General features: G+C 69.0%; 450 protein-coding genes, 2 tRNA genes, 1 other RNA gene, 7 pseudogenes and 1 riboswitch (2 of these 461 only partly in view). Of the genes and pseudogenes, 189 read left to right on the top strand and 271 right to left on the bottom strand.

What is annotated here, in order from left to right; genetic code table 11:
• The 3 genes in view from nrdE to nrdH are tightly spaced (at most 54 nt apart) and all read right to left on the bottom strand, a layout consistent with a single transcriptional unit that may run on beyond the window.
• Positions 1-543: the start of a class 1b ribonucleoside-diphosphate reductase subunit alpha gene (gene nrdE, locus ABI214_RS22350; protein ID WP_348604642.1), read on the bottom strand. It extends 1644 nt beyond the left edge of the window; 543 of the gene's 2187 nt are visible here — the first part of the coding sequence; it begins with the start codon at positions 541-543; the stop codon falls past the left edge of the window.
• Entirely contained in the window at positions 501-959 is a 459-nt protein-coding gene (nrdI, locus tag ABI214_RS22345; RefSeq protein ID WP_348604641.1) for a class Ib ribonucleoside-diphosphate reductase assembly flavoprotein NrdI, read from the bottom strand. The genes nrdE and nrdI overlap by 43 nt, the downstream gene beginning before the upstream one ends.
• 54 nt (positions 960-1013) lie before the next feature.
• Entirely contained in the window at positions 1014-1247 is a 234-nt protein-coding gene (nrdH, locus tag ABI214_RS22340) for a glutaredoxin-like protein NrdH (RefSeq protein WP_348604640.1), read from the bottom strand.
• Positions 1248-1802: 555 nt separating this feature from the next.
• On the opposite strand from nrdH, the gene ABI214_RS22335 reads away from it, so the two are divergent.
• Positions 1803-2696, top strand: coding sequence for a siderophore-interacting protein (locus tag ABI214_RS22335; protein ID WP_348604639.1), 894 nt, complete (start codon positions 1803-1805; stop codon positions 2694-2696).
• 87 nt (positions 2697-2783) lie between these two features.
• Here the strand turns inward: ABI214_RS22335 and ABI214_RS22330 are convergent, their stop codons facing one another.
• Complete coding sequence (locus ABI214_RS22330) at positions 2784-3347, bottom strand: NADPH-dependent FMN reductase (RefSeq protein WP_348604638.1); 564 nt, start codon at positions 3345-3347, stop codon at positions 2784-2786.
• Positions 3348-3439: 92 nt separating this feature from the next.
• Here ABI214_RS22330 and ABI214_RS22325 point away from each other — a divergent pair, with 92 nt between their 5' ends.
• Together ABI214_RS22325 and ABI214_RS22320 are read left to right on the top strand one after the other, a co-directional pair.
• A complete protein-coding gene (locus ABI214_RS22325; RefSeq protein WP_348604637.1) occupies positions 3440-4063 on the top strand; it encodes a TetR/AcrR family transcriptional regulator in 624 nt (207 codons plus the stop codon).
• A 9-nt stretch (positions 4064-4072) separates the two neighbouring features.
• The gene (locus ABI214_RS22320; RefSeq protein ID WP_348604636.1) at positions 4073-4894 is read left to right on the top strand and encodes an META domain-containing protein; all 822 of its coding nucleotides are present in this window, start codon (positions 4073-4075) and stop codon (positions 4892-4894) included.
• Between the two features lie 7 nt (positions 4895-4901).
• On the opposite strand, the gene ABI214_RS22315 is transcribed toward ABI214_RS22320, so the two are convergent.
• Positions 4902-5456, bottom strand: a complete 555-nt coding sequence (locus ABI214_RS22315) for a nucleosidase (RefSeq protein ID WP_280761376.1) — start codon at positions 5454-5456, stop codon at positions 4902-4904.
• Between the two features lie 100 nt (positions 5457-5556).
• Here ABI214_RS22315 and nadE point away from each other — a divergent pair, with 100 nt between their 5' ends.
• Positions 5557-6405, top strand: a complete 849-nt coding sequence (gene nadE, locus ABI214_RS22310) for an ammonia-dependent NAD(+) synthetase (protein WP_348604635.1) — start codon at positions 5557-5559, stop codon at positions 6403-6405.
• A gap of 27 nt (positions 6406-6432) precedes the next feature.
• Positions 6433-7194 (top strand): SDR family oxidoreductase, encoded by a 762-nt coding sequence (locus ABI214_RS22305; protein WP_348604634.1) that lies wholly within the window; start codon positions 6433-6435, stop codon positions 7192-7194.
• 6 nt (positions 7195-7200) lie between these two features.
• Here the strand turns inward: ABI214_RS22305 and ABI214_RS22300 are convergent, their stop codons facing one another.
• Positions 7201-7494, bottom strand: a complete 294-nt coding sequence (locus ABI214_RS22300; RefSeq protein WP_348604633.1) for a MoaD/ThiS family protein — start codon at positions 7492-7494, stop codon at positions 7201-7203.
• The gene (gene moaA / locus ABI214_RS22295; RefSeq protein WP_348604632.1) at positions 7487-8581 is read right to left on the bottom strand and encodes a GTP 3',8-cyclase MoaA; all 1095 of its coding nucleotides are present in this window, start codon (positions 8579-8581) and stop codon (positions 7487-7489) included. Before moaA ends, ABI214_RS22300 begins: the two co-directional genes overlap by 8 nt.
• Positions 8582-8642: 61 nt before the next feature.
• On the opposite strand from moaA, the gene ABI214_RS22290 reads away from it, so the two are divergent.
• The 4 genes from ABI214_RS22290 (at position 8643) to ABI214_RS22275 (ending at position 12947) form a co-directional block, all read left to right on the top strand.
• Positions 8643-9860, top strand: a complete 1218-nt coding sequence (locus ABI214_RS22290) for a molybdopterin molybdotransferase MoeA (protein WP_348604631.1) — start codon at positions 8643-8645, stop codon at positions 9858-9860.
• A gap of 56 nt (positions 9861-9916) precedes the next feature.
• Complete coding sequence (gene moaCB / locus ABI214_RS22285; RefSeq protein ID WP_408586519.1) at positions 9917-10867, top strand: bifunctional molybdenum cofactor biosynthesis protein MoaC/MoaB; 951 nt, start codon at positions 9917-9919, stop codon at positions 10865-10867.
• Positions 10860-11273, top strand: a complete 414-nt coding sequence (locus tag ABI214_RS22280; protein WP_348604629.1) for a molybdenum cofactor biosynthesis protein MoaE — start codon at positions 10860-10862, stop codon at positions 11271-11273. Before moaCB ends, ABI214_RS22280 begins: the two co-directional genes overlap by 8 nt.
• A 177-nt stretch (positions 11274-11450) precedes the next feature.
• Positions 11451-12947 (top strand): DEAD/DEAH box helicase, encoded by a 1497-nt coding sequence (locus ABI214_RS22275; RefSeq protein WP_348604628.1) that lies wholly within the window; start codon positions 11451-11453, stop codon positions 12945-12947.
• A gap of 8 nt (positions 12948-12955) precedes the next feature.
• Here ABI214_RS22275 and bluB read toward each other — a convergent pair whose 3' ends face one another.
• On the bottom strand, positions 12956-13585 hold the full coding sequence (gene bluB, locus ABI214_RS22270) for a 5,6-dimethylbenzimidazole synthase (protein ID WP_348604627.1): 630 nt from the start codon (positions 13583-13585) through the stop codon (positions 12956-12958).
• Positions 13586-13630: 45 nt separating this feature from the next.
• Positions 13631-14695 (bottom strand): CobW family GTP-binding protein, encoded by a 1065-nt coding sequence (locus ABI214_RS22265; RefSeq protein WP_348604626.1) that lies wholly within the window; start codon positions 14693-14695, stop codon positions 13631-13633.
• A 106-nt stretch (positions 14696-14801) separates the two neighbouring features.
• Between ABI214_RS22265 and ABI214_RS22260 the strand changes: the two genes are divergently transcribed.
• Positions 14802-15539 carry a (2Fe-2S)-binding protein gene (locus tag ABI214_RS22260; RefSeq protein ID WP_348604625.1) on the top strand — a complete coding sequence of 246 codons (738 nt, stop codon included), beginning with the start codon at positions 14802-14804 and terminating at the stop codon, positions 15537-15539.
• Positions 15540-15604: 65 nt separating this feature from the next.
• Here ABI214_RS22260 and ABI214_RS22255 read toward each other — a convergent pair whose 3' ends face one another.
• Positions 15605-16777: a lipase family protein gene (locus tag ABI214_RS22255; protein ID WP_348604623.1), complete on the bottom strand. Its 1173-nt coding sequence runs from the start codon at positions 16775-16777 to the stop codon at positions 15605-15607.
• A gap of 182 nt (positions 16778-16959) precedes the next feature.
• On the bottom strand, positions 16960-17586 hold the full coding sequence (locus ABI214_RS22250) for a TetR/AcrR family transcriptional regulator (RefSeq protein ID WP_348604622.1): 627 nt from the start codon (positions 17584-17586) through the stop codon (positions 16960-16962).
• Between the two features lie 236 nt (positions 17587-17822).
• Between ABI214_RS22250 and ABI214_RS22245 the strand changes: the two genes are divergently transcribed.
• Both ABI214_RS22245 and ABI214_RS22240 read left to right on the top strand, forming a co-directional pair.
• Entirely contained in the window at positions 17823-18119 is a 297-nt protein-coding gene (locus ABI214_RS22245) for an antibiotic biosynthesis monooxygenase family protein (protein ID WP_348604621.1), read from the top strand.
• 71 nt (positions 18120-18190) lie between these two features.
• Complete coding sequence (locus ABI214_RS22240) at positions 18191-18652, top strand: GNAT family N-acetyltransferase (RefSeq protein ID WP_348611925.1); 462 nt, start codon at positions 18191-18193, stop codon at positions 18650-18652.
• A gap of 77 nt (positions 18653-18729) precedes the next feature.
• Here ABI214_RS22240 and ABI214_RS22235 read toward each other — a convergent pair.
• The 3 genes from ABI214_RS22235 to ABI214_RS22225 form a co-directional block, all read right to left on the bottom strand.
• A tRNA-Ala gene (locus tag ABI214_RS22235) sits at positions 18730-18802 on the bottom strand.
• Positions 18803-18946: 144 nt separating this feature from the next.
• Positions 18947-19696, bottom strand: a complete 750-nt coding sequence (locus ABI214_RS22230; protein WP_348604619.1) for a DsbA family protein — start codon at positions 19694-19696, stop codon at positions 18947-18949.
• 86 nt (positions 19697-19782) lie between these two features.
• Positions 19783-20271, bottom strand: coding sequence for a DoxX family protein (locus ABI214_RS22225; RefSeq protein ID WP_348604618.1), 489 nt, complete (start codon positions 20269-20271; stop codon positions 19783-19785).
• Positions 20272-20374: 103 nt separating this feature from the next.
• On the opposite strand from ABI214_RS22225, the gene ABI214_RS22220 reads away from it, so the two are divergent.
• Entirely contained in the window at positions 20375-21076 is a 702-nt protein-coding gene (locus ABI214_RS22220) for a VIT1/CCC1 transporter family protein (RefSeq protein ID WP_348611922.1), read from the top strand.
• 45 nt (positions 21077-21121) lie between these two features.
• On the opposite strand, the pseudogene ABI214_RS22215 reads toward ABI214_RS22220, so the two are convergent.
• From ABI214_RS22215 to ABI214_RS22195, 5 genes and pseudogenes are all read right to left on the bottom strand, one after another.
• A pseudogene (locus ABI214_RS22215) lies at positions 21122-22309 on the bottom strand (MFS transporter); the annotation flags it as partial.
• A 35-nt stretch (positions 22310-22344) separates the two neighbouring features.
• On the bottom strand, positions 22345-23982 hold the full coding sequence (gene pgm, locus ABI214_RS22210) for a phosphoglucomutase (alpha-D-glucose-1,6-bisphosphate-dependent) (RefSeq protein WP_348611919.1): 1638 nt from the start codon (positions 23980-23982) through the stop codon (positions 22345-22347).
• A gap of 81 nt (positions 23983-24063) precedes the next feature.
• Positions 24064-24408: a fluoride efflux transporter CrcB gene (crcB, locus tag ABI214_RS22205; RefSeq protein ID WP_348604617.1), complete on the bottom strand. Its 345-nt coding sequence runs from the start codon at positions 24406-24408 to the stop codon at positions 24064-24066.
• Positions 24405-24770 (bottom strand): fluoride efflux transporter FluC, encoded by a 366-nt coding sequence (locus ABI214_RS22200; RefSeq protein ID WP_348604616.1) that lies wholly within the window; start codon positions 24768-24770, stop codon positions 24405-24407. Before ABI214_RS22200 ends, crcB begins: the two co-directional genes overlap by 4 nt.
• A 29-nt stretch (positions 24771-24799) precedes the next feature.
• Entirely contained in the window at positions 24800-25402 is a 603-nt protein-coding gene (locus tag ABI214_RS22195; protein WP_348604615.1) for a helix-turn-helix domain-containing protein, read from the bottom strand.
• A gap of 269 nt (positions 25403-25671) precedes the next feature.
• Here ABI214_RS22195 and ABI214_RS22190 point away from each other — a divergent pair, with 269 nt between their 5' ends.
• The 3 genes from ABI214_RS22190 to ABI214_RS22180 are packed head-to-tail and all read left to right on the top strand — an operon-like array spanning position 25672 to position 27587.
• Complete coding sequence (locus ABI214_RS22190) at positions 25672-26076, top strand: ArsR/SmtB family transcription factor (protein WP_348604614.1); 405 nt, start codon at positions 25672-25674, stop codon at positions 26074-26076.
• Complete coding sequence (arsB, locus tag ABI214_RS22185) at positions 26073-27170, top strand: ACR3 family arsenite efflux transporter (RefSeq protein WP_348604613.1); 1098 nt, start codon at positions 26073-26075, stop codon at positions 27168-27170. Before ABI214_RS22190 ends, arsB begins: the two co-directional genes overlap by 4 nt.
• 3 nt (positions 27171-27173) lie before the next feature.
• Positions 27174-27587 (top strand): arsenate reductase ArsC, encoded by a 414-nt coding sequence (locus ABI214_RS22180; protein ID WP_348604612.1) that lies wholly within the window; start codon positions 27174-27176, stop codon positions 27585-27587.
• A 55-nt stretch (positions 27588-27642) separates the two neighbouring features.
• Here the strand turns inward: ABI214_RS22180 and ABI214_RS22175 are convergent, their stop codons facing one another.
• The gene (locus ABI214_RS22175; protein ID WP_348604610.1) at positions 27643-28128 is read right to left on the bottom strand and encodes an ArsI/CadI family heavy metal resistance metalloenzyme; all 486 of its coding nucleotides are present in this window, start codon (positions 28126-28128) and stop codon (positions 27643-27645) included.
• 98 nt (positions 28129-28226) lie between these two features.
• On the opposite strand from ABI214_RS22175, the gene ABI214_RS22170 reads away from it, so the two are divergent.
• Together ABI214_RS22170 and ABI214_RS22165 are read left to right on the top strand one after the other, a co-directional pair.
• On the top strand, positions 28227-28586 hold the full coding sequence (locus tag ABI214_RS22170; RefSeq protein ID WP_348604608.1) for an Rv2640c family ArsR-like transcriptional regulator: 360 nt from the start codon (positions 28227-28229) through the stop codon (positions 28584-28586).
• A gap of 78 nt (positions 28587-28664) precedes the next feature.
• Positions 28665-29216, top strand: a complete 552-nt coding sequence (locus ABI214_RS22165; RefSeq protein WP_348604607.1) for a GNAT family N-acetyltransferase — start codon at positions 28665-28667, stop codon at positions 29214-29216.
• On the opposite strand, the gene ABI214_RS22160 is transcribed toward ABI214_RS22165, so the two are convergent.
• The 3 genes and pseudogenes from ABI214_RS22160 to ssrA all read right to left on the bottom strand — a co-directional run bounded on the left by ABI214_RS22160 (position 29213) and on the right by ssrA (position 31804).
• Positions 29213-29647 carry a GyrI-like domain-containing protein gene (locus tag ABI214_RS22160; RefSeq protein WP_348604606.1) on the bottom strand — a complete coding sequence of 145 codons (435 nt, stop codon included), beginning with the start codon at positions 29645-29647 and terminating at the stop codon, positions 29213-29215. The two genes, ABI214_RS22165 and ABI214_RS22160, sit on opposite strands and share 4 nt — an antisense overlap.
• 26 nt (positions 29648-29673) lie before the next feature.
• A pseudogene (locus tag ABI214_RS22155) lies at positions 29674-30870 on the bottom strand (alpha/beta fold hydrolase); the annotation flags it as partial.
• Positions 30871-31432: 562 nt separating this feature from the next.
• Positions 31433-31804, bottom strand: a transfer-messenger RNA (tmRNA) gene (gene ssrA, locus ABI214_RS22150).
• A 217-nt stretch (positions 31805-32021) separates the two neighbouring features.
• On the opposite strand from ssrA, the gene ABI214_RS22145 reads away from it, so the two are divergent.
• Together ABI214_RS22145 and ABI214_RS22140 are read left to right on the top strand one after the other, a co-directional pair.
• Positions 32022-33230: a lipase family protein gene (locus ABI214_RS22145; RefSeq protein ID WP_408586282.1), complete on the top strand. Its 1209-nt coding sequence runs from the start codon at positions 32022-32024 to the stop codon at positions 33228-33230.
• A 146-nt stretch (positions 33231-33376) separates the two neighbouring features.
• The gene (locus ABI214_RS22140; protein WP_348604605.1) at positions 33377-35449 is read left to right on the top strand and encodes a peptidase; all 2073 of its coding nucleotides are present in this window, start codon (positions 33377-33379) and stop codon (positions 35447-35449) included.
• A gap of 222 nt (positions 35450-35671) precedes the next feature.
• On the opposite strand, the gene ABI214_RS22135 is transcribed toward ABI214_RS22140, so the two are convergent.
• Positions 35672-36268, bottom strand: a complete 597-nt coding sequence (locus tag ABI214_RS22135; RefSeq protein WP_348604604.1) for a TetR/AcrR family transcriptional regulator — start codon at positions 36266-36268, stop codon at positions 35672-35674.
• A 150-nt stretch (positions 36269-36418) separates the two neighbouring features.
• Between ABI214_RS22135 and ABI214_RS22130 the strand changes: the two genes are divergently transcribed.
• From ABI214_RS22130 to ABI214_RS22110, 5 genes are all read left to right on the top strand, one after another.
• A complete protein-coding gene (locus tag ABI214_RS22130) occupies positions 36419-37567 on the top strand; it encodes an acyl-CoA dehydrogenase family protein (protein WP_348604603.1) in 1149 nt (382 codons plus the stop codon).
• Between the two features lie 55 nt (positions 37568-37622).
• Complete coding sequence (locus ABI214_RS22125) at positions 37623-39560, top strand: AMP-binding protein (protein ID WP_348604602.1); 1938 nt, start codon at positions 37623-37625, stop codon at positions 39558-39560.
• 57 nt (positions 39561-39617) lie between these two features.
• On the top strand, positions 39618-40097 hold the full coding sequence (locus ABI214_RS22120) for a MaoC family dehydratase (protein WP_348611913.1): 480 nt from the start codon (positions 39618-39620) through the stop codon (positions 40095-40097).
• Positions 40094-41623, top strand: coding sequence for an acyl-CoA carboxylase subunit beta (locus ABI214_RS22115; protein ID WP_348604601.1), 1530 nt, complete (start codon positions 40094-40096; stop codon positions 41621-41623). The genes ABI214_RS22120 and ABI214_RS22115 overlap by 4 nt, the downstream gene beginning before the upstream one ends.
• Positions 41624-41711: 88 nt before the next feature.
• Positions 41712-43517 (top strand): acetyl/propionyl/methylcrotonyl-CoA carboxylase subunit alpha, encoded by a 1806-nt coding sequence (locus ABI214_RS22110; protein WP_348604600.1) that lies wholly within the window; start codon positions 41712-41714, stop codon positions 43515-43517.
• A gap of 59 nt (positions 43518-43576) precedes the next feature.
• On the opposite strand, the gene ABI214_RS22105 is transcribed toward ABI214_RS22110, so the two are convergent.
• From ABI214_RS22105 to prfB, 7 genes are all read right to left on the bottom strand, one after another.
• Positions 43577-44446 (bottom strand): DMT family transporter, encoded by an 870-nt coding sequence (locus tag ABI214_RS22105; RefSeq protein WP_348611911.1) that lies wholly within the window; start codon positions 44444-44446, stop codon positions 43577-43579.
• A complete protein-coding gene (gene smpB, locus ABI214_RS22100) occupies positions 44443-44916 on the bottom strand; it encodes an SsrA-binding protein SmpB (protein WP_348604599.1) in 474 nt (157 codons plus the stop codon). Before smpB ends, ABI214_RS22105 begins: the two co-directional genes overlap by 4 nt.
• 108 nt (positions 44917-45024) lie before the next feature.
• Positions 45025-45930, bottom strand: coding sequence for a permease-like cell division protein FtsX (gene ftsX, locus ABI214_RS22095; RefSeq protein ID WP_348604598.1), 906 nt, complete (start codon positions 45928-45930; stop codon positions 45025-45027).
• A 75-nt stretch (positions 45931-46005) separates the two neighbouring features.
• Positions 46006-46695, bottom strand: coding sequence for a cell division ATP-binding protein FtsE (ftsE, locus tag ABI214_RS22090; protein WP_348604597.1), 690 nt, complete (start codon positions 46693-46695; stop codon positions 46006-46008).
• Between the two features lie 64 nt (positions 46696-46759).
• Complete coding sequence (locus ABI214_RS22085) at positions 46760-47254, bottom strand: hypothetical protein (protein ID WP_348604596.1); 495 nt, start codon at positions 47252-47254, stop codon at positions 46760-46762.
• Complete coding sequence (locus ABI214_RS22080) at positions 47251-48153, bottom strand: mechanosensitive ion channel family protein (protein WP_348604595.1); 903 nt, start codon at positions 48151-48153, stop codon at positions 47251-47253. Before ABI214_RS22080 ends, ABI214_RS22085 begins: the two co-directional genes overlap by 4 nt.
• Before the next feature lie 5 nt (positions 48154-48158).
• Positions 48159-49271: a peptide chain release factor 2 gene (gene prfB, locus ABI214_RS22075; RefSeq protein ID WP_348604594.1), complete on the bottom strand. Its 1113-nt coding sequence runs from the start codon at positions 49269-49271 to the stop codon at positions 48159-48161.
• A gap of 302 nt (positions 49272-49573) precedes the next feature.
• Between prfB and ABI214_RS22070 the strand changes: the two genes are divergently transcribed.
• Entirely contained in the window at positions 49574-50623 is a 1050-nt protein-coding gene (locus ABI214_RS22070; RefSeq protein WP_348604593.1) for an ABC transporter substrate-binding protein, read from the top strand.
• Here the strand turns inward: ABI214_RS22070 and ABI214_RS22065 are convergent.
• On the bottom strand, positions 50613-50948 hold the full coding sequence (locus tag ABI214_RS22065) for a hypothetical protein (protein ID WP_348612088.1): 336 nt from the start codon (positions 50946-50948) through the stop codon (positions 50613-50615). The two genes, ABI214_RS22070 and ABI214_RS22065, sit on opposite strands and share 11 nt — an antisense overlap.
• Here ABI214_RS22065 and ABI214_RS22060 point away from each other — a divergent pair.
• The 4 genes from ABI214_RS22060 (at position 50872) to ABI214_RS22045 (ending at position 54352) form a co-directional block, all read left to right on the top strand.
• Positions 50872-51447: an ABC transporter permease gene (locus tag ABI214_RS22060; RefSeq protein ID WP_348611908.1), complete on the top strand. Its 576-nt coding sequence runs from the start codon at positions 50872-50874 to the stop codon at positions 51445-51447. The genes ABI214_RS22065 and ABI214_RS22060 overlap by 77 nt on opposite strands.
• Positions 51447-52247: an ABC transporter permease gene (locus tag ABI214_RS22055; RefSeq protein WP_348604592.1), complete on the top strand. Its 801-nt coding sequence runs from the start codon at positions 51447-51449 to the stop codon at positions 52245-52247. Before ABI214_RS22060 ends, ABI214_RS22055 begins: the two co-directional genes overlap by 1 nt.
• Positions 52247-53287, top strand: a complete 1041-nt coding sequence (locus tag ABI214_RS22050) for an ABC transporter ATP-binding protein (protein ID WP_348604591.1) — start codon at positions 52247-52249, stop codon at positions 53285-53287. Before ABI214_RS22055 ends, ABI214_RS22050 begins: the two co-directional genes overlap by 1 nt.
• 69 nt (positions 53288-53356) lie before the next feature.
• A complete protein-coding gene (locus ABI214_RS22045; RefSeq protein WP_348604590.1) occupies positions 53357-54352 on the top strand; it encodes an Lrp/AsnC family transcriptional regulator in 996 nt (331 codons plus the stop codon).
• Positions 54353-54532: 180 nt separating this feature from the next.
• Here the strand turns inward: ABI214_RS22045 and ABI214_RS22040 are convergent, their stop codons facing one another.
• From ABI214_RS22040 to ABI214_RS22030, 3 genes are read right to left on the bottom strand one after another with little or no spacing between them, the layout of a single operon-like run.
• Entirely contained in the window at positions 54533-55006 is a 474-nt protein-coding gene (locus ABI214_RS22040; protein WP_348604588.1) for a DUF3830 family protein, read from the bottom strand.
• Positions 55007-55049: 43 nt separating this feature from the next.
• Entirely contained in the window at positions 55050-55787 is a 738-nt protein-coding gene (locus ABI214_RS22035) for a gamma-glutamyl-gamma-aminobutyrate hydrolase family protein (protein ID WP_348604587.1), read from the bottom strand.
• On the bottom strand, positions 55780-57279 hold the full coding sequence (locus tag ABI214_RS22030; RefSeq protein ID WP_348604586.1) for an aldehyde dehydrogenase family protein: 1500 nt from the start codon (positions 57277-57279) through the stop codon (positions 55780-55782). Before ABI214_RS22030 ends, ABI214_RS22035 begins: the two co-directional genes overlap by 8 nt.
• A gap of 213 nt (positions 57280-57492) precedes the next feature.
• On the opposite strand from ABI214_RS22030, the gene hisN reads away from it, so the two are divergent.
• Positions 57493-58275: a histidinol-phosphatase gene (hisN, locus tag ABI214_RS22025; protein ID WP_348604584.1), complete on the top strand. Its 783-nt coding sequence runs from the start codon at positions 57493-57495 to the stop codon at positions 58273-58275.
• 70 nt (positions 58276-58345) lie between these two features.
• Here hisN and ABI214_RS22020 read toward each other — a convergent pair whose 3' ends face one another.
• The gene (locus ABI214_RS22020) at positions 58346-58714 is read right to left on the bottom strand and encodes a DUF1304 domain-containing protein (protein ID WP_348604583.1); all 369 of its coding nucleotides are present in this window, start codon (positions 58712-58714) and stop codon (positions 58346-58348) included.
• A gap of 85 nt (positions 58715-58799) precedes the next feature.
• On the opposite strand from ABI214_RS22020, the gene ABI214_RS22015 reads away from it, so the two are divergent.
• Positions 58800-59126 (top strand): hypothetical protein, encoded by a 327-nt coding sequence (locus tag ABI214_RS22015; protein WP_348611905.1) that lies wholly within the window; start codon positions 58800-58802, stop codon positions 59124-59126.
• Here ABI214_RS22015 and ABI214_RS22010 read toward each other — a convergent pair.
• Positions 59110-59265, bottom strand: a complete 156-nt coding sequence (locus tag ABI214_RS22010; protein ID WP_348604581.1) for a hypothetical protein — start codon at positions 59263-59265, stop codon at positions 59110-59112. The two genes, ABI214_RS22015 and ABI214_RS22010, sit on opposite strands and share 17 nt — an antisense overlap.
• 188 nt (positions 59266-59453) lie before the next feature.
• Between ABI214_RS22010 and ABI214_RS22005 the strand changes: the two genes are divergently transcribed.
• Together ABI214_RS22005 and ABI214_RS22000 are read left to right on the top strand one after the other, a co-directional pair.
• Positions 59454-60863 carry an acyl-CoA dehydrogenase family protein gene (locus ABI214_RS22005; RefSeq protein WP_348604580.1) on the top strand — a complete coding sequence of 470 codons (1410 nt, stop codon included), beginning with the start codon at positions 59454-59456 and terminating at the stop codon, positions 60861-60863.
• A 33-nt stretch (positions 60864-60896) separates the two neighbouring features.
• Positions 60897-62117, top strand: a complete 1221-nt coding sequence (locus ABI214_RS22000; RefSeq protein WP_348604579.1) for an acyl-CoA dehydrogenase family protein — start codon at positions 60897-60899, stop codon at positions 62115-62117.
• A gap of 284 nt (positions 62118-62401) precedes the next feature.
• Here the strand turns inward: ABI214_RS22000 and ABI214_RS21995 are convergent, their stop codons facing one another.
• The 4 genes from ABI214_RS21995 to ABI214_RS21980 all read right to left on the bottom strand — a co-directional run bounded on the left by ABI214_RS21995 (position 62402) and on the right by ABI214_RS21980 (position 66085).
• On the bottom strand, positions 62402-63310 hold the full coding sequence (locus tag ABI214_RS21995) for a TIGR03564 family F420-dependent LLM class oxidoreductase (RefSeq protein WP_348611902.1): 909 nt from the start codon (positions 63308-63310) through the stop codon (positions 62402-62404).
• Between the two features lie 121 nt (positions 63311-63431).
• On the bottom strand, positions 63432-63908 hold the full coding sequence (locus tag ABI214_RS21990; RefSeq protein WP_348604578.1) for an Rv2732c family membrane protein: 477 nt from the start codon (positions 63906-63908) through the stop codon (positions 63432-63434).
• The gene (locus ABI214_RS21985) at positions 63905-65392 is read right to left on the bottom strand and encodes a PepSY-associated TM helix domain-containing protein (RefSeq protein ID WP_348604577.1); all 1488 of its coding nucleotides are present in this window, start codon (positions 65390-65392) and stop codon (positions 63905-63907) included. The genes ABI214_RS21990 and ABI214_RS21985 overlap by 4 nt, the downstream gene beginning before the upstream one ends.
• Before the next feature lie 156 nt (positions 65393-65548).
• Positions 65549-66085 (bottom strand): hypothetical protein, encoded by a 537-nt coding sequence (locus tag ABI214_RS21980; RefSeq protein ID WP_348604576.1) that lies wholly within the window; start codon positions 66083-66085, stop codon positions 65549-65551.
• A gap of 126 nt (positions 66086-66211) precedes the next feature.
• On the opposite strand from ABI214_RS21980, the gene ABI214_RS21975 reads away from it, so the two are divergent.
• The gene (locus ABI214_RS21975) at positions 66212-67855 is read left to right on the top strand and encodes an acyl-CoA synthetase (protein ID WP_348604575.1); all 1644 of its coding nucleotides are present in this window, start codon (positions 66212-66214) and stop codon (positions 67853-67855) included.
• A 100-nt stretch (positions 67856-67955) separates the two neighbouring features.
• Here ABI214_RS21975 and ABI214_RS21970 read toward each other — a convergent pair.
• A tRNA-Met gene (locus ABI214_RS21970) sits at positions 67956-68029 on the bottom strand.
• Between the two features lie 466 nt (positions 68030-68495).
• Between ABI214_RS21970 and ABI214_RS21965 the strand changes: the two genes are divergently transcribed.
• Positions 68496-69053: a transglycosylase family protein gene (locus ABI214_RS21965; protein ID WP_348604574.1), complete on the top strand. Its 558-nt coding sequence runs from the start codon at positions 68496-68498 to the stop codon at positions 69051-69053.
• Positions 69054-69143: 90 nt separating this feature from the next.
• Here ABI214_RS21965 and ABI214_RS21960 read toward each other — a convergent pair whose 3' ends face one another.
• Complete coding sequence (locus ABI214_RS21960) at positions 69144-72062, bottom strand: UPF0182 family protein (RefSeq protein ID WP_348611899.1); 2919 nt, start codon at positions 72060-72062, stop codon at positions 69144-69146.
• 227 nt (positions 72063-72289) lie between these two features.
• On the opposite strand from ABI214_RS21960, the gene ABI214_RS21955 reads away from it, so the two are divergent.
• Positions 72290-72874 (top strand): PPA1309 family protein, encoded by a 585-nt coding sequence (locus ABI214_RS21955; RefSeq protein ID WP_348611896.1) that lies wholly within the window; start codon positions 72290-72292, stop codon positions 72872-72874.
• A gap of 3 nt (positions 72875-72877) precedes the next feature.
• Here the strand turns inward: ABI214_RS21955 and ABI214_RS21950 are convergent, their stop codons facing one another.
• Complete coding sequence (locus ABI214_RS21950; protein ID WP_348611893.1) at positions 72878-73915, bottom strand: YlbL family protein; 1038 nt, start codon at positions 73913-73915, stop codon at positions 72878-72880.
• A 112-nt stretch (positions 73916-74027) separates the two neighbouring features.
• Here ABI214_RS21950 and ABI214_RS21945 point away from each other — a divergent pair, with 112 nt between their 5' ends.
• Positions 74028-75446, top strand: coding sequence for a zinc-dependent metalloprotease (locus tag ABI214_RS21945; RefSeq protein ID WP_348604573.1), 1419 nt, complete (start codon positions 74028-74030; stop codon positions 75444-75446).
• Here ABI214_RS21945 and ABI214_RS21940 read toward each other — a convergent pair.
• Positions 75443-76072 (bottom strand): M48 metallopeptidase family protein, encoded by a 630-nt coding sequence (locus tag ABI214_RS21940; RefSeq protein WP_348604572.1) that lies wholly within the window; start codon positions 76070-76072, stop codon positions 75443-75445. The two genes, ABI214_RS21945 and ABI214_RS21940, sit on opposite strands and share 4 nt — an antisense overlap.
• Before the next feature lie 158 nt (positions 76073-76230).
• Between ABI214_RS21940 and ABI214_RS21935 the strand changes: the two genes are divergently transcribed.
• Together ABI214_RS21935 and ABI214_RS21930 are read left to right on the top strand one after the other, a co-directional pair.
• Positions 76231-77124 (top strand): hypothetical protein, encoded by an 894-nt coding sequence (locus tag ABI214_RS21935; RefSeq protein WP_348604571.1) that lies wholly within the window; start codon positions 76231-76233, stop codon positions 77122-77124.
• A gap of 7 nt (positions 77125-77131) precedes the next feature.
• Positions 77132-78484 (top strand): ABC1 kinase family protein, encoded by a 1353-nt coding sequence (locus ABI214_RS21930; protein WP_348604570.1) that lies wholly within the window; start codon positions 77132-77134, stop codon positions 78482-78484.
• 35 nt (positions 78485-78519) lie between these two features.
• Here ABI214_RS21930 and ABI214_RS25545 read toward each other — a convergent pair.
• The 5 genes and pseudogenes from ABI214_RS25545 to ABI214_RS21910 form a co-directional block, all read right to left on the bottom strand.
• A pseudogene (locus ABI214_RS25545) lies at positions 78520-78634 on the bottom strand (SRPBCC domain-containing protein); the annotation flags it as partial.
• A 9-nt stretch (positions 78635-78643) separates the two neighbouring features.
• A pseudogene (locus ABI214_RS25540) lies at positions 78644-78814 on the bottom strand (SRPBCC family protein); the annotation flags it as partial.
• 18 nt (positions 78815-78832) lie between these two features.
• Positions 78833-79123, bottom strand: a pseudogene (locus ABI214_RS21920) (ArsR/SmtB family transcription factor); the annotation flags it as partial.
• A 48-nt stretch (positions 79124-79171) separates the two neighbouring features.
• The gene (locus tag ABI214_RS21915; protein ID WP_348611890.1) at positions 79172-79507 is read right to left on the bottom strand and encodes a WhiB family transcriptional regulator; all 336 of its coding nucleotides are present in this window, start codon (positions 79505-79507) and stop codon (positions 79172-79174) included.
• Between the two features lie 547 nt (positions 79508-80054).
• On the bottom strand, positions 80055-82226 hold the full coding sequence (locus tag ABI214_RS21910) for an ATP-dependent DNA helicase UvrD2 (protein ID WP_348604569.1): 2172 nt from the start codon (positions 82224-82226) through the stop codon (positions 80055-80057).
• A gap of 125 nt (positions 82227-82351) precedes the next feature.
• On the opposite strand from ABI214_RS21910, the gene ABI214_RS21905 reads away from it, so the two are divergent.
• Complete coding sequence (locus tag ABI214_RS21905) at positions 82352-82576, top strand: mycoredoxin (RefSeq protein WP_348611887.1); 225 nt, start codon at positions 82352-82354, stop codon at positions 82574-82576.
• Here the strand turns inward: ABI214_RS21905 and nudC are convergent, their stop codons facing one another.
• From nudC to ABI214_RS21885, 4 genes are all read right to left on the bottom strand, one after another.
• Positions 82577-83494, bottom strand: a complete 918-nt coding sequence (gene nudC / locus ABI214_RS21900; RefSeq protein WP_348604568.1) for an NAD(+) diphosphatase — start codon at positions 83492-83494, stop codon at positions 82577-82579.
• A gap of 45 nt (positions 83495-83539) precedes the next feature.
• The gene (locus ABI214_RS21895; protein ID WP_348604566.1) at positions 83540-84607 is read right to left on the bottom strand and encodes a potassium channel family protein; all 1068 of its coding nucleotides are present in this window, start codon (positions 84605-84607) and stop codon (positions 83540-83542) included.
• 115 nt (positions 84608-84722) lie between these two features.
• Positions 84723-88109, bottom strand: a complete 3387-nt coding sequence (locus ABI214_RS21890) for an ATP-dependent helicase (RefSeq protein WP_348604565.1) — start codon at positions 88107-88109, stop codon at positions 84723-84725.
• A complete protein-coding gene (locus tag ABI214_RS21885; RefSeq protein ID WP_348604564.1) occupies positions 88106-91423 on the bottom strand; it encodes an ATP-dependent helicase in 3318 nt (1105 codons plus the stop codon). Before ABI214_RS21885 ends, ABI214_RS21890 begins: the two co-directional genes overlap by 4 nt.
• A 56-nt stretch (positions 91424-91479) precedes the next feature.
• Between ABI214_RS21885 and ABI214_RS21880 the strand changes: the two genes are divergently transcribed.
• Genes ABI214_RS21880 through ABI214_RS21870 form a run of 3 tightly spaced genes read left to right on the top strand, consistent with a single transcriptional unit; the run spans position 91480 to position 94372 of the window.
• On the top strand, positions 91480-92256 hold the full coding sequence (locus ABI214_RS21880) for an alpha/beta fold hydrolase (RefSeq protein ID WP_348604563.1): 777 nt from the start codon (positions 91480-91482) through the stop codon (positions 92254-92256).
• Between the two features lie 8 nt (positions 92257-92264).
• Positions 92265-92561 (top strand): MGMT family protein, encoded by a 297-nt coding sequence (locus ABI214_RS21875; RefSeq protein WP_348604561.1) that lies wholly within the window; start codon positions 92265-92267, stop codon positions 92559-92561.
• A gap of 44 nt (positions 92562-92605) precedes the next feature.
• A complete protein-coding gene (locus ABI214_RS21870; protein WP_348604560.1) occupies positions 92606-94372 on the top strand; it encodes an NTP transferase domain-containing protein in 1767 nt (588 codons plus the stop codon).
• A 7-nt stretch (positions 94373-94379) separates the two neighbouring features.
• Here ABI214_RS21870 and ABI214_RS21865 read toward each other — a convergent pair whose 3' ends face one another.
• The 3 genes from ABI214_RS21865 to ABI214_RS21855 form a co-directional block, all read right to left on the bottom strand.
• Complete coding sequence (locus ABI214_RS21865; RefSeq protein WP_348604559.1) at positions 94380-95918, bottom strand: FAD-binding protein; 1539 nt, start codon at positions 95916-95918, stop codon at positions 94380-94382.
• 153 nt (positions 95919-96071) lie between these two features.
• On the bottom strand, positions 96072-96425 hold the full coding sequence (locus ABI214_RS21860; protein ID WP_348604558.1) for a PLD nuclease N-terminal domain-containing protein: 354 nt from the start codon (positions 96423-96425) through the stop codon (positions 96072-96074).
• A 129-nt stretch (positions 96426-96554) separates the two neighbouring features.
• A complete protein-coding gene (locus tag ABI214_RS21855) occupies positions 96555-97595 on the bottom strand; it encodes an alpha/beta hydrolase (RefSeq protein ID WP_348604557.1) in 1041 nt (346 codons plus the stop codon).
• A gap of 209 nt (positions 97596-97804) precedes the next feature.
• On the opposite strand from ABI214_RS21855, the gene ABI214_RS21850 reads away from it, so the two are divergent.
• On the top strand, positions 97805-99229 hold the full coding sequence (locus ABI214_RS21850) for an FAD-binding oxidoreductase (protein WP_348604556.1): 1425 nt from the start codon (positions 97805-97807) through the stop codon (positions 99227-99229).
• 14 nt (positions 99230-99243) lie between these two features.
• Here the strand turns inward: ABI214_RS21850 and murJ are convergent, their stop codons facing one another.
• Genes murJ through ABI214_RS21835 form a run of 3 tightly spaced genes read right to left on the bottom strand, consistent with a single transcriptional unit; the run spans position 99244 to position 102932 of the window.
• Complete coding sequence (gene murJ / locus ABI214_RS21845) at positions 99244-100830, bottom strand: murein biosynthesis integral membrane protein MurJ (protein WP_348604555.1); 1587 nt, start codon at positions 100828-100830, stop codon at positions 99244-99246.
• 46 nt (positions 100831-100876) lie between these two features.
• A complete protein-coding gene (locus ABI214_RS21840) occupies positions 100877-101908 on the bottom strand; it encodes a hypothetical protein (protein WP_348604553.1) in 1032 nt (343 codons plus the stop codon).
• A gap of 55 nt (positions 101909-101963) precedes the next feature.
• Positions 101964-102932 (bottom strand): R2-like ligand-binding oxidase, encoded by a 969-nt coding sequence (locus ABI214_RS21835; protein WP_348604552.1) that lies wholly within the window; start codon positions 102930-102932, stop codon positions 101964-101966.
• A gap of 256 nt (positions 102933-103188) precedes the next feature.
• On the opposite strand from ABI214_RS21835, the gene ABI214_RS21830 reads away from it, so the two are divergent.
• Positions 103189-103995, top strand: a complete 807-nt coding sequence (locus ABI214_RS21830; protein ID WP_348604551.1) for an acyl-CoA thioesterase domain-containing protein — start codon at positions 103189-103191, stop codon at positions 103993-103995.
• Here the strand turns inward: ABI214_RS21830 and ABI214_RS21825 are convergent.
• The 8 genes from ABI214_RS21825 to ABI214_RS21790 form a co-directional block, all read right to left on the bottom strand.
• The gene (locus ABI214_RS21825) at positions 103949-104689 is read right to left on the bottom strand and encodes a sirohydrochlorin chelatase (RefSeq protein ID WP_348604550.1); all 741 of its coding nucleotides are present in this window, start codon (positions 104687-104689) and stop codon (positions 103949-103951) included. The genes ABI214_RS21830 and ABI214_RS21825 overlap by 47 nt on opposite strands.
• Positions 104686-105855 carry a uroporphyrinogen-III synthase gene (locus tag ABI214_RS21820; RefSeq protein WP_348604549.1) on the bottom strand — a complete coding sequence of 390 codons (1170 nt, stop codon included), beginning with the start codon at positions 105853-105855 and terminating at the stop codon, positions 104686-104688. The genes ABI214_RS21825 and ABI214_RS21820 overlap by 4 nt, the downstream gene beginning before the upstream one ends.
• Positions 105852-106274: a nitrite reductase small subunit NirD gene (nirD, locus tag ABI214_RS21815; protein WP_348604548.1), complete on the bottom strand. Its 423-nt coding sequence runs from the start codon at positions 106272-106274 to the stop codon at positions 105852-105854. The genes ABI214_RS21820 and nirD overlap by 4 nt, the downstream gene beginning before the upstream one ends.
• A gap of 75 nt (positions 106275-106349) precedes the next feature.
• Positions 106350-108875, bottom strand: a complete 2526-nt coding sequence (gene nirB / locus ABI214_RS21810) for a nitrite reductase large subunit NirB (protein WP_348604547.1) — start codon at positions 108873-108875, stop codon at positions 106350-106352.
• Positions 108872-110371, bottom strand: coding sequence for an FAD-dependent oxidoreductase (locus tag ABI214_RS21805; RefSeq protein ID WP_348604546.1), 1500 nt, complete (start codon positions 110369-110371; stop codon positions 108872-108874). Before ABI214_RS21805 ends, nirB begins: the two co-directional genes overlap by 4 nt.
• The gene (locus ABI214_RS21800) at positions 110368-112482 is read right to left on the bottom strand and encodes a molybdopterin oxidoreductase family protein (protein WP_348604545.1); all 2115 of its coding nucleotides are present in this window, start codon (positions 112480-112482) and stop codon (positions 110368-110370) included. Before ABI214_RS21800 ends, ABI214_RS21805 begins: the two co-directional genes overlap by 4 nt.
• Complete coding sequence (locus ABI214_RS21795; RefSeq protein WP_348611884.1) at positions 112479-113876, bottom strand: nitrate/nitrite transporter; 1398 nt, start codon at positions 113874-113876, stop codon at positions 112479-112481. The genes ABI214_RS21800 and ABI214_RS21795 overlap by 4 nt, the downstream gene beginning before the upstream one ends.
• A gap of 183 nt (positions 113877-114059) precedes the next feature.
• Positions 114060-115307 (bottom strand): CynX/NimT family MFS transporter, encoded by a 1248-nt coding sequence (locus ABI214_RS21790; RefSeq protein WP_348604543.1) that lies wholly within the window; start codon positions 115305-115307, stop codon positions 114060-114062.
• Between the two features lie 152 nt (positions 115308-115459).
• On the opposite strand from ABI214_RS21790, the gene ABI214_RS21785 reads away from it, so the two are divergent.
• Complete coding sequence (locus tag ABI214_RS21785; RefSeq protein ID WP_348604541.1) at positions 115460-116155, top strand: FadR/GntR family transcriptional regulator; 696 nt, start codon at positions 115460-115462, stop codon at positions 116153-116155.
• 81 nt (positions 116156-116236) lie between these two features.
• Here ABI214_RS21785 and ABI214_RS21780 read toward each other — a convergent pair whose 3' ends face one another.
• Positions 116237-117322, bottom strand: coding sequence for an acyl-CoA dehydrogenase family protein (locus tag ABI214_RS21780; RefSeq protein ID WP_348604539.1), 1086 nt, complete (start codon positions 117320-117322; stop codon positions 116237-116239).
• 20 nt (positions 117323-117342) lie between these two features.
• Positions 117343-118524: an acyl-CoA dehydrogenase family protein gene (locus ABI214_RS21775; RefSeq protein WP_348604538.1), complete on the bottom strand. Its 1182-nt coding sequence runs from the start codon at positions 118522-118524 to the stop codon at positions 117343-117345.
• Positions 118525-118733: 209 nt separating this feature from the next.
• On the opposite strand from ABI214_RS21775, the gene ABI214_RS21770 reads away from it, so the two are divergent.
• Positions 118734-119543, top strand: a complete 810-nt coding sequence (locus tag ABI214_RS21770; RefSeq protein ID WP_348604536.1) for a hypothetical protein — start codon at positions 118734-118736, stop codon at positions 119541-119543.
• Positions 119544-119559: 16 nt separating this feature from the next.
• Here ABI214_RS21770 and ABI214_RS21765 read toward each other — a convergent pair whose 3' ends face one another.
• The 6 genes and pseudogenes from ABI214_RS21765 to ABI214_RS21740 form a co-directional block, all read right to left on the bottom strand.
• Entirely contained in the window at positions 119560-120708 is a 1149-nt protein-coding gene (locus ABI214_RS21765; protein ID WP_348611881.1) for an acyl-CoA dehydrogenase family protein, read from the bottom strand.
• An 87-nt stretch (positions 120709-120795) separates the two neighbouring features.
• Positions 120796-121821, bottom strand: a pseudogene (locus ABI214_RS21760) (acyl-CoA dehydrogenase family protein); the annotation flags it as partial.
• A gap of 208 nt (positions 121822-122029) precedes the next feature.
• Entirely contained in the window at positions 122030-122884 is an 855-nt protein-coding gene (locus tag ABI214_RS21755; RefSeq protein ID WP_348604535.1) for a TIGR02569 family protein, read from the bottom strand.
• A 58-nt stretch (positions 122885-122942) separates the two neighbouring features.
• Positions 122943-124121, bottom strand: coding sequence for an adenylyltransferase/sulfurtransferase MoeZ (gene moeZ / locus ABI214_RS21750; protein WP_348604534.1), 1179 nt, complete (start codon positions 124119-124121; stop codon positions 122943-122945).
• 41 nt (positions 124122-124162) lie between these two features.
• Complete coding sequence (locus ABI214_RS21745) at positions 124163-124924, bottom strand: HAD family hydrolase (protein WP_348604533.1); 762 nt, start codon at positions 124922-124924, stop codon at positions 124163-124165.
• Positions 124925-124937: 13 nt separating this feature from the next.
• Positions 124938-125978: a DUF3152 domain-containing protein gene (locus ABI214_RS21740; protein WP_408586267.1), complete on the bottom strand. Its 1041-nt coding sequence runs from the start codon at positions 125976-125978 to the stop codon at positions 124938-124940.
• Positions 125979-126305: 327 nt separating this feature from the next.
• Between ABI214_RS21740 and ABI214_RS21735 the strand changes: the two genes are divergently transcribed.
• Entirely contained in the window at positions 126306-126977 is a 672-nt protein-coding gene (locus ABI214_RS21735) for a TetR/AcrR family transcriptional regulator (protein ID WP_348604531.1), read from the top strand.
• Positions 126978-127082: 105 nt separating this feature from the next.
• On the opposite strand, the gene ABI214_RS21730 is transcribed toward ABI214_RS21735, so the two are convergent.
• Positions 127083-127310: a DUF3107 domain-containing protein gene (locus ABI214_RS21730; RefSeq protein ID WP_348604530.1), complete on the bottom strand. Its 228-nt coding sequence runs from the start codon at positions 127308-127310 to the stop codon at positions 127083-127085.
• 113 nt (positions 127311-127423) lie between these two features.
• The gene (locus ABI214_RS21725) at positions 127424-128104 is read right to left on the bottom strand and encodes a ferritin-like fold-containing protein (protein ID WP_348604529.1); all 681 of its coding nucleotides are present in this window, start codon (positions 128102-128104) and stop codon (positions 127424-127426) included.
• 378 nt (positions 128105-128482) lie between these two features.
• On the opposite strand from ABI214_RS21725, the gene ABI214_RS21720 reads away from it, so the two are divergent.
• The 3 genes from ABI214_RS21720 to ABI214_RS21710 are packed head-to-tail and all read left to right on the top strand — an operon-like array spanning position 128483 to position 132633.
• Positions 128483-130108 carry a DEAD/DEAH box helicase gene (locus tag ABI214_RS21720; protein ID WP_348611878.1) on the top strand — a complete coding sequence of 542 codons (1626 nt, stop codon included), beginning with the start codon at positions 128483-128485 and terminating at the stop codon, positions 130106-130108.
• Positions 130109-130128: 20 nt separating this feature from the next.
• Positions 130129-131337, top strand: a complete 1209-nt coding sequence (locus tag ABI214_RS21715) for an Rv3212 family protein (protein WP_348604528.1) — start codon at positions 130129-130131, stop codon at positions 131335-131337.
• A 60-nt stretch (positions 131338-131397) separates the two neighbouring features.
• Positions 131398-132633 (top strand): amidohydrolase, encoded by a 1236-nt coding sequence (locus tag ABI214_RS21710; protein ID WP_348604527.1) that lies wholly within the window; start codon positions 131398-131400, stop codon positions 132631-132633.
• 12 nt (positions 132634-132645) lie between these two features.
• On the opposite strand, the gene ABI214_RS21705 is transcribed toward ABI214_RS21710, so the two are convergent.
• The gene (locus ABI214_RS21705) at positions 132646-133449 is read right to left on the bottom strand and encodes a ParA family protein (protein WP_348604526.1); all 804 of its coding nucleotides are present in this window, start codon (positions 133447-133449) and stop codon (positions 132646-132648) included.
• A gap of 66 nt (positions 133450-133515) precedes the next feature.
• Between ABI214_RS21705 and ABI214_RS21700 the strand changes: the two genes are divergently transcribed.
• Together ABI214_RS21700 and ABI214_RS21695 are read left to right on the top strand one after the other, a co-directional pair.
• Positions 133516-134118, top strand: a complete 603-nt coding sequence (locus ABI214_RS21700) for an acid phosphatase (RefSeq protein ID WP_348604524.1) — start codon at positions 133516-133518, stop codon at positions 134116-134118.
• A complete protein-coding gene (locus ABI214_RS21695; protein WP_348604523.1) occupies positions 134115-134636 on the top strand; it encodes a GNAT family N-acetyltransferase in 522 nt (173 codons plus the stop codon). Before ABI214_RS21700 ends, ABI214_RS21695 begins: the two co-directional genes overlap by 4 nt.
• Before the next feature lie 13 nt (positions 134637-134649).
• Here ABI214_RS21695 and ABI214_RS21690 read toward each other — a convergent pair whose 3' ends face one another.
• Entirely contained in the window at positions 134650-135078 is a 429-nt protein-coding gene (locus tag ABI214_RS21690) for a hypothetical protein (RefSeq protein WP_348604521.1), read from the bottom strand.
• 45 nt (positions 135079-135123) lie between these two features.
• Between ABI214_RS21690 and ABI214_RS21685 the strand changes: the two genes are divergently transcribed.
• Together ABI214_RS21685 and ABI214_RS21680 are read left to right on the top strand one after the other, a co-directional pair.
• The gene (locus tag ABI214_RS21685) at positions 135124-136080 is read left to right on the top strand and encodes a diacylglycerol/lipid kinase family protein (protein ID WP_348604520.1); all 957 of its coding nucleotides are present in this window, start codon (positions 135124-135126) and stop codon (positions 136078-136080) included.
• 317 nt (positions 136081-136397) lie between these two features.
• The gene (locus ABI214_RS21680) at positions 136398-136652 is read left to right on the top strand and encodes a WhiB family transcriptional regulator (protein WP_127914467.1); all 255 of its coding nucleotides are present in this window, start codon (positions 136398-136400) and stop codon (positions 136650-136652) included.
• Positions 136653-136740: 88 nt separating this feature from the next.
• On the opposite strand, the gene ABI214_RS21675 is transcribed toward ABI214_RS21680, so the two are convergent.
• Together ABI214_RS21675 and ABI214_RS21670 are read right to left on the bottom strand one after the other, a co-directional pair.
• Positions 136741-138261 (bottom strand): sensor histidine kinase, encoded by a 1521-nt coding sequence (locus tag ABI214_RS21675; protein ID WP_348604519.1) that lies wholly within the window; start codon positions 138259-138261, stop codon positions 136741-136743.
• Between the two features lie 28 nt (positions 138262-138289).
• The gene (locus tag ABI214_RS21670) at positions 138290-138505 is read right to left on the bottom strand and encodes a biotin/lipoyl-binding carrier protein (RefSeq protein WP_348604517.1); all 216 of its coding nucleotides are present in this window, start codon (positions 138503-138505) and stop codon (positions 138290-138292) included.
• A 109-nt stretch (positions 138506-138614) separates the two neighbouring features.
• Here ABI214_RS21670 and ABI214_RS25535 point away from each other — a divergent pair, with 109 nt between their 5' ends.
• A complete protein-coding gene (locus ABI214_RS25535) occupies positions 138615-138689 on the top strand; it encodes a 50S ribosomal protein bL37 (protein WP_022597109.1) in 75 nt (24 codons plus the stop codon).
• Between the two features lie 84 nt (positions 138690-138773).
• Here the strand turns inward: ABI214_RS25535 and rsrA are convergent, their stop codons facing one another.
• Entirely contained in the window at positions 138774-139073 is a 300-nt protein-coding gene (gene rsrA / locus ABI214_RS21665) for a mycothiol system anti-sigma-R factor (RefSeq protein WP_348604515.1), read from the bottom strand.
• Complete coding sequence (locus ABI214_RS21660) at positions 139070-139774, bottom strand: sigma-70 family RNA polymerase sigma factor (protein WP_348611876.1); 705 nt, start codon at positions 139772-139774, stop codon at positions 139070-139072. The genes rsrA and ABI214_RS21660 overlap by 4 nt, the downstream gene beginning before the upstream one ends.
• Positions 139775-139968: 194 nt before the next feature.
• Between ABI214_RS21660 and ybaK the strand changes: the two genes are divergently transcribed.
• Both ybaK and ABI214_RS21650 read left to right on the top strand, forming a co-directional pair.
• Positions 139969-140463, top strand: coding sequence for a Cys-tRNA(Pro) deacylase (ybaK, locus tag ABI214_RS21655; protein ID WP_348604513.1), 495 nt, complete (start codon positions 139969-139971; stop codon positions 140461-140463).
• Positions 140464-140531: 68 nt separating this feature from the next.
• The gene (locus tag ABI214_RS21650; protein WP_348604512.1) at positions 140532-141557 is read left to right on the top strand and encodes an LLM class flavin-dependent oxidoreductase; all 1026 of its coding nucleotides are present in this window, start codon (positions 140532-140534) and stop codon (positions 141555-141557) included.
• Here the strand turns inward: ABI214_RS21650 and ABI214_RS21645 are convergent.
• Positions 141544-142299 carry an SOS response-associated peptidase gene (locus tag ABI214_RS21645; protein WP_348604510.1) on the bottom strand — a complete coding sequence of 252 codons (756 nt, stop codon included), beginning with the start codon at positions 142297-142299 and terminating at the stop codon, positions 141544-141546. The genes ABI214_RS21650 and ABI214_RS21645 overlap by 14 nt on opposite strands.
• Before the next feature lie 110 nt (positions 142300-142409).
• Between ABI214_RS21645 and aroA the strand changes: the two genes are divergently transcribed.
• From aroA to ABI214_RS21630, 3 genes are all read left to right on the top strand, one after another.
• Positions 142410-143738: a 3-phosphoshikimate 1-carboxyvinyltransferase gene (gene aroA / locus ABI214_RS21640; protein WP_348604509.1), complete on the top strand. Its 1329-nt coding sequence runs from the start codon at positions 142410-142412 to the stop codon at positions 143736-143738.
• Positions 143684-144727 (top strand): ribosome small subunit-dependent GTPase A, encoded by a 1044-nt coding sequence (gene rsgA / locus ABI214_RS21635; RefSeq protein ID WP_348604508.1) that lies wholly within the window; start codon positions 143684-143686, stop codon positions 144725-144727. Before aroA ends, rsgA begins: the two co-directional genes overlap by 55 nt.
• A 96-nt stretch (positions 144728-144823) precedes the next feature.
• Positions 144824-146845 carry a CocE/NonD family hydrolase gene (locus ABI214_RS21630; protein ID WP_408586259.1) on the top strand — a complete coding sequence of 674 codons (2022 nt, stop codon included), beginning with the start codon at positions 144824-144826 and terminating at the stop codon, positions 146843-146845.
• Positions 146846-146920: 75 nt separating this feature from the next.
• On the opposite strand, the gene ABI214_RS21625 is transcribed toward ABI214_RS21630, so the two are convergent.
• The 8 genes from ABI214_RS21625 to ABI214_RS21590 form a co-directional block, all read right to left on the bottom strand.
• Positions 146921-148207, bottom strand: coding sequence for an NADH:flavin oxidoreductase (locus tag ABI214_RS21625; protein ID WP_348604507.1), 1287 nt, complete (start codon positions 148205-148207; stop codon positions 146921-146923).
• A 113-nt stretch (positions 148208-148320) separates the two neighbouring features.
• Entirely contained in the window at positions 148321-148704 is a 384-nt protein-coding gene (locus ABI214_RS21620) for an SHOCT domain-containing protein (protein ID WP_348604506.1), read from the bottom strand.
• A 182-nt stretch (positions 148705-148886) separates the two neighbouring features.
• Positions 148887-150125: a fatty acid desaturase family protein gene (locus ABI214_RS21615; protein WP_348604504.1), complete on the bottom strand. Its 1239-nt coding sequence runs from the start codon at positions 150123-150125 to the stop codon at positions 148887-148889.
• 70 nt (positions 150126-150195) lie between these two features.
• Positions 150196-151455: a fatty acid desaturase family protein gene (locus ABI214_RS21610; RefSeq protein ID WP_348604503.1), complete on the bottom strand. Its 1260-nt coding sequence runs from the start codon at positions 151453-151455 to the stop codon at positions 150196-150198.
• Between the two features lie 121 nt (positions 151456-151576).
• On the bottom strand, positions 151577-152692 hold the full coding sequence (locus ABI214_RS21605; protein WP_348604502.1) for a ferredoxin reductase: 1116 nt from the start codon (positions 152690-152692) through the stop codon (positions 151577-151579).
• Positions 152693-152793: 101 nt separating this feature from the next.
• Positions 152794-153309, bottom strand: coding sequence for a DUF6912 family protein (locus tag ABI214_RS21600; protein ID WP_408586256.1), 516 nt, complete (start codon positions 153307-153309; stop codon positions 152794-152796).
• 33 nt (positions 153310-153342) lie between these two features.
• Positions 153343-154785: a WS/DGAT/MGAT family O-acyltransferase gene (locus ABI214_RS21595; protein WP_348604501.1), complete on the bottom strand. Its 1443-nt coding sequence runs from the start codon at positions 154783-154785 to the stop codon at positions 153343-153345.
• Complete coding sequence (locus ABI214_RS21590; protein ID WP_348604500.1) at positions 154785-155237, bottom strand: HAD-IA family hydrolase; 453 nt, start codon at positions 155235-155237, stop codon at positions 154785-154787. The genes ABI214_RS21595 and ABI214_RS21590 overlap by 1 nt, the downstream gene beginning before the upstream one ends.
• Positions 155238-155601: 364 nt before the next feature.
• On the opposite strand from ABI214_RS21590, the gene ABI214_RS21585 reads away from it, so the two are divergent.
• Complete coding sequence (locus tag ABI214_RS21585) at positions 155602-155952, top strand: Rv3235 family protein (RefSeq protein ID WP_280761271.1); 351 nt, start codon at positions 155602-155604, stop codon at positions 155950-155952.
• 10 nt (positions 155953-155962) lie between these two features.
• Here ABI214_RS21585 and secA read toward each other — a convergent pair whose 3' ends face one another.
• The 18 genes from secA to ABI214_RS21495 form a co-directional block, all read right to left on the bottom strand.
• Positions 155963-158767, bottom strand: a complete 2805-nt coding sequence (secA, locus tag ABI214_RS21580; protein WP_408586253.1) for a preprotein translocase subunit SecA — start codon at positions 158765-158767, stop codon at positions 155963-155965.
• A 190-nt stretch (positions 158768-158957) separates the two neighbouring features.
• Positions 158958-159629, bottom strand: a complete 672-nt coding sequence (gene hpf / locus ABI214_RS21575; RefSeq protein WP_348604497.1) for a ribosome hibernation-promoting factor, HPF/YfiA family — start codon at positions 159627-159629, stop codon at positions 158958-158960.
• Positions 159630-159871: 242 nt separating this feature from the next.
• Positions 159872-160546: a ComF family protein gene (locus ABI214_RS21570; RefSeq protein ID WP_348604496.1), complete on the bottom strand. Its 675-nt coding sequence runs from the start codon at positions 160544-160546 to the stop codon at positions 159872-159874.
• A gap of 41 nt (positions 160547-160587) precedes the next feature.
• Positions 160588-162360 carry an MtrAB system accessory lipoprotein LpqB gene (gene lpqB, locus ABI214_RS21565; RefSeq protein WP_348604495.1) on the bottom strand — a complete coding sequence of 591 codons (1773 nt, stop codon included), beginning with the start codon at positions 162358-162360 and terminating at the stop codon, positions 160588-160590.
• The gene (gene mtrB, locus ABI214_RS21560; RefSeq protein WP_348604494.1) at positions 162357-164183 is read right to left on the bottom strand and encodes an MtrAB system histidine kinase MtrB; all 1827 of its coding nucleotides are present in this window, start codon (positions 164181-164183) and stop codon (positions 162357-162359) included. The genes lpqB and mtrB overlap by 4 nt, the downstream gene beginning before the upstream one ends.
• On the bottom strand, positions 164180-164857 hold the full coding sequence (mtrA, locus tag ABI214_RS21555; RefSeq protein WP_005518730.1) for an MtrAB system response regulator MtrA: 678 nt from the start codon (positions 164855-164857) through the stop codon (positions 164180-164182). The genes mtrB and mtrA overlap by 4 nt, the downstream gene beginning before the upstream one ends.
• Positions 164858-164924: 67 nt before the next feature.
• Entirely contained in the window at positions 164925-165593 is a 669-nt protein-coding gene (locus tag ABI214_RS21550) for a dTMP kinase (RefSeq protein WP_348604493.1), read from the bottom strand.
• Between the two features lie 166 nt (positions 165594-165759).
• Complete coding sequence (gene ahcY, locus ABI214_RS21545) at positions 165760-167238, bottom strand: adenosylhomocysteinase (RefSeq protein WP_348604492.1); 1479 nt, start codon at positions 167236-167238, stop codon at positions 165760-165762.
• Positions 167239-167325: 87 nt separating this feature from the next.
• On the bottom strand, positions 167326-167934 hold the full coding sequence (locus ABI214_RS21540) for a TetR family transcriptional regulator (RefSeq protein ID WP_348604491.1): 609 nt from the start codon (positions 167932-167934) through the stop codon (positions 167326-167328).
• A gap of 23 nt (positions 167935-167957) precedes the next feature.
• Positions 167958-168140: a rubredoxin gene (locus tag ABI214_RS21535; RefSeq protein WP_348604490.1), complete on the bottom strand. Its 183-nt coding sequence runs from the start codon at positions 168138-168140 to the stop codon at positions 167958-167960.
• A 21-nt stretch (positions 168141-168161) separates the two neighbouring features.
• Positions 168162-168323: a rubredoxin gene (locus ABI214_RS21530; RefSeq protein ID WP_280758822.1), complete on the bottom strand. Its 162-nt coding sequence runs from the start codon at positions 168321-168323 to the stop codon at positions 168162-168164.
• The gene (locus tag ABI214_RS21525; RefSeq protein ID WP_348604489.1) at positions 168320-169549 is read right to left on the bottom strand and encodes an alkane 1-monooxygenase; all 1230 of its coding nucleotides are present in this window, start codon (positions 169547-169549) and stop codon (positions 168320-168322) included. Before ABI214_RS21525 ends, ABI214_RS21530 begins: the two co-directional genes overlap by 4 nt.
• 107 nt (positions 169550-169656) lie before the next feature.
• Complete coding sequence (locus ABI214_RS21520) at positions 169657-171177, bottom strand: amino acid permease (protein ID WP_348604488.1); 1521 nt, start codon at positions 171175-171177, stop codon at positions 169657-169659.
• A 75-nt stretch (positions 171178-171252) separates the two neighbouring features.
• Positions 171253-172173, bottom strand: a complete 921-nt coding sequence (locus ABI214_RS21515) for a cation diffusion facilitator family transporter (protein ID WP_348604487.1) — start codon at positions 172171-172173, stop codon at positions 171253-171255.
• Between the two features lie 73 nt (positions 172174-172246).
• Positions 172247-173494 carry a mannose-6-phosphate isomerase, class I gene (gene manA / locus ABI214_RS21510; RefSeq protein ID WP_348604486.1) on the bottom strand — a complete coding sequence of 416 codons (1248 nt, stop codon included), beginning with the start codon at positions 173492-173494 and terminating at the stop codon, positions 172247-172249.
• On the bottom strand, positions 173494-174633 hold the full coding sequence (locus ABI214_RS21505; RefSeq protein ID WP_348604485.1) for a tobH protein: 1140 nt from the start codon (positions 174631-174633) through the stop codon (positions 173494-173496). The genes manA and ABI214_RS21505 overlap by 1 nt, the downstream gene beginning before the upstream one ends.
• A 79-nt stretch (positions 174634-174712) precedes the next feature.
• Entirely contained in the window at positions 174713-176095 is a 1383-nt protein-coding gene (locus ABI214_RS21500; protein WP_348604484.1) for a phosphomannomutase/phosphoglucomutase, read from the bottom strand.
• 219 nt (positions 176096-176314) lie between these two features.
• A complete protein-coding gene (locus tag ABI214_RS21495) occupies positions 176315-176713 on the bottom strand; it encodes a DUF3499 domain-containing protein (protein ID WP_280758815.1) in 399 nt (132 codons plus the stop codon).
• Between the two features lie 145 nt (positions 176714-176858).
• On the opposite strand from ABI214_RS21495, the gene ABI214_RS21490 reads away from it, so the two are divergent.
• A complete protein-coding gene (locus tag ABI214_RS21490) occupies positions 176859-177350 on the top strand; it encodes a metallopeptidase family protein (RefSeq protein ID WP_348604483.1) in 492 nt (163 codons plus the stop codon).
• A 23-nt stretch (positions 177351-177373) separates the two neighbouring features.
• Here ABI214_RS21490 and ABI214_RS21485 read toward each other — a convergent pair whose 3' ends face one another.
• On the bottom strand, positions 177374-177607 hold the full coding sequence (locus ABI214_RS21485; RefSeq protein ID WP_206612279.1) for a WhiB family transcriptional regulator: 234 nt from the start codon (positions 177605-177607) through the stop codon (positions 177374-177376).
• A gap of 465 nt (positions 177608-178072) precedes the next feature.
• Between ABI214_RS21485 and cofD the strand changes: the two genes are divergently transcribed.
• From cofD to ABI214_RS21470, 3 genes are read left to right on the top strand one after another with little or no spacing between them, the layout of a single operon-like run.
• Positions 178073-179098, top strand: coding sequence for a 2-phospho-L-lactate transferase (gene cofD, locus ABI214_RS21480; RefSeq protein WP_348604482.1), 1026 nt, complete (start codon positions 178073-178075; stop codon positions 179096-179098).
• Positions 179095-180441 carry a coenzyme F420-0:L-glutamate ligase gene (locus ABI214_RS21475; RefSeq protein WP_348604481.1) on the top strand — a complete coding sequence of 449 codons (1347 nt, stop codon included), beginning with the start codon at positions 179095-179097 and terminating at the stop codon, positions 180439-180441. The genes cofD and ABI214_RS21475 overlap by 4 nt, the downstream gene beginning before the upstream one ends.
• Positions 180442-180999, top strand: coding sequence for an NUDIX hydrolase (locus ABI214_RS21470; protein WP_348604480.1), 558 nt, complete (start codon positions 180442-180444; stop codon positions 180997-180999).
• A 27-nt stretch (positions 181000-181026) separates the two neighbouring features.
• Here ABI214_RS21470 and ABI214_RS21465 read toward each other — a convergent pair whose 3' ends face one another.
• Both ABI214_RS21465 and ABI214_RS21460 read right to left on the bottom strand, forming a co-directional pair.
• Positions 181027-181674, bottom strand: coding sequence for a CoA transferase subunit B (locus ABI214_RS21465; protein WP_348604479.1), 648 nt, complete (start codon positions 181672-181674; stop codon positions 181027-181029).
• Positions 181671-182417: a CoA transferase subunit A gene (locus tag ABI214_RS21460; protein ID WP_348611868.1), complete on the bottom strand. Its 747-nt coding sequence runs from the start codon at positions 182415-182417 to the stop codon at positions 181671-181673. Before ABI214_RS21460 ends, ABI214_RS21465 begins: the two co-directional genes overlap by 4 nt.
• A 183-nt stretch (positions 182418-182600) precedes the next feature.
• On the opposite strand from ABI214_RS21460, the gene pcaH reads away from it, so the two are divergent.
• Genes pcaH through ABI214_RS21430 form a run of 6 tightly spaced genes read left to right on the top strand, consistent with a single transcriptional unit; the run spans position 182601 to position 188529 of the window.
• Positions 182601-183320, top strand: a complete 720-nt coding sequence (gene pcaH / locus ABI214_RS21455; RefSeq protein WP_348604478.1) for a protocatechuate 3,4-dioxygenase subunit beta — start codon at positions 182601-182603, stop codon at positions 183318-183320.
• The gene (gene pcaG, locus ABI214_RS21450) at positions 183313-183957 is read left to right on the top strand and encodes a protocatechuate 3,4-dioxygenase subunit alpha (protein WP_348604477.1); all 645 of its coding nucleotides are present in this window, start codon (positions 183313-183315) and stop codon (positions 183955-183957) included. The genes pcaH and pcaG overlap by 8 nt, the downstream gene beginning before the upstream one ends.
• A gap of 13 nt (positions 183958-183970) precedes the next feature.
• Positions 183971-185320 carry a 3-carboxy-cis,cis-muconate cycloisomerase gene (pcaB, locus tag ABI214_RS21445; RefSeq protein WP_348604476.1) on the top strand — a complete coding sequence of 450 codons (1350 nt, stop codon included), beginning with the start codon at positions 183971-183973 and terminating at the stop codon, positions 185318-185320.
• The gene (pcaD, locus tag ABI214_RS21440) at positions 185317-186492 is read left to right on the top strand and encodes a 3-oxoadipate enol-lactonase (RefSeq protein ID WP_348604475.1); all 1176 of its coding nucleotides are present in this window, start codon (positions 185317-185319) and stop codon (positions 186490-186492) included. The genes pcaB and pcaD overlap by 4 nt, the downstream gene beginning before the upstream one ends.
• A gap of 2 nt (positions 186493-186494) precedes the next feature.
• Positions 186495-187325, top strand: coding sequence for an IclR family transcriptional regulator domain-containing protein (locus ABI214_RS21435; protein ID WP_348604474.1), 831 nt, complete (start codon positions 186495-186497; stop codon positions 187323-187325).
• A complete protein-coding gene (locus tag ABI214_RS21430; protein WP_348604473.1) occupies positions 187318-188529 on the top strand; it encodes an acetyl-CoA C-acetyltransferase in 1212 nt (403 codons plus the stop codon). The genes ABI214_RS21435 and ABI214_RS21430 overlap by 8 nt, the downstream gene beginning before the upstream one ends.
• A 71-nt stretch (positions 188530-188600) precedes the next feature.
• Here the strand turns inward: ABI214_RS21430 and ABI214_RS21425 are convergent, their stop codons facing one another.
• From ABI214_RS21425 to ABI214_RS21415, 3 genes are all read right to left on the bottom strand, one after another.
• Entirely contained in the window at positions 188601-189518 is a 918-nt protein-coding gene (locus ABI214_RS21425) for an NAD-dependent epimerase/dehydratase family protein (RefSeq protein WP_348604472.1), read from the bottom strand.
• A 177-nt stretch (positions 189519-189695) separates the two neighbouring features.
• Positions 189696-190883: a 4-hydroxybenzoate 3-monooxygenase gene (locus ABI214_RS21420; protein WP_348604470.1), complete on the bottom strand. Its 1188-nt coding sequence runs from the start codon at positions 190881-190883 to the stop codon at positions 189696-189698.
• A 108-nt stretch (positions 190884-190991) separates the two neighbouring features.
• Positions 190992-191708, bottom strand: coding sequence for an IclR family transcriptional regulator (locus ABI214_RS21415; protein WP_348611865.1), 717 nt, complete (start codon positions 191706-191708; stop codon positions 190992-190994).
• A 193-nt stretch (positions 191709-191901) separates the two neighbouring features.
• Between ABI214_RS21415 and ABI214_RS21410 the strand changes: the two genes are divergently transcribed.
• Positions 191902-193185 (top strand): MFS transporter, encoded by a 1284-nt coding sequence (locus ABI214_RS21410; RefSeq protein WP_348604469.1) that lies wholly within the window; start codon positions 191902-191904, stop codon positions 193183-193185.
• 69 nt (positions 193186-193254) lie between these two features.
• Here the strand turns inward: ABI214_RS21410 and ABI214_RS21405 are convergent, their stop codons facing one another.
• The 4 genes from ABI214_RS21405 to rfbD are packed head-to-tail and all read right to left on the bottom strand — an operon-like array spanning position 193255 to position 196951.
• Positions 193255-194031 (bottom strand): SGNH/GDSL hydrolase family protein, encoded by a 777-nt coding sequence (locus tag ABI214_RS21405; protein WP_348604468.1) that lies wholly within the window; start codon positions 194029-194031, stop codon positions 193255-193257.
• 49 nt (positions 194032-194080) lie between these two features.
• Positions 194081-195160: a sugar phosphate nucleotidyltransferase gene (locus ABI214_RS21400; RefSeq protein ID WP_127914516.1), complete on the bottom strand. Its 1080-nt coding sequence runs from the start codon at positions 195158-195160 to the stop codon at positions 194081-194083.
• On the bottom strand, positions 195157-196059 hold the full coding sequence (locus ABI214_RS21395; RefSeq protein WP_348604467.1) for a glycosyltransferase family 2 protein: 903 nt from the start codon (positions 196057-196059) through the stop codon (positions 195157-195159). The genes ABI214_RS21400 and ABI214_RS21395 overlap by 4 nt, the downstream gene beginning before the upstream one ends.
• A gap of 34 nt (positions 196060-196093) precedes the next feature.
• Positions 196094-196951 (bottom strand): dTDP-4-dehydrorhamnose reductase, encoded by an 858-nt coding sequence (gene rfbD / locus ABI214_RS21390; protein ID WP_348604466.1) that lies wholly within the window; start codon positions 196949-196951, stop codon positions 196094-196096.
• A gap of 130 nt (positions 196952-197081) precedes the next feature.
• On the opposite strand from rfbD, the gene ABI214_RS21385 reads away from it, so the two are divergent.
• From ABI214_RS21385 to ABI214_RS21370, 4 genes are all read left to right on the top strand, one after another.
• Positions 197082-198572 carry an LCP family protein gene (locus ABI214_RS21385; protein WP_408586510.1) on the top strand — a complete coding sequence of 497 codons (1491 nt, stop codon included), beginning with the start codon at positions 197082-197084 and terminating at the stop codon, positions 198570-198572.
• 4 nt (positions 198573-198576) lie between these two features.
• Entirely contained in the window at positions 198577-199248 is a 672-nt protein-coding gene (locus ABI214_RS21380; protein WP_348604465.1) for a hypothetical protein, read from the top strand.
• Between the two features lie 133 nt (positions 199249-199381).
• A complete protein-coding gene (locus ABI214_RS21375) occupies positions 199382-199534 on the top strand; it encodes a hypothetical protein (protein WP_348604464.1) in 153 nt (50 codons plus the stop codon).
• A 190-nt stretch (positions 199535-199724) separates the two neighbouring features.
• The gene (locus ABI214_RS21370; RefSeq protein WP_348604463.1) at positions 199725-200435 is read left to right on the top strand and encodes a TIGR03089 family protein; all 711 of its coding nucleotides are present in this window, start codon (positions 199725-199727) and stop codon (positions 200433-200435) included.
• A 70-nt stretch (positions 200436-200505) separates the two neighbouring features.
• Here the strand turns inward: ABI214_RS21370 and ABI214_RS21365 are convergent, their stop codons facing one another.
• The 7 genes from ABI214_RS21365 to ABI214_RS21335 all read right to left on the bottom strand — a co-directional run bounded on the left by ABI214_RS21365 (position 200506) and on the right by ABI214_RS21335 (position 208575).
• Positions 200506-202941 (bottom strand): FtsX-like permease family protein, encoded by a 2436-nt coding sequence (locus ABI214_RS21365; protein WP_348604461.1) that lies wholly within the window; start codon positions 202939-202941, stop codon positions 200506-200508.
• Positions 202941-203696, bottom strand: a complete 756-nt coding sequence (locus tag ABI214_RS21360) for an ABC transporter ATP-binding protein (protein WP_348604460.1) — start codon at positions 203694-203696, stop codon at positions 202941-202943. The genes ABI214_RS21365 and ABI214_RS21360 overlap by 1 nt, the downstream gene beginning before the upstream one ends.
• 160 nt (positions 203697-203856) lie before the next feature.
• Positions 203857-204714, bottom strand: coding sequence for a DUF559 domain-containing protein (locus tag ABI214_RS21355; protein WP_348604458.1), 858 nt, complete (start codon positions 204712-204714; stop codon positions 203857-203859).
• Positions 204715-204880: 166 nt separating this feature from the next.
• Positions 204881-205549, bottom strand: coding sequence for a response regulator transcription factor (locus ABI214_RS21350; RefSeq protein WP_348604457.1), 669 nt, complete (start codon positions 205547-205549; stop codon positions 204881-204883).
• A 10-nt stretch (positions 205550-205559) separates the two neighbouring features.
• Positions 205560-206753 (bottom strand): sensor histidine kinase, encoded by a 1194-nt coding sequence (locus ABI214_RS21345; protein ID WP_348604456.1) that lies wholly within the window; start codon positions 206751-206753, stop codon positions 205560-205562.
• Positions 206754-206794: 41 nt separating this feature from the next.
• Positions 206795-207268 (bottom strand): 5-(carboxyamino)imidazole ribonucleotide mutase, encoded by a 474-nt coding sequence (gene purE, locus ABI214_RS21340; RefSeq protein WP_348611860.1) that lies wholly within the window; start codon positions 207266-207268, stop codon positions 206795-206797.
• Between the two features lie 32 nt (positions 207269-207300).
• Positions 207301-208575: a 5-(carboxyamino)imidazole ribonucleotide synthase gene (locus tag ABI214_RS21335; RefSeq protein WP_348604455.1), complete on the bottom strand. Its 1275-nt coding sequence runs from the start codon at positions 208573-208575 to the stop codon at positions 207301-207303.
• 131 nt (positions 208576-208706) lie between these two features.
• On the opposite strand from ABI214_RS21335, the gene ABI214_RS21330 reads away from it, so the two are divergent.
• Complete coding sequence (locus tag ABI214_RS21330; protein WP_348604454.1) at positions 208707-209258, top strand: GtrA family protein; 552 nt, start codon at positions 208707-208709, stop codon at positions 209256-209258.
• Here ABI214_RS21330 and ABI214_RS21325 read toward each other — a convergent pair.
• The 4 genes from ABI214_RS21325 to ABI214_RS21310 all read right to left on the bottom strand — a co-directional run bounded on the left by ABI214_RS21325 (position 209255) and on the right by ABI214_RS21310 (position 212575).
• Positions 209255-210580, bottom strand: coding sequence for a sensor histidine kinase (locus ABI214_RS21325; RefSeq protein WP_348604453.1), 1326 nt, complete (start codon positions 210578-210580; stop codon positions 209255-209257). The genes ABI214_RS21330 and ABI214_RS21325 overlap by 4 nt on opposite strands.
• Positions 210581-210592: 12 nt before the next feature.
• Positions 210593-211273 (bottom strand): response regulator transcription factor, encoded by a 681-nt coding sequence (locus ABI214_RS21320; RefSeq protein WP_127914529.1) that lies wholly within the window; start codon positions 211271-211273, stop codon positions 210593-210595.
• 38 nt (positions 211274-211311) lie between these two features.
• Positions 211312-211902 carry a PH domain-containing protein gene (locus ABI214_RS21315; RefSeq protein WP_348604452.1) on the bottom strand — a complete coding sequence of 197 codons (591 nt, stop codon included), beginning with the start codon at positions 211900-211902 and terminating at the stop codon, positions 211312-211314.
• Between the two features lie 94 nt (positions 211903-211996).
• Complete coding sequence (locus ABI214_RS21310; protein WP_408586507.1) at positions 211997-212575, bottom strand: HdeD family acid-resistance protein; 579 nt, start codon at positions 212573-212575, stop codon at positions 211997-211999.
• Positions 212576-212812: 237 nt separating this feature from the next.
• Between ABI214_RS21310 and ABI214_RS21305 the strand changes: the two genes are divergently transcribed.
• The gene (locus ABI214_RS21305; protein ID WP_348604449.1) at positions 212813-213229 is read left to right on the top strand and encodes a DUF7144 family membrane protein; all 417 of its coding nucleotides are present in this window, start codon (positions 212813-212815) and stop codon (positions 213227-213229) included.
• 4 nt (positions 213230-213233) lie between these two features.
• Here ABI214_RS21305 and ABI214_RS21300 read toward each other — a convergent pair whose 3' ends face one another.
• On the bottom strand, positions 213234-214067 hold the full coding sequence (locus ABI214_RS21300; protein WP_348604448.1) for a biotin--[acetyl-CoA-carboxylase] ligase: 834 nt from the start codon (positions 214065-214067) through the stop codon (positions 213234-213236).
• A gap of 116 nt (positions 214068-214183) precedes the next feature.
• Here ABI214_RS21300 and ABI214_RS21295 point away from each other — a divergent pair, with 116 nt between their 5' ends.
• From ABI214_RS21295 to ABI214_RS21285, 3 genes are read left to right on the top strand one after another with little or no spacing between them, the layout of a single operon-like run.
• Positions 214184-215824 (top strand): acyl-CoA carboxylase subunit beta, encoded by a 1641-nt coding sequence (locus tag ABI214_RS21295; RefSeq protein ID WP_348604447.1) that lies wholly within the window; start codon positions 214184-214186, stop codon positions 215822-215824.
• Complete coding sequence (locus tag ABI214_RS21290; RefSeq protein ID WP_348604446.1) at positions 215821-216174, top strand: acyl-CoA carboxylase epsilon subunit; 354 nt, start codon at positions 215821-215823, stop codon at positions 216172-216174. Before ABI214_RS21295 ends, ABI214_RS21290 begins: the two co-directional genes overlap by 4 nt.
• Positions 216175-216190: 16 nt before the next feature.
• Entirely contained in the window at positions 216191-216835 is a 645-nt protein-coding gene (locus tag ABI214_RS21285; RefSeq protein WP_348604445.1) for a Maf family protein, read from the top strand.
• A 10-nt stretch (positions 216836-216845) separates the two neighbouring features.
• Here ABI214_RS21285 and ABI214_RS21280 read toward each other — a convergent pair whose 3' ends face one another.
• On the bottom strand, positions 216846-217232 hold the full coding sequence (locus ABI214_RS21280) for a group III truncated hemoglobin (RefSeq protein WP_348604444.1): 387 nt from the start codon (positions 217230-217232) through the stop codon (positions 216846-216848).
• Between the two features lie 116 nt (positions 217233-217348).
• Here ABI214_RS21280 and ABI214_RS21275 point away from each other — a divergent pair, with 116 nt between their 5' ends.
• From ABI214_RS21275 to ABI214_RS21245, 7 genes are all read left to right on the top strand, one after another.
• The gene (locus ABI214_RS21275) at positions 217349-218260 is read left to right on the top strand and encodes a sulfurtransferase (RefSeq protein WP_348604443.1); all 912 of its coding nucleotides are present in this window, start codon (positions 217349-217351) and stop codon (positions 218258-218260) included.
• Positions 218257-218667 carry a SufE family protein gene (locus tag ABI214_RS21270; RefSeq protein WP_348604442.1) on the top strand — a complete coding sequence of 137 codons (411 nt, stop codon included), beginning with the start codon at positions 218257-218259 and terminating at the stop codon, positions 218665-218667. The genes ABI214_RS21275 and ABI214_RS21270 overlap by 4 nt, the downstream gene beginning before the upstream one ends.
• 113 nt (positions 218668-218780) lie before the next feature.
• Entirely contained in the window at positions 218781-220163 is a 1383-nt protein-coding gene (locus ABI214_RS21265; RefSeq protein WP_348604441.1) for a condensation domain-containing protein, read from the top strand.
• A gap of 205 nt (positions 220164-220368) precedes the next feature.
• Complete coding sequence (locus ABI214_RS21260; RefSeq protein ID WP_348604440.1) at positions 220369-222159, top strand: acetyl/propionyl/methylcrotonyl-CoA carboxylase subunit alpha; 1791 nt, start codon at positions 220369-220371, stop codon at positions 222157-222159.
• A 97-nt stretch (positions 222160-222256) separates the two neighbouring features.
• Positions 222257-222649 (top strand): DUF1707 SHOCT-like domain-containing protein, encoded by a 393-nt coding sequence (locus tag ABI214_RS21255; RefSeq protein ID WP_348604439.1) that lies wholly within the window; start codon positions 222257-222259, stop codon positions 222647-222649.
• Positions 222649-222990: a hypothetical protein gene (locus ABI214_RS21250; protein WP_348604438.1), complete on the top strand. Its 342-nt coding sequence runs from the start codon at positions 222649-222651 to the stop codon at positions 222988-222990. Before ABI214_RS21255 ends, ABI214_RS21250 begins: the two co-directional genes overlap by 1 nt.
• A 73-nt stretch (positions 222991-223063) precedes the next feature.
• Positions 223064-223354, top strand: a complete 291-nt coding sequence (locus ABI214_RS21245) for a VanZ family protein (RefSeq protein WP_348611857.1) — start codon at positions 223064-223066, stop codon at positions 223352-223354.
• A 16-nt stretch (positions 223355-223370) separates the two neighbouring features.
• Here the strand turns inward: ABI214_RS21245 and ABI214_RS21240 are convergent, their stop codons facing one another.
• The 3 genes from ABI214_RS21240 to lat all read right to left on the bottom strand — a co-directional run bounded on the left by ABI214_RS21240 (position 223371) and on the right by lat (position 227258).
• Positions 223371-224174 (bottom strand): tyrosine-protein phosphatase, encoded by an 804-nt coding sequence (locus tag ABI214_RS21240; protein ID WP_348604437.1) that lies wholly within the window; start codon positions 224172-224174, stop codon positions 223371-223373.
• A gap of 83 nt (positions 224175-224257) precedes the next feature.
• A complete protein-coding gene (locus tag ABI214_RS21235) occupies positions 224258-225808 on the bottom strand; it encodes an MBL fold metallo-hydrolase (RefSeq protein WP_348604436.1) in 1551 nt (516 codons plus the stop codon).
• 109 nt (positions 225809-225917) lie between these two features.
• On the bottom strand, positions 225918-227258 hold the full coding sequence (lat, locus tag ABI214_RS21230) for an L-lysine 6-transaminase (protein WP_348604435.1): 1341 nt from the start codon (positions 227256-227258) through the stop codon (positions 225918-225920).
• A gap of 65 nt (positions 227259-227323) precedes the next feature.
• Here lat and hglS point away from each other — a divergent pair, with 65 nt between their 5' ends.
• The 3 genes from hglS (at position 227324) to ABI214_RS21215 (ending at position 230785) form a co-directional block, all read left to right on the top strand.
• Positions 227324-228577, top strand: coding sequence for a 2-oxoadipate dioxygenase/decarboxylase (gene hglS / locus ABI214_RS21225; protein WP_348604434.1), 1254 nt, complete (start codon positions 227324-227326; stop codon positions 228575-228577).
• Positions 228574-230103, top strand: a complete 1530-nt coding sequence (gene amaB / locus ABI214_RS21220) for an L-piperidine-6-carboxylate dehydrogenase (RefSeq protein ID WP_348604433.1) — start codon at positions 228574-228576, stop codon at positions 230101-230103. Before hglS ends, amaB begins: the two co-directional genes overlap by 4 nt.
• Before the next feature lie 103 nt (positions 230104-230206).
• Entirely contained in the window at positions 230207-230785 is a 579-nt protein-coding gene (locus ABI214_RS21215; RefSeq protein ID WP_348604432.1) for a hypothetical protein, read from the top strand.
• A gap of 16 nt (positions 230786-230801) precedes the next feature.
• Here ABI214_RS21215 and ABI214_RS21210 read toward each other — a convergent pair whose 3' ends face one another.
• From ABI214_RS21210 to ABI214_RS21200, 3 genes are read right to left on the bottom strand one after another with little or no spacing between them, the layout of a single operon-like run.
• Positions 230802-231629, bottom strand: coding sequence for an SDR family oxidoreductase (locus ABI214_RS21210; RefSeq protein WP_348604431.1), 828 nt, complete (start codon positions 231627-231629; stop codon positions 230802-230804).
• The gene (locus tag ABI214_RS21205) at positions 231626-233104 is read right to left on the bottom strand and encodes a flavin-containing monooxygenase (protein WP_348604430.1); all 1479 of its coding nucleotides are present in this window, start codon (positions 233102-233104) and stop codon (positions 231626-231628) included. The genes ABI214_RS21210 and ABI214_RS21205 overlap by 4 nt, the downstream gene beginning before the upstream one ends.
• A complete protein-coding gene (locus ABI214_RS21200; protein ID WP_348604429.1) occupies positions 233101-234045 on the bottom strand; it encodes a patatin-like phospholipase family protein in 945 nt (314 codons plus the stop codon). Before ABI214_RS21200 ends, ABI214_RS21205 begins: the two co-directional genes overlap by 4 nt.
• Positions 234046-234106: 61 nt before the next feature.
• Between ABI214_RS21200 and ABI214_RS21195 the strand changes: the two genes are divergently transcribed.
• A complete protein-coding gene (locus tag ABI214_RS21195; protein ID WP_348604428.1) occupies positions 234107-234736 on the top strand; it encodes a TetR/AcrR family transcriptional regulator in 630 nt (209 codons plus the stop codon).
• Positions 234737-234754: 18 nt separating this feature from the next.
• Here the strand turns inward: ABI214_RS21195 and ABI214_RS21190 are convergent, their stop codons facing one another.
• Entirely contained in the window at positions 234755-235354 is a 600-nt protein-coding gene (locus ABI214_RS21190) for a hypothetical protein (RefSeq protein WP_348604427.1), read from the bottom strand.
• Positions 235355-235586: 232 nt separating this feature from the next.
• Between ABI214_RS21190 and ABI214_RS21185 the strand changes: the two genes are divergently transcribed.
• Positions 235587-236681 carry an N-formylglutamate amidohydrolase gene (locus ABI214_RS21185; protein WP_348604426.1) on the top strand — a complete coding sequence of 365 codons (1095 nt, stop codon included), beginning with the start codon at positions 235587-235589 and terminating at the stop codon, positions 236679-236681.
• A 60-nt stretch (positions 236682-236741) separates the two neighbouring features.
• Here ABI214_RS21185 and ABI214_RS21180 read toward each other — a convergent pair whose 3' ends face one another.
• The 4 genes from ABI214_RS21180 to ABI214_RS21165 all read right to left on the bottom strand — a co-directional run bounded on the left by ABI214_RS21180 (position 236742) and on the right by ABI214_RS21165 (position 242199).
• Entirely contained in the window at positions 236742-238250 is a 1509-nt protein-coding gene (locus tag ABI214_RS21180; RefSeq protein ID WP_348604425.1) for an acyl-CoA synthetase, read from the bottom strand.
• A 35-nt stretch (positions 238251-238285) separates the two neighbouring features.
• A complete protein-coding gene (locus ABI214_RS21175; RefSeq protein WP_348604424.1) occupies positions 238286-239914 on the bottom strand; it encodes an acyl-CoA dehydrogenase family protein in 1629 nt (542 codons plus the stop codon).
• 72 nt (positions 239915-239986) lie between these two features.
• Entirely contained in the window at positions 239987-240748 is a 762-nt protein-coding gene (locus ABI214_RS21170) for a PaaX domain-containing protein, C- domain protein (RefSeq protein WP_348604423.1), read from the bottom strand.
• A 113-nt stretch (positions 240749-240861) separates the two neighbouring features.
• Positions 240862-242199, bottom strand: coding sequence for an anaerobic C4-dicarboxylate transporter family protein (locus ABI214_RS21165; protein WP_348604422.1), 1338 nt, complete (start codon positions 242197-242199; stop codon positions 240862-240864).
• A 111-nt stretch (positions 242200-242310) separates the two neighbouring features.
• Between ABI214_RS21165 and ABI214_RS21160 the strand changes: the two genes are divergently transcribed.
• Both ABI214_RS21160 and ABI214_RS21155 read left to right on the top strand, forming a co-directional pair.
• Positions 242311-246840 (top strand): ATP-dependent helicase, encoded by a 4530-nt coding sequence (locus tag ABI214_RS21160; protein WP_348611854.1) that lies wholly within the window; start codon positions 242311-242313, stop codon positions 246838-246840.
• Between the two features lie 3 nt (positions 246841-246843).
• Complete coding sequence (locus tag ABI214_RS21155) at positions 246844-247623, top strand: DNA-formamidopyrimidine glycosylase family protein (RefSeq protein WP_348604421.1); 780 nt, start codon at positions 246844-246846, stop codon at positions 247621-247623.
• On the opposite strand, the gene ABI214_RS21150 is transcribed toward ABI214_RS21155, so the two are convergent.
• Both ABI214_RS21150 and ABI214_RS21145 read right to left on the bottom strand, forming a co-directional pair.
• A complete protein-coding gene (locus tag ABI214_RS21150) occupies positions 247614-247916 on the bottom strand; it encodes a hypothetical protein (protein WP_348604420.1) in 303 nt (100 codons plus the stop codon). The two genes, ABI214_RS21155 and ABI214_RS21150, sit on opposite strands and share 10 nt — an antisense overlap.
• A 77-nt stretch (positions 247917-247993) precedes the next feature.
• Entirely contained in the window at positions 247994-249532 is a 1539-nt protein-coding gene (locus tag ABI214_RS21145) for an ATP-binding protein (RefSeq protein WP_348604419.1), read from the bottom strand.
• Between the two features lie 207 nt (positions 249533-249739).
• On the opposite strand from ABI214_RS21145, the gene ABI214_RS21140 reads away from it, so the two are divergent.
• The 7 genes from ABI214_RS21140 to ABI214_RS21110 are packed head-to-tail and all read left to right on the top strand — an operon-like array spanning position 249740 to position 255393.
• Entirely contained in the window at positions 249740-250894 is a 1155-nt protein-coding gene (locus ABI214_RS21140) for an acyl-CoA dehydrogenase family protein (RefSeq protein WP_348604418.1), read from the top strand.
• A 37-nt stretch (positions 250895-250931) separates the two neighbouring features.
• Positions 250932-251297 (top strand): hypothetical protein, encoded by a 366-nt coding sequence (locus ABI214_RS21135; protein ID WP_348604417.1) that lies wholly within the window; start codon positions 250932-250934, stop codon positions 251295-251297.
• Complete coding sequence (locus ABI214_RS21130) at positions 251294-251755, top strand: nuclear transport factor 2 family protein (protein ID WP_348604416.1); 462 nt, start codon at positions 251294-251296, stop codon at positions 251753-251755. Before ABI214_RS21135 ends, ABI214_RS21130 begins: the two co-directional genes overlap by 4 nt.
• A gap of 42 nt (positions 251756-251797) precedes the next feature.
• A complete protein-coding gene (locus ABI214_RS21125; RefSeq protein WP_348604415.1) occupies positions 251798-253084 on the top strand; it encodes an aromatic ring-hydroxylating oxygenase subunit alpha in 1287 nt (428 codons plus the stop codon).
• On the top strand, positions 253074-253577 hold the full coding sequence (locus tag ABI214_RS21120) for an aromatic-ring-hydroxylating dioxygenase subunit beta (RefSeq protein ID WP_348604414.1): 504 nt from the start codon (positions 253074-253076) through the stop codon (positions 253575-253577). Before ABI214_RS21125 ends, ABI214_RS21120 begins: the two co-directional genes overlap by 11 nt.
• A gap of 58 nt (positions 253578-253635) precedes the next feature.
• Positions 253636-254376 (top strand): SDR family NAD(P)-dependent oxidoreductase, encoded by a 741-nt coding sequence (locus ABI214_RS21115; RefSeq protein ID WP_348604413.1) that lies wholly within the window; start codon positions 253636-253638, stop codon positions 254374-254376.
• Between the two features lie 57 nt (positions 254377-254433).
• Positions 254434-255393, top strand: a complete 960-nt coding sequence (locus ABI214_RS21110) for a PDR/VanB family oxidoreductase (RefSeq protein WP_348604412.1) — start codon at positions 254434-254436, stop codon at positions 255391-255393.
• Between the two features lie 27 nt (positions 255394-255420).
• On the opposite strand, the gene ABI214_RS21105 is transcribed toward ABI214_RS21110, so the two are convergent.
• The gene (locus ABI214_RS21105) at positions 255421-256044 is read right to left on the bottom strand and encodes a response regulator transcription factor (RefSeq protein WP_348604411.1); all 624 of its coding nucleotides are present in this window, start codon (positions 256042-256044) and stop codon (positions 255421-255423) included.
• 252 nt (positions 256045-256296) lie between these two features.
• On the opposite strand from ABI214_RS21105, the gene hpaC reads away from it, so the two are divergent.
• The 4 genes from hpaC to ABI214_RS21085 are packed head-to-tail and all read left to right on the top strand — an operon-like array spanning position 256297 to position 260007.
• Positions 256297-256884, top strand: a complete 588-nt coding sequence (gene hpaC, locus ABI214_RS21100; RefSeq protein ID WP_348604410.1) for a 4-hydroxyphenylacetate 3-monooxygenase, reductase component — start codon at positions 256297-256299, stop codon at positions 256882-256884.
• Positions 256885-256886: 2 nt separating this feature from the next.
• On the top strand, positions 256887-257186 hold the full coding sequence (locus ABI214_RS21095; protein WP_348604409.1) for a DUF485 domain-containing protein: 300 nt from the start codon (positions 256887-256889) through the stop codon (positions 257184-257186).
• Positions 257183-258733, top strand: a complete 1551-nt coding sequence (locus ABI214_RS21090) for a solute symporter family protein (RefSeq protein WP_348604408.1) — start codon at positions 257183-257185, stop codon at positions 258731-258733. Before ABI214_RS21095 ends, ABI214_RS21090 begins: the two co-directional genes overlap by 4 nt.
• On the top strand, positions 258730-260007 hold the full coding sequence (locus ABI214_RS21085; RefSeq protein ID WP_348604407.1) for an amidase: 1278 nt from the start codon (positions 258730-258732) through the stop codon (positions 260005-260007). Before ABI214_RS21090 ends, ABI214_RS21085 begins: the two co-directional genes overlap by 4 nt.
• On the opposite strand, the gene ABI214_RS21080 is transcribed toward ABI214_RS21085, so the two are convergent.
• Positions 259935-260636: a TetR/AcrR family transcriptional regulator gene (locus ABI214_RS21080; protein WP_408586229.1), complete on the bottom strand. Its 702-nt coding sequence runs from the start codon at positions 260634-260636 to the stop codon at positions 259935-259937. The genes ABI214_RS21085 and ABI214_RS21080 overlap by 73 nt on opposite strands.
• Before the next feature lie 62 nt (positions 260637-260698).
• On the opposite strand from ABI214_RS21080, the gene ABI214_RS21075 reads away from it, so the two are divergent.
• Positions 260699-261661 carry an oxygenase MpaB family protein gene (locus ABI214_RS21075; RefSeq protein WP_408586505.1) on the top strand — a complete coding sequence of 321 codons (963 nt, stop codon included), beginning with the start codon at positions 260699-260701 and terminating at the stop codon, positions 261659-261661.
• Between the two features lie 20 nt (positions 261662-261681).
• Complete coding sequence (locus ABI214_RS21070; RefSeq protein ID WP_348604405.1) at positions 261682-262221, top strand: hypothetical protein; 540 nt, start codon at positions 261682-261684, stop codon at positions 262219-262221.
• Between the two features lie 16 nt (positions 262222-262237).
• Here the strand turns inward: ABI214_RS21070 and ABI214_RS21065 are convergent, their stop codons facing one another.
• Together ABI214_RS21065 and ABI214_RS21060 are read right to left on the bottom strand one after the other, a co-directional pair.
• Positions 262238-263083: an SDR family NAD(P)-dependent oxidoreductase gene (locus ABI214_RS21065; RefSeq protein WP_348604404.1), complete on the bottom strand. Its 846-nt coding sequence runs from the start codon at positions 263081-263083 to the stop codon at positions 262238-262240.
• Positions 263084-263189: 106 nt separating this feature from the next.
• Positions 263190-264923, bottom strand: a complete 1734-nt coding sequence (locus tag ABI214_RS21060) for a glycerol-3-phosphate dehydrogenase/oxidase (protein ID WP_348604403.1) — start codon at positions 264921-264923, stop codon at positions 263190-263192.
• 81 nt (positions 264924-265004) lie between these two features.
• Here ABI214_RS21060 and glpK point away from each other — a divergent pair, with 81 nt between their 5' ends.
• Positions 265005-266513, top strand: coding sequence for a glycerol kinase GlpK (gene glpK, locus ABI214_RS21055; protein ID WP_348604402.1), 1509 nt, complete (start codon positions 265005-265007; stop codon positions 266511-266513).
• 27 nt (positions 266514-266540) lie between these two features.
• Here glpK and ABI214_RS21050 read toward each other — a convergent pair whose 3' ends face one another.
• Both ABI214_RS21050 and ABI214_RS21045 read right to left on the bottom strand, forming a co-directional pair.
• Positions 266541-267773, bottom strand: a complete 1233-nt coding sequence (locus tag ABI214_RS21050; RefSeq protein ID WP_348604401.1) for a PLP-dependent aminotransferase family protein — start codon at positions 267771-267773, stop codon at positions 266541-266543.
• 186 nt (positions 267774-267959) lie between these two features.
• On the bottom strand, positions 267960-269366 hold the full coding sequence (locus tag ABI214_RS21045) for an NAD(P)H-quinone dehydrogenase (protein WP_348604400.1): 1407 nt from the start codon (positions 269364-269366) through the stop codon (positions 267960-267962).
• A gap of 186 nt (positions 269367-269552) precedes the next feature.
• Between ABI214_RS21045 and ABI214_RS21040 the strand changes: the two genes are divergently transcribed.
• Complete coding sequence (locus ABI214_RS21040) at positions 269553-270026, top strand: gamma-glutamylcyclotransferase (RefSeq protein ID WP_348604399.1); 474 nt, start codon at positions 269553-269555, stop codon at positions 270024-270026.
• A gap of 16 nt (positions 270027-270042) precedes the next feature.
• On the opposite strand, the gene ABI214_RS21035 is transcribed toward ABI214_RS21040, so the two are convergent.
• The 3 genes from ABI214_RS21035 to ABI214_RS21025 form a co-directional block, all read right to left on the bottom strand.
• Entirely contained in the window at positions 270043-271194 is a 1152-nt protein-coding gene (locus ABI214_RS21035) for a M20 family metallopeptidase (RefSeq protein ID WP_348604398.1), read from the bottom strand.
• The gene (locus ABI214_RS21030; protein ID WP_348611851.1) at positions 271191-272327 is read right to left on the bottom strand and encodes a M20 family metallopeptidase; all 1137 of its coding nucleotides are present in this window, start codon (positions 272325-272327) and stop codon (positions 271191-271193) included. The genes ABI214_RS21035 and ABI214_RS21030 overlap by 4 nt, the downstream gene beginning before the upstream one ends.
• 88 nt (positions 272328-272415) lie before the next feature.
• Positions 272416-273114, bottom strand: coding sequence for an enoyl-CoA hydratase/isomerase family protein (locus ABI214_RS21025; protein WP_348604397.1), 699 nt, complete (start codon positions 273112-273114; stop codon positions 272416-272418).
• A 54-nt stretch (positions 273115-273168) separates the two neighbouring features.
• On the opposite strand from ABI214_RS21025, the gene ABI214_RS21020 reads away from it, so the two are divergent.
• The 3 genes from ABI214_RS21020 to ABI214_RS21010 all read left to right on the top strand — a co-directional run bounded on the left by ABI214_RS21020 (position 273169) and on the right by ABI214_RS21010 (position 276176).
• On the top strand, positions 273169-273954 hold the full coding sequence (locus ABI214_RS21020; RefSeq protein WP_348604396.1) for a purine-nucleoside phosphorylase: 786 nt from the start codon (positions 273169-273171) through the stop codon (positions 273952-273954).
• Complete coding sequence (locus ABI214_RS21015; protein WP_348604395.1) at positions 273951-275432, top strand: phospho-sugar mutase; 1482 nt, start codon at positions 273951-273953, stop codon at positions 275430-275432. The genes ABI214_RS21020 and ABI214_RS21015 overlap by 4 nt, the downstream gene beginning before the upstream one ends.
• A gap of 96 nt (positions 275433-275528) precedes the next feature.
• Positions 275529-276176, top strand: a complete 648-nt coding sequence (locus ABI214_RS21010; RefSeq protein ID WP_348604394.1) for a PepSY domain-containing protein — start codon at positions 275529-275531, stop codon at positions 276174-276176.
• A 5-nt stretch (positions 276177-276181) separates the two neighbouring features.
• On the opposite strand, the gene upp is transcribed toward ABI214_RS21010, so the two are convergent.
• Entirely contained in the window at positions 276182-276805 is a 624-nt protein-coding gene (gene upp, locus ABI214_RS21005; protein ID WP_348604393.1) for a uracil phosphoribosyltransferase, read from the bottom strand.
• A 116-nt stretch (positions 276806-276921) separates the two neighbouring features.
• Here upp and ABI214_RS21000 point away from each other — a divergent pair, with 116 nt between their 5' ends.
• Genes ABI214_RS21000 through ABI214_RS20980 form a run of 5 tightly spaced genes read left to right on the top strand, consistent with a single transcriptional unit; the run spans position 276922 to position 280352 of the window.
• On the top strand, positions 276922-277239 hold the full coding sequence (locus ABI214_RS21000; protein ID WP_348604392.1) for a type VII secretion target: 318 nt from the start codon (positions 276922-276924) through the stop codon (positions 277237-277239).
• Positions 277236-278402: a C40 family peptidase gene (locus ABI214_RS20995; RefSeq protein WP_348604391.1), complete on the top strand. Its 1167-nt coding sequence runs from the start codon at positions 277236-277238 to the stop codon at positions 278400-278402. The genes ABI214_RS21000 and ABI214_RS20995 overlap by 4 nt, the downstream gene beginning before the upstream one ends.
• Positions 278403-278412: 10 nt before the next feature.
• Entirely contained in the window at positions 278413-278757 is a 345-nt protein-coding gene (locus tag ABI214_RS20990; RefSeq protein WP_348604390.1) for a hypothetical protein, read from the top strand.
• Positions 278754-279059: a YbaB/EbfC family nucleoid-associated protein gene (locus ABI214_RS20985; protein WP_348604389.1), complete on the top strand. Its 306-nt coding sequence runs from the start codon at positions 278754-278756 to the stop codon at positions 279057-279059. Before ABI214_RS20990 ends, ABI214_RS20985 begins: the two co-directional genes overlap by 4 nt.
• Before the next feature lie 48 nt (positions 279060-279107).
• Positions 279108-280352 (top strand): primosomal protein, encoded by a 1245-nt coding sequence (locus tag ABI214_RS20980; RefSeq protein WP_348604388.1) that lies wholly within the window; start codon positions 279108-279110, stop codon positions 280350-280352.
• 1 nt (position 280353) lies between these two features.
• On the opposite strand, the gene ABI214_RS20975 is transcribed toward ABI214_RS20980, so the two are convergent.
• Both ABI214_RS20975 and ABI214_RS20970 read right to left on the bottom strand, forming a co-directional pair.
• Positions 280354-281442, bottom strand: coding sequence for an adenosine deaminase (locus ABI214_RS20975; protein WP_348604387.1), 1089 nt, complete (start codon positions 281440-281442; stop codon positions 280354-280356).
• A 92-nt stretch (positions 281443-281534) separates the two neighbouring features.
• Positions 281535-281951: a cytidine deaminase gene (locus ABI214_RS20970; protein WP_348604386.1), complete on the bottom strand. Its 417-nt coding sequence runs from the start codon at positions 281949-281951 to the stop codon at positions 281535-281537.
• Between the two features lie 253 nt (positions 281952-282204).
• Between ABI214_RS20970 and sdhC the strand changes: the two genes are divergently transcribed.
• The 5 genes from sdhC to ABI214_RS20945 all read left to right on the top strand — a co-directional run bounded on the left by sdhC (position 282205) and on the right by ABI214_RS20945 (position 287121).
• Positions 282205-282609: a succinate dehydrogenase, cytochrome b556 subunit gene (gene sdhC, locus ABI214_RS20965; RefSeq protein WP_348604385.1), complete on the top strand. Its 405-nt coding sequence runs from the start codon at positions 282205-282207 to the stop codon at positions 282607-282609.
• 1 nt (position 282610) lies between these two features.
• The gene (locus ABI214_RS20960) at positions 282611-283054 is read left to right on the top strand and encodes a succinate dehydrogenase hydrophobic membrane anchor subunit (protein ID WP_348604384.1); all 444 of its coding nucleotides are present in this window, start codon (positions 282611-282613) and stop codon (positions 283052-283054) included.
• A gap of 15 nt (positions 283055-283069) precedes the next feature.
• Positions 283070-284821 carry a succinate dehydrogenase flavoprotein subunit gene (sdhA, locus tag ABI214_RS20955; RefSeq protein ID WP_348604383.1) on the top strand — a complete coding sequence of 584 codons (1752 nt, stop codon included), beginning with the start codon at positions 283070-283072 and terminating at the stop codon, positions 284819-284821.
• On the top strand, positions 284821-285597 hold the full coding sequence (locus tag ABI214_RS20950; RefSeq protein WP_348604382.1) for a succinate dehydrogenase iron-sulfur subunit: 777 nt from the start codon (positions 284821-284823) through the stop codon (positions 285595-285597). Before sdhA ends, ABI214_RS20950 begins: the two co-directional genes overlap by 1 nt.
• 189 nt (positions 285598-285786) lie before the next feature.
• Positions 285787-287121 (top strand): D-alanyl-D-alanine carboxypeptidase family protein, encoded by a 1335-nt coding sequence (locus tag ABI214_RS20945; RefSeq protein WP_348604381.1) that lies wholly within the window; start codon positions 285787-285789, stop codon positions 287119-287121.
• A 20-nt stretch (positions 287122-287141) separates the two neighbouring features.
• On the opposite strand, the gene yhjD is transcribed toward ABI214_RS20945, so the two are convergent.
• The 9 genes from yhjD to ABI214_RS20900 all read right to left on the bottom strand — a co-directional run bounded on the left by yhjD (position 287142) and on the right by ABI214_RS20900 (position 296317).
• On the bottom strand, positions 287142-288167 hold the full coding sequence (gene yhjD / locus ABI214_RS20940; protein WP_348604380.1) for an inner membrane protein YhjD: 1026 nt from the start codon (positions 288165-288167) through the stop codon (positions 287142-287144).
• Between the two features lie 7 nt (positions 288168-288174).
• Positions 288175-289218, bottom strand: coding sequence for a tryptophan--tRNA ligase (gene trpS / locus ABI214_RS20935; RefSeq protein WP_348604379.1), 1044 nt, complete (start codon positions 289216-289218; stop codon positions 288175-288177).
• 14 nt (positions 289219-289232) lie between these two features.
• Entirely contained in the window at positions 289233-289673 is a 441-nt protein-coding gene (locus ABI214_RS20930; RefSeq protein ID WP_348604378.1) for a barstar family protein, read from the bottom strand.
• Complete coding sequence (locus ABI214_RS20925; protein WP_348604377.1) at positions 289673-290191, bottom strand: ribonuclease domain-containing protein; 519 nt, start codon at positions 290189-290191, stop codon at positions 289673-289675. The genes ABI214_RS20930 and ABI214_RS20925 overlap by 1 nt, the downstream gene beginning before the upstream one ends.
• Positions 290191-290994: an exodeoxyribonuclease III gene (locus ABI214_RS20920; RefSeq protein ID WP_348604376.1), complete on the bottom strand. Its 804-nt coding sequence runs from the start codon at positions 290992-290994 to the stop codon at positions 290191-290193. The genes ABI214_RS20925 and ABI214_RS20920 overlap by 1 nt, the downstream gene beginning before the upstream one ends.
• A 53-nt stretch (positions 290995-291047) precedes the next feature.
• The gene (locus tag ABI214_RS20915) at positions 291048-292679 is read right to left on the bottom strand and encodes an AMP-dependent synthetase/ligase (protein WP_348604375.1); all 1632 of its coding nucleotides are present in this window, start codon (positions 292677-292679) and stop codon (positions 291048-291050) included.
• Positions 292680-292746: 67 nt separating this feature from the next.
• Complete coding sequence (locus ABI214_RS20910; protein WP_348604374.1) at positions 292747-294264, bottom strand: flavin-containing monooxygenase; 1518 nt, start codon at positions 294262-294264, stop codon at positions 292747-292749.
• A complete protein-coding gene (locus ABI214_RS20905; protein ID WP_348604373.1) occupies positions 294261-295508 on the bottom strand; it encodes a serine hydrolase domain-containing protein in 1248 nt (415 codons plus the stop codon). Before ABI214_RS20905 ends, ABI214_RS20910 begins: the two co-directional genes overlap by 4 nt.
• Before the next feature lie 35 nt (positions 295509-295543).
• The gene (locus ABI214_RS20900; protein WP_348604372.1) at positions 295544-296317 is read right to left on the bottom strand and encodes an SDR family NAD(P)-dependent oxidoreductase; all 774 of its coding nucleotides are present in this window, start codon (positions 296315-296317) and stop codon (positions 295544-295546) included.
• Positions 296318-296567: 250 nt separating this feature from the next.
• Here ABI214_RS20900 and ABI214_RS20895 point away from each other — a divergent pair, with 250 nt between their 5' ends.
• The 4 genes from ABI214_RS20895 to ABI214_RS20880 all read left to right on the top strand — a co-directional run bounded on the left by ABI214_RS20895 (position 296568) and on the right by ABI214_RS20880 (position 300445).
• Positions 296568-297458 carry a crotonase/enoyl-CoA hydratase family protein gene (locus ABI214_RS20895; RefSeq protein ID WP_348604371.1) on the top strand — a complete coding sequence of 297 codons (891 nt, stop codon included), beginning with the start codon at positions 296568-296570 and terminating at the stop codon, positions 297456-297458.
• A complete protein-coding gene (locus ABI214_RS20890; RefSeq protein WP_348604370.1) occupies positions 297442-298056 on the top strand; it encodes a TetR/AcrR family transcriptional regulator in 615 nt (204 codons plus the stop codon). The genes ABI214_RS20895 and ABI214_RS20890 overlap by 17 nt, the downstream gene beginning before the upstream one ends.
• Positions 298057-298225: 169 nt before the next feature.
• On the top strand, positions 298226-299734 hold the full coding sequence (locus ABI214_RS20885) for a long-chain-fatty-acid--CoA ligase (protein WP_348604369.1): 1509 nt from the start codon (positions 298226-298228) through the stop codon (positions 299732-299734).
• Positions 299735-299842: 108 nt separating this feature from the next.
• Positions 299843-300445, top strand: coding sequence for a TetR/AcrR family transcriptional regulator (locus tag ABI214_RS20880; protein WP_348604368.1), 603 nt, complete (start codon positions 299843-299845; stop codon positions 300443-300445).
• Between the two features lie 37 nt (positions 300446-300482).
• Here ABI214_RS20880 and ABI214_RS20875 read toward each other — a convergent pair whose 3' ends face one another.
• The 4 genes from ABI214_RS20875 to ABI214_RS20860 form a co-directional block, all read right to left on the bottom strand.
• Complete coding sequence (locus ABI214_RS20875) at positions 300483-301682, bottom strand: MFS transporter (protein WP_408586217.1); 1200 nt, start codon at positions 301680-301682, stop codon at positions 300483-300485.
• A gap of 114 nt (positions 301683-301796) precedes the next feature.
• The gene (locus ABI214_RS20870; RefSeq protein ID WP_348604367.1) at positions 301797-303014 is read right to left on the bottom strand and encodes an NADP-dependent isocitrate dehydrogenase; all 1218 of its coding nucleotides are present in this window, start codon (positions 303012-303014) and stop codon (positions 301797-301799) included.
• A gap of 280 nt (positions 303015-303294) precedes the next feature.
• Entirely contained in the window at positions 303295-304881 is a 1587-nt protein-coding gene (hutH, locus tag ABI214_RS20865) for a histidine ammonia-lyase (RefSeq protein ID WP_348604366.1), read from the bottom strand.
• Between the two features lie 60 nt (positions 304882-304941).
• Positions 304942-306342 (bottom strand): amino acid permease, encoded by a 1401-nt coding sequence (locus ABI214_RS20860; RefSeq protein WP_408586214.1) that lies wholly within the window; start codon positions 306340-306342, stop codon positions 304942-304944.
• Positions 306343-306558: 216 nt separating this feature from the next.
• A riboswitch (SAM riboswitch) is annotated at positions 306559-306674 on the top strand.
• Positions 306675-306822: 148 nt separating this feature from the next.
• Between ABI214_RS20860 and ABI214_RS20855 the strand changes: the two genes are divergently transcribed.
• Both ABI214_RS20855 and metX read left to right on the top strand, forming a co-directional pair.
• Positions 306823-308124 (top strand): bifunctional o-acetylhomoserine/o-acetylserine sulfhydrylase, encoded by a 1302-nt coding sequence (locus ABI214_RS20855; RefSeq protein WP_348604365.1) that lies wholly within the window; start codon positions 306823-306825, stop codon positions 308122-308124.
• A complete protein-coding gene (gene metX, locus ABI214_RS20850) occupies positions 308121-309266 on the top strand; it encodes a homoserine O-acetyltransferase MetX (RefSeq protein ID WP_348604364.1) in 1146 nt (381 codons plus the stop codon). The genes ABI214_RS20855 and metX overlap by 4 nt, the downstream gene beginning before the upstream one ends.
• A gap of 27 nt (positions 309267-309293) precedes the next feature.
• Here metX and ABI214_RS20845 read toward each other — a convergent pair whose 3' ends face one another.
• From ABI214_RS20845 to ABI214_RS20835, 3 genes are read right to left on the bottom strand one after another with little or no spacing between them, the layout of a single operon-like run.
• Positions 309294-309539 carry a DUF3017 domain-containing protein gene (locus ABI214_RS20845; protein ID WP_348611842.1) on the bottom strand — a complete coding sequence of 82 codons (246 nt, stop codon included), beginning with the start codon at positions 309537-309539 and terminating at the stop codon, positions 309294-309296.
• A gap of 39 nt (positions 309540-309578) precedes the next feature.
• A complete protein-coding gene (locus ABI214_RS20840) occupies positions 309579-310439 on the bottom strand; it encodes a bifunctional methylenetetrahydrofolate dehydrogenase/methenyltetrahydrofolate cyclohydrolase (protein WP_348604363.1) in 861 nt (286 codons plus the stop codon).
• Positions 310440-310497: 58 nt separating this feature from the next.
• Complete coding sequence (locus ABI214_RS20835; RefSeq protein ID WP_348604362.1) at positions 310498-311103, bottom strand: pentapeptide repeat-containing protein; 606 nt, start codon at positions 311101-311103, stop codon at positions 310498-310500.
• A gap of 89 nt (positions 311104-311192) precedes the next feature.
• On the opposite strand from ABI214_RS20835, the gene ABI214_RS20830 reads away from it, so the two are divergent.
• Positions 311193-311657, top strand: coding sequence for a tRNA (cytidine(34)-2'-O)-methyltransferase (locus tag ABI214_RS20830; RefSeq protein ID WP_348604361.1), 465 nt, complete (start codon positions 311193-311195; stop codon positions 311655-311657).
• A gap of 107 nt (positions 311658-311764) precedes the next feature.
• On the opposite strand, the gene ABI214_RS20825 is transcribed toward ABI214_RS20830, so the two are convergent.
• Complete coding sequence (locus ABI214_RS20825) at positions 311765-312373, bottom strand: TetR/AcrR family transcriptional regulator (RefSeq protein ID WP_348604360.1); 609 nt, start codon at positions 312371-312373, stop codon at positions 311765-311767.
• A 67-nt stretch (positions 312374-312440) separates the two neighbouring features.
• On the opposite strand from ABI214_RS20825, the gene ABI214_RS20820 reads away from it, so the two are divergent.
• Complete coding sequence (locus ABI214_RS20820; RefSeq protein ID WP_348604359.1) at positions 312441-313601, top strand: FAD-dependent monooxygenase; 1161 nt, start codon at positions 312441-312443, stop codon at positions 313599-313601.
• A gap of 19 nt (positions 313602-313620) precedes the next feature.
• On the opposite strand, the gene ABI214_RS20815 is transcribed toward ABI214_RS20820, so the two are convergent.
• The gene (locus ABI214_RS20815; RefSeq protein WP_348604358.1) at positions 313621-314514 is read right to left on the bottom strand and encodes a LysR family transcriptional regulator; all 894 of its coding nucleotides are present in this window, start codon (positions 314512-314514) and stop codon (positions 313621-313623) included.
• A 91-nt stretch (positions 314515-314605) separates the two neighbouring features.
• On the opposite strand from ABI214_RS20815, the gene ABI214_RS20810 reads away from it, so the two are divergent.
• A complete protein-coding gene (locus tag ABI214_RS20810) occupies positions 314606-315670 on the top strand; it encodes a TDT family transporter (RefSeq protein ID WP_348604357.1) in 1065 nt (354 codons plus the stop codon).
• Between the two features lie 16 nt (positions 315671-315686).
• Here the strand turns inward: ABI214_RS20810 and ABI214_RS20805 are convergent, their stop codons facing one another.
• The 8 genes from ABI214_RS20805 to ABI214_RS20770 form a co-directional block, all read right to left on the bottom strand.
• Complete coding sequence (locus ABI214_RS20805; protein WP_348604356.1) at positions 315687-316073, bottom strand: DUF302 domain-containing protein; 387 nt, start codon at positions 316071-316073, stop codon at positions 315687-315689.
• Between the two features lie 51 nt (positions 316074-316124).
• On the bottom strand, positions 316125-316391 hold the full coding sequence (locus tag ABI214_RS20800) for a metal-sensitive transcriptional regulator (RefSeq protein WP_081182665.1): 267 nt from the start codon (positions 316389-316391) through the stop codon (positions 316125-316127).
• Between the two features lie 92 nt (positions 316392-316483).
• Positions 316484-318649 (bottom strand): MMPL family transporter, encoded by a 2166-nt coding sequence (locus tag ABI214_RS20795; protein WP_348604355.1) that lies wholly within the window; start codon positions 318647-318649, stop codon positions 316484-316486.
• A 100-nt stretch (positions 318650-318749) separates the two neighbouring features.
• Complete coding sequence (locus tag ABI214_RS20790) at positions 318750-319058, bottom strand: rhodanese-like domain-containing protein (protein WP_348604354.1); 309 nt, start codon at positions 319056-319058, stop codon at positions 318750-318752.
• Between the two features lie 41 nt (positions 319059-319099).
• On the bottom strand, positions 319100-320758 hold the full coding sequence (locus tag ABI214_RS20785) for an FAD-dependent oxidoreductase (RefSeq protein ID WP_348611839.1): 1659 nt from the start codon (positions 320756-320758) through the stop codon (positions 319100-319102).
• Positions 320759-320822: 64 nt separating this feature from the next.
• Positions 320823-324104 carry an error-prone DNA polymerase gene (locus ABI214_RS20780; RefSeq protein ID WP_348611837.1) on the bottom strand — a complete coding sequence of 1094 codons (3282 nt, stop codon included), beginning with the start codon at positions 324102-324104 and terminating at the stop codon, positions 320823-320825.
• A gap of 140 nt (positions 324105-324244) precedes the next feature.
• Entirely contained in the window at positions 324245-325426 is a 1182-nt protein-coding gene (locus tag ABI214_RS20775) for a serine hydrolase domain-containing protein (RefSeq protein ID WP_408586208.1), read from the bottom strand.
• A gap of 119 nt (positions 325427-325545) precedes the next feature.
• Positions 325546-326541, bottom strand: a complete 996-nt coding sequence (locus ABI214_RS20770) for an AraC family transcriptional regulator (RefSeq protein WP_348604353.1) — start codon at positions 326539-326541, stop codon at positions 325546-325548.
• 529 nt (positions 326542-327070) lie between these two features.
• Here ABI214_RS20770 and ABI214_RS20765 point away from each other — a divergent pair.
• From ABI214_RS20765 to ABI214_RS20750, 4 genes are all read left to right on the top strand, one after another.
• Positions 327071-327613 carry a MaoC family dehydratase gene (locus tag ABI214_RS20765; RefSeq protein WP_348604352.1) on the top strand — a complete coding sequence of 181 codons (543 nt, stop codon included), beginning with the start codon at positions 327071-327073 and terminating at the stop codon, positions 327611-327613.
• Positions 327603-329285: a PHA/PHB synthase family protein gene (locus ABI214_RS20760; RefSeq protein ID WP_348604351.1), complete on the top strand. Its 1683-nt coding sequence runs from the start codon at positions 327603-327605 to the stop codon at positions 329283-329285. The genes ABI214_RS20765 and ABI214_RS20760 overlap by 11 nt, the downstream gene beginning before the upstream one ends.
• Before the next feature lie 80 nt (positions 329286-329365).
• A complete protein-coding gene (locus tag ABI214_RS20755; protein WP_348604350.1) occupies positions 329366-329719 on the top strand; it encodes a hypothetical protein in 354 nt (117 codons plus the stop codon).
• Between the two features lie 104 nt (positions 329720-329823).
• Positions 329824-330912 carry an alpha/beta fold hydrolase gene (locus tag ABI214_RS20750; protein ID WP_348604349.1) on the top strand — a complete coding sequence of 363 codons (1089 nt, stop codon included), beginning with the start codon at positions 329824-329826 and terminating at the stop codon, positions 330910-330912.
• A 2-nt stretch (positions 330913-330914) separates the two neighbouring features.
• On the opposite strand, the gene ABI214_RS20745 is transcribed toward ABI214_RS20750, so the two are convergent.
• From ABI214_RS20745 to ABI214_RS20730, 4 genes are all read right to left on the bottom strand, one after another.
• Positions 330915-331292: a helix-turn-helix domain-containing protein gene (locus ABI214_RS20745; RefSeq protein ID WP_348604348.1), complete on the bottom strand. Its 378-nt coding sequence runs from the start codon at positions 331290-331292 to the stop codon at positions 330915-330917.
• A 10-nt stretch (positions 331293-331302) separates the two neighbouring features.
• Positions 331303-331917 carry a GDSL-type esterase/lipase family protein gene (locus ABI214_RS20740; protein WP_348604347.1) on the bottom strand — a complete coding sequence of 205 codons (615 nt, stop codon included), beginning with the start codon at positions 331915-331917 and terminating at the stop codon, positions 331303-331305.
• Positions 331918-331945: 28 nt separating this feature from the next.
• Complete coding sequence (locus ABI214_RS20735; RefSeq protein ID WP_348604346.1) at positions 331946-332776, bottom strand: DUF4261 domain-containing protein; 831 nt, start codon at positions 332774-332776, stop codon at positions 331946-331948.
• Positions 332777-332954: 178 nt separating this feature from the next.
• A complete protein-coding gene (locus ABI214_RS20730; protein ID WP_348604345.1) occupies positions 332955-333383 on the bottom strand; it encodes a hypothetical protein in 429 nt (142 codons plus the stop codon).
• A gap of 162 nt (positions 333384-333545) precedes the next feature.
• On the opposite strand from ABI214_RS20730, the gene wrbA reads away from it, so the two are divergent.
• From wrbA to ABI214_RS20675, 11 genes are all read left to right on the top strand, one after another.
• Positions 333546-334151, top strand: coding sequence for an NAD(P)H:quinone oxidoreductase (gene wrbA, locus ABI214_RS20725; protein ID WP_348604344.1), 606 nt, complete (start codon positions 333546-333548; stop codon positions 334149-334151).
• Positions 334152-334201: 50 nt separating this feature from the next.
• Positions 334202-335107: a MurR/RpiR family transcriptional regulator gene (locus ABI214_RS20720; protein ID WP_348604343.1), complete on the top strand. Its 906-nt coding sequence runs from the start codon at positions 334202-334204 to the stop codon at positions 335105-335107.
• A 128-nt stretch (positions 335108-335235) separates the two neighbouring features.
• Positions 335236-336369 carry an ABC transporter ATP-binding protein gene (locus ABI214_RS20715; RefSeq protein WP_348604342.1) on the top strand — a complete coding sequence of 378 codons (1134 nt, stop codon included), beginning with the start codon at positions 335236-335238 and terminating at the stop codon, positions 336367-336369.
• The gene (locus ABI214_RS20710) at positions 336362-337720 is read left to right on the top strand and encodes an ABC transporter substrate-binding protein (RefSeq protein ID WP_348604341.1); all 1359 of its coding nucleotides are present in this window, start codon (positions 336362-336364) and stop codon (positions 337718-337720) included. The genes ABI214_RS20715 and ABI214_RS20710 overlap by 8 nt, the downstream gene beginning before the upstream one ends.
• A gap of 20 nt (positions 337721-337740) precedes the next feature.
• Positions 337741-338496 (top strand): tyrosine-protein phosphatase, encoded by a 756-nt coding sequence (locus ABI214_RS20705; RefSeq protein ID WP_348604340.1) that lies wholly within the window; start codon positions 337741-337743, stop codon positions 338494-338496.
• Between the two features lie 39 nt (positions 338497-338535).
• Entirely contained in the window at positions 338536-339426 is an 891-nt protein-coding gene (locus ABI214_RS20700; RefSeq protein ID WP_348604339.1) for a phosphodiesterase, read from the top strand.
• 30 nt (positions 339427-339456) lie between these two features.
• Positions 339457-340422 carry a carbohydrate ABC transporter permease gene (locus ABI214_RS20695; protein WP_348604338.1) on the top strand — a complete coding sequence of 322 codons (966 nt, stop codon included), beginning with the start codon at positions 339457-339459 and terminating at the stop codon, positions 340420-340422.
• A 9-nt stretch (positions 340423-340431) separates the two neighbouring features.
• Positions 340432-341352, top strand: a complete 921-nt coding sequence (locus ABI214_RS20690) for a carbohydrate ABC transporter permease (protein WP_348604337.1) — start codon at positions 340432-340434, stop codon at positions 341350-341352.
• 100 nt (positions 341353-341452) lie between these two features.
• On the top strand, positions 341453-343573 hold the full coding sequence (locus ABI214_RS20685) for an MMPL family transporter (RefSeq protein WP_348604336.1): 2121 nt from the start codon (positions 341453-341455) through the stop codon (positions 343571-343573).
• A gap of 60 nt (positions 343574-343633) precedes the next feature.
• Complete coding sequence (locus ABI214_RS20680) at positions 343634-345628, top strand: SDR family oxidoreductase (RefSeq protein WP_348604335.1); 1995 nt, start codon at positions 343634-343636, stop codon at positions 345626-345628.
• A gap of 128 nt (positions 345629-345756) precedes the next feature.
• On the top strand, positions 345757-347223 hold the full coding sequence (locus ABI214_RS20675) for a flavin-containing monooxygenase (protein WP_348604334.1): 1467 nt from the start codon (positions 345757-345759) through the stop codon (positions 347221-347223).
• Positions 347224-347245: 22 nt separating this feature from the next.
• On the opposite strand, the gene ABI214_RS20670 is transcribed toward ABI214_RS20675, so the two are convergent.
• The 7 genes from ABI214_RS20670 to ABI214_RS20640 are packed head-to-tail and all read right to left on the bottom strand — an operon-like array spanning position 347246 to position 354568.
• Entirely contained in the window at positions 347246-348163 is a 918-nt protein-coding gene (locus tag ABI214_RS20670; protein ID WP_348604333.1) for a sucrase ferredoxin, read from the bottom strand.
• 21 nt (positions 348164-348184) lie between these two features.
• Positions 348185-348757, bottom strand: coding sequence for a YdeI/OmpD-associated family protein (locus ABI214_RS20665; protein ID WP_348604332.1), 573 nt, complete (start codon positions 348755-348757; stop codon positions 348185-348187).
• Between the two features lies 1 nt (position 348758).
• Positions 348759-349280, bottom strand: a complete 522-nt coding sequence (locus tag ABI214_RS20660; RefSeq protein WP_348604331.1) for a hypothetical protein — start codon at positions 349278-349280, stop codon at positions 348759-348761.
• Between the two features lie 21 nt (positions 349281-349301).
• Positions 349302-350069: an alpha/beta fold hydrolase gene (locus ABI214_RS20655; protein ID WP_348604330.1), complete on the bottom strand. Its 768-nt coding sequence runs from the start codon at positions 350067-350069 to the stop codon at positions 349302-349304.
• A 2-nt stretch (positions 350070-350071) separates the two neighbouring features.
• The gene (locus ABI214_RS20650; protein WP_408586198.1) at positions 350072-352189 is read right to left on the bottom strand and encodes a heavy metal translocating P-type ATPase; all 2118 of its coding nucleotides are present in this window, start codon (positions 352187-352189) and stop codon (positions 350072-350074) included.
• Between the two features lie 40 nt (positions 352190-352229).
• The gene (locus ABI214_RS20645) at positions 352230-353786 is read right to left on the bottom strand and encodes a DNA polymerase Y family protein (protein WP_348604328.1); all 1557 of its coding nucleotides are present in this window, start codon (positions 353784-353786) and stop codon (positions 352230-352232) included.
• Positions 353783-354568 carry a hypothetical protein gene (locus ABI214_RS20640; protein ID WP_348604327.1) on the bottom strand — a complete coding sequence of 262 codons (786 nt, stop codon included), beginning with the start codon at positions 354566-354568 and terminating at the stop codon, positions 353783-353785. Before ABI214_RS20640 ends, ABI214_RS20645 begins: the two co-directional genes overlap by 4 nt.
• Before the next feature lie 175 nt (positions 354569-354743).
• Here ABI214_RS20640 and ABI214_RS20635 point away from each other — a divergent pair, with 175 nt between their 5' ends.
• On the top strand, positions 354744-355979 hold the full coding sequence (locus ABI214_RS20635) for a serine/threonine-protein kinase (protein WP_408586195.1): 1236 nt from the start codon (positions 354744-354746) through the stop codon (positions 355977-355979).
• A gap of 15 nt (positions 355980-355994) precedes the next feature.
• Here the strand turns inward: ABI214_RS20635 and ABI214_RS20630 are convergent, their stop codons facing one another.
• Together ABI214_RS20630 and ABI214_RS20625 are read right to left on the bottom strand one after the other, a co-directional pair.
• The gene (locus ABI214_RS20630) at positions 355995-356669 is read right to left on the bottom strand and encodes a response regulator transcription factor (protein ID WP_348604326.1); all 675 of its coding nucleotides are present in this window, start codon (positions 356667-356669) and stop codon (positions 355995-355997) included.
• Between the two features lie 9 nt (positions 356670-356678).
• Complete coding sequence (locus ABI214_RS20625; protein WP_408586193.1) at positions 356679-358049, bottom strand: PspC domain-containing protein; 1371 nt, start codon at positions 358047-358049, stop codon at positions 356679-356681.
• A gap of 104 nt (positions 358050-358153) precedes the next feature.
• Here ABI214_RS20625 and ABI214_RS20620 point away from each other — a divergent pair, with 104 nt between their 5' ends.
• On the top strand, positions 358154-359455 hold the full coding sequence (locus ABI214_RS20620) for a PspC domain-containing protein (RefSeq protein ID WP_348604325.1): 1302 nt from the start codon (positions 358154-358156) through the stop codon (positions 359453-359455).
• Positions 359456-359507: 52 nt separating this feature from the next.
• Positions 359508-359699 carry a hypothetical protein gene (locus tag ABI214_RS20615; protein WP_348611825.1) on the top strand — a complete coding sequence of 64 codons (192 nt, stop codon included), beginning with the start codon at positions 359508-359510 and terminating at the stop codon, positions 359697-359699.
• 65 nt (positions 359700-359764) lie between these two features.
• Here ABI214_RS20615 and guaA read toward each other — a convergent pair whose 3' ends face one another.
• From guaA to guaB, 4 genes are all read right to left on the bottom strand, one after another.
• Complete coding sequence (gene guaA / locus ABI214_RS20610; protein WP_348604324.1) at positions 359765-361336, bottom strand: glutamine-hydrolyzing GMP synthase; 1572 nt, start codon at positions 361334-361336, stop codon at positions 359765-359767.
• A gap of 42 nt (positions 361337-361378) precedes the next feature.
• Complete coding sequence (locus ABI214_RS20605; protein WP_348604323.1) at positions 361379-363163, bottom strand: GMC family oxidoreductase; 1785 nt, start codon at positions 363161-363163, stop codon at positions 361379-361381.
• Positions 363164-363361: 198 nt separating this feature from the next.
• Entirely contained in the window at positions 363362-364501 is a 1140-nt protein-coding gene (locus tag ABI214_RS20600) for a GuaB3 family IMP dehydrogenase-related protein (protein ID WP_348604322.1), read from the bottom strand.
• 33 nt (positions 364502-364534) lie between these two features.
• A complete protein-coding gene (gene guaB / locus ABI214_RS20595) occupies positions 364535-366058 on the bottom strand; it encodes an IMP dehydrogenase (protein WP_348604321.1) in 1524 nt (507 codons plus the stop codon).
• 193 nt (positions 366059-366251) lie between these two features.
• On the opposite strand from guaB, the gene ABI214_RS20590 reads away from it, so the two are divergent.
• Positions 366252-366656, top strand: a complete 405-nt coding sequence (locus ABI214_RS20590; protein ID WP_280758622.1) for a DUF5319 domain-containing protein — start codon at positions 366252-366254, stop codon at positions 366654-366656.
• Positions 366657-366734: 78 nt separating this feature from the next.
• On the opposite strand, the gene ABI214_RS20585 is transcribed toward ABI214_RS20590, so the two are convergent.
• From ABI214_RS20585 to ABI214_RS20575, 3 genes are all read right to left on the bottom strand, one after another.
• The gene (locus tag ABI214_RS20585; protein ID WP_348604320.1) at positions 366735-367706 is read right to left on the bottom strand and encodes an anti-sigma-D factor RsdA; all 972 of its coding nucleotides are present in this window, start codon (positions 367704-367706) and stop codon (positions 366735-366737) included.
• Entirely contained in the window at positions 367699-368277 is a 579-nt protein-coding gene (locus ABI214_RS20580) for a sigma-70 family RNA polymerase sigma factor (protein WP_348604319.1), read from the bottom strand. Before ABI214_RS20580 ends, ABI214_RS20585 begins: the two co-directional genes overlap by 8 nt.
• A 129-nt stretch (positions 368278-368406) precedes the next feature.
• Complete coding sequence (locus ABI214_RS20575) at positions 368407-369219, bottom strand: hypothetical protein (RefSeq protein WP_348604318.1); 813 nt, start codon at positions 369217-369219, stop codon at positions 368407-368409.
• Between the two features lie 498 nt (positions 369220-369717).
• On the opposite strand from ABI214_RS20575, the gene ABI214_RS20570 reads away from it, so the two are divergent.
• Positions 369718-370008 carry a WhiB family transcriptional regulator gene (locus ABI214_RS20570; protein WP_348604317.1) on the top strand — a complete coding sequence of 97 codons (291 nt, stop codon included), beginning with the start codon at positions 369718-369720 and terminating at the stop codon, positions 370006-370008.
• A 101-nt stretch (positions 370009-370109) separates the two neighbouring features.
• Here the strand turns inward: ABI214_RS20570 and groL are convergent, their stop codons facing one another.
• The 4 genes from groL to ABI214_RS20550 form a co-directional block, all read right to left on the bottom strand.
• The gene (gene groL / locus ABI214_RS20565; protein WP_348604316.1) at positions 370110-371723 is read right to left on the bottom strand and encodes a chaperonin GroEL; all 1614 of its coding nucleotides are present in this window, start codon (positions 371721-371723) and stop codon (positions 370110-370112) included.
• Positions 371724-371813: 90 nt separating this feature from the next.
• The gene (gene groES, locus ABI214_RS20560) at positions 371814-372116 is read right to left on the bottom strand and encodes a co-chaperone GroES (RefSeq protein ID WP_005518479.1); all 303 of its coding nucleotides are present in this window, start codon (positions 372114-372116) and stop codon (positions 371814-371816) included.
• A 261-nt stretch (positions 372117-372377) separates the two neighbouring features.
• Positions 372378-372812 (bottom strand): PaaI family thioesterase, encoded by a 435-nt coding sequence (locus ABI214_RS20555; RefSeq protein ID WP_348604315.1) that lies wholly within the window; start codon positions 372810-372812, stop codon positions 372378-372380.
• Positions 372809-373780, bottom strand: coding sequence for a zinc-binding dehydrogenase (locus ABI214_RS20550; RefSeq protein ID WP_348604314.1), 972 nt, complete (start codon positions 373778-373780; stop codon positions 372809-372811). The genes ABI214_RS20555 and ABI214_RS20550 overlap by 4 nt, the downstream gene beginning before the upstream one ends.
• A 162-nt stretch (positions 373781-373942) precedes the next feature.
• Here ABI214_RS20550 and ABI214_RS20545 point away from each other — a divergent pair, with 162 nt between their 5' ends.
• The 10 genes from ABI214_RS20545 (at position 373943) to ABI214_RS20500 (ending at position 383177) form a co-directional block, all read left to right on the top strand.
• Positions 373943-374758, top strand: coding sequence for a 2-keto-4-pentenoate hydratase (locus ABI214_RS20545; RefSeq protein WP_348604313.1), 816 nt, complete (start codon positions 373943-373945; stop codon positions 374756-374758).
• A gap of 20 nt (positions 374759-374778) precedes the next feature.
• Entirely contained in the window at positions 374779-376116 is a 1338-nt protein-coding gene (locus ABI214_RS20540; protein ID WP_348604312.1) for an aromatic ring-hydroxylating dioxygenase subunit alpha, read from the top strand.
• Positions 376113-376463, top strand: a complete 351-nt coding sequence (locus ABI214_RS20535; RefSeq protein WP_348604311.1) for a bifunctional 3-phenylpropionate/cinnamic acid dioxygenase ferredoxin subunit — start codon at positions 376113-376115, stop codon at positions 376461-376463. The genes ABI214_RS20540 and ABI214_RS20535 overlap by 4 nt, the downstream gene beginning before the upstream one ends.
• 7 nt (positions 376464-376470) lie before the next feature.
• Positions 376471-377709, top strand: a complete 1239-nt coding sequence (locus ABI214_RS20530; RefSeq protein ID WP_348604310.1) for an NAD(P)/FAD-dependent oxidoreductase — start codon at positions 376471-376473, stop codon at positions 377707-377709.
• Between the two features lie 7 nt (positions 377710-377716).
• On the top strand, positions 377717-378286 hold the full coding sequence (locus tag ABI214_RS20525) for an aromatic-ring-hydroxylating dioxygenase subunit beta (RefSeq protein ID WP_348604309.1): 570 nt from the start codon (positions 377717-377719) through the stop codon (positions 378284-378286).
• A gap of 46 nt (positions 378287-378332) precedes the next feature.
• Positions 378333-379202, top strand: coding sequence for an alpha/beta fold hydrolase (locus tag ABI214_RS20520; protein WP_348604308.1), 870 nt, complete (start codon positions 378333-378335; stop codon positions 379200-379202).
• Positions 379199-380035: a 3-(cis-5,6-dihydroxycyclohexa-1,3-dien-1-yl)propanoate dehydrogenase gene (gene hcaB, locus ABI214_RS20515; RefSeq protein WP_348604307.1), complete on the top strand. Its 837-nt coding sequence runs from the start codon at positions 379199-379201 to the stop codon at positions 380033-380035. Before ABI214_RS20520 ends, hcaB begins: the two co-directional genes overlap by 4 nt.
• Positions 380032-381633, top strand: coding sequence for an acyl-CoA synthetase (locus ABI214_RS20510; protein WP_348604306.1), 1602 nt, complete (start codon positions 380032-380034; stop codon positions 381631-381633). The genes hcaB and ABI214_RS20510 overlap by 4 nt, the downstream gene beginning before the upstream one ends.
• Positions 381630-382028 carry a hypothetical protein gene (locus tag ABI214_RS20505; RefSeq protein ID WP_348604305.1) on the top strand — a complete coding sequence of 133 codons (399 nt, stop codon included), beginning with the start codon at positions 381630-381632 and terminating at the stop codon, positions 382026-382028. The genes ABI214_RS20510 and ABI214_RS20505 overlap by 4 nt, the downstream gene beginning before the upstream one ends.
• A 144-nt stretch (positions 382029-382172) precedes the next feature.
• Positions 382173-383177 carry an endonuclease/exonuclease/phosphatase family protein gene (locus ABI214_RS20500; protein WP_348604304.1) on the top strand — a complete coding sequence of 335 codons (1005 nt, stop codon included), beginning with the start codon at positions 382173-382175 and terminating at the stop codon, positions 383175-383177.
• A 55-nt stretch (positions 383178-383232) separates the two neighbouring features.
• Here the strand turns inward: ABI214_RS20500 and ABI214_RS20495 are convergent, their stop codons facing one another.
• The 4 genes from ABI214_RS20495 to ABI214_RS20480 form a co-directional block, all read right to left on the bottom strand.
• Positions 383233-383994, bottom strand: a complete 762-nt coding sequence (locus ABI214_RS20495) for an SDR family NAD(P)-dependent oxidoreductase (protein WP_348604303.1) — start codon at positions 383992-383994, stop codon at positions 383233-383235.
• A gap of 155 nt (positions 383995-384149) precedes the next feature.
• A complete protein-coding gene (locus ABI214_RS20490) occupies positions 384150-384968 on the bottom strand; it encodes an alpha/beta fold hydrolase (protein ID WP_348604302.1) in 819 nt (272 codons plus the stop codon).
• 104 nt (positions 384969-385072) lie between these two features.
• A complete protein-coding gene (locus tag ABI214_RS20485) occupies positions 385073-386005 on the bottom strand; it encodes a 3-carboxyethylcatechol 2,3-dioxygenase (RefSeq protein ID WP_348604301.1) in 933 nt (310 codons plus the stop codon).
• A gap of 66 nt (positions 386006-386071) precedes the next feature.
• Positions 386072-386878, bottom strand: a complete 807-nt coding sequence (locus ABI214_RS20480) for an IclR family transcriptional regulator (protein WP_348604300.1) — start codon at positions 386876-386878, stop codon at positions 386072-386074.
• Between the two features lie 206 nt (positions 386879-387084).
• On the opposite strand from ABI214_RS20480, the gene ABI214_RS20475 reads away from it, so the two are divergent.
• The 12 genes and pseudogenes from ABI214_RS20475 (at position 387085) to ABI214_RS20420 (ending at position 400080) form a co-directional block, all read left to right on the top strand.
• A complete protein-coding gene (locus ABI214_RS20475) occupies positions 387085-387681 on the top strand; it encodes an XRE family transcriptional regulator (protein ID WP_348604299.1) in 597 nt (198 codons plus the stop codon).
• A gap of 113 nt (positions 387682-387794) precedes the next feature.
• The gene (locus ABI214_RS20470) at positions 387795-388592 is read left to right on the top strand and encodes an IclR family transcriptional regulator (RefSeq protein ID WP_348604298.1); all 798 of its coding nucleotides are present in this window, start codon (positions 387795-387797) and stop codon (positions 388590-388592) included.
• Between the two features lie 76 nt (positions 388593-388668).
• Complete coding sequence (locus tag ABI214_RS20465) at positions 388669-389418, top strand: HD domain-containing protein (protein ID WP_348604297.1); 750 nt, start codon at positions 388669-388671, stop codon at positions 389416-389418.
• A 2-nt stretch (positions 389419-389420) separates the two neighbouring features.
• Positions 389421-390689 (top strand): annotated as a pseudogene (locus ABI214_RS20460) (cytochrome P450); the annotation flags it as partial.
• A gap of 57 nt (positions 390690-390746) precedes the next feature.
• Complete coding sequence (locus ABI214_RS20455; protein WP_348611822.1) at positions 390747-391820, top strand: PEP/pyruvate-binding domain-containing protein; 1074 nt, start codon at positions 390747-390749, stop codon at positions 391818-391820.
• 68 nt (positions 391821-391888) lie between these two features.
• Positions 391889-393706 (top strand): PEP-utilizing enzyme, encoded by a 1818-nt coding sequence (locus ABI214_RS20450; protein WP_348604296.1) that lies wholly within the window; start codon positions 391889-391891, stop codon positions 393704-393706.
• Position 393707: 1 nt separating this feature from the next.
• Entirely contained in the window at positions 393708-394445 is a 738-nt protein-coding gene (locus ABI214_RS20445) for an SDR family NAD(P)-dependent oxidoreductase (protein WP_348604295.1), read from the top strand.
• A gap of 11 nt (positions 394446-394456) precedes the next feature.
• Entirely contained in the window at positions 394457-394777 is a 321-nt protein-coding gene (locus ABI214_RS20440; RefSeq protein WP_348604294.1) for a 2Fe-2S iron-sulfur cluster-binding protein, read from the top strand.
• 2 nt (positions 394778-394779) lie between these two features.
• Entirely contained in the window at positions 394780-396099 is a 1320-nt protein-coding gene (locus ABI214_RS20435; RefSeq protein ID WP_348604293.1) for an NAD(P)/FAD-dependent oxidoreductase, read from the top strand.
• A gap of 6 nt (positions 396100-396105) precedes the next feature.
• Positions 396106-396753 carry an HD domain-containing protein gene (locus ABI214_RS20430; protein ID WP_408586185.1) on the top strand — a complete coding sequence of 216 codons (648 nt, stop codon included), beginning with the start codon at positions 396106-396108 and terminating at the stop codon, positions 396751-396753.
• Entirely contained in the window at positions 396750-398237 is a 1488-nt protein-coding gene (locus ABI214_RS20425) for an aldehyde dehydrogenase family protein (protein ID WP_348604292.1), read from the top strand. The genes ABI214_RS20430 and ABI214_RS20425 overlap by 4 nt, the downstream gene beginning before the upstream one ends.
• 109 nt (positions 398238-398346) lie before the next feature.
• A complete protein-coding gene (locus tag ABI214_RS20420) occupies positions 398347-400080 on the top strand; it encodes a TIGR03767 family metallophosphoesterase (RefSeq protein WP_348611818.1) in 1734 nt (577 codons plus the stop codon).
• 52 nt (positions 400081-400132) lie between these two features.
• On the opposite strand, the gene ABI214_RS20415 is transcribed toward ABI214_RS20420, so the two are convergent.
• A complete protein-coding gene (locus tag ABI214_RS20415; protein ID WP_348604291.1) occupies positions 400133-400687 on the bottom strand; it encodes a potassium channel family protein in 555 nt (184 codons plus the stop codon).
• 220 nt (positions 400688-400907) lie between these two features.
• Here ABI214_RS20415 and ABI214_RS20410 point away from each other — a divergent pair, with 220 nt between their 5' ends.
• Complete coding sequence (locus tag ABI214_RS20410; RefSeq protein WP_348604290.1) at positions 400908-402287, top strand: exopolyphosphatase; 1380 nt, start codon at positions 400908-400910, stop codon at positions 402285-402287.
• On the opposite strand, the gene tsaD is transcribed toward ABI214_RS20410, so the two are convergent.
• From tsaD to ABI214_RS20370, 8 genes are all read right to left on the bottom strand, one after another.
• A complete protein-coding gene (gene tsaD / locus ABI214_RS20405; protein ID WP_348604289.1) occupies positions 402232-403272 on the bottom strand; it encodes a tRNA (adenosine(37)-N6)-threonylcarbamoyltransferase complex transferase subunit TsaD in 1041 nt (346 codons plus the stop codon). The two genes, ABI214_RS20410 and tsaD, sit on opposite strands and share 56 nt — an antisense overlap.
• Positions 403273-403277: 5 nt before the next feature.
• On the bottom strand, positions 403278-403748 hold the full coding sequence (rimI, locus tag ABI214_RS20400; protein ID WP_348604288.1) for a ribosomal protein S18-alanine N-acetyltransferase: 471 nt from the start codon (positions 403746-403748) through the stop codon (positions 403278-403280).
• An 8-nt stretch (positions 403749-403756) separates the two neighbouring features.
• A complete protein-coding gene (gene tsaB / locus ABI214_RS20395) occupies positions 403757-404413 on the bottom strand; it encodes a tRNA (adenosine(37)-N6)-threonylcarbamoyltransferase complex dimerization subunit type 1 TsaB (RefSeq protein ID WP_348604287.1) in 657 nt (218 codons plus the stop codon).
• 26 nt (positions 404414-404439) lie between these two features.
• The gene (tsaE, locus tag ABI214_RS20390) at positions 404440-404940 is read right to left on the bottom strand and encodes a tRNA (adenosine(37)-N6)-threonylcarbamoyltransferase complex ATPase subunit type 1 TsaE (RefSeq protein ID WP_348604286.1); all 501 of its coding nucleotides are present in this window, start codon (positions 404938-404940) and stop codon (positions 404440-404442) included.
• Positions 404930-406024, bottom strand: a complete 1095-nt coding sequence (locus ABI214_RS20385) for an alpha/beta fold hydrolase (RefSeq protein ID WP_348604285.1) — start codon at positions 406022-406024, stop codon at positions 404930-404932. Before ABI214_RS20385 ends, tsaE begins: the two co-directional genes overlap by 11 nt.
• Positions 406021-407196: an alanine racemase gene (gene alr / locus ABI214_RS20380; RefSeq protein ID WP_348604284.1), complete on the bottom strand. Its 1176-nt coding sequence runs from the start codon at positions 407194-407196 to the stop codon at positions 406021-406023. Before alr ends, ABI214_RS20385 begins: the two co-directional genes overlap by 4 nt.
• 100 nt (positions 407197-407296) lie before the next feature.
• Complete coding sequence (locus tag ABI214_RS20375) at positions 407297-408769, bottom strand: NAD(P)H-hydrate dehydratase (RefSeq protein WP_348604283.1); 1473 nt, start codon at positions 408767-408769, stop codon at positions 407297-407299.
• Positions 408770-408771: 2 nt separating this feature from the next.
• Entirely contained in the window at positions 408772-409551 is a 780-nt protein-coding gene (locus tag ABI214_RS20370) for a VOC family protein (protein ID WP_348604282.1), read from the bottom strand.
• 73 nt (positions 409552-409624) lie between these two features.
• On the opposite strand from ABI214_RS20370, the gene ABI214_RS20365 reads away from it, so the two are divergent.
• Positions 409625-409984 carry a plastocyanin/azurin family copper-binding protein gene (locus ABI214_RS20365; RefSeq protein ID WP_348604281.1) on the top strand — a complete coding sequence of 120 codons (360 nt, stop codon included), beginning with the start codon at positions 409625-409627 and terminating at the stop codon, positions 409982-409984.
• Positions 409985-410027: 43 nt separating this feature from the next.
• Here the strand turns inward: ABI214_RS20365 and glmS are convergent, their stop codons facing one another.
• Positions 410028-411896 carry a glutamine--fructose-6-phosphate transaminase (isomerizing) gene (glmS, locus tag ABI214_RS20360; RefSeq protein ID WP_348604280.1) on the bottom strand — a complete coding sequence of 623 codons (1869 nt, stop codon included), beginning with the start codon at positions 411894-411896 and terminating at the stop codon, positions 410028-410030.
• A gap of 67 nt (positions 411897-411963) precedes the next feature.
• On the opposite strand from glmS, the gene ABI214_RS20355 reads away from it, so the two are divergent.
• The gene (locus ABI214_RS20355; RefSeq protein ID WP_348604279.1) at positions 411964-412848 is read left to right on the top strand and encodes a dienelactone hydrolase family protein; all 885 of its coding nucleotides are present in this window, start codon (positions 411964-411966) and stop codon (positions 412846-412848) included.
• Position 412849: 1 nt separating this feature from the next.
• Here the strand turns inward: ABI214_RS20355 and ABI214_RS20350 are convergent, their stop codons facing one another.
• From ABI214_RS20350 to eccCa, 10 genes are all read right to left on the bottom strand, one after another.
• Positions 412850-414310 (bottom strand): hypothetical protein, encoded by a 1461-nt coding sequence (locus ABI214_RS20350; protein ID WP_348604278.1) that lies wholly within the window; start codon positions 414308-414310, stop codon positions 412850-412852.
• Entirely contained in the window at positions 414310-414615 is a 306-nt protein-coding gene (locus ABI214_RS20345; RefSeq protein WP_348604277.1) for an N-acyl-D-amino-acid deacylase, read from the bottom strand. The genes ABI214_RS20350 and ABI214_RS20345 overlap by 1 nt, the downstream gene beginning before the upstream one ends.
• 94 nt (positions 414616-414709) lie before the next feature.
• The gene (gene glmM, locus ABI214_RS20340) at positions 414710-416047 is read right to left on the bottom strand and encodes a phosphoglucosamine mutase (RefSeq protein ID WP_348604276.1); all 1338 of its coding nucleotides are present in this window, start codon (positions 416045-416047) and stop codon (positions 414710-414712) included.
• A 153-nt stretch (positions 416048-416200) separates the two neighbouring features.
• Complete coding sequence (gene rpsI, locus ABI214_RS20335) at positions 416201-416716, bottom strand: 30S ribosomal protein S9 (RefSeq protein ID WP_114718880.1); 516 nt, start codon at positions 416714-416716, stop codon at positions 416201-416203.
• Positions 416713-417156: a 50S ribosomal protein L13 gene (gene rplM / locus ABI214_RS20330; RefSeq protein ID WP_022597326.1), complete on the bottom strand. Its 444-nt coding sequence runs from the start codon at positions 417154-417156 to the stop codon at positions 416713-416715. The genes rpsI and rplM overlap by 4 nt, the downstream gene beginning before the upstream one ends.
• Positions 417157-417329: 173 nt before the next feature.
• Positions 417330-418574 carry an ornithine--oxo-acid transaminase gene (rocD, locus tag ABI214_RS20325; protein ID WP_348604275.1) on the bottom strand — a complete coding sequence of 415 codons (1245 nt, stop codon included), beginning with the start codon at positions 418572-418574 and terminating at the stop codon, positions 417330-417332.
• A 156-nt stretch (positions 418575-418730) separates the two neighbouring features.
• Positions 418731-419018, bottom strand: coding sequence for a WXG100 family type VII secretion target (locus ABI214_RS20320; protein ID WP_348604274.1), 288 nt, complete (start codon positions 419016-419018; stop codon positions 418731-418733).
• Between the two features lie 51 nt (positions 419019-419069).
• A complete protein-coding gene (locus ABI214_RS20315; RefSeq protein ID WP_348604273.1) occupies positions 419070-419387 on the bottom strand; it encodes a WXG100 family type VII secretion target in 318 nt (105 codons plus the stop codon).
• Between the two features lie 174 nt (positions 419388-419561).
• A complete protein-coding gene (locus ABI214_RS20310) occupies positions 419562-420857 on the bottom strand; it encodes a type VII secretion-associated protein (protein WP_348604272.1) in 1296 nt (431 codons plus the stop codon).
• Positions 420839-424849, bottom strand: a complete 4011-nt coding sequence (eccCa, locus tag ABI214_RS20305) for a type VII secretion protein EccCa (protein WP_348604271.1) — start codon at positions 424847-424849, stop codon at positions 420839-420841. Before eccCa ends, ABI214_RS20310 begins: the two co-directional genes overlap by 19 nt.
• Before the next feature lie 213 nt (positions 424850-425062).
• Between eccCa and eccD the strand changes: the two genes are divergently transcribed.
• Positions 425063-426538 (top strand): type VII secretion integral membrane protein EccD, encoded by a 1476-nt coding sequence (gene eccD / locus ABI214_RS20300; protein WP_408586175.1) that lies wholly within the window; start codon positions 425063-425065, stop codon positions 426536-426538.
• Positions 426539-426546: 8 nt separating this feature from the next.
• Entirely contained in the window at positions 426547-427962 is a 1416-nt protein-coding gene (gene mycP / locus ABI214_RS20295; protein WP_348604269.1) for a type VII secretion-associated serine protease mycosin, read from the top strand.
• Positions 427963-427980: 18 nt separating this feature from the next.
• Here mycP and ABI214_RS20290 read toward each other — a convergent pair whose 3' ends face one another.
• On the bottom strand, positions 427981-428430 hold the full coding sequence (locus ABI214_RS20290) for a winged helix-turn-helix transcriptional regulator (protein ID WP_348604268.1): 450 nt from the start codon (positions 428428-428430) through the stop codon (positions 427981-427983).
• A gap of 145 nt (positions 428431-428575) precedes the next feature.
• Positions 428576-430051, bottom strand: coding sequence for a type VII secretion protein EccB (gene eccB / locus ABI214_RS20285; protein WP_348604267.1), 1476 nt, complete (start codon positions 430049-430051; stop codon positions 428576-428578).
• A gap of 107 nt (positions 430052-430158) precedes the next feature.
• On the opposite strand from eccB, the gene eccE reads away from it, so the two are divergent.
• Positions 430159-431802, top strand: coding sequence for a type VII secretion protein EccE (gene eccE, locus ABI214_RS20280; protein WP_348604266.1), 1644 nt, complete (start codon positions 430159-430161; stop codon positions 431800-431802).
• Between the two features lie 5 nt (positions 431803-431807).
• Here the strand turns inward: eccE and ABI214_RS20275 are convergent, their stop codons facing one another.
• Together ABI214_RS20275 and ABI214_RS20270 are read right to left on the bottom strand one after the other, a co-directional pair.
• The gene (locus ABI214_RS20275; protein ID WP_348604265.1) at positions 431808-432362 is read right to left on the bottom strand and encodes an NADPH-dependent FMN reductase; all 555 of its coding nucleotides are present in this window, start codon (positions 432360-432362) and stop codon (positions 431808-431810) included.
• Between the two features lie 38 nt (positions 432363-432400).
• A complete protein-coding gene (locus tag ABI214_RS20270) occupies positions 432401-432970 on the bottom strand; it encodes a TetR/AcrR family transcriptional regulator (protein WP_348604264.1) in 570 nt (189 codons plus the stop codon).
• Positions 432971-433041: 71 nt separating this feature from the next.
• On the opposite strand from ABI214_RS20270, the gene ABI214_RS20265 reads away from it, so the two are divergent.
• Positions 433042-434184 (top strand): acyl-CoA dehydrogenase family protein, encoded by a 1143-nt coding sequence (locus tag ABI214_RS20265; RefSeq protein WP_348604263.1) that lies wholly within the window; start codon positions 433042-433044, stop codon positions 434182-434184.
• 20 nt (positions 434185-434204) lie between these two features.
• Here the strand turns inward: ABI214_RS20265 and ABI214_RS20260 are convergent, their stop codons facing one another.
• The 9 genes from ABI214_RS20260 to infA form a co-directional block, all read right to left on the bottom strand.
• Positions 434205-435170 (bottom strand): esterase/lipase family protein, encoded by a 966-nt coding sequence (locus ABI214_RS20260; RefSeq protein ID WP_348604262.1) that lies wholly within the window; start codon positions 435168-435170, stop codon positions 434205-434207.
• A gap of 128 nt (positions 435171-435298) precedes the next feature.
• Positions 435299-436123, bottom strand: coding sequence for a tRNA pseudouridine(38-40) synthase TruA (gene truA, locus ABI214_RS20255; RefSeq protein ID WP_348604261.1), 825 nt, complete (start codon positions 436121-436123; stop codon positions 435299-435301).
• 71 nt (positions 436124-436194) lie between these two features.
• The gene (gene rplQ, locus ABI214_RS20250; RefSeq protein ID WP_408586171.1) at positions 436195-436698 is read right to left on the bottom strand and encodes a 50S ribosomal protein L17; all 504 of its coding nucleotides are present in this window, start codon (positions 436696-436698) and stop codon (positions 436195-436197) included.
• 55 nt (positions 436699-436753) lie between these two features.
• On the bottom strand, positions 436754-437818 hold the full coding sequence (locus ABI214_RS20245; protein WP_127918772.1) for a DNA-directed RNA polymerase subunit alpha: 1065 nt from the start codon (positions 437816-437818) through the stop codon (positions 436754-436756).
• Positions 437819-437918: 100 nt separating this feature from the next.
• The gene (gene rpsD / locus ABI214_RS20240; RefSeq protein ID WP_114718865.1) at positions 437919-438524 is read right to left on the bottom strand and encodes a 30S ribosomal protein S4; all 606 of its coding nucleotides are present in this window, start codon (positions 438522-438524) and stop codon (positions 437919-437921) included.
• A 26-nt stretch (positions 438525-438550) separates the two neighbouring features.
• The gene (gene rpsK / locus ABI214_RS20235) at positions 438551-438964 is read right to left on the bottom strand and encodes a 30S ribosomal protein S11 (protein WP_005239680.1); all 414 of its coding nucleotides are present in this window, start codon (positions 438962-438964) and stop codon (positions 438551-438553) included.
• Positions 438964-439332, bottom strand: a complete 369-nt coding sequence (rpsM, locus tag ABI214_RS20230; protein WP_348604260.1) for a 30S ribosomal protein S13 — start codon at positions 439330-439332, stop codon at positions 438964-438966. Before rpsM ends, rpsK begins: the two co-directional genes overlap by 1 nt.
• A gap of 212 nt (positions 439333-439544) precedes the next feature.
• Positions 439545-439658: a 50S ribosomal protein L36 gene (rpmJ, locus tag ABI214_RS20225; protein WP_003938068.1), complete on the bottom strand. Its 114-nt coding sequence runs from the start codon at positions 439656-439658 to the stop codon at positions 439545-439547.
• A 77-nt stretch (positions 439659-439735) separates the two neighbouring features.
• Positions 439736-439957: a translation initiation factor IF-1 gene (infA, locus tag ABI214_RS20220; RefSeq protein ID WP_003418601.1), complete on the bottom strand. Its 222-nt coding sequence runs from the start codon at positions 439955-439957 to the stop codon at positions 439736-439738.
• Between the two features lie 227 nt (positions 439958-440184).
• On the opposite strand from infA, the gene dtd reads away from it, so the two are divergent.
• Positions 440185-440622 (top strand): D-aminoacyl-tRNA deacylase, encoded by a 438-nt coding sequence (gene dtd / locus ABI214_RS20215; protein WP_348604259.1) that lies wholly within the window; start codon positions 440185-440187, stop codon positions 440620-440622.
• A gap of 70 nt (positions 440623-440692) precedes the next feature.
• On the opposite strand, the gene map is transcribed toward dtd, so the two are convergent.
• From map to rpsJ, 24 genes are all read right to left on the bottom strand, one after another.
• A complete protein-coding gene (map, locus tag ABI214_RS20210) occupies positions 440693-441496 on the bottom strand; it encodes a type I methionyl aminopeptidase (protein ID WP_348604258.1) in 804 nt (267 codons plus the stop codon).
• Positions 441496-442041, bottom strand: a complete 546-nt coding sequence (locus tag ABI214_RS20205) for an adenylate kinase (RefSeq protein ID WP_280758545.1) — start codon at positions 442039-442041, stop codon at positions 441496-441498. Before ABI214_RS20205 ends, map begins: the two co-directional genes overlap by 1 nt.
• Positions 442038-443360: a preprotein translocase subunit SecY gene (secY, locus tag ABI214_RS20200; protein WP_348604257.1), complete on the bottom strand. Its 1323-nt coding sequence runs from the start codon at positions 443358-443360 to the stop codon at positions 442038-442040. The genes ABI214_RS20205 and secY overlap by 4 nt, the downstream gene beginning before the upstream one ends.
• A gap of 218 nt (positions 443361-443578) precedes the next feature.
• Positions 443579-444019, bottom strand: coding sequence for a 50S ribosomal protein L15 (rplO, locus tag ABI214_RS20195; RefSeq protein ID WP_348604256.1), 441 nt, complete (start codon positions 444017-444019; stop codon positions 443579-443581).
• Positions 444020-444021: 2 nt separating this feature from the next.
• Complete coding sequence (rpmD, locus tag ABI214_RS20190) at positions 444022-444201, bottom strand: 50S ribosomal protein L30 (protein WP_280758542.1); 180 nt, start codon at positions 444199-444201, stop codon at positions 444022-444024.
• Positions 444201-444839 (bottom strand): 30S ribosomal protein S5, encoded by a 639-nt coding sequence (gene rpsE / locus ABI214_RS20185; protein ID WP_127918765.1) that lies wholly within the window; start codon positions 444837-444839, stop codon positions 444201-444203. Before rpsE ends, rpmD begins: the two co-directional genes overlap by 1 nt.
• 31 nt (positions 444840-444870) lie before the next feature.
• Positions 444871-445278, bottom strand: coding sequence for a 50S ribosomal protein L18 (gene rplR, locus ABI214_RS20180; protein WP_348604255.1), 408 nt, complete (start codon positions 445276-445278; stop codon positions 444871-444873).
• Between the two features lies 1 nt (position 445279).
• On the bottom strand, positions 445280-445819 hold the full coding sequence (rplF, locus tag ABI214_RS20175) for a 50S ribosomal protein L6 (RefSeq protein WP_348604254.1): 540 nt from the start codon (positions 445817-445819) through the stop codon (positions 445280-445282).
• A gap of 14 nt (positions 445820-445833) precedes the next feature.
• Positions 445834-446232: a 30S ribosomal protein S8 gene (rpsH, locus tag ABI214_RS20170; RefSeq protein ID WP_031937772.1), complete on the bottom strand. Its 399-nt coding sequence runs from the start codon at positions 446230-446232 to the stop codon at positions 445834-445836.
• Between the two features lie 172 nt (positions 446233-446404).
• On the bottom strand, positions 446405-446590 hold the full coding sequence (locus tag ABI214_RS20165; RefSeq protein WP_005518383.1) for a type Z 30S ribosomal protein S14: 186 nt from the start codon (positions 446588-446590) through the stop codon (positions 446405-446407).
• Positions 446591-446594: 4 nt separating this feature from the next.
• Positions 446595-447161: a 50S ribosomal protein L5 gene (rplE, locus tag ABI214_RS20160; protein WP_005518382.1), complete on the bottom strand. Its 567-nt coding sequence runs from the start codon at positions 447159-447161 to the stop codon at positions 446595-446597.
• A 1-nt stretch (position 447162) separates the two neighbouring features.
• Positions 447163-447480 carry a 50S ribosomal protein L24 gene (gene rplX / locus ABI214_RS20155; RefSeq protein WP_280758538.1) on the bottom strand — a complete coding sequence of 106 codons (318 nt, stop codon included), beginning with the start codon at positions 447478-447480 and terminating at the stop codon, positions 447163-447165.
• Complete coding sequence (gene rplN / locus ABI214_RS20150; protein WP_127918760.1) at positions 447480-447848, bottom strand: 50S ribosomal protein L14; 369 nt, start codon at positions 447846-447848, stop codon at positions 447480-447482. The genes rplX and rplN overlap by 1 nt, the downstream gene beginning before the upstream one ends.
• A gap of 170 nt (positions 447849-448018) precedes the next feature.
• Complete coding sequence (rpsQ, locus tag ABI214_RS20145; RefSeq protein WP_127918759.1) at positions 448019-448309, bottom strand: 30S ribosomal protein S17; 291 nt, start codon at positions 448307-448309, stop codon at positions 448019-448021.
• Positions 448306-448542 (bottom strand): 50S ribosomal protein L29, encoded by a 237-nt coding sequence (gene rpmC / locus ABI214_RS20140; protein ID WP_137799456.1) that lies wholly within the window; start codon positions 448540-448542, stop codon positions 448306-448308. The genes rpsQ and rpmC overlap by 4 nt, the downstream gene beginning before the upstream one ends.
• Entirely contained in the window at positions 448542-448958 is a 417-nt protein-coding gene (gene rplP / locus ABI214_RS20135; protein WP_005518375.1) for a 50S ribosomal protein L16, read from the bottom strand. The genes rpmC and rplP overlap by 1 nt, the downstream gene beginning before the upstream one ends.
• Positions 448959-448961: 3 nt before the next feature.
• Entirely contained in the window at positions 448962-449759 is a 798-nt protein-coding gene (rpsC, locus tag ABI214_RS20130; protein WP_127918757.1) for a 30S ribosomal protein S3, read from the bottom strand.
• Entirely contained in the window at positions 449759-450163 is a 405-nt protein-coding gene (gene rplV, locus ABI214_RS20125) for a 50S ribosomal protein L22 (protein WP_348604253.1), read from the bottom strand. The genes rpsC and rplV overlap by 1 nt, the downstream gene beginning before the upstream one ends.
• Entirely contained in the window at positions 450160-450441 is a 282-nt protein-coding gene (gene rpsS / locus ABI214_RS20120) for a 30S ribosomal protein S19 (protein ID WP_005518370.1), read from the bottom strand. The genes rplV and rpsS overlap by 4 nt, the downstream gene beginning before the upstream one ends.
• 18 nt (positions 450442-450459) lie before the next feature.
• Positions 450460-451293 carry a 50S ribosomal protein L2 gene (gene rplB / locus ABI214_RS20115; protein WP_127918755.1) on the bottom strand — a complete coding sequence of 278 codons (834 nt, stop codon included), beginning with the start codon at positions 451291-451293 and terminating at the stop codon, positions 450460-450462.
• A gap of 38 nt (positions 451294-451331) precedes the next feature.
• On the bottom strand, positions 451332-451637 hold the full coding sequence (rplW, locus tag ABI214_RS20110; protein ID WP_005518367.1) for a 50S ribosomal protein L23: 306 nt from the start codon (positions 451635-451637) through the stop codon (positions 451332-451334).
• On the bottom strand, positions 451634-452299 hold the full coding sequence (rplD, locus tag ABI214_RS20105) for a 50S ribosomal protein L4 (RefSeq protein WP_348604252.1): 666 nt from the start codon (positions 452297-452299) through the stop codon (positions 451634-451636). Before rplD ends, rplW begins: the two co-directional genes overlap by 4 nt.
• Positions 452296-452949, bottom strand: coding sequence for a 50S ribosomal protein L3 (gene rplC / locus ABI214_RS20100; protein WP_127918753.1), 654 nt, complete (start codon positions 452947-452949; stop codon positions 452296-452298). The genes rplD and rplC overlap by 4 nt, the downstream gene beginning before the upstream one ends.
• A 28-nt stretch (positions 452950-452977) precedes the next feature.
• Complete coding sequence (rpsJ, locus tag ABI214_RS20095; protein WP_003938093.1) at positions 452978-453283, bottom strand: 30S ribosomal protein S10; 306 nt, start codon at positions 453281-453283, stop codon at positions 452978-452980.
• Positions 453284-453780: 497 nt separating this feature from the next.
• On the opposite strand from rpsJ, the gene ABI214_RS20090 reads away from it, so the two are divergent.
• Entirely contained in the window at positions 453781-454260 is a 480-nt protein-coding gene (locus ABI214_RS20090; protein ID WP_348604251.1) for a hotdog fold domain-containing protein, read from the top strand.
• A 71-nt stretch (positions 454261-454331) separates the two neighbouring features.
• On the opposite strand, the gene ABI214_RS20085 is transcribed toward ABI214_RS20090, so the two are convergent.
• Positions 454332-455066, bottom strand: a complete 735-nt coding sequence (locus tag ABI214_RS20085; protein WP_348604250.1) for an oxygenase MpaB family protein — start codon at positions 455064-455066, stop codon at positions 454332-454334.
• Between the two features lie 172 nt (positions 455067-455238).
• Between ABI214_RS20085 and ABI214_RS20080 the strand changes: the two genes are divergently transcribed.
• From ABI214_RS20080 to ABI214_RS20065, 4 genes are all read left to right on the top strand, one after another.
• On the top strand, positions 455239-455934 hold the full coding sequence (locus ABI214_RS20080) for a GntR family transcriptional regulator (RefSeq protein ID WP_348604249.1): 696 nt from the start codon (positions 455239-455241) through the stop codon (positions 455932-455934).
• 195 nt (positions 455935-456129) lie between these two features.
• Positions 456130-457110, top strand: coding sequence for an ATP-binding cassette domain-containing protein (locus ABI214_RS20075; protein WP_348604248.1), 981 nt, complete (start codon positions 456130-456132; stop codon positions 457108-457110).
• Entirely contained in the window at positions 457107-457970 is an 864-nt protein-coding gene (locus ABI214_RS20070) for an ABC transporter permease (protein WP_348604247.1), read from the top strand. The genes ABI214_RS20075 and ABI214_RS20070 overlap by 4 nt, the downstream gene beginning before the upstream one ends.
• Positions 457971-457990: 20 nt before the next feature.
• Positions 457991-458442 carry the 5' portion of an ABC transporter permease gene (locus tag ABI214_RS20065; RefSeq protein WP_408586501.1) on the top strand. 388 nt of this gene lie beyond the right edge of the window, so the window shows 452 of its 840 coding nt (coding positions 1-452); the start codon lies at positions 457991-457993; its stop codon lies beyond the right edge, outside the window.

The raw sequence follows: 458442 nt of genomic DNA, 5'->3' as shown, positions 1-458442 counted from the left end.
GGAGTTGAGGAACGTGGGGGTCGCCGGCTGGAAGCGTCCGGCGATGATCTCGTCGACCAGTTCGGTCGCGAGGGTCTCGTCACCGGCGGCGAGGGTGAGGGCGACCATGCAGACGCGGTCCTCGAAACGCTCGAGGTAGCGCTTACCGTCGAACGTCTTGAGGGTGTAGGAGGTGTAGTACTTGAAGGCACCGAGGAACGTCGGGAAGCGGAACTTCTTCGCGTACGCGCGGTCGATGAGCGACTTCACGAACTCGCGCGAGTACTGGTCGAGCACCTCGGGCTCGTAGTAGTTCTCCTTGACCAGGTAGTCGAGCTTCTCGTCCAGGTTGTGGAAGAAGACCGTGTTCTGGTTGACGTGCTGGAGGAAGTACTGGTTGGCCGCCTCACGGTCCTTCTCGAACTGGATCTCCCCGTTCGGGCCGTACAGGTTCAGCATCGCGTTGAGCGCGTGGTAGTCCAGCTCTCCCGCCGACGCGTCGGGTCGTGCCGCAGCGCGCTCTACACTCCCAGACGGGGCTGAATCTGTGATGGTCGGTGCCACTGTTCACTCTCCATGAATTGTTCGAGGCCGTCGCGGACAGCCTGGACGTCCTCGGCTGTCCCCATCAGTTCGAAGCGGTACAGGTACGGGACCCGACACTTCTGGGAAACGATGTTCCCCGCGTAGCAGTAGGACTCGCCGAAGTTCGTGTTGCCGGCAGCAATCACCCCTCGGATGAGGGAGCGATTGTGCGTGTTGTTGAGGAATTTGATGACCTGCTTGGGCACGTAGCTCGTGTCGCGACCCATCGCCGTGGTCCCACCACCGTAGGTGGGCAGGATCAGGACGTACGGTTCGTCGACTTCGAACGTGCCTTCACGGTCGTGAATTGGAATACGCGTAGCGGGGACACCGAGTCGTTGAACGAATCGGTGTGTGTTCTCCGAGACGCTGGAGAAGTACACCAGCGAAGCCATCGGCATTCACCATTTCATTCGTGGATCATCCCCGCGGCACCGCCGCGCGGCGGCTCAAGCAGCGTTTGCGGTGAGGTCCTTGATGCGGTCCGGACGGAAGCCCGACCAGTGATCGTCACCGGCCACCACGACGGGGGCCTGGAGGTATCCGAGCGCCATCACGTAGTCACGCGCTTCGGGGCTCTCGGAGATGTCGACGACGTCGTATTCGAGACCGGCCTTGTCGAGGGCGCGGTAGGTGGCATTGCACTGAACGCAGGCGGGCTTGGTGTAGACGGTGATGCTCATATTGGTCCCTCTTTCCAACGGCCTGACGAGCTTTGGTTGTGCACTGTTCACGCCGAGGATTGGGCCTCATCTCGAACCCGGGATCCGTTTCGTTCCCGTTGTGCCCCCTCGGCTGTGTAGACACTACACCTTGTGGCCGACAGATACGCACAGCGCGAGATCTTGTGAGTTGCACTCGTGGAATTCCCAGGTCGACACCCCGCGGAGGGATCGATTCAGGAGGCCTTCGGCGTGTCGCGGGTCACAGGTTCGGCCGTGATTTCCGGCACATCCGCCGCGCCGCGCAGCGAGGGGCCCAGGTCGGCGCGCGCACCCCGCCCACCGAGTCCGCGGCGCTCCCCCGTGCGTCGTTCCGCGCGGCCACCAGGACTCCGGCGCACGTCACGCGCGTCGAGATCGCCCGCCCGCAAACGACACGCCGAAGCGCGACACGCGGAACGGGGAACGGAACCCGCACGACGATGCCCGTCGACACCCCCGATCGGGCGTTAACTGAACGATAACCGCACTCCGGCCGGCGGCACTGCGACCGGCGCGCTGTGCCAGGGTTGCCCCGTGCCCTCGACCCCGAACCCCTACTGCTTCGCGGCAGTGTCGCGCGTCGCACGTGTCACGCCGAACATGCAGCGGATCACACTGTCCGGTGGCGACCTGACGCGATTCGTCTCGAGCGGCGACCCCGACGAGCGCCTTCTCGTCGTGTTCCCGGACTACGGCGAGGATCGGCCGCCGCAGCCGCAGCCGATCGGCGACGTATTGGACTACCCCGCGGACGGGCCACGGCCCGAGATGCGCAGTTACACGGTCCGGCGTTGGAACGCCGAGACCTGCGAGATGGACATCGACTTCGCGGTCCACGACGGCGGCGCAGCGGTGCGGTGGGCCATGCAGGCGCGGCCTGGCCAGGTCCTCGGGGTGACGACGGCGTCGGGCTGGTACCGGCCGCCCGCCGGGACCGCGTGGCAACTCCTGATCGCGGACATGACCGCGCTGCCCGCGGTGGGCCGCATCGTCGAGGAACTCGCGCCCGGCACCCGCGTGCACGTGGTGGCCGAGGTCACGACGGCCGCCGACGAACAGCACCTCGAGACGGCCGGCGACGTCACCTACACGTGGGTGCACGGGTCGGGCAACGGCGTCGGCCCGAGCGCCCTCGCGAGCACCGCCGGGAAGTGGGTCCACCCCGGCGGCCTCGGGTACGTCTGGTTCGCCGGCGAGGCGGGGCACTCGCGTGAGGTGCGCCGCTGGCTGCGGCACGAACTGGGCTGGCCGACCGAGCGTTACGACGTCATCGGGTACTGGCGCGCCCACAAGGAGGCGTGGACCGCTCGCTACGAGCAGGTGCGCGAGCGGATCGAGGCGGCCCAGACCACGGCGCTGGCGGCGGGCGGCGACTTCGCCGCGGTCCGCGACGCCGTTGACGCAGCGATGGATCAGGCCGGGCTGTAACCGTCCCCGAAACACCGAATGTCACACGCGTTCAGTTGGATTGAACGCATGTGACATTCGGCCGGACGCCGCGGGTGATCCGAGGGATCAGGCGCTGACGAGCGCCTTGGACGCGTCGACGAGGGCGGCGACGACGGCGCCGACCTGCTGGGCGACCTCGGCGTTCTCACGCGGGTGCTGGTCGCCGAACTTCTGGATGGTGCCGCCGATGGACAGCTCGGCCGCGAGGACGTTGCCGCCGGCGACGCCGAGGGCCTTGCGGGTGTCGTCGTGCGCCCACTTCGCGGCGTTGGGGCTCGGGGAGGCGCTGATGACGGCGACCGGCTTGTCCTTGACGGCGCCGGCGCCGTAGGGACGCGAGAGCCAGTCGATGGCGTTCTTCAGGACGGCGGGAACGGTGCCGTTGTACTCCGGGGTGACCAGGAGCAGGGCGTCGGCCTCGGCGGCCGCGGCACGCAGTTCGTCGACACCGGCGATCGTGGCGCCGGGGACGTCGACGTCCTCGTTGTAGAAGGGCAGGTTGCCCAGGCCTTCGAAGATCGTCAGCTCGACGCCCTCGGGGGCGACGGCTGCGGCAGTCTCGGCGACCTGACGGTTGACGGAGCCGGCGCGCAGGCTGCCGACCAGGACGAGAACGCGGGTGTCAGACATGACGGGATTCCTTCGTGGTGCGATAGTTGAAGCTGCAACAGGTATAGCACCACAAACGGACCGCGGTCCACTTGTATTCCCGCTGGGCTACGATGCGTTGCGTGAACAGCCCCCTGCTTCCGCTGGTGGACGCCGAGATCCCCGAGCGATGTGACGCCGCCCGCAATCGGCGACTCCTCCTCGACGCGGCGGCCGAACTCGTCGCCGAACGGGGCGTGGACGCGGTCACGATGGAGGCCGTCGCGGCGAAGGCCGGCGTCGGCAAGGGCACCGTGTTCCGACGGTTCGGAAGCCGCTCGGGCCTGATGAACGCGCTGCTCGACCACACCGAGCGCGAGCTGCAGCAGGCGTTCATGTTCGGTCCCCCGCCGCTCGGCCCCGGAGCGGACCCGATCGTCCGGCTGATCGCGTTCGGACGCGCCCGACTCGACATGGTGACCGTGCAGGGCGACGTGCTGCGTGCGGCGGAGGACTCCCCCGAGTTCCGCTACTCGAACCCCGCACGCGCCGTGAGCCTGCGGCACATCGTGACCCTGCTCACCGACGCGGGCGTCGACGGCGACGTCGAACTGCTGGGCGCCGCACTGCTCGCGCCGCTGGAAGCGAGCCTGGTGCTGCACCAGATCCGCGTCGCCGGGATGCCGCACCGACGCGTCGCCGACAGCTGGGAGGACCTGGCGCGCAGGATCACCGGTACGAGCCGCGCCTCCGGATAGGGTGTGGCCATGCGCACGCTTCCGGTCGCTCTCGCCCTCCTGTGTGCCGCCACGCTGACCGCGTGCGGCGACACGGCCGACGGTGCCGACGCCGGTTCCACCGCCGAGACGTCGGCGGCGTCGACTCCCGCCTCGCCCGCCGACGCGCTGTGGGGCCGGACGTTCCTCTCGACGTCCGTGACCGGATCGACGATCCCCGGCGGCGGCCCGCTCGAGGTTGCTTTCCCGGAGCGGGATCACATCGCCATGAGCGCCGGCTGCAACCGCGGCGTGGGCAGCGTCGACCTCGGCGGCGGCACCGTGAAGACCGGCCCGATCGCGACCACCATGATGGCCTGCCCCGGCGACCTCGCCGGAGCCGACAAGTGGATGACGGACCTGTTCGCCGCGCAGCCGGCGTGGACGCTGACCGACGACATCCTCACGCTCGCATCGCCGAACATCACCGTCACCCTCGCGGACAAGAAGACCGCCGAACCGGATCGCCCCGTCGTCGGGACCACCTGGCTGGTCGAGTCGTTGATCACTCCGGACGCGGTCGTGACGTCGACCGCGATCGAGACCTCGGCCCCGTCGCTGACGATCGGCCAGGACGGCCAAGCCACCGGTTCCACCGGATGCAACCGCTTCAGCGGCCCCGTCCGGGTCGGCGACAGCACCATCACGTTCGGCAAGCTCGCGACCACCCGGGTCGCGTGTCCCGGCGACGTCGCCGATGTCGAACGGGCGGTGCTGCACGTCCTCGACGGCGAGGTCACCTACGCCGTCGACGGTCCCACCATGGCGCTGACGCGGCCCGACGGCACCGGATTGCAGCTGCGCGGGAACTGACCCGCCGCTACAGCGCGGCGCGCAGCCAGTCGGCGAGCACACGGGCGCTCGCGTCCACCTGCGCGGGCCAGTCCATCGCGGAGTCGTCAGCGTGGTCGCTGACGTGCTTGACCAGTCGGCACCGCGCGCCGAGCTGCGCACACGCGTACGCGATGGCGAAGCCCTCCATGTCGACCAGATCGGCCCGCGCCGCCAGGGCGTCCCGGACCTGCGCGTCGGAGACGAACGAGTCACCCGTCGCCAGGACCGTGCCGTCCCCGTCGTCGAGGTCGATCACGTCGAGCACGGGGTGACCGAGCGACCTCAGCACCGCGCTGCTGATGTCGTGGTTGAGCACCGCCGACGGCACGTACAGGCCGCCGTGGTGGGCGTGCAGGGCACCCGCGGTTCCGATGTTGACCACGAACGGCAGGCGTTCCGGAGGGTACTGCGCGAGGGCGCGGGTGACCGCGACCGCCGCCGCGACCTTGCCGATGCCGGTGACGACGACGTCCAGGCCGTCCGGCACATGCGCCGCCTCCTCCCTGGTGGCGCTCACCACGAGGATGCCGGTGCTGTTCATGAAGGGTCTCCCGAGTTCTGGTCCGGCGCCGTCGGGGCGCCCTGGTCACATCCTGCCGTGACTGTTCACGGCGTCGAGCACCCGACGCTACAGTTCTGCCATGGCGATTCCACGCGCACAGATCATCGAGGAACTCGGCGTCCAGGCGACGATCGACCCCGCCGCCGAGATTCGACGGCGCGTGGACTTCCTCGCGGACTATCTGCGGTCCACCCCGGCCCGGGGCTTCGTGCTCGGAATCAGCGGCGGGCAGGACAGCACCCTCGCGGGACGCCTGATCCAGCTGGCCGCCGAGAAGCTGCGTGCGGAGGGACACGTCGCCGAATTCATCGCGGTGCGGCTGCCGTACGGCACCCAGTTCGACGAGGACGACGCGCAGGTGGCGCTGAAGTTCATCGCGCCCGACCGCTCGCTGACCGTCAACGTCAAGCCGGGCGCCGATGCGACCATCGCCGAGGCGTCGCAGGCCATGCACGATCTCCTCGACGACGGTGACCGGTTGCGAGACTTCGTGCGCGGCAACATCAAAGCGCGCGAACGCATGATGATCCAGTACGCGATCGCCGGCGAGCTCGGCTACCTCGTGGTCGGCACCGATCACGCCGCCGAGGCCCTCACCGGATTCTTCACGAAGTACGGCGACGGTGGTGTGGACGTGACGCCGCTGACGGGTCTGACCAAGCGCCAGGGCGCCGCTCTGCTGGGCGAGCTGGGGGCGCCGGAGAGTACGTGGCAGAAGGTGCCGACGGCGGACCTCGAGGACAACCGCCCGTCGCTCCCGGACGAGGTGGCGCTCGGGGTGACGTACCAGCAGATCGACGACTACCTCGAGGGCAAGGACGTGACCAGCGACATCGCCGACAAGCTGGAGTGGATGTACCGCAACACCCGGCACAAGCGTTCGGTGCCGGTGACGCCGCTCGACACGTGGTGGCGCGAACAACACTGACGAGGTCCTGATGGACAGGGGGACGCTATGACGACATATCTGGTTGCAGGCGGGACGGGGGTCGCGGGCCGGGCTGTGGTGGCCGAACTGGTGCGGCGCGGAGCCTCGGTGCGCGTCCTCAGCCGCCGCGGCGGCGCCAGCGACGGCACCCGGCACGTGGTCGGCGACCTGGTGAGCGGAGACGGACTCGCCGCGGCACTGGACGGCGTCGACATCGTCATCGACACCACCGACGGCAAGACACGACGCGCCCGTGACGTTTTCAGCTTGGGCGCGAGGAACCTGCTGTCGGCGGCCGCGGCGGCGGGCGTCTCGCACGCGGTCCTGCTGTCCATCGTCAACGTCGACCGCGGGCGGTTCACGTACTACCGGGCCAAGACCCGCCAGGAGCGGCTCTACCGGGACGCGCCGCTGCCGACTCGCATCGTGCGGGCGACGCAGTTCCACGAGTTCGTCCCCATGATCTGCGCGCCCTTCGCCCGGATCGGGATCGTTCCCGCCTTCACCTACACCCGGTTCCAGCCGATCGACACCTCCGACGTGGCCCGGGCACTCGTCGACGCGGCGGAGCAGGGGCCCTCGACCGAGCCGACCGTCGTGGGCGGCCCCGAGGTCCTCACGATGCGCGAGATGGCCACCGCGTGGAAGGCCGCCACGGGCACGCGCGGCCGGGTGACGGACATCCGCATCCCGGGCTACATGGGCGAATTCTGGCGCAACGGCTGGAACCTGGTTCCGGACAAGACGTTCGGCACCGTCACGTTCGAGCAGTGGCTGGCGCGGCGCTGACCCGGCTCACCCGCCCGCGAACGGCGGCAGGACGTCCACCTGCGCGCCGACCGGACAGGCCACGTCGCGGGTGAGCTCGGAGTCGACGAGGTAGGCCGCCACCCCGAGGATCTTCTCCATGCGTTCGCCGTAGCGGTCGGCGAGCGCCGCCTGCAGATCCGCGAGATCGGCACCCGCCGGCAACGAGAGCGTCTCCTCCGTCCGGTCGGCGGCCTCAGCCGCCGCCGCGAAGTAGCGCACCTCGACGGTGCACACCGACTCGCGGACCGATACCCCGGACGTCCCCGACACCTCAGCCACCGATCGCTCCCATACTGCGTTGCGGGGGAACGAATCCCGCCGCGTTGATGCCGTGCCCGGCCCACTTGTTCCACATCGCGGCCCGCCACAGCTGCGCGAGCTCCTCGTCGCCGGCCCCGGTCCGCAGCGCGCCGCGCAGATCCACCTCGCGGTCACTGAACAGGCACGACCGGACGGTCCCCTCCGCGGTGAGGCGGGTGCGGTCGCAGTCCGCGCAGAACGAGCGGGTCACCGACGCGATGATCCCCACCGTCGCGGGACCGCCGTTGACCAGCCACTCCTCGGCGGGCGCGGACGGGTCCTCCCGGCCCACCTCGCGCAGCTCGAAGCGGCGCCCGAGCACGTCGAGCAGGCTTCGCGCGTCCACCATGTTCTCGCGGGCCCACTCGTGGTCGGCGTCGAGCGGCATCTGCTCGATGAACCGCAGCCCGCAGCCCGCCTCGAGGCACCACTGCAGCAGATCGGCCGCCCCGTCGAGCGTTTCGGACATCAACACCGCGTTGATCTTCAGCGGTGCGAGCCCGGCGCCCTGCGCGGCCCGGATCCCGGCGAGCACCGAGTCCAGGCGGTCGCGACGAGTGAGCTCGGCGAAGTGGTGCCGGTCGATCGTGTCCAGCGAGACGTTGACCCGGGACAGCCCGGCGCGGGCGAGCGCGTCGGCGCGGTGTTCGAGACCGACCGCGTTGGTGGTCATCGACAGCGGGGTCCCCGGCACGGCCGCCGCGCAGCCGGCGACGATGGTCTCGAGATCGCGGCGCATCAGCGGCTCGCCACCGGTGAACCGGACCTCCCGGACCCCCAGCCGGTGCACCGCGATGCCGACCAGCCGGACGATCTCGGCGGCGGTCAGCAACTGCTGCGACGGAATCGCCGGCAGCCCCTCGGCCGGCATGCAGTACGTGCAACGCAGCGAGCATTTCTCGGTGATCGACACCCGCAGATCCCGGGCGATCCGCCCGAAACCGTCCACCAGTTCGGGCACATCGGGGCGTCCGTCCACGGAAGGCACCGTCGGGGCGCTCGACGCCGACGGCACCGCGGGAATGCCCACGTCCACCACCGTTCGCGTTCGCGTCGCCGTCACCATCCCCCAAGTATGCCGCCGTCCCGGCTCCCGGGTGCAGCGAAGATGCCTAGGATTGGCACTCATGGCACAGGCGCAGCGGCACTCAGGCCAGGGAAGCACCGCACGATCCGTCGCGGACCACGCCGCCGACGTGACCGAACTGCTCGGCCCACTCCTGACCCGGCCGTCCGAGACCGTCCGACTCGACGACGCGCTGGGCCGGGTCCTGTCGTACGACGTCTCCTCCCCCCTCGACCTGCCGCTGTTCCGGAACTCGCAGATGGACGGATTCGCGGTCGATGCCGCGTCGATCGGCTCCGTCCCCGCGACGCTGCCGATCGTGGCGATGGTGCCCGCCGGACCGGCCGAGCCGGCGCCGCACGTACCGGGGACCGCGGTGCGGATCATGACCGGGGCGGTGATGCCCGAGGGCGCGGATGCCGTTGTGCCGGTGGAGGACACCGAGGTGTCGGACGGGAAGGTGACGGTGCAGCGGTCGCGCGGCGTCGGCGACTTCGTCCGCGACCGCGGCAGCGACGTGCGCACCGGCATGCTGCTGCTGCCCGCCGGGACCGTGCTCGAGCCCCGCCACCTGGGGGTGTTGGCGGCGGTCGGGCTGAGTTCGGTGGCGGTGCGGACCCGCCCGCGGGTCGCGGTCCTCACGACGGGAGCCGAACTGGTCGACACGGGCACCACCCCGCGCCCCGGCCAGATCTACGACTCCAACGGACCCGCGCTGGCAGCGAGCCTGCGGGCCGACGGTGCCGAGGTCGCGGTCGTGGACCGTAGCAGCGACGAACCCGACGCCTTCCGCGCGGCGCTGCGGCGCGCGGTCGCGCGGGCCGAACTGGTGATCACGTCCGGTGGGGTCTCGATGGGCGACTACGAGGTGGTCAAGGACGTCCTCACCGAACTCGGCGCACGCTTCGGCCGGGTCGCGATGCAGCCGGGCGGGCCTCAGGGCCTGGCGCTGGTCGACGAGATCCCGGTCCTGACGTTCCCCGGGAACCCGGTCAGCACGATGGTGTCGTTCGAGGTGTTCCTGCGTCCGCTGCTGCGCCGGGCGGGCGGGCTGCCGCCGATCCCCCGCGAGGACGCCGTCCTCGCCCACGACGTCACGTCGGTGCCGGGCAAACGCCAGTTCCTGCGCGGCCGGCGCACCGACTCCGGTGTCGAGGTGGTCTCCGGTCCGGGCTCGCACCTCGTGGCGGCGCTGGCGTGGGCCGATGTCCTGATTGATCTGCCCACCGAGGTGACCTCCCTGGCGGCGGGCGAACGAGTGAAGGTGTGGCCCCTGTAGTGACCGAGTACAACACGAGCGAACTGAGCCACCTCGACGGCGAAGGCCGCGCCCGGATGGTGGACGTGAGCGCCAAGGCGGACACCACACGCGTCGCGGTCGCCGCCGGCGAACTGGTCACCACCCCGGAGGTGGTGGCGCTGGTCCGCGCCGACGACATGCCGAAGGCGGACGTCCTGGCGACCGCCCGGATCGCCGGCATCGCCGGGGCGAAGAAGACGTCCGAGCTGATCCCCCTGTGCCACCAGTTGGCGCTGTCCTCGGTGAAGGTCGAGTTCGGGTTCACGGAGTCGTCGATCACGATCGAGGCGACCGCGAAGACCAAGGGCCCCACCGGTGTCGAGATGGAGGCGCTGACCGCGGTCGCGGTGGCCGGACTCACCCTGCACGACATGGTCAAGGCCGTCGATCCGGCCGCGACGCTCGACGGTGTCCGACTGCTCACCAAGGAAGGCGGCAAGCGAGGCCTGTGGCGGCGCGACGAGCCGCATCGCGCCGAGGCTCCCGCGGCCGGCGGCCCCGAGGTCCGCCTCGGATCGGCGACCGTGCTGGTCGCGTCGACCGGCGGCGCCCGCGGCACCCGCCCGGACACCACCGGCCCGGCCATCGCCGAGTGGCTCACCGCCCGCGGTCACACCGTCCGCGGCCCGCTGGTCTACGCCGACGCCGACATCGCCGCCGGGCTCGCCGACGCGATGTCCGACGCCCCCGCTCTGGTGATCACGACGGGCGGGACGGGCGCCTCCCCCACCGACGCGACCCCGGAGGCGACGCGCGCGGTGCTGGACCGGGAGCTGCCCGGGATCTCGGAGGAGATGCGCCGACGCGGGACGAAGGTGACCCCCCACGCGTCGCTCAGTCGCGGGCTGGCGGGGTTGTCGGGCCGCACGCTGATCGTGAACCTGCCGGGCTCGCCGGGCGGGGTGAAGGACGGGCTGTCGGTGCTGGATCCGATCCTCGAGCACCTGCTCGCGCAGATCGCCGGCGGAGGTGTGCACGATGCGTGAACTGCTGGCAAGCATCTCGGCCGAGCCGCTCGATCCCGCGGCCGTCGACGCCGCGGTGTCCGGGCCCGAACACGGGGCCGTGGTCGTCTTCACCGGGGTCGTCCGCGACCACGACGGCGGCCGGTCGGTGTCGGCGCTCGAGTACCAGGCGCATCCGGACGCCGAAAGGTTCCTCCGCCAGTGCTGCGCGCAGGTGTCCGAGCGGACCGGGCTGCCCGTCGCCGCCGTGCACCGCGTGGGGCAACTCACGATCGGGGATCTGGCGCTGGTCGCGGCGGTCGCCGCACCGCATCGCGCGGAGGCGTTCGCGGCGTGCGCCGAGCTGGTCGAACGGATCAAGGCCGAGGTACCGATCTGGAAGCGTCAGCGGTTCACCACCGGGGTCTCCGAGTGGGTGGGCCTGTAGCCGACCGCGGCGCCCCAACGCGGTATGGTGGCAGCAACTGGACGCCCCTCGAAGGGCGTCCAGCGTCGTAGAACGCTTCATTTCTCGAGCATGTCTTGCGACGCTCGATCTTGCCCACCGGCAAAGTCGCCATCTTGTGCAGGCCGCGCGCCGGGGCATCTCCCGCCGCGGGCATGCATGACGTATGCCCGAAAGGCACCGAGAGTCTTGTCCACCAGCGTTACCTCCCCCTCCGTCGAATCCGCCTCCTTCGCGTCCCTGGGTGTTCCGGCCCCGATCGTCGCGGCACTGGCCGACGGCGGGATCACCGCACCGTTCCCCATCCAGCTCGACACCCTGCCCGACACCCTCGCGGGCCGGGACGTCCTCGGCCGCGGCAAGACCGGCAGCGGCAAGACTCTCGCCTTCTCGATTCCCCTCGCGGCCCGGTTGGCCGGCGGCAAGCGTCGCGCGCGCCGTCCCCGCGGGCTGGTCCTCGCGCCCACCCGCGAACTGGCGACGCAGATCACCGCGACCCTCGAACCGCTGGCGAAGGCCCTCGGTCTGCGGGTGACCACGATCTTCGGCGGCGTATCCCAGCACCGACAGGTGAACGCGCTCGAGTCCGGCGTCGACATCGTCGTCGCGTGCCCGGGCCGGCTCGAGGACCTGATGAAGCAGGGCTTCGTCACGCTCGACGATGTCGAGATCACGATCCTCGACGAGGCCGACCACATGGCCGACCTCGGGTTCCTGCCGGGCGTCACCCGCATCCTCGCGGCGACGCCGAAGGGCGGTCAGCGGCTGCTGTTCTCGGCGACGCTGGACAACGGCGTCGACAAGCTGGTCAAGCGCTTCCTGGAGAACCAGGTGCTGCATTCGGTGGACGAGGCGAACTCGCCGGTCGCCGCGATGACCCATCACGTGTTCGACGTCACCGGCGTGGACGTGAAGAAGGAGCTCGTGCACAAGCTGGCGTCGGGCCAGGGTCGACGGATCCTGTTCATGCGCACCAAGCATCAGGCCCGCAAGCTCGCCCGACAGCTCACCGAGGCCGGGATCCCGTCAGTGGATCTGCACGGCAACCTGTCGCAGAACGCGCGTGACCGGAACCTGGCCGCGTTCTCCGAGGGTTCGGCGCGTGTCCTGGTCGCCACCGACGTCGCGGCGCGCGGTGTCCACGTCGACGAGGTGGAACTCGTCGTGCACGTCGATCCGCCCGCCGAGCACAAGGCGTACCTGCACCGGTCGGGCCGCACCGCGCGGGCCGGCAGCGCCGGCGACGTCGTGACCATCGTGCTGCCGGACCAGCGCAAGGACCTGTCGGTGCTGATGCGCAAGGCCGCGATCAAGGTGACGCCGGTCCAGGTGACCGCCGAGTCCGAGCACGTGATCCGACTCGTCGGCGAGCCCGCGGCGCACGTCCCGCCGGCCCCGAAGCCGGAGAAGACCGAGGGCACCGGACGCCGCGGCGGGCAGCGCCCGGGCCGCGGCGCTCGGGGCGGTCAGGCCCGGCAGAACGGCCAGGGCCGACAGGAATCGCGCGGCAGCGGTCAGGGCCGCCAGGAGTCGCGCGGCAGCGGTCAGGGCCGCCAGGAGTCGCGCGGCAGCGGTCAGGGTTCGCGCGGCCGGGGCCCGCGGACCGAGGGACGCGCGGAGGGCGCGGGCGGCGGCTCACGCCGCCGCCGCGGCTGACCCTTCCCTCAGAAGCGCTCCCAGTGGATGGCGTCGGCGAGCTGCCGACGGTTCCGCCAGCCGAAGCGCTCGAGATCGGGCACCTCCTGGAACTGGTCGACCTTGCCGACGCACAGCCACGCGATCGGCCGCACCGGCGCGGGGATGCCGAGCAGTTCGGTGAGGTACTCCTCGTCGTAGAACGACACCCAGCCGACGCCGATGTTCTCGGCCGCCGCGGCGAGCCACAGGTTCTGGATCGCCAGCACCGCCGAGAACAGTCCGGTGTCGTCGATGGTGTGCCGGCCCAGGATGTTCTGGCCGCCGCGCGACGGGTCGTACGTGACGGCGATGCCCGTGCCACTCTCCCGGATGCCCTCGATCTTGATGGGGTCGAACGTCTTTCGACGGTCCTCCGGTAACGAGTCCGCGAAGGCCTTGCGGCGGCCGGCGACGTGCTGGGCGAAGGTGTCGAGGGTGTCGGGGTTGCGGACGACGATGAAGTCCCACGGCTGGGTGTTGCCGACGCTCGGCGCCGCGTGCGCCGCGCCGAGAACGCGCTGCAATGTTTCGTCCGGGATCAGTTCGCCGTTGAACTCGGCGCGGACGTCACGGCGTCGGCGGATGGCTTCGTACACGGAAACGAGAGATTCGGTCACGACTCCACGGTAGCCGCCGCGGAATTAGCGGCTGTCGGGGTCCGGTCAGGCGTCGACGGTGTAGCGGTGCACACCCATCATCATGTCGGCGTCCAGACCCTCCGCCTCGGGCACGGCGCAGGCGTCGAGCAGAGCGTCGATCGACTCGGGGTCCAGGTCGGTGCCGATGACGACGAGTTCCGTGCGGCGGCCCTCGCCCGCCTCCCATCGCTGCGGATGGAAGGCGATGTGGTCGCCCACCACCTGCAGCAGGAACTTGTGCTGATGCCCACGAACGCCGAAGTACACGTAGCCCTTGATCCGGTAGACGCCGGCGGGCTGCTTCTCGAGGAACGCGACGAGCCGCCGCGGGTGCATCGGCAGCTCCGCCGTGAACGTCACGCTCTGGTACATCGCGTGGATGTGGTCGTCGTGGTGCCCGCCGCACTCGCCGCACGTGTCGTCGGTGGCGGCGAGCAACTCGTCGAACGTCAGCTGCTCGCCGGGCTCCGGTCCGCGGCGCGGCCGGCGGTCGAACAGGAGGCCCGGGTCCACCCGCCCCTGTGTTGTGGAGACCACCGCGGCGCGCGGATTGATCCGGCACACGTCGCTGAGCAGGGTGTCGTGCTCGTCCTCGCCGATGCGGTCGGTCTTGTTGAGCACCACCAGGTCTGCGATCGCGACGTGCTGGTCGAGCTCCGGGTGCCGGTCCCGGCTGCTCTGGTACTCGGCCCCGTCGACGAGCATGACCAGTCCGCCGTAGGTGATGTACGGGTTCTCGCTGCCCAGGACGAGGCGAATCATGTTGCGCGGCTCCGCCAGACCACTCGCCTCGACGACGATGACGTCGATCTCCGAGGTGCGGTGCGCCAGCTTGTCGAGCATCTCGTCCATGTCGCTGACGTCCACGGCGCAGCACATGCAGCCGTTGCTGAGCGCCATCATCGAGTCGACCTGACCGGCGACCATCATCGAGTCGATGTTCACCGACCCGAAGTCGTTGACGATCACGCCGATCCGGGTGCCGCCGTTGTTGCGCAGCAGGTGGTTGAGCAGGGTCGTCTTCCCGGAACCGAGGAACCCGGCCACCACGACGACAGGGATCGACCGCGGACTCCGCTTCTTCGCCACCCCGACCTCCGCGCCGCCGACAACACCGACCGGCCATCGTACTAGCCTCGAGGCTGGATATTTTGACGGGATTGTGGGGAATTACGACCCCGGATCGAGGGAGGCGATGATCCGACAGCCACGAGACTGCCGCGCGTCCTCACCGACCGCGGTCGCCGAGACCTTCGCCGACCTGGCGACCGTCGGCCCGTACTTCACCGTCACCACCGGCGAGCCCGGCCCGGGACTCTGGCGCCCCACCGGACGCCTGTACGACGATGCGGAGACCCTCGCCACCGTCGTCACCCACGTGGGCGCGCAGATCGACACCGACGAGCAGCGGGTCGCCGCGTCGACGCTGCTCATGGGCTACGCCGCGCGGCTGTGGTCGGTCACGCTCGGCTCGATCGTGCGAGGGCGACTGCTCCCTGTGCTCGATCCCGAACATCTGTTGTGGCGCGAGGATCGGGGCCGAATCGACCTGCACCTGCGTGACCCCCGCGGCATGGAGGGCGGGGACATGACTGCGCTCGCGCGAGACATGGTGCTGGACCGACACCTCGTGCCCCTGATCGCCGCAATCCGAGCCGTCGCACCGATGTCGGATCTGGTGCTGTGGGGCGATGCGGCCTCGGCATTGATCGGCTCCGCTCGGATCCTCGACGGCAGGACTCACACCACGGCCATCACCGCCGCCGAGCGGATTCTCGCCGATCACCGCCTGACACACATGATCGAGTGGACAGATGCCGGCCACCGTCGCCGCAGTTGTTGCCTGTTCTACCGGACACCCGATGCCGGCTACTGCAGCGACTGCGTGCTGATCCCGCAGAGCGCCGACTCGCACCCCGACCAGCTCGGATGACGGTAGTACCGCAACGAATTACGTTGCGGTACTACCGTTTCCGACTCAGAGCTCGACGACTCCGACTAGCTCGAACCCGAGCACGAGCTACCGGTGCAGGGCTTCTGCCCCGCGAACAGCGCCGCGACGAACGGCGTGCTGTCCTTCTCCGACGCCGGCACGGTGCCGAGGTGATCGGTCGGGTAGGTGCGGAACGCGAAGTCGACACCGTTCACGGCGAGGTCGGCTGCCAGCTTGAAGGTCAGCGGCGCGGGGACGTCGACGTCCTGCAGGCCCTGGCCGATGAAGATCGGCTTGTCGTAGCCGCTCGTCGGCACCGTGAGGATGTTCCGCGCGGCACCGACGATCTCGTCGTCCAGCGGCTTCGACAGCAGCTGACCGATCGAGACGTCGGCGTACTTCGCCTTCGCGTCGGAGTAGCAGAGGTTGACCTCGACGTCGTCGAGGATGGTCCGGCCGAGCGGGGTCAGGTACGAGTTCACGTCGACGTCCGGAAGGGCCGCGCGCAGGCCGTCGAGCACGTTGGCGATGTAGACCGTGGTGCCCTTGAGTGGGAGCTTCGGGAACGCCGGGCCGCCCAGCGGGAGCAGGTTCTCGATGTTCGACGGCACTCCGGTCGCGACGGCGCCGCGATAGTCGAGCTCGGGGGCGTACCCGGTGGCCAACCGGGCGGTGAACATCGTCGCCTGGCCACCCTGCGACTGCCCCATCGCCACCCACTTGTCGGACAGCGACGGCTCGGTGGACCGGGCGGCGCGCACCATGTCGATCACGCTGTGCGCGGCCGAGCGGCCGTCGAGGTACGGGTGCACACCGGGCGTACCGAGGCCCACGTAGTCGGTTGCGACCACGGCGTAACCCTGGGACAACCAGTGCCCCAAGCTCTTCACCGTCCGGTCCAGCGGCGGCTTGGAGCTGGGCGCGCACTGATCGGCGACGCCCGTCGTGCCGTGCGCGTACGAGACGACGGGCCAACCGCCCTCGGGAGCGTTGCCTTCCGGGACGTAGACCACGCCGGTGCTGAGCATCGGCGCGTCCTGCGGCCCCTGCGACCAGTACGTCAGCAGCGACGCCTTCGCCACCCCCGGGAGCCAGCGGTCGGCCGGCAGCTCGCTGACCTGGGTCACCATCCCCGGAGCCTCGGTCGCGGGGGCAGCCGTCGCGGGCGCGGCGGCTGCCGCCACTGCCACAGCAGCAGCGCCCGCCGCCACCAGGAATGTCCGTAGTCGACTGGTCACGTGATTCTCCTCACTGTCGTTCCGTGCGCGAATCGCACACCGCGACACCGGAAACGACAGCTGGACGCGGAGTGCGCCAGGCCACTCTCGCGCCGGCACACAGACCTTAAAGTAGCCTTACCGACCGGTCAAGCAATTCGGGTCGAGCTATGCCCGCGATCGACTACTGGACAATCTGCGACCTAGACGCGAGTGCCGCGCCACCGCTCGACACGCGCGGCGAGTTCGTCGCGCAGCAACGCGAAGGCCTCATCGACCCGCTCGCGGTCACCGGTGCCGAGCAGGTCCAGCGACAGACCCCGCATCTGTGCGAGGAGGAGGGTCGCCGTCGGCGTGACCTGCCCGTCGGGGCACCCGGCTCCCCGCAGGCCGGCCTCGAGGGCGGACACCCACTGCCCGACGAACCGGTCGAGAAAGCGCTCGTACCGCTCAGGTTCGAGCACGGCCTGGACATAGATCTCGAGCATCACCCGGAACCGGCGCAGGACCGGCTCGGAGGTGCGATCTGCCCACCACGCCGTCAACAGTGCGAGCGGATCGTCTGCGGCGCCCGAGAGCAGGGCCGGCGGTATCGACTCGCGCCGCATGTTCTCGATGACCTCGGCGAGGAGATTCTCCTTGGTGCCGAAGTGATGCAGGAGCGACGCGTGCGACACCCCGATCTGCTTCGCGAGGGGGCGCATCGACAGCCCTGCAACGCCGTTCTCGATGACGTACTCGGTGATTGCGCTGAGAAGTTCGTCACGCCGGCCCGCGTAGCGCAGACTGCGCCCGTCAACCTGCATGTCCACTGGTTCGGAAGGCGGCACGCGCACCAGCGTACGCACCCGAATCCGGGACCCCGACGTCCCACTGAGCGGTCCTGCCGACCCGCCGACGTGCCTCACGCCACAAATTGCACTACAGTTCAAAAAGTTGCCCCTCCCCCCTGGGCAGCAACGGCGCTCACCCGGCGATTCCCCCCCCCTGCCCGGGTGAGCCGTCGGGTGGTGGCGTGTGAGATGACTCCACGCCACCACCTGGCACCGTCTGCGAGGATTCGCTGATGATCCTCGAGCACGCGCCTCTGCAGGTGAAGCCCGGACACACGGCCGAGTTCGAGTCGGCGTTCGGTCGGGCGAAGCAGATCATCGCCGGGATGCCCGGATTCCGGCGTCTCCGCCTGTCCCGCTGCGTCGAACGCCCCGACGCCTACCTTCTCCTCGTCGAGTGGGACACCCTCGAGGCGCACACCGAGGGGTTCCGGGGCTCGCCCGAGTACCAGGAGTGGCGCCGCCTGCTGCATCACTTCTACGACCCGTTCCCCACCGTCGAGCACTACGAGGACGTCGACTCCGTCTAGCGCCGCACGCAATCCCGTCGCCCGCGACGTCCGGTTCGGCCAGGATGGCTTCCGTGGAATCGGTCGTGATCATGAACGAAGCCGACGCGGGCGAACTGCTGACTCTGCAGCGCGCCGCGTACGTCACCGAGGCGCGGGCGCACGCCGACGCGCAGCTGCCGCCGCTGACGCAGTCGCTCGCGGATCTGGCGGCCGAACTGCGGGACCCCGACGTCCTCGCTCTGGGATTGCGTGGAGAACGCTCCCGGCTCGTCGCGGCGGTGCGCCTCCGTATCGACCCCGCTCACCCCCGCGAGGCCGAACTGGGGCGGTTGGTGGTGGTTCCGGACCTACAGGGCCGCGGGCTGGGGAGCCGGCTCCTGACGCTCGCCGAGCAGCGCGTGCCGGAGTCGGTGACGACGCTGCGACTGTTCACCGGGGAACACAGCGCCGCGAATCTCCGCCTCTACGCGAGGTTCGGCTACGTCGAGTCCCACCGCACCGCAACGCCGGGCGGCTACGACCTCGTCCATCTGGCCAAGGCCGTGCGCTGACGCCGAGGGCCACCTCGATGCGGACGTAGAAAAAACTCCGGGCCACGATCGGATGATCGTGGCCCGGAGTTTCGGAGTGGAGCTAAGGGGACTCGAACCCCTGACCCCCACACTGCCAGTGTGGTGCGCTACCAGCTGCGCCATAGCCCCGTGTTGAGTTGTTCTCTGCGCTTCCGGAGTGACTCCCTTGCGCTGAAAGAAAGTTACACCATCGCCGTCGCGGGCTACAAATCGCCTGGTCAGAGGCGTGAGGCCCGCCGGTGGCCGACCCGAAGGGCCGGCCACCGGGCGCTGTTACTGCGACACCTCGGACACCCAGCTGTCGTTGCCGAGGGCGTCGACCTCCTGGCCGTTGTGGATGACGGCCGGGGTGCCGGTCGCGCCGGACGCGGCAAGGGCCGCGCGACCGGTCTCGGCGTCCGCTGCTGCCTGCTGCATCCGCTCGCCGCTGGTGATGCAGTTGACGGTCGCCTCGTTGGCACCGGCGTCGCTCGCGAGCTTCGCGAGGTCCTCGTTCGACAGGTCGGACTTGCCGTTCTCGGGCGGCTGGTTGGCCGGGGAGAACAGCTCACCGTGGAACTTGGAGTAGGCGATCGCGTCGCCGCTCTGGGCGACGCACTGCGATGCGGCAACGGCACGGGTCGAGTAGTCGCCGCTGGCCGAGAGCCGGTTCAGGAAGTTGAGGATGTGGTACCGGACCGCGAGCTTGCCCTCGTCGATGGCCTGCGCCACCTCCTGGCCGTGCTTCTGCTCGAGCTGCGCGCAGTAGGGGCACATCGGGTCCTCGAACATGTCGATCGTGTTCGTCACGTCGGGAAGGCCGAGGCGCACCACACCGGCGTCCTCCATCGTCACCTGGACGGCCGAGTTCTGTACCGCGCCGTAGCCGGCGTTGCGCGGCTCGTCGTTGCTCTTCGTCAGCAAGACGCCGCCGATCACCAGTGCCGCGATCACCACGATCGCGAGACCGCCGATGATGTACGTGGCCTTGCTGGACGTCGGCTGGGGGTTGTACTTGACCGACTTCGGTTTCTTCGAACTCACTTCTCGTCCTTCGTCATGGGTGTGAGATCCGTTCGGAACTGACCGAAGTGCCTGTCACGTGACCGTGTCCAGGCACTACTCGGGCCTTACTCTGCCACCGCTGCCTGAGCGGGCACTGAGAACGGGGCGCGAGACCGCGGCCCGAGGGACAGCGGGCTGCGCGGGAAGATCACGAGCCACACCGCCAACGCCAGGAACCCGACATCTCGGGCGATCTCCCGCACGTAGTCCCAGGAGCCGACGTCGGCGGCGCCGCCTCCGCCGAAGCATCCGCAGTCGATCGACAGGCCGCGCGCCCACACCGAGATGATCACGCCGATCAGCACGAGCAGCATCGCGCTCGACGCGGCGGCCACCACGCGCACCCCGAGACCGATCACCAGGAACAGTCCGAGGGCGATCTCGAACATCGGCATCGTGTACGCCACCGGCCGCACCAGGTCCTCCGGCAGCAACTGATAGGCCCGGACGGCGACGACCGTCTGGGTGGGATCGATGAACTTGATCCACCCGGAGATCAGCCACACCGCGGCCAGGCCGAAGCGCGCGAGGAGGCTCACAATGCGTATCCACACGCCCCACACGGTACCGAACAGGTATGCCTGCGCTTTCTAGATCAATGACGTTTTCCCAGCTAGGTTCTGGTTCGTGAACGCTGCAACACCGGACATCGCCTCCATGCCGCACGACTTCGACCACACCCACTCCGACGTCTCGGGGGGCTGGCTGCGCGCGGCCGTGTTCGGCGCGATGGACGGACTGGTCACCAACACGTCGCTGATCGCCGGCGTCGGCGGCGCGGGCGTCGCGGCGCACACCGTCGTCCTCAGCGGCGTGGCCGGCCTGGTCGCGGGCGCGTTCTCGATGGCGCTCGGCGAGTACACCTCGGTCAAGACGTCCAACGAGCAGATCGACGCCGAGGTGCGGGTCGAGCGGCGGGCGCTTCGCACGCACCCCGAGGCGGAGGAAGCCGAACTGGTGGAGACCTTCACCTCGATGGGCATGAGTGCGCAGACCGCGACCGCCGCCGCGGCGGAGGTCCACGCGGACACCGAACGGGCCGTCGAGATCCACGTCACGCACGAGCTGGGCGTGAACCCCAACGAGAAGCCGTCCCCGGCGGTGGCCGCCGGGTCGTCGTTCGTGATGTTCGCGATCGGTGCGATCATCCCGCTGCTCCCCTACCTGCTGGGCTACGAGTCGCTCGTCGCCGGGCTCGCGGTGGGCGGCGCCGGTCTACTGCTCGCGGGCGCGCTCGCGGCGCACTTCACCGCCCAGTCCAAGATCCGCGGCGCCGCCAGGCAGCTGCTGTTCGGCGCGATCGCGGTCTGCGCCACCTATCTCGTGGGTGCGCTCATCGGCGTCGGGGTGCCCGGCTGAGTCGTCCGCGTCGGCGGTGCCGTCCGGGTGATCGCCGAGGCGGCCCTTGGGCGCGAAGATCCACAGCAGGGTCGGCAGCAGCATGATGACGCCGGTCACGGCCCACGCCGCCTCGAAGGACCACTTCTGCGCGACAACGCCCGCGACGAGCGGGCCGGCGAACGCGCCGACGTCGTTCATCATCTGGAACGACGCCAGCAGCGGGCCACCGCGCCGCTGGGACCCGATGACGTCGGCCACCGCCGCCTGCTGCGCCGGGCCCATGACACCCGAGCCCACGCCGCACACCGCCGTCGCGAGATAGAAGAGGACGATGTTGTCGGTCTGCCCCATCGCGATCGTGGCCGCCCCGCAGATCACCAGTCCGAGCAGGACGAACGGCTTGCGGCCGATGCGGTCGGACATCCGCCCGGACCGCATCAGGACCGCGGCGTTGCCGAGCGCGAACACGGTCAGCGCGATGGCCGCCGTCGCCTCGTCGCCGCCCAGGACCTCGACGACGAACAGTGGCACGAGCGAGATCCGGACACCGAAGATCACCCAGCCGGTCACGAGATTCGAGCCGAGCGACGCCCGGAACGTCGACGACCGCAGGCCCTCGCGCAGCGTCATCGTGCGCAGCCCGCTCTCCCCCTCGGGCTCGGCGAGATGCGACTTCCGGAGCGCGAAGTACACGACGGACGCGGCCACCAGCAGCGCGACGGCGTAGATCACGAACGGGATCCGCAGCCCGAACGTGGACAGCGCGCCGCCGAACAGCGGACCGGTGATGGTGCCGATGAGGAACGCCCCCGAGTACACGCCGGACACCCGACCCCGACCGCCCGGCGGCGACATGCGGATCAGCAGGCCCAGTGCCGAGACGGTGAACATCGTGGAGCCGATGCCGCCGAGCGCCCGGAAGACCAGCAACTGCCAATAGTCCTGCGCGAAGGCACACGCGCCCGTCGACATCGCGGTGATGAGCAGCCCGGACAGATAGGTGGGCCGCTCCCCCAGCTTCTGTACGAGGGCGCCGCTCATCGGCGCAAAGATCAGGCGCATGAGCGCGAACGCGCTGATCACGGCGCTGGCCGCGGTGAAGCCGACGTCGAAGCTGCGGGCGAACTGCGGCAGCGCGGGCGCCACGATGCCGAACCCGACGGCGACGATGAACGCCGACACGACGAGGACCCAGATTTCCTTGGGGAGTTTCGTGTCGGAGGCCGTCGTCGTGTCAGTCGTGTTTCTCATCGCCGACGAATGTATCGGCGACGCGCGGAACCGAATCAGGCAAGTCCCAGTGCGCGGGAGACGACGTCCTGCGCGGCGGCCTGAACCTCGGCGAGATGCTCAGGGCCACGGAAGGATTCGGCGTAGATCTTGTAGACATCCTCGGTGCCGGACGGCCGCGCCGCGAACCACGCGTTCTCCGTGACGACCTTGAGCCCGCCGATCGCGGCGCCGTTGCCGGGTGCCGTCGTCAGCGTCGCGGTGACCGGTTCGCCGGCCAGCTCGGTGGCAGTGACCTGCTCGGGCGAGAGCTTCGACAGGACGGCCTTCTGCTCGCGCGTCGCCGGCGCGTCGATCCGGGCGTACGCCGGATCGCCGTGCTGCCGGGTGAGCTCGCGGTACCGCTGGGACGGGCTCTGCCCGGTGACCGCGGTGATCTCGGCGGCCAGCAGCGCCAGCAGGATGCCGTCCTTGTCGGTGGTCCACACGCTGCCGTCGTGCCGCAGGAATGACGCCCCGGCGCTCTCCTCGCCACCGAAACCGAGGGATCCGCCCCGCAGCCCCGGCACGAACCACTTGAATCCGACCGGCACCTCCACGACGGGTCGACCCAGCCCGCCGGCGACACGGTCGATCATCGACGAGCTGACGAGGGTCTTGCCGACCTTCGTCGACGGAGACCACCCGGCGCGATAGGTGTAGAGGTAGTCGATCGCGACGGCCAGGTAGTGGTTCGGGTTCATGAGACCGCCGTCGGGGGTGACGATGCCGTGCCGGTCGGCGTCGGCGTCGTTACCGGTGGCGAGGTCGAACTTGTCGCGGGCCGCGATGAGCGACGCCATCGCGTACGGCGACGAGCAGTCCATGCGGATCTTGCCGTCGCCGTCGAGCGTCATGAACCGCCACGTCGCGTCCACGAGCGGGTTGACGACGGTGAGGTCGAGCCGGTGCCGTTCGGCGATCGCCGCCCAGTAGTCGACGGACGCGCCGCCGAGCGGGTCGGCGCCGACACGCAGCCCGGACGCGCGGATCGCGTCGAGGTCGAGCACGCTGGGCAGGTCGTCGACGTAGGCGGCGAGGAAGTCGTAGCGGCCGGCCGCGTCGAGCGCGCGCACGAGCGGCACCCGCGCGACACCGGAAAGCCCGGACCGCAGCAGGTCGTTGGCCCGATCCGCGATGACGGTGGTGGCGTCACTGTCGGCGGGACCGCCGTGCGGCGGATTGTACTTGAAGCCCCCGTCGCGCGGCGGGTTGTGGGACGGCGTGACGACGATACCGTCGGCCTGCCCGCTCGGTCCGGAGGCGTTGTGCCGCAGGATCGCATGGCTCACCGCGGGTGTGGGCGTGTACCCGTCACGCGAATCGATCACCACCGCAACACCGTTCGCGACCAGCACTTCGAGTGCCGTCGCCCACGCCGGCTCGGACAGCGCGTGCGTGTCGCGGCCGAGGAACAGTGGGCCCGTGATGCCCTGCGCGGAACGGTATTCGACGATGGCCTGCGTGGTCGCGAGGATGTGGGCCTCGTTGAACGCCGAGTCGAGACTCGAACCGCGGTGCCCGGACGTCCCGAACACCACCTGCTGCCGCGGGTCCGACGGATCGGGCGTGCGCGTGTAGTAGGCGGACACCAGGTGTGCCAGATCCTCCAGATCCTCCGGCCTTGCCACCTGTCCCGCACGTTCGTGCACCATCGACCCCTCCGCCTCCGTCACGCTGGAACTGCTTCCGTTCCATCGTGCCAGGGGTGGAAGCTACCTGCCGGTTCATCGGGCTCAGCCGGTGATCCGAAACCCCAACCAGGCGAAACCGATACCGACGATGAGGCTGCCGGTGACATACAGCGCGGACGTGACGGATCGACGCACCCGCGCGAGACCGGTGGCCTCGTTCGCGAACGTCGAATAGGTGGTCAGGCCGCCGCAGAAGCCGGTGCCGAGCAGCGCGAACACCGTGGCCGGCAACGTCGCCCCAGCGAGCAGTCCGAGGATCAGGCAGCCGATCACGTTCACCGCGAACGTCGGGACGGGAAAGCTTCCGTACGAGTGCAGGTGACGACCCGCGAGGTAGCGGACCGCGGCTCCGACGCCGCCGCCGAGCGCAACCCACAGCACGGTCACGCGGTCTCCCCCCGCCGGCGCGCGTGCAGGTACTCGCCGATGCCCATCCCGATGCGCGCCGCAACCAGTGCTGGCAGCAGTGTCGCGAGCACGTAGAGGACAGCCGACCCCGGGTTCTGCACGACGTCGACGGCGAACGTGGAGAAGGTCGTGAAGCCGCCCAGGACACCGACACCGAGGAAGAGGCGCCACAACCGGTCCGGGCCGACCATCGCCGCGAGCACGCCGAGGAGCAGGGACCCGACGATGTTGATCGCCGCGACAGTCCAGATTCCGGGGAACTCCCGGGACAGGAGGAAGCGGGCGCTCGCACCGATCGAGCCGCCGAGTGCCACCACGAGCAGCGCCCGACCCTCCACCATCACGTCCCTCCCGTCCGTCGCCGTCGCCGTCACCGCGCCGGGCGCGCGGGTCGCATCCGACCGCGCGACCCCGGCGTCCTCGCCCGCATGATCATCGCAGCGACGAAGTAGCGACACGGCGTTTGTCCGTCATTGGTGAAGCGGTGCGTGACGTCCGCCTCGAAGTACAACGTGTCACCCGCGTCGAGCATCCACGACCGATCCCCCACGTCGACGGTCAGTTCGCCGTCGACGACATGGACGAACTCGTGCGAGTTCGGCGCGTACGCGGGGAACTCACCGGCGTCGCAGCCGGCGGGCAGCACGATCTCCATCCATTCGAAGTTCACGCCCGGAACCACCGGCGTGAGGACCCGCCGGGTCCAGCCACCGTCCTCCTCCGCGACGTCGTGGTCGGCCGAGCGCCGAAGCACCGTGCGGTCCCGCTCGTCACCGGTGATCAGTGCGGCCAGGTCCACGCCCAGACCGCGCGCGATCCTGTCGAGCACGACGACGGTGGGCGCCTTGGCGCCGCGCTCGATCGCCGAGATCATGCTCACGCTCACGTCCGAGCGGGCGGCCGCCTCGGCCAGGGTCAGGTCCGCCGCACGCCGGGCCTGTTGTACGCGATCGCCGAGAGCCTCCAGATTCATATCCTCCATAGTAACGACACTTCAACCTCCATAGAGGAATCGAGAAGTGGTCATGCCGGGGCAGGTTTTCGCAAAACAACAACTCGCACAGATCAATTCAACCAGCGAGGGCCGAATTCCAGCCTCACGCACGTATGACACGTCGGCGATTGCCGCAGCCCGAGCCTCGAATGCCTTGCAGATCTGGGGCGCGGTTCAACAACTTCACCGTCCACAGTCCGGCGGCACCCGGCCTTGCACGCTACATTGATATCCGTCAATATCGACATATGTCGATACAAGCAGATCCTGGTGACGAATCCTGCTGCGCCCCGCTGGTGCGTGAACCGCTGACCGAGGACTGGGCCGACAACTTGGCCCGGATGTTCAAGGCGATCGGCGATCCGGTGCGGTTGCGGATGCTGAGCCTGATCGCCAGTCACGAGGGCGGGGAGAGCTGCGTGTGCGACATCTCCCCGGCGTTCGACCTGTCGCAGCCGACGATCTCCCATCACCTGAAGGTGCTGCGGGAGGCCGGTCTGCTCGACTGTGAGCGCCGCGGCACGTGGGTGTACTACCAGGTGATCCCGTCGGCACTGGCGCAGCTGTCGGCGGTGCTGTCGTCCGAATCCGGTGTCGTCCGGGGCTCGGCGTGCGTTCCGTTCGACGCCCCGACCGCGAAGGCGGCCCAGTGACGGAGACCGCCGCCGGCCCCCCTGCTGTCGTCGGCAAGCTCTCGCCGCTGGACCGGTTTCTGCCGGTGTGGATCGGTGTCGCGATGGTGGCCGGACTTCTCCTGGGCCGGATGATCCCCGGACTCGGGGACGCGCTCGGCACCATCGAACTCGACGGCATCTCGCTGCCGATCGCACTGGGCCTGCTGATCATGATGTACCCGGTGCTGGCCAAGGTTCGCTACGACCGACTCGACACCGTCACCGGCGACCGCAAACTACTCCTCGGATCCCTGGCGCTGAACTGGATTCTCGGGCCGGCGCTGATGTTCGCCCTCGCCTGGATCTTCCTGCCGGACCTGCCGGAGTACCGGACCGGACTGATCATCGTCGGCCTGGCCCGCTGCATCGCCATGGTCATCATCTGGAACGACCTCGCCTGCGGTGACCGCGAGGCTGCCGCCGTGTTGGTGGCGATCAACTCGGTGTTCCAGGTGGTGATGTTCGCCGTTCTCGGCTGGTTCTACCTCTCGGTGTTGCCCGGCTGGCTGGGCCTCGAGCAGACCACCATCGACACCTCGCCGTGGCAGATCGCGAAGTCGGTCCTGATCTTCCTGGGCATCCCGCTACTCGCCGGGTTCCTGACCCGGCACTTCGGGGAGAAGGCCAAGGGCCGCGCCTGGTACGAGGAGCGGTTCCTGCCGAGGATCGGCCCGTGGGCCCTCTACGGCCTGCTGTTCACGATCGTGATCCTGTTCGCGCTGCAGGGAGACCAGATCATCTCGCAGCCAATGGATGTGGTGCGGATTGCCATCCCGCTGCTCGCGTACTTCGCGATCATGTGGGGCGGTGGTTATCTGCTCGGCGCTGCGATGGGTCTCGGCTATGAGCGCACCACCACACTGGCGTTCACCGCGGCGGGAAACAACTTCGAGCTTGCGATCGCGGTCGCGATCGCCACCTACGGCGCCTCGTCCGGTCAGGCACTGGCCGGGGTCGTCGGCCCGCTGATCGAGGTGCCGGTGCTCGTCGCCCTGGTCTATGTCTCGCTCGCGCTGCGCAAGCGCTTCACCCGCCACGAGTCGCCGGCAGCGCCGGCGTCGAAGGAGTCCTGAACCATGACCACACCGAGCGTGTTGTTCGTCTGCGTCCACAACGCGGGCCGCTCCCAGATGGCCGCGGGGTTCCTCACCCACTTGGCCGGCGATCTCATCGAGGTCCGCTCGGCCGGTAGCGCACCGGCCGACGAGGTGAATCCTGCGGCGGTCGAGGCGATGGCCGAGGTCGGCATCGACATCTCGACCCAGTCCCCGAAGATTCTCACCGTCGATGCGGTGCAGGCGTCAGATGTGGTTATCACGATGGGCTGCGGTGACACTTGCCCGGTGTTCCCCGGAAAGTCCTACCGCGACTGGGTCCTCGACGACCCCGCCGGGCAGGGCGTCGACGCGGTCCGGCCGATCCGCGACGAGATCCGGGCCAAGGTCGCGGCGCTGATCGCCGAGCTGACCTCGCAACCCACCACCCCCTGACCGCAGACGACGATGTCGGCCGCCCCGCGGGGACGGCCGACATTCGTTCCGGTGTTCAGCAGCAGGTTGTTTCGGCGGCCTGTGCCTTCCCCTCCGTCGGCGCGGCGGTGCCGCAGCACACCCCGCCCTCGGAACCCTGCGGGCCCTCGAGGTGCTGCGGGGTCGACCCGAAAGTCTCCGAGTCAGCGAGGACCGCGTAGACCTCCCACTTCTCCCCGGCCGGTCCCGTGACCCACACCTTGTCCTGGGTGGCGAAGCAGCAGGTGGTGCCGATTTCCTCGTCCGTGAACAGCCCCTCGTCGGTCAGGCGCGCGATCTCCGCGTGCACCTTCTCCGACGATTCGACCTCCACACCGAGGTGGTTGATCGTGCCGCCCTTGCCCGGGTTTTCGAACAGGACCAGCTTCAGCGGCGGCTCGGCGATCGCGAAGTTCGCGTACCCGGGCTCGAGCTTCGCAGGCTCGGTGCCGAACAGCTTCGAGTAGAACGTGACCGCTTGCTGCAGGTCGTCGACGTTGAGTGCGAGTTGAGCGCGTGACATGAGATTCTCCACCTATGCGATATATGTCGAAGTTCTTTCGCCTACAGGGTGCCCCACCTTTTCGACATAAGTCAAGATAGTTCGGTAGCATTGTCGCCATGCCGAAAGCCTTGCCGGTCATCGACGTCAGCGCGCCCATCTGCTGCCCGCCGGTCTCCGCCGCGCCGATGAGCGACGACGCCGCACTCGAGGTTGCGCTGCGACTCAAGGCACTCGCCGATCCCGCCCGCATCAAGCTGATGTCGATCCTGCTCACCACCGATGCCGGCGAGGTCTGCACCTGCGACCTCGCCACAGGCGTCGAACTCGCGGAGTCGACGGTCAGCCACCACCTCAGCCAACTCCGCAAGGCGGGAATGGTCGAGTCGGAACGCCGCGGAATGAACGTCTACCACCGCGCCCGGAGCCAAGCCCTCGACGCACTACGCATGGTGCTCGACCCCAACTGCTGTCGCTGATCGCCACCGATAGCCTCCGGATTCGCGTGCTCTATAGTGGTGACACTTCGACCTCTATAGAAGAACTGCGAGGTAGTCATGCCGGAAGCCACCGTGCGTCCCGCCTGGCCCGCCGACCTTGTCGACATCGCGTCGATCTACGGGCACTACGTCGACGCCACCACCGTGACGCTGGACGAGACGCCGCCGGACAGCGTGGCGTGGAGCAATCGCTACTGGTCGCTGGCCGAGCGGGGACTGCCGTTCCTCGTCGCCGAGACGGACGGGCGGATCGCCGGATACGCGTACTGCTCGCCGTGGAAGACGCGGTCGGCCTACCGGTACTGCGTCGAGGAGTCGATCTACCTGGCACCCTGGGCCACCGGACGACGGATCGGCGGCGCACTGCTCGACCACACACTCGACGAGTGCGCCCGCGTCGGGATCCGTGACGTGATCGCCGTGCTGACATCCGAAACCGGTGCGCCCGAATCGAGTTCGTTCCACCTGCACCGGAGTCGACGCTTCGAGGTGGCGGGACGACTGAAGGGCGTCGGGTACAAGAACGCGACGTCGATCGACACGGTCATCATGCAGCGCGCGCTCGCCGACCACGAGCCGGCGGGGCCGGCAACCGGGCCCCGCGGCTAGCCCAGATCGAGATACAGGTCGTGGGCCGCGACGCCACCGGGACGGTATCCCACGTCGAGCTTGTGCACGCCGGCCCGCAGCCCGTTCACCTCGACCCAGCGATGCATCGCGCCGAAGGTGTCGGCGATCGTGGACTCGTCACCGAGGTGCCGATGATGCAGGTAGCGGCCGCCCGGTGCCTTCGCGATGCTCCACCCCTCCGGCAGCGACGCCGGCAGCGAGTCGACGACGACACCGAGGACCTCGCGGTAGTCGCCGTCACCAAGGTCCGTGCTGAACTCCACGAACACGTCGTCGGGACCGCTCAGCAGATCGCGGTGACGGGCGAAGACGCGTGCCCACGCCTGCGGCACCACGACGGCGAGCTCGGCGAACGGCGCCACCACCTCGATCCCGACGATCGTCGCCGCCGCCCGCTCCACGACCTGCACTGCAGCCTCCCCTCGATTCGACGGGCTCAGACCCGTTGCACCGCATCGTCGATGGCGGCCAGCTTCTCACTCAAGTGTGCCCCCACCGCGGCCACATAGGGTTCGTCGACGATCTGGATGTGGTCGCATCCGACACGGACGATCTCCAGGTTCTCCACCGCCTCTCCCCAACCGCCGTCCGGCTGGCGAGTCGCGAACGCGGGCTCGAGCGCGATCTGGTCGTCCAGGTACCGGTCCGCCATGTAGAGCACGACATCGCCGTCGTAGGTTTCGAGGTCGGTGGTGGGGATGGCCCGGTTGTCGAGCCACGACGTGCGCTGGTGCTCGATGATGCCGCCAGGGATCTTGGTACCGCTCAGCTCGAGCAGGTCCATGAGGATCTGGATCTGCTCCTCGTCGCTGCCGGCCGCCGCCAGCCTGTCGTACGGCAGGGGCGCGTCGAGGTTGTACGTCTTCTTCGCGAACGCCGCGTAACGCTGCCAGCGGGCCCGGATCTCGTCCGGGGTGTCCTCGACCTTCTCGCCGGGCATGACGGTGTCGATCAGGCCGACGATCCGGACGTCGGCGCCCTCCCGCCGGAGTTGTTTCGCCACCGCATACGCCAGCGCGCCGCCGAAGGACCAGCCGGCCAGCACGTACGGGCCGTCGCCCTGGATCTCACGCAGGATCGGCGCATACACTGCCGCCCTGTCCTTCAGCGGCCCCTCGACCCGCTCCAGTCCGTACATCGGCGTGTGCGCGGGCAGACGCTTGAGCAGCGGCTCGTACGCCACCGTCGACCCGCCCGCCGGATGGAACACGAACACCGGCACCGCATCCGAACCCTCGGCCCGCGGACGCAGCGTCCGCACCAGACCGTCGATCTTCAGACCGTCCTCGAGATGCTGACGCACCGTCTCCGCCAACTGCTCGACCGTCTCCGCGTCCAGCACGTCGTCCACGGTGATCTCGCCGCCGGCCCGCTCCGTCAGCCGCGCCGCCATCTTCTCGGCCGTCTCGTCGTCGAGAATCGGCAGCGTCGCGAAGATGCTCTTCGCCGACTTGCCCGTCACCACGGCCCACGTCGCGAACGTCAGACGCTCGGCCGCGTCACGCGGCGGCACGTCCGGGCCGGTGGACTGGACCGTGGCGCCCGCGGATTCGGGACGAGCCTCGGCCCGTGCCGCCGGCCGGGCCGGCGTGGACGCCGCAGGGACCGATTCCGGGACTGCCTCGCCGGACGAGACGACGGCCTCGAACAGCAGAGCGAAGCCCGCCGGATTGACGACGGGTGACGTCGCCAGATGATCTCGGCAGTGAATCTGAACCGAGGCCCCACCGAGGTGCGGCCGCACGCTCACATTGAGCGAACCGGTCGTCGGGAGGTCGGCATGCGTTCTGACCGCGGAGACCTGGGCATTCGGAAACACCTGGGCTGCAACCGCAGTGACGACGTCGTCGAAGCTCGACACCGTCGAGACCGGCAGTTCCCACGCGTAGCGCCCGTCCGAGAGCGCAACCCGTCCGCCTGAGAGCTCGTCGAGGTCCCCCGCTCGTCGCTCGTTAGTGGTGTCTTGCACATCCGTCATCGCAGCATCCCTCCCTGTGACGACCCGCCCCCTTGTCGGGACGCGCCGCAACCCCATGCACAACCGACAGATCCGGCAGTTTCCCCCCACCGGATTCGAACGCGAACGATCATGGCACGCGCGGCGGCGCCGCAACGCCGATCACGCGGATTCCGATCCCCGGACAGCAAAAAGGGCCTGATCCGAGAGTGTCGAAACACTCTCCGATCAGGCCCCTTGGTGGAGCTGCCGGGAATCGAACCCGGGTCCTCCGCCGCTTTGCCAGGGCTTCTCCGTGTGCAGTTCGCTATGTCTCTACTTGGATCTCCCGGTCTCGCGAACAAGCCGTGATGACGATCCCAGTCGCTGTTGGTTGTCCCGACCCACTCCGCGACCGAGTGGAACGGTAGAGCCCTCTAGCTGATGCCAGGATCCGGGTCGAGGGCGAACCCGGGCTGACAGACACGCAGTCGCTACTTAGGCAGCGAGGGCGTAGTCGCGCTGATTGGAATCGGCGCTTATTGGTTTGCAGCGACGCTTACGGTGGTCTCTTGCCTGCACCGACACGCTTCCCCTGACTCAACGTACGCAGTCGAAACCGTTCAGCCCCGTACGTCCCCACGTCTCTCGTGGGGCTACCTACTGTAACCCGCGAACACGTTCGAATCATCCCGATTATTCGCGTCGACCCGTACCGCGACCGCGCCGGCCCGCCAGTGGGCCGTCTATCTGCGCATTTCCCATCTACCGAACGTTCCATTAGGGTCCTGCCGCGAGACTCACAATTCGGTGACCTTCATCACTCCGATCCCTGGGGGGGAACGCGTATGACGTCGCTGGCGCGTCGATTCACGACCATGGCCGCGCTGGCCGTCGCCACCGTGCTGGCCGGAACAGTTGCAGCGCCCGCGGCGGCGACAGCGTCACCCGCGTATCCGACGCCGTTACCGGACCTGTTCTATGCCGCGCCGCCGGACATCACGTCGAAGGCACCCGGCGACGTGCTCGCGGTCCGTCGCGCCGACACGTGGCTGGCGCCGGGGAACGAGGTGTGGCAGATCAAGTACCGGTCCACCAATTCTGCCGGTGACCCGATCCCGGCGGTCACGACGGTCATCAAGCCGGTGGGCGCGCCGTCCGACATGCCGGTCCTGTCGTACCAGGCGATCGTCAATTCGCTCGGCATGCGATGCGCCCCGTCCGCGGCCCTGTTCACCGGCGAGATCAAGGACGTCTTCGGGCTGCCGCTCGCACTCGCGCAAGGATGGGCGGTCGCGATCCCGGACCACCTCGGCCCCAACAGCGCGTACGGCGCGGCGAAGCTGGGCGGGATGATCACGCTCGACGGCGTCCGCGCCGTCAAGCGCCTACCCGAACTGCGACTGTCGGGCAGCCCCGTCGCGCTGGCCGGATACTCGGGCGGCGGCATGGCCACCGCGTGGGCGGCGGCCCTCAATCCCACGTACGCGCCCGATGTGAAGCTCGCCGGTGTCGCGCAGGGCGGCGTCCCGGCCGACATCGAGGAGATGGCCGTCGGGCTCGGGCTCGCGGATCGGCATCCCGGTTTCGGTCTCGGGTTCGCGGCGGCGATGGGACTCGAGCGCGAGTACCCCGATCGACTCCCGGTGGGCTCGCAGCTCCGCCCGGCCGGCCTGGCGCTGCGCGAGGAGCTCAAGGACGAGTGCCGGACCATGATCATCGCGAAGGGCCTGGTGCACAGCGTCACCGAGGTCGCCGCCTCCACGAGCCTGCTGCAGGACGCCGGCATCCGCGCCGTGATGCGCGAGAACAGCCTGGTCGACTTCCCCGGCGTCCCGACCGCGCCGGTCTTCATGTGGCAGGGCACCACCGACGAGCTGACGCCGTACCAATCGGTCGCGGCCACCGCCGACCGGTACTGCAAGGCCGGCGCCACCCTCATGTTCCGCGGCTACCCCGTTGCCGAGCACATGACGAACGCGGTGGTGGGCCTGCCCGAAGCCTTCCTGTACCTGAAGGATCGGTTCGCCGGGTTGCCCGCGCCGACCAACTGCTGACCCCACGACCAGCGTTTACGTCAGCGCGACGATCGTATATGTCCACACTTCGGGACTCGTGCGTGAAAATACCTGGACGGGCGTCCAAATTGTCCTAGCCTGCTGCCAGACAATGACGTTTGGGCTCCCTCAGGAGATGGTCGCCGATGAGCCGTGTATCCGGATCCGTTCGACGACGGGCAATGGCGCTGTTCGGCGCCACACTGACCCTCGCCGTCGCCGTGACCGCCAGTGCGGTGTCGGCACCCCTTTCCCCGGACCCCACCGATCCGGGGCCACCCGCCGATCCCGTCTACGGTCTCGCCGGCGGCTGCTACACGCTGACCTCCGACGTCGCACCGGGGTCCGTCACTCGTGACGGCGACGGCTTCCGCACCGGAGGGGACGCCGCGGCGGCCACCCGGTTCCGGATGCAGGCGGCACAACTCGGCCGATTCCTCCTGTACGGCAACGACTCCGCGTTGATCGCCGGCGAGTCGGGCAAGGTGACCGCGTCACCGCAGGCGACACCCGCGACCGACTGGATGCTGACGTTCACCGACGGCGTCTACACGGCGACCGGCACCGTGACCGGCAAGCAGTTGAGCGTGAACCGTTCCGACGGGCGTCTCACGGTCACCGATCCGGGTGCCGATCCCGAGGCCGGACGGTTCCGGCTGACCGCCGCCGACGGCTGCGCCGACTTCCCGGAGGCGGAGGTGAACGCCACCGGCACACCAGTCGGGGCGGCGCCGTCCGGCGAGGTGCGGGGTTTCATCGACGCGCACGTCCACATGAACGCCAACGAGTTCATCGGCGGCGAGATCCGCTGCGGCAAGCCGTACTCCCCGCTCGGGGTCACCGACGCACTGCAGGACTGCCCGGACCACAAGCCCGACGGCATGCCCGCGCTGCTCGAAAACGTCCTCTCGCACGGCAACCCGTTCGAGACGCACGACACGACGATGTGGCCCAGCTTCGCCGACGTGCCGGCGTACGACTCGATGACCCACGAGCAGACGTACTACCGCTGGGTCGAGCGGGCGTGGCGCGGCGGGCTGCGCATCTTCACCAACCTGCTGGTGTCCAACCGCGTGCTGTGCGAGCTGTATCCGCTGCGCAGCAACCCGTGCGACGAGACCGAGACCATCCGGATCGAGGCCCGGCAGGCGCACGAGATCCAGGACTACGTCGACGCGCAGTACGGCGGACCGGGCCGCGGCTGGTTCCGGATCGTCGATTCCCCCGCGGACGCGCGGCGGGTGGCGGCGTCGGGCAAGCTCGCGGTGACGCTCGGTGTGGAGATCTCCGAGCCGTTCGGCTGCGGCGTGCGGAACGGCGTGCCCCAATGCACCGAGCAGGACATCGACACCGGGCTCGACGAGCTGTACTCGATGGGCGTGCGGCAGGTGATCCTGACGCACAAGTTCGACAACGCCCTCGGCGGCGTCCGCTTCGACCAGGGCCTCACCGGGACCGCCGTCAACGTCGGCAACTTCCTGGGCACCGGCGAGTTCTGGAAGGTCGAGCCCTGCACCGGCGTCGCCGCCGACAACCCGATCGGCAATGTCGACGAGGGGACCGCGGAAGTGACGAAGTCGCTGCCGCCGGGTGTCACGCTCCCGGTCTACCCGCCGGGCGACGTGTGCAACGCCCGCGACCTGACCCCGCTCGGTGCGCACGCGGTCCGCGGGCTGATGCAGCGCGGGATGATCATCGACATCGACCACATGGGCGTCAAGACCGCCGACTCGGCGCTGAAGATCCTCGAGGACGCGCACTACTCGGGTGTCGTGTCGAGTCACAGCTGGACCGACCCGTCGAATTACGCGCGCATCTACAAGCTCGGCGGCTTCGTCGCGTCGTACGCCGGTCCGCCGGAGACCCTCCTCACCGAGTGGCGCGACGCCCGTGCCGAGCGTGACGGGCGGTTCTACTTCGGCTACGGATACGGCGCCGATACCAACGGCTTCGGTTCCCAGCCGGCGCCGCCCAAGGACGGCGGGCACCTGGTCGACTACCCGTACACGACGTTCGACGGCGGCACCGTGATGGACCAGCAGCGCGCCGGCACCCGGGTGTTCGACTTCAACACCGACGGCCTGGCGCAGTACGGAATGATCCCGGACTGGATCGAGGGCATGCGCAAGTTCGCCGGTGACGACGGGCAGCAGTTCATGGACGACATGTCCCGTGGCGCGGAGGCGTACCTGCAGATGTGGGAGCGGGTCGCGAAATAGGGCGGCGGTGGCCGCCGCATCTTCCCCTTACGTGGCGGCCACCGCGATCATCGCAACCGGCGCGAGCGCCAACAGCATTCCGGCTTGCGGGATCCGATCACCAACTCGCTGTGTCGATCCCGAGGTCCGTCCACGGCGCACGACAGCGATGTACGACTGACAGCGATCGCGCACTCAGCTAGCCATGCTGATCACGGACGACGCGGCCTCCCACACCGAAGATCATGCCGACAACGGCAGTAGAAGCAGGCTCGCGACGTCCTGACCCAACTGCTCTGGTTCGAGCGGACCCTCTGGGTCGTACCATTTGTAGACCCAGTTGGCTGCGCCGAGACAGGTATTGACGTAGACCGTCTCCGACACCATCAAGGACCGACCTGTGCCATCGAGGTGCTGGCCGACCAACCCCTTCATCACGTCTTCGAACTGCTTGCGCATCTCCATTACGGAATGGAGCAGCTCAGGGGGTAGTTCTTCCTCTTCCTCGAAGAAGACCTTGTGGATCGCCTGGTTCTCACAGGTGTACCGCACCCGGTACGCAATGAGATCGCGTAGAGCATCGAGAGGGTTCGGCACCGTGTCGACGATGCGGCGGGCCGTGGCGAGCGACTCGTTCATGACGTCCTCGTAGAGACGGATGAGGAGCTCTTCCTTGTTCCGGAAGTAGTGGTACAGCGTCGGTTTGGACAGGTCGACGGCGGCGGCTATCTCATTCATGCTGGTGGCACGGTAACCCTGCTTACTGAAGATATCCGCCGCCCCGGCCAGCACTCGCTCACGTTGCGCCGCAGCATGACTGGGCCTTCCTCGGGTCGCCATTCGACGCTTCTCCTCCTCTGGCCCCCGACGTCCCGGTGCCGCAACTCAGCGTATCGGGCGCGCCGATTTCGACGAACACCAATCATCTCTTGACCCTCGACAACTCGACCGGTACTTTCACTTTACCGACCAGTCGGGAAAGTGGGGAAGATGAACTTTTCATTCGAAGACGAGTACCTGGACTTTCAGGGAACGTGCCGAGCCTTCACACAGAAACACGTTCGACCAGTCGTGCTGGAATCCGAAGCCGCCGGGCGTCCACCGAAGACCTTGTGGCTCGAGTTCGGAAAGGCACGACTGCTCGGCCTGATGACCCCGGAAGAACACGGTGGAAGCGGCCGGGACGAGCTGGCCGTGGCAATTCTCGCCGAGGAGCTGAGTCGCGCCAGCGGCGGGATCGCTGTAAGCGCACTGGTCAGCGCGTATATGGCCGGCACGCACATCGTCCACTACGGCACGCCTGACCAGGCCGCGTCCTACAGTCCAGCCATTGCAGCCGGCGAAAAGATCGCCGCGATTGCGGTCACCGAACCAGGCGCCGGGTCCGACGTCGCAGGTATCACCACACGTGCCGTCCGCACGGCGGACGGCTACCGGATCAACGGCCGCAAGATGTTCATCACCAACGCTGGGATCGCGGACGTTTTCATCGTCGCGGCGAAAACCGATCCCGAGGCGGGACACCGAGGCATCACGACATTCCTCGTCGACGCGGGTACGCCGGGGCTCTCGGTAGGGTCCCCTCTGCCCAAGATGGGCTGGCATTCATCAGACACGCGAGAGGTAATGCTCGACGACGTCGAAGTGCCCGACAGCGCGGTACTCGGCGAGATCGGGCGCGGCTTCTATCAGATCATGGGAGCGTTTCAGCTCGAACGAATCTGTCTCGCCGCCATGGGGTTGGGGCATGCGGCCGACAGTCTGCGAAGTGCGACCGACTATGTCTCGAACCGCAGCGTATTCGGAGGGCGTCTCGGAGATCGTCAATCTGTTCGCCACCGCCTCGCGCGAATGCACACCCTGCTCGAGGCTGCTCGACTGCTGACATACAAGGCGGCAGCACAATTGAGGGACGGTGACCCCCAGGCTGCGAACACCGTGGCTATGGCCAAGTACTACGTCGCAGAAACAACGTCCCAGATCGTCGACGACGCGGTCCAACTGCATGGTGGTTCGGGATTCGTCGAGGAGTCCGGGGTTGCTCGCCACTACCGCGACATGCGCATTCTGCGAATTGGCGGCGGTGTCGACGAGGTACAGCTCGACATCATCGCGAAGCAGCTGCTGCCCGGCGCTTGATCCCGCTCCCGATCATTCTCACTCGAATCGGCACCCACAGGGCAAGGAGTCAGCTATGTCGGACAACATCAAGGATCTGATTTCGTCGCCTCTGATCCCACTCGCGCCGGAGTGGCGATCCGACCAATACGAGGCAGAGGCGGACCACGCCCGAGCTCTACACAAGGAAGGCTCCGACCGTTACTGGGATTGGGTGGGCGATCACCTCCGCTGGTTGCAGCGGTACGAGAGCGTCGTCGAAGGCGATCTCGGCGATTTTCGTTATTACGTCGGCGGCCTGATCAATGTCGCCGACAACTGCGTCGATCGGTGGGCCGAGGACCCCGTGACCCGCGACAAGTACGCCGTGGTGTGGGAAGGGGAACCGGGCGACGTACGGAAGGTCACGTACGCCGAACTCGCACATGAGGTCGGTCGCCTCGCCGCCGGCCTCGTCGACCTCGGGGTGGAACGGGGCGACGTCGTCGCCATCTACCTGCCGAACATGGTCGAAGCCTTCGCAGCCATCCACGCGTGCAATCGGATCGGCGCCATCTACACAGTCCTGTTCGCCGGCTTCAGCGAAGAAGCTGCGCGTTCGCGCCTGGAACAGGCAAAGCCCAAGGTCGTGGTAGTGGCTGACGCCAGCTACCGCCGCACCAAACTGGTGCCGCTATTGGAAACGCTGCGCAAGGCTCGAACCACAGTCCCCAGCATCCGCAGCACCATCGTCATCGATCGCACCGGTTCCGGACTGTCACTCGAGGAAAACGAGATCGACTATCACGAACTCGTCGATCAGCAATCCACGCCGGCACCGCTGGCTGCGATGGACGCGAATGATCCGGCCTTCCTGATCTTCACCAGTGGAACTCAGTCGCGACCGAAAGGGCTCGTGCACAGTGTCGGCGGATTCCTCGCGGGAACGTGGGCGAACACGCACTGGCAGGCTGGGCCCGAGGACGGAGATGTCTACTGGGTCGCGGCCGACGTGGGCTGGCTGACATTCCCCATTCAGGCCGTTGTCGGTGGACTCGCCAACGGAATGACGATCGCCTGCTACGAAGGCGCGCTGGACTCCCCTACACCGGAACGGTTCTATGAGTTCTGCGAATCGCACAACGTCACGAAGGTCCTCGCAGCACCGACCGTGCTCCGCATGCTGCGCGGCTTCGGCGACGAACTCACCGTGTGCCATCCATTGCCGAAGCTGAAGCTGGTGACCGCGCAGGGCGAGCTCCTCGACAGCGAAACCTTCAACTGGGCCACCGAGAACCTCGCAGGTGGGGTTCCGGTGATCAACGCCTACGGCCAGACCGAGACCGGATCAACATGGAGCTATCCGATCTACGGCGTCGACGACCTCAAGCCCGGCTCTGCAGGAAGACCCGTTCCAGGTCACCACTGTCGAGTCGTCGACGACAACGGCGTACCCGTCGAGGCAGGAGTCAAAGGCAACCTCGTACTCGCCCATCCGTTTCCCACGCTTGCACGCACAGTCTGGAACGAACACGACCGATACCTCGAGACGTATTTCACCCAGTTCCCGGGCTACTACGCCACGAGCGACGAGGCGGTTGTCGACGACGACGGACACGTGTGGGTGCTCGGGCGAGCAGACGACGTGATCAACATTGCCGCTCACCGTATTTCCACCGCGGAGATCGAGGCAATCGTCAGTTCCCACCCACGTGTCATGGAGGCCGCCGTCGTCGGTGTCCCCGACGACACGAAGGGCACGGTCCCTGCAGCATTCGTGATCTTGCACGACGAAGACCCGGAAGCGGCGGTGCAAGAGATTCGTAACGCCGTTTCCGAGCGGCTCGGAAAGTACGCCGCACTGGGGCATGTCTATCTGATCGCTGCCATGCCCAAGACACGCACCGGCAAGTTGATGCGCAGGCTCCTACGCGATATCGCCACTTATGGTGAGCCGCAGGGAGATACGTCGGCGGTCGAGGATTCTGCGGCCATCGACGTCGTAGCTCGCGCCGTGCGCGCAGGCTCCAACTGACGGCCCAATCGAACAGATCACTTCTCAGGAGCAGACATGACATCCCCGACACGGCCCGTGTCCGGCCGGTGGTTCGAAGATCTCACCCCCGGCACTGTTGTCGACCACGTGACACGGCGAACCGTCACCGAAACGGACAACGTGTTGTTCACCACGATGACCATGAATCCGGCTCCCCTCCACTTGGACGCCGACTACGCCGCCGGCACCGAGTTCGGCCGCCCGCTTATGAACAGCATGTTCACCTCGGCCCTGGTGGTCGGACTGTCGGTTCCCGAGCTGACGCTGGGCACCATCGTGGCCCAGCTCGCGCTGTCCGACGTCGAGTTCCCTGCCCCGGTCTTCGCCGGTGACACGATCCGCGTGGAGACCGAAATCGTGAGTTCACGTCCGTCCCGCTCGCGGCCGGACGCAGGACTCGTGGTGTTCGAGCACCGCGCATTCAACCAAAAGGACGCCCTGGTGTGCCGGGTCCGGAGGACAGGACTGATGCATCGGGCGCCGGACGTCCGGTCCGAGAAGGGCATCGAACCATGAGCACCACTACCGAACTGTCGACGAAATCAGACCTCGGAACGGCGATTGCTGCTGCACTCGACGGCGGTGACACCTCACGCTGGCCGTCCAAAATCCCCGTGCGCGACAGAATCACGCTGCTCCTCGATCCGGGAAGCTGGGTCGAGGACGGCCTCCTCGCCGCCGCCGAGGATGGATTGCCCGCCGATGGCGTACTGACAGGTGTCGGGCGCATCGAGGGCCGCCCAGTGGCCGTGATCGCACACGACTTCGGCGTCAAGGCGGGGTCGTGGGGGGAGCTGACATGCGAGAAGCAGATCAGGATCCTCGAGCGCGCCGACCGGGACCTGCTGCCGGTGATCTACCTGGTTGATTCCGCTGGAGGACGACTCACAGACCAGATCGGGTTCTACTCGGGACGAAGGGGGGCATCACGGATCTTCCAACTCCAGGTTCAGCTCTCCGGTCGTGTCCCCCAGATCTGCTGTCTGCACGGTCCTTCCGCTGCCGGCGGCGCATACATGCCCGCGTTCACCGACTGGGTCGGCATGGTGAACGGCAATGCGTCCATGTACCTTGCCTCTCCGCGTGTGGCAGAGAAGGTCACCGGCGAGCACACCACGTTGGAGGAGATGGGCGGCGCCCGGATGCACGCGACGGTGTCCGGATGCTGCGATGAAGTGTTCGACCATGACTGGCAGGTAATCGCAGCCGCACGGCTGTTGTTGTCCTACCTTCCGGACGATTGGCGTTCGGAGCCCGCACGGAAGCCGTGCGCCGACCCCGAGGTCACCTGTTGGGAACCCGATCTGATTCCGCTCGATCCCAACCAGGCATACGACGTGCGCGACGTGATCTCACGTCTCGTCGATTCCGGAAGCTTCTTCGAGATCAAGTCGGCCTGGGCAACCGAGTTGGTAACCGGTCTCGCCCGACTGGAAGGCCGAACCGTCGGACTGATCGCCAACCAACCGTTGGTGCGCAGCGGCGCAATCTTCGTCGACTCCGCGGACAAAGCTGCACGCTTCATTTCGATGTGCGATGCCTACAACATTCCGCTGATCTTCCTGCACGACGTACCCGGATTCATGGTCGGCGCTGCTATCGAGCGCCAAGGAATCATCCGACATGGAGCCAAGATGGTCACCGCAATGGCCAGCGCCGAGGTTCCCAAGTTCAGCGTCATCCTCCGCAAGGCCTACGCCGCGGGCTTCTACGCGATGTGCGCACCGGGCTTCGAGCCACGAGCCACGATCGCGCTGCCCACAGCGACCATCGGCCCAATGGCACCGGAAGCGTCGGTCAACGCTGTGTACGCGAACAAGATCGCCGAGATCGCGGATCCCCTCGAGCGCGAGGCTTTCATCGAGGCTCGCATTGCCGAGCAGGCCGCTGACCTGAGCCTCGTCCGGATGGGTAGCCACCTCGTGGTCGACTCGGTCGTCGAGCCGGATCAGCTGCGCACCGAACTGGTGAATCGTCTCGCGCACGCAGACGGATGGGAGCGACGCCCCCGTTCGCGCCACCATGCGATCAGCCCCGTCTGAGGCCCCAGACAATCCTGCTGCTCGAAGCTGAGCATTCCTGCGTACAACCCGATTTGTACTGGGCACACCCGAAACCGAAAGGGTAATCGTGTACAAGCCGTTCGACAGTGTGCTCATCGCCAACCGCGGTGAGATCGCGGTCCGCATCATCCGCGCCGCCCACGACGCCGGTCTACGAGCCGTCGCCGTGTACTCCGACACCGACAGAGACCTACCCCATGTGAGACTCGCTGACGAGTCGCACGCGCTGCACGGCGTGACCGCGGCAGATACCTACCTGGACGCCCGGAAAATCCTGGACGTCGCGCTCGCGGCCGGCGCGCAGGCCGTCCACCCCGGCTACGGCTTCCTGTCCGAGAACGCAGATTTCGCCGAAGCTGTGATCGCCGCAGGGCTGGTGTGGATCGGACCTCGACCCGAAACCATCCGCGCTCTCGGGGACAAAGTCACCGCCCGAGCGATCGCGGAAACCGTCGGCGCTCCCTTGGTGCCAGGTACTCGAGATCCGGTGCAGAGTGTCGCCGAGATCCAGTCGTTCGCAACCGAACATGGACTTCCCATCGCAATCAAGGCGGCATTCGGAGGTGGCGGCCGCGGGTTACGCGTGGTGCGCGAATCCCGCTATATCGCCGACGAATTCGAAGCAGCAACACGAGAGGCTGTCGTGGCGTTCGGGCGCGGAGAGTGCTTTGTCGAGAGCTACCTCGACAAACCGCGCCATGTCGAGGCCCAGGTGCTCGCCGACACACATGGGAACGTGGTCGTCGTCGGTACTCGCGACTGCACCCTGCAACGGCGCCACCAAAAGCTGGTGGAGGAAGCGCCCGCCCCCTTCCTCACGTCCGAGCAGGAAGCCGCGATCCGGGAGGGTGCACGCGCAATCTGTTTCAAGAGCGGCTACATCGGTGCCGGGACGGTGGAGTTCCTGGTCGGCTGCGACGGCACCGTGTCCTTCCTCGAAGTCAACACTCGATTGCAGGTGGAACATCCCGTCACCGAGCAGACAACGGGACTCGACCTCGTCCTCGAGCAATTCCGAATCGCACGCGGTGAATCACTCAGCCTGACAGAGGATCCCGAGCCCATCGGCCACGCGTTCGAGTTCCGGATCAACTGTGAGGACCCATTCGGTGGGTTCATCCCCACGCCGGGAACGATCACCAAGTGGGAAGTACCCGAAGGCCCTGGAATCCGGATCGACGCGGGCGTGGAGGCGGGCACCGTTGTCGGTGGCCAGTTCGATTCCATGCTGGCCAAGCTGATCGTCTCGGGTCCTGACCGCGCCACAGCGCTGGCCCGCAGTCGCCGCGCCCTCGCCGAGATGCGGGTCGAAGGCTTGCCCACGGTACTACCCTTCCACCGCACCGTTACTCGAGCGCCCGAATTCACTACCGACAGCGTGGCGTTCGCCGTACACACGACCTGGATCGAGGCCGAAGCCGCCGCATTCCTCGGCCTGGAGGAAGGGTCCGCCGAGGAGATCGCAGGTCATCCATCCGGCTCCACGGCCACCGACCCCAATTCGGTCACGGTTCTGATCGGTGGCCGCGCACACCGGGTGAATCTGCCGGGCCTCGGCATTCTGGGACCCGATGCAGAGGGCATTCGCGCCCAGTCGAAACAAACGACCTCCGCACTTCAGACGCCGAATCACAACGGTGACGACGTGTCGGCACCGATGCAAGGCACCATCACGAAGCTGACGGTCACAGAAGGTCAGCAGGTGCAGGCCGGTGAACTGATCGCGGTGGTCGAAGCAATGAAGATGGAGAACCCGGTCCGTGCTCACAAATCCGGTCGTATCGAGAGCGTCGACGTGACAGTCGGCGACACCCGAGCCGGCGGCGACGTGCTCTGCCGGATTCGCAGTGACGCCGACACGCGTCAAGGTTGAGACGCAGGGCAGGCAGCCGTACCCGGTCACCTGGAGCTACGGCGCCCGCCCCGCTCCCGTCACGTGGCGGCCACCGCGATCATCGCAACCGACGCGAGCGCCAACAGCATTCCGGCCTGCTGGATCCGGCTGACGCGTTCGCCGAGCATCACCATCGCCAGCAGCACCGTCGCGGCCGGATACAGCGAGCCGATGACGCTCACCAGCGACAGCAGACCGCCCTGGAACGCGTACATCATCGCGGCGTTCGCGACCACGTCGAGCACCGCGATGTAGGCAGTCAGGCGCAGCACCTCGCCGTGCGGCGGGCGGAACTGCCGCGACGTCAGCGCGACCGCCCACACGACGACGGTCGCCGTGGCGCGGGCGGCGGCGAGCGGCCACAGCCCGGTGCCGTCGGGAATTTCGTGCAGCCCGACGAACGCGAACGCGAATGCCACGCCGGACCCGACGGTGAGCCACGCGACCGTGCGGGTGAACCGCAACTCTCGGCCCCCGGCCACCTCCCCGGCCACCTCGTCCGGCGACTCCCGGGATACCAGTACGACCGCGACGAGCGCGACGACGATCCCGAGATACGCGACGGCCCCGGGCCGCTCCCCGAGGAGGATGCCGACTATCGCCGGCAGACCCGCGACCAGTACCGCCGTCAGCGGCGAGACGACCGCCATCGGGCCGGACGCGAGCGCCAGGTAGAACCACCACACGGCGAGGCCCGACCCGATGCCGGACGCGGCGCCCCACAGCAGTGCCTCGGTGGTGACCTCGCCGCCGACGAACGGGGCGAGCGCGAGGACCAACAGCAGCGACAGCGGGTAGGAGACGATCACCACCCGCAGGGCAGCGACGCGCCGGGAGGCCACCCCACCGACGAAGTCGCTGACGCCGTAGCCGACTGCGGCCACGAGCGCGAGGAGGACTGGGGTCAGCGCATGCCCTTCACACGGCGTCCGAGTTCGCGGGTGACCTCACGCTCAGCCGTGCGTCGGGCCAGATCCTGTCGCTTGTCGTAGTCCTGCTTGCCCTTCGCGAGAGCGAGTTCGACCTTGACCTTGCCGTCGGAGAAGTACATCGACAGCGGCACGAGCGTCTGGTTGCCCTCGCGGGTCTTGCCGACGAGGTGCTCGATCTCGCGCTTGTGCAGCAGCAGTTTGCGGGTGCGCCGCGGCGCGTGGTTGGTCCACGTGCCCTGCGTGTACTCGGGAATGTGCAGTCCGCGCAGCCACACCTCGCCGTCGTCGACGGTCGCGAACGCGTCGACCAACGACGCCTTGCCCTCGCGCAGGCTCTTCACCTCGGTACCGAGCAGTGCGACGCCGGCCTCGTAGGTGTCGATGATGGTGTAGTTGTGTCGCGCCTTGCGATTGGTCGCGATGACCTTGCGGCCCTTCTCTTTCACGTGCGGGCCCTCACTGTCCTCGATCCGCCTTCAGTTCCACTGTGACCTGGGTTGGTACGACTACCAGCATAGGGGCCGCAGCAACCCGATTTTCCCGCAGCGTCGCTGTCAGTCCCGCACGTACAGGCGCAGCGCGATATACGCGGTGACCGCGGCCATGCCGGCGCCGACGATCGCGATGAACGGCGAGACCAGCAGCACGTCGCTGTTGGAGACACGGGCCACGATGTTCGCGTCGTAGATGTCGGCGAGGACGTCGTCGATGAACAGGTTCTTCGCGGTGAACAGGCCCACGATGGCGAGCGCCGCTCCGATCAACGACGCGACGACGGCCTCGAGCAGGAACGGCAGCTGCGTGTACCAGCGGGTGGCACCGACCAGCCGCATGATGCCGACCTCGGTCCGGCGGGTGAGCGCGGCCACCTGCACCATGTTGGCGATCAGGAAGATCGCGGCGATCGCCTGCACGATCGCGATCGCGAACGCCGCGTTGCGGATCCCGCCGAGAACGCTGAACAGACGATCGACCAGCTCGCGCTGGTTGAGGATGCTGTCGATGCCCGGCCGGTCGCCGAACTCGGCGTTGATGACACCGAACCGCTCGGGATCGCTGAGCTTGATCTTGAACGAGGCCGGGAAGCTCTCCGGGCTCACCAGCGACGCCAGCTCGGGCTGGTCCTTGAACACGCGGTCGGTGGCGTCGGCGACGGCGTCGTCGCGGTTGAGGTACTGCACCGAGACCACCGAGTCGGTGTTCTCCAGGTCGTTGCGCAGGCCGCGGCAGATGTCCTGCACGCAGTTCGGGTCGGACGCGGAGATGTCCTCGGTGAGGAACAGCTGCACCTCGACCCGGTCCAGGAAGATCTGCTGCGTCTTGTCGGCCATCTGCACGACCAGCAGGCCGCCGCCGAACAGTCCCAGCGAGATCGCGGTCGTGAGGATCATCGCGATGGTCATCGTGATGTTGCGGCGCAGGCCGGTCAGGACCTCGCTGAAGATGAAGCTGGCACGCATCGGAGAATCGCAGTCCTTGTGTCGTCTGTTCGATGGCGGGTGTCTGGCGCGGTGTGGGCTGACGGGTGCCGGGGCCTAGCGGCCGACGGCGTACACGCCTCGCGCTTCGTCGCGCACCACCCGACCGAGGTCGAGTTCGACGACGCGCCGGCGCATCGAGTCGACGATGTGATGATCGTGCGTCGCCATGAGCACGGTGGTGCCGGTGCGGTTGATCCGCTCGAGCAGCAACATGATGTCGGCGCTGGTGTCGGGGTCGAGGTTGCCGGTGGGCTCGTCGGCGAGCAGGACCAGCGGACGGTTCACGAACGCACGGGCAATCGCCACACGCTGCTGCTCGCCGCCCGAAAGCTCGTTGGGCAGACGGTCGGCCTTGCCGGAGAGACCGACGAGTTCGAGCACCTCCGGAACCGTGCGCTCGATCACCGAACGGGACTTGCCGATCACCTCGAGCGCGAACGCGATGTTCTGCGACACCGTCTTGTTCGGCAGCAGCCGGAAGTCCTGGAACACGTAGCCGACGCTCTGCCGCAGCTTCGGCACGCGCCGTCCGGACAGCTTGTTGACGTGGAAGTCCGCGACGTAGATGTCCCCGGAGGTGGGCGTCTCCTCCTTGAGCAGGAGCTGCATGAATGTGCTCTTGCCCGAGCCCGACGGCCCGATCAGGAACACGAACTCGCCCTTGTCGATCTCGACGTTCACCTTGTCCAGGGCCGGCCGTGTGGAGGCCTTGTAGAACTTCGAGACATCCTTGACGCTGATCACGAGAAGTCAGTCTAGCCGTTATCTAACGGTGATCTAGGGCAACGACGCGCCCCGCCGGGTTACGTCAGCCCGCCGGGCTCGGAATGGTGCTGGCCTCCGCACCGGCGGTGGTCTTCTGCGGTTCCTGCGTCTGCTTCGGGGACTCCGTCGTGGTCGTCGACTGACCCGACGACTCCTGCTGGGTCGTGGTGCTGTGTGCGGCGCCCGACGTGGTCGTCGACGCACCCGGCTGGCGGTCCGAACGAGTCGTCTCCGACTGCGACGCCGAGGTGGACGACGTGGAGGTCTCGGACGACAGCGGCGTCGTCGTTGTGGTGGAGGAAGAGGTCGACGCCTGCGGACTCCTGGCGGGTGCCGGGTCGTAGGGCTGACTCTGCTCGACCCCGGTCCGCTGCGAGTTGCCCTTCGAGGTGTTCGCCTGATCGACCAGATAAGAGTTGAGGGTCGCCAGTGCCAGCCACAGCACACACATGACGACCGTCGTCGTCCGCATCCTGCCGCCGAACAGCTTGCGCGGAATCCGCTTCCACAGCAGCGACATCTTCTCCTGCGGGCTCATTCGGCGCCTTCTTCCACCGCGTCATTCTCGAGTTCCGCCGACACCGTGATGCCCGCGCGACGCAGGGCCGTCACGACGCGGACCCGCAGCGCGCGGCCCACCTGGAACTGCTTGCCCGGCAACGTCCGTGCGACCAAGCGGACGCTCACCTGGTCCATCTCGAGGCTCTCGACGCCCATCACGGTCGGGGTGTCGAGCAGGAGCGGACGCAGCGTCTTGTCCTCGTAGGCGTCGACACCGACCCGGTGCAGGATGTCGTTGACGTGGTTGATGTCCGCACTCGCCGGGATCGGCACGTCCACGACGGCCCGCGCCCAGTCCTTCGACAGGTTGACGGCCTTGACGATCTGGCCGTTCGGGACCGTGATGACCTCGCCGTCCGCGTTCCGCATCCGGGTCACACGCAGCGTGACGTCCTCGATGACGCCTTCGGCGTCCTTGGACGAGCCGGTCACCGCGATCTGGACGGTGTCACCGAACCCGTACTGCCGTTCGGTGATGATGAAGAACCCCGCGAGGATGTCCTGCACGACGCGCTGCGCACCGAAACCGAGCGCCGCACCGAGTACGGTCGCCGGGGCGACGAGACTGCCGATCGGCATGTCCAACTGTGCGAGCACCTGCACACTGGCGATCACGTAGATCATCGTGATGACCACCCACGTGACGACCTGCGCAACCGAGTGCCGGTGCTTGGTCGCCTCGGAGCGGACGAGTGCGTCGCCCTGCTGGTAGGTGTCGTCGATGCGCTGGGTGATGCGGCCGCCTCCCCAGCTGACGAAGCGGGCGAGGATCAGCGCACCGAGGACCGTCAGCGCGATCGGGAGTCCGGTGGTCTCCAGCCAGTTCTGCAGTCGGTCGAGCGGGGCGAGGGACAGGGCGAGATCGGTGGTCTGCATACGGCCTAGGCTTGGGCTTCCTGCGCTTCGCTCATCCGCCAGCGGATGCCGGCCTCGATGAATCCGTCGAGCTCACCGTCGAGCACCGCCGACGGGTTGTTGACCTCGTAGTCGGTGCGCAGGTCCTTGACCATCTGGTAGGGGTGCAGCACGTACGAGCGCATCTGGTTGCCCCACGAGCTGCCGCCGTCGCCCTTGAGCGCGTCCATCTCGGCGCGCTCCTCCTGACGCTTGCGTTCGAGCAGCTTGGCCTGCAGGACGCGCATCGCGGACACCTTGTTCTGCAGCTGCGACTTCTCGTTCTGGCAGGTGACGACGATGCCGGTGGGGATGTGCGTCAGGCGCACCGCCGAGTCCGTCGTGTTCACGGACTGTCCGCCCGGGCCGGACGAGCGGTAGACGTCGACGCGGACGTCGTTCTCGTCGATGTCGATGTGGTCGGTGGTCTCGACGACCGGCAGGACCTCGACCTCGGCGAACGAGGTCTGGCGGCGGCCCTGGTTGTCGAACGGGCTGATGCGCACCAGCCGGTGCGTGCCCATCTCGATCGACAGGGTGCCGTAGCTGTAGGGGGCCTTGACCGCGAAGGTGGCGCTCTTGATGCCGGCCTCTTCCGCGTACGAGGTGTCGTAGACCTCGACGCCGTAGCCGCGCTTCTCGGCCCAGCGGATGTACATGCGCATGAGCATCTCGGCCCAGTCCGCGGCGTCGACGCCACCGGCGCCGGCACGGATGTTGACGAGCGCGTCGCGCGCGTCGTACTCGCCCGAGAGCATCGTCTTGACTTCCATCGCCTCGATGTCGGTGCGCAGGGCCGCCCGCTCGGTGTGGACGTCGGCGACCGCGTCCGGGCCCTCCTCCTCGGCGAGCTCGTACAGAACCGTCATGTCGTCGAGCCGCGAGCGCAGCTCTTCGACACGGCGCAGTTCAGCCTGCGCGTGGGACAGCTGGCTCGTCACCTTCTGCGCGTGCTCCTGGTCGTTCCACAGATCGGGATCGGACGCCTGGTGCTCGAGTTCATCGATGCGGCGTCGCAGCTCCTCGATATCGAGGACCTTCTCGACCGTGGTCAGAGTGGTGTCGAGCTCGGCGAGGTCAGCGGAAACATCAGGATGCACAGTTCTCCAGGCTACCGGGTCGGTCGAGATGCCCTCGCTGCGACCAGGATCACACCGGAACCCCCACCGACACAGTCCCGAAAGCGCCGAAGAGCCGGGACTGTCCGCGCTCACGCCAGGCCCGCTTGAAGGCGAATGTAGATGACAATCAGCAATACGATTGTCTGGATTCTCCACTCTATTGCGGCAATCTGGCGAATATGCAACACTCACACCGCATCGTGGCGCGGGTCACATGCCCGCAGAGCCGCACGTCGGCCGCGCCGATTCGTCCGGCGCCCAACCCACATCCAGGAAGTCAGATGAAACGTCGCCTTGCACTCACCGCAATCGCCCTCGCCGTGGGCGCCGCCGCATCCTTGTCCGCATGCTCGCCCGGGACGGCTTCCGGCACCGAGCTCGTCGTCACGACGTTCGGTGGGGAGTGGCAGAAGAACTTCACCGATGCCGTGGTGAAGCCGTTCGAGAAGGAGAACAACGTCACGGTCAAGCAGGTGACGCTGTACAGCTCCGACGCGCTCGCCCAGCTCCAGGCCCAGAAGTCCAGCCCCCAGATGGACGTCGTCTTCTTCTCCGGTGGCCAGGAGACGGTGGCCGCGAAGGACGGGCTCCTCGCTCCGATCGACCCGGCCGCGCTCACCAACGCCCCCGACCTGATCAGCCAGGCGACCGCCGGGCTGGCCGGCGGTCGCGGGCCCGTCGTCCAGATCACGCCGATGGGGCTCCTCTACCGCACCGACAAGGTGAGTGAACCCACGTCGTGGAACGACCCGTTCAATCCCGACTACCGCCAGCACGTCGCGTTCACCGATCTGTCGAACAGCTACGGCACCCTCGGCATGCTGATGATCAACCAGGCCCGCGGCGGGACGATCGACAACGTCACCCCCGGAATCGACGCGATCGGCCAGTCGACCCGCGCCGGTGACGCCATCATCACCAAGACGTCCTCCGACCTGCAGCAGGCGTTCGCGGCACGCGACATCTGGATGGCCCCCTACTCGCAGGACTATGCGGAGACACTGCGCAAGGCGGGGCAGCCCGTCGGCTTCGCGATCCCCAAGGAGGGGACGACCGGATCGTTCATCACGGCCAATCTCGTTGCCGGACGGTCCAACACCGAGCTCGCGACGAAGTTCATCGACTACGCACTCAGCGCCGGAGCCCAGGAGAAGTTCGTCACCGGAATGGCGTACTCGCCCGTGAACACGAAGGCGGTCGTTCCCGCCGACATGCAGTCCAAGATCCTCGCCGGCCCGACGCTGGAGAAGCTGGTCCGCTTCGATCCGGAGCAGATCACGGGTAACGCCGCGGCGTGGCAGAAGCAGTGGCAGGAACAGATCACGCGATGAAGAGGCGCTCCGTAGAACCCTGGCTGCTGGTACTGCCGCTGATTGCACTGCTTCTGATCGCATTCGTGATCCCGGTTGCCAGAACACTTCTGGCGAGCTTCACCACGGACTCCTCGGGGTTCACGCTCGACAACTTCGCCAGGTTCTTCGGATCGTCGGTCTCTCTCGGCGCGTCGGAGCGGTCGCTGCGGATGGCGTTCATCCAGACGATCGCTTCGATCGTGATCGCCGTTCCGCTCGCGTACATCATGGCCGGGCTGTCCGCGAAGGCTCGTGCGTTCATGATGATCGCGACGATCCTCCCGCTGATGACCAGCGTCGTCATCCGCACGTTCGGCTGGGTCATCCTCATGGGTCCGTCCGGCCCGCTCGCCAAGATTCCGGGCTTCCTGGATCTGAGCCAGGCACGTCAGGGCCTGCTGGGGACCGAACTCGGCGTCAACATCGCGATGGTTCAGGTCCTGGTGCCGTTCGCCGTCCTCTCCGTTCTCGGTGTCATCAACGGGATCGACGGGCGGCTGCGGGAGGCGTCACGGACCATGGGAGCGAGCTTCCTCGGCACCTTCCGGCACGTCGTGCTTCCGCTGGCGCTGCCGGGCATCGTTTCCGGCGCCACGCTGTGTTTCGCGCTGTCGATCAGCTCCTTCATCACCCCGAACCTCATTGGCGGAGCTCAGCTTCCGGTCATCGCCGGGTTCATCTACCACGACGCGACGGTCAGCAACGACATCCCCTTCGCCGCGACGCAGGCGGTGCTGATCCTGGCCGTCGTCGTGATCACGATCGCGGCGACCAATCGAATTGCGAACGCGAGGATGAAATAGTGGTCCGATCGACTCCGCTTCCGCTGAGGATCGCCGGCAAGGTGTTCCTCGTCCTGATCGCGCTGTTCATGCTGGCACCGCTCGCGGTGGTGGTGGGAGCCGCGTTCAACGCCGACCAGTTCCTCGCCTTCCCACCCGAAGGCCTCAGCTTCGAGTGGTTCGCTGATGCGCTGGCCGACACCACCTATACGTATCCGTTCCTGTTCAGCCTTCAGATCGCACTGATCACGGCAGTGGGTTCGGCGGCGATCGGGACGCTGTTCGCCATCGGCATCGCACGGCACAAGGTTCCCGGGTCGGGGGCGCTGCAATCGTTCGCGCTCTCCCCCTTGACCATGCCGAGCATCATCTTCGCGATCGGCATCCTCCAGACGGTGTCCCAACTGCTGGGTGGGTCCTCCCCGTGGATCCTGATGCTCGCGCACATCGTCATCACAGTCCCGTACGTGGTCCGAACCGTTCTCGGCGTGATCGCCCGGTCGGACGTCTTCACCGAAGAGGCCGTCCGGGTGATGGGAGCGAGCTGGTGGCAACGTTATTGGCACGTACTGCTGCCGATGTGTCGCCCCGGAATCATCGCCGGCGGCTTCCTGGCGTTCATCGTCTCCTTCGACGACGCGGTCATCGCCCTGTTCCTGCGCACCCCGCAGCTGCAAACCCTCCCCCTCGCCATCTACGGGCAGCTCGAGTTCAGCGCCTCACCGACGGTCGCGGCCGTCTCGACGCTGTCGATGGCACTCACTGCGATAGCAATCCTGGCGATCGAGAAGATCGTCGGTCTCGGAAAGGTCTTCAGCTAATGGCCGATCTCACCATCGCCGCCGTGCACAAGACATTCGGGGATGTGCAGGTGCTCAAGGGCGTCGACATCCACGCGAAGTCGGGCAGCTTCGTATCGCTGCTCGGGTCCAGCGGTTGCGGCAAGTCGACACTGCTGCGGTGCATCGCCGGCCTCGAAACCGTCGACTCGGGAACGATCTCGGTGGGCGGCGAGGACGTCACGAACCTCGCGCCGGAACATCGCAAGCTGAGCATGATGTTCCAGAGCTACGCGCTCCTTCCGCATATGAGTGTGCTCGAGAACGTCCGCTTCCCCCTGCGGATGCGCGGCAAGACGTACGGAAACCGTGCCGCTCAGCGGGACCTCGCGGTGCGGGCGCTCGAGCAGGTCCAGATGGATCATCTGGCGTCGCGCATGCCGCGGCAACTGTCCGGCGGCCAGCAACAGCGTGTGGCGCTGGCACGCGCGATCGTCGGCGGTCCCCGACTCATCCTGCTCGACGAGCCGCTGTCGAATCTGGATGCCCGCCTTCGGGAGGACATGCAGGTGGAGCTGGTGTCACTGCAACGGAGTCTGGGCGTGACCACCGTCTTCGTCACGCACGACCAGGACGAGGCGCTCAGCATGTCGGACCAGGTCGTGTTGATGCACGGCGGTGTCGTCGAACAGGCCGGCACCCCCGAGGACCTGTACGGGAACCCGGACACGCGTTTCGCGGCGGACTTCCTGGGGGCGGCGAACCTACTCGCCGTCACCGGCGTCTCCGGCAGTCGGGCTTCGGTGGGCGCTGCGACCGTGCCGTCCCCGGAGGACTTCGGTGGCGAAGCGCTGCTCATGATTCGACAGGAAGACATCCGGGTGGACGCACCGGAGGGTTGCGACGCTCGCCTGACCGCGGTGGTCAGGTCGCGGGTGTTCCGGGGCAGCGAGTTGCTGCTCGTCCTGGACGCGGCGGGGCAGGAGCTTCGGGTCGTCGCCCCGACCTCCACGATCGCGTACCCGGACAGCGAGGTGACGTTGTCGTGGCGCAGCGCGCACAGCCGGATCCTCCCGAAGTAGCGACGACCATGCAGTTACAATCTGTAATTCTCTTCCCGCACACACATTCTCACGCGAAGGCTGTAGACGATGAGTCAGAAAGGCAATGACACGGACGACACCGATCGGCTCATCGCGAGCGCACTCCAGGTCAACGGGCGCGCCTCGTGGGAGGCGATCAGCCGTGTCATCGATCTCCCGTCTCGGACGGTGATGCGCCGCGGCCAGCACCTGATCGACACGGGATGCGTGCGCGTGTCCACGTTCGTCGACGCGAACAAGCTGCTCCACGCGCGCGGCGTGCTGATCCGCCTCGGGACCGAGATCGACCAGGTGGCCCAGGTGGCCCGAGGTGTGGCCGCACTTCCGGGCGCTTCGTCCGTGTCGATCCTCGAGGGATCCGGCGACATCGTCGCCCTCGTTCTCGTGGAGAACGCCGAGGCGCACCAGATGCTGTTGCTGCAGACACTTCCGGCGATTCCCGGCGTGCGGTCGTTCGAGGTGAGTACCGTCCTGCGGTCGTACCGCATGGGTCTCGACTGGCACGCGGGGGTGCTCCCCGCCGAACAGGTCGACGCCCTCCGCGCATCCGCGCCGTGGCACGCGCCGTCGACCAGTTCCACGCCGGTGGTTCTCGATTCCGTGGACCAGAACCTGATCGACCAGCTGAGCCACGACGGGCGAGCAACCATATCGGTGCTCGCCCAGGAGGCCGGCATCAACGCGCAGACCGTGCGCCGCCGGCTCGACACACTGTTCGGTGTCGGCGTGCTCCGGGTCCGGACCGAGGTGGCGCCGGTGTTCTTCGGCTACAAGGTCGAGGCCATGCTGTGGCTGCACATCCGGAACGGCGATATCGAGAGCATCGGAAACTCCCTGGCGACAGACCCGTCCGTCCGCTACTGCGCGGCACTCACCGGGCACGCCGGCCTGCTGGTCGACGGCCTGTTCCTGGACGAGGAAGCGCTGTTCGACTTCCAGAACGGCGTCATCGGCTCCCTGCCGACCGTGGAGATCGCAGAATCGCGGGTCGTCCTCAAGGCGGTTCGACGCGGCCCGTTGTACGTCGACGACGTCGTGGCCTGACCGCCCACCGCTCACCAGGCACCTCGGCGCCGCACCACACGACATGTGGTGCGGCGCTTCTGCATGCGCTACCCCCCCCGACGTCGGCGCGGGGCGCCGGCGAGGTCCACGCACACGAATGGGGACCCTGCCCGCCGGCAACGTCGGCGGGCAGGGTCCCCATTTCGTGGTGCGACTGCGCTACACGACGCGGCCGATGGTGAGCTTCTTGATGCCGGTGATGCGGATGTCGGCGGAGGCCTTGGCGAAGTCGGCGAGCCCCTCGGTGACGGTGGCGAACACGTTGACCGGGGTCCAGCCCAGCGGGCCGAACGTGCGCACGCCGGGGGCGTAACACACGCCGACCTCGTACCACTCGAACGGCAGGCCGCCCATCTGCATCGGACGCTGGTAGTACCAGAGCACGTCACCGACGCCGGGGATGACCTGCTGGTTCTCGAACGGGACGGCCTCGGGATCGAAGTTCTGCGCCTCCTCGGGGAGACCGGTCATCACCTCCGGCCCGGCGTACATCGCGTGCATCGCGTCGACGGTCACCGGCTTCGCCAGTGCGTTCCACAACGCCTCGCACGTCTTCGGTGCCAGATCGAGGTGCATGGTCGCCACGGCGATGGGGCCGTTCTCGTACTCGAAGAAGAGCTTCTGGTCGGTCACTGGGTTTCTCTCTCTCTTGACTGCACTGTTCGGTCGTGCATGATCAGGGGGTTTGTCGGTATCTCTCGACGGCGCCCAGGAACGGGGCGACGAATCGTTCCTGCTCGGCGAGTTCGTCGGCGCCGCACATCTTCTCGGGATGCCACTGCACACCCGCGGCGTACCAGTCGGTGGTCGACTCGATCGCTTCGATCGTCCCGTCGGCCGCGCTCGCCGTCACCGAGAACCCTTCGGGACAGTGCGAGATCGCCTGCTGGTGAATCGAATTGACGATGATCCTCGACGCCACCCGGGTGCCTGCGGGGGACGCCGCGAGTTCGATCTCGTGCCGGTAGCCGAGTTGCGCATCGGGTTCGAGTCCGTACGTATGCAGTTCCCGGGTCGCCGGTAGGTCCACCACCCGGCTGCCGTGGAGGGCCGCGAGCAGTTGCATGCCCCGGCAGATGCCGAAGACGGGCAGTCCCATCTCCCGTGCGGCCACGACGAGCGCCCGCTCGGTGACGTCGCGGGTGGTGGCGTCGGGCGGGGCGTCCGTGTTCTCGCCGCGGGCGATCCACTCACCCACGTCTTCTCCGCCGGACAGGACCAACCCGCTGACATGCGAGAGCAGTGCCGTCGCCTCGTCGCCGGTGCATTCCGGGACGAGGATCACGGAGAGACCGCGGGCGGAGAAGAATCGGACGTACTCGGTGCCCACGGTGAACAGGTCCGTGCGCTCGCCGAGGTAGGTGGGCAGATCACGCCGCCACGTGGTGAGGGCGATCAGCGGACGGTCAGGCATCGAGCTTCATCCAGACCGCGGTGGTGTCGGTGTACTTGTGCAGTGCGTCGGCGCCCTTGTCGCGTCCGAAGCCGCTCTCCTTCACGCCACCGAACGGCAGACGCATGTCGCCCTCCTCGTAGCAGTTCACCCAGATGACCCCGGCCTTCACGGCCCGCGTCACCCGGTGGATCGCGGAGACGTCGCGCCCCCAGACCGACGCGGCGAGCCCGTAGCGGGTGTCGTTGGCGACGCGGATCGCCTCCGCCTCGCTGCCGACCCGGATGATCGACAGGACCGGCCCGAATACCTCCTCCCGTGCGATCCGAGAGCCCGGGTCGACGTGATCGAGAACGACGGGAGCGAAGTACGAGCCGCCCTCGAGACCGTCGACGACGGTGCGCCGCGGACTGCCGGCGACGAGCGCGGCTCCCTGTTCGAGCGCGTCCGCAACCTTCGCCTCGATCCCGGTGACGGCGGCCGCGCTGACGACGGCACCGAACGCGGTGCCCGCGTCGAGCGGATCCGCGGGCTGCAGTGCCGCCGCGACCTCGCAGGCCGCGGCCACCGCCTCGTCGGCGTTCTCCTCGAACACGATCAGCCGGGACGACGCACTGCACATCTGCCCCTGGTTGAAGAAGGCGTTCTCTGCGGCGCTGGCTGCCGCGGCCTGGATGTCGGCGTCGGGCAGGGCGATCGTCGCGGACTTCCCGCCGAGCTCCGGCCACACCCGCTTGCCGTTCGATTCCGCGCTGTACTTCAGGAAGGCGCGGCCGGTGACGGGCGAGCCGGTGAACGTCAGGACATCGACGTCGGGGTGTCGGCCCAGCGCCTGCCCGGCGACCCTGCCCAGGCCGTTCACGACGTTCAGCACTCCGGCCGGCAGGCCCGCCTCGCCCGCCAGCTCCGCCAGACGGAGCGCCGAGAAGGGGGTCTGCTCGGACGGTTTCACCACCACCGAGTTGCCGGCGAGAAGCGCGGGAGCAAGCTTCCAGGCCGTCATGGTGAGGGGGAAGTTCCACGGCACCACGGCCGCCACCACACCCGCCGGGGCCTCGACCGAGTACGCCAGTACCGACTGCTCGTGCGCAATCAGCTTGTCGGACACCTTGTCCGCGAGCTCGCCGTACCACCTGATGCACTTCTCGACCGCCGCGAGCTCGACGCCCAGCGCCTGGGACACCGGCTTGCCCATCTCGAGCGAAATCATGGTGGCCAGCTCCTGGGCGTTCTCACCGATGAGCAGCGCCCACTTCTTCAGGACATCGCCGCGATCGCGCGCCGGTGCGGTGGCCCAGCCCGACATGCGGAAGGCCGTTCGGGCGACGTGGACCGCAAGATCCACCTGAGTCTCGTCAGCCGCATGCAGGACCCCGATCGGGCGGCCGTCCCGAGGCGAGATGACCGGGATGTGTTCGACGCCGTCGAACGACACGAGCTGCCCGCCGACGTAGGCCCCCTCGAGCCGCTCGATGTCCTGAATCACGCCCCGTGCGGTGGAGCTGAGCGACATGTGACCGTCCCTTCGACGCGGATTGTGGCTTCCGCCACGATTCGCGAACAAGAGTGACATATCCGCCAATATTCGGCAATCAACGGTTCGCATTCGTCATACATGGCTGATTCCGCATCCAGATCCGCCTACGCGGGCTTCCCGCCCCACCGCCGACGCGGGGGTGGGCTCACGGTCGGCGACGGCACGCAGGCGCCGGTAGGCTGTGCGGTCGTGACCTCACGCACCGCCGATCTGACCCTCGCCCGCCGCATCGCCGACGAGGCCGACGCCATCACCCGCGCCCGGTTCGGAGCGCTGGACCTGAAGGTCGACTCCAAGCCCGACCTCACCCCCGTGTCGGACGCGGATCTCGCGGTGGAGCGGGCTGTGCGCGCGACGCTGGCCGCGGAGCGTCCCGCGGATGCCGTCCTAGGCGAGGAGTTCGGCGGCGACGCGAAGTTCGAGGGCCGCCAGTGGGTGATCGACCCGATCGACGGCACCAAGAACTTCGTCCGCGGCGTCCCGGTGTGGGCCAGCCTGATCGCGCTGCTCGAGGACGGCGTGCCGGTCGTGGGCGTGGTGAGTGCTCCGGCGCTCAACCGGCGCTGGTGGGCGGCCGCGGGTGAGGGCGCGTGGGCGTCGTACGACGGCGGTGACCCGCGCCGGCTGTCGGTGTCCGGGGTGGGCGAGCTGGCGTCGTCGAGCCTGGCGTTCTCGTCGCTGTCCGGCTGGAAGGACCGCGGCATCCGGGAGCAGTTCGTCGACCTCACCGACGACGTGTGGCGCATCCGCGGCTACGGCGACTTCTTCTCCTACTGCCTACTCGCCGAGGGCACGCTCGAGATCGCGGCCGAACCCGAGGTGTCGCTGTGGGATCTCGCGCCGCTGGACCTGCTGGTCCGTGAGGCCGGCGGACGCTTCACCAGCCTCGAGGGTGCCGACGGCCCGCACGGCGGCAGTGCCGTCGCGACCAACGGCCTGCTGCACGACGAGGTCCTCGCCCGCCTGCGCTAGTTCCCCACGTTTTGCGCACTTATCGGTGTGTTTCGGGCTCCCGGAACACCGATAAGTGCGCAAAACGGGGTCAGAAGACGGCGGCCGTGACGAGCGCGAGCGCCGGGGCGACACCTTGGATGAGCGCGGCCTGCAGGTAGCGGACCCCGGTCGAGGCGAGGACAACGGCGGCGCCGACGATCGCGGCGCAGCAGAACAGCACCACCGCGTCGCCCCCGGTCCCGCCGGCGATCAGCCCGGCGATGATGCCGAGCGCCAGGAAGAGGTTGTAGAACCCCTGGTTGTAGGCGAGCGGGCGGGTGACGTCGGCGTCCTGCTGGCTGGCCAGGCCGAAGCGCCGCCACACCTGCGGTCGCTGCCACAGCACGCTCTCCATCACGAAGATCACCACGTGCAGGGCGGCCGCCAACGCTGCGAAGACCTGCGCGATCACCGGCATCCGTCCACGGTGTCACACTCGGTACGGCCGACGCGGCACATCCGCGGCCGCCGGACAAGATCAAGTCAGCATGGGAGTGACACGGATGGACGCCGACGAGGTCGACTTCGCCCACACCGATCAGGCGAGCCGCAAGCGTCGGGAGAAGGCGCTGGGGTTGGCGCGGTTCGCGTGGGAGCGCGGCATCACCGGCGCCGAACTGCTCGATCTGCGTGATGATCGGCTCCGCAAGCTGGCCCGCGCAGCGGATGCGAATCCGCCGAGCACCCGCGAGACATGGACGGTCGCGGCGCAACTGATCGACGAGAAGACGCGCTGGGCGCAGAGCCATCCGGACGATCCGCGCGCCCTCCCCCGGCATGCCGACGAGAAGATCATGTGGGTCAAGCCCCCGATCACTCCGTGGAGCTGACCGGGCACGGTCCGATCGGACGGGCCTCGACGATCGCGTGTGCCCGCGACCGGGCGGCGTTGTAGTCGAACCCCACGTCCGCGCCGCCGACGTCGACGACGAGCACTTTTCGCTGGTTACCTCGATCGCGGATGGTCACGAGATCGACTGTATTGCGTGGTTGTGGGGATACCCGGCAGGAGTTGTGAAGGTTGTGTGCAGGTTTCCACCACCGTCCGCACATCCGTAGACTTGCCCGAATCGTGATGGTCGTCACTTTTCGATTCGACTCGACTTCGTTTCTTACTCCGGAGTAAGGTAGGGGCGTCCGAGACCGCACCCCGAGAAATGGTCATCATGAGCAAGCAAGACGTTGTGAAGACGAACGGCGCCAAGCAGCCCCGCGATACCTCGGCGGTCGGCTTGAACCCGGTCAAGCGTGACGCAATGGGCGCCGCGATGCGCGTACTGACCCGGATCACCGGCTCCGACCTGGCCGAGAAGTACAACCTGCGACAGGTCATCGACCGCGTCACCTACGAAGGCACCAAGACCGGCTTCAAGACCCTCGGCGCCGCGACCCGCACGTTCAACCGCGTCTCCGGCGGCGGCGCGCCCAAGCGCCTGCCCGACGGCGCCACCAAGAACGCCGAGTACTTCGACCTGACGCCGAACGACGAGCAGCAGATGATCGTCGAGACGGTCCGGGACTTCTCGGCCGAGATCCTGCGTCCGGCCGCACACGACGCCGACGAGGCCGCCGCCGCGCCCGCCGACCTCCTGAAGCGCTCCGCCGAACTCGGCATCACACTGATCAACATCCCCGAGGAACTCGAGGGTGTGGCGTCCGAGCGCGGCGCCGTCACCAACGCGCTGGTGGCCGAGGCCCTCGCGCACGGCGACATGGGACTTGCACTGCCGATCCTCGCGCCCAGCGGCGTGGCCGTCGCGCTCACCCAGTGGGGTACCGACGCGCAGCAGCAGACCTACCTGCCCGCGTTCGCCGGCGAGAACGTCCCGGCCGCGGCGGTGGTGGTGAGCGAGCCGCGCGCGCTGTTCGACCCGTTCGCGCTGCAGACCAAGGCAGTCCGCTCCCCCAGCGGCTACAAGCTCAACGGTGTCAAGAGCCTCGTCCCGGCGGCCGGGTCGGCGGAACTGTTCGTCGTCGCGGCCGAACTCGACGGCCGTCCGGCGTTCTTCATCGTCGAGTCCAATACCAAGGGCCTTGTCGTGGAGGCGGATCCGAGCATGGGTCTGCGCGCCGCCGGCCTGGGCCGGCTGATCCTCACCGACGTCGCCGTTCCCGAGTCGGCGATCCTCGGCGACGGCGACGCCGACCAGCGTGCCCGCGAGTACGCCGACGCCATCCGGTTGGCCCGGCTGGGGTGGGCGTCGCTCGGTGTGGGCACCTGCCAGGCCGTGCTCGACTACGTGATCCCGTACGTGAACGAGCGGGAGGCGTTCGGCGAGCCGATCAGCCACCGTCAGGCCGTGGCGTTCATGGTGGCGAACATCGCGATCGAACTCGACAGCATGCGCCTGGTCACGCTGCGCGGCGCCTCCCGCGCGGAACAGGGCCTGTCGTTCGCCCGCGAGGCCGCGCTGGCACGGAAGCTCGCCTCGGACAAGGGAATGCAGATCGGCCTGGACGGCGTCCAGCTGCTCGGCGGCCACGGCTACACCAAGGAGCACCCGGTGGAGCGCTGGTACCGCGACCTGCGAGCCGTCGGCGTTGCCGAAGGCATCGTCCTCATCTGACGCCGACCCGATCCGTTTACAGGAGACCTTTCGATGATCAATCTCGAACTGCCCAAGAAGCTGAGGGCCTCTGCGAACCAGGCGCATCAGGTCGCAGCACAGATCTTCCGCCCCATCTCCCGCAAGTACGACCTCGCCGAGCACGAGTACCCCAAGGAACTCGACACCATGGCGGCCATGGTCGAGGGCCTGGGCGACTCGGGGCAGGGCGCGTCCGGCGCCGCCCTGGGCCGGACCGGCGAGCAGAACGGCGACGCCCCGAAGGTCATGGGCAACGCCAACGGCGGCAACATGGCGTCGCTGATGAACGTGATCGAGACCTGTTGGGGTGATGTGGGTCTGACGCTGTCGATCCCCTACCAGGGTCTCGGCAACTCGGCGATCGCCGCGGTCGCCACCGACGAACAGCTCGAGCGCTTCGGCAAGGTGTGGGCCTCGATGGCCATCACCGAACCCAGCTTCGGTTCCGACTCCGCGGCCGTGACCGCCACCGCCGTGCTCGACGGCGACGAATGGGTCCTCAACGGCGAGAAGATCTTCGTCACCGCGGGCGAACGCTCCACGCACGTCGTGGTGTGGGCGTCGGTCGACAAGAGCAAGGGCCGCGCGGCGATCAAGTCGTTCGTCGTGCCGCGCGAGGCCCCCGGCCTGAGCGTGGCCCGCCTCGAGCACAAGCTCGGCATCAAGGCGTCCGACACGGCAGTGCTGCTGCTGCAGGACTGCCGCATCCCGAAGGACAACCTGCTCGGCAGCCCGGAAGTGAACGTGGAGAAGGGTTTCGCGGGCGTCATGCAGACGTTCGACAACACCCGCCCCATCGTCGCCGGTATGGCGGTCGGCCTGGGCCGCGCGGTCCTCGAGGAGCTGCGCAGCATCCTGGAGGAGGCCGGCGTCGAGATCTCGTACGACATCCCCGCCTACAACCAGCACGCCGCCGCGGCCGAGTTCCTCGCGCTCGAGGCCGACTGGGAGGCGTCGTACCTGCTGGCGCTGCGCGCGGCGTGGATGGCCGACAACAAGAAGCCCAACTCGCTCGAGGCATCGATGTCGAAGGCGAAGGCCGGCCGTACGGGAACCGCAGTGTCGCTCAAGGCCGTCGAACTGGCAGGCACGTTGGGCTACTCGCAGCGTCCACTGCTCGAGAAGTGGGCCCGCGACAGCAAGATTCTCGACATCTTCGAGGGAACCCAGCAGATCCAGCAGCTCATCATCGCCCGGCGCCTGCTGGGCAAGTCGTCGGCCGAGCTCAAGTAGCCTGCGCCGGAGTACCTCTCACGACACGATCCGTCCCCGTCGCTCCCCGAGCGGTGGGGACGGACTCGTCAGACCCTGCGACTTGGTTGGGCGAGAACCGCCGCGTAAAAGCAAACCACCTCCCGCGCATGGGTCACGGGAGGAGGTTCACCCCGGAGGGCACAGGAGGCGATATCCCTCACGGGCGTGCACATCCGATCGAGCAACCTGACGATAACCGCCCAGGTCCGGGCGCGTCTCGGTTTCGCCGACAATGCGCGAGCGAACGAGATTCCCCGCCGAAGTCAGCGACGCGCGTATTTCTGCAGACACTCGACCGTCGCGGCCTGCTCCTCATCGGTCCCGAAGACCCAGGCCATGAACTCGGTGGCCCCGGCGTCGCGCAGTGCGTCGAGCCGCTCGAGAACCTCGCCGCGCACTCCGATCAGCGCGACGTCGGCGGAGTCCGCGGCACCCTCCTTGTCGAGCATTGCCCGGTACGACGGCGTATTGGTGTACGCCGCGAACTCCGCACGGCCCCGCTGCCGCGCCGAGTCCGAGTCCGACGTCACGCAGATCGGCAGGCCCACCACGATCCGCGGGGCGGGGCGACCGGCGGCCGCGGCGGCGACGCTGATGGTCGGGACGATGTGCTCGCGGACCGTGCGGGTGCCCGCCATGAGGGTGACGGTGCCGTCGGCGTGCTCGCCCGCCAGACGCAGCATCGCGGGCCCCAGCGCGGCCACGAGCACCGGCGGGGCCGGGGTGTCGAAAGTGTCCAGCGGACGGGGCAACTCGGCCCGCAACCGCACGCCGTCGACCTGCGTCCGCTCCCCGCGCAACGTCGGCACCAGGGCCGCCAGATAGTCCCGCGCCCACTGCACCGGCCGCTCGAAGCTCAGGCCCCACACGTCCTCGACGATGAACCGGTGCGAGACGCCGATCCCGAGCTGCAGGCGTCCGCCGACCGCGGCCTGCGTGGTCAGGGCCGACGACGCCATCAGCAGCGGATGCGTCGGATGGGTCGGCAGCACCGCGGTTCCCAGCCGAACCGACGCCGTCCGCTCCCCCGCCAGCGCCAGCACCGTCAGCGCGTCCCACCCGAAGATCTGCGGCACCCACGCCGCGGCGAAACCGTCGGCCTCCACCTGCGCCACCCGCGCGACCACCTCGTCTAGCCGTGCCGACGGCCACACCATCCGACCGATCTCCATCACCGACCACCCCTTCCGACGACGTCGAAGGCAGTGTCCCAGGTCGAATGTGGTGCGCGGCGGGATTCCGGAACACGAAAGGCCCCGTCGCACCGGCGACGGGGCCCTCCGTGTGAGGACTTCAGCGCTGCATGACGTTGGAGCGGCCGGCGACCACCGGGATCCAGAGCACCGCAAGCAGTGCCATCGCCGCCCACTCGACGAGCAGGCCGTAGCCGATGCTGCCGGTGTGGACGCCGCGGACGCTGTGCTGCGACCAGTACGTGAGCAGGCCGAGGACCGTGCCGACCGTGACGCCGGCCATCGCGATCCACGCGAGCACCCAGCGCCGCGTCCATGCCGCGAGCGCGGACACACCGATCCCGAACACGACCACGAACCACGTGAACAGCCGGGCCAGCGACGCCACCTCGTGGTGCCCACCGGCCAGGACCTGCCACGCGCGCAGGCCGTCGACCTGCGGGGCGGCCAGCGCGATCAGCAGGATCATCACTGTTGCCGCGATGAACGGTCCACGCCCGCGCGGGTCGACCTCACGGGCCACCCGCTCCTCGATCATCGCCAGTTCACGCCGCAGCAGCGATAGATCCTCACTCATCTGCTTGCGCCGGTCGATGCTCGTCTGCGTTGAAACACACCGAAAACCATATCGACGGCAACGAACCCGAGCAGGGTCAGCCCCAGGAGCGGCACGAACCATCCGATCAGTACGGACCCGATCACGATCGCGCCGACCGCCGCCGGATGCAGGCCGCGCAGGGCGCCACGGGCAGGCGGACGGCCCCACCGCTGCGTGCCGCGGGTCGGGCGGCGCCGCCACCACATGGTGTAACCGAGGACGATCACCGCCAGCAGTGCCACGGCGAGCGCCAACAGCGCGATCTGGTTGAGCAGTCCGAAGAGGATGCCCATGTGCAGGCCGATGGCCCAGAACGTGAGCTTCGCCGCGAACGGCCAGTCCGCGAACCGCACGGTGTCGGTGATCTGCCCGGTCGCACCGTCGATCGCCACCGAATCGGTCGAGAACTGGAACGGCTGCCGCGTCTGGGCGACTGTGAACGCCGTGTCGGGCTTCGACGGAATCGACGCCTCCACCACACCGGTCACGCCCGCGTTCGCGGCGACCGCGAGGACGTCGTCGATGCGGGCGACGTTGCTGTCGAGGATGCCCGTCCCGGCCGCCGCGGCGGCGTGCCCGCCACCGTGACCGTCGTGGCCACCCGAAGGCGCGGCAGCCGCACCGTCGAGCGACTTCGACACCGACGGCGTGCCCCAGCCCAGGTCGGCCCGCAGGTCGCCGATGTTCTCGCCCGCATACTTCGACCAGGTCAGGCCCGTCGCCGAGAGGAACACCAGGCCGAGGGCGATCCACAGCCCGATCGCGCCGTGCCAGCCGAGCGCCCCGTTGCGCCCGCGTCCACCACGCTTGACCGTCCACAACCGCGGGGCCGCGGACCCGTTGCGGGCCTTCGCGGTCCGGTAGCGGCGCACCCACAGGTAGACGCCGCCGAGCGCGATCACCCACAGCCACGACGCCGCGAGCTCGCTGTAGATCCGGCCGGGTTCACCCAGGTGCAGGTGTCGGTGCAGCTGCGAGATCCACGTTCGCATGGGCAGCGCGCTGCTGCTGCCGTAGACGACGAGTTCGCCTACGGGCTTCGCGGTCACCGGGTCGACGAACACCGACAGGCGCTCCGACTCGCCGAGCGTCGGGTCGGTGAACAGCACCCGGGTGGTCTGGCCCTGTTCGGTCGACGGTCGCACCGCCGACACCGTCAGGTCCGGGCGCTGGGCCCGCGCGGCGGCGATCTGGTCACTCACCGGCGCGGCCGGTCCCGTCGACTCGACGTGCAGGTAGTCGCGGTAGACGAACTGTTCGAGGGTGGGGGCGATCGCGTAGAGCCCGCCGCTGATCGCCGCGATCACCAGGAACGGCGCGACGAAGACGCCGGCGTAGAAGTGCAGCCGGAGGACCAGCCTGCGGAAGGCGCCCGGCGGCGACGAATCATTCGATTCGGGGCGGGTTTTCGGGTCGTCCGGAAGGTGCGCAGGGGCGGTCCCCACGCCTTCGGAAGCGTGCATGAAACAGCTCTTTCCTGAAGTTTCGAATCGGCGCGCGAGAGAGCGCGCGCCGCGAAGGACACGCCGACGGGCACCCGCACACGGTTGCGCGGGTGTGCCGGTATCGGCGGTGAAGGCAGCAGCAGATGCCGGGCACGCGAGCGCGTGGCCGGGTGTCTACCGGGAAAGAGCCGGAGGTCCGCGAGTTCCGCCCGCGGCCCGGGCGATGCGGGAGATGGTGGGGTCGACACGGCGGACGACCGTGGGCGTCCAGCGTCGGACGTCGGGCACAGGCGGCGTCGACAGCACCGCGACGACGACGCGGACCACCGAGGCGATCACGCCGAGCAGTGCGATCTCGGCGGCCCGGACCAGCACCGCGCCGACCGCGGTGGCCGCCACGTGCGCCGCGATCATCTGCGGGGGCAGGTTCAGGCCGTGCGCGTGATCCGACGCCAGCGTCAACGTGAAGTGCCCGATCCCCTGTCCTGCCGCGAGGACCGCGACGAGGAGGAGCAGCGGATTGCACCGGCTGCGCAGGGACGCGACTGCGGCGCCGACCACCGCGGCGGCCGCGACGAGCAGCACGATCGCCTCCTCGCTCGGTGCGGCGGTTCCGCCGCCGAGGCCGTGCGCGGCGATGCTGATCGCTCCGGACAGCGAGCCGACGAACGTGCCGCGCAGCTGCGCGACGGCGTCGGCTCGGGATTTCACCACGCGAGAGTAGCGCCTACTACGACTCCTAGTACATCTCGCAGCCCGCCGACCAGGAGCAATCGACCCACTGTGATGCACATCACTACTAGGCTGGGGCTGCCGACGTCACCGATGGGAGCCACCATGCAGGACGTTCTGACGAAGATCACCGACACGCTCAGCGCCGTACGAGTGATGCAGCGCTCCGGCTTGATCCCCTTCCCCCGCGTCGACTTGGGTGTCCGAGAACTTCTCGCGGTCGGCAAGTACGGGCCGTTCGCCGGGTCGGTGCACACGCACGCCGCGCGCGACCCCGACCGCGTCGCGCTGATCGACGAACGCGGACTCCTCACGTACGGCAAACTCGAGGGCCAGTCCAATGCGCTGGTCCGCGCGTGGCAGGCGGTGGGGATCGGCATCGACTCCCCCGTCGGCGCCATGTGCCGGAATCACCGCGGTCTGGTGTTGACGATGCTCGCTGCCGGGAAGAGCGGCGCACGCCTGGTGCTCATGAACACCGGCTTCGGCCGACCGCAACTCGCCGACGTGGCGAAGCGAGAAGGGGTGCGCTGGTTCGTGTTCGACAGCGAGTTCGCCGACGTCGCTGACGCGCTGCCCACCGAGGTCACCCCGTTCCTGTCGTGGACGGACGGTCCTGTGCGCACGCCACCGGCCGAGACACCCCCTCGCACACTCGACGAACTCATCGCCGAGCAGTCCACCGATTCCGTGCCCGCCCCGGAGGAACCGGGCACACTCATCCTCCTCACCAGCGGCACCACCGGAACCCCCAAGGGCGCACCGCGCGGGCACACGTCCCCGTTGGTCACCGCACAGTTCCTCGACCGGATCCCGTTGCGCCCCGAGCAGACCATGTTGATGGCCGCGCCCGCGTTCCACGGCACCGGCATCTCCCAACTCGGCCTGGGGATGGCGCTCGAGAACACCGTCGTGATGCAGCGCCGCTTCGATCCGGAGACCACCGTCCGCCTGCTCGCCGAGCACCGCGCCGACACCCTCGTGCTGGTGCCGACGATGCTGCAGCGGATCATCGACCTCGGCCCCGACGTGCTCGGCAAGTACGACACCTCGTCGCTGAAGGTGATCTTCGCGGCCGGCTCGGCCATCCCGCCGGACCTGAGCGTCCGCACCCAACAGGCATTCGGGAAGGTGCTGTACAACTTCTACGGCTCCACCGAGGTCGCTGCCGTCACCGTCGCCACCCCGGACGACCTCGAGCGCGCCCCCGGCACCGCAGGACGCGTCCCGGCGACGTGCCACATCGCCCTGTTCGACGACGCCGGCAACCGCGTCACCGAACCGGACGTCGTCGGACGCATCTTCGCCAAGAGCGGACTGAGCTTCGCGGGCTACACCGACGGCCGCGACAAGGAGCACATCGACGGGATGCTCGCCACCGGCGACGTCGGCCACTTCGACCGCGACGGGCTGCTCTTCGTCGACGGGCGCGACGACGACATGATCGTCTCGGGCGGCGAGAACGTGTACCCGCTCGAGGTGGAGAACCTCATCGCCGAACGCCCCGACGTCCTCGAGGTCGCGGTGATCGGCGTCGCGGACGACGAGTTCGGCCAGCGACTCCGCGCGTTCGTCGTGCCCGCGCCGACGTCCGCCCGGGACGCGGACGAGATACGTGCGCACGTGAAGGCGAACCTGGCCCGCTACAAGGTGCCGCGCGACGTCGTCTTCCTCGACGAGATCCCCCGCAACACGACCGGCAAGGTGCTGCGTCGGGTGCTGATCGAGATGAATGTCGAGTCCGACTGAAGTTCGATCGCACCGGAACCGCACCGAGCTGCCGCTCCCGAACTGACCGCCACATGCACGAAGGCCCGGAAGTCCAGTTGGACTTCCGGGCCTTCTTTAGTAGCGGGGACAGGATTTGAACCTGCGACCTCTGGGTTATGAGCCCAGCGAGCTACCGAGCTGCTCCACCCCGCGATGCATGAACGAAGTTACACGAGCAGGCGAACCGAAGGCAAATCGCCTGCAGCGGGGCCCGTTCGGGGCGCATCGACGCGCCTTCCGCCCACCGACACCCGCCTCCGGCGTGACGCAGTTCACGAAAACCGAGTAATCCATCTCACATAACGAGCATGTAACGCTCCGGATTCGACTCGGCAACGACCCGCTCCCACCTGCGCATTCTCCTCGCCGTAGCGAAATCGAACGGGTCGACCGGTCCGTTTCCGTGGGATGACGCCCGCCGAATCTCTGTCGTACGTTCGTTACCGGCTCGTGATGATCGAGCGCATCGACCGACCGCCCCGCCGCTGCCAGCTCTGCCCCCGCGGGACCGGACACGACAAACCCTTCGAGGGGCAGGGACGCGAAGATCGCACGCCCGGGGACGACGAATCGTCACCCGCAGGCCGCTCGCGTCGGCGCAGGAGAGGATCCGACCCGCATGACCATCAGCATCAGCAAGCGTGCCCTCGGCATGGCCGCAGTGACCGGCGCCCTCGTCGCCGTCCCCTTCGGCCTCGCCACCGGCACCGCCTCCGCCGCGACCCACAACTGGGACGGCGTCGCACAGTGCGAGAGCGGCGGTAACTGGTCCATCAACACCGGCAACGGCTACTACGGCGGCCTGCAGTTCTCGCAGAGCACCTGGACGGCCAACGGCGGCACCGGCTCCCCGCACTCCGCGTCGAAGGAAGAGCAGATCCGCGTCGCCGAGAACACCCTCGCGTCACAGGGTCCGGGCGCGTGGCCCGTGTGCGGCCAGTACCTCACCGAGGCCGCGCCCGCACCGGCGCCGGCACCCGTCGAGCCCACCCCGGCTCCGGCCGTCGTCACCCCGCAGCCCGCCCCCATGCAGGCCACCGCGGCCGAGTACGTCGACCAGGCGGTCAGGGCAGCCGGCGACGTCGCCGCACAGCACGGCTACGGCGACCAGTTCCAGCAGGTGCTCGGCACCCACGGCAACGTGCTCGCCGACATCAAGGCCGGCTTCGCCAACTAGCCCCACAGCTGAAGGGACCCTCCGCGCGCTCGCAGCGCACGGAGGGTCCCTTCAGCTTTCGCCGGTCCGAGGCGACCGGCGGCGAACCGTCTAGCCTCCGGCCTTCTGGTACGCCTCGACAGCCTTCTGCAGCTGCGCGAGGGCGTCACCGTAGGCCTTGAAATCGCCCTTCTGCTGCGCCGACTGCAGATTCGACAGCGCCGCATCCAACTGCGCGACCGCGGCGGCCTTGTCCGGCGTCTGACCGGCCGCCGGCGGCGCCGGCGGTGTCGGCGTCTGGCCGGCATTCTGCTCCGGCGAAGGCGCGGTCTCGCCACTCGGCGCGGTCGCGACATTGCCGGTCCCCGAACCGAACACCTGATCCAGCGCCTCGGCCAACGTCGGCGCGTAGCCGACCTTGATGCCGTTGGTGTCGGTGAAGCTCACCATCACACGCGCGAGCTGCGGGAACGCGTTCGGCGAGTTCCGCTGCGTGTAGATCGGCTCGACGTACAGGATGCCGCCGTCGGCGATCGGCAACGTCAGCAGGTTGCCGTACTGGATCTTGTTGGACTGCTTGAGCAGTGACAACTCGCTCGCCACACGCGGATTCGACGTCATCGCCGACTGCGCCTGCTGCGGACCCTGCGTCTGCGTCTCCGTCGGCAACTGGAGCACCGTGAACTTGCCATAGTTCTGCGGATCCGACTGCACCGAGATGTAGGCGGACAGCAGCTCACGCTGGTAGCCGACCATCGGGCTGGTCAACACGAACTGCGGCTTCGCCGTCTTCGGGTTGCCGGACAGCACGTAGTACGGCGGCTGGTTCTTGTCCGTGTCGACCGTCGGGTCGCTCGGCACCGACCAGAACGCGTTGTTGCCGAAGAACACGCTGGGATCGTCGACGTGGTACTTCGAGAGCATCTCGCGCTGCACCTTGAACAGGTCCTCCGGGTACCGGAAGTGCGCCTGCAGATCGGCCGAGACGTCCGACTTGGGCTTGACCGTGTTGGGGAACACACCCATCCACGCCTTGAGCACCGGATCCTTGTCGTCCACCTGGTACAGCGTGACGGTGCCGTCGTACGCGTCGACGGTCGCCTTCACCGAGTTCCGGATGTACGAGACCTCCTTCTTCGGCAGCATCCGCCCGGTCGCCTGGTTGGTGCTGTCCTGCACCAATCCGTCGAGCGACGAGCGCTGGGCGTACGGGTAGTTGTCGAGCGTGGTGTACCCGTCGACGATCCACTGCATGCGTCCGTCCACGACGGCCGGGTAGACCGTGCCGTCCGTGGTCAGCCACGGCGCCACCTTGTTTACGCGCTCCGCCGGATCGCGGTTGTAGATGATCTTCGAATCCGACCCGATCGCACCCGAGAACAGGATGTTGCGCTCGGTGTACTTGGCCGCAAACGCCAACCGGTTGAACCAGTTGCCGATCCCGACGCCACCGTCACCGGTGTACGTGTACTTCTGGTCGTCGGTGTCGTACTCGCGGGGCGCGCTGCCCTGCGCACCGCCGACGATCGCGTAGTCGGCATCCGACGCCGCGATCACCGGGCCGTAGTAGATGCGCGGGTTCTCGACCTCGAGCGCCTTGTCGGCGGGCTTGGTCGTGAGGTCGCTGACGCTGTAGATCGGGTAACCGCCGGTGTTGTTCTGGACGTCACCGCTCACCGCCGTCACCTGGTTGGCGTACGCGGCCACGAAGCCGTTGCCGTGCGTGTAGACGGTGTGCTTGTTGATCCAGTCCGTCTGGTTGCCCTGCAGGCTCGACGGGGACAGCTCACGCGCGGCGACGACGAAGTCGCGCAGTTCGCCGTTCATGTCGTAGCGGTCGATGTTCAGCGACTTGGGGAACGCGTAGAAGTTCTTCAGCTGCTGCTGCGCCGTGAACGTGGGTGAGAGGATGTTCGGGTCGAGCAGTCGGGTGTTCGCGATCGTCGTGACGTCCGACGGCACGTCCTTGGGCTGCTTCTCCGCCTTGCCCGAATACGGCACATATTCGACGGTCTCGTCGGTGATCCCGTACGCCTGCCGCGTCGCCGTGATGTTGCGCTCGATGTACGCGCGCTCCTTGTCGGCCGCGTTGGGCTTGACTGAGAACTGCTCGACGATCAGCGGGTACACCGCGCCGACGAGGATCGACGACAACACCAGCAGGACCACCGCCATCGCGGGGATCCGCAAGTCGCGCAGGAAGATCGCGGCGAAGAACGCGATGGCGCAGATGATCGCGATCGCCATCAGGATCAGTTTCGCCGGCAGGACCGCGTTGATGTCGGTGTATCCGGCACCGGTGAACGTGGGCTCCTTGCGGCTGCTGAACAGCAGCGCGTATCGGTCGAACCAGTAGGAGACGGCCTTGAGCAGCACGAACGTGCCAGCGAGGATCGCCAGCTGCACGCGCGCCGACCGCGTCAACGCACCCTGCCGCCCGCTGAGCCGCAGACCGCCGAAGATGTAGTGCGTGATCAGGCTGGCGAAGAACGCGATGATGACCGCGACGAAGAGCCAGTTCAGCACGAACTGGTAGAAGGGCAGATCGAACGCGTAGAACCCGATGTCCTTGCCGAACTGCGGATCCGTGACGCCGAAGGAGCTGCCGTTGAAGAACATCTGCACCGTCGACCAACTGGCCTGACCGACCAGACCCGCGAACAGGCCGATCACGACGGGGATGCCGATCCCGAACAGCTTCTGTCGGGTCATCACCGCGGTGCGGTAGCGCGCCACCGGATCGTTCGCGCCCGGCGAGGGCAGGAACATCGGCCGCGACCGATACGCCAGCAGCAACGCCAGCCAGACGATCGCGCCGACGACCAGGCCGACGACCACGAACAGCGCCAATCGGGTGAACAGCACCTTGCTGAACACACCACGGAAGTCGACCTCACCGAACCACAACCAGTCGGTGTAGATGTCGATGAAACGAGGGCCGATCAGCAACAGTGCTGCGGCGACCAGCGCCAGGATCAGCAGCACGCGTGTGCGTTTCGACAACGAAGGTAAACCGGCGGGGGGCCGCATGCCCACTTGCCACTCTCCCAACAATCTGGCGACGCCTTCGCGCCGCAGCCAATGCACCGTCCAGCGTCACCTGAGAGTGACCGTTTCGTCCCACTCTACGTAACCAGCGGGCGTCGGGAGCGCCGCCACCGACGAGTGCCGGTGCGACCCCCTGGTGCAAGGATAAGGACGTGATCGATAGCGATGGCGTATTCCACGGGGATGACCCGTTCACCGGCAACCCGAACATGAGCCTGTCCGACGAGTCCCTGCGCAGATGCGTGCACGAGGTGATCGACTTCGTCGATGCCGGCGGATGGGGTCAAGCGCCGACGATGTTCGCGATCGTTCCGACCGCACTCGTCGCCGCGGCCGAGCCGTCCCTCCTGGATCAACTGGACGAGGGCGCCGAACTCACCCCGATCGAACAGGGCGCACTGCCCGACGACGTCGAGGGCGGTTCGCCCGCACTCGACGAGTTCCTCGCCACCACCAGCTGGCCGTCCGAGGTGGTCGGCTGCGCGCTCGTGCAGGAGATCGTCGTCCTGCCGCCCGAGGCCGAATCCGACCTCGACGACGCCCTCGCCCCGGTGATCTCCGACCGGCACGCGGCGGACGAGGTCGCGCGCACCGCCGCCGAGGAGCACCCCGAGCGTCGGGAGGCGCGCCTGATCGCGGCGGTGCTGAGGGACGGGCCGTCGATCGCGTTGCTGCAGCTGCGCCCCACCGACAACGACGACCCGTTCGCCGGGATCGAGCTGCGCACCTACGACAACCTCGCACCCGGTGTCGTCGCCGCGCTGTACGCGACGCTCGACGCCGACGAGGACTAGCCGCTAGCAGGACGGCGCGGTGCCGCCGGAGTTGATGGTGGAGAGGGCGTCGACGGCACCGCCGAGGGTCTCGACCTTGACCAGGTCGAGTCCGTCCGGCTTGTTGGCGCGGGCCTCGTCGCAGTTCTTCGCCGGGACCAGGAACGTGGTCGCCCCCGCGTCGTGCGCGGCGATCATCTTGTAGGGAATGCCGCCGATCGGTCCGACGTCGCCGTCCGGGTCGATCGTGCCGGTGCCCGCGACGAACTTGCCGCCGTTGATCTCGCCGGTGCTGAGCTTGTCGACCACGGCAAGGCTGAACATCAGACCGGCCGAGGGGCCACCGATGTCGGCGAGGTTGAAGTCGATCGTGAACGGCACGTTCGGCACCTGCTTGGCGTTGACGCCGAGGTAGCCCTTGTTCGCGTTCTCCCCGCCGTCGGTGTCGGGGCGGGAACCGAGCGTGATCGGGGCGGTCGACTCGACGCCGTCCCGCTGGTACGTCACCTGCACGGTCGTGCCGGGCGCCGATGAACCGATCACGTCCTGCAGACCGGTCAGCGTGTCGACGGGAGTGCCGTTGACCCGCAGCAGGAGGTCGCCGTCCCGAAGCACCGACGCGGCCGGCCCGCCGTCGCTCACCGTCGTCACCTCGAGTGCCACCGGCTTGCCGAGATACCGCAGCGCCGCCAGTTCGGCGCTGTTCTCGGAGTTCTCGAACTGGGCGGTGTTCTCCTCCTGGACCTCGACCTTCGACTTCTGCGGCGGGTACACCTCCTCGCGGGGCACCAGGCCCTGCCGCCCGCTCGCCCACAGCCCCAGGGCGTCGAACAGCGTCAGCTTGTCGCGCACCGCGACCGTCGTCATGTTGAGGTTGCCGCTGGTCGGATCGACCTGAGTGCCGTCGATCTCGACGACGGGCTTGCCGTCGACGTCGCCGAGGGTGTTGAACGTGGGACCGGGACCGAGCGCTACGAACGGCACCTGGACGGTCGTCCCGAGCACTCCGAGCGCCACGACCGGGGCCAACGCTGCCAGCAGGGTCACCATCCGTCGGTTCACCAGGCCCAGGATAGAGCGCCGACCGCGGTGCTCCCCGTCACCCCACCGGCTGTTCGCCGTCAGCGTGATCGGTGCGCGGGCCATGGCCCGTCTCGCCTTGTACCGTTGAACTATGAGCGATCTGCCCTTTGGTTTCTCCAACTCCGACGACGACCCGGACCGCAAGAAGGACTCGGGCCGCGAACAGGGCGGGGGTCAAGGCGCCGGTCAGCCGTTCGGCTTCGATCCCAACGCGTTCGGCCTCGGTGGGGCCGGCGGCGCGGGCTTCGACCCCGCGGCCCTCGGCCAGATGCTCACGCAGTTCGGTCAGATGCTGAGCGGCATGGGCAGCGCGATGGGCGAGGGCGGCCAGTCCGGTCCCGTCAACTACGACGTAGCGAAGAACCTCGCCCGGCAGCAGATCGGCTCGGTGACCCCGATCACCGAGGGCACCGCGTCAGCTGTCGCCGACGCCGCCCGACTCGCGGAACTGTGGCTCGACGGCGCGACGACGCTCCCCGCCGGCGCCACCCGCACCCTCGCCTGGACCCCCAACGACTGGCTCGACGGCACTCTCGACACGTGGAAGCGCCTGTGCGACCCGGTCGCCCAGCAGGTGTCCGGCATGTGGGTGCAGGGCCTGCCCGAGGAGGCCCGCAGCATGATCGGCCCGATGGCCGGGATGCTCACCCAGATGGGTGGCCTCACGTTCGGCTCCCAGCTGGGTCAGGCCCTCGGCCAGCTGTCCAAGGAGGTCCTCACCTCCACCGACATCGGGCTGCCACTCGGCCCCGCCGGCACCGCAGCGCTGCTGCCGGCCGCGATCGAGGCGTTCAGCGAGGGACTCGAGCAGCCGCACCGTGAGGTGCTCGTGTTCATCGCGGCCCGCGAGGCCGCCTACCAGCGCCTCTACAGCCATGTGCCGTGGCTGCGGCAGCGTCTGCTGGCCACCGTCGAGGACTACGCGCGCGGTATCAAGATGGACTTCTCCGCGATCGAGGAGGCGGCGCAGGGCCTCGACCCGTCGGCCCTGACGGACCCGTCGCAGATCGAGAAGATCCTGCAGCAGGGCGCGTTCGAACCGCAGACCACGCCCGAGCAGAAGCAGGCCCTCGAGCGCCTCGAGACGATGCTGGCGCTGGTCGAGGGCTGGGTGGAGACCGTCGTCTCCGAGGCGCTCGGCGAGCGGCTCCCCGGTGTCGCGGCCCTGACCGAAACGCTGCGACGTCGTCGCGCCACGGGCGGTCCGGCCGAGCAGACCTTCGCCACCCTCGTCGGTCTGGAACTGCGGCCCCGCAAGGTGCGCGAGGCCGCGCAGCTGTGGCGTCGGCTCACCTCCGACACCGGCGTCGACGCCCGCGACGGCGTGTGGGCGCACCCCGACCTGCTGCCCGACTCCTCGGATCTCGACAGCCCGGCCGCGTTCGTCGACCGCATCCTCGGCGGCGACTCGGGCACCTTCCACGATCCGATCGCGCAGCTCGAGCAGACCGAGGCCCGCGAACGCGAGGAGAAGAACCGCGAGAGCGGCAGCGACGAGGGCGACGCCTAAGCGGTAGGAACACCAACGTCGTCGGCTGCCCCGCAGCCGACGGCGTCGACCATGGGATCGGTGAGGTCGATCCCGTCCAGCAGGCCGGGCTGCCGCGTCACCACGGAGTACGCCTCCAGGTAGCCCATTGCCCGCTCGGTCTTCGGATAGCGGCGCACCTCCCGCCAGAAGCGGTCGTTGTGTCCGCCGGCGACATACAGGTGCACCAATTCGTGCACCAGCACGTAGTCCAACACGTACGACGGCACCGTCTGCAGCAGCTCGCTGACCCGGATGGTGCCGTCGTTCGGCGTGCACGACGCCCAGCGGGTCCGCATCGACGGCACCCAGCGCACCGACACGGGTGCCGCCGCGCCACCGAGCCACCGCGCCGACAGCCGGGCGGTGCGCTCGGCCAGTTCGACGTCGCTGCGTTCGGCGCGGGCCGCGGCGCGGCGGTCCGACCGTTCGAGCTTCCCGATCATCTCGGCGACCAGGTCCGCCTCCGCCGACTTCGAGAGACCGGCCGGCATCAGCACGACCACCTTGTCGCCCTCGCGGCGTGCGCTGACGGTGCGCCGCCGCCGCGCGCTGCGTCGGATCTCCACCTCGGGGCGTCCGCTGTCGGAGATTCCGGTGCCAGTCACGGGCACCCACGCTAGCGGCCCGCTCGGACAGCGTCCGACGCGGATTTCGGACGAATCCGCGCGACGACACGAAACCGCACGTCACACCTCGTCCGGGCCTGTGGACAACCCCGTCCGGCGGGCATCTGCGGCGGTCGCGGGGTGCGATCGTCGACGACATGACCCAGGCTTCCGTCCGGCGCGCCCACCGCCCAACGCTGGATCCGCGCCGTCCCGTCGTCGTCCGGCCCAGCGGCCGCGTCCAGATCGGCTGGGACCCCGACACCGCCCTCATCCTGACGCCGCCGGCCGGCGTGGACGCCGACGCGCTCGTGTCGGTCCTGCAGCTGCTCGACGGCCGCACGCCGCGACCGTCGGTGGTGTGGCGAGCCGTCGACTACGGCATCTCGCCCACCGACATGTCGACCCTGCTCAGCGAACTCGACGAGGCCGGGCTGCTGCGGCCGGCGGCGGCGCCGCAGGACCCGACTCCCGCCATCCGGATACACGGACGCGGGCCGCTCGCGGACGCGATCGCCGCGGGCCTCGTCGGCGCCCCGGCGCGAGTGACGCGGTCCACCCACTTCACCACCGACACCGACGTCACCCGGTGGAACTGCATGTGCGTGGTCCTCACGGACGATCTCATCGCGGATCCGCGGCTGGTGGACGCACTGTTCACCGCCGGCACCCCGCACCTGCAGGTCCGCCTGCGCGACGGCCGCGGCATCGTCGGACCGCTCGTGCTGCCCGGTCGCACCAGCTGCCTGCGGTGCGCCGACCTCACCCGGTGCGCGGCGGACGAGGAGTGGCCGCACGTGGCCGCACAACTGCTCGGTCGGGTGGGCCACGCCGGACCGGCCACCGTCATGGCCACCGCGGCGGTCGCGCTCGGCCAGCTCGAGAAGGTGCTGTCCGGGGTGGCACGACCGGCACCCGCGAGTCTCGACGCAACCCTCGAACTCGACCTCGATTCGCACCGCCTCGCGGTCCGGCCGTGGCCCCGCAACCCACGGTGTGGATGCTCACGATCGACGATGTTCGTGGACGGACCCGAGAATCTTCCGCCATGATGGTCAGGTGCCCGAAATTCCCCGCAGAAGCACTGCCCGCACCGCCAAGCTCGCGAGCATTCCGCTGGGGATCGCCGGACGGGCCGCGATGGGCTTCGGCAGGAAGCTTGCCGGCGGCGACAGGGACGCGATCGACGCGCAGTTGACGTCGAAGGCTGCCGAACAGTTGTTCACCGTTCTCGGCGAGCTCAAGGGCGGTGCGATGAAGCTGGGACAGGCCCTCAGCGTGATGGAGGCCGCGATTCCCGAGGAGTTCGCGGAACCGTACCGAGAGGCATTGACCAAGCTCCAGGCCGAGGCTCCCCCGCTGCCCGCGAAGGCCGTGCACCGAGTGCTCGACCAACAGCTCGGCACCAAGTGGCGCACCCGCTTCGCCGAGTTCGACGACACCCCCACCGCCTCGGCCAGCATCGGGCAGGTGCACCGCGCCGTGTGGGCCGACGGTCGCGAGGTCGCGGTCAAGGTGCAGTACCCGGGTGCCGACGAGGCGCTGCGCGCCGATCTGAAGACATTGTCGCGGTTCGCGGGCATGTTCACGTCGGTGATGCCGGGCACCGACGTCAAGCCGATCCTCGACGAGCTCAGCGCCCGCACCGAGGAGGAGCTGGACTACCGCATCGAGGCCGACAACCAGCGCGCGTTCGCGAAGGCCTTCGAGGGTGATCCGCTGTTCGTCGTGCCGCGCGTAGTGGCGAGCGCCCCCAAGGTCGTCGTCACCGAATGGATGTCGGCCACGCCGCTGTCGACGATCATCGCCCGCGGCACCCCCGAGCAGCGCAACACCGCCGGCGCGCTGCTCGCGGAGTTCCACTTCGTCTCCCCCGCCCGCGTCGGGCTGCTGCACTGCGATCCGCACCCGGGCAACTTCATGCTGCACGACGACGGCCGCCTCGGGATCATCGACTTCGGCGCCACCGCCCCGATGCCGGACGGGCTGCCGCCGGTGCTGGGCCGCATGGTCCGACTGAACCTCGAGGAGCGCTTCGACGAACTCACGGAACTGTTGCGCGCCAACGGTTTCGTCCTGCCCGGCCGCACCGTCACCGATCAGGAGATCGCCGACTACCTGCGCCCGTTCACCGACCCCATCCGCACCGAGTCGTTCCACTTCACCCGAGCGTGGCTGCAGAAGGCCGCCGGGACCGCGACCGATTTCTCGAGCACCCATTTCCGGACCGCGCGCGCACTCAACCTGCCGCCCGAGTACCTGATGATCTTCCGCGTGCTGCTCGGGTCGGTCGGCATCTGCGCCCAGCTCGACGCCTACGCGCCGTACATGGCCATCCTCACCAAGTGGCTGCCGGGCTTCTCGGACGAGTCCGTCGAATCCGTCGACCTCGAAAGCCTCGACGGCGCGTAGAGCGCCCCACGGTTCGGTCGCCCGCCGGGGGGCGGTCAGTCGATCTGCGGCACCGCCTGCGCGAGCCGGGGAAGCACGGTGTCGCGCCATCCGATGCCCATGCGTTCGTAGGCGCCCTGCTCGCGCTTGTCGTCGATCTCGAAACCCGTGTGGAATCGAACCGAATCCCGGCATCTCGAGGTGGAATCGGTGCCCCACCGTCGCCTCGACATCGCCCGGGACCCACCATTTCGCGAGGAGCTCGGGTTCGGTCAGCGCCCACCACACCTTCGCCGGCGGGGCGGCGATGAACTGGTCCACCGAGATGGTTCCGATACATGCTTCAGTCATCGAGATCCTTTTTCTCCAGATGTTCTGCATGTGCCGCAGTCGGGTGCGCCAGAAGCGCTCGAACGGGTGCAACCATTCGCTGACGCACTCTAGGGGCTCGGTCGCGAGTCGGTAGAACCGTTGCCGCCCCACGGGCTCGACATCGACGAGCTCGGCACGCCGAAGCACTTGAAGGTGTTCGGCCACCGCCGGCCGGCTCATGTCGAACTCCGCAGCCAGATCACCGGCCGTCATGGGACCGTCGACCAGCAGTTCGAGCAATCGGCGACGCGCCGTGCCTCGTACGGATTCGCGAAAACCCTTGCGGATTACCGATTTTCGGTCGTCCGCAAGGGTTTTCGCGTCATCGCGGCGGCGTTACGCGCACACCAGGGTCTTCTCCTTCTCCGGGGTCACGGGGTTCTTCCGTGGTCGACCTCGCGGCCGTTTGCGGGCGATGACGACGCCCTGGTCGAAGATCTCACCGCCCCACACTCCCCACGGCTCCGCGCGGTCGAGGGCCGCGTTCAGGCATCGGCTGCGGATGGGACATCCACTGCACAGCTCCTTCGCGCGTTCGAGATCGGCCGGGGTCTCGGCGAACCACAGGTCGGGATTCTCGTCGACCCGGCAGGGCAGCTCCCGGCGTGCCGAGCGGACGACTCCCAGTCCGTTGGAAACGGTGTGGTTCGTGGTGCGTACTCGGCATGTCACGGTAGACACGTCTTCTCCTTGTCGTTTCGAGCGATCGGCTCGTAGCTCGTGCGGGCTTTCGGGGTTCGGACGAACCGTGGTCGAAAGCTCGGATCCAAACTCGAATCGATGAGCTCGAAACACGAAGGCCACGGTTCGCGGTTGCGATCCGTGGCCTCGGGAGGACGGGCAGAGTGTCTACCGAACGATGGTTCGGTGTCGGCTCCTGGCCACGGATGCGCGGGCTGCTGCCTGTGCTGCAGTGCGCAGACGGATTGCGTGCGGTGCTGTCGCCGCGACGCTCGCGGCGGCCATTTCGGCCGCCGGGAGGTATGCGCATGCGAATGCATGCACCGACGCACGTGCCGCAGTTGCTGCGTTCCAATCGTTCATCGTTGCCACCTCCCTTTCACGTCGTCACGGACCCCGTCTCCGGGGCTCCGTGTGCTGGACACGGTCACCGCACACGAGTTTCCCCGTGGCGTGCAGTCCAGGGTATGGGACCCGAACAGACCGCACAAGTTATTTATGACCTGCGGTTTTACCGCCGGCCTCCCGTCACGTCATGTCACGTCAGATCCAACGCAGGCGCCGAACGCTCACCGCGGACCACGGCGAGAACGTCGGCCCCGAACTGCTCGAGCTTCTTCGGACCGATCCCCGGGATCGCCACGAGCGCCTTCTCGTCCTGCGGTTGCTGCTCCGCGATCGCCGTCAACGTATTGTCGCTGAACACCACGTACGCGGGCACGTTCATCTCGCGGGACTTCTCCCGCCGCCACTCCTTGAGCGCCTCGAACAACTCGATGTCGAGGTTCGACGGACACTGCTCGCAGCGGCCGAGCATGGTCGCCGTCGACCCCATCAGTTGCTTGCCGCACACCCGGCACCGCGGACGCTGCCGCTTGGACTGCGTCGGCTTCGCGATGCGCGAGGCCGGCGAGTCCTCCGGGATCAGTCCGTGCAGGAACCGGGACCGGCGCCGGCTCTTGCGTCCGCCCTCGTTACGGGCCAACGCCCACGACAACGCCAGGTGCTCGCGGGCGCGGGTGACACCGACGTAGAGCAGCCGTCGTTCCTCCTCGATCCCGGCCTCGTCGCCGGGCGAGTTGGCATCGCCAAGCACGTGCGTGATCGGCAGCGTCCCCTCGGTGAGGCCGACGAGGAACACCGCGTCCCACTCGAGTCCCTTCGCCGCGTGCAGCGACGCGAGGGTGACACCCTGCACCACCGGCGGGTGTCGGGCCTCGGCGCGGGCCGCCAGCTCGTTCAGCAGCCCGCCGAGCGTGAGATTCGGGTCGTGTGCCAGCTGTTCCTCGGTGAGCGCGACCAGTGCGGTGAGCGAGCCCCACCGCTCACGCGCCTGCACACCGGCCGGCTCGACGTCGGTCAGTCCCAACGGGACCAGCACCGCACGCACCAGCGTGACCAGGGCGTCGCCGGTGTCGGCGCCGTCGGGCAGGTCGTCACGACCGGCAACCTGGCGGAGCGCGGTGATGGCCTGGCGCACCTCCTGGCGCGTGAAGAAGCCCTCGCCGCCGCGCACCTGGTACGGGATACCCGCCTCGGTCAGCGCCTGCTCGTGCACCTCGGACTGTGCGTTGATGCGGTACAGCACCGCGATCTCGGCGGGCTCGACACCCTGGTCGATCAGCTTCTTGATCTGCTTGGCGACGGCCGCCGCCTCGGCGGGTTCGTCGTCGTACTCGGCGAACGTCGGTTCGGGGCCGGGCGGCCGCTGGCCGATCAACTGCAGCCGGGTTCCGGCGATGCGGCCGCGGGCGGCGCCGATCACCCGGTTGGCCAGCGACACCACCTCGGGGGTGGACCGGTAGTCGCGCTCGAGCCTGACGACGGTCGCGTCCGGGAATCGGCGCGAGAAGTCCAGCAGGTACTTCGGGGTGGCGCCGGTGAACGAATAGATGGTCTGGTTGGCGTCGCCGACGACGGTGAGGTCGTCGCGGTCGCCGAGCCACGCGTCGAGCACCCGCTGCTGCAGCGGCGTCACGTCCTGGTACTCGTCGACGACGAAGCAGCGGTAGCGGTCCCGGAACTCCTCGGCGACCGACGCGTTGTCCTCGAGCGCCGCCGCGGTGTGCAGCAGCAGGTCGTCGAAGTCCAGCAGGATGCCGTCGAAGTTGCGGGCCTTGAGCTGCTCGTACCCGGTGTAGACGGCCGCGACCTGCGCGGCGTCGGCGGGGATGTCCCGGCGGGCGCGGGCGGCGGCGGCCGGATAGTCCTCGGGCGCGACGAGCGAGCCCTTGGCCCACTCGATCTCACTGGCGAGGTCGCGGATGCTCTCGGTACTGGTCGACAGCCCCACCCGGCTCGCGGCCTGCCCGACGATCGCGAACTTGCGGTCGAGCAGCTGCCAATCGGTGTCCCCGATCACCTGCGGCCAGAAGTACTTCAGCTGCCGCAGCGCGGCGGCGTGGAAGGTTCGGGCCTGCACCTGCGGGCCACCTCCCCCGATGCCGAGCCCGCGGAGCCGTCCCCGCATCTCGCCGGCCGCGCGGGCCGTGAACGTGACCGCCAGCACCTGCCCGGCCGAGACGTGCCCGCCGGCGACGAGGTGCGCGATGCGGCGGGTGATGGTCCGGGTCTTGCCGGTGCCGGCACCAGCGAGCACGCAGACCGGGCCGCGCGGGGCGAGCACCGCGGCCGACTGCTGCGGATCCAATCCCTCGTCGGGCCGGGTTCGAGTGTTCTCCGGGGTGGCATCCGCTGACATGCCGTCCATACTCTCAGGGCTCACCGACACGGGACGGCGCACCCGCCGCGGGTGTGACGTTCGCCCGCGCGGGAACAGTCCGGACCGATCATGGTGTTATAGGCGCCGTGACTACCGAAGCTCCCGCCCTGACCATGTACTCGACCACCTGGTGCGGCTACTGCCGCCGCCTCAAGAAGCAGCTCGACGAGAACGGCATCTCGTACGTCGAGATCGACATCGAGCACGATCCCGCTTCGGCCGAGTTCGTCGGCAGCGTCAACGGCGGCAACCACGTCGTCCCCACGGTCAAGTACGCGGACGGCAACACCGCCACCAACCCGACGCTCGCGCAGGTCAAGCAGGCACTGGGGCTGTAGTCAGTCGGCCTTCGCCCAGGACTCGACCATCACCCGCGCGATCGAGATCGAGCCGGGCAGCAGCAGTTCGGCATCCGACGACGTGCTCCAGTCGCCCGCGCCGAGCGCGGCACGCACCTGATCGCGGGTGAACCAGTGGGCCTCGGCGATCTCGCCGTCCGCGAACTCGAAAGCGGCGGCGGGGTCGCCGACGGCCGCGAACCCGAGCATGATCGACCGCGGGAACGGCCACGGCTGGCTGCCCAGGTACCGGATGTCGGAGACGTCCACTCCCACCTCTTCGCGGATCTCCCGCGCGACGCACGTCTCGAGCGACTCCCCCGCCTCCACGAAACCGGCCAGCACCGAGAACATCCGGGGCGGCCACGACGGCTGACGCGCCAGCAGCACCCGGTCGCCGCCGTCGTGCACGAGACAGATCACGGCCGGGTCGGTGCGCGGAAACTCCTCGTGCCCGGTGGTCGTGCTGATCCGCGACCACCCCGACATGGTCGGCTCGGTCGGGGCGCCGTCGATGGCGCTGAACCCGGCGTGGTCGTGCCAGTTCAGCAGCGCCACCGCTGTCGTCACCAGGCCGGCGCTCGCCTCGTCGAGCTGGTGACCGAGCATCCGCAGATCGCCCAACTCGCCGGTCATCGCCGGCACCCGCACCGCCCAGACGTGACGCTCGCCGCGCAACCCCAGGAACACCGTCCCGGACGCGGGTTCCCCGCCGAGCGATGTCGCCGGTTCGAGAACCAGTTCGCGGTCGGCGACGCGGAACTGCCCGCGGGGGTTGACCCGCAACAGCAGCGCGTCCGCCCAGCCGGCTCGCAATGCATCCGTGTCCGAACGCAATTGCTCGGCACGGTCGACGACCGCACGCGACAGCAGTGGTGTTTCGGTCAGCGTGAAATCGGGCGCTGTGAAGTCGGGCACGCGAACGACCCTACTGCGGTGGCCGGACACCGACGCGTCGGACGGTCAGTTGCTGACGCGCTTGATGTAGAGCAGGAGGTCGTCGGCCTCGACGGCGTCGACCTCGGGCGATCCCACCCGCAGCAGTCGGCCGTCGCGCACCACGCCGAGGACGATGTCCGACAGATGCCGCGGCGAGCCGCCGACCTCCTCGGGCTCGACCTCGCGCTCGGCGATCGCGAACCCGGCCTCGGGGGTGAGCAGGTCCTCGACCATCTCGACGACGCTCGGTGTGGTCCGCGCGATACCGAGCAGTCGGCCCGCGGTCTCCGAGGAGACGACGACGGAGTCGGCACCGGACTGGCGCAGCAGATGCGAGTTGTCGGTCTCGCGGATCGCGGCGACGATCTTCGCCTTGGGCGCGAGTTCGCGCGCCGTGAGCGTCACCAGCACCGCGGTGTCGTCGCGGTTGGCGGCGACGATGATCGACGCCGCGTTCTGCACACCGGCCAGGCGCAGGACGTCCGACTTGGTCGCCGAGCCGAGCACCGTGACCAGGCCCAGGCCTGCGGCCGCGTCCAGCACCACCTGGTCGGTGTCGACGACGACGATGTCCGACGGCGAGATGCCGTCGCCGAGCATGGCGTCGACGGCGGTGCGTCCCTTGGTGCCGAATCCGACGACGACGGTGTGGTTGCGCACGCGATGCCTCCAGCGCTGAATCTTGAATGTCTGCCGGGAGCTCTCGGTGAGTGCCGAGAGGGTCGTTCCGACCAGGACGATGAGGAAGAAGATCCGGAGCGGCGTGATGATCAGGACGTTCAGCAACCGCGCCGTCGGGGTGATCGGGGTGATGTCGCCGTATCCCGTGGTCGACAGCGACACCGTGGAGTAGTAGATGCAGTCCAGGAGCGACATCTGGTTACCCTGCGCATCCTGGTAACCGTCCCGGTCGATGTAGACGACTACCACGGCGAGCGCGAGGGCGGCCAGCGCGTACGACAACCGTCGCGCGATGGCGCGAGCCGGGCTCGTCTGCATCTCCGGAACCTTGAGCACGCCGACGAGGGCGAAATCCGGCCGATCCGTCAGCGTGTCCGAGTTCCGGAACCGGCCCCTCAACCTACCGGGCATTCACTCGTCCCTATCTCCTTCTCGGCCTCCGACATCGGATCGCAGCCTAGCCGCGGTTCCGGCATTCAACGAACGGCACGGGCAAACGGGACCGAACGGTGACTCCCCAGTCCGGTCATCCGGGCGTCTGCTCCGCCCCCGCGCTGCGGATCAACCGGGCGAGATGCTCGGCGTCCGGCAGATTCTCCGGGGCGATGGTCCGTCCGGTCCGCACGTAGTGGAACGCCGCGCGCACCTTGTCCAGCGGTGGGGCGACGGGTCGGCCGGTGGCGTGCGACTGCCGGGCGGCCATGAGCTCCGCCCACGCCAGCCGGTAGGCGGCGAGCTGCATCACGACGGACCGCTCGTTCGCGGCGGACGGCTCGGCGCCGGTCTTCCAGTCGATGACGGTCCAGCCGCCGTCGGGGTCGGCGAACACCGCGTCGATCCGGCCGCGCAGGACGGTGCCCGCGACCGAGGTCTCGAACGGCACCTCGACCTCGACCGGGTTGCGGTCGGCCCACGGCGACCGCAGGAACGCGTCCTGCAAGAGCGCGAGCTCGGTCTCGGTGCCCACACCGGTGTCGGCGGCGCCGGGCAGCTCGTCGAAGTCGAGCAGTCGCGTCGCCCCGAAGCGCTGTTCGACCCACGCGTGGAACGCGGTTCCACGGCGCGCCAACGGGTTCGGCGGGAACGGGAGCGGTCGACGGAGCCGCGCGGCCAACTCGTCGGGATCGGCGGCCAGGTCCACCAGCTGACTCACCGACATCTGCGCAGGCAGCTCGACGTCGGCCGTCCCGGCCACCCGGGCGCTGCGCTCGGCCAGCAGTGCGTCCACGTCGGCGGCCCAGTTGTCCGGATCGTCTTCCGGCTCTTCGGGTTCGGAAGTCGGTCCGTCGAGTGCACCGAGCGCGTCCCGGACCAGCTGCGCACCGCGCTCGACGTCGGGACGGCGCCGCCCCAGCGGGTCGCGGGGCCACGGCGCCTCCCGCGGCGTCGCGGTGAGCGGGTTCTCGATGCCGTCTTCGGGGGCGGGCGCCCACACGTCGATCACGCCGAGCGGCGCGCCCTCCCGCGTCGAGACCAGGTCGTGCAGTTCCAGCAGGAACGGCGACGGCCCCTTCGGCTTGGGGCCGGACTCGGTCCAGTGATGGCCGGACACGAACAACGCCCGTTCGGTGCGGGTGAGCGCGACGTAGAACAGGCGCCGGTCCTCGTCGAGCCGCCGGTTCCCCAGTGCCTTCTTGTGGGCCTCGATCTCGTTTTCGAGGTCCTTGCGGTCGTACACGTTCTCGAGGTCGAGAACCGGGACGCCGTCGGCGGATTCGCCGGACAGCGCGCGGTCGCCCCGCAACGTCGGCGGCAGTTCGGCCACCGAACCGAGCCACGTGGCCGACGCCTGCGTGGACGGGAACACGCCCTCGGTGAGGTGCGGCACGGCCACGACCTCCCACTCGAGGCCCTTCGCTGAGTGCACGGTCAGCACCTGGACCCGGTCGGGCGCGACCTCGATCTCACCGGGGGCCAGGCCGTTCTCGACGTGCTCGGCGGCTGCGAGGTACGACAGCAGTCCCGTCAGGGTCGCCGAGGAGCGGCTCGCGTACCCGGACACGACGTCGGCGAACGCGTCGAGGTGCTCGCGTCCCGCTCCCCCGACGTCGGACTGCCGGGTACGCGCCTGCGCCTCGATACCGATGCCGATCACCCGTTCGACCTCGGCCACCAGTTCCGTCAGCGGCTGTCCCAGACGCTCGCGCAGCGACGCCAACTCGGCCGCGAGCGCACAGATTCGAACGTACCCGGACTCCGAATAGCGCTGCGCCGGACCGGGATCCGCGAGCGCATCCGCCAGGCCCGCCTGCTCGGAGTGTTCCCCCGGCAACGCGCTGCCCAGAGCCTCGTCGAGTGCTTCGGAGTCGGTGACGGCGCCCGACGTGCCGTAACCCGACCGGATGCCGAGTTCGCCGGCGCGCTTCCACAACGCGCGCAGGTCGGCGGCGCCGATCTGCCACCGCGCGCCGGTGAGAACACGAACCGCGGCGCTACCGGCCATGGGGTCGGCGACCAGGCGCAGCATCGCGACGACGTCCGCGACCTCGGGTGTGTGCAGCAGACCGCCGAGGCCGACGACCTCCACCGACAGGCCGCGGGCCCGCAGTTCCTCGGCGACGGGGGCGGCGTCGGCATTGCGGCGCACGAGAACCGCGGCGGTGGGCGGTTTCCCGCCGTCCGACCGCGCGACCTCGTACTGCTCGGCGATCCGGTCGGCCACCCACGCCCGCTCGGTCTCGACGGTGTCGTGCAGCGCCAGACGGACGTCGCCCGGGACCGCGCCCGGCCGCGCCCGCAGCGTGCTGACCTCGACGCCCCGGTCGCGCAGCGGATCGGACACCATGTTCGCCAGCGCGAGCGCCTCCGGCGGGTTGCGCCAACTGGTGAGCAACTCGAGTGTGGGGGCGGGGGTGCCGTCGGCGAGCGGGAAGTCCGTGGCGAAGCGCGGCAGGTTGGCCGCCGATGCGCCGCGCCAACCGTAGATGGACTGCATGGGGTCACCGACCGCGGTGAGCGCGAGCCCGGCGTCCTCGCCGCCGCCGAACAGCGACGACAGCAGCACCCGCTGCGCGTGACCGGTGTCCTGGTACTCGTCGAGCAGCACGACACGGAAGCGCGCGCGTTCGCTGCGGCCCACCTCCGGGTGTTCGGACGCCACCCGCGCCGCGAGCGACATCTGACTGCCGAAGTCGAGCGCGCCCTCGCGGCGCAGGGTCTCGGCCAGGCGCTGCACCAGCGGCAGCAGGTCCAGACGCTGGTGCTGCACCTCCAGCAGGCCGAGCAGCGACTTGGACGGTCCGCCACGCTGTTTCGGACCGGCGGGCAGCGTGTGGATCAGCTTGTCGAGTTCGGTGTGCGCCTCGCGCAGATCCTCCGGTTCGACGAGGTGCTCGGCGAGCTGCCCCGACAGCGCCAACACCGACTCGGTGATCGACGCCGGGTTGCGGTCGGTGTCGAGGTCGCCGTCCCACGCGCTCACCACACGGTACGCGAGTTGCCACAGTTCGGTCTCGGACAGCAGCGTCGCCGACGGCTCGATCGGCAACAGCAGCCCGTGCTCGGACAGCAGCCGGCCGGCGTACGAGTGGTAGGTGCTGACCTCGGGCTCGCTGCCGAGGATCCGGGCACGCAGCCCGCCGCCCGGGTCGAGGTCCCGCACCAGCGACGACCCGGCGAGCTTGGCGAGCCGCTGCCGGATCCGGCTGGTGAGCTGCTGCGCGGCCTTGCGGGTGAACGTCAGGCCGAGGACCTGTTCGGGATCCACGAGTCCGTTGGCTACCAGCCACACGACACGCGCGGCCATCGTCTCGGTCTTGCCCGCGCCCGCACCGGCGACGACCAGCGTCGGGCCCAGCGGCGCCTCGATGACCGCGGCCTGTTCGGCCGTCGGCGGGAATTGGCCGAGCGCCTCGGCCAGTTCGGCGGGGCCGACCCGGCGCCCGATCCCCGGCATGCTCGCTGCTGAACTCATTCTGCGGTCACCTGCCGTCCCTCGTCGTGCGCCGGGCAGCTCGAGAGCACCGGGCAGTGCCTGCACCCGTCGTTGATCCGTGCCGTGAACGTGGGTCCCTGCGTCGCCGCCGCCGCGTCGTGGATCACGTTCTCCCACAGCTCGAGGCCCTCATCGTCGAGCGCGAGCTGCGCCCGCTGCGTCGCGCCCTCCTTGTTGTGCGGCTTCGCGACGAACACCAGTCGCGCCCCGCCCGGCTGCGACGCCGGTTCGCCGTCGATCAGGCCCCGCGCCGCCGCGACCTGGTACGCGGCGAGCTGCGCATGCAACTGGGCCTGTTCCTTCGTCACCGCGTTCTTCGCGGTCTTGACGTCGATGATCACCGGGCGGCCCTCGGCGTCGCGCTCGAGCCGGTCGATACGGCCGCGGATGCGCACCGTCGGGTCGCCCTCGACCCGCGGCTCGAGCACGCCGTCCACCGAGACCTCGACGCCGATCTCGGTGAGCTCGGACCGCGTGCCGCGCAGCCAGTTCGCGAAGGTGTCGAGCATGCCGCGGGTGCGTTCCAGTTCGCGCCGCGAGTACCACTCGGACCCCAGGTCCACCGAGTCCCAGGCCGTCTCCAGCGCGTGGTCCACCTGGTCCGGCGGGATGTGGCCGGCCAGTGCCTGCACGAGAGTGTGCACAAGTGTGCCGGCGATCGCGTGTGTGTTGTCGCCGTCACTGCCGCCGTGCCGTTCGAGCATCCAACGCAGCGGACAGTTGGCGATGAGCTCGATGGTCGACGGCGACAGCGGCACCGGTCCGTCGTCCGGATCCCACAGCGCCGCATCCGAACTCGGCTCGGCGGTGCCGTACCACTGGTCGGGGTGCGCGCCGCGGACGCCGGCGTCCGCCAGCCGCGCCAGCTGGTGCGCGGCACGACGCTGCCGCTCCGGATCGGACGCGGCGATGTCCGGGTCGCACACGACGCTGCGCAGTTCCGCGACCAGCGCGGGCAGCGCCAGCACGCGGGGGGTTTCGCTCTGCACCGGCGCGACGTCGGAGTCGTCGCTGTCGGTCTCGCCGGCACCGAGGAGGTCGTCGACGAACCGTGATCGGACCAGGTCGGTGTCCCCGCTCGACGAATCCACGGCCGTCACGAGCAGCGACGACCGGGCACGGCTGCACGCGACCAGGAACAGGCGGCGCTCCTCGGCGAGCAGCGGTGCCGTCCTCGACAGCGTCGTGTCGACCTGCCCCACACCGCCGGTGAGGTCGATGAGTTCCTCGGTGCCGAGCAGGGTGCCGCGGGCGCCGAGGCTCGGCCACAGGCCCTCCTGCACGCCGACCACCGCGACCACCTGCCACTGCCGGCCCGCGGCGGAGTGCGCACTCAGGATCGTCACGGTCTCCTGCGCCGCCACGGCGCGGGCGCGCGCGGTACCCGGGATCTCCTGCTCCACCAGGTAGTCCACGAATCCGGAGAGCTGGGCCCGGGGCAGGCGGTCCACGTAGTCGGCGGCAGCGTCGAACAGCGCGACGACGGCGTCGAGGTCACGATCGGCCTGCGCACCGATCGGCCCGCCGAACGCCGACGCCGCCGCCCAGCGGCGTTCGAGTCCGGTCGCCTGCCACGCCGCCCACAGCACCTCCTCGATGCCGCGCCCCCGGTCCAGCGGCACGCGCGCACGGCGTAGCACCTTGAGCACCCGTCGCAGGGAGAGGGATTCGACGTCGGTGAGGCCGGGCAGCAGGTGCGCGACATGCTCGGACTTCGGTCCGTCGACGATGACGGCCCGCAGCAGCTCCGCCGAGTCCCGGTCGCCGCCCGACGCGAGTTCGACGCGGCGCAGACCGCGGCGCAGTCGCCGCAAGCTCACCGGTTCTGCCCCGCCGATCGGCCCCGACAGCAGCGCCAGCGCGTCCTCGCCGGTGAAGTCGCCACCCGAGAGCGCCCGCAGCACCGCGAGCAGGCCCGCGACGCCGTGCTGCTTCGCGAGCGGCAGCTCACTGGCCGCGGTCGTGACGGGCACACCGGCGGCGAGCAGGGCCCGTCGCAGCGGCGGCAGCACTCGCGGCACCGACCGCGCGACGATCGCCATCTCGGACCACGGCACGCCGTCGATCAGGTGTGCGCGCCGCAACGTGTCCGCGATCAGCGCCGCCTCCTTGGCCGGCGTGGTGAGCACCCGCACCACGGCCCGGCCGGGCGAGTCGTCGTCCGACGCGTGCACGCCCGCGCCGCGATGCGGCGGATTGCCGGGCAGCCGCGCCGCGACCCGCGCCGCGGTGGCCGCGACCTCGGGGGCCGACCGGAAGTTGGTGTCGAGGATCACCTGCGCCGGGTCGTCGCGGTCGCCCAGTTCGGCGAGGAAGTGCGCGTCGGCGCCGCGGAACGCGAAGATCGACTGGTCGGGGTCGCCGGCGATCGCGGTCATCGCAGTGCCCGTCCCGATCAGGCGGACCAGCTGCGCGGCCTGCGGATCGAGGTGTTGCGCATCGTCGACCATAAGGTGCCGCACGCGGACCCGCTCCCGCCGCAACAGGTCCGGGTCGGTCGCGAACGCGGTGAGTGCGGCACTGATGAGTTCGGCGGCATCGAGCGCGGGCGCGGTGGCCTCGGGCGCCTCCATGCCGACCGATCCGCGCAACAGCATGCCCTGCTCGTAGTGCATCGCGAAGCGGCCCGCCGCGACCCACTCCGGCTTGTCGTGCGCGTGCCCCAGCTCGATCAGGTCCTCGGGTCCGAGCCCGCGCTCGTTGGCCCGCAGCATGAGGTTGCGCAGTTCCACCGCGAACCCCGTCATGCCGAGGGCGGGCCGCAGCCGTTCGGGCCACGCCTCGGCGCCGTCGGCGATGTCACCGCGCAGCAGCTCGCGCAGCACCGAGTCCTGCTCGGAACCGGTGATCAAGCGCGGCGGCGGGTTGCCGTGCGCGGCGGCCTGCAGCCGCAGCACCGCGAACGCGTACGAGTGCACCGTGCGCACGAGCGGCTCCCGGGTCGCCCGCGGGCGCGCGTCGGGGCCCGAGACGGCCTCCGCCGCGAGCAGGCTCGCCGTGATCTGCTCGCGCACGGCGTTGGCCGCGCGCCGCGACTGCGTCAGCACCAGCACCGATTCCGGGTCCGCACCGGCCGTGATCCGAGCCACTGCGGCATCCACGATCAGCGACGTCTTGCCCGTGCCGGGCCCGCCGAGGATCTGCCACGGGTGCCAGCCGCGCCCGGGGGGCGCACCGGTCAGCACGCGTGCCGGACCGGGCGCCCACGTCCGCGCGGCCGGCGCCGCGACGGTGCGGCCGACGAGCCGCGCGGCCGGCGCCGACGGCCTGGTGCGTGCGCCCGAATCGGTCATGCGAAGAATCTCACCAGACGCGTCCGACATCGACTGCATCCGGCATCATGAAGGCCATGCGCGGTCTCCACACCTACCTGTTCGGCACTCCCGGGGCACCCGAGGTGCTCGCCCTCCACGGACTCACGGGGCACGGCCGGCGGTGGGAGGCCCTCGGCGGCGGTCAGCTCGGCGACACCCGCATCATCGCGCCCGATCTGCGAGGGCACGGGCGCTCGCCGTGGACCCCGCCGTGGGGGCTCGACACCCACGTGAGCGATCTCGTCCAGGTGCTCGACGAGCACGCCACCGGCCCCGTCGTGGTGGTGGCCCACTCGTACGGCGGCGCGATCGCGCTGCACCTCGCGCAGGCCGTGCCCGACCGGATCCGCGGCATCGTGCTGCTCGACCCGGCCCTCGGCCTCGACCCGGAGACCATGGGCCGGATCGCCGGACTGGTCGCCGCGCACCCCGACTACACCGACGTCGCGGAAGCACGCTCGGAGAAGGTGCACGGCGCGTGGGCGGACGTTCCGGCCGACGTCCTCGACACGGACCTCGCCGAGCACCTGGTCGAACTCGACAACGGCCGCGTCGGCTGGCGGATGTCGATCCCGGCCGTCGTCGCGTCGTGGGGCGAGATGGCCCGCGACTTCGTCCTCCCGCCGAAGGGCATCCCGACCGTGCTCGTGCAGGCGATGCGGGTGCAGCCTCCGTACGTGACCGCGGAGTTCCGCGCCGCGCTGGCCGAACACCTCGGACCCGACCTCACGATCGCCGACCTGGACTGCGACCACATGGTCGCCCACGCCAAGCCCGACGACGTCGCCGCGCTCGTCCGCAAGCTCCTCTAGGCGCAACCGTGGCGGCCACCACCGAGGAACAGATCGAGCGCGTCCGGGAACTGGTCGCGTCGATCCCGGCCGGCAGCGTGGCCACCTACGGCGACATCGCCTCGGCGGCAGGGCTTTCCAACCCCCGCACGGTGGGCTGGATCATGCGCACCGACACCGCCGACCTGCCGTGGCATCGAGTGCTCGGCGCGTCCGGTCGCCCCGCTCCGCACCTGGCGCACCGGCAGTTGGCGAAGCTCGAACTGGAAGGTGTGCCGATCCGTGACGGGCGGGTGGATCTCGCGGTGGCGCGCCACCGGTTCTGAGTGGGCTCTCGGCGCGCGTGCGCCGGATGCGGCAGCATTGGCCCATGGACACCTTCGGCCTGCCCGGCGAGCCCACTGACGCGATCGTTCTCGCCGGTGGACACGCGACCCGGATGGGCGGTGTAGACAAACCCGCGATCGTCGTCGGTGGACGCCGCATGCTGGACACAGCACTCGGCGCCGTCGACGGATGCGACCGGATCGCGGTCGTCGGTCCGCATCGGAACGAGCTGTCCGCGCGGATCGTGCAGACGCAGGAATCCCCCGCGGGCACCGGTCCGGTCGCGGCCCTGGCCGCCGGTCTGGCCGCGCTCGGCGGATCGACTGGCGGGCTCGTCGTCGTCCTCGCCGCCGATCTGCCCACCCTCGACGGCCGGACCGTCTCACAGCTGGTGTCGACTCTCGTCGAACACCCCGAGGCCGAGGCGTCGTTCGCGGTGGACGAGTCCGGACACGTGCAGTTCCTGCTGAGCGTGTGGCGGCGCCCGGCACTGGCCCACCGGCTGGATGCGCTCGCCGGGCGCGAGAACCAGCCGATGAAGGCGCTGATGCCGGACCGCCACGTCACCGTCGCGGTCGCCGGGGTCGCCGACTGCGACACGCCCGCGGACGTCGAGCGCGCCCGGGCCGCCCGTCCACCGGAGCCGATGGACGTCGACGAGGCGCGGGCCGTTATCCGGGAGTCCTTGGTGCCCTTGCCAGTTCACGAGGTGCGACTGCCCGATGCACTCGGGGCGACACTCGCCGCTCCCCTCGTCGCCGCAGAAGCGCTGCCCCGCTTCGACGTCTCCGCGATGGACGGGTACGCCGTCGCCGGGCCGGGACCGTGGCGACTGCGCCGCGAGATCCGGTACGCCGGTTCGTCCGCCGACCTCACCCTCGCGAACGGCGAGGCGGTCCGGATCGCGACGGGCGCCCAGGTCCCGTCCGGGGCGACCGAGGTGATCCGGGACGAACACGTCGAGACGACAACCGATCCCGAGGGCCTGTTGCGACGGCTGCCCGGCGTTCCCGCCCGGGACGACACCCGGAGGCGGGGTGAGGACTGGCAGCCCGGGCACCACCTGGCGGAGGCGGGGGTCGCGGTGACGTCGGCGGTGGTGTCGGCCGCGGCCAGCGCGGAGGTCGTCGCGGCGACGGTGCGCGGACCGGTGCGTGCGCACCTCGTGGTGACGGGCGACGAGATCCGACGCGACGGACCGCTGCGTGACGGCCAGACCCGCGACTCGCTGGGACCGGTCCTGCCGGAGATACTGCGCCACTGCGGTGTTCGGACCGTCGCGGACACGCACCTGCGGGACACCGCGGACGGCTTCGACGCGCTCCTGCGCGACGCCCGCGACGCGGACGTCGTCGTGGTGGTGGGCGCGACGGGCGGCGGCGCTGCCGACCAGTTGCGCGGCGCCCTGTCGCGGGCCGGGGCGCGGACGCTGGTCGGGCGGGTGCGGTGCCGGCCCGGCGGATCACAAGTGACGGCAGTGCTTCCGGACGGGCGGGTCGTGCTCGGACTGCCCGGCAACCCACTCGCCGCGGTGGTGACGTTGCTGACGATGCTGCCCGCGATCGTCGACGGACTGACGGCGCGGACGCCGGTCGTCCCGGCGGCCGGGCCGGTGTCGAACGCGGCCGAGGCGGGCACATCGGTGACCCGGATCGTGCCCGTCGCCCGCCAGGCGGACGGTACGTGGCGCGCCGACACCGTGGTCCGCACCGCGCACCTGGCGGGACTGATCGGGCGGGAGGCGCTTGCGCTCCTCCCGCCCGACCCCATCGACGGTCAGACCGTCGAATTGTTTTCCCTCCCCCAGTAATTCACCGTCAGCGGTTCGCGACCACGTCCTTGGCCGCGAGGTGGCTGAACAGCATGCTGGCGCCGACCGGGTTGCCGCCGCCCGGGTAGGCGTTGCCGCTGGCGGGTGCCATCGAGTTGCCCGACGCGTACAGACCCGGGATCACCGTGCCGGACGTGTCGAGGACGCGCGCGGTGGTGTCGGTGACCAGTCCACCCTTGGTGCCCAGGTCGGAGATGCCGAACTGCGCCGCGTAGAACGGGCCCTGCTCGAGCGGGACCAGCGGGTTGCCGTCGGCGTTGAAGTAGCCGTCGTACGGCTCGTTGCCGCGGCCGAAATCCTCGTCGACGCCGCCTGCCGCGAACTTGTTGAAGCGCTCGACGGTCGCGACCAGTGCGTCGGCCGGAACCCCGATCAGCTGGGCCAGTTCGACGACGGTGTCGGCCTTCTTCCACAGACCGGCCTCGTAGTACTGCTCCGGCTCGACCATCGGCTGCGTGCACGAGTCGATCGGCGGAATGCCGTCGGTGCGGTTGTCGTAGATCATCCAGAACGGCAGGGTCACCTTGCCCGCGTCCATCTGGGCGATGATGTCACGGCCGGCGCGGTCGTACGGCGCGGACTCGTTCGTGAAGCGGACGCCGTCCTGGTTGACGAAGATGCCCGAGGTGAAGCACAGCGAGAAGGCCGAGTTGCCGGCCGGGTGCGTCAGGCCGGGCGACCACCACGCCTCGCCCATCATCGCGACGTCGGCGCCGATCCCGATGCCGGCCTGGATCGGCTTGCCCAGGTTGCCCTCCGGGCCCATGGTGTCGCGACCGACGCCCGGCACGCCGTACCTCGTGCGCATCTCGTCGTTGCGCTCGAAACCACCGGCGGCGACGATGACGCCGCGGCGGGCGCGGATCGCCTCATGCGTGCCGGCGTGGTCGACGATGACACCGACGACCTCACCGTTCTCGACGACGAACTCTTCGAACGACGTGTTCAACTGCAGGTCGACACCGAGGTCGGTGAGCGCCATGAGGAAGCGGCCGATCAGCGACTGGCCGCCGAACATCTCGCCCTCCGGCAGCGGCATGCCGAGACGGTCCGGGCCCGGCTGCGGGCGCAGGACGTCGCGCAGCGAGCCGAGACGCGCCGGGTCCAGCAACGCCGGCATGATGTGGCGGCCACCGGCGCGCGACTTCGGCGCGTCGTGGAAGTAGTCGGGCCAGGGGTAGGCCATGAACTCGAAGTGGCCGTTCTCGTCCGCTTCGAGGTAGTCGATCAGCTTGGGGCCGTTGTCCAGGTACGCGTCCTGCAACTCGAGCGGCGCGGTGTCGCCGACGACGGCCCGGAAGTACTCGCGGGCGTCCTCGGGGGTGTCGTCGTCACCGGCACGCTTCAGGACGGCGTTGTTCGGGTAGTACAGGCCGGCACCGGAGTAGGCGGTGGTGCCACCGAACTTGTCCGTCGCCTCGATGACCTTGACCGAGAGTCCTTCACGCGCAGCCGTGTAGGCGCCGGCCAGACCGCCGCCCGATCCGATCACGATGACGTCGGTCTCTTCGTTCCAATCCACCATTCAGGGAAGCCTCCTGCTCGCGCTCGATCCGATTCCGGACCACAGCCCGGCCGGTGGACCGACACGCTAATCCCGAAAGGCGTTGTGGCGTAGGTCATGTTCCGGTGGACGGAAATCCCACAGGACACGCGGGACCGGAAACGCGCGAAACAGCTACTCCCCGGACTGCGCGCGACGCTGCTCCCGACCGATGCGGCGCTGCTCCTCGGCGCGTTCGCGGCAGCGTCGCAGGAACTCCTCGTCAGTCACCGAATCCTGCGCGATGTGCCGACCCGGGCGCTCGTACTCCGGGAACGCCGACGGCGCGACCGGACGTCGAGGCGCGGCGAGACCGCCCTCCGGTCGTCCGGCGACGAGCCACAGCACCGACCCGATCAACGGCAGCAGCAGGACCACGATCACCCAGCCGACCTTCGGGATGTTCCGAACCGCGTACTCGTCCGCGACGATCACGTCCACCAGACAGACGATCCACAGGACCATCACGATCAAACCCAGATACGGCATGACTGCCGACCCTCCCCATGTCCTACCCGACCACACTGTCTCCCCGACCACGTGCGCAGTCGATGAAACCAACCAAAAGGTATAAAGCGCAACCCGTCGGAGCGGGCAGGTGGTCCGGGAGGGAACGGGTCAGATCCCCATCGACCGGGCGATCATCGGCCAGGAGTTGTGCAGGTCGTCCTTCCAGTAGCCCCACGAGTGGGTGCCGCCGGGACGGAAGTCGAACGTGGCCGGGATCTTCAGATCGGCGAGACGGTACGCCAGGTTGTGGGTGCAGTAGTTGGTGGCCGCCTCGATCACGCCGCCGACGATGGCCTGGTTCGCAAGAGCGCCGACCTTCCCGTCGATCCCGGGATCGTCGAGCCGCTCGTGGGCTCCGGGCAGTCCGGAGCCGGTGGTGATGTAGAGCTGGGTGCCGCGGAGCTTCTCGGCATTGACGACCGGATCGTTCTGCACCCAGCCGGGGCCGTCGAGCGGGCCCCACATGTTGGTGACGTCGACGCCGCCGCGGATACCGGTCACCACCTTGATGGCGTTCTGCCCGGCCCACGTGCTGGTCTCGGCGCAGCCGCTGTACGAGCCCACGCTCTTGTAGAAGCCGGGCTTGGCGATCGCCAGGTTGAGCACCGAGGTGGCGGTCATCGAGATCGCGGCGACGGACTGCACCTTGTTGGTGCCGAACTCTTTGTCGATGACCGGCGGGAGTTCCTCGAGCAGGAACGTCTGCCACTTCTGGCGGCCGAGCTTCGGGTCGTCCTTCTGCCAGTCGGTGTAGTAGCTGAATGCGCCCTCGAGCGGGGTGACGACGTTGACGTTCTTGTCCTTGAAGAAGTCCATGACGTCGGCGTTGCGCTGCCAGGTGGCCGAGTCCTCGCCGCCGCCGGCACCGTTGATCAGGTACAGCGTCGGGCGCGGCTGGCTGCGATCGGCGGGCAGGATGACCTCGAGGGGGATGTTGCGGTCCATCGACGGCGAGTACACCGAGATGGTGACCTTGCGGTCGGAGTTCTTGGTCGTCTTCACCAGGTGGGCGCCGGACGCGTCGAAGGCGGCGGCGGCGGCGGTGCCGCTGTCGGCGGACGCCGTGGCCGGCACCGCGAGCAGCGACGCGGCCGCCACGACCACCGCGGCCGCCAGAACCCGGCCGCGCCCGATCTCGGAATTCCTCATGCGAACACCCTCCCCATTGGCGGCCTGCACCCCACGTGCCCACGGCCGGTCGTAGATCTGCGCCGAGCACCCCCCTGAGCACGGCATCGGTCCAGGACCATACCGGCTGAAACGTCCCGGGGTGTCCGGATCGGCGCCGCCGACTCGAGATTCACCCGACAATTCGTACCCGACCCGGTTACCTGGCGGACGCAGGTACGTTGTCCGCCATGGGGAAGACAACGGCGACGAGCCTGCCGGTCGAACGCCGCCGGCTGACGGGGTGGACACGCACGACGCCGATCGACGGCCACGTGCTCGCGACGAACGACGCGGCCGTTCTCGCCGACGCGGTGGCTGCGGTCGCCGATGCGAATGCGGACAAGCCCGCGTACCTGCGGCGCGGCGTCATCGCACGCGGGCTGGGCCGGTCGTACAACGAATCCGCCCAGAACAGTGGCGGATTGACGATCGACATGACCGGTATCGACAGAATCCACTCGATCGACGACCGGGCGCTCGTCGCGGATGTCGACGCCGGCGTCAGCCTCGAGACCCTGATCAAGGCGTGCCTGCCGTTCGGCCTGTGGGTTCCTGTCCTGCCCGGCACTCGACAGGTCACCGTCGGCGGTGCGATCGCCCACGACATCCACGGCAAGAGTCACCACTCCACCGGCAGTTTCGGCAATCAGGTCGTCGAGATGAGCCTGCTCGTCGCGGACGGTCGGGTACTGACCCTGGCCCCGGACGGTGGACCCGACGATCCGGACGGCGCGCTGTTCTGGGCTACCGTCGCGGGCATCGGATTGACCGGGATCATCCTGCGCGCGAAGCTGCGCCTGCAGCGCACCGAGACCGCGTACTTCCTGGTGGACGGCGCGCGGACGCGGTCCCTGGACGAGACGGTGGATCTACACCTCGACGGCTGGGAGGACGGCCACGACTTCAGCGCCGGGTGGTTCGACTCGATCTCCGCACCACCCCGGCTCGGGCGCGGCTACTTCACCCGGGGGCGCTTGGCCAGGGCCGACGAGCTTCCTCCCGAACTTCGCCGCGAACCGCTGAAGTTCGATGCGCCTCAGCTGTTTACACTGCCGGACGTCTTCCCGGGCGGTCTCGGGAACAAGCTCACGTTCTCCGCCCTCAGCGAGGGCTACTACCGAACGGGTGCGACCTACACCGGCAGGATCCACAACATCACCACGTTCCTGCATCCCCTCGACGGATTCGGTCAATGGAATCGCGCCTACGGCCCCAAAGGGTTTCTGCAGTACCAGTTCGTGGTTCCACCCGGCCGGATCGACGAGTTCAAGCAGATCATCCGGTACGTCCAGGCGTCGGGGCACGTCAGCTTCCTCAACGTCCTCAAGATGTTCGGCCGCGGCAACCGGGCACCACTGTCCTTCCCGACCGAGGGCTGGAACGTCTGTCTGGACTTCCCGATCAGGAAGGGTGTCGGCGAACTCGTGCGCGAACTCGACCGGCGGGTTCTCGCGATCGGCGGCCGGCTGTACACGGCCAAGGACTCCCGCACCACGGCGGAGACGTTCCGGGCGATGTACCCACGCGTCGACGAGTGGACGGCGATCCGTCGGCGGATCGATCCGAACGGCGTGTTCCTCTCCGACCTGGGACGCCGCCTCGAACTGAACTGAGGCGCCCCCGCCGCTCAACCGACCAAGAGCGCCTTGGCGTTACGGACCTCCGGGATCCCGATCCTGCCGGCGGCGAGCAGGAACGTCGGGACCCCGAGTGCGACGGCGGCCAGCAGGGTGATCGCCGCGGCTTTCCTGGGGTCGCCGACGAGGTGGTGCGACAGTCCGACGGCCGCGACACACACGACCCCGGCCACGACCGACGCCCACAGCACGCGGGACAGCGTCTCGAGGACGGTGTGGAAGCCGAGAAGCCCGTAGCGGCGACGCAGGACCAGGTGCCCGACGACGGCCCCGACGAAGTACGACAGCGAGCTCGCGACGGGCAGCAGCACCGCGATCGCCTCGTCCGGGAGACGGCTGACGCCGAGCGCGACCACCACGACCTTCGTGGCCACCATGGCGGCGTTGATCAGCGTCGGGGTGCGCATGTCGTTGCCCGCGTAGAACACCCGCAGCTGCAGCATGACGAGGGCGAACGGAGGGAGTCCGAACGCTGACGCCGCGAGCGCGACACCGATGAGCCGGGCCGCGTCCACGTCCACGCGGCCGACGAACATCACCGTGGTGAGCATCGGCCCCAGGAGGGTCATCGCGACGGCGGCGGGAACCAGGGCGACCACCGAGTAGCGGGCGGCGCGGCCCATGTCGGCGACCAGCGCCTCGTGATCGCCGACGGCGACGGCACGGGCGATGCGCGGCATGAGCACGGTCAACAGCGAAACCCCGAGGATGCCGTACGGGACCTGGAACAGCAGGTCGGCGTAGGTGTAGGTCGAGACACCGCCGTGGCTGAAGGCCGTCTTCAGAACGAACGCGACACCCACCTGACTGATCGCGACGTACAGCACGACCCAGCCGAGCAGCCTGCCACCGACACGCACCGGCCGCCACGTGTACGGCACCGGCCGCACCCGCCAACTCCACCGGAACCCCGTTCGGCGCAGCGCGGCCACGGCCCACGCGGCCTGTCCCACGATCCCGACGGTGGTGCCGACGCCGAGGACGAGCACCTGGGCAGTGGTCATCGACGACGGCGTCAACGTCACCGGGCCCGGCATCAGCACGAAGGCCCCCACCATTGCGAGGACGATCAGATTGTTGACCACCGGCGCCCACGCCGCCGGCGCGTAGCTGTCGCGGGTGTTCAGCACGGCCGTCACCGTCGCGGCGACCGCGTAGAAGAAGATCTCCGGCAGCAACAGGTAGGCCAGCACGGTCGCCAACCGGGACTGTTCCTCGTCCGGGACCAGCGCACCGACGAACAACGGGGCACACAGCACCGCGGCCACGGTGACCACGGCGGCACCGAGCACCGTCGCGAGCAACAGGCGCTGGGTGAGGACTCGGGAAAAGGCCCGACCACGCAGCCGCGCACGCGCCAGGACCGGGATGAGGACGCTGCTCATCACTCCCCCGAGGAGCAGCTCGTACACCATGTTCGGCAGGCTGTTCGCGCCGTTGTAGGCATCGCCGACAGCGGCAGTTCCCAACACCGCGGCCAGTGCCAGGGTGCGTACGAATCCCGTTGTCCGGCTTGCCGCCGTCGCAACGGCGACGGCGCCGGTCGCGCGAGCGAACGTGCTCTGAGAAACCGTCACCCGACCATGGTGCCTCGAGACGCGGCGGTGCGGCGCCCGTGCGCGCTCAGGGTTTCGCGGCGGACCGGCGGCCCAGGACGAAGGCGCCCCACGCGACGGCCGCCGCGAGCAGAACCGCCACCGCCGCAACCGCATACGCCCAACCGGGCATTCCGCTCGACTCGTCCTGGACCGCCGCCTGCGGCTGGTCGCCGTCGCCCGACGTCGGGGCCTTCGCCGTCGGCAGCGCCTTCGACGCGTCGGCGACGTTCGTCGACAGCCCCTTGACCACGCCACTGATCGGGGCCGCGCCGTCGACCAGTTGCCCGGTCCCGTCCGCGAGCGCCCGGCCCCCGTCGTCGAGGAGGACCAGCCCGTCGCTCAGCTGCCGGGCGCCGTCGGCGATCTGGCCGACACCGCTGACGAACTGCGCCGACGGAGCGTTGAGCTCGTACGAGAGCTGTCGCGCACCGTCCTTCAACAGCGCGAGCTGGGCGAGCGTGTCCGGGCCGAGGCCCTGCGAATCCAGCTGCCCGACGAGGTCGGTGACCTTGGCGGCGGCGCCCTGGGAGACGGGATCCGCCGACGTCGCCAGCGTCGCGGCGACCTGCCGGAGCGACGCCGTGGCCTGCGCCTGCTTGTCGCCCAGTCCGGCGAGCCGGTCCACCACCTCGTCCACTCCGCCACTGACCTGACGGGCGCCGTCACCGAGCTGCCCGACGCCACCGCTCAGTTCGGTGAGGCCGTCGGACAGCTGCCGTGCCCCGTCGCGGGCCTGCCCGAGTCCGTCGGAGAGCTGGTTGGCGCCGTCGTCGAGCTGCCGTCCACCGTCCGTCAACTGGCCGACGCCGGCGCTGAGCATCGACAGCGGCAGGCTGGCCTGCGAGAGGTTGCTGCGGGCCTTGGCGATCGCCGCGCCGTCGTCGGCAGCGGGTGGCGAGGCCTCGGACGACGGCGGCGCCGCGACGACCTGTTCCGCGTCGGCCCTGCCCAGGGTGAGCCACAGGACCACGCCGGTCACTGCGACGACGAAGAAGGCGAAGAAGGCTGCGACCTGCCGTGTGGAGAGCCGACGGCGGGTGGTGTCGTGTTCACTCATAGGTCCGCGAACGGTAGTCGCTGCGATTAAGCGATCTCTGAGACGGAGACGCCCCTCACATCGACGACTTGGCGGCGACGTCCGCGAACACCGCCGCGTCCTCCGCGCCGAACGTGTCCTCGAGCGTCTCGGGCGAGTAGTCGAGGTCGATCTCCTCGACGGGCCGCCCCCGCGCCGACTCGATCGCGCCGAGGCGCCGCTGCGCACGGTCCGCCGCATAGACCAGATAGTCCTGTGAGTCGATGCCGAACGGCGATTCCTCGAACTGGTCGTCGACCCACTGGATCATGTTCAGGGCGTGTGGCATCAGCTCCGCCATCCGCTGCTGCACGAGGTCCCAGTTGCGGTCGTCGGCGGCGACGTGTCGGCGGCACGTGAAGGTGCCCCACGCCATGTGCCGGCGTTCGTCGTCCCCGATGCGGCGGACGAGTTCCTGCATGCCGGGCAGGATTCCGCGTTCGGTGCACACTCGCTGCCACGCGTAGTAGCCCGTGAGCGCGAGGCTGCCCTCGATGACGTGGTTGTAGGTGACGGAGGCCCGGATCTGGTTGGCGGGACTCGGATCGGTCTCGAGAATCCGCAACGAGCGCGGCAGCTCCTCGTAGAAGAGGGTGCGGTAGTGCGGGTTCTCGGCGACGTATTCGTGGAGGTCCCCGTCGAGACCCACCGTGTCCATCCACCGCCGGAACACCTCGACGTGCTTGGCTTCTTCGAAGCAGAACTGCGTCAGGTACATCTCGTCGCCGAACCGCCCCTCCGCCGCCATCGCCTTCATGAACGGCTGGATGTCCTCGGTGACGGCCTCCTCACCGGCGATGAACTGGGTGCACAGGTACGTCGCGCTGCGTCTCTCCTCGGCGCTGAGCGATTGCCAGTCCTCGGCGTCCTGCGTGAAATCCAGGTCGGCCGGATTCCAGAATTTCGCGTTGCCCTTCACGAACAGCCTGAGGGGAAACGCGTCCCAGTTGAGCCCGCCCCGGCGGAGCGAACTGAAGCCCTGCCTGTCCACTGATCTCGCGGTCATCGAAGAACCTTCTTCCCGGCGCCTGCGCCGACGTCCGCCTCGCACGCTCCGAGTCCTGGACTTGGATGTGTCGGTGGGCCGAGCGTGCCCGGTCGTTTCTCACCGTAGTCCGGCACGGGCCGGGTCGAGCCGAGTTTCTGCACACCGATGCGCAAGAAACACTCCCCGCCGACCCCGCGGTGTGCTCGCCGTCACTTTCGGTGTCGTATGTTCCAGAGACGAACGAATCACCCGCACGTGAGGAGAACAGCTGCACATGGACGAGCCGATCGCGTTCCTGACGCGCGACGGGGACGGTTTCGCCCCACTGGACATGGGCATCAGCAAGTGGTCGCCCGACATGATCAACGGTCCGGCGATCACCGGCGTCCTCGCGTGGGCGATCGAGGACGCCCACGGCGCGGAAGGGTTCGTTCCCGCACGGCTGACGGTCGACCTGTTCCGTCCGGCGCGGGCCGAGCAGTTCCACGTGGTCACCCGCAGCGTGCGCGACGGCAACCGCATCCGTGTCGCCGATGCGGAGGTGGTCCAGAACGGGGAGGCCGTGGCGCGCGCGTCGGTGGTGTTCCTGCGCCGCTCCGCACAGCCACCCGGCGAGCTGTGGACCCGACCCGACAGCCCGCAGCCGCCGCCCCTGAGCCTGCTCGAGCCGCTGCAGGCGCCGTCGCATCCGTGGATCGGCAGTGACGGCCACCCGGCCGGCTGGTCACCGTCGCTGGGCGACCACGAGGGATCGAGCCGAAAGCGATTGTGGCAGTATCAGATTCCGGTGATCGCCGGCGAGGAACCGTCGCCGTTCGTGCGCGCCGCGATGGTCGGCGAGACCACCAGCCTGATGACCAACTGGGGCACCGCCGGAATCGGATTCATCAACGCCGATCTGACGCTGGCGCTGTCCCGTCTGCCGGAAGGACCGGAGATCGGCCTCGAGGCGGACAACCACATCAGCGTGGACGGCATCGCCGTCGGCAGCACGACGATGTTCGACCGACGCGGCCCGATCGGCACGTGCATCGTCAGCGCGCTGTCGAACGCCGAACGCCAGTTGGGTTTCGCCCGCTGAACCGGGACTGCGGGTTCGCCAGAAAGAACTTCTCGGCAACGAGGTCGACGACCGCCGGGTGAGCGCCCAGCGGCGCCGCGACCCCGTCCGCCCCAGCCTGTTGCAGCCGCGCGTGGAACAGACCGGGAGCCAACAGGTACGACGCGACGAACACGCGCCGCTCCCCCGCCGCGCGCAAGCGCTGCACGGTCTCGGGCACGGTCGGCGTCCCGGTCGCGATGTAAGCGACCGGGACGTCGCGCCGCACGCGCGCCGACAGCATCGCGGCGGCGCGCCGGACGTCGTGGCGGGCCCGCGGATCCGACGAGCCGGCCGCCGCCAGGACAACGGCATCCCCTGCGCGCCAGCCGGATTCACGCAGCCGCTCCCCCAGCACCCTGGCCAGCGCGGGGTGCGGCCCGAGCGCCCGGGTGACCGTCACCCGGGGATGCCCGCTCTCGATCACGCCGCGCGGCACGTCGGTGTGGACGTGGTACCCGGACGCCAGGAAGGCCGGGACCAGAACGACGGGTCCGACCGGGTTCGTGTCGCGGAGCACCTCGGCCGGCGACGGCCCCAGCACGTCGACGAACGCCGTCCGCACAGCACCGACCCGATCGGCTACCGCATCGGCCAGACCCGCGATGGTGTCGACGCCGACGCCGACGCGGCTGCGGGTGCCGTGCGCGACGAGCACCAGTTCCGCCGCGTTCACCGGCTCGCCTCGAGCAGCCGGTCGTACTCCGCCGGGTCGAGCGCCAGCCGGTAACCACGCTTGACGACGGTCTGCACGGCCTTCGGCGCCCCGAGATTGCCCCGCAGCCGGGCGATGGCGGTCTCCACCGCGTGCGGGTCGTCGCTGCGGCCGGGCAGCGCCGCGAGCAGGTCGGCGCGGGAGACGACCATCCCGGGCCGCTCCGCCAGTCGACGGACCAGTGCCATCGCGGCCGGTGAAAGCGCTCTGACCTCCCCGTCGACGACCACGCATGCCCCCCGCACACTGAGTTCGTGGCCGCCGGCGCGGACAAGCGCCACCCGGCGCGGCAACTCCTCCGCGATGTGCCGGGCGAGTGACCCGAGTCGGGCGCGGGCCGGCGCGGTGGTGGGCACCCCGAGGACCGTCAGCGGCGCCGCGGTGACCTGTCCGACGCAGGCCGCCAGCACCCGATCGCGGAAGGCGTGCAGCAGCGACTCGAGCGTGCCGGTCTCGTCGGCCCGTCCCAGGATCGACGCCACCGCCGGCGCGCTCGTGAAGCTGACCGCGTCCAGGCCGCCGCACGCGACGGACTCGATCATCCGATCGAGTCCGCTGCAGTCCTCGGGCGGCGTCCAGCGGTACACGGGTACCGCGATCACCTCGGCGCCCGCATCGCGCAGCGCGGCACAGAAGTCCGGGATCGGTTCCCATTCCGTCGTCGCCCCGTGCAGCTGCACCGCGATACGCCGACCGGAAACGCCCTCCGACAGAAGGTGATCCAGTACCTCCGTGGACGATTCCGAATCCGGCGACCACTCCTCCCGCAGATCGGCGGCGCGCACAGCCCCCTTCGCCTTCGGCCCCCGCGCCAGGATGCGGCCCTCGCCCAGGGCGGCGAGCAGCTGCTCGCCGCTTCCCCAGCCTTCCGCGGCGCCCATCCAGCCGCGGAAGCCGATCCCCGTCGTGGCGACCGTGACATCGGGCGGGTCCGCGATCACCGCGTCGGTGACCCGCGCCAGTTCCGCGTCGTCGGCGAGCGGGACGATCCGGATCGCCGGCGCGTGCACGACGTCCGCACCACGCCGGGCGAGCAGGGTCGCCAGCTCGTCCGCCCGCCGCGACGCCGTGATCCCGATCGTGAACCCCGTCAGGTCCCCTCTGCCCGACGGTCCCGCGGCCGTCACGCTGACTCGACCGCGATCGCGCACACCTGCACGACGTCGTCGCTTCGGCCCTCGACGACCCGCACCGGATATACCGGCAGCCGCACCGACTCGTCGTCGAGGCATCGGCCGTCGAGCAGCGAGAACACTTGTTTGAGCAGCGGCGACGCCACGGTGGGCTCGCCGTGGCGGTCCCCGACCAGCCCCCGCGACATCACCGCGGCCCGCCCGAACGGGTCGATGTTGCCGACCGCCCGCAGGCTGCCGTCGGCGAGCCGGAACAGCGCCGCCTGGGTTCCGCCGCGGAGCAGCACGGCCACCCCGCGTCCCGGGATCAGGTGGCTCCGCGTACACGCGGACGTCCACTCGCGGCCCTCCGGCACGAAGGGCGTCTCGTGGGTGCCGGCCTCGCCGTGAACCCAGGTCTCCATCACCGTCATCGCGGACCTCCTGCACACTGTGCTCCGTTGGGATTCATTGAAAAGTCGGGTTGTTTCCGCGGCGTTACTCCGCGATTACCGGCTCGAGGAGCTTTCCGGTCGGCGGCCCGGAACGTCCGGAATGCCCATCAGGACGGGCACCTTGCGCGGTCCGGACTCGTCGAAAGCGACCGTCGGGTCCGGCTCGTCGGGGGCATTGACGAACGACACGAACCGCGACAACTTGTCCGAATCGGCGAGTACCCCCGCCCACTCGTCGCGGTAGCCGTCGACGTGCCGCGCCATCGCCGCCTCGAGGTCGTCGGCGATGCCGAGGCTGTCGTCGCACACCACGGCCGCCAGGTGCTCGAGACCGCCGTCGAGGGACTCGATCCATGGCGCGGTGCGCTGCAAGCGGTCCGCGGTGCGGACGTAGAACATCAGGTAGCGGTCGATGTAGCGGACGAGCGTCTCGTCGTCGAGGCCGCCCGCGAGCAGCTGCGCGTGCCGCGGGGACTGGCCGCCGTTACCGCCGACGTACAGGTTCCAGCCGGTCTCCGTCGCGATGGCGCCGACGTCCTTGCCGCGGGCCTCGGCGCACTCGCGCGCACACCCCGACACCCCGAACTTGATCTTGTGTGGGGCCCGCAGGCCGCGATAGCGGGTCTCGAGCCGCACCGCCATGCCCACCGAGTCCTGGACGCCGTAGCGGCACCACGTGGACCCGACGCAACTCTTGACGGTGCGCAGCGACTTGCCGTACGCCTGGCCGGACTCCATACCGACGTCGACCAGACGCCGCCAGATCTCGGGCAGTTGCTCGACCCGCGCCCCGAACAGGTCGATCCGCTGCCCGCCGGTCACCTTGAGGTAGAGCCCATAGTCGCGGGCGATCTCACCGATCGTGATGAGCTGCTCGGGGCTGCACTCGCCGCCGGGCATCCGCGGCACCACCGAGTACGTGCCGTTGCGTTGGATGTTGGCGAGGAAGTGGTCGTTGGTGTCCTGCAGCGACGCCTGCTCGCCGTCGAGAACGTGGCCCGACGACGTCGACGCGAGAATGGACGCGACGACGGGCTTGCAGATGTCGCAGCCGGTCCCGGTGCCGTACTGCGCGATCAGTCCCGAGAACGTCCGGGTGCCGGTGGCGCGGACGATCTCGAACAGCTCGGCACGGGACTGGGTGAAGTGCTCGCAGAGCGCCTTCGACAGCTCCACCCCCGACGACGCGAGCAGCGACTTGACGGTGGGCAGGCAGCCGCCGCAGGTGGTGCCGGCGTTGGTGCACGCCTTGACCGCGGCGATGTCGCACGCGCCGTCCGCGATCGCGGCGCAGATCTCCCCCTTGGTGACGGCGTTGCACGAGCACACCTGGGCGTCGTCGGGAAGCGCTCCCGCGCCGGGCTTCTCACCCGCCGGCGAGATGAGCGCCGCGGGATCGCCGGGCAGTTCGCGCCCCACGAGCGGGCGCAGCGACCCGTAGGCCGTCGCGTCGCCGACGAGGATGCCGCCGAGCAGGGTCCTGGCGTCGTCGGAGACGACGAGCTTGGCGTAGGTGCCCTTCGCGGCGTCGCTGAGCACCACCTCGAGCGCGCCCGGCGTAGCCGCGTGTACATCGCCGAAGCTCGCGACATCGACTCCGAGGAGCTTGAGTTTGGTGGACAGGTCCGCGCCGGGGAACACCGCGTCCCCGCCGAGGATGCGGTCCGCCACCACCTCGGCGGTCGCGTATCCGGGGGCGACCAGCCCGTAGCAGCACCCCTCCACCGCGGCACACTCGCCGACCGCGTAGATCGCGGGATCCGATGTGACACAACCGATGTCGGTGAGGATTCCACCGCGCTCGGCGATGTCGAGACCGGCGTCGCGGGCGAGCCGGTCCTGCGGACGGACGCCGGCGGAGAACACCAGCAGCGCCGCGTCGATCACCGAGCCGTCGGCCAGTTCGACCCGCACCCCCGCGGGCCCGTCGCCGATCGACGCGATTCCCGTTCCGGTGTGGACGGTGAGCCCGAGGTCGGTGACCAACCGCGTGAGCACCGCACCGCCGCCCTCGTCGATCTGCAGCGGCATGAGGCGGGCATTGTGCTCCACCACGTGCGGCGCCAACCCGAGCCGGCGCAACGCGTTCGCCGCCTCGAGCCCGAGCAGACCGCCACCGACCACGACGCCGGCCGCACCCGGTCCGACCTCCTCGGCCCGCGCCCGGATCCCGTCCAGATCGGACGGCGTGCGGTAGACGAAGCACAGGTCGTGCTCGTGTCCGGGCACCGGCGGCACGAACGGGTACGACCCGGTCGCGAGGACGAGCGCGTCGTAGTGCAGCGTCTCCCCCTTCGACGTCGTCACGGTGCGCGCGACCCGGTCGATCGACTCGGCCCGCACCCCCACCCGCAGGTCCACGGCGGTGTCGCCGTCGAAGTCGTTGCCCGCCAAGGCGAGTTCCTTCACGTCCCACGTGCCGACGTACGACGACAACGCCACCCGGTCGTACGCGGGGACCTCCTCCTCGCACAGCACCGTCACCGTCCAGGTGTCGGCGTCGTCGCGCGCCCGCAGCGCCTCGACGAACCGGTGCCCCACCATTCCGTGTCCGATCACGATCGCGGTCCGTCCGCTCATGCCGCACCTTCCTTCCGCGCCGGTTGTGTGTTGTCCTCGTCGCTCTCGTGCTGGGGATCGGCCGTCCGCAGCCACTCGCATATGCCCTCCACCGCCGAACTGCAGCCCCCACAGCCCGTCGTCGCGCGGGTCGCGGTGGCGAGCGCGGTCACCGACCGCGCCCCCGCACGCCACGCACTCGTCAGGTTCGACTTGGTGACCGAGTTGCAGCGGCAGATCACCGCTCCGCCCGGCATGCCCGCGGGACTGACCGACTCCACCGTCGGGCCGCCGCGTCCGGTCAGCAGCGCCATGCGGTCCTGCGGCACAGGCAGTTCCGCGTCGAACAGCTGGGTGATCGTGCCGACCACGTCGGGCGAGCCGAGCAGCACCGCGCCGACGATCCGGTCGCCCGCCACGACCAACTTGGCGTAGCGGCCGCGGGCCGGGTCCGCGACGACCAGCACATCGCGGTCGTCGTGCGGGTCGGCGCCGTGCAGGTCGGCGCTCACGTCGCCCATCGACGCGAGGTCGATGTCGTGGGCCTTGAGCCGGGTCACCGGCGGGGTGCCGTGGTACTCGGCGTCCGGGTCGGCCCCGGTGATCCGGTCGGCCACCACCGCAGCCTGTTCCCAGCCCGGCTGCACCAACCCGTACACCTCGCCCCGGTGCTGCGCGCACTCCCCGATCGCCCACACGTGCGGGGCACCGGTGGCGAGCGCGTCGTCGACGACGACGCCGTGCTCCACGGTGATCCCCGCCGCCTGCGCCAGTTCGGTGGCGGGCCGGATGCCGGCAGTGAGCACCACCAGGTCGGCGGGCAGCTCGGATCCGTCGTCGAGGACGAGCGTCCTGCCGGTGCCGCCCCGGCGCAACGCAACCACGCGACGCTCGAGCAGCACCTGCACACCCAACCCGACCAGCACCCGGGTGAGAACCCGGCCACCCCCGTCGTCCAGTTGCCGCTCCATCGGCACCGCCTTGGGGTGCACCACGGTGACGTCGGCGCCGCGCAGCAGCAGCCCGCGGGCCGCCTCGAGCCCCAGCAGTCCGCCGCCGAGGACCACCGCGCGGCACCCGGGCCGGGCCGCGGCGGCGATGCGCTCACAGTCCAGCGCCGTGCGGAACGCGACGACACGCTCGTCGTCGGCGGTCATGCCGTCGATTCGCGGCACGAACGGGATGCTGCCGGTCGCCAGTACGAGTTCGTCGTAGCCGAGGGCGGTGCCGTCGCCGCCGCGCACGGTTCGCGTCGCCGTGTCGATCCCGGTCACCCGCACCCCGACGCGGACGTCGACGTGGTTGCGGGCCCACCAGTCGTCGGGCCGCAGCCGGGTGTCACGTGCGGTGATGCTGCCCGCCAACACGTTCGACAGCAGGATCCGGTTGTACGCGGCGCGCGGCTCCGCGCCGAACACCACGACGTCGAGCAGCGCCGGATCCCGCTCGCGGCGCCGCAGCTCCTCCGCCAGCCGCGCGCCGGCCATCCCGTTGCCGACGATCACCACGCGGGTCATGGCGCCACCTGTGACTCGAGCCGGACCGCGCACACCTTGAACTCGGGCATCCGGCTCGTCGGGTCGAGGGCCGGATTGGTCAGCAGGTTCGCGCGGGCGTCACCGGCGAAGTGGAACGGCAGGAACACCGTGTCGAGCCGCATCGACTCGTCGCACCGCACCGCGACCTCGACCCGGCCGCGCCGCCCCACCACCAGCGCGGCGTCGCCGTCGCGCACCCCCGCCCGCGTCGCCGTGTCCGGATGCACCTGGACGAACATCGGTCCGGCCGCGGCCGCGAGTTCGGACACCCTTCGGGTCTGCGCACCCGACTGGTAGTGCGCCAGAACGCGTCCGGTGGTGGCGACCAGCGGGAAGTCGGCGTCGGGTCGCTCGCTGGGGCCGCGGTGCTCGACGGCCGTGAACCGGGCGCGCCCGTCGTCGGTCGCGAACCTGTCCAGGAACAGCCGCGGCGTGCCGGGATGCTCGACGTCGGGGCAGGGCCAGTGCAGCGCCGCCCCCGCATCCAGCCGGCCGTAGGTGATGCCGGCGTAGTCGGCGACGCCGCCCGCGGATGCTCGGCGCAGTTCGTCGAACACCACCTCCGGTTCCGCCGGGAAACGTCCGGCGGGCTGGCCCAGACGAACGGCCAACTCCCGCAACACCTCCAGCTCGCCGCGAACCCCCTCGGGTCGTTCGGCGCCCCGCCGCCTGCGCAGCACGCGCCCCTCGAGGCTCGTCACGGTGCCCTCCTCCTCGGCCCACTGCAGCACCGGCAACACCACGTCCGCCATCGCCGCGGTCTCCGACAGCAGGAAGTCGCACACCACCAGCAGATCCAGCGAGCGCAGCCGGTCGACGACGTGCCCGGCCCGCGGGGCCGACACCGCGGGGTTGGCGCCGTGCACCATCAGCGCGCGGGGGCCGTCGGGGCGGCCGAGCGCGTCGAGCAGCTCGTACGCGCTGCGTCCCGGACCGGGCAGCTCGTCCGGATCGATCCCCCACACCCGCGCGACGTGTTTGCGCGCAGCCGGATCGGTGATCTTGCGGTAGCCGGGCAGCTGATCGGCCTTCTGCCCTTGCTCGCGCCCGCCCTGCCCGTTGCCCTGACCCGTGATCGCGCCGTACCCGCTGCCCCGACGTCCCGGCAGGCCCAGCGCCAGCGCGAGCGCGATCCACGCGGAGACGGTGTCGGTGCCGGTCGCGTGCTGCTCGGTGCCGCGCGCGGTGAGGACGTAGGCCCCGGTGTCGGCACGGCGGGAGCGGGACAGGATCTCCACCGCCCGGCGCAGCGCCGCCACGGGCACACCGGTGACGCGTTCGGTGCGTTCGGGCCACCACTGTGCGGCCGCGAGCCACGCGTCGTCGAAACCGGTGGTGCGGGCGTCGATGTATTCGCGGTCGAGGTGTCCCTCGGTGACGGCGAGGTGCAGCATCCCCAGCGCGAGCGGCAGATCCGTGCCGGGCGCGAGCTGCAGGTGCAGGCCGCCGCCGGCCAGTGCCCGGTCCGCGGTCGCGGTGCGGCGCGGGTCGACGACGATCAGCCCGCCGGCATCGGCCGCGGCCGTCAGGTGCCCGACGAGCGGCGGCATCGTCTCGGCGACATTGCCCCCGACCAGCAGGATCGCCCTGGCGGACGTCAGATCCGAGACCGGGAACGGCAGCCCGCGGTCGAGGCCGAAGGCGCGGGTGCCGGCCGCGGCCGCCGACGACATGCAGAACCGCCCGTTGTAGTCGATGTTCGACGTGCCGAGCGCGACGCGCGCGAACTTGCCGAGCATGTAGGCCTTCTCGTTGGTGAGTCCGCCGCCCCCGAAAATCGCGACCGCGTCCCGTCCCCCGGCGGCCTGCGCCGCGCGGAAGCCGTCGGCGACCTTGTCGAGGGCGTCGTCCCACGACGCCGACCGCAGTCGCCCGCCTTTTCGGACCAGCGGGGTCGTGAGCCGGTCGGGGTGGCGCAGCAGTTCGGCGCTCGTCCAGCCCTTCTGGCACAGCCCGCCGCGGTTGGTCGGGAACTGGCGTCCCGTGACACTCACCCCGGATGCGCCGCCGGGTGTGAGGGTCATCGCGCACTGCAGGCCGCAGTAGGGGCAGTGGCTGTGCACCCCGGTCGCCGTCGCGCCGGCCGTCACGATGCCACCGCGATCGCCTGTGCCGCAGTCCCCTTCGCGGCGGAGGTGCGGCGCACGAACACGAACCAGGTGACGATCGCGCACACCATGTAGAACCCGAGGAACACCCAGAAGGCCATCGTCGCCGACTTGGCCGGGCTGCTGTACGACGCCCGCAACACCAGGTTGATGCCCACGCCGCCGAGGCCGCCGATCGCACCCGCGAACCCGATGAGCGCACCGGACATGTTGCGCGACCACGCGGCCCGCCCCGCCTTGTCCAACCCATCGAGCGTGCGGGACCGGGCCTCGAAGATCGACGGGATCATCTTGTACACCGAGCCGTTGCCAAGACCGGAGAGCACGAACAGCGCGACGAATCCGATCACCAGCGCCGTCATGGTGGCACCGGACGCGGCGCCGGGGGTGCCGTCGTCGACGGTGCCGGCGGTGACGAGGACCGCGGCGGCCGACACCATCGCCGCGAACGTGTAGAGGGTGATCCGGCCGCCGCCGATCCGGTCGGCCAGTCGTCCGCCGAGCGGACGCGCGATCGACCCGAGCAGCGGTCCGAGGAACGCGATCTGCGCGGCGTGCAGCGCGGCCTGCGCCGGGGTGTCGCCGCCGGCCAGGAAGTTGATCTGCAGGACCTGCCCGAACGCGAAGCTGAAGCCGATGAACGAGCCGAACGTGCCGACGTAGAGGAAGCTGACGATCCACGACTCCCGCACCCGCAGCGCCTCGAGCATCGAGCGCAGGTCGGCCTTCTGGTTGCCGAGGTTGTCCATGAACAGCGAGGCGCCGACGGCCGCGACCGCGATGAGCACGAGGTAGACGGCGCACACCAGGTACGGGGCGGTGTTGCCGACGGTGGCGATGACGAGCAGGCCGACCAACTGGATGACGGGCACACCGATGTTGCCGCCACCCGCGTTCAGTCCCAGCGCCCAGCCCTTGAGCCGCTGTGGGTAGAAGGCGTTGATGTTCGTCATCGACGACGCGAAGTTGCCCCCGCCGACGCCCGCCGTGGCCGCGACCAGCAGGAACGTCGTGTACGACGTGCCCGGGTGCATCACGAACCACAGCGTCAGCAGCGTCGGGACCAGCAGCACGAGCGCGCTGAAGACCGTCCAGTTACGACCACCGAACCGGGCCGTCGCGACCGTGTACGGGATGCGCAGGACCGACCCGACGAGGGTCGGGACCGCGACGAGGAAGAACTTGCCGGCCGCGTCGATGCCGAACACGTCGGTCGGCATGAACAGCACCATCACCGACCAGATCGACCAGATCGAGAAGCCGACGTGTTCGGCGATCACCGACCACACGAGATTCCGGCGGGCGATCGCCTTGCCGCCCGCCTCCCAGGCGTCGACGTCCTCGGCGTCCCAGTGCTCGATGTGGTGCCCGCGCACCACGCGTGCGTCGGCGGACGGTGCTGTGGGCCGATCGGAGAGAGTGGTCACCTGGGCCTCCTACCTGTGTGGGAAACCCCAAGGTAGGAGGCCGGTGTTGCGTCGGTGCTGCGCCCGATGACCCGTCCGTCAACACTCTCTCACCCGCCGAAGTCGGCGCGGTGAGATCAACGAACGAGCAGGTCAGACGGTCTTCGCGCCCCAGCTGTCCTCGAGCATGCGCGGCTTGCAGGCCGCCCATGCGGAGATCAGGACGACGACGACCGCCACGGCGAGCAGCGCGAACGGGGCACCCCACCCGCCGGTCGACTCGTGCAACACACCGAACAGCAGCGGGCCGATGCACGCGACGGTGTAGCCGACGCCCTGCGTGAAGCCCGACAGTGCCGCCGACCCGGCGTGCGTGCGGGTGCGGAGGTTGATCAGGGTCAACGACATCGGGAAGGTGCTCGGCCCCAGACCGATCACGACGACCCACAGGATCGGCGCGGACATCGGCGCGAGCAGCAGACCGGTGAAGCCGATCGCGTAGGCCACGGCGCAGCCGACGACGATCGGGAACGGATTGCGCATCCGTGCGCACACGCTCGGCGCGGCGAACGCCGCGATGAGACCCATGAACGAGAACAGCGCCACCATGCTGCCGCCGAACGACTCGCTCGCCCCGGCCTCGGTGAGGATCTTCGGGATCCACGTGAACATCGAGTACGTGATGAGCGACGTCATGCCGAACATGCCGGCCATGCCCCAGCCGACCGGCGAACGCCACGGCCGCCCGGGCGCATGCGTCTCGGTGGCCGCCGCCGCGTCGGGGGCGGCGCCGGACTTGCGGCCGCGGGCCAGCACCATGAGCCAGGGCGCGGCGGCCGCGAACCCCAGCAACGACCAGACGCCCAGCGAGAACCGCCAGCCGAGGGCGTCCGCGAGCGGCACCGCGACCGTCGCCGGCAGGATCGTGCCGATCTGCACGCCCGTGATGTAGATCGAACTCATCAGGGCCAGCCGGTCACTGAAGTAGCGCTTGACCAGCGGCGGGATGACGACGTTGCCGATGCCCATGCCGCCGAGCGCGAGCGCCGACAGCGCCAGCAGCGACCACGTGTCGCCGACCATCGCGCGGGTGAGCATGCCGACGCCGGCCATGAGCATCGCGAGCAGCGCGGTCCACTCGAGCCCGAGACGCCGCGCAATGACGGGCGTGAGGAGCCCGAACACCGCGAACATCGCGGTGGGCACCATGCCGAACACACCGACGACGGTGGACGAGAACCCGAGGTCGTCGCTGATCTGCGAGGCCAGCGGGGAGAACGAGGTGACCGCGAGCCGCAGCGTCAGGGCCGACATCGCGATGGCCGCGAATACCAGGAGCCGCCCCTTCAGCAGGGGCTGCGGGCCCCGGGTGGTCACTGTCGCGGACGCGGTCGCGGTCATGTAGTGCCTCGATCTCGAAAGCAGGGAGAGATGTGCCGTCGGAAGTGCGATCCGGAACGGACCTTGCACTCGACCCGAGAAATCATAGGATGACCGGATGACAGAGGCAACGCATTAAGGTGCGAGAGCCCTCACCCAAATTCAGGAGCACCGTGCAACCCGTCCGCCGCAGCACCCTGATCGCCCAGGTCACCGAGCAACTCCGCGACGAGATCCGATCCGGTCGGTGGCCGGTGGGTTCCCGGATCCCCACCGAGCCCGAACTCGCCGAGCTCACCGGGACCGGGCGCAACACCGTCCGCGAGGCGGTGCAGGCGCTGGTCCACTCGGGGCTGCTCGAACGGCGCCAGGGGTCCGGGACGTTCGTGCTCGCGGACTCCGAGGTGAGCGGCACCCTCGGCAAGTACTTCGCCGGCGCGCACGAACGCGACGTCCTCGAGTTGCGACAGTCGCTCGACGTCACCGCGGCGGGACTGGCCGCGCAGCGACGTGACGCCGACGACATCCGCGAGCTGACCGCCTTGCTGGAGGCGCGATTCACGGCGTGGGAAACCGCGGACCTGCGCGACGCGATCGCCGCCGACATCGCCCTGCACCGCGGCATCGTCGCCGCCAGCCACAACCAGGTGTACCTGGAGTTCTACGACTCCCTGCTCCCCGCGATCGAGGCGACCGTCTTCAAGCACGCCTCCGCGACCGGCGCCGGATTCCACGACGAGCACCGCGCGCTCGTGCAGGCCATCATCGACGGCGACAGCGACCGCGCCCTCGGCGCGGCGCGGTGCTTCTTCAACGAGCTACTCGCCGGCTACCACTCCACCGAGGGCCGCTCCGGAACCATGGATTGAACTGCCGACCCAGAAGACGCCAGTCGCGCGGGCCGAATCGGAGCTGAGCAAACCGCTACAGCTCCCGGGTAACACCATTCGCTACAGCCGCCGGGTGGAGTCCGCGGCGAGAGCGTCAGCGAGCGTCCGCAGTTGTTCGGTGGCCGCGCCGAAGAGAAACTCGGTGCGCTTGGCGGCCGTGAAATAGCGATGCACCTGGTACTCCAGGAAAATGCCTATGCTGGCGTGCACATGGACCATGGTGTGCGCCACCCGGTGGCCGGCCTCGGAGGCCCAGAACTTCGCGGTGGCGACCTCGGCATCCGCCGGAAGACCCTCGGACTCGCGCCAGGCCGCCTGCCATAGGCTCAGCCGTACCGCCTCGACGTCGAGGTAGGCATCGGCCAGACGTTGCCTGACCGCCTGGAACTCGCCGATCGGCTTGTCGAATTGTCTTCGGGTGACCGCGTATTCGCTGGTGAGTTCCAGACCACGCTCCACGATGCCGAGTTGGTAGGCGCAAGCAGCGATGGTGGCGCGGCGACGTGCCCACCCGGCTGAGCCGTCGCCGGGTGCGCCGAGAGCAACAGGGTTCCCGACCACCGTGTCCAGTTCCAGCAGGGCGGCGTCGAAGCCGTCGACGACATGCTGCGGGGTGATGCGCAGCCCCTGGGTAGCGCGATCGAGCATCAGCAGCAGCGGCCCGTCGACGGTGCCAGCCTCGACCAGGAACGCATCCGCGAAGGCGCCCGCGGGAACGGCGCTGTGCGAGCCACTGACATGCCAACCTGCGTCGGTGCGCTCGGCGGTGAATCGGTCGTCCTCCGTGGAAAGTGCCACCGCGATGGTGATGGTGCCCGCCGCGACCGGAGCAGCCCACCGCGTCCGCTGCTCCTCGTCGCCGAACTGCGCGATCGTGGTGGCGGCGACCGCCACGCTGGTCAGGTACGGTGCGGGCGCGACGGTGCGACCGATCTCGATCAGCACGCTGCACTGTTCGAGCACGCCGAAGCCGCCGCCGACCGCGGCAGGCAATGCGGCATCGAGTAGCCCGGAGCGGGCGAGGTCCGACCAGAGCTTGCGGTCGAAACCTGTTGCATCCGGTTCATTCTTGGCGGTCCAGTCGGTGAGCACGGCGCGGGCCAGTCCAGCGAGATCGCGCTGGGCCTCGGTCTGGGTGAAGTCCATGAGAAGTCCTCGAGATAGGTTCAGCGGGTGACGGGCAGGCCGAGCGCGGTCTTGGCGATGATGTCGCGCTGGACCTCGTTGGTGCCACCACCGAAGGTCAAGATGAGCGACGATCGGTGCAGGCGTTCGATTCGGCCGCGCAGCAGTGCGCCGGCGGAGTCTTGCCGGACCACCGATGACGCACCCAGCACTTCCATGAGCAGCCGGTACGCCTCCGTGGCCAATTCGGTGCCGAACACCTTGCTCGCCGAAGCATCCGCGGGGTGGAGTTCACCGGAATCCGCAGCCCAGGCAATGCGCCAGTTGCGCAGTTTCAGGTACTCGACGTGGGCGTGCACGCGAGCAAGGTGCATTCGCGCCCACTCGGAATCGACAACGCGAGTGCCGTCGGCACGGGTGGTGGTCTCGGCCCAGCTCCAGACCTGGCGTAGCGATTCCTGGAGTGGGGCGGCGGAAGTCAGCGCGACTCGTTCGTGATTGAGCTGGTTGGTGATCAGTGGCCACCCCGCGTTCAGTTTGCCGACCACATTCGCGACTGGCACCCGCACATCGTTGTAGAGCGTGGCGCTGGTGCCCGGACCGGCCATGGTGTGAATCCTGCTCCAGGAGAATCCCGGTGCCGTGGTGGGCACGATGAGAACGGACAGGCCACGGTGCCTGGGCGCCGCGGGATCGGTGCGGGCTGCCAGCCAGATGTAGTCGGCGTATTCGATGAGGCTGGTCCATGCCTTCTCGCCGTTGATGACGAACTCATCGTCCTCGCGCACCGCTCGAGTGCGGAGCGACGCTAGATCGGTCCCCGCGTCGGGCTCGGAGTAGCCGATGGAAAAGTGCAACTCGCCCTTGGCGATTCGGGGCAGGAAGAATGCCTTCTGCTCGGAGGTGCCGAATCGCATGATGGTCGGGCCGACCGTGTCAACGGTGAGGAATGGGAAGGGCACGCCCGCAGCGGCGGCTTCGTCGTTGAAGATCAACTGGTCCACAGTCGATCGGTTCTGGCCGCCGTATTCCTCGGGCCAGCCCAGGGTCAACCAGCCGTCGCGGCCGAGGGTGCGAACTATCTCCTTGTAGGCGTCGGGATCGCCGTATTCGCCACCGGGCCCTATCAGCGCCTCGCGCGTTTCAGGCGTCATCAGATCGGTGAAGTAGGAGCGCAACTGCTTGCGCAGTTGTTGTTGCTCGTCGCTGAAGTCGATGTGCATCGCGTTCCTTCGATTCGAAAGTCTGAGCTTTGCCGAAAATAGAACATGTTGCACTTTGCGACCGCTTCCGAATAGCCGGAAGCTGCCGATCCACGTGGCAGCAACTTGCCACGCAGACTGAAGCGAATCAGTGATCTGCCTCACTTCGGTTGACACCCAGTCGAGTGGCTGGTGAATCTGGTTTCGGGTGGGCGGAAAGGGGCGTTCAGATGGCTGAATATCCAGAGAGTAAGCAGCACTTGGAAATTGGAACTATTCACCCCAATCGCAGTGTTGTGGATGTGGGTTGGCTGCTCTCCGAGTCGCGCCGACTGCTCGATCACGCGATAGCCGAACACCACAGTGTCCGCGGCGAGACCGGAGACGTCGTCCGACTTCGTCCCGGTGAGGGGTGGCAACACAATCTGCAGCAACTACTACAACGTGTTCGTAGTGAAGCCATGCTTGCGGTGGCGAGCCCGCTCCGGATACAGCCGCAGTACCAGCCAGGCCGGCGACTGGTCGCCGACCTGCTCTCGACAGGTAGGGAAGTACGGCTGCTGTACACGAAGCACTATGCCGAGACCCGCGATTACGAATCGTTGCGGCAACAGCCCGAACTGCACGATCAGATCCGGGTATCCCGTGCCGACTTCCACAACATGGTCATCATTGATCGACGGGTCGCAGCAGTTTGGGGCGGGACGGGTGAGCGACGCCCCTATGGGTTCGTCATCAGCGATCCCGATCTGCTCCGGGTGCTGCATCAATTCGCCCTGGTTCTTTGGGAGTCGGCACCGCGGCTGTCGAGGGAGTTCACATTGCCGCAAACGGAGTTCGACGACAGGGCACTGGCGGTCTTGCGCGCACTCGACCTCGGATTCAAGGATGAGCTGGCCGCCAACCGACTCGGCGTTTCGCTACGAACCTACCGCCGTTACGTCGCCGATCTCATGGCCCGGCTTGGAGTCACCACCAGATTCCAAGTCGGAGCTCGCGCGGCGGAACTCGGCCTGCTCACGACATCGGCGATCCAGTAGAAACCCGTGCTGAGGGTCAGCGGGGCACGCGGGGCAGTCCGAGACCGTTGACGGCGATCAGTTCGCGTTGGATCTCGTTGACGCCGCCGCCGAAAGTGAGGACCAGATTGCGTTTCGCCTGGACGTTCAGCCAGCTCGCCAGCGCCGCGGTCGCGGGATCTGCCATGTCGCCGTGGCGGGCCACGACCTCCTCCATCCGATCGTAGAGGCCCTGAATGCGCTCGGAGCCGAAGACTTTCGTAGCCGATGCGTCAGCAGCGCCGACCGGTCCGTTCGATTCGGCCGCCGCAACCTGCCAGTTGAGTAGTTCGTTGATTCGTTCGGTCGCGCGAGCGTCGATCAGGGCGGCGCGGACGTCAGGGGCGTCGAGGAGGTCATGGAGCTTCGCCCAGGCGTGGACCTGGTCGTGCACGCCGCCGATGCGGCCGGCCGGGCCCAGCATGACCCGCTCGTGGTTGAGCTGGGTGACGATCAGCTGCCAGCCACTATTCTCCTCACCCACGAGCATGTTCACGGGTACCCGGACATCCGAGTAGTAGGTGGCGTCCACGTGGTGCGCACCGTCGGCGGTGATGATCGGGGTCCAGCTGAACCCGGGATCGCGGGTATCGACGATGAGAATCGAGATGCCTTTGTGCTTCGGTGCGGCCGGATCGGTGCGCACCGCAAGCCAGATGTAGTCGGCGGCATGTCCACCCGTGGTGAATGTCTTCTGGCCGTTGACAACGTAGTGATCGCCATCGCGAACCGCGGTGGTACGTAGAGATGCGAGATCGGTGCCGTTGTCGGGCTCGGAATACCCGATGGCGAAATGCACTTCGCCGGACAGGATCTTGGGCAGGAAGAACTGTTTCTGTTCCTCCGTGCCGAAGTCCTGCAGTGTCGGCCCAACTGTCTGGAGGGTGACCGACGGCAGCTGGACGTCGGCGCGGTGTGCCTCGTTCACGAAGATGTGCTGTTCGATCGCGCCGAAGCCTCGGCCGCCGTATTCCGTGGGCCACCCGACCCCGAGCCAGCCGGCTCCGCCCATGCGGCGCACGACATCACGGTAGACCGGGCCGTGTCGATCAGTCAGTGTGGTCGCGCGCTCTGCCTTGGTCATCAGCTGCGAGAAGTACCCGCGCAGTTCGGTCTGCAGGGCGAGTTGCGAAGGCGTCAGCGCGATCGAGTTACCCTCGCCGGCGACGGCCGAGACACTTACAGCCGGATCGACGCCAAGAGTCTCCAGCAGCCGACCCGAACCGCCCAGGAATCGGATCATGTCCTTGATCGTCGAATAGTGCCGGTGCAACGGATAAGTGATGTCCGCGCCGATGCCGCCGTGCAGGTGATGGCAGGTCCGCGCAGCCGACATCGCTTCGGTCGCCAGCCAGTACCCGGCCAGCTCCAAGCTCTGCGACACATCGCGCCCGGTCGACATCTCCCACACGCCGGAACAGGCCGCGAGATGAAGCGTGCGCGAGGCGATATAGACGTCGGCGATCTGCTGCGATACCGCTTGGAATGCCGCCAGCGGCTTGCCGAACTGCTGCCGGCTTCGGATGTGCTCGGTGGTCAACGCCAATGCACCCGCCAATGCCCCGTCGCCGACAGCGAGTGCACCCGCCAGAGCGGAGTAGCGGAGCGCGGCCACCGCTGCGCCGCTGAAGTCGCCACCGAGCACCTCCGATTCCGACACGCGTGCGCCGGACAGGGTCACCGTGTACTCGGGCTGATCCGTCGCGGTAGGGGTCGCAGTCAGCTCCACGCCCGAGCCGGCGGGATCGACCAGGAAGACCGCATCGCCGCCAGCTGTCCTCGCCGGTACCAGGATTCGAGTCGATTGCGCAGCGTAGGGTACCGCCACCTTCTGACCGTTCAGCTCCCATCCGTCGGAGGTTCGAACGGCGGTGGCGGCCGGCGTCTCGACGAGGGCCTTCCCGAGCTCATTCGGCGCGCCGGTGAGCAGGCTCGTTCCCGCGGCGACCGCGGGCAGGAGCTCCTCCTGCTGGGCATCGGTTCCCATGGCGGCCAAGGGGAGGACACCCAGCGCCAGCGTGGCGAGCGCTGGCAGACGCGCACCGCTTACCGCCACCTGTCGCAGCACAGCCGAAATTTCGGCGATGCCGAGCGCGTCACCGCCCAACCTGGTCGGCAAGGCCAGCGACAGGAGCCCGGCTTGGGCCAGCGTCGCCCAGATCGGCGCATCGAATCCGATGTGGGGATCCAGGTCGACCTGCACCTGATCGTGCTCTTTGTCCAACACCTGCGCGGTGAGGTCCGCGATCTCCCGCTGCACATCATTGGGTGTGAAATCCACGCCTGGCTCCCTGAATCCGAACGATTTTGCTGTGAAAACCGTTCTATCGGGAACCCGGCATCGATCCCGCGGTCTGGCAGGAAGATGCCAACCCGGATCACGCCACTACCCAGAGCGCTGTACGCGAGTTCACGGAGAACCTCTCCGCACCTTCAGAACGCGGCGACGCTCTGACGCAGCCCGCAGGCTAGAGAATCAACCGCACCAGCTCGGCGGTCCGGACCAGTCCGGGCAGTGCCTCGGGCGTGGACCGCGGGTGCAGGGCGTGCACCGCGAGCCGGAACAGCAGGGCGCGCAGCAGCATCTGCGGCCACTCCGGCAGATCCTCCCAGCGTCCGATCAGACCTTCGTCCGCGCCGCCCCACGACAGCGCGTCGACGACGACCACACCAGCCGCCCAGGCCGCGGGCCGCCAGTACGGCGTGATGTCGGTGACACCGGGTGCGGTGCTGCCCGCGAACAGGACCGTGCCGAACAGGTCGCCGTGGACCAGCTGATCGGGTGAGCGCACGGGCTTGCGCAGCGTCGCGAGCTGGCCGATGAGTTCGACGCTCCGCGAACCGTCCTCGGCCAGGTGCTCGAGGGCGCCGGCCGCTCGCGCCGTCCGCAGCGGAACCGTCTCCCACGCCGCCCGGTCGGCGGCGACGAAGATGTCGACGTCGGCCCACGGCGCGACCGGCGGCTGCGCCAGGAACCGGGGGCGCTCGAGCTGCGCGGTCGCTGCGTGCAGGCGAAGCGACAACGACACCACCTCGTCGTGCCGCGGTTCGGGGGTGCCGACGAGGAACGTGTCGGCCCGCCAGCCCGAGACGACGTAACGGCCGTCGGTGGCACGCACCGGGCGGGCCAGGCGGACCGCGTCCACGGCGAGTGTCTCGCGCACCTTCGCGGACCAGGCGGCGCGGGCATGATCCGCGACCGGGGACAGCACGACGTCGCCGAGTCGCCAGCCACCCTCCCAGTCCGACCCCAGCGCCACCGGTTCGATCTCGCGGAGGCCGAAGGTCGAACACACGTGTTGGGGCGGTTGTGCAGAGCTCACGGGCGTCAGGCTACCGCCGCCCGACGCCAAGATCGGTGAGGCGCTCCGTAGGGCACGCTCAGTAGACCGGAAGCGACGGATCGATCTGGTGCGCCCACGCGATGACGCCGCCCTGCAGGTGCACCGCGTCGGCGAACCCGGCCCTGCGGACGGCGGCCAGCGCCTCCGCCGAGCGGATGCCCGTCTTGCAGTGCAGCACGATGCGCTTGTCCTGGGGCAGCTCGGCCAGCGCCTCCCCCGACAGGATCCGCCCCTTCGGGATCAGCGTGGCGCCGGGCAGGTGCACGATGTCCCACTCCACCGGCTCGCGGACGTCGACGATCGCGATGTCGGCGCCCGCGTCGATCAGCTCCCGCAGCTCGAGCGGTGTGATCGTCGAGTCGCGATCCGTGTCGGCGACCGGTTCCACGCCGCAGAAGGCGTCGTAGTCGACCAGTTCGGTGATCGGCAGCCGGTCGGGGTCGCGGCTGAGCGTCACCGTCCGGTAGTTCATGGCGAGGGCGTCGTAGATCATCAGCCGACCCAGCAGCGAGTCCCCGATGCCGGTGATCAGCTTGATCGCCTCGGTCGCCATGATCGAGCCGACCGACGCGCACAGCACACCGAGGACGCCGCCCTCCGCGCACGACGGCACGGTCCCGGGCGGCGGCGCCTCCGGGTACAGGTCGCGCAGCGTGATGCCTCGACCGTCGGGGGCGTCCTCCCAGAACAGCGACACCTGCCCCTGGAACCGGTAGATCGACCCCCACACGTACGGCCGGTGCGCCAGCGCGGCGGCGTCGTTCACCAGGTAGCGGGTGGCGAAGTTGTCGGCGCCGTCCAGGATCAGGTCGTACTGCTCGAACAGCTCGACGGCATTCGACGCGTCGAGCCGGAACTCGTGCAGCCGCACCTCGACGTGCGGGTTGATCTCCCGGATGGACTCGCGCGCGCTCTGCGCCTTGGACCGCCCGACGTCGGCCGTGCCGTGGATCACCTGCCGCTGCAGGTTCGACTCGTCGACCACGTCGAAGTCGACGATGCCGATCGTGCCGACCCCGGCGGCGGCCAGGTACATCAGCGTCGGCGAGCCCAGGCCGCCGGCACCGATCACCAGGACGCGGGCGTTCTTCAACCGCCGCTGACCGGTCGTCCCCACGTCGGGGATGATCAGGTGGCGGCTGTAGCGCGCCACCTCGTCACGACTCAGTTCAGCTGTCGGCTCCACCAACGGCGGAAGCGGACTCTTCGGGGGCACCACACGCTCCTGACATCGACCGGTCAACGCTCGCGTCCAGCCTATGCCGTCCCGAATCGCACCTCGAGGTCACTCAGGTCCGACACCACGACGTCGGCCCCCGCGTCCCGAAGCGCGTCCGCGTGATGGGCCCGGTCGACACCGACGACCACCCCGAACGCCCCGCGACGACCGGCCTCGACGCCCGCGATCGCGTCCTCGAGCACGACGCACGCCGACGCCGGCAGACCCAGCCGCCGGGCGCCCTCGAGGTATGTGTCCGGCTCGGGCTTGCCGGCGAGCGACAAGCGGTCGACGTCGATGCCGTCCACCCGGGCGTCGAACAGTTCGGTGAGCCCGGCCGCGTCGAGCACCCGCACCGCGTTGCGACTCGCGGTCACCAGCGCGACGGAGATGCGCTCGGCCCGCAACCGCCGGATCAGCGTCACGGTGCCCGGGAACGCCTCGACGCCGCGCTCGTCGAGTTCGTGCAGGAACATCGCGTCCTTGCGGGCCGCGAGCCCGCACACGGTGTGCGCCGTCGGCGGATCCGACAGATCGCCGTGCGGAATCTCGATCGAGCGGGACGCCAGGAACGACGCCACCCCGTCGACGCGCGGACGGCCGTCGACGTACTGCAGGTAGTCGTCGGACGTGAACGGTGCCTCACCCTTGCCGCGCTCGGCGAGGAACCCGTCGAACAGCCGCGTCCACGCGCGCTCGTGAACGCGCGCGGTGTCGGTGACGACACCGTCCATGTCGAACAGGAAGCCGGAGCAGGCGGCGTCACCGATGTGGGCGACGACGGGGCTCGCGGCGGTCACGGTCTGCCCCTTCTCAGCCGCGCGGGTAGGGCCACGGATTGAACCGGCACACCTTGCCGTCCATCGGGACGACGCCCTCCGGGTCGAGCTTGGCGATGTCGTTGTTCGCGGTCCCGAAGGTCTGCTGCATCATCACCGGCGCCAGACCGCCGTCGCTCTCACACGGCTGGTGCGCCTGGTAGCCGATCGCGTGCCCGACCTCGTGGTTGATCTGGTACTGCCGGTAGGAACCGATGTCGCCCTGGTAGGAGATCGCACCGCGCACCCAGCGGGGCTCGTTCAGGACGACGCGGCCGATGCCGGGGTTGTAGCAGGACACCTCGAGCTGGATGTCGTAGCCGCACGCCTCCCGGATCGTCATCTGCGACGTGAGGGAGATCCGGAAGCTGGGACCGCCGCCGTTCGCCACGGCGGGATCGCCCTGGTCGACCCGCCGGAACGCGAACCGGGGGTCCTTCGTCCACCCCTTCGGATTGGCGAGGGTCTGGTCGACCATCCGGCCGAAGGACTCGTCGCCACCGAACCCGGCGGTGTCGACCCCGTCCTCCACCTCGATGGTGTAGGTGAGCACGCCATCGGTGCCCTGACCGACCTGACCGGTCGTGCCTGGAACCACGTGCCACGTGCCGGCGCCCTTCTCGGTGAACGGCCCGCCGTCCGGAAGCACGCCCGAGGGGATGGTGCTGGCAAAGTTCCCGTCCGCCACCGGCGGGACACCGATGACGTCCGTGCCGTCGGAGTGGCTGAGTTCACCGAAGCCCGGATCCTTCGGGGCGGCCGACTCGGAGTCGCCGATGCCGCGGAACGCGTCCACGACCACCAGCACCGTCACGATCAGCAGCACCGGGATCGCGTAGGCACGCCAGCCGTACATCGAGACGAACTTGCCGACGCGGCTCTGCTTCTTCGCGCCCCGGTCGGGACGCGGTACGCGAGGACGACCGATGTTCCGACGTGTGGGATCCCACGACGCTCGCAGCGGCTCGTGCGGATCGGGTACCCGACCCGGATCGAAGCCGCCGTTGCGCGCTTCGTACGGGTCGTCGTCGGACATCTCGGGAACTGTGCCCCCCAGGCGCGGTCCTCCTCGGTCAGTCACCCCGCCAGAATCTCACAGTCCGGTTCGGCCTTCACCCGGCACGCCGGAAATGTGCCCCGCTCACGTCGCGCGCGGGTGCTCGGGATGGGATGCTGGAATACTTGGTATCAGCGACGTGTCCAGCAGCATGTCCAGCGGACATGTCCTCGGCTGGACCGGCCAGTTCAACGAATACGGCCGAGAACCGCCCGGGTATCGTGCAAATGATTTATCTTGCCCCGAGGCGTTCGCGAGAGGTCGGACACCGAACGAAGCGGGGCTCTTGTGCAGATTGGGAGCGACATGACTGAACTCGCGGATCGGACACACTCCGATCGCGCCGCCACGACCGCAAACGGTCAGGGCACCCGCCGCAGCACCCGCCTACCCCGGGATGCGCGGCGACTTCAGTTGCTCGCGGCCGCCAGCGAGGTCTTCGTCAGCCGTGGCTACCACGCCGCCGGCATGGACGAGATCGCCGAGTGCGCCGGAGTGAGCAAGCCGGTGCTCTACCAGCACTTCCCCGGCAAGCTCGAGCTGTACGTCGCGGTGCTGCAGAGCTACGTCGACAGTCTCATCTCGGGTGTACGCCAGGCGCTGCGGTCCACGACGGACAACCGGCAGCGAGTGCGTGCCGCAGTCCAGGCGTTCTTCGATTTCGTCGACAACGACTCCCAGGGCTTCCGCCTGGTCTTCGAGTCCGACCTGATGGGCGAGCCGCAGGTGGCACGCCGCGTCGAGCAGGCCACCGAGGCGTGTGTCGACGCCGTGTTCGACCTGGTGGCGCACGACTCCGGTCTCGACCCGTACCGCGCCCGCATCCTGGCGGTCGGTCTCGTCGGCACCAGCCAGTTCACCGCCCGGTACTGGCTCGAGGCGGCGCGCCCCATCCCCAAGGATGAGGCCGTCGACACGACGGTCGCGCTCGCGTGGGGCGGCCTGTCGCACGTGCCGCTGCACGCCGAGACCAAGTAGCCGGCCGGCACCCGACGCTCTGAGAAGACGAGCGCTCCGAGAACACGAGAAAGGGCGCGCAGTCCAGGGGAACCCCGGGCTGCGCGCCCTTTCGGCGTCTCGGCTCTAGCTCGTGAAACCGACCTTGCGGCCGTCCGACGGGCCGAGCTCCACGTAGGTGATCCGGCTCGCCTGGACGAGGAACTTGCGTCCCTTCTCGTCGACGAGCGAGAGAACACCGTCCGCCTTGCCGCTGAGCGCGTCCGTCACGAGCGACTCCACCTCGTCGGGCGACTGGGCGCTGACGACGACGAGCTCACGCGGGCTGTCAGTAACACCGATCTTGACCTCCACGGCCAACCTCCGAACTCTCCGAGCGCTTTCAGCTGTCCCGGCCAGGTTAATGCAGCATCCGGCCCGCCAGCTTGTCCGACCGCTGTGCTGAGAGCGAACAGCACGACCCCGGGTCAGACCAGACCGAGAACGGCCATGCGCTCGGCGTGCTTGGCCTGCATGTTGTCGAAGAGCGCGGCGACGCCGTTGAGGCTCCCGGTCGCGGTCATCACCAGGTCGGTGAGTTCCTCCCGCTGCGCCAGCACGAACTGGGCCTGGGTGATGGCCTCGCCGAGCAGTCGACGCCCCCAGAGCATCAGCCGGTCCTTGTCCTGCTTGCTCGCGGTGACGGCGGCACGCACTTCCTGGACGACGAACTCGGAGTGGCCGACCTCGGCGAGCACCTCGCGGACGATCCCACCGACCGCGGGATCCAGGGAGTGGGCGATCTCGCGATAGAAGTCGGCGGCGATGCCGTCGCCGACGTAGGCCTTGACGAGGGACTCGAGCCACGTCGACGGGTCGGTGGACGCATGGTAGGCGTCGAGGGCACGCACGAACAGATCCATCGCGGAGTAGATCTCCACGCCACGATCGGTCAGTGCCTTCTGCAGCGTTTCGAAGTGCGACATCTCGGCCGCGGCCATGCTCGCGAACGCGACGCGTCCCTGCAGCGTGGGCGCCATCTGGGCGTCCTCCGCCAACCGGTAGAACGCGGAGATCTCACCGTAGGCGAGAACCGCGAACAGCTCTGCCACACCGGGGTGATCGGCGGCGATGGTCGGCACGGACGACGTTGGCGAATCGGCTCCCATGAAGCCACAGCCTAATCCGCGGCCGGGCGGTCTCGATCGACCGGACACGGCCAGAATCGTGATCTGCGCCATGGGTGTGCGAGGTTGGAACCGTTCGACCGCTACAATTACGTCGGGAGACCGTAGATTCATTCACGGTTGACGATTTCGGAACGGACGCACCGAGCTGGAATTCGAACGCGATTCGAGCGATTCGGACGCGGATCCGACACGGAATCCCGAAGATAATGTGCGCGCACCTGATCGACGGCGCCCACCGTAGCTCGCCGAGACCGACACCGGTCTCCGTGCTGATGCTGTGGCCGAGGAGGCCCGGTGGCACCGACGCAAGAGGGCATCGACATCGGCCGACTTACGGCCTGGCCCCTTACCTCGTGCGTGCGTGCCGATACGAGGAAGGCCAGTTCCCTGAGCAAGATCACGATCGACCACGAAGACGACGCAACCGAAACCACACTGTCCGCCCAGCTGGACGAGACGCACACCGCCCCCACCTTCGCCGAACTCGGCGTCCGCGACGAGATCGTCAAGGCTCTCGCCGAAATCGGTATCGAACGCACCTTCGCCATCCAGGAGCTCACGCTCCCCCTCGCGCTCGCCGGCGACGACCTCATCGGTCAGGCCCGCACCGGCATGGGCAAGACGTTCGGTTTCGGCATCCCGCTGCTCCACCGCGTGTCCACCCCGGAGTCCGGCACGGCCGCTCTCGACGGCACTCCGCGCGCCCTCGTCATCGTGCCGACCCGCGAGCTGTGCATCCAGGTGACGCAGGACCTCGAGAACGCGTCGAAGTTCCTGAAGTCCGGCAAGAAGAAGCTCGAAGTCCTGTCCATCTACGGCGGCCGCCCCTACGAGCAGCAGATCGACGCGCTCCGCAAGGGCGTCGACGTCGTCGTCGGCACCCCCGGCCGCCTGCTCGACCTCGCCAACCAGGGGCACCTGATCCTGGGCAAGGTCGGCGTCCTGGTCCTCGACGAGGCCGACGAGATGCTCGACCTGGGCTTCCTGCCCGACATCGAGCGCATCCTCGGCATGGTGCCGGACAAGCGCCAGACCATGCTGTTCTCCGCGACCATGCCGGGCCCGATCATCACGCTCGCCCGCACGTTCCTGACGCAGCCGACGCACATCCGCGCCGAGGAGGCGGATTCGTCCGCCGTGCACGAGCGCACCACCCAGCACATCTACCGCGCCCACGCGCTGGACAAGGCCGAGATGGTGGCCCGTGTCCTGCAGGCCGACGGCCGCGGCGCGACGATGATCTTCACCCGCACCAAGCGCACCGCGCAGAAGGTCGCCGACGACCTGAACGAGCGCGGCTTCAAGGTCGGCGCCGTGCACGGTGACCTCGGCCAGATCGCCCGCGAGAAGGCCCTCGCCGGCTTCCGCAGCGGCAAGGTGGACGTGCTCGTCGCGACCGACGTCGCGGCCCGCGGCATCGACATCGACGACGTCACGCACGTCATCAACTACCAGTGCCCCGAGGACGAGAAGACCTACGTGCACCGCATCGGCCGCACCGGTCGCGCGGGCCGCACCGGCACCGCGATCACGCTGGTGGACTGGGACGACATCCCGCGCTGGCAGCTGATCGACAAGGCGCTCGAGCTCGGCATCGCGGAGCCGGTCGAGACCTACTCGAGCTCGCCGCACCTCTACGAGGACCTCGGCATCCCGACGGACGCGAAGGGCACGATCCGCAAGGCCCGCACCGAGCGGCCCGCGAAGGAGTCCGCCGAGTCCGAGAACGGCGAGAAGGCCGCACCCAAGCGCGACCGGGTTCGCCGCCGCACCCGCGGGGGCAAGTCCTCCGGCGCCGCCGCGCAGACCACCGCCGACGCCACCGCGTCGGCCGGCGCGCAGGACGGCGCAGCGAGCACCGGCCCGGCCGCCGACGGTCAGTCGGACGCGCCGCGTCGTCGCCGTCGCCGTCGCCGTTCCGGTGCGGACACCGCCGCATCGGCCGCGTCCGAGCCGGTGAGCGTCACCGCGGCCGCGGAGTAGCTCCGGGTAGTCTGCGAGCTGTGCTGGCACCCGAGCGTCGTACCCGTCTGGACGTTGCGGTCGCCGCGATCATCGCGATCGTCGTCGCGGTCGCCGTGACCGTGATCTGGATACGCAGCGACGCTCGGGGCACCACCTCCGTGACCGCGGATACGCCTGCGCCGGAAGCGAGTACGGCGCTGTCGGTGCCGGAGACCCTGAACGAGATCTGGCGCGCCGACAGCCCCGTCACGACCGCCCCCGTCGTCGCCGGCGGGGCCGTCGCGACGGCCGACGGCGGCACCGTGACCGGTCGCGACCCGTCGACCGGCGTCGAACTGTGGCGCTACCAGCGGGACATGCCGCTGTGTGGGGCCATCGGCGCGTGGAACACGGTGGTGGCCGTCTACCGCGACCAGCGCGGGTGCAGTCAGGTCACCCAGCTCGACGGGGCGACGGGCGAACGCAGGGCTCAGCGATCGAGCGACGCGGACGACGCCGTGACGCTGTCCTACGACGGCACGTATGTCGTCTCCCGTGGTTCGGAGCGCATGGAGGTGTGGCGCTCGGATCTGGTGCGCACCCTCGAATTCGGACGGGTCGACGCCCCGATCAATCCGGGCAAGCAGCCGCGCAGCGGGTGCGAGTTGTCGTCCGCGGCGGCTGGTGGCACCCGGGTCTCGGTGCTGATGCGCTGCCCCGGCGAGGCCGGCGACCGCCTCAGCGTGCTCGACGTCGTCCCGAAGGACAATCAGGAGCCGAAGGAGTTCGGGTCCAGTCTCGTCGGCGCCGCGAGCGCGCCCGGCACCCGGCTCATCGCGGCGTCCGGCGACCGCACGGCGGTGTATCTGCCGCCCGGCCCGACGTCCGGACCGCGCATCGCCGTCTACGACGGCACGGCCAGCGAACTGGCGTCGTATCCGTTGGCCGGTCCCGTCAGCGCCGAGGCGACCGCGGCCCGCAACGGTTCGGTGTTCACGTGGTGGACCGGCAGCGAGTTGATCGCGCTGTCCACGAGTGAACTCGCGCCGCGCTGGACGATCTCCGGGGCGCTGGGTCCCGGCGCGATCATGGCGGGATCGCTGCTGGTGCCGGTGCCCGACGGCGTCGCGGTCCTCGACCCCGCGACCGGCGCGGAGCAGCGTCGGATCCCCGTCACCCGCGACACCGCCGTCGCACCGATCGCGACGTCCGTGGTCGGCGACGTCGTGCTCGAGCAGCGCAGCGACGAGGTGGTCGCCCTCCGCTAACGCGGACGGCACGCCATTACGCTGAGGCTCGGACTGTCTCCGACCGATCGAGGTTGCATCATGGCCCTCAGCGACTCCTCCCCCGGTCCGGCGTGGCTCGCCGACTTCTACCGCGATCTGCACCGGCATCCGGAATTGTCGTTCGCGGAGACCCGCACCGCGGAACGGATCGCCGCCAAACTCGGCGAACTGGGCGTCGACACGACGACCGGTGTCGGCGGCACCGGAGTGGTGGGCCTGATCCGCAACGGTGACGGCCCCACGGTTCTCCTGCGCGCCGACATGGACGCGCTACCGGTCGAGGAGAAGACGGCACTCCCCTACGCCAGCACGATTCGCGCAGCCGACTCCGACGGCAAGGACGTTCCGGTCGCGCACGCGTGCGGACACGACATGCACGTGACATGCCTGCTGGGCGCACTCGAGGTGCTGGTGGACGAGAAGGCCTCGTGGTCGGGCACCGTGATGGCGGTGTTCCAGCCCGCCGAGGAACTCGGCTCCGGGGCGCAGGCGATGGTCGACGACAATCTGTTCGGGCGGTTCGGCAGACCCGACGTCGTACTCGGCCAGCACGTCGCTCCTCTGCCCGCCGGCATGCTCGCGGCCCACCCCGGCGCCGCGTTCGCCGGCGCGGACTCGCTGAGGGTCCTCCTGCACGGCACCGGCTCGCACGGGTCGATGCCCGAGCTCGCGGTCGACCCGGTGGTCATGGCGGCCGCGACGGTCCTGCGCCTGCAGACCGTGGTCTCGCGCACCGTCGCAGCGACCGAGACGGTCGTACTCACGGTCGGTGCGATGCAGGCCGGCACCAAGGCGAACGTGATTCCGGACCACGCCGAACTGAAGCTCAACATCCGCACCTACGACGCGGGGGTGCGCGCCCGCGTCCTCGACACGATCACCCGAATCGTCGAGGCGGAGGCCGCGGCGTCGAACGCCCCTCGCCCGCCGGAGATCACGCCGATCGATTCGTTTCCCGTCCTGGTCAACGACGTCGACGCGGTCGCCCGAACAGTGGCGGCCTTCCGTCGCCGGTTCGGCGACGACAACGTGATCGATCCCGGTGCCGGTCCGGCCAGCGAGGACGTCGGAGTGTTCGCGACCGCGGCGAGCGCCCCGATCTGTTACTGGATCCTCGGTGGCGCGGACCCGGAGATCTTCGCGAAGGCGGCGGCTGACGGAACTACCCCGGACCTGCCACCCAACCATTCGCCGTACTACGCCCCCGTGATCGAACCCACGATCACGACCGGGGTCACCGCGCTGGTGACCGCGGCCCGGGAATGGCTGAGCTGACGAACAGCCCGATCAGGCCGTCCCCTCGTAGGGCGAGAACGTGACGAGGTCGGCACCCCCGGTCCAGTGGGCCGAAAGATGGTGCGCCAGTTCACGGTACGCCTCGGCACCCTTGTTCTTGCGACCCGCGAGCACCGTGGCACCGGACGCCGACGCCTCGGCGAAGCGGACGGTCCGTGGGATCGGCGGGGCGAGAACCGGCAGGTCGTAGCGGTCCGAGACGTCGGACAGGACGTCGCGGCTGTGGGTCGTTCGCGCGTCGTACAGCGTCGGCAGCGCCCCCAGCAGCACGAGGTCGGGATTGGTGATCTGCTGGACCTCGGAGACGGTGCGCAGCAGTTGACCGACACCGCGGTGCGCCAGCGTCTCGCACTGCAGCGGCACCAGCACCTGCCGGGCGGCGGTGAGCCCGTTGAGTGTCAGTACACCCAGGGACGGCGGGCAGTCGATGACGATCACGTCGAAGTCGTCGAGCAGCGGCGCGAGGGCCCGCTTGAGCGCGAACTCCCGGCCCGGGCGCATCAGCAACAGCGCCTCCGAGCCCGCGAGGTCGATCGTCGCGGGCAGCAGTGTCACGCCCTCGTCCGTCCCGAGCAGCACGTCCTGCGCCGGAACGTCCCCCGCGAGCACGTCGTGCACCGACTTCTCGAGCCGATCGGGGTTGTGCCCCAACGAGAATGTCAGACACCCCTGCGGATCGAGGTCCACCACCAACACCCGCTGACCGAGGTCGACGAGCGCCGCCCCCAGCGACGCGACCGTCGTGGTCTTGGCCACCCCACCCTTTTGATTCGCTACAGCCAGTACCGTCGTCACGGCCTAGATCCTTGCGTACTCGAGGCCCGAGCGCGAGGATTCCGCTACGCCCGGCATGATGAGTCCATGACCTCACCCGACCGCCGGCTCGTCCTGCTCCGACACGGGGAGACCGAGTGGGCCCGGCTGGGCCGGCACACCAGCACCACCGAGGTCCCTCTCACCGAGCTCGGCGCCGAACAGGCACGCGCGGCCGGTGCACTGTTGTCCGCGCTCGACCTGCGCGACCCGCTGGTGGTCACCAGCCCTCGTCGACGGGCCCACGTCACCGCGGAGCTCGCCGGGCTGACCGGCGATCACCGGTGGGACGCCCTCACGGAGTGGGACTACGGCGAGCTCGAGGGCCTGACCACCCCCGAGATCCGCGAACGGATTCCGCACTGGACGGTGTGGACCCATCCGTGCCCGGGCGGCGAGACCCACGACATGGTGACCTCCCGCGCCGACATGGTGGTGCACACGTGCGAGGCCGCCCTCGCGGACCGGGACGTCGTGCTGGTGGGACACGGCCACTTCTTCCGCGCCGTGATCGCCCGGTGGATCGAACAGCCGGTGTCCGAGGGTCGGCGCGTCCTCCTCTCCCCCGCCGCCCACACGGTCCTGAGCTACGAGCACGGGTTCCGCGCAATCGTCACCCACAATGTGGCCCCGAAAGTAGGTATCGAGTGAACTCCGCTTCCGAGAAGACCGCGACCATCCGCCGCGCGACCCCCGCCGACTCCGCCGCGATCACCGGCCTGATCTACGAACTCGCCGAGTACGAGAAGGCGCGGCACGAGTGCACGGTGGTGCCCGCGCAGATCGAGGACGCCCTGTTCGGTCCCGAGCCCGCGGTCTTCGCACACGTCGTCGAGGTCACGTCGGCCGACGACCCGGCCCCGAAGATCGTCGGGACGGCGATCTGGTTCCGCAACTTCTCGACGTGGGACGGCGTGCACGGCATCTACCTCGAGGACCTGTACGTCACGCCCGAGCATCGCGGTGCCGGCTACGGCACGGCGCTGTTGGCGACCCTCGCCGAGGAATGCGTCACCAAGGGATACACGCGTCTGGCCTGGTCGGTGCTGAACTGGAACACACCGTCGATCGGGTTCTACGAATCGCTCGACGCGGTCGCACAGGACGAGTGGACGACCTACCGGCTCAGCGGCGACGCGCTGGCGGCTCTCGCCACCCGCGTGCCGTGACGGGTACCGGGGTTCATTCCTCGTCGGCGGGGGCGTCGGGGGCGGCGTAACCCTCGGCCATCCAGCGAGATGTGCTGCCCGCGAACAACATCACCAGTGCGGAGACGACGACGACACCGAGCACGATGCCCCAGAGCACCCGGTGCGACGTGAGCACGTACCACGTGACGGGCAGCAGGAGCAGCTGCGCCATGAGCGCGATGGTGCGCCCCCACCGCTGCCCGAGGACAAGACCGACGCCCGCGGCCAGCACGGCACCACCGAGGATCGCGAACCACAGGGCTGTGCCGTAGCCGCTGGTCACACTCTGGTCGTAACCGAGCAGACCTCGCACGACCAGGAAGATCGCGAAACCCACGGCCGCCGCACCCTCGAGCGCCACGAGCGCGCCGGCTCGACGGACCGTGCTGGGAGTCGGGGCGGGTGCAGGCTGGTTCGACACGCAGCCAGCCTATACACCGACAGGACCCGGCTAGGCTGATGCCCCGTGCGCGCGCTGCTGATCGTCAACCCCAACGCCACCTCGACCACTCCCGCAGGTCGCGACCTCCTCGCACACGCCCTGTCGAGCCGGGTGCGGTTGACCGTGGCGCACACGACGCACCGCGGTCACGCCGCGGAACTGGCCGCGCAGGCACGCATCGACGGAGTGACGCTGATCATCGTCCACGGCGGCGACGGCACCGTGAACGAGGTGATCAACGGACTGCTGGGCGAACCGCACCCCAAGTCGATGCGGTCCGTTCCCGCCGGGCCGATCCCACTGATCGCGGTCGTGCCGGGCGGCTCGGCGAACGTGTTCGCCCGGTCCCTCGGAATCGACCCGGACCCGATCGACGCCACGAACCAACTGATCGAGCTGCTCGCGCTGCGCCGTCGTCGGACGATCGGGCTGGGTCACTGCGACAACCGCTGGTTCACGTTCAATGCCGGAATGGGCCTCGACGCCCAGGTGTGCGAAGCGGTCGACCACGGTCGCAGCAACGGCCAGGCAGTCACCCCCGGGCGCTACGTCCGGCACGCCGTACGCGCCTTCTTTCGCGCCAAGCGCGAGGAGCCGACGCTGACGATCGAAATCCCCGATCAGGAGCCGATCGACGGCGTGCACTACGCCTTCGTGTCGAACTCGACACCGTGGACGTACCTGAACAAGCGTGAGGTGCATACGAATCCGGCCACCAGCTTCGACACCGGGCTCGGCCTCTTCGCGATGCGCACGATGCGCGTCTTTGCCAGCTTGCGCGTCGTTCGTCAACTACTTACTGCCGGATTATCGCCGAAATCACATTCATTGATTCGATTCGACGATGTTCGACAAATCCGTATACATGCGAGTGCACCGATCGGACTTCAAATGGACGGCGACTATATCGGCCTCCGAACCGATGTGACATTCACCGCCGTTCCCGACGCCCTTACCGTCGTCGCGCCGCCTGCGCACTGAGCCCGAACCCCCGGAAGCCCCTCCGTCCCACTGGACCGAACGTCCGATTGGGACCGTCCGAGCGCTCGTTCGACAACGAACGGTGACCAATTTGCCCAGATGGGGTGCGCAAATCCCCAGGTGGGTGTAGAAAGGACGACGGGCCAGATAGGGCAACCTAACCGAGTGAGCTTCCCCACGGTGCAGTCGATTTCTATTGACTTCCCTCTGGTTCGTGAAAGCATTCACAAGTAACAGTGCTGAAACTTCCGGAGTAAGCACCTCTGAACTTGCGAATACATAACGGTGCATGGCGCACCCAGTTAAGGAGTAGACGGATGGACTGGCGCCACAAGGCAATCTGCCGCGACGAGGACCCCGAACTGTTCTTCCCCGTGGGAAACAGCGGCCCGGCTCTCGCGCAGATCGCTGATGCCAAGGTGGTGTGCAACCGGTGCCCCGTGACCGCGGAGTGCCTGTCGTGGGCTCTCGAGTCCGGTCAGGACGCCGGCGTCTGGGGCGGCATGAGCGAGGACGAGCGCCGCGCTCTCAAGCGCCGCAACGCCCGCACCCGCGCGCGCACCGCAGTCTGAGTCTTCACAGACCACGGCGAAGGCCCGGCACCACACGGTGCCGGGCCTTCGTCGTATCCGGGGCCCGGATGTCGGGGTTTCGTCGAGGTCAGGGCCGGTGTGCGCGTCGGCCGAGCGGGACGCGCAGCACCGCGTCCGTGCCCCCGTCCGCGGACGGGTGCAGGCCCAGCGATCCCCCGAGTTCGGCGCCGACGAGCGTGCGCACGATCTGCAGCCCGAGACGATCGGACTTCTCGAGGCTGAATCCTTCCGGCAATCCGCGCCCGTCGTCGTGGATGACGACGTCGAGCCAACGGGCGGAGCGATCCGCTCGCAGGTACACCGTGCCCGGCTGACCGGGATCGAAGGCGTGCTCGATCGCGTTCTGCACCAATTCGGTGAGCACCATCACGAGCGGGGTCGCGCGCTCGGCGGAGAACACGCCGAGGCTGCCCTCCCGCTTGATCTTGATAGGCATGTTGACCGACGCGACGTCGGCCAGGATCGGAACGAGGCGATCGACCACCTCGTCGAGGTCCACTTCCTCGTCCACCGACATCGACAGCGTCTCGTGGACGAGCGCGATCGACGTGACGCGTCGGACCGACTCGCTGAGCGCCGAACGCGCCTCCTCGTTATCGGTGCGGCGGGCCTGCAGGCGCAGCAGCGCGGCGACCGTCTGGAGGTTGTTCTTCACCCGGTGGTGGATCTCGCGGATCGTCGCGTCCTTGCTGAGCAGGGCGCGATCGCGACGCTTGACCTCGGTGACGTCACGGATGACGACGGCGGCGCCGACGATCTTGCCGTGCGGCTTGAGTACGAGTGCCCGCAGCAGCACGATCGCACCGCGGGCCTCCACCTCCATGCGGTGCCCGAGGCGGCCGGCCAGGGTGCCGCTGATGTAGTCGGCGACTTCCTTCGACTCGAACGGGTCGGTGATGAGCGCACGGGTCGTGGACGCGAGATCCTGACCCACCAGATCGGTGTTGAGCCCCATCCGGTGATACGCCGACAGCGCGTTGGGGCTCGCGTACACGACGCGGCCCTCGGGATCGAGGCGGATGAACCCGTCCCCGGCCCGCGGACTGGAATTGGTGTCCGAGCGGGAAATCGGGTTGGGAAACGTTCCCTCGCTGATCATCTGGCACAGGTCGGCCGCGCAGTCGAGGTAGGCGATCTCGAGCGGGCTCTGGGCCCGCTGCTGCGCCAGATTGGTGTCGCGGCTCAGGACGGCGATCACCTCGCCGTCGCATCGCACCGGGACCGCCTCCCGGCGCAGCGGTGTCCCGCCGCGCCACGAGTGGTCGACCTCGGTCACGATCTCGCCGTCGAGGAGTGCCTTGAGGACCTGAGGATGCTCCGATTCGGAGACCACGGAGCCGACTGCGTCGTCCGGGAACGCCGTGGACGCCGTCGTGGGGCGACACTGCGCGACGCACACGACGGTGAGGGGATCGGATCCGGCGGCGCCCTTCGGGTCGTCGGGCCGCTCGGTCGCCACCCACAGCAGGACGTCGGCGAAGGACAGGTCCGCGAGCAGCTGCCATTCACCCACCACCTGCTGCAGGTGGTCGACCGCGTTTCCGGGGAGGTCGGTGTGCTCGGCGAGCAGGTCGCTCAGTGTCGACATGTGCCAGGCTCCGAATCGCTTCTCGGTATCAGCTGATGGTGGCGATCAGGTCGCCCTGCTGGATGACATCGCCGACAGTCACGTCCACGGACGTGACCTTCCCGGCGACCTCCGCGAGAACCGGGATCTCCATCTTCATCGACTCGAGGATAACCAGGGTGTCACCCTCGTTCACCTCTTCACCCTCACTCACAACGACCTGGTAGACGGTCGAAACCATCTCGGCTCGCACATCTTCTGCCACCTGGCACCTCACTCTTCGCGGACGGTCGCGGACCAGCCAATGGAACCACAGCCAACCACACGTGAAACACTAGGACGAACCAGAGTTCGAACAGAGAAGGGAGCTACTCATGGGTAAGCGTGGTCGTAAGAAGCGCAGCCGCAAGGGCAACGCCGCCAACCACGGCAAGCGTCCCAACGCCTGAGGCGCGTACAGACGGAATCAGGGGCCGGTGAGCTGAGTGCTCGCCGGCCCCTGATCTCGTTCACGGACGCTCCTGTCGGCGCGTCTAGTCGTCCGACTCGCGGTCGGAGACCAACTCGGTCTCGGTGAGGATCACGGTGCGTCGGATCTCGATCGACAGCCGCTCACGCAGCCCGGCCGGCGCGTGCTCACCGCCGCATTTGCGTCCGATGAGGCCCTTGATCTTCTCCTCGATGCCGTACGCCTCGAAGCACGCACCACAGTCCTCCAGGTGCCGTTCGATCCGCGCGCGGGAATGCTCGTCGCATTCGCTGTCGAGCAGCAACCACACATCGGCGAGCACTGCAGAGCAGTCCAACTGCTCGAATTCGTTCTCCCCGGTCACCGAGTAACCTCCTGCTCCGCTGCCGACTTGCCGGCCTGCCCTGCCGGCGTGCGGTTGAATCCACGTTCCCGGGCGACGTCGGCGAGCAGACCCCGTAGTTGCTTGCGTCCGCGATGCAACCGCGACATCACGGTGCCGATGGGCGTGCCCATGATCTCCGCGATCTCCTTGTACGGGAATCCTTCGACATCGGCGTAGTAGACCGCCATGCGGAACTCCTCGGGAAGCTCCTGCAACGCCGCCTTGATGTCGTCGTCGGGCAGTGCGTCGAGTGCCTCGACCTCCGCCGAACGCAGCCCCGTCGAGGTGTGCTCGGCCGTCGCGGCGAGCTGCCAGTCGGTGATCTCGTCGGTCGGGTACTGCGCCGGCTGCCGCTGCTTCTTGCGGTAGGAGTTGATGTAGGTGTTCGTGAGGATGCGGTACAGCCAGGCCTTGAGGTTGGTCCCTTCCTTGAAGGAACGGAACGCCGAGTACGCCTTGACGTACGTCTCCTGGACCAGGTCCTCCGCGTCGGCCGGGTTACGCGTCATCCGCAGCGCGGCGCCGTACAGCTGGTCGAGCAGTGGTAGCGCGTCGCGCTCGAACCGCTCGGTCAGCCGGTCGTCGGGCTCCGGCCTGTCACCCTTGGGTCGGTCCCCCGGTTCGTGGTCGTCCAGCACGCTGATCCCTTCGCTTGCCGTAGGGGTCAAGGCTACCGCCATAGCGGGCGCGAGAGCCGGATGCGCCTCGGCCTCGATCGCCGGACGAACACGTTCTGCACACAACACCGGCACGAACCACTCCCTTCGCTGACGGGGCTTTCGCGAGAATCAACAGCGCGCCCGTGTCGTCTGTTCCCGACCGCCGCGACGAGGTGCGCGCGGCGACGGTCCGGGCTCGCCCTAGAGTCGTCGTCATGGCCGGAACCTCGACTCCCGCAACGAAGCTGCTCGACAAGGAGAAGGTGGCGCACCGGATCCACAGTTACGACCACGATGCGCGGGCCGCGTCGTACGGTGACGAGGCCGTCGACTCGCTGGCAGGTCACGTCGGGGTGGAGCCCGCCCAGATCTTCAAGACGCTCGTGATCAAGACGGACGCGGGCAAGCTCGCCGTGGCGGTGCTGCCGGTGCCGTCGAAGCTGTCCCTCAAGGCGGCCGCGGCGGCGGTGGGCGCGAGCAAGGCGGTCATGGCCGAGCAGGCCGACGCCGAACGCTCCACCGGGTACGTCCTGGGCGGCATCTCACCACTCGGCCAGCGCAAGCGGTTGCCAACGGTGATCGACGCGTCCGCGCTGACGTGGGACCGGGTGCTGTGCAGTGCCGGGCGGCGGGGCCTCGAGGTCGATCTGGCGCCGCAGGATCTGGTGCGGCTGACGGGTGCGGCGGTCGCCGACATTACTGCCGGCTGAACGACGAGGAATCTGCGCGCGGGCGCCGCTGTTGCCCACAGAGAAGAATCTTCGACGAACGAAAGACGGTGTCCGGCGTGACTGGCCTCTCCCTGCCCCTGTCCATCCTCGACCTGGCTCATGTCGGCGCGGACGAGACCCCCGCAGACAGCTTCCGGGCCAGCGTCGAGATGGCCCGCAACGCGGAACGGTGGGGCTACAGCCGGATCTGGTACGCCGAGCACCACAACATGCCTGCGATCGCGTCGTCGGCGACGAGCGTGCTGATCGCGCATGTCGCCGCGCACACCGAGACGATCCGGCTGGGCGCGGGCGGCATCATGCTCCCCAACCACGCTCCGCTGACCATCGCCGAACAGTTCGGCACGCTCGCCGAGCTGCACCCGGGCCGCATCGACCTGGGGCTGGGCCGCGCACCGGGCAGCGACCAACAGACCATGCGGGCGCTGCGCCGCGACCCGAGTTCCTCGGACTCGTTCCCGCAGGACGTACTCGAGCTGCAGGGCTACCTGACCGGGCCGTCGCGCATCCCGGGAATCGAGGCGACACCCGGCAAGGGCACCAACGTCCCGCTGTACGTCCTGGGGTCCTCGCTGTTCGGTGCCCAACTGGCCGCGGCGCTGGGTCTGCCGTACGCGTTCGCGTCGCACTTCGCCCCGGGCGCGCTGCTCGACGCGATCGAGATCTACCGCCGCGAGTTCCGGCCGTCGGCGCAGCTGGCCGAGCCGTACGTGATCGCGGCGGTCAACGTGATCGCCGCGGACACCGACGAGGAGGCGGAGCGGCAGTTCCTCGAGACCAAGCGCAAGCGGGTGGGGCTGTTCGTGGGCCGCGGCCGGACATTCACGCCCGAGGAGGCGGACCAGATCCTCGAGTCGCCGGCGGGCCGACAGGTGCTCGCGATGGTGCGGTACACGGCCGTCGGCACCCCCACGGTCGCGCGGGACTACCTGGACCGTTTCGCCGAGCGGACCGGAGCGGACGAGCTGATGGTCGTGTCCTCGGCGACGGAGCGGAAGGCGTGGATGCGCTCGCTCGAACTGGTCGCCGACGTCACCGGGCTCGCGTCGCGGTCGGCGGTCACAGCAGGCTGATCTGCTCGCCCTCGCGCTCCCCGTTGTCGGGCGCCAGCAGCTCGGGCCCGTTGTTGCGGACGCTGTTGACCTTGGGTGACACGCGTCGGATGTCGACGGCGGCGACGGACTCGAGGCTCGGCCGGATCAGGTCGGGGTGACCGAGGCTGTCGGGGTCGAGCCAGGCGTCCCAGCGCTCGGGCGGCAGGATCAGCGGCATCCGGTCGTGGACGTTCGCGAGCTGGTCCACCGAGTCGGTCGTGAGGATCGTGGTGCTCAGCAGCGGCGGCGACGTCGGCGCCTTCGGGTCGTGCCACACGGCCCACAGGCCGGCCATGAACATCCGCTGCCCGTCGCCGCGGGACATGAAGTACGGCACCTTGAGCGCCTTGCCGTCGGCCGTGGGCTCGGTCTGCCACTCGTACCAGCCGTCCATCGGGACCAGGCAGCGCTTGAACCGCAGCGACGTCTTGAACGCCGCCTTGGTGGCGACGGTCTCGGACCGCGCGTTGAACAGCGGCGCGCCCTTGCCCGGCTCGGTCGCGTACGACGGCACCAGGCCCCAGCGCATGCGGCGGATCCGGCGGCGCACCGGGCTGTCGTCGTCGCCGCGGTCGTGACGCGCGACGACGGTGAGCACCTGCGTCGTGGGCGCGACGTTGTAGTCCGCCGTCTCCGGACCGGACTCCCCCGTCTCGTTCACGGCGTCGAGTTCCACCGCGAGTGTCGCCGGGTCGGCCGTCGTCGCGTACCTGCCGCACATGCCTCGTACCGTCCTCTCCCGGTCCGGCCGCGCTCTCGACCGGTGTGACCGTCCCCTCCCATGCTGGCACGGTTGCCACACCGCGCCCACGCATAGGCGAAGATGGACGGGTGAGTCGTGAGAGCCTGTGGAGAGCGCCCCGAGCCGATGTACCCGTGAACGCGTCCGTGACGCTGCCCGGATCGAAGTCGATCACCAACCGGGCCCTCATCCTCGCGGCGCTCGCATCCGGGCCGTCCACGATCACCGGGGCGCTGCGCAGCCGCGACACCGACCTCATGATCCAGGGCCTGCAGGCGCTCGGTGTCTCGATCACCGCGACACCCGACGCCGCGACCGGCACCACGCTGCGGGTCGTCCCCGGCCCGATGACCGGCGGCGCCGTCGACTGCGGTCTCGCCGGCACGGTGATGCGCTTCCTGCCGCCCGTCGCCGCGCTGGCCGACGGCACCGTCGCGATCGACGGTGACGAGCAGGCCCGGACGCGTCCACTCGGCACGATCCTCGAGGCGCTGCGGGGACTGGGCGCCGACATCGACGGCGACGCGCTGCCCTTCACGGTCCACGGACGCGGCGGTCTGCGCGGCGGCACCGTGACGATCGACGCGTCCGGGTCGTCGCAGTTCGTCTCCGGCCTGCTGCTGTCGGCGGCTCGCTTCGACGAGGGCGTCACGGTCCGCCACCAGGGCGGCTCGCTGCCGTCGATGCCGCACATCGACATGACCGTCGACATGCTCCGGGCCGCCGGGGTGACGGTCCTGACGCCCGGCGAGAGCGGCGATGCCGACACGTGGAAGGTGCTGCCGGGCAACATCGATCCGGTCGACTGGGTGATCGAGCCGGACCTGTCGAACGCGACGCCGTTCCTCGCCGCGGCCGCCGTCACCGGAGGGACCGTGCGGGTGCCGCTGTGGCCGGCGCGCACGACGCAGCCGGGTGACGCGATCCGCGGGATCCTCGCCGACATGGGCGCCGACGTGACTCTCTCCGCAGGCACTGTCGGCACGCTCACCGTCACCGGCCCGAAGTCCCTGCGCGGCATCGACATCGACCTGCGCGACATCGGCGAGCTCACCCCCACCGTCGCGGCCCTCGCGGCCCTGGCGGACGGCCCGTCGCTGCTGCGCGGCATCGCGCACCTGCGCGGCCACGAGACCGACCGGCTGGCCGCGCTCGCCACCGAGATCAACAAGCTCGGCGGCGCGGTCACCGAGACCGACGACGGCCTGCGCATCGAGCCGCGCCCGCTGCACGGCGCGCAGTGGCATTCGTACGCCGATCACCGGATGGCGACGGCCGGCGCGATCATCGGGCTGGTCGTCGACGGCGTCGACATCGAGGATGTCGGCACCACCGCCAAGACGCTGCCCGGGTTCGAGAACCTGTGGGCGGCAATGCTGGACGAGTCCGCCTCCGCCGAGCAGGGGGCGCTGTCCTGAGCCGCCGGCAGTACGACGAGTCCGACGTCCGGATCCGCCCGGGCAAGGGGACGCGGCCACGGACCAAGAACCGGCCCGAGCACGCCGACGCCGCCGAGGCGATGGTGGTCTCGAAGGACCGGGGCCGCTGGGGCGTCGTGCTGGGCGGCGACCCGGACCGCCCCGTTGTCACCATGCGGGCCCGGGAACTCGGCCGCACCCCGATCGTGGTGGGCGACCAGGTGAGCGTCGTCGGCGATCTGTCCGGCAAGCCGGACACGCTGGCGCGGATCGTGCGCGTCGCGGATCGGACGACCGTGCTGCGCCGCACCGCCGACGACACCGATCCGTTCGAGCGGATCGTCGTCGCCAACGCTGAACAACTGCTGATCGTCGTCGCGTTGGCCGATCCGCCGCCGCGCACCGGATTCGTCGAGCGCGCCCTCGTCGCCGCCTACGTCGGCGGGCTGAAACCGGTTCTGTGCCTGACGAAGAGCGATCTCGCGACGCCGGACGAGTTCGCGGCGACGTTCGCCGACCTCGACATCCCCGTCGTGGTCGCCGGTCGGGACGACCCGATCGAGCCGGTGACGGAAATCCTCGAGGGCCGCCTGACCGCACTCATCGGACACTCGGGTGTCGGCAAGTCCACGATGGTCAACCGCCTGGTGCCCGACGCGGACCGGGCTACGGGTGTCGTGTCCGGCGTGGGCAAGGGCCGGCACACCTCGACGCAGTCGGTGGCGCTGCCGCTGCCCGGCGGCGGCTGGGTGGTCGACACGCCCGGCATCCGCTCGTTCGGGCTCGCGCACATCTCCCCCGAGAACGTGGTCGATGCGTTCACCGATCTGGCCGCCGCCGCCGAGGACTGCCCGCGCGGGTGCACGCACCTGGGCCCGCCCGCGGACCCCGAATGCGCCCTGGACAAGCTCACCGGCAAGTCCGCGGGCCGCGTCGAGGCGGTGCGCCGACTGCTCGTCGCGCTGATGTCGAACGAGTCCTGGACGTAATCCAGGTATCTGCTACTCGTAGTACCCAAATTCTCCCCGACACGCATTAGGGTGTGCGCACCATCACGATCCGCGCCATCCACCGGGGGGACCACAGTGCGAAGCCTTCTACGCCACCGCGGCCTGCGATTCGGCCCGTCGGCAATCGTCGCCCTGACGGCCGTAGCGGTCGGCCTGGCCGTCGGAACACCTGCAGCAGTCGCCGATCCCACCGGCGGGGCCGCCGGACAGGCGTGGACCGCGACCACCGACGGGCCGAACCAGTACCCGGGCATCGCCGTCCAGGAGGACGTGCCGATCCGGATGAGCGACGGCGTCGTGCTCCGTGCGAGCGTCTACCGCCCGGCCGACGCGTCCGGCACGGCGATCGACACCAAACTGCCGACGATCTTCAACATCACGCCCTACACGCGGCTCGTCCCGGCCCTGGCCGACGCCGCGAGCGCCCATCCGGTGCTCGGGCAGGCCGTCGCCCAGCTGGGCGCGGCCGACCTGTCCGGCACGCCGTTCGACGGGATCACCGAGCTGACCGGCGGGCTCGGCGGCGGCTTGCTGCGCACGTTCGGCGTCAACCGCAACCTCGTGCAGAACGGGTACGTGCAGGTGGTCGTCGACGTCCGCGGCACCGGCTACTCGGAGGGCGTCTGGGACGTCCTGGGTGACCGCGAGCAACAGGACACCGTCGAGGTGTTCGACTGGGCCCGATCCCAACCGTGGTCGGACGGCGCGCTCGGCATGGCCGGCGTGTCGTACTCCGCGATCAACAGCCTGCACGCCGCCGACAAGCGGCCGCAGGGCCTGAAGGCCATCTTCCCGGTCGAGCCGTCCGAGGACCTGGCCCGCGAGATTGTCGCCACCGGAGGGGCTTTCGGAGCCGGCTTCATGCCGGCGTGGCTGATCGCCGTCAACGGGCTCAAGTTCGTCCCGATCGACTCGCTGCTGCGCGGCGACTTCGATCCGCAGTGGCTCGTCGACCGACTGGCGGATCCTGCGGTGATGTTCCCGCAGATGTTCGATGCCGTGCTGGACGAGCGTGGCGAGGCAGCGAACGACGGACCTTTCTACGACGTCCGCAACGCCGACGTCGAGCGCATCGAGGTGCCGACGTTCGTCACCGGCGGCTGGCACGACATCTTCGGCCGCGGCGAGCCCCGGATCTTCGACCGACTGCAGTTGCCGGCCGGACAGAAACAGCTGCTGATGGGCAACGGCTACCACATCAATCCCGGTCTGGGTCACGGCAAGGAGGGCGCGCCGCCGCGCCTCGACGTGCTCGAACGTGCGTGGTTCGACAAGTGGATCAAGGGAATCGACAACGGCATCGACCGATACGGCCCGGTCACGCTGCACCAGCAGGGCGGCGGGTGGATCACCGCCTCGCAGTATCCGCGTGCCGGGGCCGAATACCAGCGCCTGTATCTGACCGGCACCCCGTCCGGTTCCGCACCCCACGCCGCGGTCGACGGCTCGCTGGCCACGTCAGCGCCCGCCGCCGCGAGCACCCACAGCGTCGCGCCGGGGCTGCGCGCGGCATGCTCGCGCGACGCCGCGCAGGGCACGGCCGGATTGGGCGCGCTCCTGGGGTCGGCGTGCACCGAGGACGCCCGCTTCGCCGAGGCCGAGGCGTTGACGTTCACCACCGCCCCGGTCACCGAGGCCACCGAGATCTCCGGTCCTATCGCGGTGCACCTGCTCACCACGACCGATGCCCCGGAGGGATTCTGGTCGGTCACCGTCAACGACGTCGCCCCCGACGGTCGTTCGACGGTCCTCACCAACGGCGCGCTGCTGTCGTCGCGCAGCGCACTCGACGAGTCGAAGAGCGAGAAGGACTCCTCCGGCGCCTACACGGTTCCGGTCGCCGACCTGGGTGCCGACACCAAGCGCGTCGTCACGCCCGGGGTTCCGCTCGTCCTCGACATCGGACTTGGCGGCACCGAGGCGAACATCGCGCCGGGTCACCGCCTGCGGGTGGACATCTCGGCCGCGAGCTTCCCGCGTTACCTGCCGATGCTGCCGGACCTGCAGGCAACCGGGCTGAAGCCGCAGCGCCTGTTGATCGACCCGGCGAATCCGAATTTCGTCAACGTACCGGTCGTCGGCAACGCCGGTTGGTGACGGTCACCCGACCTCGAACGCGCAACGCCCGCCCCAACTTTCGGGGCGGGCGCCTCGCCGTCTGCGCGCGTCGGATCACGCGGGTGTGATCGGCAGTTCCTTCGACCGGTCCGCGGTGAACGAGGTGGACGCGGCGGACCCGGCCGCGCTGTGGGTGCTGTCCGGGTCGAGCACGCAGTGCGTGCGCCCGTACACGGTGTACATGCACTTGTTGTTGTGGTTGCAGCGGCCGGAGACACTGTGGTCGGCCTTGATCCGATTCATCAGGTCCGGCTCCCGCAGCAGCGCGCGGCCCATTGCGACGAAGCCGAAGCCCTCACGCATACCGGTCGCGATGTGGTCGTAGTTGTTGATGCCGCCCAACAGGATCAGTTGTGTGTTCGCCACGACCGGAACGAACTGGCGGGCCGATTCGAGCATGTAGAGGTCCTCGTACGGGTAGGTGCCCAGCGCCCGCTTGCCGAACAGCCGGACGCCGGTCTTGAACGGCTCCTTCATCACGGCCGCGAACTCGTCGACGGGGACGTCACCGCGGAAGAGGTACATCTGCTTGAAGAACGACGACCCCTGGGTCAGCTCGATGGCGTCGAGGTTGCGGTCCTGATCGAGGAGCTGCACCGTCCGCAGGGACTCGGAGAGCCAGATGCTGCCGCGGATCCCGTCGTCCATGCTGATCTTGGCGGTGACCGCGATCCGGTCACCGACGACCTCCCTCACCCGCTGCGCGATCTCCCGCACCAGCCGGGACCGGTTGTCGATGGTGCCGCCGTATTCGTCCTTGCGGCGGTTGAGAAGTGGGCTCAGGAACGAGCTCGGTAGGTAGAGGTGACCGAAGTGCAGCTCGACCGCGTCGAAGCCCGCCTCGACGGCGATCTCGGCCGCCTCGCCGAACTGGTCTATGACGCGGCGAATCTCGGATGCGGTGATCTCCCGGCAGTATTCGAGCGACGACGGGTTGATCACCCGGCTCGGCGACATTGCCGTCACGCCGGTGATCTTCTTCGACGCCACCACACCGGCGTGACCGAGCTGGGCGGCGATGGCACCGCCCGCGTCGTGGACCGCGTCGGTCAGCCGTCGCAGACCCGGCAGGGCCTTGCGGCTCATCAGGATCTGTCCGGGCGCGCTGGCTCCTTCGGGAGCGACACAGCAGTACGCGACCGTGGTCATGCCGACGCCGCCCCGAACGAAGCCGAGATGGAAGTCGATCAGGTCGTCCGTGACGAGTCCCTCGGGGGACCGTCCCTCCGACGTGGCGGCCTTGATGATGCGGTTGCGGAGTCGAACCGGTCCCAGGGTTGCGGGGGCGAACGGGTCCGGGGTCACCGACACCGTGTCGGTGGGTAGTCCTGCGATGGTCATGAGTCGCCCTTCACTTCGATCCAGTGTGACGGGCACCACGATTCGCGGAGGGTCACCGTGGGGTCAATACGGTGTCCCTTCCAACGGACAACCTGTTTGGATCGGATGCGCTCTCAACCCACGCGGCGGGCGCGTGCCTCGAGAACTCGGTACTCCTCGTCGGTGATTGCTCCCGAGTCGAGCAGCGACTTCGCCGTCGCGAGGTCGCGCTCCGACGACCTGCCCGCCGCCTGCCGGATGTAGTCGTCCTCGGCCTGCCGGAAATGCCGGTCCGCGGCCGCCGCGCGGTCCACCATGCCGTGGCCGCGCGCGATCAGGTACACCACCTCGCCGATGACGGGAAGGACGAACAGGACCACGACCCACACGGCCTTCCCCCAGCCGGGGGTCCGGTGGTCCCGGAACAGATCGGCGAGGATCGAGAAGAGCACCATCACATAGGCCGCGAACGCGAAGCACGCGAAGACCAGCCAGAAGAAATCCCAGAACGAGTCCATCGTCCGCTCCGTTCCCACACCAAGTCGACCAGACGCTGTTCGTCAACTGTACTGTCCCGGCGGCGCGCCCGCCGAGCGCAGGAAGTCGGCACGGTCGCCGGCCAGACAAGTACGCCCGGATCCCCGTGGTGGCTGACACCGGATCGGTATGTGCCACCCCGGGAATCCGGGCGTCCATCGTTCTAGCGCGACACCAGTGCGCGCAGGCCGCGGCGCTTCTTCGATGCCTTGATCGCCGAGAGCAGGCCGCTGCGGCGGCCCGTCGACGGGTCGATCGTCGCGGTGGTGTTGCCACCGAACTTGCGTTCCGACGCCGTTTCAGGGGCGTCGTCGGACGTGTCCTTGAGGTACTTGTTCGGCAGCGACAGCTTGGCGATGGTGCGCCACGCCTTGGCGTACTGCACCGGCAGTGGACCGGTGGTGTACGGCAGGTCGTACTTCTCGCACAGCACCCGCACCTTGACCGCGATCTCTGCGTACCGGTTGGACGGCAGGTCCGGGTAGATGTGGTGCTCGATCTGGTAGCTGAGGTTGCCGGTCATGAAGTCCATGACCCGACCGCCGGAGATGTTCGCGCTGCCGAGCATCTGCCGCAGGTACCACTCGGCGTGCGTCTCGTTGTCGACGTCCGCCTTGGTGAACTTCTCGGCCCCGTCCGGGAAGTGACCGCAGAAGATCACCGCGTTGGTCCACAGGTTCCGGATGACGCCGGCCGTGAGGTTCGCGGTGAGGGTCGTCTTCCACGCCTTGCCGGTGAGCGCCGGGTAGACCACGTAGTCCTTGAGGGTCTGCTTGGCGATCTTCGCGCCGACCTCTTTCGCGTTCCGCTTGGTGTACTCGCGGTCGTCGCGGCCGGCCGCCACCCGGCCCAGCTCGAGCAGCTGGATCGCGATGCCGTACTCGAACAGCAGCGCGAGGACCGCGTTGTACGCCAGATTGCCGTAGTTGAACGGCCGCCACTTCTGGTCGCGGGTGACGCGCAGCAGGCCGTATCCCACGTCGTCGTCCATACCCAGGATGTTCGTGTACTTGTGGTGCAGGTAGTTGTGGGTCTGCTTCCAGTGCGCCGACGGATCGACGTTGTCCCACTCCCAGCTCGCGGAGTGGACCTCGGGATCGTTCATCCAGTCCCACTGCCCGTGCATCACGTTGTGCCCGAGCTCCATGTTCTCGATGATCTTCGCGACGCCGAGCATGCCGGTGCCGAGCCACCACAGGGGCCGCTTGCGGCTGCCGAACAGCACGGCGCGGCCACCGATCTCGAGTCCGCGCTGCAGTCGGATGGTGTTGCGGATGTAGCGGGCGTCGCGCTCGCCGCGCGACTCCTCGACATCCCGACGGATGGCGTCGAGCTCGCGCCCGAGGGCCTCGACGTCGGCATCCGTCAGATGCGCATACTCCTTGATGTCCGTAATCGCCACGCGCCTACCGTACCGTAAGTTACGCCACCGTAGGTTAACTCCGTGTGACTGTGAGGCAAGTCACTTTAGCCTACTTTCGGCGCTGTGCGCGACGCTTTTCCACCCGCACCTCGGCGTGCGCACGCAGCGCCGACAGCAGCCCGCGACGCTGCCCGGTCTCGGCGTCGATCCGCAGCGCCTCCGCGATCCGGGACCCACTGAGTTGGAACTTGTGCTCCGACGACGTCTCCGGGGCGTCGTCCGAGGTCCGCTTCAGGAAGCGGTCCGGCAGCGCCAGCTTGTGGATCGTCCGCAGTGCGAGCAGGTATTGCTTGCTCAGCGGACCGGTCGTGTAGGGCAGGTCGTACTTCTCGCACAACCCTCGCACCCGCACCGCGATCTCGCCGTACCGGTTCGACGGCAGATCCGGGAAGAGGTGGTGCTCGATCTGGTAGCTGAGGTTGCCGGTCAGGAATGCCATCACCGGACCGGCGTCGACGTTGGCGCTGCCGAGCATCTGCCGCAGGTACCACTGCGGGCGCGTCTCGGTGGCGAACTGTTCGACGGTGAACTTCTCGGCACCGTCCGGAAAGTGCCCACAGAAGATGACCGCATACGCCCACAGGTTCCGGACCAGGTTGGCCGTCGCATTCGCCGCCAGCGTGTGTTTCCACGCCCGCCCGGTCAGCGCCGGGAACAGCACGAAGTCCTTGCCGACCTGACGGACGATCTTGACCGCGAACTGCTTGTTGGGCGCCGAAGTCCACTGCCCCGGTTCGACGCCCTCGAGCTTCTTCTGCGCCGCGAGGTCGTGCAGCGCGATGCCCCACTCGAACGTCGCGGCCAGAATCACGTTCGCGATCGGCTGCAGCAGGTTGATCGGCCGCCACTTCTCGTCGCGAGTCATACGCAGGATCCCGAATCCCACGTCGTCGTCCATCCCGACGATGTTCGTGTACGTGTGGTGCGTGTAGTTGTGCGCACGCTTCCAGTGCTCGGACGGCCCGGTCATGTCCCACTCCCACGTCGTGGAGTGGATCTCCGGATCGTTCATCCAGTCCCACTGGCCGTGGGTGACGTTGTGCCCGAGCTCCATGTTCTCGATGATCTTGGCGAGCGAGAGCATCGCCGTGCCCACCGCCCACACGGGACGACGTCGCCCGCCGAACAGCGCCACGCGGGCGCCCAGCTCGAGCGAACGCTGCAGCCTGATCGTGCGCCGGATGTAGCGGGCATCGCGAACGCCTCGAGACTCCTCGACGTCGCGACGAATCGCATCCAACTCGTGCCCGAGGGCTTCGATGTCGACATCGGTGAGGTGGGCGAACTCTTTGATATCGGTGATTGCCACCGAGGGTCCTCCGTTGGATAGAACAGTTCACAGGCGTCGACGACCGACGCGAGGCACTGTGCGCAACGATACGCGCAAATAGGCACCCGACGACCTGTCGGCCGCCGAGATCACAGGAAACTCACACGTCCAGCGTGCAGTCTCCCGCCGCCGCCGAGATGCAGGTCTGGATGCGCTCGCCCTCCGAGTGCTCCTTGCCGTTGCGCAGATCGACCGCGTGTCCCGATTCGAGCGGCACCACGCACGTCTGGCAGATACCCATGCGGCAGCCGAACGGCATCAGCACACCGGCCTTCTCGCCGGCCTCGAGCAGCGTCGTCGCGCCGTCGGCCTGGACCTCCTTGCCGGAGCGACCGAACGTGACGGTGCCGCCCTCGCCGGACAGGTCGGCCCGCGACACCGCGAACCGTTCCAGGTGCAGCTGCGGCGCGATCCCCTCGCGCTCCCACGTCTTCTCGATCTCGTCGAGCATCATGAGCGGGCCGCACGCCCACGTCTGACGTTCCCGCCAGTCCGGGCACACCTCGTCGAGCTCGGACAGCGTGAACTTGCCCTCCGAGCGCGTGTGCCGCACGTGGCGGCGGAACGACGCGTGCGCCTCGTGCAGCTGGGTGAGCTCGTCGCCGAACATGACGGCGTCCTCGGTGGGTGCCGAATGGACGTGCACGATGTCGGGCAGCTCGCCGCGGCGGTCCATCGTCCGCAGCATCGACATCACCGGAGTGACACCGCTGCCGGCGGTGAGGAACAGGATCTTCTGCGGCGGCGGCTCCGGCAGCGCGAAGTTGCCGGTCGGGGCCGCGAGCCGCACGATCGTGCCCGACGGCACGCCCGTCACGAGGTGGCTCGACAGGAAACCCTCGGGCATCGCCTTGACCGTGATCGAGATCAGCTTGTTGTCGACGTTGGGTGCTGAGGTGAGCGAGTACGAGCGCCAGTGCCACCGGCCGTCGACGAGGATGCCGATGCCGACGTACTGGCCCGGCTGGTAGTCGAAGTCGAAACCCCACCCCGGCTTGATCACCAGGGTCGCCGAGTCGGCCGTCTCCGGACGGACCTCGACGATCCGCCCGCGCAACTCGCGCGCCGACCACAGCGGGTTGACCAGGTGGAGGTAGTCGTCGGGAAGCAGCGGCGTCGTCAACCGGGTGACGGCACCGCGCACCAGGTTAGCCACGGACCGGTTCGAACCCGCGACCCTCGCCGCAGGCGCCTCGATCCAGCTCTTCAGTCCCATCCGACCTCCATCTCGTGTGAGTAGGGCCAGCGTAGGTCATGGGCTACGGTCGCGTAAGTTGCGCCCGCATAGTGAGCCCGAGTAAGGATCCGCAAGCGGAGTCAGAGCAGCTCGAGCAGGAACGCCAGCTCCTGGGTCGCGTACCAGGCTAGCTCGTGGTCCTCGGCGTCTCCCAGCACGAACTCCGCGTCCTCGTCCCCGAGATCGGCGGCGTCGACCACCGCGACCGCCTTCTCGACGTCGGACTCGGCCTCGGCGAGGTCGACGTGCACCGACGCCACCTGGGCGAGGCGCACGACGTCGCCGAGCCGGACGACCGCGTCGTCGAGATCGGGACGCGGCTTCACCTCGTCGACGTCCGCCGCGATCACCGCGCGCCGGTAGTGCGGCGCGGCGCCGTCTCCCCCCTCCTCCGGGGCGGCGGCCGCGATCAGTCGCAGCGACGCACGCGCAGCCTCCGCCATCGCGACCTCGGAGAGTTCGTCGTCGTCCCCGGAGTGGTACGCCTCGCGCAGCGCCGGGGTGACCGCGAAGGCGGTCCGGCTCACCGGGGACAACTCACGCTCGTCGACCAACTGCCGCAGCATCGCGATGGTCGCGGGAATGTAGACCCTCACGCCCGACCTCCGGCCACCAGCACCCACACCGACTCAGCCACTGGCATCCACCAACTCCTCGAGAGATTCGTGCAACGACGCGGCAACCACGTCCACATCCGTCATGGCGTCGCGATCCGCATTCAAACCGTAGTGGACGTAACCGTCGTACGACGTCAACGCAATGCTGAGCGTCTGATTCTTCAGCAGCGGCGACACCGGGTACATCTCGACCATCCGCATCCCTGCCAGGTAGAGCGGGATCTGCGGCCCGGGGGCATTGGTCACCATCACGTTGAACATGCGCTGCGACAGATTGCTGGCGACGCGGGCCCCGCGCGCGTGCAACGATGCCGGCGCGAAGCCCGACAACCGGATCATCGTCCGTGCCGTCACCTGTCGGCTCTGCCGCGCGAACGCCTCCGTCGCGTGCGCGACGTGCGAGAGTCGCACCACCGGATTCGGCTCGCCCACAGGCAGATCCACCAGGAACGACGACGTCCGCCCGTGCGGCAGGCCCACCTCGTCGTCGCCGCACACGTCGATGACGCTCGCCCCGTTCGTCCCGGGCTGTGCCTCGCAGATCGACATGGGCGCCAGGGCCCGCACCGTCGTCGACTCCGACACCGGTTCCCCACGCGAGAGCAGCCAGGTCCGCAGCGCGCCCGCCACCACGGTGAGGACGACGTCGTTGATCGAGCAGCCGTAGCGTGCGCGGATCTTCCGGTAGCGCTCGAGATCGGTCCGCGCCACGGTGAACCGCCGGTTGCGGGAGATGGTTGCGTTGAGCGGGCTCGACGGGGCCGGCTGCGCAGCGGTACGGACCAGAGCGGCGACCTTGCCGACCGCATCGGCCGCCCCGTCGATCACCGACGACATGTCCCCCAGGGTCATCCGGAGCGTCTCGAGCCCCTCCCGCGGCTGCGACACCAGTTGCGCCAGTGCCCCGGCGACGAGGGCCGCCTCGCTCGGTGCCGGCTCGGGCATCCACAGGTCGTCGGTGGCGGGCCGCGGTTCGTCCTCCTCGTCGAGGATCACCTGGCTGATCTCGAGTGCCCGTTCCCCGTCGACGAGCGCCGAGTGCGACTTGGTGAACACCGCACAGCGGTTGTCCGCCAACCCCTCGACGACGTACATCTCCCACAACGGCCTGGTGGTGTCCAGCGGCCGGGACGTCAACCGCGCCACCAGGTCGTGCAGCTGTTCGTCGGTCCCCGGCGACGGGACCGCGGACCGCCGAACGTGATACGTGATGTCGAAGTCGGGGTCGTCGACCCAGACCGGTCGCGCGAGCCCGAACGCGATCTCGCGAACCTTCTGCCGATAACGTGGAACCAGGTGCAGCCGACTCTCGATCAGCCGCAACACGGCCTCGAAGTCGAGCCCGGACTCGGGCAACTCCAGGATCGCGAGCGAACCCATCTGCATCGGTGTGCTGCTCGCGTCGAGGAAGTAGAACGACGCGTCCTGCGTCGTCAGCCTGGTCGCCTTCGCCATCAACGCCCCCTGCTCTGCGAATCTTCCGAATCGCCGTCGCCCGATCCGCGGTCCGTGCCCGAATCGAGAAGGATCGCAATCTCTTCCACCGCAACCGTCGGATCGGCGTGATGTACCCCCACCATGCCTGCCTCGGCGGCACCGTGCACGTTCGTCGCCAGATCGTCGACGAAGACGCACTCCCCCGCATCCAGCCCGAGCCGGGCGGCGGTCAACGCGTAGATCCTCGGATCCGGCTTGGCCATCCCGACATCGCCCGACAGCACCACCTCGTCGACGAACGGACCGGCCAGGTCCCGCAGCCCCTGCGCCGCCGGCCCGCCCGGATCGTTGCTCAGGATCGCGGTGCGTATCCCGTGGCGGCGCGCGTCCGCGACGACCCGGGCCATCAGTCCCGGATCCGAACCCGGTCCGCCGAGCACTCCGCCGAAGTCCAGCACCAATCCGCGCACGCCCTCACACTAGGACCCGCCGATCACGATGGCGAGACGAGCCGATCGACCGGTGCGCCCCTCTCGCTTTTCGCCGACCGACGTGCCATGCTGTGCGCCAGATTCCGTCCTCTCCGCGGAGTCGACCCCAACCGCTGTCGCCACGCGGCAGCACACGTCGACGCGGGTACCGCCGCACATGCGACCGCGGTACCGGAGAGGTCAGAGAATGAACACTGCGCACCGGTTCCTTTCCCGGGCACCACAATTCGAGCCGCCGGCGAGCGACGCCATCGCGCCTGCACCGTGCCGCACCACACCGACCTCGGCGGCGTCGCCGTCCGCGCGGCGGTCCCCGCACAGCGGTCGGTCACCCCGACGATCCGTGTCCCCCGACGAGGCCGCACCACCTGACGCCCGCCGCTTCGCCGAGCAGGCCTTGCGTCTCACGCTCGAAGTGATGGACCGCCGTCGCACACCGACCCAACTGCGCACGGTGGCCACACCTGCGGTGGTGGACGTCGTGCACTCCCTGGCCCGCGCGGGCGTCGCGGGAAGCCGACTCGGGACGGCCACCCTCGAACGCGTTCGAGTGCGCCCGGTACGACCCGACGCCGCCGAGGTGTTCGGTACCTACAACCGCGCCGGCCGGGTGTTCGCCGTCGCCGCGCGTATCGAACGCGGCGTCGGCGCACACCCGGCCGGTTGGGCGATCACGTCCTTGCGGATCGCCTAGGTCTCGGCGGTCAGCGCCTGCGCTTGGACTTGGGCGCCTTGTTCGCCTTGGCGTCCACGCGGGCGGCCTCCCGGCGCTCCCGGCGGGTGCCCGCGGGGGCGTCGGAGTCGCCTGCGACGCGGCTGACATGCGCGGTGCCGTCCTCCGCCGGACCTGACAGCGTCAGCCCGCGAGGCTGGTTGTCGTCGAGCCCCTTGGCCCGGAGCGCGACCGGCGCCTTCTCCTCGGCGACGGCCTGCTCCGACGGCAGCGGCTGCGGCGTCTGCTGGGAGAGCGCCGGACCACCCGCCGCCGCAGCGGCCGCGGTCGCCGCCGTCACGCTCACCGGCGCCCCGCCGCCCTGCGGGGTCCCGGCCTCGACCTGCAGGTTGAACAGGAAGCCGACCGACTCCTCCTTGAGACCGTCGAGCATCGCGGTGAACATGTCGAAGCCCTCGCGCTGGTACTCGACCAGCGGATCGCGCTGCGCCATCGCCCGCAGGCCGATGCCCTCCTTGAGGTAGTCCATCTCGTAGAGATGCTCACGCCACTTGCGGTCCAGCACCGACAGCATCACGCGGCGCTCGAGCTCACGCATGCCGCCCTCGCCGGCGATCTCGTTGATCTGCTGCTCCCGCTTGGCGTACGCGTCGCGCGCGTCCTGCAGGAGCGCCTCGAGCAGTTCCTCACGGCCCAGGTCCGACTCGCCGGCCTCGGCTGAATCGACGAGCTCGTTGTGGTCGATGCCGACCGGGTACAGCGTCTTCAGCGCCGTCCACAGCTGCTCGAGATCCCAGTCCTCGACGTAACCCTCGGCGGTGGCACCATTGACGTACGCGGTGACGACGTCCGTGATCATCGCCTCGACCTGGCCCTCGAGGTCCTCGCCCTCGAGGATGCGGCGCCGCTCGGCGTAGATGACGGTGCGCTGCTGGTTCATCACCTCGTCGTACTTGAGGACGTTCTTGCGGATCTCGAAGTTCTGCTGCTCGACCTGCGTCTGCGCGCTCTTGATCGCCTTGGAGACCATCTTGGCCTCGATCGGGACGTCGTCGGGCAGGTTCAGGCGCGTCATGATCGACTCGAGCGCGGCGCCGTTGAACCGCCGCATCAACTCGTCGCCCAACGACAGGTAGAAGCGGGACTCACCCGGATCGCCCTGGCGGCCGGAACGACCGCGCAGCTGGTTGTCGATCCGGCGAGACTCGTGCCGCTCCGTGCCGAGGACGTAGAGACCGCCCGCGTCACGGACCTTCTCGGCATCGTCCTTGACCTCGGACTTGACCTTGTCGAGGACGCCGTCCCACGCCGCCTCGTACTCCTCCGGATTGTGCACCGGGTCGAGGCCCTGCTTGCGCAGCACGATGTCGGCGATGATGTCGGGGTTGCCGCCGAGCACGACGTCCGTGCCACGACCGGCCATGTTGGTCGCGACGGTGACGGCACCGGAACGTCCGGCCTCGGCGACGATGGTCGCCTCCTGCTCGTGGAACTTCGCGTTGAGCACGTTGTGCGCGACACCCCGCTTGGTGAACTGCCGCGACAGGTACTCCGAGCGCTCGACACTCGTGGTGCCGATCAGGACCGGCTGGCCCTTCTCGTGCCGCTCGACGACGTCGTCGACGACCGCGTCGAACTTGGCCTCTTCGGTCTTGTAGATCAGGTCGCCGTTGTCGACGCGGACCAGCGGTCGGTTCGTCGGGATCGGGATGACGCCCAGGCCGTACGTCTGGTGCAGCTCGGCGGCCTCCGTCTCGGCCGTACCGGTCATGCCCGACAGCTTGTCGTACAGGCGGAAGTAGTTCTGCAGCGTGATGGTCGCCAGGGTCTGGTTCTCGGCCTTGATCTCGACCCGTTCCTTGGCCTCGATCGCCTGGTGCATGCCCTCGTTGTAGCGACGGCCGACGAGGATGCGTCCGGTGAACTCGTCGACGATGATGACCTCGCCGTCGCGGACGATGTAGTCCTTGTCGCGCTGGTAGAGCTCCTTCGCCTTGATGGCGTTGTTCAGGTAGCTCACCAGCGGCGAGTTCGCCGCCTCGTACAGGTTGTCGATACCGAGCTGGTCCTCGACGAACTCGACGCCGCCCTCGTGCACGCCGATCGTGCGCTTCTTGATGTCGACCTCGTAGTGGACGTCCCGCTTGAGCAGCGGCGCGATGCGCGCGAACTCGCTGTACCACTTGCTCGACGCGTCGGCCGGACCCGAGATGATCAGCGGGGTACGGGCCTCGTCGATGAGGATCGAGTCGACCTCGTCGACGACGGCGAAGTTGTGGCCACGCTGCACGAGGTCGTCGAGCGTGTGCGTCATGTTGTCGCGCAGGTAGTCGAAGCCGAACTCGTTGTTCGTGCCGTACGTGATGTCGGCCGCGTACGCGTCGCGCCGCTGCGCGGGCGTCATGCCGGACAGGATCACGTCGACCTCGAGCCCGAGGAAGCGGTGGACACGACCCATCCACTCGGAGTCACGCTTGGCGAGGTAGTCGTTGACGGTGACGACGTGGACGCCGTCACCGGAGATCGCGTTGAGGTACGCCGGGAGCACACAGGTGAGGGTCTTGCCCTCACCGGTCTTCATCTCGGCGACGTTGCCGAAGTGCAGCGCCGCACCGCCCATGACCTGGACGTCGAAGTGGCGCTGGCTCAGCACACGGCTCGCGGCCTCACGGGCGACGGCGAACGCCTCGGGCAGCATCTCGTCGAGCGTCTCGCCGTCGGCGTAACGCTTCTTGAACTCGTCGGTTTTGGCCCGCAGCTGCTCATCGGACAGCGCCTCCACCTCCGGAGAGAGGGAGGAGACATGGTCGGCGATGTGCTTGAGCCGCTTGACCATGCGACCTTCACCTACACGGAGCAGCTTTGATAGCGACAGTGACGGCACGGTCCTCTTCGTCCTCAATCCAAGTGGCGGAATCCGGTGTCGGATACGTGACAAACGGGATCCGGCCGAGGTCGGGCGACCCCAGCCGGATCCCATGGTATGCGTAATCACGGTCGGGCGAGTAGACCGACCGCCCGCAATGTCACGCCAGGCGTATCAATCCGTAGTCGAACGCATGGCGTCGGTACACGACAGAAGGCCGATCGGTCTCCTTGTCGTGGAACAGGTAGAAGTCGTGTCCGACCAGTTCCATCTCGTAAAGCGCGTCGTCGACGGTCATCGGTTCGGCCGAGTGCACCTTCGTACGCACGATCTGTCCCGGACCGGGCGGAGCCTCGCCGTCCAGGGAGAGTCCATGATCGATCGCCAACGTGTCGTCCCGCGCCAGTGTGGCGGTGGCCTGTGCGACGGAGACCGGGGTCTTCTCGCCGTAGTGGACCTTGCGACGATCCTTCGTCCGACGCAATCGACTTTCCAGCTTGGCAGTCACAGATTCGAATGCCGCGTAGAAACTGTCCGCGCTCGCTTCGGCGCGGACGACCGGCCCCTTGCCGCGAGCCGTGATCTCGACGCGCTGGCAACTCTTGGCCTGTCGGCGGTTGCGTTCGTGTTGGAGTTCCACATCGAAGTGGTAGATGCTGGGATCGAAGCGCTCGAGTCGTGCGAGCTTCTCTGAAACGTAGACCCGGAAGTGATCCGGAACCTCGACGTTCCGTCCTTTGACGACGATTTCGGCGTTGTTGGCGTCCGATGGAACTTGAGCCTCTGCGGTGTCTTCATCAACGAAAACCGAGGCCTTTGCAGGGGTCGTCACTCGTACCTCCCGATTAACGGCCGGCTCACCTTGTGAGACCGGCGAGTTCGATCTCGACCGGGCGGGGAACCACCCGGTATCAGAACGTGAAATATCACCTCCCACCTGTGACTTCGGGTGTGAACGCGACGCTAGTACGTAACCGGCCCGTGTGCCACCGTTCAGCCGGAATTCACGGGTGTGTCGTCCGAGACATCCGTCCGGATCGCCCGAATCCCCAGGACACGGGGCCGGCCCGCCGCTCAGGCGGCAGCGACGACGAGCACCGCCGTCACCCGCACGCCCACCGCCCCGAGCACCCGGACGGATTCCGCGGCCGTGGCACCGGTCGTGACGACGTCGTCGACGAGGACCACCTCGGCGCCCGGTCGCGCCACCGCGAAGGCATCACGACCCGCCGGGGCCGACACCCGGATTCGTCCCGCCAGATTCTCCTGGCGCTGCGCCGCGGACAGTCCGACGGAGTCGCGCACTCCCCGACGCATCGACAGCACCGGACGCGCCCGGCAGTCGTCGCCCAGCGTGCGGGCCGCGACCCGCGCCGAACGCAGCACCGGGTCGCCGCCGCGGCTGCGGGCGGCGCGGGCACGGGTCGGGGCCGGCACCAGGCACAGCGGCGTGGTCCCCGGCGGCGCCAACTCCCCCCACCGGCGCAGGGTCACGACCGCACCGGCCAGGGCGAGCCCGATCGGGGTGGCGAGATCCCGACGACCCCGTTCCTTCCCCGCGATGACCGCACCCCGACGCGGTCCGGAGTACGGTCCGAGCGCCCACACCGGAACGCCGGGGTCCACCCGGGGACACACGGCGACGGGGACGTCGGCCAGCGCGCGGCGACACCGCGGACACCACGCGGAACCGGGAACACCACAGCCTCCGCACTCGGCGGGCAGGACGAGGTCGAGGAGCGTGCGCACGGCGGCCAGTGTGCCCGCCGCCGCCGACAGGTTCGGAAGAGTCAGCCCGGCAGGATCGGGATCGCCGGCGAGCCGCTCAGGCCGGGCACCTCACGCCAGTACCGATCGCCGACCGGGTCGTTGTTGTTGAGCTGGAAAACCGTGCGCGCATCGGCGACGTACTCGGTGGTCAACGTCGCATCGACCGCCCTGACCGGCGACGTGAGGTTCCGGCTGGGCAGCGGATCCATCCGCGACCCGTCCACCGCCAACTGCACGACCGGGACCTCGGAACCTTCGCGCACGACGACGACCGTGTCGGCCGTGCTCCAGTCGAGCGACACCGCGGGTCCGCTCAGTCCGTGCGCGATCGCCCGCGGACTGGTCAGCGAGTACGCGCCGTCCGGCAGCTGCGACACCGTCGCGACGTAGACCTTGCCGTCCACGATCATCGCGGCGCGGACGCCGTCCCGGGACAGTCGCAGCTCGGTGACCGGACCACCCAGCGCGGCGATGGCACCGGTCTCGACCGGCATCGTGGTGAGCTTTCCGGTGGCGGTCTCCCGGACCACCCGCACCACCGAGGAGTCGTTGACCACCGCCCACGCCGTGGACCCGTCGAGGGCCCACGTGGGCCGGGTGATCGTCTGCGCTTCGAGGGCGGTGGCGACGTTGCCGTCGTACGTCCCCACGACCAGCGCCGTCTGCGGCTCCGGTGCGGGCCGCCGGGTTTCGGCCACTGCCGCCGCGAGCATGCCGTCCTGCGAGAGCGCGAGCGAGCGCAGATTGTCCGACGCGCCGAAATAGCCCGGCACGGGGGTCGCGGTGGCATCGCCGACGCTGACCAGACCGCCGCCACGCAGGGCGTGCATCCCCACCGACACACTCGACGTCGCCAGCGGATTGAGCGAGCTCACATCGGCGATCGACCAGCCGTTCGGGTAGCGCTCGTCGAGCGGCTGGCCGTCCGCCAGCAGCACGTAGGGACCCGAGATATCGGAATTCGCCAACGTCCAGATCACTTGCGCAGCAAGGAGTTCCCGTGACTGCGTGTTCATCCGGCCGAGCCCCTGGAAGTCCACTCGCACTCCCCCGAGGCCGACGCCGACCTGCGACGCGCGGCCGTCGGCCTTCGTGATCTGGCCGAGCACCGAGACGCCGGAACCGAGTTCGTTGCGCACCGCGCCCGACAGCGACGGCTTCGGTCCGTCGATGAGAAGCCCGATCAGCTGGGTCACCATCTGATCCTGGCTCGCGGAGATCCACCGGGGATCCGGGACCGTCGTCTGCGCCGACGGATCGAGGAAGTACAGCGACTTGCGCTGATACGCGTTGAGGAACTGCGGGCGGTCCATGATCACGCCGCTCGGCAGGTCGTCGATGCGCCACTCGCCGTCGACCTTCACCCAGCTGAACTTGGCCTCGTACTGCCCCTCCTGGGCCTGGTACAGCCCGCCCGGCTCGAGCTGTCCCACTCTGTTGGCCCGGATGGTGTACACCGCGCTGTTGGCGTTACGCGACTCGGTGATGAGGTCGATCTTGTCGACGATCGTCGCGCTGGCGGCGTCGTCCCACCGGGCCGACGTGTCCTTGGTGAGGTACTGGCGGGCGGCGAGGTGCCGGTTCGCCGGGTCGGTGCTCGCCTTGACGAAGTCCCGCAGCAGCAGGTCCGGCTCACGGCCCGGCGCCGGGGCCTCCACGTTGGTGCTCGCCGGCGCCCGCTCGATCGTGCCGATCGCCTGTGGCGCGGACGAGTCCGGCAGGTTCGCGCAGCCCGCCGCGAGGAGCGCGAGCGAGGACAGGACCGCCGTCGCCCCGACGCGCACCCGGCTCACGACTCCCGCTCCCGCACCCTCGGCACGGTCGGGGCGTCGTCGGGATCGGGCTGCGCGGCCGGTTGCTCCGCCGCCGGCGACGCCTCGACCGGCTCGGGCTCCGGCACGGACGGTTCGGCGGCCTGCGGAGCGGACGGTTCGCCGGCGCCGGGCTCGGCCCGCATGGCGACCTCCGCCCGCGTTCCCGGCAGCGGCCGACCCTGCACCAGCTTGCCGCCGCCCGGTTTGAGGGGAAGCGGACTGCGGGTGACCTTGCGTCCGCGCACGCGAGGCAGCGTCAACCTGAAGCACGCGCCCTGGCCGGGCTCGCCCCACGCCTCGAGGTTTCCGTTGTGCAGGTTCGCGTCCTCGACGCTGATCGCCAGGCCCAGTCCGGTCCCGCCCGAGCGGCGCACCCGGGAGGGGTCCGACCGCCAGAACCGGTTGAACACCAGCTTCTCCTCCCCCGGACGCAGACCCACTCCCTGGTCGCGAACGATGAACGCCGCCGCGTCGTCGTCCGCCCGCAGCCGCAACAGCACGGGCTTGCCCTCGCCGTGGTCGATCGCGTTCGCGAGCAGGTTTCGCAGGATGCGCTCGACGCGGCGCGGATCGACCTCGGCGATCACCGGTTCCTCGGGCAGATCGACGATGAGCTCGGTCGACGTCTCCTTGGCCAGGTGGCGGACCGTCGAGACCGCCGCCCGCGCACACATCCGCAGGTCCAGCTGCTCGGCCGCCAGTTCCGCGACACCGGCGTCGTGCCGGGAGATCTCGAGCAGGTCGCCCAGCAGGCTCTCGAACCGGTCCAGCTCCGCGACCAGCAGCTCGGACGAGCGCTTGAGCACGGGGTCGAGGTCGTCGCTGCTGTCGTGGATGAGGTCGGCGGCCATCCGGACCGTCGTCAACGGCGTCCGGAGTTCGTGGCTGACGTCGGAGGTGAACCGCTTCTGCAGGTTGCCGAACTCCTCGAGCTGCGTGATCTGCTTCGACAGGCTCTCGGCCATCTCGTTGAACGACATCGCCAGGCGCGCCATGTCGTCCTCGCCGCGCACCGGCATGCGTTCCTTGAGGCGGCCGTCGGCGAACCGGACCGCGATCCGCGACGCCGACCGGATCGGCAGCACAACCTGGCGGGCGACGAGCATCGAGATCGCGGCGAGCAGCACCGCCAGCACCGCGCCGCCGATCAGCATCGTGCCGCGCACGAGCGAGAGGCTGCGGTCCTCGCTGGCCAGCGGGAACACCAGGTAGAGCTCGAGCGTGGAAATGTCGGAGGAGGTGGGGCTGCCGATGATCAGTGCCGGACCGGAATACCCGTTGGGGTCGGCGACCGTCGCGAACTGGTAGCTGATCTGGTTCGCGCGCACGAAGTCCCGCAGGCTCGCCGGGATCTGATCCGACGGCCCACTGGCGGTGGGTTCACGCGGCCCGTCACCAGGCACGATGAGCACCGGATCGAACGTACCGGCGGAACCGGACGTCTGACCACCATCGGACTCCCGATTGGTCAACGCCAGACGCGCGGCGTCCAACCGCACCTTGAGAGATCCGCTGTCGTCGGCGCCGGCGAGCTGCGCTTCGACCGTGCTGCGGGCACGGTCCATCTCCTCGGTGGCAGCGGTGATCTTCGCCTCGAGCAGCCGATCGGTGATCTGGCTCGTGAGCACCACGCCCAGAATCGAAATCACGATCAAGGACAGCGACAGGGTCGACACGACGACCCGGAGCTGGAGAGACCGACGCCAAGCGTGAGCAAGCCAGTTGCCCCACGCTCGACACCAGCGGATCAGCGGCGCAAAGAGTCTGTTGACGCGCCGCCGCTTCCGGCCGGCACCGATCACGGCGGTCCGGCCTTGTAGCCGACGCCCCTGACCGTCAGCACTACCTCGGGGTTCTCAGGATCCTTCTCGACCTTCGCGCGCAGTCGCTGCACGTGCACGTTCACCAGGCGGGTGTCTGCGGCGTGCCGGTATCCCCACACCTGCTCGAGAAGAACCTCACGGGTGAACACCTGACGCGGCTTGCGTGCGAGCGCGACCAACAGATCGAATTCGAGCGGCGTGAGCGAGATGAGCGCGTTGTCCCGCGTCACCTTGTGCGCCGGCACGTCGATCATGATGTCGCCGATGCTGAGGACCTCGGCGGGCTCCTCCTCGGTGCGGCGCAGTCGCGCCCGCACCCGCGCCACCAACTCCTTCGGCTTGAACGGCTTCATGATGTAGTCGTCGGCACCGGACTCGAGACCGAGGACCACGTCGACGGTGTCCGTCTTCGCGGTGAGCATGACGATCGGGACACCCGATTCGGCTCGCAGCACGCGGCACACGTCGATGCCGTTCATGCCCGGAAGCATGAGGTCCAGCAGGACCAGATCGGGCCGGGTCTCACGAACGGCCGTCAACGCCTGGCTGCCGTCGCCCACCACGTAAGGCTCGAATCCCTCACCGCGGAGCACGATGGTGAGCATCTCCGCGAGCGCCGTGTCATCGTCGACAACCAGAATCCTTGGCTTCATATCCCTATCGTTACATCTTCGAGGCTGCGAAATGTGGAAAGGAGCGTGTACTCCTACGGCGTGCCGCTCAATGTTGCTGCGGCGTGCCGTCCCGCTGCTGCAAGAGTGCCAGTTTATCGGCCAGAATGCCCGGATCGGCGTCCGGCGCGATCGTCCACCACGGCGAGTTCCAGTCCGCGGCGGCCAGCTCGCGATAGACGGCACCGGTGCGGGCCTGCAGCCCGCTGTCCCTCTCGTACGCGTCGAGTGCACGGGCACTGTCCTCGGCCTCGCGTCGCCGGGCCCGCTCCTCCGCGAGCGCGACGGGCACGTCCAGGTACATCTGCAGGTCCGGACGGGGCAGGCCCAGTCGGCCGAACTCGAGGTCCTCGATCCATGCCGCGAACTCACCGTCGCCGTGCTGGTGCAGCCGGGCGGCGCCGTAGGCCGCGTTGGAGGCGACGTAGCGGTCCAGGATCACCAGGTCGTGCGCGGCGACGAGGCCGTGGAGCTGTTCGGCCGCGCCGGCCCGGTCGAGCGCGAACATGACGGCCATCGCGTGGACCGACTCGGCGAGGTCGCCGTGGGCGCCCTTGAGCGCCTCCGACGCGAGATCCGCGTGGATAGACGCGCCGTAACGCGGGAAGTCGAGCGTCGCGACCCGCAGGCCCCGCTGCTCGAGCCGGTCGACGACCTTGCCGACGAGAGTGCGCTTCCCGGCGCCGTCGAGCCCTTCCAGGGCGATCAGAGTTCCCACGATCGCCGAGCCTATCGGTGTCCACGAGGTGACCGCGGGACCACGTCGTGGGAGGGCGGTCACAGTGCCCTCCGGGCGGTCACTGCCGCGTGTGCGTCGCACGGACGGCCGCGGCCGGGGACGGCATTGCTCGTCCCCGGCCGCGACTGACGACGTTCGGTACGGATCAGTACCGGTAGTGCTCGGGCTTGTACGGGCCCTCGACGTCGACGCCGATGTACTCGGCCTGATCCTTGGTCAGCTTGGTGATCGAGCCACCGAGAGCCTCGACGTGGATCTTCGCGACCTTCTCGTCGAGGTGCTTGGGCAGGCGGTAGACCTCGTTGTCGTACTCGTCGGGCTTCGTCCAGAGCTCGATCTGCGCGATCGTCTGGTTCGCGAACGAGTTCGACATCACGAACGACGGGTGTCCGGTCGCGTTGCCCAGGTTCAGCAGACGTCCCTCGGACAGCACGATGATCGAGTGTCCGTCGGCGAAACGGAACTCGTCGACCTGCGGCTTGATGTTGATCCGCGTGACCTCGGGCGAACGCTCGAGCGTCGCCATGTCGATCTCGTTGTCGAAGTGGCCGATGTTGCCCAGGATCGCCTGGTGCTTCATCTGCTTCATGTGCTCGAAGGAGATGATGTCCTTGTTGCCGGTCGCGGTCACGACGATGTCGGCCTGACCGATGAACTCCTCGACCGTCTTGACGTCGAAGCCGTCCATCATCGCCTGCAGCGCGTTGATCGGGTCGATCTCGGTGACGGTGACACGCGCGCCCTGGCCGCGGAGCGCCTCGGCGCAGCCCTTGCCGACGTCGCCGTAGCCGCACACCAGCGCGGCCTTGCCGCCGATCAGCACGTCGGTGCCGCGGTTGATGCCGTCGAGCAGCGAGTGGCGGGTGCCGTACTTGTTGTCGAACTTGCTCTTGGTGACCGAGTCGTTGACGTTGATCGCCGGGAACACCAACTCGCCCGCGGCCGCGAACTGGTACAGCCGCAGCACGCCGGTGGTGGTCTCCTCGGTGACGCCCTTGACGGACTCGGCGATCGCGGTCCACTTGCCGCCGTCGGCCTCGAGCGACTTGCGCAGCAGCGCCAGGAACACCTTGTACTCGTCCGAGTCGTGCTCGTCGTCGGTGGGCGGGACGACGCCGGCCTTCTCGTACTGCGCGCCGCGCAGCACCAGCATCGTGGCGTCGCCGCCGTCGTCGAGGATCATGTTGGCGGGCTCACCGGGCCACGTCAGCATCTGCTCGGCGGCCCACCAGTACTCCTCGAGGGTCTCGCCCTTCCACGCGAAGACGGGGACGCCCTTGGGCTCCTCCGGGGTGCCGTGCGGACCGACGACGATGGCCGCGGCAGCGTGATCCTGCGTCGAGAAGATGTTGCACGACGCCCATCGAACCTCGGCACCGAGCGCGACGAGGGTCTCGATCAGGACCGCCGTCTGGATCGTCATGTGGAGCGAGCCCGAGATACGCGCACCCTGGAGCGGCAGCACATCCGCGTACTCACGGCGCAGCTCCATCAGGCCGGGCATCTCGTGCTCGGCGAGACGGATCTCCTTGCGCCCGAACTCGGCGAGCGACAGATCCGCCACCTTGAAGTCGATGCCGCCACGGTGCTCCGCTACCGGGCCCGATGAAACTGAGGTCGTCATACTGCCTCTCCTGTCAGCCGTCTGGAATGACTCCCAGGCTATCGGGTGGCAGTGTGCCCCGGAGACGGGCAGTACCTCACACAGATCTCACACGCGCGTAACGACGTCCACGAACGGCGACAGCAGGGCCGCCAACTCCTGCGCATCGTCACGATCCGATGTCGGTGGCATCGAGATGTAACTGAGCGCGACCCGCACGACACCACGGGCCAGGATCATCGAGTCGGCGTCGGAGGCCTGGACCCAGCTCCGCCGGAACGTTTCCGCCAACCGCTCGGACGCACGCTCGACGAGTGGGGCGCTGTCGGTCGTGACGATCCGCAACAGATCCGGCTTGGCGGCGCCGCTGCGGAGCGACGCCACCAGCGGATCGGCCCCGCTGGCCTGGAAGAACACCGTGAAGCCGTCGACGAGGGCCGCGCGGGCGTCGCCGACGTGGGCGTAGACGGCCGTCGCGACGGCGTCGACGAACTGGTCGACCAGGCGCAGCGCATACCCCTCGGCGAGCCCCTGCCGGTTCCCGAACTCGTTGTAGAGGGTCTGTCGACTCACCCCGACCGCCGACGCGACGTCCGACATCGTCACGGCCGACCAGTCCCGCTCGAGCAGGAGATCGCGGACGGCACCGAGGATCGACTCCCGCAGCAGCAGCCGGGACGCCTCGGGGTACGGCATCCGGGAACCTGACTCGCTCATGGCGTCGAGCCTAGAGACTTCCGTCAGCTCCGCTCGACCTCGACCATGAAGAAGTCCTCCTTGGCGGCACCGCAGTCGGGGCACCGCCAGCCGTCGGGGATGTCCTCCCACCGGGTTCCGGGCGCGATGCCCTCGTCGGGCCAGCCGAGTTCCTCGTCGTACTCGAATCCGCACTGCGCGCACTGATAGAGCTTGTAGTCCTTCATGATCACCGTTCCTGTTCCCCGTCACACGGGTTCGAAATCGATCTTCTCCCGGACCCCGCAGTCGGGGCAGCACCAGTCGTCCGGCACCGATTCCCACGCCGTGCCGGCCGGGAAGCCTTCGCGGGGCGCGCCGACCGACTCGTCGAATACGTACTCGCACACCGGACACCGATATGCGCTCATGCCGCACCTCCGTCCGCTCCGTAGGACGCGAGGATCTTCTCGCGCTTGCCTGGTTGCAGATTCACCTTCGTGATGTCGCCGTCGTAGTGCGCGAGGACGCGCTTGTCCATGACCGACCGCCACAGCGGTGGCACGTAGGCGAGCACGATCATGGCGGCGTAGCCGGCGGGCAGCTGCGGGGCGGTGTCCATGCTGCGCAACGTCTGATAGCGGCGTGTCGGATTCGCATGGTGATCGCTGTGCCGCTGCAGGTGGTACAGGAAGATGTTGGTGGTGAGATGGTCGCTGTTCCAGCTGTGGGCCGGGGTGCACCGCTCGACGCGTCCACTCGCAGTGTGCTGCCGCAGCAGCCCGTAGTGTTCGAGGTAGTTCACCGCCTCGAGGAGCGCAAAACCGAACACTGCCTGCAACACCAGGTACGGGACGACCTGCCAGCCGAAGACAGCGATCAGGACCACGAACAGCGCCACCGACATCAGCCAGGCGTTCACGACGTCGTTGTGAATCGTCCACGGACTCTTGCCCAGTCGCTCGAGACGAGCCTTCTCGAGACGCCACGCCGAGCGCAGACTCCCCCACACGCTGCGTGGCAGGAAGGTCCAGAAGCTCTCCCCGAAGCGTGAACTCGCAGGATCCTCGGGCGTCGCGACGCGCACGTGATGACCGCGATTGTGCTCGATGTAGAAGTGCCCGTAGAACGATTGGGCCAGAGCGATCTTCGACATCCAGCGCTCGAGGCTCTCCTTCTTGTGCCCCAACTCGTGGGCGGTGTTGATGCCGATACCGGCGACACATCCGACACTGAACGCCAGACCGATCTTCGAGACGACCGACAGGCCACCGTCGATCCCGAGCCAGCTCAGATCGTCCGCCGTCCACAGGTAGCAGGCCGCCACCAGGGTCAGGAGCTGGAACGGCAGGTACGCCCACGTGCACCATCGGTAGAAGCGGTCGTTCTCGAGCTGCTCCATCACCTCGTCCGGCGGATTCTGACCATCCGTTCCGAGCACCACGTCGATCGTCGGGATCAGCACATAGACCAGGATCGGCCCGATCCACCACCACACCGACGCAACTACGCCGAGTCCCACCGCATTGGTGGCCCAGACGAGCGCCATCGCCACGAACACGGCGGTCGGAGGGACGAGGCCCAGCAACCAGAGATAACGCTTCTTGTCCCGCCACGCCGGCGCCGGGGCAATCGGTTCCCCCACTTCACGCGTCATCGTTCATCCCCTTCCACACGACCGCTCGACTATGAGCAGCGTCACCATGGAATGGACGATACGCGGGTGGTTGTATTCCGTCTAGACAAACAGATCGATTTGTAAAGTCATGTCTTGTCGGGGGCCGCGGCCCGGGCTCGGATGCCGAGCATCGAATGGCTGCGGCTGTAGGAGAAGTAGACGACGATGCCGATCGCCATCCACACCACGAAGCGCAGCCACGTTTCGACCGAGAGATTGAGCATCAGCCACACACAGGCGAGTACCGAGAGGATCGGCACCAGCGGCACCAGCGGAACCCGGAATCCGCGCGGGAGGTCAGGTCGAGTCCGCCGCAGGACGACCACGCCGATCGACACCAGCACGAACGCGAACAGGGTGCCGATGTTGACCATCTCTTCGAGGGTGCCGATGGGAAAGACCGCGGCGAGGACGCCGACGACCACGCCCACCAGGATCGTGATCCGGACCGGCGTGCCGTGCTTGCCGGTCGGCGCCAGCGACCTCGGCATCAGTCCGTCGCGCGACATCGCGAAGAGCACCCGGGTCTGCCCCAGCATCAGCACCATGACGACGGTGGTGAGACCGGCGAGCGCACCGAACGAGATGAGGTTCTTCGCCCAGTCCATCCCGTTGATCGCGAACGCCGTCGCGAGCGTCGAGTTGTCGCCGGCCAGGTCGGTGTAGTTCACCATGCCGGTGAGCACGAGCGAGACCGCAACGTACAGCACGGTCACGATCGCGAGGGAGCCGAGAATGCCGCGGGGCAAGGCCTTCTGCGGATCCTTCGTCTCCTCGGCTGTGGTGGCGACGACGTCGAAACCGATGAACGCGAAGAACACCAGGCTGGCCGCGGCGAGCAGGCCGTACCAGCCGAAGGTGCTCCCACCGGCACCGGTGATGTACGAGAACAGCGACTGGTGGATGCCCTGCCCGGTCGAACCGGGCTCGGACGGCGGAATGTACGGCGAGTAGTTCTCGCGCTTGATGTAGAACGCGCCGAGCACCACGACGAACAGGACGACGGCAACCTTGATCGCGGTGATGACCGCCGAGACCCGCGACGAGAGCTTGGTGCCGGTGGCGAGGAGCACCGTGATGATCGCGATGATCAGGACGGCGCCCCAGTCGACCTGGTGCGATCCGATGTGGAACACCGGGCTCGAACTGCCCAGTACCTCACCGAGATACAGCGACCAGCCCTTCGCGACCACCGATGCTGCCAGCGCGAACTCGAGGATGAGGTCCCAGCCGATGATCCACGCGACGAACTCGCCGAACGTGGCGTACGAGAATGTGTACGCGCTTCCCGCGACCGGAACCGTGGACGCGAACTCCGCATAGCACAGCGCGGCGAGCGCACACGCGATCGCCGCGAACACGAACGCGAGCGACACCGAAGGCCCGGCGACGTTGCCGGCGGTTCGCGCGGTGAGCGTGAAGATGCCGGCACCGATCACGACCGCGACACCGAACACCGTCAGGTCCCACGCGGTGAGGTCCTTGCGGAGCTTGGTCTCGGGCTCGTCCGTTTCGAGAATCGATTGTTCGACCGACTTGGCACGGAACAGCCCTGAGCGCGGATTCCGGGCACGCCCCGGAACAGCCTTCCGATCCGGTGTCGCCATCACTGCCTCCTCGGGAGGTGGGGATGGTCGACAGCCTATGCCGGGAGAACGGCGTCAGCACGGTTTCCGAAACGACTAGTCCACCGTGGCGCGGTACAGATCGGGTTCGATGTAGATCAGCCGAGCGGCCGGTACGGCGGCCCGGATACGGACCTCGGCTTCGTCGATCGCCGTCGCGACGTCCTCGATCCCGGAACCCGGCGCGATGCCCACCTTGGCCGCCACCAGGATCTCCTCGGGACCGAGGTACTGGGTGCGGCAGTGGATCACTCGATCGATCCGAACACCGTCGACGAGCGCGCTCAGGATCCGGTTCTCCTCGTCCTGGGTGGCCCCTTCACCGATCAGCAGGCTCTTCATCTCGATGATCAGGACGATCGCGATGATGCCCAGCAGCACACCGATGCACAGCGTTCCGATGCCGTCCCACACAGGGTCCCCGGTGAGCATCGTGAGTCCGACACCACCGAGCGCGAGCACGAGACCGATCAGTGCACCGGTGTCCTCGAGCAGGACGACGGGCAGTTCGGGCGTACGGGAGGTGCGGATGAAGCTCCACCAGCTCGCGTTGCCCTTGAGCGGACGCGATTCACCCATGGCGGTGACGAAGCTGTACGACTCGAGCGCGATCGCGACCAGCAGGATGACGACGGCCACGATCGGTGACGACAGGCCCTCGGGGTGCTGGATCTTGTGCACGCCCTCGTAGATCGCGAACAGCGAGCCCAGGGTGAACAGCACCAGGGCCACGACGAAGGAGTAGAAGTAGCGGTTGCGTCCGTAACCGAACTGGTGGAGCTTGTCGGCCTGCTTCTCGGCGCGGTTCTGCCCGAAGAGCAGCAGTCCCTGGTTGGACGTGTCGGCCACCGAGTGAACGGATTCCGCGAGCATCGACGACGACCCGGTGATCAGGAAGCCGGTGAATTTGGCCACCGCGATTCCCGCGTTCGCGGTCAGCGCCGCGAAGATCGCCTTCTTGCCCCCGTTTGCCGACACCGGCCACTCCTCTCGTCGATTTCGAGCGGCTCACACGCTACGGGATCACCCCGGAGACGGGCGAACCGCGCCGTCACGCCTCGACGATCCCCACACCGGCCCGGAACAGCTGCGTGCCCTCGGCGCACGCCTGGATGTGAACCTCGTTGTCCGAGGCGGAGATCCAGGCCGATGCGCCACGCTCGAGCATCAGCGACTGCGATCCACACCCCAGTTTCGCCGCGCCCGACGTGCACAGCACGATCTGCGGGCCGTCCGGCACGAAGGCCGTCGCCGCGCCCGCACCGCCCCCGGAGGCGTCGAGATCGATGCGGGACAACCGGAACTCCGGCGCCGGGGTCTCGTACGCCACCTCGCCGTCGCGATCGGTCGCCACGGGCGTCAGCACCGGGACGTCGACGGTGTCGAAGTCCAGGACGCGCAACAACTCCGGGACGTCGACGTGCTTCGGGGTGAGCCCGCCGCGCAGGACGTTGTCCGAGTTCGCCATGATCTCCACGGCCGTGCCGTGGAGGTACGCGTGGAGGTTTCCGGCATCGAGGAACAGACCCTGCCCCGGATCGAGAGTCACCCGGTTGAGCAGCAACGACGCCAGGACGCCGGCGTCACCGGGGTAGCCCTCGCTGAGTTCGAGCGCCGTCCTGGCCTCCTGTACGAACTCGATCCCACCGCTCTCGGCGTTCGACAGGTAGGCCACGCAGCCGTCGAGCACGGCCGGCAGCAGCGTCGCGAGAGCCTGCGCCGGCAACGTGATCCACGTGGTGAACAGCGCGCGCAGACCGCCCGAATCAGGTTGTCCCGCAAGTAGACCGACGTACGGTTCCAGTTCCGGGACGTCGAGGGCGTCGAGCAGCCGCACCGTCCGGTGCGGATCCCGGAATCCGGCGAGCGCCTCGAATCGGGTGAGTGCCACGACGAGTTCCGGCTTGTGGCTCGCGTCGCGATAGTTCCGTTCCGCCGAGTCGACCGGGATCCCCGACGCCTCCTCGCGAGCGAAGCCCTCACGCGCCTGCTCGGCGCTGGGGTGCGCCTGGAGCGACAACGGCTCCTCGGCCGCGAGCACCTTCAACAGGAACGGCAGATGCTCACCGAACTCGGCGACGCAACGCTCGCCGAGCTCCCGGGCCGGGGCAGCGTCGACGACGTCACGCAGGGAGCGGTCTCCGCCGTTCTCGATCACCCGCGCGGGATCTCCCGGATGGGCTCCCAGCCACAGTTCCGCCTCCGGATGCGCGCTGGGGCTCGGACGTCCGCACAGCTCCGCGAGCGCGGTCCGAGACCCCCATGCATAGGACCGGAGCGCACCTTCGAGTTGGCGCACTAGTTACCACCGATCAAACGTAGGTATGCCGCGCTCATCTCGAGGCGGCCGACGAGAACTGCAATCTGCTCGATCTCCGTGCGCGTGGCGGCCGGAACCGCCGGCGACGGGCCCGCAGATCCGGGCGGACCAGGCGGACTCGACGGTTCCGCCTGCTCCGATGCCGCGACGACGACGTCGGCGTCGGGCAGCACCGCGACCCTGCGATCGACGACAGGCCGGTCCGCCTCCGCGGACAAGACGAACACGCGCAGCGGCATGCCGGGCACCGGGCCGTCGAGCTGCTCGTCGTGGAAGAGCGGGTCGTACCCGGGCGGCATCGCGGTGGCCGACGAGCCGAAGCGCTGCACACCGGAGAGAACCCCCGGCAGGTCCGCGGCGGCGGTGACGGCGGCGCCGCACCGCAGCAGGATCTCGCTGCCGTGCCGTGCCAGGTGCGTGGTCACTCGAGTGTCACCGGCGAGGACGACGCGTCGGCCCTGCATCCGCGCCGCAAGCGACTTTGCGGGGTTGTGGAAGACCTCGTTGCGGGGGTGGTCGCGCAACGCCTCGTCGTCCAGAGCATCCGCGAGACGCCCCAGGTCGGGGCACACCTTCGCCGCACGCTCGGCGTCGATCGCGGTCAGGACCGCGAGGAAGGCCGCGAGGTACCGCAGCAGACCGTGATGGTGGGGAACCGCCACGCGTGGCGGGAGTACCGTTGCGCGACCCGCGCCCGCGGCCCGCAACGGGCCCTCGTCGGGGGCGGCGACCACTACCTCCGCGCCGCGCCGCAGCGCACGGTCGACGGACTCGACCAGCCGCGGGTCACCGGCGTCGTCGCCGGCCACCACCACGACGTCCAGAGGCCCGACCCACAGCGGGGTGTCCCCGCTTTCGACCAAGGGAATGCCGATCCGGCTACCGACCGCAGCAGTGACCAGTTCGGCGGCGCGGGAGGCCGGGCCTTCACCGGTGACGAGCACCACGCTGCGCGGTTGCAGACCCTGCAGGCGCGCGAAGCCGTCCTCCTCCACAGCTGCCTGGGTGGCGCGAATCTGCGCGCCACCGAGCGCCGCGAATCGGAGCGAGCCGTCGACGTCCGCGGCCAGCAGTGCATCGACGTCATCGAGATCGAGCAGAGACGACGGAGCTGTCATGACGGACACACCTCCCTTTCTCCCACTCCCTGTCCCCCCGACGAGTTCAGGTGACTCGAGTATCCCAGCAATTCACCGACTAGGCGCGGACAGCTGCGAGGATCTCGACGACGAGCGCGTCGACGTCCGCCGGCGTGCGCGCCTCGACGTTCAGCCGCAGCAGGGGCTCGGTGTTGGACGCGCGCAGGTTGAACCACGCGCCGTCCGCCAGATCGACGGTGACGCCGTCGAGGCGGTCGACGGACACCGCCCGATCCGCGAAGAGATCGACCACCGCGGCCGTGCGCTCGGCAGCATCGGCGACGGTCGAGTTGATCTCGCCGGACGCCGCGTAGCCCTCGTACGATTCCATCAGCGCCGACAGCGGGCGGTCCTGCTCGCCGAGCGCCGCGAGCACGTGCAGCGCCGCGAGCATGCCCGAGTCGGCACCCCAGAAGTCCCGGAAGTAGTAGTGCGCGGAGTGCTCGCCGCCGAACACCGCGCCGGTCTCGGCCATCTGCTGCTTGATGAACGAGTGGCCGACACGGGTGCGCACCGCGGTGCCGCCGAGCTTCTCGACCAGTTCGGGGACGAAACGGGACGTGATCAGGTTGTGGATGATCGTGCCGCCCGGCTCCTTCGCCAGCTCACGGTCCGCGACGAGCGCGGTCACCGCCGACGGCGACACCGGGTTGCCCTTCTCGTCGACGACGAAGCAGCGGTCGGCGTCACCGTCGAAGGCCAGGCCGATGTCGGCGCCGGTCTCGCGCACGTAGTTCTGCAGGTCCACCAGGTTGGCCGGATCCAGCGGGTTCGCCTCGTGGTTCGGGAAGCTGCCGTCGAGCTCGAAGTACAGCGGCAGGACGGTCACCGGCATCGGGCCGAACACGGCCGGCACGGTGTGTCCGCCCATGCCGTTGCCGGCGTCGACGGCGACCTTCAGCGGCCGCAGTTCGGCCAGGTTCACCAGCCCGCGCACGAAGCTCGCGTACTGCTCGAGCACGTCGTCCTCGCCGACGGTCCCGGCCGGGCCGTCGTACGCGGGGACGCCTTCGGCCACCTCGCGGGCGATCACGGCGAGGCCGGTGTCCTGACCGACGGGCTTGGCGCCGGCCCGGCAGAGCTTGATGCCGTTGTACTTGGCGGGGTTGTGGCTCGCAGTGAACATCGCACCCGGGCAGTCGAGCACTCCCGACGCGAAGTACAGCTGGTCGGTGGAGGCCAGGCCGATGTGGACGACGTCGAGGCCCTGCGCGGTCACGCCCTCCGCGAAGGCACGCGACAGCTCGGGTGACGAGTCGCGCATGTCGTGGCCGATCGCGATCCGCGTCACACGCTCGCCACCGGTCTGCTCGTCCCGCACCAGCCGGGCGAACGACGCGCCCACGTCGCGGACGAAGTCGGCATCGATCTGTTCGCCCACGACACCACGCACGTCGTAAGCCTTGATCACGGCATTCACGGATTCGACGGATCGAGCCACTGCTGGTTTCTCCTGCTGTTCGTTGATGCGACAGACGTTGTTCGTCCCACCGATTGGTCGACTCGGCCGGTTGCCCGACCGAGTCGCTCCACCGAGCCTAGTGGGGAGTGCCCCGACTGCGCTTCCTGAGCGAATTGTCGGGTTCTGTGAACCGCGCTCGAGCAGGGCGGGAACGCCGACGAGGCGCACCCGGTCAGGGCACGGGGAAGTACGAACCGCTCAGTTCGCGGGATCGGGCAGGACCCGGAGGTGACCGCGACGACCGGTGCGCGCGGTGGGCGGAGCCGACGGCGATACCGCACCGGGCCGTGACTCGGAGGAAGCGGAATCGGTGCGGGGGCGCTCGCCCAGTCCCGCCTCGCGGACGGCCTCGGCGAGCGCGGTGAGATCGTCCTCGTCGGGCGTGCTCGACGAGAATCCGCCCTCGTAGCGCACGAGTTCCCAGCCCTTGGGAGCGGTGATCCGCGAGGCGTGGGTCTCGCACAGGTCCCACGAATGCGGCTCCGCGACTGTGGCCAGGGGGCCGACGACGGCGGTGGAATCCGAATAGACGTACGTCAAGGTGGCGACAGCAGGGTTCTTGCACCCAGGTCGGCAGCATCGACGCAGTGATCTCACAAGCAAGGAGACTAGCCCCAACTTTCGAGTTGACCTACTCGGACACACCGATACACGGCGTCCGAACGGTGGATGAGAATGCGCCCGAGCCGACGGGACCGGTGACACGGCGGCGGTGTTGGACAGCCGCTGTAATGTCCCCTACATGGCCAGATCTCGTCGTCCCCGCCCGCTGACATCACGATCGGTCGCGCGGCGAGGCCGGGGCATCCGCGGCCCGCTCTTCCCGCCGGACCTGCCGGCGGCACGGACACGCGCAGAGAAGTTCGATCACCTGGTTCTGGGCGCGTTCGAACCGATCGACGCGCGCTGGCACGACCGCCTGACGAAACTCGACATCGCGGTCGACGACGTTCCCCGGATCCGGGCCATCGACCCGGACTCGGTGAACTGGCCGCCGGAAGTGGTCGCCGACGGACCGGTCCCGCTGTCGCGACTGATCCCGGCCGGCATCGATCGCCACGGGACCGCGACACGGGCGCGCATCGTGTTGTTCCGTCGCCCAATCGAGTTGCGCGCCAAGGACCCTCACGATCTCGAGGACCTCGTCCACGACGTGCTCGTCGAACAGGTGTCGACATATCTCGGGGTCGACCCCGAGGTGATCGACCCCGATCTACCCGGGGCCGACGACTAGTACCTGCGGACGCCTGGCGTCCGTCAGATGATTCCGCGCTTGAGGCGCCGGCGCTCACGCTCGGAGAGCCCACCCCAGATGCCGAATCGCTCGTCGTTCGAGAGTGCGTACTCGAGGCATTCTCCTCGGACCTCGCAGCCCATGCAGATGCGCTTGGCCTCGCGAGTGGACCCGCCCTTCTCCGGGAAGAAGGCCTCGGGGTCGGTCTGCGCGCACAGCGCGCGGTCCTGCCATTGCTCCTCGTCGGCCTCGAACATCGCGTCGAAACCTGGAATCAGACTCAGCTGGGGAACCGTGACCCCGAGCTCGTAGTCTTCGTAGCCGGCGCCTCCCGTTGCACCCGCATCAGAATCGGTCGGTACGTCGCCGACCACGCTCAGAGGAGTTTCGAACTCGTAGTGCTGGTAGGGCATCATCGCTCCGCCTCCTCACATGTATTTAGCGCAGAAAATGTGAATTCTTCTCGAATCGCGTTCTGCCGCTCCCACCCCGACAACCGTCCTGGCTCTCACTCGAACGATCGATCGAGCCGAGGGTCGCTCCAAGTGAACTCGCCCCTCGAACCTGGAATGACATACATGTGATTAGACATGCCCTGGCGTGTCGGGTCAAGCTGAAACGGAAAGTCGTCTACCATCCCACACCCCCCGAGCAGCGTGGTACAACTCGGCCGAAGAGACTGCGCCGAGTGGCATGCGACACCACCGCATAGGCTTCGAGTTGTGAATGTGACTGTATTGGTTGGCGGCGTCGGAGGGGCCCGTTTCCTCCAGGGAGTTCGAAGTCTGCTAGGCGGCACGACCGGAGACGGCATCCCCGGGGACCCGAATTCCCCCGCGGAGACCGACCATCGGATCACCGCCGTCGTCAACGTCGGCGACGACGTGTGGATGCACGGCCTGCGCATCTGCCCGGACCTCGACACCTGCATGTACACCCTGGGTGGGGGGATCGACCCGGAGCGCGGTTGGGGTCACATCGGCGAAACCTGGAATGCCAAAGAGGAACTCGCGGCGTACGGCGCCCAGCCCGACTGGTTCGGACTCGGCGACCGCGACATCGCGACGCACCTGATCCGCAGCCAGATGCTGCGCGCGGGATACCCACTCTCGGCCGTCACCGAGGCGCTGTGCAATCGCTGGAAGCCCGGTGTCGCACTGCTTCCGGTGACCGACGACCGCAGCGAGACCCACGTCGTCGTCACCGACCCCGACAGCGACACCGATTCCTCGGGGGAACAGCAGAAGGCGATCCACTTCCAGGAGTGGTGGGTCCGCTACCGGGCACAGATCCCGACGCACAGCTTCGCGTACATCGGTGCGGAGCAGGCGAAGCCGGCGCCGGGAGTGCTCGAGGCGATCGAGTCCGCCGACATCGTCCTACTGGCACCGTCGAATCCGGTCGTCAGCATCGGAGCGATCCTCGCGGTCCCCGGTATCCGCGGCGCACTGCGGACCACCAAGGCGAAGATCGTGGGCCTGTCCCCCATCATCGGCGGAAAGCCGTTGCGCGGCATGGCCGACGAATGCCTCGAGGTGATCGGCGTCGAGACGTCCGCGGAGGCGATCGGCCGCCACTACGGTGCACGGTCCGGCACCGGCATCCTCGACGGCTGGCTCGTCCACTCGACCGACGAGGCCGACGTCCCGGGCGTCGAGGTCCGCAGCGTGCCGCTGCTGATGACCGATCCCGAGGCCACCGCCGAGATGGTCCGCGCCGCATTCGATGTCGCCGGAGTGAGCTTGTGAGCGTGCGCGACCACGGTGCCGGACGGTCCATCGAGATCCTGCCCGTTCCGGGCCTGCCCGAGTTCCGGCCGGGTGACGACCTCGCCGCCGCGATCGTCAACGCCGCGCCGTGGCTCACCGACGGCGACGTGCTGGTCGTCACCAGCAAGGTGTTCTCGAAAGTGGAGGGGCGGATCGTGCAGTCCCCGACCGATCCCGACGAGCGCGACGCCGCCCGCCGCCTCCTGGTCGACCAGGAGGCGGTCCGGGTGGTGGCCCGCAAGGGACGGACCCTCATCACCGAGAACAAGCTCGGCATCGTGCAGGCCGCCTCGGGGATCGACGGATCGAACGTCGACGGCTCCGAATTGGCTCTGCTGCCGGAGGATCCGGACGGCAGTGCGCGGAAGTTGCGCGGGGACATCAAGTCTCGGCTCGGCATCGATGTCGCGGTCGTCGTGACGGACACCATGGGCCGGGCGTGGCGAATCGGTCAGATCGACGCGGCGATCGGCGCGGCGGGCATCCCGGTCCTGCACGCGTATGCGGGCGCCGTGGACAGCCAGGGCAACGAGCTGTTCGTGACCGAGGTCGCCGTCGCGGACGAGATCGCGGCCGCCGGCGACCTCGTCAAGGGCAAGCTCGGCGGGGTGCCCGTGGCCGTGGTCCGCGGGTTCGACCTCGAGGACGACGGGTCGAGTGCCGACAAGCTGATCCGTCGTGGTCCCGAGGACCTGTTCTGGCTCGGCACCGCGGAGTCGTTCGAGGTGGGCCGGCGCGAAGCGCTGCTGCTGCGTCGCTCGGTGCGCGAGTTCGCCGACGAACCGGTCGACCCGGACGCGCTGCGCGACTCGATCGCCGAAGCACTCACCGCGCCGGCGCCGCACCACACCCGCCCGGTGCGGTTCGTGTGGCTGCGCACCCCCGACGTCCGCCAGCGCCTGCTCGAGGCCATGCGCGACCGTTGGCGCGCGGACCTCGCGGCGGACGGGATGAGCGAGGAGCGGATCGAGCGACGAGTTGCCCGCGGCGACATTCTCTTCCGCGCGCCCGAGGTCGTGATCCCGTTCTGCGTGCCCGACGGCGCGCACGACTACCCGGACGAGCGCCGCACGCGTGCCGAGTCGACGATGTTCACGGTCGCGGTCGGCGCCGCGGTCCAGGGACTGCTGGTCTCGCTCGCCACGCGCGGCATCGGGAGCTGCTGGATCGGGTCGACGATCTTCGCCGCCGACACGGTCCGGGCCGAGCTGGCGCTGCCGGCGGACTGGCAGCCGCTCGGCGCGATCGCCGTCGGACATCCCACGGAACCGCTGACGCCCCGTGAACCACGGGTTCCGGGCGACGCGCTGCTGGAGCTGTAGATGACGGCACGATCACTGCACGCGTCGGCGCGTGAGGCCCTGACGAACTGGGACAGCGACTCCGAGGACGCGGAGTCGCTGCGGCACACGATGCTCGCGTTCCTCGACTCGGCACCCGACGGCTGCCTGCGCTCGCATGCGCCCGGGCACATCACGGCGTCGTCGCTGGTCCTCGACGAGGGCGGCGACCACGTGCTGCTGACGCTGCATCCGCGGGTAGGGCGGTGGATCCAGCTGGGCGGGCACTGCGAGGAGGGCGACGACACCGTCGTCGCGTCGGCCCTGCGGGAGGCGCGGGAGGAGTCGGGTATCGAGGGGCTGCGGATCGATCCGCGGCTGCTGTCCGCGCACACGCACCCGATCACGTGTTCGCTCGGCGTCCCGACCCGGCATCTGGATCTGCGGTTCCTGGTGCGGGCGCCCGGACCCGCGGCCACGGTGCCGATCGTGATCAGCGACGAGTCCCAGGATCTGCGCTGGTTCCCCGTCGACGATCTACCCGACGGCGCCGAGAAGGACACGATCGACCACCTGGTCCGGCTGGCCGCCGCGCGCTGAGCGCGGCGGCCGGCCCGACCGGCATGCTCAACGCAGCAGCGTCGCGCCGGTCGCCGCGACCACGTCGTCGACGCTGACGCCGGGCGCGGTCTCGACCAGGCGCAGGCCCTCGTCGGTGACGTCGAGCACGGCCATGTCGGTGATGATCCGCTGCACGCAGGCCCTGCCGGTGAGCGGGAGCGTGCACTCGTCGAGGATCTTGGGCTCGCCCTTCTTGGAGACGTGCTCCATCATCACGATGACCCGCTTCGCACCGTGGACGAGGTCCATCGCGCCGCCCATGCCCTTGACCATGTGGCCGGGGATCATCCAGTTGGCGAGGTCGCCCTTGGCGCTGACCTGCATCGCGCCGAGCACCGCGACGTCCACCTGGCCGCCGCGGATCATCCCGAAGGACTGCGACGAGTCGAAGTACGACGCGCCGGGCAGGACTGTGATGGTCTCCTTGCCGGCGTTGATGAGTTCGGGGTCCAGCTCGTCCTCGGTGGGGTACGGGCCCACCCCGAGCACACCGTTCTCCGAGTGCAGCACGACGGTGACGTCCTCGGGGATGTAGTTCGGCACGAGGGTCGGCATGCCGATGCCGAGGTTGACGTACTGCCCGTCGGACAGTTCCTGTGCGACCCGCGCGGCCATCTGCTCGCGCGTCAGCTTCTGTGCAACAACCTGAGTCATGCTCGTACCGTTCGCTTCTCGATTCCGACAGTGACCTTGCCCACGTGCACGACGCGCTGCACGTGGATGCCCGGGGTGTGGATCTGGTCGGGATCCAGCTCGCCCGGCTCGACGAGGTGCTCGACCTGCGCGATCGTGATGCGCCCCGACGCGGCGGCGGGCGGGTTGAAGTTGCGGGCGCTGCGCCGGTACACGAGGTTGCCGTGGCGGTCGCCCTTCCACGCGTGCACGAGCGCGTAGTCGGCGGCGATGCCGCGCTCCATGACGTACGTCGTGCCGTCGAACTCGCGAGTCTCCTTGACCGGGCTCGCGACGGCGACGCCGCCGCTGCCGTCGTAGCGACGCGGCAGCCCACCCTCGGCGACCTGTGTGCCGACGCCGGCCGGGGTGAAGAAGGCCGGGATGCCGGCGCCGCCCGCGCGCAGCCGCTCGGCAAGCGTGCCCTGCGGAGTCAACTCCACCTCGAGCTCGCCCGACAGGTACTGCCGCGCGAATTCCTTGTTGTCGCCCACGTACGAGCTGATGGTGCGTCGGATGCGGCCCTGCTCGAGCAGCACACCGAGCCCGAAGCCGTCGGTGCCGCAGTTGTTGCTCACCGTCTCGAGGTCCGTGGCGCCCTGGTCGAGGAGCGCGCCTATGAGGATCTCGGGCACCCCGACCAGGCCGAATCCGCCGACCGCGATGGTCGCGCCGTCCGGGATGTCGGCGACGGCCTCGGCCGCTGTGGCAATGACTTTGTCCATCATGGCGGCCAGCATACGGCGATCCGTGCGTATTGTGAACCCTCGTCCGCATAGCGAACAGAATTGCGGTCAGCCGTTGATTGCCGCACCCGGAGGCACTACGTTGTTCGTATAGCGTCACATCGTCCACATTGCGAACAGCCGTCTCGATTCCCCCTCACCTGTTCCCCAACGAGGTCTCACATGCTTCATCTGCCCCCGCAGTACCCGCCCGCCGGCGACGGCGTGAACGCGCCGCCGGACTTTCCCGACTACAAGACCACCAGCCTGCGCAGCCCGCGCCAGCCCCTGAAGCTGCTCCCGCAGCGGCTCGGTGAACTCACCGGACCGGTGTTCGGCGAGGACCGCGTCCGGCCCGGCGATGCCGATCTGACCATCGTCGACGGTGGCGAGGCCCAGGGCCAGCGGATCATCGTCCACGGCCGCGTGCTCGACGCGAACGGCAAGCCCGTCCCGAACACGCTGCTCGAGGTGTGGCAGGCCAACGCCGGCGGCCGCTACCGCCACACCGGCGACAACTGGCCCGCCCCGCTCGACCCGCACTTCGACGGTGTCGGCCGGTGCGTCACCGATGCGGACGGCCACTACACGTTCACCACGATCAAGCCGGGCGCGTACCCGTGGCGCAACCACGACAACGCCTGGCGGCCGTCGCACATCCACTTCTCGCTGTTCGGCCGGTCGTTCACGCAGCGCCTGGTGACGCAGATGTACTTCCCGGACGATCCGCTGTTCTTCCAGGACCCGATCTACAACGCGGTCCCCGCCGAGGCCCGGCACCGGATGGTCAGCGTCTTCGACTACGACGCGACCGTCGCCGACTGGGCGCTGGGCTTCCGTTTCGACATCGTCCTGCGCGGACGCGACGCCACCCCGTTCGAGGACGAGGATCACGATGACTGACACCGCCCCGCAGAACACTGCACCGATCTACGACGTCATCCCGGGCGACTTCACCACCGCCGAGTTCGGCGTCACCCCGTCCCAGACGGTGGGCCCCTACTGGCACATCGGCCTGCCCTGGGCGGACGGCCCCGACGCGGCTCCCGAAGGCACTCCGGGCCGGATCACGCTGCGCATCACCGTGATCGACGGCGACCGCGTGCCCGTCGCGGACGCGATGGTCGAGACGTGGCAGGCCGACGCGACGGGACGCTTCGCGCATCCGGACGACCCGCGCGGCGCCGCCGAGCCGGATCCTGCGGGATTTCGGGGCTTCGGCCGGGCCGGGGCCGACGAGACCGGCACCGCGACGATCCACACGGTCAAGCCGGGTGCGCTGCCGGCCGAGAACGATGCCGTCGAGGCCCCGCACGTGAACGTGGGCATCTTCGCCCGCGGCATGCTCGAGCGCCTGTACACACGGCTGTACTTCCCCGAGGACACCGACGCGCACGCCGTCGACCCGGTGCTGACGTCGCTGCCCGAGTCGCAGCGCCACAAGCTGGTCGCCCGCAAGACCGACGACGGCTACAGCCTCACGGTCTATGTTCAGGACAGCGATCCCGACGGTGTCGAGACGCCGTTCTTCGAGCTGTGATCAGGAGCCTCTCGTGACGTACACCCGCGGCGAACTGTTCGATCCCGTCTTCGGCGCAGACGAACTCGCCGAGGACATCTCGGACCGCGCGTGGGTGGGAGCCCTGCTCGAGGTGGAGGCCGCGCTCACCCGCGCGGCCGCCACCGTCGGCCTGGTGACCGCCGAGGACGCGGCGGCCGTGACCGCGGCGGCCACGCGACTGGCCGAGCCGGGCGGGATCGACATCGCCGACCTCGGCCGCCGGTCCGCGTCCGGCGGCAACCCGGTGATCCCGCTCGTGCGGATCCTGCGGGGCGCGTGCACACAGGACGGGGTGCCCGCCGCGGCGGTGCACGTCGGCGCGACCAGCCAGGACGTCATGGACTCCGCGCTGATGCTGTTGTCGCGCAGGGCCGGACGCAAGGTTCTCACCGACCTGCGGACCGCGGCCGACGCCGCCGCCGCACTTGCCGCCCGGCACCGGAGCACCCCCATGGTGGCGCGCACGCTCGGACAGCAGGCGCTGCCCACCACCTTCGGTGCGCTCGCCGTGTCGTGGTTCACCGGACTCGACGACGCAGTCGACGGCCTCGAGCAGGCGCTGTCGGCGCTGCCGGTCCAGTTCGGCGGCGCGGCAGGCACTCTGGCCGCCAGTGCACCCCACGGGCTCGACCTGGCCGACGCCTTCGCGGACGAACTCGGGCTGACCCGACAGGTCGTTCCCTGGCACACGACCCGCACCCCGGTCGCGGCGCTGGCCACGTCGTTGGGAATCGCGGCAGGGGCCGTGTCCAAGCCCGCCACCGACATCACGCTGATGGCGTCGACCGAGTTCGGTGAAGTGGCCGAGGACACCCCGGGCGGCTCGTCGGCCATGCCGCACAAGCAGAATCCCGTCGCCGCGATCACCGCGCGTGCCGCGGCGCGTCGGGTTCCGGGCCTCGTCTCGACGATCCTCTCGGCCATGGACCACGAGTTCGCCCGCGCGGCCGGTGCCTGGCACGCCGAGTGGGAGACGGTCACCGACCTGCTCCGGCTCACCGGAGGCGCGGCGCACCGACTCGCATCGAGCGTCGGCGGACTGCGTGTCGACGCGGACGCCATGGCCCGCAACCTCGCGATCACCGGCGGACTGATTCTCGCCGAGCGGGTGACCGGAGCGCTGTCCGAGCACACCGACGCGGCACGCGACATCGTGACCGCCGCAGCCGCGTCCGGCGTCCCGCTGGACCGGGCACCCGACATCACCGCCCACCTGTCGGCCGACACGCTCCGCGACCTGCTGGACCCGTCGCACTACCTCGGCCACGCCGTCGACCTCGTCGACCGTGCCCTCGCTTCCCGGGCGGCACGGCCCGCCCGCACCACCGGAGGACACCCATGACAGTGGACCTGCATTACGAGACACACGGCGACCCCGCCGCGCCCGCGGTCCTGCTGCTCGGCTCGCTGGGCTCGGACCTGCACATGTGGAACCCGCAGATCCACGCGCTGTCGAGTGGGCATCACGTGGTCGCCGTCGACCACCGCGGCCACGGCGGCTCCCCCGCCCCGGCCGGGCCGTACACGATCGCCGACCTCGGCGGCGACGTGATCGCGCTGCTCGACGGGCTCAGCCTGGACGCGGTGCACGTCGTCGGCCTCTCGCTCGGCGGCGCCGTCGCCCAGTGGGTCGCCGCACACCACCCGCAACGCGTGCGGACACTTACGGTGATGTGCACGTCGGCGCAGTTCGCGCCGGCGCAACCGTGGCTCGACCGTGCCGCGACCGTCCGCGCCGACGGCATCGCCTCGATCGCCGAATCCGTGGTCGGACGCTGGTTCACTCCCGAACTGGCGCAGCGTGATCCCGAGCTGGTGGCCCGCCACGTCGCGATGGTGTCGGGCAGCTCCGACGAGGGGTACGCCGCGTGCTGTGAGGCCCTGTCGCAGTGGGACGGGCGCGCCGACCTCGCGCGCATCGTCGCGCCGACGCTCGTGATCGCCGGCGAGCAGGACGGCCCCACCCCGCCGTCCGCGCTGCGGGCGATCGCCGACGGCATCGCCGGCGCCGAGTTCCACGTCGTCTCCCCCGGCGCGCACCTGGCCAACGTCGAGCAGGCCGGCCCCGTCACCCGTCTGATCGAGCGCCACGTCGCCGCAGCAACTCCGGTGGGCGTCGCCCGCCGCGCCGTGCACGACGTCGGAATGTCGGTGCGCCGCTCCGTCCTCGGCGACGCGCACGTCGACCGGGCGATCGCGGGCAGCACGCCGTTCACCGAGCCGTTCCAGGACTTCATCACCCGCACGGCGTGGGGCGACATCTGGGCCCGCGACGGCCTCGACCATCCCACCCGCCGCCTGCTCACCCTCGCGATCCTCACCGCGGTCGGCAACGAGCACGAACTCGACATGCACATCCGGGCCGCGCTGCGCGCCGGAATGGACCCGGACCAGCTCGTGGAAGTATTCCTGCACACCGCGGTGTACGCGGGTGTGCCGAACAGCAACCGGGCGTTCGCGCTCGGCAAGCAGGCGCTCGCCGACCTGGCGGGCGCCACCGAGGGGAGTACGTGATCGTGGCGAATACGAGTGGGACCGAATCGACCGGGTCCTCGACCGACTACGTGCAGTCGCTCGCGCGCGGGCTGTCCGTGATCAAGGCGTTCGACGCCGAGACCCCGCGCCGCACGCTCAGCGACGTGGCCCGCGCCACCGACCTCACTCGCGCGACCGCCCGTCGGTTCCTGCTCACCCTCACCGAACTCGGCTACGTCCGCACCGACGGCTCTGCCTTCTGGCTCACGCCGCGGGTGCTCGAACTCGGCTACAGCTACCTGTCGAGCCTGTCGCTGCCCGACATCGCCGGACCGCACCTCGAGGAGCTGTCCGACCGGGTCAGCGAATCGACCTCGGTGTCGATCCTCGACGACGGTGACGTTGTGTACGTCGCCCGCGTCCCGGTCCGGCGCATCATGACCGTCTCCATCACGATCGGCACCCGCTTCCCCGCGTTCGCGACGTCGATGGGTCGCGTGCTGTTGGCCGGGCTCAGTCCCGCCGACCTGGACGCCTACCTGGCGCGCGTCGAACTGACCCCGCTCACGGGGCGCACCATCGCGACGCCCGACGCGCTGCGCGCCGAACTCGACAAGATCCGGTCCGACGGATTCTGCGTCGTCGACCAGGAACTCGAGGAGGGCCTGCGGTCGCTGGCCGCACCCATCCGCGACCGGGACGGCACCGTCGTCGCAGCCGTGAACATCTCGACGCAGGCCGCTCGCTACACGTCGGAGGCCGTCTACGACACGCTCGTGCCCGCGGCCGTCGCGACCGCGGACGCCATCTCGGCGGACCTCGCCCGCACCCAGACACAATCGCCCTCGCCCCAAGGAAACAGACATGCCTGACGCAGTCATCTGCGAACCGCTCCGCACCCCCGTCGGCCGCTTCGGCGGCGTCTTCCGGGACATCGCACCCGAGGACCTCGCGGCCACCGTCATCACCGAACTCGTCTCGCGCACCGGCATTTCCGGCGCCTACATCGACGACGTGATCCTCGGTCAGGCCTCCCCCGGCGGCGAGGCCCCCGCGATCGGCCGCATCGCCGCCCTCAACGCCGGACTGGGCGTCGACGTCCCCGGCCTGCAGGTGGACCGCCGCTGCGGTTCCGGCCTGCAGGCGATCATCCAGGCCGTCATGCAGGTCCAGTCCGGCGGCAGCGACCTCGTCCTCGCCGGCGGTGTCGAGTCGATGAGCCAGGCCGAGTTCTACGCCACCGGCATGCGGTACGGCGTCCGCGGCGAGTCCCTCGCCCTCAACGACCGGCTGGCGCGGGCCCGCGTGACCGCCGGCGGCCGCAACTACCCCGTGCCCGGCGGCATGATCGAGACCGCCGAGAACCTGCGCGCCGAATTCTCCATCAGCCGCGAGGATCAGGACGCCCTGGCCGTCCAGTCGCACCAGCGTGCGGTCGCCGCGCAACGCAGCGGCGTCTTCGCGGAGGAGATCGTCCCGGTGACCGTCCCGCAGCGCAAGGGCGATCCGCTGATCGTCGACACCGACGAGCATCCGCGCGCCGACACCAGCCTCGAATCCCTCGCCAAGCTGCGCCCGATCCGCGGCAAGGTCGACCCCGAATCCACCGTCACCGCCGGCAACGCCAGCGGGCAGAACGACGGCGCCGCCATCGCGATCGTCACCACCCCGGAGAAGGCCGCGGCGCTCGGTCTGCGTCCCCTCGCGCGGCTCGCGAGCTGGGCCGTGGCCGGTGTACCGCCGCGCACAATGGGCATCGGCCCCGTCCCGTCGAGCGAGACGGCCCTGGGCCGACTGGATCTCACGCTCGCCGACATGGACGTCATCGAACTCAACGAGGCGTTCGCCGCCCAGGCCCTCGCGGTGACCCGCACCTGGGGCCTCGAACCCGACGATCCGCGCCTGAACCCCAACGGCTCGGGCATCTCGCTCGGCCACCCCGTGGGCGCGACCGGCGCCCGCATCCTCGCGACCCTGCTGCGCGAGATGGACCGACGCGAGGCCCGCTACGGCCTCGAGACGATGTGCATCGGCGGCGGCCAGGGCCTGGCGGCCGTGTTCGAACGCATCGCCTGACTCGGACACGACGAAGGCCTGCCCCGCGGATCACTCCGCGGGACAGGCCTTTTCGTCTTGCGGGGCGAGCGTCAGCGCGCGGTGGCCGCCTGCACGATCTCGTACATCTCGGCGATCGCGCGGGCGCAGTCACCCTTGGTGTACCCGAGCAGGGCGGTCTCGGCCGGATCGGTCTCGTACGCGATGGCATTGCCGCGGCCCTGCACGATGAAGCTGTCGGGCAGCAGCGGGTGCTCCTCGTTGCGCTCCTCGATGGTGCGGTTGCCGCCGGCGGCGTCGACGAGCATCTGGAAGTACTCGGTGAACGTCAGGTTCTGGTCGCCGATCAGGTACGCCTTGCCGGATTCGGCGCGGCGCAGCGCACCCCCGATCGCCTCGGCGAGCGAGCGCGCCGACATGTAGTTCGTGCCGCCGGCCGGCGCGAAGTCCGGGATCTGCGGCTCGTTGCCCGCGGCCCACGAGAACAGCTTGCGGTAGCGCTTGGCGGACACGCCGCTGATGGCGCCGAGGATCGACGGCGGGTTCAGCGTCGAGGCGTTGAAGTTCTCGTCGGCCAGCGCGCGGGCGCCCTCGTCGGCCGCCTTGCGGGCCGCCACGTACGGCATGGTCTCCGCGTACTCGGGCCGCAGGTGGTGGTAGTAGCTGCCGACCTGGACGAAGCGGGAGACCCCGGCCTCCTTGGCGAGTGCGGCGAAGCGCGGCACACCACCGGACTGCGTCTTCTCCCAGAACTCGGCCTCGTCGACATCGCGGCCCATGTGCCGGATGTCCTGGCCCGCGGCGAAGACGATGCCCTCGAACGGCGCCAACTGGTCGGCCGTGAACGTCTGCTCCGTGTAGTCGCCCAGCAGCACCGGGAAGTCCCGCACCGGGGAGTCGTCGGCGAGCGGGTTGCGCGCGGCGACGGTGACATCGTTGCCGGCCTCACGCAGGTGGAGTGCCGTGTGGGCACCGATCATTCCGGTGCCGCCGACGATCAGGATCTTCATGGAATGCCTCTTCTGTAGGTGGAGCGGTACAGCTCTCACGAACCTAAGGGCGACACCCCCACCTGCATCCCCCGTTTCTCACCGAGCGAGAAATCGGACCCGTCCGATCTCGGACGGTGCGCGGGTTCGGCCGGTCCCGCAACGATGCGGGGCCGGCCGAGCCCGTCCAGCCGCGACTCAGCCGAGCGGCGTACCCACGTAGTTCTCCGCGATCAGCGTGCGGCCGGCGACCGATCGGGTCACCATGTCGAGCTCGGCGACCTGACGCTTGTGATCGAAGCCCGACGCGTCGGGCAGGCGGTGCAGCATCGACGACATCCACCACGAGAAGTGCTGCGTGCGCCAGATCCGGGGCAGCACCGTCTCGGTGTACGCGTCGAGCCGGCCGCGGTTGCCGGTCTCGAAGAACTCGGCCATGCCCTTCGAGAGCACGCAGACGTCGGCGACGGCGAGGTTCAGGCCCTTGGCACCGGTCGGCGGGACGGTGTGCGCGGCGTCGCCGGCGAGGAACAGGTTGCCGTGCTGCATCGGCTCACACACGAAGCTGCGGAACTGCAGGATCGACTTCTCGAAGATCCGGCCGTCCTTGATCTCCGCCCCCTCGCCGTCCACCCGGGCGTGCAGTTCGGACCAGATGCGGTCGTCGGACCAGTTGTCCACCGAGTCGTCCGGGTCGACCTGCAGGTAGTGCCGCTGCACCTCCTGCGTGCGGGTGCTGATCAGCGCGAAGCCCCGCGGATGGTTGGCGTAGATGAGCTCCTCCGACGACGGCGGCGCCTCCGCGAGGATGCCGAACCACGCGAACGGGTACTGCCGGAAGTGGTCCTGCCGGATCGACGGCTCGGGAATCAGCTTGCGCGTCTGGGTGCGGGAGCCGTCGCAGCCGCCGACGAGCGCGCACTTGAGCGTCTGCGTGGTGCCGTCGGAGTCGGTGTAGGTGATGTACGGGTTGTCGGTGGTGTGGTCGTGCACCTCGACGTCGGAGACGCCGAACCGGATGTCGCCGCCGTCCGCGAGCCGCTTGGCGATGAGGTCCTTGAGCACCTCGTGCTGCGGGTAGACCGTGACGGCGCGGCCGTTCGTGAGCTCGTCGAACGCGATGCGGTGCCCGCGGCCGCCGAAGCGTAGTTCGATGCCGTGGTGCTCGAGGCCCTCGGCCTTGACCCGGTCACCGAGGCCGGTCTCGACCATGAGGTCGACGGTGTTCTGCTCGAGCACACCCGCCCGGATGGTGCCTTCCACTTCTTCCCTGGTCCGGGCCTCGAGAACCACGGATTCGATGCCCCGCAAGTGCAGCAGGTGGGACAGCATCAGTCCGGCCGGGCCGGCGCCGACGATGCCGACCTGGGTGCTCGAAATGGTCATGGTCATCTCCTCGGTAGATCGTGATCGCCAACACTGTCCCGGCGTTCCGACCGAGGCGACAGACGGACTTTCACTCAGTGAAAGACGAATCCGGGAACGAGACGTGCGTCACGCGAGATTGCGCGAGATTCCCCGCGCCGCGGCCCGCAGCGCGGGGATCAGCGGCGCGGGATCGGCGGCCGCGCCGACCACGACGGAGATCGACGCGACCACGTCGCCGCCGGGGCGCAGGATCGGCGCCGCGACCGCCAGCGTGCCGATGTTCAGGTGCTCGCGGCACACGATGAACCCGGTCCGGCGGATCTCGTCGAGGGTCTGCCGCAGCCGGTGCTCCGCCGTGATGGTGTTGGGCGTGAACCGCTCGAGCCCCGCGGCCAGCACCTCGCCGAGCAGCCCCGGGCCGCCGTGCGCGAGGAGCACGAGACCGCCGCTCGACGCGTGCAGCGGCAGGCGGCCACCGGCTCGGCCGACCACCGCCACCGCACCCCGCGCCGACAGCCGTTCCACGTAGAGGGCCTCGAGCCCGTCCCGGACGATCAACTGCACGTTCTCGCGGGTCGCCTCGTAGAGGTCTTCGAGGTACGGCATGGCCACCTGACGCAGGCCGTGCGCGCGTGGCGCGAGTGCCCCCAGCTCCCACAGCCGGACACCGATCTCGTACCGCCCCTCGCCGTCGCGTTCGAGGGCACCGTGCTCCACGAGTTGCGCACACAGCCGGTGCACGGTCGGGAGCGGAAGCCCGGTGCGGCGGCTCAGCTCCGACTGCGTCAGCCGGGGCCGCTCGGCCGAGAAGGTGTCGAGCACATGAAATGCCCGTCCGAGCATGCTGCGGCCGGATTCGTTCGCGTCACTCACCCGTCCAGTGTCGCCGCCCGGCGCCCGCACGGACGCCAGGCGGGGCTATATCAGACCCAGAGGTCTGCAGTTTGACTTTGCCGTGTGATCCAACCAACAATTGCCGCGTTCTTGAAATGAACGGTGGTTCGCATTGCGAACACCTTGGGCTTCTGGAGATCGAATGAGCACCATCGAACGACCCGCGACACGCCGTCGAGCCGCGATGTGGGTCGCCCCGCTGTGTTGGATCGCCGTCCTCCTCGACGGATTCGATCTCGTAGTCCTGGGTGCGGTCATCCCGTCGCTGCGCGAGTACGGCGACTGGAACCTCAGCACCAGCGCGATCACCACGATCTCGACGTTCGGCCTGATCGGCATGACGATCGGCGCGCTCATCATCGGCACCCTCACCGACGTCATCGGCCGCCGCCGGGCGCTGATCTACGCGGTCGCCGCCTTCTCGGTGCTGACGCTGCTGTGCGCGGTCGCCCCCAACCCGTTCGTCTTCGGTCTGCTGCGCTTCCTCGCCGGCATCGGGCTCGGCGGCTGCCTGCCGACCGCGTTGGCTCTGGTCAACGAGTTTTCGAAGAAGCAGGGCGGCGGTTCCGCGTCGACGATGCTCATGACCGGTTACCACGTCGGCGCCGTGGCCACCGCGGCTCTCGCCCTCGTGCTGATCGACCCGTTCGGCTGGCACTCCATGTTCGTCGTCGGCGCCGCGCCCGCGCTCGTGCTGATCCCGCTGATGATCCGGTACCTGCCCGAATCGCCGTCGTACCTGCTCTCCAAGGGCCGTCGGGACGAGGCAGAGAGCATCGCCGCGCAGTACGGCTTCGAGCTCGAGGCGACACCGGCCGCCGACGCGCCCGTCGCGACGGCCACCGACCCGGTGCGCACGCTGTTCTCCGCGAAGTTCCTGCGCAACAGCATCGCCATCTGGGTCACCTCGTTCATGGGCCTGCTGCTGGTCTACGGCCTCAACACGTGGCTGCCGACGATCATGCGCGAGGCCGGCTACGAACTCGGCGCCGCCCTGACCTTCCTGCTCGTCCTCAACGCGGGCGCCGTCGTCGGACTCCTGATCGCCGGCCGCGTCGCCGACAAGGTCGGCCCGCGCACCGCCGCCATCGTGTGGTTCGCCGGTGCCGCCCTGTTCCTCGCGCTGCTCAGCATCAAGGTCTCGGCCGGCATCTACGTCATGGTCTTCCTGGCCGGCTGCTTCGTGTTCAGCGCACAGGTGCTCGTGTACGCCTTCACCAGCGCCAACCACCCCGCGAACATCCGCGCGACCGGCCTGGGGTGGTCGGCGGGCGTCGGCCGCGTGGGTGCCATCTGCGGCCCGATCCTCGGCGGCGCGCTGCTCGGCGCCGGGTACGCGGTGCCGTGGGGCTTCTACGCCTTCGCGCTCGTCGGCCTGATCGGCCTGGTCGCTATCTCCTCGACCCGGAACCTCGGCACCGACTGACGACACCCGACGACGACGAAAGGCCGACCGGATTCTTCCGGTCGGCCTTTCGTCGTCAGTGGACGGGCGTCAGCGTATGGGGGCGAGGGCGGGCCGCTTGGCGGTGACGCCGTCACCCGACGACGTGCCACGCACCCGACGTCCGATCCACGGGATCAGGAACTCCCTCGTCCACTTCAGGTCCGCGCTGCGCCGCGACGCCTTGTCGGTGAGCAGGTCCGGGCCGAGCGAATCCATCACGATGTGATGCTCGACGCCGAGGGTCTCGAGAACGCGGATCGCCATGTTCTGGTGACCCGGGGTCGACATGTGCAACCGATCCCAGTCCCACATGCGCAGGTCCTGGTACTCGTCGAACCGCCAGAAGTCGACGACCCTCGCGCCGTGCCGGTCGGCGACCTCGCGGACCAGCTCGTTGTAGATCGCCGAACGTCCCCGGAGCTTGCCGAACACCGTCGCCCAGCCGGCGTCGTACGCCGTCCACACCAGCACGGTGGCCCCGGTGGCGGCGAGCTTGCCGATCGCCTCGTCGTAGCGCGCGACCAGCGCGTCGATGTCGATCTTTGGACGCATGAAGTCGTTGCCGCCGGCGTAGATGGTCACCAGGTCGGGCTCGAGCGCGATCGCCGCGTCGAGCTGCTCGTCGACGATCGGCCCCAGCAGCCGGCCCCGGATGGCGAGGTTGGCGTACCCGAAGTCGGCGCTGCGCTGGGCGAGTTCCTCTGCCACCCGGTCCGCCCAGCCACGCAGGCCGTTCGGGCGGGTCGGGTCGGGGTCGCCGACGCCCTCGGTGAACGAGTCACCCAGGGCGACGTACCTGTGGAATACGGGTTCCTGCGACATCATGCCCCCAGTATTTCAGTAGCAGAGCTAAAGAAGCCGGATCCGTGCGCAATCACACGTCGGTGCTGAACCGCACGCCGCCGTCCGGGAGCGCGACGCCGGGCCACACCCGGGCACCGCTGATCAGTTCGCACCGGGCACCGATGTCCGCGCCGTCACCGATCACCGCGTCGCGCACCAGCGCACGCGGACCGATGCGGGCGCCGAAGCCGATGATCGACCGCTCGATCACCGCGCCGGCCTCCACCTGCGCGCCGTCGAACAGCACCGCGCCGTCGAGGCGGGCGCCCGCGCCGACCTCGGCGCCGCGGCCGACGACGGTGCCGCCGATCAGCAGCGCGCCGGGCGCCACACCGGCGCCGGGGTGGACGAGCGACTCGCCGCGCGGACCGTCGAGGGCGGGCGACGGCGCGATGCCGCGCACCAGATCCGCGGAGCCACGCACGAAGTCGTCGGGGGTGCCCATGTCGCGCCAGTAGGAGCTGTCGACGTGACCGAACACGCGCGCCCCGTCGGTGAGCAGCGCGGGGAACACCTCGCGCTCGACCGAGACCGGGCGATCCGACGGGATCTTCTCGATGATCTCGCGGCGGAACACGTAGCAGCCCGCGTTGATCTGGTCGGTCGGCGGATCCTGCGTCTTCTCGAGGAACGCCTTCACACGGCCGTCGTCGTCGGTGGGCACACAACCGAAGGCGCGGGGATCGCCGACCCGCACGAGGTGCAGGGTGACGTCCGCGTTGGTCCGGTGGTGGGTGTCGAGGACGGCGCCCAGATCGGTGCCGCCCAGGACGTCGCCGTTGAAGACCATGATGTTGTCGGCCCGCAGGCTGGGCAGCACGTTGCGGATACCGCCGCCGGTGCCCATCGGCTCGACCTCGGTGACGTACTCGATCTCGAGTCCCAGGTCGCTGCCGTCGCCGAAGTGCTCCTCGAAGACCTCGGCCTTGAACGAGGTGCCGAGCACGACGTGCGTGATGCCGGCCTGCTTGATGCGAGCGAGCAGGTGCGTCAGGAAGGGGACGCCCGCGGTGGGGAGCATCGGCTTGGGCGCGGACAGCGTCAGCGGACGCAGTCGGGTGCCCTGGCCTCCCACCAGAATGACGGCATCGGTCGCCGAAGCAGTTGTCATGCTTTCCCCTCAATCTCGATTTCTCGACGCTCGTCGGCGCTGCGCCGACGAACGGCAGCCGCGACCGCGAGTTTTGAACGCAGGGCGAGTCCGCCCCGCAGCGCCCACCGCAGCGGTGCCTGCCACCACGCAGGATGACGGTCGGCCTGGAAGCGGTAGGCGCTCTGATGATGGGCGGGCAGCATCAACTCGGGATGCCGGCCCGCGGCGTGCCCCTTGGCGTGGGTCACCTCGGCCGACGGCACGAAGATGTTGAGCCAGCCCGCCTTGCCGAGCCGGTCCCCCAGGTCGACGTCCTCCATGTACATGAAGTAGCGCGAGTCGAATCCGTCGATCGAGTCGAAGGCGGCCCGGCGCAGCAGCAGGCACGAGCCCGACAGCCAGCCCGCCGAGCGCTCGGTGATCGTCTCGTTCTCCTGGCGGTACGCCTGCGTCCACGGGTTGGACGGCCACACCGAGCCGAGGACGGCGTGCCCGGCGCCGGAGACCAGGTCGGGCACCCGCCGCGCCGACGGATACACACTCCCGTCGGGCTCGCGGACCATCGGGCCGAGGGCACCGGCCCGCGGCCACCGCTCCGCCGCGGCCAGAAGTTGGTCGATGGAACCCGGCGACCAGCGCACGTCGGGATTGACGACGACGACGAACTCGATGTCGCGGTCGACCTCGGCGACGGCGCGGTTGATCGCACCGCCGTAGCCGATGTTTCCACCCGTGCGCAGCAGCCGGACGTGATCGTGAGCAGCCGCGGCAGCCTCGGGTGCACCGTCGGTGGACCCGTTGTCTGCCAGGATGACCTGCGGATTCTCGACAGTCGCGTCGGCCAGCGTGCTCAGGAAATGCTCCAGATGCTCGCCGGGCGAGTAGGTCACCGTCACCACGGCCAGCTTCGAACTCACGCGGGCAAGCGTAGCCCGAAAGCCCGCTTCGTCCTCACTCGAGCCGCGACAGCGCGTCGGCCAGAGCGTCCCGCCAGGGTCGCAACGGCGTCAGTCCGGCGGCCGCCCACGCCGTCGGCGAGAGCACCGAGTACGACGGCCGCGGCGCCGGGCGCACGAACTCCGCACTGGTGCAGGGCAACACGCGCTCGGGGTCGGCGCCGACCCCGGCGAACACCGCGCGGGCCAGGTCGAACCACGTCGCGGAGCCGGTGTTGGTCGCATGCAGCGTCGTGACGCCCGTCGCACCCGTGACCCCGGTGCGGGCGAGTTCGAACAGCCCGGCCGCCAGATCCGCCGAGTACGTGGGCGAGCCCGTCTGGTCGTTCACGACCTGGACGGTGTCGCGCTCGCGTTCGAGCCGCAGCATCGTCGCCACGAAGTCGTTGCCCGCGCCGGTGTACACCCATGCCGTCCGGACGATCTGCGCGTTCGGCGACACCTCGTGGATCGCCCGCTCGCCGGCGAGCTTGGTCCGCCCGTACGCGGTCCTCGGACCGGTCGGAGCATCCGGCTCGTACGGTGTGTGCGCGTCACCGGCGAACACGTAGTCGGTCGAGACGTGGACCAGGCGCGCACCCGCTCGCGCACACGCCGACGCCAGGTTCCGCACCCCGATCTCGTTGACCGCCGCGGCGGCCTCCTCGTCGGACTCGGCCGCGTCGACCGCCGTGTACGCCGCGCAGTTGACGACCACCGAATCCGGCCGGACCCACGAGTCCACGGCACCGCGATCGGTGATGTCGAGTTCGGCAGAGCCCACTGCGGATACGGGGACGTCGGCGGATTCCGCGCACCGCAGCAACTGGCTTCCCAGCTGTCCCCGCGCGCCCGTCACAAGAAGAGTCGTCACAGCTGCCGAGTCTGGCACGCCGGACAGCTGTATCGCGTGCCGAGCGGAGAAGACCAGTAGCCTTGACGACAGTATGAAAACCGACCGTCATGGAGGCGCACACGTGCCGCAGGAGCCCACCACACGGGAGGTGCCGAGACTGCCTGCCCGGGTCTCGCGCATCCAGATCGCCATCGCGATTGCGGCGGTCCTCGTGCTCGTGGTCACCGGATTCGCCTGGCGCAGTGTCGATTCGCTGCGGTCGAGCCTCGCCACGGCCGGCGGACTCGGACTGGGTGGAGGCAAGGACGGCGCCGTCGACATCCTCCTCGTGGGTACCGACAGTCGCACCGACGCCCACGGAAATCCCCTCAGTCAATCCGAGCTCGCCGCGCTGCGCGCCGGCGACGAGGTGGCGTCCAACACCGACACGATCGTCCTCGTCCGGGTCCCCAACGACGGCGGTTCCGCCACCGCCATCTCCATCCCCCGCGACGCGTACGTCGAGGTGCCCGGGATCGGGATGTCGAAGATCAACGCGGCCTACGGCGCCACCAAGGAGATCGAACGACAGAAGCTGATCGAGGACGGCAAGTCGGACGCCACGGCCGACAAGGAATCCACCCAAGCCGGCCGCGAGGCGCTCATCAAGTCGGTCGCGAAGCTCACCGGCATCACCGTCGACCACTACGCGGAGATCGGCCTGCTCGGATTCGTTCTGCTCACGGACGCCGTCGGCGGCGTCGACGTGTGCCTCAACGCGCCTGTCGACGAACCGCTCTCGGGTGCCAAGTTCCCGGCCGGCGAGCAGAAGCTGAGCGGCTCCGACGCCCTCAGCTTCGTCCGCCAGCGTCACGACCTGCCCCGCGGTGACCTCGATCGGATCGTCCGGCAGCAGGTGTTCATGGCGTCCCTGGTCCAGCAGGTGCTGAGCGCGAAGACACTCACCAACCCCAGCAAGCTGAACCAGCTGACCGCGGCCGTCCAGCGGTCCGTGGTGCTCGACTCCGACTGGGACATCATCGATTTCGCCACCCAACTGCAGGGCCTCGCGGGCGGCGCCGTCAAGTTCGAGACCGTCCCGGTCGTCGACATCAACGCCATGACCGACTACGGCGAGTCGATCGTCCAGGTCGACCCCAAGGCCGTCCGCAAGTACGTCGCCGGACTCGTCGGCGAGGACCCGGCGGACGACGCCGAGACGACCACCTCGGCGGTCCCGACGACGATGCCCGACATCGACGTCTCCTCCATCACCGTCGACGTCGCCAACGACAGCAGCATCGGTGGCCTCGCCGCGAACGCCGCCACCATCCTCGAGAACAAGGGTTTCGGCCTCGGCAACGTCGGCAACAACACCGGCAAGTCCGTCACGCGAACCACGGTGTTCGCGAACAAGTCCGGTAGCAAGGCCGCGCAGGCCGTCTCCGTGACGCTCGGCGGGCTGCCGGTCGAAACCGACTCCTCCCTCGCGTCGGGCGAGGTCCGCGTCGTCCTCGCCGGTGACTACAAGAGCCCGTCCGGGTCCTCGTCGTCCGGCGCGGCCTCGGACGGCATTTCGAGCGCCGGTACCTCGCCCACCCCCGTCGAACCCGGTCCCCCGATCGACGCGGGGAACAAGGGTCCGCGCTGTGTCAATTGACGGGATGCGTGTCTCGGACGGAACCACGAAGTGGCTGAAGGACTTTCTGGTCGCCTGGTACGGCGGTCGAAGCCCCGGGTACGGCTCCCCCGACGCCGACCTGCCGGCGTCCCTGCCGTCCGCGTTGAGGGAGCTGTACGCCTTCGCGGGCCGTTGGCCGAGTCGGGATCCCGAAGAACACCTGCCGGACTCGCCGATGATCTTCCAGCACCAGGACGCGCTCGTTCGCGCGGCCGACCTGGCGACGAACGGCGGCACCATCGACTTCCTGCGCGAGAACCAGGACAGCTGGACCTGCCGGGTGGCGGCCGGGACGGATACATCGGCCGTGTTCAGCAATGCGCACTGGATGTGGGATGACGTCGACACGGACGACTATGTCGAACTCGCCCCGACGCTGGAGCATTTCCTGACGTCGTTCGTGCTGCAGGAGACCGTGATGGGCTGCCGCAACCTGGTCGTCGCCGACAACGCGACGGCACTGGCCGCGTCGGGCCTGCCGGATCGAGCCACGCCGCTGTGGCTGCAGGGTTGGTACGTGTTCGACGAACCCACCCACAGTTTCTGGCGGTCCGGACCGTTTCTCCTGGCCGAGATCACCGGAACCCACTGGGTCGGATGGAACGAGGGGTCGGCCCGGCTTCCCGCCGAGCTGACGTTCGACAGGGTTCGATAGGGACCCCCCAACCGTCCCCTAATCGCCCCCTAATCTGCGGCCGATCCCTCCCCTCGACCGCACAGCGCACGATCCAATCACTCTCGACACCAACCGGTGTCGACCTGGATCGAGTGACACACAGGAGCACATCATGTCCTTCTCCGCTCTCTTCTCGGCACTGCTGTCCGCGATGTTCGGCGCCGACTTCGGACTCGGCTCGGACGGCGGTTCGATCGGCTCCAGCGCAGGGGCGAACGGTGGCGCCAACGGTGGCGCCAACGGTGGGTTCAACTTCGGATCCTGACATCCGACCGACTCCGGTAGCCGCGGCCTCGTGAGGCCACGGTCCACGCAGGCGGGACACCGATGGCCGTGTCCCGCCTGCGCACGGGGAACCAGCCGACACGAATCGACGCCGTCGAAGTAGATTGGCCAGTGCTGTCGATCTGCACTGCGACTCGACGTTCGCATCTCGTGAAAGAACGGAAGACCCCGTGCCCAACCTGACCACCGCGCTGCTCGATCCGATCCTCGCCACCGACCCGGCCGGCCCGCGAATCACGTACTACGACGACGCCACCGGTGAGCGCATCGAGCTGTCGGCGGTGACCCTGGCAAACTGGGCCGCGAAGACCGCGAACTTCCTGTGCGACGAGTTCGCGCTGATGCCCGACGCCCGGGTGTCGGTGCTGTTGCCCGCGCACTGGCAGACCGCCGCCGTCCTCCTCGGTGCATGGTGGGCGGGGCTCGAGGTGACGCTCGACGCCGACCCCGACGCGGACGCCGCACTCGTCACCGTCGACCGCCTCGACGACGTCGCCGACGCCCCCGAGGTCGCGGTGCTCTCACTCGACGCGTTCGGCCGCCCGGTTCCCGACCTGCCCATCGGGGTCACCGACTACGCGACGGCGGTGCGCGTGCACGGCGACCAGTTCCGCGCCGTGGGCGCCGGTTCCGCCGCGCTCGACGGGCGCGCGATCGACGACGTCCTCGCGTCGGCCCGCGCCGTCGCCGCCGAGCAGAACGTGACCGGCGCGGACCGGGTGCTCTCGACGCGCACGTGGACGACTGCCGACCAGTTGATCGCGGGACTCGTCTCGGTGCTCGCGGTCGGCGCCTCGCTGGTGCAGGTCTCCAACTCCGACGACGCCGCCCTCGCCCGCCGAGTCGACTCCGAGAAGGTCACCGCTCGACTCGGGGCATAGCCACCGTCCACGAGAGGCCCGGGTCGGCATCGCCTGCCGAACCCGGGCCTCTCGTGTCGTCCTCACGACCTCACGCCAGCGCGGCCACCGGAGCCGTCCCGGCCGCCCGCCGCGCCGGGAGCAGCGCCGCGATCATGCCGGCCGCGCCGCCGCCCACCACGATCGCGGCGAGCGTCGCCCACGGCAGCGCGTTCAGCACGACGTCGTCGAATCCGAACACCGACGCCGATCCGGTGATGCCGAACACCAGGCCCAGGGCCACACCGAGCGCCGACGCCACGCCCGCGATCAGCAGCGCCTCCCACAGCAGCAGCGACCGCAGCCCCGACCGGGTCAGGCCCAGCGCCCGCAGCAGCCCGGACTCGCGGCGGCGTTCGAGCACCGACAGCGCCATCGTGTTGCCGACACCGATCAGCGCGATCACCACCGCCACCGACAGCAGGCCGGCGACGATCAGCAGCAGCGTGTCGAGGATCGAGTCCAGCGTCGCGCGCATCACGAGCGACCCGCCGACGTCGCTGCCCGGGGCCGACTGCTCTGCGAGCGAAGTGATCTCGTCCTGCACCGCGCGACTGTCGGCTCCGTCGTCGAGCCGGATCCACACCTGGTCCTGCGTCACCTGCGACGACAGCGCCGCGAGGATCTGCGCGTCGGCCAGCACGGGGGTGCCGAACTCGGCGCTGCCGACCGTCAGTTCGGCGCGGCCGGAGTTGCCGGTGAGCGACACCGTGTCGCCGTCCGCGAGGCCGAACGCCTGGCGCTCGTCCGGCCCGACCAGCAGTTGCCGCGGACCCGGCAGGTCGATGTCGGTGCGCAGCGTCGCACGGACAGCGGCGACGTCCACGCCGGTGACCGTGAGGGTGCGCCCGTCCGGCAGGGCGAGGTCGGCGGCGCCCAGGGGCGCGACCGCCGCGACGCCGTCCAGGCCCCGCACGCGATCGGCCAGATCGGCCGGCAGTCCCGCGGACCCCGCGGTGCTGATGCTCACGTCCACCGGGAACTGGTCGTCGACGGCGCCGGGCGCGCTGGCCTTGGTCACCGCGATCCCGACGACGAGGGTGCTGGTGAGCGTGACACCGATCAGCAGCGCCGTCGCGGTCGCCGCGGTGCGGCGCGGGTTGCGCCCGGCATTGCCCGCCGCCAACTCGCCCACCGGGCCGCCCAGACGTGCCACCAGAGCACCCACCCGGGAGACCACCGCCGGGATGATCCGCTGTCCGAGGATCACGATCGCCACGAACGTGAGCAGCCCGCCGAGGCAGGCGATCATCACCTGAGCGGACGCGACACCGATCCCGAGGATGCCGGCGCCCACGGCGAGCGCGAGGCCGCCGCCGATCCGCCGGGTCCGCGACACCACCAGCGCTTCCGGCGCGGATTCCAGCGGCTGCAGCGCGGCCAGCGGTGCCACCCGCGTGGCCGCCCGGCCGGGAGCCGACGCCGCCACCATCGTCATCGCGATACCCACCACGAGGCCGACCAGCACCGTCACCGGCGTCACGCTCAGGTCCTGCAACGGGATCGGCACGTCGGCCGCCGTCGCGATCTGCGCCACCAGCCAGGCGGCGGCGACACCCAGGCCGACACCGAGCACCGACGCCACCGCGCCGACACCGGCCGCCTCGACCCGCACACTGCGCCGGACCTGCGCGGCCGTCGCGCCCACGCAGCGCAGCAGCGCCAGTTCCTGGGTACGCGCGGCGAGCAGGACCGCGAACGTGTTGGCGATGACGAGCCCCGCGACGACGACCGCGATCGCGCCGAACGCGAGCAGCACGCTCGCCAGGACGTCGGAGCCGCCGAGGAAGCGCTGCGACTCCAGCTCCGCCTGCCGGACACCGGTTTCCACCGTGACATCGGCGGGCAACATCGAGCCCACCCGCTGGGCCAGCTGCTCCTGCGACAGGGTGCCGTCACCGGCGACGCGGATCTCCCGCACCGTCGCGCCCGACTCCCACTGCCCCAGCTGCGCCGGCGTCACGAAGACGGTCGTGCCGTTCATGCTCTGCGCCGTGCCCGAGAGATCGACGGTGCCGACCACCTTCGCGGTCTCCGTCGTCGGCGTGTCACGCCCCAGCACCGTCACCGTCAGGTCGGTCCCGACCGGGATACCCGACCCCGACCCGACCGCGACCTCGCCCAGCGTCTCCGGGAACCGGCCGTCCTGCAACTTCTGCCAACGCAGCCCGGGATCCTGCGACAGCGACAGCGCCGACCCGTACGACGAGCCCTCCCCGTCGCGCCGCACCTTCACACCGGCCGAGCTGTCCTCGGCGACCGCCCGCACGCCCGGGATCGCCGCGACCGTCGCCGGGTCGACGGTGCCGGTGACGACCACGTCCGTCGTCGCGTACTGTCCGGCAAGCGAATTCGTCACACCCGCGTCCAGCGTCGAGTTCAACGTCAGCGTCGCCACGACGAACGCGACCGAGATCACGCCGGCGAGCACCGACGCGAGATACCGCCCCGCGTGGGCGCGCATCTGTGCCCAGGCCAGCCCGCGCATCAGCGGGTCCGGTTCAGGTCGTCGGCGCCGAGCGAACGCATCGTCTCGATCACCGAATCGGTGGTGGGGCGGTCGATCTCCCCGGCGATGCTGCCGTCGGCGATCAGTACCACCCGGTCGGCGTACGACGCCGCGACCGGATCGTGCGTCACCATGACGACCGTCTGCCCGGTCTCCCGGACGCTCGTGCGTAGCAGGTCGAGAACCTCGGCGCCGGTGCGGGAATCGAGGTTTCCGGTGGGCTCGTCGGCGAAGACGACGTCGGGCTGCGGCAGCAGCGCCCGCGCGACAGCGACACGCTGCTGCTGTCCGCCGGACAGCTCGTGGGGGCGATGTCCCAGGCGGTCGGTCAGCCCCAGGCGGCGCACCACCTCGTCCCGCCAACCGCGTTCGGGTGCCCTGCCCGCCAGCCGCATCGGCAGCAGCATGTTCTCCTCGGCCGACAGCACCGGCAGCAGGTTGAACGCCTGGAACACGAACCCGATCCGCTCCCGGCGCAGCTCGGTCAGCTCACGGTCGCCCAGCGAGGTGATCTCGGTGCCGCCCACGTGCACCGTGCCCGACGTCGCGACGTCGAGCCCGGCCAGGCAGTGCATGAGCGTCGACTTGCCCGAGCCGGACGGACCCATGATCGCGGTGAAGGCGCCGGCCTCGAAGTCCACGTCCACGCCCCGCAGCGCGTGGACCGCGGTCTCGCCGTCGCCGTACGTCTTGGTCAGGGCCCGCGCCTGCACCTTCTGGTCACCATTTCTCATGCTCTCGACGTTATGGCCGGTCAGGGGTCTTCCACATCGGAGCGCGGGGCGATCTCCGCGGCCGGCGGCGTCATACCCGGGTAGGACCCCGCATCAGCCTCAGCGCCCATTCCTTCGCGATCGGCGCGGATTCCCGCTCGTGTGGACAAGGAATGGGCGCTCAGGTCGATCGGCGTCGGTTGTGCCGCCGACGTCGCACGATCGCGGAAATCTCCTCTGCCACCGCATCCGGATCGGTGAGGACGTCGGAGGCCGCATAGCGCAGCACCAGCCAGCCCTGCTGGACCAGCCAGTTCTGGCGATGCCTGTCGCTGCGGAACACGTCAGGTGCGCTGTGGAATTCGCGGCCGTCCACCTCGACAACGACCTTGGCCCGGGCATCGACGAAGTCGCACACGTACGGGCCGACGGGTTCGTTTGCCGCCATCGGACAACGTCGCCGGTTCAGCGCCCGCGCGAGCAGACGTTCCGGTTCCGACGCGAACCGCACCGCGGCGGTGCGGAGTTGCGCGACAGCCGTGGTGTTACCCCATCGGCCGGGGTGCTTGTCGCACAGTGCGCGCAGTTCGTCGCGGGTGACGGAGCTGGTTAGTCGATCGTCGACGAGGGGTTCGAACTCGTGGGAAGACATGACCGCGGCGCAGTCCACCACGGTCTGGGCGGCCGACACCGTCGGCAGCGACCAGGATTCCCCTACCTGGGCGTCGTCGAGGTTGCGACGGTGCAGTAGAAGCCACTTCGGTGTTCGCGCACGAACACGGGTCGGAACCGTAGCCTCGACCACGTCCGGCTCGCCGGTCCATCCATACAGCCACGCGGCCGTCCGGTGGCTCAGCACGGCGGCCGGCTGCCAGCGGGTCACCGCGTGGCAGAGGGCAAGTGTCGTCGGTTCTGTCACCGCATAGATCCTCGGCAGCACCCGGTGGTATCGACCGCTGCGGCAGCGGCTGCCGATGGTGCTGCGCGGGATTCCGGCGGTGATCAGTTCGTCGAAGGTGTGGATTCCGAAGGGGTTCACAATCGCAGACTCGGGGCGGCCGACGACATCGAGTGCCCGTGATCGCGGCCTCGCAGCAGATCTGGGGATGAGAATGATGCTGTGGACAGTCGGCCTGAGCGCCCATTCCTCGTCCGACCGCGCGGGAATCCGCTCGCAGCGGGAAGGAATGGGCGGCGAGGCTGAGTCAGTCGGAGCCGAGGAGGTCCTGCGGCCGTACCAGCCCGATCTGGAACGCGTACAGCACGGCCTGCACGCGATCGCGCGAGCCGGTCTTCGAGAGAACCCGTCCCACATGGGTTTTCACCGTCGCCTCGGAGACCACGAACTTCTCGGCGATCTCGGCGTTCGACAGCCCGTGGGCCATCGCCTCGAGCACCTCCACCTCGCGGGGCGTCAGGTCCTCCGGAAGTGACGGCTGCACCGCATTGCCCAGCATCGGCCCGACGTGCTGCAGCAGCTTGCGGGTAGAGCGGGCTTCGATGACCGCGTCGCCGCGGTGCACGGTGCGGATCGCGTCGAGCAGTTGCTCGGGTGGGACATCTTTGAGGAGGAAGCCGCTCGCGCCGGCGCTGATCGCCGACATCACGTACTCGTCGTTCTCGAACGTGGTGAGGACCACCACCTTCGGCGAATCGTCTCGGGCAGTGAGCCGGCGGGTGGCCTCGATGCCGTCCATGTTCGGCATCTGGACGTCCATCAGCACGACGTCGGCGGGCGTGCGCGACAACTCCTCGACGCCGCGGGCGCCGTCCGACGCCTCGAGCACCACGGTGAGGTCGGGCTGCGAGTCGATCACCATGCGGAACCCGGCCCGCACCAGTTGCTGGTCGTCGACAAGGGCCACGCGAATCATGGCGTCCAGCCTAGGGCGCGACGTACGGGAGCCTGCCCCGCACCCGGTATCCGCCGCCCGGCACCGGTCCGGCCGTGAGCTTTCCGCCGTGCAGCTTGGCCCGCTCGGTCATGCCGATCACACCCTGACCGCCCGGCGACGGCTCGATCAGCGCCGCCGCACCACCGCGGCCGTCGTCGGCGACGACCAGTTCGACGTCGTCCGGCCCCCAGTTCACCGCGACCCGCGCCTGCGCTCCGGGCCCGGCGTGCTTGAGAACGTTGGTCAGCGACTCCTGCACGATGCGGTACGCCGTCAGTCCCGCGCCGGTGGATAGCTCCCGCCGCTCACCCGTCACCGTCATGCCGACGTCCAGGCCGCCTCGCCGCAACTCCGCGACCAGGCTCTCGATGTCGTCGGCGCCGGGCATCGCGGCGAACTCCCGCGGCCGGTCCTCGCGCAGCACCGACAGCAGCGCCCGCATGTCCGTCAGGGCCTGCCGCCCCGTCGACGCGATGGTCTCGAGCGCGGTGATCGCGGCCTGTGGGTCCTGCGCCGCACCGTACCGGCCGCCGTCGGCCTGCGCGATGACGACGGTGAGCGAGTGCGCGACGATGTCGTGCATCTCGCGGGCGATGCGGGTGCGCTCGTTGACGGCCGCCAACTCCGCCTCCTGGGCGCGCTCGAGTTCGAGCAGCCGGGCCCGCTCGGCGAGCCCCTCGAGTTCCTGGATGCGCACCCGGCGCAGGTCGCCGAACGCCCACACCGCGAGCACGAACACCGTGAGGAAGACCGCGGAGACCACCGCGGACTCCAGCCCGACCTCCTTGTTCGCGAAGTACCTGAACCCGGCCGCGGTCGCTCCGAGGATGGCGATGACGAGGGCGGTGTAACTGCTCCACCGGGGTGCGTAGGCCGCGAACGCGTACAGCGCGACCGGCACCGCGACCACGCTCGGCATCAGCATGTCGTCGACGACGAACAGGTGCAGAACCGCGAACCCCGCGACCACGAACCCGGACACGACGGTGTGCGAGCGCCGCCACGCCAGCGGCACCGTCATGCCGATGGAGACGACGAGCGCAGGCCAGCCGAAGCTGATCGCGGTCGGGAGACAGACCAACGTCAGGAGCGCCGCCTCGGCGCGGTCGATCCCGACCGCGTGGGCGGCGCTCCAGCGATACCAACGCTCGCTCAGTCGAGATCGGGCCGGGAAACGAGCCATGCCGTCAGCCTAGAGTCCGATCCGATCCCGACGACGCGTGCTCAGCCGAGCAGCTTGGCGCGCAGCGCCTCGTCCTTCTCGAGCACCATCTGCTCGAGACCGGCCTGGAAGTCGGCCATCCGCTGCAGCAGGGCCGGATCCGACGCGCCGAGGATGCGGGCCGCGAGCAGACCCGCGTTGCGAGCGCCGCCGATCGACACCGTCGCGACCGGGACACCGGCCGGCATCTGCACGATCGAGAGCAGCGAATCCATGCCGTCGAGGTACTTCAACGGAACCGGCACGCCGATCACCGGCAGCGGCGTCGCCGACGCGACCATGCCGGGCAGGTGGGCGGCGCCACCGGCACCGGCGATGATCACCTTGAGTCCCCGAGCTGCCGCGTCATGCGCGTAGTCGAGCATGCGCTGCGGGGTGCGGTGCGCCGACACGACGCCCACCTCGAACCGGATACCGAACTCGGCGAGCGCCTCGGCGGCGGCCTCCATCGTCGGCCAGTCCGAGTCGCTGCCCATGATCAGCCCGACGAGGGGCCCGTTCGATTCAGTCACTTGCTGTCCGCTCCCGTGTGCTCGTTCCAACCGTCGGTCCATTCGGCGTGCGACATCCAGTGCGCGGCCCGCTCGGCGCGCTCACGCACCGAGGCCACGTACTGCGGGTCGTCGATCGATCCGCCGGCCGCGCCGAGCACGTTCACGTGCCCGATCTTGCGGTCCTTGCGCTCGCCCTTGCCGTACAGGTGCACCTTGACATCGGGCATGCGCGCAAACAGGTGGTGCAGCCGCTCGTCCATGCTCATCGTGGGCGCCTCGGGCGCGCCGAGGATGTTCGCCATCACCGTGACCGGGGCGATGGGCGACGGGTCGCCGAGCGGGTAGTCCAGCACGGCCCGCAGGTGCTGCTCGAACTGCGACGTGCGCGCGCCGTCCTGCGTCCAGTGACCGGAGTTGTGCGGACGCATCGCCAGCTCGTTCACGATCAGCTTGCCGTCGGTGGTCTCGAACAGCTCGACGGCCATCGCGCCCACGACACCCAGCTCGGACGCCACCCGCAGCGCCAGCTGCTCGGCCTCCGCCGCCAGCGCGGTGGACAACTGCGGGGCAGGTGCGAGCACGACCGCGCACTGCCCGCTGCGCTGCACCGTCTCGACGACCGGCCACGACGCGCCCTGCCCGAACGGCGAGCGCGCGACCATCGCGGAGAGTTCACGGGTGAAGTCGATGGCCTGCTCGACCATCAGAGTCACGCCCTTGTCGAGCTGCTCGGTGACGATGGCCTCGGCCTCGTCGGAGTCGTCGGTGATCCACACACCGCGGCCGTCGTAGCCGCCGCGGACCGCCTTGATGACAACGGGCCAGCCGTGCTCGGCGCCGAACCGGACGACGTCCTCGGCCCACGTGACCTCGGCGAAGGCCGGGATCGGGGCGCCCATCTCGCTGAGCTTGCGGCGCATCGCCAGCTTGTCCTGCGCATACACGAGGGCCTGCGGCGGCGGCTGGACGTTGACGCCCTCGGACACCAGCACGTCGAGGTGTTCGGTGGGGACGTGTTCGTGGTCGAACGTCAGCGCGTTCGAACCGAGCGCGGCCTTGCGCAACGCCGCGAGATCGGTGTGGCTGCCCAGCACGACATCGGGGCTGACCTGCGCGGCGGGCTCGTCGATGCTGCCGGCGAGCACCCGCAGAGTCTGTCCCAGCTCGATCGCGGCCTGGTGGGTCATGCGCGCGAGCTGACCGCCGCCGATCATCGTCACCACGGGCATCCCACTCGGGAGATCACGCGGCGGAGTCGGGCGAGATTCGGAATCAGATTTGCCGGTCACGACACACCATGGTGTCACGTTCGTTTCCGAGCGGTTCTGCCGAGGTCATCCGGCGTCCCGACCTGTGAAGAAGCTGATAAGTATCGATCCAGCGCGTGGATCGAGATCGCGGGTTCGTACAATACTTCGTTGTGTCTTTCGTCGACGCGGCGTTGAGCCGAGTTCCTCAGCCCCTCCGTGCCGTCGTCCTCCGCCACCACGAACTGATCAAATTTGCAATCGTCGGCGGAACGACGATGGTGGTCGACCTGGCCATCTTCTATTCCCTGAGCCTGACGATCCTCGAGCAGAAGCCCGTGGTCGCCAAGATCCTCTCGGGTGTGGTCGCGACGATCCTCAGTTACGTCCTCAACCGCGAGTGGTCGTTCAAGCATCGCGGTGGCCGCGAGCGGCACCACGAGGCGCTGCTCTTCTTCACGATCAGCGGCATCGGCGTCGGCATCGCGGCGGCCCCCCTGTTCATCGCGAACAACATCTTCGACGTCCGCTCGTCCGTGAGCCTCACGGCGCTGGTTTTCGTCGACTTCGTCCTGAACTACATCATCGGCAACCTGCTGCAGATGGTCTTCCGGTTCTGGGCGTTCCGCCGGTGGGTGTTCCCGGAGGAGACTGCCGAACACGAGGTGATCGAACAGCCGGAGCCTGCGGCCGAACTCACGGGCGAGGAGCCGGGGCAGAGCTAGCGCGGCTCGTGGATTCCGGTCACCCGGGTCGGCACGTCGTCCCGAGCGGGAGCGAGGAACACCGCGAACAGGGCCGGCCGGCGACGCTGCAGTTCCAGACGGCCCCCGTCGGCCTCGACGAGTGCCCGGGCCAGCGCCAGCCCGACGCCCGTCGACCCGGCCCCCGAGAATCCCCGGTCGAAGATGTGCGGCGCCAACTCGTCGCTCACACCCTCTCCCTCGTCGGACACCTCCACGCACACGCGTGATCCCGTGCCGGTCCCCCGGCCCGCCGGACCCGACACCAGTCGCACCGACACCGTGCACGTGCCGGCGCCGTGCTGCAGCGAGTTGTCGATCAGCACCGACACCGCCTCACGCAGCCGCGATCCGGTCGCCTTCGATGTCAGCCTCGGCTCGCCCCGCAGGCGCAGCACCCGGCCCGCGTCCTTGTACGGGCCCTGCCAGTCCGCGACGACGCTCGCGAGCTCCCCCACCACCGAGACCGGTTCCCGGTTGGCGGCACCGCTGTCGCGCGACGATCGCACCAGATCGTCGACGGCGACGGTGAGACGATCGACCTGCGCCATCGCCTCCTCCGCCTCGTGCACCACATCGGGGTCCGGGTGCCCCGACAGCTCGTCGAGTCGCAGCCGCACCGCGGTGAGGCGGCTGCGCAGCTGGTGGGACACGTCCGCGACGAGCGCATGTTCACGTTGCAGGCGCCCCGAGATCTCGACGGTCGCCGAGTCCAGCACGTCGGACACGCGATCCAGTTCGGGGATGCCGTGGCGGCGGGAATCGGGCCGGAAATCACCCTCGGCGAGCCGCGCGGCCCGCTCGGCCACATCCTTGAGCGGATCGGCGAGACGTTTCGCGGTGACCACGGCGACACCGGCGCCGGCGCCCATCGACGCGAGAACGAGCAGAGTCACCGCACCGACCGCCTGCCGCTGCAGGGTCCGCATCCGATCCGACGGCGCCTCCAGGCGCAACGAACCCGACGTCCCCATCGACAGCGACTCGACCAAAGGTGAGTCCACCGACTCCGCACCGATGTCCAGGCGCGCGGCGCCTTCCTGCGGAGTCGGGTAGACGACGACCAGCTTGCCGCCCTCCGGGACGACGAGGCGCAACGACGTGGTGTCCAGGCCGTTCTCGACGACGCCGGCGCTGCCCTCCTGCACGATGATCTCGGCCGCCATCCGGTCGAGTCGGCCCTGGAGGTCGCTGCGGGTGAAGTCCTCCACCCACTGCCACGCGGTGTAGACCAGCGGGACACCGAGCAACAAACCGGTGAAGATGACGACCGCAAGGATCGACAGGAGGATTCTGCGACGCACGGTGTGGGGAACCTAGTCGGTGTTGATACGGAATCCGACGCCGCGCACGGTGGCGATCCGCCGATCCGCGCCCGCGCCCTCGTCCCCGATCTTTCGCCGGAGCCAGGACATGTGCATGTCGAGGGTCTTCGACCCGCGCAGCTCCACGTCGCCCCAGACTTCCCGGAGGATGGTGTCCCGCGAGACGACCTGGCCGGCGTGCTCGAGCAGCACCCGCAGCAACTCGTACTCCTTGTTGGCCAGCGCCACCTCGGACCCGTTGACGAGGACCCGTCGGGCCGCGGGCTCGAGCCGGATACCGGCGACCTCGACGACGACGTCCTCCCCGCCTCCGCTGCGCCGCAGCAGCGCCCGCACCCGCGCCATGAGTTCGGCCAGGCGGAACGGCTTGCCGACGTAGTCGTCGGCGCCCGCGTCCAGTCCGACGACGAAATCCACCTCGTCTGTGCGCGCGGTGAGCATGAGCACCGCCAGATCCAGGCTGTGTGCGCGCAACTGACGACACACTTCGAGCCCGTCCATCCCGGGCAGGCCGAGATCGAGGATCAGGAGTTCGAACTCGCCGGTGAGCGCGCGCTCGAGCGCGGTGGGCCCGGTCTGTTCGATCGTGACGGTGTAGCCCTCGCGGCCGAGTGCACGCGACAGCGGAGCAGCGATGGCCTCGTCATCTTCGGCAAGCAGTACGGCGGTCACGACGACAGCCTACGGTCGGTTCGGCCCGAGCGGATCTATTACCAGCCTTTCCGGTGATTCCGACGATCGTCACCGACCACGCCCGGTGTCTCCGGCCGCGAGAAGCGATCGTCGTAGTACGTGTCGCGGTGAGTGTTCGTGGAATCGAAGACCTGGTGGTACAGCAGCGAATGCACCTTCTGGACCTCGGGGATGTCGTCGAATTCGAGGGGATCGTCCGACGATGCGACGATCATGAGCGTCCCGGTGTGCAGCATCCGGTCGACGAGTCCGTGCCGGAACTGGACGTTGCTGATCCGGTTCATCGGGATGTCGATGCCGGTGTGGGTCAACACGCCGTGCCGGATCATCACGCGCCGGTCGGTGACGATGAAGTGCGTCGACTTCCACCGCAGCGCCGGCACCAGGACTTTCCACACCACGATCGCGAGCCACGCCACGGCGACCACGAGCGACACCACCGTCACCGACCCGCCGGTCAACTGCGACTCCGCGAGCCCCACGAGGAACCCCGCGATCGCTGTGGCGAGGATGAAGATCACCGACGGAACGACGAGCATCTTCCAGTGCGGATGCCGGTGCAGCACCAGTTCCTCGTCCGCCGCCAGGGCGTCCTGTGGGTATCCCATGGAAAGAGTGTGACAGGTCGGCATGGCGCCGACCTGTCACGCGAGACCGTCGAGAGCCGCGACGATCGGGCCGACCCGCGGCCGGGAAGGTTCGTCAGCGCATGCGGCGAACCAGGAACGGCGCGGCGATGACGATGACGCCGTAGAGGATCATCCAGACGCCGACGACGATGACGAAGACCCCGAGCGACAGCTCCGGCTGGAGCAGCACGATCGCACCCGCGACGACGCTGATGATGCCGAGAATGATGCCGACCGCACGATGGCCGGGGACCTCCGACGCACCCGCCACGATGTCGAGCACACCGCGGAACACCCACCATGCGCCGATGATGAGCGCGATGATGACCAGTGTCTGAAGCGGGCTGCGGAGAACGAGGAACCCCAGCAGGATCGCCAGCGCACCCGACAGACCCGTCAACGTGCGAGCCGACGTCGACGCACCGACCTCGGCGAAGGACCGGACGATCTGGATGATGCCGAATGCGAACACCTGGATCGCGATGAGCACCGCGACGACGAAGAGCGTCGCGTTGGGCCACACGAGGACCGCAATTCCGAGACCGAGGGTGAGCAGTCCGAAAACGACCGTCAGCCCGGTCAGGAATCGACCGGCCGTCTCCAACTCACGGGACTCGGCGGCAGCCCATGCGCCGGCGGCCCCTTCGGACATTCCCTGTTGAGCGTTCATCTCTACCCCTCCACCACCCGAGATTTGCTGGATCAGCGTCAAAGTAGCAGTAAACGACGCTCCGCGAGCGATTGCGCACCCAGCCGATTCACGACTGCGATCCCGGCGGCATTTTCACCCGCCAGGGGTGAGGATGGATCGCCGAAAAGCTCGGAAACTCCTTCCGATGGACTGGCTTCTCCAGCGAGGTTTTCGCGACCGATCGAGAGGGGAACTGCAATGACCACACCGACGACGCACTCTTCGGGCGGTGGCGCCAAACAGGGATTCGCGGCGGGTACGTCGATCGCTGCCGCGATCATTCTCATGACCGTCGGAATTCTGGAGATCTTCCAGGGAATCTCGGCGCTGGCCAAGGACGACGTCTTCGTCGTCGGCCCCCAGTACGTGTATCAGTTCAACCTCACGACCTGGGGATGGATCCACCTGGTCCTCGGCATCGTCGTCGTCCTCGTGGGCCTGGCGCTGTTGACCGGAGCGACCTGGGCACGCGTGTGCGCGATCATCCTCGCGGCCCTGTCGATCATCGCGAACTTCCTGTGGATCCCGTGGTACCCGATGTGGTCGATCCTGATCATCGCGCTCGACATCGTGGTGATCTGGGCCGTCTCCACGTGGCACCCCGAGACGGCCTGAGCACTCACACAGCGCGCAGATGGGTGATGTCACCGGCCGACACTGCGACCGGTGACTCACCCTCTGCCTTGATCACGATGCGCCCCTCGACGTCGACATCGGTCGCGACACCCACGAGCTCCCGGTCCCCCGGGAGCTCGGCGCGTACCAGCCGACCGAGAGTTCCGCACCGCTCTCGGTACGCGGCCGCGAGGTCGTCGACCTTCCAGCCGGCGCCCTCCCACTCGCGCCACCGCCGCGCCAGTTCACGGAGCATCGCGCGGACCAGGACGGTGCGATCGGTGACTGCCGCGCCCGCGAGGGCCAGCGACGTCGCCGTCGGCACCGGCAGTTCTTCCTCGGTCAGGCTCACGTTCAGCCCGACCCCCACGACAATGGTCGGAACCGGCGCGGTCGACGCGACCTCGGCGAGGATCCCCGCAACCTTCCGCCCGTCGATCAAGACGTCGTTGGGCCACTTCAGTTCCGCATCGACCTCGGCGACCTTGCGCAACGCGTCGACGACCGCGATGCCCGACAGCAGCGGCAGCCATCCGATGTCGGCAAGGTCCATCCCGGGCATGTCGAGGACCGCGGACATCGTGACCAGGGCCCGCGGGGCGCTGACCCACGGCCGGGCGTGCCGGCCGCGGCCACCGGACTGGTACTCGGCGATCAGGACACTGCGCGGATAGTCCGGGCCCTGAGGACGAGCCAGCAGGTCGGCATTGGTGGACCCGGTCTCCGGCACCACGTCGAGCCGGGACCAGAACGCGTCCGGATCACCGCCAGCGTCGCGAACCAGAGCGCGTCGGAGCGCATCGACATCGAGCGGGGGGCGGTTCAGGTCGGTCCACATCCGTCCAGCCTAAGATGCGCTTGGAAAGTGACTCGTCAGTAGCTTAGGTTGAATAATTCAACGCAACCCGACCTCGCTCGACGCAGGCCCCGGAGACCTGGTTAAGCTCACTTCCCATGACCAGTGTGCAGGAGCCAGCCGCGGCGGAGGCGGCGAACACCCCGGATATCCACACGACGGCGGGAAAGCTCGCTGACCTGCGCAGCCGCCAGGCGCAGGCAATGCAGCCGATGGGCGAAGCCGCCGTCGAGAAGGTCCACGCCAAGGGCAAGCTGACGGCGCGCGAGCGCATTCACGCGCTCCTGGACGAGGGCTCGTTCGTCGAGCTCGACGCCCTGGCCCGGCACCGCAGCACCAACTTCGGCCTCGCCGACAACCGTCCCGTCGGTGACGGCGTCGTCACCGGCTACGGCACCATCGACGGCCGCGACGTCTGTGTCTTCAGCCAGGACGCCACCGTGTTCGGCGGCAGCCTCGGCGAGATCTACGGCGAGAAGATCGTCAAGGTCATGGACCTGGCGCTCAAGACCGGCCGCCCGCTGATCGGTATCAACGAGGGCGCCGGCGCGCGTATCCAGGAGGGCGTCGTCTCGCTCGGCCTGTACGGCGAGATCTTCCACCGCAACGTCCAGGCCTCGGGTGTCATCCCGCAGATCTCCCTGATCATGGGCCCGGCCGCCGGCGGCCACGTCTACTCCCCCGCGCTGACCGACTTCGTGGTCATGGTCGACGAGGCCAGCCAGATGTTCGTCACCGGGCCGGACGTCATCAAGACCGTCACCGGCGAGGACGTCACCATGGAGGATCTGGGCGGCGCCCGGACCCACATGGCGAAGTCCGGCGTCGCGCACTACGTCGCTTCCGGCGAGCAGGACGCCCTCGACTACGTCAAGGACCTGCTGTCCTACCTGCCGAGCAACAACCAGGCCGCGGCTCCGCGCCTGGCGCCGTCCGACCCGATCTTCGGCTCGATCGAGGACTCGCTCACCGACGAGGACCGCGAGCTCGACACGCTGATCCCGGACTCGGCGAACCAGCCGTACGACATGCACGAGGTCATCCGTCGCATCCTCGACGACGACGAGTTCCTCGAGGTGCAGGCCGGCCGCGCCATGAACGTCATCGTCGGCTTCGGCCGCGTCGACGGCCGCAGCGTCGGCATCGTCGCGAACCAGCCCACGCAGTTCGCGGGCTGCCTCGACATCGACGCGTCCGAGAAGGCCGCGCGCTTCGTCCGCACCTGCGACGCGTTCAACGTCCCGATTATCACGCTGGTCGACGTCCCGGGCTTCCTCCCGGGCACCGAGCAGGAGTACAACGGCATCATCCGCCGCGGCGCCAAGCTGCTGTACGCGTACGGCGAGGCCACGGTCGGCAAGATCACCGTCATCACCCGCAAGGCGTACGGCGGCGCGTACGACGTCATGGGCTCCAAGCACATGGGCGCGGACGTCAACCTGGCGTGGCCGACCGCTCAGATCGCGGTCATGGGCGCGTCCGGAGCCGTCGGCTTCGTCTACCGCAAGCAGCTCCTCGAGGCCGCCAAGAACGGTGAGGACGTCGACGCACTGCGCCTGCAGCTGCAGCAGGAGTACGAGGACACCCTGGTGAACCCGTACGTTGCGGCCGAGCGTGGGTACATCGACGCCGTCATCCCTCCGTCGCACACCCGCGGACAGATCGTCTCCGCTCTGCGTCTGCTCGAGCGCAAGATGGTTTCGCTTCCGCCCAAGAAGCATGGGAACATCCCCCTATGACAGCCACAACCCGGGAAGACGTGCTCACCGACGCCGAGCTGCTGGACGCGTCCGCAGCGGTCGACGGCTCGACGCTCGAAGGAGCCGCGTTGGCTGAAGCTGTCGCAGGTCTCGAGCCCGACGTCGCCGCGGGGCCGCAGGCTCCCGTGATCCAGGTCGTCAAGGGCAACCCGACGGATCAGGACATCGCGGCGCTCGTCGCGGTGCTGTCCGCTGCTGCCGCCGCGGGCGCACCCGCCGGCGACAGCCTGCCGCCCGAGACGTGGGGCGCACCCACACGCATGCACCGCGGGTATGCGCCGTTCTCCCCGTACTCGTTCGGCAACCCGGTCGCATCGCGCCCGTTCTGATCGAACGGCTCCTCGAGTGACCCACCTGGTTCTCGCCTCGGCGTCCCCGGCACGGCTGTCCGTGCTGCGGGGCGCCGGGGTCGAACCCACCGTCCGCGTCTCCGGCGTGGACGAGGACGCTGCCATCGACCGGCTGGGCCCGTCCGCGGCCCCCGAACTGGTCGTCACCACGCTCGCCGAGGCCAAGGCCCGCGACGTGATTCCCACCCTGATCGCCGAGGGCATCACCGATGCCGTCGTCATCGGCTGCGACTCGATGTTGCTGATCGACGGCGAACTGCAGGGCAAGCCCCACACCGTCGACGTCGCACGGCGTCGCTGGAAGTCCATGGCCGGCCGCAGCGCCACGCTCCTCACCGGACACAGCGTCCTCCGGATCGCCGACGGCGCGATCGTCGCCGACGCGTCCGATCACAGTGGCACCGTCGTCCACTTCGCATCCCCGTCCGACGAGGACCTCGAGGCGTATCTCGCCACCGGTGAACCGCTGAAGGTCGCCGGAGCGTTCACGCTCGACAGCCTCGGCGGGTGGTTCGTGGAGAAGCTCGAGGGCGATCCCTCCAGCGTCATCGGTATCGGCCTGCCGCTGGTGCGGCGACTGCTGTCCGACGTCGGCGTCTCGATCGCCGAACTGTGGGCCGCGAACTCGCTGGTCCGCTAGACCCGGTCCGCTAAGCCCGGCCGCGTTGCAGCGCCGCTGCCATCGCACGCGCCTTGGACTTGGCCCGTTCCGCGTCGGTACCCGCGAACGATTCGTCCACGGTCTCGCACCACAACTCCAGCCATCGCCGGAACCGCTCGTCGGTGAGTCCGTGCTGCCGATGCAGCGCCTCGTGTACCGGCACGAAATGGCCCTGATAGCGGGTGCTGCGGAACAGGATCTGCTCCCAGAAGTCACCGACCACCGGCAGGTGCTCGTCGAGTCCGACGACCGCGAGGGTCTCGAAGACGGGGGCCAGCAGCGGGTCGCTCATGGCCCGCTCGTAGAAGCGGCGCAGCAGCCGATCGACGTCGGCGCGGGTGGCCAGGTCGCCGCGGCGGTCGTCGAGGCTCGTCACGGGGCCCGACAGTACCCGCCGGAGCGCGCGCGAGATCGGTCACTCTGCCGAACGAGCGACCACATAGAATCGGTAGTGGACAACCCTCCACACACACCTGCCTCAGGAGCCCACCCGTGCCCGTCGCACCCGATCCCAACCCCGCGTTCGCTGCGTATACCCATCCGGAGCGACTCGTCTCGACCGAGTGGCTGTCAGTCAACCTGGGCGCCCCCGGCGTGAAGGTGGTGGAGTCGGACGAGGACGTGCTGCTCTACGACATCGGCCACATCCCCGGCGCGGTGAAGATCGACTGGCACCTCGACCTCAACGACCCGGTCACCCGCGACTACATCGACGGCGCCGCGTTCGCCGACCTGATGAGCCGCAAGGGCATCGAACGCGACGACACCGTCGTGATCTACGGCGACAAGAGCAACTGGTGGGCGGCGTACGCACTGTGGGTGTTCACGCTGTTCGGCCACCAGGACGTCCGTCTGCTCGACGGCGGCCGGGACGCGTGGCTGTCGGAGAACCGGGACACCACGCTCGACGTTCCTGCTCCCGCGCCGACGCAGTACCCGGTGGTGGCGCGGGACGACAGCTCGATCCGCGCGTTCCGGGACGACGTGCTCGGGCATCTCGGCAACGGCCCGCTGGTGGACGTACGGTCCCCGCAGGAGTACACGGGCGAGCGGACCCACATGCCGGACTACCCGGAGGAGGGCGCGCTGCGCGGCGGCCACATCCCGACCGCGGTGTCGATCCCGTGGGCGCGGGCAGCGGCCCCGGACGGGCGCTTCCGCAGCCTCCCCGAACTCGAGGAGATCTACTCGGAGTTCTCGCGGGGCGACGACGTGATCGCGTACTGCCGGATCGGTGAGCGGTCCAGCCACACGTGGTTCGTGCTGACGCACCTGCTCGGATACCCGAACGTCCGGAACTACGACGGTTCGTGGACCGAGTGGGGCAACGTCGTGCGGGTCCCGATCGTCAAGGGTGATCAGCCCGGCGTCCTGCCGGGCTCCGCCGAGGAAGCCGCCTCGTGAGCCTGCCGGAGAGCCTTGCCGAGATCGTCGACGACTTCGCCGCCGTCGACGGTCAGGACAAGCTGCAGCTGCTGCTCGAGTTCAGTCGCGAGCTGGCACCGCTGCCGCCGGAGCTCGAGCAGGACGCGATGGAGCCGGTCCCCGAGTGCCAGTCGCCCCTGTTCCTGACCGTCGACAGCAGCGACCTCGACAAGGTCCGTCTGCACTTCAGCGCACCGCCCGAGGCGCCGACGACCCGGGGCTTCGCGTCGATCCTGCATCAGGGACTCGACGGGCACAGCGCCGCAACGATTCTCGCGGTTCCCGACGACTTCTATTCGGCACTCGGCCTCGCCGACGCGGTCAGCCCGCTGCGCCTGCGCGGCATGAGCGCGATGCTCGCACGCATCAAGCGGCACCTCCGCTGAGCGTGCATCCTTCGAACCGAGGCTGAGCCGGGGAGCGACCCTCCCCGACACCTTCCCTGTGACGATGTTCACCGCCGCCACCCGCGGCGGGACAAGAGACTGGATTCTCCACGATGGAATTCACCGAGCTCGCGGACTACGCGATCTCCCCCGGCATGCTCACCGAATGGCTACCCGAGGCCACGACGGGCTGGGTCGACGACGGCCGACCCGCGTCGTACATCCACGAGGCACACCTGCGCCGGACTGCCGACGGCACCCACGACGACGGCCGCGAGTCCTGGCTGGGCGCGGCGTTCCGGCTGCCGGGGCAGCTCGACCACGACGCGTTCCGGGCCGCGATCGGCATGTGGATCGAACGCCACGAGCCGCTGCGCAGTCACGCCGCGCTTGGCCACGACGGCCGCATCACCCGCCGCACGATCGACCCGGACGGCATCGAACTCAACGAGGTCCGGCACGAGTACGAGTTCGACGCCGACACGGTGTACGAGCGGGTCCACGACCTGTTCGACGAGCTCACCTCCCCGCACCGCTGGCCCGCGTACCTGTTCGTGACGCTCGAGCATTCCGATCCCGAACCCGAGTGCACCGTCTTCTTCGCCGCCGATCACTCGATCATCGACGGCCTGTCGGTGGTGCTGGTCGCCCACGAGATCACGAGCCTGTACACCGAGGCGATGGCCGGCCCGCCGGCGCTGCTCGTCCCCGCGGGCAGCTACATCGACTTCGGGGCCGAGGAGCGTGCTGCCGCGTCGACGGTCGACCACCGGCATCCCGCGGTCGAGTGCTGGCGCTCGGCCTTCGTCCGCAGCAAGGGTCGACTGTCGGATTTCCCGCTCGATCTCGGTCCGCGGCCGGTGGAGCGGGTGGCGCAGCGCGCCATCTCGGAATGGGTGTTCGACGCCGCGCAGGCCGCCGCCTTCAACACGGTGTGTCACCGCGCCGGTCAGAACTTCTTCGCCGGCGTGCTGGTCTGTTTCGCGGAGGCGTCGGCGGAGCTCACCGGAAACACCGTGTTCCGCACCGTGACTCCCGTCCACACCCGCAACGACCCCCACTGGGCGACGTCGCTCGGCTGGTTCGTGGGGCTGTCCCCGATCGAGTTCGACATCGCCGGAGCCGCCGATTTCGCAGAGGCCGCGGGCCGGGCGGCGGAGGCCGTGGCGGCGACCAAGTCGGCCGCGAAGGTTCCGTTCGCGCGCGTCGAAGAGGTCCTCTCGGCTCCGATCCGCCCGCGGTTCGTCATGTCGTTCATGGATGTCCGGTTCGTGCCGATGGCGCAGCAGTGGCCCGACGTCCAGGCTCGTGCTCTGCGCAGCCGCCACTACACGCACGACGTCTACGTCTGGGTGAACCGAACCCCGCACGGCGTCAACATCGCCGCACGGTTCCCCGGGACCGAGACGGCGACGGAGAATGTGCTGCGCTTCCTGGCGCGGGCCCGACTGGCACTGTCCGACATCGTTCCGGTCGTGCAGGCCGTCGGGGCCTGAACATCGGCTGCGTCGTCAGCAGGCAAGTGCACCTTTACTGGTCAGTAGGGTTGCGGCGCCGAATCGAGCACTTAATGTGTAAGCGCTATCCGGTTACATCGTCTATCGGATTGGTGCATACACTCCGATGAGATGACAACAGACACCTGTCGGTGACGCCCACAGGCAAACCGCGGGGACGACCATGCGAAACACAGGAGGCTCAGTGCCCACTCATGCCAGCGCGCAGATCACGAAGGTGCTCGTCGCCAACCGCGGCGAGATCGCTGTGCGGGTCATCCGAGCTGCGAAGGACGCCGGCTACGGCAGCGTCGCTGTCTACGCCGAGCCGGATGCGGATGCACAGTTCGTGAAGCTGGCGGACGAGGCGTTCGCCCTCGGCGGCCAGACCTCGGCCGAGTCCTACCTGGTGTTCGACAAGATCCTCGACGCCGCCAAGAAGTCCGGCGCCGACGCGATCCACCCCGGCTACGGCTTCCTGTCCGAGAACGCCGACTTCGCGCAGGCCGTCATCGACGCGGGCCTGATCTGGATCGGCCCCTCCCCGCAGTCCATCCGCGACCTCGGCGACAAGGTCACCGCCCGCCACATCGCCGAGCGCGCCAACGCGCCGATGGCGGCCGGCACCAAGGATCCGGTCAAGAACGCCGACGAGGTCGTCGAGTTCGCCAAGCAGTACGGCGTCCCGGTCGCGATCAAGGCCGCCTTCGGTGGCGGTGGCCGCGGCATGAAGGTCGCGCAGACCATCGAGGAGATCCCCGAGCTGTTCGAGTCGGCCACCCGTGAGGCCATCGCGGCCTTCGGTCGCGGCGAGTGCTTCGTCGAGCAGTACCTGGACAAGGCCCGCCACGTCGAGGCCCAGGTCATCGCCGACCAGCACGGCAACGTCGTCGTCGCCGGCACCCGCGACTGCTCGCTGCAGCGCCGCTTCCAGAAGCTCGTCGAGGAGGCCCCCGCGCCGTTCCTGACGGACGACCAGCGCGCCCGCATCCACGCGTCCGCCAAGGCCATCTGCAAGGAGGCCGGCTACTACGGCGCCGGCACCGTCGAGTACCTGGTCCAGGGCGACACGGTCTCGTTCCTCGAGGTCAACACCCGCCTGCAGGTCGAGCACCCGGTCACCGAGGAGACCGCCGGCATCGACCTGGTTCGCCAGCAGTTCCTCATCGCCAACGGCGAAGAGCTCACCATCAAGGAAGACCCCACCCCGCGTGGCCACTCCTTCGAGTTCCGCATCAACGGCGAGGACGCCGGCCGCGGCTTCATGCCCGCCCCCGGCCCCATCACCGTCTACAAGGAGCCGACGGGCCCGGGCGTCCGCGTCGACTCCGGCGTCGTCCAGGGCGACGTCATCGGCGGCCAGTTCGACTCGATGCTCGCCAAGCTGATCGTCACCGGCGAGAACCGTGAGCAGGCGCTGCAGCGTGCCGCTCGTGCGCTCGCCGAGTTCGAGGTCGACGGCCTCGCCACCGTCATCCCGTTCCACCGCCACATCGTCGAGAACCCCGCGTTCGTCGGCAACGGCGAGGGCTTCGACGTCTACACCAAGTGGATCGAGACCGAGTGGGACAACACCATCGAGCCGTTCGCCGGTTCGGGCGCCGCCGCTGACGACGAGGAGAACCTCCCCCGCCAGTCGGTCGTCGTCGAGGTCGGCGGCCGCCGTGTCGAGGTCTCGCTGCCCGGCTCGTTCTCGATCGGCACGAGCGGCGCTCCGGCCGGTGCCATCCGCAAGAAGCCGAAGGCGCGCAAGCGCGGCGGTGCCGGTGCGGGTGCCGCGTCGGGCGACGCCGTGACCGCCCCGATGCAGGGCACCGTCGTCAAGGTTGCCGTCGAGGAGGGCCAGGAGGTCGCCGAGGGCGATCTGATCGTCGTCCTCGAGGCCATGAAGATGGAGAACCCGGTCACCGCGCACAAGGCCGGTGTCGTCACGGGTCTGTCGGTCGAGGCCGGCGCCGCCATCACGCAGGGCACGGTTCTCGCCGAGCTGAAGTGACGTCCGGACAGCGATAGTTGTTCCCCCTGTGCGCGCCTCGCGGTTTCGCGAGGCGCGCACAGTGCTGTACGGGCGGCATCTCAGTAAGCTTCAGGTCATGGCCGAGGTTCCCGACATCCGTATCGGCACCGCCGAGCGTGAAAAGGCGCTCGAGGCGTTGACACAGCACTTCAGCGACGGTCGACTCACCGTCAGCGAGTTCGACGAGCGCAGCGGACAGATCACCGCCGCCACGACGCGCGGCCAGCTCGACAAGATCTTCGCGGACCTGCCCGCGCTCACGCCGCCCGCCCCCGCGAGACCGTCGCGGGAATCGGGCGGAGCCGAGGACGAGAAGAGCTGGCGCAACACCGTCATGGCGGTGATTCCGTTCGTGGCGCTGACGCTGTTCTTCCTGGTGCCCGTCGAAGCCCGATGGATGTTCTTCATGCTCATTCCGGCGACAGCCGCGGTTCTGTTCCGCGGCAGGAGAGGACGTGGCGGCTGCTGATGGAGCCGATCGAGATCAACGCCGGGGCCTGGTACCTGCGCGCGCTGCGAGCGGACGACCGTGTCGACGATCGTCCCGCGCTGCGCGACGGCGGCATCGACGACCCGGGATACGTCACCGAGCGGGCCCGCCAGTGGGCGGCCGACGAGCACTACTCCTGGGCCGTGTGCGAGCCGACGACGGGTGAACTGCTCGCCGAGGTGGGTGTGACCCCGGAGGGATCCGACGGCGTCCTGAGCGGCTGGGCGCGTCCGGGCCACGACGACGCGCTCGAGACCGCGACCGACGCGGTCCGCCGCTTCGCCGACGGCGCCCTCGGGCTCGTCCTCGCCGAGCGCTGAGCGCGGCGCCGTGCTCGACAGGTTCGACAAGCGCTACGTGCCGCTCGCGATCGCGACGGTCGTCGTGCTCGCGATGCTGTTCTCCCCCGGGTCCACGGTCCCGAGCGGACCGGAGAACAGCGACAAGGTCACCCACGCCCTGATGTTCGCCGCGCTCGCGGTCACGTCCCGCTACGCCCGGATCGGCGTCGCGTGGACCGCCGCGTGGCTGCTGGCGTTCGCGGCGGTGTCGGAGGTTCTGCAGGGCGCGCTACCGATCCAGCGGAGCTGTTCGGTCTGGGATGCGGCGGCCGACGCGGTCGGCGTCGCGATCGGCCTGGTGGTGGCCCGGGTGCTCGCCCGTCCGCTGCGGATACCGGTGTGAGCGCCCGCGCCGCGTGTCAGCCCTCGAGCAGGTGGGCGCGGATCGTGTCCTGTCCCGCCGCGTCGATGCCGAGGCCGTCGGCGAAGTAGCCCTCGATCGAGCCGAAGCTCTCCCGCATCTGCGCCAGCGCGGCCTGGAGGTACTCGGCGCGGACTCCGAGGACCAGCTCGAGCATCGTGGGATCGCCCCCGGCGGCGGCGAACTTGTCGAAGACCTGCTTGAACGTCGGCAGCAACTGTTCGTTGGTGAGCAGGTAGTCGTGGAAGACGTCGTCTTCGTCGACGCCCAGCAGGAGGAGCAACGACGCCGTGGCCCAGCCGGTGCGGTCCTTACCGGTGGTGCAGTGCACGAGGGCCGGCAGGGCGTCCGGCGCCGCGAGGTCGGTGAACATCCCGCTGTAGGACGCGAGCGCGCTCGGCAGCGTGATCAGGTCGCGGTAGGTCTGCAGGAAGAGGTCCATCGCGTGCTGGTCGCCGAGGAACTGCCGGAGGATCGACGGGTCCTCCAGCACGGACTGCAGCTGCGCGGCCATCGAGCCGCGCACCTTGTCGGCCAGCACATCGAGCGGGACCTCACGCACCGACGCCGGCGCCCGGTCGGGGGCAGCGTCGCGCTCGGACTGGGTCCGCAGATCGAACACCGTCACGAGACCCAGGCCCGCAAGCCTGGCAGCGTCGTCCACGGTGACCTTGCTCAGATCGGTCGACCGGTAGAAGCGGCCGAAGCCGACCGTCGCGCCGTCGCGGGTGCGGTAGCCACCGATCTCGCGCAGGTTCGGGACGGACAGGATCGGGATGCTCGTGCCAGGCGAAGTGGTCATTCGCCCAAATTAGACGAACCCAGCCGCCGAGGCACCGCACAGGTGCTTCGACGGCCGGGTTCGTGTCGCCGGGGCGGGCCTTTTCAGCCCAGCTTCGTCGACCGCAGTTCGTGTCCCTTGGACGTCTTGCAGCGTCCGGTCTCGAGGTCCCACTGCCAGCCGTGCAGGTTGCAGGTGAGGTTGGCACCGTCGACGACACCGAACTTGCTCAGGTCGGCCTTGAGGTGCGGGCAGCGGCGCTGGATCTCGTAGCCGCCCACCTCGATCGAGGCGCTGTCGTCGTGGGCCTCGGAGAACCAGCCGTCGGCATACGCGATGCGCTCGTCGGTGAGGCACTTGAAGAACGTGTAGAGGAACTCGTTGTAGCCGCCGACGCGCCACGCCTCGAAGCGGGTGGACAGGAAGATCGTGTTGACCCAGTCCGGCTCGTCGTCGCGCAGGACGGTGCGCACCAGCTCGGGCGCGATGCGGAAGCCGTAGCGGTACTTGCCGTCGCCGTCCTTCGGCTCGCGCACCGTGCGGTTCGGGAAGTCGAGGACGACGGTCTCGTCCCCCATCACCAGCCCGACGGGGTAGCCGATGCCGTCGCAGATCAGGTCGGACTGCGCCATGATCGGCTCGAACTTGGCCTTGAGCGGGCCGAGCAGCGGCTCGCCCTCGGCGGGCGCCCACGTGGCCTTCTCGGCCGCGATGACCGGCGCCATCCGCTGCGCCATGTCCTCGATGTAGGCGGCCTTGTCGGAGAAGATCTTCTCGACGTCGGCGTCCGGGATCGGGTGCGCGAGCGTCGCCTTCTCGCCGTGGATGTCCACCGTCGAGCCGGGGATCATCAGCAGACCGCCGTCGTTGCCGTGGATCCGCATCTGCTCGAGGAAGACGATCTGGTCGGGGAAGATGTTGCCCTCGTCACCGTGATCGTCATTGAGCGAACGCAGCGCGTCGTCGAGGAACACCGGCGGGCCGGCCGACGGCACGACCCACGTCGCGCCGACCTGCTCGATGTAGCTGCGGCAGCGGTCCATGCCGCGCTGGCGCTTCTGCTTGCCGAAGTTGCGCTTGGTGCCGGCCGGGATGTCGTAGACCATCGGGTACCAGATGGCGCCGGAGTACTGCAGCAGGTGGATGTCGATCTTGCCGAACGCCTCGAGCATCGGATCCATGTCGACCGGGCGGGCGTCGTTCATGTTGAAGCACACGGTCTCGCCGTCGGAGACGACCAGGCCGGAGTCGCCGATCGGGCCGTCGGCGGGTGCCCGCAGCGCGACGATCATGACGTCGAGGTCGCCCTTGGGACCGGACACCGTGTGCTTGACCGAGTCCTGGGTCTCGAAGAACTTGGTGAAGCCCAGCTTGCGGAGTTCGCGCTCGAGGTCCGGCACCGGGTAGTCCGGCAGCAGGACGGTCGCGTCCTTGTTGACGTGCCGGGCCAGCGTCTCGGGATCGAAGTGATCCTTGTGCAGGTGCGAGACGTACAGGTAGTCGACGTTGCCGAGCGTGTCCCAGTCCAGTCCGGTGTTGTCCGGGAAGGGGAACCACGACGCGAAGTACGCGGGGTTCACCCACGGGTCGCAGAGAATCGACCCCGCTTCGGTCTGGATGTGGAATCCGGCGTGTCCGACGCTGGTGATCTGCACTCGTCTGCCTCCTCGATAGACCGCGACAATCGTAACGAGACCAGGCCCCGCTCCCACCCGGCGCACCACGGATGTGGGCCGAAACACCTGGTATTCGGGACTTGATGCCCTAAGGCCGCGTCGAGTCGAGCGTCCGGTCCAGGGCGTCGACGGCGGCGTCGAGTTCGGCGATGGTGACCGTCAGCGGTGGCCGGAAGCGGATTCCGCGCCCGCCGGTCGCGAGGAACAGCACGTGTTCCCGCTCCCGCAGTTCGGTCACCACCCGATCCCGGTGCTCGGTCGTCGGCAGGGTGATCGCGCACATCAGCCCGCGTCCGCGCGGTTCGGTGACGGCGTCGTGGGCCGCCGCGAGTTCCTCGAGCCGCCCGAGCAGGTGCATCCCGCACAGCCGGGCGCGGTCGATCAGCCGGTCCTCCTCGATGACCTCGAGGATGCGCCGGGCCCGGACCATGTCGGTGAGGTTGCCGCCCCACGTCGAGTTGATCCGCGAGCTGACCTCGAAGACGTTGTCGTGGACCTCGTCGACGCGGCCGCCGGCCATGATCCCGCACACCTGGGTCTTCTTGCCGAACGCGACGACGTCGGGGGTGACACCGAGCTGCTGGTACGCCCACGCGGTGCCGGTGAGACCGCAGCCGGTCTGGACCTCGTCGAAGATCAGCAGCGCGTCGTGCGCGGTGCACAGTTCGTGCATGCGGCCGAAGAACTCGGGCCGGAAGTGGTGGTCACCGCCCTCCCCCTGGATGGGCTCGGCGATGAAGCACGCGATGTCGTGCGGGTGCTCGGCGAACGCGCGCCGCGCCTGGGCGAGCGCGTGCTCCTCGGCGGCCGCGACGTCCCGTCCGGCGGCGAGGTAGGGCGCGTCGATCCGCGGCCACGCGAACTTGGGGAACCGCGCGATCTTGGTGGGGTCGGTGTTGGTGAGCGACAGGGTGTACCCGCTGCGGCCATGGAACGCCTCGGTGAGGTGCAGCACGCGGGTGCCGAGAGCCGGATCGCGCCCCGCCGCTTCGTTGCTGCGGCTCTTCCAGTCGAACGCGACCTTGAGTGCGTTCTCCACCGCCAGGGTGCCGCCGTCGACGAAGAACAGGTGCGGCAGCGCGGGGTCGCCGAGGACGCGGGCGAACGTGTCGACGAACCGGGCCATGGGGACGGTGTAGACGTCCGAGTTGCTGGGCTTGTTGATCGCGGCGGTCGCGAGTTCGTGGCGGAAGGGGCTGTCGTCGGCGAGGGCGGGGTGGTTCATCCCGAGCGCCGACGACGCGAAGAATCCGAACATGTCGAGATAGGTGGTGCCGTCCCGCAGATCGACGACGTGGACACCGAGCGAGGTCTCGAGGTCGAGGACGAGGTCGAACCCGTCCGCGAGCATGTGCGCTCGCAGGACGTCGTGCACGCGCCCGGCCGGCAGGTCCGAGTCACCGGCCGCGGGGCGGACCGCGGTGCTCATATCCAAAGGCTACGTCAGCATTCCGGCCCCCGTCCGGGCATCGAGGCTCGTACGATCGAGGAGCGATGGCCGAAATCCACGAGCTACGGTCGAGATTCGCTGCGGCGCTGTCTCGCATGTACGGCCGTGAAGTGCCCGCCTACACGACGCTCGTCGACGTCACCGAACAGGTCAATGCGGACTTCCTGGCGGCGAACCCCGACACGGCGCAGCGACTCGGGAGCATCGCCCGGGTGACCGCCGAGCGGCACGGTGCCATCCGGGTGGGGACGCCGTCGGAGATGCACGACGTGGCCGTCCTGTTCGCCGGTTTCGGTATGTACCCGGTCGGCTTCTACGACCTGCGTGAGGCCACCCCTCCGGTGCCGGTGGTGTCGACCGCTTTCCGCCCGACCGACCCCGACGAGCTGGCCCGCAACCCGTTCCGGGTGTTCACGTCGATGCTCACGACCGCGGACCGCCGCTTCTTCGACGCCGACCTCCAGCACCGACTCGAGTCGTTCCTGCAGCGGCGCCGACTGTTCCCCGACGTGCTCCTCGCCCTGGCCCGGCGCGCGGCGGACGACGGCGGTCTCGACGAGCGGCAGGCCGAGCGTTTCGTCTCGCTCGCGACGGCGGTGTTCGAGTTGTCCGGCGAACCGGTCGACCGCGCGTGGTACCGGGAGCTCGAGGCGGTCTCGGCGGTGGCCGCCGACATCGGCGGCGTGTCGAGCACGCACATCAACCACCTCACCCCCCGGGTGCTCGACATCGACGACCTGTACGCGCGGATGTCGGCGCGCGGGATCGCGATGATCGACCGGATCCAGGGCCCGCCGCGCCGGTCGGGTCCGGCGGTGCTGCTGCGGCAGACGTCGTTCCGGGCCCTGGCCGAGCCGCGCAGCTTCGTCGAGCGGGACGGGTCCATCACCGACGGCGAGCTGCGGGTCCGGTTCGGGGAGGTCGAGGCCCGCGGGATCGCGCTCACGCCGTCCGGGCGCGCGCTCTACGACGAGCTGCTCGACAGCGATCCGTCGAACGTGGACGGGCTGTGGGACAAGCGGTTCCCGACCTCCGAGGACGAACTCGAGAAGCGGGGCATGGCGTACTTCACGTACCACGACGGGGTGCGCGAGCCGATCGTCTACGAGGACTTCCTGCCGAAGTCGGCGGCGGGGATCTTCCGGTCGAACCTGGACAGGGACACGACCGCGGCGGCGGGCGAGTCGGGGACGGTGTACGACCTCGGCACGCTGGCGGACGTCATCGGACGCCGGGTGCACGACCCGTACGAGCTGTACCGGCACCAGCAGGAGCAGTCAGGAGGGAGTCCGGCATGACGCATCCCGGCACCGGCGCGACGGCGGATCGCGCGATCGCGGCACTCAGCCGTTGCGGCGCAACACTTCCCGAGATCGCCGGTGACGCCGGCCCGGTCCCGCTGACGGCGCGGACCCCGATCGACGGCTCCGTGCTGGCGTTCCTGCACCCCAGTACGTCCGCCGACATCGACGCGGCGATCGGACGCGCGGACGCCGCGTTCGAGGTCTGGCGCACGGTGCCCGCGCCCCGGCGTGGTGCGGTGGTTCGCCGGCTCGGGGAACTGCTCGCCGAACACAAGTCGGATCTGGCCGACCTGGTGACGCTCGAGGCCGGCAAGATCCGCTCCGAGGCCCTCGGCGAGGTGCAGGAGATGATCGACGTCTGCGAGTTCGCGGTCGGCCTGTCGCGGCAGTTGTACGGCCGCACGATGGCATCGGAGCGGCCCGGGCACCGGCTGTCGGAGACGTGGCATCCGCTCGGGGTGGTGGCGGTGATCTCGGCGTTCAACTTCCCGGTGGCGGTGTGGTCGTGGAACACCGCGCTCGCGCTGGTGTGCGGGGACCCGGTGGTGTGGAAGCCGTCGGAGACCACGCCGCTCACCGCGCTCGCGTGCGACGCCCTGCTGCGCCGGGCCGCCGCCGAGCACGATGCACCGGACGGCCTGCACCACGTGGTGCTCGGGACCTCGGTCGTCGGCGAGCAGCTCGTGGACGATCCGCGGATCGCGCTCGTGAGCGCCACCGGATCGGTGCGGATGGGCCGGGCGGTGGCGCCGCGGGTCGCGGCCCGCTTCGGCCGGTGCCTGCTGGAACTCGGCGGCAACAACGGGGCGGTGGTGACGCCGTCGGCGGACCTGGATCTCACCGTGCGCGCCGTCGTCTTCGCGGCCGCGGGCACGGCCGGTCAGCGCTGCACGACGTTGCGGCGCCTCATCGTCCACCGCTCGATCGTCGACGACGTGACGAACCGGATCGCCGACGCGTACCGGCAGCTGGCGGTGGGCAACCCGTTCGACGACGGCGTCCTGGTGGGACCGCTGATCTCCGGGGCCGCGTACCACGCCATGCACGCCGCCCTGGACACCGCGCGCGGCGACGGCGGTGTCGTCGTGACCGGCGGCAAACGGGTCGGGTCGGGCGCGTCGTTCTACGTGACACCCGCGGTCGTGCGGATGCCGGCGCAGACGACGATCGTGCGGGCCGAGACGTTCGCGCCGATCCTCTACGTGCTCGCGTACGACACGCTCGACGAGGCGATCGCGCTGCACAACGGCGTCCCACAGGGGCTGTCGTCGGCGATCTTCACGACCGATCAGCGCGAGGCAGAGAGGTTCCTGGCCGCCGACGGCTCCGACTGCGGCATCGCGAACGTCAACATCGGCACGTCCGGCGCCGAGATCGGCGGCGCGTTCGGCGGCGAGAAGGAGACCGGCGGCGGACGCGAATCCGGCTCGGACGCCTGGAAGGCGTACATGCGCCGCGCCACCAACACGGTGAACTACTCGGACGAACTCCCCCTCGCGCAGGGGGTGGAGTTCGGCTGACCCGTGTAATGGTCACGCTCCCTTTCCCGACAGTCCTGACGTAGCCGCGGCCGTATCGACGGATCCCGGCATCGGGGATGTCGATCAGGAGGGGGACACGACCATGAACACAGCAGCGAGACGCGCACTGGTGGGGGCGGTTGCCGCGGTCGCGATCGGTAGCGCCGCGGCCGCACCGGCGGTCGCCGCGCCGGATCCGCTGGCGCCGATCACGGCGATCGCGGCGGGTGCCGCGCTCGGGGACGTTGCGGCGCCGCAGGGGCTCACGACGCAGACCCTGATCGCGGCCCGGAACGCGGGATTCCCGATCTACGAGGCGATCGTGACCAGGGACTACCCAGGTCCGAAGACGTCGTCCAGGCTGACCGAGTACCGGCGGGTCTACGACATCAACGTGCTGAGTTCCCCCACGGTGAAGTTCGTCGGCGTGGGGTCGGTCGCCCCGGACACCTTCTGGGTCGTGCAGGGCCGCGCGGTCACGAACCCGATCGTCGTCAACCTGCACGAGACGTGGCAGGAGAATGTCGGCTTCCCGCTGATGCGGTGGGACAACACACCCCTGAAGTTCACCAACAGCCCGCTCGTGCAACTGCCCGACGGCGGCCCCGCAGCCGGCGTCGCGTTCATCACGGACGGCACCGGCTCGACGTCGAGTTCGAGTGCGAGCTCGAGTCCGAGCTGAGTCGACGGGAGGCGCGTTACCGACCTTCGGTCCGCCGCAGACGCGCGTCGTAGCCGGCTCGCGCCGTGGGGTCGACGCTCGTCAGCGCACGCTGACCACCAACGACCCGCCGGATCAGCCGCATCAGCGGCTCGGGCGCCACCGCGAGTCCGACGTCGAGGGCCGCGAGGTAGCCGGGCACGGGAGTCTCGGCGCGGCGGGTGCGGACGGTGCGCACGACGGCGGCGGCGATGTCCTCGGGGTCGACGGTCGGCAGCCCCTTCCCGAGCGGGATGCCCGACGTCAACGTCGTGCGGACCGCGCTCGGCAGCACCGCGGAGACGCTGACGCCGTGGTCGGCGAACTCCAGCCGGGCGGCGGCCGAGAGTCCCACGGCCGCATACTTGCTCGCGTTGTACACGGCGAGCCCGGGGATCGCGATCTTGCCGGCCAGCGACGCGACGTTGACGACGTGCCCGCGGCCGCGGCCGATCATGCCGGGCACCACGGTCCGCATGCCGTGAATCGGCCCCCACACGTTGACGTCGAGGGTCATCTCCCCCGTGGCGTCCGACTCGTCGAGGAACCCGCCGACCGGCATCACCCCGGCGTTGTTGACGAGGATGTCGATCTCCCCGACCTCGGCGACGCACGCGTCCCACGACGTCCGGGACCGCACGTCGAGCATGTGGGGCGTGCCGACGCCCGCGGCGGCGTCCTCCACGGCGACCCGGTCGATGTCGGCGAGGGCGACTGCGGCACCGCGGGACGCGAACGCGTGCGCGGTGGCGCGCCCGATGCCCCGCCCGGCGCCGGTCACGAGCACCCGCGCGCCCGGGAGAGCGATCTCGGGATACCTCGTCACGACGGCACCTTCTCCCCCGCCTCGGTGGACGTCAGGTAGGCCGATTCGTCGAAGTGCCGCAATCTCTCTCGCATCCGGCCGGTGGACCACGGCCAGTTGAAGCTGTTGCGCCCGTTGACGTCGAGGAAGTAGCTCTGGCAGCCGCCGGCGTTGTAGACGGTGGTGGCCAGCGCCTGCTGCACCTCGGCGTTGAACGCCGCCTGCACCTCGGGGCGGGGCTCCATCCGGGTCCAGCCCGCCTTCCGGGCCGCGGCAATCGCGGCGGCCAGGTAGTCGAGTTGCGCCTCGAGGATCATGAACGCCGACGTGTGTCCGGTGCCGAGGGCCGGACCGAGCAGCACGAATGCGTTGGGGAACCCGGCCACGGTGGTGCCGAGGTACGCCTGCGGACTGCCCTTCCAGTGGTCGTCGAGGCTGCGGCCGTGGCCGTCGAACACCCGGGAGGCGATGGGCATGTCGAGGATGTGGAAGCCGGTGCCGAAGATGACGGCGTCCACCTCGCGCTCCCCGCCGTCGGCGCCGATCACGACGTTGCCACGGACCTCCCGCACCGCGTTCGCGTGCACCTCGACGTTCGGGCGATTCAGCGCCGGGTAGTACGTGTTGGACATCAGCAGGCGCTTGCAGCCGAGCGTGTAGTCGGGGGTGAGCGCCCGGCGCAGTTCCGGGTCCCGGATCTGCGCCCGCAGCTGCACGCGGCCGATCTGCTGGATCACCCGCAGCATCCATGGGTTCCGGAAGCCGACACCGAGCGCCTCCATGATCCCGTACTGGATGCGCCGCAACGCCTTCGACGCTCCCGGTGCCGCGCCCATCGCCGCGCGGACCGGGGCCGGCAGCGCGGTGTCGGGCTTGGGCAGCACCCACTGCGCCGTGCGCTGATACAGGTGCAACTCCGCCACTGCCGGCGCGATCTCCGGTACGAACTGCACCGCCGACGCCCCGGTCCCGACGACGGCGACGCGCTTGCCGGCGAGGTCGTAGTCGTGGTTCCAGCGCGAGGAGTGGAACACCTCGCCGGTGAAACCGTCGAGCCCCGGAATGTCGGGGATCAGCGGTTGGTTCCACGGGCCGGCGGCCGCGATGACCGCGTTCGCCGTGAACGCGCCGTTCGACGTCTCGAGCATCCACCGCCGCGACGACTCGTCCCACTGGGCGCGCAGCAGCTCGGTGTCGAACTCGACGCGCTCGTGAACCCGATGTTCGGCCGCTGTCCGCTCGATGTACTCGCGGATCTCGTTCTGCCCCGCGAACAGTCGGCTCCAGTCGGCGTTGGGCGCGAACGAGTACGAGTACAGCGCCGACGGCACGTCGCACGCGCACCCGGGGTAGGTGTTGTCGCGCCAGGTTCCACCGAGGGCGTCGCCCTTCTCGAGGATCAGGACGTCGTCGATTCCCATGCGCTGCAGCCGGATCACGGCACCGACGCCCGAGATCCCGGCGCCGACGACGATCACCTCGTGGTGGCGGGTCATGCGCGGTCTCCTGTCGTGAGGGCGCGTTCCACCGCGGTCCGGGTGCTGCGCAGCGAGTGTTCGAGGGTCGCGAGCCGTCGTCGGTCGTCCATGAAGTTGGCGCCTATCACGGCGAGATCGTCGGCGGTCGCGTCGATCCTGACCACGCGGGTGCCGGACGCCTCCAGCGCCGCGCACTCGGTGTCGAGTCCGGCGCTCATCCAGTTCCGGAGCACCGCTCGTTCGAGGGCGGCCGGGCCGCGGCCGCGGACGCGACCACGAGACGCCATGGGCGCCAGCACGATCACCTCGTCGAGCCCGCGGTCGGCCAGCAGGTCGGCCGACGCGGTGGACGCCGCGCCGCCGTCGACATATCGCCTGCCACCGATCCGGACCGGCGGCATCCAGCCGGGAATCGCCCACGACGCCCGCAGGGCCTCCGACAGTGTCGCGTGCGGCGCCCCCTGCGCACCGAACGCCACCCGCTCACCGGTCGCGTAGTCCATCGCGACCAGCCAGGTGTCGGGATGGGAGACCCAGCCGCCGGCGCCGAGACCGTTCGCGAGCCGGTCCAGCCAGCCCGCGTCGCCGCCGCCCTCAGGGAGCAGCCCGCTGAGCCCGGTCACCGTCGGCAGGCCCCGGCGCAGTAGCCCGGGCGAGCCCAGTCGTGGTCGCGGCAGCGGCGGGAAGCGACCCGGCGCGCCGGCCAGATGCCCCGAGAGCACGGGATGCGTCGACTCCCCCAACTGCATCGCCAGGATCTCGTCGACACCGATTCCGCTGCCCAGCATCGTCACCAGCTCGGCCCCCGCCGAGGTACCCATCAGGACGTCGGCGTCGCGCGGGTCCCAGCCGAGCGCGTCGCGCACCGCCACCAGCGCCGCGACGGTCCACGCCGCCCCGAGCGTGCCCCCGCATCCGATCACCAGACCGCGACAGAGATGTGTGTCACTCGACGTCATACTCAGAAGCTAACAGAATTCAGATACCGTCGGTACCCCAAGTTTGGGAGAGAATGACCCGATGCCACGTTTGACCAGATCCGAGAGCCAGGCCCGCACCCGGGCCGAGTTGCTCGCGACCGCCCGCGACCTGTTCCTGACCGACGGTTACGCCGCGACGTCACTGGAGAAGGTGGCCGACGCTGCGGGGTACTCGAAGGGCGCGGTCTACTCCAACTTCCGCGGCAAGAAGGAGTTGTGCCTCGAGGTCCTGGACCTGATCCATTCGTCCAAGTTCGAGGAGATTGCGGCCCTGCTCGCGCTCGACGAGACCCCGGATCTCGACGCGATGCTGGCGCGCGTCCAGGACTGGGCGGAACGGACCCTCGGTGACGTCGAGTGGACGATGCTCGAGTTCGAATTCATCGCCGCGTCCCGTCACGATCCCGAAGTCACGGCGGCGCTCGCCTCCGCCCTTGCGATGGCCCACGGAATGGTTCTGGCGCTGCTGAATTCGCTCACGGCTGCCATGCAGGTCCGGCTGCCGATCCCGCCGGAGGACGCAGCTCGCAGCATCCTCAGCCTCGGTGTGGGGCTGGGTATCCAGCGCGCGATCGACCCCACCATCTCGGCTCGGATCGTCACCGACAACGTGCGCGCGTTGCTCCGCCAGAGCCCGCCTCTCCCCGACACGGAGGCAGGATCCCGGTGACTCGCCCCGAGAGGCGCTTCAGTTGAGGGTGGCGATGAAATCGAAGATGGCCGGCTGAACCGCGGGATTGTTGTTCGTGATCCCCGTGGCTGCGCCGATGGCGCCACCGATCGCCGCACCCGGAATACAGCCGACGAACAGGAACAGCACGCATCCGACGACCGCACCGACACCGGCGCCGATCTGTGCATTCATGGCACCGCCGTTGAACCAACCCTGCTCGATCTGACGGACCACATTGTCGTAGGCGTCCTGCCGGGCGTCCACGTCGTGCAGTGCACCGACTCCCTGCGCCGGGACCTCCGGGGTGAGAGTGAGCCTGCCGCCGTCGATCGACGGCGCGAGCGGCACGGCCGTTCCGGCCACCTGGTAGGTCAGCGGGATGCTGCCGACCGTGGCCCCGGTCGGGTCGACGACGTCGACCGCATTGCCGGCGACGCGGAACGTACCCGCATCGAGAACGGTCTCGAGCGACGTTCCGTTCGCACCGATCTGCGTCCGATAGTGGATCGGCGCGGGGGTCGGCGGCGCTCCAGGTTCGGCATACGCGGTGCCGCTGGCGACTCCCAGCGCCGCGATTGCCAGCACGGATACAGCCGCAGTCTTGTGGAGTTTCACGGGGAGCTCCCATCCTCGCAGGAAGACGGCCCCGACCTGGTCAAAGACCGTCCGGAACATCCACTAGACTAATGAGTGGAGGCCGGTCTGTACGGCCTAACCGAGATTTGACAGCGAATCTCGAGCTTCTTCGACGACGCGTCCCGTCGCCCACTGCGCAGCGTCCGACGATGTCCGATTCGACCGCATTCCCTTACCGCGCCAGAGCATTCCGAGCCGCTATCGTCGAGCCATGACTGGAGACCCGCTCTTCCTCGCTGCCGGAACGGAATTCACGTCCGACGACCTGACGTTCTACGCCGACCGCGACAATCGAACGCTCGACCAGGCCGTCGCCGAGGCAGATCTCCTGGTGAGCTGCCCACATTCGGGCTTCGCGGTCCCCGAGGAGTTGGCACCGTTCCTCGCACCCGAGTTCACCCGGCGGCTGCAGTTCGATTTCACCGATATGTCCACCGGGCCGATCGTGCGACGCTGGGCCGAGATCGACCCCCGGATCGTGTACGTGGAGAACCCGCATCCGCGGATGATCCGCGACCCCAACCGGGCCCGTCCGGCCGATCTCGAGGCGACGCTGCGGGAGGCCTTCGCCCGCGTACGGAAGGCCGGGCGCGGCAACCGGGCCGACCTCGCCGGCGTCGACGCGGTCCGGCCGGTCACCTTCTCCTTCTATCCGCTACTGCTGGAACCGACCGACGACGCCGGGTGGGCGCGTCTGGCCGACGCGTTCACCGAGGTGGCCGAGCGTGGACTGGGTGTCTACGAACGCACGCGGGACGGTCTGGTCGATCGCATGGCGGACCTGGCGCTGCAGCGCGGCACGGACTTCACGACGCTGTCGTTCCACGACACCATGAACCACACGACCCGGCGCGACGGCGCCGTGAACGTGCCCCGACCGGCAGCCGACCTGCTGCCGGATGTCGTCGCACTGTCGAATCGCGGGGACCACCAAGGTGCTCCGAGAGGAGACAATCCGGTCACGATGGACCCCGACCGCGTGCGGGCACTCGCCGACGCCCACCGGAAGGGGTTCACGGGCTTCACGACCGACCCCGAGGCCGTACTGCTGAACCAGCCGTACCTCGGCAGTCAGGAGATCATCTCCGCGGGCGCCCGTTTCGCCGCGTTGCGCCCACGGGCGGACGCGGCCGGGATCGCGCTCAGCGCGGTGCAGGCGGAGTTCCGCCGCGAGTTCCTGCTCGGCGAGACGGCCACGGCGGAACTCATGGAACCGGGAGTCGACTGGCCGGCCGCGGACCCGGAACGGATCGACCGCCTCGCGCACGCCTGCAAGGCGAGTTGGGACGCGTACCGGGGCCGTTGAGCGAGCAGTGACGACCGATCGGCCCGCGGCGATCGGTCGTCACCGACCGGCTTTCCTCGCTCAGCTCGCTTCGGCGAGAAGACGGTCACGAAGGGCGTTCTTCTGGATCTTGCCGGTGGCCGTCGTCGGTAGCGCGTCGATGAACTCGACCCGGGTGGGAGTCTTGAAGCCTGCCAATCGTTGCCGGGCGAACGCGATGACATCGTCGGCAGTGACCACGGCCCCCTCGTCCAACACGACGAAGGCGACGGGCGTCTCCCCCCATTTCTCGTGCGTCGCACCGACGACCGCGACGTCACGCACGCCGGGCATCGCGGAGACGGTCACCTCGACCTCGCGCGAGTAGACGTTCTCGCCGCCGCTGATGAGCATGTCCTTCTTACGGTCGACCAGGGTGATGAATCCCTCCTCGTCGACTCGGCCCATGTCGCCGGTGTGGAACCACCCGTCGCGCAGCGCCTGCGCGGTCTCCTCCGGACGCATCCAGTACCCGACGAATACGTTGTCCCCGCGGACGAGTAGCTCGCCGACGGTCCCGACGGACACGTCCCGGCCCAGCTCGTCTACCAGTCGGGTGTCGATTCCGAACAGTGGCCGCCCGATCGAACCTGCCTTCGCGCGAACGTGTTCGGTGTCGAGCAGGGACACCGACGGCGCACACTCGGTCATACCGAATCCTTCACGGAACGGGATGCCGCTGTGTGCGAGGAAGTCCAGCACCGATACCGGCGCCGGTGCACCCGAGGTGAGGGCGCAGTCCAGCGAGGACAGGTCGTAGCGTTCCAGGTCGGGCACGCCCATCACCGCCTGCCACATAGTCGGCACCAGCAGCAGCTGCGTCGCTCGTTCCGCTTCGACCGCATCCAGGACGGCAACGGGATCGAACGACGGCATGATCACGTTCCGGGCACCCACATAGATGAACGGCAGTGTGTACAGGCCCAGCCCGCCGATGTGGAACATCGGAAGTGCCGTGACGGTGACGTCGCACGACCGGAGCCCGAACGCCGAGGTGACCGCCGCCGCGTTGGCGCGCAGATTCTCGTGGGTGATCATTGCACCCTTGGGACGGCCGGTGGTTCCGGACGTGTACATGATCACGGCCACGTCGTGGCGATCCGCCGTCGCCGTCACGGGTGCCGGATCGGCCGTGGCAACGAGGTCGTCGTATACGGCGCCCAACGTGACCACGTCGCGCACGCGAACGCCGGGCTCCGCGACCGCATCGGCGGCCTGCGCGAATGCCTGGTGGACGAAGAGCAGTTCGGCACCGAGATCCGCCAGCACGTAACCGATCTCCGACGCGGTGAGCCGGACGTTGATCGGGGTGAAGATCGCACCGAGCTTCGCAGTCGCGAAGAGGATCTCCAGACATTCCACGGAAGTGGGTATGACCGCGGCGATCCGGTCTCCCCGCTTGATGCCGAACCGATCCCGAAGCTGATTCGCCAGGCGGTTCGTGCGGTCGTCGAATTCGGCGTACGTCCACGAGCGGTCGCCGGACACGAAGGCGACCTTGTCGCCGCTCAGCTGGGCCCGACGGGTGGCCCAGTCACCGATTCCCTGCATTGATCGACTCCTTCGAATGGAACGGACGCGGTCCGTCAACCGACCTTCGGGGTGACACGATCGAGGATCGCCGCGAAGTCCACACCCGAGGGCAGCGTTCCGTAGACGCTGCCGCGGTCGCCGTCGAGTCGGGTGGCGACGAACGCGTCGGCCACTGCCGGATGGCCGTAGCGCACCAGCAGCGACGCCTGGAGAACCAGCGCCATCCGCTCGATCACACGACGCGCCAGCACCTCCGCGTTCGCCAGATCCGTCAACTGTGCACGAATCTCGTCGATCGAACGTTGAATGCTCGGCTCGGGACCCGCGAGGGCGACTTCGGCGAAGAACGCTTCCACCGTGCCCGGGTTCTTGGCCATCGCTCGCAGCACGTCGAGTGCCGCGACATTTCCGCTGCCCTCCCAGATGCCGTTGAGCGGTGACTCCCGGAACAGGCGCGGCATCTGGGACTCCTCGATGAAGCCGTTGCCGCCGAAGCACTCCAACGCTTCGGCAGCATGCGCCGGCCACCGCTTGCACACCCAGTACTTGCCGATCGCGAGCGCCAGACGCAGGAAGTCCGATTCCGCTGCGTCGCCCCGGCTCGCCCGGTCGTGGGCACCGGCGAGACGCATCATCAGCAGCGATGCCGCCTCCGATTCCACCGCCAGGTCGGAGAGCACGTTGCGCATCAGGGGCTGGTCGATGAGGTAGTTGCCGAACGCTTTCCGATGCGTGGCGTGGTGCGCCGCCTGCACGACTCCGCGCCGCATCCCCGACGCGGCCCCGATCAGGCAGTCGAGTCGAGTCATGTTGACCATCTTGATGATCGTCGGCACGCCGCGACCTTCGTCACCGACGCGCCACGCGAGGGCGTTCTCGTACTCGATCTCGGCCGACGGGTTCGACCGGTTGCCCAGCTTGTCCTTGAGCCGCATGAGGCGGACGTTGTTGCGGGCGCCGTCCGGCAGAACGCGGGGCACCAGGAAACAGGTCACCCCTGCATCCGTCTGCGCGAGCACGAGGAACAGATCGGCCATGGTCGCCGAGGTGAACCACTTGTGGCCGACGAGCCGGTAGCTGCCGTCCGACTGCAGCGTGGCGCGCGTCGTATTGGCGCGGATGTCGGATCCGCCCTGCTTCTCGGTCATCGACATCGTCGCGAGGAGCCCGGCCTTCTCCAACGGCGGCCTGAGACCACCCTCGTACGACGAATTGGACAGCAGCGGTTCGTATATCGCGGCCAGCTCGGGGTTGTCCCGCAACGCAGGCACCGCGGCATAGGTCGCCGAGATCGGACAGGTGTGGCCGGCTTCGACATTGCTCCACACGTAGAACTTGGCGGCGCGGGCGACGTGGCTGCCCGAGCGGGGGTCGCTCCACGGAGCACCGTGCATCCCGTTGGCGACCGCCGTGGACAGCAGTTCGTGCCAGGCCGGATGGAACTCGAGATCGTCGATGCGGTGGCCGAACCGGTCGTAGGGCCGCAGGATCGGCGGATTCTCGTTGGCGAGGCGGCCCCACTCCTGCACCTCCTCGGTGCCGGCGAGAACGCCGAGGCGATTCACGTCGTCGACCGCCCATGCGGCGCCCTCCCTGGCGAGTCCGTCGAGCAAGGTCGGGTCCTCGGCGACGTTGTGGCCGTAGAGCGGTACCGACTGGTTGAACACTTCGTGGGTCTGCATGACTGCCTCCTTCGACTGCCCTACTCGGACATTACGTTTTTCAAACAGTCGAAGTCAATGAGTAATTGTGAATCAGGTCACGTGGCCGACCTCCGGTATCGACACGAACTCCTCCTGATACGCGCGCCACGCTGCGTGAACGCGATCTGCGCTCCATGAATCAGGTCGAAGTTCTTGCGGCAGAACGGGGTCCGTAAGAAGATGCCGGACGATCGCGGTCGCGACCGTGAATCGGTCCACCGTGCCCGACGCGAGCTCCATCAACTCGAGCAGTCTCCGGGCCTCCGCCTCCCACTCCCGCAGATCCCACAACGAGGCGAGAAGCTCACCCGCATCACGGCCCGGTTGCCCGCTCATCACCTCCACCGGCTCGTCGCCCAGGCCCAGCGGTCGGGCAAGGTTGGCCGGACGCAGCCAGACCCCCTCGCGCAGTTCGGCCAGCCGGAGCCGGGACAGCCGGGTCCGAAGGGAGGCACGCTCACCGGGCTCACGCCCCGTCCCGGTGACGACGACGATCTCCCAGTCGCCGTTCCAGTCGCGGGTCTCCTGTTCGACCTCGTGCAGAACCCGCTGACGTCGTTCGAGGAGCGGCTCGCTCAGTCGGAAACCATCCGGTGTGCGGGTGAGGTCACCGCTGGAGACCATTCGGGTCAACGCGACGCGTGCGGCGGACTCCTTGATCCCGAACGCGCCCGCGGCACGCACGACCTGCGCCGGCGTGGGGCTGGCCGGATGATTGCTGACGAGCAGACTGAGGATCACGCCACGAGCAGTGAGCCGCGGCAAGTGAGCGTCCAGATCCAACCGCCGGGCGTCGGTCGCGTCGTCATCCACGTAGTTCACTCCTCGTCACGCAGGCAGGCATTGGGAACGGCTGGTGCTGCGGTCCAACGGTAGAGATCTCCGGACGACGCCAGGGGTGTCGGGTCTCACGGATCCCGCCCACGTCAGCTCAGCAGCACACCGATTCCGGCACCCGCCGCGATCGTGGTTACCGCGAGGACAAGGGTCGGCACGAAGAACGAGTGGTCGACGAGTTTGGTGCCGAGCTTGGTGGTGCCCGACAGGTCGAAGTTGGCGGCCGCGATCTGGGATCCGTTGGTGGGCAACAGGTAGATGCCCGCGAAGGCGCCCGCCCACATGCCGCTGAGGACCGACGGCGCGATCCCGGCGGCCAGGCCGATGGGCACGATGGTCCGGGTCGCGGTCGACTGGCTGGTCGTGAGCACGCACACCAGGAACACGCCGAGCGCGAAGATCCACGGGGCGGCATCGACCCAGTCGCCGACCGTGTTCGTGATCGTGTCGCTGTGGGCGCTGATGAAGGTGTCGGTGAGCCAGGCCAGGCCGAACAGCGCGATCGCCGAGACCATGCCGGCCCGGAAGACGGTCGAGGCGGGCACCTCGGTGACGTTCGGGCGCGAGACCAGCAGGATCACGGTGCCGACGACGAACATGATCATCTCGATGATCGGGGTCATCGAGAGCGGGCTGCCGTCGGCCCCCACCGGGCGGATGTCCTTGAACAGGCCGAACACGACGATCGCGAGGACACCGGTGAGGAAGATCAGCGCGGCGTTGCGACCCTGGACGGTCGACTCGAGCTTGACCGCACCGGCGCCGCCCACGCCGGCGGCCTCGAGCTCACCCGACTCGATCTTCGCCCGGACCTCGGGATCGTCCCGCAGTTCCTTGCCGAGCTTGTTGACGACGAACGACGACAGCACGATGCCGATGATCGCGGCGGGCAGCGTGACCATGAGGATGTCGACCAACTCGAAGTTGTACGGCGCGACGTCGGTGAGTGTCACCATGGCCGCCATCGCCGCCGACACCGGACTGCACGCGAGCGCGACGCCGGTCGCCACGACGGACAACGAGAGCGGTCGGGACGGCCGCACCCCGTTGCGGTACGAGAGGTCGTAGATCACCGGCAGCAGCGGGTACAGGATGTTCGACGTCCCCGCACCCACCGAGAACAGGAACGACACGAGCGGCGCGATGAGCGTGATCTGCTTCGGGCGCCGCGAGATCAACCGCGCCGCGATCGTCACCATCCAGTCGATGCCGCCCGCCACCTGCATCATCGACGACGCAAGCACGACCGACAGCACGATCAGCAGGGCGTCGACGGGTGGGGTGCCGACGTCTTCACGGAAGACGAAGACGAGGACCGCTACGCCCGCGCCGCCCCACAGACCGAGCGCGACACCGCTGGACCGGGTGCCCATCACGATCGCCCCGAGGACCACCGCGAGTTCGAGCACGAACTTCACTGTCTCCATGACACCCCGCCGTCCAAACCAAGACCGATCGTTTGATCTGGAAGCTACTACGGGTTCGGGCACGGCGCCGTGCAGCGGTGCGTGTCGGTGCGTCCGGGCAAGATGGACCGCATGGACGCCGTCCTCGCCCGTTTCTCCGCGCCCACCCGGGAGTGGTTCGACGGTGCCTTCGACGCGCCCACGGCCGCTCAACTGGGCGCGTGGGACTCGATCGCGAGTGGCGCGCACACGCTCGTCGTCGCACCCACCGGGTCCGGCAAGACGCTGTCGGCGTTCCTGTGGGCGCTGGATCGGCTGGCCACAACCACGGAGACCGACGAGAAGCGCACCACGCGGGTCCTCTACATCTCGCCGCTCAAGGCCCTCGGCGTGGACGTCGAGCGCAACCTACGCGCCCCGCTGGTCGGCATCACCCAGACCGCGAAACGCCTCGGATTCGAACCGCCGGAGATCCGGGTCGGGGTCCGGTCCGGCGACACCCCCACCGGCGAGCGCCGCAAGCTGATCAAGACGCCCCCCGACATCCTGATCACGACCCCCGAGTCGCTGTTCCTGATGCTGACGTCGGCGGCGCGCGAGACCCTGGCCGGGGTCGAGACGGTGATCGTCGACGAGGTCCACGCGGTCGCCGGCACCAAACGCGGCGCGCACCTCGCGCTCTCGCTCGAACGCCTCGACATGCTGCGCGAGCGACCGGTGCAGCGGATCGGGCTGTCGGCGACCGTGCGCCCGCACGAGGAGGTGGGCCGGTTCCTCGCCGGTTCGGCGCCCATCCGCATCGTGGCACCTCCGGCGGCCAAGACGTTCGATCTCACGGTGCGGGTGCCGGTCGAGGACATGACGGAACTCGGTGTCGCCGAGCCGGATCCGGACTCGGCCTCCCCCACCCCGCAGGCCGGGTCCATCTGGCCGCACGTCGAGGAGCAGATCGTGGATCTGATCCTCGAGCACCGCTCGTCGATCGTGTTCGCGAACTCGCGCCGGCTCGCCGAGAAGCTCACCGCGCGGCTCAACGAGATCTACGCCGAACGCCTCGGCGGGGTCGTCGAGAAGCAGGGCAAGCCGCCGTCGCAGATCGGCGCACCCACCGAGGTCAACTACGGTGCCGATCCGCTGCTCGCCCGCGCTCACCACGGCTCGGTCAGCAAGGACCAGCGCGCGATCATCGAGGACGACCTCAAGTCGGGGCGCCTGCGCTGCGTCGTCGCCACCAGCAGCCTCGAGCTCGGAATCGACATGGGTGCAGTCGATCTCGTCGTCCAGGTGGAGGCGCCACCGTCGGTGGCGAGCGGTCTGCAGCGCGTCGGCCGCGCCGGACACCAGGTGGGCGAGATCTCCCGCGGCGTGCTGTTCCCCAAGCATCGCACCGACCTGATCCACTGCGCCGTGACCGTCGAGCGGATGACCACCGGGAAGATCGAGGCCCTCGAGATCCCCGCCAACCCGCTCGACATCCTGGCGCAGCAGACCGTCGCCGCGACCGCGCTCGAACCGCTCGACGTGGAGCAGTGGTTCGACGTCGTCCGACGCAGCGGATCCTTCGCGACCCTGCCGCGCTCGGCGTTCGAGTCGACCCTCGACCTGCTGGCCGGCCGCTACCCGTCCGACGAGTTCGCCGAACTGCGCCCGCGGCTGGTGTGGGACCGCGACGGCGGCACCCTCACCGGCCGACCGGGCTCGCAGCGCCTGGCGGTCACGTCGGGCGGCGCCATCCCCGACCGCGGCCTGTTCGCCGTCTACATGGTGGGCGAGCGGCAGTCGCGGGTGGGCGAACTCGACGAGGAGATGGTCTACGAGTCCCGCGTCGGCGACGTGTTCGCGCTCGGCGCCACCAGTTGGCGGATCGAGGAGATCACGTTCGACCGGGTGCTCGTCAGTCCCGCGTACGGCCTGCCCGGACGGCTGCCGTTCTGGCACGGTGACGGCCTGGGTCGCCCCGCCGAACTCGGCGAGGCCCTCGGCGGCTTCCTGCGCGAATTGTCGACCAGCACGCCGGACGAGGTCACCGCGCGCTGCGTGGCCGCCGGGCTCGACACCAACGCCACCACCAACCTCGCGGCGCTGGTCGACGACCAGCAGCAGGCGACCGGACGCGTGCCGACCGACCGCACCCTGGTGGTCGAACGCTTCCGCGACGAACTCGGCGACTGGCGGCTGGTCCTGCACTCCCCGTACGGCCTGCGGGTCCACGCGCCGTGGGCGCTCGCGGTCGGCGCCCGGCTGCGCGAACGGTTCGGCGTGGACGCCGCCCCCACCGCGTCCGACGACGGCATCATCGTCCGCCTCCCCGACACCGAGGACACCCCGCCCGGCGCCGAACTGTTCGCGTTCGAGCGCGACGAGATCGAGGACATCGTCACCGACGAGGTGGGCGGCTCGGCGCTGTTCGCGTCCCGCTTCCGCGAATGTGCCGCGCGCGCACTGCTGTTGCCGCGCCGCACCCCCGGCAAGCGGGCACCGCTGTGGCAGCAGCGGCAGCGCTCCGCCCAACTGCTCGACGTCGCACGCAAGTTCCCCACCTTCCCGATCCTGCTCGAGACCGTGCGCGAATGCCTGCAGGACGTGTACGACCTGCCGGCGCTGCGGGACCTGTTCGGCCGCATCGGGCGCCGGCAGATCCGGATCGTCGAGGTCGAGACCGCGACCCCGTCGCCGTTCGCGAACGCGCTGCTGTTCGACTACGTGGGCGCGTTCATGTACGAGGGCGACAGCCCGCTCGCCGAACGTCGCGCCGCCGCACTGTCCCTCGACTCGACGCTGCTGGCCGAACTGCTCGGCCGGGTCGAGTTGCGTGAACTGCTCGACGCCGACGTCATCGACAAGGCGGAGGCCGAACTGCAGCGACTGGTCCCCGACCGCCGCGCCCGCGACGTCGAGGGCATGGCCGACCTGCTGCGCCTGCTGGGACCGCTCACCACCGAGGAGGCCGCGGCGCGCGCGACGGCAGACCCGGCGCCGTGGCTGAACGAACTCGTCGAACATCGCCGCGCCCTCCAGGTGTCGTTCGCCGGGCGACACTGGTGGACGGCCGTCGAGGACGCTGCCCGCCTGCGCGACGGGCTCGGTGTGCCGCTGCCGATCGGCACCCCCGCCGCCTTCATCGAACCCGTCGACGACCCGCTCGGCGACCTGCTCGGACGCTACGCCCGCACCCACGGCCCGTTCACCGTGTCCGAGGCCGCGGAGCGCTTCGGCATCGGGTCCGCCGTCGCGCGCGACGTCCTGGTGCGGCTGGCGAACGAAAAGCGTGTCGTGGAGGGCGAGTTCCGGCCCGGCGCGTCCGGCAGCGAGTGGTGCGACGCCGAGGTGCTGCGCCGCCTGCGCCGACGCTCGCTGGCCGCCGCGCGCGAGGAGGTCGAACCGGTCAGCACCGCGACGCTGGGCCGATTCCTGCCGAGCTGGCAGCACGTGGGCGGGTCGCTGCGCGGCCTCGACGGCGTCGTGACCGTCGTGGAACAGCTTGCGGGCGTGCCGGTTCCCGCGTCGGCGCTCGAGTCGCTGGTCCTCGGGTCCCGGGTGCGCGACTACTCCCCCGCGATGCTCGACGAACTCACCGCGACCGGTGAGGTGCTGTGGTCGGGTGCCGGGCAGATCTCCGGCAAGGACGGCTGGGTGAGCCTGCACCTGGCCGAGTCGTCGCCGCTCACCCTCGCGGCTCCGGCCGAGATCGACCTCACCGACGTGCACCGCAGCGTCCTCGACACCCTCGCCGGCGGCGGCGCGTACTTCTTCCGGCAACTGTCGGACACCCTGGGCGCGACGGATGACCCCGCGCTCACCGCCGCCCTGTGGGATCTGGTGTGGGCCGGGTACATCGGGAACGACACCCTGGCCCCGCTGCGGGCGCTGCTGTCGGACACCTCGCGCGCCACCCCGAGCCACCGCACCCCGCGCCGCGCACCCCGCGCGCACGCCTACCGCCGGCTCGGGCGTCCCACGATGCCGACCCGCAGCGGTCCGCCCGCCGCGGGTGGGCGCTGGTCGCTGCTGCCCGATCCGGAATCCGACCCCACGCTGCGTGCCCACGCGACCGCCGACCTGCTGCTGGAACGGTACGGCGTCGTCACGCGCGGCGCGGTGGTCGCCGAGGAGGTGCCCGGCGGGTTCGCCTCGATGTACAAGGTGCTCACCGGTTTCGAGGACGGCGGACGCTGTCGCCGCGGCTATTTCGTCGACACCCTCGGTGGCGCGCAGTTCTCCACGCCGGACGTGGTCGACCGTCTGCGCACCCACAGCGACTCGATCGAGGGCCGACACGCGGCGGCGCCCGCCGTCACGCTGGCGGCGTCCGATCCCGCCAACCCGTACGGGGCCGCGCTGCCGTGGCCGCTGTCGATGGCCGGTGACGATGCGCCCAAGCATCGACCCGGACGCAAGGCCGGCGGCCTGGTGGTGCTCGTCGACGGCGAACTGGTGCTGTTCGTCGAGCGCGGCGGGCGCACCGTGCTCACCTTCACCGACCACATCGGCGCCCTGCGCACGGGCGCCGAGTCGCTGGCCGCCACCGTCAAACGTGGCGGCATCGACAAGGTGGTCGTCGAGAAGGTGGACGGACTGACCATCCACGGCAACGATTTCGGCCAGCTGCTCGCGGAGGTCGGCTTCTCGGCCACGCCGCGCGGCTACCGATTGCGAGCGTGAGCGGTGCCCGAGGGTGACACCGTCTGGCAGACCGCGCACCGACTCGACGCCGCGCTCACCGGTCGCACGCTCACCGAGTGCGACGTCCGCGTGCCGCGGTATGCGACCGTCGACCTGTCCGGCCGGCCTGTCGACTCGGTGATCGCCCGCGGCAAGCACCTGCTCACCCGCGTCGGCGATCACACGATCCACACCCATCTGAAGATGGACGGCGCCTGGCACGTCTATCCGCGTGGTACCCGCTGGAAGCGCCCGGCGCACCAGGCACGGATCGTCCTGGGAACCGAAGACTCTGTCGCCGTGGGATTCTCACTCGGCATCACCGAAGTGATCGGACGCGACGACGAGGACGACGTCGTCGGCCACCTCGGTCCCGACCTGCTCGGCCCGGACTGGGACGCCGCGGTCGCGACCGCGAACCTCGCCGCGGCCGGGGACCGTCCGATCGGCGAGGCGCTGCTGGATCAACGGATCATGGCCGGCATCGGCAACGTCTACCGCAACGAGATCTGCTTCCTGCGCGGCGTCGACCCCCGCACCCCCACCGATCGTGTGCCCGATCTACCCGAGGTGGTCGACCTGGCGCATCGACTGCTGCTCGCCAACCGCGACCGCGTCGTGCGCGTCACCACGGGTGACCGACGGCCCGGCTGCCGCGATTGGGTGTACGGGCGCGGCGGACGACCATGCCTGCGCTGCGGCACCCTGATCGTGACGATCGAGTTCGGCGGGGAACCCGGCCGGGAACGCTCGATCTACGTGTGCCCCCGGTGTCAGCGCTGAGGACCGCTCCCGGTGGGCGCGTCCCCGACGGCCCATTCCGCCTCGGCGATCCAGTACTCGCTGCCGTCCGCGCTGATCCCGCGCGTCCACTCGGTGGTCCGTCGCAGGTCCGGCTCCACCCGCGCGGTCGCCGCGTCGGCGCCGTCCGGGCCGTCCTCACGCACCTGCCAGTGCACCCAGTTGACCTCGTTGCCGTACTCGTCGTGGACGAAGAGGTCGACGTGGTGCCACCCGTAGCGGTGCGTGTCGGCGTAACAGGTCAGGAACGTGCGGTGATGATTCGAATAGTCCACGGACGGCACCTCGCAACGATCGACGAACTTTCCCTCACGATAGGAGCGAGCACCCACCGCGGGTACCCCAGAAACCTTTACGTGCGAGGACGATCCGGTGCGGTTACGCGCGGCAGCGTGAAGGTGAAGACGGCGCCCTGCGGTTCACGCTCGGTGGCCGTCAGCGATCCGCCCTGACGGCTGATGATCCGGTGACTCAACGCGAGTCCGATCCCGTGGCCGGTGGCCTTCGAACTGAACGCCCCGTCGAAGACCCGTCCGTCGGGGATGTGCGACAGCCCCTTCCCCTCGTCCTCGACGCTGACGACCCCCTCGGCGCCGCTCGCCGTCGTCCGGACACGGACCGTGCCGCCCTCCCCCGACTGCGCGGACATCTCGTCGATCGCGTTGAAGCAGAGGTTGAGCAGGACCTGTCCTGTCAGGACCCGCTCGCACTCCACCGCGACCGGCTCCGCGGAACAGACGTACTCGACGCACACGCCCTTCTGGCGGGCCCGGATGTCGACGAAGTCGGCACACTCCTCGACGATCTCGTTCAGGTCCACCACCTGCAGCGACTCCTCGAGCTGGGTCACGTACTCGCGCAGGCTGCGCACAATCTGGTTCGCCCGGTCCAACTGCTTGCGCGCCTCCTGCAGACCCCACGTGACGTCGCCGAGTCCGGGATCTCCGAGTGCCAGCCGCCCCTGGGTTCCGGCTATGAAATTGGTTGCGGCGGCGAGCGGCTGGGCCAGCTCGTGTGCAATGGCCATCGCCATGTCGCCCATCGCGTTGTAGCGCGCGAGATAGTTGAGGTACTGCGCGTCCCGCCGATGCTCCTCCTCGGTCCGCACGTGTTCGGTGACGTCGTGGAACAACAGCAGATGCCCGCTGAGGTCGTTCTCGATGGAGATGTGCTGGCAGCTCCCGGAGTGCCAGCGACGCTCGCCCGAGGCGAGTTCGACCTCGTAGCGCAACCCCTGCGATTCCCCGTCCGCGCTGGCACGCGCGAGGCTGCGTTCCACCCGCTCCCGTGAGCTGCCGCCGCGACAGAACCGGGTGAACCGCACCCCGATCAGTAGCTCGACCGGCACGTCGAGCAGCTTTGCCGCGGCCTCGCTCGCGTAACTGATCCGGCTGTCGTCGTCGAGCACGAGGATGCCCTCTGCCATGTTCCGCAGGAACGCCGCGAGCCGGGCCTCGGTCCGGTTGAGATCCGCCTCGGTGCGTGTGAGTTCACGGCGCATCATCGCTTCCTGCTCGATGTCCCGGAACTGCACCATCACCACGGTGCGGCCCGTCAGTTCGACCCGAATCGCGATGGCCTCGGTGAGGATCTCGCGCCCGCTCTTGCTGCGGTAGCCCCACTCGATCACGGCGACGCCGTTGTCCACCGCGTCCTGCAACCATTGCCGGCCCGCCGAGCGGCGGTAGCAGTCAGCCCGCACGCTCATGTCCGGCGCCTTGAGCGGACGCAATTCCTCGACGGTGAATTCGAGGAGCTCGGACGCGGCACGATTGGCCCACAGAATGTCCTTCGTGACGGCGTCGTGCACCAGCACGCAATAGCGCAGCGACCCGACCAGCCGCTCGTAGTCGGCGGATGTCAGCTCGTACGCACCACTCTGATCGGGCATCCGCCGATACTACGAAGCGATTGGTCGACAACGCATAGGGAAAACCTTCAGCCGAACACGACATCTGACGCAGGGCTACCAGGAATGCACCGATTGAGAGACGTGGGTCACTCGAATTAGCTTGTCCCCAATGGGAAATGAACCTGTTCCCCCAGCGCCTTCCGTCGCGTCATTCGGCGCACCCGTGTACCGATCGGAGTATCAGAGATGACCAAGACCCCTGTCCTCGAACCGCCGGAGACGGCCGCGAACCTGTCGTTCGAGACCGTCCTCGACCACGTGGCCGCGCGCCGGCAGGAGTTCGCCGAACTGAAGTACGTGCCGCGGGACATGATCGAGGAGTTCAAACAGGTCGGCATCTACCGCGCGGCCACGCCCCGACGGTTCGGCGGAGATGCCCTGCCGCCCAGCGAGTTCCTGCGGATGATCGAGCGTATCTCCGCCGTGGACGCATCCGCGGGTTGGGTCGCCAGCTTCGGCTCGGCGCTCGTGTACCTGGCCGCGCTCCCCCTCGACACGCAGGCCGAGCTGTACAAGGACAGTCCGGACCTGGTCTTCGCGGGCGGCCTGTTCCCGGTACAGCCGGCTCGGAAGGTGCCGGGTGGATACGAGGTCAGCGGCCAGTGGAAGTTCGCCAGCGGCTGCAAGGGCGCCGACATCCTCGGCGTCGGTATCCGGGGTGGCGAGGACACCGCAGGCAAGCCCCTCACCGCCTTGCTGTGGCCCAAGGACGTCGAGATCGTCGAGAACTGGGACGTCCTCGGGCTGTCGGGGACCGGCAGCCACGAATTGAAGGTGGACGGCGTCGTCGTCCCCGAGGACTGGACGTTCGTGCGCGGCGGCACTCCGACCGTCGACGAACCGCTCTACCGCTACCCGTCGATCGCATATGCCGCTCAGGTTCTCGCCGTCGTCAACCTCGGTGTCGGCCGGGCCGCGCTCGATCACGCGGTGAAGGTGGGGGCCGGGCGCACCGGCATCACCGGGGCGCCTCGCCTCGCCGACCGGGCCTACTACCGCATCGACATCGCCAAGGCGGAGGCAGCGTTGCGCTCGGCCCGAGCGTTCTTCTACGAGGTCACCGACGAGGCCTACGCGACCGTCGTCGCCGGAGATCCGGTCCCCGACAAGCTGGCCGCGCTGCTGCGCTTGTCCTCGACACACGTCGCGAAAGCCGGTGCCGCCGCAGTCCATACCGCGTTCCAGCTGTCGGGCACCGGCGCGATCTACGACGGCACGCCGATGCAGCGCTACATGCGCGAAGCCCTCGTCCCGCCGCAGCACGCGTTCCTCGGCGACGGCATCTACGACAGTGCCGGCGCGGTGCTGATGGACATCCCGCCGTTCCCCGGATTCATCTGAGCCCCTTCCCCATCGACGACCTTCCCAGGAGCCCCTCGTGACCGCTTCCTCGTCCGCACCGCTACGGGTGCTGTTCTGCATCGGAATCAATCAGAACTTCTTCGACCTTCCCACCGGCGGGGGCGGAGTCGTGTGGCAGGCCTTCTCCGGGATGATGGACGCGCTCGCGGCCACCCCCGGGGTTCGGGTGCTCGGCGACATCGACGACGACAGCCACATGGTCGGTCCGTCGGACGGCTGGCCGTGGACGTGCTACATCCTCGCCGACGTCGACACCCAGGAGACCGTCAAGGACGTCTGCAATCTGTTCCGCACCACCCCCGTCGGCGAGCACTCCCTGTGGCGCTACGCCAAGATCGAGGCCCGGATCGGGCGCGCGCTGACCGTCCGCGACGACGCGTGAGCCGGCCTGCCTCCGGCGCGCGCGACGCCGTCCACGACCTCATGTGCCGCTACATGGAACTATGCGACGTGCCGTCCGTCGACTTCTCCGTCGACGCTCTCACCGCCCTCTTCACCGAGGATGCGGTGTGGGAGGGTGTCGGCGCCGAGTACGCCGCCAGGTTCGGTCGCCGGTCCGGCCGTGACGCGGTGATCGAGATGGTCGCCTCCCACCTGCCGCCGAACGATCACTTCCGCCGCAACGTGCACCTGCTCGGCAACGAACAGATCGACGTCGACACCGACGGAGCGGCGGCCCGCGGCCGCTGGATCATGCAACAGCTCTCGACCTACCGGGACGGGACCAGCGAGTTGATCGCTGCCCGCATCGACGCCGAGGTCGACCTGACCGACGGAACGGCGCTGATCCGACGATTCGGCACCGAGCGACTCTTCGCCGTGCCCCTTCCCGCGCGCTGAGCAGCGGATGCACGCCACCAGCCCACTTCGAAGGACAACCACATGACCACCTTCCTCGAACCCGACCGACCCGCCCCCGCCGCAGCCGACCTCGTCTCGGACGACCGCGTCGCGGGCTCGCTGTACACCGATCCAGAGGTGTTCGAGCTCGAGCTCGAACGCATCTTTCACCGCACGTGGGTCTGGGTCGCCCACGAGAGCGAAATCCCCGAAGCGGGCAGCTTCAAGACGGCGACCATCGGCCGACAGCCGGTGATCGTGAACCGGGATCGCAAGGGCAACTTCAATGTTCTGCTCAACCGTTGCCGGCACCGCGGCGCCAGCGTGTGCGAGGTCCCCAAGGGCAAGGCCAACGGTTTCACCTGCCCGTACCACAGCTGGTCCTACGCGCTCGACGGCCGACTGCGCGGCATCCCGTACCCCGACGGTTACGACGCCGACCTCGACAAGAAGGACCTGCCGCTGCAGCGCCTCCGCGTCGAGTCCTACGCCGGGATGATCTTCGCGAGCTTCGATCCCGACATCGAGCCGCTCGAGGACTACCTCGGTGATGCCAAGCCCTGGATCGACCTGTTCATGAAGCAGGGCGCCGGGTACCCGATCAAGACGCAGGGCGAGCACCGATTCCGGTTCCGAGGCAACTGGAAGATCCAGTTGGAGAACACGACCGACGGCTACCACTTCCCGATCGTCCACCGGTCGTGGATGTCGTCCGTCGACGCCGAGACCGCCGACATGCTCTCGTTCATGACCGACGACCAGGCCGTCACCCACGCGCTCGGCAACGGCCACAGTGTCGCGATCATGGTGCCCGAGCACGTCGATCTCGACTACGACGACGGCACCGAAGAGCTGCAGGGGCGGTTCGACCACGTCGTCGCCGAACTGTCGAAGACGATGCCGCCCGAGAAGGTCCGGCGCATCGTCCGCTCGATGCACGGCGCCGGATTCAACCTGAACATCTTCCCGAACGTGGCCATGTCCATGTCCTTCTTCCGGGTGCTTCAGCCGATATCGGTCGACGAGACGGAGATTCGGCATGTCGCGCTGGGGCTGGACGGTGGACCGGAGATCGTCAACCGCGAGCGCCTGCGGATTCACGAACACTTCCAGGGCCCCTTCGGATTCGGCAGCCCCGACGACGCCGAGGCGTGGGATCGCGTGCAGCGCGGCGCCAACGGCGCCCCCGACATGCCGATCATGGTCAACCGAGGGCTGAACCGCGAGAGCCTCGACAGCGATGGGCACCGCACCTCGCATGTCACCGACGAAACCGGAATGCGCGAAGCGTATGCGATGTGGAAGAAGATGATGAACGATGCTCGCTGATCTGGTGACCGGCCGGTCGATCGACGGCCGGGTGCTCGAGGCCATCGAACTGATCTGGCACGAAGCGGCACTCCTCGACGCGAAGGACTACCGGGCGTGGGACGCCCTGTGGACGGAGGACGGTCGCTACGTCATCCCGATCGACCCCGCGATCGAGGACTTCGACGCGCACCTCAACATGGTCAACGACGACAGCCGGATGCGTCGGATGCGTATCGAGCGACTCACATCCGGTTACTCGATGTCGGCCCTGGCCGCCGCGCGGACCGTCCGCACAGTCTCCCGATTCACCGTCGAGGACCGAACCGAAGACACCGTCACCCTGCGGTCGGCGCAGATTCTCGTCGGCTTCCGGCGCGATACCCAGCAGACGCTCGCAGCCGAGCTCACCCACCGCATCCGATCGACCGCGGACGGACCTCGGCTGGAGCTGAAGGTGATTCGTCTCGTGAACTCCGAAAGCGCCGTCAACGCCTCCGGGTACCTGCTCTAGCCGCATCGACCACCGGATCGTCGCTCGCGACAGATCCGCCACCGAAAGGACCAACCACGTGGACACCGTCGCAGTGGTCACGGGCTCCGGGCGCGGGCTCGGCGCCACCATCGCACGTCACCTGTACCGTCGCGGCTACCGCGTCGCACTCGCCGACCTCGACGGCAGTGCGGCGCACACCGTCGCGACCGAACTGGATCCCACTGGCGAGCGGGCCTTCGGCGCCGCCCTGGACATCCGGAGCAAGGCCGACTTCACGGCGCTGCGCGACCGGGTGGTCGAGCGCTGGGGGCGGGTCGACGTCCTCGTCAACAACGCCGGGCGCTCACAGACCGGACAGCTGATGTCGATCTCCGCCGAGGAGTTCTCCGACATCGTCGAGACCAACCTCAACGGAACGTTTTTGGGCTGTCAGGTCTTCGGCGCGTACCTCGCGGATCGGGGGTACGGCAGGATCGTCAACATCGCCTCCCTCGCCGGCCAGAACGGAGGCACCGCCACCGGCGCGCACTACGCGGCCGCGAAGGGCGGCGTCGCCACGCTCACCAAGGTCTTCGCCCGCGAACTCGCGGGCGCGGGTGTGACGGTCAATGCCGTCTCGCCCGGGCCGCTGGACCTCCCGGTGGTGCGGGAGACCGTACCAGCCGAGCAGTTGGGCCGCATCGTGACGACCATTCCGGTCGGGACACTCGGTTCCCCGGAGTTCATCGCCGAGACCGTCGCGCTGCTGGCCTCGCCCACCGCGATGTCGGTCACCGGCGCCTGCTGGGACGTCAACGGCGGACTGTACATGCGTTGACCCTCAACCTGTTCCGGTGTCGAACGGTTGGGTCGTGGTAGGGAGGAATGAAGGACCATGAAGATGTTCACTGTCACAGTCTCGGAGATCGTCGACGAGGCCCGGGACATCAAGTCGTTCCGGCTGGTCCGGTCGGACGGTGGACCGCTCGAGCCCTACTCGGCCGGCGCGCACATCGACGTAATGGGGCCCACCGAGGTGGTGACCCAGTACTCGCTGTGCAGCCCGCCCCACCGCACAGACTCGTACCTGGTCGCGGTCAAACGCGAGAACGGTGCGCGGGGCGCGTCCGCCGCGCTGCACGATCGGGTGGGCGTCGGGACCGAACTCCGGATCAGTCCGCCGCGGAACCTGATGTCCGTCGTCCCCGGCGCCGACCACCACGTCCTCGTCGGCGCCGGGATCGGGCTCACCCCGATGCTGAGCCTCGCTTTCGCGCTCCACGCACAGCGGCAGCCGTTCGACCTGCACTACTTCGCGAGGTCCCGGGAGCAGGCCGCGTTCGTCGACCTGCTCGAGGAGTCGGAGTTCGCCGGTCGGGTACACCTGCACCTCGGCGTCACCCGTGCCGACCAGTACCAGATCCTCGAACGGGCGCTGTCCGACCTGACCGGCGCGAGCCACGTCTACACCTGTGGGCCGGAGGACTTCATGGCCCGGGTGCGGACCCTCGCCGAACCCGCGGTGGGCGAGGACCACGTCCACGTCGAACACTTCGAGGCCGCCGCCCCCGTCGACACCGACGCCGACGTCCCGTTCGAGCTCGAACTCGACACCGGTGAGGTGTTCGAGATTCCCGTCGGCGCCTCGATCGCAGAGGTCCTCGAGGCCAACGACATCGAGATCGATACGTCGTGCCGCGAGGGCATCTGCGGCACGTGCGTGCTGGACGTTCTCGGCGGCACCCCCGATCATCGCGACAACTGCCTGACCGTCGGCGAGAAGAAGGCGGGTGACCGGATCGCCGCGTGCGTGTCGAGGGCGCGTTCGCCTCGCCTGATCGTCGAGCTGCCGTAACCGTGACCGCCACAGCGCTGTCGACGGTCAGACCACCGTGATCCCGGATTGCATGACGTCCCGGACCAGCACCGCGATGCTCTCGGCACCGGTCTTCTCCTTGATCCGGGTGCGGTGCACGTCCACCGTCTTGACGCTGATCCCCAGCGCCTTCGCGATGTTCTTGCTCGGCAGCCCGTCCAGGACCAACGAGAGGATCTCCCGTTCGCGGACGGTCAGGGCGTCGATCCGACCGCGCAGCGAGTCGAGGCGGCGATGGTCGTCGAACCGTCGCCGCGCTACCTGCAGCGCATCCTGCACGACGTCCAGCATGTGCTGCGGATCGTACGGCTTCTCGATGAAGGTGAGCGCACCCTTCTGCAGCGCCCGCACCGTCATCTTGATGTCACCGTGCGCCGACACGAAGATGATCGGGATGGGTGACTCCTCCCCGAGCAGCGCCTCCTGCAACTGGAATCCGCCGACCTCGGGCATCCGGACGTCCAGGACGAGGCACGCCGGAATGTCCGTGCGCCGGCCGGCCAGGAACGACGACACCGAATAGAAGGACTCCGAACGGATGTCGACCGAGGCCAGTAGCCACGCCAGCGACTGACAGAGTTCCCGATCGTCGTCGACGATGTAGACGCACGTTTCCTGCTGCTGATCCATCGAATCCTGCCTCGATCGTCACGGTCCCGACTGCCCCCGCCCCCAGAGAGTAGCCCAACGCCACTGGCGGACTGAAGGATTCCCCTATCGCGCGCAGGCAATCGCTACCGCAGACTAGCGTCGCCGCCACTGCCCCGAACGTGACGCACCTCATACCCTGATCTTGGAAGAGCCGCGCCCCGTGGCCGCTCTCCGTACCTCTTTCACCATCTCTTGCACCCGACAATCCAGCCGACCTCCTGGAGGCAGACCGTGCCCGACCTGACCCCGGAACAACGCGAGTTCCGATCCGCGATGGCGAACCTACCCGCCGCGGTCAACGTCATCACCACCGACGGCCCGGCGGGCCGCTGCGGTATGACCGTCACCGCCGTGTGCTCGGTGACGGACTCTCCGCCCACCGCACTGGTGTGCGTGAACCGAAACAGTGCGATGCACAACGTGTTCCAAACCAACGGACGCATCGCCGTCAACGTCCTGGCCGGGGACCACGAGGAGCTGGCGATGCACTTCGCAGGCGCCACCGGTACAACGATGGCGGAGCGATTCGACTGGGACATCTGGGATGGCGCCGACGACGCCGGGGTTCCGGTACTGCGCAACGCGCATGTCGCACTGGTGGGCCGGATCCGCGAGAGCCGAACGATGGGCTCGCATTCGGTGATGTTCGTCGAGGTGGACCGGATCCGCACACGAGAGCACGGCGACAGTCTCGTCTACTTCCAGCGCACCTTCCATCGACTGTCGATGCCGGTCGCGTCACCCGACTGGCTGTTCTACGACGAGTGGTCCGACCCCATCACCGTCACTCCGGCGCCGGTCGCCGTCGGGGGTGAATGACGATGTCCGACATCACGAATATCGACCGGCCCGAGTCCGAGCTGCTCACCGAGCTCGCCGATCGACGCGCCGCCCTCATCACCAGACTGAGCGCTCTCGTGCTCGTCACGTTCTTCCCGCTCCCGATCCTCGGCGGATTCACGTCACTGCTCGACGGCGTGCTCTTCAGCGGCGTCACCGTCGCATGGGCCTACGCCTTCGCGCAGTTCGTCGTCGCGATCGCCGTCGCCCGCTACTACATGAGCAAGGTCGCCGAACTCGAACTCGGTGCCGCCCCCGCACGAGAGGACCAGCAGTCGTGAACCCCGTATCCGCAGTACTGTTCGCCGCACTGGTCGCCGTCACCCTCGTGGTGACCGCGTGGGCCTCGAAACGCAACAAGTCCGCGGCCGACCACTACGTCGCCGGAGGAAGCCTCACGGGCCGCCAGAACGGCGTCGCGATTGCCGGCGACTTCATCTCCGCGGCCTCTTTCCTCGGCGTCACCGGCGCCATTGCTCTCACCGGATTCAACGGCTTCTACCTTGCAGTGTTCGTTCCCGTGGCGTTCGTCCTCGCAATGCTGCTGGTCGCCGAACCGCTGCGAAACCTGGGGCGGTTCACGCTGGCCGACGTCCTCGCCAGCCGGTTCCCGGGCAAGGACGTGCGGTCGATGATGGCCGTCAGCACCGTGGTCATCAGCGTCGTCTACCTCGTCTCACAGCTCGTCGGTGCGGCCCTTCTGGTTTCGCTGCTCTTCGACCTGAAGTACTCGGTTGCCGTCCTGATCATCGGCGGGCTGACCACCATCTACACCCTGGTCGGCGGAATGCTCGCCACCAGTTGGATCCAGATCATCAAAACCGGGCTCCTGATGGTGTGTGCGGTAGTGCTGTTCGTGCTGGTGCTCGTCCGCTTCGACTTCAATCCCTTCGGCCCGTTCAGCACCGCGCTGGCCGAGTTTGGCCAGTCGTTCATCGCACCACACCGCACGTCCGGGACCGCCTCGTTCGACCAGCTGTCGCAGACCGTCGGCCTCGTCCTCGGCGTGCTCGGCCTCCCGCACGTGATGATCCGGTTCCTCACCGTGCCGGATGCGAAGCAGGCCCGGACGTCCGCCTACACGGCGATCTGGATCTTCTTCGCGTTCTACCTCCTCGTTCCCGTACTCGGTTACGGCGCAGCAAAACTCGTCGGCATCGATGTGATCAAGTCCCGGAACCCCGGCGGCAACCTCGCGGTCGCGCAGCTCGCGGAGACGGTCGGTGGTGGCGTGCTGCTGGCGTTCGTCGCAGCAGTGGCGTTCGTGACGATCCTCGCCGCGCTGTCCGGGCTGGTGATCGCCACCTCCGGCGCCATCGCGCACGACCTGTACGGGCAGGTGATCCGGAACGGCTCCGGGTCCGCCGAGTCGCAGCACCGAGCCGCCCGTATCGCGACCGTCGCGACCTGCCTGATCGGTGTCGCGATCGCCCTCGCCGCGCAGAAGCAGAACGTCGCGTTCCTCGCGTCGCTCGGCATGTCGATCGCCGCGTGCGCCAACCTGCCCGCCCTGCTGCTGACGATGTACTGGAAGCGCATGACCGCTCGCGCCGTGGTGGCCGGCATCGGCGCGGGCCTCGTCCTGTCCGTCACTGTGATCCTGCTCAGCCCGGCGTTGCAGGGCCCGGGTGCCCCGCTCGGGTTCTCGAACCCCGCGCTCGCCGTCGCCCCCGTCTCGCTCCTGGTGTCGGTCCTCGTCGCACTCGCGAGCACACCGGCGGGCGCCGCCCGCGAGCGCGCCGACCGGCGCTTCACCGCGATGCGGACCCGCGCGCTGACCGGCCGCGGCGAACCGCTCTTCGACGACGAGACGGTGGCGGTTCCGTGATCCCCGACGCCGTACCCCCGGGACCGCTGCGTGTGCTGGTCCGCCGCCTCGCCGCCGGCGAGTCCAATCCGGCCCGGATCATCGAGGGCACCCTCGACGCAGTCGCGAGGGACGAGCCCGACCTCCACGCGTGGGCGCACGTCGACGCCGACCTCGCCCGACAGTCCGTGGCACGCCTCGGGGCCGACGCGCCCCGGGGTCCGCTGTGGGGCGTTCCGGTCGGGGTCAAGGACCTGATCGACGTCGCCGGCATGCCGACCCGGTGTGGCAGTGACCTCACCGACAGCGTGCCCGCGGCAGGGGACGCGTCCTGTGTCGCCCGGCTGCGGCTGTCGGGCGCGGTGCCGATCGGCAAGACGGTGACCACGGAGTTCGGGTACTTCCAGCCGGGCCCCACCCGTAACCCGCACGCCCCGGGACACACACCGGGCGGGTCGTCGAGCGGGTCGGCGGCGGCCGTCGCTGCCGGCACGATCCCGGCGGCCCTCGGCACCCAGACCGCGGGGTCGCTGACTCGACCCGCGTCGTTCTGCGGCGTCGCCGGGCTGGTCACGACGCACGGCGACATCGACACGAGCGGGATCACCGGGCTGAGCCCGAGCCTGGACACCGTCGGGCTGCTCGCCCGGACCGTCGACGACCTGTACCTGTTCTGGACCGCAATGCGGGACGGCGTGACGGCTCCCCCACTGACGCCGGCGGCCCCGCGCAGACTACGGGTGTGGCGCGGTACCGAGCTCGGGGAGGTCTCGACCGACATGGCGGCGGCTCTCGCGGACGCGGCAGCCACCGCGGCGGCTGCCGGCGCCCCGCCCGACGACGCCGGACTGGACCGAGACACAGTCGCCCTCAACGAGTTCCATCACACGGTGATGTCCTACGAGGCCGCACGCGAGCGGGCCGCGGAGGCCGCGGTACCGGATCGGGTCAGTACGCCGTTCGCCGAGTTGCTGCGGGCCGGCGCCGACACCTCGGACGCGGCGTACCGAGACGCTCGCGACGGCATCGCGGCCGTACGTGCGCGGCTGCTGTCGGATTGGACGGACGACGAGTTCATCCTCGGCCCGGCCGCCCTCGGGGTCGCGCCCCCGGGGCTGAGCGCGACCGGATCACCGGTGCTGAGCCGACCGTGGCAGGCACTGGGCTTGCCGGTGGTGACCGTGCCCGGCCGACGCGATCCGCGGGGACTACCCCTGGGGCTTCAGCTCGTGGGGCGGCCCGGGTCGGAATCGAGGCTGTTGGCGGCCGCCGCCTGGCTCGAATCGCTGGGCTGAGGCGGCCGACCGGCGCGCATCGTGTCGGCCTGCCGTCGAGCGGCGCCCTCGACCAGGTCGACACAATGCGCGACGAAGCTCGCTGGGGAGGTGACGATCGTGCCGTCGAGGTAGCCGATGAACAGGCTCGTCAGCGCGCCGACCAGGCCGACTGCGGTCATCTGCCGCTCGGCCGGATCGGCGATCTCCGACAGCTGCTCGTGGACCAGCAGCACGAACGCCGGGGCCAGCTCGAGCCCCTGCCCGCCCAACGCCGGCTCGGCCAGCGGCGCCAACAGCAGCACTCGGCCGCGGGCGGGGTCGTCGACCATCAACTCCACGAACGCGGACACCGCGGCCGACGCCCGGTCACGCGGCGACCGCGCCGACCCGACCGCCGCCACGAGGGCCTCGTGGGCCCGTCGGCCGACCTCGTCGTACACCGCGCGCACGAATTCGTCACGGTCGGTGAAACTCTCGTAGAAGTACCGCTCGGTGAGCTCGGCCGCGCGGCACACGGCCCGGACGCCGACGGCCGCGCCCCCTTCGGCCCCGAGGAGGTCCACGCCCGCGGCCAGCAACGCGTCGCGGCGCGCGGCACGACGTTGCTCGATGCCCGTGCCCGCCCACGTGCGCCGCTGCGTCCCCAACCGCCCTCCAGACCTTGACCGCGTTGTGCAGACGATCCTAATCTGACAACGGGTGTAGTCAGATCCTTCGCGGAAGGCGGCCGCTCGTGGCACATACCGATACCCCGGCACCGATACCCCTCGGTCCGGACTCGCTCACCTGGCGCTACTTCGGCGACTGGCGCGGCATGCTGCAGGGGCTGTGGGCCGGGTCGATGCAGAACATGCACCCGGGCCTGGGCGCGGGCGTCGAGCAGCATTCCCGGTTCTTCGAGGAGCGGTGGGAGCGCCTCTTCCGCTCGCTCTACCCGATCGGCGGTGTCGTCTTCGATGGCGAGCGGGCCCGGCAGACGGCCGAGGAGGTCCGCGACTACCACCGCACCATCAAGGGCGTCGACGCGAAGGGACGTCGCTACCACGCGCTCGACCCGGAGACCTTCTACTGGGCGCACGCCACGTTCTTCATGGGCACGATCCTCACCGCCGAGCACTTCGTGGGCGGCGTCACCGAGGAGCAGAAGCGGCAACTGTTCACCGAGCACATCCAGTGGTACCGGCTGTACGGGATGAGCATGCGCCCGGTGCCGCAGACCTGGGAGGACTTCCAGCGATACTGGGATCACATGTGCCGCAACGTCCTGGAGGACAACAAGGCCACCCGTGACGTGCTCGACCTGTCCGGCATCGGCCGGCCCCCGTTCCTGATGTGGCTGCCCGAACCGCTCTGGCGCATCGTGCGCATCCCGGTGTCCAAGGGATTCGTGTGGCTGACGGTCGGCCTGTACGACCCGCCCGTGCGCGATCTGCTGGGCTACCGGTGGGGTCCGGTCGACGCGTGGGCGCATCGCCGGGTGGGCCGGTTGGTGAACGCGGCCTTCACGCTCGTCCCCGAACGGCGTCGCAAGCATCCTCGTGCCCGCGGCGGGCTCGATCGGGTCAGCGGCCGCGTGCCCGTCGACGCACCGTTGGTGCACACGCCGGCGCGAAATCTGCCGCCACTCGCTCATCGCGGTGACCCGAGCCACTACGTTCCGCCTCTGAACTGAGGTATGCGACGCTTTTACACATGGAACCGGATCTACGCTCGCTGCTGCACCGACCCCTGTTGAGTCGATCGGTTCCGCTCGATCGGGAGAATGCCGCGAGCCGGATCAGCGCATACGTGTACGGCAACATCCTGATCCTCGCCGCACTGATCCCGGAGACCGTCTCCCGCAGCGACTCCCGCACCATCGCCGTCGTGGCCGGAACCGCGGTGTCGACGTTCATCGCCCACGCCTTCGCGGAAGGCGTCGGCAGATCGGTGCGCTCCGGCCGTCAGCTGACCACCGCCGAACGCCTGGCCGAACTGCGCGATTCGGTCCCGGTCCTCAGCTCGGCGGTCCTTCCCATCGTGCTCCTCGCGACCGCCGTCTTCGGTTGGCTCGAGCCGTTCACCGCCCAGGTGATCGCCGAGGTCACGATCCTCATCCGCATCGCGTCGATGGTCTTCGTCATCGCCCGTCTCCGCGGCGAACGGCCCTCGCGCGACACCCTGATCGCCGCGGGGCTGCTGGCCGTCGCAGCCACCGCGGTCGTCGTCGTCAAGATCGTGCTCACGCACTGACGACGGGCGTCGAGTGTCAGCCGTCCACCGCGGTTTCCAGCGTGCCGCGGTCAGCGGCGGCCTGCCGAAAGAGTGTGTCGGCGCCGAACATCGGAGCGACGCGTTCGACGAGCCGCGGAGCGAGTTGACCCAACGCCAGGATCCCGCGCAGCGGCACGCTGTTCACGAGAACCTCGGGTTTGTCCTTCCTGATCACGCCGATCACCTTGGCGGCCACACGATCGGTCGTCGTCGTGCCGAGTAGCCGGGAAGCCTTCAACCCGGAGTCGACCATCCGCTGATACATCCCGTCGCCGGCCACGAACCCGGGACAGACGACCGAGAAGCCGACGGGGGAACTCGCGTACTCCGCGCGCAGCGACTGGGCCAAGAGCACTAGGCCGGCTTTGGTCGTGCTGTACGGAACGTTGTACGCGACGCCTTGTTTTCCCGCAACGGAACTGATGAACACGACGTGCCCCCACCCCCGGCGGAGCATTCCGGGCAGCGCCGCGTGGGTGAGCAGCATCGGCGCGGTGAGGTTGATGTCGACCATCGCGGTCAACTGGTCCCGGGTGAGCCGGGTGAACGACCCCGTGTTCTCGATGCCTGCGTTGTTGACGAGCAGATCGATCGGACCGAGTGCGGCCTCGGCGCGGTCCACAAGGGGTTCGATCTGCTCGAGGTCGCCGAGATCGGCGGACAGCGCGACGGCGCGCACACCCCTCCCGCGGAGGTCGCCGGCAAGCCGATCCAAGACGTCCGCCTTGCGCCCGGACACCACGACGTCAACACCTTCTGCCGCCAGCGCCTTCGCAATTCGGGCACCGATTCCGCCCGATGCTCCGGTCACCAGCGCAACCTTGCCATCCAGGCTCTTCATATCGACAACACTTCGCCGCGCCGGCGGTGAAGTCAACGGCCACCCGCGACGGCATCGGACGCACATCGAGCCGTCACGGCTGCCCGGGATGCCGCTGCTCGACCGCCTAGCTGGGTGTCTGCACCGGCTCCAGGATCTCCGCCCGCGCCTCCGGTGCCGCGGCCCGCAGGGCATCGGCGGACGCGTCGTCGGGTTGCGCCTGCGACATGATCTCGGCCTCGACGCGCGCCCGATACGTCTCCACCTCGCGGTCGATCATGGCCGCATCCCAGCCGAGGATCGGCGCGACGAGCTTGGCCACCTGCTCGGCGCAGTCGACGCCGCGGTGCGGGTACTCGATCGAGATGCGGGTGCGCCGAGCGAGGATGTCCTCGAGATGCAGCGCGCCCTCCGCCGCGGCCGCGTACACGGCCTCCACCTGGAGGTAGTCGGGCGCGTCGGTGATCGGGTCGAGCAGTTCCGGCGACCCGTCCGCGAGTTCGAGCACCTCGTCGATCAGCGAGCCGTACCGGTCGAGCAGGTGCTTGATCCGATAGGGATGCAGCCCGTGCAGCTGGCCCAGGTGCACCGCCTGGTTGACGAGCGCGAAGTACCCGTCGGCGCCGGCCAGCGGCACCTTCTCGGTGATCGACGGCGCGACGCGGGCCGGAATGTCCTCCGACGCCAGGTCGACGGCGTCCTGCCCCATCACCCGGTAGGTGGTGTACTTGCCGCCGGCGATCGCGACGAGCCCCGGCGCGACGCGTGCGACGGCATGCTCCCGCGAGAGCTTCGACGTCTCGTCGCTCTCCCCCGCCAGCAGCGGACGCAGACCCGCGTACACGCCGTCGATGTCGTCGTGGGTGAGCGGAGTGACCAGCACGTTGTTGACGTGACCGAGGATGTAGTCGATGTCGGCTTTGGTCGCGGCCGGGTGCGCGAGGTCCAGGTTCCAGTCGGTGTCGGTGGTGCCGATGATCCAGTGGCCACCCCAGGGAATCACGAACAGCACCGACTTCTCGGTGCGCAGGATGATCGCGGAGTCGCTCACGATCCGGTCGCGCGGAACCACGATGTGCACACCCTTGGACGCCCGTACCCGGAAGCGTCCGCGCTGGCGGGACAGCGACTGGATCTCGTCGGTCCACACACCGGTGGAATTGATGACGACGTGACCCTTGACCTCCGTCGTCGCCCCGGTCTCCGAATCCCGCACGCGCACACCCGACACCCGGTCGGCCTCCCGGAGGAAGCCCACCACCTGCGTGGACGTGCGCACGACCGCGCCGTAGTGGGCCGCGGTGCGCGCGACGGTCATCGTGTGGCGGGCGTCGTCGACGACGGTGTCGAAGTAGCGGATTCCACCGATCAACGCATTGCGCTTGAGCCCGGGCGCCATCCGCAGCGCGCCCGCGCGGGTCAGATGCTTCTGTGCCGGAACGGACTTCGCGCCGCCCATCCGGTCGTACAGGAGGAATCCCGCGGCCATGTACGGGCGCTCCCACACCCGGTGAGTCAGCGGGAAGAGGAACTTCAACGGTTTGACGAGGTGCGGCGCGAGCGTGGACATCGACAGCTCGCGCTCGTGCAGTGCCTCCGCGACCAGACCGAACTCGAGCTGTTCGAGATAGCGCAGGCCGCCGTGGAACATCTTCGACGACCGCGACGACGTGCCGGACGCGAAATCACGGGCCTCGACGAGCGCCACCTTCAGCCCGCGGGTCGCGGCATCGAGCGCGGCGCCCGCCCCGACGACGCCACCACCCACCACCACTACGTCGAATTGCTCGGATCCCAACTGCTCCCAAGCCTGCTCCCGCTGTCGCGGGCCCAGGTACTGCACACCAGGCTGCTTGTCCAACTCGGTCTCCCGTGGTTGTCGGCGAATCTGCTCTCAGGCTAGTAGCTTCGTCCGCATACTGCCCGAGAGACAAGGACGACCGTGACCAAGTACATCGCCGCCATCGACCAGGGAACCACCTCGAGCCGATGCATGATCTTCGACCACCACGGTCGGGTCGTCGGCGTTGCACAGAAGGAACACGACCAGATCTTCCCGAAGCCGGGCTGGGTGGAGCACGATCCCGAACAGTTGTGGAGCAACACCCGCGAGATGGTCGGCAGCGTCCTCGCGAAGACGGACCTCACGGCGCAGGACATCGCCGCGATCGGCATCACGAATCAGCGCGAGACGACCGTCGTGTGGGACCGCGAAACCGGCAAGCCCGTCTACAACGCGATCGTGTGGCAGGACACCCGCACCGACCGCCTCTGCACCGAGATCGGCGGCGCCGAGGGACCCGAACGATTCCGGGCCGTCACCGGTCTGCCGCTGTCGACGTACTTCTCGGGCCCCAAGGTCCGGTGGATCCTCGACAACGTCGACGGCGCCCGGGAGCGGGCGGAGGCGGGCGAACTCTGCTTCGGGACCATCGACTCGTGGATCATCTGGAATCTCACCGGCGGCCAGCACATCACCGACGTCACCAACGCGTCGCGCACGCTGCTGATGAACATCGAGACGCTCGAGTGGGATCACGACATCTGCGCCGCGATCGGTGTCCCGGTGTCGATGCTGCCGGAGATCCGCAGCTCCTCCGAGGTCTACGGCGAACTGGCCCTGCCCGGGATCTCCGCCGGCGTTCCCATCGCCGGCATCCTCGGCGACCAGCAGGCCGCGACGTTCGGGCAGGCGTGCCTGTCGGAGGGCGAGGCCAAGAACACCTACGGCACCGGAAACTTCTTGTTGCTCAACACCGGAACGACGCCGGTCCACAGCGAACACGGACTGCTCACCACGGTCTGTTACAAGCTCGGCGACAAGCCCGCCGTGTACGCCCTCGAGGGTTCCGTCGCGGTCACCGGGTCCCTCGTGCAGTGGCTGCGCGACAACCTCGGAATCATCCAGTCGGCCAAGGACATCGAACCGCTCGCGAAGACGGTCGACGACAACGGCGGCGCATACTTCGTTCCGGCGTTCTCAGGGCTGTTCGCGCCGCGGTGGCGGCCCGACGCCCGCGGCGTGATCGCCGGCCTCACCCGATTCGTGAACAAGGGCCATCTCGCCCGGGCCGCCCTCGAGGCCACCGCCTACCAGACCCGCGAGGTCATCGAGGCGATGCGCGCCGATTCCGGCGTCGAACTGAGTTCCCTCAAGGTGGACGGCGGCATGGTCGTCAACGAGACGCTGATGCAGTTCCAGTCGGACATCCTCGACGTCCCCGTCACGCGCCCGGTGGTGAACGAGACCACCGCGCTCGGCGCCGCGTACGCGGCGGGCCTGGCCGTCGGTTTCTGGAAGAGCGAGAACGATATTCGCGACAACTGGGCCGAGGACAAGACCTGGGAGCCGAAGATGGACGAGTCCGAGCGCGAGCGCCTCTACGCGGGCTGGAACCGCGCCGTCGAGCGGACCTACGGCTGGATCGACGAGGACGGCACCTCGACGTAGTCCCTCCACGCCCCTAGGCGCCGGCGCCTAGGGGCGTGCCGCACCCGATCCGGCACGACGGGTGAAGACGTCGTAGGCGGCCCGCAGACGGTCGACCCCCTCGGCCAGCACCGCCCCGTCGTACGTCGCGAAGCACAGCCGCGCCGCATGCGGGTGGGTGCTGGCGACCCCGAACGCGCCGCCCGGCACGTACGCGACGTCGTGCCGGACGGCGGTCTCGAGCAGGGCGGTCGCGTCGATGCCGTCGGTGAACTCGATCCAGCAGAACATGCCGCCGTGGACGTTGGCATGCGAGATACGGTCCCCGAAGGCGGTTTCGAGCGCGTCGACCAGCGCGCCGGCCCGCGCCGCGTAGGCACCGCGGACGGTGGTCAGGTGCGCGGCCAGCCACGGGCTGTCGTCGAGCAGTTCGGTCGCGATCTGCTGCGTGAGCGAGGACCCGCACAGGTCGGCGCCCTGCTTGAGGAGTTCGACGGCCTCGCACACCCGGCGGTCGCCGTGCAGCCAGCCGATGCGCAGCGCGGGGGCGAGCGTCTTGGATCCGCTCGACAACCTCAACACCCGATCCGAGTGCGCCGCAACGGGCGCGGGGGCCGGGGCGTCGAACCACAGTTCGCCGTACGGATCGTCCTCGATGATCCAGAATCCGTACCGGTCCGCGAGGGCCGCGAGGTGCGCCCGACGCGACGCGGAGAGCACGACGCCGCGCGGGTTGTGGAAGTTGCTGACCGTGTGGACAACCTTGGGCCGCAGCCCTTCTCGCAGTGACCGCTCGAGGGCCTCGGTGTCCATGCCGTCCGCGTCCAGAGCGACGGGCACCAGCGTGGCCTGCGCGGTCCGGAACACCTGCAGCGCGCCGGTGTAGCCGGGTTCCTCCACCACGACGGTGTCGCCCGGGTCGAGCAGGACCTGCGCGAGGAGGCTCAGCGCCTGCTGCGATCCGTGGGTGACGACGACCTCGGCCGGGTCGATCCGCCGCCCCACCTTCTCGCTCTCGCGGGCGGCGACGACCTCCCGCAACGGCGCCCATCCGGACGTCTCGCCGTACTGCACCGAACGCGGATCGGCGAGCGCCCGCTGCGCGGCCTGCGTGATGCGTTCACGCGGAACGAGTTCCGTGGCCGGCAGTCCTCCCGCCAGGCTGATGACCTCGGGGCGGGCGGTGAGGGTGAGCAGGTCGCGGATGGCCGAACTACGCAGGCCGGCCATCCGCGACGACAGCTGGAGGGACGAATCGAGCGACGACGAATCAAGTGACATGGAGGCGGCTCCGTGGTCGAGGTACTGCCGTCGCGCACGACGGCGAAGGACGAAGGCAGAAACACCCAGGTCGTCCCGGATCCTCGGGGCGGAGAGCGATGGTGTGGGTCGATGGTTCTCGACCGACTTATCGCATCATCCCACAGTCGCCACCACGATGTGAAATAACCGTCCCATATGTCGAGATCAGTCGAGGTCGTCGTGGCGCATCAGCTGACGCGACGCCTCGGTGATCGAGCCCGACAGCGACGGGTACACCGAGAAGGTCTGCGCCAGGTCGTTCACGGTGAGGTTGTTCTGCACCGCGATCGCGATCGGCAGGATCAGCTCCGACGCGGTGGCCGCGACCACGACACCGCCGATGACCACACCGGTTGCGGGACGGCAGAAGATCTTCACGAAGCCGCGACGCAGCCCCGACATCTTGGCGCGCGGGTTGGTGTTGAGCGGCAGCATGACCGTGCGGGCCGGCACCTCGCCGTTGTCGATCGCGGCCTGGCTCACACCGACGTTGGCGATCTCCGGGCGCGTGAACACCGCCGACGCGACCGTCTTGAGCTTGATCGGGCTGACGCCCTCGCCGAGCGCGTGGTACATCGCGATCCGGCCCTGCATCGCGGCCACCGAGGCCAGCGGCAGCAGGCCGGTGCAGTCGCCGGCGGCGTAGATGCCCGCGACCGCGGTCCGCGACACCCGGTCGACTCGGAGGTAGCCGCCCTTGTCGAGCTCGATACCGACCTTCTCGAGGCCGAGCCCCTCGGTGTTGGGCGTGGAGCCGACCGCCATGAGCGCGTGGCTGCCGTGCACGGTGCGCCCGTCCGACAGCTTGACGACGACACCGCCGTCCTCGGTGTGCTCGACGGCGTCGGCGCGCGCATGCTTGACCAGCGTCACGCCACGCTCGGTGAGCACGTCCTCGAGCACGAGAGCGGCGTCGGCGTCCTCGTGCGGCATCATCCGGTCACGACTGGACACCAGCGTCACCTTGACGCCCATCTCGGTGTACGCGGACACGAATTCGGCGCCCGTCACACCCGAGCCCACCACCACGAGGTGCGACGGCAGTTCCTCGAGGTCGTACAGGTGGCGCCACGTCAGGATGCGCTCGCCGTCCGGTACGGCCCCCGGGAGCACCCGCGGGCTGGCGCCGGTGGCGATGAGGACGACGTCGGCCTCGAGGATCTTCTCCTCGCCCGTCGTCAACGTGGCACGCACCTGGTGCGACGCCATGCCGAGCTGGGAGTCGATCAGCTCGGCGGTTCCGGACAGCAACTGCACGCCGACGCTCTGCAGGCGGGCACGGATGTCGGAGGACTGGGCCTGCGCAAGGTTCTTGACGCGAGAGTTGATCTGCGGGAGCGAGATGGTGGCACTCGACGGATCCAGTGAGATGCCCAGATCGGTGGCGCGGCGCATGTCGGTGCGGATACCGGTGGACGCGATGAAAGTCTTCGACGGGACGCAGTCGAACAGCACACAGGCACCGCCGACGCCGTCCGAGTCGACCAGTGACACCGACGCCCCGTGCTGGGCAGCGACCAGGGCCGCTTCGTATCCAGCGGGTCCACCACCGATGATCACGATCCGGGTCATGCGTCCTCCAAGCTCGCCGCGCCGACCGGGATCTCCGGCAGGCCCGGGTACAACGCTATTCCAGTGACCGGGAACACGCTGGCAGTGACCCCTGCCAGCGGGCCGCGAGGCGCCGAACGCGCACGTCGATGCGCCGGACGGTCCGGTCGTTACCCGAGCACGCGCGACACCGATTAGGCTTTTCGCGTGCCGATCTACGCCGCGTACGGGTCCAACATGCACCCGGAACAGATGCTCGAACGCTGCCCGCACTCGCCGATGGCGGGCACCGGCTGGCTCCCCGGCTGGCGGCTGACGTTCAGCGGCGACGACATCGGCTGGGAGGGCGCTCTGGCGACCGTCGTCGAGGATCAGGACGATCCGGACGCCAAGGTGTTCGTGGTGCTCTACGACGTCCCAGCCGAGGACGAGGCGCGCCTGGACCGCTGGGAAGGCTCCGAGCTGGGCTTGCACCGCAAGATCCGGCTACGCGTCGACACCGCCGACGGCGGCCCGGTCCTGGCCTGGCTGTACGTGCTCGACGCGTACGAGGGTGGACTGCCGTCCGCCCGCTACCTCGGGGTGATCGCCGAGGCCGCCGAGATCGCGGGTGCCCCCGCCGACTACGTCCGCAACCTGCGCACCCGCAACAGCCGCAACGTGGGGCCGGGCACGCCGTAACCGACCCGCCGGCCACTCAGGACTGCAACACCAGATTGGTCAGCACCCGGACACCCGTCGTGAGGGCCCGCTCGTCCAGGTCGAACGTCGGCTGGTGGATGTCCAGCTGCGGTCCGTGCCCGGACCACACGCCCAGCCGCGCCATCGCGCCCGGCGCCTCCTCGAGGTACCACGAGAAGTCCTCGCCACCGCCGGACTGCGGGGTGTCCGCGAGCGCGTCCGGACCGATCGCCCGGACCGCGTCCTCGAGCATCCGCGCGGACACCTCGTCGTTGACGACGGGCGGCACACCGCGGCGGTAGTTGAGTTCGTAGCGCACGCCCGTCGGCGCGAGCAGTCCGTGCACGATCTCGCGGACGGTCGGCTCGAGCAGCGCCCAGGTGTCGTGGTCGCCGGTGCGGACGGTACCGGTGAGGATGCCGCTGCGCGGGATCGCGTTGGGCGCTTGCCCCGCGCTCACCGCGCCCCACACCATCACCGTGCCGCTGCGCGGGTCGATGCGGCGGCTGAGCATTCCGGGCAGCCCGGTGATGACGGTTCCGATCGCGTACACCAGATCGGTCGTCAGGTGCGGCCTGGACGTGTGCCCGCCCGGCGAGTCGAGCACGAGCTCGACGGTGTCCGCGGCCGACGTGATCGCCCCCACCCGCACCCCGACCCGTCCCGCCTCGAGGCGCGGGTCGCAGTGCAGCGCGAAGATTCGCGACACCCCCTGCATCCCACCCGCGGAGACGACGTCGATGGCACCGCCCGGCATCACCTCCTCGGCGGGCTGGAAGATGAATCGCACACCGATCGGCAACTGCGGCAACGAGTTCAATGCGAGAGCGGCGCCGAGAAGGATCGCGGTGTGGGCGTCGTGGCCGCACGCGTGCGCGACACCGGGCACCGTCGACGCGTAGGGCACGCCGGTCGCCTCCTGCATCGGCAGCGCGTCCATGTCGCCGCGCAGACCGATCCGCATGCCACCGGGACCGATGTCGCACACGACGCCCGTCCCGCCCGGCAACAGCAGCGGCGACATGCCGGCCGCCGACAGGTGACTGGCGACGAACGCCGTAGTCGAGAATTCGTGCCGGGCCAGTTCCGGATTCGCGTGGAAGTGTCGACGCCACCGCGACAGCTCCATCGCGTTCTCGGCGAGCCACTTCTCGATGCCCTCGTTCACCGACGCACCACCCCCTCCAGCAACCGTGCCCTCTGATCGGGATCGAGGGCGGCGCGAATCGCGGTGCGCGCCAAGGCCGTCGCGCCGTCGATCACGGCCTGGTCGGCGGACTCCGTGATCGCCGCGGCGGCGAACTCCGGTTGGTGGGTCACCGCCCCGCCGGAATCGAGACCGACCACCGGGTGGATGCCGGGGACGACGTGCGTCACGTTGCCCATGTCCGTGCTCCCCAGCGGGCGAGACGTTTCCAGCTCCACCGGCAGCGGCGTGCGGCCGAGGTCGACGATCTCCTCCCGGAACACGTCGACGAGCCACGGATCCGGGCGCAACTCCGTGTAGGGCGGCGACACCGTGCGTACGTCGTGCGTGCAACCGGTCGCCAGCGCACCCGCCGCGAAGCACGCCTCCGCGCGGGCGGCCAGTTCGTCGAGCGACTCGGCGGTGTGCGCGCGCAGGTAGTACAGCATCTCGGCGCGGGCCGGGATGATGTTCGGCGCCGTCCCGCCGTCGCTGACGATGCCGTGCAACTGCTGCCCGGGCGCGAGATGCTGACGCAGCAGGGCCAGCCCCACCTGCGCGACGGTGACCGCGTCGGCGGCGTTGCGCCCGAACTCCGGTGCCGCCGAGGCGTGCGCCTCCCGACCGGTGAACGTGATCGCGATGTCCGCGAGCGCGAGGGACGTCGCGCCCACGATGTCGAACGGCCCCGGATGCACCATCAATGCAGTTGCCACGTCGTCGAAGACGCCGCGCTCGAGCATCAGGACCTTGCCGCCACCGGTCTCCTCCGCGGGGGTGCCGATGACCCGGACGGTGATCCCCAGCGCGTCCGCCAACGGAGCGAGTGCGAGCCCGGCACCGACCGCGGACGCGGCAATGATGTTGTGCCCGCAGGCATGCCCGATCTCGGGCAGCGCGTCGTACTCGGCGAGGATTCCGACGACGAGTTCGCCGCTGCCGAACCGGGCGTCGAACGCCGTGGGCAGATCCGCGACGCCGGCCTGCACCTCGAAACCGTGTCCGCGCAGCACCTCGACCACGTCGGCGGCGCTGCGATGCTCGTCGAACGCGAGTTCCGCGTGGGCGTGGACGGCGTGCGACAGCGCAATCAGATCGGATCGCGCCGCCGACACGACATCCGACACCGAAGCCGACGGAGATGCCGCCGGGGATCCTGACCTCACATTCCCCAGTCTCTCACTCCCGCGGGCCCGGTCCCGGTCAACCGAACTTGAAGTTGCTCTCGTCGGTCGTGGTGCCCAGCGCGTCGAGCGTGTCGCGGTGGATACCCCGCTTGATGCCCGACAGGTTCGCGCCGTGGGTCGAGACCAGTGCCGACGCGCGGGCCACGGCCGAGTCGAGCACCAACTCGCCCTCGACGGCGTCGTCGACGATCCCGGCCGCGAGCGCATCGCCGCCGCCGTAGCGACGACCCGTCGTCATCGCCTCGACGGCCGCTTGGCGCGGCAGCCGGGACGTGAGGAGCGCGGACATGCCCAGCGTGAACGGCATGTTCAGGTTGACCTCGGGCAGGCAGTAGTAGCCGCGGTCGCTGCGCATCACGCGGAAGTCGTGCGCGCTCGCCAGCATCGCGCCGGCGCCGAACGCGTGCCCCTGCACGGCCGCGATCGTCGCCATCGGGAACGTCAGCAGGCGCGTGTAGATCGTGTGGACCCGGTCCAGGTAGCCGGTGAGCTTGTCGAGGTTGCCGAAGAGCCAGTCGGTGTCGAGGCCGTTGGTGTAGAACTTCCCGGTCGCGGTCGTGACCAGGGCCGCGGGTCCCTCGTGCGCCTCGACCTCGTCGAGCAACGCGTGCGTCGCGTCGATCCAGTCGGGGTGGAACCGATTCTCGTTGTCCGTCTCACCCTCGTTGCCGAGGTACAGGACGAAGACGTCGCCTTGACGATTCAGGTATGGCATGGCCGCGATACTACCCGTGAGTAACATCGTGTGGCGGCACTACTCTGTCGGTTCATGGGCACACTCGAGCAGCAGGCCGCCGACGTCCTCGCCGACCGCACCGGAATCCCGAAACACTCCGCGGCCGTCGTCCTCGGGTCCGGCTGGCAGGCCGCCGCCGACGCGCTCGGCGAGCCGGCCACGGTCGTGCCGATGGCCGACCTGCCCGGCTTCGCGACCCCCTCCGCGGTGGGCCACGCCGGGACCGTGCGATCGGTGCGGGTGGGCGACGCCGCCGTGCTGGTGCTGCTCGGTCGGGCGCACGCGTACGAGGGCCACGACCTGGCACGGGTGGTGCACCCGGTGCGGACCGCGATCGCGGCCGGGGCGCAGACCGTGATCCTCACCAACGCGGCCGGCGGCATCCGGGACGGCATGAGCGTCGGCCAGCCCGTCCTCATCAGCGATCATCTCAACCTCACCGCGCGCTCCCCGCTCGTCGGCGCGCAGTTCGTCGACCTGGTCGACGCCTACAGCCCGCGACTGCGCGAACTGGCCCGGATGATCGACCCGTCGCTCGCCGAGGGCGTGTACGCCGGTCTTCCCGGCCCGCACTACGAGACGCCCGCCGAGATCCGCATGCTGCGCACCCTCGGCGCCGACCTGGTCGGGATGTCGACGGTGCACGAGACCATCGCGGCCCGCGCGCTCGGCGCCGACGTGCTCGGCATCTCGCTGGTGACGAACCTCGCGGCCGGCATCACCGGCGCACCCCTCGACCACGCAGAGGTCCTCGCCGCGGGACAGGCGTCCGCCGCCCGCATGGGCGGGTTGCTGCGCAACCTGCTGGCCCGGTTGTGACCCTCCGCTTCGGCACCGCCGGTCTGCGTGGACCCGTCGGCGACGGGCCCGACTGCATGAACATCGGCGTCGTCGAACGAACCACCGCCGGGCTCGCGGCGTGGCTGCGCGACAAGTGCCTCGGCGGGGGTGTCGTGGTCGTGGGCCGCGATGCCCGGCACGGTTCGGAGGAGTTCGCCCGCGCCGCCGCCGAGGTGCTGGCGGCGGACGGCTTCGACGTCGTGCTGCTGCCGCGGCCGCTGCCCACCCCCGTCGTCGCGTTCGCGGTGCGCCGACTCGGCGCGGTCGCCGGGGTCCAGATCACCGCGTCGCACAACCCGCCCGCCGACAACGGCTACAAGGTGTACGTGCACGGCGGCGCGCCGCTCGCGGCGCCGGCCGACCGCGAGATCGAGGACGCGATCGCGCGGGCGGGGCGGATCCGGCGCAGCCCCGTCACCCCGGCCGACGACGCGCTGGTGACGGCCTACCTGGACCGGGTCGCGACGCTGCCGTACGGCACCCGGCGTGACGTCCGGATCGCCCTCACTCCCCTGCACGGCGTCGGCGGCGCCGTCGCGACGGCCGCGCTGCGCGCCGCAGGCTTCACCGACGTCCACACCGTGGCAACGCAATTCGATCCCGACCCGAACTTCCCGACGGTCACCTTCCCGAACCCCGAAGAGCCCGGGGCGACCGACCAGGTGCTGGCCCTCGCCGAATGCGTCGGCGCCGACGTCGCGATCGCGCTCGACCCGGACGCGGACCGCTGCGCCGTCGGCGTTCCCGGCCCGGGCGGCTGGCGGATGCTCACCGGCGACGAGACCGGCGCACTGCTCGGCGACCGGATCCTCGCGCACGCACCCGGGGACGCCCTGGTCGCGACGACGATCGTGTCGTCGACGCTGCTGGGCCGCATCGCCGACGCCCGCGGTCGGCGGTCCGCCCGCACGCTCACCGGATTCAAGTGGTTGGTCCGCGCCGGCGCCGGGCTCGTGTACGCGTACGAGGAGGCCGTCGGGCACTGCGTCGACCCGGACGTCGTGCGCGACAAGGACGGCATCTCGGCCGCCGTCCTGGTCGCCGACCTCGTGGCCGATCTCGCGGGCGCCGGGCGGACGCTTCAGGACGCGCTCGACGACCTCGCGGTGGAGTTCGGGGTCCACATCACCGGCCAGGTGTCCCGACGGTTCGTCGACCTCGACGAGATCTCTCGCACGATGGACCAACTGCGCGCCCACTCACCGGCCGAGATCGCCGGAATCGAGGTCGAGGCAACCGACCTCGCCGCAGTCCGGGGCCCGCTGCGCACCGACGCGGTCGTGTTCACCGGACCGGGACTGCAGGTGACGGTCCGGCCTTCGGGCACCGAGCCGAAGCTCAAGGCCTACTTCGAGGTGGTCGAACCGGTCCCGTCCGCCGATGTCACGGCCGCCCGCGCCGCCGCGATCGAACTCGCCGGGCTGGTCCGACGGTGCCTGGAGGGCCTGGGCGCGTAGCCGTCCGGCGCACCGCGGAGGTCCCGCTGCCCGATCCCGAACCCTGATACAACGTTCGAGGCATCGGAGAGCGGCGATTCGGGAGGTTTCGGCGATATGAGGATTTTCCGCGACAGTCCTACATCCCGGGTGCGGACGGCGGCTGTCGTCGGCGTCGCGCTCATCGCCCTGGCCGGCTGCAGCAGCGACGGCGGAAGCAGCGCCACGACGACCACCTCCACGAGCGCCTCGGCGGCGAGCACCTCCGCGAACGCCGCCGCGGCCGCAACGTCCGCGCCGGGTGCCTCGCCTGCGCAGTCGGCAGCGTCGGCGCCGTCCATGGCGCCGGGCTGGAACGCGAAGGTCTTCGAACACGCCGGCCGCACCGCAATCGCGGCGGTTCCAGGCAGCTCGCTGGTCTCCCTCGAGGAGAACAGCGACGGTAGTTGGGTGGTCTATCTCGTCGACGCCGACGGCGCCACGATCACCGTCGGCGTCTCCCCCGACGGCGACAGCATCATCGCAGGACCGACGGCCGACGGGGAACGACACACGGGTAGCGAAGAAGCAGACCTCGACTACACCGCCGCCACAGGCATCGTCCTCGCGGAGGTCCCGGACGGCCGGATCACCGACCTGCAGCTCGTCGTGGAGAAGGGCGGCATGTTCGTGTGGGAGGCCGACGTGATCGACGCCACCGGAGCGCAGCGCGCCGTCGACGTCGACGCAGTCACCGGCCGGGTCCTGCAGAACGCGACGCGCTGACCGAGCTAGCGCGGTCCGAACTGGCGGTCGCCCGCGTCGCCGAGACCCGGGACGATGAAGGCGTTCTCGTCGAGACCCTCGTCGATCGTCGCCGTGATCAGGCGCACCGGGAGACCGGAGCTCGCGAGCGCCTCGACCCCCTGCGGAGCGGCGACGACGCACACCGCCGTGATGTCGGTGGCGCCACGGGCGACGAGAAGTTCGATCGTGTGGACCATCGAACCGCCGGTCGCGAGCATCGGGTCGAGCACGTACACCGGGATGCCGGACAGGTCGGCCGGCAGCGACTCGAGGTACGGCACCGGCTGGTGCGTGTCCTCGTCGCGGGCCATGCCGACGAAGCCGACCTGCGACTGCGGGATCAGCGAGCTGGCCTGCTCGATCATGCCGAGGCCGGCCCGCAGGACCGGGACCAGCAACGGCGGCTGCGCCAGACGGACGCCCGTCGTGACGGCGACCGGCGTCTTGACCTCGAACTCTGCGGTCGGCGCGTCGCGGATGGCCTCGTAGATCAGCATCTGGGTGAGCTGCCGCAGCGCGGACCGGAACGTGGCGTTGTCGCTGCGCTCGTCCCGCATCCTCGTCAGGAGTGCTGCTGCCAGAGGATGGTCGACCACCTGCGTTTCCATGACTGCAAAGGATAGTTGGACGGACCCCGCCCCCGGAACCGGCCCGAATCCGGATGGAACCGAATCGGGGTCCGCTGCGTCGAACACTGCGACGAACAGTTTCGATGGGGGATGCGATGACTGAATTCTCGGCGACCACGGCAGGAATCGCGGCGTTCGGCACCACCGCTGCGACGCTCGCCACGCAAGCCGAAGCGGCCGGGGTGGGGGCCGCAGCGGCAGGACCGGCGCTGCTCGGCCCGGTATTCGGACTGATCGGCGGCGACTTTCTGGCGGCCTTCGGCGGCGCGCAGGCGGCACACGCGGCGCAGCTCGATCGGCTCGCGTCGGCGTGGGCGTCGATGAGCGATGCCGCGCTCACCACCGCGGCGGCGTACGACGCCACCGACGCGGGCACCACCGCCGCGCTGGGCGCCACCGGGGTGGTGTCGTGATCGACGTGCTCGCCCGCCCGGTCGTGGACCTGCTCGGGGCCTTCGGCACCGGCGCCCTGCCCGGCGGATCACCTGCGGACGCCATGCGCGCGGCATCCGACGCGATCGACGCCGTGCACGCGATCGGCCGGATCGGGATCAGCGACCTGGGCGGGGTGTGGACCGGTGTCGCCGCCGATGCCGCCATCGGCAAGGCGGAGGCGACCCAGACCGCGTCGGTGGAGCTGTCCGACCGTGGCCGGGAGATAGCGGTCGTCGTCGAGGCCGCATCGGAGACCGTGCGGGCCGGGACGGCCGAACTGCAGGAAATCCTGCATTCCTTCCTGTCGATCGCGTCCTCCGCGCTCCCCGTCCTGGGGACGCCCGCCGGGGTGACGATGCTGATCAGCGCCGCGGTCGAGCACCTCGGCCGGGCCCTCGCCGTCGTCGAGAGGGTGCGCGGCGAGCTGGCCGTCCACACCGCGAAGATGGTCGAGCTCACCGCACCGGATCCCGTCCCCACCGACGCCCGCACCGTCGCCGCGTCGGTGAGCGCGCCCGCTCCCACCACCGCGGCCGCCGCCGTGCCGGGTCCGGTCACACCGCAGGCCGACGCCGCGAGCCGCTTCGTATCGGCGTTCACCGGCTCCTCCACCGGGTCGACGACGTCGTCGTTCGGCGGAGCATCGTCCGCCCGCACGGCGTCGTACGACTCCGGTTCGAGTCCGGCGGCGGTCGAGGCCGGGAGCGCCGCCGGCTCGAGCTCGTACGATCCACGTTTCGGCGGCAGCGGAGTCGAGATCGTGCTGCCCGACGGCAGCACCGCCGTCGCGCCCAACGTGGAGGCCGCCGACGCCGTTCGCAGCGCACTCACGCAGCAGGGTGTGCCGTACGAGTGGGGCGGCACCACCCCGGGCCAGGGCCTGGACTGCAGCGGGTTGACGCAGTGGGCGTACAGCGAAGCCGGAGTGGACCTGCCGCGCCTCGCGCAGGAGCAGAACATCGGCACGCCGGTCGACCAGGAGAACCTCATGCCCGGCGACCTCGCCGTGTGGGACGGACACGTCGCGATGGTGATCGGCAACGGCCAGATGGTCGAGGCCGGGGATCCCGTCAGCGTCAGCGCCGTTCGAACCACCAACAGCGGCATGGGCTTCTACGGCTTCTACCGCCCCACCGAGTGATCGGAGAATCATGACGACCGAACCGTTCCCGCCGCCCACCACCGTGGCGTCGGCGATCAACCGGGCCCGCACCGTCGCGGTCCGCACCACCGAGACCGGTCTCCCGGTCGACATCCGCATCGACCGCAGCGAGCTGCGTTACGGCGGCGACCACCTGGCCCAGGAAATCCTCCGGCTGTGCCGGGAGGCGGGCCGGGAAGCCGGCGCCCGCCGTCGCGACGAACTCGCCCGCGAGGGCGTGCACCGCGACGTGCTCGACCGGCTCGGGCTGCCGACCCGCGACGACGTCGCGACCGCCGAGCAGGCCGCCGACGAGAACCTCGAGGCGCCGACGAGCTGGATGCGTGTTGTATGAGCGCGGGCGAGATGGATGCGCTCGTGGCGCGCGCGACGGCGCAACTGAATCTGCTCGACGACGCGCTGGGCTCGCTGCATGCCATCCGGGCGGAGGCCGTGAGCGACGACGGGCGCGTGCGCGTGGAAGTCGACGGCAACGGCAGTCCGATCGGGCTGTGGCTCAGCGATTCGCTCCACGATCTCGATGCCCGCGTACTGGCACGGACGATCACCGAGACCGCGCACCGGGCCGCGGCGGCCGCCGCCGCCGAACGGAATCGGATCACGGGCGCGTTGTTCGACACATACGGCGTGAGCTGATCGGTGTCCGGCTATAACTTTGGCCCCGACGTGGCTAGGCTTCCGGCCATGGCTGGAGACATCGTCCCGATCGAACTCGGTCTGACGCGAGGCGACCTCGTCACGCTGTGGGCCCCGCGTTGGCGCGAAGGCGACGACGAGTGGGAGGCGTTCCTCGGCCACGAGGAGGACCTGTACGGGTTCGCCTCGGTCGCCGCGCTCGCAGCGTTCATTCGCACCAACAACGACAACGACCTGGTCGACCATCCGGCCTGGCCCGTCGTCTCCAAGCTGGCCGCGCCGGAACTCGAGCCGGAGGAGAACTTCACCTTCGACCTGGTCGGTGTCCCCGAGCTCGCCGCCGGCGACCCGGAGGCGCTCACCCTCACGGAGCTCGAGAGCACACTCGACATGGTGCGCAACATCGGCGAGGTCTGCGATCTCGAACCGGTGGTGAAGTTCTTCGCGAACCACCCCGAGATCGCCTACCTGCGCGGCGGTGTGGGCCAGTTCGTCGGCCGCGACGGTGAGGCCCTGTGGGACCGCATCGGCACCGCGGTCGCCGAGGACTGGGACGCCGTCATCGACGCCGTCGACTCGATCGTCGCGACGCCCGACGTCGACGCGGAGTCCCTCTCCGTCGCCGAGGCCGAGATCCTCGCAGCCGAGGAGAACGTCGTCGACGCCGACGACGACGCCGAGGCCGACGAGGACTACGAGGAGTTCGACACCGACGAGGAGCACGAAGAGGAGGCGGACCAGGAGGAGACCTTCTGGACCGGCGTCGGGATCGACCCGATCAAGATCATCACGTCGGAGACCACCTATTACTCGCTGCGCTGCTACCTCGACGAGCACGCTGTGTTCCTCGGGCGCGGCGGCAGGATCTCGGTCTTCGGCTCCGAACGCGCACTCGCCCGCTACCTCGCCGACAACCACGACCACGACCTGGCCCGGGTCAGCACGTACGAGCAGGTGCAGAACGCGGCCGTCGACGGCTCGCTCGACGTCGAGGTCACCGACGAGAACGTCTACGTCCTGCCCGGACTGGCCGACGACCTCGCCGAGGGACCCGACGCCGTCGACGCCGACCAGCTGGAATTGGCCGTCGAATTGTTCACCGATGCAGCGGACTTCGCGAGGGACGACGCCACCGACGCCGCCCTGGCGTCGTCGACTCCCCTCGGCTGGTACGTCTCGTACATCATCGAGCCCACCCCCGGCCGGATGACGCCGAATCCGCCCTTCCAGGCGGAGGCCGATACGTGGCGGGCGCTCGAGGCCGAGTTCGAGGCACGGCTGCGACCCGAATAGGTCAGCCGATCAGGACCGCGTAGCCGGGCTTGATGACGTCGTCGATCAGCGCGAGCCGCTGGTCGAACGGGATGAACGCCGACTTCATCGCATTGATGGTGAAGCGCTCGAGGTCGCTCCAGCCGTACCCGAAGGTGTTGACGAGCGCCAGCATCTCGCGGCTCATCGTGGTGTCGCTCATCAGGCGGTTGTCGGTGTTGACGGTGACCCGGAACCGCTGGCGGGCGAGGAGGTCGAACGGATGCTCCTCGAGGTTCGCGACCGCGCCGGTCTGCACATTCGAGCTGGGGCACAGCTCGAGCGGAATACGCTTGTCCCGCACGTAGTTCGCAAGCAGGCCCAGCGTGACGTCGCCGTCCGGGCCGACGGTGATGTCGTCGGTGATGCGGACCCCGTGCCCCAGCCGATCGGTACCGCAGAACGCGATGGCCTCGTGGATCGACGGCAGTCCGAACGCCTCGCCGGCGTGGATCGTGAAATGCGCGTTGCAGTTCCGCATGTACTCGAACGCGTCGAGGTGGCGACTCGGCGGATATCCGGCCTCGGCGCCGGCGATGTCGAATCCGACCACCCCGCGATCGCGGAACCGGACGGCGAGTTCGGCGATCTCCCGGGACCGCGCGGCGTGGCGCATCGCGGTGAGCAGGCAGCCGATGCGGATCTCGTGCCCGGCCTCGCGTGCTGCGGCCTCACCCTCCCGGAACCCTTCGAGGACGTGATCGACCACTTCGTCGAGATCGAGGCCCGCCTCGAGATGCTGCTCCGGGGCGAAGCGCACCTCGGCATAGACGACACCGTCGGCCGCGAGGTCCTCGGCGCACTCGCGAGCCACCCGCCGCAGACCGGCCGGGTTCTGCATCACCGCGACGGTGTGCGCGAACGTCTCCAGGTACCGCTCGAGCGATCCGCTGTCCGCGGCGTCGCGGAACCACCGCGCCAGCTCGTCCGGGGTGTCGGCGGGCAGTCCGGTGTACCCGCACTGGGCGGCCATTTCCGCGACGGTAGCCGGGCGCAGTCCCCCGTCGAGGTGGTCGTGCAGCAGAACCTTCGGTGCCCGGCGGAGGTACTCGAGATCCAACGGCGCTGTCATGGGTCGACGGTAGCCGCGCCATCCGTCGAATGCGTGTCACGCGGGTTCCGGGTGTCGGAATCCCGGACGACGATCAGGTGTACCGACCCGTGTCAGCGTCCGGCGGGACCCCGTCGTAGTCCCGCGGCCTCGTCGGGTCCGAACGCGTCGGGCAACAACTCCCCCAGGGCCCGCACCCCGGAGCGCGTGTCGACGAGCAGATCGGCGCCTCCGTGTTCGAGAAGTAGCTGTCGGCACCGTCCGCACGGCATCAGGATCTCGCCACTTCCGTCACAGCAGGTGAACGCTGCCAATCGGCCACCACCACCGGAAACGAAGTTACCGACGAGTACGCACTCGGCGCACAAGCTGAGACCGTATGAGACATTTTCCACATTGCATCCGGACACGATATGACCATCAGCTGTGAGTGCCGCAGCCCCCACGGGGTACCCGGAGTACGGGGCATAGGCCCGCTCAGTTGCCCGACGAGCATTGTCGCGCAACAACTTCCAGTCGACCAGGGTCATAGGTCCCGATCCAACCACGCGTCCTGAATTGATGCAGAGGATCGACTCCCCGACACGTTTCCCATATGGGAAGGCAAACCTAACAAGCATTTTCGGTCCCGTACGAACCACAGAGGGAATTAGTTCCCGGATTCGGTTGGGTTTAGAGTTCACAGAAGTCGGTTTAGGTTCTCGTCGAGCCCGAGCTGCGGTATATCCGAAAAGCTGTGCAGGCTCGACGCGCCCACCAAAGACGTTGGAGGCACAGCACTCGATGAGCAGCACGACTGAAGCCGCTCCCGCGAAGGAGCGCACCCGGTCGCTTTACCGGGGCGACCCCGGCATGTGGTCCTGGGTTCTACACCGGATCACCGGCGTCGCAACATTCTTCTTCCTTTTCGTCCATGTCCTGGACACCGCGCTCGTGCGCGTCAACCCGGACACCTACGACCGGGTCATCGAGACCTACAAGAACCCGGTCGTCGGACTCATGGAACTCGCACTCGTGGCCATGGTGCTGTACCACGCACTCAACGGCGTGCGCGTGATGCTGGTGGACTTCTGGTCGAAGGGCCCGCAGTACCAGCGCCTCATGCTCTGGATCATCATTGCGATCTGGTTCGTGGTCATGATCCCGGGCGCCGGTCGCATCTTCTACAACATGTTTGCGGGGCACTGACATGACGACAGAAGCGAAGTCCCTCGGCAAGGCGTACGACCGCCCCGCCAGCCTGGACAACCCCCGCTCGCCGCGTCGGCCGGCGAAGAACAACTTCGAGCTCTACGCGTGGCTCTTCATGCGTTTCTCGGGCCTGGCGCTGATCATCCTCGTCCTGGGCCACCTGTTCATCATGCTGATGCTCGACAACGGCGTGCACCGCATCAACTTCGCGTTCGTCGCGGGTCGCTGGTCCAGCCCGTTCTGGCAGTTCTGGGACCTCACCATGCTCTGGCTCGCCCAGCTGCACGGCGGTAACGGCCTGCGCACGGTCATCGCGGACTACTCGCGTAAGGACTCCACCCGGTTCTGGCTCAACACGATCCTGGTCGTGTCGATGATCCTGATCATGGGCCTGGGCACCTACGTCATCTTCACCTTCGACCCCAACATCTCGGCGAGCTAGGGGAGCAGAGACTTCATGCAGGAACATCGTTATGACGTCGTCATCGTCGGCGCCGGTGGCGCTGGCATGCGCGCAGCCATCGAGGCCGGCCCCCGCGCCCGGACCGCGGTTCTGACCAAGCTGTACCCCACGCGTAGCCACACCGGCGCGGCCCAGGGCGGTATGTGCGCGGCTCTCGCCAACGTCGAGGAAGACAACTGGGAGTGGCACACCTTCGACACCGTCAAGGGCGGCGACTACCTCGCCGACCAGGACGCGGTCGAGATCATGGCCAAGGAAGCCATCGACGCGGTGCTGGACCTCGAGAAGATGGGTCTTCCGTTCAACCGCACCCCCGAGGGCAAGATCGACCAGCGTCGTTTCGGTGGCCACACCCGCGATCACGGCAAGGCACCGGTTCGCCGCGCGTGCTACGCCGCCGACCGCACCGGCCACATGATCCTGCAGACGCTCTACCAGAACTGCGTCAAGCACGACGTCGAGTTCTTCAACGAGTTCTACGCGCTCGACATCGCGCTGACCGAGACCCCCGAGGGCCCCGTCGCGACCGGCGTCATCGCCTACGAGCTCGCGACCGGCGAACTCCACGTCTTCCACGCGAAGTCGATCGTGTTCGCCACCGGTGGCTCGGGCCGCATGTACAAGACGACGTCCAACGCGCACACCCTCACCGGTGACGGCATGGGCATCATCTTCCGCAAGGGCCTGCCGCTCGAGGACATGGAGTTCCACCAGTTCCATCCGACGGGACTGGCCGGGCTCGGCATCCTCATCTCCGAGGCCGTCCGCGGCGAGGGCGGCATCCTCCGCAACGCCGACGGTGAGCGCTTCATGGAGCGCTACGCCCCCACCATCAAGGACCTCGCGCCGCGCGACATCGTCGCCCGCTCGATGGTGCTCGAGGTGCTCGAGGGTCGCGGCGCCGGTCCGAACAAGGACTACGTCTACATCGACGTCACGCACCTCGGCGAGGACGTGCTCGAGGAGAAGCTCCCCGACATCACCGAGTTCGCCCGCACCTACCTGGGCGTCGACCCGGTCACCGAGCTCGTGCCGGTCTACCCGACCTGCCACTACGTGATGGGCGGCATCCCCACCAAGATCAACGGTGAGGTGCTGCGCAACAACGAGGACCACGTCCCCGGCCTGTACGCCGCCGGCGAGTGCGCGTGCGTCTCGGTGCACGGCGCGAACCGCCTGGGCACCAACTCGCTGCTCGACATCAACGTCTTCGGTCGCCGCGCCGGCATCGCCGCCGCCGCGCACGCCGAGAACTCCGAGTTCGTCGAGCTGCCCGAGAACCCGGCCGAGAAGGTCGAGAAGTGGCTCGAGGTCATCCTGTCCGACCACGGCCACGAGCGCGTCGCGGACATCCGCACCGAGCTGCAGCAGTCGATGGACAACAACGCGTCGGTGTTCCGCACCGAGGAGACCCTGACGCAGGCGCTCAAGGACATCAAGGCCCTCAAGGAGCGCTACAACCACATCACGGTCCAGGACAAGGGCAAGCGCTACAACAGCGACCTGCTCGAGGCCGTCGAGCTGGGCTTCCTGCTCGAGATGGCCGAGGTCACGGTCGTCGGTGCGCTCAACCGCAAGGAATCGCGTGGCGGCCACGCCCGCGAGGACTACCCGGATCGCAACGATGCCGAGTACATGCAGCACACGATGGCGTACAAGGAGGGATCGGAGCTCATCTCCCCGATCCGTCTGGACTACAAGCCGGTTGTCCAGACCCGCTACGAGCCGATGGAGCGTAAGTACTGATGTCCGCACCTGTCATGGACAAGGACGCACCCGCGCTGCCGCCCGTCCCCGAGGGCGCGGTCATGGTCACCCTCAAGATCGCCCGGTTCAACCCGGAGGATGGCGAGGGTCAGCGCTGGGAGAGCTTCCAGGTTCCCACCCTGCCGACCGACCGTCTGCTGAACCTGCTGCTGTACGTGAAGGGCTACCTGGACGGCACGCTGACGTTCCGTCGCTCCTGCGCACACGGCGTGTGCGGTTCGGACGCGATGCGCATCAACGGCGTCAACCGTCTGGCCTGCAAGGTCCTGATGCGCGACATGCTGCCCAAGGACGGCCGTCCGATCACCATTACCGTCGAGCCCATCAAGGGCCTGCCGGTCGAGAAGGATCTGCTGGTCAACATGGAGCCCTTCTTCGACGCGTTCCGCGCCGTGAAGCCGTTCCTCATCACGTCGGGCAACGAGCCGACCCGTGAGCGCATCCAGTCGCAGGCGGACCGTGCTCGCTTCGACGACACCACCAAGTGCATCCTGTGCGCGTGCTGCACCACGTCGTGCCCGGTGTACTGGAGCGACGGCACCTACTTCGGCCCGGCCGCGATCGTGAACGCTCACCGCTTCATCTTCGACAGCCGCGACGAGGCCGCCGCCGAGCGTCTCGACATCCTGAACGACAAGGACGGCGTGTGGCGCTGCCGCACGACGTTCAACTGCACCGACGCGTGCCCTCGTGGCATCCAGGTGACGAAGGCGATCCAGGAAGTCAAGCGCGCGCTGCTGTTCGCCCGCAAGTGACGTTCTGAGCACACAGCACCACCGTTTTGCGCACTTGGCGCTGCTCCCGGCCTGATCGGGACAGCGGCAAGTGCGCAAAACGCGTTTCAGGGCAGGTCGGGGGGTGGATCATGTGAGGGTGCCTCGACGCGCTCGTGACCGGCCTCACAACGACACGCCGGATCCGCTTCCCTACCCTGGATTGTCGTTATGACTGCACTCGTAAAGTCCGCGCGGCGGCGAATCCTCTTGACCGCGACGGCCTCCACACTCGCATTCGGCGCCGGAGTCGCTCCCGCGGCGGCTCTCCCTCTGGCAGCGCAGTCCCCCTTGGCAGCGGACGTGGACACGCTCACGACCACTCCCCCGTTCAGCACGCCCAACACCGACGCGTGCCCGCACCGGGACTCCCCACCGCCCGCCATCGACCTGTCGGAGGTGCCGCGGCCGGGCGAACAAGCGCCCGCCCCGGTTCCGGTACCGGACAAACCGGTCGGCGGCGACGCGCTCGGGAGCTGCACCATCATCACCGCCCCCGGCACCCCGCCGCTGCCGGCCGACATCTCCGCCACCGGATGGGTGCTCTCCGACCTCGACTCCGGTCAGGTCCTCGCCGCGAAGGACCCGCACGGCCGCTACCGGCCCGCCAGCACCATCAAGGTCCTGTTGTCGCTGGTCGCGCTCGACGAACTCGATCTGAACAAGACCTACGTCGCGAACGCCGCTGATGCCTCGATGGAGGGCAGTTCCGTCGGCCTCGGCGCCGGCGGCACGTACACCAACCACCAGCTGATGCAGGGGCTGGTGATGCGCTCGGGCAACGACGCCGCCCACGCGCTCGCTACGCAGCTCGGCGGCGACGAGGCCACCGTGGAGAAGATGAACGCGAAAGCGCGGTCCCTGGGCGCGCTGGACACCCGGACGGCGTCGGTCTCGGGTCTGGACGGGCCCGGCATGTCGACCTCGCCGTACGACCTCGCGCTGTTCTTCCGGGCGGCGATGCAGAACCCGACGTTCGCGCAGCTCATCTCCACCGAGTCGGTGGAGTTCCCGGGCCATCCGGCCGATCCGACCAAGCCCGACGACAAGCCGGTCGAGCCGCACCCGATCTACAACGACAACATGCTGCTCGCCAACTATCCGGGGGCGCTCGGCGGCAAGACCGGCTACACCGACGACGCCCGGCAGACGTTCGTGGGCGGCGCCGAACGTGACGGCCGGCGGCTCGCGGTGACCCTCATGGCGGCCGACGTCCTGCCGATCCGTCCGTGGGAGCAGGTTGCCAGGCTCCTCGACTACGGCTGGGCCGTCGCTCCCACCACGTCCGTCGGCGTCCTCGTCGATCCTGTCGCGCCATCGGACGGCCCGGCCGTGCAGGTCGCGGGGCCGGAAACGCACGGGCCCGGTGGGATGGATCTGGCGTCCGGTTCGGACCTGCCCAACAAGGACGTCGCGGGCCGTGTCGCGATCGGGATCGTCGGAGCCGGCGTGGTCGTGGGGCTGCTCGCTTGGGCGCGTGCCCTGACCCGTCGACGCCGCCGCTGACCCCGGAACGCGACCGAGGCTCAGTCGCCGCGGCGGCGCCACAGGCCGGCGAGGCCGATCGCGGCGAGCGCCCCGGCACCGGTGAACGCGAGCGCCTCTCGCACCGTCGGCGCCCGGCGCAGCTCCACCCGGGGCCGGATGACGGCCGAGTCGGGCGGCGGCACGTACGCGTTCTCGAGGTTCTCGCGCGCCGTGGCGGCCCACGCCGTCGCGAACAGGATCAGGCGGGCGGTGAGATTGCTGAACACGAGCAGACCGATGATCGGCCCGAACGCGACACCGGCCGGTCCCTGGCTGATGGCGGTCAGGTAGATCGCACCCACCTGCCGGAACAGCTCGAACACGATCGCGGCCCCGAAGGCCGCGCGGACGGCGCTGCGCACCGTCACCGGTTCCCGGGGCAGCCGCGCGATCACCCACGTGAGCAGGGCCCAGGTCGCGAGCACGCTGATCGTCACCGAGGCGATCCGCAGCGCCACCCCGATCCCGGTGACGCCCTCGAGGCCGAGCCACTCGACGACCCGCCGCGCGATCGGGCCGTTGCTGAGCGCCGACAGTCCGAACGTCACGACCATCGCCAGACCGAGGCCGAGCAAGGCCACCAGGTCCCGCAGCTTGGTCGCCACGAATCCGCCCGGCTGGTGGGTGTGCTCCCACATCGCGGTCAGCGCGTCACGCAGGTTCGCCGTCCAGCCGAGCCCGGCGTAGGCGGCGACGAGCAAACCGAGCGCGCCGACCCCGGCGCGGGAGGCGATGGCGGCGTCGATCAGACCGTTGACGGTCTCGCCGAGGCCGCCGGGCATGTTGTTGCTGACGTGGTCCTGGATCTCGGTGATCCACTCCGGATGACCGGCGAGCACGAAGCCCGCGACGGCGAACGCGACCATCAGGATCGGCACGATCGCCAGGACCGAGAAGTACGTGATCCCGGCGGCGTAGTAGTCGCCCTTCTGCTGCTGGTAGCGACCGCCCGCGCGGACCAGGTGATCGAGCCACGGCCGCGCCGCACGCTGCTTGTCGAGGAAGCTGGGTGCAGCGTCGGTCATGTACGAATTACCCCCTGGTGGTCAGGAATCCCACCTTCTCATAGACCTGGCCGAGTGTCCGGCCGGCGACCTCCCGGGCGCGGTCGGCGCCAGCCGCCAGGATCCGGTCGAGTTCCGCGCGATCGGACAGGTAGGCGTCGACCTTCTCGCGCAGCGGGGTGACGAACTCGGCGAGCACCTCGGCCGTGTCCGCCTTCAGGTCGCCGTAGCCGCGGCCCTGGTAGCCCGCGACGAGGTCGTCGACGCTCTTGCCGGACAGCGCCGACTGGATCGTCAGCAGGTTGCTGACGCCGGGCTTGTTCTCCGGGTCGAAACGGATCTCGCGCTCGTTGTCGGTGACGGCGGACTTGATCTTCTTGGCCGAGATCTTGGGATCGTCCAGCAGGTTGATCAGCCCGGCCGGCGTCGGCCCGGACTTGCTCATCTTCGACGTCGGGTCCTGCAGGTCGTAGATCTTGGCGGTGCCCTTGATGATCTGCGGTTCGGGGACCACGAACGTCTTGCCGAACCGGGTGTTGAACCGGCCGGCCAGGTCGCGGGCCAGCTCGAGGTGCTGGCGCTGGTCCTCGCCCACCGGCACGCGCTGCGGGCGGTAGAGCAGGATGTCGGCGGCCATCAGGACCGGGTACGTGAACAGGCCGACGCTGGCGTGCTCGCTGCCCTGACGCGCGGCCTTGTCCTTGAACTGCGTCATGCGGCTGGCCTCACCGAAGCCGGTGATGCAGTTGAGCACCCACGCCAGCTCGGCGTGCTCGGGCACCTGGCTCTGCACGAACAGCGTCGCCCGCTCGGGATCGATGCCGACGGCCAGCAGCTGCGCGACGGCCCGCAGGGTGCGCTGCCGCAGCTCCTTGGGATCCTGCGGCACGGTGATGGCGTGCAGGTCGGGGATGAAGTAGAAGGCGTCGAAGTCGTCCTGCAGGGGCACCCACTGCTGCAGCGCACCGAGGAAGTTGCCGAGGTGGAACGAATCGGCGGTGGGCTGGATACCCGACAGGACGCGAGGCTTCGCGGTCGGTTGGGTCGTGGGCTTCTCTGCAGTGCTCGACATAATCCCCGATACTTTCACGCGCCGGGATCGGCGATGCGAGGCAGGTGCACGCCGGCGGCAGCGAAACGGTCGACGACAGTGTCCTCGTGCCCGGGCCGCACCTGCAACACGATCGACGCGGTGGTCTGGCCGACGGCCGCCGCGAACCACGACAGCTGGGTCGGCTGCTCTTTCAGCAGGACGTCGGCGTCGAGCACCAGCACCACCGCGTCGGCGCCGACGGTGTCGCCGATCTCGGAGAAACACTCGTCGAAGGCGTCCTTGTTGCGGCCGAAGTAGTACGGGAACTGCAGCGCGGCGGCGAACTCGTCGAACAGCGCCGCGACGGTCGGCATGCGCCGGCCGCGTACGTGCCGCACCGGACGGAGGCCGCGCAGGTCCTCCTCGATGCCCGCGGCCCGGCCCGGACCTGCAACCAGCAGCGCCAGCCCGCTCGGGAACGTCGGCGTCGGCATCAGCGCATCCTCACGAACGTGTCGTAGTGGTCGTCGGTGTACCACGCGGAACCGTCGCTGCCGGTGATGATGCGTTCGGCGTCGCGGCCGCGGCCGCTCTGCTTCCGGTTGACGTCCCACTCCTGATAGCGGACCTTCTGCCCGCCGCTCGACGCGGGCAGTCGGCCCTCGTGGTTGCCGAACGTCCGGCCGCCCTCGGTGCCGGGGGCGTCGGAGGGCGGCCACCGGCCGGCGTCGATCGCGGCGAGCGTGGCCCACGCGGTCTGCGGAACCGCGCTCGACGGCCGCGCGGCGGTGGTTGTGGCCGAGGCTTTCGCGGCGGTGGTCGTGGCCGAGGCCTTCGCGGTGGTGGTCTTCGCCGGTGCACTGCTGGTGACCGAGACCGAAGACGACACGGACGACGCCGCGGGGGTCTTGTCGTCACCGCCGCCCTGAGTTCCCACGACGACCGCCACGGCGAGACCCGCGAGGGCCACCAGCAACGCGATGATCGGGCTCTTCGAACGGGGCGCGGCCATCAGCGGAACTGCACCGTGACGGGCGCATGATCCGACCAGCGCTCGGCGTACGTCGCGGCGCGCTCGACGTGCGCCTCCTTCGCCCGCTCCGCCAGCCCCGGCGTGGTGAGGTGGTAGTCGATGCGCCATCCCGCGTCGGTGTCGAACGCCTTGCCGCGGTACGACCACCACGAGTACGGGCCGTCGACCTCGGGGTGCAGTGTGCGGACGACGTCCACCCACGCACCCTCGGTGAGCAGTCCGTCGACCCACGCGCGCTCGCCCGGGAGGAACCCGGACTTCTTGACGTTGCCCTTCCAGTTCTTGATGTCCCGCTCGGTGTGGGCGATGTTCCAGTCGCCGCACACGAGAATCTCGCGTCCGGCCGCGGCGGCCGCGTCGGCGCTGCGGCCGAGGTGCGCGGCGAACGACGCCATGAAGCGTTCCTTCTGCTCCTGCTTGGGGGTCTCGGCCTCACCGGTCGGCAGGTACAGGCTGCCGACGGTCAACGCGTCGAAGTCGGCCTCGATGTAGCGGCCGGCGTCGGCGAACTCGTCGTCGCCGAACCCGATGCGCACGGCGTCGGCGGGGCGGCGCGACAGCACGGCCACACCGTTGCGGCCCTTGGCGGACGGCTCGGCCGAGGCGACGTGCCAGCCGGCGTCGAGGGCGGGCGCGAGGGTCTCACGCAGTTGCGCGTCCGACGCGCGCGTCTCCTGCAGGCAGACGACGTCCGCCTGTGAGTCCGTCAGCCACTCGAGCAGACCCTTCTTGGCCGCCGCGCGGACGCCGTTGACATTGACCGTGGTGATGATGTGGGGCACGCGAAGAACCGTAGCCGAGACCGCCGACGAGCAGCTCTCGCGCGATCCTGCGCCTACGCGGGCGGGTACAGCGCCTCGATGGCGGACGCGTACTTGTCATGGATCGCGCGCCGCTTGATCTTGAGGCTCGGCGTGAGCTCGCCCCCGTCCGCGGTCCATTCCGCCGCGAGCACCGAGTAGCGCTTGACCTGCTCTACGCGTGCGAGCTCTTCGTTCGCGACCGCGACGGCACTATCGAGTTCGGCGATCACCTCAGGGTGCGAGGCGAGATCGGAAACCGAATCGAATGCAATCCCGCGTGCGGCCGCCCACGCGGCCACCGCGTCCTGATCGAGCACGATCAGTGCGACGACGTACGGCCGACGGTCACCGTAGGCCAATGCCTGCCCGATCATCGGGTGCTTGGTCAGCAGCGCCTCCACCGCGACCGGCGCGATGTTCTTCCCGCCCGCCGTGATGATCAGGTCCTTCTTGCGGTCGACGATGTAGAGGTGCCCGTCGGCGTCGAGTCGTCCGACGTCGCCCGAGTGCATCCATCCGGCGCTGTCCGTGACCGGAAGGACGGATCCGTCCTCCTGAAGGTATCCGCCGGCGACGATCGGACCTCGGACCAGCACCTCCCCGTCGTCGAGCAGCTTGATCTCGGTACCCGGAATCGGCATTCCGACGGAACCGAACCGGAAATCGTCCGCGTTGGTCGAGGTTGCCACACCCGTCGTTTCGGTCATCCCCCATGCCTCGACGATCGACAGTCCCCGCTCCCGGAAGTACTCCTGCACGTCGACCGGCAACGGCGCTGCAGCGCTGCACGCCCAGGTGACCTGGTCGAGGCCGACGTCGGCCAGCGACGACTCCGGTCGCGCACGCAGCGCCGCCGCGAGCTTCTCCCAGATCCTGGGGACACCGAAGACGCTGTTCGGACGGGTCTCGCGCAGCACGCCGACGAGCACGCCGGGGTCCGGACAGAACGTCACGTGTCCCGCCTTGTGGATGATCATGTAGACCGACACCATGCGCTCCGCGATGTGCGCCAACGGCAGATAGCAGACGCTTCGGAAGTGCCTGGGCGCGGGCGCTGCAGCGTCCCTCGCCTCGGCATTGGCGATCACGTTGCGGTGGGACAGGATCACGCCCTTGGGGACTCCGGTCGTCCCGGAGGTGTAGATCAGGGTGACGGGATCGTCCTCTGTGATGTCGCGCCAGCCGGCCTCGAATGCGTCCAGGTCGACCTCGTCGGCCATCACGTCGGCCCACGTCAGGAAGCGGGGATCGTCGGCCACCCGCGCAGTGGGGTCGAGAACGACGACATGCTCGAGTCCGGGGAGGCTGTCCAGCACCGGAAGCCAACTCTCTACCTCGGCAGGACCTTCCAGGACCGCGACCCGTACGCCGGCGTGCTGCGCCAGGTAGGCGATCTGGTTGGGCGGCATGGTGCCGTAGACCGTCGTCGGAAGCGCCCCGAGATGCACGACGGCCTGATCCGTCAACCAGTGCTCCGGACGACTGGACATCATGATCGCGACGCGATCACCCTTCGTCACACCCAGGCCGGCGAGGCCCAGCGCGATCCGTGCGATTCGCAGCCGGGTGTCGCTCCAGGTCAGGACCTCCCCGTCGTGGGAGAGCGCCGGCTTGTCGCCGAACTCTTCGGCATTGCGGTGGAGCAACTGCGGAACTGTCGTCATTACAGAGCCTTTCTGGGATGAGCTCGGTTGCCGGTCGGATGCCGAACGGTTTCGGACACAGGGCTTTTCAGCTGATGGATGCAGTCGATCCAGCGAAAGCCGGGCGCCGCTTCCGCTGGTAGTCAGAGCGCCGTATGAAGCGGGTGCGGAACCAGTAGGACAGCGTCGATCGAGGCCACAGCAGCGTGTTGCGACCGGTGACGGGATCCTGGTACCAACTCTTGCACCCACCCGCCTGCCACACAGTCGAGGACAGCCGGCCCTGGAGGAACCGGTTGAAGCGTTCCTGGGCGTCCCGCCTGACCTCGAGCAGGCCATCGCGGCCGGCGTACCGGAGGCACCTGATCATGTACCTGACCTGCGCCTCGATCATGAACACCTGCGAATTGTGGCCGAGGCCGGTGTTCGGGCCACACAGCAGGAACAGATTCGGGAATCCCGACACCGTGGTGCCGAGGTAGGCCTCCGGGCCAGAGGCCCACTGGGATCCGAGGGCCGCTCCGTCGCGTCCGTGGATCGGAACCCGCGTCAGGCTGTTCTGCGCGTCGAAGCCGGTACCGAAGATGAGAACGTCGGCGTCGTACTCGGATCCGTCCGTCGCGAGTATCGAGTGCGCGCGCACCTCCTCGATACCGGTCGTGACGACGTCGACGTGCGGTTTCGCCAGCGCCGGATAGTAGTCACTCGAGATGAGCAGGCGCTTACAGCCAATCGCATAGTCGGGGGTGAGCTTCTTTCGCAGCTCGTGATCACGAATCTGCTTCGCGCGGTGCGCTTCTGCCAGTTCCCGAGTCGGGCCCATCTTCGACGCGTCGGACACGAATCCCCGGGCGCGCTTCTCGTGGATCCAGAACAGCCTGGCGCGCCGGTACCAGCGCTTGATCGGGTTGCGCCGCATCTCTTCCCGCTCGTCCTCGCCGAACGCACGGTTGAACTTGGGGACGATCCATGGGGCGGTCCGCTGGAACACCGCCAGCTGCGAGGTACGGTCCACGATGGCGGGGACGAACTGGATAGCGCTGGCACCGGTGCCGACGACCGCCACCCGCTTGCCGTCCAGGTCGACCGAATGATCCCAGTGCGCGGAATGGAAGACCGGGCCCTGGAAGTCCTCGATGCCCGGTAGACTCGGGTAGTTGGCGTGGTGCAGAACCCCCATCGCGGACACCAGGAATCGCGCACGGAAGACCGAACCGCCCGCCGCGTGAACCACCCACGAGCCGTCCTCCTCGTCCCAGTCGGCTCCGGTCACCGTCGTACCGAAACGAATGCGCTCGGTGATCCGAAGTTCCGCACTGGTGTCCCGAAGGTAGTCGAGGATCTCGTTCTGCGGCGCGAAGAGGTGGCGCCAGTCCGGATTCTGACGAAAGGAGAAGGAGTAGAGCGGCGACGGGATGTCACAGGCACACCCGGGATAGGTGTTCTCTCGCCACGTGCCTCCGACGTCGTCTGCCTGCTCGAGGATCAGGTATTCGAATCCGCCGGCACGGGAGATCATCGCTGCAGCCGCGAGCCCGGAGAACCCCGCGCCGAGAATGAGCACGTCCGTTCGTGTCGAATCGTCCTGAATGTTGACGGAAGTCATCGTTGTTCCTGTTCACGTTGTGGCCGGCGCCCATCCCGTACGGAGGGCGGTTCCGAGTGGCCGAATGAGCGGTAGATGGCGTCGACGAGGGTCTGCCCGCGCTCGTTGAGCAATGGCCCCGGGCCCAGCTTGTTCATGGTGTAGCCGACGCTCAGCCCGAGATCGGGGTCCGCGAATCCGATCGATCCGCCTGACCCGCAGTGCCCGAATGCGTTGTTCCCGACACGCATGCTGTGCCCGTCCCCGAGCTGTGCCCGGTTGTCCATCGAGAGCATGAATCCCTCGCTGAATCGGGTTGGCATGAGCAGTGTCTCGTCGAAGCCGTCGGACACCGACGTCCCCTGGGGTGGCGCGGATCGGCCGCCGCCGAGAACCGGGTGCCGGACAATGCTCGCGTACAGCTGCGCCAGCCCCCGCGCATTGGTGACGCCGTTCGCCGCGGGGATCTCCGCTGCACGACCGGCACGGGTGTTCACACCGCTCCGAGCCCAATCCCCCGAGTTGAACAAGAAGAGATTCGGGATCGAATCACGCTGGTGAAGAGCGGCATCGAGGAAGGGCGTCGCGACCTCACCTGCGACCGCACCGACGATCGGGGCGATTCGCGGCTCGATTTCCGTCGGCAACCCGATCCAGAAGTCGATTCCCGAGGGGCCGGCGATCTCCGATGCGAAGAACCCACCCACCGTGGAGCCGGTGACGCGGCGGACGACCTCACCGAGTACATGACCGAAGGTCACCGGGTGATAGCCGTGCCGGCTGCCTGGCGTCCAGAGCGGTCGCTGGCCGGCGATGCGACCGACCATGTAGTCCCAGTCTTCGAGTGCGCTCGGCCCGAGCGGCTCGGTCAGCACGGGTATTCCCGCCGAGTGGTTGAGCAGCATCCCGATCGTGATGTCGCGCTTGCCGTTCGCGGCGAACTGCGGCCAGACGTCGGCCACCGGCATGTCAGAGCGGATCTCTCCGGATTCCGTGAGGAGGTGGATGCACAGCGCGACCGCAGCCTTGGTGCACGAGAACACGACACCGACCGTGTCCTGCTCCCATCGGCGCCCCGTCGCCGGGTCGGCGACTCCACCCCACAGATCCACGACCGGCCTGCCGTCGACGAGGACACACAGTGACGCGCCCATCTCGCCGCGCTCGGTGAAGTTCCGTTCGAACTCCTCCACGACCGCGGCAAACGCCGTGTCGGCGACACCGGCCACCGAGGACGTCACGCCCGTCCCGATGCCGAACTTCATGTGCAACAGCTCCTTCCACGGGGTCGGAAACGACGTCAGTGGTAGAGACCCTCGGTATTGATCCCGGCGCCCCCGTCGACCCGCAACGACTGACCGGTGATGCCACCCGCACCGGACGACATCAGGAACAGAACCGTCGCCACCACCTCGTTCACGTCCACCAGGCGCTTCATCGCGACGTTCCGCAACACCCGAGAACGGGTGGACTCGGGCATCGCGAGAACCTTCGGGGTGGCGACCAACCCGGGGACGACGGCGTTGACCCGGATACCCGACTCAGCCCACTCCGCCGCAAGCGTGCGGACCAACCCGACCACTCCCGCCTTCGAAGCCGCGTAGGACACCTGACCGGGCAGACCGTCCATGGCTCCGGTCGACGAGAAGAGCACCAGGTTGGCGGAACTGCTCGCACACAGCGCGGCGTAGGACGCCTGCGCGGTCCAGAACTGCGACAGCAGATTTGCCTCGATATCGCGCCGGAAGACACTCGGCGAGAACGTCTTGGCGCGATGCACCGTCGCGACACTCGCAGCCGCACCGATCAAGCAGTCCAGTCCCCCGAGGAGCGACACGGCGCGCTCGACGGCCGCCGCAGCGGCCGACTCGTCCGCGAGATCCGCCTCGACCAGCGGGATCGACCCGAGCTCGTCCGGCAATCCCGTTCCCGGGCGGTCGATTCCGACGACGTCGCAACCACGTGCGACCAGTGCCGCGATCAGCGCCGCGCCGATACCTCCCGCCGCACCGGTGACGACGACCTTGGTCCCGGGCCTCGGGGCCGTGAGTGGACCGACTGCTGACAACTCCATGGCGGCCAACCGCCTCTCTATGCGAATCAAAGGAATCGGATGCTGTTTGTGCACAACACCATTGGGTCGATCGATCGATCGACCGCTTGAGTGCGCCTCAAGTTACCCACGCCACACGCGTCCGTCAATGGCCCCGAGCGACGGTTACCCACTCGGGCCGCCGGCGCCCGACACGGGATGCACCACAGGGGTAGACAGCCGCCTCGAACAAAAGCTAAAGTGAATTCACTTTACCAATGGAAGGTGGAAGATGTACGAGACTCTGATCTACTCCGTCGCAGGCCCCGTCGCCACGATCACGTTCAACCGCCCCGAGCGACTGAACACCATCGTCCCGCCGATGCCCGACGAGTTCCAGGACGCTATGACGAAGGCGAACCGTGACCCCGAGGTGAAGGTGGTCGTCGTTCGCGGCGCCGGTCGATCCTTCTGCGCGGGATACGATTTCAGCGGCGGCTTCCGCCACTGGGACGACCAGCTGACAACCGACGGCAAGTGGGATGCCGGCAAGGATTTCGTCATGGCGACCGCACACTCGGAGTCGCCGACCCAGAAGTTCATGAGCATCTGGCGCAGCCCCAAGCCGGTGATCGCCCAGATCCACGGCTGGTGCATCGGTGGCGGCAGCGAGATGGCGCTGGGCGCCGACTTCGTGATCGCTTCCGAGGACGCCCGGATCGGCACCCCGTACGCGCGAATGTGGGGATGCCACCTCTCCGGCATGTGGATCTACCGACTCGGGCTGGCGAAGGCCAAGGAGTATGCTCTCACCGGCAAACCGGTCTCCGGCGCACAGGCCGCGGAGATCGGACTCATCAACAAGGCGGTGCCGTTTGCAGAGCTCGAGGACGAGGTCGCACGCCTGGCCGAGCAGCTGGCCAGCATTCCGGTCTCCCAGCTCTCCGCGATGAAGCTCATCGTCAACCAGGCCTACGAGAACATGGGTCTGGCCAGCACGCAGATGCTCGGTCCGATCCTCGACGGGCTGATGCGCAACACTCCCGAGGCGCTGCATTTCATCGAACTCGCCGAACAGCAGGGCGTCGGCGCCGTGACCACCTTGCGAGACACGCCGTTCGGGGATTACAGCACCGCACCCAAGGAAGAGCAGCCGGACCCGAACAATGTCATTGTCCCCTGACAGGTCCCCCCAGTCGCTGACGGCCCGAGGAGGCGCAACTCGACTACGCCTCATCGAGGCCGCCCGCGCGGAACTGCTGGAGACCGGCGGGACCCTGGAGGTGGCCAAGGTCGCCGCACGCGCCGAGGCCTCTCCAGGTCTGCTCTACCGCTACTTCGGCGCCAAGGACGGCCTGGTCGCGGCCGTCGTCCACGGCTTCTACGACTCTTACGACGACGCTGTCTTCGCCGTCGCGGTGTCCCCGGAACTCGGCTGGACCGAACGGGAGCGCCAGCGACTCTCCCGAGAGATCGACTTCCTGTGCGAGGACCCGCTCGCCCGCATCATCGTGGGCCGGCGGCTGCGCGAGCCGTCCGCCGCACAGGCGGACGCGGAACGGCTCGCGACCCAGATCGACATGGCTGCACGCAATGTCGCCCACGCACAGCGCAACGGCGAGGTCGACCCAGCGGTCGATGCCCGACTGGTCTCGGCTGCGTTCCTCGGAGCGTTCCGCGAACTCATGGCTGAGGCGATGAGCCGCGAAATCACTCCCTCACGCCAGGAGTTGCTGGACACCATCTGGCGACTCGGCGCCAGCATCATCCCTAGCGCCTGATCGCAGAGAAACCTTCGCGCATCACGGCACCCTTGCTCGATACCTCACTCCGATTCCCCTCCCGCTGCGGTGAGCGCGGGAGTCGAACGCATCCGGGACCCTGCACGTCCCGCCCATAGAGACTGCCGCGCGAGGTCGCGCCCTCGATTCGCGGCCACAGGAGAGAAACATGGGAAACCTTGCACTCAACCTCGCGGCGACCGTCGCGAACACGCCCGAGGCGCCGGCCTTGCGGCTCGGCGACCTCACGCTGGACTATGCGGCAGTGGACGCCGCCACCGCCCGGGTCGCCGGGCTACTCCGGGCCCGAGGAATCGGGCCGGGCGACGTCGTCGGAATCAGCTTGCCGAACGTCCCGGCCTTCGCGATCTGCTACTACGGCGTGCTCCGTGCCGGAGGGATCGTCGTTCCGCTCAACCCACTCCTCAAGGAACGGGAACTGGCGTTCCACCTCGAGGACGCGGGCGCCAAGGTCCTGTTCGCGTGGGAGGACGTGGCGGACACCGCACGGGCCGGCGCCGCCGAAACCGGCGCCGAGCCGGTGATCGTCCCCGCCGACGGACTCGACGAACTCCTCGCACACGTCGAACCCGCGTGGGAACACGCGGAACGCCACGACGACGACACCGCGGTGATCCTCTACACCTCCGGCACCACGGGTAAGCCCAAGGGAGCCGAACTCACGCACGCGAACCTCGCCGCAAACTGCGAGGTCGTCGCGTCGACCCTGCTGAATCTCTCGCCTCGCGACGTGGTGCTGGGTGCGCTCCCGCTCTTTCACGTCTTCGGTCAGACCTTCGCGCTGAACACGGTGATCAAGGTCGGTGCCCTGCTCACATTGGTGCCGCGTTTCGATCCCGCGGTCGTGCTCGAGGTACTGGAACGGGACCGGGTCACCGTCTTCGAGGGTGTCCCGACGATGTACACCGCACTGCTGCACCACCCCGGCGCGGCGACGTACGACGTGTCCGGCCTGCGGCTGTGCGTGTCGGGTGGGGCTGCGATGCCGGTCGAGGTGATGCGCGGCTTCGAGGAATCGTTCGGCTGCACAGTTCTCGAGGGCTACGGGCTGTCCGAGACCAGCCCGGTGGTCTCGTTCAACCTCCCCGACCGCGAACGCAAGGCCGGCTCGATCGGCGTGCCGGTACCCGGAGTGAAGATGCGACTGGTCGACGACGCCGGTGAGGATGTCGAGGAAGGCGAGGTCGGAGAGATCGCGATCCGCGGCCACAACGTGATGAAGGGCTACTGGGGAAATCCGTCCGCAACTGCCGCGGCGATCCCCGACGGCTGGTTCCGCACCGGCGATCTGGCCCGACGCGACACCGACGGCTACTACTTCATCGTCGACCGGAAGAAGGATCTCGTGATCCGCGGCGGATACAACGTCTATCCCCGGGAGATCGAGGAAGTGCTCTACGAGCACACGGACGTGGCCGAGGTGGCCGTCATCGGAGTTCCGGACGCGAGACTCGGCGAGGAGGTGTGTGCTGTCGTGGCTCTCAAGCCCGGCGGTACCGCGACGGCCGACGACCTGACCGAGTTCGCCAAGCTGCGCGTCGCCGCTTACAAGTACCCGCGATACGTGGTGTTGGTCGACGCGCTGCCGAAGGGTGCGACCGGGAAGATCCTCAAGCGAGAGATCACGGTGCCTTCCGACATCGGACGCGCCCGCTGACCAATCCGGGGAGACAGCGAACGGACCAGGCTCCGGGTGTAGGTCGTCCTGCTAGGTTTTTTCGACAGACGCCTGGAACCGGGTGGCGGTCCAGGGTGGGAGGTGGAAGTGGCCAGAAACCTTGGTCTCGACGTCGGCGTCGATGTGGCCGAGCAGATCCGAGTCGAGGCCGCGAACCTCTTCCAGCACCGGGGATACGGTTCGACCGCGATCCGCGACATCGCCGAGGCCGTCGGCATCTCGTCGTCGACGATGTACCACCACTATCGGAACAAGCAGGATGTGCTGTTCGCGATATCCCGGCAGTTCATGATCGAATTCAACGGCGCGCTCCTCCCGGTGCTGAATGATCCGGCGCGCGCGCCGCGAGACCGCCTCGACGACGCGATCAGGCTCCATCTGACGATCAGCAACGCGCGACATACCGAACTGTTGACCATCCGGGGCAACCGCAGTTCGCTGTCCCCCGAACAGTTGGAAACGGTCGTCGGCCTGCAATCCACCTACCAGCGCGCCTTTCGCGACGTCGTCGCCTCCCTCAGCGGACCCGACCCCGGCGACGCCGACCTCACCACGATGGCGCTGATGGACTTGATCAACGGCGTGTGCCAATGGTTCGATCCGTCCGGGTCCCTCTCGATCGACGAGATCGCGGACCGATACATCCGCATGGCCGATTCTCTCGTCGCAGGATCCGCAGGGACCCGCTGAACTGAGCCGCCGATCCACACGAGGGATCGGCGGAGGCTCAGTGTCGGGCCGTCACCACCGCGACGGCGAGCACCACGAGACCCGCGGCGGCCATTCCCGCCCCCACGAGGGCCGGCGCTGCGTAACCGAAGCCCGCCGCGATCACGACGCCGCCGATCCACGCCCCGAACGCGTTCGCGATGTTGAGTGCGGAGTGGTTGAGCGCCGCGGCGAGGGTCTGCGCGTCGGCGGCGACGTCCATCAGCCGGGTCTGCAGACCGGGCACCAGGGCCGAGCCGGCCGCCGCGACGAGGAACAGCACGATCATCGCGGTGTAGGGGTTGTGCGCGGCCACGGCGAAGAGCGCGAGGAGCACGACGAGGGCACCGAGCATCGCGAACAGCCCGGCGGTCAGCGCCCGGTCCGCGAGACGGCCACCGAACATGTTGCCCGCCACCATGCCCAGCCCGTAGACCATCAGCGCGACCGGCACCAGCCCCAACGGCAGTCCGGCGACGTCGGTCATCGTCCAGCCGACGTACGTGTAGACGGCGAACATCCCGCCGAATCCGACGGTCGCGACCACGAGCGTGAGCCACACCTGCCCGCGGCGCAGCGCCGCGAGTTCGGTCCGCGGATCGGTGGTGCGGACCGCCTGCAGCGGGGGCACCCACGCCCAGATCGCCGCGACGGTCAGCGCCCCGATGAGGGCGACAATCGCGAAGGCACTGCGCCAGCCCAGTCCCTGCCCGATCCAGGTGGCCGCGGGCACCCCGACGACGTTGGCGACCGCGAGCCCGCCGATGACCATCGCCACGGCCTTGGCACGATGCCCGGGGCCGGCGAGATACGCGGCGACGAGCGACGCGACTCCGAAGTACGCGCCGTGCGGCAGACCCGCCACGAACCGGGCCACGATCAGACCGCCGTAGTTCGGGGCGACGATCGCGGCGGCGTTGCCCACCGTGAACGCGACCATCAGCGCGACCAACAGCGTCTTGCGGGGCATTCGGGCCGTCAGTGCCGCGATGACCGGGGCCCCCACCACGACGCCCAGCGCGTACGCGGTGATGACGTGCCCGGCGGTGGGCTCGGAGATGCCCAGGCCGCCGGCGATCTGCGGCAGCAGACCCATGGCGACGAACTCGGTGGTGCCGATGCCGAAGCCGCCCAGGGCGAGAGCCAGCATCGCGCGACGGCGGCCGCCGGTCGAGAGGACTGTAATGGTGGACACGGGGGCGGTGGCCGAGACGGTCAAGAAGAAGATGCCTTCCGGGCACGGTGCGAACAGAGATGTCCGACGGTAGTGAAGAAAAGGAAACGGGACGTTCCCACGAGGGGAACGTCCCGTTTCGGTGAAGGGGTTACGCGATTACGCGCGCGCCTTCGCCAGGTTCTCGTCGAGGGTCGCGAGGAACTCCTCGGTGGTCTGCCAACCCTGGTCCGGGCCCACCAGCAGTGCGAGGTCCTTGGTCATCTGGCCGTTCTCGACGGTCTTGATGACGACGTCCTCGAGCTGCTGCGCGAACTCGATCAGCTCCGGGGTGTTGTCCAGCTTGCCGCGGTGCTCGAGGCCACGGGTCCAGGCGAAGATCGACGCGATCGGGTTGGTCGACGTCGGCTTGCCCTGCTGGTGCTGACGGTAGTGGCGCGTGACGGTGCCGTGCGCGGCCTCCGCCTCGACCGTGCGGCCGTCCGGCGTCATCAGCACGGAGGTCATCAGGCCCAGCGAGCCGTAGCCCTGCGCAACGGTGTCGGACTGGACGTCACCGTCGTAGTTCTTGCAGGCCCAGACGTAGCCACCCTCCCACTTGAGGGACGAGGCGACCATGTCGTCGATGAGGCGGTGCTCGTAGGTGAGGCCCGCGGCGTCGAACTCCGCCTTGAACTCTTCCTCATAGATCCGCTGGAACTCGTCCTTGAACATGCCGTCGTAGGCCTTCAGGATCGTGTTCTTGGTCGACAGGTAGACCGGGTAGTTCTGCTGCAGGCCGTAAGACAGTGAGGCCCGCGCGAAGTCCTGGATGGACTTCTTGTAGTTGTACATACCCATGACGACGCCGCCGTCCTCGGGAATGCGGCACACCTCGTGCTGGATCGGCTCGGAGCCGTCCTCGGGGGTGTACGTGATGGTGACCGTGCCGGCGCCGGGGACCTTGAAGTCGGTGGCGCGGTACTGGTCGCCGAACGCGTGACGTCCGACGATCACCGGCTTGGTCCAACCGGGGACCAGACGCGGGACGTTGGAGATCAGGATCGGCGCGCGGAAGATGGTGCCGCCCAGGATGTTACGGATGGTGCCGTTGGGCGACCGCCACATCTTCTTCAGGCCGAATTCCTCGACCCGAGCCTCGTCCGGGGTGATCGTGGCGCACTTGACGCCGACGCCGTGCTTCTTGATCGCTTCCGCAGCGTCGATGGTGACCTGGTCGTCGGTGGCATCGCGATGCTCGATCCCCAGGTCGTAGTACTCGAGATCGACATCCAGGTAGGGATGGATCAGCTTGTCTTTGATGAACTGCCAGATGATGCGGGTCATCTCGTCGCCGTCGAGTTCGACGACCTTGCCTTCGACCTTGATCTTGGACATGGGGGCTTCGCGTCCTCCTAGGAAGTTTCCCTGGTTCCGTTCCCTGGGTATCGGGGGTGTGCGGGCCACTTTGTGAGTGAGCCCGCCAACGGTTCAGTTATCAAACGTATCCGGTCCGGATCTTCCGTGTCAGGGCCGACCCAAACATGACGAGCGTACTGCTATCCGCGGGGAAGGCAACCACTGGGCCGAGAACCGCACACCCTACCGTCCAGTAACCAGGCCTCCGCGGAGGGTCGCCGCGACGCGCGCGGCGACCCTCCGTCAGGAGATCAGCCGATCAGCCGAGTTCGCCGACGACGGCTTCGGCGCTGTCGAGCAGCGCGCCCGACGCGACCAGCTGCACCGCCGCCTCGATCTCCGGCGCGAGGTAACGGTCCGTGCCGGGCCCCTCGACGTGCTCGCGCAGGGTGTTGCGCACCGCGCCGGTCGCCGGGGACGGCTGCAGGGGTGCCCGCAGGTCGAGCCCGCGTGCCGCGGTGAGCGCCTCGATGGCCAGCACCCGGGTGAGTCCGTCGATCGCGCGGCGCAGCTTGCGCGCACCCGACCAGCCCATCGAGACGTGGTCCTCCTGCATCGCCGACGACGGAATCGAGTCCACGCTCGACGGCGCGGCGAGGCGCTTGAGCTCGGACACGATGGCGGCCTGCGTGTACTGGGCGATCATGTGTCCGCTGTCGACACCGGGATCGTCGGCGAGGAACGGCGGCAGTCCGTGATTGCGCGCCTTGTCCAGGAACCGGTCCGTCCGGCGCTCACTCATGCTCGCGACGTCGGCGACGACGATCGCCAGGAAGTCCAGCACGTACGCCACGGGCGCTCCGTGGAAGTTGCCGTTCGACTCGACGCGGCCGTCGAGCGTGACGACCGGATTGTCGACCGCACTGGCCAGCTCGTAGGACGCGATCCGCTCCGCGTGGGCGAGGGTGTCGCGCGCGCCGCCGGCGACCTGCGGTGCGCATCGCAGCGAGTAGGCGTCCTGGACGACCGTGCAGTCCGGGTTCGCGTGGCTGGCGACGATCTCCGAGCCGGCGAGGAGCCGGGTCATGTTCGCGGCCGCGACGGCCTGCCCGGGCTGCGGGCGCAGCGCCTGGAGGTCGGCGGCGAAGACCTTGTCCGTTCCGAGCAGGCCCTCGACGCTCATCGCCGCGGTGATGTCGGCGAGCGAGAGCAGCTTGTGCAGATCGTGGCAGGCGAGGACCAGCTGGCCCAGCATGCCGTCGGTGCCGTTGATGAGGGCGAGGCCCTCCTTCTCCTCGAGCTGGACGGGCTCGATCCCGGCCGCGGCCAACGCCTCGGCCGCGGGCATGAGCGTCCCGGCCGCGTCCCGCACGGTGCCTTCACCGATGACGACGAGCGCGACGTGCGCCAGCGGCGCGAGGTCGCCGGAGCAGCCGAGGCTGCCGTACTCGTGGACCACCGGCGTGATCCCGGACGACAGCAGCGAGGCGTAGACCTGCGCCACCTCCGGGCGAACGCCGGTGCGTCCGGTCGCCAGCGTCGACAGGCGCAGCAGCATCAGCGCGCGGACCACTTCCCGCTCAACCTCGGGACCGGACCCGGCGGCGTGCGAGCGGATGAGGCTGCGCTGCAGCTGCGCCCGCAACTCGAGCGGGATGTGCCGGGTCGCCAGGGCGCCGAAGCCGGTGGACACGCCGTAGACCGGCTTCGGGTCCTCGGCGAGCGCGCGGATGCGGGCGCGGCTCTCGCCGATCGCCGACAGCGCATCGTCGGACAGCTGCACCGTCGCACCGAACCGTGCGACGCGCACGACTTCCTCGGGCGTCACCGCGCCGACACCGACAACGACCGGTGCGATCTCGTTCGCTGCCTCGTCGCCGGTGCGCGGGAGGGTGTTCGTGCTCATTACTTGTTCTCCGTTTCGAAAGTAGAAAGTAGAAGGTCGTGATCGAAGTTGTCGTCGGCGTCAGACGGGATCGACGACGGTCTCTTCGTCGATTGCGGGCTTCGGGTCGTTCGGGCTGACCCAGCGGCGGTAGGCCAGGGCGAGCAGCACCAGCCACACCGCACCGACCACGAGCGCCACCCGGGAGTCGGCGTCGAAGGCCAGGATGGCGATCACGAAGACCAGGAAGCCGATCGCGATCAGCTGTCCGTACGGCCAGAACGGCACCGGGAACTTCAGGGCGGCGGCCTCGTCCGCGCTCATCTTCTTCCGCGAGCGGTACTGGGCGAACAGGATCATCAGCCAGACGAAGATCGTCGCGAAGGTCGCGATCGACGCGATGACGAGGAAGACCCGGTCCGGCATCGCGTAGTTGAGCACCACGCCGACCAACAGCGCGGCGACCATGATCACCACGGTCATCCACGGGACCCCGTTGCGGGAGACTCGGCCCATCGACTTCGGCGCGTACCCACGCTGCGCCATTCCGTACATCATGCGGCCGGCGCCGAAGATGTCACTGTTGATCGCGGACAGCGCAGCGGTGATCACCACGACGTTCAGCACGGTCGCGGCCGGACCGATGCCGAGTCCCTGGAAGATCTGGACGAAGGGGCTGCCCTCGGACCCGATGTTCTGCCACGGGGTGATCGCCATGATCACGGCCAGCGTGAGCACGTAGAAGACGATGATCCGGATGGGCACGGTGTTGATCGCTCGCGGAATGGTCTTCTCCGGATCCTCCGCCTCACCCGCCGTGATACCGATGATCTCGGTACCACCGAACGCGAACATCACGATCGCGAAGCAGCCGAGGAACCCGCCGATCCCGGTGGCGAAGAACCCGCCCTCGTTCCACAGGTTCGACACGCCCTCGCTGGTGTCGTGGAGACCGAACCCGAAGATCAGGACGGCGATACCGCCGGCGATCATCGCCACGATCGCCACGATCTTGACGATCGTGAACCAGAACTCCACCTCACCGAAGACCTTGACGCTGAGCAGGTTGATCGCGCCGATGAAGAAGATGACCGACAGCACCCAGATCCACCGTGGGACATCCGGAAACCAGAAGCCCATGTAGACGCCGAAGGCCGTCACGTCGGCCAGGCAGACCACGACCATCTCGAACGTGTAGGTCCAGCCGGTCGCAAAGCCCGCGAGCGGGCCCAGATGCTTGCTCGCGTACTCGCCGAACGAACCCGAGACCGGGTTGCTCACCGCCATCTCGCCGAGCGCACGGAGCACGATGTAGATCACCGCGCCGCCGATCAAGTAGGCCAGCAGGACGGACGGCCCTGCCTGGGTTATCGCCTCCGCAGAGCCGTAGAAGAGGCCAGTGCCAATGGCGGAACCGAGGGCGATGAAGCGGATATGGCGCGCTGTGAGGCCTCGGGTCAGCTTCGCGGCGGTGTCTGTCACAATCGAACTCCCTGGACGGTGTCGTTATCGGCTGGCGCGGCGACGGATCGAAAAACCCTGGCTTTTGTTCGAGTTTTGTGCCCCGCGTCACAACCTGCGGCACATGTCTAGTCCTGTATAGACATGTAAGTCAAGTGGGGTTCGTCACTTTCGTTTTCGACCCACTTGCCCGGCCTCCTTCCAACCGTGCGGTCGATACCGCTACTATCGGCGGCAGGTCATGAGTGCCAGCGCCAAGCCCCGGCTCGCTGGCCGGCAACCCTCCAACCGCGGTGGGGTGCCCCGGGTGATGACCAGGTTTTCCGACGCAAGTCGGCAAACAAGCGCGGGTCCGCTGGGACGGACCCACTAACCGGGCCATGCCCCACCGGAGGTTCATCATGTGTTGTTGTCACGAGTAGCCGGTCCCCAGGCGCGCAGACGTTGCTGCGCCAACCCCATCTGCAGACTTCACCTCCCGAACCTGGAGTAGAACGACTCATGACCGAAATCACGGACCCCTCGTCGACTTGGAGCTTCGAGACCAAGCAGATCCACGCTGGTCAGCTGCCCGACGGCACCACCAACGCACGTGCGCTGCCGATCTACCAGACCACGTCGTACACGTTCAACAGCACCGATCACGCGGCCGCGTTGTTCGGTCTGGCCGAGCCGGGCAACATCTACACCCGGATCATGAACCCGACGCAGGACGCCGTCGAGCAGCGGATCGCCGCGCTCGAAGGTGGCGTCGCCGCGCTGCTGCTCGCTTCCGGTCAGGCCGCCGAGACGTTCGCGATCCTCAACCTCGCCGAGGCCGGCGACCACATCGTGTCGAGCCCGCGCCTGTACGGCGGCACATACAACCTGTTCCACTACTCGCTGCGCAAGCTGGGCATCGAGGTCTCGTTCGTCGAGGATCCCGACGACATCGAGCAGTGGCGTGCCGCTGTCCGCCCGAACACCAAGGCGTTCTACGGCGAGTCGATCTCGAACCCGCGCAACGACGTGCTCGACATCCCGGGCATCTCGAAGGTCGCGCACGAGAACGGCCTCCCGCTGATCGTCGACAACACGGTCGCGACGCCGTACCTGATCCGCCCGCTCGAGCACGGCGCCGACATCGTCGTCCACTCGGCCACCAAGTACCTCGGCGGCCACGGCACCGCGGTCGCCGGCGTGATCGTCGACGGCGGCAAGTTCGACTGGACGCAGGGCCGCCACACCAACTTCACGACGGCCGATCCGAGCTACCACGGTGTCGTGTACGCCGACCTCGGCGCCCCGGCGTTCGCGCTGAAGGCCCGCGTGCAGCTGCTGCGCGATCTCGGCGCCGCAATCTCGCCGTTCAACGCGTTCCTCATCTCGCAGGGCATCGAGACGCTGAGCCTGCGCATGGAGCGCCACGTCGCGAACGCGAAGGCCGTCGCCGAGTACCTGGAGGCGCGCCCCGACGTGAAGTCCGTGTCGTACGCGGGCCTGGAGTCCTCGCCGTGGCACGAGCGCGGCAAGACGCTGGCGCCGCGCGGCACCGGCGCGATCGTCGCGTTCGAGCTGGCCGGCGGCGTCGACGCGGGCAAGAAGTTCGTCAACGCGCTCACGCTGCACAGCCACGTCGCCAACATCGGTGACGTGCGCTCGCTGGTGATCCACCCGGCCTCGACCACGCACTCGCAGCTGACCCCCGAGGAGCAGCTCGCGTCGGGTGTCACGCCCGGTCTGGTACGCCTCGCCGTCGGCATCGAGGGCATCGACGACATCATCGCCGACCTCGAAGCCGGGTTTGCGGCGGCGGCGTCTTGACCGTCAGCTCGGTTCGCAACGCCCGTCCGGCGGGATTCCCCCCGCCGGACGGGCAGTTGGGCTTTGTGCACATCGGCTCGATCGAACTCGAGACGGGTGTGGTGCTGCCCGATGTCACCCTTGCGATCCAGCGCTGGGGTGAGCTCTCCCCCAACAAGGACAACGTGGTCCTCGTCGAGCACGCCCTCACCGGCGACTCGCACGTGACCGGCCCGGCCGACGACGAGCATCCCTCCCCCGGATGGTGGGACGGCATGGTCGGCCCCGGCGCACCGATCGACACCGACGAGTGGTGCGTGCTGGCGGCGAACGTGCTCGGCGGCTGCCGCGGCACGACGGGGCCGGGCTCACTCGCGGCCGACGGCGCGCCGTGGGGATCGCGGTTCCCCGAGATCTCGATCCGCGACCAGGTGACCGCCGAGGTCGCGCTCGCGGACGTGCTGGGCATCGAACGCTTCTCGGCCGTCGTCGGAGGGTCGATGGGCGGGATGCGGACGCTCGAGTGGATCGTCGGTCATCCCGACCGGGTCGATGCTGCGCTGATCCTCGCGGTCGGTGCGCGGGCCACCGCCGACCAGATCGGCACCCAGACCACGCAGATCCAGATCGTCAAGAGCGACCCCGACTGGCTGGGTGGCGACTACCACGGCACGGGACGGGTCCCGCGGAACGGGCTGGGCCTCGCCCGTCGGATCGCGCACCTGACGTACCGCACCGAGAACGAACTGGACTCACGCTTCGCGAACGACAGTCAGTCCGGCGAGAACCCTTGGGCCGGTGGGCGTTACGCGGTCCAGAGCTACCTCGATCATCAGGCCGAGAAGCTGGTTGCCCGGTTCGACCCGAGCACCTACGTGCTCATGACCGAGGCCATGAACCGGCACGACGTTGGCCGCGGACGCGGCGGAGTCGAGGCGGCGCTGGCATCGACGAACGTGCCGGTGATCGTCGGCGGCGTCGACTCGGATCGCCTGTATCCGCTGCGGCTGCAGCAGGAACTCGCGGACGGCCTGCCCGGCTGCGACCGGTTGCGCGTACTCGAGTCGAAGGACGGCCACGACGGCTTCCTCACCGAGGCCGACGCTGTGGCCGAGATGCTGAAAGAGACGATGGAGCTGTCGCGCGCCGCGCGCCGCAACTAATTGTCCCCGTGCCGCGCGCGACGCGGCTCAGTCGGTGCCGAGCGGATCGATCGATGCCGCCAGCGCGATGATCGCGACGCCGACGACGGTCATGGCGCCGACGTCGAATCCCTTGCCGCGCACGGCGAGCAGTCCCACCCGGTCCGGTGACACAACGGCCCGCAGCACCGCCGCGAGCAGCATGGCGCCCCCGAGTACGAGGGCACCACGCCGCCAGCGGTCGGCCAGCACCAGCACGAATGCGGCCGCCACCACGAGGAGGACGGCCAGCATCGGCAGGTTTCGGCGTACGAACTGCGTCACGGGCGCAGTCTAGCCACGCAGACCGGCGAGCTGCTCGGCCCGCTCGACCACGTTGGTGAGCAGGAAGGCACGGGTGAGCGGTCCGACGCCACCCGGGTTCGGCGAGATGAATCCGGCGACCTCGCGGACGTCGTCGGCGACGTCGCCCTTGAGCCCGTCCTCGGTGCGGCTGACACCCACGTCGAGCACGGCGGCGCCCGGCTTGACCATGTCGGCGGTGATCAGTCCCGGCACGCCGGCGGCCGCGATCACGATGTCGGCCTGGCGCACCTGCGCGGCGAGGTCGCGTGTTCCGGTGTGGCACAGCGTGACCGTCGCGTTCTCGGTGCGGCGGGTGAGCAGCAGGCCGATCGGGCGGCCGACGGTGACACCGCGTCCGACGACGGCGACGTGCGCGCCCGCGATCGGAACCTCGTAGCGGCGCAGCAGGTGGACGATGCCGCGCGGGGTGCACGGCAGCGGGGCCTCCTTGCCGAGCACGAGGCGGCCCAGGTTCACCGGGTGCAGGCCGTCGGCGTCCTTGTCGGGGTCGATGCGCTCGAGCGCGGCGTTCTCGTCGAGATGCTTGGGCAGCGGGAGCTGCACGATGTAACCGGTGCACTCGGGGTTGGCGTTGAGCTCGTCGATCGTGGCCTCGAGCTCGGCCTGCGTGATGTCGGCGGGCAGGTCCCGGCGGATCGACGTGATCCCGACCCTGGCGCAGTCGTTGTGCTTGCCGCGCACGTACGCCGCCGAACCGGGGTCGTCGCCGACGAGGATCGTGCCCAGACCGGGCGTGATGCCCTTCTCCTTCAGGGCTGCCACCCTGGCCTCGAGGTCAGTGAAAATCTCGTCGCGGGTTGCTTTGCCATCCAGGATCGTTGCAGTCACGGCGACCATTGTTCCAGGCTGGGGTCGCTGCGTGACACCGGCTCCGGATCTTGGTGGGTCACCACGGTTCGACGACGAGCCCCATCGCGGTCGCGTACGCCACCGCCTGGGTGAGTTCCACCTGGGTGCCACCGAGTTTTGCGGCGGTCCACAGGCCGGGATCGAGGTGGGCTCCGCGCAGGTCGGCCCCCTCCAGCCGGAGCCCCTCCACCCGGGCGCCGAGCAGGTCGACCGATCGCAGGATCGCGCCGCGCATGTCGGCCTGCACGAGGTTGGCCTCCCGGAACCCGGAGTCGGTGAAGTCGATGCCGCGCAGGTCGGCGCCGCCCATGGACACCAAGGTGAAGTCCACCTCGTCGATCAGCAGCGGCCGCAGCTGACAGTCCACGAACACCGACCCGAGCAGGCTCGACCCCCGGAAACTGCTGTGCCACAGGGTGGTCCGCGTGAACGTGCAGGACCGGAACGCACTCGCGAAGTGGTGCGAGTCGGTGAGATCGGCGCCCGTGAAATCGCAGTCGGTGAACACGGAGAACTCGGTGCGGAGCTCGCTCAGATCGGCATCCCGGAACGAGCACCGCGTGTAGCGCTGCCGGCTCCAGGTCTGCTGCGGCAGTCGCGCGTCGGAGAAGTCCTCCCCGACGATCTCCACGAGTTCGGCCATGTGACCCATGCTGCCCCCGAACACCGACAATTACGACCGCCCGCGATCCGCGCGGCGTGGTCCCACCGGCGCCTGGCAAGCTGAACGCCGTGTTCCGAGTGATGTTCCACGAGCCCCGCATCCCACCCAACACCGGCAACGCGATCCGCATGGTCGCCGGCACCGGGTGTGAGCTGCACCTCGTCGGACCGCTCGGATTCGACCTGTCCGAACCCAAGCTCCGCCGGGCGGGACTCGACTACCACGACCTGGCGTCGGTGACGGTGCACGAAAACCTCGACGCGGCCTGGGCCGCGCTGCAGCCGGACCGGGTGTTCGCGTTCACGGCGCACGCGTCCACGTCGTACGCGGACATCGCTTACCAACCCGGCGACGTCCTGCTGTTCGGGCCCGAACCGACGGGGCTGTCGCAGGAGGTGCTCGAGGATCCGCACGTGACCGCGCAGGTGCGGATCCCGATGATCCCGGGCCGGCGGTCGCTGAATTTGTCGAACGCCGCGGCCGTCGTCACGTACGAGGCGTGGCGCCAGCACGGCTTCGCCGGAGGCGAATAGACAACTCCAGCGCCGGAGGCGAATAGACAACGCCAGCGCCGGAGGCCAATAGACAACGCCAGCGCCGGAGGCGAATAGGCGAGTCCAGATGCAGTCCCGGCGGCAGGTCAGTTGGCGATGCCGCGCAGGTACGCGGCCATGATCTCGCTGGTGTCGGCCGCTGTCTCCGCGTCGCCGGATGCGATGCGGGCGAAGGTCAGGCTGTCCGCGAGTTGGATGACCTGGCGGGCGCGGGTGCGCGCGTGGTCGATGCCGAACTTCTCGAGTAGGCGTTCGGTGGCGTCGAGCGATTCGGACTGCACGCTTGAGTCCGTGGAGAGCGCGCCGCGGAGGGAATCCCCGCTGTTCAGGTCGACCAGGAGGGCATAGCGAGCGCGCATGTCGTCGGCTCGCGCGGCCAGCGTGTCGATCAGCGCCGTGACGACGGCGGCGAGTTGTTCGGCGCGCTCGGACGACGAGGACCTCGGTGTGATCGCTTCGAGCCGCGCGATGGCGTGGCGGGTGTCGGAGGCGGTGCGTTCGGCGAGCCGTCGGACGGCGAGTTCGAGCAGTGCCTGCCGCGTGGGGGCGTAGTACGACGTCGAACCCTCGGGGATGCCCGCTGCGCGGTCGACCGCCCGATGCGTCAGAGCCCGCAGCCCCTGCTGGGCGATGAGGGTGATTGCCGCATCCGCGATGAGCGTGGTCCGCGGCGGCCTGGTGTCGGGTTCCGTCACTCGCCCGACTCTACAGGTGTAGCGTTGGCACCCGAGAAAACCTCTACAGGTGTAATGGGAGGCAAGCATGCGGGTGGGAATCGTCGGCGCGGGAATCGGCGGGCTGTGCACCGCAATCGGGCTCCAGCGCGCCGGCGCCAGTGTGACGGTGTTCGAGCGGGCGGACGAACTGCGGCCGGGCGGATCGGGACTGTCGGTGTTCACGAATGGAGTGCGCGCGCTCGACGCACTCGGAATCGGTGACGCGTTCCGGTCGATGACGTCGGCCGAGACTCGGGAGCTGCGGGGCGGGCAACGTCGACCCGACGGCACGTGGCTCGCGACGATCCCGTCCGACGCGGTGACGGAACTGCGCGTCGCCGATCGCGCCGATCTCCATCGGCTGTTGTCGTCGGCACTCGAACCCGGCACCGTGCATCTCGCCGCACAGGTCACCGCCGCGACACCGGACGGAGGCCTCCATATCAGGGAGGCAGGCGGGCGAAACCGTATCGAACACTTCGACCTCGTCGTGGCCGCCGACGGTTTGCGCAGTGCGATTCGCGCCGGTTGGCGCAGCGACCCCGGGGTCCGCTACGCCAGGTACTCGGCCTGGCGGGCGATCACCAGCACCCCCACCGACCTCGGCGGAGAAGCCGGCGAGACCTGGGGGACGGGTCTCCGGTTCGGCATCGCACCCCTGGCCGACGGGCGGGTCTACTGGTTCGCTGTTGCGACCATGCCCGAGCACGAGCAGGTCGAAGACGAGTTCGCCAGGGTCGAGCAGCTTTTCGGCGACTGGCACGCGCCGATCCCCCAGCTGCTCGACGCCACAGCGCCGGACGCGGTTCACCGGCTCCCGATCAACGAACTCGCCGGACGCCTCCCCTCCTTCCGGCAGGGCCGCGTCGTGTTGCTGGGCGACGCCGCTCACGCCATGACCCCGAACCTCGGCCAGGGCGGCGGACAGGCGATGGAGGATGCCGCGACCCTGGCCGCACTACTCCGCACCCTGGCGCCGCAGCCCACCCCGGACCCGGCCGAGCTGGAGACGGCCCTGGCCCGCTACGACGGGCTTCGCCGACCTCGCACCCAGAAGATCGCGCAGCGCTCCCGCGCGATCGGCACACTGACCCACCGCTACGGCCCCGGCGTGACGGCGGTCCGCGACCTTGTCGTCCGCCTGACCCCCGGCGCCGCGCTCGGGAGGCAACTGCAGAGAATTCAGAACTGGAACCCGCCATCATGACGGGGACACGTCACCGGCCCTAGGTTCCGGCGCGGGCGATTTCCAGGAAGTCGCGGGCGGCGCCGCGCAGGCCGCGCGTCTCGTCCCACACCGCCAGCAGCCGGCGCGGCATACGCAGCCCCTCGACCTCGACGGCCGCGAGCCGGCCGTCGTTCAGGTCGGCCTCGACCGCGAGCGACGACACCACCGCGGGCGCGTTGCCGGCGACGACGGCCGCCTTCACCGCGGTGCACGACGTCAGTTCGAGGAGCGGTTCGACGCATCCGGGCACCGCGTGCTCGAGCGTCGTGCGGGTGCCGGACCCGGATTCGCGTTGGATGAGAGGCGTCGACGCGAGCTCGTTCGTGGCGATCGGTGCCCGCCGGATCCATTTGTGTCCGGGCGGGACGATGACGACGAGTTCGTCCCGGGCGACCTCGACCGAGCGCAGCCCGTCCGGGGCGACGGGTCCCTCGACGAATCCGAGGTCGGCCTCCCCCGCCCGCACCTGGGCGGCGACCTCGGTGGAGTTCAGCAGCCGCACCGACGTCACGACGTTCGGGTACTTGCGGCGCATCGCCACGGTCCATCCGGGGACGAGGTATTCGGCGATGGTCATGCTCGCGGCGACGGTCAGGTTGGCGTCCCGCACGCCGCGCAGGGCCGCGACGCCGGACGCCAGTTCCTCGGCGGAGTCGAGGATCGCGGACGCCCATTCGAGGACGAGCGCACCCTCGGCGGTGGGCTGGACGCCGCCCGCTCCGCGATCGAACACCCGCAGCCCCAGCTGACGCTCCGCCGAGCGCACGCGCGCGCTCACGGCCTGCTGGCTGAGGCCGTGCTCGCGTCCGGCAGCGCCCATGCTCCCGAGCCGACCCACTGCGACCAGCACGTCCAGTGCGGCGAGTTCGGGAACACGGTTCGAAAGCGGCATACCTCCAAGGCTAGACCCACAAACGAGGTTTGTACCCCGTCCACCCCGAGGCTTCTACCGGGAACAACACCGAAACGCCACAGTTGGTTTCATGCTTACTGCTCCGCGTCTGGCACACCTGACCCCCAATTGGTTCGCCATGGTGATGGGCACGGGAATCATCGCCGTCGCCACGTCGTCCCTTCCGGTGAACCTCCCCGGACGACGCGGCATCGCGCTCACGTTCTGGCTGCTGGCGACGGTCCTGCTGGCGGTGCTGGTGACAGCGTTCGTCCTCCACTGGGTCCGGCACACCGAGCACGCCCGCGGTTACGCCCGCAGCGCCACGATGTTCCCGTTCTACGGCGCCCTACCGATGGCCGTGCTCACCGTCGGCGCCGGCACCGCGGCGGTCGGATCGACGGTGCTCCCGGCCGGTCTCGCGTTCGCCATCGCGGGCACGTTGTGGGCGATCGGCACGATCGGCGGACTCGCGACGAGCGCGGTGATGGCGATGCGGCTGCGGGCGGTCGCCGATCGCGGCACCCCGGTCCCGGCCTGGCTGATGCCCGTGGTCCCGCCGATGGTGTCTGCGGCGACGGGTGCGGCGCTGGTGAATCACCTGCCCGAGGGCCGGCCCCGGGGCGCGATGTTGGTGGGCTGCTACGCGCTGTTCACGCTGGCCCTGATCTTCGCCCTGTTCATCGTCACGATGATCGGGCGCGAGCTCCGCGAGGGTGGGCTGCCGCCGCTGCAGGCGCTGCCGACCATGTGGATTCCGCTCGGCATCGTCGGACAGTCGATCGCGGCCGCCAACAATCTGGGCACCGCGGCCGAGCACGCCGTGGGTCCCGACGCCGCGAACGCACTGCACCTGTTCGGGCTGGGCTACGGGCTGTTCATGGGGACGGTCATGATCGTCGCCATCGCCGCGGTCGGCGTCGTGACGGTGCGCGCCTTCCGCCAGGGCCTAACGTTCACCATGAGCTGGTGGAGCTTCATCTTCCCAGTCGGCGCGTGCGCCGTCGGAATGGGGGCGTTCGGTGTCGCGGGCGACTTCGACATTCCGCGACTGCTGTCGGTGGTGCTGCTGGGCGCCCTGGTCGTCGCCTGGTGTGTGGTGGCAGTGCACACCGCACACCGGGTTCGGACCAGGGCGCTGCCGGCGCCGGCCTGAGCCGGACCGCCAGGGGTCAGACCAGGGCGTCGATCGCGGCCTGCAGCCGGGTCGTCGCCTCGGCGGCCACGGATTCGAGCTCGGGCTCCCCGGTCACCTCGACCATGAGCGCCGGGTTCATGGCCTCGACGATCACGTCCTCACCGTCGGCGCGGACGACGACGTTGCACGGCAGCAGCAAGCCGATCTGACGGTCGACGCCGACCGCGCGGTGCGCGAGCTGCGGGTTGCAGGCGCCGAGAATGACGTAGCGCTCCATCTCGACGCCGATCTTCGCCTTCAGCGTCGCCTGCATGTCGATCTCGGTGAGGACACCGAAACCCTGTTCCTGCAACGCCGCCCGCGTCTTGGCGATCGCGTCGTCGAACTCGGTGTTCAAGCGGGTCGAGATTCCCAGATCCATCACTGACTCCTCACGGTTGTCGGTTTCGGTTCCCCGGTGGTCGGGCCGGGATCACGCCAGTGCCAGGAACAGCTTCTCGAGCTCGGCCTCGGTGAGCGGCTCGGACGCCTTGCCGTCGCCGGCCAGGCATTCGCGCAGCCCCGTCGCGACGATCTTGAATCCGGCCCTGTCAAGCGCGCGCGACACCGCCGCCAACTGCGTGACGACGTCCTTGCACTCGCGGCCGTTCTCGATCATCGAAATGACTCCGGCCAGCTGTCCCTGCGCGCGGCGCAGGCGGTTGAGCACCTGGGCGATGCTCTCTTCGTCTCCGGTCATGAGACCTCCTCGTTTCCCTTCCAGATTACCCACAGGGGTATCCATCCCCGGTGGGCTGTGACCGAGGTCTATCGGTCACAGCCCACTCGAGGTCAGCTGTGCGAGAACTTGATGTTCGGCAAGGCCTTGCGCAGCCAGTTCGGCGACCACCAGGCCGCGTTACCGGTCAGCCGCAGCAGCACCGGCAGCAGCACCAGGCGGATCAGGACGGCGTCGAGCAGGACCGCGATGCCGAGCAGGATGCCCATCTCCTTCGGCGGCAGCGGTTCGGCCAGCGCGAAGCTGAAGAACACGCCCACCATGACGGCCGCGGCCGCGAAGATGACCCGTCCCGAGTGCGCCATGCCGGAGATCTGGGCACCGCGCGCGTCGCCGGTCGTCTCGTACTGCTCCTTGACGGTCGACAGCAGGAACACCGTGTAGTCCATCGCGATCGCGAAGATCATCGCGAAGAAGAACACCGGACCCCAGCCGTCGAGGAAGCCCTGCGGGGTGAAGCCGAGCAGGTCGGACAGGTGCCCGTCCTGGAAGATCAGCTTCGACGCACCGAACGCCGCACCGGTCGAGAGCAGGCTCACCACGGTGCCGATCAGCGAGACCAGCGGGGCCTGCAGCGCCACGAGCAGCAGCAGGAAGCCCAGCACCAGGATCACGCCGATCACGATCGGCAGGTAGTCGTTCAGCGCCTGCTGCAGGTCCAGGTTCTCCGCCGGCGCACCGCCGACGAGGGCACTGTCGGGCAACTCCGCGCGCAGCGTGTCGAGCGTGCCGCCGAGCGCCGGGTCCGACGGATCGACGGTCGGCAGGGCCTGCATCATCACCAGGTCCGAGCCGTCCATCGCCGGCATCGCGGGCGTCACCGCGGCCACGCCGTCGACGGACGACGCGGTCTCGGCGGCGGCCTGCGCATCGGACGCGGGCACCACGATCTGCAGCGCACCCGGCGCGCCGACACCCATCTGCTCCTGGACCAGTTCGTAGCCCTGACGCACGGCCGCGTCCTCGGGGACGACCTGGATCGACGGCATCGCAACCTTGAGGCCGCCAATCGGGATGGCGATACCGATCAGGATGGCGACCGCCGCGACCGCGAACGGCCACGGGTGCTGGTCGAGCAGCTGACCCCACTTGCGGAACAGCGGCGAGCCGTCGGTCTCGTTCTGCTGCTTCTTGGCGTAGGGCAGCGAACCGGCGTTGACCTTGCGGCCGAGCTTGCCCAGGACCGCGGGCAGCAGCGTCAGGGTCGCGGCCAGCACGAACACGACCGCGAGCATGATGCCGACGGCCATGGTGCGCACGGCGGGGGCGGGCACCAGCAGCACCGCCGACAGGCTCACGAGCACCGTCAGGCCGGACAGCAGCACGGCCTTGCCGGCGGTGTCCATCGTCTCGGCGACCGCCAGCCGCGAGTTGGCGTTCTTGCGCAGCGCGTCACGGAAGCGCACCACGAGGAACAGCGCGTAGTCGATGCCCAGAGCCAGGGCGAACATCATCGCGAAGTTCATCGCCCACACCGAGATCGGGGTGATCTCGTTGAGCAGCACCAGCGCACCCGCGGACGCGACCAGACCGGCCATCGTCAGCAGCAGCGGCAGGCCGGCGGCAACGAGCGAGCCGAACGCGAGCACCATGATCGCGAGGGTGACCGGCCACGAGAACATCTCGGCCTTGATCATGGCGTCGTGGTTGGCCTTGTTGAAGTCGCTCCACAGCGCCGACGCACCGGTCGGGTAGACGTCGATGCCGTCGCCGGAGAGCGCCTTCAGGTCACCACCGAGGTCGTCGACCGCGCGCACCATGTCATCGGTGTTCGCGTTCGCGCCGGCAACCAGGATGCCGGTGTGTCCGTCCGGGCTGATGGTCATGCCTGGCTGGGGCGGGATCACCTCGCCGATGCGGGCGTCGGCCTTCAGCACCGACGCCGCCTCGCCGAGCACCTGCTGGACGGCCGGGTCGTCGAGCGGCTTGTCGTCGGAGTGGACGACGACCTGGATCGCCGACGACGCGTTGCCGCCGAAGTGCTCCTGCGCGAGCTCGCGCACCTGCACCGACTCGGAGCCGTTGGCCTGCCAGCCGGCGCCGGCCAGCGAGCTGAACACCGACGGCGCCGCGGCACCGAGGGCGACGACCAGCACGAGCCACGCGGTGATCACCCATGTGAAGTTGTCGGCCATCGCGGCACCGAGCCGGGCGAGCGGTCCGCCGACGGATTCGGTGGATGGCGGCGGGATGTCCCGCCGCTGTCCGGTGGTGGTCATGGGGATGCCTTTCGGTGTGGTCAAAATACGGGTGGGGGTATATGAGTGGCCCGAAGAAACCCGGTCGAGTACACGAGACCTCGACCGGGTTCGGGTGAGATTAGTTGCCGGACTCGACGGCGCGGCCGGACTGCATCCAGCCCATGGTGCCGCCGGCGACGTTCACGGCATCGACGCCGCGGGCCGCGAGGTACTCGGCGGCCTGGCCGCTGCGTCCGCCGACCGCGCAGATCATGTAGACCGTGACATCGGTGGGAACCTCGTCGACGCGCGCGACGAACTCGCTGAGCGGAATCGAGACGGCACCGGGGACCCGCGCCTCGGCGAACTCTTCCGGCTCCCGGACGTCGATGAGGGGGGCGCCGGTCGCCAACACCGATTCGAGTTCGGTCACGTCAATTTCGCGCATGGGGTTCCTTCCGGATGTGTTCGATGATTCAGGCGACTGTGTCATGCCACGCCGGCCGGCACGTTCGCGTGCCGCCCCGCGTCCCACGTCTTGTATCCGCCGTCGAGGTTGACCGCGGGCCGACCCAGCTGCGCGAGCAGGCGCACCGCGGTGTGGCCGCGCTGACCCACCTGGCAGTGCACGATCAGGTCCCCGGCCGGCAGTTCGCCGACCCGGTCCCTGAGCTCGTCGAGCGGGACGTTGACGGCGCCGGGGATGGCGCCGGCCGCGAACTCGTCGGCGGTGCGGACGTCGACGAGGGACGCGCCGCCCGCGATCAGGGTATCGAGTTCGTGCCACTGGACGGTGCGGGTGGCGCCGGTGCGCAGGTTGTCGGCGATGTAGCCGAGCATGTTCACCGGATCCTTGGCCGAGCCGAACTGCGGCGCGTACGCCAGCTCGAGATCCGCCAGGTCCGACGCGGTCAGCCCCCCGGCCATCGCGGTCGCGATGATGTCGATGCGCTTGTCCACGCCCTCGCCGCCCACGGCCTGGGCGCCCAGGATCGCGTCGGTCTCGGGGTCGACGAGCAGCTTGATCGCCATCTGCTGCGCACCCGGGTAGTACCCGGCGTGCGACTGCGGATGCGTGTGAATGGCCTGGTACCGACGGCCCGTGGCGCGCAGTCGCTTCTCGTTCCAGCCGGTGGCGGTGACGATCAGACCGAAGACCCCGACCACCGCTGTGCCCGACGACGCCTTCGCCCGCACCGGACGGCCCGCGATGACGTCGGCCACCAGGCGGCCCTGCCGGTTCGCCGGGTTGGCGAGCGGGATCATCGCGACGCCACCGCCGACGGCGTCACGCTTCTCGACGGCGTCGCCGACCGCGAAGATGTGCGGAACGGAGGTGCGCATCTGGTCGTCGACCACGACGCCGCCCCGCTCGCCCAGGTCGGCACCGACCATCTTCGCGAGCGCAGTCTCGGGCCGGACGCCGATCGCCATGACGACGACGTCGGCCGGGACGGTGCGCCCGTCGGCGAGTTCGGCGGTGTCCGCACCGATGGAGGTCAGCTGGGTGCCGAGTTCGAGGCGCACGCCGTTCTCGCGCATCCGGTCGGCGACGGGGGCCGCCATCTCGGGGTCGAGCGGGGCGAGCAACTGGTCGGCGAGCTCGACGACGGTGACGTCGAGGCCCCGGTGGCGCAGGTTCTCGGCCAACTCGACGCCGATGAAGCCGGCGCCGACAATGACGGCGCCGGCAGTCGAGGACATCTGCGCCGACTCGATCTGCCCGACCAGCCGGTCGACGTCCTCGACATCGCGCAGGATCAGGGCGCGCTCGACGCCGGGCAGCGGCGGCACGATGGGGCTCGCGCCGGTGCTCAGCACCAGCTCGTCGTAGCTCTCGACGTAGGCGTCGCCCGACGCGAGGTCGTGGACGGTGACGGTGCGGGCGTCGGGGTCGATCGCGGCGACCTCGCTGCGGACGCGGACGTCGAGCCGGAAGCGGGCGCCGAGGCTCTCCGGGGTCTGCAGGAGCAGCTCGTCGCGGTCCTCGATGACGCCGCCGGCGTAGTACGGCAGACCGCAGTTCGCGAACGACACGTGCGCGCCGCGCTCGAACACGACGATCTCCGCCGACTCGTCCAGACGACGCATGCGGGTGGCGGCGGACATCCCGCCGGCGACACCTCCGACGATGACAACCTTCACGATCTACCTCCTCGATGTTGCCGACGACTATACCCCAGGGGGTATCCGTCGGGCTGTGAAGCCGGTCTCAGCGGAAGTCCCGCGACCTGGTCGACATCCGCAGGTCCATGAGTTGGAGGCGGTCCGCGACGACGGTCACCGCACCTTCCGCGTTCTGCACCCGCCCGCGCACCAGGAGCGCCGGGGCGCTGGTGGCGAGCTTGCGGTACTTCGCCCACAGGCCAACCGAGCACACGACGTTGACCATTCCGGTCTCGTCCTCGAGGTTGAGGAAGGTCACACCGGCGGCAGTCGCGGGCCGCTGCCGGTGCGTCACCGCTCCCCCGACCAGCACCCGGTCCCCGTCCGGCACGTCCAGCAGCCGCGACGCCGGGAGCACCCCCAGCGCCTCGAGCTGCGGACGGAGGAACTCCGTCGGGTAGCTGTCCGGCGAGACACCGGTGGCCCACACGTCGGCCGCGGCGAGTTCGACGTCGCTCATGCCGGGCAGGGTGGGTGCGCGGGTGGACGCGCCCGTGCCCGGGAGCCGGTCCGGGCGCTCCCCCGCGGCCGCGCCGGCCGCCCACAGCGCCTCGCGCCGGGAGAGCCCGAAGCAGCCCAACGCACCGGACGTCGCCAGGGACTCGACCTGCGCGGTGGTCAGTTCGATCCGACCGGTCAGGTCCAGGATCGACCTGTACGGGCCGTCCTCTGCGCGCGCGACGACGATGCGCTCGGCCAGCGCGGTGCCGATGCCCCGCACGTCCCCCAGCCCCAGCCGCACCTCGGTGCCGTGGGCCTCGAGCGTGGCGTGCGCGAGGCTCGCGTTGACGTCCGCCCCGTGCACCCGCACCCCGTGCCGACGAGCGTCGGCGACGAGGGACTGCGGCGAGTAGAAGCCCATCGGCTGGGCCCGCAGCAGTCCGGCGCAGAAGGCCGCCGGATGGTGCAGCTTGAACCACGACGAGTAGAAGACGAGCGACGCGAAGGACTGCGAATGGCTTTCGGGGAAACCGAAATTGGCGAACGCGTACAGCTTCTCGTAGATCCTGTCCGCCACGTCGCCGGTGATGCCGTGCAACTCCCTCATGCCGTCGTAGAGCCGTCCACGAAGTCGCTCCATCTTCTCGGGCGAACGCTTGGAGCCCATCGCCCGCCGCAACTGGTCGGCTTCGGCGGCGGTGAATCCCGCTGCGTCGACGGCCATCTGCATGAGCTGTTCCTGGAACAGCGGCACCCCCAGCGTGCGTTTCAACGCCTTCTCGAGGCAGGGGTGGTCGTAGGTGACGGGTTCGCGGCCGTTGCGGCGGCGGATGTAGGGATGCACCGAGCCGCCCTGGATCGGGCCGGGACGGATGAGCGCCACCTCGACGACGAGGTCGTAGAAGTTGCGGGGCTTCAGGCGCGGCAGCGTCGCCATCTGGGCCCGCGACTCCACCTGGAACACGCCCACCGAGTCGGCCCGCTGCAGCATCTCGTAGACCGCCCGCTCGGACAGGTCGAGCCGCGCCAGGTCCACCTCGATGCCCTTGTGCTCGGCGACCAGGTCGATCATGTAGTGCAGGGCCGAGAGCATGCCGAGGCCCAGCAGGTCGAACTTCACCAATCCCACTGCGGCACAGTCGTCCTTGTCCCACTGCAGGACGCTGCGGTTCTCCATGCGCGCCCACTCGACGGGGCACACGTCGGCGATGGGGCGGTCGCAGATCACCATGCCGCCGGAGTGGATGCCGAGGTGCCGGGGAAAGCCCTCGATCTGCGCGGCCAACTCGAGCACCGCCGGGGGGATATCGGTGCCGGTCTCCCCGCCGACGCCGGTCCAGCGGCTGACCTGCTTGCTCCACGCGTCCTGCTGCCCCTGCGAGAAGCCGAGCGCCCTGGCCATGTCCCGCACCGACGACTTGCCGCGGTAGGTGATGACGTTGGCGACCTGCGCGGCGTACTCGCGGCCGTACTTGGCGTAGACGTGCTGGATGGCCTCCTCACGGCGGTCGGATTCGATGTCGACGTCGATGTCGGGCGGGCCGTCGCGCTCAGGCGAGAGGAACCGCTCGAACAGCAACTCGTTGCGCACCGGGTCGACATTGGTGATGCCGATCGCGTAGCAGACCGCTGAGTTGGCGGCCGATCCCCTTCCCTGACAGAGGATGTCGTTGTCCTTGCAGAACGAGACGATGTCGTGCACCACGAGGAAGTAGCCGGGGAAGGTCAGGCGTTCGATGATCCCGAGTTCGTGTTCGATCTGGTCGTACGCGGCCGGGTTCTCGGTCGGCGGCCCGTACCGTCGGCGCGCGCCCTGCATGGTCAGCTCGCGCAGCCAGCTCGCCTCGGTGTGCCCGTCCGGGACGTCGAACGGCGGCAGCTTCGGCGCGATGAGCCGCAGGTCGAACGCACACTCGAGCCCCAGCTCCGCGGCCCCCGCGACGGCCTGCGGATAGTGCGCGAACAGCCGCGCCATCTCGGCGCCGGACCGCAGGTGCGCACCTCCGGTGGGCGCGAGCCAACCCGCGGCCTCGTCGAGGCTCTGCCGGGCCCGCACCGCCGCCATCGCCATCGCGAGCCGCCGCCGGGACGGGCCGGCGAAATGCGCCGCGGTGGACGCGATGACGGGAAGCCCCTGCCGCGCCGCGAGTTCCGCGAGCAGCGCGTTGGCCTCGTCGTCCTCGGGCAGCCCCCGGTGGGTGAGTTCGACGGTCAACCGGTCGGCCCCGAACCGGTCGACGAGGTCATGCAGCGCCGCCTCGGCTGCGTCGGGTCCACCCGCGGTGAGCGCGCTGCGCACGTGTCCCTTGCGGCACCCGGTGAGGATCTGCCAGTGCCCGCCGGCCGCCTCGGTGAGCGCGTCGTAGTCGTAGCGGGGCTTGCCCTTCTCCCCGCCGGCAAGGTGCGCGGCCGCGACCTGCCGGGACAGCCGCCGGTAGCCCTCCTGCCCGCGGGCCAGCACCAGCAGGTGCGTGCCGTCGGGGTCCGGGGTGCCGGTGCGCGAGGTGGCGCCCAGGGACAGCTCGGCTCCGAACACCGTCCGCATGTTCAGTTCCTTCGCGGCCTCGGCGAACCGAACCACGCCGTACATTCCGTCGTGGTCGGTGAGCGCGATGGCGTCCAGGCCGAGTCGCACCGCTTCCTCGACGAGCTCCTCGGGCGGGCTGGCGCCGTCGAGGAAACTGAAGGCCGAGTGGGTGTGCAGTTCCGCGTACGGCACGGTGGCGCCGACCGGACGCGAGGCCCCGTCCGTCAGGTAGGCGCCGCGCTTGCGGGACCAGGCCGGGCTGTCACTGCCGTCGCCGGGGAACTGCCCCTCGTGCCGCGGGCGCCCCGACAGCACCCGTTCCATCTCCGCCCACGTCGGCGGACCGTTGCCCCAGCCCATCCAGCTGCCACCTTCCCGCAGGACAGAGGCCTGCGTGCACGGGAAGACGCGGAGGGGAAGACGCATCTTTCGAACTCATGTTCGAGTTTGCCATGCGTGCCCGGCAGGGTCAACGAGAGTGCCCCTGCCGGGCGGCGCCCCTACCGCCCCAAAGTGCGATAGGCAGTCGCTTCGAACTCGAAGTAGCCCCCGAGCGATGCAGGGTCGGCGAAGGGCAGAACCTGCGCGGCCCACATACCCGCGATGCCGTTCTGCCGGTCGATCCAGTAGTAGAGGTTCGCGAGCCCGGCCCAGGCGAGCGCGCCCGCCGGCCGCCCGGTCGGGGCCGGCTCGTCGTTGACCATGAACGTGTACGCCCAGGATTTGTGCTGTCCCGGGAAGAACTCGGCGTCGTTCGACAGCTCCGGTTCGATGCCGGGCAGCATCGTCACGCGCTGACCGTCCAACCCGCTCACGACCGCCTGCTCCACCGTCTCGGGCGCGAGGACGCGGCCGTGTTCACCCACACCGTCGTTCAGCCACATGCGGAGGAACTTGGTGTAGTCGCCCACCGTCGAGTACAGGCCGTGACCACCCATGTGCACTTCGGGATCCTGAGGCAGCACCAGGTCGAGCGGCTCGAGCACGCCGTCCGGCCGCCGCTGATGGATCGTCGCCCGTCTCCGCTCCATCTCAGAGGTCAACGTGAACACCGTGTCCGACATCCCCAGCGGGGCGAAGATGCGCTCGGACATCACGTCGCCCAGTCGCTCGCCCCGCACGGCCTCGACAACCAGCCCCGCCCAGTCGATATTCGACCCGTACTGCCAGCGCTCACCCGGATCGAACAGCAGCGGCGTGGTCAGCGCGGCCTTGGTACCGGTGATGACGCTCGGCTGGCCGTGCTCGACGGTCAACCGGTGGTAGGTCTCGTCGAAGAACGAGTATCCGAATCCGGCGGTGTGCAGCAGCAGCATCCGCGTCGTGATCTCGCGTTTGGGTGCGCGCAACACTGGGGCGCCCACCGCATCGAACCCGTCGATCACCTGGAGCTTTCCGATCTCCGGGAGATAGCGTGCCGCCGGCGCGTCGAGGTCGACGAGCCCCTCCTCCACGCACTGCAGCACCGCAGTACCCGTGATCGCCTTCGTCGTCGAGAACATGGCGAAGACGGTGTCGGTTGTCATCGGCTGTGCGTCACCTACCGACCGGACTCCGGCCGAGCCCTCGTACACGGTCCCGTTCCGGTCGGTCAGCATCGCGACCACACCGGGCACCTGTGCGGCCCCGGCGCCGATCACGCCGTCGAGCACGGAGTGCAGCTTCGAATCACGTTGTTCCACAGTATCTCTCCCGCCAATCGATGGCCTCGTACGAGAGAGCAAACTATGGGCATTTCCGCGGCGCCCACGTCGCCGATCGGCAATCACCGTCTCGAACCGGCAGGTATCCGTGATCAGCGTCACCCTCTCGCGCGGCGCAGGGTGTCGGACGGGTTCTCGCCGAACCGTTGCCGATAAGCCGCGGCGAAGACACCCAAGTTGACGTACCCCCACGCACCTGCGGCCGCGGCGACCGTGGTCGTCGCCTCGGCCGACAACTCTCGCCGCACTCCCTCCAACCGGTGCTCGCGGAGACAGTCCCGTGGAGTGATCCCGAGGTACTCGCGGAATGCACCGGACAACGCCCGGACGCTGACACCGACCTCCTGGGCTACCTCGACCACCGTCGGTAGGTCGCGCGCGTTGTCCTCGATGTAGCGCACCGCCCGCCTGACGTAACCCGGCGCGGGCACTGTCGTCGTGGCCGACGCCGGGTCGACCCCGGCACTCGCCGCCCATTCCTCGAGCACCTGCGCCGCGATGAGTTCCTGCAGATTCGTCCCGATGCGACTGTGCGCGACCATATCCCGGTCCGTCGCCAAGGTGCGCGAAGCGTAGTCCAACAACGCCAGCCAAGGGCTACCCGGGCCGCCGATGACACATTTGTGCCGCCACAGCCGGTCGTCGGGAGCCCGCCCCCACCACCGCAGCGCCAAATCGGCCAACAACCGGTGCGGGACCGTGAGGTTGAGTTGGAGGTGGTCGGCGTCAGCGGCAAAACCGTAGTCGACCCGACTGCAGTCGACGACGAACGTCTGTCCGGTCGTCAGGTCGAGGCTGGACTTCGTGGTCACCTCGTGCCGTGTCCGTCCATTCAAGGTGGTGAGCACCAGGACATTGCCGGCCTCGGGCTCGAATTCGCTCAGCGCCACCGGAATCCCGTAGCTGAACCGGGTGAGCGTCATCTCACCGATCTGCGTCGAGAACATGTTCGAGGACGGTGCGAGAGAACGACCGACCGGCCGGACCTCATACGGCATGTACACCGCATCCGACCACTGCTTGATCTCGTCCCAGTCGGTAACGGGCCCGGCGGCCCGCTCACGACAGGTCCGGGGGTCGAAGGTCGGCAACACACCGGGAGCATAGGCAGCAGTGTCTCCAGCCGGGAAGATCTCGCCCTCGACGCACCGGCGGCTGCCACCGGCCGACCCGATCGCGTCACCCGTTTACATATTTCCGATCCACAAAAATTCCCGAATTCATGTGACGTCGATTCTCACCTTCCGGTAAGCGATGAATTCGGTCACGCGACCGAATACCTCTATCCGAAAGCGGAAAGACGAAACCCTGGCCGAATGCAAAAGCGAGAGAATTAGACATAACGCCCGGAGCCGCGTCGTCCGACGAGCAGAAACGCGCGAGAATCGGGCAATTCACGCCCTCCAACTGGACGAATGTCAAACAGAGGCGCCCTGAAGACGCGCTGCGCAAAAGGGATCAGCGATATAGGCTGCGCCCGATCGCATCCATTTTCCCCAATTCTCACGAAGCCGGGCAGGCGCCGCCCGATTCGAATGCGAATCGACACCGGGTGCGATCGGTGCACATTTGGAAGATGCCCAACAATTCGGGCACCCGACCGAATCGGACTACAGGGACGAGATGACCATCAATACGACCAGCAGCCAGTCTGCGCGCAGCATCACCATGGCCGAACTCCCCGCCCTCGCCGGCAAGAGCCTCGGCACATCGCATCGCGTCCTGATCACGCAGGAGCAGATCTCGCTGTTCGCCGACGCCACCAACGACCACCAGTGGATCCACGTCGACCCGGAGCGGGCCGCGACCGGCCCGTTCGGCTCGACGATCGCGCACGGCTATCTGACCCTGTCCCTCGCCGTCGAGCTCGTCTTCCACCTGCTCGACGTGACCGACTGCGCCCAGGTGATCAACTACGGGCTCGACAAGGTCCGTTTCCCCGCCCCGGTTCCGGTCGACTCGTCGGTGGGCGCGGTCGCCGACGTGACAGCGGTCGAACCGTGCCCGGGCGGCTACCAGCTCGCCGTGACCCTCACCTTCGACGCAGTGGGCGTCGACCGCCCGGTGTGTGTCGCGCAGATGATCCTGCGCTACCTGGGCCCCCTGAACTCCACCGACTCCGCCGACTCCACCTCGAACGCTGCCGGAGGCCACCGTGCTCGATAATGCGATCCGCCAGCTCTCCGCCCGGGTCGACCCCACCGGCTGGTTCGCCGCGGGCGCATCGGTCGCCAAGAACGCGGCCTGCAACCCGGCGGCCGTCGCCGCCGCCACCGGCAGACTGGCCGTCGGGTTGGCACAGATCCCGCCCGACGCGGTCCGGGTGGCGGTCGGTGCGAGCACCGCGCCGCCCGCACCGGGGGACGCCCGGTTCCGGGACCGCGCCTGGCAGGACAACCCCGCGTACTTCGCGGTGCTCCGTTCCTACCTCTGCGCGCGCTCCTACGTCGACAGCCTGGTGGACGCAGGCGCCGCGGACGCCTTCGCGGCCGCCAAGGCACGCCAGTTGGCGCATCTGCTGCTCGACGTCGCCTCGCCCACCAACAACCCCGTCACCAACCCGGAGGTACTCACCCGTGCGATCGCGACGGGCGGAAAGAGCCTGGCCCGCGGCACGTCGTACCTGGTGGAGGACGTGGTCAAGCGCGGCGGCCGCCCGAAACGAACCGACGACACCGCATTCACGCTGGGCGAGAACATGGCCGCCACACCGGGCCAGGTGGTCTTCCGGAACGATCTGATCGAGCTCATCCAGTACGCCCCGCAGACCGAGCAGGTGCACGCGACGCCGCTCCTGGCGTGCCCGCCGTGGATCAACAAGTTCTACATCATGGACATCGGCCCGGGACGCAGCTTCGTCGAGTGGGCCGTCCGGCACGGGCGCACCGTCTTCCTCATCTCCTACCGCAACCCGGACGAGTCGATGAGCGGGGTGGGATTCGACGACTACCTCACCGACGGTGTCACGGCGGCGATGGACGTCGTCGAGGAGATCACCGGGGCGACGAAGATCGACCTGGTCGGGCTGTGCCTCGGCGGCGCGATGGCGTCGATCGCGGCCGGCTACCTGGCCGCGGCCGGTGACCACCGTCTGGGCACGCTCACGCTGGCGAACACCCTGCTCGACTACAGCAGCCCGGGCGACCTCGGACTGCTGACCGACCCCGAGACCCTCGCGAAGATCGACATCGTGATGCGACGGGCCGGGTACCTGTCCGGCACGGACATGGCCCAGACCTTCGACCTGCTGCGGGCGAACGACCTGATCTTCCGGTACTGGGTGAGCCGCTGGATGCTGGGCGAACAGCCGCAGTCGTTCGACCTGCTCGCGTGGAACGAGGACTCGACCCGCATGCCGGCGTCGATGCACAGTACCTACCTGCACTCGCTCTACGGCGAAAACCAGTTGGCCCTGGGGCGTTTCACGATCGCCGGACGGACGATCTCGCTGGGGGACGTCGACAGCGACGTGTACATCGTCGGCGCGCTGGACGATCACATCGTGCCGTGGCAGTCGTCGTACGCGGGCGCCGTGCTCTTCGGCGGCGACGTGCGATTCGTCCTGTCGAACGGCGGGCACATCGCCGGCATCGTCAACCCGCCGGGAAAGAAGAACTGGATCGAGGCCTGCGGGGAACCCGGCGGCTCGGCGGCGAGCGGACTGCCGGCGGACCCGTCCACGTGGCGCGAGTCGGCGCAGCGCCGGTCCGCCTCGTGGTGGGAGGACTGGGCGGCCTGGTCACAGCAGCGATCGGGCGACCTGCAGGCACCGCCGCCGATGGGCAGTAAGCTGCATCCCGCCATCGGAACCGCGCCCGGCACATACGTTTTCAACTGATCCGCGCCTCACACCTAGCGCGTTAGCAATCACCATGCTAACTTGCTAACAGAAAGCCCGTCACCCCCGAGGAGCCACCCATGGCCGAACGATCCACCACCGCCGCGAACACCGCCGCGAACGCCGCCACCACCGCGCGCACCAACACCAAGAACACCCTCACGGACGGCATCGAGTCCGTCACCAAGTCCTTCGACGAGAACCTCGACCGAGTGCAGAGCCTCAACGAGAAGTTCGTCGACGCCGCGAAGCTGAGCGGCAACCTCACCCTCGACGCCTACGAGAAGGCCCTGTCCTCGGTCCTCGACTTCAACAAGTCGATCGCGACGACCGCCAAGCTCGACTGGGTCTCCGCCGTCGTGGACGCGCAGACCTCCCTCGTGCAGGGCATCAGCACGGCCGCCACCACGGCCGTGCGTGAGGTCCTCCAGTAGGCCTCGGCACCTGTCGGGCCCCGGCCTGTCACCCCGACCCGGCCGGGGCCCGACGCTTCGCACCTGCGCGGCAGAGAAGGGACATCGTGTACACGAATCACGACATGTTCAGGGCCGCAGCGGAAATCCCCGTACGACTCGTGTCCTCGGCCTCCGCCGGCTGGGCCGGGTACCTGCGATCGGCGGCTCGGCGCGACGCCACCCCGCTCGACGTCGCCCTCGACGGCGTCGCCTTCTGCCGCGCCGTGACCCGTCGCCGTCCCACCGCGTTCGCCCATCCGAACGCCGTCCGGCGGACCTGGCCACTGGCGCGGTTGCGCCAGTTCTCCCCCGCCGGGTCGACGACCCCGACCCTCGTGCTGCCCCCGTTGTCGGGGCACGCCTCGACCGTCGTCGATCTCGCCCCCGGATGCAGCCTGATGCGGACCGTCGACCGGGCCGGGTTGGGCGCGGCCCACTGCCTGGAGTGGACGCCGACCGGACCGCAGCCACCGAGCGTCGGCATCGCCGACCTGACGGCGGTGATCACGGACGCGATCACGGAACTCGGCGGCACCGCGAACCTGGTGGCCTACTCGCAGAGCGGCTGGCTGGCCACCGTGTACGCGGCGCTGCACCCGCGCCGCGTCGACACCCTCACGGTGGCCGCGGCGCCGATCGACTTCACGCTCGGAGCGCCCGTGTCCTGGCTCGCCCCGTCGTATCGCGGGCCCCGGTTCCGCCCGCCCGCCGCGGTTCGGGGCGCGGCACTCCGACTTGTCGAGTGGCCCGAGGAGTGGGCCCGCCTGTCCGATCTGTGGGCACACATCCACGACCGACGCCGAGTCGACGCGTACGTCGCGGCCGAGAGCTGGCTCGACTCTCCGCAAGAGGTCCCCGCGGGGCTCTACCGATGGGTCGCACGACACCTGTACGAGCGCAACGAACTCGTCCGCGGCGAACTGCGGGTCGACGGCGCCGAGGTCGATCTCGGCGCCATCACGTGTCCGCTGTACCTGCTCGCCGGCACCCGGGACCGAATCGTTCCCGCCCGGCAGGTGTGGGCGCTGGCGGACCACGTGTCGACCGCGCCGGACCTCGTCACCCGCCGGACGGTCGATGCGGGCCACCTCGACATGGTCCTGAATCCCGCTGTCCTCGAGCGGGCATGGCTTCCGCTCCTGCGCGACGTGGCGGCCACATCCCGCCGTTGACCTCAGTCGTGGTCGCGCGTCCGGCCCCGCCGCCGCTTCGCGATCGTGACGTCGCGGAACGTCTCGTACATCTCCTCGAGCGCCGACCGCTGAGCCTTGGTCAGATCGGTGTCACGCCGGATCGCGGCCACCACCTCGGGCACGTCCTCGGCGTCGGCCCGGTGGGCCTGTGCGGTCAGCATGTCCGCCGACATGTGCAGGTGCTCGGCGATCGCCTCCAGCACCTGCTCACTCGGTGCTCGCAGGTCCCGCTCGATCTGTGACAGATAGGGATTCGAGATCCCGACCATCTCGGCGAACTTCCGCATGGGGACCGCCGCGAGCTCGCGCTGCTGCCGGATGATCTCGCCGAGGGTCGGGGGCCGGACGTCGTCCACCATGCCGGCCAGCCTACTGAACCACCGGTGCGGTCCGGATCCACCGTCCCCACCCGGGGCGCACCAGATCCGCCAGCGCCCGGTAGCCGGCGCTGTCCGGGTGTGCGCCGTCGCCGGTGCGCACCTCCTCCATCCAGACCGCATCGGCGACCAGGGCGTCGAAGATGCGGATGTACTCCACACCGGCGGACGCGCAGACGTCGGCGAACCGTCGATCCAGCCGAGCCGTGCGCTCGTTCTGTTCCACGTCGGCCATCGGCGGCGGCCCGACCACCAACGCCCGCCACCCGCTCGCCGCGCACTTTCGCAGGACGGCGGCGAGGTTCTCGACCGAGTCGTCCGGGTCGACGCGCGGTGCACCGCTCTCGACGGTCGTGTCGTTGGAGCCGAACGAGAACACCACTCGGCCGTCGCAGCCCTGCGGCAGCCGCGCCGCACACTCGGCACGCCAGCGGGCCCGGATGTCGCTCGACGTCTCCCGCCGCACCCCGAGGTTGTACGCCGTCAGCGCCACGCCCCTGGAGCCCTGTGCGCCGGCCGCGAGTCTTCCCGCCCAGCCGAGGAACTCGGAATCCCCAACTCCCGCAACGAAGGAGTCTCCGACGAAGCACACCCGCACGTCATCCATGCACCCGATGATGTCACGGGCGACACGATCAGCGTCGACGGCGGAACCAACCCCGTTTGCGTTCGCTGCGGTCGACGCCGAACTTCAGGCGGAGGACGGTGCGGTCGGAGTCGAAGGCGCTCGGGGCGTGGTCGACGACGATCTCGGCGGCTTCGGTGGATCCGATCGTGTCGCCGTCGCCGATGACGGGTCCCTGTTCGACAAGGTACGAGGCGATGCCGGTGAGGCGCTCGAAGGTGTCACCGGCGGATTCGGGGGTATCCGGGATCTCGACGTCCGCAAGGCCGAGCATGTCGAGACCTCGTGTGTGACCGGTCATCACGCCGTCCGGGCGCTCACCGACGTTGATCGCGACCCACGCGAGCAACGGGGGCTCGGGCAGCGTGTCCTTCATGAGGTCACGGAACAGTGCCGGCAGGATGACATGATCGGCGCTGCCGAAGTACACGGCTCGGACGGTGTCGGTGAGCGCGATGATCGACGCGATGACGCGGGACAACAGCACCGTGTCCGCGATCGCGTCCTCGTGGGACGCGTCGTCTTGTCCTGCCCCCGGGCGCAGGACGGTGACGATCGTGTGCGCGGCGTAGTCGACCGGCGCGGGCTCCGCGTTCGGCCACAGGCGACTGTGCTCGGCGATCTCGGCGACGTCGTCACCCACCTGGGCAGGAACGCCAAGCAGCGCGATCATGCTGTCGTCCAGGTCGAGATGCACCGGGTCGCCGTCGGACTCCTCCTCACCGACGACGAGGCCGGAGAAGTCGACGTCCGGCCAGTCCCGTTTCAGCTGCGCGGCCAAGGCTTCCGCGGTGACATCGGCGTCGAGTCGATCCTGGAACAACATCGCGAGCGCGGGCATGGTCCCCCCTGGAAAGTTTGCGTATCAACACGATCGGTGACCCGTGGTGTGCGTCGAGTGACTCCGTCGCGCGCTACACCCTAGCCTCGAACGGCGAGACGGCGACGGGTGGGGCCCACCGGAAGCCCTTGCCCCATACGAGATCCGCGCCGTCGCACAGCCGCGTTCGGTCCGCCGTTCAGTCCCACACGAGCGACAGCACCCGGTATCCATCGGGGACGGGCGGCACGTCACAGAAATCGACTGCGTCGTAGACGAGGCCCTCCCACAGCGGTTCGGCCTGCAGACTCTCCACGTCGAGGCGGGCGGCGACGTCCTCGCCGGCGAGCGTGGTGCAGATGGCGACGGCCTCGGCGGACAGTCCCTCGTAGTAGTCGTCGAACATCTCCTCGTGCAGCTGGACGCGCACCCACGCGACCGCAGGATCCGCGGCCAGCAGGTCGAGGCGTCGAGCGATCTCGGCGAGGCCCGGGCGCCCGTACCCGTACTGATTCGGAGCGATCGAGTCCTCGACTTCGTTCCCGTGGAAGAACTCCCGGACTGTCAGTAACGGGTACCGGTCGCCTCCGGCGGCCGAGCGTTCCAGAACATCCTCGCGCGAGATCATGGGTGGAAAGTACTCCTGGCGACGAAACACACCGGACATCACTCGCCCTGCTCACCACGCTCGCCCACCGCACATAACGGGCCGATGTGGCCGAAGCCGTGCGTCCGATCCGGATGCGCGGTCTCATGGGATGGGGGGCCGACGCACCGAAGGGACGTCCCGATGACCAAGTTGTCCGTCATCTACTACTCCGCCACCGGCCACGGCACCGCGATGGCCGATCGGGTGTCCAAGGCCGCCCAGTCCGCAGGCGCGGACGTGCGGGTGCGACATATCGCCGAAACCCGCGACCCCGCGACATTCGCCGGCAACCCGGCATGGTCCGCCAACTACGAAGCCACCAAGGACCTCCCTGCGGCCACCGGCGACGACATCGTCTGGGCCGACGCGGTGATCTTCGGGTCCCCGACCCGATTCGGCAGCACCGCGAGCCCCTTCCAGACCTTCGTCGACACCCTCGGCGGCCTGTGGATGCAGGGGCAGCTCGCCAACAAGGTCTACGCGGCCTTCACCTCGAGCCAGACCCTGCACGGCGGCCAGGAGACCACGCTGACCTCGCTGTACACCTCGCTCATGCATTGGGGCGGCATCCTCGTTCCGCCCGGTTACACCGACCCGGTGAAGTTCGCGGACGGAAACCCGTACGGCGTCAGCAAGGTGACCGGACCGGACAACCAGAACCCGCTGGACGACACGACGACCGCCGCCCTCGACCACCTGGCGACCCGAGTGGTGGCGGTCGCAGGGAAACTCGCCGGCGCGTCGTAGCCGGACCCGAGCGCGCCCGCGGGTTCACCCGGGTGTGTTATCCAGAGCCCATGAGCGCAGACTCCCCCGGCACGCAACCGCCGATCGGCACGACGACCGCGACCATCCGTGCCCTGTCCACGGGACTGGCACCGAGCGAACGCCGGGTGGCCGACGTGTGCGTCGAGCGCTCCCGCGAGGTCGCCTGGTGGTCGGCGGCGGATCTGGCCGCCGCGGCGTCGACCTCGACCGCGACGGTCGTGCGCGCCTGCCAGAATCTGGGCTTCTCCGGGTTCCAGCACGTGCGGATGCTGCTGCTGCGCGATCTGGGCGCGGAGACCTCGACGGCATCGGACACGACCTCGCCTCCGGGCGGTGTCGGCGTTCTGCGGACGATCGTCGCCGAGGTCGGCGCGGATCTGGCCGGCGGCCTGGCACCGCTGTCGGAGGACTCCTTCGACGACGCGGTCCGCGCGCTCGCGAACGCGCGCCGGATCCTGGTCGTCGCGAACGGAGGGTCTTCGACTGCGGCGACGGCGTTCGCCGTCCGTTTCCTGCTGCGCGGCCGGGCCGCGGAGGCGCCGACGGACACGGTCCTGCAGGCCCTCACCGCGCGGACCCTGTCCAGTGACGACGTGTGCGTCGCGGTCAGCGACTCGGGCATGAACGCGTACACGATCGACGCCGCCCGGGCTGCCCGTGACGCGGGCGCACACGTCGTCGGCGTCACCGCGCACGCCCGCTCGTCGCTGGTCGACCTGTCGACCACCGCATTGGTGGTCGGCAGCGGGTCGGGACCGTACGCGGCGCACGGAGTGTCGGCGACGATCATCCAGATGACCTTCCTGCTGGGCCTGCAGGTCGCGGTGTCGGAAGTGGACGGCGCGACCTCGGATGCCAGTGACCGGGATGTGGAACATCTTGTCGCCCTGATGAATCCGACGCCCGAAGCCGGCGACACCGAGGAACGCAACTAGCCCTCCAACGCTCACGATTCGTTGGACGACCATTCAGTGCTCGTTCACATTGGGCTGGCTGACTACTCCATGTAATGAGAATTCCGAATCGGAGCGATTCGGGTAATCGCGTTTCATCGGAGAGGGTCATGGGCAGTATTCGTATCGAGGGCCTGGGCAGAACCTTCGGCGGCGTGACCGCCGTCGACGACATCTCGATGGAGATCCGCGACGGCGACTTCCTCGTCCTCCTGGGCCCCTCGGGCTGCGGCAAGACGACGCTCCTGCGGATGATCGCCGGGCTCCTCGAACCGACCAGCGGTCGCATCGTCCTCGACGGCGAGGACATCACCTCGGCGCCGGCACGCAAGCGCGACGTCGCGATGGTCTTCCAGAACTACGCGCTCTATCCGCACCTGTCGGTGGCGCGCAATCTCGGCTTCCCCCTTCGTGTTCGGAAGGTCGCGAAGGACGAGGCCGCCGACCGGGTCGACGAGGTGGCGCGCCAACTCGAGATCGCGCACCTGCTCGAACGCAAGCCGAAGGAGCTGTCCGGCGGCCAGCGCCAGCGGGTCGCTGTCGGACGGGCGATCGTCCGCAATCCCAAGGCGTTCCTGATGGACGAGCCGCTGTCGAACCTCGACGCCAAGCTGCGGACGGCGACCCGACGCGAGCTCACCGACCTCCACCGGCGGCTCGGCGCGACGTTCGTCTACGTCACCCACGACCAGGTCGAGGCTATGACGATGGCCACCCGGATCGCGCTGCTCAACGGCGGATCCGTCGAGCAGATCGGCACGCCCGAGGAGGTGTACGACCGGCCCGCCTCGGTCTTCGTGGCCGGGTTCCTCGGCAGCCCCGCGATGAACCTGCTCGACGCGACGGTCGTCGGCACGCACGGCACGGTCCGCGCGGAGGCGCCGGGACTGCGCGCCGAACTGTTCGCCGGCACGACCGGGGACCTGGACGTGGTGCTCGGCATCCGCCCCGAGCACCTGCGGGTGGGAGATCGTTCCGACGCCGTGTCCCTCACCGCCACGGTGGATTCGATCGAGAACCTCGGCAGCGAGGAGATCGCCTACTGCACCGTCGGCGAGGCCACCGTCTGCGTCCGCTCTCCGCGGCCGATCGCGATGCACGTCGGCCAGACCCTCTCCCTCACCACCGATCCCGAGCACGTGCACCTGTTCGACCGCGCGAGCGGCCGACGACTCGAGTGGATCGACACCGACCAGCCCTCCGACCACCCCGTTTCTCCCGCTAGGAGCCTGACCCATGCGTAGACGCACCACCGGCCTGGCGCTGCTGTCGCTCGCCACCGCCCTCACGGTGGCCGGATGTGCCACCGGCACCGCCGCGTCGAGTTCGTCCTCGGACGGCATCGTCCCCGAACTCGACCCGAACCAGAACGTCCAGATCACGTTCGAGTCGTACAACCTCACCCAGGCCGGCCCCTGGACCGACACCATCAACGGACTGATCGCCGACTTCGAGGCCGAGCATCCCAACATCGACGTCAAAGCTCAACCGCCCCAGGGCACGTCGGCCGCCGGCAGCGGCACCGCGAGCAGCGTGCAGACCCAGCTGCTGGCCGGCAACCCGCCGGACGTGGCGCAGCTGACGTTCGACACCCTCGACTTCGCGGTCAACGAACTCGGCGCCAAGTCCCTCGACTCGCTGGTCGGCACCGACGCCGTCCAGGAGCACCTGGCGGGCGCGCACCCCTACCACCCCCGGGCCGCCACCCTGGGCGACTGGAAGGGCGAGACGTACGGCATGCCCTACGTCTTCTCCACCCCCGTGCTCTTCTACAACGCGAGCGTGTTCCAGAAGGCCGGGCTTCCCGCCGACACCGATCTGTCGACGTGGCCCAAGGTCGCGGAGGCCGCGAAGAAGATCACCGCGACGACCGGCAAGCCGGCGTTGACGATCTCGTGCGCGGTCAAGGGCGGCAACTGGTGCATGCAGGGCCTGTTCCGTTCGGCCGGTGGCAACGTGCTGTCCGAGGACCGCACCACGGTCGAGTTCGCGAGCAACGAATCGCTCACGGCGGTGCAGATGCTGCGCGACCTGTACGACCAGGGCGTGCTCGCCAACCAGGACTCCGCAGGCCAGATGGAGAGCTTCATGAAGGGCGACAGCGCGATCCAGCTGCAGTCGTCGGCCGTTCAGGGCATGCTGCTGGGCGCGTCGAAGGCCGCCGGCTGGGAGTTGCGTGCCGCGGCGATGCCCGCGTTCGAGGGCCGCGAGGCGGTGCCCACCAACTCCGGTTCGGCGCTGTTCGTCTTCGCCCAGGACCCGGCCAAGCAGCGCGCCTCGTGGGAGCTGATCAAGTTCCTCACCAGCGACCACGCGTACACCCAGATCTCGTCGAAGATCGGCTACCTGCCGCTGCGCACGTCGCTCACGACCGATCCGGCCGCACTGAAGACGTGGGCCGACGGCAACCCCCTGCTCGCCCCCAACCTCGCGCAGCTCGATCGACTCGAGCCGTGGCAGTCGTACCCGGGCAACAGCTACGTCCAGATCGACGACATTCTCGCCACCGCAATCGAGGAGTCCGTCTTCTACGGCAAGGACCCCGCCGCCACCCTGTCCGCTGCCCAGAAGCGGGCACAGGACCTGCTCCCCTGACCGACGAAAGCGATCGACTGATGACCACCATCCTGCCGCCGCACACCACCACCCGCCGGCTCGTCCTGCCCGGCACCTACAACCTCCGCGACATCGGCGGCTACACCGCGGGTGACCGAACCACCCGGTGGCGCAAACTGCTTCGCTCCGACGCCCTGCACACCATCGAGCAGGACGGGCGCGACACCCTCACCGAGATCGGGCTCGGGCTCGTGATCGACCTGCGCGAGGACGACGAGATCTCCAAGGCGCCCAACGCCCTCGAAGGGGTCGGACACCGCGAGGTGCACCTGCCCGTCTACAACGGCAAGACCGATCACAACCCGACAGCCGCGGTGTTCGACCTGGGCACGTTGTACCAGTGGATGCTCGCCGACCACGGCTCGCGGCTCACCGATGCCGTCCGACTCATCGCCGGATCGGGCGACGAACCGGTGCTCGTGCACTGCACGGCCGGCAAGGACCGCACCGGCCTGGTGATCGCGCTGGCCCTGTCCGCGGTGGGCGTCGGCGCACGCGACGTCGTAGCCGACTACTCGCTCTCGGAGACCCTGCTGCACGGCGAATGGGTCGACGCGATGGTCGCCTCGTTCCGGGAGCGGGAACTGCCCGAGGGCTTCGACATCGAGGGCATCGTCGCCGCGAGCCCCGCGGCGACGATGCGCGCGACGCTGGCCGGCATCGACGCCGAGCACGGCGGCGTCCGGTCCTATCTGCTCGACCACGGCATTTCCGAGGCCGAACTCACCGACCTGCACGCGGCCCTGCTGGGCTGACGTGCGGCGACAACCGACAACGAACTTCGAGGAACGATCATGAGCGAGTACGGACAGCCCGACCACTACATCCTGCACGTGAGCGACACCCACTTCGTCGCCGACGGCGAGTTGCTCCACGGCAAGGTCGACAGCGACGCCAACCTGGGTCGTCTGTTCGACCGCCTCGACCGCGCCGGCCAGCGCCCCGAGGCGATCGTGTTCACCGGCGACCTCGCCGACGCCGGCAATCCGCAGGCGTACGCACGACTGCGCGACCTGGTCGAGCCGGCCGCGGAGAAGCTGGGCGCCAAGGTGATCTGGGTGATGGGCAACCACGACAGCCGGCCCGAGTTCCGCGCCGGACTGCTCGGCGCCGAGCCCACGCAGGAGTCGGTGGACATGGTCCACGACATCGACGGTCTGCGGATCATCGCCCTCGACAGCACCGTCCCGGGCCACCACCACGGCCAGATCACCGACGAGCAGATCGACTGGCTCCGTGACGTTCTCGCGACGCCGGCCCCGCACGGCACACTGCTCACGCTGCACCACCCGCCGGTGCCGAGCCCGCTGGAGCTGCTCGAGTCCGTCGAGCTCCGCGACCAGAGCCGGCTCGAGGACGTCCTGCGCGGCACCGACGTCCGCGCCATCCTCGGCGGCCACCTGCACTACTCGACGACGTGCACCTTCGCCGGCATCCCGGTGTCGGTGGCATCGGCCACCTGCTACACCCAGGACCTGTTCCCCTCCGGTGGCGGCATGCGCGGCCAGGACAGCAGCCAGTCGTTCAACCTGGTGCACGTGTACTCGGATCGGATCCTGCACACGGTCGTGCCGGTCGAGGAGGGCCCGACGCTGTACGAGGTGACGCTGGAGCAGCTGCGCTACTTCCAGTCGCTGTCCCCCGAGGAGCAGCTCGCGGCCATGGCCCAGTCGACGAGCCACTGACGCCCTCCCGAAACCGATTGCGAGAAATCAATGTTCGTCGAAGTTCCGGCGAGCGTCGGGCCGCCGACCGCCGCCTCGCCCCAGCCCGTGCGGGCCGGGGCGGGGTGGCGGTCGCGTGTGTCGCGCCGCGCCGTCCCCTACCTGTTCCTGCTGCCGGCCGTGGCTTTGCTCGTCCTGTGGACCTACAAGCCGCTCGCCGAAACCGTCGGGCTCTCGTTCTACAAGTGGAACATGATTCCGACGAGCCCCAAGAAGCCGGTGGGACTCGACAACTACACCGCCGTGCTGTCGCTGCCGGAACTTCACCAGGCCCTGTGGAACACAGTGCTGTACATCGCCGCGTTCATGGTGTTCTCGCTGGTGCTCCCGCTCGCGATCGCGTTGCTGTGCACCCGGGTGAGCGGACGCGCCCGCACCTTCTACCAGGCGCTGATCTTCGTGCCGTTCCTCGTCACACCGGTTGCGAGCAGCGCCATCTGGCGTTGGTTGTTCAACCCCGACAACGGCATGATCCCGCGCATCTCGGCCACCATGGGCCACGATCTGGGCAACGTGTTCCGTGATCCGAAGCTGGCGCTGATCGGCGTCGTCGTGATCGTCGGGTGGCAGATGCTCGGCTTCGGCGTCCTCGTCATCTCGGCGGGCATGGCCGGCATCAGCCCCGACTACGGCCACGCGGCCGCACTCGACGGGGCCACCCCGTCCACCATCACCCGGCGGATCACGCTGCCGTTGCTTTCGCCCACACTGGTCTTCCTGGCGCTCATGACGATCCTGCTCAGTGCCCAGTGGACGTACCCGGTGATCGACGTCCTCACCCAGGGCGGCCCCAGCGGATCGACGACCAACATCTACTACCTGTTGTACGAGTTCGGTTTCCGCAACTTCGACGCCGGACTCTCGGCGGCCGCGGGCACGCTGTTCTTCCTCGGCTTCGGCGTGATCGCGCTCGTGTTCGTGCGGCTGTCCGAGCGACTGAGCTTCTACGACAACTAGGAAAACGTCATGGCCTTCGTCATTCTCGATCCCCCCAAGGCCGGCGCAGCACCGTACGCGCCGCGCGAAACCCCAGTGCCGCAGAAAACCCCCGCGCCGCAGGAAGCCCCCGCGCCGCGGCGAAAGAGCGGCCGACGCGTGGCAGTCGGCCACATCGTCCTCGCGGCTCTTGCGGTGTTCAGCGTCTTCCCGGTGTACTGGATGTTCGCGACGGCGCTGCGCCGGCCGGAGGACTCCCTGTCCGGCAGTCCCGTTCCGTGGCCGCTCAGCACGGAGAACTTCCGGTACGTCTTCGACACCATCCCGATGCTCTCGATGCTCGCCAACACGTTCGCGATGGCGTTCGTGGTGGCCGTCAGCCAACTGTTCGTGGCGCTGCTCGCGTCGTACGGGTTCGCGCGGTGGAACTTCGTCGGCAAGCAGTTGCTGTTCCTGCTGTTCGTCGGCTCGTGGCTGGTTCCGTTCCAGGTCACGATGATCCCCAACTACCTGCTGATCTCGCAGATGGGACTGCTCGACACGGTCGCCGGCGTGGTGATCCCGAACCTGTGCTCGGCGTTCGGCGTGATGCTCCTCCGTCAGCATATGGAGGCGTTCCCGCGCGAGTTGCTCGACGCGAGCGAGATGGACGGGCAGGGCGCGTGGGCGGCGCTGTGGAAGGTGATCGTGCCCAACATGCGTCCGGCACTCGCGGCGCTCGGGATCATGCTGTTCATCTCGGCGTGGAACGAGTACCTGTGGCCGTCGCTGATCCTGCGGAACTCGGATGCTCTGGTGCAGATCGGTATCCGCAGCTTCCTCGGCGCCGAGGGCAACAACTGGGGTGCGGTGATGGCGGCGGCCGGCATCGCGTGCCTGCCGATCTTCCTCATCTACATATTCCTGCAGCGGCACGTCGTCGACGCGTTCGTCCGCTCCGGCCTCAAGTGACCGGCCGCGCCTGAACAGCCACGTGTGTCGCTAGAGTCGCGGGGCCGCACCCGGTTCGGGGGCGGCCCCGCCGCCGTCCCCGGATTCGGAGAACTCGAGCATGACACGTTGGGCGTCGATCGTCGTTGCACGCAAGTGGTGGGTGCTCACCGTGGTGCTGGTCGCCGCGATCGTCGCCGGGATCTGGGGCACCGGGGTGTTCTCGAAGCTCAGCCAGGGCGGGTACAACGATCCGGGCAGCGAGTCGGCCGAGGTGTCGCGGATCGTCGAGGACAACTTCGGTCGGCAGGACCCCGACATCGTCGCGATCTACACGGTGCCCGAGGGCGGGACGCTCGCGGATCTCGAACCGCAGGTCACCGCGACCCTCGACCGCTTCCGGGCCGAGGTGCCGACGGAGTCGGTGACGTCGTACTGGTCCGCCGCGCCGCCGGCGAAGCAGTTGCTGCTGGCGAAGGACGGCCGCAAGGTGGCGGCGACCGTCGTGCTCTCCCCGGACGCGCACGTCACCGTCGCGAACTTCGGCGAGTTGCTGCCGAAACTCGAAATCGACGGCGTGGAATCCGAATTCGCGGGCGGGGCCGTGGTCGGCGTCTCGCTCAGCAGCCGACTGCAGGCCGACCTGGTGCGGGCCGAGGCGATCGCGCTGCCCGTGACACTCGTCCTGCTGGTATTCGTCTTCGGCGGTCTGGTCGCGGCCGCGGTACCGGTGTTCGTGGGCCTGCTCGCGGTGCTGAGTTCGCTCGGCATCCTGCGCCTGCTCACCGAGGTGACCGAGGTCAGTTCGTTCGCGCTCAACGTCGCATCGCTGATCGGCCTGGGCCTGGCGATCGACTACGGCCTGTTCATCGTGAGCCGGTTCCGCGAGGAACTCGCGGCCGGAGTCTCCACCGGCGACGCGGCCCGGCGCACCGTGCTCACCGCGGGACGCACCGTCATGTTCTCCGGCCTGCTGCTCGTGTGCGCGTTCGCGGGCATGCTCGTGTTCCCGCAGGCGGTGATCCGCTCGCTCGGGTTCGGCGCGATCGCGGCCGTGACGGGCGCGGCCGTGCTCTCGCTGACCGTGGTGCCGGCGCTGCTGGCGATCCTCGGGCACCGCATCGACGCACTGTCGTGGCGCAAGGGCGCGGCCCAGCGCGGGGAGGAACGCGCCCGCCGCTTCTGGGGCGGTGTCGTCACGCGGGTGATGCACCGCCCGGCCGTCGTGGCGGTGGGCATCACCGCCGGACTGCTGGTGCTGGCCGCACCGCTGATCAAGGCGACACTCGGCGAGATCACCTATACCGCACTGCCCGGCGACGATCCGGCTCGCGTCGCGACCGAGACGCTGACGACCGAGTTCCCGTCGACGGGCGAGGGCGCGACGCTGATCGTGCGCGGCGCCGCCGGCGCGGCGGCGTCCCCGGGCGAGCTGTCCAAGGTCGTCGCCGCCGCGAAGCAGGTCGACGGGATCGGGCAGGTGGTCGTGCTCGCCACCGAGAACGACGTGACCGCGATCCAGGCGCTGTACGCGCAGGGCGTCGAGGGCGCCGCGGCGAGCGACGCCGTGAAGGGACTGCGGGCCATCGACCCACCCTCGGGCACCGAACTGCTCGTCGGTGGCGGCCGCGCGACCGTCGACGACGGCAACGCCGCCATCGTGCGGTGGCTCCCCGCGATGATCGCGATCATGGTCGCCTCGACGCTGGTGCTGATGTTCCTCGCGTTCGGGTCGGTGGTGCTGCCGATCAAGGCCGTCGCGATGGCCGGACTGAGCCTCGCGGCCACGTTCGGGGTGCTCACCTGGGTGTTCCAGGAGGGGCACGGCGCGGACCTGCTCGGGGTCACACCGGCGCCACTCGAGGCGACGTTCGTCGTGCTGATCCTGGCGGTGGTGTTCGGCCTGTCCACCGACTACGAGGTGTTCCTGATGTCGCGCATGGTCGAGGCCCGTGCGGCCGGCGCGAGCACCGAGGAGGCGGTGCGGATCGGCGCCGAACGCACCGGCCGGGTGGTCACCGCGGCGGCGATGCTGCTCATCGTCGTCACCGGAGCGTTCACGGTGTCAGGGCTGTCGATCATGCGGTTCCTGGGAGTCGGCATGATCCTCGCGCTGATCATCGACGCGACCGTCGTGCGCATGCTGCTGGTGCCGTCGCTGGTCAAGCTCATGGGTGAGGCCAACTGGTGGGCGCCGGCCTGGATGCGCCGCCTGCACGCGCGCGTCGGCCTGGGGCACTGAGGACACCGCGCTCGTCGCGACCCCTGGCACCACTTCTTACCTCGGAGTAAGTTCCGGGGTATGGCCACGTACATCGTCACGGGCGGCACGGGGTTCCTCGGCAGGCACACGATCGAGCGACTGCTCGAACGCGATCCCTCGGGCCAGGTCCACGTCCTGGTCCGCCCCGGATCGGTGTCGAAGCTCGAGCACATGGCGAACCGCTGGGCGGCCGGCGACCGGGTCCGGGCACTCGTCGGCGACCTCACCGAGCCGGGCCTCGGGCTCGAGGCCCCGCCACCGGCCGCGGACCACGTCGTGCATCTCGGTGCGATCTACGACCTGACCGCCGGCGAGGAGCAGGCGTCGACGAACATCGACGGCACCCGATCGGTGATCGACCTGGCCGCCGGGCTCGGCGCGACCCTGCACCACGTCTCGTCCATCGCGGTGGCGGGCGACCATCGCGGCCGCTTCACCGAGGACGACTTCGATCTGGGCCAGCACTTCCCGACGCCGTACCACCGCACCAAGTTCGAGGCCGAGCGTCTGGTGCGCGCCTCGGACGTGCCGTGGCGGATCTACCGCCCCGCGGCAGTGGTCGGGAGTTCGGCCACCGGCGAGATGGACAAGATCGACGGCCCCTACTACTTCTTCCCCGTACTCGCCGCGCTGGCGAAGCTGCCGTCCGCCCTGCCGATCGCGGTCCCGAGACTCGGCTACACCAACGTCGTTCCGGTGGACTTCGTCGCGGCCGCCCTCGTGGAGTTGATGCTGCGGCCCGGACTGGACGGGCGCGCCTTCCACCTCGTCTCCCCCGACGCCCAACCCGTCCGGCAGATCTACGCGGCGCTCGCGAAGGCGGCCCACGCGCCGACGCCGGTCGCGGACCTGCCCGGTGCGCTCGCCCTCCCCCTGCTGTCGCCGCCGGCCCGCGCGAGAGGCGTCCGCGACATCACGCTGCGCCGGATGGGTATCCCACCGATCATGCTCGACCACCTCACCCTCCCGACCCGGTTCACAACGGAGAAGACACGAGAAGCCCTGCAGGACAGCGGAATATCGGCTCCGCCGTTCCCGTCGTACGCGGCGAAGCTGTGGACCTACTGGCGCGAACACCTCGACCCGGACCGAGCCCGGCGCGACGACCCGGCCGGACCGCTCGTGAACCGGCACGTCGTCATCACCGGCGCATCATCCGGGATCGGACGCGCGGCCGCGATCGCCACCGCAGCCAAGGGCGCCACCGTGCTGCTCCTCGCCCGCCGCGCCGACGAACTCGACGCCGTGGTGTCACAGGTCCGCGACGCGGGCGGATCCGCGTACGCCTACCAGTGCGACATCACCGACAGCGAAGCCGTCGAGCACACCGTCAAATCCATTCTGGCCGAGCACGATCACGTGGACATGCTCGTCAACAACGCGGGCCGGTCCATCCGGCGCGGACTGTACCGGTCGACGGACCGCCTGCACGACTTCGAACGGACCATGGCGGTCAACTACTTCGGCGCGGTGCGGATGGTGCTCGCGTTGCTGCCGCACATGCGCGAGCGCCGGTTCGGTCACATCGTCGACATCAGCACCGCCAGCGTCCAGGCCCGCACCCCACGCTTCGCCGCGTACGTCGCGAGCAAGTCCGCCCTCGACGCCTTCGCGGACGTCGCGGCCGCCGAGACCCTGGCGGACGGCATCACGTTCACCACGATCCACATGCCCCTGGTGCGTACGCCGATGATCGCGCCGACCGGCCAGTACAACGCCGGCCCCGCCGCGAGCCCGGAGAAGGCCGCGGCGATGGTGGTCCGCGCGCTGATCGAGAGGCCCAAGCGCATCGACGTCCCCGTCGGCACCCTCGCAGAGTTCGGCGCCATCTTCGCGCCGCGCCTCAAGGACCGCGCACTGTCGCAGATGTACCACGCATTCCCCGATTCGCCGGCGGCGCGCGGAGAGGTCGGGCCCGCACCGGAACTCCCGCCCCAACCGTCGACTCCCGCACCACGACCGACCGGTCCGACCGCGTCGGCGGTGCGGTTCGCGCGGCGTCTCGCCCGACTGATCCCGGGCACACACTGGTGACGCGAATGCGCTGGTGAACAGGTGTATTTCACCTGACGAATCGCACAAAATTTCGATTCGCGAGTTGGCCAAACCATCTTTCGCTGTGCTAAGCAGGATAGGGGACCAACGAAAATAGGGAGAAAACTTTGACGCCAAGGATCGCGATTTTGGGAGCCGGTCCGAGTGGCCTCGCACAGCTGAGGGCATTCGAGTCTGCACGGAAATCAGGTCTTGGGTCGATGCCCGAAATTGTTTGTTACGAAAAGCAGAGCGACCTGGGCGGCATGTGGAACTACACGTGGCGCACGGGACTCGATCAACATGGCGAACCGGTGCACGGAAGCATGTACCGCTTCCTGTGGTCCAACGGACCCAAGGAGTGTCTCGAGTTCGCCGATTATTCTTTCGAGGAACATTTCGGCCGACCGATTCCGTCGTACCCGCCGCGTGCCGTGTTGCACGACTACATCATGGGCCGGGTCGACCAGGACGACGTGCGCAAGTACATCCGTTTCGACACCGCCGTCCGGTGGGTGGAGTACGTCCCGCCCACGAACGAGGGTGAGGCGGGACGGTTCGCAGTGACCGTCGCCGACCACCGCAACGACGTGCTCGAAACCGAGCTGTTCGACCACGTGGTGGTCGCAACCGGACATTTCTCGACGCCCAACGTGCCGCATTTCGAGGGCATCGAGGACTTCCCGGGCCGGGTGCTGCACGCCCACGACTTCCGTGACGCACGCGAATTCACAGGTAAGCGGCTTCTGCTCGTCGGCAGCAGCTACTCGGCGGAGGACATCGGCACGCAGTGCTTCAAGTACGGCGCCGCCGAGGTCACGTTCAGCTACCGGTCGAACCCGATGGGCCACGACTGGCCCGAGGGCTTCTCCGAGGTACCGCTGCTGACCGGGATCGACGGGCACACAGTGCGATTCCAGGACGGCAGCACCCGCGAGGTGGACGCGATCGTCCTGTGCACCGGGTACCGCCACCACTTCCCGTTCCTGCCCGACGAGCTGACGCTGAAGACGAACAACCGCCTCTACCCGCGCGGCATCTACAAGGGTGTGGTCTCGCAGGCCAATTCGCAGTTGCTCTTCCTCGGAATGCAGGACCAGTACTTCACGTTCAACATGTTCGACGCCCAGGCGTGGTACGTGCGCGACGTCATTCTGGGCCGCATCGAATTGCCCGACCACGAAACTCGCGAGCGTGATATCGACGAGTGGCGCGAACGCGAGGAAAAACTGCGGACCGCCGTCGAGGAGATCGATTTCCAGGCCGCCTACATTCGCGACCTGGTGGATCGAACCGACTACCCCGAATTTCATGTCGAAAAGCAGGGTGAGCTCTTCAAACAGTGGAAGAAGGACAAGAAGAGTGACATCATGGGCTACCGGAATTGCAGCTACACCTCGACGCTGACCGGAACCGTGGCCCCGCCTCTGCACGACGAGTGGATGAATATCCTCGACGATTCCGCGGAATCGTTCCTGAACAATGATTTCGGGACCGCCGATACCGCCGCTCCGCGAAAGGTGACGCCGATCGGCCCGCGCTTCGCGCTCAAGCACCCGGTGTGGTCCGAGCGTTCGTCCGAACTCTCGGGCTGACCAGCGCGAATCGACGAAGCCGTCACGAACTCCCTGCCGGGACACCGGCGGGGAGTTCGTGCATGTCCACCGCCACCACGGGGTACACGGGCTTGGCCACCGCGCCGCAGCTCGCCGGCCGGGCCGCGAGCTCACGCTGCTCGGTGACGACCCGCCACCGCCGGCCGTCGCGGTGCGTCACGACGACGTCGTCACCGTCCGCGTCCACCGTGAGATCGTCCACACCGGCGGTCACGTCCTGACGCACCAGAACCTCCGCGGCCTGTCCGCGCGGCCCCCAGTAGCTGCGACCGCGCAGTCCCGGCAGGTACACCTCGTCCGTCGCGGCGGCCCGCACCGCCGACGTGCTCTCCACCGGGCCGAGCCGTCCGTACGTGTTGCCGCTGGGCAGCAGGATCATCGACGGCGCGAACCGGTGACCGCCGGTGTGCGAGCACTCCCACACGGCGTCGCCGAACTCGGCGGCCAGCGCTGCCGCGACCGGGCGGCCCAGCACGGCGCAGCACTGATCGCGCTTGCCGTGCGCACACACCAGCACGACGGGCTCGGTGACACGGTCACCCAGCCCCGGCGCGGGACCGGAGACCAGGCTCAGGTCGAGGTCCAGCAGGTCGGCGACCTCCCCGATCACGAGCCGCTCGCACCACGCGTTGTCCGGATCCGAGTTCGCCACCAGCACGGTACGCCCGTCGCGGGCGTACTCGGTGCGGCCCGGACGGCGGATGAACATCACCCGGACACCGGCCGCATCGGCGCGCCGGGACAGCTCGTCCGCGAGTTCGCTCCCGAGCGCCGTGCCGTCCAGCACGTCACGGCCCCACGCGCCCGGGTACTCGACGCACACCCAGCCGGTCACGTGCGCCGCGGACCCGGGGAGGGGTTCGTCCGCGGACAGCACGGAACACGTGGAGGGGCCAGCCTGGAGAACCGATTCGCTCACCCCGTCATTGTGTACCGGCGCTCACCCGTAGAACTTGCGGCCCTCGGCGAACTGCTCGACGAACGTCGCGATCCGCCGGGCCCGGGTCTCCGGGCGCTTGGCGTCCTGGATGCGGTACAGCGCCGCGAACCGGTTGCGGCTGTCGAGGGTCGCGAAGAACGCCTCCGCCGCCGGGTTCGCGGCGAGCGCGTCGGCGAAGTCCTGCGGCACCTGCGCGTCCTTGGGCCCCTCGTACGCGCGCTCCCAGCGGCCGTCGGACTTGGCCGCCTCCACCGCCGCCAGACCCGACGGCTCCATCAGCCCGCGCTCGATCAGCGCCTCGACGGCCTCACGGTTCCGCTTGGACCAGGGGCTGCGCGGCCGGCGGGGCGTGAAGCGCTGCAACCGGAAGTCGTCGTCCAGCCTGCGCGCCTGGCTGTCGATCCAGCCGAAGCACAGCGCCACCTCGACGGCCTCCGCATAGGTCACCGATGTGTGCACGGAATCCTTGCGCGCGATCTTCACCAGCACACCGGGAGACGACACGTTGGCGCGCAGCCATTCCCGGAACGTCGCCTGGTCGGGGAAGTACTCCACGGGCAGCTCGTCGGACACGTCAGCGTCCGCTCCACGCCCGGACGAAGCCCCGCGCCAGGTAGGCGAAGGTGCCGAGCCCGAGCACCCATTTCGTGGTGCTGACCGCCGTCGTGGCGCGGATGGCGCCGTCGGTGATCCGGTCGCGGTGGTCGAGCAGGTACAGGCCGGCGACGTTCTCGATGTAGTCGCCCGCGGCCGAGACGACCGGCGCGGCCAGGAGCGCACGCTTGGTCGTCGGCGACAGCGGCGTGAGTTCGTCGAGGCGCCGGACCCCGGCCCGCAACGCGTTCGCGTAGATGATCGGGTGGACGAAATCCGGGTAGAAGTGGCTGCGGTAGCGCTCGGTCTCGACGGCGTCCATCCCGTCCAGGACCGCGCTGTAGGCGCGCGCCGACGGCGCCGTCTGCGTCTTCAGCAGCTTCGACCCCACCGGCCCGAGCAGCCGCAGAATATTGGCCTGCGACACCACGAAGGCGCCGGACCAGGCGATCAGCTTGCCGTTCGCACGAAGTGAACCACCCCGGAAACCCATGTCCCGCATGATGCCACGCGGGAACGGGATTCAGGGCGCCATCAGGAACGGCAGCACCGCGGATTCGAAATCGCAGTACCGGTCGCGGTGGATGCTGTGCCCGCACGCGAACGACACCACCTCGCAGTCCCCGATCGCGTCGACCGCGGCCTCGAGCAGCACCGGATCCACCATGCCGGTCGGGCCGCCGCGCAGGATCAGGGTCTTGGCCTCGATGTCGGCGAGGCGTCCCCACCACAGCGGATTCGGCTCGTGGAACTGGGTGAGCGCCGACGCCGTCATCGACCGGTCAAACGCCCACACCGCGCGCGGACTGCGCAGCATGCTGGTAGTGGCGTGCCACAGTTCCACCAGCGACGGCAGCCGACCACCGAAGCTCGGAATCGGATCGCCGGGCCGCAGCGGCAGCGGCGCCTCCTCGAGCACGAGCCGGCGCACCAGTTCGGGCCGTTCCTGCGCGACCAGCGACACCGCGTGTCCGCCGAGCGAGTGCCCCACCAGATCGACGCTGTCGAATCCGAGGTCCTCGCACAGGCCGAGGATGTCGTCACCGAACTCGCCGAACAGGTACGACTCGGCGCGGGCACTGCGACCGTGCCCGCGCAGATCCAGGGCCAGCACCCGGCGGCCCTGCGCCGTCACCGATCGCGCGAACCGATCCCACGTGCGGTTGTCACCGCCCATGCCGTGCACCAGGATCACCGGAACCGGATGCGCCACAACCGAACCGGTGCCACCGCTGTCGCGGTAGGCGATCGTGTGACCGCTGCGGCTGACTGTCGTCTCGGTAGGCTGCACGATCACCGAGCGTAGTCGGGCTCCCGCTCGGGAACCGATCGGGTCAGCCGCTGCGGGGCCAGGTTCAGCCGGCGCAGCAACTGCGCGTTGGCGGCCACCACGACCGTCGACGCCGACATCAGGATCGCGCCCACCTCCATCGGCAGCACGAACCCGACAGGCGCGAGCACACCCGCCGCGAGGGGCACCGAGATCACGTTGTAGCCCGCCGCCCAGGCGAGGTTCTGCACCATCTTCCGGTACGTCGCGTGGGACAACTCGATCACCGAGACCACGGTGCGGGGGTCGTCGCTGACCAGCACCACCCCGGCGGAGGCGATCGCGACGTCGGTGCCCGCGCCGATCGCGATACCGACGTCGGCCTGGGCGAGCGCGGGCGCGTCGTTGACGCCGTCGCCCACCATCGCGACCCGGCGACCCGACGCCTGCAGCTCCTTGACCTTCGCCCCCTTGTCCCGCGGGAGGACGCCGGCGATCACGTCGTCGATGCCGAGGTCGTCGCCGACGGCCCGCGCGACGGCGTAGGCGTCTCCGGTCAGCATCACCACCTTCACGCTGCGGGCGTGCAGCGCCTCGATCGCGTCGCGGGATTCGGGGCGGATCTCGTCGGCGAGCGCGAGCGCGCCGATGACGCGGCCGTCGTGCAGGACGTGCAGGACGGTCGAGCCCTGCGACGCCCACTCCTCCGACACCGGCAACCGCGACGCCCCGTGACTGTCGAGCATGCCGGGGCCACCGACGCTGATCTCCGATCCGTCGACGATCGCGGTCACCCCGACGCCGTTGCGGGCCTCGAACGAGGTGGCCTGCGGGATCCGCAGGCCCCGATGCCCGGCGGCCGCCACGATCGCGCGCCCCAACGGGTGTTCGCTGTCGCGTTCCACGGCCGCCGCGAGCGCGATCAGCGTGTCCTCGTCCACTCCTGGCACGGCGGCGGCCGCGACCAGCGCCGGTTCGCCCTTGGTGAGGGTGCCGGTCTTGTCGAACAGGACGGTGTCGACGGTGCGCATCGCCTCGAGCGCCCGCCGGTCGGTGACGAGCACGCCGGCGCGGGCAGCGCGTTCCGTCGCGATCGACACGACGAGCGGGATCGCCAGACCCAGCGCGTGCGGGCACGCGATGACGAGAACCGTGATGGTTCGGGTGACGGCCTCCTCGGGGGTGCCGAAGATCGACCACACCGCCAGCGTGGTCACCGCCGCGACCAGCGCGAACCAGAACAGCATCGCCGCGGCCCGATCGGCCAGCACCTGTGCCCGCGACGACGAGTTCTGCGCCTCCGCTACCAACCGCTGGATCCCGGCGAGTGCGGTGTCGTCGCCGACCGCGGTGATCTCGACGCGCAGTGCGGAGTCGGTCGAGACCGTGCCGGCGACGACCGGGTCCCCCGGTTCACGGCGCACGGTGCGCGACTCCCCCGTGATCATCGATTCGTCGAGATCGCCGGCGCCCTCGATGACGCGGCCGTCCGCGGGAATGCGTCCACCGGGGCGAACCATCACGATGTCGCCGGTCACCAGGTCGACGGTCGAGACGGTGGCGACGGAGCCGTCGTCGCCGACGCGTTCGGCCTCGTCGGGCAGCAGCGCTGCGAGCGGGTCCAGCGCGCTCGACGCCTGCCCCAGCGACCGCATCTCGATCCAGTGGCCGAGCAGCATGATGACGATCAGGAGCGCCAGTTCCCACCAGAAGTCGAGATCGTGACCGAGCACGCCGAGACTCGACCCCCACGACGAGACGAACGCGACCGTGATCGCCAGCGAGATGAGCAGCATCATCCCGGGCTGACGCGCCCGGAGCTCGCTCGCCGCGCCTGTGAGGAACGGACGCCCGCCCCACACGAACATGACCGTGCCGAGTAGCGGTGAGATCCATTCCACCGCAGAGTTGTCCGGCAACGTGTACCCGACGAGGTCCGCGAACATCATGTTCGCACCGACCACCGGGATCGACAGCACCAGCATGATCCAGAAGAGCCGGCGGAACTGGGCGACGTGATCGCCATGCCCTCCATGGCCCGAATGCCCGGAATGGACCGAATGGCCGGTTGAATGCCCACCCTCGTGACCGGGTGCGTCCGCCACGTGGTGATCGTGAAGTGCTTCGCCGTGCGGGTTCATACTCAGGGAACGTATACCCCCTATGGGTATACGACAAGGGTTACTCGTAGATGCCCTCCACGCCCCACCTTCCTCCCTCGCAGATCAGAAGCAATGCCCGCGACTCTGCGAGCAGCACCTGCGCACGCGCGGCGTCCCGCGCCGCCGAGACGTCCCACCACCGCTCGTCCACCGGCCACGGCCCCGCCCAGCCCTGCACGTCCCATTCCCGACTCCCCCAGCGGAGCCTCGCGGGCGCGGCAGTGAACTCCCCCCGCTCGGTAACGGTCACCGCACCACCCGAACGATCCTGCAGCGTCACCGTGGGCGTGTTCGGCAGCACCGTCGACGGCGCCGGTTCGGGCAGCCGCCCCGGCCACGGAGCCGCCGGGTCCGCATTCGGAACCAGCTCGTCCCCCAAGGGCACCAACGTGATTCGCTCCATCGGGCCACGTCCGCCGCTGAGCACTCCCACCCGGACGGACTCGCCGCCGAGCAGACCCTGCACCCGGACCAGCGCCCGTCGGGCCCGCTCGTCCTCCTCCCCGACACCGCCCCACAGCCCCAGCTGCAGAGCCCCCGCCGTGACCACTTCGACCGGCTCGAGGTGCAACACCGTGATCCCGGCCGTGGGCCGGGACTCGCTGCGTCCGGTGAGCCAGCCGTCCAGCTGCCACCGCACCCGATCCGCGGTGCCCTCCGGCGTCAGCGGCTCGGCGCACCGCCACGTCCGAACCAGATGCTCGCCGTTCCCGGTGCTCGCCGACACCTGTAGCCGGGTGCACGCCACCCCCGCACCGGACAGCTTCGCGTGCAGACGCTCGGCCATGGCCCGCCCAGCGAACGCCGCCGCGTCGACCCGATCGATCGGCGGATCGCACTGTTGCTCCACCTCCAGGTCCGGGGGCAGGACGCGGGCCGACGGCGGTCGCTCCGGCTCCCCGCGGGCAGCCCGGTGCGCGAGAACCGCGTCGGAGCCGAACCTCGACGCCACGTCCACCGGCGACAGCTCGGCGAAGGATCCGATGGTGCGCAGCCCGAGCCTGCGCAACAGATCGACCAGATCGCCGCGGTCCGGCGCGGCGAGGCTGGGCTCGGCCGCGAGTTCGGCGATCGACAGCGGCGCGAGGAACCGGGCGCCGTCCCCGGACGGCACCAGGGCCGCCCGGCGGGCCGCGATCACGGCGGTGGACAGTTCGTCGGCGACGCCGATCCGGCACTCCGCCCCGGCCGCCGCCACCGCGTCGACGAGCCGCTCGGCCGCGGCTTCCTCCGAGCCGAAGTATCGGATCGCGCCGCGCGCCGCCAGCACCAGCAGCCCGGGGCGCAGGATCTCCACACCGGGAGCCACCTCATCGACGGCGGTGACCACGGACCCGAACAGCCGCGCGTCACGCTCCGGATCGGACTGCGCCACATGAAGTTCCGGGCACCTCGCCTGCGCTTCCCGACGCCGCAGCCCGCGACGCACCCCCTGCGACCGCGCCGGGGTCGAACACGCGATCACCCGGTTGGCATGCAGCACCGCGACCGGGTGCGTGACCGGCAGGTCCGCCGCCGCGGCCGCGGCCACCGCGGGCCAGTCCGGACACCACACCGCCAGCACCCGCGCACTCATCGGGCCACCGCATCCGGGATCAGCGCGACGGCCTCGGGAACCCACTCGACCCGCCCGCAGCTCGACCGCACATCCAGGCGCGCGGTCCGCGGCTGGAACGCCCGGCCCTGCGCCCGCACCGACAACCGGACCGAACACAACCGACCGCGTCCGCCGTCCGCGCCGCGACCCACCCCGTCGTAGCCGTGTACCCGGGCGTCCAACCGGACCTCGGCCCCGCCCCAGTGCCCGTCGGTCACCACCAGCGTCGACTGCTTGCTGCGGGCCCGCGCCACCACGGCCCGGGCCCGTGACGGCGGAACCGCGATCCCGCCCAGCCCCAGCACCACCAGGTCCATGCCGTCGAGCAGCACCGCCGCGACCTCCACCGGGTCCGGCCCCGGATCCGGCACGAACGCCAGTCTCCGCAACTGGGCACCCATCTCGGTGGCCGCGAGCACCCCGAGCTTCGGATGCCCGATCACCGCGGCATGCCCGCCCGCCTCCGTCACCGCGGCCAACAGCCCGAGCAGCAGCGAGGTCGCACCGGAGACCGAGACCACGGAGCCCCGGGGCAACCCGCCGTGCGGCAGCAGCGTGGCCAGCGGCCCGGGGACGGGAAGCATCCGTTCCGCGACATCCCCGGCGCCGGCCTCGCCCCGGGAGACCGCCTCGCCCCGCGCCGGCACCGCCGCGATCCGTCGGCGCAGGTACTCCAGACGCTGCTGACGGGTCAGCCCGGACAGCGGGGATACGGGAGGCGCCGGCGGTGACGGTACGGACAGCTGGGCAGGTTCGGTCATATCGGCTCCCCGGGTCACACGTGCTGGTCTCGGGACGTTTCGGTCTCGAGATGGTTCGGCGCGCGGGGAAGACGCGACACACAAGTGTTCGAACATTCTTTCGAACACTTCCAGTAAAACTCCCCCGGGGTCAGCTCGTCAAGCCGAATCCCGGCAATCCACTAACCTCGGATGCGTGACTGAGCAGGAACGCACCCGATCCGACCGACGAAGCCGAGCGGTCGTCGGGCCGGACTACCTGATGGCAGGCAGGTACCGGCTGCGCTCCAAGCTCGGCGGCGGCGGAATGGGCGCAGTGTGGCTCGCGCACGACACGCTCCTCGACCGTGAGGTCGCCGTGAAACAGGTCACCTCCACCACCGGGATGGACGACGCCGAGGCCCGCGAGGTCCGCAACCGCGCCCTGCGTGAGGGGCGCAACGCCGCGCAGTTGTCCCACGAACACGCGATCGCGATGTACGACGTCGCCGTCGAATCGGGCGAGCCGTGGCTCGTGATGGAGTACCTGCCGTCCCGCAGCCTTGCCGAGGCCATGAACCTCGTCGACACCCTGCCCCCGTTCGAGGCCGCACAGATCGGCGCGCAGATCGCCGCCGCACTCACCGACGCCCACGCGGCCGGCATCCTGCACCGCGACATCAAGCCGGGCAACATCCTCGTCGCCGACCGGGGCGACGCCCTCGGCATCGTCAAGATCAGTGACTTCGGGATCGCGCGCGCGAAGGGCGACGCACCCAGCGGCAAGGCCGGCGTCATCACCGGCACGCCCGCCTACTTCGCGCCCGAGGTGGCCCGCGGCGACGACCCCACCGAGGCCAGCGACGTCTTCTCCCTCGGCGCCACGCTGTACACCGTGGTCGAGGGACAGCCGCCGTTCGGACTCGACAGCGACCCGATCGCGCTGCTGCACCGGGTCGCGAAGGCGGAGATCTACCGGCCCAGCCTCAGCGGGCCGCTCACCGACACGCTGCTGCACATGCTCGAACCCGACCCGGCCCGCCGCCCCACGATGGCGCAGGCGCGGGACGCACTCGCCGCCGTCGCGCTCCGGTCCGACGACGCCGGCCCCGGACACACCGCCCTGCTGATGGGCGAGCCGGTCAAGACTGCCGACGGCACCGTCCCGAACTGGGCCTACCGTTCGGCGCCGGCGGCCATCCCCCGGCGCCGCCTCGGCGCCACGACGGCCACGGATCTTCCTGCAGTGCAACCGAATACCCCGCTCGGTTCGGTTCCGCGCCCCGCCGGGCGGGCGTGGCTGCGTCAGCTCACCGAGGGACTGACCGGCCCGCAGGCCCCGACGGACCTGCGCGGCAGGATCGTCGCGGCCGCACCGCTCGCGATGGCGGTCATGGTCGGCATCATCGTGCTGGCGTTCGTCGTGGTGCTGATAGTCGCACTGGCGCTCTGAGCCGCGCCCGCGGTCTCAGTCGATACGCCGCCGGTGCGCCCACCGGGTGAGCGCATTCCGGTTGGACTGCTGCGTCTTTCGCAGCACGTTCGAGGCGTGGGTCTCGACGGTCTTCACCGAGATCACCAGCTCCTCCGCGATCTCGCGGTAGGTGTAGCCGCGGGCGAGCAGTCGCAGCACCTCCAGTTCCCGCGGGGTGAGCGAGTCCAGCTCCGGATCCAGCGGCGGCTCCGGCACACTCGACCGTCCGGTGAACGAGTCCAGCACGAACCCCGCGAGACGCGGGCTGAACACCGCGTCGCCGCCCGCCACCCGGCGTACCCCGTCCGCGAGTTCGGCGCCGGAGATCGTCTTCGTCACGTATCCGCGGGCGCCGGCCCGGATGACCGCGATCACGTCCTCGGCGGCGTCGGACACGCTGAGCGCCAGGCACACCGGGCCCGAGTCGATCCCGTTCAGCACTGCGACACCACCGCCGTCGGGCATGTGGACGTCGAGCAGCACCACCTGTGGGCGCAGCGTGTTGATGCCGGCGACCGCCTCCGCGACGCCACCGGCCTCGCCGACGACCTCCATGTCCGACTCCCGACCGAGTTCGGCACGCACACCCGCGCGGAACACCGCGTGATCGTCCACGAGGAAGACACGGAACTTGTCAGAAACGGGCGAAGCGGAGGCCGAGGTCGTCACGGCCCCACATTAGGACATCGCCTCCCGCTCGCCCGCGGCGTCCTCCCGAGCCGAGTCGTCGGCACTGACCGGCCGCGGCATGTGGATCCGCACCTCGGTGCCCTTCCCCGGTGTCGACCGCACCTCGACGCGGCCGCCGCGACGCTCGATGCGGGCGCGGATCGACTTCGCCAGACCCTGCCGGTCCTCGGGCACGGAGTCCGGATCGAATCCGACGCCGCGGTCGCGCACGAAGATGCTCACCTGGTCGCGTTCGGTCTCCGCGTACAGGTCGATGCTCGACACACCCGAGTGCTTGGCCGCGTTGACGAGGGACTCGCGGGTGGCGCCCAGCAGCGCGGTGAAGCACTCCCGCGACAGCCCCGAGCCCTCCTTGCCCTCCGTCGCAAGTGCGACGTCGCCGACCGTGACGGGTCGCACGGTGACGCCGTGCTGGTCCTCGACCTCACCGGCGATCGTCTGCAACGCCTCCGCCAGGCTCGTGTGCGCCGTCTCCGGCCCGCCGAACAGCCACCGGCGCAGCTCGCGTTCCTGACCACGCGCCAGCCGCGCCACCTCGTGCGGGGAATCCGCCTGCTTCTGGATCAGCGCGAGCGTCTGGAGAACGGAGTCGTGCAGGTGCGAGGCGATCTCCTCGCGTTCCTCGTTGCGGATGCGCGCCGCGCGCTCCTCGCCGAGCGCCCGCCACAGCTTGAGCCACAACGGCACCGTGAGCAGGCCCGCCCCGATCAGCGTCACGACGACCGCCAGCAGCGACGACCGCAACGCCTCGATGTCGACCTGCGCGAGGATAACCACGCCGAGGCCCGTGACGATGAGCGTGACGCCACCGAGAACCCGCGCCCACGTGAGCACCGTCGGACGGTGCGGCAGTCCGAGGACGGAGCGCGACCCGTCCGTGTCGAACTCGCGCCACACCAGTGCGGCACCGACCGCGACCACGATGAACGGCGTCACCACCGATGCCGCGGTGCCGTTGATCAGCCAGCTCAGGCTCGCGGCGACGGCGAGGCCGATGACGGCCAGGCCCATGGCCCGACGCCGCTCGGCGGCACTGGGCCGCTCGGTGTCGGTGCCCGGCGGCGTGAAGATCCAGAGCAGTCCGTAGGCCAGGATGCCCGCGCCCGCCAGTGACGCGAGCAGGGTGAACGCGACCCGCACCTTGAACGCGTCGACGCCGAGATGATCGGCGATGCCGCCGGCGACACCGCCGACGATCCGACCCCCGACCCGGCGCTGCAGCTTCGGGTAGAGAGTTTCGTCCACGACGAGAGCAGGAACCGCCGACAGCGCGGGGTTCACCGCCGAATTCGCCGGTTCGTTCGGGTCGACCAGAGGGTGCACAGTCCCGATCCTGGCACGGTTGCGTCGGCGTGACATCAGGGCCCGACCCTGAGATCACGGCTCGCCGGGCCTGCGGTTCAGGGAAAGATCAGGGTAGTTCCCGATGGTACGAACCACGCTGTCGACGGCACGATTGACGCATGACGACTGGGAGCTTCTCGGATCAGCTTCACGACCTCTGGCGGACCCGCCCACTGCGGCTGCCCCAGCAGGGACACATCGCCGGCGTCGCGGCCGGGATCGGCCAGCGATACCGCGTCGACCCCGTCCTGGTGCGGGTCGCGTTCGTCGTGTCGACGATCTTCGGCGGCGCCGGCATCATCCTGTACCTCGCAGGCTGGCTGGTTCTCGGCAAGCCCGGCGACCAGGTGTCGCCCGCCGAATCGTTGCTGGGGCGGGGCCGCAGCTCGCAGTCCGGCACCAAGACGGTGGTACTGATCGTCGCCCTCGCGATCGCGCTGAGCACGATCGGTCCGATCGGGTTCGGCATGGGCGGATCCGTCCTCCTGAGCTTTGCGCTGATGCTCGGTGGCCTGTGGCTGCTGTACCAGCGTCAGCCGGTCCCCCCGGCGCTGCCGGCAAGCGTCGCGCAGCCGATGCCCGGCTATCCGGTCACGCCGTTCCAGACCACTCAGGCCGCCGCGTACACGCCGCCCATGTACGGTCCCTACACGCGGCTGCCCGACCACTACGAACCCACCGAACCCGTCCCCGCCCCCCGGCAGGACGCGAGCGGCGACGACCGCCCCGCCGCGGGCGATCCGACACCGCCCGCCTGGGATCCGCTGGGCGTCGCACCGTTCGCGTGGGACCTGCCCGAACCGGCCGGCCCACCTGCACTGCCGGCGGAACTACCCCGGAAACGCACACGGTTCACCTCGGTGGTCCTCGGTCTCGCGGTCCTGGCGGCGGCAGCGGCAGCCGCGATGTCGGCCGTGGTCGGCTCGGAATGGATGTCGCCCGGCCGGATCGGCGCGATCTCGCTCGCGGTGATCGGCGTCGGACTCGTCCTCGGTTCGTTCCTGCGCCGCGGGTACGGGTTGCTCGTGGTCGCGTTCCCGCTCCTGGGGTTCGTCATCCTCGCGTCGGTCGTCGGACCGATGCACTGGGACGAGTCCAAGGTCGGCGAACACATCTGGACCCCGACATCGGCGGCCGAACTTGCCCCCGTCTACGAGGGCACCGTCGGCGACTTCACACTCGATCTCACGCACCTCGACCTGACCACGAATCGCGAGGTTCGGGTCGCCGGCAAGGTCGGCAACTACACGGTGATCGTGCCGCAGAACATGAACGTCCAGACCTACTGCTCGGTGACCGTCGGCGACAAGAGTTGCATCGGAGACGGCTACGTCGACGGCGGCGCCGACGGCACCGCCGGACCGGTCCTGACACTGAAGGTCGACAACAAGCTCGGAGAGGTGAGGGTCGAACGTGGCTGAATTCGCTGATACCCCGGAGACCGGTGCCGACGGCACCGACGAACAGTCCACCGTGAAGGCGTCCCGCCGCCCGTCGGTGGGGTTGCTGCTCGCCGGCCTCGCCGCAGTGCTGGTGAGTGCGTGGGCCCTGATCGGCCCCTTCTCGCTCGAACCGCTCGCGAACGTCGAGTTCCACTGGCTCTTCATCGTCGTGGCCGTCGCCGTCGGTGCGGCCCTGGTGTTCTCCCCCGGACGGCGGCGCTAGCCGCACGAACGACAGCGCCCCGGCCTGTGTGGTGGCCGGGGCGCTGTCGTGCGGTCAGGAGGGGATCACTCCCACTCGATCGTTCCCGGCGGCTTGCTGGTGACGTCGAGCACGACGCGGTTGACGTCCGCGACCTCGTTGGTGATGCGGGTGGAGATGCGCTCGAGCACCTCGTAAGGCAGGCGGGTCCAGTCGGCGGTCATCGCGTCCTCGCTCGAGACCGGGCGCAGCACGATCGGGTGACCGTACGTGCGGCCGTCGCCCTGGACGCCGACGCTGCGGACGTCGGCCAGCAGCACCACCGGGCACTGCCAGATCTGGCCGTCCAGACCGGCCGCGGTGAGCTCCTCGCGGGCGATCGAGTCGGCGTGACGCAGGATCGCGAGACGCTCCTGCGTGACCTCGCCGATGATCCGGATGCCCAGACCCGGGCCCGGGAACGGCTGACGCCCGACGATCTCCTCGGGCAGGCCCAGCTCGCGACCGACGGCACGCACCTCGTCCTTGAACAGCAGACGCAGCGGCTCGACCAGCTTGAACTGCAGGTCCTCGGGCAGGCCGCCGACATTGTGGTGGCTCTTGATGTTCGCGGTTCCGGTGCCGCCGCCGGACTCGACGACGTCCGGGTACAGCGTGCCCTGGACGAGGAAGTCGACGGTCCCGCCCTGCGCGGCGCTCTCGCCGAGCACCTCGGAGACCGCACCCTCGAAGCTGCGAATGAACTCGCGGCCGATGATCTTGCGCTTGGTTTCCGGCTCGGACACCCCGGCCAGCTCGCGCAGGAACGTCTCGGACGCGTCGACCGTCACCAGGCGGGCGCCGGTCGCCGCGACGAAGTCCTTCTCGACCTGCTCGCGCTCACCGGCACGCATCAGGCCGTGGTCGACGAACACACAGGTGAGGCGGTCACCGATCGCACGCTGCACGAGGGCAGCCGCGACGGCGGAGTCGACGCCACCGGAGAGGCCGCAGATGGCCTTGCCGTCGCCGACCTGCTCGCGAACCTGCTCGACGAGCGCGTCGGCGATGTTCGCGGCCGTCCACGCGCCGGGGATCTCGGCGATCTCGTGCAGGAAGCGGCTGAGCACCTGCTGGCCGTGCGGCGAGTGCAGCACCTCGGGGTGGTACTGGACGCCGGCGAGCTTGCGGGCACGGTCCTCGAAGGCGGCGACCGGCGCGCCGGCGCTCGACGCGGTGACCTCGAAGCCCTCGGGCGCGGCCGTGACGCCGTCGCCGTGGCTCATCCACACCGGCTGCGTCGCCGGCAGACCCTCGTGCAGGACGCCGCCCGTGACGTTCATCTCGGTGCGGCCGTACTCGCGCCCACCGGTGTGCGCGACGGTGCCGCCGAGCGCCTTGGCCATCGCCTGGAAGCCGTAGCAGATACCGAAGACCGGAACGCCCAGGTCGAACAGGGCTGCGTCGAGCTGCGGCGCGCCCTCCTCGTACACACTCGACGGGCCGCCGGACAGGACGACCGCGAGCGGCTTCTTCGCCGCGATCTCCTCGACGGTCGTGGTGTGCGGCACCACTTCCGAGTAGACCTTCGCCTCACGCACGCGGCGAGCGATCAGCTGCGCGTACTGGGCTCCGAAATCGACGACGAGAACCGGCCTGTCCTGCTGGGTTTCTGACACCTGGACAGTCTAATATGCGCAGCTCCGGCGCTCGTCCCGGGACTAGGCGACGCCGGACCCGGCGCCGGCGTCCGGAGCCGAGTCCACCGCCGCACCCTCGGCAGAACCCTCCGTGCCGCTGCGGATCTCGACGATCGGCAGCGTCAGCGCGGCCGGTGCACCCGCCGGGACCACCGGGTTGTTCGGGGCCACCGCCGCGACGCGCTGATAGGGCGCGCCCTGCTCGGGCCGGGTGTCCTGCTCGCCCTTGTTCGGCCACAGCGACGCCGCCCGCTCGGCCTGCGCGCTGATCGTGAGCGACGGGTTCACCCCGAGGTTCGCCGAGACGGCGGCGCCGTCGACGACGCTGAGCGTCGGGTAGCCGTAGACGCGGTGGTACGGGTCGATCACGCCGTGGTCGGCGTCCGACCCGATCGTGCAGCCACCGAGGAAGTGGGCGGTGAGCGGGATGTTGAACACCTCGCCCCACGTGCCGCCCGCGATGCCGTCGATCTTGTCGGCGATCCGGCGGGTGGCCTCGTTCCCGGCCGGGATCCACGTGGGGTTCGGCTCGCCGTGACCCTGCCTGCTGGTGACCTTGCGTCGGCCGAACACCCCACGCTTGGTGTAGGTGGTGATCGAGTTGTCGAGGTTCTGCATGACCAGCGCGATGATCGTGCGCTCGCTCCAGTTCTTCACCGACAGCATCCGCAGCATCTGCCCGGGATTCGCGGCGATCGCCTTCAGCAACTTCACCCAGCGAGGGGTCCTGCCGCCGCCGTCGGTCATCAGGGTCTGCAGCATGCCCATCGCATTGGAGCCCTTGCCGTAGCGGACCGGCTCGATGTGGGTGTCGGACGTCGGATGGAACGACGACGTGATCGCGACGCCGTGCGTGAGGTCCATCGCCGGATCGACCTTCATCTTCCCGGCGCCGACGATCGACTCGGAGTTGGTGCGGGTGAGCTCACCGAGGCGGTCCGACAGCCTGGGCAGCGTACCGGTGTCCTTCATGTCGTGCAGCAGGTGCTGCGTGCCCCAAGTACCGGCCGCGACGACGACGTACTTCGCGGTGTACGTCTTGCGATTCCTCCGGACCTTCGCACCGGTGCGACGGGTCACGACGTCCCACGTCCCGTCCGACGCCTCGTGCAGCGACTCGACGGTCGTCATCGGCACGATCGTGGCGCCGGCCTTCTCCGCGAGTCCGAGGTAGTTCTTGATCAGCGTGTTCTTCGCGCCGTGGCGGCAGCCGGTCATGCACTCGCCGCACTCGATGCAGCCGGTGCGGGCGGGTCCGGCGCCACCGAAGTACGGGTCCTCGACGGTCTTGCCGGGCTCGCCGAAGAACACGCCGACCGGGGTCTGGATGAACGTGTCACCGACGCCCATGTCCTCGGCGACCGACTTGATCACCTCGTCGGCCGGGGTCATGTGCGGGTTCTGCACCACGCCGAGCATCTTGCGGGCCTGCTCGTAGTGCGGCGTGAGTTCGGCGTCCCAGTCGGTGATGTCCCGCCACTGCGGATCCTGGAAGAACGACGCCGGCGGCTTGTAGAGGGTGTTCGCGTAGTTGAGCGAACCGCCGCCGACGCCCGCGCCGGCGAGGATCAGGACGTCGCGCAGCAGGTGCACCCGCTGGATGCCGTAGCAGCCCAGGGCCGGTGCCCACAGGAACCGCTTGAGATCCCAACTGGTCTTCGCGAAGTCGGAGTCGGCGTAGCGGCGCCCCGCCTCGAGCACACCGACCTTGTAGCCCTTCTCGACCAGCCGGAGCGCGGTGACGCTACCGCCGAATCCGGAGCCGACGATGAGCACGTCGTAGTCGGTCGCGCGCTGCTTGCCCATGGGATACCTCCACCGGAGAACCAGATTTGTTACTCGCCAGTATGCACCGCCTACCTGTGACTCGAGCCACAAGGGTGCCCTAACTGTAACCGTCGGTCGCACGAACGGTGGCGGTTCCCCGAAACGCCTGTGGCCGAATGTCACACCGGTTCAGTTCAACTGAACGGATGTGACATTCGGCCACAGGAAGGAGGTGGATCAGGCGCGGACGCTCAGCCCGACCTTCTGGAACTCCTTGAGGTCGGAGTAGCCCGACTTCGCCATCGAGCGGCGCAGGCCACCGACGAAGTTGAGCGAACCGTACGGGTCGTCGGACGGCCCGTTCAGCACCTGCGACAGGCTCGGACGCTCGCCGTACGAGACCGGCATCAGCGAGCCACGCGGCATCGACGGGTGCGCCGCCGCCGACGGCCAGAACCAGCCGCCGCCCGGGGCCTCCTGCGCGACCGCGAGGGGCGCGCCGAGGACAGCCGCGTCGGCACCGCACGCGATGGCCTTCGCGAAGTCGCCCGACGTCGTGATGTCGCCGTCGGCGATGACGTGCACGTACCGGCCGCCGGTCTCGTCGAGGTAGTCGCGGCGGGCCGCGGCGGCGTCGGCGATCGCGGTCGCCATCGGCACGCCGATGCCCAGCACCTCGTTGGTGGTGGTGGCGCCCTCCGTGGAGCCGTAGCCGACGATCACACCGGCCGCACCGGTGCGCATCAGGTGCAGCGCGGTGCGGTGGTCGCTCACGCCACCGGCGATGACCGGGACGTCCAGCTCGGAGATGAACGTCTTGAGGTTCAGCGGCTCGCTCTCACCGTGCGCGACGTGCTCGGCCGAGATGATCGTGCCGTGGACGACCAGCAGGTCGATACCGGCCTTCACCAGCTCCGGGGTGAGCGCGCGGGCATTCTGCGGGCTGACCCGGACGGCGGTCGTGACGCCGGCGTCGCGGACCTGCGCGACGGCGGCGGCCAGCAGACCCGGCTGCAGCGGTGCGGCGTGCAGTTCCTGCAGGCGCGCGACCGCAGCGTCCGGATCGACCTCCTTCTCGGCCAGCTCCGTCAGCTCGGCGAGCTTGGCCTCGACGTCGGCGTGCCGACCCCACAGGCCCTCACCGTTGATCACACCGAGGCCGCCGGCCTTGCCGAGCTCGATCGCGAACGACGGCGAGACCAGCGCGTCGGTCGGATGAGCCAGCACCGGGATGTCGAAGCGGTACGCATCGATCTGCCAGGCCGTCGACACCTCCTTGGAGGAGCGGGTCCGGCGAGAGGGAACGATGTTGATGTCGTCCAACTCGTAGGTGCGTCGGGCAGTCCTGCCCATGCCGATTTCGACGAGGTCGCGCACGCGCGCCCCTTTCTCGATTGTGTTGTGTGGTGCTCAGCGGGCTGCGTAGTTGGGCGCTTCGACCGTCATCGTGATGTCGTGCGGATGGCTCTCCTTGAGGCCCGCCGCGGTGATCTGCACGAACTGCGCCTCCTGGAGCTGCTCGATCGTCCCGGAGCCGGTGTAGCCCATGGCCGCACGCAGGCCGCCGGTGAGCTGGTGGATCACCTGCGACAGCGGGCCACGGAACGGAACCCGGCCCTCGATGCCCTCCGGGACCAGCTTGTCCTCGGCGAGCACGTCGTCCTGGAAGTAGCGGTCCTTGGAGTAGGACTTGCCCTGTCCGCGACTCTGCATCGCGCCGAGCGAGCCCATGCCGCGGTAGCTCTTGAACTGCTTGCCGCCGACCAGGATCAGCTCGCCCGGCGACTCGGCGGTGCCGGCGAGCAGCGAGCCGAGCATCGCGGTGGACGCGCCGGCGGCGAGCGCCTTGGCGACGTCGCCGGAGAACTGCAGGCCACCGTCGGCGATCACCGGGACACCGAGCGCCTTGCACGCGGCCGTGGCCTCGAGGATCGCGGTGATCTGCGGGGCGCCGACACCGGCGATGACGCGGGTGGTGCAGATGGAGCCGGGCCCGACACCGACCTTGACGGCGTCCGCGCCGGCCTCGGCGAGAGCGAGAGCGCCAGCGCGGGTGGCGACGTTGCCACCGATGAGCTGGACGCGGTCACCGATCTCGGCCTTGAGCTTCGCGATCATCTGCAAGATGTTGACCTGGTGGCCATGCGCGCTGTCGACGACGAGGACGTCGGTACCGGCATCGGCCAGCGTCATGGCACGGGTCCAGGCGTCGTCACCGACACCGACCGCCGCGCCGACCAACAGGCGTCCGTCGCGGTCCTTGGTGGCGTTGGGGTGCTGCTCGGTCTTGACGAAGTCCTTGACCGTGATCAGGCCGGTGAGCTTGCCGTGACCGTCGACGATCGGGAGCTTCTCGATCTTGTGACGACGCAGCAGGCCGAGCGCGACCTCGGCGGTCACACCCTCGCGCGCCGTGATCAGCGGCGCCTTGGTCATCACCTCGGCGACCGGGCGGTTCTGGTCGACCTCGAACCGCATGTCGCGGTTGGTGATGATGCCGACCAGCTGCCCGGCCTCGTCCGTGACCGGCAGACCGGAGATACGGAAGCGCGCGCACATCGCGTCGACCTCGGCGAGCGTGTTCGTCGGCTTACACGTCACCGGGTCGGTGACCATGCCGGCCTCGGACCGCTTGACGGTCTCGACCCACCCGGCCTGCGCCTCGATGGACGAGTTGCGGTGCAGGACACCCATGCCGCCGGCGCGCGCCATGGCGATCGCCATGCGGGCCTCGGTGACGGTGTCCATCGCCGAACTGACGAGGGGGACGTTGAGGCGGATCTCACGGGTCAACTGACTCGAGGTGTCGACCTGGTTGGGGACGACGTCCGATGCCGCCGGCAGCAGCAGCACGTCGTCGAAGGTGAGACCCAGCATCGCAACCTTGTTCGGGTCGTCTCCCCCGGTGTGCACGTGCCCTGCGGAACTACTCATGCGGCTCGGGCCCTCCATGAAGCGTCGATCGAGTAAAGGAAGAAGCGGCGGGCGGTACGACCGTCAGGCGGTGACGTCCACCCGTCCCGAGACCATGGTATCGGCTCGCCCGAACGGACACACGAGCGCTCCCGGCGACTCACCGGGCGCTATCAGCTAGCGCAGACCGGGCTGACCTGCGTACCGTGGTCTTGTGCGCGATCAACTGCCTCCCGGTCTCCCGCCGGACCCCTTCGCCGGCGACCCCGCCGACCCGTCCGCTGCGCTCGACGCGATCGAGCCGGGACAGCCGCTGGATCCCCACGAGCGCCTCGCTGTGGAGGAGGACCTCGCTGACCTCGCCGTGTACGAGGCACTGCTCAGCCACCGCGGAATCCGCGGGCTGGTCGTGTGCTGCGAGGACTGCCAGCAGGACCACTACCACGACTGGGACATGCTGCGCGCGAACCTGCTCCAGCTCCTGGTCGACGGCACGGTCCGCCCGCACGAGCCGGCGTACGATCCGTCGCCCGACGCGTATGTGACGTGGGACTACTGCCGCGGGTACGCGGACGCCTCGATGAACGACGCGCTGCACGGCGACGGCTTCGACCTCTGAGGTAGACCGCACACACAGACAGACGACCACGGCCCGGCAAGGAAACTTGCCGGGCCGTGGTCGTTTCGTGCGTTGGGGTCAGCCTGCGGGCGACGTCGGCGTCCCGCCGACGGATCCGCTGGTCGCCCGTGTGGTCGACGTCGCAGGCGACGACGACGGCGTGGTGCTCGGCGACGGTGTCGCGGACGCAGACGACGCCGGGGGCTGCGCCGAAGTCGACGTCGCCGATGCGGACGTCTCGGGCGCGGTGGGCGTGCCCGGGACAGAGCTCGGCGACTCCGGGTACTGTGTCGTCCCGGTTCCGAGCGGCGAGGCGGCCTGCGAACCCAGCACCGACGAGGACTGCGCGGCGCCCGTCGAGCTCGGCGGCTGCTCGGTAGACGGGGGCACCGGCGGGGCCGGCGGCGGAGCGGTCTGCAGCTGCGTCAAGAGCCGGTTCCGCCACCCGTTCAACTCGTCGCGGGTGCTCGCCTCGTTGACGTCACTCGCCCGAGCACCGGCGGAGTCGAGCTTGACCTTGGCGCCGGCCGTGTCGCCCGAGGCGATCAGCCGCTCGGCCTCCTGGAGACTCGAGGTCGTGTCGATCTTCGCCACAGTCGAGGCGGCGCGCTCGGTGAAGACGACCTGCTTGACGCCCCACAGCGGATCGCCCGGTTCGGCGTTGTACGAGAAGATCGTCATCCCGCCCATGGCGATCGCGACGACCGCCGCCGCGGCCGCGATGGGACGGAGCAGCCGGAGTTGGCTGCGACCCGATCGGGTGCGGGTCGAGAGGGACCCCTGCGCCTCGAGTTCGCGGTGGACGCGCTCGACGATCTCGTCGAGGTCCGACTCGGCGGGCATCGGCTGCGCGAGGATCTCGGTCCGCCAGTTCGAGAGCAGCGCCGCGACCTGGTATTCCTCGGGGCTGTCCGTCGCGAAGGGATCGCCACTGGCGATCGCGTCGATCAGCGCGTCGTCGCGGCGCACCGCCGAGACGTCGACCGGATTGCCGTTCCCGGCGAGATCAGCGTAGGGCTCGCCCGGCTCGCCATTGTGTCCCCTAGCCATGTCTCTCACCTGCTCTCGTCACTTCCTTCTTCAACTTCGCGATGGCTCGGTGCTGAGCCACGCGCACTGCACCCGCGGTACTTCCGACCGCGGCCGCCGTCTCCTCCGCGGACAGTCCGACGACGAGCCGGAGGACCAGGATCTCGCGGTGCTTCTCGGGAAGCGTTGCCAGCAGTGCGTTCACCTGTCGGCTCGTCTCCGAACTCAGCGCCCGGTCTTCGGGGCCGTCTTCGGAGGAAACGACATCTGGTACTTCAGCAACTGGATCGGATTTGTTACGCGCTGCGTTTCGGTGTGCATCGGCGACCTTGTGGGCGGCGATGCCGTAGACGAACGCCATGAACGGACGGCCCTGATCCTGATAGCGCGGAAGCGCCGTCATGACGGCCAGGCACACCTCCTGCGCGACGTCGTCAGGGGACAGGTTCCCCCGCTCCGCAGCTCCGACCCGGGCCCGGCAGTACCGCACGACGAGCGGGCGAATTGTCTGCAAGACCTGGGCAAGAGCGTTCCGATCGCCCTGTGCCGCAGCGGCGACGGCGGAGTTCAACTCCTCACCCGTGTTAGACATCGTCTGAGCGAATCCTGGCGTTACAGTGGCACGTCCCCCCAGCCGGGTGTGCTTCCGCCTCACGACGGAACGTCTGTAAGAGTAACGACACAGTCCGACCGGTCAGTGCATCGTTCGAATATCGGGCGCTCATTTCGTGAACCGCCCGCCCCGACGAGCGATCGCATCTGCGCATTCGTCCCGCACGGCTCGTGCGTCCGCACTCGGGCGCACGCCGTCGATGAGCATCGCGGCCGCCCACCGCAGCGGCAGGAGCCCGTGCGCACGGCTGTCGGCCTCCACCCGCTCGGCGGTTTCCAGTGCCAGGTCCGGTTCCGGCCGGCCCGTGGCTGCGGCCGCGAACAGCAGCGCCGACTTGACGCGGTGCCGGACGGAAGGACTGTCGGCGGACCGGTCGACGGCCGCCTGCGCGTGCGTCGTCGCGGCCGCGAAGTCACCCGACGCGAGCGCGATCTCGGCGGTGACCCAGTGCAGGCGCACGTGTTGACGCCACAGCCCGTCCGCGTCCCCGACGTCGTCGAGATAGGCACGACAACGGTCGAGCAGTCGGCGGCCCAGTGCGAGTCGACCGCAGCCGAGGGCGTCGGCCGCGAGCCCGGTCAGCGCGTCGCATCGCGCCTCGTGCACGAGCGCGTCGTCCGAGTCCGGCAGAGCGTCGCCGGCGCGGGTCGTCCCGACCAGCGCCAGCGCGGCGCCGTCGTACCCGGACGCCAGGGCGTGCCCGCCCAGCTGCCGCAGCAGCGACGCCTGCGTGCTGGCCGCGAGCGACCGGATCGCCGGCGGTGCGGCCGACCGTCGCACCGCCTCGAGCTCGGCGCGCGCCTGGGCGTAGCGCCCCTGGCCGCCGAGCGCCACGGCGCGCAGCCAGCGCCCGACGGAATCGTCGGGCACGGACAGTGGGTTTCGCCCGGGATCCGGGCCGAACGCAACGTCACGAAGCATCCGAAGATCATCGCACCAATGAGTCCGACACCTCGAAAGCGATATGGACCCAGTGGTCGCGAAATTTGGACATTCCCCAACTGGACGACCGGTTATTTATCCGACCCACGCCCCGACGAGCATGAATCGCTCGATTTGCTTCAATTTTGAAGAATATGTGGCCGGAGGGTTAACAGGAATCGCCGAACAGTACTCCCAAGTAACAAAATCGGACATCGATTCCGGACGATCGTCCAGGTAGGGCACACGGCCACCAGCGCCGACGGCATCGGCCCGCGTATCGCCACGCAATCACACCTGCGTGCCGATGTAAATGACCAGCTCGTTAATTCTCCGCTCCGTGGATATGTAAATCGCCACTCGGCGAAAGTGTTGACGTGATTTCGTACACCCCTTTACGGTTGCCTGTGCGTGACCGATTTTCATTGGTCCCGTCATCCACGGGGGGTGGCGGGCCGCTCGCAGCTTCATCGCGAGCCTGCTGACAGAGGAGTTCTGATGCCTGTTCCTAATCACCTTCCCGGCCCCAACGCCGACATCTGGGACTGGCAGATGCGCGGGCTGTGCCGTGGCGTCGATTCCTCCGTGTTCTTCCACCCGGACGGCGAACGAGGCCGTGCCCGGGCACAGCGGGAGAGCCGCGCCAAGGAGATGTGCCGGCGGTGCCCGGTACTGAACCAGTGCCGCAACCATGCCCTGACGGTCTCCGAGCCGTACGGGATCTGGGGAGGGATGTCGGAGTCCGAGCGGGAGATGCTGACCAGGCAGTCCCGCCGCCGGATCGCTTGAGGGGATCGTCTCGTCACCGGTAGGTGACGAGTACACGAAACGCGAAGATCCCCGGACGAATTCGTCCGGGGATCTTCGCGTTTCGGCGAGTGCCGAGGAGATCAGTGGGCGTGGCCGTGGCCGGTGTCCGCTGCTTCCTCCGTGGGCTTCTCGACGACGGCGCTCTCGGTGGTGAGCACCATGCGCGCGACCGAGGCCGCGTTGACGACGGCGGACCGGGTCACCTTGACCGGGTCCACGACACCGTCGGCGAGCAGGTCGCCGTAGGTGAGGGTCGCGGCGTTGAATCCGTGGCCCTTGGGCGCCTCCGTGACCTTGTTGACCACGACGGAACCGTCGAGGCCGGCGTTGGTGGCGATCCAGTACAGCGGTGCCTTGAGCGCGGTGCGCACGACCTCGACACCGGTGGCCTCGTCACCCGAGAGCGACGCGGCGAGATCGGTGAGGACCTGACCGGCCTGCACGATGGCGGAACCGCCGCCGGGGACGATGCCCTCCTCGACAGCTGCCTTCGCGGCGTTGACCGCATCCTCGACGCGGAACTTGCGCTCCTTGAGGTCGGTCTCGGTGGCCGCGCCGACCTTGATGACGGCGACGCCGCCGGCCAGCTTCGCCAGGCGCTCCTCGAGCTTCTCGCGATCCCAGTCGGAGTCGGTGTTCTCGATCTCGCGCTTGAGCTGCGCGACGCGGCCCTCGATGTCGGCCTCGGTGCCGGCACCGTCGACGATGGTGGTCTCGTCCTTGGTGACGACGACACGACGCGCCGTGCCCAGCAGGTCCAGGCCCGCCTCCTTGAGCGTGATGCCCATGTCGGAGGTGATCACGGTGCCCGCGGTCACGATGGCCAGGTCCTCGAGGAACGCCTTGCGGCGGTCACCGAAGAACGGGGCCTTGACGGCAACGGCCTTGAGCGTCTTGCGGATCGAGTTCACCACGAGGGTCGACAGGGACTCGCCCTCGATGTCCTCGGCGATGATCAGGACCGGCTTGCCGGACTCGGCGATCTTCTCGAGCAGCGGCAGGAACTCGGGGAGCGAGCTGATCTTCTCGCGGTAGAGCAGGATCAGCGCGTCCTCGAGGATGGCCTGCTGGGCGTCGATGTCGGTGATGAAGTACGGCGACAGGAAGCCCTTGTCGAACTGGACGCCCTCGGTGACGACGAGTTCGGTGTGCAGGGTCGAGGACTCCTCGACCGTGACGACGCCGTCGACGCCGACGCGGGTCATGGCCTCGCCGACCATCTCACCGATCTCCTCGTCGCGCGACGAGACGGTGGCGACCTGAGCGATGGCGTTCTTGCCCTCGACCGGAGTCGCAGCCGCGAGCAGAGCCTCGGACACGGCGTCCGCGGCCTTGCCGATGCCGATGCCGAGCGCGATCGGATTGGCGCCTGCCGCAACGTTCTTCAGACCGGCCTTGACCAGCGCCTGGGCGAGGACGGTGGCGGTGGTGGTGCCGTCACCGGCAACATCGTTGGTCTTGGTGGCGACGCTCTTGACGAGCTGCGCGCCGAGGTTCTCGAACGGATCCTCGAGCTCGATCTCGCGGGCGATGCTCACACCGTCGTTGGTGACGGTGGGGCCACCGAATGCCTTGGCGAGCACGACATGCCGACCGCGCGGGCCGATGGTGACCTTGACGGCGTCGGCGAGCTGGTCGACGCCACGCTCGAGCGCGCGCCGGGCCTTCTCGTTGAATTCAATTTGCTTGGACATTGATTCAGCTTCTCCTGGATTTCAGGGCTTCGGCTGGAACGCACTCCGCCCCGGGTCCGATGCGGAACTCCGGGGCGGGAGGCGTGAGGCTTACTTGGCGACGACAGCCAGCACGTCGCGAGCCGACAGGATCAGGTACTCCTGGCCGGCGTACTTGATCTCGGTTCCGCCGTACTTGCTGTAGATGACGGTGTCGCCTTCCTGGACGTCCAGCGGAATGCGCTTCTCGCCGTCCTCGTCCCAGCGGCCGGGACCAACGGCGACGACGGTGCCCTCCTGGGGCTTCTCCTTCGCCGTGTCGGGGATGACCAGGCCGGAGGCAGTCGTCGTCTCGGCCTCGTTGGCCTGGACGAGGATCTTGTCCTCGAGCGGCTTGATGTTCACGCTCGCCACGATGAGCCCTCCACTTTCAGGGGTTCGTTGGGCCCGAGGCTGTTCCTCGGACCACGATCAGTTCAGTCACCACAGTGACTCTTCACGCGCCCCGTCGTCGCGGGTGCCGGGACTCGCTCAGCGTCGACTAGCACTCTATACATGAGAGTGCCAGCACTCAAGGGCGGCGCGCGCTCGAGTCTGCTCGCGCTCGCCCGCGCGGCCCCGAAAGCCGAAAGTGGCGCCGGAGCGATGCTCCGGCGCCACTTTCCCAGGCGACTGTCAGTACTGCGACGGCCTCTCCAGCACGGCCATCGTGCAGCGCGCGACGCACACCAGCTTGGCCTCGTCGTTCACGATCTTGATCTCCCACACGTGCGTACGACGTCCCAGCGCGAGCGGCGTCGCCTCGCCGTACACCCAACCCGAGCTCACGGGCCGCACGTGGTTGGCGTTGATCTCCATCCCGACGCAGTGGAACCTGCTCCGGTCCACCGCGGAGATCGCCGCCCAGCTCGCGAGGGTCTCGGCGAACGCGACTGACGCGCCACCGTGCAGCACTCCGGCGGGCTGCCTGGTCCGCTCGTCGACCGGCATCCGACCCTTGAGCGAGTTCTCGGTCATCTCGGTGATCTCGATGCCGAGGTTCGCGTTGAGAGTGTCCGTGCCCTTCTCGTTCGCGATCTCGATGGTCGGATCGCCGATCCAGATGCTCATGAGACCTTCACCACGACCTTTCCGTTGACGTCACCGTCAATCATGGCCTGGAACCCGGCGTGAATGTCCTGCAACGGGACCACCCGATCGATCCTGGGCCGCAGTCCGGTGGCCTCCATCATGCGCAGCATCGAGACGAGCTCGGCACGGGTGCAGCCCGTCGAGCCCAGGATGCGCTGCTGCAGGTAGAAGATGCGGGTCAGGTCCGCCGACGGGTTGGAACCCGAGGTCGCGCCGGCGATGACGATGGTGCCGCCCGGACGCAGGGCCCGCATCGAGTGTGCCCAGGTCGCCTCGCCGACGGTCTCGATGACGACGTCGACCTTCTCGGGCAGCCGGGCGCCGGCCTCGATCGCGGTGTGCGCGCCGAGTTCGAGTGCACTCGCGCGCTTCTCGGCGCTGCGGCTGGCGGCGTACACCTTGGCGCCGGCGGCGGCGGCCAGGCTGATCGCGGCGGTCGCGACACCGCCGCCCGCCCCCTGCACCAGGACGCGGTCGCCGGCCTTGATCTGCGCCTGCGTGAACAGCATCCGGTACGCGGTGGTCCACGCGACCGGCAGGCACGCGGCCTCGTCGAACGAGAGCCACTCCGGCTTGGGGATCAGGTTGCGCTTCGGCACCACCAGGTACTCGGCGAAGGCACCGTCGTGCTGCTCCGACAGCAGAGCGCGCCCCGGGTCCAGCGTCTCGTCTCCCATGCCCCCGTCGGCGTCGGCGATCACCGGGTAGACGATCACCTCGTTGCCGTCCTCGTCGACACCGGCGGCGTCGCAGCCGAGGATCATCGGAATCCGGTCGGCGGGGTGACCGACGCCGCGCAGCGTCCACACGTCGTGCATGTTGAGGGCGGACGACCGCACTGCGACCTTGGCCCAGCCGTCGGGAACGACCGGGTCGGGGACCTCGCGGAGCTCGAGTCCGCTCAGCGGATCGTCTGCGTTCTGGGCGACGGCGACGGCTGCGAGCATGGGTTCTCCTGTGCGGTCGGACACAGCCACCGGGTGCAGCGGCCGTGAAATACGTGTTCGGATAGCCATGTTCGGGGCGGCGACCTGTCTCGCGCGAGGGCGCGTTCCGTACCTCGGCACGACCGCTGGCCCCGGAACTCGAGGTGGCGTTCTCCTGTACGCATGCCAACTGACACCACGGGCGCGCTGCACGCGGCAGTCCCTGCCGTCGCCGCGCAGCTGGCCGAGGCGGAGCGCACTCGGCAGCCGGTCGCGCAACCCACCTCGTCGTACCCCGACCTGACGGTCGCCGACGCCTACGAGATCCAGCGCCGCAACATCGCGCAGCGGATCGCGTCGGGCGAGCGGATCGTGGGTCGCAAGATCGGGCTCACCTCGCTCGCGATGCAGCAGCAGCTCGGTGTCGACCAGCCGGACTTCGGCGCGATCCTCGACACGATGGTGGTCGCCCACGAGGGCGAGCAGGCCGCGGACGAGCTGGTGGCGCCGCGCGCCGAGGCGGAGTTCACGTTCCGGCTCAGCCGCGATCTGGCTCCCGGCGACGCCCCGTTCACGTTCGAGCAGGTCCGGGACGCGATCGGTGAGGTCATGCTGAGCCTCGAGCTGATCGACAGCCGGATCGCCGACTGGAAGATCGGCCTCGTCGACACCGTCGCGGACAACGCGTCCAGCGCCCGGCTGGTGGCGGGCCCGGGCGTTCCCGCCACCCCGGAACTTCTCGACGCTCTTCCGGACATGATCCTCACCCTCACCCGCGACGACGAGGACGTCATCGCGGGCCCCGGCTCGGCGGTGCTCGATCATCCACTCAATGCCATTGTCTGGCTGGCCAATTCGCTCGCCGAGTACGGCGACCATCTGCGCGCCGGGGACCTCGTCCTGGCCGGCGCGGTGCACGCCGCGGTCCCGCTGGCCGCCGGTTCCACCTTCGGTGTCAGTTCGCCGGGCCTGCCCGACGTCACCGTCCGCATCGTCTAGATCAAGGGAGACGACGACACATGTGTACCTCCGACGGAGGCAACCCGACCACGGGCTCGATCAAGAGGCCGTCCGCACTCACCACGTTCGTCGACGTGTCGACGATGGTGGACACCGACAACGGCTACGTCGATCGCGCGGTCTTCACCGACCAGTCGATCTACCAGCAGGAGCTGCGCCGCATCTTCGCGCCGAGCTGGCTGTTCCTGGGCCACACGTCCCAGATCTCGAAGCCGGGCGAGTTCCTCACCACGTACATGGGTGAGGATCCGGTCATCGTCTCGATGGGCAAGGACCGCAGGATCCGCGCGTTCCTCAACTCGTGCCGTCACCGCGGCGCCCGGGTGTGTCGCGCCGACTTCGGCGCCACCAAGAACTTCACCTGCACGTACCACGGCTGGAGCTTCGACACCGCCGGTCAGCTGGTGAGCGTCCCCAACGAGGCCGGCTACCCCGAGAGCTTCGACAAGAAGGACTGGGGCCTGGTCGAGGTCGCGCAGCTCGACACCTATCACGGGCTGATCTTCGCGACGTGGAACCCGGCCGCGCCGCCGCTGAAGGAAGCACTCGGCGGCATGACCTACTACATGGACGCGATGCTCGATCGCGATCCCGAGGGCACCGTCGCCGTCGGCGGCATCCACAAGTGGGTCCTCGACGGCAACTGGAAGCTGGCGGCCGAGCAGTTCGCCACCGACTGGTACCACGTCAACATGTCGCACGCGTCGGCGCTGATGGTGCTCTCCCCCACCGGCCGCGGACCGAAGGCCGAGATCGTCAACACCCCCGGTCGCCAGTTCAGTGATCCGCTGGGTCACGGTGCCGGCTTCCCGACGCATCCGCGCAGCCGCTTCGACGCGCAGGCCGTGCACGAGTACTACGACTACGACGCGCTGCGTGAGCGCCTCGGCGACGAGCGCGTCGAGGGCCCGCTGACCACGGGTCACGCGACCGTCTTCCCGAACTTCTCGTACCTGCCGGTCAACGGCAGCATCCGCGTCTGGCACCCCAAGGGACCGGACAAGATGGAGGTCTGGGCCTGGACGATCGTCGACAAGTCGATGCCCGAGGACGTGCGTGAGGCGCAGCGTCTCTACAACCTGCGCACCTTCGGTCCCAGCGGCATCTTCGAGCAGGACGACGGAGAGAACTGGAGCGAGTGCCAGTCCATCGCAGGCGGTTTCATCACCAACGGTGTGCCGCTGAACTACCAGATGGGCCTGGGCTCCGAGCGCGAGGACGGCGTCTACCCCGGCAAGACCAGCGAGCTGTACAGCGACGCTGCCGGCCGTGGTTTCTACCGGCGCTGGGCGGAACTGATGAACACACCGGCATGGCACGAAAAGGGCGCGAAGTGAGCGAGACCATCACCAGGATCAAGGTCGGCGCGGTCGGCGACATCGAGGACGGCGAGGCACTGGTCGTCGACGCCGAGCAGACCGGCACCGGCGAGCCGATCGCGGTCTTCCACGACGACGGCGACTACTTCGCGCTCAACGACCGCTGCAGCCACGGCGAGGCGTCCCTCGCGGACGGCTGGATCGAGGGCGGCCAGGTGGAGTGCCCGCTGCACGCGGGCAAGTTCTGCCTGCGCACCGGTTCCGTGCTCTCGATGCCCGCCACCGAGGACGTCGCGGCCCACAAGGTCGCGGTCGAGGACGACGAGATCTGGCTGTACCCCGGCCAGTCCGCCGCGGCGGAGTGACGCGCCCATGAGCACACTCGAGCGCACTCCCGAACACATCGTGGTGGTCGGCGGCGGGCTCGCCGGCGTCAGCGCCGCCGGCGAGCTGCGCAGTCGCGGCTTCGAGGGCACGATCACCCTCGTCGACGGCGGACCCGCACCGTACGACCGTCCGCCGCTGTCCAAGGCGTTCATGTTCGGCACCGCCGACGAATCGGACCTCGCCCTGGCCAAGCCGGATTGGTATGTCACGCAGCAGATCACGCTGCGCACCGGAGTTCCGGTGACGGCACTGAAGCCGGACGAGGGCGTCATCGAGCTCGCGGACGGCACCCGGCTGGACGCGGACGTGACGATCCTGACCACCGGGGCCGGCGCGCGACCCCTACCGGTTCCCGGCGGCGACCTGCCGCAGGTGCACCTGCTCCGCACCATCGACGACGCCCGCGCACTGAAGGCCAGGCTGGTGCCGGGTGCACGGCTGGCCGTGATCGGCGCCGGCCTGATCGGTGCCGAAACCGCCTCGGCGGCACTGCAGCTCGGTGCGACGGCGACCCTGGTGGATCCGCTGGATCCGCCGATCGTGCCCGCGGTCGGCCCGGAGATGGCGCGATACCTGCACGACCAGCACGCCGAGCACGGCATCGCGGTCCACACCGCGGGCGTGACCGAGATCCGCGAGGACGGCGAGGCCGTCACCGTGGTCCTCACGACCGGTGAGGAACTGCCCGCCGACGCGGTTCTCGTCGGCATCGGCTCGATCCCGTCGACCGAGCTCGCCGAGACCGCCGGACTCGACGTCGACGGCGGCGTGCTCGTCGACGAGAACCTGCGCACCAGCCACCCCGCGGTGTACGCGGCGGGCGACGTCGCCCGCGGGCGTGACGCGGACGGCACGCTGCACCGACGCGAAGAGCACTGGGAGGCAGCCCAACTGAGTGGACGCGCGGTTGCCGCCCGCGTCCTGGGTCAGGAACCCGAACCCGAGTGCGCGGGTTGGTTCTGGTCCGACCGGCACGGCATCCACGTGCAGGGCGTCGGATCGATGACCGCGGAGGGCGAGACCGTGATCCGGCCGCGTCCCGACGACGCCACCCGCCCGCAGATGGCGTTCCGCGTCCGGGGCAACACCCTGGTCGGCGCCGCGTTCATCGACGGCGGCCCGGCAGTGCGGGCCGCGCGCATCATCATCGACCGCGCTCTTCCCGTCGATCCGGCCGCCCTGGCCGACCCGACCGTGAACCTGCGCAAGCTCGCCAAAGGATGACTGACTGATGGCAACCGAAAATGCCCTCCCGTCTCAGCGGCCCGCCGCTGACGCCGACACCCATTTCCGGGTGCAGCAGCTGTACTTCCACGAAGCCGAACTGATCGACGACGGCCGGTTCACCGACTGGCTCGACCTGCTCGCCGAGGACCTGCACTACTGGGCCCCCACCCGGACCAACCGGCTGCGCCGCCAGCAGTCGCTCGCGGTGGCCGCGCGCGGCGAGGCCGCGTTCTTCGACGAGACCCGCGCCAGCCTGGCGTGGCGCATCCGCCGCTTCGACTCCGGCATGGCGTGGGCGGAGGATCCGCCGTCGCGCACCCGGCACCTGGTGAGCAACGTCGTCGTCCGGCACACCGACGAGGACGAGCGCGAGGTCGGGCAGTGGTACGTGCGATCGAACTTCCTCGTCTACCGCAACCGGCTCGAGCGTGAGGTCGACATCTACTCCGGCGGCCGCGAGGACATCCTCCGCGAGAACCCCGACGGCCCTGACGGGTCGCTCGTCGTTGCCCGCCGCAAGATCCTGCTCGATCAGAACGTGTTGCTGGCCAAGAACATCAGCACCTTCTTCTGATCGCCCCCAGCCACCGACTCTTCCCAGACACAGGAGCGCGTGAACAGTGACAACGAATGCAGCGGCGGAGACTGCCCTGACCACCCGCGAGGTCGAGACCTCGCTCGGCACCATCAAGGTGAGCGAGGCCGGCAGCGGCCCGGTCCTGGTGATGCTGCACGGCGGCGGGCCGGGCGCGTCGGCGATCGCCAACTACAGCCAGAACCTGCCGGCCCTGACGCCGCACTTCCGCGTCGTGCTGCCGGACCAGCCCGGCTTCGGCGGCAGCTACCGCCCCACGGAGGAGGACCTCCAGGAGCGCAGCATCACGCAGATCACCGTCGACGCGCTGATCCAGACGCTCGACGCGCTGGGCATCGACGAGTTCCACCTGATGGGTAACAGCCTCGGTGGCGCCGCGGCGATCGCGCTGGCGCTGGCGATCCCGCAGCGGGTCACCCGGCTGGTACTGATGGCCCCGGGCGGCGGCTGGCTGCCGTTCGGCCCGACGCCGACCGAGGGCCAGAAGGCGATGTTCCGCTACTACAACGGCGGCGGCCCGACCGTGAAGAAGATGAAGGACTTCGTCCGCACGATGGTCGCCGACCCGAAGCAGTTCGACGACGCGAACATCCAGGCCCGCTACGAGGCGTCGCTGGACGAGAGCCACATCGAGTTCTACCACCGCTACAACGCCGCGTTCGCGCGTCGTCACGGCATGGATCCGCTGTGGCGCGACGCCCACAAGATCAAGGCGCCGACGCTGCTGCTGTGGGGCACGGACGACCGCACCATCACGTTCGAGGGCTCGCAGCTGATGCTCAAGCAGATCCCGAACGTGCAGCTGCACGCGTTCAGCCGGTGCGGCCACTGGGTCCAGGTCGAGCGCCAGAAGGAGTTCGAGCGGCTCGTGGTGGATTTCCTGGAGGATCAGTGACCGGCTGGCTCGAGGGCAACGTCGCCCTCATCACCGGCGGCGGCTCCGGACTGGGCCGGGCCGTCGCCGAGCGGTTCCTCGACGAGGGCGCGTCGGTCGTCGTCGCCGACCGTGACCCGGCCAAGCTGAGCGAGCTCGTCGAGTCGGCCGGAGGCCGCGCGGACCGCATCCACACCGTCGAGGCCGACGTCCGCTCCACCGCCGACCAGCATCGTGCGGTCTCCGAGGCCGTCGCGCGCTTCGGTAAACTCGACACGCTGGTGCCGAACGCCGGCATCTGGGACTACCAGCGCTCGATCACCCGACTCGACGGGGAGTCGTTGTCCGCGGCGTTCGACGAACTGTTCGCCATCAACGTCAAGGGCTACCTGCTGGCCGTCGAGGCCGCGTGGCGCGAGCTGGTCAAGACCCGCGGCAGCATCGTGATGACGCTGTCGAACTCGGCCTTCTACCCGAACGGAGGCGGTCCGCTGTACACCGCGAGCAAGCACGCCTGCCGCGGACTGGTGCTCGAGCTGGCCTACGAGCTGGCCCCGAAGGTGCGTGTCAACGGCGTCGCCGCCGGCGGCATGCGCACCGACCTGCGCGGGCCCGAGTCGATGGGGATGGCCGACCGCTCGATCGAGACGTCGTTCGCGCGCAGCGCCACGACGGGCGACAACCCGTTGCTGCCGCTGCACGACGCGAGCGTCGACCCTGCCGACTTCACGGCGCCGTACGTGCTGCTGGCCTCGTCGGCCAACAGTTCCAACATCACCGGTGCGATCATCCCCGTCGACGGCGGTATCGCCGCGCGCGGGTTCCGCACCGCAGCGGGCGGAGACGATCTGTGAGCACCGAGAAGACCCCTGTGGACATCAGCCCGGCCCGTGCGCTCCAGAACCTGGGCCGACTGCACGGCGCCCGCACAGCGCTGATCTACGAGGACCACACCATCGACTACCGCACGCTCACCGAGCGGGTGCACGCGATGGCGGTGGCCCTCCACGCGTCGGGAGTCCGCAAGGGCGACCGGGTGGCGTACCTCGGCCTGAACAGCCCGACGTTCCTCGTGACCTACCTGGCTTCGGCGTGGGTGGGCGCGGTGTTCGTTCCGGTGAACTTCCGCCTCGCCGCCGCCGAGATCGCCTACCAGCTGGGCGATTTCGGACCTCGCGTCCTGGTTGTCGAGCCCTGCCACATGGCGGTCGTCGACGAGATCGATCCGGCCGTCCTGCCGGCGCGCATGTTCGCGGTCGACAACGACGACGCGGTGCCGCTGACCGACGAGCCGTCCGAGCGCTGGGAGCGCCTGACGGCGGCCCTCGCGCGCGGCGCGGCCCAGGGCGTCGAGCTGACCCCGGTCCCCCGTTTCGCGGACGATCTGGCCGCGCTGATGTACACGTCGGGCACGACCGGACGCCCCAAGGGCGTCATGCTCACGCACGGCAACATCTGGTGGAACTCGTTCAACGTGGACTCGGTGGTCGAGACCAGCCGCAGCGACGTCAACCTCGCGGTGGCGCCGCTGTTCCACATCGGGTGCCTCAACTCGTTCACGCTGCGCAGCCTCGCCCGCGGCGGTGCCACGCTGGTGCGCCGCACGTTCGACCCGGCCCGCACGCTCACCGACCTGATCGAGTACAAGGTCAACACGATCTTCGCGGTGCCGGCGATGTTCTCGGCGATCGCCCAGCTGCCGCAGTTCGCGGACGCGGACCTGTCGCAGTTGCGGTCCGCCATTGTGGCCGGCGCGCCCGTGCCGCCGAGCCTGGTCAAGGAGTACGGCCACCACGGTGTCGCGCTGCAGCAGGCGTGGGGTCTGACCGAGACCGCACCGTTCGCGACGTCGCTGCCGCCCGAGCGGACACTAGAGCGGGCGTCGTCGGCCGGTCTGCCGATGCCGTTCACCGAGATCAAGATCATCGACCCGGTGACCGGCGCGACCGTAACCGAGCCGAACGCGGCCGGCGAGATCTGTGTGCGCGGCCCGAACGTGACGCCCGGCTACTGGGCCAACCAGGAGGCGACGACCGCGGCGTTCGACGCCGAGAACTGGTTCCACTCGGGCGATCTGGGCTGCCTCGACGAGGAGGGCTTCCTCTACATCGTCGACCGGATCAAGGACATGATCATCTCGGGTGGCGAGAACGTCTACCCGGCCGAGGTCGAGCGGGTGCTCGTCGAGTACCCGGGTGTCACGGACGCCGCGGTCGTCGGCGCACCGGACCCCAAGTGGGGCGAGATCGTCGTCGCCGTCCTGGTCGTCTCGACCGACACCGATCCGACGCTCGAGGAGATTCGGGACTTCACCAGCGAGCGCCTCGCCCGCTACAAGCTGCCGAAGGAGATCCTCGTTCTGGACTCGTTGCCGCGCAACGGTTCCGGAAAGCTCGACAAGGTCGAGCTGCGTAAGCTCGCCGCCGACGGCCGCGGTTCGCTGAACCGATGAGCACGCCGGGCTGGCCGCTGACGTACGCGGTCGACGACAGCGGCACCCCGGTCGAGGTCCGCGCACGGTACGCCGTGCGCGGGCCCCTCGGGAACGCCTACCCCGCCGGTGTCGCCGACCTCGAACTCGACATCGACGGACTGCGCGACGCCCGGGTACTGCGCGAGCTCGGTGAACGGATCCTCCGCGAGTACTCGGCGTGTCGACGGATCGTGCTGCCGGTTCCGGCGGGCGATCTGGACGCGGTCGGCTTCGCCGAGGACGCCGGATTCCGGTACGTCGTCGACGTCGACGTACCCGGGGAACGTGGTGCGATCGCCGAACTCTCCCTCCTGGTCCTGGAACCGGGCTGGGTCGCGGACGCGCCGACCGCCGTCAACGACCTACCCCTCTGACCTAGCCAGCCCTGAAGGGCGGTCGGATTCGCACGAATCCGACCGCCCTTCAGCCGTTCCCCACGCCGGACTGTCGTCGGCTCCGCGCACCGGACGAAACGGATAGGCTCGCGGCGTCCGACTCGACGAAGCATGGGGGTTCCGATGAGGGGTGCGATCGCACTTCGCCGGGCGGCGGCGGTCGTCGGCGGTGCCGGGATCGCGTCGGGCCTCGCCGCGCTGGTCGCATTTCGTTCAGGCGCCTCCAACAACGTCGTCATCGTGGCGGCCTCGTTCGCTCCGCTGCTCTTGGCGGTGACGATCGTCGGCGTGCTCGTCACCGCTGCCGCGCGGCAGTGGATCCTGCTCGGGATCTCCGCGGTTGTCCTGGCGCTGGGCGCCTGGGCGTTCGGACCGTTGTGGGTGGGAGGTGCGGGCGGCGAGCGTGCAGAACCGACGGGCCCGTCGATCCGGGTGATGCAGTCCAACATCATGGTGGGATCCGCGGACCCGGCGACGCTGGTGCAGTCGGTGCGCGATCGAGGTGTCGACGTGCTCACGATCCAGGAGTTGACGGAGCCGTCCGTGGAGGCGCTGCGGGCGGCGGGGCTCGAGGACGTTCTGCCGCACACGTATCTGGCGCCTCATGTGACAGGCGGTGGCGGCGGCGGGATCTACAGCCGGCTGCCGCTGTCGAACGGGCGGCGGGTCGACGGGATGGCCCTGACGAATCTGGCGATCGAGGTGGACGCCGGCCTGCCGCAGCCGGTGGTGCTGTACGACGTACATCCGGTGCCCGCATACATCGCGCCGGCAGCCGACTGGACCGAGGACTTCGATCGGTTGCGCGACGAACTGGATTCGGCTGCGACACATGACAACGTGATCGTGAGCGGCGACTTCAACGCCACCTACGCGCACCGGAAGTTCCGCGATCTGCGACGCGGCGGGTATGTCGATGCGGCGGACCAGTTGGGCGCGGGCATCCTGCCGACGTACCCGACCGACAAACGCTATCCGGCGGTTGTCGGCATCGACCACATCCTCACGAAAGGCGCACAGGCGACGTCTCTCGAACGCATCGACGTCGTCGGCTCGGATCACTACGGCCTGGTTGCCGACGTACGACTCGATACTGCTCGGAACGGTGGCGCTTCGACGTCACAGTGAGGGTCGCCGCACCGCACGGTCGGGCGAGACGCTCGACCTCGTCCGGGTCCGCCGGTCACCAGACCCGCATGCCCCCGTCGACGATGAGGTCGACACCGGTGACGTACGAGCTCTCGTCGGACGCGAGGAAGAGCGCGACGTTCGCGACCTCCTCGGGCCGACCGAACCGACCCAGCAGTGTCCGGCCGACCATGGCCCTGGTCCACTCAGCGTCCGCCAACTGCGCCTCGGTGGCCTTGCTCTCGATCAGGCCGGGCGAGATCGAGTTGACGCGGATCCCATGCTCGCTGCCCTCCAGCGCAAGTTGCCGGGTCATGCCGATGACCGCCGCCTTGTTCGCGGTGTGTGACAGGGACGGGATCTGCTTGAAGCTGAGCGAACCGTTGAGCGACGCCATGTTCACCACCACTCCATGGCTGGCCTTCAGCCAGGGCCAGGCCGCGCGGGTGAGGTAAAAGACAAGGTCAACCTCGTCCCGCCGCGCGCTGTCCCAGTCGGCGTCGCTGATGTCTTCGAGGCGGTCGAAGTAGGCCCGACCGGCGAGGTTGAACAGCACATCGATCCCGCCGAACCGGTCCGTCGCGAACTCGACCAGCCGCGCGCATCCGGCGGGATCGCTCAACCGGCACGGCTGCAGCGACACCATCTCCCCACCGGCGGCGCGCACCAGTTCGGCGGTCTCCTCCGCCGCCTCGACCGCCACATCGCACCCGACGATCCGTGCTCCTTCCCGGGCGAACACCTGGGCGGTGGCGCGCCCCATGGCTCCGCCCGTGCCCGTGATCACGCAGATCTTTCCCGCAAGCCGACCCGACATCTCAGTGTCCTTCCTCGCCAACCTGCCCCGTATCGACCAACGACGATCCGTTCTCCATGTAACCCCCGAGGCCCTGCGGCCCGCCAGGCCTCGACCCGGCGCCGGCTCCGGAATCCGTCATGGGACCCTCTCGTCTCGCGAACAGTCACTCGACGTCAGGCGACGTCGTCGCAACCCACGACTCGCTCGAGATGCGTGCGCAGCGCGCGGGCCACGCCGTCCGAGTCCTCGAGCATCGGGATGTGCCCGACACCGGGCAGAACGATCTCCTCGACATCGCCGGGCAGCTCGTCGAAAAAGCGCTGAATGCACGTGTCCCGGGCCAGGAACGAATCGAACTCCCCCAGGATCAGCGAGGTCGGTGCGGTCACCCGGTCGAGTCCGGTCAGCGGGCCGTCCCGCAGGAACGCGAGCAGGATCGGCAGATACACGGTGCAGTGCGACACCGCGCGGATGACGTTCGTGGCGTCGTCGGGATCGACGGCCGAAATATCGTGGCTGCAGTTCGCGATGACAGGGCGCTGGAACAACCGACTCGACGCGGCACGGTCACCGAGCAGCCGGGCGAGCGCCATCAGCGGGAACTGCACAACGAACCCGAAGCCCGCCCGGAACTCGGTGCGGGAGAAACGCTTCCACCCGAAACCGGGGTTGACCCCCGCAACCGAACGCGCGCGGCCCCGGCGCTCTAGCTCGAACGCCACCGGACCGCCCAGCGAGTTCCCGACGACGTGGCAGGTGTCCCACCCGACCGCGTCCAGTTCCCGCTCGATGCCGTCGGCGATCCCGCCGATCCCCAGATCGCGCCATCGCAGCCGCGGTCCACCCCAGTGCCCGGGCATCGTCAGCGCGAGGACGTCGTAGTCCGACGCCAGATCGTCGACCACGCGATGCCACACGTGATGCGAGAGCGTGAAGCCGTGCAGCAACAGCACGGGTTCACCGGATCCCCCGCGATACGCCGACGTCACCATGTCGTCTCCTCCCCCGAGGCGTCCTTCATGGGTAGCACCTGGGTCCCGGAACGACAAGGGCCGGGCGTTCCCGACGAACGCCCGGCCCTGTACCGAAGTGCGTGCTACTTCGCGGTGGTCACCGCGAAGCCCGCGACCCATTCGGGGATGGCGCGGTAGTAGCGCGACCGCAGCTCGTACGAACCGGATGCCGCGAGCGCCGCGTACGCGGCGATCCACGTGCGCACCTCGTGCGACGACCCGCCGCCGTGCTCCTCGAAGAACTCGTTGGACCAGCCGTCGAACTGCTCGAGGTCACCGGACGCGACGATGTCGAGAACGTCGTTGTCCCACTCGGGATTCAGCGGCTTGCGGGTGGACGTGCCGGCCGCCAGGTCGATTCCGGACTGCACGACGCGCTGCTCACCGCGGGCACGCTGCTCGGGGGTGGGCGGGTTGCCGAGAATCAGGGCCTCCGCCACGCGCGGCGGGGCGCCCGCGAGGATCGGCACCGGCGGGTCGTGCGACAGGCCGCCGGACGCCAGGAACAGCACCCGCTTGTCGAGCAGCGACGCCGCCTCGCCGAGCGCCTTGCCGAACTGGCGGATGCGGCGCACCGGGCCGAGCGGGGCCGCGACACCATTGATGAACACCGGCACGACCGGGACCGACTGGATGCCGCCGAACAGCATCTCCAGCGGCTGCACGAAGCCGTGGTCGACCACCATGCGGGCCGAGATCGTCAGGTCGATGTCACGCTCGAGCACACCCTCGGCGATCCGGTTGGCCAGTTCCGCGTCGACGAGGATCCCACCCTCCGCAGATCCGAAGTCGCCCACCGCGATTGCGCCCGTGGCGATCGCGAACGGGGGCATCTTCTCGTAGAAGAAGCCGTTGTAGTGGTCGGGCGCGAACAGCACGACGACCTCGGGATCGAACTCCTCGATGAACTTCCGCGCCCCGGCAACGGCGTGATCGACCTCGTCGAGCACCTGCTGAGCGGGATCGTTGAGCCCGATCAGCGGTGAGTGGGACAGCGCAACCAGCGCGACTGGCATGAACGGCTCCTTCGGCCTGAATCAGTTTCCGGGACAGGTTCTTCCCGAACGTTGTGGTGGCGGCGGCTACGACGCGAGTGCGACCTGCGACGCGGACAGCGCACGCGACGCAGCCAGGCACACCCGGCGCAAAGCCGGCTCCGCACTCGCAGGCGAGTAGCGGGAGGCCTGACCGGAGACGGAAAACGCCGCGATCGGCCGCGATCCGGCGCCCGTCACGACGCCCCCGACACACACGAGCCCCTCACGGGTCTCCTCACGGTCGAAGGCCACACCGGCCCGGCGCACCTGGGACAGCTCGGCCCGCAGCTGCCCGATGTCGGTGATCGTGTGCGTCGTCCGCGCCGCCAGCTGCGACCCGATCAGACCCTCGGCATCCTGACCGGAGTACGCGAGCAGCGCCTTGCCCACCGCGGTGCAGTGCGCCGGCGCGCGGCCGCCGACCCGGGACGGCGACGCGACGGAGCGGTGACCGTAGAGCTTGTTGATGTAGAGGATGTCGGCGCCGTGGAGCACCGCGAGGTGAACCGTCTGGCGGGTGGCCTCGTACAGATCGGCCAGGAACGGCGTGAGGACGTCGCGGACGACGGAGTGCTGCGGTGCGTATACCCGGCCGCCGAGGTTGTGGAGCTCGGCACCGAGCCGGTAGTCGCTGCCGACCCGCTCGACGGCGTGGTTGCGCTCGAGCATGCCGAGGATCCGGAAGGCCGTCGACTTGCTCAGCCCGGACCGCCGGGCGAGTTCGCTCACGCCAACCCCGGAATGCGCCTCCTGGCCGAAGCTGGTGAGCAGGCTCATCGCCTTGTCGACCGCTGCGCGGCCGTCCCGCCCCGAGCTCGTCTGCGACAGATCGGTCAGCTCCTGCACACCCATGACCCCTACCACTTCACTCTGCGAAACGGACATCTCCGGCGACCCGGCGCCGCATCCGAGTGTGCCCACCTGGCATTTGTATGTCAAGATTGACGATAGTGATACTAAAAGTGACACCCGGTCCGGCTCCGCTTTAATCGTCTGGAGCATTCAGCTCATTGGAGGGAGCCGCGCGGCACCGTGCACACCCGTCGAGAGGAGGACCCGTGGACAGCAACGGCCTGATAGCACGCAACGTGCAGCGGTTCCGCAACGAGCGCCAGATGAGCATGGGCGACCTCGCCAAGCGCGCGAATCTGTCGAAGCAGACCCTCTCGAAGATCGAGCAAGGTGTAGGCAATCCCACAGTCGAAACCATTGACGCGATCGCCGAGGCACTCGACGTCCCGCTGCGACGACTCGTCACCGAGTGGGGAACACGGGTATTCGTCGTCCGCGCCGAGGAAGGATCGTGGAACGCCAAGGCGGGCACCGGGTCCACCAAGATCCTCGACCAGATCTACGGCTCCGGTTACGTGCGCACGAGCCTGACCCGACTCCGGAACGCCGGCACCGACGATGTCGACTCGCTCGTCCTGCCACCCGACTCCGCCGGAACCCTCGTCCACGCGTATGTCATCAGCGGCAAGGTCCGGGTCGGCCCGGCCAACGAGCTCACCGATCTCGGGCCCGGCGACTTCGTGCAGTTCCCGAGCGACGTGCCGTGGGTGCTCACGTCCCTCACCGCCGACGCCACCGTGCACGTCGTCACCACGATGCCGCAGGTCCCGCAGTTCGGACCGCTCCGCAACGACAACTCCTGAGCGCCACTACCGACACGAGTTCGCCCATCACCTCCACCGCGATGTAGTGACGATCGGTCCGGTGGAGCAGGATCTGGGTACGAGGGGGCCCTAGAGTCGGAAGGCGGTTCGACATGGCAGGTACTCCCCGGGAAGCCGGCCGGACCACGACGTCGCGAGTGCTCGCCATCCTGGAAGTGTTCGAGGACGATCCCGGCCCTATCGCGTTGAGCAACATCGCCGCCGAGACCGGCATGCCCCTGACGACGGTTCACCGCCTGGTCGGCGAACTCGAGCGGTGGGGCGCCCTGCTCCGCGTGCCGGACGGTCGATACCAGGTCGGCATCCGCCTGTGGGAGATCGGCCAGAACGCCGGCGTCCGACTCCGCGACATCGTCCACCCCCCGCTCCAGGACCTGTTCGACCTCACCCACGAGACCGTCCACTTCGTCGTGCGCCGCGGCACCGAGGTGATCTACGTCGATCGCATCTACGGCAGCCGACGCGTCCCCCGACTCGCGCGTGTCGGCAGCCGTCTGCCGCTGCATCCGACCGCGGTCGGGAAAGTCCTTCTGGCCTACCAGGATCCCTGGTTCCGAGAGACGTACCTCGCCAACTCCCTCGAACGCCATTCGCGGTTCACGATCACCGAACCGGCGCGCCTGGCCCGCGAACTCGACACCATCCGCGAGCAGGGCTACGCGAAGACGCAGGAGGAGATGGCGCTCGGGGCGTGCTCGGTCGCGATCCCGGTCCGCGCACCGAACGACGAGGTCGTCGCCGCGATCGGCGTGGTGCTCCCGAGCAACCGTTCGGCGGACATGGCCCGGTACCTGCCACCGCTGCGCGGCACCGGTGCCCGCCTCGAGAAGGTGTTCAAGGCGCTTCCGCAGTCCGTCGAACAGGCAATACGCAGTTTCTGGTTGGGCTGATTCCGTTCATCGGAAGGAATCGCTTGGTCCTGACACCGCCAGCGGTCAGAGTGTTCCGTGTCACAAGGAGGACGACATGGAGACCAACAGCACTGGGATGACCGGCCTCCTCGGCCGGGACGTCCGGGCTCACGTTCCGGGCGCCGCCGATGTACCCCACCTGATCGGAATGGACGCGGCACACGACCGCATCTGGCGCCGAGCGGAACCGCATCTTCGAGTGCGGGACAACGACTCTCACACGGTGTATGCGTTCGGCATCGCCCGCGCCCTGGTCGACCAGGTGCCGGGGGCGCGGCCCGAGATCGTGCTGCCGGCGATCCTGCTCCACGACATCGGCTGGTCGACGGTGCCGGAGGAACTGGTGCTGGAGGCGATCGCACCACGGCCGCGGCACCCGGAACTGGTCCGCGTCCACGAGATCGAGGGCGCCGCGATCGCACGGTCGATCCTCGCCGACCTCGGAACACCCGACGCCGACATCGACGAGATCACCGCGATCATCGACGGTCACGACAGCCGCCGCGAGGCCACGAGCCCCAGCGACGCGGTCGTCAAGGATGCCGACAAGCTCTGGCGGATCACCCCGCACGGGCTGGCGACCGTCGGCCGATGGTTCGGGCTCGCCCCGTCCGAGACGCTCCGGCTGGTGGGATCTCGCACCCACGCCCACTTGTGCACCGAGCCGGCCCGCGTGATGGCTCTCGCGTTCGCCGCGACCGCGTCGACCGACGTGTCACCGCATCTTCGCGAATTGTCTTCCGCAACAACGAATATCCCAGACACCGCGCTCTACGAGCACCCGACACCCCGAGTCCAGGAGTGAACATGTCCGCGCCGACGCAGAAGAGGACCGACACCGTCTCCACGAGTGGTTGCCCCGTCGACCACCACGGCTACGAACCGTTCGACATGAACGACCCGTTCTCGGCCTACGCCCGCCTCCGCTCGGCGGAGCCGGTCATGTTCGACGAGCGGATCGGCTGCTGGGTGGTCACCCGCTACGACGACATCAAGGCCGTCTTCGACAACTGGGAGATCTTCAGCAGCGAGAACGCGCAGGCACCGGTGCGTGAACGGGGGCCGCAGGCGAAGCAGATCATGAACGACGGCGGGTTCACCGCCTACTCCGGCCTGTCCGCCCGCAGGCCACCGGAGCACACACGCATCCGCAAGGCGACCTCGAAGGCGTTCACTCCGCGCCGCTACAAGGCGCTCGAGCCCTTCATCCGGGCGAACGTCGATCAGCAGCTGCGGGCCCTGCTCGCTCACGAGGACCGCCGCGGCGACCTGCTGCGCGACCTCGCCTACGACGTGCCGACCGTGACGATCCTGACTCTGATCGGCGCCGACACGAGCCAGGTCGACCAGTACAAGCGCTGGTCCGAGTCCCGCGCCGCGATGACGTGGGGCAATCTGAGCGACGAGCAGCAGATTCCGCACGCGCACAACCTGGTCGAATACTGGCAGGAGTGCCTGCGGCTGGTCGCCGACGCCCACGAGCGCGGGGGCGACAACCTCGTCGCCGACCTGGTGCGCGCCCAGCAGGAGGGCGCCGAGATCACCGACCACGAGATCGCGTCGGTCTGCTACAGCCTGCTGTTCGCGGGACACGAGACGACCACGACGCTGATCTCCAACACGCTGCGACTGCTGCTGGCCCACCGGGACCAGTGGGAGGCGCTGCGGGAGGATCCGAAGAAGATCCCGAAGGCCGTCGAAGAGGTGCTGCGCTACTCCCCCTCGATCGTCGCCTGGCGCCGAAAGGCACTCGAGGACACGATGATCGGCGAGACCCCGATTCCGGCCGGGTCCGAGATCCTGCTGGTGATGGGTTCCGCCAACCGGGACGAGTCGCAGTTCGCCGACCCCGAGATCTTCGACATCGCTCGGGACAATGCGCGCGAGCACCTCGCCTTCGGCTTCGGCCTGCACTACTGCCTGGGCAACATGCTCGCCAAGCTCCAGACCCGCATCGTCGTCGAGGAGGTGCTGAAGACGGCGCCGTTCCTCGAGCTCGTCGATCCCGACGCGATCACCTTCGGCGAGAACCTGTCGTTCCGGGCACCGACTGCGGTGCCGGTGCGGTGGGACGCGCCCGGCGACAGCGCGACCGACACGGAGGGCACCACCGATACCGCGTCGGCCCGGTACATCCAGTTCTTCGACGGCCCGCAGGAGCCGCAGCACGATCAGTTGGGCGGCAAGTGCGCCTCGCTGGTGTCGCTGACGGCGGCAGGCATGCCGGTGCCGCCCGGATTCGCGCTCACCACGATGCTCTACGACGACTTCATCGCGTCGGCCGGCATCGCCGACGAGATCCGTGAGCTGCTCGAGGGTCTCGATCCCGAGGACGTCTCCGGTGTGGACGCGGTCTCCGCACGGATCCGGGACGCGATCACCTCGCGACCCGTCCCGGAGCCGCTGCGACACTTGACGATCGAGGCGTACGAGCGGCTGCAGTCACGGTTCGACCACCCCGTGCCGGTGGCGGTGCGCTCGTCCGCGACCGCGGAGGACCTGCCCGACGCCAGCTTCGCCGGCCAGCAGGACACGTACCTGTGGCTCAACGGGATCGACGAGGTGCTCGAGCACATCCGGCGTTGCTGGGCGTCGCTCTACACCAGCCGCGCGATCACGTACCGGCTGAAGAACAACATCCCCGACGCCGGGCTCTCGATGGCCGTCGCGGTCCAGAAGATGGTGAGCGCCAAGGTCGCCGGCGTGGCGATGACGATGGACCCCACCAACGGGGACCGCTCGAAGATCACCGTCGACGCGTCGTACGGTGTCGGCGAGATGGTGGTCTCCGGTCAGGTCACCCCGGACAACATCGTGCTCGACAAGGTGATGCTGACCGTGGTGACCGAGACGATCGGCGACAAGCACGCCGAACTGGTCCCCGACCCCGTCTCGCACCGCCTCGTCGAGCGTGAGGTCGACGCCGACCGCCGCTCCTGCCGCAGCCTGACCGACGAGGAACTGAAGGCCGTCGCCGCGATCGCCAAACGCGCCGAGAAGCACTACGGATGCCCCCAGGACATCGAGTGGGCACTCGATGCCGACCTCCCGGACGGCGAGAACCTCCTGCTGCTGCAATCGCGCCCCGAAACCGTGTGGTCTGCAAAACCCGCTCAGGACAAGGCAACCGAGACCACCGCACCCGCTCGGCGGACCTTCGACATGAGCTCGATCAGCCGAGCCATGACCAAGCCACTCTCCGCCTGATCCGACCGCGCACTCCGCATACACATCCAGCACCCACCCCGCACTGCTTTCCTTCCAGAGGAACTCCCATGACGATGAAGTCCTTTCCGAGCCCCTTCGACCTCGAGACGCCCGCCGGCGCCGAGGGCTGGGAGGAGCTCTACCCGTACAACATGGTCTTCCAGCCGAACCGTCAGGACGTCGACGACGCCAAGTTCTGGTTCTGCGACAGCCAGCACTGGCCCACGGTGTTCAAGCCGTTCGAGACCATCGGCGGTGAGTTCGCCGTCAAGTGCCTGGGCCAGTACAACACCCGGCACCTGCTGATCCCGAACTCGAACGGCATCGAGTTCAAGATGCACCTCGGCTACCTGTACATGTCGCCGATCCCCGCTCCGGAGGAGGAGTTCGACAGGCGCGCCCTGTTGTTCGAGGAGCGCGCCGCCTACTACTACCAGAACTGGGAGTCGCTGCTCGAGAAGTGGCACAAGAAGGTTCGCCTGACGATCGACGAGATGAACGCGCTGTCGTTCGCGAAGCTGCCCGACATGGTGTCGATCGAGGACATTCGCTCGGGTAAGGCCAAGGACGGCACCGAGGTTCTGCTCGAGAACTACGACCGGCTGATCCAGCTCTGCTACCAGAACTGGCAGTACCACTTCGAGTTCCTCAACCTCGGGTACATCGCGTACCTCGACTTCTTCGGCTTCTGCAAGGAGGTGTTCCCGAACATCCCCGACCAGTCGATCGCGACGATGGTGCAGGGCGTCGACATGGAGCTGTTCCGGCCCGACGACGAACTCAAGAACCTCGCGAAGCTGGCCGTCGAGCTCGGACTGACGGACCTGTTCGACAACACCGACGACCCGGACGGCACCCTGGCCCGGATCGCGGCGGCTGCGGAGAACGGCGCCCGGTGGATCGCCCAGTACGAAGGCGCCCAGGATCCGTGGTTCAACTTCACCGTCGGCAACGGCTTCTACGGCCACGACAAGTACTGGATCGAGCACCAGGAACTGCCGCTCGGCTACATCGCCGACTACATCCGGCGCCTCGGCGAGGGGCAGGACATCATGCGCCCGGTCGCCGAACTCGCGGCCGAGCGCGACCGGATCGCCGAGGAGTACCGCGACCTGCTCGACGACGAGACGCGAGAGGCGTTCGACGCCAAGCTCGGACTGGCCCGCACCGCCTACCCGTACGTCGAGAACCACAACTTCTACATCGAGCACTGGACGATGGGCGTGTTCTGGCGCAAGGTCCGCGAGCTCTCCCGCATGCTGCACGAGGAAGGGTTCTGGCCCGAGGCGGACGACCTGCTGTACCTCAAGCGCGGCGAGGTCCGCGAAGCCCTGTTCGACCTCGCGACCGCATGGGCCGTCGGCGCCGAGCCGACCGGACCGCACTACTGGCCCGCCGAGATCGAACGCCGTCGAGGCATCATCGACGCGCTGAAGTCCCGCCGCCCGGAGCCGGCGCTCAACACTCCCCCGGAGTTCATCACCGAGCCGTTCACGAGCATGCTCTACGGAATCACCACCGAGCAGGTCCAGCAGTGGCTCAGCGACGACGACGAGTCCGGCGACAATCTCCGCGGCATGGCCGCGTCGCCGGGTGTCGTGGAAGGCATCGCCCGCGTCATCACCAGTTCGGACGAGCTGTCGCTCGTCCAGGACGGTGAGATCCTCGTCGCACCGGTGACCGCGCCGTCCTGGGGCCCGATCTTCGGGAAGATCAAGGCGACGGTGACCGACATCGGCGGCATGATGAGCCACGCCGCGATCGTGTGCCGCGAGTACGGTCTGCCGGCCGTGACCGGCACCGGATCCGCGTCGACCCAGATCAAGACCGGACAGCGACTGCACGTCGACGGCACCAAGGGTGTCGTCACGGTCTTGGGCGAGTGACATGCGAACCGTTCTGATCACCGGTGGCGCAGGCGGACTCGGCCGCGCATTCGCCGAAGGATTCGCCGACCGCGGCTACCGGGTGGCCGTCGCCGACATCGACGCCGACGGTGCAGAGGAGACCGCTCGACTGCTCCGCGAGCGCGGGGCCGAGGCGCTGTCGACCGCGGTGGACGTGACCTCGGTGGAGTCCACCGACGCGATGGCGGCCGCGGTCGCCGAGTTCGGTGGCGGCCACATCGACGTCCTCGTCAACAACGCCGCAATCTACGCCGCGGTGACCCGGTCCCCGTTCGAGGAGATCGACCCGGGCGAATGGGACCGCGTCATGGCGGTCAACCTCAAGGGTCCGTGGATGTGCGCGCGGGCCTGCAGCCCGTACCTGGCGGAGGGCGGGTCCGTCGTGAACCTTTCCTCCGCAACGATTCTCAGTGGATCGGCGCACTGGATGCACTACGTCGCATCGAAGGGCGGCGTCGTCGCACTGACCCGGGTGATGGCCAAGGAGTTGGGTTCACGGTCGATCACCGTCAACGCGATCGCTCCCGGCTTCACCCTCACCGAGGCGAGCTACGGACTGATGGAAGACGCCGAGAACTACGGCGTCGACCGCGGCGCGATCAAGCGGGCCAGCCGGCCCGACGACATCGTCGGAGCCGCGCTGTTCCTGACCGGTCCGGACAGCAAGTACATCACCGGCCAGACACTCGTCGTCGACGGCGGCCGACAGTTCATCTAGGAGGCGCAGCAATGCCCACAGTCACCTACACCGATCACGACGGCACCACCCGCGTCGTCGAAGGCGGCGTCGGCGACTCCGTCATGGAAGTCGCGATGCGCAACGGAGTCGCCGGAATCGTCGCCGAGTGCGGAGGCTCACTGTCCTGCGCGACGTGCCACGTCTTCGTCCGGCCGGACCAGTTCGGCGACCTGCCCGCGATGGACGACATGGAAGACGAGATGCTCTACGGCACGGCGGTGGACCGGCAGGACACCTCCCGACTGTCCTGCCAGGTCAAGCTCACGGACGGCATGGACCTGCACGTGGATACACCGGAAACACAGGTGTGACAATGGCTTCCGATTCTGCCCCCGCTACCGGCGGTGCCGACGGTGGACTGCTCATCGTCGGAGCGAGTCAGGCCGGCGTCCAGCTGGCCGGCTCGCTCCGGGCGCTCGGGTACGCCGCGCCGATCACGTTGCTGGGCGACGAGAACCACCGCCCCTACCAGCGGCCGGCACTGTCCAAGGAGTTCCTGCAGGGCCTGGTGTCCGCCGAATCGCTGATCTTCCGCAGCGCGGAATACTGGGACGAGCACAACATCTCGCTGGTCAAGGGTGAGCGCATCACCAGCGTCGAGCGCGGGCCCGACGGGTCGGGCGTCGCCGTCGCGGCGTCCGGCACGAGGTTCCCCTTCGATCGTCTGGCACTGACCGTCGGCGCCCGCGCTCGAACGATCGACGTGCCGGGCCACGACCTGGACGGGGTGCTGTACCTGCGCAACGCCGACGACGCCCTGGAGTTGCGCCGGCGCATGCCCGGCGCCACCGACGTCGTCGTCGTCGGCGGCGGGTTCATTGGGATCGAGGCGGCCGCGAGCGCACTGAAGATGGGCAAGAACGCGACGGTGCTCGAGGCCGGACCGCGCCTGGTCGGCCGGGCCGTCGGGCCGGAGACCTCCACGCATCTCCTCGAGGCACACCGCGAGCGTGGGATGCGAATCGAATTGGACGCCAAGGTAACCCGGATCGTGGGAGCAAACGGTGTCGTGACGGGCGTCGAGCTCGCCGACGGACGCGTCCTGCCCGCGCAGATCGTGCTCGTCGGCATCGGCGTCGTACCCAATGTCGAACTGGCTCAGTCGATGGGGCTCGTCTGCGACGACGGCGTCCGCGTCGACGAGTACGCGCTGGCCTCCGACGGCACCACCGTCGCCGTGGGTGACTGCGCGAACATGCCCAATCCCGTGCCGGGCGCAGACCCCGGCGACCGGATCCGCGTCGAGAGCGTCAACAACGCGATCGAACACGCCAAGATCGCCGCCTACTCGCTGACCGGCCGCCGCACCGAATACACCAGCATTCCGTGGTTCTGGTCGAACCAGGGCGATCTGAAACTGCAGATCGCGGGCCTGTCGACTGGATACGACACCACCGTCGCGCGCCGGGACGACGCGAAGGGCAAGTACACGGTCCTGTACTACCGCGCCGGACGCCTCGTCGCCGCGGACTGCATCAACAACCCGCTCGACTTCATGGCTGTGCGGAACGCGCTGGCGAAGGGCGCCCACATCCCGGCCGATCTCGCCGCCGATCCCGCGACGGCCCTCAAGACCATCACCACCGAGAGCGCGGATGTCCTCTCGGCTTCGACTCCACCCGAATCGAGGTAACGCGTCATGCGTACCCCCACCGCACACCCCATCGACACCTCGCCGATGGTCGTGGCGCCCGACGCCGGCACCGACCTGGACCCGATCTGGAAGTCGGTGGTACCCGAGTCCCGGGCCCGCGGCAACGACATCCACCTGCCCACGTCGTTCGCGTACGCCGAGCGCCTGTGCGACTGCTACCCGGAGGCGGACGCGCTCCTCGTCCGCGTCTCGATCCTGTTGCACGACACCGGATGGGGGCGTGTCGACGAATCGCGGATCCTCTCGGAGGGCTTCAGCGGCGACTGGCGCAAGGCCGCGATCCGCTACGAGCACGAGCGCCAGGGCTGCATCATCGCGCGCGAGGTGCTCCCGCCGCTGGGCTACGACGACGAGTTCGTCGAGCGCGTCTGCGAGATCATCGACGGCCACGACACGCGCCCGGACGCCAAGTCGCTCGAGGACGAACTGGTGCGCGACGCCGATCGGCTGTGGCGCTTCGCCCCCGTCGGCATCGCACTCGCCTCGTCCTGGTTCGGGATGACGCCCTCGGTGTACTGCGACCGACTCGAGAGCGAGATCCTGCCCGAACTGAAGACCGAAGCCGGATATCGGATCGCCGTCGCGGACCTCGATCGGTCCCGCGCGTTGTTGAAGACGGACGTGCTGCGATGACACCGACCGTGCCGAGCCGGGACCGGCGCGAGCTTCCCTACGCGCACGTCGACGATCTCTTCGTCGACGGCACCTGGGTCACGTCGACGAGCGACGGGCGCATCGACGTCGTCGACCCGGCCACCGAAGAGGTGTGGGGTTCGGTACCGAACGCCTCCGCTGACGACGTCGACGCGGCCGTCGATGCCGCCGACCGCGCCTTCCGCGGACCGGGGTGGTCGGAGCTGCGTCCGTCCGACCGCGCGCAGTATCTGCTGCGGATCGCGGACGAGATCGAGAAGCGGGCCGAGCTCATGTCGTGGACCACGACCCGGGAGAACGGCAGCCCGATCGCCGAAACCTCGGGCAGCGCAGCCAATGCCGCCGGCATCTTCCGCTACTTCGCGTCGCTGGCGCCGTACCTCGAGAGCGCCGATGTGCGGCCGTACCCCAACGGCCAGGGCACGACCGCCGTCTTCCGTGACCCGGTAGGGGTCTGTGCCCTCATCGCGCCGTGGAACTTTCCGATCAATCTCGTGGTCGCCAAGCTGGCGCCCGCACTGATGGCCGGCTGCACGACGGTGATCAAACCCGCCGAGTCCACGCCGCTGTCGATCCGGTTCGTCGTCGAGGCCGTCGCGGCCGCAGGCGTGCCCGCCGGGGTGGTGAACCTGGTGACCGGGACGGGCGCCGTGGGCGATCGCCTGGTGCGCCACCCCCTGGTCCGCAAGGTCGCGTTCACCGGGTCCACGGGCGTCGGCCGCAAGATCGCCGCGGCCTGCGGCGAACTGCTGCGGCCGGTCACGCTCGAACTCGGCGGGAAGTCGTCGGCGATCGTGCTCGAGGACGCCGACCTCGATGCCTTCTCGCAGGTGCTCATCCGCTCCTGCATGCGCAACACCGGCCAGACCTGCTACATCTCGACCAGGATCCTCGCGCCCGCGTCGCGCTACGACGAGGTCGTCGAGACCGTCACCCGGACCGTCGCGGCCGCAAAGCAGGGAGATCCCTTCGACGACGACACCGTCTTCGGACCGTCGGCGACGAAGGAGCAGTACGGGAAGGTCCTCGGCTACATCGCGGGTGCCCGCGCCGAGGGGGCCCGGGTCACCACCGGCGGCGACCGCGCCGACACGGACCGCGGATACTTCGTCCAGCCCACCGTCTTCGCCGACGTCACCGAGGGCATGACGATCGCCCGCGAGGAGGTCTTCGGACCGGTTGTCACGATCCTGCGGTACGACACCGTCGACGATGCCGTCCGGATCGCGAACGGCACCGAATTCGGTCTCGGTGGAATCGTCTTCTCCGCGGACGAGGATCGGGCCGCGGAGGTGGCACGCCGCATCGACACCGGATCGGTCGGGATCAACTTCTTCGCCTCCAACCACAGCGCGCCGTTCGGCGGACGCGGAGACTCCGGGCTGGGTGTCGAGTTCGGGATCGAGGGTCTCGACGCCTACCTCACGCCGCAGTCCGTCCACCGCCGGTCTCCCGCCCGGTGAGCGGGCGCCGGCGGCGGGAGCGCCGGCGTGACACGACCCACCCCCGTTCCGCCCAACGGGACACTGTGGGCGATCCGTCGCCTACAGTGTCCGCGTGGGTGAACATCAGGTGAACGGAATGAATCGGCGAACCTTCTTCGGAGCCGCGGGCGTCGGCGCCCTCGGAATCGCAGGACTCCCGCTCATCGGCGGTCGGTCGTGGAATCCGCTGGTGGGCCGGGCGATGGCCGCGCCGCTGCCCGCATCGATCGCCGGCACCACGCTCGAATCCGTCGCGGTCCCCCTCGGCACGAGCGGCTACCGCCGCCTCACCGCCGGACCCGGCTGGCCGCTGGTCGTCCGAAACGACCTCGCGGAGGCCAAGTCCGGCCGCGAGGACCGCCGCACGGCGCTCGCGTCGATGGTCCAGCTCACCGACGTCCATGTGGTCGACGCGCAGTCGCCCACGCGTTTCGAGTACGTCCACCCCTTCCAGGGCGCCGCGTTCCGCCCGCACGAGACCATGACCACCCAGGGCCTGGTCTCCCTGATCGATCGGGTGAACGCGCTGCGGATCGGTCCGCACACCCAGCGCGAGTTCGACGCGGTGATCACCACCGGCGACAACACCGACAACAAGGAGTTCGTCGAGCTGGGCTGGTTCCTCACGGCCCTCAACGGCGGCACCTTCACCCCCAACACCGGCGACCCCACTCGCTACGAGGGCGTGCAGAACTCGGGTGCCGACCTGTATTGGAACCCGGAGTCGTCGATCCAGGACATCTACAAGAAGGCCGGATTCCCGGAGATCCCCGGCCTGCTGACCGCCGCGCTCCAGCCCGTCACCAGCCCCGGTCTGAACACCAAGTGGTACTGCGTGTTCGGTAACCACGACGACTCCGTCGAGGGAACGCTCCCGAGCGGCATCCCGTTCCTCGAGCAGATGTACACGGGCGACAAGAAGTTCGAGGTGCCGGACTCCGCCGACCAGGCGGCGCGCATCTCGAGCGCCATGAGTTCCGACCCGACGGCCCTGCTCAACCTGCTGTCGGCGATCACCACCCCGCCGCGCACCGTCACGCCGGACGCGGGCCGCAAGCCGTTCACCCCGCGCGAGTTCATCGCCGCGCACCTCGACCCCGCCGCCACCGGCCCCGGCCCGATCGGCCACGGCTTCGCCCCCGACGCCGACGAGAGCGGCATCGGCTACTACACCTTCGAGATCGCGCCCGGCGTGATCGGCATCAGCATGGACTCGACCAACCGCGCCGGCCTGGTCGACGGCTCGCTCGGCGAGGAACAGTTCAAGTGGATCGAGCAGACCCTGCTGGCCGGCAGCAGCAAGTACTACGACACCAACGGCGCCCTGATCACGCAGGGCCGCGCCGACACCTACTTCGTCCTGTTCAGCCACCACACCAGCACGACGATGGCGAACACCCTCCCGGACCCCGAGCGCCCGCTCGAGCCCCGGATCAAGGGCGCACAGCTGGTGGATCTGCTGCACCGCTTCCCGAACGTCCTCGCCTGGGTCAACGGCCACACCCACGAGAACCGGATCACCCCGCAGGTCGGACGGACGCCGGAGCAGAGCTTCTGGGAGATCAACACCGCGTCGCACATCGACTTCCCGCAGCAGGGCCGCATCATCGAGGTGGTCGACAACGCGGACGGGACCGTCTCGCTGCTGACGACGCTGATCGAGGCCGACAGCCCGCACCAGGTCGACTACGACGACTTCTCACCCGCGGGCCTGGCGTCGATGTACCGGGAGTTCTCGTTCAACGACATCCACGCCGACCCGAAGCTGCTCGGCGGATCGCCGGACCACAACGTGGAACTGGTGCTCGCGACGCTGCGCTAGATCACCCCGGGAAGCTGAACCGGGTCTGCTCGTCAGGCTGCAAGGCCCGTCGTCACGCGTCCTCGTCGGACGCGTCACGACGGGCCTTGCCCCACTTCACGGCCTGGGTCAGCAGTTTCACGACCACGGCCAGCATCACCAGGTTGCCGACCATCATCACGCTCACGATCAACCGCGCCGTCTCGTCGACCGCGACGATGTCGCCGAACCCGACGGTCGCGAAGACCGTGAGCGTGAAGTAGAGCGCGTCGATCCGGCTGAGCGGTTCGCTGAACGCGTTCGGATCCACCTGCCCGAGCAGGAAGGTCGCGGTCGCCGAACCCAACAGATACACCGGCAGCGTCACGGCAAGCGCCTCGGCCGCACGCAGCGCCGGCGTGGGCGAGCGAACGATCTGACGCACCTGCCAGAAGCACAGCGCCGCAACGAGCAGCAGCCCGCCGACGAGGATCACGACGGCCCCCGCATTCGACAGGCGGTCCATCGGGAGAGCGAAGTAGGCGACCACCAGCAAGACGACGGTGAGGAAGGGCCGCAGCAGCGCGAGCCGCAGCAGTCGACGCCGCTCGTGCCGGTCCAGCCCTCGAAGCGGGTCGCCGTCGGACATTTGCCCCTCGCTTCCGCAGTCCCGCTGGCACAGCGGTCAGCCCGTTCTACCGCGAACACTCTACGTGACCTGCGACGACACACGGTACCGAGCGGCGCCGGACGCAGGTCTGTAACATTCAGATAACGACGCCGATGGCTGGAGGGGAGGAACCGCAGCTTCCGCTGCGTCCGGAGCCAGACCCCGAACAGTTCCTCGAGACCGCAACGGGAGGTGGACAGTGCGCAATTCGCTCGGGATTTCCGCGGGCTCTGCCGGAGTGTGCAGCGCACTCGTCACCACCGACGACACCGGCAGCCAATCCGTCGAGTACCGGACCATCTCCGCAGACCTGGACACCCACTCCGACGTCGGGGACCTGGCACTGTCCGCCATCGGGCTCATGACCACCCAGGTTCCCGACCGTAGGATCGAGCCCGACGCGATCGCCGTCGCCTACCGCACCGATCGCCAGGCCGCGGCGGTGCGATCCGCGGCCAAGACGCAACGCCAGGCGATTCGACTCGTGCCCGAGACCTTCGCCACCCTCGCCTACCTGCGGAGCACCGGACTGGTCGATCGGTACGACTGCGTCGCGATCGCGGACCTCGGCGCATCCGGGCTCACCGTCACGATCGTCGACCCGGCCGACGGCACCGTCAGTTTCAGCGACCGCACCTCCCGCGTCCGCGGTGAGACCGCCACCTCCGGACTCACCAACGGGATCGGTTCCCGGGTGGCGAAGTTCGTCGCCGACACCATCAGCCACGCCGATCGTCAGCCCGCCGCCGTCGTCGTGGTCGGTGGCGGCGGAAACATCCCCGACGTCGGCAAGGGTCTCGACGCCGCCTTCGACTGCGCGGTCATCGTCGTGCCCGAGCCCGAGGCCGCCACCGCCAAGGGTGCGGCGCTGCTGGCCGGATCGAATGCCCGACAGCAGTTCCCGGTGGTCACGGGGTCCGGCAGCCGCCTGTCCGCTCCCCTGATCGCGGCCTTCGTGCTGGGCGCTCTGATCGTCGGTTACGGCGTCCAGCAGATGATCCCGAACAGCGCGGAGAACTTCTCCCCCGCCGGCAGCCTCGTCGATACACCCAGCGAAAGCGCAACCTCCACCGTCGACTCCACGCCCTCCCTCGTGCAACCCGAGGAGACCGGGATCCCGTCCGTCGACCCGACCCCGACCTCGACGGTCCCGGCGCCCTCCGCGTCGGTGCCCCCGTCGACGTTCGCGACCACGACGCCGACCGTCACGACCACGTCACCGGCGCCGCCGCCGTCCAGCACCACACCCGAACCGCCGGAGACCACGAAGCAGGCGCGGCCGTGGATCCCGCCTCGGTGGCCGGAAGAGCCGAGCTGGCTCCCGGAGGATGCGACGCCGCCTCGGCTGCCGGGCTTCGACGTGCCCAGCTTCGACGTGCCGGACTTCGGCGATCTCGAGGATTTCGGCGACTTCGACGGACCTCACCGGCGACCGGACACGAGGCCGGGTTTCGCTCCGCCCCGACTACCGGACGTCCTTCCGGGTTTCGCCGGACCGAAGCCTCCCGAGCGCCGCTCCGCCGTCAGTCCCGGACCTGACTCACCGACACCGGAAGCCCCGGATTTGTCGCCGAGCTGAGCTGCGACGGCTGCGCGCCGCCCGCGATGAGATGGGCGCCGAGCGCGGCGATCATCACGCCGTTGTCCGTGCACAACCGCGGGCTCGGCACACGCAGCGTCAGACCCGCGGCCGCACAACGCTCCTCCGCGAGCGAGCGGATCCGCGAGTTCGCGGTCGCACCACCGCCCAGAACCAGCGTGTCCACGCCCACGTCCTGAGCCGCCCGCACTGCCTTCATCGTCAGCACGTCCGCGACGGACTCCTGGAAACCCGCGGCCACGTCGGCGACCGGAACCGGTTCGCCCGCACGCTGCTTCGCCTCGACGAACCGCGCGACCGCGGTCTTGAGCCCCGAGAACGAGAAGTCGTGACGTGCGTCCCGCGGACCGGTCATTCCACGAGGGAACGTGATGGCGTCCCGGTCGCCCTGCTGCGCAAGGCGATCGAGCGCGGGGCCACCCGGGAAGCCCAGGTCGAGCAGCCGAGCGACCTTGTCGAACGCCTCACCGGCCGCATCGTCGACGGTGGTGCCCAGCTCGACGATCGGTTTGTGCCCCAACTCCTCCACGTGCAGGAGGTGCGTGTGGCCGCCCGAGACGAGCAGCGCGACACACGGAGGCATCGGGCCGTGCTCGATGGTGTCGACAGCGACGTGGCCGCCGAGGTGATTGATCGCGTAGAACGGCACGCCCCACGCAGCCGCGTACGCCTTGGCCGCGGCGACGCCGACCAGCAGCGCGCCGGCGAGACCGGGTCCGATCGTCACCGCGATCGCGTCGGGCTTGTCGATCCCCGCGGACGCGAGTGCCCGCTTCATCGTCGGAACGATCGCCTCGAGATGCGCACGCGAGGCCACCTCGGGCACCACACCGCCGTAGCGGGCGTGCTGGTCGACGCTCGACGCCACCTCGTCGGCGAGCAGTTCGCAGCGGCCGTCACCGAGCCAACGAACGATGCCGACACCGGTCTCGTCGCACGAACTCTCGATACCCATCACGATCATGTCCGTCACTCCTTACCCGGTGCCGGGCGGCACATCGTGAATGCGTCCGCGCCGCTCGGCTGGTAGTACCGCTTCCTGGTGCCGACGATCTCGAAGCCCTCCCGCCGGTACAGCGCGATCGCCGGTTCGTTGTCGGTGCGGACCTCGAGGAACACCGGCCCGCCCCACTTGTCCGCCACCCGCAACAGCTCCGCGAGCAGTGCGCCGCCGATGCCGCCACGCTGCGCTGCCGGGTCGACGCCGATGGTGTGGACCTCGGCCTCCGGGTTCACACTCGTGCCCAGCAACGCGACCCCGGCGTAGCCGATGAGTGCGTCGGCCTCGTCGCGGGCCGCGAAGTAGTGGTTGTGGCCGCCCGCCAGCTCCGACCGGAACGCCTGCGCGCTCCACGGGTCGTCACCGGGGAAGAGGATCTGCTCGAGCTCCGCGCAGCGGTCGGCGTCCGCGTCGATCATCGGGACGATCCGAATGCTCATGCCCGTGGTCATTTGCGACGGTCCGCCAACTCCACCGCATCGGGTCGACGCAGGTACAGGGGCACCAGCGGCTCCGGCTCCACACCGACGCGCAGTGCCAGCGCCGCGACCGACACCAGACCGACCGGCGACGGCGTCTCCGCCGGCTCGACCGGCAGGTCGAACATGTCCACGTGCGACGCCGAACCGGCGATCACCTCCGACGGTGCCGCGTCGAGCTCCGACGGCTTGACCACCTCGGGACCCTCGACGCGCCGGCCGCCCGAGTAGCGGGCCCAGTACACCTCACGACGACGGGCGTCGGTCACCACCAACAGGTTCCGGTCACCCGCGACGTCCGCCGCGATCGCATCGAGGCTGCACACGCCGTGCACCGGGATGCTGAGCGCGTCACCGAACGCGGCACCGGTCGCCATCCCGACACGCAGGCCGGTGAACGGACCCGGACCCACCCCGACAACCACGGCATCGAGATCCGCAGGGGTGTGGCCCGACTCGGCGAGGCATTCGAGGATCTGCGGCGTCAGGACCTCTGCGTGCGCGCGGGCGTCGACGGTGACCCGCGTCGCGAGCGCCCGCGGGGCACCGGACTCGGATTCCCGGTCGAAGTGCACGACGCCCGCGGTGACCGCGGGAGTGGAGGTGTCGATGGCAAGCACAAGCACGGTAGTCCAGGCTACTCGGCCTGCCGTTACGTGCTGGACACCCACTCCCAACTGGCGGTGCGGACGTCGGATTCGGGTTCACGGCGCAGCCGCACCCGCAGGTGCCGGTCGGCCAGATGCTCCACGACGCCCTCACCCCACTCGACCACCACGACCGCGCTCGCGAGATCGGTGTCGAGGTCGAGTGCATCGAGCTGGTCGTGCATGTCCACAGCAGCATCGGCGGCCGCCGCCTCGTTCAATCGATACGCGTCGACGTGGACGAGCGCGACGGGGGCGCCACCGTCGGGTCGGGTGCCCGGTCGATGCTCGCGGGCGATGATGAACGTCGGCGACGTCACCCGGCCCTCGACGCCGAGACCGGCCGCGATGCCACGGGTCAGCGCGGTCTTGCCGGCCCCGAGAGGGCCGTCGAGCACGACGAGGTCGCCTGCCACCAGGCCGCGCGCCAGCGCGCGGCCCAGCGCCTCGGTGTCCTCCGTGGTGGGCAGCGTCGCACTGCCGCCGGTACGTGTGTCAGCCGACATCGGTCTGCTCCAGTTCGCCAGCCGGCGCTGCATTCTCGCGGTTCTCGCGGCTCGACACGGCGCGCCGGACCAACCGATCGATCGCATCGGAGGTTACCTGCGGGAACTCGAGCTCGACGAGATGGCCTGCGCCGCGAACCCGCACCAGCTCGGCCCGGGGCAGCGCCGCCGCGAGCGACCGCGAGCTCGGGAACGGAATGATCATGTCGGTGTCCCCGCACAGCACCAGCGCGGGAGTGTCGGCCAGCACCGGCAGCGCCTCGGATTCGTCGTGCAGTTCCAGGGATTCGAGGAAGTTGACGATCGTCACGACAGAGATGTCGTTGAGCATGGCCTCCGAAAACGCCACGAGCCGCGGGCTCACCTCGGTGCCGTACGACGCGGCCCGCAGGATCGGCGAGATGATCGCCCGCGCCGCGCCCCGTGCCTGCTGCACCATGCCCGGGGCGGTGCGCACCGCGAGCCGGAACGCGTCGATCACCGGGTTGTTCAGCGTGCGGCCCAGTCCCGACTTGTTGAGGCCGGCCGCCGTCGTCGCGAGCAACCCGACGCCGATCACCTTGTCGTCGAACAACTCCGGGAACTGACGGGCCATCGCCAGGATCGTCATGCCGCCCATCGAATGACCGACCAGCACCACCGGACCCGACGGCGCGACGGCGTCGATCACCGCCACGAGGTCGCGCCCCAACTGCGCGATGGTGCAGCTCTCGGGGTCCGGCATGCCGGACTCGCCGTGACCGCGCTGGTCGTAGAACACCATCCGAGCCGAGTCGCCCCACACCTGCTCGAGCTGTGTGCGCTGGAAATGCCACGACTCCATCCGCAGGCAGTACCCGTGCACGAAGATCACGGTCAGCGGCGCGTCCGCCGGGCCCACCTCGCGGACCAGCAGCGGCACGTCGTCCTCCGCCGGGACCACCCGGGTGCGATCACGGCGCATGAGTTCGAAGTCCTCGGATCCGTAGATCTCGGGTCCCCGCCGCGTCGTCGCGGCCTTCACCACGTTCAGTCCCGCGAGCGTGCCGATCGCGGCGACCCCCGCCACTCCTCCGAACAGGCCGAGCCTGTTCAGGAGGTTCACGACGTACCGCCCGGTCCTCCGACGTACGTGCGGACCGTCCGACCCCGCACCGAGGTGACCACCTCGTAGTGGATGGTGTCGAGGGCGTCCGCCCACTCCTGTGCGTGCGGTTCGCCGTGTTCGCCGTTACCGAAGAACACCGCGGTATCGCCCTCGCGGACCCCCGCGCCGTCCGGTCCGAGATCGACCACGAGCTGGTCCATGCAGACCCGGCCGATGCCCGGACGGCGGTCGTCGCCGAGCCACACGTCGAAGCGTCCACCCAGCGCACGCGGGATTCCGTCCGCGTACCCGACCGGCAGCAGCGCCACCGTCGTGTCGTGCGGGGCGACCCACGTGTGCCCGTAGGACACGCCGTCGCCTGCTGCCAACTTCTTCACCAGAGCCACCCTCGATCGGAACGTCATGACCGGCCGCAGGCCGAACGTCCCCAGATCCGGAACCGGAGACAGTCCGTATATCGCAATTCCGGGCCGAACCATGTCGAATCGCAGGTCGGAGCGGGTGAGGGTGGCTGCCGAGTTCGACAGATGCGCCGCCTCCGGCACCAGACCGAGGCGCTTCGCGTCGGCCAGCGCGCCGGTGAACCGTGCGCGCTGCTCGTCGATGACCGGGTGGTGCGGCTCGTCGGCGTGCGCAAGATGCGAGAAGACGCCCTTGAACCGGACGGCGCCCTCCGCCTCGACGCCCGCGAGGTCCTTCAGGAAGTCCGTCCATTCCTCGCGGGAGACGCCGTTCCGGTTGAGACCCGTGTCGACCTTGACCGTCACGGTCGCCGTGGTCCCCACTCGCCGGGCCGCCGCGACGACGGCCGCGAGGTGCCGCGGCGACGACAACCCCAGCTCGACCCCCGCAGCGATCGCCGGGGCGAAGTCGGAGTCGGCCGTGTGCAGCCACGACAGGACGGGCGCGGTGATCCCGGCGTTCTTGAGTTCGAGGCCCTCGGCGAGCGTCGTGACGCCCAGTTCGCGGGCGCCGGCCGCCAGCGCGGCCCGCGCGACTGGGACCGCGCCGTGGTTGTACGCGTCGGCCTTGACCACCGCCATGACCGCGGCGTCGCCGGCGTGCTCGCGCAGGATGCCGATGTTGTGTGCCACCGCGTCGAGATCGATCACCGCTTCGGCCTGGGGCGCCGCCGCCGGCGGCGGGGTATCCGCAGCGGTGGCGCTCATGGTCTCAGGGTCGGTGTCAGGCTCCTGCGCGGTAGTGGTCACGGCATTCGATCCTGCCACTCATCGGGGCGAAACCGTCCTGCGGGTACAACCCGACCAGTCACGATTCGGGTACATGCGAGCTCGGGAAGACGCGCAGGATCCGAATCGCGGACCGCAGGTGCGCGAGAAGCGTCGATGCGGAGATCGGCGCGAGCCCGGCATCGCCGACCTCCTCGGCGCCCTCCCGCGCGCCGAGATTGGCGGCCAGCGAGTGCGCTCGCGCGCCCGCCGCTGCGGCGAGCGCCGGTTCGAGCCCCGTCGCCATCAGCGCGCCGACGATGCCGGACAGCACGTCGCCCGAACCCGCCGTCGCCGCCCACGACGCGCCCGCGTCGTTGACGTGGACGCGACCGTGCGGATCGGCGATGACGGTCGCCCGACCCTTGAGCAGGACCGTCACACCCCACTCCGCCGCCAGCGCCCGCGTTGCCGCGACCCGGTCCGGGACGGGTGCGACCCGCGTGAGCCGCGCGAACTCACCGGCATGCGGGGTCAGCAGGGTCGGGGCGTTGCGCCCGCGCAACTCGTGCACCAGATCGGAATGCTCGGCCAGCAGGTTGAGACCGTCCGCGTCGACCAGGACCGGCACGTCGGCCGCGAGAATCGTCCGCAGTTCCTCCCGGGCGTCGGCGTCGGAACCGAGCCCCGGGCCGACCACCCACGCCTGCACCCGCCCGGCCGACGCGGGCGACGGCGCCGCCACCACCTCCGGCCAGTGCCCGACCACCTCGGCGGCGGCGCGACCCGCGTAGCGGACCATGCCCGCGGTCGACGTCACTGCTGCGCCCGACGTCAGCACCGCCGCGCCCGGATACCGCGCGCTGCCCGCGACGACTCCCACGACGCCTTGGGTGTACTTGTCGTCGGAGGCGCGCGGAACCGGCCACAACCGACCCACCTCCGCCGGGTCGAGCGCGGTCATGTCCGGATCCGGCAGCTCCAGACCGATCGGCACCAGTTCGACCCGCCCGCACCGGGCACCGGCGAGCACGTGGACAGGCTTGAGCGCGCCGAACGCGACCGTCACGGCGGCCGTGACCGCCGGGCCGTCGACGTCACCGGTGTCCGGGTCGACGCCGCTGGGCAGATCCACCGCGACGATCGGCGCGTCCAACTGCGCCACGATCGCGGCCGCGGCGGGACGCAACGGCCCCTTCCCGGAGATCCCGACGATGCCGTCGAGCACCAGGTCCAGATCGCCCGGGTCGGGTGACACGCGTCCGCCCGCAGCCGTCAACGCCGCGAGACCCGCTGCATGCGCGCGAGCCGGATCGAGCAGCACCGCGGTGACCGCCGCCCCACGGCGGCGGAGCATCGCCCCGGCCCACAACGCGTCGCCGCCGTTGTCGCCGGAACCCACCAGCAGGGTGACGTTGCGACCGGCCACTCCCCCGGTGCGTGCCCGCAACTCGTCGGCCGCGACCCGCGCCAGCCCGTACGCCGCCCGCCGCATCAGCGTGCCCTCGGGCAGGCTCGCGAGCAACGGCGCCTCGGCGGCCTTGACCTGCGTCGTCGTGTAGTAGTCCCGCATGTCTATTCGGCCGCCACCTGTCCCGCGATCATGAACAGGGCGCCGTTCGGATCCGCGACCTGGGCCATCCGGCCGTGCTCGGAGTCCCACGGTTCGCGCACCACGGCGCCGCCGAGCTCGGTGACCCGGGCGACGGCGTCGTCGGTGCTGTCCACCTGGACGAACATTTGCCAGTGCGACGGCACCTCCGCCGGCAGCGCCTTGCTCGCATCGAAGATGCCGGCCAGGTCGGCACCGTCGAACCGTCCTGTCGAATAACGGAATTCGTCGGTGTCGCTGAGCGTCGCGAGTTCCCAGCCGAAGACGTCCCGATAGAACGGCAGGGCCGCGTCGTAGTCCTTGGTGACCAGCTCGAACCACGCCGGCGCACCAGCCTCGCCGATCACCCCGAAGCCCTTGTGCTCGGCCGGCTGCCACGCACCGACCGCACCACCGGACGGGTCGCTGAACAGCGCCATCCGCCCCTGCGTCGGCACTGTCATCGGCTCCATCATCACCTGGCCGCCGGCACCGATGACCGCCTTCGCGGTGGCGTCGGCGTCGGCCGTGGCCAGATACGTCGTCCACACGTCGACATACGGATTGCCCGGCTGTCCGGCCATCAACCCGGCGACGGGCTTGCCATCCGAGAAGAACATCACGTAGCCGCCGTACTCCTCACCGGACGACTCGTGGGTCCAGCCGAAGAGATCGTCGTAGAACGCGGCGGCACGGTCGACATCGGAGGACTGCAGATCGATCCAGCACGGAGCGCCGACTGGCGCAGAATCACGGGTGGGCATGACAACTCCTCGCACGGTTCGAGGTCGGGAAGGTACCGAAGGGCACACTCGTGCTCAGACTACGCTGAAACCCATGAAGACACGCGTGAGCGCGCTGATTGCCGGAATCGCTTTGGCCGCAACCATTTCCGGATGTTCGACCGACACCGCAGCCGACGCGCCGACCGACTCGGACAAAGCTCTCACGGTCCAGGTCGCCAACATGGCGTACACGCCGGCGTCCGTCACGATCTCCGTGGGCCAGACCGTGACGTGGGTGTTCGACGACCGCGGCACCCCGCACGACGTCGTCGGACTCGGCGACGCGAAGTCCGTCCTGCGCAGCCCGCTGCTGACCTCGGGTACGTGGGAGTTCACGTTCACCGCGCCCGGCACCTACAACTACACATGCTCGCTGCATCCGGACATGCTCGGTGTGGTCAACGTGATCTGACCTGGCGTCGGACCACCGACCACACCGAGCAGTCGCCGGACTACTACTCGACCGTGACGGACTTCGCCAGGTTCCGCGGCTTGTCGACGTCCAGGCCGCGCGCCTGGGCGACCTCGGCCGCGAACACCTGCAGCGGCACCGTCGACAGCAGCGGCTGCAACAGCGTCGGCGCCGCCGGGATCTCGATGAGGTGATCGGCGTGCGCGCGCACTGCCTCGTCGCCCTCCTCGGCGATCACGATCGTCGTGGCACCACGAGCCTTGATCTCCTGGATGTTCGAGACCAGCTTCGAGTGCAGCACCGCGCGCCCCTTGGGCGACGGCATGATCACGATGACCGGCAGCCCCTCCTGGATCAGCGCGATCGGACCGTGCTTGAGCTCGCCCGCCGCGAAACCCTCGGCGTGCATGTACGCAAGCTCCTTGAGCTTGAGCGCACCCTCGAGCGCCACCGGGTAGCCCACGTGACGACCGAGGAAGAGCACCGCCGGGGACTGCGCGAACTTGCGCGCGAGTTCCCGCACCGACTCCACTTTCTCGAGCACCCGCGCCACCAGGTCCGGCATCGCGGCCAGGTCGGCGTACTCACGCGCGACCTCGTCGGGGTACTTGGTACCCCGCGCCTGCGCCAAGGCCAGTCCCACCAGGTAGTTCGCGGTCACCTGGGCGAGGAAGGCCTTGGTCGAGGCGACGGCGATCTCCGGACCGGCCCGCGTGTAGAGAACCGCGTCGGCCTCGCGCGGGATCTGCGCGCCGTTGGTGTTGCAGATCGCGAGCACGCGCGCCTTCTGGTCCTTCGCGTGCTTGACCGCCTCGAGCGTGTCCGCGGTCTCGCCGGACTGCGAGATGGCGACGACGAGCGTCGACCGGTCCAGCACCGGGTCGCGGTAACGGAACTCGCTGGCGAGCTCGACCTCGACGGGCAGCCGCGTCCAGTGCTCGATCGCGTACTTGGCGAGCAGCCCCGAGTGGTACGCGCTGCCGCACGCGACGACGAAGACCTTGTCGACGTCGCGCAGTTCCTGATCCGACAGACGCTGCTCGTCGAGCACGATGTGCCGGTCGACGAAGTGCCCGCGCAGGGTGTCGGCGACCGCGTCGGGCTGCTCCTGGATCTCCTTGAGCATGAAGTAGTCGTGGCCACCCTTCTCGGCGGCCTGCAGGTCCCAGTCGATCCGGAAGGCGCGGGTACGGTCGCTCGCATCGTTCCCGAAGAAGTCGGTGACCGAGTAACCGTCGGCGGTGATGACCACGACCTGGTCCTGGCCCAGCTCGATCGCATCGCGGGTGTGCTCGATGAACGCCGCGACGTCCGAGCCGACGAACATCTCGCCCTCGCCGACACCGACGACCAGCGGCGTCGACCGGCGGGCCGCGATGATCATGTCCGGGTGGTCGGCGTGCGTGAACACGAGCGTGAACGCGCCCTCGAGACGACGCAGCACCGACAGCGCGCTCTGCAGGAAGTCGCCCTTGGTGCGCCCCTCCTCGTACGCGCGGGCCACCAGATGGACTGCAACCTCGGAGTCGGTGTCGCTCAGCAGGTCGACCCCGGCGGCCTCGAGTTCGGCGCGCAGCGGCGCGAAGTTCTCGATGATGCCGTTGTGCACCACCGCGAGCTTTCCGCTCGCGTCGCGATGCGGATGCGCGTTGCGGTCGGTCGGCTTGCCGTGCGTCGCCCAGCGGGTGTGTCCCATGCCGGTGGTGCCGACGAACGTGTCGCGGCCGACGTCGTCGAGTTCGGCCTGCAGGTTGGAGAGACGTCCGGCCTTGCGCTCGGTCTTCAGCACACCTTCGCCGTCGAGGATGGCGATGCCCGCGGAGTCGTAGCCGCGATATTCCATTCGCTGCAACGCCTCGACCACGACCCCCAGAGCCTGGCGGTGGCCTACGTAACCCACGATTCCGCACATGGTTCACCAGGGTACTTGGACGACCGTGCGGAGCGAACTCGGTCTGCTATCGGATAACGTCACAACTGTGGCGCAGACACCGAAGTCCCTGGTATCCAAGCTGTCCAAGCGTGGCCCGCACCGGGTTCTGCGCGGAGACCTCGCGCTCGCAGGCCAGCCGGGGGTGGTCTACACCCCCGCCGAGGGCTTCAATCTCCCCGCCGTCGCGTTCGCCCACGACTGGCTGGCCGGCGCCGCGAACTACGCCGATACGTTCCAGCACCTCGCCTCGTGGGGCATCGTCGTCGCCGCTCCGAGCACCGAACGCGGCCCCGTCCCCTCGCATCTCGGACTGGCCGCGGACCTCGGTACCGCCCTCGACATCTGCACGGGCGTGCGGCTCGGCCCCGGCCGGATCAGCGTCCACCCCGAGCGCGTCGCCTTCGCCGGTCACGGCATGGGTGCCGGCGTGGCCGTCCTCGCCGCCGCGCAGCAGGCCCGCGCGAAGGCGGTCGCCGCGCTGTTCCCGGCTCCGACGGCGCCGTCCGCGGTCACCGCGGCGGCCCGGGTCGAGGTGCCGGGGCTGATCCTCGCCGCCGCGAAGGACGTCGATTCGCTGAACAGCGATGCCCTCGCACTCGACGACGCGTGGAAGGGCGAGAGCCTGCTCCGCGTCGTCGACAAGGGCTCGAGCACGGGACTGGTCGAGGGCCGACGGCTGCTCGGTTTCCTCGGGGTCGGCGGCGCCGAGCGCCGGACGCAGCACGTGACTCGTGCGCTCCTCACCGGGTTCCTGCTGCGACACCTCACCGACGACAAGACGTACGCCGCGTTCTCGGATCCCGACGCCCACTTCCCCGGCGCCCATCCCGTGACGCGGGAGGACGAGGAGGGCGGCGAGCACACGGCCGACCCGCGGGACGCCGCCGCGCACCAAGCGGGCGCCCAGATCAGCCAGCTCCTGAGCCACTAGCTCACAGCGGTCCCGCCTCGGCGATCTCGACCCCCGCTCCGTCGGGTGCCGCTCCGTCGGGTGCCGGCGGCTCCGACCCCAACTCGGCCAGCGCCGGTTCCGCCGCGCCGCCTCTGCCCGTCGGCGGGCGCGCGCCGAGCGCCGGGTGTGCCGGCGGGGGCACCGCGGGCACACAGGACTCGACCGGCGGTTCCGTCGGCTGGAGTTCCACCGATTCCGGTTCCGAGGGTTGCTCCGTGGGGAGGTCCGCGGCCGGGAGTTCCTCTACCGGAGAGGGCATTTCGGACTCGGGCTCAGGCTCGGGGCAGTCGTCGTCGACGGTTGGTTCCGCGACAGACACCGGCGGTACTGGCGGCGGGGCGGACGCCGGGTACTCCTCGGGAACCGGATCGCGGCCCGCCGGGGCACCGTCGCAGCAGGGCTCCCGATCGAGGTTCAGGCTGCACCCGGCACCGGCCTGCTCGGTCGGCTCCGCCGCCGCGGCCGCCTCCCGGACGAGGTCACCGACCGTGTCGACCACGGCGAGCGCGACGTCCGCCACCACACCGACGATCGCACCGACCGCCCGCACGGTGCCCTCGACGACGAGACCGTCGAGGGCGAGTGATCCGCCTCCCACGAGCGAACCGGGCGTCGGAGACACCGGTCCGACACCGGGCGGTGCGCCGAGACCGGTCAGGCTCGTGCCGCCGGCCGGCGACGTCGTCCCCACCGCCCCGCCGGGGACGACGCCGGCCGGAGCCGCGGGCGATTCACGGCAGACGGCGGGCGGGGCGGCAGTCGGGCCGCCACAGTCCCCGACGACCAGCGGGCCGGGAACCGGAAACGCGCTGTCGTCGATCTGCCCGAATACGCACGCGAGATTCCGGTAGGCGTCGTCGACCGCCGTCGCCGTCGCGTCGCACAGCGCCGTGAAGGCGCTCACCGTGTCCCGTACGTGCGGGAGGAACAGATCCGTCAGCGAGTCCGCACACGCCGCGCCCGACATCGCCGTGTCGATCTGTTCCGGCGTGAGGCCTCCGGCCCGGGACGCATCGCGCGCGCCCACCCAGTCCGCCTTCCGCGTCACGGCCTCGCGCAGGGTCCTCGAGGTCTCGACGAGCGCGCACCGCACCTCGGCGACGTTGCTGCCCACCAGATCCGCCCGCGCGAGGTGCGCGCCCAGATGCTCGCGCGCGCGATCGGCATCCGCACCGGCCCACGACTCCTCGAGAGCTTGAACCACGGCATCCTGGTCGTCGAACCGATCGTCGAGGTCGGCCGCCACCCTCGTCAGCACCTCGATGTCCGCGTCCAGCGCGCCGAGATCGATGCCCCGCTGCTCGAAGTAGCGTGCCTCGACGTCCTCGTACGTGGGCAAGCGGTCGCCCGTCGCCGACCGCTCGGCGACGGCGGCGGCGCGGGGCAGGTAGAGGGCGAAGTATCGGAGGACGGCCGCGCCGGCGTCGAGGATCGTCTCCACTACGGGCCACCGAGTACGACGACGTTCCCCGCCGTCACCGCGTCCTGACGGTCGTAGGCGTCGGCGGTGGCGGTGAGCGCCCGGCCCGTCGCGTCGGACGCGACGGCCCACGCCCCGATCGCGCGGGCCAACCGCAGGTAGCCCTCGCGAATGGCCCGCTCCCGGGCGGCGGTCCCGGCGCCGACCGGCCCGAACGCGCACGCGGCCACCGCATGCGCAGACTCCCCGAGTGGCACCGCTTCCGCCTGCAACGCACGCGCCGCCGCCCGCACCCTCGCGACATCGATCGAGACCACGTCTGCCATCGGTTCCGCCCTTCGCGCTGTCGATTCGGCTCCTTCGTCCTCTTCGACGCACACGGCGGCCCAACGGTTCCGTGAGGTTCCGGGCCGTCTCCGGTTAGGCGGACGCCACCTTCTCCGCGAGGGTCTCGGCGATGCGCTGGGCCGTTTCGGCGTCCGCGGCCTCGACCATCACCCGCACCAGCTGCTCGGTTCCCGACGGACGCAGCAGAACCCGTCCGGTGTCGCCGAGTTCGGACTCCGCCGCACCGATCGCGGCCTGGACCTGCGGCGCCGCCGCGACCGCCGCCTTGTCCGCGACGCGGACGTTGATCAGCACCTGCGGCAGCGACGTCATCGCGCCGGCGAGCTCCGCGAGCGAACGGCCGGTCACCGCCATGCGGCCCATCAGGCGCAGGCCGGTGAGGACGCCGTCACCGGTCGTTCCGTGGCCCGGCAGCACGACGTGGCCCGACTGCTCGCCGCCGAGGCTGAATCCGCCCGCGCGCAGTTCCTCGAGCACGTAGCGGTCACCGACCGCCGTGGTCCGCACCGAGATCCCGGCCTGGCGCATCGCGATGTGCAGTCCGAGATTGCTCATCACCGTCGCGACGAGCGTGTTGTCGACCAGCTCACCGGAATCGCGCATGCCGATCGCGAGGACGGTCATGATCGCGTCACCGTCGACGACGGCACCGGTCGCGTCCACCGCGAGGCATCGATCGGCGTCCCCGTCGTGCGCCAGGCCGATGTCCGCGCCGTGTTCGACCACCGCGCGCTGCAGCGCCCCGAGGTGTGTCGATCCGCAGCCGTCGTTGATGTTGAGGCCGTCCGGCTCGGCGTTGATCGCGATCACCGTCGCGCCGGCGGCGCGGTAGGCCTCCGGGGCAACCGTGGAGGCGGCGCCGTGCGCGCAGTCGACCACCACGGTGAGCCCGTCGAGGCGGGTGTCGAGTGCGCCCGCGAGGTGGGCCAGGTAACGGCTGGTGGCGTCGAAGGCGACGTCGACCCGGCCGATGCCCGCGCCGGTGGGACGACGCGTCGGGCCGGCCGTGATCGCGGCCTCGATGCGGTCCTCGATGTCGTCGTCGAGCTTGTGCCCACCGGCCGCGAAGATCTTGATGCCGTTGTCGGGCATGGGGTTGTGCGATGCGGAGATCATCACACCGAGCGCGGCGCCGTACGCACCGGTCAGGTAAGCGACCGCCGGCGTGGGCAGGATTCCGACGAGGATCACGTCGACACCGGATGCGGTCAGTCCTGCAGTGACGGCGGCCTCGAGCATCTCGCCGCTCGCCCTCGGGTCTCGGCCGACGACCGCGAGGGGCCGCTCCTTCTCGGAGCCCTGCTGAGCGAGCACCTCGGCCGCAGCCGCGGCCACCTTCAAGGCCAGCTCGGCGGTCAGCTCGGCATTCGCCAAGCCCCGCACGCCGTCCGTGCCGAACATACGACCCATGTGAATCCGATCCCTCGCAATCCGGGTTGTCGATCCGTAAGCATCCAGGTAAAGCACGAAAGCAGGCGTCCGGTAGCGAAGAGCTCTACGAACGCCTGCTCTCGTGGAAGAACAGGTGCCGGAGCCGACACGGATGTCGGCTCCGGCGACACATCAGCGCTTGGAGTACTGAGATGCCTTGCGGGCCTTCTTCAGGCCGTACTTCTTACGCTCGACGGCGCGAGCGTCACGCGTCAGGAAGCCGGCGCGCTTGAGCGCGGGGCGATCCTCGGCGGTGACCTCGATCAGAGCGCGGGCGATGGCGAGACGCAGCGCGCCTGCCTGACCCGAGGGGCCGCCACCGGTCAGGAGGGCGGTGATGTCGAACGACTCGGTGCGCTCGACCATGACCAGCGGAGCCTTGATGAGCTGCTGGTGCACCTTGTTCGGGAAGTAATCCTCGAGGGTGCGGCCGTTCAGCTTGAACTCACCGGTGCCGGGGGTCAGACGGACGCGGACGACCGCCTCCTTACGACGGCCGACGGTCTGAACCGGACGATCGATGACGATCGGAGCCTGCGGAGCAGCCTCGTACGACTCGACGACCTCGGTCTCGGTGGTGTACTCCGAGACGTCGTCTGCCACGGCCTCGACAGCCTCGACGGCCTCGTTGAAGTCTTCGTTGCTCACTGGGCGACCTGCTTGATCTCGAACGGCACCGGCTGCTGCGCGGCGTGGGGGTGGGTCGGGCCTGCGTAGACCTTCAGCTTGCCCGCGATGGCGCGGCCCAGCTTGTTCTTCGGGAGCATGCCGGTGACGGCCTTCTCCACCAGGCGATCGGGGTTCTTCTCGAGAACCTCGCCGACCGAACGGGACTTCAGGCCACCCGGGTGTCCGGAGTGGTGGTACAGGAACTTGTCCGTACGCTTGTTGCCGCTGATGGCAACCTTGTCGGCATTGATGATGACGACGAAGTCGCCGCCGTCAACGTGCGGTGCAAAGGTGGGCTTGTGCTTGCCGCGGAGCAGGTTGGCTGCCTGCACGGCAAGGCGACCGAGCACCACGTCAGTGGCGTCGATGACGTGCCAGGTACGGGTCACGTCTCCGGCCTTCGGGGAATACGTAGGCACAGAACTTCCTCGTCTGTTCGTTTCTGCTGCTGACCGGGCGTGCAGCACGGTCCGTTCCCGGCGGCCAGTTGAGACCCGGGAACGACTTCTCACCACGCACGAGAGCGAGGCGAGAGACGGCACGCCGACGTAGAACGATACCGGCTCGGGTCGACCAGGGTCAAAAGTGCCCGCTATCCAGCGAGCGCGTCCGCGAGGCGTTCGACGGCCCACGTCAGGTCCTCACGACTGATCACGAGCGGCGGCGCGATCCGGATCGTGCCCTCGTGGGCGTCCTTCGCGAGAACCCGCCGGGCCAGCAGGCGCTCGCAGATCACGCGGGCCGGCGGCTGCCCTTGCGTCAGCTGGACGCCGGCCCACAGGCCCCGGCCGCGCACCTCCGCCACCCGGTCGGCGGGCAACTGTCCCAGCATCTCGTGCAGGTACGCCCCGAGTTCTCGGCTGCGCCGCTGGTAGATGCCGGTCTCGAGGAGGCGGACGACGCCGCTGCCGACCGCGCATGCCAGCGGGTTACCCCCGAACGTGCTGCCGTGCTGGCCCGGATGGATGACGTCCATGACATCGCGATCGGCGACCACGGCGGACACCGGGACGATCCCGCCGCCGAGCGCCTTCCCCAGGATGTAGACGTCGGGGACGACGCTCTCGCGGTCGCACGCGAACGTGTCCCCGGTCCGGCCCAGTCCGCTCTGGATCTCGTCGGCCAGCATCAGGATGCCGTGGTCGTCGCACAGCCTCCGCACACCCGCGAGGTAACCGTCCGGGGGCACCAGGACACCCGCCTCGCCCTGGATCGGTTCGACGAGAACCGCGACGGTGTTGTCGGTGATCGCATCCGCCAGCGCGACGAGGCTGCCGTACTCGACCGACGGGAATCCCGGCGGGAACGGACCGAAGCCACCGCGCGCGTCCGGATCCGACGAGAAACCGACGATCCCGATCGTGCGGCCGTGGAAGTTGCCGGCGCACGTGACGATCTCAGCCCGGTCGTCGGGAACACCCTTGACGTCGTAGCCCCACTTACGCGCGAGTTTGAGCGCGGTCTCCACGGCCTCCGCGCCGGTGTTCATCGGCAGCACCGCATCCTTGCGGCACAGCCGGGCGACGTCGGCACAGAACTCGGCGAACCGGTCGTGCTGGAATGCGCGGCTGGTGAGCGCGAGCCGACCGATCTGCACGCGCGCGATCTCGACCAGTTCCGGGTGGGAGTGGCCGAAGTTCAGCGCCGAGTAGCCGGCGAGCACGTCGAGATAGTCGATGCCGTCGATGCCGCGCACCCAGGCACCGCAGCCCGACGTGATCACGACCGGGAGTGGGCTGTAGTTGTGCGCGCTGCGCGCGTCGGCCCGCGAGAGTTCCGCCGTGGTATCGGCCGTGACCGGCACGAGTTCCGCATCGAGGTGATGTCCAGCCGTCATATCGTCCGCCTCCCGGCTCGGCGCCACGCGCCACCGCTTTCGGGTCAGGCCAGTATCCGCCGACCCGCAGTCGGCGGCAATCGTTCTCGGGGGTGGATACGCGTGTGCCCCGACGGCTCTCCTCCGTCGGGGCACACGCTGTCTGGCGTAGTAGGACTACGTCTGCCAGCTGTTGGCAGCGGCGGTGTTCACCTGCTGCATGTCCGCATTGCCCTGCCCGACGACACGACCGACGGCATCGAGAATCTGGTTGAGCTCGAGCGCCGACGAGTCCCACTGGGCCTGCTGCGCCTGGTAGGCCTCGGAGGCCGAGCCCTCCCACTCCGCGACCATCGGCGCGATGTGGGCCTTGAGGTCGTCGAGCTTGCCGTTCATCTCGGCCTGGATCTGATCGATCCGAGCCTTGAGCTGCTCGATCTGCGCGAACGAATAACGCATGGTCATGACTGACTGCTCCTGTCGGTACTGGTCTGGGAATTCGGGCGATCGAGATGATCAGCCCATGTTCAGGCTGCTCGCGACGTTGTTGAGTGAGCTCGTGTGATCCTGCTGCGCGGCGTCGTACGAGACGCTGTTCGACTTGATGTTCTCGCTGATGTTCTGGAGTGCCTGATTGAGCTTGGTCGAGTTGGCGTCCCACCCCTCCATGAGGTTCTGGAACGCGATGGCTGCGGAGCCCTCCCAGCCACCACGGATAGCGTCGACCTCGCCCTTGAGCGTGCTCAGCAGACCCTGGATCTCACTCCGCACGTCGCTGACGCGACGCGAGGTGGCCTCCATTGTCTCGACGGTGGTCTTCATCTGATCGCTCACTTCGACTCCTTCGGATGCACTCGGATGCGCTCGGCATCGTCGTCCCACTTCCGCGTCCCGCCACCGATCCCCCCAGGGACTCGTCGCAGCCAGTTCGCGCCTACATCTGGTTGGACGCACGCATGCGCCGATTCGGTTCCATCCATCCCGGAACTTTTTCCGGGGACGGCGTTCTCAGGCCGCACCCACCTCGACGCTGCGGACGGCCTGCTCGCAATCCGCCGCCAACGCGTCCCACTCACCGTCCCGGAACTGGCAGCCCACGCTCACTTGCACGCCGTCCTCGACGAGGACGTGCCAGCGGACGCGTGATCGGTCGTCCGGCGACTCCACGTACGAGATCCCCCGCCGGCCGGCGAACTCGGCGTCCGGGTCGAACTCAGAGAAGGGACCGTCGGGACCGCGGTCGCCGATCCGACGCGCGAGCGCACGCGCCACCTCGGCCTGGTCCGAGCCCGCGGCGACGTCGGTGGGAACGAGAACGATGCGGCGCCCGCTGACCCCCGTGGGCGTCAGATCGAGGCGACCCGGTTTGATCTCCGGACTCCACCGGTCCGGCAGTTGCACGCTCACTGGCCCGATTTCGAAGCGCCGCAACGGTTCAGCGACGTCGGAGACGCGCGTTCGGGTCCACGGCTGCCACACCGCGAGGGCGGTGCCGACGACCGCCGCCACGACGAGGACGCCGACTGTCGCGAGGACGGTGCGCCCCTGTCCGCGCCGCGGGGTGGTCGGAGCGTGATCGAGCCACGCGGCGGCAGCTTCGTTCCCCTCGTCCGGCGCGACGGCCGCCGCCGTGGGCCGGCGCACCAGATCCACATCCGCGACGACCACGACCGTCGATTCGATTCCGGCGGTGAGAGTCTTGGCGAGCTCGGGGTCTTCCGCACCGCTGACGAGCACGACCTCGACCGGCTGCTCACCGGCGACCGTGCGCACCAATCGGTCGAGCACGACGACGCGGTCAGGATGGTCACGGAGATCGAGACTGCCGGTGTCCGATGCGAGTTCGCACGCAACCACGGCCGGCTCGCCGCGGTCGCCCCGCTCGACCAGGCTGGCGGCGGTCCACAGCGGCGCGCACTCGAGGACCACCCAACGCGCGCAGCCCTCAGGGGCCGGCACCGCGAGTGCCACCGGCACGAGCGACACCGTGTGGGCGAATCGGCGCGCGGCCGACTCGAGCACGCCACGCCGGAACGATCCCCAGTGGGACGGGTAGGTCACGGTCACAGCGGCAACGAATCCCGTTCCCCTCGTTCCCGTTCCGAGTGCACGATGGAGCGACGCCGCGAGGATGTCGACGGTGGCGACCGGCCGGGCCCCGACGAGGACGTACCGGTCGTCGATGCACTCGAGGCAGTGCCCGATCGACTCGTCCGGCACCCGGACGACCCCGGACGGGGACGCCACCCAGACCGCGCCGTCGGCGAGGTGCAGGCTCGCCGCGGTCACAACTGCGGCAACCACGCGAGCTGAACCAGGGAGGTTCCGCTCCGGGCGACGAAAGTGCCGCGTCCCGGTGGCTGCTCGCTGGGCCGGACCGTGCCGATCAGGTTGCCCTCGTCCCGGCTGCCGCTCATCACCATGCCGGCCGGCACGAGGTCGCGCATCCGCGCGATCACCGGTTCGTAGAGCGCCCGTGACGCGCCACCGGACCGTCTGGCGACGATCAGGTGCAGGCCGAGGTCCTTCGCGTGCGCGAGGTAGTCGAGCAGCGGGGTCAACGGATTGCCGCTCGACGTCGCGACGAGGTCGTAGTCGTCGACGACGACGTAGATCTCCGGGCCCGACCACCAGGACCGCTCCCGCAGCTGCTGCTGCGTGGTGTCCGGTCCGGGCATGCGGCTCGCGAGGATGCCCGCGAGATCGTTCATCATCGTCGTGAACGTCGTTGCCGAGGCCGCGTATCCGGCCAGGTGATCGCCCTCGACCACCCCGAGCATGGTGCGCCGGTAGTCGCCGATGATCAGCTTCGCCTGCTGCGGCGTGTTCGACTCCATCAGCCCGAGGCAGATTCCGCGCAGCAGCGTCGTCTTGCCGCACGCGCTGTCACCGAACACGAGGAAGTGCGCCTGATCCGCGAAATCGAGGTAGACCGGCGCGAGTTCGGCCTCGTCGATGCCGATCGGCACCGACAGGCACGCCCCACCCGGTGCGACGGGAGCCGGCCAGTGCCCCGCGGCGGCCGCGAGCACGTCCTCCCGCGGAATCCGATCGGGCAGCATCCGCACCAGTGGTGCCCCCGGACCGGAGCGAGCGGCCCCGAGGTGGGCGACGGCACCGGCCACCCCGGAACCGAGATCGTCGGTGCGGCAGACCCCGTCGAGCCGGGGCAGGGCGACGAGCAGGTGCAGTCCCTCACGGGTGATACCGCGCCCCGGTCGCCCGGACGGGACCAGCATCGCCTTCGCGCGGCCGACATCGGAGTCCGCCGGATCACCCAACCGCAGTTCGATTCTCGTACCGAGCTGATCCTTGAGCGCGGGCCGGATGTCGGCCCAGCGCGGAGTCGCCAGCACCACGTGCACGCCGAACGAGAGTCCCTGCCCGGCAAGGGCACTGATCTGCGCTTCGAGCGCCTCGAAATCCTGCCGGATGCTCGGCCAGCCGTCGATGACGAGGAAGGCATCCCCGAACGGGTCCTCCGCCGCGCCCGCCGCCGCGGGCCCCTCGCCGCCGCCGCGGAGGCGCCGGAAGTCCGCCATCGACTCGATGCCGAGCTCCCGGAAGCGTCGCTCCCGCTGACGCACCAGGGTCGCCATCTCGGCCACCGTGCGCCGCACCAGGTCGACGTCGAGTCGGTTCGCGACCGAACCGACGTGCGGGAGACCCGCCAGACCCGACAGCGTGCCGCCACCGAAGTCGAGGCAGTAGAACTGCACCTGTCGCGGCGAATGCGTGGCCGCCATCGACATGATGAGCGTCCGCAGCAGCGTCGACTTGCCGGACTGCGGACCACCCACGACGGCTACGTTGCCGGTCGCCCCCGACAGGTCGGTCACCAGCAGGTCCCGACGCTGGTCGAACGGTCGATCGATCACGCCGATCGGCGCCCGCAGCGAACTCACCGCGGGAACCGATTCCGTGACGGCGGCGGGCGGCAGGATCTGGTCGAGCGTCGGCGCGACGTCGAGCGGCGGCAGCCACACCTCGTGCGCGGCCGGCCCCCGTCCGCGGATGCGATCGACGAGGACCTCGAGGACGGAGCGCTGGTCGCCGTCACTGGCGGGCACCGGATCCGGTTCGATCGGGACCACCGGTTCCTCGAACGCGGGCAGGGCGACCGGCGACGCGGTGAACGGGCGCGGTCGCAGGTCGAGGTTCGGCACGTTCCCACCCGTGGATCGACGGACCCGCTCGCTCTCGTAGGGGCCGGAGACGTACGAGGCCTGGAAGCGCACGATCTCCGCGGAATCGCACTTGAGGTAGCCGGCGCCGGGCGATGCCGGCAGGTGGTAGGCGTCGGGCACGCCGAGCACGGTCCGGGACTCGTTGGCCGAGAACGTCTTCAGACCGATCCGGTAGGACAGGTGGCTGTCGAGACCGCGCAGCTTGCCCTCCTCGAGCCGCTGGCTCGCGAGCAACAGGTGCATGTGCAGCGAGCGACCGAGGCGACCGATCGCCACGAACAGCTCGGCGAACTCGGGCTGCTGGCTGAGCAGTTCGGAGAACTCGTCCACCACGATGAACAGGGCCGGCAGCGGCGCCAGATCCGCGCCCGCGCTGCGCGCCTTCTCGTAGTCGGTGACGTTGGCGAAGTTGCCGGCGGCCCGGAGCAGTTCCTGCCGCCGATTCATCTCACCGGCGAGCGCGTCCTTCATGCGATCCACCATCGCCAGCTCCTCGGCGAGGTTGGTGATGACCGCGGCCACGTGCGGCGCGTCCTCGAGACCCAGGAAGGTCGCACCGCCCTTGAAGTCGACGAGGACCAGGTTCAGCGCGTCGGGAGAGTGGGTCGCGAGCAGACCCAGCACCAGGGTGCGCAGGAACTCCGACTTGCCGGATCCGGTGGCGCCGATGCACAGACCGTGCGGGCCCATGCCGTTCTCGGCCGCCTCCTTGAGATCCAGTTCGACGGGACCGCCGTCGACCCCGACACCGATCGGGACGCGGAGCCGATCGCGGCCGTGCCTCGGCACCCACCCCTGGACGGGATCGAAGCGGCCGACGTCGCCCAGCCCGAGCAGACGATTCCACCCCGTCGCGACCGGTGCGCCGTCGTCGTCGCCCGTGTCGGTCGCGGTGCGGGCGGCGATCCGGAACGGTGCGAGTCGCCGGGCCGCGGACAGCGCCTCCTGCGGCGTCAGCGCGTCCGCGGTCGCGAACGTCTCGACCCCCGCACCGCTCCGCGCACCGAGCGCACCGTCCGTCGTCACGAGCTGCAGACCGCGGGTGGCCGTGAGCCGCGGGCAGTGTCCGCTCAGGTCGAGCAGCGTCACCGAATCCAGTCCGCCGTCCGTGACGAGGCCGCTGTCGCCTTCGAGGATCCCCCCGTCGATCACCACCACGATCTGCGGCACCCCCGGGGTCGGGGGCGCGCTCCGCGAGAAACGTCCGCGCATCGAGAACTGCTGTCCCAGAGCTGATTCGAGTTCGATCACCGACCCGTACATCATCCGCGCGGGCCCCACACCGTCGGACATGTCCGGGTGCTGCGCGTGCGGCAGCCACTTGACCCAGTCCCACTCCGCGGCGGTGTCGGGTCCGCACACCACCGCGATCTGCAGCTGATCGGGTCCGTGGAACGTGCACAGTTGCACCAGCATCGCCCGGACCAGTCCGCGCGCCCCCGCCCTGTCACCGTCGACGGATATCGCCGCGAACCCACGCAACGACACCGCCGTCGGCAGGTCCGCCACCACCGAATGGGCACGCACGAACCGGCGCAACGACACCGCGGCCACCGGCTCGAGATCCTCGACCGGCCCGGTCTCCGGTGGGATCAGCCGGGTCGCGAGGCGCTGACTGCCCCGACCGACCCGCACGTGGCCGTAGTCGGGGTCGGTGGTGCGCCGCTCCCACATCCGGACCGTTCCGGTCAGCGTCCACAGCGTCCCCGGGTCCGGATGGCTCCACTCGAGCGCCTTGCGCTGCTGCGTCCCGGTGTCGAGGGCGTCGCGCCGCAGTTGGTCGAGGTAGCGCAGGTAGTCCTTGCGGTCCTCGTTCGCCTCGGCCGCCTTCGGTCCGCCGCCGCGACCCGAGCCCGCGAGCATGCCGACCATCGACACCAACATCATCACCGGGAACATCAGTGACATCGGGTTCGTGGCCATGCCGGAGGTGAACATCAGCGCCGTCATGCCGACCATGGCGGCGACCATGACGAGCGGCAACAGCTTGGTCATCAGGTTGCCGGGTGTGATCCGGGGAATCTCAGGCGGCGTCTGGAGGCTCACCTCGCCGCCCGGCGTGCGCGGAGCCTCCCGACGTGCCCGGCGCACGAAGTGCACGGTGCCCATGCTTCCACCCCCAGAACAAGGCCAGCCCCTGCCCGGCCCGGTCCCCTCGACCGCGCCGAGTCACCCCCCACGGGCTACGGACTCGCGAACTGAGAAACTACAGCACCGCACCGACGATGCACACCGTGGAGGGCGGGGACCACCACCAGGTATGGTGCCGATGTTTCGAAGCGAGCGGTTCGGGTGGGGATCCCGATCGCGGGATCCGGGGGGATGATCGTGACAGTTCTGCCTGCCGAGCACGCAGTCGGCGGAGGATCGCGGCCGCGAGGATCGGCCGATCTGTGTCGGCTCACGATCGTCGCTCCGCACACCCAGATCGATCTCGCGCTGCCGAACGCGGTCCCCGTCGAGCTCCTGATCCCGGGCATCGCCGACCTCGTCCGGAAGCACAGCGCCGCCAACGACTTCGACGCCGCCGAGGAGCGCACCGAGCCGGTCCGGTGGACCCTGTCCAGGCTCGGAACGCCGCCGCTGTCGCCGGCGCTGAGCCTGCAGGAGCACGGCGTCCTCGACGGCGAGCTGCTGGTGTTCGACAGCGTCGAGGCCAGCCCTCCCCCGCCGTTGTTCGACGACATCATGTACAACGTCGCCGTCGCGGACACGGGCCACACGCACCCCTGGACGCCCCGAATCGCGCGCCTGACCGGTTCCGCGATCGCGATCGCCGCAACGGTGGCCGGCTCCGTCGCCCTGCTCCAGGTCGACGGTTCGATCCAGTCACTCGTCGGAGCCGGGTGCGCGCTGCTGACGCTCGTGTTGTTCCTGGTTGCGGGAGCCGTCGGGAGCCGGGTCTACGGGGATTCCGGCGCGGCAGTCACCCTCGGCAGCGCGGCACTGCCGGTGGCGTTCGCGTCGGGAATGCTGCTGGTGCCCGGTGATCGCGGGGCGCCGCACGTCCTCCTGGGACTCGTGATGGTCGGGGCCACAGCGGTACTCGCGCTGCGCGCGAGCGGAGTGGGACACACCGTGTTCACCGCCACCGCGGCCGTGTCACTGTTCGGGTCCGTCGCGGCCCTCGCGGCCACTCTCACCGATCAACCGTTGCGCACCGTCAGCGCGTTGCTCGCCGGCGCCGCGCTGACCGGGCTGGTGGTCGCGCCCCGCATGGCGATGCTGCTCGCGAAGCTCCCGCTTCCGCCGGTCCCGGCTCCGGGGACGTCGGTCGATCCGGCCGAGGACGACCCCGACGACACGCGCAGTGTGCCCTCGTTCGAGTCCGTCGCCGCACGCGCGGACCGCGCGCGACGGTTCCTCACCGGGCTGGTCTGCGCGATGACGTTGCTCACCGGTTTCGGTGTGCTCGCCGCGGCCGTTCCGACGTCCGGCTCCGGGATCTACTGGCCGGGAGCGGCACTCGCGGTCGCCGCCGCGACCGTACTGATGTTCCGCGGTCGCACGTTCAGCGCAGCGGAGCAGGCGGTCCCGCTGATCTGCGGCGGCGGCGCGATCCTCGTGCTCCTGTGCGCCGCAACGGCGGTCGCCGTTCCGGAGGCGGCGCTCGGGCTGTTCGCCACCGCGGTGCTGGTCGTGCTCGGGGCGCTGGCGCTCGGAATCCTCGCCCCGCGGAAGAACTTCTCGCCCGTGCAGCGGCGTGCGACCGAACTGCTGGACTACGCCGCGATCGCGGCCGTCGTCCCGCTGGCGTGTTGGGTGTCCGGACTCTTCTCCGCGATCAGAGGGTTGTGAGCGGGATCGTGGCGGGCACCGCACGACTTCGACTGCTCCGGGCGTCGGTCGTCACCGTCCTGGTCGGGTTGACCGCATCGTTGGGGCCGGGTGTCGGGGGCGCCGTCGTTCCCGCGCCGGTGGATCCCGGCAGGCTGCCACCGCCGTCGCGTCCGGCACCGCTCGCACCTACCGAACAGCGCAACGCGTGCGCAGTGGCGCTGCCGATGGGCGACAGCCCGGATGTACCGCTGCCCCAGCACTCGATGGATTTCGGCTCGGTGTGGCCGCTGACCCGCGGCCAGGGACAGACCGTGGCGGTCATCGACACCGGGGTGAGCCGGCACGCGCGTCTTCCCGGTCTGATCCCCGGAGGCGACTACGTCTCGAACGGGGACGGGACCGGGGACTGCGACGCGCACGGCACGATCGTCGCTGGGCTCATCGCGGCCGCACCGGTCCCCGGATCGGGATTCTCCGGCGGTGCTCCCGACGCTCGAATCATCACGATCCGACAGTCGAGCGCGAACTTCTCCGAGGCGCGGCGGCGGGACGACCCGAACGACGTGCAGAACTCGACCGGATACGGCAACACCCAGACCATGGCGATGGCCGTGCGGCAGGCGGCCGACATGGGTGCGACGGTCATCAACATCTCGGAGGTGGCGTGCCGGTCGGCCGCCGACGGCATCGGAGACCAGTCGCTCGGCGCCGCGGTCCAGTATGCGGCGACCGTCAAGAACGTCGTCGTGGTGGCGGCCGCCGGCAACTACGGCTCGGGTGGGTGCGCGACGCAGAATCCGCCGCTCGATCCGCTGAACCCGCATGCGAATCAATGGGACTCGGTGTCGATGATCGCGACGCCCGCCTGGTACGACGACTACGTGCTGACGGTCGGTTCGGTGAACCCGGACGGCTCGGCCTCGAACTTCAGCCTCGGCGGGCCGTGGGTCGACGTCGCGGCACCGGGTACCGGGATCGTGTCGCTGAACTCGGACGGTCGCGGTCAGACGCAGCAGTGGCTGACGTCGCAGGGAGAGCAGAGACCTTTCGACGGAACGAGTTTCGCCGCGCCGCTCGTCGCGGCGACCGCCGCGCTGGTGCGCGCCCGGCACCCGCAGCTGACGGCGCAGCAGGTGATCGCGCGCATCGAGGCCACGGCACAGGCGCCGGCCGAGGGATGGAATCCGTTCGTCGGTCACGGTGTGGTCGATCCGGCGGCCGCGGTGAGCGCGGACCTGCCCGTGGACGCCGTTGCCGTCGACGCGGCGCGCTCGACGCCCGTCGAAGCGCCCGCTCCGGCTCCGACACCGGACACCCGCCCGCGCACGGTGGCGTTGGCCGCGACGGGCGGGATCGCCGCGGTCGTGCTGCTCGGCGTCCTCGCGTCGTACCCACTGCGGCGGCGCCGCACCATGCAACAGCGGCGGCGCCGCAACATGTAGCTGCGGCGGCGCCGGTCCCTAGCGCAGCCGCGGCTCGAGTTCGGCCGTCGCTGCGGGGCTGCCGCACTCGCATACGAGCTGAGCGGTCACGAGTCCGCCGCACCCGGTGTGCCGGAACTGCAACGGACCTGCTTCTGTGCTCAGGTGCCGGTCCCCCCACTGCATCAGCGCGATCAGTGCGGGCAACAGCTCACGCCCCTTGGTCGTGAGCAGGTACTCGTCCCGAGTGCGTGAACCGGGCTCGCGGTACGGGCGCTTCTCGAGCAGCCCCTCGTCGACGAGCGCCTTCAGTCGCATACTCAAGGCAGCCTTGGGAATGTCGATATCTGCGCGCATCTCGTCGAAGCGGGTGACGCCGTAGTGCGCCTCGCGCAGTACGAGCAGTGTCCACCGGTCACCGATCACCGCAACCGCTCGGGCAAGGCCGCACTCATCCAACGGAACTCGCAGCGCCGACGCTTCCGACATGCAGCAACCCTACCAAGGTTTGACATAGAGACTCAGGGGGTCGTCGTCGACGAGATGGCCGACGAGCATTTCCTCGCGGGCGGCATGACGTGGGCGGAACTGAAGCCCACGCTGTACCCCGGAAACACCGCGCGGCAGTAGCCGGTCAGTTGCCGGCGGCAACCCGAGCGGCGGCGTCGTCCGGGGCGACGCCGTCGTGGGCGACGAGCGCTTCCTCGCGGCCGAGTGTCGGTCCGGGAGCGAGGAGTTCGAGGATCCGCCACGGTGCGGGCGGCCCGGGCATGTCGAATCCGAGGGCCTTGGCGGCATCGGCGTTCTTGACGCCGTAGCGGACGCCGGTGTCGGCGACGAAGAACATGCCGCCCTTGCGGGAGCTGCCGGACTCGAGGCCCGTCGCCTGGACGAATCCGCTGCTGCCGGGTCGCACGTAGACGGCGTCGGCGTTGTCGCCGGGTCCGTCCGCCTGCGCGAGCCGGACGGTGCGCGCGTCGTCGGGGATGGGGAGCGCACGTCCGGCCGACACGGCCAGCGTGGCGTCGACTCGACCCGCGTCGTCGCCCTCGACGGATCCCTGCGGGGTCCAGGTCAGGCAGCTGACGGGCTTGTCGGCGACGTCGACGAGGCGCGGCGGGGCGCTCGGGAACGTCGCGACGTCCAGTCCGTGGGACGTGGGCGCCTTTGCGAGGGCGTCGGGCGCGACAGTGGGTACCTCCGACTGCCCCTGCGAGTCCGAGAAATGGACGAGGACCGCGGTCGCTTCACTGACCTCCTGGACGCCGTCCCGCAGCACCACGTAGTAGCGGGCGTCGTCTCCCCGCTTGACCTTGACGACGGATCCCACTGTCCTTCCGGCGATCTCGTAATTCGGCGCGGATCCGGCCCCGTCGATGTCAGGCGCCGCGATCGGCAGCGTCTCCGGGATGGCGTTGAGCATGCCGCGGCTGATCGGACGGGGCTGTGCCCCTTCGAGACCCAGCGCGCGGGTGACCGCCTGGTCCTCGAGATCGATCGGGGCGCGGTGGCCGTCGTACACCAGGAACGTGGCGTCCGACTGCGACACCAGCAGAGCGTGTCCCGAGTCGAGCTGTCCGACGCGGTCGCCCCACGTGGGTTCTCCGACCACGACTGTCGTTGTGGCCGGGCGACGTCCGTCCGGCGAGACCGTGTCGCACACCGACCACGGCTGCCCTTCGGTGTCGCCACCCGCCGGCAGCGCCGACGGGGCGCCGGGGATGCCGACGAGCGCGCCGCGAGGCCTCGTGTCGATCTCGGATTCCTTGATCATCACGGGCTTCGCCGACTCCCCGACGATGAGCCGCGCGGAGGCGAGGTTCAGGACCGGGTGCAGGGTGCCGTCCATGACGACGAACATTGCGCCCGAATCCTTTCCGACGACGATCGACGCATTGCCGATCTTGTCCTGCGGACGGATCAGGGCGAGGGCCGCACACGCCGCGAGACCGATGCACGCGACGACCACCCCCACCGCCAGGGCGCGCGATTGCGCCCGCATCGGGTCGTGCAGCATCCGCACGTCGCGCCGCACGAGCGCATGCTCCATCCGTCGAACCAGGAATCGGTACCCGCTGACCTGCCATCGCGTAGTCGGCTGTGCCGCCATGTTCCCTCCCCCATCAGGCGCACGCTACGGACCCACACAGTACAGTTCGCCTGCAAGCACACTTCGGCGGGCGATGGTCCGTCTGGTTCAGGTATCGGGGAGGAACCGTGGACCAATTCCGTGCCGGACGCCGTCCGCACACGGCTGCAGTCACAGTGACGACGGTGGTCGTCGCGCAGCTTCTCGCGGTCGCGATCTGTCTGCTCGGGCTCTGGGCGGGGTTGCCGCTGTGGGCCGCGGCCGTGGTGGCGGCGATCCCGTGCGCCGCCATGTTCGTCCGCGTCGGCGGGCGGCTGCCCGTGTCGTGGGCCGAGGCGACGTGGCACTACGTCCTCGGCCGCCGGCCCGACATGGGTCGGGGCAAGGACTTCCACGCGCCCGGGGAGACCGTCGGGCTGCACTGGGTCGACGGCCAGGTCCTCGCCGTGGTCGAGCTGCTGCCACCGTCGCGGAGCTGGACCCGGATGACCCGCGAGACCTGCGAGTCACCCGAGCAGCTGCCGCTGGCGGCTCTCGCGGGCTGCCTCGAGCAGAACGACGTCACCCTCAGCGGCATCGACGTCGTCAGCCACGGCAGCCGCGCGGTCGCGGGCACCCCGGCGGCCGACGTGTACGACGCGCTCGTGGGACCGCTGCCGGCGGCCGCGCAGCGAATCGTGTGGGTGGTCCTGCGGTTCGACGCGTCGGCCAACGAGGCGTCCGTCGCCCGTCGCGGCGGCGGCGTCGACGGCGCGTCCCGGACGCTCGCCGTCGCGGCACGCCGGGTGATCCGCGCACTCGCCGACGCCGGATACCGCTCCCGGATCCTGTCCGCCGCCGAGATCGAATCGGCCTGCGCCCGGATCTGCCGGGGAGTGCACCCGGACACGATGGGGCACGAATGGGACCACGTGCCGCTGGGCGGTGTACAGAACGTCGGGAACGCGGTGGATCCGCGCCACCTCTCGCCGGAGCTGCTGACGGGCGTGTGGTCCGCGCCGAGCCTGGGCACGACGGTGGCGTTGCGGCTGCGCCCGGCCGCGAGCCCGGGCACCGTCCAGGTCGGTGCGGCCTTCCGCCGCACGGTCCGCGCGGCACCGGAACGGTTGCAGATTCCCGGGCTGGTCTCCGCGCAGGGACGGCACCGGGACGCACTGTTGGCGCACCTGCCCGCGTCGTCGGCGAACCTCGACGATCTGACGCCGATGAGTGCGGTCACACCCGAGCAGCTGGACGCGTTGCGGCTGCCGGTGGCCGGGTGCGGTCAACTCGTCGGCTCCGACGCGTACGGACACGCGCTGACCGTGCGCATCACCGGCCCCGGTGTCACGAACGTCTACGTCGCGGGCGAGCTCTACCTGGCGCAGCAGTTGGTCTTCCGCGCGGTGGCGACGGGCGCGCGCGTCCTCGTCCGCACCGACCGCCCGCACGCCTGGCGAATGCTGGTGGAGTCCGTCGCGACCCCGATGCGGCTACGGACGGCACACGAATCCTCCCGGTCGGAAACGGGATTCGACACGATCGTCGTCGACGGCGTCCCCGTACCGCCCGCCCGGGCCGGGGTGACGACCGTCCACGTGCACACCGATCCGCGGATGTGGCCGCCCGCCGCGCCGGACGTCGCGATCGTGCAGCCGGGGGCGTCCGGCGATCGGGTCGTGCTCACCGTCGGTGACCAGCGCGTCGACCTCGCACTGGTGACGATCACGTCCGAGACCGCCTTCATCGGGCGGCAGGTCGGCCCGTCCGCCCGACTCGCCGCGGTGCGCTGACGGCGTCAGCCCGGATACGGGGTGTGTTCGCGCTGCGTCCGCAGCGCGTCCGCCCACCACGCCAACTGCGTGAGCATCCGCTGGGCCGCGTCGTTCGCGGGACCGTCGTCCGGATCGAAGTGCTTGCGGGCCTGATGGAAGCTGACCGCCTCGCGGATCGAGACCATGTGCAGTTCCGCCACCACCTGGCGCAGTTGCTCGACCGCGCGCAGTCCCCCCGACATCCCGCCGTACGCGACGAAACCGATCGGCTTGGCGCGCCACTCGTACTTGACGGTGTCGAGCGCCGTCTTGAGCGCCGCCGGATAGCCGTGGTTGTACTCGCTCGTGACGACGACGAACGCGTCCGCGTTGCCGATGCGTTCGGTGAAGGCCTCCACCTCCGCAGTATGCGAAAGATCCTGCGGCAGTGATATATCGGCGAGGTCGAGGACGGCGGTGTCGAACGCGTCGCGAGCGCGGGCACGCTCGAGGAACCAGTCGACGACCACGGGGGCAAACCGCTTGACGCGGACGCTGCCGACGATCACCTCGAGTCGCAGCGGTCGATCCAGCTCCATTGCCACGCTCCCTTCCGGTCCGATCGTAGAGCGCCGGATCAGAGTCCGCGGGTCAGCAGGATCGCCAGCTCCTGGTACGCCTCGGCATCGTCGAGCCCGGTCGAGTCCGCCACCTGCCGCTGCTGGATCCGCACCATCGCGGCGGCCGCGACGTCGCCGACGAACGCCGCGTGCGCGTCCCGCAGCTCGCCCGCCGCGACCCCTTCGGTGATCAGCTCCTGGACCCGGCGGGACGCGAACCGGGTGTTGCGCTCGTACACCTCGCGCGCCGCCGAGTCGGCGGCCAGATCCTCCATGAACTGCGCCGACGCCGGCCGCAACTGCTCGCCCACCGCCTCGAGGTACATGCGGATGCGCTCGCGGGCGCCCACCGCACCGGCCAGGCTCGCCTCGACCTGCTCGGTCGCACCCCGGAAGAAGTGCACCGTGGCGGCGCGCACCAGCTGCTCCTTGCTGTCCGCGAGCCGGTACAGCGTGGACTTCGAGCAGTGCAGGCGTGCGGCCAGGTCGTCGAGGGTGAGGTGCGCGAATCCCTCGTCGAGGATCAGGGCCACGAGCGAGTCGAACAGCGCGATGCGCCGAGCCGTCATCTTCACCGGGGTTGCCATACGCGAGACAGTACTGCAGTATCGCTTTCAGTACTACTTTTCGTATCTCGTCAATCCGCGAGGAGACCGCCGTGCCCGTCGAACGCCTGCTGCCCACCCAGGAAGCCCACGACCTCATCGACCTCACCCGCGACGTCGCGGACAAGGTGCTGGCACCGATCGTCGACGAGTGCGAGAAGACCGAGACGTTCCCCGATGGCGTCTTCCCCGCACTCGGACGCGCCGGGCTGCTGAGCCTCCCGTACCCGGAGGAGTTCGGCGGCGGCGACCAGCCCTACGAGGTGTACCTGCAAGTCCTCGAGGAGATCGCGGCCCGCTGGGCGGCCGTCGCCGTCGCCACCAGCGTGCACAGCCTGTCCTGTTTCGCGCTCGCCACCCACGGCACCGACGAGCAGAAGGCGAAGTGGCTGCCCGACATGCTCGGCGGCGAGACGATCGGCGCCTACAGCCTGTCCGAACCGCAGGCCGGCTCCGACGCCGCCGCGCTCATGTGCCGGGCCACCGAGGTGGACGGCGGCTTCCGCGTCAACGGCAGCAAGGCGTGGATCACCAACGGCGGCCGCGCCGACTTCTACACGCTCTTCGCTCGCACGAGCGACGAAGGCGCCCGCGGTATCTCGTGCTTCCTCGTCCCCAAGGACACCGAGGGCCTCAGCTTCGGCAAGCCCGAGGAGAAGATGGGTCTGCGCGCCGTCCCGACCACGGCCGCACACTACGACGACGCCTTCGTCCCCGCCGAGCGGCTCATCGGCAAGACCGGACAGGGCCTGCCCATCGCGTTCAGCGCGCTCGACTCCGGACGCCTCGGCATCGCGGCCGTCGCGGTCGGCCTGGCACAGGGCGCCCTGGACGACGCCGTCGCATACGCCAAGGAGCGCAAGGCATTCGGCAAGCGCATCATCGACCACCAGGGCCTCGGCTTCGTCCTCGCCGACATGGCCGCCGCCGTCGACTCCGCCCGCGCCACCTACATCGACGCCGCCCGCCGGCGCGACGCCGGACTCCCCTACTCGCGCAACGCCTCCGTCGCGAAGCTCATCGCGACCGACGCCGCCATGAAGGTCACCACCGACGCGGTCCAGGTGTTCGGCGGCTACGGGTACACCCAGGACTTCCCCGTCGAGCGGTACATGCGCGAAGCGAAGATCACCCAGATCTTCGAGGGCACCAACCAGATTCAGCGACTCGTCATCGCGCGCCAGCTCGCGGGCTGAGCCGGGCGGACCGGCCGGGCTCAACCGATGGGCGTCCCGGTCAACGGTGAGATCGGCATGCAAGGCACCGGCTGCGGATGCTGCGGGTCGAGCGCGTTGAGGACGTGTGCCGCCGCGATGGGTGACGCACCCATCGCGGCGTGCTCGGAGTAGTCCTGCGGGCACTGATCCTGGACGACGATGTTGACCGCGTTCGGTCCCGGCACCAGCCCGCTGGTGTACGGGACGACGAGTTCGTCGTACCGGGTGGCGATGTTGGTGTACGAGACACCGGGGGCGTACGGGCCGCCTTCGTTCATCGTGTCGACGAAGGCGGTTCCCGGCGCCATGTCCAGGCACGCCGAACACAGCTGCCCGAACGTCTGCTGTTGCAGCGGCTCGAGTCCGTGTTCCCTGGCGAACGCGCTGATCTCACCGGCCCAGAACGCGCCGGCGCCCAGCCACAGTGGGGCGAGCGAGACGTACTTGTCGACCTTGGCCGCGCCCCCGAGGAACTTCACGTAGTAGTTCGGCATCAGGGTGCCCTGCGAGTGCCCCACGATGTCGACCTTGTCAGCGCCGGTCGCCGCGAGCACCTCGTCGACGAACCCGGCGAACTCCCGGGCACTCTGGTCGAGCGGGGCCAGCGCGCCGAAGGCGCTGCCCGGCCACGCGGCGCCGGCGCGGGCGCCGTAGGTGGGGGCGAACACGCAGTAGCCGTTGTTCTTCAGCAACGGCACGTACGTCGTCCAGTTCGTCTGCCGATTCGCCCCGGTTCCGTGCACGAGGATCACCGGGCGCGGGTGCTCGACGGTGGGCTTGCAGGTCCAGTCGTTCGAACCGGGGAGCGACCCGCCGGGGTTCGCAATCTCCTGCGGGATGCCGGCATAGAAGTTGTGCGGGACCGGGATCGGCGGCGGCTCGGCAACGGCCGCACCGGGCGTGGCCATCGCGGTGCCGATCGCCAACGCGGCGACGACGATTGCGGTGACGAACGACGGACGCATGCGTGGCTCCCCTCCACAGCTGCGAGCATCCCGACCGATTGCGACGCTAGCAGTACCCCGACGCATCGCGCGGCGGGTTGGGCGTTCCGGGCACAGACGCGCGAGAGCCGAACCCTGCCGCCGTCAGGTCAGCCCCCGCAGCAACCCGCCCCGCCCGACTCGATCGCCGTGCGCATCTCCCGGGTGGCCGCGTTGCGGGCGGCGAGATCCGCGTCCGCCGGATAGTCGACGCGAACCAGCGAAAGCCCGTGTGCCGGAGCGACGGCGACGGCACTCGCCCGCTCGCGCTCGGCCAGCAGACCGGCCATCCATTCGATCGTGCGGCGTCCCTCGCCCACTGCGAGTGCCGCACCGACCAGGCTGCGCACCATCGACCAGCAGAACGCGTCGGCGCTGACGTAGGCCGTGAGTTCGTGACCCGAGTGCTCCCAGTCGAAACGCTGCAGTTCCCTGACCGTCGTCGCGCCGTCGCGGCGCTTGCAGAACGCCGCGAAGTCGTGGAGGCCCAGCAACCGCGACGATGCCTGCCGCATCGCGTCGACGTCGACCTCCTTGGGCCACGCCACCGTGTCGCGGGCGCGCAGCGGGTCCGCGCCGTACGGGGCCGTGGTCAACCGGTACTCGTAGTGCCGACGGATCGCCGAGAACCGGGCGTCGAAGTGTTCGGGAGCGAACGAGACGTCCTTGACCCGAACATCTTTGGGTAGGAAGCGGGCGAGCCTGCGCACGAGGCGCGACGGATCGTCCGGGACCATGTCGGCCGGCACGTCCACGTGTGCCACCTGACCACTCGCGTGGACACCGGCATCGGTGCGGCCCGCCACCGTCAGCAGCACCGGGGTGCGGACGATCGCGCTCAGCCTCTCTTCGATCTCACCGCACACCGTGCGGCGGCCGGGCTGGCGTGCCCATCCCGAGAAGTCGGTGCCGTCGTACGAAACATCGAGGCGCAATCGAACGAACCCGCCGTCCCCAACGGGAACGACGGGTTCGTTCGATTCAGCGTGTGCCGAAACCAAGTGGACTAGTCCTTCTTGGCCTCGTCGGCATCGGCTGCGGCCTCGACGACCTCGGCCTCGGGGGCCTCGGCCTCGACCGCGGTCTCCTCGGCAGCCGGAGCAGCCTGCGAAGCAGCGACACGGCGAGCGCGGTCCGCCTCGGAGGTGACCGTCTTCTCCTGGACGAGCTCGATGATCGCCATGGGAGCGTTGTCACCCTTGCGGGGGATGGTCTTGATGATGCGGGTGTAACCACCGTCGCGCTCGGCGTAGAACGGGCCGATCTCCGCGAACAGGGTGTGAACGACATCCTTGTTGCGGATGACCTTCAGAACCTCACGACGGTCGGCCAGGGTTCCACCCTTGGCCTTGGTCACGATCTTCTCGGCGTACGGACGCAGGGCCTTGGCCTTGGCCTCCGTGGTGGTGATTCGGCCGTGCTCGAACAGAGCAGTCGCCAGGTTGGCGAAGATCGCCTTCTGGTGCGACGCCGACCCGCCGAAGCGGGCACCCTTCTTGGGCTTGGGCATTGGAGCTCCTCTTGGGCTCGCCCAGCACATTTGCCCATGTGCCGGGTGATACGGGTTACAGCTGTTCGGTCTCGGCGTAGTCCTGGTCGGTGCCCTCAGCGTCGCTGAAGGAACCGGCGTCGGTGTCGCTCCACGTACCGGTGGCGGCGTCGTAGCCGGCAACGGTCGTCGGATCGAAGGACGCAGGGCTGTCCTTGAGGGCGAGGCCGAGCGAATGCAGCTTGACCTTGACCTCGTCGATGGACTTCTGTCCGAAATTGCGGATGTCGAGCAGATCGGACTCCGTGCGTGCCACGAGCTCGCCGACGGTGTGAACACCCTCGCGCTTGAGGCAGTTGTAGGAGCGGACCGTCAGGTCCAGATCCTCGATGGGGAGTCCGAAGGAAGCGATGTGATCGGCCTCGGCGGGCGAGGGTCCGATCTCGATGCCTTCTGCCTCGACGTTCAGCTCACGGGCGAGGCCGAAGAGCTCAACCAGGGTCTTGCCCGCCGAAGCGAGCGCGTCCCGAGCGGTGATGGAGTTCTTGGTCTCCACGTCGAGAATCAGCCGATCGAAGTCGGTGCGCTGCTCGACGCGGGTCGCTTCCACCTTGTAGGTGACCTTGAGCACCGGCGAGTAGATCGAGTCGACCGGAATACGGCCGATCTCGGCGCCGGACGCCTTGTTCTGGACGGCGGGGACGTAGCCGCGACCGCGCTCGACGACGAGCTCGATCTCCAGCTTGCCCTTGTCGTTCAGGGTGGCGATGTGCAGATCCGGGTTGTTGACCGTGACGCCTGCCGGCGGAACGATGTCACCCGCAGTCACGACCCCGGGGCCCTGCTTGCGGACGTACATGGTGACCGGCTCGTCCTCTTCGGAGCTCACGACCAGGCCCTTGAGGTTCAGGATGATGTCGGTGACGTCTTCCTTCACACCCGGGACGGTGGTGAACTCGTGCAGGACGCCGTCGATGCGGATGCTGGTGACAGCAGCGCCGGGGATCGACGACAGCAGGGTGCGGCGCAGCGAATTGCCGAGGGTGTACCCGAAGCCTGGCTCGAGGGGCTCGATGACGAACTTCGAGCGGTTTTCAGCGATGACCTCTTCGGTCAGCGTGGGTCGCTGAGAGATGAGCATTGGATTTCCTCCTGTACGGGCGTCCGCCATATGACGCCCACGATGGGAAAGGCTTGGGACCTGGGAGCGGCCGTTACCGACCGCTCCCAGGCATCACGCCTTACTTCGAGTAGTACTCGACGATCAGCTGTTCCTGCAGCGGGACCTCGATCTGCGCACGCTCGGGGAGCTGGTGCACCAGGATGCGGAGGCGTCCACCGACGACCTGCAGCCAGCCCGGGATCGGGCGATCGCCCTGGGTCTCACGGGCGATCTGGAACGGCAGGGTCGCCAGCGACTTCTCGCGGACATCGATGATGTCGTACTGCGAGACGCGGTAGCTGGGGATGTCGACCTTCTTGTTGTTCACGAGAAGGTGGCCGTGCGTGACCAGCTGACGCGCCTGGCGGCGGGTGCGAGCGAGGCCTGCGCGGTACACGACGTTGTCGAGACGCGACTCCAGGATCTGGAGCAGGTTCTCGCCGGTCTTACCGGGGCGGTTGACCGCCTCCTGGTAGTAGCGACGGAACTGCTTCTCCATGACGCCGTAGGTGAAGCGAGCCTTCTGCTTCTCCTGCAGCTGGAGCAGGTACTCGCTCTCCTTGATGCGCGCGCGGCCGTGCTGGCCCGGCGGGTAAGGACGCCGCTCGAACGCCTGGTCGCCTCCGACGAGGTCGACGCGCAGACGACGCGACTTGCGGGTGATGGGTCCGGTATAACGTGCCATGTTCTTTTACCTATCCTTCCCGCTACTTAAACCCGACGCCGCTTGGGCGGACGGCAGCCGTTGTGCGGCTGGGGGGTGACATCGGAGATGGTGCCGACCTCGAGGCCGGCAGCCTGCAGCGAGCGGATCGCGGTCTCGCGGCCCGAGCCCGGGCCCTTCACGAAGACGTCGACCTTCTTGACGCCGTGCTCCTGCGCCTTGCGGGCAGCGTTCTCAGCAGCGAGCTGAGCAGCGAACGGCGTCGACTTACGCGAGCCCTTGAAGCCCACGTGGCCCGACGACGCCCAGGAGATGACGTTGCCGGCCGGGTCGGTGATCGACACGATCGTGTTGTTGAAGGTGCTCTTGATGTGAGCGGCACCGTGCGGGACGTTCTTCTTGTCCCTGCGACGCGCCTTCTGGGTCTTCTTCGGACCGGTGCTACGTGACTTGGGAGGCATTACTTCTTCTTTCCTGCGACGGTGCGCTTCGGACCCTTACGGGTGCGAGCGTTGGTCTTGGTGCGCTGTCCACGCACGGGCAGACCACGGCGGTGGCGCAGGCCCTGGTAGCAGCCGATCTCGATCTTGCGGCGGATGTCCGCCTGCACCTCGCGGCGCAGGTCACCCTCGACCTTCACCGACTCCTCGATGTACTCGCGGAGCTTGGCGAGGTCCTCGTCGGACAGGTCCTTGCTGCGCAGGTCCGGGTTGACACCCGTGGCAGTCAGGATCTCCTTGGAGGTGGTACGGCCGATGCCGTAGATGTAGGTCAGTGCGATCTCCATGCGCTTTTCGCGAGGAAGATCAACACCTGCGAGACGTGCCATTTGGCATTCCTATCGGTGTGCGGAGGTCTGCTCCCAGTCCGTCCCCTGCGTCTACAAACTCTGCGGTTCACTCGCAGTGGGGCCCCGGCCTCCGTGCCGGGGGTGGACCGCTACCTGCCTTCGGTTTCCCTGGGCCCGGGTTGCGGTTGGTGCTGAGAGGTCTTCTTTACGCTTGTTGCCAAGTCGATCTCGAAGAAGGACGTGATCTGGTACTAGCCCTGACGCTGCTTGTGGCGCAGGTTCTCGCAGATCACCATGACGCGCCCGTTACGGCGAATCACCTTGCACTTCTCGCAGATCTTCTTGACGCTAGGCTGAACCTTCACGTGCGTCTGATCTCCTGTTGTCTGTCCACCCGAGGGCAGACATAGTTCTCCCCGGCCGGTTGTGGCCGGGGAAGCTCTTACTTGTAGCGGTAAACGATGCGCCCACGCGACAGGTCGTAGGGCGACAGCTCCACGACGACGCGGTCCTCGGGAAGAATGCGAATGTAGTGCTGACGCATCTTGCCGCTGATGTGTGCGAGGACCTTGTGGCCGTTCTCCAGCTCAATGCGAAACATCGCATTGGGCAGCGGCTCGACAACTCGTCCCTCGACCTCGATGGCCCCGTCCTTCTTAGCCATGTCCTCCGCGATCCGTTGAGTGGCGTATGGGTGCATCGGCTACCGTCACCGGTATCCGCTACAGCGGTGGTCCTGACGGTTGGAAGCGTCACCCCGACACGAGGTCGGACGCGCAGACAAACCGATACGCAGGGCGCACCGTTGTTCCATCCTACCGGCAATTCCCAACCAGGCCAAATGCGGCCTCGAGCCGCCGCGACTCCCCCACCCGAAGGGAACACATCCAGATGCGTGCACTCGTCCAGCGGGTCACTTCGGCCGCCGTCTCTGTCGACGGCGAGGAGGTCGCCCGGATCTCGCCACCCGCCGGCGGGCAGGGACTGCTCGTGCTCCTCGGCGTCGGGCACGACGACGACCCGATCGCCGCGGCGAACCTCGCCCGCCGCGTGTGGCGCCTGCGGATCCTCGACGACGAGAAGTCCGCATCGGACGTCGACGCCCCGATCCTCGTCGTCAGCCAGTTCACCCTCATGGCCGACACCCGCAAGAGTCGACGCCCGTCGTGGTCCCCGGCCGCGCCGCGCTCTGTCGCCGAACCGCTCGTCGACGCGTTCGGCGCCGCGCTACGGGACCAGGGCGCCACCGTCGAGGTCGGCAAGTTCGGCGAGCACATGCAGGTGAGCCTGATCAACGACGGCCCGGTCACCGTGCTGCTCGACAGCTGACGACGACACCGAGCACACAAACGCCGAGCGGGCAGTGAGAGTTCACTGCCCGCTCGGCGTTTGTTCGATCTCAGTTGTCGCCGGGGCGCAACGTGAGGATCCGGGGACCGTCCTCGGTGACGGCGACCGTGTGCTCCCAGTGCGCGGCACGACTGCCGTCGGTGGTCACCACCGTCCACTCGTCCTCGAGGACCTCGGTCTCGTACGTGCCGAGCGTGAGCATCGGCTCGATCGCCAGGACCGACCCGATCACCAGGTGCGGCCCCTTACCGGGAGCGCCCTCGTTCGGCAGGAACGGATCCATGTGCATCTCACGCCCGATCGCGTGACCGCCGTAGCCGTCGACGATCCCGTACTGACGACCGTGCGCAGACTCGGCGGCCCGCGTCCCGAGCTCGATCGCGTGCGAGACGTCCGTCAGCCGGTTGCCCTCCACCATCGCGACGATGCCGGCCTCCATCGACAGGCGCGTCGCCTCGCTCAACTGGGCGTCGGCCTCGCTGAGTTCACCGACGCCGAACGTCCACGCCGAGTCGCCGTGCCACCCGTCGAGGATCGCCCCGCAGTCGATCGACACCAGATCGCCCTCGGCGAGGAGTTCGTCCGCGGACGGGATGCCGTGCACGACGCGGTCGTTGACCGACGAACAGATGGATCCGGTGAACCCGTGGTAGCCGAGGAACGACGGCACCGCGCCGGCGTCGCGGATGACCGCTTCGGCGACCTGGTCCAGTTCCAGTGTGCTGACCCCGGGCTTGGCCGCGTCTCGCACCGCCACGAGGGCGGCCCCGACGATCGCACCCGCCGCCGCCATGGCGTCGAGCTCACCCGCCGTGCGGAACGGAACGACCTTGCGCTTGCGGCCGAACGCCATTACTTCCCCAGCGCGGACAGAGCGCGGGCGTTGACCTCTTCGACGGCACCGACGGCGTCGACGGTGACGATCTGGCCGGCGTAGTAGTCGAGCAGCGGCGCCGTCTCCTCGCGGTAGACGCGCATGCGGTTACGGATCACATCCTCGGTGTCGTCGGCGCGACCACGGGCGAGCATCCGCTCGACGACGACGTCATCGTCGACATCGAACGCGAGCACACCGTCGAGCTTGGCGCCCAGGCCCTCGAGGATGTCCTCCAGCGCCTTCGCCTGGTCGACCGTGCGCGGGAAGCCGTCGAGCAGGAAGCCGTTGGCCGCATCCGGCTCGGCCACGCGCGCCTTCACCATGTTGTTCGTGATCTCGCTGGGGACCAGGTCGCCCGCGTCGAGGTACTTCTTGGCCTCGAGTCCGAGCGGGGTCGACTGCCCGATGTTCGCGCGGAACAGATCTCCGGTGGAGATGTGGGGAACGCCCAGCTTCTCGGACAGGATCGCGGCCTGGGTGCCCTTACCGGCACCGGGAGGACCAAGGAGGACAAGTCTCACTTGAGGAACCCTTCATAGTTTCGCTGCATGAGCTGGCTCTCGATCTGCTTAACCGTATCGAGGCCCACACTGACCATAATCAGCACCGCGGTGCCGCCGAACGGCAGGTTGGTCGCGCCACCCGAGCTACCGATCCCGAGGAAGAGATTCGGCAGCACCGCGATGGTGCCGAGGTAGATCGCGCCCGGCAGAGTGATACGGCTCAGCACGTAGTTCAGGTAATCGGCGGTCGGCCGTCCGGGACGAATGCCCGGGATGAAGCCGCCGAACTTCTTCATCTCGTCGGCGCGCTCCTCCGGATTGAAGGTGATCGCGACGTAGAAGTAGGTGAAGAAGACGATCATGCCGAAGTAGATCAGGATGTAGACCGGGTTCGCCGGGTTCACGAGGTACTCGTTGATCCACTTCTGCCACCAGCTCGGATTGGGGTTGGTGTTGGCCCCGGTGAGCTGGACGATGAGGTTCGGCAGGTAGAGCAGCGACGACGCGAAGATCACCGGGATGACGCCGGCCTGGTTGACCTTGAGCGGCAGGTACGTGGACGAGCCGCCGTACATCTTCCGGCCGACCATCCGCTTGGCGTACTGCACCGGGATGCGGCGCTGGCCCTGCTCGACGAAGACGACGCCGGCGATGATCGCGAGCGCCGCGACACACACGAGCGCGAAGACCAGACCGCCGCGGCTGTCGAGGATCGCCTTGCCCTCGGACGGGATGCGCGAGGCGATGCCCGCGAAGATCAGCAGCGACATGCCGTTGCCGACACCGCGCTCGGTGATCAGCTCGCCGAACCACATCACGAGGCACGAACCGGCCGTCATGACCAGCACGATGATGATCAGGCCGAAGACGCTGTCGTCGGCGAGAATCGGCTCCGTACAGCCCTGCAGCAGCTGCCCACGCGACGCGAGAGCGACGATGCCCGTCGACTGCAGGACCGCCAGCGCGATCGACAGATAGCGCGTGTACTGCGTCATCTTCGCCTGGCCCGACTGCCCCTCCTTGCGGAGGTCCTCGAACTTCGGGATGACGACGGTCAGCAACTGGATGATGATGCTCGCCGTGATGTACGGCATGATGCCGATCGCGAACACCGACAGCTGCAACAGCGCACCGCCGGAGAACAGGTTGATCAGCGAGTAGATGCCGGCGGATTCGCCACCGGACACCTGATCGATACACGCACGGACGTTGCCGTAGTCGACACCGGGCGACGGCAACGTCGCGCCCAGCCTGTACAGAGCGACCAGACCCAGCGTGAAGAGGATCTTCCGCCTCAGGTCAGGCGTCCTGAGGGCCGAGACAAAGGCGGAAAGCAAAGATCCTCCTGGCGCACGACATACGGAGAGCCGATCTGAATGACCCGCCCCGTGGATTGCAGAACTCTAGAACTCTAACAGTGACACATGAAAACACAGCCCGGTTGCACGGGCTGGCCGCTCTCCAGTATGCCCGTTCGCGCACCCTGGAGCGGCGAATGGCCGCAACTCGTCCCAGTGGGATGAGTTGCGGCCATTCGACAGCTAGCTGAGCGAGATCACAGCTCGGTGGTGGTACCACCGGCAGCGGCGATCTTCTCCTTGGCGGCGCCCGAGAACTTGTTCGCGGTGACCTGGACGGCAACCGCGATGTCGCCCTCGGCGAGAACCTTCACGAGCTGGTTCTTGCGAACCGCGCCCGCGGCAACCAGCTCGGCAACGCCGATCTGTCCACCCTCGGGGAACAGACGAGCGATGTCGCCGACGTTGACGACCTGGTACTCGGTGCGGAACGCGTTCTTGAAGCCCTTGAGCTTGGGCAGACGCATGTGCAGCGGCATCTGTCCACCCTCGAAGGCAGCCGACACGTTCTTACGTGCCTTGGTGCCCTTGGTGCCGCGACCAGCGGTCTTACCCTTCGAGCCCTCACCGCGACCGACGCGAGTCTTGTCGGTCTTGGCACCGGGCGCGGGGCGCAGGTGGTGCAACTTGATGGTCATGGTTAGACCTCCTCAACCGTGACGAGGTGGCGCACCACGTTGATCAGACCACGGTTCTGCGCGTTGTCCTCGCGGACGACGGACTGACGGATGCCCTTCAGTCCGAGGGTGCGCATGCTGTCCCGCTGGTTCTGCTTCGAACCGATGGTGCTCTTGACCTGGGTGACCTTGAGCTGTGCCATTACTTCACGCTCCCAGCCTGTGCGCGAGCGCGCAGCATGCCGGCCGGGGCCACGTCCTCGAGGGGCAGGCCACGACGGGCTGCAACCTCTTCCGGACGCTGCAGACCCTTGAGGGCGGCAACCGTCGCGTGCACAACGTTGATCGCGTTGTCGCTACCGAGCGACTTGGCGAGGATGTCGGAGACGCCCGCGCACTCGAGCACGGCACGCACCGCGCCACCGGCGATCACACCGGTACCCGGGCTGGCCGGACGCAGCATGACGACACCGGCCGCCGCCTCGCCCTGAACCGGGTGGGTGATGGTGCTGCCGATGAGCGGCACACGGAAGAAGCTCTTGCGAGCCTCCTCGACGCCCTTCTGGATGGCCGCGGGAACTTCCTTGGCCTTGCCGTAGCCGACGCCGACGAGTCCGTTGCCGTCGCCCACGATCACGAGAGCGGTGAAGCTGAAGCGACGACCGCCCTTGACGACCTTCGAGACGCGGTTGATGGAGACAACGCGCTCGATGTGGTTCGACTTCTCGGCAGCGTTGTCACGACGGTTGTCGCGACGATCGCGACCACCGCGGTTGTCGCCCTGGGGGCCACCCTGTCCGGCGGGTCCGCTTCCGCCGTCACGCCTTTGACGTCCCGGCATCAGGCATTCCTTCCGTTAGTAATGTTGGTCATCAGAACTTCAACCCGCCTTCGCGAGCGGCATCGGCCAGGGCCGCGATGCGGCCGCTGTAGGTGTGGCCACCGCGGTCGAAGACCACGGCCTCCACGCCGGCAGCCTTGGCGCGCTCGGCGATCAGCTGACCGACCTTGGCGCCACGGGCCTTCTTGTCGCCGTCCAGCGCACGCACGTCGGCCTCGATGGTCGACGCGGCGGCAAGGGTCTTGCCGGCCAGGTCGTCCACCAGCTGCACGTGGATGTGGCGCGAGGAGCGGTTCACGACGAGACGCGGACGCTCGGGGGTGCCGGAGACCTTCTTGCGGAGACGGAAGTGACGACGCGCCTTCGACAGACGACGCGTGGTGGACACGTCCTTGCCCAGCGGAATCCGCTTGGCTTTCTGGTTTGCAGTCTGGCTCATATCACTTACCCGTCTTTCCGACCTTGCGACGGACCTGCTCACCCTCGTAGCGGATGCCCTTGCCCTTGTACGGGTCGGACTTGCGCAGGCGGCGGATGTTGGCCGCGATCTGGCCGACCTTCTGCTTGTCGATGCCGGAGATCGAGAACTTGGTCGGCGACTCGACAGCGAAGGTGATGCCCTCCGGAGCCTCGATCGGGACCGGGTGGCTGTAGCCGAGCGCGAACTCGAGGTCCTGGCCCTTCAGCGCCACACGGTAACCAACGCCGTGGATCTCCATCTTGGTGGTGTAACCAGCGGTCACACCAACGATCATGTTCTGCACGAGGGTGCGCGACAGACCGTGCAGCGCGCGGCTGCGACGCTCGTCGTCGGGACGGGTGACCTGCAGGGCACCGTCCTCACCCTTGACGACCGAGATCGGCTCGGAGACGGTCAGCGACAGCGAACCCTTGGGGCCCTTGATCGCGACGTCCTGTCCGGAGATGGTCACGTCGACGCCCGCGGGGACGGCGACCGGAATCTTTCCAATACGCGACATTCTGGTGGCCTCCCTTACCAGACGTAGGCGAGGACTTCCCCGCCCACTCCCTGATTGGCCGCCTGACGATCGGTGAGCAGGCCGGAAGACGTGGAGATGATCGCCACGCCGAGGCCGCCCAGGACCTTGGGCAGGTTGGTGGACTTCGCGTACACGCGCAGACCGGGCTTGGAAACACGGCGGACGCCGGCGAGGCTACGCTCGCGGCTGGGGCCGTACTTGAGGTCGACGATCAGCGTCTTGCCGACCTCGGCATCCTCGGTGCGGTAGTCCGCGATGTAGCCCTCACGCTTGAGGATCTCGGCGATGTTCGCCTTGATCTTCGAGTGCGGCAGCTTCACCTCGTCGTGGTACGCCGAGTTGGCATTACGCAGACGCGTCAAGAAGTCTGCGATCGGATCAGTCATGGTCATGAGTTGACCTGTGCACCTTTCTCGTTGGGGTTCCCATGCAACACCGGTACCGACCCCGCTCCCCCCGATGTATCGAAGGAGCGGGGTCGGCCCGATCGTGGGCCTACAACGAAGTGGTTCTTACCTTCACCGTTCCACGGACGTGGAACGGAAGTCTTTGTTGTTCGGCTGCTTACCAGGAGCTCTTGTGAACGCCCGGCAGCTCGCCGGCGTGTGCCATCTCGCGAACGCAGATACGGCACAGACCGAACTTGCGGAACACCGAGTGCGGACGGCCGCACTTCTGGCAACGGGTGTACGCGCGCACCGCGAACTTCGGCTTCTTGTTGGCCTTGTTGACCAGTGCCTTCTTAGCCATGGGCTCAGTTCTCCTTGAACGGGAAGCCGAGGTGCTTGAGCAGCGCACGGCCTTCTTCGTTGTTGGTGGCGGTGGTCACGACGGTGATGTCCATACCGCGCGGACGATCGATCTTGTCCACGTCGATCTCGTGGAACATCGACTGCTCGTTGAGGCCGAACGTGTAGTTGCCGTTGCCGTCGAACTGGTTGCCCGACAGGCCGCGGAAGTCGCGGATACGGGGCAGCGCGATGGACACCAGACGGTCCAGGAACTCCCACATGCGGTCGCCACGCAGCGTCACGCGCGCGCCGATCGGCATACCCTCACGCAGCTTGAACTGCGCGATGGACTTGCGGGCCTTGCGGATCTCCGGCTTCTGGCCGGTGATCAGGGTGAGGTCGGCGACCGCACCGTTGATCAGCTTGGCGTCACGGGCGGCGTCGCCGACACCCATGTTCACGACGACCTTGACCAGGCCGGGGATCTGCATGACGTTCGCGTAATCGAACTCAGCGTTCAGCGCGTCCTTGATCTCCGCACGGTAGCGGGCCTTCAGACGCGGCTGGGTCTTGTTCTCGGTGGAGGTCATGTCAGATGTCCTTCCCGTTCTTCCGGGAAATGCGAACGCGCTTGCCGGTCTCTTCATCCGTGCGGTAGCCGACGCGAGTCGGGTTTCCGTCGGAGTCGACGACCATGACGTTCGAGACGTTGATCGGAGCTTCCTGCGTCACGATGCCGCCCGAGGAGGCGCCACGCTCGTTCGCGGAAACCGCGGTGTGCTTCTTGATGCGGTTCACGCCCTCGACGAGGACCTTGCCGGTCGCGGGGTAGGCCTGGATGACCTTGCCCTTCGCGCCCTTGTCCTTGCCGGAGACGACCAGCACGGTGTCACCCTTGTGCACCTTCATCACAGCACCTCCGGGGCGAGCGAGACGATCTTCATGAAGCGCTTCTCGCGCAGCTCACGACCGACGGGTCCGAAGATACGGGTGCCGCGCGGATCATTGTCCGCCTTGATGATGACGGCAGCGTTCTCGTCGAACTTGATGTACGAGCCGTCCGGACGGCGACGCTCCTTGGTGGTGCGGACGACGACGGCCTTGACGACCTCGCCCTTCTTCACGTTTCCACCCGGGGTTGCGTCCTTGACGGTGGCGACGATGATGTCGCCGATCCCGGCGTAGCGACGAGACGAGCCACCGAGAACGCGGATGCAGAGAATCTCCTTGGCACCCGTGTTGTCGGCGACGCGCAGTCGCGACTCCTGCTGAATCACTAACTTCTCCTTGACCTGGCTTGTTTCGACCCGGCGACTCGCAAGCGAATCACCAAATCGTGCGCGGCAGATTTCCGACCCGACGCGCGCGGTCCGTACCCGCCGATGGTGGGGCTGCCACTGCTTTCACAGGGCAACCCCACCATCGTACTGGATACACTCTTCGGCTCTTACTTGGCCTTCTCGAGGACCTCGACCAGACGCCAGCGCTTGGTCGCCGACAGCGGTCGGGTCTCCATGAGCTGGACGCGGTCGCCGATGCCGGCGACGCCGTTCTCGTCGTGCGCCTTGACCTTCGAGGTGCGTCGGATGATCTTGCCGTAGAGCGGGTGCTTCACCCGGTCCTCCAGCTCGACCACGATGGTCTTCTCCATCTTGTCCGAGACCACGTAGCCGATGCGGACCTTGCGGCTGCCGCGCTCTTCGGTGCTGTTGGTGCTCACTGCCTTATCCTCACTCATGCCGCGTCACCTGCGTCCGGACCGGAGGCCAGGCCGAGCTCGCGCTCGCGCAGGACGGTGTAGATGCGCGCAATCTCGTGACGGACCGTGCGCAGCCGGCGGTTGTTGTCCAGCTGACCGGTGGCCATCTGGAAACGAAGGTTGAACAGTTCTTCCTTCGACTCGCGGAGCTTGGTGACCAACTCTTCGTCGGTCAGCTCGCGGAGCTCTGCAGCAGGGCTGGTGGTTGCCATCAGAACTGCTCCTCCCTCGTCACGATCCGGCACTTGCACGGGAGCTTGTGCATCGCGCGACGCAGAGCCTCGCGGGCGATCTCCTCGTTCGGGTAGCTCATCTCGAACATGACCCGTCCGGGCTTGATGTTCGCGACCCACCACTCCGGCGAACCCTTACCGGAACCCATGCGGGTCTCGGCAGGCTTCTTGGTGAGCGGGCGATCCGGGAAGATGTTGATCCAGATCTTGCCGCCACGCTTGATGTGCCGGGTCATGGCGATACGAGCGGACTCGATCTGCCGGTTGGTGATGTAGGCCGGCTCGAGAGCCTGGATGCCGTACTCACCGAAGGCCACCTGGGTCCCGCCCTTGGCGGCACCCGAACGGCTCGGGTGGTGCTGCTTGCGGTGCTTGACCCGACGTGGGATCAACATGCGTCAGCCCTCCTTCTGCTCAGTCGAAGCGGGTGCATCGGCGGTGGCAGTCGCAGCGCGACCGGCCTCGGTGCTGGTCGCGGTGGTGCCGGCGGCACCGGAGCGACGCGGACGGCTCGGACGCTCGCGACGCGGGCGCTCGGCCGGCGCAGCAGCAGCCAGCTCACGCTTGCCGCCGACGATGTCGCCCTTGTAGATCCAGACCTTCACGCCGATGCGACCGAAGGTGGTCTTGGCCTCGTACAGGCCGTAGTCGATGTCCGCACGCAGCGTGTGCAGCGGGACACGACCCTCGCGGTAGAACTCCGAGCGGCTCATCTCGGCGCCGCCGAGGCGGCCCGAGCACTGCACGCGGATGCCCTTGACGTTCGGCTGACGCATGGCCGACTGGATGGCCTTGCGCATGGCGCGACGGAACGCGACACGGTTCGAGAGCTGCTCGGCGACACCCTGTGCCACGAGCTGGGCCTCGGCCTCGGCGTTCTTGACCTCGAGGATGTTCAGCTGGACCTGCTTGCCGGTCAGCTTCTCGAGCTCGGCGCGAATGCGATCGGCCTCGGCGCCACGGCGACCGATGACGATGCCCGGACGCGCGGTGTGGATGTCCACACGCACACGGTCACGGGTGCGCTCGATCTCGACCTTCGCGATGCCCGCGCGCTCCATGCCGGTGGCGAGGAGCTTACGGATCGCGACGTCTTCCTTGACGTACTCCGCGTACTGCTTGTCTGCGTACCAGCGCGACTTCCAGTCGGTCGTGATGCCGAGACGGAAGCCGTGCGGGTTGATCTTCTGGCCCACTACTGACCACTTCCCTTCCGGCGGTTACGACCCGAGGCGGCACCCCGGCTCGCCACACTTTCCACAATGACGGTGATGTGGCTCGAACGCTTGCGGATCCGGAAGGCCCGGCCCTGTGCGCGCGGCTGGAACCGCTTGAGGGTCGCACCCTCGTCCACGAACGCCGTCGCGACGACGAGCGTGGAGGGATCGAGGTTCAGGTTGTTCTGCGCGTTGGCAGCTGCGCTGGCGATCACCTTCGCGACCGGCTCGGCCGCGGACTGCGGCGCGAACTTCAGGATCGCGAGAGCCTCGTCGACCGACTTGCCGCGGACGATGTCCACGACGCGGCGCGCCTTCATGGGGGTCACGCGCACGTGGCGCGCGACCGCCTTCGCGGTGGGGTTCTGGGTTTCAGTACTCATCGACGCTTGCTCTTCCGGTCGTCCTTGATGTGGCCCTTGAACGTCCTGGTCGGTGCAAACTCTCCGAGCTTGTGGCCAACCATCGAATCCGAAACGAACACCGGAACGTGCTTGCGTCCGTCATGGACGGCAAACGTGTGACCGATGAAGTCCGGAATGATCGTGGAACGACGGCTCCAGGTCTTGATGACCTGCTTGGTGCCCTTCTCGTTCTGCACGTCCACCTTCGCAAGGAGGTGGTCATCGACGAACGGGCCCTTCTTCAGGCTGCGTGGCATCCTTCACTCCCTCCTTGACTAGCGCTTCTTGCCGGTACGGCGACGACGGACGATGAGCTTGTCGCTCGCCTTGTTCTTGCGGGTGCGGCCCTCAGGCTTGCCCCAGGGGCTGACCGGGTGGCGACCACCGGAGGTCTTGCCCTCACCACCACCGTGCGGGTGGTCGACGGGGTTCATGACCACACCACGGACGGTCGGGCGGACGCCCTTCCAGCGCATGCGGCCGGCCTTGCCCCAGTTGATGTTCGACTGCTCGGCGTTGCCGACCTCGCCGACGGTGGCGCGGCAGCGCACGTCGACGCGACGGATCTCACCGGACGGCATACGCAGCGTGGCGTAGGTGCCTTCCTTACCCAGCAGCTGGATGCTGGCACCGGCGGAGCGGGCCATCTTGGCGCCGCCGCCGGGACGCAGCTCCACAGCGTGGATGGTGGTACCGGTGGGGATGTTGCGCAGCGGCAGGTTGTTACCCGGCTTGATGTCGGCGCCTGCGCCGGACTCGATCGGGGCGCCCTGCACCAGGCCCTTGGGGGCGATGATGTAGCGCTTCTCGCCGTCCGCGTAGTGCAGCAGCGCGATGCGAGCGGTGCGGTTGGGGTCGTACTCGATGTGAGCGACCTTGGCCGGCACGCCGTCCTTGTCGTTGCGACGGAAGTCGATCAACCGGTAGGCGCGCTTGTGACCGCCACCCTTGTGACGGGTGGTGATGCGACCGTGGGCGTTACGACCACCGCGACCGTGCAGCGGGCGAACCAGCGACTTCTCGGGCGTCGACCGAGTGATCTCGGCGAAGTCCGAGACACTCGAGCCGCGACGGCCCGGGGTAGTCGGCTTGTACTTACGAATTGCCATGAGTCTTCTCGTCCTCTATCTCGTCAAGTCCCAGACGCTTACGCGACCGGGCCTCCGAAGATCTCGATGGGCTTGCTGTCGGCCGAGAGGGTCACGAGCGCACGCTTGGTGTCCTTGCGCTTGCCGTAACCGAAGCGGGTCCGCTTGCGCTTGCCCTGACGGTTGGCGGTGTTGACGCTGGTCACGGTGACGCCGAAGACCTTCTCGACGGCAATCTTGATCTGCGTCTTGTTCGAGTCCGGGTGCACCAGGAAGGTGTAGGTGCCTTCCTCGATCAGTCCGTAGGACTTCTCGGAGATGACCGGGGCCAGCAAGATGTCGCGGGGGTCGGCGATGGTGGTCACTTGCTCTCCTCCTCGTTCTTGGCCGGGCCCGCGATGAAGGTGTTCAGAGCCTCGAGGCTGAACACGACGTCATCGCTGTTGAGCACGTCGTAGGTGTTGAGCTGGTCGGGTGCAATGGGGTGCACGCCTTCCAGGTTCTGGACGCTCTTCCACGCTGCGATGTCCTCGCGGCCGACGACCAGCAGGAACTTCTTGCGGTCGGACAGCTCGCCCAGGAACGACTTCGCCGTCTTGGTGGACGGGACCTGCCCGGCGACCAGCTCGGTGATGACGTGGATGCGCTCGCTGCGGGCCCGATCGGAGAGGGCGCCACGGAGAGCGGCGGCCTTCATCTTCTTGGGGGTGCGCTGCGAGTAGTCACGCGGCTGCGGGCCGTGGACGGTGCCACCGCCGGCGAACTGCGGCGCACGGGTCGAGCCCTGACGTGCGCGGCCGGTGCCCTTCTGGCGGTACGGCTTCTTGCCACCGCCGCGGACCTCGCCGCGGGTCTTGGTGGCGTGAGTGCCCTGACGTGCCGCAGCGAGCTGCGCAACGACGACCTGGTGCATCAGAGCGATGTTCGCGGTCGCGTCGAAGATCTCGGAGGGGAGATCGACGGTGCCGTTGGTCTTGCCACCGGCAGCCTTGACGTCGAGGGTCAGCTTGGTTGCGGTCTCGGTCATGCCGAAGCACCACCCTTCACTGCGGTCTTGACGATCACGAGGCCGCCCTTGCGGCCGGGGATCGCACCCTTGATCAGCAGCAGACCGTTCTCGGCGTCCACCTTGTGGACCGAGAGGTTCTGCGTCGTGATGCGGTCGGAGCCCATGCGGCCCGACATGCGCATGCCCTTGAACACGCGGCCGGGGGTGGCGCAGCCACCGATGGAACCCGGGCGACGGTGAACAGCCTGCGCACCGTGGGAGGCGCCCTGACCGGCGAAGCCGTGACGCTTCATGGTGCCGGCGAAGCCCTTGCCCTTGCTGGTGCCGGTGACGTCGACGTATGCGCCGTCCTCGAAGACCTCGGCCGTCAGCTCCTGGCCGACCTCGTACGCGGAGGCGTCGGCAACGCGGAGCTCGACGACGTGGCGACGCGGGGTGACGCCGGCCTTGGCGAACTGGCCCGAGGTGGGCTTGTTCACCTTGCGCGGGTCGATGGCGCCGAACGCCAGCTGCACGGCGCTGTAGCCGTCACGCTCTTCGGTACGGATCTGGGTGACGACGTTCGGCCCAGCCTTGACGACGGTGACCGGGACGACCCGGTTGTTCTCGTCGAAGACCTGGGTCATGCCGAGCTTGGTGCCCAGGATTCCCTTGATCTGATTAGTCATTTGATATCTCCGCTGCGTCTTCCCAAGCTCACTGGATGTTCACGTCGACGCTGGCCGGAAGGTCGATGCGCATGAGCGCGTCGACCGTCTTCGGCGTCGGGTCGAGGATGTCGATCAGCCGCTTGTGAGTACGCATCTCGAAGTGCTCGCGCGAGTCCTTGTACTTGTGCGGCGAGCGGATGACGCAGTACACGTTCTTCTCGGTAGGCAACGGCACCGGGCCGACCACGCGGGCCCCGGTACGGGTCACCGTCTCGACGATCTTGCGCGCTGACGCGTCGATCGCCTCGTGGTCATAGGCCTTGAGCCTGATGCGGATCTTCTGTCCCGCCACGCTTGTGTCCTTTTCTTGCCGCGTTTCGTAGAACCCGAACGAGCCGGGGACTACCTCGTCTGCACAGCCCTCGGCTGAAACACGACACGAACAACACACACTCGCGATCGAGACATCACTCGATCCGCTGCCGCTGTTCATCTGTCATGGTTCTCCGGTCCACGCGGTCGGGCGTGTCGCCTGGCCGCTCATTCCCGGGCCCCGGAAATCCCTTCCCAGGAGCCGCGAGAACCGCACCGGATGCGCCCGCAACGGGGCGCAAACGTTGGGTACTGCTTCCGTCTTGCATCGCCGTGACCAGGCATTTCGACCCGATACTCGACGTTCATCCAGCCCGACTCGGGTCGCAACGGATCGCGTCCCAGTCAAGGCAACCCGATCAGTATGCCGTAGCGGACCCGAGAGTTCAAATCGCACCCCGGGAAATCTTCGAGGTCAGCGGGCATGCGCACCACACTTTCGCCCCATCGAACTTACTCGAGAGTAAGATTCAGTGCATGACGACGCCCGCGACCGCCACCTACCGAAGCTGGCAGAAGTTGCCCGCCAACAGATTCGGCCGTTCGCTGTTCTCCATCGGCATGTGTGCGCGCGTCCCCTTCTTCGCGACGGTGCTGCCGACCGTCGAGCGCATGGAGCCCGGGCGCTGCGAGGTTTCGGCCCCCAAATGGTGGGGCGTGCACAACCACCTCGGGACGTTCCACGCGATCGCTGCGTGCAATCTCGCCGAGATCGCGATGGGCATGCTCGCCGAGGCGACCGTGCCCTCGACGCATCGATGGATCCCCAAGGCGATGAACGTGCGTTACCTCGCGAAGGCCGAGTCGCGGTTGAGGGCGAGCGCCACCCTCGACACCGTCCCCGACTTCGGTTCGATGACCGATGGCACGGAGCTGACGATCCCCGTCTCGATCACCGACCGCGCCGGCACCGAAATGGTGCACGCCGACATCACGGTCTGGGTCACCCCCGCCTGACGCCTGCCGGGCTCACGGCTGGCGGGCGACCTCGGCCGCTCGCGCGGGAAGTGGCGCATCATCCCCCGGTACTACTCCCGTTCGCCGCGCTGCAGCAGCCACCCGGACCCGCCGGGCACGATCCGCGCCGCGGTGTGCTTGACGAAGTTCGCGGGGATGCAGAACAACTCGTAGGTGGCCGACTGATCGGCCTGGTTGATCGGCAGCCCCCAGTCCTCGACGCTCCAGTCGTCACTGCCGGTGTAGTGCCGATTGATCATCGCGTGCATGAGCCGCACGTGAACCGTCAGTTGCCAGCCCTGGCCGTCCCGGTACATGCCGCCCGGCTGCACGCACTCGTACCACCACTTGACGGTCTCCCCCACCCTCCGCCGCGCGCCGTCCCCGTTCAGCCGTCCGGTCCGCGCGAGCAGATCGGTCGTCGCCGAACTCCGGTAGCCCGCGAGAAGGGCGGAGCCGAGCACGTCGAGGCCGTTGAGTCCCCCGCGCCGACACACCTCGTCTCCGCGCTGCATCAGAGCGTCGTCGACCCAGTCGGGCCTCCGTTCGATCGAGTTGAAGAACGTGCGCAGGGCTTCGGGTGCGTCGGGCACGGCGCCGATCCCGTCGGCGAGCGCGGTCCGGAACTGCTTCATCGTCACGGCGCGGTCCTGGGTGATCGCGGCGGCGAGCGCGTCACCCGCGTCGTCGCACCGCGTCAGTGCCTCGGCGACGAAGGCCAGGTCGTCGGGCGTGGGCTCGGGGTCGATCCGGATGAATCGGCGGATGGGAGCGCCCGCTCGGCGCGCCCACGCGGGCGAGAGCATGAAACGCCCCCGCACGTCCGGCGCGCAGATCTCCCGCGCGAGTCACCCGATATATTCGACCGAATCTGATCGTTGCACGCATCACACCAGCGGGTCCGGTATCGGACACGTCACTGCCGGTCGCCTATGTCGACGTCGGCCGGCACGTGCGCGTCCCGCGAAGGAGTACTCGATGGCCCCGTCCGCCGCCCCCCGTTCCGCATCGGCTCGTGCGTTGCGCCGTCGCCCCCAACTGTCCGACGACGTCGCCGTGCACGTGCGCAACCTGATCATGTCGGGCGGGGTGCGTCCGGGTGACTTCATCCGCCTGGACGAGACCGCGGCGGACCTCGGCGTCAGTGTCACGCCGGTCCGGGAGGCGCTGTTGACACTGCGCGGCGAGGGTCTCGTCGAACTGGTTCCCCACCGCGGGTACGTCGTCGCGCCCCTGAGCAGGGAGGACGTGGCCGACATCTTCTGGCTGCAGGGGCAGATCGCCGAGGAGCTGGCCGTGCGGGCCGTCGAGCGCGTCGACGACGAGGCCGCCGCGGAACTGACGGAGCTCAACGAGCAGTTGCGGCGTGCCGTCGACGTCGGCGACGCGACCAGGATCGAGGAGCTCGAGTTCGGCTTCCACCGGTACCTCAACCGGCTGGTGGGCGCGCGCAAACTGTCGTGGTTCCTGCTGGGGGCCACCCGCTACACGCCGGTCCATTTCTATTCGTCGGATCGGCGCTGGGGCGACGACGCGGTGGCGAGTCACACACGTCTGCTCTCCGCGCTCCTCGCACGGGACCACGCAGCGGTCGCCGCGGAGACCCGAGCCCACTTCGAGGACGGCGCAAAGCGCCTGGTGCGGCACCTCGAGTCGGCCGGGATCTGGGACTGATCCGGCGGTAGACCGGACACGGACGCGGGCTGTCCGCGCGCCCCGGGTATTCCCGCTCCGGCGTCCGAAAAGCCCGGCGCGGCCGTGCCGCCGGGTAACATTTCCCCGAAGCGGAGGGAATACACGTCGACGGATGGACGCGTGGACCCTGAGAGACGGTCACCCATCCAACCCAGGTGAACTAGCGGAGTGTCGATGCCCATATTCCAGGACGCAGCTGTGCTGGTCGACGACGTCCACAAATCCTTCGGCGACGTGAAGGCCTTGCAGGGTGTCAGTTTCGAAGCCAAGCGCGGCACGGTCCTGGGGATTCTCGGGCCCAACGGCGCCGGCAAGACGACGACGGTGAAGGTGCTGTCGACCCTGCTGCGCCCCGACAGTGGACGCGCGGTGGTCGCCGGGCACGACGTCATCACGCATGCCGCCGACGTCCGGCGCTCGATCATGATGACGGGCCAGTACGCCGCGCTCGACGAGACCCTCTCGGGCCGCGAGAACATCGAGCTGTTCGGTCGGCTGATGGGTCTCGATCGCACATCCGCCAAGCAGCGGGCGCAGGCGCTGCTCACCGAGTTCGATCTCCTCGACGCCGGTAAGCGAGCCGTCCGCAACTACTCCGGAGGTATGCGCCGACGGATCGACATCGCGTGCGGACTCGTCGTCCGCCCCGAGGTCGTGTTCCTCGACGAGCCGACCACCGGTCTCGATCCGCGCAGCCGTCAGGGCGTGTGGTCCCTCGTCACCTCGCTGAAGGAGCAGGGCATCACCGTGCTGCTGACCACGCAGTACCTCGAGGAGGCCGACCTGCTCAGCGACAACATCATCGTCATCGACCGCGGCACCGTGATCGCCGAGGGCACCGCGGACCAGTTGAAGGCGCGTACCGGCGGTAGCTACTGCGAGGTGGTGCCGCTCGATCCGCAGAAGTTGCCGTGGGCCGTGCACGCGCTCGGCAATCTCGTTCCGCCGGAGGTGCGCGCCGAGGTCGCCGAGGGCGGCGAGGGCATCGATCGTGTCTCGCTCCCGGCACCCGACGGCGCCGCGACGCTGTCGGAGGCGCTGCGCCGACTGGACGCCGCGGGCATCGAGCTCGCCGACATCGCGCTGCGCCGCCCGTCGCTCGACGACGTCTTCCTGTCTCTGACGGGTCATTCCGCGCCGGAGACCCAGCGATGAGCACCCCGGCGAAGAGCGCCGCGCAGGGCCTCACGGTGTCCACGGCGTCGGACCGGGCAACGCTGACGGTACCGGCGAGGCGGATCGGCTCGCACCGGCGCCCGGATCCCAACGGCTTCCAGCAGTGGCTCGCGCTGACCGGCCGCACGCTCAAGTCGATGGTGAAGACCGGTGAGCTCGCGGTCGCGGTCATCGCGCCGTTGATCTTCACGATCGGCTTCTACCTCCCGCTGCGCTTCGTGATGAAGCTGCAGGGCATCGACTACGCCCAGTTCCTGATGCCGATCATCGTGCTGCAGGCGATGGCGTTCACCGCGATCTCGGCGTCGCAGTTGGCGTCGGTCGAGGCCCTGCACGGCCTGACGACACGGCTGAAGACGATGCCGGTGTCGGGGCCGGTTCCGCTGATATCGCGGATGACGAGCGGACTGGTGCGGTCCACGATCACACTCACAGCGGCGCTCATTTACGGCTACGTCATCGGGTTCCGCTTCAGCGGCGGAGTAGCGCTGGCCGCGCTGTTCTGTCTGTTGGCGCTCGCGATCAGTCTCGCGTTGTCCCTCGGTGCCGACGCGATCGGCACGCTCGCGAAATCCCCCGAGGCGACCTCGCAGTCACTCGCGTTACCCCAGTTGATCCTCGGGATGTTGTCGAGCGGGTTCGTTCCGGTCTCCGGATTCCCCGAGTGGATCCAGCCGTTCGTGCGCAACCAGCCGATTTCCCAGTTCTCCTACGCCATGCGCGACATGGCCGCGGGCTCGCTGACCGCGTCGACGTTCTTCCCCGCCGCGGCGTGGTGCGTCGGGCTGATGGCGGTCTTCGCTCCCCTGGCCGTGTGGGCAAGCGTGAGGCGCAAGTGAGCAACTCCGCTAAGTCCACGATGACCGCGAGCCCGTCCGCTGACGGCATGTTCGCGTTCCCGCTGCCGAACGAGACGTGGCCCGAGTCGTCCGCCAGGGCGCTGTGGACCCACAGCCTCATCCAGTGCAAGCGGCTGCTGATGCGCTGGTCGCGCGATCCGTCCACGATGATCCAGGCGCTCCTGTACCCGGCTCTGACACTGGTGATGTTCCGGATCGTCATCGGCAACACCGTGACCGCGGCGACGGGTCAGCCCGCCGTCTACGGCCAGGTTCCGATGATCATCCTCATCGGCGCGATGTTCGGCTCGATCGTGAGTGCCGTCGGCTTACGGGCCGAACGGAAGACGGGTCTGCTGTCACGGTTCTGGACGCTGCCGATCCATCGCGCCGCGGGTCTCGTCGGCCGCATGATGGCGGAGGCCGTGCGGGTCTTCGTCACGACCCTCGTGATCCTGGCGGTCGGGTTCGT

Source organism: Prescottella soli, from assembly GCF_040024445.1.
Lineage (GTDB): Bacteria > Actinomycetota > Actinomycetes > Mycobacteriales > Mycobacteriaceae > Prescottella > Prescottella soli.
Note: the sequence above shows the minus strand (reverse complement) of the source record. Positions and strands in the feature narration are given on the sequence as shown.

Bases quoted from the DNA above. Each gene is read 5' to 3' on its own strand.
- ABI214_RS21250 (WP_348604438.1), top strand. From the start codon at position 222,649: ATGGAGCCGATCGAGATCAACGCCGGGGCCTGGTACCTGCGCGCGCTG.
- ABI214_RS21700 (WP_348604524.1), top strand. From the start codon at position 133,516: ATGACCTCACCCGACCGCCGGCTCGTCCTGCTCCGACACGGGGAGACC.
- ABI214_RS20695 (WP_348604338.1), top strand. From the start codon at position 339,457: ATGTTCGTCGAAGTTCCGGCGAGCGTCGGGCCGCCGACCGCCGCCTCG.
- ABI214_RS20745 (WP_348604348.1), bottom strand. From the start codon at position 331,292: ATGGTGGACGACGTCCGGCCCCCGACCCTCGGCGAGATCATCCGGCAG.
- ABI214_RS22015 (WP_348611905.1), top strand. From the start codon at position 58,800: ATGGACGCCGACGAGGTCGACTTCGCCCACACCGATCAGGCGAGCCGC.
- ABI214_RS20930 (WP_348604378.1), bottom strand. From the start codon at position 289,673: ATGCCGACGCCGACGTTCCCGAGCGGGCTGGCGCTGCTGGTTGCAGGT.
- ABI214_RS21255 (WP_348604439.1), top strand. From the start codon at position 222,257: ATGGCCGAGGTTCCCGACATCCGTATCGGCACCGCCGAGCGTGAAAAG.
- ABI214_RS22145 (WP_408586282.1), top strand. From the start codon at position 32,022: ATGACGTCGCTGGCGCGTCGATTCACGACCATGGCCGCGCTGGCCGTC.
- ABI214_RS21885 (WP_348604564.1), bottom strand. From the start codon at position 91,423: ATGACCGATTCGGGCGCACGCACCAGGCCGTCGGCGCCGGCCGCGCGG.
- ABI214_RS22060 (WP_348611908.1), top strand. From the start codon at position 50,872: ATGGCCGGGCTGTCCGCGAAGGCTCGTGCGTTCATGATGATCGCGACG.
- ABI214_RS21735 (WP_348604531.1), top strand. From the start codon at position 126,306: ATGACTGAACTCGCGGATCGGACACACTCCGATCGCGCCGCCACGACC.
- ABI214_RS22275 (WP_348604628.1), top strand. From the start codon at position 11,451: ATGACGTATGCCCGAAAGGCACCGAGAGTCTTGTCCACCAGCGTTACC.
- ABI214_RS20975 (WP_348604387.1), bottom strand. From the start codon at position 281,442: ATGACAGCGCCGTTGGATCTCGAGTACCTCCGCCGGGCACCGAAGGTT.
- rplC (WP_127918753.1), bottom strand. From the start codon at position 452,949: ATGACTAATCAGATCAAGGGAATCCTGGGCACCAAGCTCGGCATGACC.
- pcaD (WP_348604475.1), top strand. From the start codon at position 185,317: ATGACAGTGGACCTGCATTACGAGACACACGGCGACCCCGCCGCGCCC.
- ABI214_RS21045 (WP_348604400.1), bottom strand. From the start codon at position 269,366: ATGACCCGGATCGTGATCATCGGTGGTGGACCCGCTGGATACGAAGCG.
- wrbA (WP_348604344.1), top strand. From the start codon at position 333,546: ATGACCAAGTTGTCCGTCATCTACTACTCCGCCACCGGCCACGGCACC.
- ABI214_RS20345 (WP_348604277.1), bottom strand. From the start codon at position 414,615: ATGGCAGACGTGGTCTCGATCGATGTCGCGAGGGTGCGGGCGGCGGCG.
- ABI214_RS22170 (WP_348604608.1), top strand. From the start codon at position 28,227: ATGCCGAAAGCCTTGCCGGTCATCGACGTCAGCGCGCCCATCTGCTGC.
- secA (WP_408586253.1), bottom strand. From the start codon at position 158,767: ATGGTCAAGCGGCTCAAGCACATCGCCGACCATGTCTCCTCCCTCTCT.
- ABI214_RS21420 (WP_348604470.1), bottom strand. From the start codon at position 190,883: ATGACCATTTCGAGCACCCAGGTCGGCATCGTCGGCGCCGGCCCGGCC.
- ABI214_RS21020 (WP_348604396.1), top strand. From the start codon at position 273,169: ATGGGCACACTCGAGCAGCAGGCCGCCGACGTCCTCGCCGACCGCACC.
- ABI214_RS20835 (WP_348604362.1), bottom strand. From the start codon at position 311,103: ATGGCCGAACTCGTGGAGATCGTCGGGGAGGACTTCTCCGACGCGCGA.
- ABI214_RS21240 (WP_348604437.1), bottom strand. From the start codon at position 224,174: ATGACCACTTCGCCTGGCACGAGCATCCCGATCCTGTCCGTCCCGAAC.
- ABI214_RS20895 (WP_348604371.1), top strand. From the start codon at position 296,568: ATGTACGAGACTCTGATCTACTCCGTCGCAGGCCCCGTCGCCACGATC.
- ABI214_RS20440 (WP_348604294.1), top strand. From the start codon at position 394,457: ATGCCCACAGTCACCTACACCGATCACGACGGCACCACCCGCGTCGTC.
- ABI214_RS21465 (WP_348604479.1), bottom strand. From the start codon at position 181,674: ATGACTCAGGTTGTTGCACAGAAGCTGACGCGCGAGCAGATGGCCGCG.
- ABI214_RS21300 (WP_348604448.1), bottom strand. From the start codon at position 214,067: ATGTGGACCGACCTGAACCGCCCCCCGCTCGATGTCGATGCGCTCCGA.
- ABI214_RS20900 (WP_348604372.1), bottom strand. From the start codon at position 296,317: ATGGAGTTGTCAGCAGTCGGTCCACTCACGGCCCCGAGGCCCGGGACC.
- ABI214_RS22220 (WP_348611922.1), top strand. From the start codon at position 20,375: ATGCCGCACGACTTCGACCACACCCACTCCGACGTCTCGGGGGGCTGG.
- ABI214_RS21805 (WP_348604546.1), bottom strand. From the start codon at position 110,371: ATGACCCGCGTGGTGATCGTCGGCAACGGGATGGCCGGCGCGCGGCTG.
- ABI214_RS20605 (WP_348604323.1), bottom strand. From the start codon at position 363,163: ATGGGCAAGCAGCGCGCGACCGACTACGACGTGCTCATCGTCGGCTCC.
- ABI214_RS21520 (WP_348604488.1), bottom strand. From the start codon at position 171,177: ATGGCGACACCGGATCGGAAGGCTGTTCCGGGGCGTGCCCGGAATCCG.
- ABI214_RS21880 (WP_348604563.1), top strand. From the start codon at position 91,480: ATGCGCGGTCTCCACACCTACCTGTTCGGCACTCCCGGGGCACCCGAG.
- rpsK (WP_005239680.1), bottom strand. From the start codon at position 438,964: ATGCCTCCCAAGTCACGTAGCACCGGTCCGAAGAAGACCCAGAAGGCG.
- ABI214_RS21725 (WP_348604529.1), bottom strand. From the start codon at position 128,104: ATGGGAGCCGATTCGCCAACGTCGTCCGTGCCGACCATCGCCGCCGAT.
- upp (WP_348604393.1), bottom strand. From the start codon at position 276,805: ATGGAAACGCAGGTGGTCGACCATCCTCTGGCAGCAGCACTCCTGACG.
- tsaE (WP_348604286.1), bottom strand. From the start codon at position 404,940: ATGTCGGCTGACACACGTACCGGCGGCAGTGCGACGCTGCCCACCACG.
- ABI214_RS20980 (WP_348604388.1), top strand. From the start codon at position 279,108: ATGGCTGGAGACATCGTCCCGATCGAACTCGGTCTGACGCGAGGCGAC.
- ABI214_RS21000 (WP_348604392.1), top strand. From the start codon at position 276,922: ATGACTGAATTCTCGGCGACCACGGCAGGAATCGCGGCGTTCGGCACC.
- ABI214_RS22140 (WP_348604605.1), top strand. From the start codon at position 33,377: ATGAGCCGTGTATCCGGATCCGTTCGACGACGGGCAATGGCGCTGTTC.
- ABI214_RS20800 (WP_081182665.1), bottom strand. From the start codon at position 316,391: ATGACCGGAGACGAAGAGAGCATCGCCCAGGTGCTCAACCGCCTGCGC.
- ABI214_RS20465 (WP_348604297.1), top strand. From the start codon at position 388,669: ATGGAGACCAACAGCACTGGGATGACCGGCCTCCTCGGCCGGGACGTC.
- ABI214_RS20490 (WP_348604302.1), bottom strand. From the start codon at position 384,968: ATGGTGACGTCGGCGTATCGCGGGGGATCCGGTGAACCCGTGCTGTTG.
- ABI214_RS22305 (WP_348604634.1), top strand. From the start codon at position 6,433: ATGACGACATATCTGGTTGCAGGCGGGACGGGGGTCGCGGGCCGGGCT.
- trpS (WP_348604379.1), bottom strand. From the start codon at position 289,218: ATGTCGAGCACTGCAGAGAAGCCCACGACCCAACCGACCGCGAAGCCT.
- ftsX (WP_348604598.1), bottom strand. From the start codon at position 45,930: ATGCGTGCCAGCTTCATCTTCAGCGAGGTCCTGACCGGCCTGCGCCGC.
- ABI214_RS21830 (WP_348604551.1), top strand. From the start codon at position 103,189: ATGGACGAGCCGATCGCGTTCCTGACGCGCGACGGGGACGGTTTCGCC.
- moaA (WP_348604632.1), bottom strand. From the start codon at position 8,581: ATGGTGACGGCGACGCGAACGCGAACGGTGGTGGACGTGGGCATTCCC.
- ABI214_RS22045 (WP_348604590.1), top strand. From the start codon at position 53,357: ATGAGTCAGAAAGGCAATGACACGGACGACACCGATCGGCTCATCGCG.
- ABI214_RS22320 (WP_348604636.1), top strand. From the start codon at position 4,073: ATGCGCACGCTTCCGGTCGCTCTCGCCCTCCTGTGTGCCGCCACGCTG.
- ABI214_RS21120 (WP_348604414.1), top strand. From the start codon at position 253,074: ATGCTCGCTGATCTGGTGACCGGCCGGTCGATCGACGGCCGGGTGCTC.
- ABI214_RS20805 (WP_348604356.1), bottom strand. From the start codon at position 316,073: ATGGATCTGGGAATCTCGACCCGCTTGAACACCGAGTTCGACGACGCG.
- ABI214_RS20990 (WP_348604390.1), top strand. From the start codon at position 278,413: ATGACGACCGAACCGTTCCCGCCGCCCACCACCGTGGCGTCGGCGATC.
- pgm (WP_348611919.1), bottom strand. From the start codon at position 23,982: ATGGTGCACGAACGTGCGGGACAGGTGGCAAGGCCGGAGGATCTGGAG.
- ABI214_RS20075 (WP_348604248.1), top strand. From the start codon at position 456,130: ATGCCCATATTCCAGGACGCAGCTGTGCTGGTCGACGACGTCCACAAA.
- ABI214_RS20500 (WP_348604304.1), top strand. From the start codon at position 382,173: ATGAGGGGTGCGATCGCACTTCGCCGGGCGGCGGCGGTCGTCGGCGGT.
- ABI214_RS22065 (WP_348612088.1), bottom strand. From the start codon at position 50,948: ATGACGACGCTGGTCATCAGCGGGAGGATCGTCGCGATCATCATGAAC.
- ABI214_RS20415 (WP_348604291.1), bottom strand. From the start codon at position 400,687: ATGTCCGACGGCGACCCGCTTCGAGGGCTGGACCGGCACGAGCGGCGT.
- ABI214_RS20660 (WP_348604331.1), bottom strand. From the start codon at position 349,280: ATGCGGGACATGGGTTTCCGGGGTGGTTCACTTCGTGCGAACGGCAAG.
- rplQ (WP_408586171.1), bottom strand. From the start codon at position 436,698: ATGCCCAAGCCCAAGAAGGGTGCCCGCTTCGGCGGGTCGGCGTCGCAC.
- ABI214_RS20080 (WP_348604249.1), top strand. From the start codon at position 455,239: ATGGCCCCGTCCGCCGCCCCCCGTTCCGCATCGGCTCGTGCGTTGCGC.
- ABI214_RS20915 (WP_348604375.1), bottom strand. From the start codon at position 292,679: ATGACGACAGTTCCGCAGTTGCTCCACCGCAATGCCGAAGAGTTCGGC.
- ABI214_RS22190 (WP_348604614.1), top strand. From the start codon at position 25,672: ATGTCGATACAAGCAGATCCTGGTGACGAATCCTGCTGCGCCCCGCTG.
- ABI214_RS20555 (WP_348604315.1), bottom strand. From the start codon at position 372,812: ATGAGCATCTGGATCGGCGATCCGACCATCGAGATCGCGAACGAGAAG.
- ABI214_RS22290 (WP_348604631.1), top strand. From the start codon at position 8,643: ATGGCACAGGCGCAGCGGCACTCAGGCCAGGGAAGCACCGCACGATCC.
- ABI214_RS20905 (WP_348604373.1), bottom strand. From the start codon at position 295,508: ATGAAGTTCGGCATCGGGACGGGCGTGACGTCCTCGGTGGCCGGTGTC.
- ABI214_RS20505 (WP_348604305.1), top strand. From the start codon at position 381,630: ATGAGCACGCCGGGCTGGCCGCTGACGTACGCGGTCGACGACAGCGGC.
- ABI214_RS20925 (WP_348604377.1), bottom strand. From the start codon at position 290,191: ATGGCCGCGCCCCGTTCGAAGAGCCCGATCATCGCGTTGCTGGTGGCC.
- ABI214_RS21265 (WP_348604441.1), top strand. From the start codon at position 218,781: ATGGAATTCACCGAGCTCGCGGACTACGCGATCTCCCCCGGCATGCTC.
- ABI214_RS20290 (WP_348604268.1), bottom strand. From the start codon at position 428,430: ATGTCGGAAGCGTCGGCGCTGCGAGTTCCGTTGGATGAGTGCGGCCTT.
- ABI214_RS21790 (WP_348604543.1), bottom strand. From the start codon at position 115,307: ATGACCGCGACCGCGTCCGCGACAGTGACCACCCGGGGCCCGCAGCCC.
- ABI214_RS20470 (WP_348604298.1), top strand. From the start codon at position 387,795: ATGGCAGGTACTCCCCGGGAAGCCGGCCGGACCACGACGTCGCGAGTG.
- amaB (WP_348604433.1), top strand. From the start codon at position 228,574: ATGACGCATCCCGGCACCGGCGCGACGGCGGATCGCGCGATCGCGGCA.
- hutH (WP_348604366.1), bottom strand. From the start codon at position 304,881: ATGAGCACGAACACCCTCCCGCGCACCGGCGACGAGGCAGCGAACGAG.
- alr (WP_348604284.1), bottom strand. From the start codon at position 407,196: ATGAGCGCCACCGCTGCGGATACCCCGCCGCCGGCGGCGGCGCCCCAG.
- ABI214_RS20545 (WP_348604313.1), top strand. From the start codon at position 373,943: ATGCCAACTGACACCACGGGCGCGCTGCACGCGGCAGTCCCTGCCGTC.
- ABI214_RS21305 (WP_348604449.1), top strand. From the start codon at position 212,813: ATGACCACACCGACGACGCACTCTTCGGGCGGTGGCGCCAAACAGGGA.
- ABI214_RS21620 (WP_348604506.1), bottom strand. From the start codon at position 148,704: ATGGACTCGTTCTGGGATTTCTTCTGGCTGGTCTTCGCGTGCTTCGCG.
- ABI214_RS21430 (WP_348604473.1), top strand. From the start codon at position 187,318: ATGCCTGACGCAGTCATCTGCGAACCGCTCCGCACCCCCGTCGGCCGC.
- ABI214_RS21660 (WP_348611876.1), bottom strand. From the start codon at position 139,774: ATGGCGGTAGCCTTGACCCCTACGGCAAGCGAAGGGATCAGCGTGCTG.
- rpsQ (WP_127918759.1), bottom strand. From the start codon at position 448,309: ATGAGTGAGGATAAGGCAGTGAGCACCAACAGCACCGAAGAGCGCGGC.
- ABI214_RS20750 (WP_348604349.1), top strand. From the start codon at position 329,824: ATGTTCAGGGCCGCAGCGGAAATCCCCGTACGACTCGTGTCCTCGGCC.
- nirD (WP_348604548.1), bottom strand. From the start codon at position 106,274: ATGACGGTGATGGAGACCTGGGTTCACGGCGAGGCCGGCACCCACGAG.
- ABI214_RS20570 (WP_348604317.1), top strand. From the start codon at position 369,718: ATGCCTGTTCCTAATCACCTTCCCGGCCCCAACGCCGACATCTGGGAC.
- ABI214_RS21375 (WP_348604464.1), top strand. From the start codon at position 199,382: ATGTCCTTCTCCGCTCTCTTCTCGGCACTGCTGTCCGCGATGTTCGGC.
- ABI214_RS20985 (WP_348604389.1), top strand. From the start codon at position 278,754: ATGAGCGCGGGCGAGATGGATGCGCTCGTGGCGCGCGCGACGGCGCAA.
- ABI214_RS21835 (WP_348604552.1), bottom strand. From the start codon at position 102,932: ATGACCGCGAGATCAGTGGACAGGCAGGGCTTCAGTTCGCTCCGCCGG.
- ABI214_RS20795 (WP_348604355.1), bottom strand. From the start codon at position 318,649: ATGACCACCACCGGACAGCGGCGGGACATCCCGCCGCCATCCACCGAA.
- purE (WP_348611860.1), bottom strand. From the start codon at position 207,268: ATGGGCAGCGACTCGGACTGGCCGACGATGGAGGCCGCCGCCGAGGCG.
- pcaG (WP_348604477.1), top strand. From the start codon at position 183,313: ATGACTGACACCGCCCCGCAGAACACTGCACCGATCTACGACGTCATC.
- ABI214_RS22330 (WP_348604638.1), bottom strand. From the start codon at position 3,347: ATGTCTGACACCCGCGTTCTCGTCCTGGTCGGCAGCCTGCGCGCCGGC.
- rplV (WP_348604253.1), bottom strand. From the start codon at position 450,163: ATGAGTACTGAAACCCAGAACCCCACCGCGAAGGCGGTCGCGCGCCAC.
- rplE (WP_005518382.1), bottom strand. From the start codon at position 447,161: ATGACCTCCACCGAGAACAAGACCCAGCCGCGTCTGAAGGCCCGCTAC.
- ABI214_RS20720 (WP_348604343.1), top strand. From the start codon at position 334,202: ATGAGCGCAGACTCCCCCGGCACGCAACCGCCGATCGGCACGACGACC.
- ABI214_RS22035 (WP_348604587.1), bottom strand. From the start codon at position 55,787: ATGCCTGACCGTCCGCTGATCGCCCTCACCACGTGGCGGCGTGATCTG.
- sdhC (WP_348604385.1), top strand. From the start codon at position 282,205: ATGAGCAGCACGACTGAAGCCGCTCCCGCGAAGGAGCGCACCCGGTCG.
- ABI214_RS21840 (WP_348604553.1), bottom strand. From the start codon at position 101,908: ATGAGTGAACACGACACCACCCGCCGTCGGCTCTCCACACGGCAGGTC.
- ABI214_RS21505 (WP_348604485.1), bottom strand. From the start codon at position 174,633: ATGACAGCTCCGTCGTCTCTGCTCGATCTCGATGACGTCGATGCACTG.
- ABI214_RS20685 (WP_348604336.1), top strand. From the start codon at position 341,453: ATGACACGTTGGGCGTCGATCGTCGTTGCACGCAAGTGGTGGGTGCTC.
- ABI214_RS20620 (WP_348604325.1), top strand. From the start codon at position 358,154: ATGACGACTGGGAGCTTCTCGGATCAGCTTCACGACCTCTGGCGGACC.
- ABI214_RS20855 (WP_348604365.1), top strand. From the start codon at position 306,823: ATGACCGAAATCACGGACCCCTCGTCGACTTGGAGCTTCGAGACCAAG.
- ABI214_RS20700 (WP_348604339.1), top strand. From the start codon at position 338,536: ATGAGCGAGTACGGACAGCCCGACCACTACATCCTGCACGTGAGCGAC.
- ABI214_RS20245 (WP_127918772.1), bottom strand. From the start codon at position 437,818: ATGCTCATCTCTCAGCGACCCACGCTGACCGAAGAGGTCATCGCTGAA.
- ABI214_RS20755 (WP_348604350.1), top strand. From the start codon at position 329,366: ATGGCCGAACGATCCACCACCGCCGCGAACACCGCCGCGAACGCCGCC.
- ABI214_RS22245 (WP_348604621.1), top strand. From the start codon at position 17,823: ATGATCCTCGAGCACGCGCCTCTGCAGGTGAAGCCCGGACACACGGCC.
- ABI214_RS21105 (WP_348604411.1), bottom strand. From the start codon at position 256,044: ATGGATCAGCAGCAGGAAACGTGCGTCTACATCGTCGACGACGATCGG.
- ABI214_RS20575 (WP_348604318.1), bottom strand. From the start codon at position 369,219: ATGCTTCGTGACGTTGCGTTCGGCCCGGATCCCGGGCGAAACCCACTG.
- ABI214_RS22240 (WP_348611925.1), top strand. From the start codon at position 18,191: ATGAACGAAGCCGACGCGGGCGAACTGCTGACTCTGCAGCGCGCCGCG.
- ABI214_RS20890 (WP_348604370.1), top strand. From the start codon at position 297,442: ATGTCATTGTCCCCTGACAGGTCCCCCCAGTCGCTGACGGCCCGAGGA.
- ABI214_RS22195 (WP_348604615.1), bottom strand. From the start codon at position 25,402: ATGAATCTGGAGGCTCTCGGCGATCGCGTACAACAGGCCCGGCGTGCG.
- ABI214_RS20645 (WP_348604328.1), bottom strand. From the start codon at position 353,786: ATGAGTGCGCGGGTGCTGGCGGTGTGGTGTCCGGACTGGCCCGCGGTG.
- ABI214_RS21175 (WP_348604424.1), bottom strand. From the start codon at position 239,914: ATGCAGACCCACGAAGTGTTCAACCAGTCGGTACCGCTCTACGGCCAC.
- ABI214_RS22125 (WP_348604602.1), top strand. From the start codon at position 37,623: ATGTCGGACAACATCAAGGATCTGATTTCGTCGCCTCTGATCCCACTC.
- ABI214_RS22315 (WP_280761376.1), bottom strand. From the start codon at position 5,456: ATGAACAGCACCGGCATCCTCGTGGTGAGCGCCACCAGGGAGGAGGCG.
- ABI214_RS20365 (WP_348604281.1), top strand. From the start codon at position 409,625: ATGAAGACACGCGTGAGCGCGCTGATTGCCGGAATCGCTTTGGCCGCA.
- ABI214_RS21065 (WP_348604404.1), bottom strand. From the start codon at position 263,083: ATGAAGAGCCTGGATGGCAAGGTTGCGCTGGTGACCGGAGCATCGGGC.
- ABI214_RS21985 (WP_348604577.1), bottom strand. From the start codon at position 65,392: ATGCACGCTTCCGAAGGCGTGGGGACCGCCCCTGCGCACCTTCCGGAC.
- ABI214_RS22085 (WP_348604596.1), bottom strand. From the start codon at position 47,254: ATGAGCCCGCAGGAGAAGATGTCGCTGCTGTGGAAGCGGATTCCGCGC.
- ABI214_RS20370 (WP_348604282.1), bottom strand. From the start codon at position 409,551: ATGCCCACCCGTGATTCTGCGCCAGTCGGCGCTCCGTGCTGGATCGAT.
- ABI214_RS21530 (WP_280758822.1), bottom strand. From the start codon at position 168,323: ATGAGCGCATATCGGTGTCCGGTGTGCGAGTACGTATTCGACGAGTCG.
- ABI214_RS21410 (WP_348604469.1), top strand. From the start codon at position 191,902: ATGAGCACCATCGAACGACCCGCGACACGCCGTCGAGCCGCGATGTGG.
- sdhA (WP_348604383.1), top strand. From the start codon at position 283,070: ATGCAGGAACATCGTTATGACGTCGTCATCGTCGGCGCCGGTGGCGCT.
- ABI214_RS21605 (WP_348604502.1), bottom strand. From the start codon at position 152,692: ATGGGACTGAAGAGCTGGATCGAGGCGCCTGCGGCGAGGGTCGCGGGT.
- ABI214_RS20690 (WP_348604337.1), top strand. From the start codon at position 340,432: ATGGCCTTCGTCATTCTCGATCCCCCCAAGGCCGGCGCAGCACCGTAC.
- ABI214_RS20435 (WP_348604293.1), top strand. From the start codon at position 394,780: ATGGCTTCCGATTCTGCCCCCGCTACCGGCGGTGCCGACGGTGGACTG.
- ABI214_RS21710 (WP_348604527.1), top strand. From the start codon at position 131,398: ATGGCCCTCAGCGACTCCTCCCCCGGTCCGGCGTGGCTCGCCGACTTC.
- ABI214_RS20810 (WP_348604357.1), top strand. From the start codon at position 314,606: ATGCTTACTGCTCCGCGTCTGGCACACCTGACCCCCAATTGGTTCGCC.
- ABI214_RS21345 (WP_348604456.1), bottom strand. From the start codon at position 206,753: ATGGCTCGTTTCCCGGCCCGATCTCGACTGAGCGAGCGTTGGTATCGC.
- ABI214_RS21740 (WP_408586267.1), bottom strand. From the start codon at position 125,978: ATGTCCGACGACGACCCGTACGAAGCGCGCAACGGCGGCTTCGATCCG.
- ABI214_RS21995 (WP_348611902.1), bottom strand. From the start codon at position 63,310: ATGGAGATCGGTCGGATGGTGTGGCCGTCGGCACGGCTAGACGAGGTG.
- ABI214_RS20625 (WP_408586193.1), bottom strand. From the start codon at position 358,049: ATGTCACGCCGACGCAACCGTGCCAGGATCGGGACTGTGCACCCTCTG.
- ABI214_RS21470 (WP_348604480.1), top strand. From the start codon at position 180,442: ATGACGGCACGATCACTGCACGCGTCGGCGCGTGAGGCCCTGACGAAC.
- ABI214_RS21025 (WP_348604397.1), bottom strand. From the start codon at position 273,114: ATGCCATACCTGAATCGTCAAGGCGACGTCTTCGTCCTGTACCTCGGC.
- ABI214_RS22005 (WP_348604580.1), top strand. From the start codon at position 59,454: ATGGTCATCATGAGCAAGCAAGACGTTGTGAAGACGAACGGCGCCAAG.
- ABI214_RS21965 (WP_348604574.1), top strand. From the start codon at position 68,496: ATGACCATCAGCATCAGCAAGCGTGCCCTCGGCATGGCCGCAGTGACC.
- ABI214_RS21215 (WP_348604432.1), top strand. From the start codon at position 230,207: ATGAACACAGCAGCGAGACGCGCACTGGTGGGGGCGGTTGCCGCGGTC.
- ABI214_RS20845 (WP_348611842.1), bottom strand. From the start codon at position 309,539: ATGCTGGCCGTCCTCCTCGTGGTGGCGGCCGCATTCGTGCTGGTGCTG.
- ABI214_RS22030 (WP_348604586.1), bottom strand. From the start codon at position 57,279: ATGTCGCTCAGCTCCACCGCACGGGGCGTGATTCAGGACATCGAGCGG.
- rpsD (WP_114718865.1), bottom strand. From the start codon at position 438,524: ATGGCACGTTATACCGGACCCATCACCCGCAAGTCGCGTCGTCTGCGC.
- ABI214_RS20780 (WP_348611837.1), bottom strand. From the start codon at position 324,104: ATGGGCTGGGGCAACGGTCCGCCGACGTGGGCGGAGATGGAACGGGTG.
- ABI214_RS21010 (WP_348604394.1), top strand. From the start codon at position 275,529: ATGAGGATTTTCCGCGACAGTCCTACATCCCGGGTGCGGACGGCGGCT.
- ABI214_RS20970 (WP_348604386.1), bottom strand. From the start codon at position 281,951: ATGACCCTGGTCGACTGGAAGTTGTTGCGCGACAATGCTCGTCGGGCA.
- ABI214_RS22070 (WP_348604593.1), top strand. From the start codon at position 49,574: ATGAAACGTCGCCTTGCACTCACCGCAATCGCCCTCGCCGTGGGCGCC.
- ABI214_RS21895 (WP_348604566.1), bottom strand. From the start codon at position 84,607: ATGCCCGGTAGGTTGAGGGGCCGGTTCCGGAACTCGGACACGCTGACG.
- rplR (WP_348604255.1), bottom strand. From the start codon at position 445,278: ATGAGCCAGACTGCAAACCAGAAAGCCAAGCGGATTCCGCTGGGCAAG.
- ABI214_RS21625 (WP_348604507.1), bottom strand. From the start codon at position 148,207: ATGACCATCGCAGGACTACCCACCGACACGGTGTCGGTGACCCCGGAC.
- eccB (WP_348604267.1), bottom strand. From the start codon at position 430,051: ATGGCGGCACAGCCGACTACGCGATGGCAGGTCAGCGGGTACCGATTC.
- ABI214_RS21290 (WP_348604446.1), top strand. From the start codon at position 215,821: ATGACAGCCACAACCCGGGAAGACGTGCTCACCGACGCCGAGCTGCTG.
- ABI214_RS20480 (WP_348604300.1), bottom strand. From the start codon at position 386,878: ATGGGTGTGCAGGAGCTGACCGATCTGTCGCAGACGAGCTCGGGGCGG.
- pcaH (WP_348604478.1), top strand. From the start codon at position 182,601: ATGCTTCATCTGCCCCCGCAGTACCCGCCCGCCGGCGACGGCGTGAAC.
- ABI214_RS22280 (WP_348604629.1), top strand. From the start codon at position 10,860: ATGCGTGAACTGCTGGCAAGCATCTCGGCCGAGCCGCTCGATCCCGCG.
- rplX (WP_280758538.1), bottom strand. From the start codon at position 447,480: ATGAAGGTGCACAAGGGTGACACCGTGCTGGTCGTCTCCGGCAAGGAC.
- ABI214_RS21975 (WP_348604575.1), top strand. From the start codon at position 66,212: ATGCAGGACGTTCTGACGAAGATCACCGACACGCTCAGCGCCGTACGA.
- ABI214_RS22200 (WP_348604616.1), bottom strand. From the start codon at position 24,770: ATGGTGGAGGGTCGGGCGCTGCTCGTGGTGGCACTCGGCGGCTCGATC.
- ABI214_RS21860 (WP_348604558.1), bottom strand. From the start codon at position 96,425: ATGCCGTATCTGGGTTTGATCGTGATGGTCCTGTGGATCGTCTGTCTG.
- yhjD (WP_348604380.1), bottom strand. From the start codon at position 288,167: ATGACCGACGCTGCACCCAGCTTCCTCGACAAGCAGCGTGCGGCGCGG.
- ABI214_RS20650 (WP_408586198.1), bottom strand. From the start codon at position 352,189: ATGAACCCGCACGGCGAAGCACTTCACGATCACCACGTGGCGGACGCA.
- ABI214_RS20320 (WP_348604274.1), bottom strand. From the start codon at position 419,018: ATGACCATGCGTTATTCGTTCGCGCAGATCGAGCAGCTCAAGGCTCGG.
- ABI214_RS21095 (WP_348604409.1), top strand. From the start codon at position 256,887: ATGTCCGACATCACGAATATCGACCGGCCCGAGTCCGAGCTGCTCACC.
- ABI214_RS21050 (WP_348604401.1), bottom strand. From the start codon at position 267,773: ATGTCACTTGATTCGTCGTCGCTCGATTCGTCCCTCCAGCTGTCGTCG.
- ABI214_RS22130 (WP_348604603.1), top strand. From the start codon at position 36,419: ATGAACTTTTCATTCGAAGACGAGTACCTGGACTTTCAGGGAACGTGC.
- ABI214_RS21380 (WP_348604465.1), top strand. From the start codon at position 198,577: ATGCGTGTCTCGGACGGAACCACGAAGTGGCTGAAGGACTTTCTGGTC.
- ABI214_RS21125 (WP_348604415.1), top strand. From the start codon at position 251,798: ATGACCACCTTCCTCGAACCCGACCGACCCGCCCCCGCCGCAGCCGAC.
- eccD (WP_408586175.1), top strand. From the start codon at position 425,063: ATGATCGTGACAGTTCTGCCTGCCGAGCACGCAGTCGGCGGAGGATCG.
- mtrA (WP_005518730.1), bottom strand. From the start codon at position 164,857: ATGAAGCCAAGGATTCTGGTTGTCGACGATGACACGGCGCTCGCGGAG.
- ABI214_RS21110 (WP_348604412.1), top strand. From the start codon at position 254,434: ATGAAGATGTTCACTGTCACAGTCTCGGAGATCGTCGACGAGGCCCGG.
- ABI214_RS21870 (WP_348604560.1), top strand. From the start codon at position 92,606: ATGGACACCTTCGGCCTGCCCGGCGAGCCCACTGACGCGATCGTTCTC.
- ABI214_RS20705 (WP_348604340.1), top strand. From the start codon at position 337,741: ATGACCACCATCCTGCCGCCGCACACCACCACCCGCCGGCTCGTCCTG.
- ABI214_RS21485 (WP_206612279.1), bottom strand. From the start codon at position 177,607: ATGTTCGAGGCCGACGAGGAGCAATGGCAGGACCGCGCGCTGTGCGCG.
- ABI214_RS20260 (WP_348604262.1), bottom strand. From the start codon at position 435,170: ATGCGTCCGTCGTTCGTCACCGCAATCGTCGTCGCCGCGTTGGCGATC.
- tsaD (WP_348604289.1), bottom strand. From the start codon at position 403,272: ATGATCGTGATGGGTATCGAGAGTTCGTGCGACGAGACCGGTGTCGGC.
- rimI (WP_348604288.1), bottom strand. From the start codon at position 403,748: ATGAGCATTCGGATCGTCCCGATGATCGACGCGGACGCCGACCGCTGC.
- lat (WP_348604435.1), bottom strand. From the start codon at position 227,258: ATGAGCACCGCGGTCCGCCCCGCGGCCGGTGACTCGGACCTGCCGGCC.
- ABI214_RS21905 (WP_348611887.1), top strand. From the start codon at position 82,352: ATGTACTCGACCACCTGGTGCGGCTACTGCCGCCGCCTCAAGAAGCAG.
- rpsS (WP_005518370.1), bottom strand. From the start codon at position 450,441: ATGCCACGCAGCCTGAAGAAGGGCCCGTTCGTCGATGACCACCTCCTT.
- ABI214_RS20550 (WP_348604314.1), bottom strand. From the start codon at position 373,780: ATGCTCGCAGCCGTCGCCGTCGCCCAGAACGCAGACGATCCGCTGAGC.
- ABI214_RS20450 (WP_348604296.1), top strand. From the start codon at position 391,889: ATGACGATGAAGTCCTTTCCGAGCCCCTTCGACCTCGAGACGCCCGCC.
- ABI214_RS20950 (WP_348604382.1), top strand. From the start codon at position 284,821: ATGTCCGCACCTGTCATGGACAAGGACGCACCCGCGCTGCCGCCCGTC.
- ABI214_RS21595 (WP_348604501.1), bottom strand. From the start codon at position 154,785: ATGGCGAAGGCGACCAGGCTGACGACGCAGGACGCGTCGTTCTACTTC.
- ABI214_RS20815 (WP_348604358.1), bottom strand. From the start codon at position 314,514: ATGCCGCTTTCGAACCGTGTTCCCGAACTCGCCGCACTGGACGTGCTG.
- ABI214_RS20525 (WP_348604309.1), top strand. From the start codon at position 377,717: ATGGCAACCGAAAATGCCCTCCCGTCTCAGCGGCCCGCCGCTGACGCC.
- ABI214_RS22135 (WP_348604604.1), bottom strand. From the start codon at position 36,268: ATGGCGACCCGAGGAAGGCCCAGTCATGCTGCGGCGCAACGTGAGCGA.
- ABI214_RS22020 (WP_348604583.1), bottom strand. From the start codon at position 58,714: ATGCCGGTGATCGCGCAGGTCTTCGCAGCGTTGGCGGCCGCCCTGCAC.
- ABI214_RS20790 (WP_348604354.1), bottom strand. From the start codon at position 319,058: ATGCGCGAAATTGACGTGACCGAACTCGAATCGGTGTTGGCGACCGGC.
- ABI214_RS21295 (WP_348604447.1), top strand. From the start codon at position 214,184: ATGACCAGTGTGCAGGAGCCAGCCGCGGCGGAGGCGGCGAACACCCCG.
- ABI214_RS21535 (WP_348604490.1), bottom strand. From the start codon at position 168,140: ATGAAGGACTACAAGCTCTATCAGTGCGCGCAGTGCGGATTCGAGTAC.
- ABI214_RS21540 (WP_348604491.1), bottom strand. From the start codon at position 167,934: ATGAGCGAGTCAGGTTCCCGGATGCCGTACCCCGAGGCGTCCCGGCTG.
- ABI214_RS20070 (WP_348604247.1), top strand. From the start codon at position 457,107: ATGAGCACCCCGGCGAAGAGCGCCGCGCAGGGCCTCACGGTGTCCACG.
- nirB (WP_348604547.1), bottom strand. From the start codon at position 108,875: ATGAGCGGACGGACCGCGATCGTGATCGGACACGGAATGGTGGGGCAC.
- ABI214_RS22000 (WP_348604579.1), top strand. From the start codon at position 60,897: ATGATCAATCTCGAACTGCCCAAGAAGCTGAGGGCCTCTGCGAACCAG.
- ABI214_RS21310 (WP_408586507.1), bottom strand. From the start codon at position 212,575: ATGTCCGAAGGGGCCGCCGGCGCATGGGCTGCCGCCGAGTCCCGTGAG.
- ABI214_RS21850 (WP_348604556.1), top strand. From the start codon at position 97,805: ATGGGGAAGACAACGGCGACGAGCCTGCCGGTCGAACGCCGCCGGCTG.
- ABI214_RS20730 (WP_348604345.1), bottom strand. From the start codon at position 333,383: ATGATCTCGCGCGAGGATGTTCTGGAACGCTCGGCCGCCGGAGGCGAC.
- ABI214_RS20540 (WP_348604312.1), top strand. From the start codon at position 374,779: ATGTGTACCTCCGACGGAGGCAACCCGACCACGGGCTCGATCAAGAGG.
- map (WP_348604258.1), bottom strand. From the start codon at position 441,496: ATGGCGTTCGGCCGCAAGCGCAAGGTCGTTCCGTTCCGCACGGCGGGT.
- ABI214_RS20425 (WP_348604292.1), top strand. From the start codon at position 396,750: ATGACACCGACCGTGCCGAGCCGGGACCGGCGCGAGCTTCCCTACGCG.
- ABI214_RS21365 (WP_348604461.1), bottom strand. From the start codon at position 202,941: ATGCGCGGGCTGGCCTGGGCACAGATGCGCGCCCACGCGGGGCGGTAT.
- ABI214_RS21945 (WP_348604573.1), top strand. From the start codon at position 74,028: ATGAGCGATCTGCCCTTTGGTTTCTCCAACTCCGACGACGACCCGGAC.
- ABI214_RS21645 (WP_348604510.1), bottom strand. From the start codon at position 142,299: ATGTGCGGCAGGTACGCGACGACGGCCGACCCGGCGACACTCGCGGTG.
- rplP (WP_005518375.1), bottom strand. From the start codon at position 448,958: ATGTTGATCCCACGTCGGGTCAAGCACCGCAAGCAGCACCACCCGAGC.
- ABI214_RS20485 (WP_348604301.1), bottom strand. From the start codon at position 386,005: ATGCCAGTCGCGCTGGTTGCGCTGTCCCACTCACCGCTGATCGGGCTC.
- ABI214_RS21160 (WP_348611854.1), top strand. From the start codon at position 242,311: ATGGACGCCGTCCTCGCCCGTTTCTCCGCGCCCACCCGGGAGTGGTTC.
- ABI214_RS22080 (WP_348604595.1), bottom strand. From the start codon at position 48,153: ATGCAGACCACCGATCTCGCCCTGTCCCTCGCCCCGCTCGACCGACTG.
- ABI214_RS21245 (WP_348611857.1), top strand. From the start codon at position 223,064: ATGCTGTTCTCCCCCGGGTCCACGGTCCCGAGCGGACCGGAGAACAGC.
- infA (WP_003418601.1), bottom strand. From the start codon at position 439,957: ATGGCTAAGAAGGACGGGGCCATCGAGGTCGAGGGACGAGTTGTCGAG.
- ABI214_RS20715 (WP_348604342.1), top strand. From the start codon at position 335,236: ATGGGCAGTATTCGTATCGAGGGCCTGGGCAGAACCTTCGGCGGCGTG.
- rpmD (WP_280758542.1), bottom strand. From the start codon at position 444,201: ATGGCACAGCTCAAGGTCACCCAGGTCAAGAGCACCATCGGTTCGAAG.
- ABI214_RS21140 (WP_348604418.1), top strand. From the start codon at position 249,740: ATGACCAAGACCCCTGTCCTCGAACCGCCGGAGACGGCCGCGAACCTG.
- ABI214_RS21165 (WP_348604422.1), bottom strand. From the start codon at position 242,199: ATGGAGACAGTGAAGTTCGTGCTCGAACTCGCGGTGGTCCTCGGGGCG.
- ABI214_RS21405 (WP_348604468.1), bottom strand. From the start codon at position 194,031: ATGATGTCGCAGGAACCCGTATTCCACAGGTACGTCGCCCTGGGTGAC.
- ABI214_RS20085 (WP_348604250.1), bottom strand. From the start codon at position 455,066: ATGCTCTCGCCCGCGTGGGCGCGCCGAGCGGGCGCTCCCATCCGCCGA.
- ABI214_RS20495 (WP_348604303.1), bottom strand. From the start codon at position 383,994: ATGTCGGGTCGGCTTGCGGGAAAGATCTGCGTGATCACGGGCACGGGC.
- ABI214_RS21955 (WP_348611896.1), top strand. From the start codon at position 72,290: ATGAGCCTGTCCGACGAGTCCCTGCGCAGATGCGTGCACGAGGTGATC.
- ABI214_RS20765 (WP_348604352.1), top strand. From the start codon at position 327,071: ATGACCATCAATACGACCAGCAGCCAGTCTGCGCGCAGCATCACCATG.
- nadE (WP_348604635.1), top strand. From the start codon at position 5,557: ATGGCGATTCCACGCGCACAGATCATCGAGGAACTCGGCGTCCAGGCG.
- ABI214_RS21490 (WP_348604483.1), top strand. From the start codon at position 176,859: ATGGCCAGATCTCGTCGTCCCCGCCCGCTGACATCACGATCGGTCGCG.
- ABI214_RS21415 (WP_348611865.1), bottom strand. From the start codon at position 191,708: ATGCTCGGACGGGCATTTCATGTGCTCGACACCTTCTCGGCCGAGCGG.
- ABI214_RS21400 (WP_127914516.1), bottom strand. From the start codon at position 195,160: ATGACAACTGCTTCGGCGACCGATGCCGTCATTCTGGTGGGAGGCCAG.
- ABI214_RS22180 (WP_348604612.1), top strand. From the start codon at position 27,174: ATGACCACACCGAGCGTGTTGTTCGTCTGCGTCCACAACGCGGGCCGC.
- ABI214_RS21145 (WP_348604419.1), bottom strand. From the start codon at position 249,532: ATGCCCGATCAGAGTGGTGCGTACGAGCTGACATCCGCCGACTACGAG.
- ABI214_RS21200 (WP_348604429.1), bottom strand. From the start codon at position 234,045: ATGACGTCGAGTGACACACATCTCTGTCGCGGTCTGGTGATCGGATGC.
- rpsE (WP_127918765.1), bottom strand. From the start codon at position 444,839: ATGCCGGGACGTCAAAGGCGTGACGGCGGAAGCGGACCCGCCGGACAG.
- ABI214_RS20275 (WP_348604265.1), bottom strand. From the start codon at position 432,362: ATGGAGCTGGATCGACCGCTGCGACTCGAGGTGATCGTCGGCAGCGTC.
- rplF (WP_348604254.1), bottom strand. From the start codon at position 445,819: ATGTCGCGTATTGGAAAGATTCCGGTCGCCGTCCCCGCGGGCGTCGAC.
- ABI214_RS21525 (WP_348604489.1), bottom strand. From the start codon at position 169,549: ATGACGCGTGAAGTGGGGGAACCGATTGCCCCGGCGCCGGCGTGGCGG.
- ABI214_RS22050 (WP_348604591.1), top strand. From the start codon at position 52,247: ATGGCCGATCTCACCATCGCCGCCGTGCACAAGACATTCGGGGATGTG.
- rplD (WP_348604252.1), bottom strand. From the start codon at position 452,299: ATGACCGAGACCGCAACCAAGCTGACCCTCGACGTCAAGGCTGCCGGT.
- ABI214_RS20375 (WP_348604283.1), bottom strand. From the start codon at position 408,769: ATGCGGGACTACTACACGACGACGCAGGTCAAGGCCGCCGAGGCGCCG.
- ABI214_RS21460 (WP_348611868.1), bottom strand. From the start codon at position 182,417: ATGGACAAAGTCATTGCCACAGCGGCCGAGGCCGTCGCCGACATCCCG.
- ABI214_RS20430 (WP_408586185.1), top strand. From the start codon at position 396,106: ATGCGTACCCCCACCGCACACCCCATCGACACCTCGCCGATGGTCGTG.
- ABI214_RS21195 (WP_348604428.1), top strand. From the start codon at position 234,107: ATGCCACGTTTGACCAGATCCGAGAGCCAGGCCCGCACCCGGGCCGAG.
- ABI214_RS20910 (WP_348604374.1), bottom strand. From the start codon at position 294,264: ATGACTTCCGTCAACATTCAGGACGATTCGACACGAACGGACGTGCTC.
- nrdI (WP_348604641.1), bottom strand. From the start codon at position 959: ATGGCTTCGCTGGTGTACTTCTCCAGCGTCTCGGAGAACACACACCGA.
- rpsH (WP_031937772.1), bottom strand. From the start codon at position 446,232: ATGACCATGACTGATCCGATCGCAGACTTCTTGACGCGTCTGCGTAAT.
- ABI214_RS20445 (WP_348604295.1), top strand. From the start codon at position 393,708: ATGCGAACCGTTCTGATCACCGGTGGCGCAGGCGGACTCGGCCGCGCA.
- ABI214_RS21680 (WP_127914467.1), top strand. From the start codon at position 136,398: ATGGACTGGCGCCACAAGGCAATCTGCCGCGACGAGGACCCCGAACTG.
- ABI214_RS20735 (WP_348604346.1), bottom strand. From the start codon at position 332,776: ATGCCCGCGCTCGCGATGTTGTTCCAGGATCGACTCGACGCCGATGTC.
- ABI214_RS21775 (WP_348604538.1), bottom strand. From the start codon at position 118,524: ATGCACATCGACTTCAGCGACGAGCAACAACAACTGCGCAAGCAGTTG.
- ABI214_RS22175 (WP_348604610.1), bottom strand. From the start codon at position 28,128: ATGTCACGCGCTCAACTCGCACTCAACGTCGACGACCTGCAGCAAGCG.
- ABI214_RS21425 (WP_348604472.1), bottom strand. From the start codon at position 189,518: ATGAAGATCCTGATCGTCGGCGGCACCGGAATGATCGGTGCCCACACG.
- ABI214_RS21910 (WP_348604569.1), bottom strand. From the start codon at position 82,226: ATGGACGGCATGTCAGCGGATGCCACCCCGGAGAACACTCGAACCCGG.
- ABI214_RS20165 (WP_005518383.1), bottom strand. From the start codon at position 446,590: ATGGCTAAGAAGGCACTGGTCAACAAGGCCAACAAGAAGCCGAAGTTC.
- rplO (WP_348604256.1), bottom strand. From the start codon at position 444,019: ATGACCATCAAGTTGCACCACCTGCGCCCCGCGCCCGGTGCCAAGACC.
- rocD (WP_348604275.1), bottom strand. From the start codon at position 418,574: ATGACGGCTGGACATCACCTCGATGCGGAACTCGTGCCGGTCACGGCC.
- ABI214_RS21935 (WP_348604571.1), top strand. From the start codon at position 76,231: ATGACCCAGGCTTCCGTCCGGCGCGCCCACCGCCCAACGCTGGATCCG.
- ABI214_RS22165 (WP_348604607.1), top strand. From the start codon at position 28,665: ATGCCGGAAGCCACCGTGCGTCCCGCCTGGCCCGCCGACCTTGTCGAC.
- rpmC (WP_137799456.1), bottom strand. From the start codon at position 448,542: ATGGCAACCACCAGCCCTGCTGCAGAGCTCCGCGAGCTGACCGACGAA.
- ABI214_RS20680 (WP_348604335.1), top strand. From the start codon at position 343,634: ATGGCCACGTACATCGTCACGGGCGGCACGGGGTTCCTCGGCAGGCAC.
- ABI214_RS21675 (WP_348604519.1), bottom strand. From the start codon at position 138,261: ATGTCGACACTGAGCGACCTGCTCGCCGAGCACACCGACCTCCCCGGA.
- groL (WP_348604316.1), bottom strand. From the start codon at position 371,723: ATGTCCAAGCAAATTGAATTCAACGAGAAGGCCCGGCGCGCGCTCGAG.
- ABI214_RS21865 (WP_348604559.1), bottom strand. From the start codon at position 95,918: ATGGTGGATTGGAACGAAGAGACCGACGTCATCGTGATCGGATCGGGC.
- ABI214_RS21360 (WP_348604460.1), bottom strand. From the start codon at position 203,696: ATGAGAAATGGTGACCAGAAGGTGCAGGCGCGGGCCCTGACCAAGACG.
- ABI214_RS21315 (WP_348604452.1), bottom strand. From the start codon at position 211,902: ATGGGATACCCACAGGACGCCCTGGCGGCGGACGAGGAACTGGTGCTG.
- ABI214_RS22325 (WP_348604637.1), top strand. From the start codon at position 3,440: ATGCGTTGCGTGAACAGCCCCCTGCTTCCGCTGGTGGACGCCGAGATC.
- ABI214_RS20945 (WP_348604381.1), top strand. From the start codon at position 285,787: ATGACTGCACTCGTAAAGTCCGCGCGGCGGCGAATCCTCTTGACCGCG.
- ABI214_RS22260 (WP_348604625.1), top strand. From the start codon at position 14,802: ATGATCCGACAGCCACGAGACTGCCGCGCGTCCTCACCGACCGCGGTC.
- ABI214_RS20820 (WP_348604359.1), top strand. From the start codon at position 312,441: ATGCGGGTGGGAATCGTCGGCGCGGGAATCGGCGGGCTGTGCACCGCA.
- ybaK (WP_348604513.1), top strand. From the start codon at position 139,969: ATGGCCGGAACCTCGACTCCCGCAACGAAGCTGCTCGACAAGGAGAAG.
- moaCB (WP_408586519.1), top strand. From the start codon at position 9,917: ATGGTGGACGTGAGCGCCAAGGCGGACACCACACGCGTCGCGGTCGCC.
- ABI214_RS21990 (WP_348604578.1), bottom strand. From the start codon at position 63,908: ATGAGTGAGGATCTATCGCTGCTGCGGCGTGAACTGGCGATGATCGAG.
- ABI214_RS21070 (WP_348604405.1), top strand. From the start codon at position 261,682: ATGGAACCGGATCTACGCTCGCTGCTGCACCGACCCCTGTTGAGTCGA.
- rplB (WP_127918755.1), bottom strand. From the start codon at position 451,293: ATGGCAATTCGTAAGTACAAGCCGACTACCCCGGGCCGTCGCGGCTCG.
- ABI214_RS20585 (WP_348604320.1), bottom strand. From the start codon at position 367,706: ATGGCTAGGGGACACAATGGCGAGCCGGGCGAGCCCTACGCTGATCTC.
- ABI214_RS22115 (WP_348604601.1), top strand. From the start codon at position 40,094: ATGAGCACCACTACCGAACTGTCGACGAAATCAGACCTCGGAACGGCG.
- ABI214_RS20090 (WP_348604251.1), top strand. From the start codon at position 453,781: ATGACGACGCCCGCGACCGCCACCTACCGAAGCTGGCAGAAGTTGCCC.
- eccCa (WP_348604271.1), bottom strand. From the start codon at position 424,849: ATGGGCACCGTGCACTTCGTGCGCCGGGCACGTCGGGAGGCTCCGCGC.
- guaB (WP_348604321.1), bottom strand. From the start codon at position 366,058: ATGAGTAGTTCCGCAGGGCACGTGCACACCGGGGGAGACGACCCGAAC.
- ABI214_RS21350 (WP_348604457.1), bottom strand. From the start codon at position 205,549: ATGATTCGCGTGGCCCTTGTCGACGACCAGCAACTGGTGCGGGCCGGG.
- hglS (WP_348604434.1), top strand. From the start codon at position 227,324: ATGGCCGAAATCCACGAGCTACGGTCGAGATTCGCTGCGGCGCTGTCT.
- ABI214_RS20710 (WP_348604341.1), top strand. From the start codon at position 336,362: ATGCGTAGACGCACCACCGGCCTGGCGCTGCTGTCGCTCGCCACCGCC.
- ABI214_RS20270 (WP_348604264.1), bottom strand. From the start codon at position 432,970: ATGGCAACCCCGGTGAAGATGACGGCTCGGCGCATCGCGCTGTTCGAC.
- ABI214_RS21205 (WP_348604430.1), bottom strand. From the start codon at position 233,104: ATGACCCGCCACCACGAGGTGATCGTCGTCGGCGCCGGGATCTCGGGC.
- ABI214_RS21855 (WP_348604557.1), bottom strand. From the start codon at position 97,595: ATGAGGAATTCCGAGATCGGGCGCGGCCGGGTTCTGGCGGCCGCGGTG.
- glmS (WP_348604280.1), bottom strand. From the start codon at position 411,896: ATGTGCGGAATCGTGGGTTACGTAGGCCACCGCCAGGCTCTGGGGGTC.
- ABI214_RS20870 (WP_348604367.1), bottom strand. From the start codon at position 303,014: ATGTCCAAGATCAAGGTCGAAGGCAAGGTCGTCGAACTCGACGGCGAC.
- nrdH (WP_348604640.1), bottom strand. From the start codon at position 1,247: ATGAGCATCACCGTCTACACCAAGCCCGCCTGCGTTCAGTGCAATGCC.
- ABI214_RS21770 (WP_348604536.1), top strand. From the start codon at position 118,734: ATGGCTGAATATCCAGAGAGTAAGCAGCACTTGGAAATTGGAACTATT.
- ABI214_RS20530 (WP_348604310.1), top strand. From the start codon at position 376,471: ATGAGCACACTCGAGCGCACTCCCGAACACATCGTGGTGGTCGGCGGC.
- dtd (WP_348604259.1), top strand. From the start codon at position 440,185: ATGCGTGCACTCGTCCAGCGGGTCACTTCGGCCGCCGTCTCTGTCGAC.
- ahcY (WP_348604492.1), bottom strand. From the start codon at position 167,238: ATGACGACCTCAGTTTCATCGGGCCCGGTAGCGGAGCACCGTGGCGGC.
- ABI214_RS20740 (WP_348604347.1), bottom strand. From the start codon at position 331,917: ATGGATGACGTGCGGGTGTGCTTCGTCGGAGACTCCTTCGTTGCGGGA.
- ABI214_RS21960 (WP_348611899.1), bottom strand. From the start codon at position 72,062: ATGCGGCCCCCCGCCGGTTTACCTTCGTTGTCGAAACGCACACGCGTG.
- ABI214_RS21185 (WP_348604426.1), top strand. From the start codon at position 235,587: ATGACTGGAGACCCGCTCTTCCTCGCTGCCGGAACGGAATTCACGTCC.
- ABI214_RS21780 (WP_348604539.1), bottom strand. From the start codon at position 117,322: ATGGACTTCACCCAGACCGAGGCCCAGCGCGATCTCGCTGGACTGGCC.
- glmM (WP_348604276.1), bottom strand. From the start codon at position 416,047: ATGGGTCGTATGTTCGGCACGGACGGCGTGCGGGGCTTGGCGAATGCC.
- ABI214_RS21890 (WP_348604565.1), bottom strand. From the start codon at position 88,109: ATGAGTTCAGCAGCGAGCATGCCGGGGATCGGGCGCCGGGTCGGCCCC.
- ABI214_RS20580 (WP_348604319.1), bottom strand. From the start codon at position 368,277: ATGTCTAACACGGGTGAGGAGTTGAACTCCGCCGTCGCCGCTGCGGCA.
- ABI214_RS21180 (WP_348604425.1), bottom strand. From the start codon at position 238,250: ATGCAGGGAATCGGTGACTGGGCCACCCGTCGGGCCCAGCTGAGCGGC.
- ABI214_RS20885 (WP_348604369.1), top strand. From the start codon at position 298,226: ATGGGAAACCTTGCACTCAACCTCGCGGCGACCGTCGCGAACACGCCC.
- ABI214_RS20960 (WP_348604384.1), top strand. From the start codon at position 282,611: ATGACGACAGAAGCGAAGTCCCTCGGCAAGGCGTACGACCGCCCCGCC.
- ABI214_RS20640 (WP_348604327.1), bottom strand. From the start codon at position 354,568: ATGACCGAACCTGCCCAGCTGTCCGTACCGTCACCGCCGGCGCCTCCC.
- rpsM (WP_348604260.1), bottom strand. From the start codon at position 439,332: ATGGCACGTCTCGCAGGTGTTGATCTTCCTCGCGAAAAGCGCATGGAG.